The 442,285-nt window shown below is 60.7% G+C and carries 415 protein-coding genes, 7 tRNA genes, 1 rRNA gene, 1 other RNA gene, 5 pseudogenes and 1 riboswitch; of the genes and pseudogenes, 226 read left to right on the top strand and 203 right to left on the bottom strand.

Annotated features, from left to right (window positions below; all coding sequences use genetic code 11):
- Window positions 1-152: 152 nt before the first annotated feature.
- From rrf to BM026_RS16070, 4 genes are all read left to right on the top strand, one after another.
- Window positions 153-268, top strand: a 5S ribosomal RNA gene (rrf, locus tag BM026_RS16085).
- A gap of 159 nt (window positions 269-427) precedes the next feature.
- Window positions 428-1,087, top strand: a complete 660-nt coding sequence (locus tag BM026_RS16080) for a paraquat-inducible protein A (RefSeq protein ID WP_092240492.1) — start codon at window positions 428-430, stop codon at window positions 1,085-1,087.
- Complete coding sequence (locus BM026_RS16075; RefSeq protein WP_071490979.1) at window positions 1,074-1,697, top strand: paraquat-inducible protein A; 624 nt, start codon at window positions 1,074-1,076, stop codon at window positions 1,695-1,697. The genes BM026_RS16080 and BM026_RS16075 overlap by 14 nt, the downstream gene beginning before the upstream one ends.
- Window positions 1,690-3,993 (top strand): PqiB family protein, encoded by a 2,304-nt coding sequence (locus tag BM026_RS16070; RefSeq protein WP_092240494.1) that lies wholly within the window; start codon window positions 1,690-1,692, stop codon window positions 3,991-3,993. Before BM026_RS16075 ends, BM026_RS16070 begins: the two co-directional genes overlap by 8 nt.
- A 61-nt stretch (window positions 3,994-4,054) precedes the next feature.
- Here BM026_RS16070 and mksF read toward each other — a convergent pair whose 3' ends face one another.
- The 3 genes from mksF to mksB are packed head-to-tail and all read right to left on the bottom strand — an operon-like array spanning window position 4,055 to window position 8,866.
- A complete protein-coding gene (mksF, locus tag BM026_RS16065) occupies window positions 4,055-6,895 on the bottom strand; it encodes an Mks condensin complex protein MksF (protein WP_092240497.1) in 2,841 nt (946 codons plus the stop codon).
- Window positions 6,892-7,599, bottom strand: a complete 708-nt coding sequence (gene mksE, locus BM026_RS16060; RefSeq protein ID WP_016974932.1) for an Mks condensin complex protein MksE — start codon at window positions 7,597-7,599, stop codon at window positions 6,892-6,894. The genes mksF and mksE overlap by 4 nt, the downstream gene beginning before the upstream one ends.
- Window positions 7,589-8,866, bottom strand: a complete 1,278-nt coding sequence (gene mksB, locus BM026_RS16055) for an Mks condensin complex protein MksB (RefSeq protein WP_071490983.1) — start codon at window positions 8,864-8,866, stop codon at window positions 7,589-7,591. The genes mksE and mksB overlap by 11 nt, the downstream gene beginning before the upstream one ends.
- 187 nt (window positions 8,867-9,053) lie before the next feature.
- Here mksB and BM026_RS16050 point away from each other — a divergent pair, with 187 nt between their 5' ends.
- On the top strand, window positions 9,054-9,800 hold the full coding sequence (locus BM026_RS16050) for an energy transducer TonB (protein ID WP_093529303.1): 747 nt from the start codon (window positions 9,054-9,056) through the stop codon (window positions 9,798-9,800).
- Window positions 9,793-10,245: a ribosomal protein S18-alanine N-acetyltransferase gene (gene rimI / locus BM026_RS16045; protein WP_003188286.1), complete on the top strand. Its 453-nt coding sequence runs from the start codon at window positions 9,793-9,795 to the stop codon at window positions 10,243-10,245. The genes BM026_RS16050 and rimI overlap by 8 nt, the downstream gene beginning before the upstream one ends.
- Before the next feature lie 117 nt (window positions 10,246-10,362).
- Here rimI and BM026_RS16040 read toward each other — a convergent pair whose 3' ends face one another.
- Window positions 10,363-10,728, bottom strand: a complete 366-nt coding sequence (locus BM026_RS16040) for a serine kinase/phosphatase (protein WP_093529299.1) — start codon at window positions 10,726-10,728, stop codon at window positions 10,363-10,365.
- 154 nt (window positions 10,729-10,882) lie between these two features.
- Between BM026_RS16040 and can the strand changes: the two genes are divergently transcribed.
- On the top strand, window positions 10,883-11,527 hold the full coding sequence (gene can / locus BM026_RS16035; protein ID WP_010213394.1) for a carbonate dehydratase: 645 nt from the start codon (window positions 10,883-10,885) through the stop codon (window positions 11,525-11,527).
- Here can and BM026_RS16030 read toward each other — a convergent pair.
- The 4 genes from BM026_RS16030 to BM026_RS16015 form a co-directional block, all read right to left on the bottom strand.
- The gene (locus tag BM026_RS16030; protein ID WP_093529296.1) at window positions 11,524-12,045 is read right to left on the bottom strand and encodes an SET domain-containing protein; all 522 of its coding nucleotides are present in this window, start codon (window positions 12,043-12,045) and stop codon (window positions 11,524-11,526) included. The genes can and BM026_RS16030 overlap by 4 nt on opposite strands.
- Before the next feature lie 147 nt (window positions 12,046-12,192).
- Window positions 12,193-13,362 (bottom strand): hypothetical protein, encoded by a 1,170-nt coding sequence (locus BM026_RS16025; RefSeq protein ID WP_092240508.1) that lies wholly within the window; start codon window positions 13,360-13,362, stop codon window positions 12,193-12,195.
- 122 nt (window positions 13,363-13,484) lie between these two features.
- Window positions 13,485-15,185, bottom strand: a complete 1,701-nt coding sequence (acpA, locus tag BM026_RS16020) for an acid phosphatase (RefSeq protein WP_093529293.1) — start codon at window positions 15,183-15,185, stop codon at window positions 13,485-13,487.
- 93 nt (window positions 15,186-15,278) lie between these two features.
- Complete coding sequence (locus BM026_RS16015; RefSeq protein ID WP_092240512.1) at window positions 15,279-15,599, bottom strand: hypothetical protein; 321 nt, start codon at window positions 15,597-15,599, stop codon at window positions 15,279-15,281.
- 255 nt (window positions 15,600-15,854) lie between these two features.
- On the opposite strand from BM026_RS16015, the gene BM026_RS16010 reads away from it, so the two are divergent.
- Both BM026_RS16010 and BM026_RS16005 read left to right on the top strand, forming a co-directional pair.
- Window positions 15,855-16,145 (top strand): nucleotidyltransferase family protein, encoded by a 291-nt coding sequence (locus BM026_RS16010; RefSeq protein WP_076955290.1) that lies wholly within the window; start codon window positions 15,855-15,857, stop codon window positions 16,143-16,145.
- Window positions 16,142-16,486, top strand: a complete 345-nt coding sequence (locus BM026_RS16005) for a HepT-like ribonuclease domain-containing protein (protein WP_093529290.1) — start codon at window positions 16,142-16,144, stop codon at window positions 16,484-16,486. The genes BM026_RS16010 and BM026_RS16005 overlap by 4 nt, the downstream gene beginning before the upstream one ends.
- A gap of 36 nt (window positions 16,487-16,522) precedes the next feature.
- On the opposite strand, the gene BM026_RS16000 is transcribed toward BM026_RS16005, so the two are convergent.
- Complete coding sequence (locus tag BM026_RS16000; protein WP_092240514.1) at window positions 16,523-17,941, bottom strand: short-chain fatty acid transporter; 1,419 nt, start codon at window positions 17,939-17,941, stop codon at window positions 16,523-16,525.
- 185 nt (window positions 17,942-18,126) lie between these two features.
- Here BM026_RS16000 and BM026_RS15995 point away from each other — a divergent pair, with 185 nt between their 5' ends.
- From BM026_RS15995 to BM026_RS15985, 3 genes are all read left to right on the top strand, one after another.
- A complete protein-coding gene (locus BM026_RS15995) occupies window positions 18,127-19,431 on the top strand; it encodes an MFS transporter (RefSeq protein ID WP_093529287.1) in 1,305 nt (434 codons plus the stop codon).
- Window positions 19,432-19,501: 70 nt separating this feature from the next.
- Complete coding sequence (locus BM026_RS15990) at window positions 19,502-20,638, top strand: ImmA/IrrE family metallo-endopeptidase (RefSeq protein ID WP_093529284.1); 1,137 nt, start codon at window positions 19,502-19,504, stop codon at window positions 20,636-20,638.
- The gene (locus tag BM026_RS15985) at window positions 20,635-20,850 is read left to right on the top strand and encodes a DUF4411 family protein (RefSeq protein WP_371914414.1); all 216 of its coding nucleotides are present in this window, start codon (window positions 20,635-20,637) and stop codon (window positions 20,848-20,850) included. The genes BM026_RS15990 and BM026_RS15985 overlap by 4 nt, the downstream gene beginning before the upstream one ends.
- Before the next feature lie 84 nt (window positions 20,851-20,934).
- Here the strand turns inward: BM026_RS15985 and BM026_RS15980 are convergent, their stop codons facing one another.
- A complete protein-coding gene (locus BM026_RS15980) occupies window positions 20,935-22,305 on the bottom strand; it encodes a GntT/GntP/DsdX family permease (RefSeq protein WP_093120021.1) in 1,371 nt (456 codons plus the stop codon).
- Between the two features lie 242 nt (window positions 22,306-22,547).
- Between BM026_RS15980 and BM026_RS15975 the strand changes: the two genes are divergently transcribed.
- Genes BM026_RS15975 through BM026_RS15965 form a run of 3 tightly spaced genes read left to right on the top strand, consistent with a single transcriptional unit; the run spans window position 22,548 to window position 28,049 of the window.
- Window positions 22,548-23,768 (top strand): TolC family protein, encoded by a 1,221-nt coding sequence (locus BM026_RS15975; RefSeq protein WP_093529281.1) that lies wholly within the window; start codon window positions 22,548-22,550, stop codon window positions 23,766-23,768.
- An 18-nt stretch (window positions 23,769-23,786) separates the two neighbouring features.
- Entirely contained in the window at window positions 23,787-24,893 is a 1,107-nt protein-coding gene (locus BM026_RS15970; protein WP_093529278.1) for an efflux RND transporter periplasmic adaptor subunit, read from the top strand.
- 18 nt (window positions 24,894-24,911) lie between these two features.
- Window positions 24,912-28,049 carry a CusA/CzcA family heavy metal efflux RND transporter gene (locus BM026_RS15965; RefSeq protein WP_093529275.1) on the top strand — a complete coding sequence of 1,046 codons (3,138 nt, stop codon included), beginning with the start codon at window positions 24,912-24,914 and terminating at the stop codon, window positions 28,047-28,049.
- On the opposite strand, the gene BM026_RS15960 is transcribed toward BM026_RS15965, so the two are convergent.
- The 3 genes from BM026_RS15960 to BM026_RS15950 all read right to left on the bottom strand — a co-directional run bounded on the left by BM026_RS15960 (window position 27,964) and on the right by BM026_RS15950 (window position 31,743).
- On the bottom strand, window positions 27,964-29,409 hold the full coding sequence (locus tag BM026_RS15960) for a heavy metal sensor histidine kinase (protein WP_093529272.1): 1,446 nt from the start codon (window positions 29,407-29,409) through the stop codon (window positions 27,964-27,966). The genes BM026_RS15965 and BM026_RS15960 overlap by 86 nt on opposite strands.
- Entirely contained in the window at window positions 29,406-30,080 is a 675-nt protein-coding gene (locus BM026_RS15955; RefSeq protein WP_071490997.1) for a heavy metal response regulator transcription factor, read from the bottom strand. Before BM026_RS15955 ends, BM026_RS15960 begins: the two co-directional genes overlap by 4 nt.
- Window positions 30,081-30,423: 343 nt before the next feature.
- On the bottom strand, window positions 30,424-31,743 hold the full coding sequence (locus BM026_RS15950; RefSeq protein WP_093512572.1) for an OprD family porin: 1,320 nt from the start codon (window positions 31,741-31,743) through the stop codon (window positions 30,424-30,426).
- Window positions 31,744-31,968: 225 nt separating this feature from the next.
- On the opposite strand from BM026_RS15950, the gene BM026_RS15945 reads away from it, so the two are divergent.
- From BM026_RS15945 to BM026_RS15935, 4 genes and pseudogenes are all read left to right on the top strand, one after another.
- Complete coding sequence (locus BM026_RS15945; protein ID WP_092240533.1) at window positions 31,969-32,301, top strand: DUF2790 domain-containing protein; 333 nt, start codon at window positions 31,969-31,971, stop codon at window positions 32,299-32,301.
- A gap of 106 nt (window positions 32,302-32,407) precedes the next feature.
- Window positions 32,408-33,184 (top strand): annotated as a pseudogene (locus BM026_RS29630) (PAS domain-containing protein); the annotation flags it as partial.
- 108 nt (window positions 33,185-33,292) lie between these two features.
- The gene (locus BM026_RS29625) at window positions 33,293-33,724 is read left to right on the top strand and encodes a methyl-accepting chemotaxis protein (protein WP_371914363.1); all 432 of its coding nucleotides are present in this window, start codon (window positions 33,293-33,295) and stop codon (window positions 33,722-33,724) included.
- A gap of 53 nt (window positions 33,725-33,777) precedes the next feature.
- A complete protein-coding gene (locus BM026_RS15935; protein WP_092240537.1) occupies window positions 33,778-34,353 on the top strand; it encodes a flavin reductase family protein in 576 nt (191 codons plus the stop codon).
- A 6-nt stretch (window positions 34,354-34,359) separates the two neighbouring features.
- Here the strand turns inward: BM026_RS15935 and BM026_RS15930 are convergent, their stop codons facing one another.
- On the bottom strand, window positions 34,360-35,169 hold the full coding sequence (locus BM026_RS15930) for an AraC family transcriptional regulator (RefSeq protein WP_093529266.1): 810 nt from the start codon (window positions 35,167-35,169) through the stop codon (window positions 34,360-34,362).
- A gap of 140 nt (window positions 35,170-35,309) precedes the next feature.
- Between BM026_RS15930 and BM026_RS15925 the strand changes: the two genes are divergently transcribed.
- Window positions 35,310-35,948, top strand: a complete 639-nt coding sequence (locus BM026_RS15925; RefSeq protein ID WP_092240541.1) for a LysE family translocator — start codon at window positions 35,310-35,312, stop codon at window positions 35,946-35,948.
- A 44-nt stretch (window positions 35,949-35,992) separates the two neighbouring features.
- Complete coding sequence (ddlA, locus tag BM026_RS15920) at window positions 35,993-37,087, top strand: D-alanine--D-alanine ligase (RefSeq protein WP_092240543.1); 1,095 nt, start codon at window positions 35,993-35,995, stop codon at window positions 37,085-37,087.
- Between the two features lie 27 nt (window positions 37,088-37,114).
- Here ddlA and BM026_RS15915 read toward each other — a convergent pair whose 3' ends face one another.
- From BM026_RS15915 to BM026_RS15885, 6 genes are all read right to left on the bottom strand, one after another.
- A complete protein-coding gene (locus BM026_RS15915; RefSeq protein ID WP_093119998.1) occupies window positions 37,115-37,429 on the bottom strand; it encodes a helix-turn-helix domain-containing protein in 315 nt (104 codons plus the stop codon).
- A 472-nt stretch (window positions 37,430-37,901) separates the two neighbouring features.
- A complete protein-coding gene (gene pgeF, locus BM026_RS15905; RefSeq protein ID WP_093529263.1) occupies window positions 37,902-38,627 on the bottom strand; it encodes a peptidoglycan editing factor PgeF in 726 nt (241 codons plus the stop codon).
- A 27-nt stretch (window positions 38,628-38,654) separates the two neighbouring features.
- Complete coding sequence (gene ggt / locus BM026_RS15900; RefSeq protein ID WP_093529260.1) at window positions 38,655-40,472, bottom strand: gamma-glutamyltransferase; 1,818 nt, start codon at window positions 40,470-40,472, stop codon at window positions 38,655-38,657.
- A 36-nt stretch (window positions 40,473-40,508) separates the two neighbouring features.
- Window positions 40,509-41,288 carry a PhzF family phenazine biosynthesis protein gene (locus tag BM026_RS15895; RefSeq protein ID WP_093529257.1) on the bottom strand — a complete coding sequence of 260 codons (780 nt, stop codon included), beginning with the start codon at window positions 41,286-41,288 and terminating at the stop codon, window positions 40,509-40,511.
- Window positions 41,289-41,477: 189 nt separating this feature from the next.
- Window positions 41,478-41,554, bottom strand: a tRNA-Met gene (locus tag BM026_RS15890).
- Window positions 41,555-41,746: 192 nt separating this feature from the next.
- On the bottom strand, window positions 41,747-42,298 hold the full coding sequence (locus BM026_RS15885; protein WP_092240549.1) for an RNA polymerase sigma factor: 552 nt from the start codon (window positions 42,296-42,298) through the stop codon (window positions 41,747-41,749).
- Window positions 42,299-42,559: 261 nt separating this feature from the next.
- Here BM026_RS15885 and sctW point away from each other — a divergent pair, with 261 nt between their 5' ends.
- Genes sctW through sctU form a run of 11 tightly spaced genes read left to right on the top strand, consistent with a single transcriptional unit; the run spans window position 42,560 to window position 52,661 of the window.
- Window positions 42,560-43,609, top strand: coding sequence for a type III secretion system gatekeeper subunit SctW (gene sctW / locus BM026_RS15880; protein WP_092240551.1), 1,050 nt, complete (start codon window positions 42,560-42,562; stop codon window positions 43,607-43,609).
- A complete protein-coding gene (sctV, locus tag BM026_RS15875; protein WP_093529254.1) occupies window positions 43,606-45,699 on the top strand; it encodes a type III secretion system export apparatus subunit SctV in 2,094 nt (697 codons plus the stop codon). The genes sctW and sctV overlap by 4 nt, the downstream gene beginning before the upstream one ends.
- 10 nt (window positions 45,700-45,709) lie before the next feature.
- Window positions 45,710-46,609, top strand: coding sequence for an FHA domain-containing protein (locus tag BM026_RS15870; protein WP_170856030.1), 900 nt, complete (start codon window positions 45,710-45,712; stop codon window positions 46,607-46,609).
- Window positions 46,606-47,964, top strand: a complete 1,359-nt coding sequence (locus BM026_RS15865; RefSeq protein WP_092240555.1) for a FliI/YscN family ATPase — start codon at window positions 46,606-46,608, stop codon at window positions 47,962-47,964. The genes BM026_RS15870 and BM026_RS15865 overlap by 4 nt, the downstream gene beginning before the upstream one ends.
- Window positions 47,951-48,379, top strand: coding sequence for a type III secretion system stalk subunit SctO (locus BM026_RS15860; protein WP_092240557.1), 429 nt, complete (start codon window positions 47,951-47,953; stop codon window positions 48,377-48,379). The genes BM026_RS15865 and BM026_RS15860 overlap by 14 nt, the downstream gene beginning before the upstream one ends.
- Window positions 48,376-48,834 carry a type III secretion system HrpP C-terminal domain-containing protein gene (locus tag BM026_RS15855; RefSeq protein WP_092240559.1) on the top strand — a complete coding sequence of 153 codons (459 nt, stop codon included), beginning with the start codon at window positions 48,376-48,378 and terminating at the stop codon, window positions 48,832-48,834. The genes BM026_RS15860 and BM026_RS15855 overlap by 4 nt, the downstream gene beginning before the upstream one ends.
- Complete coding sequence (locus BM026_RS15850) at window positions 48,831-49,847, top strand: FliM/FliN family flagellar motor switch protein (RefSeq protein WP_092240560.1); 1,017 nt, start codon at window positions 48,831-48,833, stop codon at window positions 49,845-49,847. The genes BM026_RS15855 and BM026_RS15850 overlap by 4 nt, the downstream gene beginning before the upstream one ends.
- Window positions 49,844-50,497, top strand: coding sequence for a type III secretion system export apparatus subunit SctR (gene sctR, locus BM026_RS15845; RefSeq protein WP_092240562.1), 654 nt, complete (start codon window positions 49,844-49,846; stop codon window positions 50,495-50,497). The genes BM026_RS15850 and sctR overlap by 4 nt, the downstream gene beginning before the upstream one ends.
- A 7-nt stretch (window positions 50,498-50,504) precedes the next feature.
- Window positions 50,505-50,768, top strand: a complete 264-nt coding sequence (gene sctS, locus BM026_RS15840) for a type III secretion system export apparatus subunit SctS (RefSeq protein WP_065888055.1) — start codon at window positions 50,505-50,507, stop codon at window positions 50,766-50,768.
- 10 nt (window positions 50,769-50,778) lie between these two features.
- A complete protein-coding gene (gene sctT, locus BM026_RS15835) occupies window positions 50,779-51,567 on the top strand; it encodes a type III secretion system export apparatus subunit SctT (protein WP_092240564.1) in 789 nt (262 codons plus the stop codon).
- Window positions 51,564-52,661 carry a type III secretion system export apparatus subunit SctU gene (gene sctU, locus BM026_RS15830; RefSeq protein ID WP_092240566.1) on the top strand — a complete coding sequence of 366 codons (1,098 nt, stop codon included), beginning with the start codon at window positions 51,564-51,566 and terminating at the stop codon, window positions 52,659-52,661. The genes sctT and sctU overlap by 4 nt, the downstream gene beginning before the upstream one ends.
- A 42-nt stretch (window positions 52,662-52,703) precedes the next feature.
- Here the strand turns inward: sctU and BM026_RS29380 are convergent.
- The 15 genes and pseudogenes from BM026_RS29380 to BM026_RS15735 form a co-directional block, all read right to left on the bottom strand.
- Window positions 52,704-52,986 (bottom strand): annotated as a pseudogene (locus BM026_RS29380) (transcriptional regulator).
- Window positions 52,987-52,997: 11 nt separating this feature from the next.
- The gene (hrpT, locus tag BM026_RS15820) at window positions 52,998-53,201 is read right to left on the bottom strand and encodes an HrpT family type III secretion system protein (RefSeq protein ID WP_092240568.1); all 204 of its coding nucleotides are present in this window, start codon (window positions 53,199-53,201) and stop codon (window positions 52,998-53,000) included.
- Window positions 53,198-55,327 carry a type III secretion system outer membrane ring subunit SctC gene (sctC, locus tag BM026_RS15815; protein ID WP_092240570.1) on the bottom strand — a complete coding sequence of 710 codons (2,130 nt, stop codon included), beginning with the start codon at window positions 55,325-55,327 and terminating at the stop codon, window positions 53,198-53,200. The genes hrpT and sctC overlap by 4 nt, the downstream gene beginning before the upstream one ends.
- Window positions 55,328-56,041: 714 nt before the next feature.
- Window positions 56,042-56,635 carry a type III secretion system stator protein SctL gene (gene sctL / locus BM026_RS15800; RefSeq protein ID WP_092240573.1) on the bottom strand — a complete coding sequence of 198 codons (594 nt, stop codon included), beginning with the start codon at window positions 56,633-56,635 and terminating at the stop codon, window positions 56,042-56,044.
- 573 nt (window positions 56,636-57,208) lie between these two features.
- Entirely contained in the window at window positions 57,209-58,009 is an 801-nt protein-coding gene (sctJ, locus tag BM026_RS15790) for a type III secretion system inner membrane ring lipoprotein SctJ (RefSeq protein WP_092241378.1), read from the bottom strand.
- 5 nt (window positions 58,010-58,014) lie between these two features.
- A complete protein-coding gene (locus BM026_RS15785; protein ID WP_092240575.1) occupies window positions 58,015-58,383 on the bottom strand; it encodes a hypothetical protein in 369 nt (122 codons plus the stop codon).
- Window positions 58,384-58,924: 541 nt separating this feature from the next.
- Complete coding sequence (locus tag BM026_RS15775; protein WP_092240579.1) at window positions 58,925-59,848, bottom strand: sigma 54-interacting transcriptional regulator; 924 nt, start codon at window positions 59,846-59,848, stop codon at window positions 58,925-58,927.
- A gap of 312 nt (window positions 59,849-60,160) precedes the next feature.
- Window positions 60,161-61,261: a redox-regulated ATPase YchF gene (ychF, locus tag BM026_RS15770; protein ID WP_003171595.1), complete on the bottom strand. Its 1,101-nt coding sequence runs from the start codon at window positions 61,259-61,261 to the stop codon at window positions 60,161-60,163.
- Window positions 61,262-61,282: 21 nt separating this feature from the next.
- Window positions 61,283-61,867 (bottom strand): aminoacyl-tRNA hydrolase, encoded by a 585-nt coding sequence (gene pth / locus BM026_RS15765; protein WP_071491035.1) that lies wholly within the window; start codon window positions 61,865-61,867, stop codon window positions 61,283-61,285.
- A 167-nt stretch (window positions 61,868-62,034) separates the two neighbouring features.
- Window positions 62,035-62,631, bottom strand: a complete 597-nt coding sequence (locus tag BM026_RS15760) for a 50S ribosomal protein L25/general stress protein Ctc (protein WP_092240582.1) — start codon at window positions 62,629-62,631, stop codon at window positions 62,035-62,037.
- A 137-nt stretch (window positions 62,632-62,768) separates the two neighbouring features.
- Window positions 62,769-63,710 carry a ribose-phosphate pyrophosphokinase gene (locus BM026_RS15755; protein ID WP_003208392.1) on the bottom strand — a complete coding sequence of 314 codons (942 nt, stop codon included), beginning with the start codon at window positions 63,708-63,710 and terminating at the stop codon, window positions 62,769-62,771.
- A 46-nt stretch (window positions 63,711-63,756) separates the two neighbouring features.
- Window positions 63,757-63,831: transfer RNA gene (locus tag BM026_RS15750), tRNA-Gln, on the bottom strand.
- A 36-nt stretch (window positions 63,832-63,867) separates the two neighbouring features.
- A complete protein-coding gene (gene ispE / locus BM026_RS15745) occupies window positions 63,868-64,719 on the bottom strand; it encodes a 4-(cytidine 5'-diphospho)-2-C-methyl-D-erythritol kinase (RefSeq protein ID WP_071491037.1) in 852 nt (283 codons plus the stop codon).
- Between the two features lies 1 nt (window position 64,720).
- Window positions 64,721-65,338 (bottom strand): lipoprotein insertase outer membrane protein LolB, encoded by a 618-nt coding sequence (gene lolB / locus BM026_RS15740; RefSeq protein ID WP_092240584.1) that lies wholly within the window; start codon window positions 65,336-65,338, stop codon window positions 64,721-64,723.
- A gap of 4 nt (window positions 65,339-65,342) precedes the next feature.
- Window positions 65,343-67,067 (bottom strand): tetratricopeptide repeat protein, encoded by a 1,725-nt coding sequence (locus BM026_RS15735; RefSeq protein ID WP_093529251.1) that lies wholly within the window; start codon window positions 67,065-67,067, stop codon window positions 65,343-65,345.
- 182 nt (window positions 67,068-67,249) lie between these two features.
- Here BM026_RS15735 and hemA point away from each other — a divergent pair, with 182 nt between their 5' ends.
- The 6 genes from hemA to BM026_RS15705 all read left to right on the top strand — a co-directional run bounded on the left by hemA (window position 67,250) and on the right by BM026_RS15705 (window position 72,616).
- A complete protein-coding gene (gene hemA, locus BM026_RS15730; RefSeq protein WP_058423108.1) occupies window positions 67,250-68,539 on the top strand; it encodes a glutamyl-tRNA reductase in 1,290 nt (429 codons plus the stop codon).
- A complete protein-coding gene (gene prfA, locus BM026_RS15725; protein ID WP_092240587.1) occupies window positions 68,536-69,618 on the top strand; it encodes a peptide chain release factor 1 in 1,083 nt (360 codons plus the stop codon). The genes hemA and prfA overlap by 4 nt, the downstream gene beginning before the upstream one ends.
- Window positions 69,619-70,449, top strand: a complete 831-nt coding sequence (prmC, locus tag BM026_RS15720) for a peptide chain release factor N(5)-glutamine methyltransferase (RefSeq protein ID WP_071491041.1) — start codon at window positions 69,619-69,621, stop codon at window positions 70,447-70,449.
- Window positions 70,443-71,198 carry a molybdopterin-synthase adenylyltransferase MoeB gene (locus BM026_RS15715; RefSeq protein ID WP_092240589.1) on the top strand — a complete coding sequence of 252 codons (756 nt, stop codon included), beginning with the start codon at window positions 70,443-70,445 and terminating at the stop codon, window positions 71,196-71,198. Before prmC ends, BM026_RS15715 begins: the two co-directional genes overlap by 7 nt.
- Window positions 71,191-71,985, top strand: a complete 795-nt coding sequence (murI, locus tag BM026_RS15710) for a glutamate racemase (RefSeq protein ID WP_071491043.1) — start codon at window positions 71,191-71,193, stop codon at window positions 71,983-71,985. Before BM026_RS15715 ends, murI begins: the two co-directional genes overlap by 8 nt.
- A 112-nt stretch (window positions 71,986-72,097) precedes the next feature.
- Window positions 72,098-72,616, top strand: coding sequence for an acyloxyacyl hydrolase (locus BM026_RS15705; protein ID WP_071491044.1), 519 nt, complete (start codon window positions 72,098-72,100; stop codon window positions 72,614-72,616).
- 59 nt (window positions 72,617-72,675) lie between these two features.
- Here the strand turns inward: BM026_RS15705 and BM026_RS15700 are convergent, their stop codons facing one another.
- From BM026_RS15700 to BM026_RS15645, 12 genes are all read right to left on the bottom strand, one after another.
- Window positions 72,676-72,981: a YkgJ family cysteine cluster protein gene (locus BM026_RS15700; protein ID WP_092240591.1), complete on the bottom strand. Its 306-nt coding sequence runs from the start codon at window positions 72,979-72,981 to the stop codon at window positions 72,676-72,678.
- A gap of 54 nt (window positions 72,982-73,035) precedes the next feature.
- Window positions 73,036-73,515 (bottom strand): DUF2878 domain-containing protein, encoded by a 480-nt coding sequence (locus BM026_RS15695; protein ID WP_093119965.1) that lies wholly within the window; start codon window positions 73,513-73,515, stop codon window positions 73,036-73,038.
- On the bottom strand, window positions 73,508-74,779 hold the full coding sequence (locus tag BM026_RS15690) for an SAM-dependent methyltransferase (protein ID WP_092240595.1): 1,272 nt from the start codon (window positions 74,777-74,779) through the stop codon (window positions 73,508-73,510). The genes BM026_RS15695 and BM026_RS15690 overlap by 8 nt, the downstream gene beginning before the upstream one ends.
- Window positions 74,766-75,575 (bottom strand): DUF1365 domain-containing protein, encoded by an 810-nt coding sequence (locus BM026_RS15685; protein ID WP_092240597.1) that lies wholly within the window; start codon window positions 75,573-75,575, stop codon window positions 74,766-74,768. Before BM026_RS15685 ends, BM026_RS15690 begins: the two co-directional genes overlap by 14 nt.
- Window positions 75,572-76,819: an NAD(P)/FAD-dependent oxidoreductase gene (locus BM026_RS15680; RefSeq protein WP_093529248.1), complete on the bottom strand. Its 1,248-nt coding sequence runs from the start codon at window positions 76,817-76,819 to the stop codon at window positions 75,572-75,574. The genes BM026_RS15685 and BM026_RS15680 overlap by 4 nt, the downstream gene beginning before the upstream one ends.
- Window positions 76,816-77,598, bottom strand: coding sequence for an SDR family NAD(P)-dependent oxidoreductase (locus tag BM026_RS15675; RefSeq protein ID WP_093529245.1), 783 nt, complete (start codon window positions 77,596-77,598; stop codon window positions 76,816-76,818). The genes BM026_RS15680 and BM026_RS15675 overlap by 4 nt, the downstream gene beginning before the upstream one ends.
- Window positions 77,595-78,017 carry a nuclear transport factor 2 family protein gene (locus BM026_RS15670; RefSeq protein ID WP_092240603.1) on the bottom strand — a complete coding sequence of 141 codons (423 nt, stop codon included), beginning with the start codon at window positions 78,015-78,017 and terminating at the stop codon, window positions 77,595-77,597. The genes BM026_RS15675 and BM026_RS15670 overlap by 4 nt, the downstream gene beginning before the upstream one ends.
- Entirely contained in the window at window positions 78,017-79,456 is a 1,440-nt protein-coding gene (gene phrB / locus BM026_RS15665; protein WP_092240605.1) for a deoxyribodipyrimidine photo-lyase, read from the bottom strand. Before phrB ends, BM026_RS15670 begins: the two co-directional genes overlap by 1 nt.
- Complete coding sequence (locus tag BM026_RS15660) at window positions 79,457-80,386, bottom strand: MerR family transcriptional regulator (protein WP_092240607.1); 930 nt, start codon at window positions 80,384-80,386, stop codon at window positions 79,457-79,459.
- Between the two features lie 3 nt (window positions 80,387-80,389).
- Entirely contained in the window at window positions 80,390-81,349 is a 960-nt protein-coding gene (locus BM026_RS15655; RefSeq protein WP_093119954.1) for a YbgA family protein, read from the bottom strand.
- Window positions 81,350-81,461: 112 nt separating this feature from the next.
- Window positions 81,462-81,677 carry a TIGR02450 family Trp-rich protein gene (locus BM026_RS15650; RefSeq protein ID WP_071491055.1) on the bottom strand — a complete coding sequence of 72 codons (216 nt, stop codon included), beginning with the start codon at window positions 81,675-81,677 and terminating at the stop codon, window positions 81,462-81,464.
- The gene (locus BM026_RS15645; protein WP_071491056.1) at window positions 81,674-82,660 is read right to left on the bottom strand and encodes an NAD(P)/FAD-dependent oxidoreductase; all 987 of its coding nucleotides are present in this window, start codon (window positions 82,658-82,660) and stop codon (window positions 81,674-81,676) included. The genes BM026_RS15650 and BM026_RS15645 overlap by 4 nt, the downstream gene beginning before the upstream one ends.
- A 211-nt stretch (window positions 82,661-82,871) precedes the next feature.
- On the opposite strand from BM026_RS15645, the gene BM026_RS15640 reads away from it, so the two are divergent.
- Complete coding sequence (locus BM026_RS15640) at window positions 82,872-83,771, top strand: TIGR01777 family oxidoreductase (protein ID WP_093512553.1); 900 nt, start codon at window positions 82,872-82,874, stop codon at window positions 83,769-83,771.
- Between the two features lie 14 nt (window positions 83,772-83,785).
- Window positions 83,786-84,811 carry a ferrochelatase gene (gene hemH / locus BM026_RS15635; protein WP_093119947.1) on the top strand — a complete coding sequence of 342 codons (1,026 nt, stop codon included), beginning with the start codon at window positions 83,786-83,788 and terminating at the stop codon, window positions 84,809-84,811.
- 59 nt (window positions 84,812-84,870) lie between these two features.
- On the opposite strand, the gene BM026_RS15630 is transcribed toward hemH, so the two are convergent.
- Both BM026_RS15630 and algW read right to left on the bottom strand, forming a co-directional pair.
- On the bottom strand, window positions 84,871-86,967 hold the full coding sequence (locus BM026_RS15630; protein ID WP_093529241.1) for a TonB-dependent siderophore receptor: 2,097 nt from the start codon (window positions 86,965-86,967) through the stop codon (window positions 84,871-84,873).
- 112 nt (window positions 86,968-87,079) lie between these two features.
- Window positions 87,080-88,234, bottom strand: a complete 1,155-nt coding sequence (gene algW, locus BM026_RS15625) for a Do family serine endopeptidase AlgW (RefSeq protein WP_092240619.1) — start codon at window positions 88,232-88,234, stop codon at window positions 87,080-87,082.
- 101 nt (window positions 88,235-88,335) lie between these two features.
- Here algW and BM026_RS15620 point away from each other — a divergent pair, with 101 nt between their 5' ends.
- From BM026_RS15620 to cysN, 3 genes are all read left to right on the top strand, one after another.
- Window positions 88,336-89,094 carry a Nif3-like dinuclear metal center hexameric protein gene (locus tag BM026_RS15620; RefSeq protein WP_071491061.1) on the top strand — a complete coding sequence of 253 codons (759 nt, stop codon included), beginning with the start codon at window positions 88,336-88,338 and terminating at the stop codon, window positions 89,092-89,094.
- A gap of 136 nt (window positions 89,095-89,230) precedes the next feature.
- Window positions 89,231-90,148 carry a sulfate adenylyltransferase subunit CysD gene (gene cysD / locus BM026_RS15615; RefSeq protein ID WP_005784641.1) on the top strand — a complete coding sequence of 306 codons (918 nt, stop codon included), beginning with the start codon at window positions 89,231-89,233 and terminating at the stop codon, window positions 90,146-90,148.
- Window positions 90,149-90,157: 9 nt separating this feature from the next.
- Window positions 90,158-92,056: a sulfate adenylyltransferase subunit CysN gene (gene cysN, locus BM026_RS15610; protein WP_092240621.1), complete on the top strand. Its 1,899-nt coding sequence runs from the start codon at window positions 90,158-90,160 to the stop codon at window positions 92,054-92,056.
- A gap of 175 nt (window positions 92,057-92,231) precedes the next feature.
- Here cysN and BM026_RS15605 read toward each other — a convergent pair whose 3' ends face one another.
- The 3 genes from BM026_RS15605 to BM026_RS15595 all read right to left on the bottom strand — a co-directional run bounded on the left by BM026_RS15605 (window position 92,232) and on the right by BM026_RS15595 (window position 95,601).
- Entirely contained in the window at window positions 92,232-93,131 is a 900-nt protein-coding gene (locus BM026_RS15605) for an acyltransferase (RefSeq protein WP_092240623.1), read from the bottom strand.
- A complete protein-coding gene (gene pta / locus BM026_RS15600) occupies window positions 93,132-95,231 on the bottom strand; it encodes a phosphate acetyltransferase (protein ID WP_058423082.1) in 2,100 nt (699 codons plus the stop codon).
- 79 nt (window positions 95,232-95,310) lie between these two features.
- Window positions 95,311-95,601, bottom strand: a complete 291-nt coding sequence (locus tag BM026_RS15595) for a DUF3565 domain-containing protein (RefSeq protein ID WP_102591632.1) — start codon at window positions 95,599-95,601, stop codon at window positions 95,311-95,313.
- Here BM026_RS15595 and BM026_RS15590 point away from each other — a divergent pair.
- Complete coding sequence (locus BM026_RS15590; protein ID WP_027606858.1) at window positions 95,600-96,085, top strand: FKBP-type peptidyl-prolyl cis-trans isomerase; 486 nt, start codon at window positions 95,600-95,602, stop codon at window positions 96,083-96,085. The genes BM026_RS15595 and BM026_RS15590 overlap by 2 nt on opposite strands.
- A 176-nt stretch (window positions 96,086-96,261) precedes the next feature.
- Here BM026_RS15590 and rpsT read toward each other — a convergent pair whose 3' ends face one another.
- Entirely contained in the window at window positions 96,262-96,540 is a 279-nt protein-coding gene (gene rpsT, locus BM026_RS15585) for a 30S ribosomal protein S20 (RefSeq protein WP_016976313.1), read from the bottom strand.
- Between the two features lie 253 nt (window positions 96,541-96,793).
- Here rpsT and murJ point away from each other — a divergent pair, with 253 nt between their 5' ends.
- From murJ to ispH, 6 genes are all read left to right on the top strand, one after another.
- A complete protein-coding gene (murJ, locus tag BM026_RS15575; RefSeq protein ID WP_092240625.1) occupies window positions 96,794-98,332 on the top strand; it encodes a murein biosynthesis integral membrane protein MurJ in 1,539 nt (512 codons plus the stop codon).
- 119 nt (window positions 98,333-98,451) lie between these two features.
- The gene (gene ribF, locus BM026_RS15570) at window positions 98,452-99,390 is read left to right on the top strand and encodes a bifunctional riboflavin kinase/FAD synthetase (protein ID WP_034102059.1); all 939 of its coding nucleotides are present in this window, start codon (window positions 98,452-98,454) and stop codon (window positions 99,388-99,390) included.
- A gap of 14 nt (window positions 99,391-99,404) precedes the next feature.
- Entirely contained in the window at window positions 99,405-102,236 is a 2,832-nt protein-coding gene (ileS, locus tag BM026_RS15565) for an isoleucine--tRNA ligase (RefSeq protein ID WP_092240629.1), read from the top strand.
- A complete protein-coding gene (lspA, locus tag BM026_RS15560) occupies window positions 102,229-102,738 on the top strand; it encodes a signal peptidase II (protein ID WP_058423077.1) in 510 nt (169 codons plus the stop codon). The genes ileS and lspA overlap by 8 nt, the downstream gene beginning before the upstream one ends.
- Before the next feature lie 7 nt (window positions 102,739-102,745).
- Window positions 102,746-103,183, top strand: coding sequence for an FKBP-type peptidyl-prolyl cis-trans isomerase (fkpB, locus tag BM026_RS15555; protein ID WP_170856031.1), 438 nt, complete (start codon window positions 102,746-102,748; stop codon window positions 103,181-103,183).
- 139 nt (window positions 103,184-103,322) lie between these two features.
- A complete protein-coding gene (gene ispH / locus BM026_RS15550) occupies window positions 103,323-104,270 on the top strand; it encodes a 4-hydroxy-3-methylbut-2-enyl diphosphate reductase (RefSeq protein ID WP_071491070.1) in 948 nt (315 codons plus the stop codon).
- Here the strand turns inward: ispH and BM026_RS15545 are convergent.
- Window positions 104,224-104,806, bottom strand: a pseudogene (locus BM026_RS15545) (GspH/FimT family pseudopilin). The gene ispH and the pseudogene BM026_RS15545 sit on opposite strands and share 47 nt — an antisense overlap.
- 193 nt (window positions 104,807-104,999) lie before the next feature.
- On the opposite strand from BM026_RS15545, the gene pilV reads away from it, so the two are divergent.
- From pilV to thiO, 5 genes are all read left to right on the top strand, one after another.
- Window positions 105,000-105,485 (top strand): type IV pilus modification protein PilV, encoded by a 486-nt coding sequence (gene pilV, locus BM026_RS15540; RefSeq protein WP_092240633.1) that lies wholly within the window; start codon window positions 105,000-105,002, stop codon window positions 105,483-105,485.
- Window positions 105,482-106,189, top strand: coding sequence for a PilW family protein (locus tag BM026_RS15535; RefSeq protein WP_093529235.1), 708 nt, complete (start codon window positions 105,482-105,484; stop codon window positions 106,187-106,189). Before pilV ends, BM026_RS15535 begins: the two co-directional genes overlap by 4 nt.
- Before the next feature lie 7 nt (window positions 106,190-106,196).
- Entirely contained in the window at window positions 106,197-106,727 is a 531-nt protein-coding gene (locus BM026_RS15530; protein ID WP_256572930.1) for a PilX N-terminal domain-containing pilus assembly protein, read from the top strand.
- 11 nt (window positions 106,728-106,738) lie between these two features.
- Complete coding sequence (locus BM026_RS15525) at window positions 106,739-107,140, top strand: type IV pilin protein (protein WP_071491074.1); 402 nt, start codon at window positions 106,739-106,741, stop codon at window positions 107,138-107,140.
- A gap of 62 nt (window positions 107,141-107,202) precedes the next feature.
- Window positions 107,203-108,312, top strand: coding sequence for a glycine oxidase ThiO (gene thiO / locus BM026_RS15520; RefSeq protein WP_093119934.1), 1,110 nt, complete (start codon window positions 107,203-107,205; stop codon window positions 108,310-108,312).
- On the opposite strand, the gene BM026_RS15515 is transcribed toward thiO, so the two are convergent.
- Window positions 108,299-108,532: a PP0621 family protein gene (locus BM026_RS15515; protein WP_092240641.1), complete on the bottom strand. Its 234-nt coding sequence runs from the start codon at window positions 108,530-108,532 to the stop codon at window positions 108,299-108,301. The two genes, thiO and BM026_RS15515, sit on opposite strands and share 14 nt — an antisense overlap.
- Window positions 108,533-108,656: 124 nt before the next feature.
- Window positions 108,657-109,682 carry an outer membrane protein assembly factor BamD gene (locus BM026_RS15510; protein WP_058423069.1) on the bottom strand — a complete coding sequence of 342 codons (1,026 nt, stop codon included), beginning with the start codon at window positions 109,680-109,682 and terminating at the stop codon, window positions 108,657-108,659.
- Between the two features lie 149 nt (window positions 109,683-109,831).
- On the opposite strand from BM026_RS15510, the gene rluD reads away from it, so the two are divergent.
- The 7 genes from rluD to BM026_RS15475 all read left to right on the top strand — a co-directional run bounded on the left by rluD (window position 109,832) and on the right by BM026_RS15475 (window position 114,942).
- Window positions 109,832-110,794 (top strand): 23S rRNA pseudouridine(1911/1915/1917) synthase RluD, encoded by a 963-nt coding sequence (rluD, locus tag BM026_RS15505; protein WP_058423068.1) that lies wholly within the window; start codon window positions 109,832-109,834, stop codon window positions 110,792-110,794.
- On the top strand, window positions 110,791-111,516 hold the full coding sequence (pgeF, locus tag BM026_RS15500) for a peptidoglycan editing factor PgeF (protein WP_093512543.1): 726 nt from the start codon (window positions 110,791-110,793) through the stop codon (window positions 111,514-111,516). Before rluD ends, pgeF (BM026_RS15500) begins: the two co-directional genes overlap by 4 nt.
- A 146-nt stretch (window positions 111,517-111,662) precedes the next feature.
- Entirely contained in the window at window positions 111,663-114,227 is a 2,565-nt protein-coding gene (gene clpB, locus BM026_RS15495; protein ID WP_092240645.1) for an ATP-dependent chaperone ClpB, read from the top strand.
- Between the two features lie 300 nt (window positions 114,228-114,527).
- A tRNA-Asn gene (locus BM026_RS15490) sits at window positions 114,528-114,603 on the top strand.
- Window positions 114,604-114,613: 10 nt separating this feature from the next.
- Window positions 114,614-114,690: transfer RNA gene (locus BM026_RS15485), tRNA-Pro, on the top strand.
- 5 nt (window positions 114,691-114,695) lie between these two features.
- A tRNA-Lys gene (locus BM026_RS15480) sits at window positions 114,696-114,771 on the top strand.
- Window positions 114,772-114,865: 94 nt separating this feature from the next.
- A tRNA-Pro gene (locus BM026_RS15475) sits at window positions 114,866-114,942 on the top strand.
- Between the two features lie 193 nt (window positions 114,943-115,135).
- Here BM026_RS15475 and BM026_RS15470 read toward each other — a convergent pair.
- The 3 genes from BM026_RS15470 to BM026_RS15460 are packed head-to-tail and all read right to left on the bottom strand — an operon-like array spanning window position 115,136 to window position 117,354.
- Entirely contained in the window at window positions 115,136-116,434 is a 1,299-nt protein-coding gene (locus BM026_RS15470; RefSeq protein WP_093529232.1) for an NAD(P)/FAD-dependent oxidoreductase, read from the bottom strand.
- A 60-nt stretch (window positions 116,435-116,494) separates the two neighbouring features.
- Entirely contained in the window at window positions 116,495-116,668 is a 174-nt protein-coding gene (locus tag BM026_RS15465) for a DUF3094 family protein (protein WP_046034083.1), read from the bottom strand.
- Between the two features lie 56 nt (window positions 116,669-116,724).
- The gene (locus BM026_RS15460; RefSeq protein ID WP_010213242.1) at window positions 116,725-117,354 is read right to left on the bottom strand and encodes a DUF1780 domain-containing protein; all 630 of its coding nucleotides are present in this window, start codon (window positions 117,352-117,354) and stop codon (window positions 116,725-116,727) included.
- Between the two features lie 101 nt (window positions 117,355-117,455).
- On the opposite strand from BM026_RS15460, the gene BM026_RS15455 reads away from it, so the two are divergent.
- Together BM026_RS15455 and BM026_RS15450 are read left to right on the top strand one after the other, a co-directional pair.
- Window positions 117,456-118,145: an energy-coupling factor ABC transporter permease gene (locus BM026_RS15455; RefSeq protein WP_093529229.1), complete on the top strand. Its 690-nt coding sequence runs from the start codon at window positions 117,456-117,458 to the stop codon at window positions 118,143-118,145.
- Window positions 118,146-118,211: 66 nt separating this feature from the next.
- Entirely contained in the window at window positions 118,212-118,427 is a 216-nt protein-coding gene (locus BM026_RS15450) for a hypothetical protein (protein WP_003171680.1), read from the top strand.
- Here BM026_RS15450 and yacG read toward each other — a convergent pair.
- Genes yacG through BM026_RS15430 form a run of 4 tightly spaced genes read right to left on the bottom strand, consistent with a single transcriptional unit; the run spans window position 118,424 to window position 121,312 of the window.
- Window positions 118,424-118,624, bottom strand: coding sequence for a DNA gyrase inhibitor YacG (gene yacG, locus BM026_RS15445; RefSeq protein WP_003188437.1), 201 nt, complete (start codon window positions 118,622-118,624; stop codon window positions 118,424-118,426). The genes BM026_RS15450 and yacG overlap by 4 nt on opposite strands.
- Complete coding sequence (gene coaE / locus BM026_RS15440) at window positions 118,621-119,244, bottom strand: dephospho-CoA kinase (protein WP_071491080.1); 624 nt, start codon at window positions 119,242-119,244, stop codon at window positions 118,621-118,623. Before coaE ends, yacG begins: the two co-directional genes overlap by 4 nt.
- Entirely contained in the window at window positions 119,241-120,107 is an 867-nt protein-coding gene (locus BM026_RS15435) for a prepilin peptidase (RefSeq protein WP_093119924.1), read from the bottom strand. Before BM026_RS15435 ends, coaE begins: the two co-directional genes overlap by 4 nt.
- The gene (locus BM026_RS15430; RefSeq protein ID WP_093119922.1) at window positions 120,104-121,312 is read right to left on the bottom strand and encodes a type II secretion system F family protein; all 1,209 of its coding nucleotides are present in this window, start codon (window positions 121,310-121,312) and stop codon (window positions 120,104-120,106) included. Before BM026_RS15430 ends, BM026_RS15435 begins: the two co-directional genes overlap by 4 nt.
- A gap of 193 nt (window positions 121,313-121,505) precedes the next feature.
- Here BM026_RS15430 and BM026_RS15425 point away from each other — a divergent pair, with 193 nt between their 5' ends.
- The 4 genes from BM026_RS15425 to BM026_RS15410 all read left to right on the top strand — a co-directional run bounded on the left by BM026_RS15425 (window position 121,506) and on the right by BM026_RS15410 (window position 123,935).
- Complete coding sequence (locus BM026_RS15425; RefSeq protein WP_093119920.1) at window positions 121,506-121,928, top strand: pilin; 423 nt, start codon at window positions 121,506-121,508, stop codon at window positions 121,926-121,928.
- 35 nt (window positions 121,929-121,963) lie between these two features.
- The gene (locus tag BM026_RS15420; RefSeq protein WP_093529226.1) at window positions 121,964-123,364 is read left to right on the top strand and encodes an O-antigen ligase family protein; all 1,401 of its coding nucleotides are present in this window, start codon (window positions 121,964-121,966) and stop codon (window positions 123,362-123,364) included.
- A gap of 48 nt (window positions 123,365-123,412) precedes the next feature.
- Window positions 123,413-123,485, top strand: a tRNA-Thr gene (locus BM026_RS15415).
- Window positions 123,486-123,629: 144 nt separating this feature from the next.
- A complete protein-coding gene (locus BM026_RS15410) occupies window positions 123,630-123,935 on the top strand; it encodes a DUF6388 family protein (protein ID WP_033903347.1) in 306 nt (101 codons plus the stop codon).
- A 47-nt stretch (window positions 123,936-123,982) separates the two neighbouring features.
- Here BM026_RS15410 and nadC read toward each other — a convergent pair whose 3' ends face one another.
- Entirely contained in the window at window positions 123,983-124,831 is an 849-nt protein-coding gene (nadC, locus tag BM026_RS15405; RefSeq protein ID WP_093119916.1) for a carboxylating nicotinate-nucleotide diphosphorylase, read from the bottom strand.
- Window positions 124,832-125,021: 190 nt separating this feature from the next.
- On the opposite strand from nadC, the gene BM026_RS15400 reads away from it, so the two are divergent.
- From BM026_RS15400 to BM026_RS15380, 6 genes and pseudogenes are all read left to right on the top strand, one after another.
- Window positions 125,022-127,172, top strand: coding sequence for a DUF1631 domain-containing protein (locus BM026_RS15400; protein ID WP_093529223.1), 2,151 nt, complete (start codon window positions 125,022-125,024; stop codon window positions 127,170-127,172).
- A 61-nt stretch (window positions 127,173-127,233) separates the two neighbouring features.
- Window positions 127,234-127,797: a 1,6-anhydro-N-acetylmuramyl-L-alanine amidase AmpD gene (gene ampD, locus BM026_RS15395; RefSeq protein WP_071491087.1), complete on the top strand. Its 564-nt coding sequence runs from the start codon at window positions 127,234-127,236 to the stop codon at window positions 127,795-127,797.
- Window positions 127,794-128,630, top strand: coding sequence for a regulatory signaling modulator protein AmpE (gene ampE, locus BM026_RS15390; RefSeq protein ID WP_092240660.1), 837 nt, complete (start codon window positions 127,794-127,796; stop codon window positions 128,628-128,630). The genes ampD and ampE overlap by 4 nt, the downstream gene beginning before the upstream one ends.
- A 244-nt stretch (window positions 128,631-128,874) precedes the next feature.
- Window positions 128,875-129,966, top strand: a pseudogene (locus BM026_RS29620) (methyl-accepting chemotaxis protein); the annotation flags it as partial.
- Window positions 129,943-130,872: a methyl-accepting chemotaxis protein gene (locus BM026_RS29615; RefSeq protein WP_371914362.1), complete on the top strand. Its 930-nt coding sequence runs from the start codon at window positions 129,943-129,945 to the stop codon at window positions 130,870-130,872. The pseudogene BM026_RS29620 and the gene BM026_RS29615, both read left to right, overlap by 24 nt.
- 125 nt (window positions 130,873-130,997) lie before the next feature.
- Window positions 130,998-131,429 carry a hypothetical protein gene (locus BM026_RS15380; RefSeq protein ID WP_092240664.1) on the top strand — a complete coding sequence of 144 codons (432 nt, stop codon included), beginning with the start codon at window positions 130,998-131,000 and terminating at the stop codon, window positions 131,427-131,429.
- On the opposite strand, the gene BM026_RS15375 is transcribed toward BM026_RS15380, so the two are convergent.
- Complete coding sequence (locus BM026_RS15375; RefSeq protein WP_092240666.1) at window positions 131,376-132,152, bottom strand: TatD family hydrolase; 777 nt, start codon at window positions 132,150-132,152, stop codon at window positions 131,376-131,378. The genes BM026_RS15380 and BM026_RS15375 overlap by 54 nt on opposite strands.
- Before the next feature lie 2 nt (window positions 132,153-132,154).
- Window positions 132,155-133,150 (bottom strand): catabolite repressor/activator, encoded by a 996-nt coding sequence (gene cra / locus BM026_RS15370; RefSeq protein WP_071491092.1) that lies wholly within the window; start codon window positions 133,148-133,150, stop codon window positions 132,155-132,157.
- A 295-nt stretch (window positions 133,151-133,445) separates the two neighbouring features.
- On the opposite strand from cra, the gene ptsP reads away from it, so the two are divergent.
- The 4 genes from ptsP to BM026_RS15350 all read left to right on the top strand — a co-directional run bounded on the left by ptsP (window position 133,446) and on the right by BM026_RS15350 (window position 140,665).
- On the top strand, window positions 133,446-136,304 hold the full coding sequence (ptsP, locus tag BM026_RS15365; protein ID WP_093529219.1) for a phosphoenolpyruvate--protein phosphotransferase: 2,859 nt from the start codon (window positions 133,446-133,448) through the stop codon (window positions 136,302-136,304).
- The gene (pfkB, locus tag BM026_RS15360; RefSeq protein ID WP_093529216.1) at window positions 136,305-137,225 is read left to right on the top strand and encodes a 1-phosphofructokinase; all 921 of its coding nucleotides are present in this window, start codon (window positions 136,305-136,307) and stop codon (window positions 137,223-137,225) included. It begins immediately after the preceding gene.
- A gap of 11 nt (window positions 137,226-137,236) precedes the next feature.
- The gene (locus BM026_RS15355; protein WP_092240672.1) at window positions 137,237-138,940 is read left to right on the top strand and encodes a PTS fructose-like transporter subunit IIB; all 1,704 of its coding nucleotides are present in this window, start codon (window positions 137,237-137,239) and stop codon (window positions 138,938-138,940) included.
- Window positions 138,941-139,123: 183 nt separating this feature from the next.
- Window positions 139,124-140,665 (top strand): alkaline phosphatase D family protein, encoded by a 1,542-nt coding sequence (locus BM026_RS15350; protein WP_093529213.1) that lies wholly within the window; start codon window positions 139,124-139,126, stop codon window positions 140,663-140,665.
- 72 nt (window positions 140,666-140,737) lie between these two features.
- Here the strand turns inward: BM026_RS15350 and BM026_RS15345 are convergent, their stop codons facing one another.
- A complete protein-coding gene (locus BM026_RS15345) occupies window positions 140,738-143,263 on the bottom strand; it encodes a sulfite reductase flavoprotein subunit alpha (RefSeq protein WP_093529210.1) in 2,526 nt (841 codons plus the stop codon).
- A 136-nt stretch (window positions 143,264-143,399) separates the two neighbouring features.
- A complete protein-coding gene (locus BM026_RS15340; protein ID WP_093529207.1) occupies window positions 143,400-145,685 on the bottom strand; it encodes a TonB-dependent receptor in 2,286 nt (761 codons plus the stop codon).
- A gap of 205 nt (window positions 145,686-145,890) precedes the next feature.
- Between BM026_RS15340 and BM026_RS15335 the strand changes: the two genes are divergently transcribed.
- A complete protein-coding gene (locus BM026_RS15335) occupies window positions 145,891-146,571 on the top strand; it encodes a Fe2+-dependent dioxygenase (protein WP_071491099.1) in 681 nt (226 codons plus the stop codon).
- Window position 146,572: 1 nt separating this feature from the next.
- A complete protein-coding gene (locus BM026_RS15330) occupies window positions 146,573-147,322 on the top strand; it encodes a tetratricopeptide repeat protein (RefSeq protein ID WP_071491100.1) in 750 nt (249 codons plus the stop codon).
- Window positions 147,323-147,371: 49 nt separating this feature from the next.
- Here BM026_RS15330 and BM026_RS15325 read toward each other — a convergent pair whose 3' ends face one another.
- The 5 genes from BM026_RS15325 to BM026_RS15305 form a co-directional block, all read right to left on the bottom strand.
- On the bottom strand, window positions 147,372-148,535 hold the full coding sequence (locus tag BM026_RS15325) for a type III PLP-dependent enzyme (RefSeq protein WP_071491101.1): 1,164 nt from the start codon (window positions 148,533-148,535) through the stop codon (window positions 147,372-147,374).
- Window positions 148,536-148,946: 411 nt separating this feature from the next.
- On the bottom strand, window positions 148,947-150,104 hold the full coding sequence (locus BM026_RS15320) for an osmoprotectant ABC transporter ATP-binding protein OsmV (RefSeq protein ID WP_071491102.1): 1,158 nt from the start codon (window positions 150,102-150,104) through the stop codon (window positions 148,947-148,949).
- A complete protein-coding gene (locus BM026_RS15315; RefSeq protein WP_058423040.1) occupies window positions 150,101-150,754 on the bottom strand; it encodes an ABC transporter permease in 654 nt (217 codons plus the stop codon). The genes BM026_RS15320 and BM026_RS15315 overlap by 4 nt, the downstream gene beginning before the upstream one ends.
- Window positions 150,755-150,765: 11 nt before the next feature.
- Complete coding sequence (locus BM026_RS15310) at window positions 150,766-151,662, bottom strand: glycine betaine ABC transporter substrate-binding protein (RefSeq protein WP_071491103.1); 897 nt, start codon at window positions 151,660-151,662, stop codon at window positions 150,766-150,768.
- Window positions 151,663-151,671: 9 nt separating this feature from the next.
- Window positions 151,672-152,424 (bottom strand): ABC transporter permease, encoded by a 753-nt coding sequence (locus BM026_RS15305; RefSeq protein WP_258539690.1) that lies wholly within the window; start codon window positions 152,422-152,424, stop codon window positions 151,672-151,674.
- A gap of 295 nt (window positions 152,425-152,719) precedes the next feature.
- Here BM026_RS15305 and BM026_RS15300 point away from each other — a divergent pair, with 295 nt between their 5' ends.
- The 3 genes from BM026_RS15300 to BM026_RS15290 all read left to right on the top strand — a co-directional run bounded on the left by BM026_RS15300 (window position 152,720) and on the right by BM026_RS15290 (window position 155,174).
- On the top strand, window positions 152,720-154,303 hold the full coding sequence (locus BM026_RS15300) for a peptide chain release factor 3 (protein ID WP_078046847.1): 1,584 nt from the start codon (window positions 152,720-152,722) through the stop codon (window positions 154,301-154,303).
- Window positions 154,304-154,577: 274 nt separating this feature from the next.
- Window positions 154,578-154,823, top strand: a complete 246-nt coding sequence (locus tag BM026_RS15295) for a hypothetical protein (protein WP_071491105.1) — start codon at window positions 154,578-154,580, stop codon at window positions 154,821-154,823.
- A gap of 96 nt (window positions 154,824-154,919) precedes the next feature.
- Entirely contained in the window at window positions 154,920-155,174 is a 255-nt protein-coding gene (locus BM026_RS15290; RefSeq protein WP_092240684.1) for a hypothetical protein, read from the top strand.
- 57 nt (window positions 155,175-155,231) lie between these two features.
- Here BM026_RS15290 and BM026_RS15285 read toward each other — a convergent pair whose 3' ends face one another.
- From BM026_RS15285 to BM026_RS15235, 11 genes are all read right to left on the bottom strand, one after another.
- The gene (locus BM026_RS15285; protein WP_092240686.1) at window positions 155,232-155,579 is read right to left on the bottom strand and encodes a hypothetical protein; all 348 of its coding nucleotides are present in this window, start codon (window positions 155,577-155,579) and stop codon (window positions 155,232-155,234) included.
- Window positions 155,580-155,864: 285 nt separating this feature from the next.
- Window positions 155,865-156,836, bottom strand: a complete 972-nt coding sequence (locus BM026_RS15280; RefSeq protein WP_016971590.1) for a peptide ABC transporter ATP-binding protein — start codon at window positions 156,834-156,836, stop codon at window positions 155,865-155,867.
- The gene (locus tag BM026_RS15275; protein ID WP_071491107.1) at window positions 156,836-157,804 is read right to left on the bottom strand and encodes an ABC transporter ATP-binding protein; all 969 of its coding nucleotides are present in this window, start codon (window positions 157,802-157,804) and stop codon (window positions 156,836-156,838) included. Before BM026_RS15275 ends, BM026_RS15280 begins: the two co-directional genes overlap by 1 nt.
- 10 nt (window positions 157,805-157,814) lie before the next feature.
- Window positions 157,815-158,726, bottom strand: coding sequence for an ABC transporter permease subunit (locus tag BM026_RS15270; protein WP_010213191.1), 912 nt, complete (start codon window positions 158,724-158,726; stop codon window positions 157,815-157,817).
- A gap of 10 nt (window positions 158,727-158,736) precedes the next feature.
- Window positions 158,737-159,747: an ABC transporter permease subunit gene (locus BM026_RS15265; protein WP_025856266.1), complete on the bottom strand. Its 1,011-nt coding sequence runs from the start codon at window positions 159,745-159,747 to the stop codon at window positions 158,737-158,739.
- A gap of 76 nt (window positions 159,748-159,823) precedes the next feature.
- A complete protein-coding gene (locus BM026_RS15260; RefSeq protein ID WP_093119891.1) occupies window positions 159,824-161,419 on the bottom strand; it encodes an ABC transporter substrate-binding protein in 1,596 nt (531 codons plus the stop codon).
- 80 nt (window positions 161,420-161,499) lie between these two features.
- Window positions 161,500-162,897, bottom strand: coding sequence for an OprD family outer membrane porin (locus BM026_RS15255; protein WP_092240692.1), 1,398 nt, complete (start codon window positions 162,895-162,897; stop codon window positions 161,500-161,502).
- A 171-nt stretch (window positions 162,898-163,068) separates the two neighbouring features.
- Window positions 163,069-164,673, bottom strand: a complete 1,605-nt coding sequence (locus tag BM026_RS15250) for an ABC transporter substrate-binding protein (protein WP_092240694.1) — start codon at window positions 164,671-164,673, stop codon at window positions 163,069-163,071.
- A 304-nt stretch (window positions 164,674-164,977) separates the two neighbouring features.
- Window positions 164,978-166,606 carry an ABC transporter substrate-binding protein gene (locus BM026_RS15245; RefSeq protein WP_093512508.1) on the bottom strand — a complete coding sequence of 543 codons (1,629 nt, stop codon included), beginning with the start codon at window positions 166,604-166,606 and terminating at the stop codon, window positions 164,978-164,980.
- Between the two features lie 258 nt (window positions 166,607-166,864).
- On the bottom strand, window positions 166,865-168,466 hold the full coding sequence (locus BM026_RS15240) for an ABC transporter substrate-binding protein (protein ID WP_071491112.1): 1,602 nt from the start codon (window positions 168,464-168,466) through the stop codon (window positions 166,865-166,867).
- Between the two features lie 90 nt (window positions 168,467-168,556).
- A complete protein-coding gene (locus BM026_RS15235; RefSeq protein ID WP_071491113.1) occupies window positions 168,557-169,270 on the bottom strand; it encodes an SIMPL domain-containing protein in 714 nt (237 codons plus the stop codon).
- A gap of 205 nt (window positions 169,271-169,475) precedes the next feature.
- On the opposite strand from BM026_RS15235, the gene BM026_RS15230 reads away from it, so the two are divergent.
- Together BM026_RS15230 and BM026_RS15225 are read left to right on the top strand one after the other, a co-directional pair.
- A complete protein-coding gene (locus BM026_RS15230; RefSeq protein ID WP_058423028.1) occupies window positions 169,476-170,738 on the top strand; it encodes an ATP-binding protein in 1,263 nt (420 codons plus the stop codon).
- Window positions 170,731-171,291: a response regulator transcription factor gene (locus tag BM026_RS15225; protein ID WP_003171731.1), complete on the top strand. Its 561-nt coding sequence runs from the start codon at window positions 170,731-170,733 to the stop codon at window positions 171,289-171,291. The genes BM026_RS15230 and BM026_RS15225 overlap by 8 nt, the downstream gene beginning before the upstream one ends.
- 59 nt (window positions 171,292-171,350) lie before the next feature.
- Here the strand turns inward: BM026_RS15225 and BM026_RS15220 are convergent, their stop codons facing one another.
- A complete protein-coding gene (locus BM026_RS15220) occupies window positions 171,351-174,146 on the bottom strand; it encodes a dermonecrotic toxin domain-containing protein (RefSeq protein WP_139217559.1) in 2,796 nt (931 codons plus the stop codon).
- 64 nt (window positions 174,147-174,210) lie between these two features.
- Between BM026_RS15220 and BM026_RS15210 the strand changes: the two genes are divergently transcribed.
- Window positions 174,211-175,935, top strand: coding sequence for an ABC transporter ATP-binding protein/permease (locus BM026_RS15210; RefSeq protein ID WP_093512501.1), 1,725 nt, complete (start codon window positions 174,211-174,213; stop codon window positions 175,933-175,935).
- A 479-nt stretch (window positions 175,936-176,414) separates the two neighbouring features.
- On the opposite strand, the gene BM026_RS15205 is transcribed toward BM026_RS15210, so the two are convergent.
- Window positions 176,415-176,852: a Z-ring associated ZapG family protein gene (locus BM026_RS15205; protein ID WP_003171734.1), complete on the bottom strand. Its 438-nt coding sequence runs from the start codon at window positions 176,850-176,852 to the stop codon at window positions 176,415-176,417.
- Between the two features lie 147 nt (window positions 176,853-176,999).
- Here BM026_RS15205 and BM026_RS15200 point away from each other — a divergent pair, with 147 nt between their 5' ends.
- From BM026_RS15200 to zapE, 3 genes are all read left to right on the top strand, one after another.
- Window positions 177,000-177,629, top strand: a complete 630-nt coding sequence (locus BM026_RS15200) for an alpha/beta hydrolase (protein WP_093119873.1) — start codon at window positions 177,000-177,002, stop codon at window positions 177,627-177,629.
- A gap of 24 nt (window positions 177,630-177,653) precedes the next feature.
- On the top strand, window positions 177,654-179,009 hold the full coding sequence (locus BM026_RS15195; RefSeq protein WP_092240706.1) for a tryptophan--tRNA ligase: 1,356 nt from the start codon (window positions 177,654-177,656) through the stop codon (window positions 179,007-179,009).
- A 79-nt stretch (window positions 179,010-179,088) separates the two neighbouring features.
- The gene (gene zapE, locus BM026_RS15190) at window positions 179,089-180,183 is read left to right on the top strand and encodes a cell division protein ZapE (RefSeq protein ID WP_071491119.1); all 1,095 of its coding nucleotides are present in this window, start codon (window positions 179,089-179,091) and stop codon (window positions 180,181-180,183) included.
- Window positions 180,184-180,245: 62 nt separating this feature from the next.
- Here zapE and BM026_RS15185 read toward each other — a convergent pair whose 3' ends face one another.
- Both BM026_RS15185 and BM026_RS15180 read right to left on the bottom strand, forming a co-directional pair.
- On the bottom strand, window positions 180,246-180,506 hold the full coding sequence (locus BM026_RS15185; RefSeq protein ID WP_092240710.1) for a hypothetical protein: 261 nt from the start codon (window positions 180,504-180,506) through the stop codon (window positions 180,246-180,248).
- Between the two features lie 250 nt (window positions 180,507-180,756).
- Window positions 180,757-181,677, bottom strand: coding sequence for a GlxA family transcriptional regulator (locus tag BM026_RS15180; RefSeq protein ID WP_175507950.1), 921 nt, complete (start codon window positions 181,675-181,677; stop codon window positions 180,757-180,759).
- A 220-nt stretch (window positions 181,678-181,897) separates the two neighbouring features.
- On the opposite strand from BM026_RS15180, the gene BM026_RS15175 reads away from it, so the two are divergent.
- Window positions 181,898-183,034, top strand: coding sequence for an acyl-CoA dehydrogenase family protein (locus BM026_RS15175; protein WP_093512495.1), 1,137 nt, complete (start codon window positions 181,898-181,900; stop codon window positions 183,032-183,034).
- Window positions 183,035-183,147: 113 nt separating this feature from the next.
- Here BM026_RS15175 and BM026_RS15170 read toward each other — a convergent pair whose 3' ends face one another.
- Window positions 183,148-184,188 (bottom strand): NADP(H)-dependent aldo-keto reductase, encoded by a 1,041-nt coding sequence (locus BM026_RS15170; RefSeq protein WP_058423021.1) that lies wholly within the window; start codon window positions 184,186-184,188, stop codon window positions 183,148-183,150.
- Between the two features lie 248 nt (window positions 184,189-184,436).
- On the opposite strand from BM026_RS15170, the gene rplM reads away from it, so the two are divergent.
- The 8 genes from rplM to BM026_RS15130 all read left to right on the top strand — a co-directional run bounded on the left by rplM (window position 184,437) and on the right by BM026_RS15130 (window position 190,231).
- Window positions 184,437-184,865 carry a 50S ribosomal protein L13 gene (gene rplM, locus BM026_RS15165; RefSeq protein ID WP_003188508.1) on the top strand — a complete coding sequence of 143 codons (429 nt, stop codon included), beginning with the start codon at window positions 184,437-184,439 and terminating at the stop codon, window positions 184,863-184,865.
- A 14-nt stretch (window positions 184,866-184,879) separates the two neighbouring features.
- Window positions 184,880-185,272, top strand: a complete 393-nt coding sequence (gene rpsI, locus BM026_RS15160) for a 30S ribosomal protein S9 (protein ID WP_002555064.1) — start codon at window positions 184,880-184,882, stop codon at window positions 185,270-185,272.
- A 266-nt stretch (window positions 185,273-185,538) separates the two neighbouring features.
- Entirely contained in the window at window positions 185,539-186,132 is a 594-nt protein-coding gene (gene petA, locus BM026_RS15155; RefSeq protein WP_016976232.1) for a ubiquinol-cytochrome c reductase iron-sulfur subunit, read from the top strand.
- Entirely contained in the window at window positions 186,132-187,343 is a 1,212-nt protein-coding gene (locus BM026_RS15150) for a cytochrome b (RefSeq protein WP_016971568.1), read from the top strand. The genes petA and BM026_RS15150 overlap by 1 nt, the downstream gene beginning before the upstream one ends.
- Window positions 187,343-188,122, top strand: coding sequence for a cytochrome c1 (locus BM026_RS15145; protein ID WP_071491123.1), 780 nt, complete (start codon window positions 187,343-187,345; stop codon window positions 188,120-188,122). The genes BM026_RS15150 and BM026_RS15145 overlap by 1 nt, the downstream gene beginning before the upstream one ends.
- Before the next feature lie 149 nt (window positions 188,123-188,271).
- On the top strand, window positions 188,272-188,889 hold the full coding sequence (locus tag BM026_RS15140; RefSeq protein ID WP_049710008.1) for a glutathione S-transferase N-terminal domain-containing protein: 618 nt from the start codon (window positions 188,272-188,274) through the stop codon (window positions 188,887-188,889).
- Between the two features lie 17 nt (window positions 188,890-188,906).
- Entirely contained in the window at window positions 188,907-189,326 is a 420-nt protein-coding gene (locus tag BM026_RS15135; protein ID WP_071491124.1) for a ClpXP protease specificity-enhancing factor, read from the top strand.
- A 158-nt stretch (window positions 189,327-189,484) separates the two neighbouring features.
- Window positions 189,485-190,231 carry a FadR/GntR family transcriptional regulator gene (locus BM026_RS15130; protein WP_093119864.1) on the top strand — a complete coding sequence of 249 codons (747 nt, stop codon included), beginning with the start codon at window positions 189,485-189,487 and terminating at the stop codon, window positions 190,229-190,231.
- On the opposite strand, the gene BM026_RS15125 is transcribed toward BM026_RS15130, so the two are convergent.
- Window positions 190,232-190,468, bottom strand: a complete 237-nt coding sequence (locus BM026_RS15125) for a hypothetical protein (protein WP_093119861.1) — start codon at window positions 190,466-190,468, stop codon at window positions 190,232-190,234. It lies immediately after the preceding gene.
- A gap of 163 nt (window positions 190,469-190,631) precedes the next feature.
- The gene (locus tag BM026_RS15120; RefSeq protein ID WP_093512493.1) at window positions 190,632-191,786 is read right to left on the bottom strand and encodes a phospholipase; all 1,155 of its coding nucleotides are present in this window, start codon (window positions 191,784-191,786) and stop codon (window positions 190,632-190,634) included.
- A gap of 234 nt (window positions 191,787-192,020) precedes the next feature.
- Here BM026_RS15120 and kdgD point away from each other — a divergent pair, with 234 nt between their 5' ends.
- From kdgD to BM026_RS15095, 5 genes are all read left to right on the top strand, one after another.
- On the top strand, window positions 192,021-192,932 hold the full coding sequence (gene kdgD / locus BM026_RS15115) for a 5-dehydro-4-deoxyglucarate dehydratase (protein WP_092240718.1): 912 nt from the start codon (window positions 192,021-192,023) through the stop codon (window positions 192,930-192,932).
- Between the two features lie 54 nt (window positions 192,933-192,986).
- A complete protein-coding gene (locus tag BM026_RS15110; RefSeq protein ID WP_093529200.1) occupies window positions 192,987-194,432 on the top strand; it encodes an aldehyde dehydrogenase family protein in 1,446 nt (481 codons plus the stop codon).
- Window positions 194,433-194,530: 98 nt separating this feature from the next.
- Window positions 194,531-195,895, top strand: a complete 1,365-nt coding sequence (locus tag BM026_RS15105; protein WP_093529197.1) for an MFS transporter — start codon at window positions 194,531-194,533, stop codon at window positions 195,893-195,895.
- An 11-nt stretch (window positions 195,896-195,906) separates the two neighbouring features.
- Window positions 195,907-197,460 (top strand): galactarate dehydratase, encoded by a 1,554-nt coding sequence (gene garD / locus BM026_RS15100; RefSeq protein WP_093119852.1) that lies wholly within the window; start codon window positions 195,907-195,909, stop codon window positions 197,458-197,460.
- A gap of 163 nt (window positions 197,461-197,623) precedes the next feature.
- On the top strand, window positions 197,624-198,565 hold the full coding sequence (locus BM026_RS15095; protein WP_092240722.1) for an AEC family transporter: 942 nt from the start codon (window positions 197,624-197,626) through the stop codon (window positions 198,563-198,565).
- Window positions 198,566-198,672: 107 nt separating this feature from the next.
- Here BM026_RS15095 and BM026_RS15090 read toward each other — a convergent pair whose 3' ends face one another.
- The 6 genes from BM026_RS15090 to gatC form a co-directional block, all read right to left on the bottom strand.
- Window positions 198,673-199,056, bottom strand: a complete 384-nt coding sequence (locus BM026_RS15090) for a carboxymuconolactone decarboxylase family protein (protein ID WP_092240723.1) — start codon at window positions 199,054-199,056, stop codon at window positions 198,673-198,675.
- Complete coding sequence (locus tag BM026_RS15085; RefSeq protein ID WP_093529194.1) at window positions 199,053-200,099, bottom strand: calcium/sodium antiporter; 1,047 nt, start codon at window positions 200,097-200,099, stop codon at window positions 199,053-199,055. Before BM026_RS15085 ends, BM026_RS15090 begins: the two co-directional genes overlap by 4 nt.
- A gap of 58 nt (window positions 200,100-200,157) precedes the next feature.
- Window positions 200,158-200,529 carry a septal ring lytic transglycosylase RlpA family protein gene (locus BM026_RS15080; protein WP_071491134.1) on the bottom strand — a complete coding sequence of 124 codons (372 nt, stop codon included), beginning with the start codon at window positions 200,527-200,529 and terminating at the stop codon, window positions 200,158-200,160.
- A gap of 158 nt (window positions 200,530-200,687) precedes the next feature.
- Complete coding sequence (gene gatB / locus BM026_RS15075) at window positions 200,688-202,133, bottom strand: Asp-tRNA(Asn)/Glu-tRNA(Gln) amidotransferase subunit GatB (RefSeq protein WP_092240726.1); 1,446 nt, start codon at window positions 202,131-202,133, stop codon at window positions 200,688-200,690.
- 10 nt (window positions 202,134-202,143) lie between these two features.
- Window positions 202,144-203,595 carry an Asp-tRNA(Asn)/Glu-tRNA(Gln) amidotransferase subunit GatA gene (gene gatA / locus BM026_RS15070; RefSeq protein WP_071491136.1) on the bottom strand — a complete coding sequence of 484 codons (1,452 nt, stop codon included), beginning with the start codon at window positions 203,593-203,595 and terminating at the stop codon, window positions 202,144-202,146.
- Between the two features lie 16 nt (window positions 203,596-203,611).
- Window positions 203,612-203,899, bottom strand: a complete 288-nt coding sequence (gatC, locus tag BM026_RS15065; RefSeq protein ID WP_071491137.1) for an Asp-tRNA(Asn)/Glu-tRNA(Gln) amidotransferase subunit GatC — start codon at window positions 203,897-203,899, stop codon at window positions 203,612-203,614.
- A 210-nt stretch (window positions 203,900-204,109) separates the two neighbouring features.
- Here gatC and mreB point away from each other — a divergent pair, with 210 nt between their 5' ends.
- The 8 genes from mreB (at window position 204,110) to tldD (ending at window position 215,300) form a co-directional block, all read left to right on the top strand.
- Window positions 204,110-205,147 carry a rod shape-determining protein MreB gene (gene mreB, locus BM026_RS15060; protein WP_002555108.1) on the top strand — a complete coding sequence of 346 codons (1,038 nt, stop codon included), beginning with the start codon at window positions 204,110-204,112 and terminating at the stop codon, window positions 205,145-205,147.
- A 140-nt stretch (window positions 205,148-205,287) separates the two neighbouring features.
- Window positions 205,288-206,388 (top strand): rod shape-determining protein MreC, encoded by a 1,101-nt coding sequence (gene mreC / locus BM026_RS15055; protein ID WP_093529191.1) that lies wholly within the window; start codon window positions 205,288-205,290, stop codon window positions 206,386-206,388.
- On the top strand, window positions 206,388-206,876 hold the full coding sequence (mreD, locus tag BM026_RS15050; RefSeq protein WP_071491139.1) for a rod shape-determining protein MreD: 489 nt from the start codon (window positions 206,388-206,390) through the stop codon (window positions 206,874-206,876). The genes mreC and mreD overlap by 1 nt, the downstream gene beginning before the upstream one ends.
- 51 nt (window positions 206,877-206,927) lie before the next feature.
- Window positions 206,928-207,524, top strand: coding sequence for a Maf family protein (locus tag BM026_RS15045; protein WP_071491140.1), 597 nt, complete (start codon window positions 206,928-206,930; stop codon window positions 207,522-207,524).
- Window positions 207,525-207,594: 70 nt separating this feature from the next.
- Window positions 207,595-209,052, top strand: coding sequence for a ribonuclease G (gene rng / locus BM026_RS15040; RefSeq protein WP_071491141.1), 1,458 nt, complete (start codon window positions 207,595-207,597; stop codon window positions 209,050-209,052).
- A 76-nt stretch (window positions 209,053-209,128) separates the two neighbouring features.
- The gene (locus tag BM026_RS15035) at window positions 209,129-212,944 is read left to right on the top strand and encodes a YhdP family protein (protein WP_093529188.1); all 3,816 of its coding nucleotides are present in this window, start codon (window positions 209,129-209,131) and stop codon (window positions 212,942-212,944) included.
- A gap of 48 nt (window positions 212,945-212,992) precedes the next feature.
- Entirely contained in the window at window positions 212,993-213,841 is an 849-nt protein-coding gene (locus BM026_RS15030; protein WP_071491143.1) for a carbon-nitrogen hydrolase family protein, read from the top strand.
- 16 nt (window positions 213,842-213,857) lie between these two features.
- The gene (tldD, locus tag BM026_RS15025; protein WP_092240731.1) at window positions 213,858-215,300 is read left to right on the top strand and encodes a metalloprotease TldD; all 1,443 of its coding nucleotides are present in this window, start codon (window positions 213,858-213,860) and stop codon (window positions 215,298-215,300) included.
- A 45-nt stretch (window positions 215,301-215,345) separates the two neighbouring features.
- On the opposite strand, the gene yjgA is transcribed toward tldD, so the two are convergent.
- The gene (gene yjgA / locus BM026_RS15020) at window positions 215,346-215,867 is read right to left on the bottom strand and encodes a ribosome biogenesis factor YjgA (protein WP_058423000.1); all 522 of its coding nucleotides are present in this window, start codon (window positions 215,865-215,867) and stop codon (window positions 215,346-215,348) included.
- 108 nt (window positions 215,868-215,975) lie between these two features.
- Here yjgA and pmbA point away from each other — a divergent pair, with 108 nt between their 5' ends.
- From pmbA to BM026_RS14990, 6 genes are all read left to right on the top strand, one after another.
- The gene (gene pmbA, locus BM026_RS15015) at window positions 215,976-217,322 is read left to right on the top strand and encodes a metalloprotease PmbA (RefSeq protein ID WP_093119835.1); all 1,347 of its coding nucleotides are present in this window, start codon (window positions 215,976-215,978) and stop codon (window positions 217,320-217,322) included.
- A gap of 152 nt (window positions 217,323-217,474) precedes the next feature.
- Complete coding sequence (locus BM026_RS15010; protein ID WP_071491146.1) at window positions 217,475-217,870, top strand: FagA protein; 396 nt, start codon at window positions 217,475-217,477, stop codon at window positions 217,868-217,870.
- On the top strand, window positions 217,863-219,239 hold the full coding sequence (locus BM026_RS15005) for a class II fumarate hydratase (protein ID WP_093512480.1): 1,377 nt from the start codon (window positions 217,863-217,865) through the stop codon (window positions 219,237-219,239). Before BM026_RS15010 ends, BM026_RS15005 begins: the two co-directional genes overlap by 8 nt.
- Before the next feature lie 27 nt (window positions 219,240-219,266).
- Window positions 219,267-219,695 carry a hypothetical protein gene (locus BM026_RS15000; RefSeq protein ID WP_092240737.1) on the top strand — a complete coding sequence of 143 codons (429 nt, stop codon included), beginning with the start codon at window positions 219,267-219,269 and terminating at the stop codon, window positions 219,693-219,695.
- Window position 219,696: 1 nt separating this feature from the next.
- Window positions 219,697-220,308: a superoxide dismutase gene (locus tag BM026_RS14995; RefSeq protein ID WP_093512477.1), complete on the top strand. Its 612-nt coding sequence runs from the start codon at window positions 219,697-219,699 to the stop codon at window positions 220,306-220,308.
- 31 nt (window positions 220,309-220,339) lie between these two features.
- Window positions 220,340-221,233, top strand: coding sequence for a ZIP family metal transporter (locus BM026_RS14990; RefSeq protein WP_071491150.1), 894 nt, complete (start codon window positions 220,340-220,342; stop codon window positions 221,231-221,233).
- A gap of 44 nt (window positions 221,234-221,277) precedes the next feature.
- Here BM026_RS14990 and BM026_RS14985 read toward each other — a convergent pair whose 3' ends face one another.
- From BM026_RS14985 to BM026_RS14940, 10 genes are all read right to left on the bottom strand, one after another.
- A complete protein-coding gene (locus BM026_RS14985; RefSeq protein WP_093529185.1) occupies window positions 221,278-221,550 on the bottom strand; it encodes an HPr family phosphocarrier protein in 273 nt (90 codons plus the stop codon).
- Window positions 221,551-221,566: 16 nt separating this feature from the next.
- Window positions 221,567-222,424 carry an RNase adapter RapZ gene (gene rapZ / locus BM026_RS14980; protein ID WP_093529182.1) on the bottom strand — a complete coding sequence of 286 codons (858 nt, stop codon included), beginning with the start codon at window positions 222,422-222,424 and terminating at the stop codon, window positions 221,567-221,569.
- 2 nt (window positions 222,425-222,426) lie between these two features.
- Entirely contained in the window at window positions 222,427-222,891 is a 465-nt protein-coding gene (ptsN, locus tag BM026_RS14975) for a PTS IIA-like nitrogen regulatory protein PtsN (RefSeq protein ID WP_038851044.1), read from the bottom strand.
- Between the two features lie 10 nt (window positions 222,892-222,901).
- Window positions 222,902-223,207 (bottom strand): ribosome hibernation-promoting factor, HPF/YfiA family, encoded by a 306-nt coding sequence (hpf, locus tag BM026_RS14970; protein WP_003171804.1) that lies wholly within the window; start codon window positions 223,205-223,207, stop codon window positions 222,902-222,904.
- 75 nt (window positions 223,208-223,282) lie between these two features.
- Window positions 223,283-224,776, bottom strand: coding sequence for an RNA polymerase factor sigma-54 (locus BM026_RS14965; protein WP_093529179.1), 1,494 nt, complete (start codon window positions 224,774-224,776; stop codon window positions 223,283-223,285).
- A 184-nt stretch (window positions 224,777-224,960) separates the two neighbouring features.
- A complete protein-coding gene (gene lptB, locus BM026_RS14960; RefSeq protein ID WP_016974288.1) occupies window positions 224,961-225,686 on the bottom strand; it encodes an LPS export ABC transporter ATP-binding protein in 726 nt (241 codons plus the stop codon).
- Window positions 225,686-226,219 (bottom strand): lipopolysaccharide transport periplasmic protein LptA, encoded by a 534-nt coding sequence (gene lptA, locus BM026_RS14955; protein WP_032893554.1) that lies wholly within the window; start codon window positions 226,217-226,219, stop codon window positions 225,686-225,688. Before lptA ends, lptB begins: the two co-directional genes overlap by 1 nt.
- Window positions 226,206-226,778 carry an LPS export ABC transporter periplasmic protein LptC gene (gene lptC, locus BM026_RS14950; protein ID WP_093529176.1) on the bottom strand — a complete coding sequence of 191 codons (573 nt, stop codon included), beginning with the start codon at window positions 226,776-226,778 and terminating at the stop codon, window positions 226,206-226,208. Before lptC ends, lptA begins: the two co-directional genes overlap by 14 nt.
- 8 nt (window positions 226,779-226,786) lie before the next feature.
- On the bottom strand, window positions 226,787-227,311 hold the full coding sequence (locus BM026_RS14945; RefSeq protein ID WP_058414321.1) for a KdsC family phosphatase: 525 nt from the start codon (window positions 227,309-227,311) through the stop codon (window positions 226,787-226,789).
- A complete protein-coding gene (locus BM026_RS14940; RefSeq protein ID WP_071491152.1) occupies window positions 227,312-228,286 on the bottom strand; it encodes a KpsF/GutQ family sugar-phosphate isomerase in 975 nt (324 codons plus the stop codon). It lies immediately after the preceding gene.
- A gap of 298 nt (window positions 228,287-228,584) precedes the next feature.
- On the opposite strand from BM026_RS14940, the gene BM026_RS14935 reads away from it, so the two are divergent.
- The 10 genes from BM026_RS14935 (at window position 228,585) to hisC (ending at window position 236,543) form a co-directional block, all read left to right on the top strand.
- Complete coding sequence (locus BM026_RS14935; RefSeq protein ID WP_003171811.1) at window positions 228,585-229,394, top strand: ATP-binding cassette domain-containing protein; 810 nt, start codon at window positions 228,585-228,587, stop codon at window positions 229,392-229,394.
- Window positions 229,394-230,191, top strand: coding sequence for a lipid asymmetry maintenance ABC transporter permease subunit MlaE (gene mlaE, locus BM026_RS14930; RefSeq protein ID WP_003188592.1), 798 nt, complete (start codon window positions 229,394-229,396; stop codon window positions 230,189-230,191). The genes BM026_RS14935 and mlaE overlap by 1 nt, the downstream gene beginning before the upstream one ends.
- Window positions 230,191-230,658 (top strand): outer membrane lipid asymmetry maintenance protein MlaD, encoded by a 468-nt coding sequence (gene mlaD / locus BM026_RS14925; RefSeq protein WP_017845975.1) that lies wholly within the window; start codon window positions 230,191-230,193, stop codon window positions 230,656-230,658. Before mlaE ends, mlaD begins: the two co-directional genes overlap by 1 nt.
- Before the next feature lie 11 nt (window positions 230,659-230,669).
- Window positions 230,670-231,317: an MlaC/ttg2D family ABC transporter substrate-binding protein gene (locus BM026_RS14920; protein ID WP_092240748.1), complete on the top strand. Its 648-nt coding sequence runs from the start codon at window positions 230,670-230,672 to the stop codon at window positions 231,315-231,317.
- The gene (locus BM026_RS14915; protein WP_071491154.1) at window positions 231,314-231,619 is read left to right on the top strand and encodes an STAS domain-containing protein; all 306 of its coding nucleotides are present in this window, start codon (window positions 231,314-231,316) and stop codon (window positions 231,617-231,619) included. The genes BM026_RS14920 and BM026_RS14915 overlap by 4 nt, the downstream gene beginning before the upstream one ends.
- Before the next feature lie 114 nt (window positions 231,620-231,733).
- A complete protein-coding gene (locus BM026_RS14910) occupies window positions 231,734-231,973 on the top strand; it encodes a BolA family protein (protein ID WP_003188597.1) in 240 nt (79 codons plus the stop codon).
- 23 nt (window positions 231,974-231,996) lie between these two features.
- A complete protein-coding gene (gene murA, locus BM026_RS14905; protein WP_010213103.1) occupies window positions 231,997-233,262 on the top strand; it encodes a UDP-N-acetylglucosamine 1-carboxyvinyltransferase in 1,266 nt (421 codons plus the stop codon).
- A gap of 139 nt (window positions 233,263-233,401) precedes the next feature.
- Window positions 233,402-234,037 (top strand): ATP phosphoribosyltransferase, encoded by a 636-nt coding sequence (hisG, locus tag BM026_RS14900; RefSeq protein WP_003188599.1) that lies wholly within the window; start codon window positions 233,402-233,404, stop codon window positions 234,035-234,037.
- Window positions 234,038-234,164: 127 nt separating this feature from the next.
- Entirely contained in the window at window positions 234,165-235,487 is a 1,323-nt protein-coding gene (gene hisD, locus BM026_RS14895) for a histidinol dehydrogenase (protein WP_093529173.1), read from the top strand.
- A gap of 3 nt (window positions 235,488-235,490) precedes the next feature.
- Window positions 235,491-236,543 carry a histidinol-phosphate transaminase gene (hisC, locus tag BM026_RS14890; RefSeq protein ID WP_093529170.1) on the top strand — a complete coding sequence of 351 codons (1,053 nt, stop codon included), beginning with the start codon at window positions 235,491-235,493 and terminating at the stop codon, window positions 236,541-236,543.
- 128 nt (window positions 236,544-236,671) lie between these two features.
- On the opposite strand, the gene BM026_RS14885 is transcribed toward hisC, so the two are convergent.
- Together BM026_RS14885 and upp are read right to left on the bottom strand one after the other, a co-directional pair.
- Window positions 236,672-237,946 carry a uracil-xanthine permease family protein gene (locus BM026_RS14885; RefSeq protein WP_093512472.1) on the bottom strand — a complete coding sequence of 425 codons (1,275 nt, stop codon included), beginning with the start codon at window positions 237,944-237,946 and terminating at the stop codon, window positions 236,672-236,674.
- Window positions 237,947-237,948: 2 nt separating this feature from the next.
- A complete protein-coding gene (gene upp / locus BM026_RS14880) occupies window positions 237,949-238,587 on the bottom strand; it encodes a uracil phosphoribosyltransferase (RefSeq protein ID WP_024073483.1) in 639 nt (212 codons plus the stop codon).
- A gap of 164 nt (window positions 238,588-238,751) precedes the next feature.
- Between upp and BM026_RS14875 the strand changes: the two genes are divergently transcribed.
- The 4 genes from BM026_RS14875 to BM026_RS14860 all read left to right on the top strand — a co-directional run bounded on the left by BM026_RS14875 (window position 238,752) and on the right by BM026_RS14860 (window position 240,664).
- Window positions 238,752-239,309 carry a hypoxanthine-guanine phosphoribosyltransferase gene (locus tag BM026_RS14875; RefSeq protein WP_058422982.1) on the top strand — a complete coding sequence of 186 codons (558 nt, stop codon included), beginning with the start codon at window positions 238,752-238,754 and terminating at the stop codon, window positions 239,307-239,309.
- A 3-nt stretch (window positions 239,310-239,312) separates the two neighbouring features.
- The gene (locus tag BM026_RS14870) at window positions 239,313-239,780 is read left to right on the top strand and encodes a WbuC family cupin fold metalloprotein (protein WP_093529168.1); all 468 of its coding nucleotides are present in this window, start codon (window positions 239,313-239,315) and stop codon (window positions 239,778-239,780) included.
- A gap of 35 nt (window positions 239,781-239,815) precedes the next feature.
- A complete protein-coding gene (locus BM026_RS14865; RefSeq protein WP_071491159.1) occupies window positions 239,816-240,301 on the top strand; it encodes a hypothetical protein in 486 nt (161 codons plus the stop codon).
- Window positions 240,302-240,376: 75 nt separating this feature from the next.
- Window positions 240,377-240,664, top strand: a complete 288-nt coding sequence (locus tag BM026_RS14860) for a PA4642 family protein (protein WP_058422979.1) — start codon at window positions 240,377-240,379, stop codon at window positions 240,662-240,664.
- A 69-nt stretch (window positions 240,665-240,733) separates the two neighbouring features.
- Here BM026_RS14860 and mqo read toward each other — a convergent pair whose 3' ends face one another.
- Together mqo and BM026_RS14850 are read right to left on the bottom strand one after the other, a co-directional pair.
- Window positions 240,734-242,242, bottom strand: a complete 1,509-nt coding sequence (gene mqo / locus BM026_RS14855; protein WP_093119815.1) for a malate dehydrogenase (quinone) — start codon at window positions 242,240-242,242, stop codon at window positions 240,734-240,736.
- A gap of 719 nt (window positions 242,243-242,961) precedes the next feature.
- Window positions 242,962-243,195: a hypothetical protein gene (locus BM026_RS14850; RefSeq protein ID WP_071491161.1), complete on the bottom strand. Its 234-nt coding sequence runs from the start codon at window positions 243,193-243,195 to the stop codon at window positions 242,962-242,964.
- 194 nt (window positions 243,196-243,389) lie between these two features.
- On the opposite strand from BM026_RS14850, the gene BM026_RS14845 reads away from it, so the two are divergent.
- Window positions 243,390-243,977 carry a YajG family lipoprotein gene (locus tag BM026_RS14845; RefSeq protein WP_071491162.1) on the top strand — a complete coding sequence of 196 codons (588 nt, stop codon included), beginning with the start codon at window positions 243,390-243,392 and terminating at the stop codon, window positions 243,975-243,977.
- 56 nt (window positions 243,978-244,033) lie between these two features.
- On the opposite strand, the gene BM026_RS14840 is transcribed toward BM026_RS14845, so the two are convergent.
- Window positions 244,034-244,243: a hypothetical protein gene (locus BM026_RS14840; RefSeq protein ID WP_092240762.1), complete on the bottom strand. Its 210-nt coding sequence runs from the start codon at window positions 244,241-244,243 to the stop codon at window positions 244,034-244,036.
- Between the two features lie 183 nt (window positions 244,244-244,426).
- Between BM026_RS14840 and BM026_RS14835 the strand changes: the two genes are divergently transcribed.
- Window positions 244,427-244,684: a hypothetical protein gene (locus tag BM026_RS14835; protein WP_092240764.1), complete on the top strand. Its 258-nt coding sequence runs from the start codon at window positions 244,427-244,429 to the stop codon at window positions 244,682-244,684.
- A gap of 59 nt (window positions 244,685-244,743) precedes the next feature.
- Here the strand turns inward: BM026_RS14835 and BM026_RS14830 are convergent, their stop codons facing one another.
- Window positions 244,744-245,907 (bottom strand): 1-acyl-sn-glycerol-3-phosphate acyltransferase, encoded by a 1,164-nt coding sequence (locus BM026_RS14830; RefSeq protein ID WP_170856024.1) that lies wholly within the window; start codon window positions 245,905-245,907, stop codon window positions 244,744-244,746.
- A gap of 132 nt (window positions 245,908-246,039) precedes the next feature.
- On the opposite strand from BM026_RS14830, the gene BM026_RS14825 reads away from it, so the two are divergent.
- The 3 genes from BM026_RS14825 to BM026_RS14815 are packed head-to-tail and all read left to right on the top strand — an operon-like array spanning window position 246,040 to window position 247,151.
- Window positions 246,040-246,222 carry a CPXCG motif-containing cysteine-rich protein gene (locus BM026_RS14825; protein ID WP_071491166.1) on the top strand — a complete coding sequence of 61 codons (183 nt, stop codon included), beginning with the start codon at window positions 246,040-246,042 and terminating at the stop codon, window positions 246,220-246,222.
- A gap of 11 nt (window positions 246,223-246,233) precedes the next feature.
- Window positions 246,234-246,494 (top strand): putative signal transducing protein, encoded by a 261-nt coding sequence (locus BM026_RS14820; protein ID WP_071491167.1) that lies wholly within the window; start codon window positions 246,234-246,236, stop codon window positions 246,492-246,494.
- Window positions 246,495-246,530: 36 nt separating this feature from the next.
- Window positions 246,531-247,151: an SOS response-associated peptidase gene (locus tag BM026_RS14815; protein WP_071491168.1), complete on the top strand. Its 621-nt coding sequence runs from the start codon at window positions 246,531-246,533 to the stop codon at window positions 247,149-247,151.
- On the opposite strand, the gene BM026_RS29610 is transcribed toward BM026_RS14815, so the two are convergent.
- Window positions 247,148-247,891 (bottom strand): methyl-accepting chemotaxis protein, encoded by a 744-nt coding sequence (locus tag BM026_RS29610; protein WP_371914415.1) that lies wholly within the window; start codon window positions 247,889-247,891, stop codon window positions 247,148-247,150. The two genes, BM026_RS14815 and BM026_RS29610, sit on opposite strands and share 4 nt — an antisense overlap.
- Window positions 247,892-248,005: 114 nt before the next feature.
- Window positions 248,006-248,206 (bottom strand): annotated as a pseudogene (locus tag BM026_RS29605) (HAMP domain-containing protein); the annotation flags it as partial.
- Between the two features lie 1,319 nt (window positions 248,207-249,525).
- Between BM026_RS29605 and BM026_RS14805 the strand changes: the two are divergent.
- A complete protein-coding gene (locus BM026_RS14805) occupies window positions 249,526-250,344 on the top strand; it encodes a M48 family metallopeptidase (protein WP_071491170.1) in 819 nt (272 codons plus the stop codon).
- A 52-nt stretch (window positions 250,345-250,396) separates the two neighbouring features.
- Here BM026_RS14805 and BM026_RS14800 read toward each other — a convergent pair whose 3' ends face one another.
- The 3 genes from BM026_RS14800 to BM026_RS14790 all read right to left on the bottom strand — a co-directional run bounded on the left by BM026_RS14800 (window position 250,397) and on the right by BM026_RS14790 (window position 253,236).
- Window positions 250,397-250,981: a TMEM165/GDT1 family protein gene (locus BM026_RS14800; RefSeq protein ID WP_004372026.1), complete on the bottom strand. Its 585-nt coding sequence runs from the start codon at window positions 250,979-250,981 to the stop codon at window positions 250,397-250,399.
- Window positions 250,982-251,070: 89 nt separating this feature from the next.
- Window positions 251,071-251,190, bottom strand: a riboswitch (yybP-ykoY riboswitch).
- Window positions 251,191-251,241: 51 nt separating this feature from the next.
- The gene (locus BM026_RS14795) at window positions 251,242-252,240 is read right to left on the bottom strand and encodes a class I SAM-dependent methyltransferase (protein ID WP_071491171.1); all 999 of its coding nucleotides are present in this window, start codon (window positions 252,238-252,240) and stop codon (window positions 251,242-251,244) included.
- 30 nt (window positions 252,241-252,270) lie between these two features.
- Window positions 252,271-253,236: a 2-hydroxyacid dehydrogenase gene (locus BM026_RS14790; protein WP_093529161.1), complete on the bottom strand. Its 966-nt coding sequence runs from the start codon at window positions 253,234-253,236 to the stop codon at window positions 252,271-252,273.
- An 84-nt stretch (window positions 253,237-253,320) separates the two neighbouring features.
- Between BM026_RS14790 and BM026_RS14785 the strand changes: the two genes are divergently transcribed.
- From BM026_RS14785 to BM026_RS14765, 5 genes are all read left to right on the top strand, one after another.
- The gene (locus tag BM026_RS14785) at window positions 253,321-253,953 is read left to right on the top strand and encodes a LysE family translocator (protein ID WP_093119803.1); all 633 of its coding nucleotides are present in this window, start codon (window positions 253,321-253,323) and stop codon (window positions 253,951-253,953) included.
- Window positions 253,954-254,084: 131 nt separating this feature from the next.
- A complete protein-coding gene (locus BM026_RS14780; RefSeq protein ID WP_093529158.1) occupies window positions 254,085-255,767 on the top strand; it encodes a fatty acid--CoA ligase in 1,683 nt (560 codons plus the stop codon).
- A gap of 332 nt (window positions 255,768-256,099) precedes the next feature.
- Window positions 256,100-257,959, top strand: coding sequence for a DUF1302 domain-containing protein (locus BM026_RS14775; RefSeq protein ID WP_093119797.1), 1,860 nt, complete (start codon window positions 256,100-256,102; stop codon window positions 257,957-257,959).
- Window positions 257,960-257,987: 28 nt separating this feature from the next.
- Window positions 257,988-259,352, top strand: a complete 1,365-nt coding sequence (locus BM026_RS14770) for a DUF1329 domain-containing protein (RefSeq protein ID WP_025855569.1) — start codon at window positions 257,988-257,990, stop codon at window positions 259,350-259,352.
- A gap of 241 nt (window positions 259,353-259,593) precedes the next feature.
- Complete coding sequence (locus tag BM026_RS14765) at window positions 259,594-262,323, top strand: winged helix-turn-helix domain-containing protein (RefSeq protein ID WP_093529155.1); 2,730 nt, start codon at window positions 259,594-259,596, stop codon at window positions 262,321-262,323.
- On the opposite strand, the gene BM026_RS14760 is transcribed toward BM026_RS14765, so the two are convergent.
- Both BM026_RS14760 and BM026_RS14755 read right to left on the bottom strand, forming a co-directional pair.
- Window positions 262,320-263,591 (bottom strand): type II toxin-antitoxin system HipA family toxin, encoded by a 1,272-nt coding sequence (locus tag BM026_RS14760; protein WP_093512461.1) that lies wholly within the window; start codon window positions 263,589-263,591, stop codon window positions 262,320-262,322. The two genes, BM026_RS14765 and BM026_RS14760, sit on opposite strands and share 4 nt — an antisense overlap.
- Window positions 263,591-264,058, bottom strand: a complete 468-nt coding sequence (locus tag BM026_RS14755) for a helix-turn-helix domain-containing protein (RefSeq protein ID WP_092240778.1) — start codon at window positions 264,056-264,058, stop codon at window positions 263,591-263,593. Before BM026_RS14755 ends, BM026_RS14760 begins: the two co-directional genes overlap by 1 nt.
- Before the next feature lie 136 nt (window positions 264,059-264,194).
- Here BM026_RS14755 and BM026_RS14750 point away from each other — a divergent pair, with 136 nt between their 5' ends.
- On the top strand, window positions 264,195-264,839 hold the full coding sequence (locus BM026_RS14750) for an MBL fold metallo-hydrolase (RefSeq protein ID WP_093529152.1): 645 nt from the start codon (window positions 264,195-264,197) through the stop codon (window positions 264,837-264,839).
- Between the two features lie 191 nt (window positions 264,840-265,030).
- Window positions 265,031-265,804, top strand: coding sequence for a YiaD family glycine zipper/OmpA-like lipoprotein (locus BM026_RS14745; RefSeq protein ID WP_058422961.1), 774 nt, complete (start codon window positions 265,031-265,033; stop codon window positions 265,802-265,804).
- Between the two features lie 61 nt (window positions 265,805-265,865).
- Here the strand turns inward: BM026_RS14745 and BM026_RS14740 are convergent, their stop codons facing one another.
- The 4 genes from BM026_RS14740 to BM026_RS14725 form a co-directional block, all read right to left on the bottom strand.
- A complete protein-coding gene (locus tag BM026_RS14740; RefSeq protein WP_012722284.1) occupies window positions 265,866-266,447 on the bottom strand; it encodes a BON domain-containing protein in 582 nt (193 codons plus the stop codon).
- Complete coding sequence (locus BM026_RS14735) at window positions 266,444-267,037, bottom strand: phosphoheptose isomerase (RefSeq protein ID WP_007904374.1); 594 nt, start codon at window positions 267,035-267,037, stop codon at window positions 266,444-266,446. Before BM026_RS14735 ends, BM026_RS14740 begins: the two co-directional genes overlap by 4 nt.
- A gap of 92 nt (window positions 267,038-267,129) precedes the next feature.
- Window positions 267,130-267,501, bottom strand: coding sequence for a YraN family protein (locus BM026_RS14730; RefSeq protein ID WP_093119777.1), 372 nt, complete (start codon window positions 267,499-267,501; stop codon window positions 267,130-267,132).
- On the bottom strand, window positions 267,501-269,312 hold the full coding sequence (locus tag BM026_RS14725; RefSeq protein ID WP_071491180.1) for a penicillin-binding protein activator: 1,812 nt from the start codon (window positions 269,310-269,312) through the stop codon (window positions 267,501-267,503). Before BM026_RS14725 ends, BM026_RS14730 begins: the two co-directional genes overlap by 1 nt.
- Before the next feature lie 176 nt (window positions 269,313-269,488).
- Between BM026_RS14725 and rsmI the strand changes: the two genes are divergently transcribed.
- From rsmI to lpxC, 18 genes are all read left to right on the top strand, one after another.
- Complete coding sequence (gene rsmI, locus BM026_RS14720; RefSeq protein ID WP_175507949.1) at window positions 269,489-270,394, top strand: 16S rRNA (cytidine(1402)-2'-O)-methyltransferase; 906 nt, start codon at window positions 269,489-269,491, stop codon at window positions 270,392-270,394.
- A gap of 96 nt (window positions 270,395-270,490) precedes the next feature.
- An RNA gene (gene rnpB, locus BM026_RS14715) (RNase P RNA component class A) lies at window positions 270,491-270,844 on the top strand.
- Between the two features lie 354 nt (window positions 270,845-271,198).
- Window positions 271,199-271,654: a division/cell wall cluster transcriptional repressor MraZ gene (mraZ, locus tag BM026_RS14710; protein WP_004371993.1), complete on the top strand. Its 456-nt coding sequence runs from the start codon at window positions 271,199-271,201 to the stop codon at window positions 271,652-271,654.
- Window positions 271,651-272,598, top strand: coding sequence for a 16S rRNA (cytosine(1402)-N(4))-methyltransferase RsmH (rsmH, locus tag BM026_RS14705; protein ID WP_010213048.1), 948 nt, complete (start codon window positions 271,651-271,653; stop codon window positions 272,596-272,598). The genes mraZ and rsmH overlap by 4 nt, the downstream gene beginning before the upstream one ends.
- Window positions 272,595-272,888, top strand: coding sequence for a cell division protein FtsL (ftsL, locus tag BM026_RS14700; protein WP_010213047.1), 294 nt, complete (start codon window positions 272,595-272,597; stop codon window positions 272,886-272,888). Before rsmH ends, ftsL begins: the two co-directional genes overlap by 4 nt.
- On the top strand, window positions 272,888-274,630 hold the full coding sequence (locus tag BM026_RS14695; RefSeq protein WP_165447909.1) for a peptidoglycan D,D-transpeptidase FtsI family protein: 1,743 nt from the start codon (window positions 272,888-272,890) through the stop codon (window positions 274,628-274,630). The genes ftsL and BM026_RS14695 overlap by 1 nt, the downstream gene beginning before the upstream one ends.
- Entirely contained in the window at window positions 274,630-276,093 is a 1,464-nt protein-coding gene (locus BM026_RS14690; protein ID WP_071491181.1) for a UDP-N-acetylmuramoyl-L-alanyl-D-glutamate--2,6-diaminopimelate ligase, read from the top strand. The genes BM026_RS14695 and BM026_RS14690 overlap by 1 nt, the downstream gene beginning before the upstream one ends.
- Window positions 276,086-277,456 carry a UDP-N-acetylmuramoyl-tripeptide--D-alanyl-D-alanine ligase gene (gene murF / locus BM026_RS14685; RefSeq protein WP_093512455.1) on the top strand — a complete coding sequence of 457 codons (1,371 nt, stop codon included), beginning with the start codon at window positions 276,086-276,088 and terminating at the stop codon, window positions 277,454-277,456. Before BM026_RS14690 ends, murF begins: the two co-directional genes overlap by 8 nt.
- Complete coding sequence (mraY, locus tag BM026_RS14680; RefSeq protein ID WP_071491183.1) at window positions 277,456-278,538, top strand: phospho-N-acetylmuramoyl-pentapeptide-transferase; 1,083 nt, start codon at window positions 277,456-277,458, stop codon at window positions 278,536-278,538. Before murF ends, mraY begins: the two co-directional genes overlap by 1 nt.
- A 6-nt stretch (window positions 278,539-278,544) precedes the next feature.
- A complete protein-coding gene (gene murD, locus BM026_RS14675; protein ID WP_071491184.1) occupies window positions 278,545-279,891 on the top strand; it encodes a UDP-N-acetylmuramoyl-L-alanine--D-glutamate ligase in 1,347 nt (448 codons plus the stop codon).
- Window positions 279,888-281,105: a putative lipid II flippase FtsW gene (gene ftsW / locus BM026_RS14670; RefSeq protein WP_053254470.1), complete on the top strand. Its 1,218-nt coding sequence runs from the start codon at window positions 279,888-279,890 to the stop codon at window positions 281,103-281,105. The genes murD and ftsW overlap by 4 nt, the downstream gene beginning before the upstream one ends.
- Window positions 281,095-282,165: an undecaprenyldiphospho-muramoylpentapeptide beta-N-acetylglucosaminyltransferase gene (gene murG / locus BM026_RS14665; RefSeq protein ID WP_093529149.1), complete on the top strand. Its 1,071-nt coding sequence runs from the start codon at window positions 281,095-281,097 to the stop codon at window positions 282,163-282,165. The genes ftsW and murG overlap by 11 nt, the downstream gene beginning before the upstream one ends.
- Window positions 282,158-283,603, top strand: a complete 1,446-nt coding sequence (gene murC, locus BM026_RS14660) for a UDP-N-acetylmuramate--L-alanine ligase (RefSeq protein WP_071491186.1) — start codon at window positions 282,158-282,160, stop codon at window positions 283,601-283,603. Before murG ends, murC begins: the two co-directional genes overlap by 8 nt.
- Complete coding sequence (locus tag BM026_RS14655) at window positions 283,600-284,556, top strand: D-alanine--D-alanine ligase (RefSeq protein WP_092240786.1); 957 nt, start codon at window positions 283,600-283,602, stop codon at window positions 284,554-284,556. The genes murC and BM026_RS14655 overlap by 4 nt, the downstream gene beginning before the upstream one ends.
- A gap of 4 nt (window positions 284,557-284,560) precedes the next feature.
- Entirely contained in the window at window positions 284,561-285,430 is an 870-nt protein-coding gene (locus tag BM026_RS14650; protein WP_058422950.1) for a cell division protein FtsQ/DivIB, read from the top strand.
- A gap of 15 nt (window positions 285,431-285,445) precedes the next feature.
- On the top strand, window positions 285,446-286,708 hold the full coding sequence (gene ftsA, locus BM026_RS14645; protein ID WP_010213031.1) for a cell division protein FtsA: 1,263 nt from the start codon (window positions 285,446-285,448) through the stop codon (window positions 286,706-286,708).
- Window positions 286,709-286,781: 73 nt separating this feature from the next.
- Window positions 286,782-287,987 (top strand): cell division protein FtsZ, encoded by a 1,206-nt coding sequence (gene ftsZ / locus BM026_RS14640; RefSeq protein ID WP_093529146.1) that lies wholly within the window; start codon window positions 286,782-286,784, stop codon window positions 287,985-287,987.
- Window positions 287,988-288,099: 112 nt separating this feature from the next.
- Window positions 288,100-289,011: a UDP-3-O-acyl-N-acetylglucosamine deacetylase gene (gene lpxC, locus BM026_RS14635; protein WP_003171886.1), complete on the top strand. Its 912-nt coding sequence runs from the start codon at window positions 288,100-288,102 to the stop codon at window positions 289,009-289,011.
- A gap of 134 nt (window positions 289,012-289,145) precedes the next feature.
- Here the strand turns inward: lpxC and BM026_RS14630 are convergent, their stop codons facing one another.
- From BM026_RS14630 to BM026_RS14605, 6 genes are all read right to left on the bottom strand, one after another.
- A complete protein-coding gene (locus BM026_RS14630) occupies window positions 289,146-290,639 on the bottom strand; it encodes a GGDEF domain-containing protein (RefSeq protein ID WP_093529143.1) in 1,494 nt (497 codons plus the stop codon).
- Between the two features lie 86 nt (window positions 290,640-290,725).
- Complete coding sequence (locus tag BM026_RS14625; RefSeq protein WP_093529140.1) at window positions 290,726-292,048, bottom strand: OprD family porin; 1,323 nt, start codon at window positions 292,046-292,048, stop codon at window positions 290,726-290,728.
- A 261-nt stretch (window positions 292,049-292,309) separates the two neighbouring features.
- Window positions 292,310-293,680 carry a heavy metal sensor histidine kinase gene (locus BM026_RS14620; RefSeq protein ID WP_093119757.1) on the bottom strand — a complete coding sequence of 457 codons (1,371 nt, stop codon included), beginning with the start codon at window positions 293,678-293,680 and terminating at the stop codon, window positions 292,310-292,312.
- Window positions 293,670-294,347, bottom strand: a complete 678-nt coding sequence (locus tag BM026_RS14615) for a heavy metal response regulator transcription factor (protein WP_071491192.1) — start codon at window positions 294,345-294,347, stop codon at window positions 293,670-293,672. The genes BM026_RS14620 and BM026_RS14615 overlap by 11 nt, the downstream gene beginning before the upstream one ends.
- A gap of 25 nt (window positions 294,348-294,372) precedes the next feature.
- Entirely contained in the window at window positions 294,373-297,462 is a 3,090-nt protein-coding gene (locus BM026_RS14610; RefSeq protein WP_092240794.1) for a multidrug efflux RND transporter permease subunit, read from the bottom strand.
- Complete coding sequence (locus tag BM026_RS14605; RefSeq protein WP_093529137.1) at window positions 297,459-298,625, bottom strand: efflux RND transporter periplasmic adaptor subunit; 1,167 nt, start codon at window positions 298,623-298,625, stop codon at window positions 297,459-297,461. Before BM026_RS14605 ends, BM026_RS14610 begins: the two co-directional genes overlap by 4 nt.
- Before the next feature lie 214 nt (window positions 298,626-298,839).
- Between BM026_RS14605 and BM026_RS14600 the strand changes: the two genes are divergently transcribed.
- The 3 genes from BM026_RS14600 (at window position 298,840) to BM026_RS14590 (ending at window position 301,700) form a co-directional block, all read left to right on the top strand.
- Window positions 298,840-299,073 carry a hypothetical protein gene (locus BM026_RS14600; RefSeq protein ID WP_092240798.1) on the top strand — a complete coding sequence of 78 codons (234 nt, stop codon included), beginning with the start codon at window positions 298,840-298,842 and terminating at the stop codon, window positions 299,071-299,073.
- 165 nt (window positions 299,074-299,238) lie between these two features.
- Window positions 299,239-300,009 (top strand): transporter substrate-binding domain-containing protein, encoded by a 771-nt coding sequence (locus BM026_RS14595; RefSeq protein ID WP_092240801.1) that lies wholly within the window; start codon window positions 299,239-299,241, stop codon window positions 300,007-300,009.
- Window positions 300,010-300,116: 107 nt separating this feature from the next.
- Window positions 300,117-301,700: a methyl-accepting chemotaxis protein gene (locus tag BM026_RS14590; protein WP_093529134.1), complete on the top strand. Its 1,584-nt coding sequence runs from the start codon at window positions 300,117-300,119 to the stop codon at window positions 301,698-301,700.
- Here BM026_RS14590 and BM026_RS14585 read toward each other — a convergent pair.
- The 6 genes from BM026_RS14585 to BM026_RS14560 all read right to left on the bottom strand — a co-directional run bounded on the left by BM026_RS14585 (window position 301,678) and on the right by BM026_RS14560 (window position 308,456).
- Window positions 301,678-302,421 (bottom strand): YkgJ family cysteine cluster protein, encoded by a 744-nt coding sequence (locus BM026_RS14585; protein ID WP_092240805.1) that lies wholly within the window; start codon window positions 302,419-302,421, stop codon window positions 301,678-301,680. The genes BM026_RS14590 and BM026_RS14585 overlap by 23 nt on opposite strands.
- A gap of 108 nt (window positions 302,422-302,529) precedes the next feature.
- Entirely contained in the window at window positions 302,530-303,012 is a 483-nt protein-coding gene (locus tag BM026_RS14580) for a GNAT family N-acetyltransferase (RefSeq protein ID WP_093529131.1), read from the bottom strand.
- On the bottom strand, window positions 303,009-303,911 hold the full coding sequence (locus BM026_RS14575; RefSeq protein ID WP_071491200.1) for a chemotaxis protein CheV: 903 nt from the start codon (window positions 303,909-303,911) through the stop codon (window positions 303,009-303,011). The genes BM026_RS14580 and BM026_RS14575 overlap by 4 nt, the downstream gene beginning before the upstream one ends.
- A gap of 86 nt (window positions 303,912-303,997) precedes the next feature.
- Window positions 303,998-304,972 carry a 2-hydroxyacid dehydrogenase gene (locus BM026_RS14570; protein ID WP_092240809.1) on the bottom strand — a complete coding sequence of 325 codons (975 nt, stop codon included), beginning with the start codon at window positions 304,970-304,972 and terminating at the stop codon, window positions 303,998-304,000.
- A 216-nt stretch (window positions 304,973-305,188) separates the two neighbouring features.
- Complete coding sequence (locus tag BM026_RS14565; protein ID WP_058422937.1) at window positions 305,189-306,157, bottom strand: LysR family transcriptional regulator; 969 nt, start codon at window positions 306,155-306,157, stop codon at window positions 305,189-305,191.
- A 97-nt stretch (window positions 306,158-306,254) separates the two neighbouring features.
- Window positions 306,255-308,456: a hypothetical protein gene (locus tag BM026_RS14560; protein WP_139217558.1), complete on the bottom strand. Its 2,202-nt coding sequence runs from the start codon at window positions 308,454-308,456 to the stop codon at window positions 306,255-306,257.
- A gap of 230 nt (window positions 308,457-308,686) precedes the next feature.
- Here BM026_RS14560 and BM026_RS14555 point away from each other — a divergent pair, with 230 nt between their 5' ends.
- Genes BM026_RS14555 through BM026_RS14540 form a run of 4 tightly spaced genes read left to right on the top strand, consistent with a single transcriptional unit; the run spans window position 308,687 to window position 313,450 of the window.
- Window positions 308,687-310,198, top strand: coding sequence for an efflux transporter outer membrane subunit (locus tag BM026_RS14555; protein WP_093529128.1), 1,512 nt, complete (start codon window positions 308,687-308,689; stop codon window positions 310,196-310,198).
- Between the two features lie 10 nt (window positions 310,199-310,208).
- Window positions 310,209-312,386 (top strand): FUSC family protein, encoded by a 2,178-nt coding sequence (locus BM026_RS14550; protein WP_093529125.1) that lies wholly within the window; start codon window positions 310,209-310,211, stop codon window positions 312,384-312,386.
- Complete coding sequence (locus BM026_RS14545) at window positions 312,376-312,576, top strand: DUF1656 domain-containing protein (protein ID WP_071488550.1); 201 nt, start codon at window positions 312,376-312,378, stop codon at window positions 312,574-312,576. Before BM026_RS14550 ends, BM026_RS14545 begins: the two co-directional genes overlap by 11 nt.
- Before the next feature lie 10 nt (window positions 312,577-312,586).
- Window positions 312,587-313,450 carry an efflux RND transporter periplasmic adaptor subunit gene (locus BM026_RS14540; protein WP_071488551.1) on the top strand — a complete coding sequence of 288 codons (864 nt, stop codon included), beginning with the start codon at window positions 312,587-312,589 and terminating at the stop codon, window positions 313,448-313,450.
- A 6-nt stretch (window positions 313,451-313,456) separates the two neighbouring features.
- Here the strand turns inward: BM026_RS14540 and BM026_RS14535 are convergent, their stop codons facing one another.
- The 4 genes from BM026_RS14535 to BM026_RS14520 form a co-directional block, all read right to left on the bottom strand.
- Entirely contained in the window at window positions 313,457-313,915 is a 459-nt protein-coding gene (locus tag BM026_RS14535; RefSeq protein ID WP_256575522.1) for a hypothetical protein, read from the bottom strand.
- Window positions 313,905-314,831 (bottom strand): Ssp4 family T6SS effector, encoded by a 927-nt coding sequence (locus tag BM026_RS14530; protein ID WP_093529122.1) that lies wholly within the window; start codon window positions 314,829-314,831, stop codon window positions 313,905-313,907. The genes BM026_RS14535 and BM026_RS14530 overlap by 11 nt, the downstream gene beginning before the upstream one ends.
- A gap of 105 nt (window positions 314,832-314,936) precedes the next feature.
- Window positions 314,937-315,338 carry a DUF4440 domain-containing protein gene (locus tag BM026_RS14525; RefSeq protein WP_093529120.1) on the bottom strand — a complete coding sequence of 134 codons (402 nt, stop codon included), beginning with the start codon at window positions 315,336-315,338 and terminating at the stop codon, window positions 314,937-314,939.
- The gene (locus BM026_RS14520; RefSeq protein ID WP_093529117.1) at window positions 315,335-316,519 is read right to left on the bottom strand and encodes an MFS transporter; all 1,185 of its coding nucleotides are present in this window, start codon (window positions 316,517-316,519) and stop codon (window positions 315,335-315,337) included. Before BM026_RS14520 ends, BM026_RS14525 begins: the two co-directional genes overlap by 4 nt.
- 111 nt (window positions 316,520-316,630) lie before the next feature.
- Here BM026_RS14520 and BM026_RS14515 point away from each other — a divergent pair, with 111 nt between their 5' ends.
- Window positions 316,631-317,488 (top strand): LysR family transcriptional regulator, encoded by an 858-nt coding sequence (locus tag BM026_RS14515; protein ID WP_093529113.1) that lies wholly within the window; start codon window positions 316,631-316,633, stop codon window positions 317,486-317,488.
- Here the strand turns inward: BM026_RS14515 and BM026_RS14510 are convergent.
- Both BM026_RS14510 and BM026_RS14505 read right to left on the bottom strand, forming a co-directional pair.
- Window positions 317,485-318,297, bottom strand: coding sequence for an SDR family oxidoreductase (locus tag BM026_RS14510; RefSeq protein ID WP_093512419.1), 813 nt, complete (start codon window positions 318,295-318,297; stop codon window positions 317,485-317,487). The two genes, BM026_RS14515 and BM026_RS14510, sit on opposite strands and share 4 nt — an antisense overlap.
- A gap of 14 nt (window positions 318,298-318,311) precedes the next feature.
- Window positions 318,312-318,776 (bottom strand): multidrug transporter, encoded by a 465-nt coding sequence (locus BM026_RS14505; protein ID WP_093512417.1) that lies wholly within the window; start codon window positions 318,774-318,776, stop codon window positions 318,312-318,314.
- Between the two features lie 177 nt (window positions 318,777-318,953).
- Here BM026_RS14505 and BM026_RS14500 point away from each other — a divergent pair, with 177 nt between their 5' ends.
- Together BM026_RS14500 and BM026_RS14495 are read left to right on the top strand one after the other, a co-directional pair.
- Complete coding sequence (locus tag BM026_RS14500; RefSeq protein ID WP_093512415.1) at window positions 318,954-319,388, top strand: hypothetical protein; 435 nt, start codon at window positions 318,954-318,956, stop codon at window positions 319,386-319,388.
- 133 nt (window positions 319,389-319,521) lie between these two features.
- Window positions 319,522-320,010, top strand: coding sequence for a hypothetical protein (locus BM026_RS14495; protein WP_139217557.1), 489 nt, complete (start codon window positions 319,522-319,524; stop codon window positions 320,008-320,010).
- A gap of 96 nt (window positions 320,011-320,106) precedes the next feature.
- Here the strand turns inward: BM026_RS14495 and BM026_RS14490 are convergent, their stop codons facing one another.
- The 13 genes from BM026_RS14490 to yaaA form a co-directional block, all read right to left on the bottom strand.
- Window positions 320,107-321,558 carry a mannose-1-phosphate guanylyltransferase/mannose-6-phosphate isomerase gene (locus tag BM026_RS14490; RefSeq protein WP_071488563.1) on the bottom strand — a complete coding sequence of 484 codons (1,452 nt, stop codon included), beginning with the start codon at window positions 321,556-321,558 and terminating at the stop codon, window positions 320,107-320,109.
- 106 nt (window positions 321,559-321,664) lie between these two features.
- A complete protein-coding gene (locus tag BM026_RS14485; RefSeq protein ID WP_058422926.1) occupies window positions 321,665-322,321 on the bottom strand; it encodes an alginate O-acetyltransferase AlgF in 657 nt (218 codons plus the stop codon).
- 16 nt (window positions 322,322-322,337) lie between these two features.
- Window positions 322,338-323,507: an alginate O-acetyltransferase gene (locus tag BM026_RS14480; RefSeq protein ID WP_092240839.1), complete on the bottom strand. Its 1,170-nt coding sequence runs from the start codon at window positions 323,505-323,507 to the stop codon at window positions 322,338-322,340.
- An 11-nt stretch (window positions 323,508-323,518) separates the two neighbouring features.
- Window positions 323,519-325,051 carry an MBOAT family O-acyltransferase gene (locus BM026_RS14475; protein WP_034118206.1) on the bottom strand — a complete coding sequence of 511 codons (1,533 nt, stop codon included), beginning with the start codon at window positions 325,049-325,051 and terminating at the stop codon, window positions 323,519-323,521.
- Between the two features lie 157 nt (window positions 325,052-325,208).
- Entirely contained in the window at window positions 325,209-326,318 is a 1,110-nt protein-coding gene (locus tag BM026_RS14470) for a mannuronate-specific alginate lyase (protein WP_092240845.1), read from the bottom strand.
- 8 nt (window positions 326,319-326,326) lie between these two features.
- Window positions 326,327-327,775 (bottom strand): alginate O-acetyltransferase, encoded by a 1,449-nt coding sequence (locus tag BM026_RS14465; protein ID WP_092241382.1) that lies wholly within the window; start codon window positions 327,773-327,775, stop codon window positions 326,327-326,329.
- 11 nt (window positions 327,776-327,786) lie between these two features.
- Window positions 327,787-329,355: a mannuronan 5-epimerase AlgG gene (algG, locus tag BM026_RS14460; RefSeq protein WP_071488566.1), complete on the bottom strand. Its 1,569-nt coding sequence runs from the start codon at window positions 329,353-329,355 to the stop codon at window positions 327,787-327,789.
- Window positions 329,355-330,842: an alginate export family protein gene (locus tag BM026_RS14455; protein WP_092240847.1), complete on the bottom strand. Its 1,488-nt coding sequence runs from the start codon at window positions 330,840-330,842 to the stop codon at window positions 329,355-329,357. Before BM026_RS14455 ends, algG begins: the two co-directional genes overlap by 1 nt.
- Window positions 330,839-332,233 carry an alginate biosynthesis TPR repeat lipoprotein AlgK gene (gene algK, locus BM026_RS14450; RefSeq protein ID WP_093529106.1) on the bottom strand — a complete coding sequence of 465 codons (1,395 nt, stop codon included), beginning with the start codon at window positions 332,231-332,233 and terminating at the stop codon, window positions 330,839-330,841. Before algK ends, BM026_RS14455 begins: the two co-directional genes overlap by 4 nt.
- Before the next feature lie 2 nt (window positions 332,234-332,235).
- A complete protein-coding gene (locus tag BM026_RS14445; RefSeq protein WP_071488569.1) occupies window positions 332,236-333,402 on the bottom strand; it encodes an alginate biosynthesis protein Alg44 in 1,167 nt (388 codons plus the stop codon).
- A gap of 38 nt (window positions 333,403-333,440) precedes the next feature.
- Complete coding sequence (gene alg8, locus BM026_RS14435) at window positions 333,441-334,922, bottom strand: mannuronan synthase (RefSeq protein WP_162276396.1); 1,482 nt, start codon at window positions 334,920-334,922, stop codon at window positions 333,441-333,443.
- An 83-nt stretch (window positions 334,923-335,005) separates the two neighbouring features.
- A complete protein-coding gene (locus BM026_RS14430) occupies window positions 335,006-336,322 on the bottom strand; it encodes a nucleotide sugar dehydrogenase (RefSeq protein WP_093119704.1) in 1,317 nt (438 codons plus the stop codon).
- An 889-nt stretch (window positions 336,323-337,211) separates the two neighbouring features.
- Window positions 337,212-337,991: a peroxide stress protein YaaA gene (gene yaaA, locus BM026_RS14425; protein WP_093529103.1), complete on the bottom strand. Its 780-nt coding sequence runs from the start codon at window positions 337,989-337,991 to the stop codon at window positions 337,212-337,214.
- A gap of 119 nt (window positions 337,992-338,110) precedes the next feature.
- Between yaaA and BM026_RS14420 the strand changes: the two genes are divergently transcribed.
- Together BM026_RS14420 and BM026_RS14415 are read left to right on the top strand one after the other, a co-directional pair.
- Window positions 338,111-339,235, top strand: coding sequence for a polysaccharide deacetylase family protein (locus BM026_RS14420; protein WP_092240854.1), 1,125 nt, complete (start codon window positions 338,111-338,113; stop codon window positions 339,233-339,235).
- Between the two features lie 339 nt (window positions 339,236-339,574).
- On the top strand, window positions 339,575-340,969 hold the full coding sequence (locus BM026_RS14415; RefSeq protein ID WP_005785025.1) for a PhoH family protein: 1,395 nt from the start codon (window positions 339,575-339,577) through the stop codon (window positions 340,967-340,969).
- A 51-nt stretch (window positions 340,970-341,020) separates the two neighbouring features.
- Here the strand turns inward: BM026_RS14415 and BM026_RS14410 are convergent, their stop codons facing one another.
- The 3 genes from BM026_RS14410 to BM026_RS14400 are packed head-to-tail and all read right to left on the bottom strand — an operon-like array spanning window position 341,021 to window position 345,668.
- A complete protein-coding gene (locus tag BM026_RS14410) occupies window positions 341,021-344,083 on the bottom strand; it encodes a MexW/MexI family multidrug efflux RND transporter permease subunit (protein ID WP_093512406.1) in 3,063 nt (1,020 codons plus the stop codon).
- Window positions 344,080-345,231 (bottom strand): efflux RND transporter periplasmic adaptor subunit, encoded by a 1,152-nt coding sequence (locus tag BM026_RS14405; RefSeq protein WP_093512404.1) that lies wholly within the window; start codon window positions 345,229-345,231, stop codon window positions 344,080-344,082. Before BM026_RS14405 ends, BM026_RS14410 begins: the two co-directional genes overlap by 4 nt.
- Window positions 345,232-345,254: 23 nt before the next feature.
- On the bottom strand, window positions 345,255-345,668 hold the full coding sequence (locus BM026_RS14400; RefSeq protein WP_058422912.1) for a VOC family protein: 414 nt from the start codon (window positions 345,666-345,668) through the stop codon (window positions 345,255-345,257).
- 47 nt (window positions 345,669-345,715) lie between these two features.
- Between BM026_RS14400 and BM026_RS14395 the strand changes: the two genes are divergently transcribed.
- Window positions 345,716-346,642 (top strand): LysR family transcriptional regulator, encoded by a 927-nt coding sequence (locus BM026_RS14395; protein ID WP_071488576.1) that lies wholly within the window; start codon window positions 345,716-345,718, stop codon window positions 346,640-346,642.
- Here BM026_RS14395 and ribD read toward each other — a convergent pair.
- The 6 genes from ribD to BM026_RS14365 form a co-directional block, all read right to left on the bottom strand.
- Window positions 346,621-347,727 carry a bifunctional diaminohydroxyphosphoribosylaminopyrimidine deaminase/5-amino-6-(5-phosphoribosylamino)uracil reductase RibD gene (gene ribD / locus BM026_RS14390; protein ID WP_092240859.1) on the bottom strand — a complete coding sequence of 369 codons (1,107 nt, stop codon included), beginning with the start codon at window positions 347,725-347,727 and terminating at the stop codon, window positions 346,621-346,623. The two genes, BM026_RS14395 and ribD, sit on opposite strands and share 22 nt — an antisense overlap.
- On the bottom strand, window positions 347,724-349,427 hold the full coding sequence (locus tag BM026_RS14385) for a WD40 repeat domain-containing protein (RefSeq protein ID WP_093512402.1): 1,704 nt from the start codon (window positions 349,425-349,427) through the stop codon (window positions 347,724-347,726). The genes ribD and BM026_RS14385 overlap by 4 nt, the downstream gene beginning before the upstream one ends.
- Window positions 349,428-349,467: 40 nt before the next feature.
- On the bottom strand, window positions 349,468-350,082 hold the full coding sequence (gene ribA / locus BM026_RS14380; protein ID WP_071488579.1) for a GTP cyclohydrolase II: 615 nt from the start codon (window positions 350,080-350,082) through the stop codon (window positions 349,468-349,470).
- A 58-nt stretch (window positions 350,083-350,140) separates the two neighbouring features.
- A complete protein-coding gene (locus BM026_RS14375; protein WP_092240863.1) occupies window positions 350,141-351,148 on the bottom strand; it encodes a formylglycine-generating enzyme family protein in 1,008 nt (335 codons plus the stop codon).
- 63 nt (window positions 351,149-351,211) lie between these two features.
- The gene (locus BM026_RS14370; protein WP_071488581.1) at window positions 351,212-351,958 is read right to left on the bottom strand and encodes a class I SAM-dependent methyltransferase; all 747 of its coding nucleotides are present in this window, start codon (window positions 351,956-351,958) and stop codon (window positions 351,212-351,214) included.
- A 92-nt stretch (window positions 351,959-352,050) separates the two neighbouring features.
- Window positions 352,051-352,497 carry a DMT family transporter gene (locus tag BM026_RS14365; protein ID WP_071488582.1) on the bottom strand — a complete coding sequence of 149 codons (447 nt, stop codon included), beginning with the start codon at window positions 352,495-352,497 and terminating at the stop codon, window positions 352,051-352,053.
- 189 nt (window positions 352,498-352,686) lie between these two features.
- On the opposite strand from BM026_RS14365, the gene moaC reads away from it, so the two are divergent.
- Genes moaC through moaE form a run of 3 tightly spaced genes read left to right on the top strand, consistent with a single transcriptional unit; the run spans window position 352,687 to window position 353,854 of the window.
- Window positions 352,687-353,160, top strand: a complete 474-nt coding sequence (gene moaC / locus BM026_RS14360) for a cyclic pyranopterin monophosphate synthase MoaC (protein WP_071488583.1) — start codon at window positions 352,687-352,689, stop codon at window positions 353,158-353,160.
- The gene (moaD, locus tag BM026_RS14355; protein WP_071488584.1) at window positions 353,157-353,399 is read left to right on the top strand and encodes a molybdopterin converting factor subunit 1; all 243 of its coding nucleotides are present in this window, start codon (window positions 353,157-353,159) and stop codon (window positions 353,397-353,399) included. Before moaC ends, moaD begins: the two co-directional genes overlap by 4 nt.
- Before the next feature lie 2 nt (window positions 353,400-353,401).
- Window positions 353,402-353,854: a molybdopterin synthase catalytic subunit MoaE gene (gene moaE, locus BM026_RS14350; protein WP_092240865.1), complete on the top strand. Its 453-nt coding sequence runs from the start codon at window positions 353,402-353,404 to the stop codon at window positions 353,852-353,854.
- A gap of 127 nt (window positions 353,855-353,981) precedes the next feature.
- Here the strand turns inward: moaE and rhlB are convergent, their stop codons facing one another.
- Window positions 353,982-355,451: an ATP-dependent RNA helicase RhlB gene (gene rhlB, locus BM026_RS14345; protein WP_165447910.1), complete on the bottom strand. Its 1,470-nt coding sequence runs from the start codon at window positions 355,449-355,451 to the stop codon at window positions 353,982-353,984.
- Window positions 355,452-355,547: 96 nt separating this feature from the next.
- Window positions 355,548-356,204, bottom strand: a complete 657-nt coding sequence (locus BM026_RS14340) for an alpha/beta hydrolase (RefSeq protein ID WP_092240867.1) — start codon at window positions 356,202-356,204, stop codon at window positions 355,548-355,550.
- Window positions 356,205-356,550: 346 nt separating this feature from the next.
- Between BM026_RS14340 and BM026_RS14335 the strand changes: the two genes are divergently transcribed.
- The 4 genes from BM026_RS14335 (at window position 356,551) to BM026_RS14320 (ending at window position 360,720) form a co-directional block, all read left to right on the top strand.
- Window positions 356,551-357,582, top strand: coding sequence for an amino acid ABC transporter substrate-binding protein (locus BM026_RS14335; protein WP_071488588.1), 1,032 nt, complete (start codon window positions 356,551-356,553; stop codon window positions 357,580-357,582).
- A gap of 72 nt (window positions 357,583-357,654) precedes the next feature.
- Window positions 357,655-358,836: an amino acid ABC transporter permease gene (locus BM026_RS14330; RefSeq protein WP_058422898.1), complete on the top strand. Its 1,182-nt coding sequence runs from the start codon at window positions 357,655-357,657 to the stop codon at window positions 358,834-358,836.
- Between the two features lie 10 nt (window positions 358,837-358,846).
- Window positions 358,847-359,944, top strand: coding sequence for an amino acid ABC transporter permease (locus tag BM026_RS14325; RefSeq protein WP_058422897.1), 1,098 nt, complete (start codon window positions 358,847-358,849; stop codon window positions 359,942-359,944).
- An 11-nt stretch (window positions 359,945-359,955) separates the two neighbouring features.
- The gene (locus BM026_RS14320; protein WP_003171943.1) at window positions 359,956-360,720 is read left to right on the top strand and encodes an amino acid ABC transporter ATP-binding protein; all 765 of its coding nucleotides are present in this window, start codon (window positions 359,956-359,958) and stop codon (window positions 360,718-360,720) included.
- A 50-nt stretch (window positions 360,721-360,770) separates the two neighbouring features.
- On the opposite strand, the gene BM026_RS14315 is transcribed toward BM026_RS14320, so the two are convergent.
- Together BM026_RS14315 and BM026_RS14310 are read right to left on the bottom strand one after the other, a co-directional pair.
- Window positions 360,771-361,265 (bottom strand): type II toxin-antitoxin system MqsA family antitoxin, encoded by a 495-nt coding sequence (locus tag BM026_RS14315; RefSeq protein WP_093512399.1) that lies wholly within the window; start codon window positions 361,263-361,265, stop codon window positions 360,771-360,773.
- Entirely contained in the window at window positions 361,262-361,573 is a 312-nt protein-coding gene (locus BM026_RS14310; RefSeq protein WP_093512397.1) for a type II toxin-antitoxin system MqsR family toxin, read from the bottom strand. The genes BM026_RS14315 and BM026_RS14310 overlap by 4 nt, the downstream gene beginning before the upstream one ends.
- Window positions 361,574-361,731: 158 nt before the next feature.
- Here BM026_RS14310 and BM026_RS14305 point away from each other — a divergent pair, with 158 nt between their 5' ends.
- Complete coding sequence (locus tag BM026_RS14305; RefSeq protein ID WP_093512395.1) at window positions 361,732-362,391, top strand: FadR/GntR family transcriptional regulator; 660 nt, start codon at window positions 361,732-361,734, stop codon at window positions 362,389-362,391.
- A complete protein-coding gene (locus BM026_RS14300; RefSeq protein WP_093529100.1) occupies window positions 362,381-363,646 on the top strand; it encodes a CynX/NimT family MFS transporter in 1,266 nt (421 codons plus the stop codon). The genes BM026_RS14305 and BM026_RS14300 overlap by 11 nt, the downstream gene beginning before the upstream one ends.
- A 37-nt stretch (window positions 363,647-363,683) precedes the next feature.
- On the opposite strand, the gene BM026_RS14295 is transcribed toward BM026_RS14300, so the two are convergent.
- From BM026_RS14295 to BM026_RS14255, 9 genes are all read right to left on the bottom strand, one after another.
- Window positions 363,684-364,334: a DUF1120 domain-containing protein gene (locus tag BM026_RS14295; protein ID WP_093529097.1), complete on the bottom strand. Its 651-nt coding sequence runs from the start codon at window positions 364,332-364,334 to the stop codon at window positions 363,684-363,686.
- A gap of 10 nt (window positions 364,335-364,344) precedes the next feature.
- Entirely contained in the window at window positions 364,345-364,965 is a 621-nt protein-coding gene (locus BM026_RS14290; protein ID WP_093512389.1) for a DUF1120 domain-containing protein, read from the bottom strand.
- A 10-nt stretch (window positions 364,966-364,975) separates the two neighbouring features.
- Complete coding sequence (locus BM026_RS14285) at window positions 364,976-366,103, bottom strand: DUF1120 domain-containing protein (protein WP_093529094.1); 1,128 nt, start codon at window positions 366,101-366,103, stop codon at window positions 364,976-364,978.
- Between the two features lie 11 nt (window positions 366,104-366,114).
- On the bottom strand, window positions 366,115-368,577 hold the full coding sequence (locus BM026_RS14280) for a fimbria/pilus outer membrane usher protein (protein ID WP_371914413.1): 2,463 nt from the start codon (window positions 368,575-368,577) through the stop codon (window positions 366,115-366,117).
- 81 nt (window positions 368,578-368,658) lie between these two features.
- Window positions 368,659-369,396, bottom strand: a complete 738-nt coding sequence (locus BM026_RS14275) for a fimbria/pilus chaperone family protein (RefSeq protein WP_093119657.1) — start codon at window positions 369,394-369,396, stop codon at window positions 368,659-368,661.
- A gap of 2 nt (window positions 369,397-369,398) precedes the next feature.
- On the bottom strand, window positions 369,399-370,028 hold the full coding sequence (locus BM026_RS14270) for a DUF1120 domain-containing protein (RefSeq protein ID WP_071488599.1): 630 nt from the start codon (window positions 370,026-370,028) through the stop codon (window positions 369,399-369,401).
- 87 nt (window positions 370,029-370,115) lie between these two features.
- Complete coding sequence (locus tag BM026_RS14265) at window positions 370,116-370,739, bottom strand: DUF1120 domain-containing protein (protein WP_092240889.1); 624 nt, start codon at window positions 370,737-370,739, stop codon at window positions 370,116-370,118.
- A gap of 35 nt (window positions 370,740-370,774) precedes the next feature.
- The gene (locus BM026_RS14260) at window positions 370,775-371,398 is read right to left on the bottom strand and encodes a DUF1120 domain-containing protein (RefSeq protein WP_092240891.1); all 624 of its coding nucleotides are present in this window, start codon (window positions 371,396-371,398) and stop codon (window positions 370,775-370,777) included.
- Between the two features lie 37 nt (window positions 371,399-371,435).
- Entirely contained in the window at window positions 371,436-372,071 is a 636-nt protein-coding gene (locus BM026_RS14255) for a DUF1120 domain-containing protein (RefSeq protein WP_092240893.1), read from the bottom strand.
- Window positions 372,072-372,606: 535 nt separating this feature from the next.
- Between BM026_RS14255 and BM026_RS14245 the strand changes: the two genes are divergently transcribed.
- The 8 genes from BM026_RS14245 (at window position 372,607) to dacB (ending at window position 381,143) form a co-directional block, all read left to right on the top strand.
- Complete coding sequence (locus tag BM026_RS14245) at window positions 372,607-373,344, top strand: response regulator (RefSeq protein ID WP_256572925.1); 738 nt, start codon at window positions 372,607-372,609, stop codon at window positions 373,342-373,344.
- Window positions 373,345-373,540: 196 nt separating this feature from the next.
- Entirely contained in the window at window positions 373,541-374,173 is a 633-nt protein-coding gene (locus BM026_RS14240) for a response regulator (protein WP_092240897.1), read from the top strand.
- A gap of 320 nt (window positions 374,174-374,493) precedes the next feature.
- Window positions 374,494-375,036 carry a DUF1120 domain-containing protein gene (locus BM026_RS14235; RefSeq protein WP_256575342.1) on the top strand — a complete coding sequence of 181 codons (543 nt, stop codon included), beginning with the start codon at window positions 374,494-374,496 and terminating at the stop codon, window positions 375,034-375,036.
- Between the two features lie 96 nt (window positions 375,037-375,132).
- Window positions 375,133-375,603 (top strand): nuclear transport factor 2 family protein, encoded by a 471-nt coding sequence (locus BM026_RS14230; protein ID WP_093119638.1) that lies wholly within the window; start codon window positions 375,133-375,135, stop codon window positions 375,601-375,603.
- A gap of 37 nt (window positions 375,604-375,640) precedes the next feature.
- Window positions 375,641-375,913 carry a GIY-YIG nuclease family protein gene (locus tag BM026_RS14225; RefSeq protein ID WP_071488606.1) on the top strand — a complete coding sequence of 91 codons (273 nt, stop codon included), beginning with the start codon at window positions 375,641-375,643 and terminating at the stop codon, window positions 375,911-375,913.
- Window positions 375,914-375,988: 75 nt separating this feature from the next.
- Window positions 375,989-376,924, top strand: coding sequence for a glutathione S-transferase family protein (locus BM026_RS14220; RefSeq protein WP_093529088.1), 936 nt, complete (start codon window positions 375,989-375,991; stop codon window positions 376,922-376,924).
- 109 nt (window positions 376,925-377,033) lie between these two features.
- Window positions 377,034-379,451 (top strand): TonB-dependent siderophore receptor, encoded by a 2,418-nt coding sequence (locus BM026_RS14215; RefSeq protein ID WP_093512379.1) that lies wholly within the window; start codon window positions 377,034-377,036, stop codon window positions 379,449-379,451.
- Between the two features lie 234 nt (window positions 379,452-379,685).
- Window positions 379,686-381,143, top strand: coding sequence for a D-alanyl-D-alanine carboxypeptidase/D-alanyl-D-alanine endopeptidase (gene dacB / locus BM026_RS14210; RefSeq protein ID WP_093529085.1), 1,458 nt, complete (start codon window positions 379,686-379,688; stop codon window positions 381,141-381,143).
- A 1-nt stretch (window position 381,144) separates the two neighbouring features.
- Here the strand turns inward: dacB and BM026_RS14205 are convergent, their stop codons facing one another.
- Window positions 381,145-381,924, bottom strand: a complete 780-nt coding sequence (locus tag BM026_RS14205) for an IclR family transcriptional regulator (protein WP_071488610.1) — start codon at window positions 381,922-381,924, stop codon at window positions 381,145-381,147.
- 120 nt (window positions 381,925-382,044) lie between these two features.
- Here BM026_RS14205 and hmgA point away from each other — a divergent pair, with 120 nt between their 5' ends.
- The 4 genes from hmgA (at window position 382,045) to BM026_RS14185 (ending at window position 386,714) form a co-directional block, all read left to right on the top strand.
- Entirely contained in the window at window positions 382,045-383,328 is a 1,284-nt protein-coding gene (gene hmgA, locus BM026_RS14200) for a homogentisate 1,2-dioxygenase (protein ID WP_093119623.1), read from the top strand.
- 3 nt (window positions 383,329-383,331) lie between these two features.
- Window positions 383,332-384,618, top strand: a complete 1,287-nt coding sequence (gene fahA / locus BM026_RS14195) for a fumarylacetoacetase (RefSeq protein ID WP_071488612.1) — start codon at window positions 383,332-383,334, stop codon at window positions 384,616-384,618.
- 12 nt (window positions 384,619-384,630) lie between these two features.
- Window positions 384,631-385,266 carry a maleylacetoacetate isomerase gene (gene maiA / locus BM026_RS14190; protein ID WP_093119619.1) on the top strand — a complete coding sequence of 212 codons (636 nt, stop codon included), beginning with the start codon at window positions 384,631-384,633 and terminating at the stop codon, window positions 385,264-385,266.
- A gap of 77 nt (window positions 385,267-385,343) precedes the next feature.
- Window positions 385,344-386,714, top strand: a complete 1,371-nt coding sequence (locus BM026_RS14185) for an MFS transporter (protein ID WP_093529082.1) — start codon at window positions 385,344-385,346, stop codon at window positions 386,712-386,714.
- Between the two features lie 35 nt (window positions 386,715-386,749).
- Here BM026_RS14185 and BM026_RS14180 read toward each other — a convergent pair whose 3' ends face one another.
- Complete coding sequence (locus BM026_RS14180) at window positions 386,750-387,553, bottom strand: SirB1 family protein (RefSeq protein WP_093529080.1); 804 nt, start codon at window positions 387,551-387,553, stop codon at window positions 386,750-386,752.
- A 187-nt stretch (window positions 387,554-387,740) separates the two neighbouring features.
- Between BM026_RS14180 and BM026_RS14175 the strand changes: the two genes are divergently transcribed.
- A complete protein-coding gene (locus BM026_RS14175; RefSeq protein ID WP_071488616.1) occupies window positions 387,741-388,760 on the top strand; it encodes a Glu/Leu/Phe/Val dehydrogenase family protein in 1,020 nt (339 codons plus the stop codon).
- Between the two features lie 54 nt (window positions 388,761-388,814).
- Here the strand turns inward: BM026_RS14175 and BM026_RS14170 are convergent, their stop codons facing one another.
- Window positions 388,815-389,075, bottom strand: coding sequence for a YebG family protein (locus BM026_RS14170; protein WP_003171979.1), 261 nt, complete (start codon window positions 389,073-389,075; stop codon window positions 388,815-388,817).
- 248 nt (window positions 389,076-389,323) lie between these two features.
- On the opposite strand from BM026_RS14170, the gene BM026_RS14165 reads away from it, so the two are divergent.
- Entirely contained in the window at window positions 389,324-389,812 is a 489-nt protein-coding gene (locus BM026_RS14165; protein WP_058427808.1) for a phosphate-starvation-inducible protein PsiE, read from the top strand.
- On the opposite strand, the gene BM026_RS14160 is transcribed toward BM026_RS14165, so the two are convergent.
- Both BM026_RS14160 and BM026_RS14155 read right to left on the bottom strand, forming a co-directional pair.
- Window positions 389,809-390,123 (bottom strand): DUF3509 domain-containing protein, encoded by a 315-nt coding sequence (locus BM026_RS14160; RefSeq protein ID WP_092240918.1) that lies wholly within the window; start codon window positions 390,121-390,123, stop codon window positions 389,809-389,811. The genes BM026_RS14165 and BM026_RS14160 overlap by 4 nt on opposite strands.
- A gap of 334 nt (window positions 390,124-390,457) precedes the next feature.
- Window positions 390,458-391,834 carry an L-serine ammonia-lyase gene (locus BM026_RS14155; protein ID WP_071488618.1) on the bottom strand — a complete coding sequence of 459 codons (1,377 nt, stop codon included), beginning with the start codon at window positions 391,832-391,834 and terminating at the stop codon, window positions 390,458-390,460.
- Between the two features lie 137 nt (window positions 391,835-391,971).
- Here BM026_RS14155 and BM026_RS14150 point away from each other — a divergent pair, with 137 nt between their 5' ends.
- Entirely contained in the window at window positions 391,972-392,919 is a 948-nt protein-coding gene (locus BM026_RS14150) for a LysR substrate-binding domain-containing protein (protein ID WP_092240922.1), read from the top strand.
- A gap of 212 nt (window positions 392,920-393,131) precedes the next feature.
- Entirely contained in the window at window positions 393,132-393,542 is a 411-nt protein-coding gene (locus BM026_RS14145; RefSeq protein WP_092240924.1) for an HPF/RaiA family ribosome-associated protein, read from the top strand.
- A 51-nt stretch (window positions 393,543-393,593) separates the two neighbouring features.
- Here BM026_RS14145 and BM026_RS14140 read toward each other — a convergent pair whose 3' ends face one another.
- The gene (locus tag BM026_RS14140; RefSeq protein ID WP_093529077.1) at window positions 393,594-395,105 is read right to left on the bottom strand and encodes an MFS transporter; all 1,512 of its coding nucleotides are present in this window, start codon (window positions 395,103-395,105) and stop codon (window positions 393,594-393,596) included.
- 105 nt (window positions 395,106-395,210) lie between these two features.
- Between BM026_RS14140 and BM026_RS14135 the strand changes: the two genes are divergently transcribed.
- Window positions 395,211-396,083, top strand: coding sequence for a LysR family transcriptional regulator (locus BM026_RS14135; protein WP_093529074.1), 873 nt, complete (start codon window positions 395,211-395,213; stop codon window positions 396,081-396,083).
- On the opposite strand, the gene fecA is transcribed toward BM026_RS14135, so the two are convergent.
- From fecA to BM026_RS14120, 3 genes are all read right to left on the bottom strand, one after another.
- Window positions 396,080-398,416 carry a TonB-dependent Fe(3+) dicitrate receptor FecA gene (gene fecA / locus BM026_RS14130; RefSeq protein ID WP_092240930.1) on the bottom strand — a complete coding sequence of 779 codons (2,337 nt, stop codon included), beginning with the start codon at window positions 398,414-398,416 and terminating at the stop codon, window positions 396,080-396,082. The two genes, BM026_RS14135 and fecA, sit on opposite strands and share 4 nt — an antisense overlap.
- A 91-nt stretch (window positions 398,417-398,507) precedes the next feature.
- Window positions 398,508-399,449 carry a FecR domain-containing protein gene (locus tag BM026_RS14125; protein ID WP_093529071.1) on the bottom strand — a complete coding sequence of 314 codons (942 nt, stop codon included), beginning with the start codon at window positions 399,447-399,449 and terminating at the stop codon, window positions 398,508-398,510.
- Window positions 399,446-399,934 carry a sigma-70 family RNA polymerase sigma factor gene (locus BM026_RS14120; protein WP_071488625.1) on the bottom strand — a complete coding sequence of 163 codons (489 nt, stop codon included), beginning with the start codon at window positions 399,932-399,934 and terminating at the stop codon, window positions 399,446-399,448. Before BM026_RS14120 ends, BM026_RS14125 begins: the two co-directional genes overlap by 4 nt.
- Window positions 399,935-400,104: 170 nt before the next feature.
- Here BM026_RS14120 and BM026_RS14115 point away from each other — a divergent pair, with 170 nt between their 5' ends.
- The 5 genes from BM026_RS14115 to BM026_RS14095 are packed head-to-tail and all read left to right on the top strand — an operon-like array spanning window position 400,105 to window position 403,866.
- Window positions 400,105-400,407 carry a DUF3649 domain-containing protein gene (locus BM026_RS14115; RefSeq protein WP_071488626.1) on the top strand — a complete coding sequence of 101 codons (303 nt, stop codon included), beginning with the start codon at window positions 400,105-400,107 and terminating at the stop codon, window positions 400,405-400,407.
- Window positions 400,404-401,978, top strand: coding sequence for a PepSY-associated TM helix domain-containing protein (locus BM026_RS14110; RefSeq protein WP_093529067.1), 1,575 nt, complete (start codon window positions 400,404-400,406; stop codon window positions 401,976-401,978). The genes BM026_RS14115 and BM026_RS14110 overlap by 4 nt, the downstream gene beginning before the upstream one ends.
- A complete protein-coding gene (locus BM026_RS14105; RefSeq protein WP_092240936.1) occupies window positions 401,979-402,305 on the top strand; it encodes a DUF3325 domain-containing protein in 327 nt (108 codons plus the stop codon).
- A gap of 8 nt (window positions 402,306-402,313) precedes the next feature.
- Window positions 402,314-402,892, top strand: a complete 579-nt coding sequence (locus tag BM026_RS14100; RefSeq protein ID WP_071488629.1) for an RNA polymerase sigma factor — start codon at window positions 402,314-402,316, stop codon at window positions 402,890-402,892.
- Window positions 402,889-403,866 carry a FecR family protein gene (locus BM026_RS14095; protein ID WP_093529064.1) on the top strand — a complete coding sequence of 326 codons (978 nt, stop codon included), beginning with the start codon at window positions 402,889-402,891 and terminating at the stop codon, window positions 403,864-403,866. The genes BM026_RS14100 and BM026_RS14095 overlap by 4 nt, the downstream gene beginning before the upstream one ends.
- Here BM026_RS14095 and BM026_RS14090 read toward each other — a convergent pair whose 3' ends face one another.
- Both BM026_RS14090 and yejK read right to left on the bottom strand, forming a co-directional pair.
- The gene (locus tag BM026_RS14090; RefSeq protein WP_093512355.1) at window positions 403,867-404,217 is read right to left on the bottom strand and encodes a glutaredoxin family protein; all 351 of its coding nucleotides are present in this window, start codon (window positions 404,215-404,217) and stop codon (window positions 403,867-403,869) included.
- On the bottom strand, window positions 404,217-405,221 hold the full coding sequence (yejK, locus tag BM026_RS14085; protein WP_010212893.1) for a nucleoid-associated protein YejK: 1,005 nt from the start codon (window positions 405,219-405,221) through the stop codon (window positions 404,217-404,219). Before yejK ends, BM026_RS14090 begins: the two co-directional genes overlap by 1 nt.
- Before the next feature lie 397 nt (window positions 405,222-405,618).
- On the opposite strand from yejK, the gene BM026_RS14080 reads away from it, so the two are divergent.
- The gene (locus BM026_RS14080; RefSeq protein WP_092240941.1) at window positions 405,619-405,900 is read left to right on the top strand and encodes an HU family DNA-binding protein; all 282 of its coding nucleotides are present in this window, start codon (window positions 405,619-405,621) and stop codon (window positions 405,898-405,900) included.
- Window positions 405,901-406,136: 236 nt separating this feature from the next.
- Window positions 406,137-406,526, top strand: coding sequence for a hypothetical protein (locus BM026_RS14075; protein ID WP_093512353.1), 390 nt, complete (start codon window positions 406,137-406,139; stop codon window positions 406,524-406,526).
- A 92-nt stretch (window positions 406,527-406,618) separates the two neighbouring features.
- On the opposite strand, the gene rlmF is transcribed toward BM026_RS14075, so the two are convergent.
- The 6 genes from rlmF to BM026_RS14045 all read right to left on the bottom strand — a co-directional run bounded on the left by rlmF (window position 406,619) and on the right by BM026_RS14045 (window position 415,926).
- Window positions 406,619-407,647, bottom strand: coding sequence for a 23S rRNA (adenine(1618)-N(6))-methyltransferase RlmF (rlmF, locus tag BM026_RS14070; protein WP_093529061.1), 1,029 nt, complete (start codon window positions 407,645-407,647; stop codon window positions 406,619-406,621).
- A gap of 187 nt (window positions 407,648-407,834) precedes the next feature.
- Window positions 407,835-410,063, bottom strand: a complete 2,229-nt coding sequence (locus BM026_RS28945) for a hypothetical protein (protein WP_139217556.1) — start codon at window positions 410,061-410,063, stop codon at window positions 407,835-407,837.
- A gap of 453 nt (window positions 410,064-410,516) precedes the next feature.
- Window positions 410,517-413,363, bottom strand: a complete 2,847-nt coding sequence (locus BM026_RS14060; protein WP_093529059.1) for a valine--tRNA ligase — start codon at window positions 413,361-413,363, stop codon at window positions 410,517-410,519.
- A gap of 201 nt (window positions 413,364-413,564) precedes the next feature.
- The gene (locus tag BM026_RS14055) at window positions 413,565-413,951 is read right to left on the bottom strand and encodes a DNA polymerase III subunit chi (RefSeq protein WP_083351543.1); all 387 of its coding nucleotides are present in this window, start codon (window positions 413,949-413,951) and stop codon (window positions 413,565-413,567) included.
- A gap of 4 nt (window positions 413,952-413,955) precedes the next feature.
- Window positions 413,956-414,384, bottom strand: coding sequence for a DNA polymerase III subunit chi (locus BM026_RS14050; RefSeq protein WP_012722396.1), 429 nt, complete (start codon window positions 414,382-414,384; stop codon window positions 413,956-413,958).
- A 51-nt stretch (window positions 414,385-414,435) separates the two neighbouring features.
- Window positions 414,436-415,926 (bottom strand): leucyl aminopeptidase, encoded by a 1,491-nt coding sequence (locus tag BM026_RS14045; RefSeq protein WP_093529056.1) that lies wholly within the window; start codon window positions 415,924-415,926, stop codon window positions 414,436-414,438.
- A gap of 284 nt (window positions 415,927-416,210) precedes the next feature.
- Between BM026_RS14045 and lptF the strand changes: the two genes are divergently transcribed.
- The 10 genes from lptF to tadA all read left to right on the top strand — a co-directional run bounded on the left by lptF (window position 416,211) and on the right by tadA (window position 426,605).
- Window positions 416,211-417,329 carry an LPS export ABC transporter permease LptF gene (gene lptF / locus BM026_RS14040; protein WP_093512347.1) on the top strand — a complete coding sequence of 373 codons (1,119 nt, stop codon included), beginning with the start codon at window positions 416,211-416,213 and terminating at the stop codon, window positions 417,327-417,329.
- Window positions 417,322-418,401: an LPS export ABC transporter permease LptG gene (gene lptG, locus BM026_RS14035; RefSeq protein ID WP_071488637.1), complete on the top strand. Its 1,080-nt coding sequence runs from the start codon at window positions 417,322-417,324 to the stop codon at window positions 418,399-418,401. Before lptF ends, lptG begins: the two co-directional genes overlap by 8 nt.
- 151 nt (window positions 418,402-418,552) lie before the next feature.
- Window positions 418,553-420,352, top strand: a complete 1,800-nt coding sequence (gene lepA / locus BM026_RS14030; RefSeq protein WP_003188853.1) for a translation elongation factor 4 — start codon at window positions 418,553-418,555, stop codon at window positions 420,350-420,352.
- A gap of 5 nt (window positions 420,353-420,357) precedes the next feature.
- Window positions 420,358-421,212, top strand: coding sequence for a signal peptidase I (gene lepB, locus BM026_RS14025; protein ID WP_093529053.1), 855 nt, complete (start codon window positions 420,358-420,360; stop codon window positions 421,210-421,212).
- A 150-nt stretch (window positions 421,213-421,362) separates the two neighbouring features.
- Window positions 421,363-422,052 carry a ribonuclease III gene (rnc, locus tag BM026_RS14020; RefSeq protein WP_012722401.1) on the top strand — a complete coding sequence of 230 codons (690 nt, stop codon included), beginning with the start codon at window positions 421,363-421,365 and terminating at the stop codon, window positions 422,050-422,052.
- A complete protein-coding gene (gene era, locus BM026_RS14015) occupies window positions 422,045-422,947 on the top strand; it encodes a GTPase Era (RefSeq protein WP_033902448.1) in 903 nt (300 codons plus the stop codon). Before rnc ends, era begins: the two co-directional genes overlap by 8 nt.
- 163 nt (window positions 422,948-423,110) lie before the next feature.
- Window positions 423,111-423,800, top strand: coding sequence for a DNA repair protein RecO (gene recO / locus BM026_RS14010; protein WP_092240949.1), 690 nt, complete (start codon window positions 423,111-423,113; stop codon window positions 423,798-423,800).
- Between the two features lie 51 nt (window positions 423,801-423,851).
- Window positions 423,852-424,595 carry a pyridoxine 5'-phosphate synthase gene (gene pdxJ, locus BM026_RS14005; RefSeq protein WP_071488640.1) on the top strand — a complete coding sequence of 248 codons (744 nt, stop codon included), beginning with the start codon at window positions 423,852-423,854 and terminating at the stop codon, window positions 424,593-424,595.
- 130 nt (window positions 424,596-424,725) lie between these two features.
- Entirely contained in the window at window positions 424,726-426,108 is a 1,383-nt protein-coding gene (locus BM026_RS14000; protein WP_139212840.1) for a multicopper oxidase family protein, read from the top strand.
- Window positions 426,108-426,605, top strand: coding sequence for a tRNA adenosine(34) deaminase TadA (gene tadA, locus BM026_RS13995; protein ID WP_071488642.1), 498 nt, complete (start codon window positions 426,108-426,110; stop codon window positions 426,603-426,605). The genes BM026_RS14000 and tadA overlap by 1 nt, the downstream gene beginning before the upstream one ends.
- Window positions 426,606-426,747: 142 nt before the next feature.
- On the opposite strand, the gene cmoB is transcribed toward tadA, so the two are convergent.
- The 7 genes from cmoB to BM026_RS13965 all read right to left on the bottom strand — a co-directional run bounded on the left by cmoB (window position 426,748) and on the right by BM026_RS13965 (window position 433,856).
- The gene (gene cmoB, locus BM026_RS13990) at window positions 426,748-427,704 is read right to left on the bottom strand and encodes a tRNA 5-methoxyuridine(34)/uridine 5-oxyacetic acid(34) synthase CmoB (RefSeq protein ID WP_092240953.1); all 957 of its coding nucleotides are present in this window, start codon (window positions 427,702-427,704) and stop codon (window positions 426,748-426,750) included.
- On the bottom strand, window positions 427,701-428,444 hold the full coding sequence (cmoA, locus tag BM026_RS13985) for a carboxy-S-adenosyl-L-methionine synthase CmoA (RefSeq protein ID WP_093529050.1): 744 nt from the start codon (window positions 428,442-428,444) through the stop codon (window positions 427,701-427,703). The genes cmoB and cmoA overlap by 4 nt, the downstream gene beginning before the upstream one ends.
- A 160-nt stretch (window positions 428,445-428,604) precedes the next feature.
- A complete protein-coding gene (locus BM026_RS28940) occupies window positions 428,605-429,015 on the bottom strand; it encodes a hypothetical protein (protein WP_139217555.1) in 411 nt (136 codons plus the stop codon).
- Between the two features lie 135 nt (window positions 429,016-429,150).
- A complete protein-coding gene (locus tag BM026_RS13980) occupies window positions 429,151-429,825 on the bottom strand; it encodes a lysoplasmalogenase (RefSeq protein WP_092240957.1) in 675 nt (224 codons plus the stop codon).
- A 1-nt stretch (window position 429,826) separates the two neighbouring features.
- Window positions 429,827-430,216 carry a protease inhibitor I42 family protein gene (locus BM026_RS13975; protein ID WP_058425770.1) on the bottom strand — a complete coding sequence of 130 codons (390 nt, stop codon included), beginning with the start codon at window positions 430,214-430,216 and terminating at the stop codon, window positions 429,827-429,829.
- Between the two features lie 137 nt (window positions 430,217-430,353).
- Window positions 430,354-432,774: an endopeptidase La gene (gene lon / locus BM026_RS13970; protein ID WP_093512337.1), complete on the bottom strand. Its 2,421-nt coding sequence runs from the start codon at window positions 432,772-432,774 to the stop codon at window positions 430,354-430,356.
- 92 nt (window positions 432,775-432,866) lie between these two features.
- On the bottom strand, window positions 432,867-433,856 hold the full coding sequence (locus BM026_RS13965) for a GntR family transcriptional regulator (protein ID WP_172963315.1): 990 nt from the start codon (window positions 433,854-433,856) through the stop codon (window positions 432,867-432,869).
- A gap of 334 nt (window positions 433,857-434,190) precedes the next feature.
- Here BM026_RS13965 and BM026_RS13960 point away from each other — a divergent pair, with 334 nt between their 5' ends.
- The 8 genes from BM026_RS13960 (at window position 434,191) to BM026_RS13925 (ending at window position 441,894) form a co-directional block, all read left to right on the top strand.
- Window positions 434,191-435,513 carry an amidase gene (locus BM026_RS13960; RefSeq protein ID WP_093529047.1) on the top strand — a complete coding sequence of 441 codons (1,323 nt, stop codon included), beginning with the start codon at window positions 434,191-434,193 and terminating at the stop codon, window positions 435,511-435,513.
- Window positions 435,514-435,524: 11 nt separating this feature from the next.
- Entirely contained in the window at window positions 435,525-436,403 is an 879-nt protein-coding gene (locus BM026_RS13955; RefSeq protein ID WP_093529044.1) for a polysaccharide deacetylase family protein, read from the top strand.
- 30 nt (window positions 436,404-436,433) lie between these two features.
- Window positions 436,434-437,774: an MFS transporter gene (locus tag BM026_RS13950; protein ID WP_092240968.1), complete on the top strand. Its 1,341-nt coding sequence runs from the start codon at window positions 436,434-436,436 to the stop codon at window positions 437,772-437,774.
- 10 nt (window positions 437,775-437,784) lie between these two features.
- A complete protein-coding gene (locus BM026_RS13945; RefSeq protein WP_093512330.1) occupies window positions 437,785-438,546 on the top strand; it encodes an SDR family NAD(P)-dependent oxidoreductase in 762 nt (253 codons plus the stop codon).
- Window positions 438,547-438,688: 142 nt separating this feature from the next.
- Window positions 438,689-439,438: an SDR family NAD(P)-dependent oxidoreductase gene (locus BM026_RS13940; RefSeq protein WP_093529041.1), complete on the top strand. Its 750-nt coding sequence runs from the start codon at window positions 438,689-438,691 to the stop codon at window positions 439,436-439,438.
- 13 nt (window positions 439,439-439,451) lie between these two features.
- The gene (locus BM026_RS13935; RefSeq protein ID WP_071488653.1) at window positions 439,452-439,751 is read left to right on the top strand and encodes a hypothetical protein; all 300 of its coding nucleotides are present in this window, start codon (window positions 439,452-439,454) and stop codon (window positions 439,749-439,751) included.
- Window positions 439,748-440,722: a CobW family GTP-binding protein gene (locus BM026_RS13930; RefSeq protein WP_093512328.1), complete on the top strand. Its 975-nt coding sequence runs from the start codon at window positions 439,748-439,750 to the stop codon at window positions 440,720-440,722. The genes BM026_RS13935 and BM026_RS13930 overlap by 4 nt, the downstream gene beginning before the upstream one ends.
- Window positions 440,719-441,894: an ABC transporter substrate-binding protein gene (locus BM026_RS13925; RefSeq protein WP_093529038.1), complete on the top strand. Its 1,176-nt coding sequence runs from the start codon at window positions 440,719-440,721 to the stop codon at window positions 441,892-441,894. Before BM026_RS13930 ends, BM026_RS13925 begins: the two co-directional genes overlap by 4 nt.
- A 132-nt stretch (window positions 441,895-442,026) precedes the next feature.
- Here BM026_RS13925 and BM026_RS13915 read toward each other — a convergent pair.
- Window positions 442,027-442,285: transposase (locus BM026_RS13915; RefSeq protein WP_139217554.1), on the bottom strand; the 259-nt coding region annotated here is incomplete at its 5' end.

Here is a 442,285-nt window from a genome sequence, read left to right as displayed (position 1 = left end):
CACCCAAGCAATTTGACTACTCTAACGAGCATCAGATTGCGGTGTGTGAAGACGAAAACGAACCGAAAGTTCGACGTTCACAAAACACCGAAAGCTGTCACATACCCAATTTGCTGAAGCGAGGCCCAGGCCGCGACTCAGTACCCGAATTTCTTGACGACCATAGAGCATTGGAACCACCTGATCCCATCCCGAACTCAGTAGTGAAACGATGCATCGCCGATGGTAGTGTGGGGTTTCCCCATGTGAGAGTAGGTCATCGTCAAGATTAAATTCCAGAACCCCTGATTGCTAACGCAGTCAGGGGTTTTGTTTTGGGCGGTCGGAAACTCAAGCACTACCTACCCCACGACAAATTTGCACAGTTATTTCTGAACCAGAGCACTAGAATAAGCACCTAACCATTTTTAGAGCCAGAGCCCTATCTATGCCTGATCCGGCTGATGCCCTAGAGCTATCGGATTTACCACTGGACGACCTGGTGGCATGCCATGAGTGCGACTTGCTGATGCGCAAACCGGTGCTCTCCCTCGGCGAAAAAGCCCAATGCCCGCGTTGCGGTTATGAGCTTTACGCTCACCGCCACAATGTCGTTGAGCGAAGTCTCGCCTTGGTGCTGGCTGCACTGTTGCTGTATATACCCGCGAACTTTCTACCCATCATGCAGCTCAATCTACTTGGGCAGTCCTCCGAGGATACCGTGTGGAGCGGCGTTGTCGGTCTGTTCGATACCGGCATGCAAGGCGTCGCCGCCGTTGTGTTCCTGTGCAGCATGGGCATCCCATTGCTCAAGCTGATTTGCCAGTTGGCAGTACTGCTCAGCATCCGCTGGAATATCGGCCGCAGTTATGGACTGCTGTTGTACCGCATCTACCACCACATGAAGGATTGGGGGATGTTGGAGGTCTACTTGATGGGGGTGCTGGTGGCGATCGTAAAACTCGCCGATATGGCGTCCATCACCATTGGCCTGGGCTTGGTCTGTTTTATCAGCCTGCTGATGGTTCAAGTACTGCTTGAGGTGGTGATGTCGCCCCACCAGATCTGGCAAGCGTTGTCAGGAGAGGATGATCATGCGGGCGATTGATGCAGGCATTCTGATTTGTACCGAATGCCACGAATTGAACAAACAGGACACTGATAGCGATGAGCAGCTGTGCACGCGTTGTGGTGCGCTGGTCCATGCCCGCCGCCCCAACAGCCTCACCCGCACCTGGGCACTGCTGATCACGGCGGCCATCTTGTATATTCCAGCCAATGTGTTGCCCATCATGACCATCAATAGCCTTGGTCAGGGTGATCCCAGCACCATCATGGCGGGCGTGATCCAGCTGGTGCAGCATGGTATGTACCCCATCGCTGCCGTGGTGTTCATCGCCAGCATCCTGGTGCCGACGTTCAAGCTGGTCGGCATAGGTCTGCTACTGTTCTCGGTGCAGCGTCACCAACCGTTGTCCGCGCAACAACGCATTGTGATGTACCGCTTTATCGAATTCATTGGCCGCTGGTCCATGCTGGATATCTTCGTGATCGCCATCCTGGTGGCGGTTGTAAATTTTGGGCGACTTGCCAGTGTCGAGGCCAATCTCGGCGCTGCGGCGTTCGCCAGTGTGGTGATCTTGACGATGCTTGCCGCAGTAACTTTTGATCCCCGACTGATTTGGGATAACACGGAGTCGGACGACGACCATGAGTGATTTGCCAAAAGCTAAAACCCGCCCCGCCTCCAATTGGTCGGCCATTTGGGTGTTACCTCTGATTGCCCTGATCATCGGTGGCTGGCTGGGGTGGCGTGCCTATTCTCAACAGGGCATCGATATCCAGGTGCGCTTTGAGAGTGGCGAAGGTATCCAGGTCAACAAAACGGAAGTGGTCTACAAAGGCATGCCGGTGGGCAAGGTCAAGGCCCTGGCCCTGGATGACGAAGGTAACAATCGCGGGGTGATTGCTACCATCGAGATGAACAAGGATGTCGAACAGTACCTGAAGACCAACACGCGTTTCTGGCTGGTCAAGCCGAGTGTCAGCCTGGCCGGCATCACTGGCCTGGAAACCCTGGTGTCGGGCAACTACATCGCCGCCAGCCCTGGTGACGGTGAGCCCACGCGCAAGTTCAAGGCGCTCTCCGAAGAGCCCCCCTTGTCCGACGCCAAGCCCGGCTTGCACCTGACCATCAAGGCTGACCGTCTGGGTTCTCTGAACCGTGGCAGCCCGGTGTTCTACAAGCAGATCCAGGTGGGCCAGGTCAAAAGCTACCTGCTCTCCGAAGACCAGAGCACCGTCGAGATCAAGGTCTATATCGAACCGACCTACGCCAGCCTTGTGCGTAAACACACACGTTTCTGGAACGCCAGCGGCATCAGCATCGATGCGAACCTCTCCGGCGTGAAAGTGCGCAGCGAATCCCTCTCAAGCATCGTTGCCGGCGGTATCGCCTTCGCCACGCCGGAGAACCGCAAGGACAGTCCGCCTACGGACCCAAGTCTGCCATTCCGCCTGTACGAAGATTTCGACGCCGCTGCGGCCGGAATCAAGGTCAAGGTCACACTCTCCGACTTCGAAGGCCTGCAGGCTGGCCGCACTCCGGTGATGTACAAAGGTATCCAGGTCGGTAGCTTGAAAACGCTGAAGATCAATCCGGACCTTTCCAGTGCTAACGCCGAGCTGACCCTCGATCCCCTGGCTGAAGATTACCTGGTACAGGACACTCAGTTCTGGGTGGTCAAACCGTCTATTTCCCTGGCGGGTATCACAGGGCTCGAAGCCTTGGTCAAAGGGAACTACATCGCCATTCGCCCGGGGGACAAAGGGACGCCTCCACAGCGTGAGTACGTCGCACGGGCCAAGGCGCCACCGTTGGACCTGCGTTCCCCTGGCCTGCACATGGTGCTGTTCACCGACAACCTCGGTTCCCTGGATGTCGGCAGTCCGATCCTCTACAAACAGGTCAAGGTGGGCTCGGTGCAGAGCTACCAGTTCTCGCGCAAGAACAAGCAGTTGGTGATCGGCGTCCACATCGAGAAGGAATACGAAAACCTGGTCAATGGCTCGACGCGCTTCTGGAACGCCAGTGGTGTCACCCTGACCGGTGGTCTCACTGGTGGAATCCAGGTGAAGAGTGAATCCCTGGCCAGCCTGATGGCGGGTGGCATCGCCTTCGAAACACCCGAGCAGAACGTTCCGCTGAAAAAACGCATCCCGCGTTTCCGCCTGTTTGCCGACCGCGATGCTGCCAACCAGCACGGTACCCTGGTGACCATCAAGGTCGACCGCGCCGACGGCATGCGTCCCGGCACTCCTGTGCGTTTCAAAGGCCTGGACGTGGGCAAGATTGAAAGTGTCGACCTCAGTGCCGACATGCAATCGGTACTGCTCAGTGCGCGTATCACCCAAGTGGCTGACCGCATCGCCCGCGTCGGCAGCCAGTTCTGGGTGGTCAAGCCTGAGCTGGGCCTGATGAAAACCGCCAACTTGGAAACCCTGGTCACCGGTCAATACATCGAAGTGCAACCGGCTGCGAAAAACGCCGGCCCGCAAAAGAGTTTTGTCGCGCTCGCCCAGCCCCCTGAAGCCGCCCATCAGGAAGCCGGCCTGAGCCTGACCCTCAGCGCCGCCCGCCGTGGTTCGCTGAAGGAGGGCGTGCCGGTCACCTACCGCGAAGTCACTGTGGGCAAAGTCACCGGCTACGAGCTGGGGCAAACTGCCGACCGTGTATTGATCCACATTCTGATCGAGCCCAAATATGCCCCGCTGGTCCGTGGCGGGAGCCGGTTCTGGAACACCAGTGGCTTTGGCCTCGACTTCGGCCTGTTCAAAGGCGCCACCGTACGCACGGAATCCCTGGAGACCCTGGTCGCCGGCGGTATCGCCTTCGCCACACCCGATGGCGAGCGCATGGGCAATGCCGCCCGGCCACAGCAAACCTTCCCGCTGTTCGACAAGTTCGAAGATGAGTGGCTGACCTGGGCACCTAAAATCCCGCTCGGCAAATAAGCGCCACAAAAAAGGCCGCGATCCATGAGATCGCGGCCTTTTTGCATTTCAGCGCAGGGCGTCAGACTTCATCCAACTGCGGCTCATCCGCCTGTACATTAACCGTTGCCTTCACCACATCATGACGGCGAATGTACTTCCAGTCCGCCTCATCAATGTAGATCCCATTCGGCCCGCTGCCGCCTTCCAGGTCGATCGCCACCTGGGCGGACACCTGCGGCTTCACACTGGCCAGGATTGGCACAAAGCCCAACTGCAAGCTGGTCTCCAGCAATGCGGCCTGGTTCTTCTCGTCGATATCCGCTGCCTCGTCAAGGTAATACGGCAAACGCACACGCCCGGCCTGGTCGCGGTCCATCAAGTGCAGCAACAGGTACATGTTGGTCAGCGCCTTGATGGTCATGGTGGTGCCGTTGGACGCGGCGCCATCGATGTCAGTATGAATCACCGGTTGGCCATGCACCTTGGTAATCTCGAACGCCAGTTCGAACAAATCCTTCAGGCCCAGCTGGTTGTGGTTGGCCGCCACCAGCCGCGCCAGGTACTCCTTGGCTTCTTCGTTCTTGTTGTCCTGCTCGGCGCTCTGGCTCAGGTCGAATACCGAGAGTGTTTCGCCTTCTTCATACTGACCGGCACTGTGGATGATCTGGTCGATATGCTTGAGCGCTTCCTTGTTCGGCGCCAGTACGATGCGGAAGCTTTGCAGGTTGGAGACCTGGCGCTTGTTGATCTCACGGTTGAACAACGCCAGTTGATGCTCAAGGCTGTCGTAGTCGCTGCGGATGTTGCGCAGGGTCCGTGCGATATCGGTGACCGCCGCACGGCGGGCCTTGCCGAGTGTCAACGCTTCATCCGTGCGGTGCGCATAAGCGTTGATCAGCAATTGCAGGCGACGCTCAACATCATCCTCGCTGTCGAACTTGGCCACGCCCTTGAGGCGAACCTGGGCGTACAGCGCTTCGATCTGGCCATCGGCGCGCAGCAAACCTTGCCAACTGTCCTGATAGTCATTGAGCAGCGGCAACAGGTTGTCCATGGAATCGTCGATCGGGTCCATGAACGGCGTGCCGAACGGCAAGTCCGCCGGCAACAACTGACGGCGACGCAACGCGTCGTCCAGCGTACGTTGCTTGGCTTCCATATCGCCGATCTGGCGGCCCACCAGTTGCAGCTTGGCCGACAGCTGCTGAACGCGCTCGGTGAACGCATCGCTGGAGCGCTTCAACTCATCCTGCGCCGCTTCCATCTGCGCCAGGTTTTCCAGCTTCTCGCCTTCTTCGGCGCTCAGGGTTTGTGCACGGCGGAAGTCTTCAAGGGCCTTTTGCGCATCGAGCACCTGCTGGTACAGCGCTTCGGTCTGCGTCTTGCTCGCGGCACGGTCGGAGGCTACAGCCTGCTGGGTTTTCAACTGCTTGAGTTCTTTTTCCAGGCGTTCCTTCTGGTCACGCAACGCCGCGCGATCTGCCAGGGCCTGCAATGCCGGCGGTTCGATATGGGAGATGTCGATGGACAGCCCCGGCACTTCAAAGCGCTCGCCCTTGAAGCCGTCGAGGATCTGCTCCAGGGATTTGACCCACTGGCCGTCTTCGTCAAGCGTGATGCCGTGCTCGCCCAACGGCAGGCTGAACAGCGAACTGTTGAACAGGCGCATCAGACGCTCGACGTCTTGCTGTGAGAATTCTTCCCGCAGTTTGGCGTAGCTGTTGTTGTCCGCATGGTCGAGCTGTTGCTTGACCGACTTCAAGCGCTTTTCAAGGTCGCGCAAACGCTCGTCCAGATCCTCGGCGCTGAACTGCCGCGACTGCGCCAGGGCGCCGGCCAACTCATCGTGGGCATCCTTGGCCGCCAGCAGTTGCTGTTCCAGCACCTTGACGTCATCCACCAGGGCAAATCGATGCTTGAGCACCGACAACTCGCCCAACCAACGCTGGATACCACTGATTTCCCGCTCCAGGCGCATCAGCTCCTGGGTGCCGCCACGCTGGTCGTTCTGCAGCGCGTCCTGCTCGTTGCGGTAGTGCTCGGCCTGGATCGTCAGTTCTTCCTTGCGTGCACTGGCGTAGTCCGACCAGGTGCCCAGCAACGAATCCAGCAGCGGCGACAGGCGATGCAATTTGCCACGCAGCACGTCGCGCTGGCGAACACCATTGGACAGCGCTTCTACCAGCGGGCCGGCGGCGACCAGGGAGTTGTAGTCCTGCTCCATGCGCCTTACATCGCGGAAGGCTTCTTCGCACGCGGCGATGTAATCGACACTGCCGGAACGCAAGCTGTGTTCGAAGGCATCGAGAAACAATTGCTTGAGCTTGGCCGCAGTGATTTCACGCATGTGCAGCAGGTTGATAAACAGCGCGCGGAAGGTCTTCAGGCTCTGCTCGCTGGTGGAGCGCAGCGGAATCAACGTCAGGTCCAGCGGGATTGACGTATGCCCACCCACCAGCAAGCGACGCAGCTCATCCGGCTTGAGTTCGTAGGCTTTCAGGCCTTCGCGCTCAAGGTTGGTGAACAGCTCCTTCTGACGCAGGCAGGTGTCGTTCTTCTGGTAGTGCGCCAGGTCCAGCTTGCCGGCATAGGCAAAGAACTGGTGACCGAAACCACCGCCCGGGCCGCGCCCGACCACGCCGATCACGTGTGGGCCGTGGGGCAGCGAGACTTCCACGAGGATGTAGCTGGTGTCGGTGGCAAAGTAGAAGCGCCGCGATTGTTCCAGGGTGTACTTGCCGAAACTCATGTCCGACATGCGCGCCAGGATCGGGAACTGCAAGGCGTTGATCGACGCGGATTTACCCAGGTTGTTTGCGCCATATACCGACAGCGGCTCTTCCAGCGGGAACAGACCCAGGCTGTAACCGGCGGTGTTCAATAGGGCGAAGCGGCGGATGCCGTAGCGTTCCTTACTCATGCATCGGTCTCCTGTTCTTCGGCAATGGCGCGGGCCAGGGCGTCTTCTTCGCTCTCATCGGCGAAGTCGCTCAAGTCGAGTGGGTCATCGGTTTTCAACAATTTCTCATCGCTGTCTTCGTCGATGATCACCGGTGCCGGCAGCGGCAACACGCTGTGCACGCTGGCTGCCAGGTCGCGGTCTTGCTGCACCGACAGGCACACATCGAGGAAGCGGTGCATCGGCGGCAGGAAGCGATAGATGCCGTTGTCTTCGCTGGCAAAACCCAGCTGGGTCATACGGCGCATGATTTTTTCTTCGAGTTCTTCCTGGGTCTGCACTTCGGCCTGGATAAACAGGTCGCGGTACTTCTCCAGCAACGACGGCAACTCATCACGGCCCAGGCTGCCACCGTCGAGCACGGCAATCGGGTCGCGGCCCTGGTCGGCCAGGTGCTCGACGATGATGAAGGTGAACAACGCCAGGCGCTGGGCGGTCTTGTTGACCTGCGCGGCCGCCACGGCTGTGTCCGGCACGAAGTAGTAGAAGCCCCGTGTGTCGCACACCAGCTCAAAGCCCAGGGCCTTGAACAGCGTGCGGTACTGGTCCTGGAAGTTCGACAGTTGTGCGTACAGCTCCGGGTCGCGGCGGCTGACGTGGTAACCCTTGAACAGCTCGCGAAAGATCGGCGCCAGCTGGGACAGTTCGGATAGATCAAGATGCATAAGGTGTGCTCGCAGAATTCTCGGCTGCATCAGGGCTGGCCGGGAGCAGGGCGAAGGAGCGCAGGCTGACCTGGTGCTCGTGTGTGTGGTAGTCGCGGCGTTCAAGGCGTTCGCGCTTGAAGCGTTTTTCCCGCGAGAGGCGCGAGAACCAGTACAGCAATTCGTCGGTGGCGCCGTCGGGTTCCTGCTCCAGCAGCCAGGTCATCAGGTCCGGCATCGGCAGCGCGTCTTCGCAGCGCTCGAGCATTTCCTTGACGGTGCGTGGTGCGCGCTGGGCGTCGCCCTTGTGGGACTTGTGCGCCTTGGGAAAACGCGCCGGTTTCGGCTCGAAATTCGCCAGGGCATACACGTAGGCTTCCACCTGGCTGGCACTGCCGAGGAAGGTGCTCTGCGGCCGGGTGAACATCGGCATCGCCGCCTGGGGCACTGCGTCCAGGCCTTTACGGCGAATGGCCGACAACGCCAGCGCCGCACCACGGGTCACGGCGTTGTGCCGACGCGCTTCTTCGCGCAGCGGTAGCAGCAGCTCGCGGGCGTGGCGCAGAGTCAGCTGGGCGCTGGTCTGCATCTCCAGGATGCGCGCGTGGGTGCGCAGCAGCATGTCGTCGTCCACCAGATGGCCGAGACGCTGCTGCTCGGTGAGCATGCGCAACAGCACATTTTCCACCTTGCGCACGCCTTGCTCGAAGGCGCCGTCGGCGTTCACCAGTTGGATCATCGGTTCGACGTATTCGTCCCAGGTCGCGAGGACCTCGGCATAACGCTGGCGCAACGGAATCTGGCGGTCGCTGGTCTTGGCGCGATCGGCCACTGCGGCGAGGGCCTGTTCGTCGTTGGCGAGTTTTTTCAGCACGTCGCGCACGCGCATGTCGAGCAGGCGCAACTGACGGGCCAGGTCGTGGCCATCACGGATATCGAAGGCGTCCTGGATGTAACCGGCCAGGCGCTCGAGGTGGCGCAGGTAGGCTTCGATTTCCAGGCACAGGCCAAGCCGGTGCTCCTTGCGAAGATAGGCCAGGAAGTCATGGATCTGTGCATTGAGCTCGAAGCGGTTCGGGCTCTTGGCAACAGGCACCAGGATATCCAGGCGAATCCACACGTCCAGCAGGCTGGTGATGTCCTGTGGCGTGCTGTCCAGTTGTTGGGCGGCCAGTTGTGCGCGCAGTTCGCCCAGGCTCAGGGTGCCTTGGTCGAAGTGTTCGCACAGTGGCTCAAGCAGGGCCCAGTGTTCGGCGAGGGCGCGCAAGACGCGCTTGGGTTCGATCATTGGAATGGCCGGCGGGTTGGCGATTAAAAGTCGCGATTGTACTGCATCGGACGCGGGATTTATCCACAGCCGGTCAGTACGCAGTGGGCGATTGTTGCCGAACAGCGGTAGAATCCCCGCTCTTTAGTTATCCACAAGTGGCCGAGCTGTGCTTATCGAGTCCCGACGTCGCGCTTACTTGACCGCCATGCAGGTGGTCAACTGGCTGCCCCGCACCGAACTGCCGTTTGCCGCGCCGTCGCGGCCCGAGCTGTTGCAGGCGCTTGAGCCCTATGAGGCGTTCGAGTCTTCGGGCGAGGAGGCGGCTGCGCCGGTGGCGGTGGTCAAGCCCACGCCGGAGACGCGACCGGTGGTCGAGCGCGCCAAGATCGAAGTGCCGCGCCCCGTGCCGGTGACCAAGACCGCCAAGGTGCTCGAAGAGGCGGCCCCGGTGGTCAAGGCCCCGGTGGTGCCGCCACCGCGCTTTGCCCTGCAATTGCTGCGCGCCGGGCGCTGCCTGCTGCTGGTCGAGTTACCCACCGGCGAACGTTTCCAGACCCGCGACCCTGCCTACATGCTGCTCAAGGACATGCTGCGCGCCGCCGGCCTGCCCGACAGCCCGCAAATCGTCGGCGACCCGGTGCGCTGGCCGCTGCTGGTGCGTGGCAACATGAATCAAGGCCCCGAGGCCGCACGGGATTTCGTGCAAGGTTTTGTGTCGGCGCGCCTGGAAGACGAACCCTGCGCGTGCCTGTGGCTGATCGGCTTGCCCGCTGTGCGTTTTGCCGGCGAGGCCAATGCCGAAGCCTGGTACCGCGAGCTGCAGGTCGAAAGCCTGGGCTTGGTGTGGGCTCTGCCGGGCCTGGAATTATTAATGGAAGAGCCACAGCGTAAGGCTGATGTCTGGCAAGCCATGCGCCGGCTGATGGCGCGCTGGAAAACAACCGATGAGTGAGGCTTTATCCTTCCGCCCGATGACCGAGGCCGACCTCGACGCCGTGCTGAAAATCGAATACGCGGCTTTCAGCCACCCCTGGACCCGTGGGATCTTTCTCGATGGGCTGGGCAAGTACCAGATCTGGCTGATGTTCGAAGGTGAGCAGCAGGTGGGGCACGGCGTGGTGCAGATCATCCTCGATGAGGCGCATCTGCTGAACATTACCGTCAAACCGGAAAACCAGGGGCGCGGCCTGGGGCTGGCGCTGCTGGAGCACTTGATGTCACGTGCCTACGCGGCCAATGCGCGGGAGTGCTTCCTGGAGGTGCGCGACAGCAATACCGGCGCGTTTCGCCTGTATGAGCGCTATGGTTTCAACGAGATCGGCCGTCGCCGGGACTATTACCCGGCTGTCGGTGGCCGCGAAGATGCGGTTGTCATGGCCTGCACCCTGGTCGACTAAATACATAGCCCCATTGTGGGAGAGGGCTTGCCCCCGATGGCGGTGTACCAGGCACCTTATCAGTCTGACATGCCGCTATCGTGGGCAAGCCCCCTCCCACCTGTAGGACACGTTTTGTCAGCGGTTACCGTCTACTGGATCAATATCTGCCAATTCGGCCTCATCCAGGCCATTGCCCCCACCGATCTCATCCTCATCGACGACACTCAGGTCCCAGTCCGCCGGTTCGCCTTCGCCCGCTTCCTGAGCATCCCTTGCTCCATCTTCATGGATCAACGTTTCAGGGCTCATGTCATCGTCCGTCGCTTCATGGTCTTCGGTCGAAGCCCCAGTCAGCCCGGCCTCCCGCACCCGTTCGTCGCCGATATGCGTGGTGGGCGTGTCTTCGTCAAAATCGAGCTCGCGCATCGAGCCCATGCGATCTTCATTGTCATCAATCGGTTCGGGCTGTGCAGCGCCGTAGGGACGTCGTGATTCAGTCATGGCCAATCCTCATACTGTGGGGCTTATAGTGTGTGGACAGGCTGCGCGGCCTAAAGATTCAAGCTAATTCACGCTTGTTATTCGCCGGCAGGGCGTGACCTGGACGTGGGGTTGTCAGTCACAAAACTGCGCATCATTCCTGAGGCTTTCCCTGATGAACGAACTACAAGACCTGCTTGATAACAACGAACGCTGGGCGGACGCGATCAAACAGGAAGATCCCGAATTCTTCGCCAAGCTCGCCCGCCAGCAAACCCCGGAATACCTGTGGATCGGCTGTTCCGATGCCCGCGTACCGGCCAACGAGATCGTCGGCATGCTGCCGGGTGATCTGTTCGTGCACCGTAACGTGGCCAATGTGGTGCTGCACACCGACCTCAATTGCCTGTCGGTGATCCAGTACGCGGTGGACGTGCTCAAGGTCAAACACATCCTGGTCACCGGCCACTATGGCTGCGGCGGCGTGCGCGCCTCGATGCAGGACCGTCAGTTCGGCCTGATCGACGGCTGGCTGCGCACCATTCGCGACCTCTACTACGAGAACCGCGACCTGCTGGCCCAATTGCCCACTGAGGAAGAGCGCGTCGACCGTCTCTGCGAGTTGAACGTGATCCAGCAAGTGGCCAACGTCGGGCACACCAGCATTGTGCAAAACGCCTGGCACCGTGGGCAGAGCCTGTCGATCCATGGCTGCATCTACGGCATCAAGGACGGCCGCTGGAAGAGCTTGAACACCACCATCAGTGGTTTCGAGCAGTTGCCACCGCAATACCGCCTGCGTCCGCTGGGCGAAGCCTAAGAGCGTTTACGGTCGCGCCACTGGGCCATGAACGCCTGCCCCTCGGCGTTCAATGGTTCATTGCGACCGGTAATCCAGCCCCGGCAGTTCAATTCGCCGCATTGGCAGGCGAACTGCCGGAACAGCACGTCTTCGGTCATGGCGTAATCCACGGTCAGCAGGGTGTCGGCCTGGATTTCGTGCAACGTCCAGACCTCCAGGTAGTGCAAGTCGAGAAACACGTTCGGTTTGCACGAATGCGACAGCAGGCCACTGAACCAGCAGTCGTAGAGGTGGATACGCGAAGATAACTGCACCGTGTGCAGGCGTCTTTCGCTCAGGGCGTGGCCTGAGATCTTGGCGATGCACACACGGCTGTCAAAGGCCACGCGCGCCTTGACTCCCGTGCCCACCCCTTGAATGTTGTGCACCGCCTCGAATTGCCTGTCCGTTGGGTAGCCTTGTCCGAGCGTGGACTTGAAAGGGTAAAGGCAGTCACTCACAGCGGTTTTAGCCTTATCCATGGCCTGAGTTTTCATAACTCTCCTGGTTTAGGCTGCATCGACCTGCGGGTGGTGGCTGACTACCAGTCTTGCAGCGGATGGGCGCGGCTCAAGACTCGCCGAACATGGACCTGATTTCTACTGTCAATGTTGACAGTAGAAATCGGCTGTTTTTTGTGCAATTTACAGCACCGGCGCGCTGATCGTCGGGAGTGGTGCTGCATTGCGCAGCTGTTTCAATTGGGTCTTGATGGTTGGCGTGGCGCATTTGGCATTCGCATCTTCCGGGGATAGATTGCGCACCGAGGTGTAGAACAGTTCGCACGTCTGCTCCTTGCGGGTGACTTGCCAGGTAGTCGTGCACGCCTTGAGCAGTACGTTCGGATCGCTCGCGGGTTTCTGGCCCATCCCGGCCTGCCAGCAGGCGGCGCTGAGATCCTGGCCCATCACCTTCAAACCGGCTTCGTCGGCTTTCTGCTCGTTGCCGTCGTAGGTGTCGGGGCTCGCCGCATACCAGATGTAACTGGGGTGGTTGGCACCCAACACCGAAACAGTTTGGCCTGCGGCGGGGCTGATCTGCGCCAGGCCCAGCACTGCCACGGTCTGCCCGTATTGTTGCTTGATCCAGCTGCGCACCGGCGCGCCGAACGCCACCATGGGCAATGCCCCTTTGGCGGACAGGCTCAACTCCCGGACCATGCGCGTCTGGTAATCGGTGAAGTAGCTGTAGACGGTTTCCAGGTCCTTGCCCGCATTGGACGGCGCGGCGATGGGGGCGATATCGATGATGGTCTGGTAGGCCGGCGTTTCGGTGGCCGGGATGCCATTCTCCGTGAGCAAGGTGGCCCAGCGGTCGGTGGTGGCCGATTCAAGGTAGTCCTGGGCCTGGGTCAGCGAGTATTCCGGCGGGAAGTGCAGCAGCTCGATGCTCTTTCGATTGTCCAGGGCCATGCCCAGCGGCAGGAACAGGTACCAGTTGTAGGCCCACTTGCCATCGCTGTTGAGCTTGCTCGCGCCTTGATAGGCCAGGTCAGCGGTATTGAGCAAGCTGGTCAGCGGTTGGCCATAATTGTCCGGCACGCCGCTGAAGGTCGCCGAAACCTGCCCGTCATGGGTTTTGACGCTGACTTTCGCCCGGGTGTACCCATCCCGTTGCAGGCTCTGATTCAGGTAATGCTCGGCAGTCTGTTCCAGCGTCCAGGGTCGAAAGCAGATTACGTTACAGTTGTTGGGGAAAGCGAACAGCTTGGTCACACGCTGCGTGCTCCCCAGCGGTACATCGACATCGGCCTGTACGACCGCACTCGCCATCAGTGCGGCCAGGGTGAAGGACAGCCTGGTTGGTTTGAACATTGTTATTTCCTTGTCAGCGAAAGCCCGTCTGCGCGGGGTGAAAGCCCACCTCCACACAGTAGCGGCTGACCAGGAAAACCGCGTGCTAATTCAACGGGCATGTCGCTATTGGATAAGAAAACCTACACGCTGAACTGCAAAGCGTTGCTCAAGTCGCCCATGGGTTTCTGACCGCAGGCGATCATCGCGTCATCGCGCTGCTTGAGGCCGTCCAGAGTCTCGAGCTGGAACACCCGTGTGATCAAGCGCAGGATCGACCCGGTGTCGTAGACCGTATGGTCCACCGTGCCTTTGCGGGCGAACGGCGACACCACCAGCGCCGGAATCCGCGTGCCAGGCCCCCAGCGGTCGCCCTTTGGCGGTGCCACGTGGTCCCACCAGCCGCCGTTTTCGTCGACGGTCACCACCACCACCATGTTTTTCCACTGCGGACTCTCTTGCAGCACCTTCAAGGCACGGGCGATATGGCGGTCGCCAGACGCCACGTCGGCATAGCCCGCGTGCATGTTCAGGTTGCCCTGGGGTTTGTAGAAGGTCACGGCGGGCAACTGGCCGGCCTGGGCGTCGGCGAAGAACTTGTTGGTGCTCGACTCGTCCCCCAAACCGGCATCGCGCAGGCGTTTGTCGCGCTCGACGCGGTTCTCGGGGCCCTGCTGCTTGAAGTAGTTGAACGGCTGGTGGTGATACTGGAAGTTCGGGATTTTTGGAATGCCGCCCGAATCCTTGAACTGGTCCAGCGTCGCTTGCCAGGCGCCGGCGTACCACGCCCAGTCGACGTTCTTCTTCGACAGCTTGTCGCCGATGTGTTCGTGGGTTTGCGGCACCAGCACGTTGGGCAGGTCAGGCTTGGAATAGTCCGGGTTTTCCGGGTCGCGGATCCAGGTCGGCCAGTACGGCGGAGCCAGGGTGTTCACGCCGTAGCCATCCGGGGTCAGCGCGCTGGGGCCGAACTGCGGCGGGCCGGTCATCGCGCTGGCGGGGGACTTGTCCAGGGGCTTGAGGCGCGGGTCGGTGGGGTCATCGCTTTGCAGCGTGGCGATCTGCGCCTTGGCCACCGATTGCGCGGCATTCGGGTAAAACGGCGCGGTGGCGCTGATCAGGTATTGATGGTTGAGGAACGAGCCACCAAACGCCCCCTGGAAGAAGTTGTCGCAGAGCACAAACTCCTTGGCCACGTCCCACAGGCGCAGGGAATAACGGCTCTGGGCGTAATGACCCATCACCAGGCCGCCGGAGTCGGCCCAGGCGACGAAGTTGTCGTTCTTGCCGCCGTTGATCTGCATCTGGTTCTGGTAGAACACGTGCCACAGGTCACGGGTGACCAGGCTCAGCGGCAGGTCTTCGGCGTTCGGGCCCTTGAGGGCGAAGGGCGCGTTGGGCAGGTTTTCCTGGAATTGCACTTCGCTGGGGTAGGTCACCCCGTCCACCGTTTGCGGGCCGACTTGCAGCACACCACCCCAGGTTGGAGGTAGGGTCGTCAGCAGGCTGCCATCGCGGTCACGCTGCTGCGTGTCAGCGGCGGATAGCGCCGACAGCGGTTTCTCAACACCCGGGAAGTCCGCAAACAGGTTGTTGAAACTGCGGTTTTCGGCGTAGATCACCACCACGGTTTTCACCTGCTCACGCAAGGCCTTGTCCAACTCTTGCGGCGTCAGCGGCCGCGCCACTGGTTTACCCGGTGCTTCGCTGGTATTGCCGCAGGCACTCAAGGTTGCGCCAACCCCCAGCACCGCCGCGCCCCCCAGGAAACGCCGACGGCTGGTGTCGACTGGCGGTTGGGCTGCGGAATCGGGGGAAGGGCGGTCTTCGTGCTCGTCGCTCATTGCGGGGAGTCCTTGGCGAGGTGTTGCAAGATATTTCGCAGGACGGTAGCAATGCAATGTGACGGAACGAAGACAGTGATTTGAATCAGCGGATCACAGCAGGCGCAGCGCCAACTCGCTGCCGGCGCGCAAGTACTCCACCTGCGCCGTCACCGCGTCCTTGACGATGGCCTCGCCTGTGTCGGTCAGCCTGGCCTTCTTTGCATCGACAACAGTGGTCTGCAACAACTGCATGGCCACGTCGATCGATTTCTGGAAGGCGGTCACGTTGTTGTGCAGGCCGAACTCCTTGATCACCGCGTCCATGCGGCGATCTGCGTCGTCGCGCAAGGTCCTGTATTCAGCGACTGAAACGTTGCCGTCCTGGTAAATATCAGTGATCAACTCTTCCAGTGATTTGGATAGGGGCGTCATCGGAGTTCCTTGTTGCTAGGTGAGTAGGAGTCCGAGTCAGGTTAATCAAAGGTATTGGTGGGTGAAGCCAGAGATTGCCATTCATCCGCGTGAGATAAGCCCACGCGTTCGATCAGACATGTGCCGTGTTTATAAGGATCAAATGTTTGGGCAGTATCGAGTCTCTTGGTAACACCGCAAAGCGCCGTATGCATGTGTCTACAGACGGTCAGCGCTGCTAGACTGGACCTGCAATGGATACCACTGAGGTGAACCGTGAAACCTTCAACCGCCCTTGACCTACAGCGAGCCGCCGTCAGAGAAGTGGTAGGCCGTTTTCGCATCTCAAATCCGAGAGTATTTGGGTCTGTATTACTGGGTACCGACCAAGAGGGCAGCGATCTGGATTTGCTGGTCGATGCTCCGCCGGGAACCACTCTTTTTGATCTTGGTGGGCTGCAGGTAGAACTTGAGGATCTGCTTGGCGTAAATGTGGATTTACTGACGCCGGCCGATTTGCCTTTGACGTTTCGCGCAAAAGTCTTGGCCGAGGCGCGGCCGGTATGACAACGAACCGTCTTGAGGATTATCTGAGTCACATCCGCAGAGCTGCCACTGATGCGATCACCTTTGTTGATGGCTTGGGTAAAGAGGTTTTTCTGGAAGACAAGCGTACTCAGCAAGCGGTGATCATGAGCCTGATCATCATTGGTGAAGCTTCGACGAAAATCATGGACCAGTATCCGGATTTTGCGTCAAGTCACCCGCAAGTCCCATGGCGTAGCATGCGCGGAATGCGTAACCGAATTGCCCACGGTTATTTCGATATCAACCTTGATGTGGTTTGGGACACGATCCAGAGCGCCCTGCCTGATCTATTGGAATGTTTTCCTGTTGCGCCTGAATGAAGCACCTGTTGCAGCAACAGATGCTTCATCCATTGGTCAGGGCATTACCGGCGGCAAATACTTCAACGTCGTCCCCAGCGCCCACAGCAGGAACAACACCAGCGGCGTGTGCACCAGCAACTGCACGAACGAAAAGCCAATCAGGTCCCGCGCTTTGAGCCCCAACACCCCCAGCAGCGGCAGCATATAGAACGGGTTGATCAGGTTCGGCAGCGCCTCGGCGGCGTTGTAGATCTGCACCGCCCAACCCAGGTGGTATTGCAGGTCATTGGCCACTTGCATCACGTATGGCGCTTCGATGATCCACTTGCCGCCGCCCGACGGGATAAAGAAGCCCAGCACCGCCGAATACACGCCCATCAGCAGCGCGTAGGTGTCATGGGAGGCGATGGAGGTGAAGAAGGTGGAGATATGGTGCGCCAGGGTCTGGCCGTCGCCACCCTTGACCACGGTCATCAGCGCGGCGATCGAGCCGTACAGCGGAAACTGGATCAGCACGCCGGTGGTGGTCGGCACCGCACGCGCCACCGCATCGAGGAAGCTGCGCGGGCGCCAGTGCAGCAGGGCGCCGGTCATGATGAACAGGAAGTTATAGGTGTTCAGCCCTGAAATGGCACTGATCGCCGGTTTGGTCGAGAACTCATGGAACAGCCAGCCGGCCGCCAGCAATGCCAGCAGAATGGTCAGCAAGGGGCTGTGCTCGAGCCACTCACCCGGGCGGGCGGGGGCTTGCAGTTTGGGCAGGTTGAACGCCGGGTCGACCCCACAGGCCTTGGCATCGCGGGCGCTGTTCGGGCCGGGTGCGGTGGCGTAGGCGATGATCAGCGACACCACGATCAATGCCAGCAACAGCACGCCGGATTGCCACAGGAAGATGGTGTCGGTGAACGGGATTACTCCCGTGATCGACAGAATCGACGGCGGCAGGCTGGCCGGGTTGGCCTGCAACTGTGCCGCCGATGACGACAACCCCAACGCCCACACGGCGCCGAGCCCCAGATACGCCGCCGCACCGGCAGCACGGTAATCCATGCGCAGATCCGTGCGACGCGCCAGCGCCCGCACCAGCAAACCGCCAAACACCAGGGACAAGCCCCAGTTCAGCAACGAGGCGACCATCGAGATCAGCGCCACCCAGGCCACGGCCGAGCGGCCATTCTTTGGGATACGCGCCAGGCGGTCGATCAGTTTCACGGCGGGCGGCGAGCTGGCGACGACATAACCGCCGATCACCACGAAGGCCATCTGCATGGTGAACGGGATCAGGCTCCAGAACCCATCACCAAAGGCCTTGGCGGCCTCGGTCGGTGCGGCGCCCATACCCAGGGTCGCCACGGCAACGATGATCACCGCAAGGGCGGCGAATACCCAGGAGTCTGGAAACCAGCGCTCGGCGAAATTGGAACAACGCAGGGCAAATCGGGCATAGCGGCTTTCTTCGATAGCATCGGCCATGAGTCTTTCCTCTTATAGTTATTAGGGTGCAGGCGATTTTCCGGCATGTTCCGCTACGGCCATTGATATGGGAATGCAGTTATCTTCATCGATCCATGAGGAAAACAAATATATCTGTCGCGATTGCCATCATTGGGCTCAGCTCATAACCTGCACGCCATTTTGTTTGTCTGCCGAGCCTCCACATGACTGCCACCTTTCCTACGCAGGCGCAGCGTTTTTCCCGCTCCGACTACAAAACCCTGGGCCTGGCCGCCCTCGGCGGTGCCCTGGAAATCTACGATTTCATCATCTTCGTGTTTTTCGCGCTGACCTTGAGCCAGCTGTTCTTCCCGCCGGAAATGCCTGAGTGGCTGCGCCTGCTGCAAAGCTTCGGCATCTTTGTCACCGGCTACCTGGCGCGCCCGCTGGGCGGCGTCCTGATGGCGCACTTCGCCGATCACCTGGGACGCAAGCGCGTGTTCAGCCTGAGCATCCTGATGATGGCCTTGCCCTGCCTGCTGATCGGGATCATGCCGACCTACGCGCAAATCGGTTACTTCGCCCCGCTGATCCTGCTGGTGCTGCGCGTGCTGCAAGGTGCGGCGGTCGGCGGTGAAGTGCCCAGCGCCTGGACCTTCGTCGCCGAACACGCGCCGCCCCACCATCGCGGCTATGCCCTGGGCTTCCTGCAAGCCGGCCTGACCTTCGGCTACCTGCTCGGCGCCCTCACCGCCACGCTGTTGGCGCAGGTCTTCACCCCCGCAGAAATCCTCGACTACGCCTGGCGCTTCCCATTCCTGCTCGGCGGTGTGTTCGGCGTGATCGGCGTGTGGCTGCGCCGCTGGCTCAGCGAAACCCCGGTGTTCCTCGAAATGCAGGCCCGCCGCCAGGCTGCCGCCGAACTCCCGCTGCGTACCGTGCTGCGTGACCATCGCGCGGTGTTGCTGCCCGCGATGATCCTCACCTGCGTGCTCACCTCCGCTGTGGTGGTGCTGGTGGTCATCACCCCGACCATGATGCAGAAAACCTTCGGCATGAGCTCCAGCCATACCTTCGCCTTGAGCGCGTTGGGCATCGTGTTCCTGAACATCGGCTGCGTCCTGGCCGGCCTGCTGGTGGACCGCATCGGCGCCTGGCGCGCGGTGCTGGTCTACAGCCTGATGCTGCCGGTGGGGATTGCGGTGCTGTACGCCAGCCTGATCAACGGCGGGATCTGGCTGGGCGCGGCATATGTCGTGGCGGGCCTCAGTTGCGGCGTAGTCGGCGCGGTGCCGTCGGTGATGGTCGGCCTGTTTCCGGCGCAGGTGCGGGTGTCGGGGATTTCCTTTACCTACAACATTGCCTACGCGCTGTGGGCGAGCACCACGCCGCTGCTGCTGATTGCGTTGATGCCGACCAGCCCGTGGATCTGCGTGGGGTATTGCGTGGTGATGGGGGCGGTGGGGGTGGGGAGTGTGGCGTTGTTTGGAAAACAGCACGCTGTGGATGCTGTTACAAATGCCACGTAGGGCCATCAATTGACCGGATTTGCCGCCGTTTCTATAGTCCTGGCCACCCCTGAACAGCATTCAGAACCTTATGAATCAGACGGCTTTTATCAATCCCGCCATCCTTTCCTGGTCTCGCCAGCGGGCGGGTTTGTCTGAGGCAAAGGTTGCCAAAAGTCTCACGGTGCATCTGGGGCGTGTCAGGGAGTGGGAAGTAGGTCAGAGCCTTCCTACGTTTAACCAAGCGCAAAAATGGGCCGTTATTGCACATATCCCTTTTGGTTTTCTTTTCCTCAAGGTTCCGCCGCAGGATCATCTTTCTATCCCCGATCTGCGTACTGGGGAGGGTGTTTTTCCTGACAAACCCAGCTTGAATCTAATAGACACCGTGATAGACGTGCTCCGTAAACAAGACTGGTATTTGGAGTACTTGCAGGACCACGAGCGTTCTCCGCTGCCTTTCGTGGGAAGTTTCAGCAGTCGTTCGCCCATCAAGGACGTGGTTGCAGATATTCGTCGCGTCCTCGGTGTGACGGATGACTTTGCCCGTATGAGCTATGAGGACTATTTCAGGGCCTTGGTAAGTGGCGCCGAGGACGCTGGCATTCTCGTCATGCGCAGCGGTGTTGCCATGGGAAACACCCACCGAAAACTTGATGTGAGTGAGTTTCGAGGATTTGCGATCAGCAACGCGATGGCTCCCGTGGTGTTCATCAACAGTGCGGACGCACCCACGGCGCGGCTTTTTACATTGATGCATGAGCTGGTGCATATCTGGATTGGCAGCACGGGTGTTTCCGATGGCAACAGTCACAGTGCCCGCCAGGAAGAAGCTTTTTGCAATGCTGTCGCGGGAGAGTTCTTGGCGCCGGAGCTGGTTTTTCGGGGGCACTGGGATTCGAATATTCACTGGGAAGGAAACCTGGCTCCCTTGGCCGGACGCTTTCACGTCAGCACTTTGGTGATTGCCCGTCGTGCCCGTGATCTTGGCTACATCAGCAGTGATGAATATGGCGCCTATTACCGTCGTATCTTGCAGGCGTATCGAGATAAGGACGGCAGTGGAGGGGACTACTACCGCACCGCGGCAATCAGAAACAGCACCCGTTTGAGCAAGGCTGTTCTGGCAGAAGCGCAGAGGGGGCGGATTCTGCTGCGAGAAGCGGGGAAACTGCTGGGTATGCAGCCTGCCAAGTTGAAGATTTATGGGATGAAACTATCGGCATGAAGCATCTATTGGATTCGAACACGCTGATCGAGGCCAAGAACCGCTATTACGCAATGACGGTTTGCCCAGGTTACTGGGCATGGATTCTTCAACAACACCAGGCTTTGGAGATTGCCAGTATCGTGCCGGTCAGGGTCGAACTCGCCAGGGGCAATGACGATTTGACCCAATGTTTGCTCACTGTTCGGTGTGCCTTACATGAATACATTTGAGTTGCTTGGCAAGCTCGATGCTCGTTTTGTTTTGCATCAGTAAAACCATTGAGGGGAAGAGCTCTTCCCCTCAGTACGGCGTTTTTAGGTCAGGAAATGCCAAAGCACCAGCGTCCCCACCAGACCGACGACTGAAACAATCGTCTGCAACACCGACCACACCCAGATCGTTTGCTTCAGTTGCAAGCCGAAGTACTCACGCACCATCCAGAACCCGGCGTCGTTGACGTGGCAGAAGAACACCGAGCCGGCGCCGATAGCCAGCGCGACCAACGAGCTTTGCGTCACCGCCAACCCGGCCATCATCGGCGCGAGAATGCCCGCCGTCGTGGTGGTGGCGACTGTCGCCGAACCCGTTGCCTGGCGCAGTGCCACCGCGATCAGCCATGCCAGCAGCAGGTACGGCATGTGCGCACCTTCGGCGACCTTGCTGATGGTCTGGCTCACGCCGGCATCCAGCAGGGTTTGCTTGAGGCCGCCGCCGGCGCCGATGGTGAGCAGCAATACGGCGATGGGGGCGAGGGCTTTGCGCAGGGTGTTGCCCACGTCGGCTCTTGGCATGCCTGCGGCCCAGCCCAGGCAGATCACGGCGGCGATCACGGCCAGGCCGAGGGCGATCAGCGGTTCACCGAGGAACTTCAAGGTCAGGCCGACGCTGCTGTCGGCCGGTAGCGCGACCTTGGCCAGCGTGCTGCCCAGCATCAGGATCACCGGTAACAGAATGATCAGCAACGACACGGTAAAGCTCGGCTGGCGCGGCGCCTTGGGCGGGGCGCTGAACAGTGCACCGATGTCCGCCGGTTCATCCACCTGCAGGCGCTTGGACAGCCAGTTGCCATAGATCGGACCAGCCAGGATCACCGCCGGCACCGCCAGGCAGAAACCCAGCAACATGGTCAGGCCGAGGTCGGCGTGCAAGGCGCTTACCGCAATCAGCGGGCCTGGGTGCGGTGGCATCAGAGCGTGCAGGGTGGTCATGCCGGCCAGTGCCGGGATGGCGATTTTCAGCAGTGGCTGGTTCGAACGCTTGGCCATCACAAAGATGATCGGCACCATCATCACCAGGCCCACTTCGAAGAACAACGGCAGGCCGATCACCATCGCCACCAGCGCCATTACCCACGGCAATGACTTGCCCTTGCCCAGCCCGAGCAAGGTGGTGGCAATGCGGTCGGCCGCGCCGGATTCGGCCATCAATGCGCCGAGCATCGAGCCCAGCGCAATGATGATCCCGGCTTCACCGAGGATCGCCCCGGCGCCTTTGCTGAAGGCCTTGGCCACTTCTTCCGGCGGCAGGCCGGCGCCGACACCGGCGATAAAGGTGCCGATCAGGATCGACAGGAATGGCGGCAACTTGGTCGCGCTGATCAGCACGATGATGCTGGCGATGGCCAGCAGTACACAAAACATAAGGCGAGTGTCGTGAACCATCCACGCGGCAGTCGATAACTCCAAGGCGGGACTCCTTATCGAACAGGTTGGGGAAATTGTTTCTTTTTGTTTCCTGCCCGAAAAGCATACCCGATACCGCGCTGGCCAAGTGCTTATGTACCGTTTTGGTGCAATCAGCGGCGGGCGGTCGAAATGCCCGCCGCAGAGCCATTGCTGTCGGATTTGTAATCTTTGCTCCACCGCCCTGATAAGTCGCGGCCGCTACATTGCCTGCGCTTGTACTTCATGGGCGTGGAACTCTCGTTATGGCAATTTCCGTTAGAAAACTCATGGGGGCGGGTGTGTTGTGGCTGGTTGCTGGCGCGGCCCAGGCACAGACCCTCACACTCGATTCAGCCCTGCAGACCGCCTTCGCCAATAACCCTGACCTGGCGGCTGCACAATGGGAAATCGACATCGCCCAGGGCGGCCGCCAGCAGGCCGGGTTGATCCCCAACCCGGTGCTCTCCTGGGACGCCGAAGACACCCGTCGCAACTCTCGCACCACCTCCATCAAGCTCAGCCAGGCCCTGGAGTTGGGCGGCAAGCGTGGTGCACGCATTGCCGTGGCCAGCCGCACCCAGGACGCCGCCGCCCTGACCTTGGAACAGCGCCGCAACACACTGCGCGCCGACGTCATCGACAACTACTACGGCGCGCTGCGTGCCCAGGAACGCCTCGACCTGGCGCAGCGTTCCATGGCCGTGGCCGAGCGCGGCCTGGGCGTTGCCAATGGTCGCGTCACGGCGGGCAAAGCGTCGCCGGTAGAGGCAACCCGTGCGCAGGTGCAACTATCGGAAATGCGCCTGGAATTGAACCGCGCACAGGTCGGCCTCGCCGACGCCTATCGCCGCCTGGCCGCCAGCATTGGCAGTGCCGGCGCGGATTTCCAGGCCGTCGCTACACCGTCCCAATCCACACCGCCCCTGCCGCCGCTTGCACAGTTGTTGACGCGCCTTGAGCGGACCACTGAACTGCGCCTGGCCGAGCTGAACATTCTGCAAAACGAAGCCAGCGTCGGCCTGGAAAAAGCCCAACGCATTCCCGACCTCGATGTGTCCATCGGCAGCCAGTACGACGCCAGCGTGCGCGAGCGCGTGAACCTGGTGGGCGTGTCGATGCCGATCCCGCTGTTCAACCGCAATCAGGGCAACGTGCTCGCCGCCACCCGCCGCGCCGACCAGGCCCGTGACCTGCGCAACGCCACCGAACTGCGCCTGCGCACTGAAACCCGCCAGGCGCTGGACCTGTGGCAAACCGCTAATACCGAAGTGCGCGCGTTCAACCAGCAGATCCTGCCCGCCGCGCAAAGTGCAGTGGACAGCGCCACCCGTGGTTTCGAGATGGGCAAGTTCAGCTACCTCGACGTGCTCGACGCCCAGCGCACCCTGATCGCTGCGCGCACCCAGTACCTCACCGCCACCGCCCAGGCCACTGACGCCTGGGTGCGTATCGAACGGATCTACGGCGACCTCGCCCGGTTTTGATTGTCTTTGGAGTCCTTTATGAACAACCGACACGGTGTGGCACTTGCCATTGCCCTGGGCCTGATGCTGTCCGGCGTTGCCTGGGCCGATGAAGTAGAAGGCACACTCGAACTCACCGAGCAGCAGATCCAGGCCGCTGGCATTCAACTGGCCCAGGCCGAGCCCCGCACCCTTAGCACGATGCTGGTACTGCCGGGCGAGGTGCGTTTCGACGAAGATCGCACCTCCCATATCATCCCGCGTGTGGCGGGTGTGGTGGAGTCGGTCAAGGCCAACCTCGGCCAATCGGTGAAGAAGGGTGAGCTGTTGGCGGTGATTGCCAGCCAGCAGATCTCCGACCAGCGCAGCGAGTTGGCCGCCAGCGAGCGCCGGGTTGAATTGGCGCGTACCACCTTTCAGCGTGAACGCCAGTTGTGGCAGGACAAGATCTCCGCCGAACAGGATTACCTGCTGGCGCGCCAGGCCCTGCAGGAAGCTGAGATTGCCCTGAACAACGCTCGTCAAAAGATGACCGCATTAAGCGGCAGCGCTGTGCTGGTTGGCGGCAATCGCTACGAGTTGCGCGCCCCGTTCGCCGGTGTGGTGGTGGAAAAACACCTGGGTGTCGGTGAAGTCGTCAGCGAAACCAGCAACGCTTTCACCCTCTCGGACTTGTCCCAGGTGTGGGTGACCTTCGGTGTGTTTCCCAAGGACTTGAACAAGGTCAGGGTGGGCAAACCGGTCACCGTCAGCTCCACCGAAATGGGCACCCAAGTGCAGGGCACTGTGGCTTACGTCGGCAACCTGCTCGGTGAGCAGACGCGCACGGCCACCGTGCGCATCAGTGTGCCCAACCCCGATGACGCCTGGCGCCCTGGGCTGTTTGTCAGCGTGCAACTGGCGACGGATTCTTACCAGGCGAAGGTCACCGTCCCGCAGGCCGCGATCCAGACCGTCGAGGACAAACCCTCGGTATTCGTACGTACCCCGGAGGGCTTCATCACCCGTCACCTGGAGCTTGGTGCGAGCGAAAACGGCTACGTCGAAGTGCGCCAGGGCCTCGATGCCGGGGCGCAGGTGGCCACGGTCGGCAGCTTCATCCTCAAGTCCGAACTGGGCAAAGGCTCGGCCGAGCACGCCCATTGATCCTGCGAGTGATTCCCCATGTTTGAGCGCCTTATCCAATTTGCCATCGAGCAGCGCATCATCGTGCTGCTGGCGGTGCTGTTGATGGCCGGTGTCGGCATCGCCAGCTATCAGAAATTGCCCATCGACGCGGTACCTGACATCACCAACGTACAGGTGCAGATCAACTCGGCGGCGGCCGGGTATTCACCGCTGGAAACCGAACAGCGCATCACCTTCCCCATCGAAACCGCCATGGCCGGTTTGCCCGGATTGCAGCAGACCCGTTCGTTGTCGCGCTCCGGGTTGTCTCAGGTAACGGTGATCTTCAAGGACGGCACCGACCTGTTCTTCGCCCGGCAACTGGTCAACGAGCGCCTGCAAGTGGCCCGCGAGCAATTGCCCAGCGGCATCGAAACGGCCATGGGGCCGATTTCCACCGGCCTCGGGGAAATTTTCCTGTGGACCGTCGAGGCCGAGGACGGCGCACGCAAAGACGATGGCACGCCTTACACACCCACCGACCTGCGGGTCATCCAGGACTGGATCATCAAGCCACAACTGCGCAACGTGCCGGGCGTGGCCGAGATCAACACCATCGGTGGCTTCGCCAAGGAGTACCAGATTGCCCCCGACCCCAAGCGCCTGGCGGCCTACAACCTGACCCTGAATGACCTGGTCACGGCGCTGGAGCGCAACAATGCCAACGTCGGCGCTGGCTATATCGAGCGCAGTGGCGAGCAACTGTTGATCCGGGCACCGGGCCAGTTGGCGTCCATCGACGACATCGCCAATATCGTTATCACCAGCTCGGACGGCACACCGATTCGCGTGCGCAATGTGGCCCAGGTCGAGATCGGCCGCGAACTGCGCACCGGCGCCGCCACCGAAAACGGCCGTGAAGTCGTGCTCGGCACGGTGTTCATGTTGATCGGTGAAAACAGCCGCAGCGTGTCCCAGGCTGTGGCGGAAAAACTCGAAGAGATCAACCGCTCGCTGCCCGAAGGCGTGGTGGCGGTCACGGTCTACGACCGCACCCACCTGGTCGAAAAAGCCATCGCCACCGTGAAGAAAAACCTCTTCGAAGGTGCGTTGCTGGTGGTCGCGGTGCTGTTCCTGTTCCTCGGCAATATCCGCGCTGCGCTGATCACGGCCATGGTGATTCCCCTGGCGATGCTGTTCACTTTTACCGGAATGTTCACCAACAAGGTCAGTGCCAACTTGATGAGCCTCGGCGCGCTGGACTTCGGCATTATCGTCGATGGCGCAGTGGTGATCGTCGAGAACGCCATCCGCCGCCTGGCCCACGCGCAACAGCGTCATGGTCGCCTGCTGACCCGCAGCGAACGCCTGCATGAGGTGTTCGCGGCGGCGAAGGAAGCGCGGCGGGCGCTGATCTTCGGGCAACTGATCATCATGGTGGTGTACCTGCCGATCTTCGCCCTCACCGGGGTGGCCGGGAAGATGTTCCACCCGATGGCGTTTACCGTGGTGATCGCCCTGTTGGGTGCGATGATCCTGTCGGTGACCTTCGTGCCGGCGGCGATTGCGCTGTTCGTCACCGGCAAGGTCAAGGAAGAAGAAAATAGTGTGATGCGCGCCGCGCGCCGGGTCTACGCACCGGTGCTGGACTGGGTGATGGCGCGCCGACCGCTGGTGTTCGGCTTGGCCGTGTTGACCATCGTCGCCTCCGGCGTTGTTGCCAGCCGCATGGGCAGCGAGTTTATCCCCAGCCTCAGTGAGGGCGACTTCGCCCAGCAGGCCTTGCGCGTGCCCGGCACCAGCCTGACGCAATCGGTGCAGATGCAGCAGCAACTGGAAAAAACCTTGATGGCCCAGGTGCCGGAAATCCAGCGGGTGTTTGCACGTACCGGCACCGCGGAAATTGCCTCAGACCCAATGCCGCCAAATATTTCCGACAGCTACGTGATGCTCAAGCCGAAGGACCAATGGCCCGACCCGAAGAAGTCCCGGGAAGCGTTAATCGCTGATATCCAGCGTGCCAGTGCGATTGTGCCAGGCAGTGCATACGAGTTGTCGCAGCCGATCCAACTGCGCTTCAACGAACTGATTTCCGGGGTGCGCAGTGATGTGGCGGTGAAGGTGTTCGGCGATGACATGGGCGTGCTCAACACCACCGCCGGGGAAATCGCCGAGACCTTGCAGACGCTTGATGGCGCCTCGGAAGTGAAGGTTGAGCAGACGTCCGGCCTGCCGGTGCTGACCATCAATATCGACCGCGACAAGGCTGCGCGCTTTGGCCTGAATGTGGGCGATGTGCAGGACACAATTGCCGTCGCTGTCGGTGGGCGCCAGGCCGGTACGTTGTATGAAGGTGACCGGCGTTTCGACATGGTCGTGCGTTTGTCCGACGCGTTGCGCACCGATATCGACGGGCTGTCTCGGCTGTTGATTCCGGTGCCGAGTAACGCGGCTGGCCAGTTGGGGTTTATCGCCTTGTCCCAGGTCGCCAGCCTGGACCTGATGCTCGGCCCGAACCAGATCAGCCGCGAGAATGGCAAGCGCCTGGTGATCGTCAGCGCCAACGTGCGGGGCCGGGATATCGGCTCGTTTGTCGAGGAGGCCGAGGCTGCCTTGATCGCCCAGGTGAAAGTACCGGCGGGCTACTGGACCACCTGGGGCGGCCAGTTCGAACAGTTGAAGGAAGCCTCCGAGCGCCTGCGCATCGTGGTGCCGGTGGCATTGCTGCTGGTGTTCGGCCTGTTGTTCATGATGTTCAACAACCTGAAGGACGGCCTGCTGGTGTTCACCGGGATTCCGTTCGCCTTGACCGGTGGGATCATGGCGCTGTGGCTGCGGGATATTCCGCTGTCGATCTCGGCGGGGGTGGGCTTTATCGCCTTGTCCGGCGTGGCGGTGCTGAACGGCCTGGTGATGATCGCCTTTATCCGCAACTTGCGTGAGGAAGGGCGCTCGTTGTCGATGGCGATCAACGAAGGCGCGCTGACCCGACTGCGTCCGGTGTTGATGACAGCATTGGTGGCGTCCCTCGGGTTTATCCCCATGGCGCTTGCCACCGGCACCGGTGCCGAAGTGCAGCGGCCCTTGGCGACGGTGGTGATCGGCGGGATCATTTCCTCAACATTGCTGACCCTGCTGGTGCTGCCGGCCCTGTATCAGTGGGCCCATCGCAAGGAAGAGGAAACACCAGGCTGAACCGTGTGAACCGGCCCGGCTGGCTGCTGACCTCGGCGTGCCCCTGATGCAGGTGCATGATCGACTGCACAATCGCCAGGCCGAGTCCGGTGCCGCCTTCCGCGCGGGTACGGCTGCTGTCGGCGCGGTAGAAACGTTCGAACAGGTGGGGCAAGTGATGGGCCTCGATACCGCGCCCAGGGTTGCCGACCGACAGCGCCACGCTCCGGTCGTAGCTTTCCACCAGTAGCAACACGCTGGAGTCGCAGGGGGTGTGGCGGATGGCATTGGACAACAGGTTGGAAATGGCGCGCTGGATCATCAAGCGGTCGCCCGTTACCCAGGCATCGCCGCGCAGGCTCAGGGTCACGTGCTTGTCTTCGGCGCTGAGGGCGAACAGTGCCATCACCCGTTGCGCTTCCTCGGCCAGCGACACCGGGGCAAACCCGGCCCGTGCTGCCGGGTGGCTGACCTGGGCGAGGAACAGCATGTCGGAGACGATGCGCGACAGACGCTCCATTTCCTCGGTACAGGATTCCAGGCCGGCCTTGTACTCCGCCGAGGGCCGCTCGCGGGACAGGGTCACCTGGGCCTTGCCCATCAGGTTGGTCAGCGGGGCGCGCAGTTCGTGGGCCAGGTCGTCGGAGAACTGCGACAGCTGCTGCACCCCGGCGTCCAGTCGATGCAGCATGAAATTGATGCCCTGGGCCAATTCGCCGAGTTCCTTGGGCAGGTTGTCCAGGGCCAGGCGATGGGTCAGGTCCTGGGTGCTGACCTTGGCCGCCACCCGGCTGAACTGCTGCAAGGGCGCAAGCCCGCGTTGCACCAGCCACCAGGCGCCCATGCCGATCAGGATCAGCAGCATCGGCAGGGCGATTACCGTGGAGCGCAGGTAGGCACTGAGCAACGCTTCATCATCGGAACGGTCCAGCGACAACAACACGCGTACGTATTCGCCCCCTTGCAGGGGCATCAGGCGCGTCGCACTGAGAATACGATTGCCCTGGCCATCGACCCAGTTCAAATAGGCCAGGTTCTTGCCGGTGGGCACGTCGAGCAACAGCGGTTGCTGGGGCCTGGCGCCGACGCTGAGGAGTACCGGTGCATCGGGCCGTGCGCCGATGATGGTCAGGTAGATATTGTCGTGGCCCATCACCAGGTCCAGCAGTGAATGGGGGCGGTTGGTGATGCGGTGTTCATCGAGGCCTTGGCCGAGGGTATGGGCCAGTTGCTCCATTTTGTTTTCCAGGCCCTTGCGCGCGAGCTTGTCCAATTCGTGGGTCAGGGCCAGGTACGCCAGGGTTGCCAGCAGCACAACCAGCCCGGCGCCCATCAGGCTGACGGTCAACCCCAGGCGCATCGACAGGCTGCTGGTCTTCATGGCCGCGCCTCCAGCACATACCCCACGCCGCGAATGGTGTGGATCAACTTCACCTCGCTCTGGTCATCGACCTTGGCGCGCAGGCGGCTGATGGAGACCTCCACCACATTGGTGTCGCAGTCAAAGTTCATGTCCCACACCAGCGAGATGATCTGCGTGCGGGTCATCACCTCGCCGGACTGGCGCATCAGCACATGCAGCAGGGCGAACTCCTTGGTGGTCAGGTCGATCCGGCGGTTGCCGCGGTAGGCGCGATGCCGGCGCGGGTCCAGTTCCAGGTCCGAGACGCGCAGCACGTCCGGCACCGGGATGTGCTCGCTGCGCCGTAGCAACGTACGCACGCGAGCGAGCAGTTCGGGAAACTCAAAGGGTTTGACCAGGTAATCATCGGCGCCCATGTCCAGGCCCTTGATCTTGTCGGCCAGCCGACCGCGTGCGGTCAGCATCATCACGCGCTGATTGCCGTCGCGGCGCAGTTGCTCCAGCACTTCCCAACCGTCGGTGTTGGGCAGGTTCACATCAAGGATCACCAATTCGTAGCTGTGCTGCCGGGCCAGGTGCAGGCCATCGATGCCGCTGGCGGCGCAATCGACGACATAACCGCTTTCGGTCAGGCCTTGCTGCAGGTAGTCGGCGGTTTTTTGCTCGTCCTCAACCACAAGGATACGCATGGGGAGTTACCTTTAAAGAAAACGAAAAGGGCATGGCCTCATGGCGAGGCGGGGGAGGCTGTAGGAAAACTCTGGACCGTGAAGTAGCTTTAGGGTCAAGCCATGTCAGACAGGTGCGACGATTCGTCACTGAGCCTGCACACAAAAAAAACGCCCCGACCGGGGCGCAAAAATTCATCTCTGTTCCAAAGGAGCTACACGAAAGCCGCAGAGATGAGAGGTGTTCGGTGTGCAGTGTAGAAAGTGCAACTTAACGAGAAGGTGAGACCAATATTACAGTTCTGACAGACTTCAACCTGTGAAGAGATGTAGCGCATCGGCAAGTGAATGTAATTGGCCTACCTTAAAGCACCGCAATGGGGTACTCGATAATCAGCCGAACTTCTTCCAAGTCCGACTCGAATGCACTTGAGCGCACGGTCGCCTGGCGCAGCCGCAGTGATAAATCCTTCAAGTTTCCACTTTGCACCACATATTTGGCCTCGATATCCCGCTCCCAGCGGCGTTGGTCGGTCAGTGGGGCGCCGGCTGCATCGCGACGCATGTACACCGCGTTGGCGTTGCTGTAATCGGCGCCAGTGCCTTTGCCGTAGCGGGTCATGAACGACAGGCCGGGGATGCCGAATGCCTGCATGTCCAGGTCATAGCGCACCATCCATGAGCGTTCCTTGGGCGAGTTGAAGTCGCTGTACTGGATCGAGTTGTTGAGGAAGATCGAGTCGGACTGGCGCAGGTAGTCGAAGTCGTCATCACCGTTGTTGCGCTGGTGGGAGAGGGCCAGGCTGTGGGCGCCGACCTTCACTCCGAGCCGGGCGCTCCAGATGGCATTATCGAATTCACCGAGCTTTTTCCGGCCCTCGTCCACCGCCTTGTAGTAGTTGACGTCGCCGAACAGCGAGACATCTTCACCCAGCGGATAGCTGACGGCGCTGCCGACGTAGTACTGGTCCCAGGCATCTTTCAAGCGGCTGCCGTAAAGGCTGACGCTGAGGTGTTGGTTGACGGTGTAATCACCGCCGAAATAACCGACCCAGGGCGAGTCGACCGGGCCTGCGTAAAAGGTCGCGAAGCCTTTGTTCATGCCGCTTTCGCTCGGTTGGCTCATGCCGCTCAAGCGCCCGCCTTGCAGGGTCAGGCCCTCGAGGCTGGTGTTCTGTGCGGTCACGCCACGAAAACTTTCCGGCAACACGCGTGAATCGCCGTAGGCCACGACGGGGGTCAGCGGGAATACGTCGCCGGCCTTGATGACGGTATCCAGCATGCGCAGTTTCGCGGCGCCGCCGACTTTACTGTAGGTGTCCTCGGGGTGGTTTTCGCTGTCCACCGGCAGCACGCCGAACGAGCCTTTGCCGCCGCTGCGGCCGGTGCCCGAGTCCAGCTTTATGCCGACCATGGCAAACGCATCCACGCCAAAGCCAACGGTGCCTTGGGTAAAACCAGATTCGAAGCGGCCGATCAAACCCTGTGCCCAGGCCTCTGAATAGCCATTGCCGGTGGGGCTGGACTGGCCTTTGCGATCATCGCGGTTGAAGTAAAAATTACGCGCCAGCACATTGACGCGGCTGCCTTCGATAAAGCCCTCGGGCGGGTCCTCCACGGCCACGGCAGCCAGCGGGAAAGCGGCGCACAGTGAAAGGGGAAGGCTGTAGTGACGGATACGCATGGTTCGCTCCTGGTGCTTGGCAGTTTCAGCTTCTTATGAGAGCGGGCGTTCTTATTGATCTGGCCCGGGCTGATAGTTGCAAACCGCAGATAACGAAGAAGTGGCACGAAGATTACAATTCTGGAAACTCACACTTATCTAACAAATAAGTAATGCTCTGGTGAAGTTTGCGTCAGGGTCAGTTGGTTAGTCTGCGCACTGAATCTTTCAGTCGAGGAACTAATCATGAAGTTTTATAAAGTCGCGCTGGGTGTTTTAACCGCCATCCTGTCGTTCGGTGCGTTGGCCGAAGGTGGGGGGGACCGTACGTTCGCACTGATGATGGAGCGCAATGAAAAAGCCATGGCCGAGTACGCCGCCAAAAAGGGCAAGCCGGCGCCCGAGGTGCAGGCGTATCGCTATGGCATGAAGCTGGACATCGCCAAGGTGGTCAACGTCACGCCGCCGATCCGCTCGTGCAACGCGGTGCCGTCGCGCATGACCTATGAAGACTCCAGCGGCAAGCTCAAGACCCTTGAGTATCAAGTGATGGGCGTGTGCCGAAACAACGGCAGCTGATGTGGCCGAAAAAATACTTGGGCGAGGGCCTCAAGCTCGCTTAAGAAAATGCCGGCAGCGCCGATGCAGGTCGGATTCATCTCCCTCATTTGATCCTCGGTGCCCCATGTTCAACACCCGTTTGAAGCAGGAGCTGTCGGCTCTTCGCGAAGAGTTGTCCAGCTTGAATCAGGTCAAGGAGAGCCTGGAAAGTGAAATGCTGTGCCTGACGCTGGACGCCGAAGGCCGGGTGGAATGGGCCAATGCCAACTTCCTGCAGGAGCTGGCCTACCAGAGTGGCCAACTGCTGGGGCGTGCGATCGAAGACCTGGAGCTGGCCCACGTGCGCAGGGATGAGTTCCAGCAACGCTTCAAGAACGCCCTGGTGCGCGGCGAGCATTTCGCCGGCACCGTGCGCCTGATGCGGGGCAATGGCCAGGAAGCCTGGCTGCGTTCGATTCTGCAGCCGGTGCGCAGCTCCGAGGGGCGCATCAAGCATTTTTCGATTTATTCCAGCGACCTCACCCGCACCATCGAGGCTTCCCGCGAGCATGAAAACCTCATGAACGCGCTGGTGCGCTCTACCGCCGTGATCGAGTTCGACCTCGGCGGGCACGTGCTGAGCGCCAATGACCGTTTCCTCGGGGGCATGGGTTACAGCCTGGCGCAGATCCAGGGCAAACATCACCGGATATTCTGCGAGCCAGAGGAATACAACAGCACCGAGTACCAGGACTTCTGGAAGCGCTTGAACGCCGGTGAGTTCGTCGCGGCACGCTTTAAACGGGTCGACAGCCATGGCCGCGTGGTGTGGCTGGAAGCGACCTACAACCCGGTGCTGGACGCCAATGACCGGTTGTACAAAGTGGTCAAGTTCGCCACGGTGATCACCGACCAGGTCAACCAGGAACAGGCGGTCGCCGACGCGGCGAACATTGCCTACAGCACCTCGTTGCAAACCGACAACAGCGCCCAGCGCGGCACCACCGTGGTGACCCAGGCGGTGGATGTGATGCGCGACCTGGCCAGGCACATGCAACAGGCCGGTGACGGTATCGAGGCGCTCAACGCCCAATCCCAAGTGATCGGCACCATCGTCAAGACCATCAGCGGCATTGCCGAGCAGACCAACCTGCTGGCGCTCAACGCCGCCATCGAAGCGGCGCGTGCTGGCGAACAAGGTCGTGGTTTTGCGGTAGTCGCCGATGAAGTTCGGCAGTTGGCCTCGCGTACCAGCAAGGCCACTGAGGAAATTGTCGGCGTGGTCCGTCAGAACCAGGACATGGCCCGCGACGCGGTCGCCCTGATGACCGACGGTCGCCTGCAAGCCGAACAGGGCCTGGCGCTGGCTGCCGAAGCGGGCACGGTGATCGTGGAGATCCAGGACGGGGCGCAGAAGGTGGTCAGCGCGGTGGGCCAGTTCGCCAACCAACTGTCGAGTTGAGCGTAGGGCTTCAGGTATCGTAGGGGCTTTCTGGTATCAAGAGTCGACTGTCCATGAGCCCTACCCACCGTCGCCCCGTCCCGCTGTCCAAGGCCTACCGCTTGCTCAACCACGGCCCTACGGTGCTGGTGAGCGCTGCCCACAACGGCCAGCGCAATATCATGGCCGCGGCCTGGGCCATGCCGCTGGATTTCGAACCGCCGAAGGTAGCGGTGGTGCTGGACAAGGCCACCTGGACCCGCCAACTGCTGGAAGGCGCCGGCACCTTTGTGTTGCAGGTGCCTTGCGCGAGCCAGGCCGACCTTGTGCAAACCGTGGGCAACACCACCGGTGCCGACACGGATAAGTTTGCCGCCTACGGCTTGCACACGTTCCGCGGTGAACACATCGACGCGCCGCTGCTGGAAGGTTGCGTGGCCTGGCTGGAATGCCGACTGCTGCCCGAGCCTCATAACCAGCAGGCCTATGATCTGTTTTTGGGTGAAGTGGTCGCGGCCTATGCCGACGAACGCGTATTCAGCGACGGCCGCTGGCACTTCGAAGGGCATGATGAACTGCGCACCTTGCACCATGTGGCGGGCGGGCATTTTCTCACCATCGGCCAGCCGATTGATGGGCACGCGCTCTAAGCCTAGTCAGCGCCCGAGCATCTTTACCCAGCGCGACGGCGGCATGCCGTAGGTGCTGCGAAACTGCCGGGTCATGTGGCTCTGGTCGGTGAAGCCGGCCGTCATCGCCGCGTCCACCAGCGATTGGCCCTGGGCCAGCAGGCTGCGCACCAGGTCCAGGCGGCGCATGGTCAGGTAGCGATAGGGGCTGGTGCCGAACAGCAGGCGAAAATCCCGCGACAAGGCCCAGCGGTCACGGCCGGCGTGGTCGGCCATTTCATCCAGGGTGATGCTGCGGCCCAGCGCATTGTGGATGAACTCCCGGGCGCGCTCGGCGGCCACGTAGTCGAAAGTCTTGCGGCTGATGATCCCGCCCGAGACGTTGTTCAGCGCATGGGCCAGGTCGAACAGGGCGTCCTGTTCCTGCAATGGGTCGATGGGGTTGTCCAGGTTCTGCAGCAGCACTTCGCTGGCTCGCAACAGCCTGGGGTCGGTAGACAGGCCGCCCGGGATAAACGGCAACGGCTTGCCGCCGAGAATCTGCTGGATCAGCGACGGCTCTACGTAAATCATCCGGTATTTGAAGCCCTCTTCACTGCCGGCGTGGCCGTCGTGGGTTTCATCGGGGTGAAGCACCATGGTTGTGCCCGGCACGCTGTGGATCATGTCGCCGCGGTAGTGAAAGCTCTGCACGCCCGTCAACGTACGCCCGATGGCGTAAGTGTCGTGGCGATGCGGGTCGAAGGCGAAGCCGGCAAAGTATGCCTCGATACGGTCCAGGCCACTGGCATGGGGCGCGCGGTGCAACCAGTCGAGGGTGGCGGTGGGTTTGCCCATGGTAAGGGGTCACAAAAAAGAGAGGGAAATACGTTAACCCAGTCTGCATCCCTTGTCTGCCGGGGTCTTGTACGATTGTGCAGGGCAGGGCAGAGGCCTATGATCGTCGCTCGTGCCTCGCGCTGATGGAGCTGCCCACCATGGATTTTCTCAACCCGGCCTATGTGACGCCCCTGGTTTCCCTGGCCTTGCTGTGGACCGTCGCGGTGGTCACGCCTGGCCCCAACTTTTTCAACACGGCGCAACTGGCCGCCAGCTGTTCGCGCCGTCATGGTGTGGTGGCATCGGCGGGAGTGGCCACGGGTACGATCATGTGGGGCCTGGCGGGTGGCCTGGGCATCAAGTCGCTGTTTACGGCGGCACCGATGCTGTATCTGGCGTTCAAGATCATCGGCGGCTGCTACCTGATCTACCTCGGGTTGAAACTGTTCAAGCGGTCTTCACCGAACATGAGCCAGAACGTGCTGCCGGATGACGCCCGGCGCTCGCTGTTTTCCGCGTGGCGCCTGGGGTTGCTGGGTAATCTGTCCAACCCCAAGGCCGCTTTGTTTGTTGCCACCATCTTCGCGTCAACCATGCCGCCTTCGCCGTCGCCGATGCTGCTGACCCTGGCGGTGATCACCATGGCCACCTTGTCGTTCAGTTGGTATTCCAGCGTGGCACTGGTGTTTTCCAGCGAACGCATGGCCACGCTCTACAGCCGGTCGCGCAAGTGGCTCGACCGCTTTGCCGGTGGCTGCTATGTGTTGTTCGGCGCACATCTGGTAGCGAATCGCTGACGGCCCGTGGTAAGAAGCCTTACGTTCAACAGTGAGGTCGGGTCATGAGCAAGGTGCGGGTAGGTATTATTTTTGGTGGCCGTTCGGCTGAGCACGAAGTGTCGTTGCAGTCGGCGCGCAATATCGTCGATGCGCTCGACCGCTCGCGCTTCGAGCCGGTGTTGATCGGTATCGACAAGGCCGGCCATTGGCACCTCAACGACACCTCGAACTTCCTGCTCAACCAGGAAAACCCGGCGTTGATCGCCCTCAACCAGTCCAACCGCGAACTGGCGGTGGTGCCCGGCAAGGCCAGCCAGCAATTGGTGGAGACTTCCGGCAGCGGCCTGCTGGAACATGTCGACGTGATCTTCCCCATCGTCCACGGCACCCTCGGCGAAGATGGTTGCCTGCAAGGCCTGTTACGTATGGCCGACCTGCCTTTCGTGGGTTCCGACGTGCTCGGTTCGGCGGTGTGCATGGACAAGGACATCAGCAAGCGCTTGCTGCGCGATGCCGGGATTGCCGTCACCCCATTCATCACCCTGACCCGCAGCAATGCGGCGCGTACTTCGTTTGAGGCCGCGGTGAACAAGATCGGCCTGCCGATGTTCGTCAAACCTGCCAACCAAGGCTCATCGGTGGGCGTGAGCAAAGTCGGCGACGAAGCCGAGTACCATGCTGCCGTTGAACTGGCCCTGGGCTTCGATGAAAAAGTGCTGCTCGAATCGGCGGTAAAAGGCCGCGAAATCGAATGCGCCGTGCTGGGCAATGATCACCCCATCGCCAGTGGTTGCGGCGAGATTGTGGTGAGCAGTGGTTTCTATTCCTACGACAGCAAGTACATCGACGACCAGGCCGCCCAGGTGGTGGTGCCGGCCGATATCAGTCATGACGCCAGCGAGCGTATTCGCCGGTTGGCCATTGAGGCTTTCGAGGTGCTGGGCTGTTCCGGCCTGGCACGGGTCGATGTGTTCCTTACCGACGATGGCGAGGTGTTGATCAACGAAATCAACTCACTGCCCGGCTTCACCCGCATCAGCATGTACCCCAAGCTGTGGCAGGCGGCGGGCATGAGCTACAGCGAACTGGTGAGCCGCCTGATCGAGCTGGCGCTGGAGCGGCATGCGGGGCGCAAGGGGTTGAAGATCAGTCGGTAGTCGTTCATCAGTGGCTCAGTAACGCCATCAGGCGTTACTGAGGACTTCCCGAAAGACGTCCGGTCTGATTGCAGCGATATGCAGCAAGGAGCGTGCTGCGCCAGAAGGGGAGCGACGCCCTTGCTCCCACTCTTGAAGGGTTCTTACCGAAACGCCCAGAAGCTCAGCAAATTTGGGTTGCGACAACCCGGTCTTGCTTCTTGCTTCGGCGGCTTGAGTGATTTCGACCTGTTTCACCGAGCCGTATCGTCCTGCTTTAACATCCTGAACAGTGGCAAGCAGCTCTTCGCCAATGTTGCGTTTGGCATCCCGTTCTTGCAGCTGTTTCTCAGTGAGTGGCATGGTTCATTTCCTTCGCGATTTTGTACAGGGTGTGCGCTGGAATACTGTCGGTCGCGCCCTTGCCATATATCAGTAGCGCTACCAAGGCCCCGCAAGCCAATTGTGTGGTGTAGATTATTCGTACCGATCCACTTTTGCCTCGACCTTCCAGGCTCCAGCGTATTTTTCGACATCCGCCTGAGCCGGGTATAACGTTCCCTGCTTCAGGATGACTGGCTAGAAAAGCCATGAAAATGCCTCTTTCCTCTTCGGTCCAATAGTCAGGCCATAACCTGCTGAACAGAGGCGATTCTATTATCGTTAACACGCGGAATTCTACGTCTTTGACGTAGCCTCTGGCAAGAACGGACGGGCCAGAAAATCGCAGGATAACGGGTACTGCTCAAGGTGCGTTTTATCGCAAAAAATGACATGGTACTTTGCGTGTCGGCGATATGAGTAGGGCCTGGGACCGTGCTTGGTAAGCTGCCTCTCACCGCTGCGTACGAGCAATCCACGAATAGATCAACGTCTTCATTTCCTCCGGGTGATGCGTCCTTCGGCGGTAGCTGGCAAAGGTGGGGGAGGTGCAGTAAGTGCACACCTCACTCACCTCGATTTGTTCACGCCGGATGCCGGCCGCTTGCAGCAACATCACGCCATACCCGCTCAAGTCAAACCACGCGCTTGCTGCTTGCCTGGCGTGGGGCGGTGCAATTTGCGCGGGCAATAACGGTGCGGGTTGCGCTGCGCTCCACGGCGCCCGCCCGGTTGCCCACAGGTGCCCCTGGTCAGCCTGGAACTGCGCAACAAACCCCTCGCTCACCTCATAGCAGCACGGTTTGATCGACGGTCCGATCGCCACGCGCAACTGGTCGACTGCAATCCCTTCGTCGGTAAAACGCTTGATTGCATTGGCGATGATCCCGCTTTGCAGCCCCTTCCATCCTCCATGCACCGCAGCGACCTTTTCGCCGTTCTGCGCGGCAATCAGAAGGGGCAGGCAGTCAGCGGTGATCACCGCGATGGGCTTGTGCTCACCTGTGCATACCCCGTCCGCTTCAACGGTATTGGGTACCTGGTCGGCTTGCCACTCGATCACTGAGGCGCTATGCACCTGCTTGCAGATGAACACCCCATCGGGGCGCAGCGGATCATTGATCGAACAAAAACCGTGGTCGACGCCAGGGATGGCGCCGAGATTATCTGCCTGTTGCACGAGCGCTTTCTCCGATGTTTGAAGTGTTCAGTCGCCGACCGCTTTGCCTTCACGCCGAGGGTCGGCGCCGCCACTGAGCGACACCTTGCCCTGGGCATCCCGCATGCGAACGATGGCCTGGATGCCGCTGGTCATATCGATCTCGCTCAGGGCATGGCCTCTGTCCTTGAGGGCCTGTTTCAGTGCAGGGGTGAACAGGCCGGTCTCCAGCTCGGTGGCACCATTGCGACTGCCGAAGTTCGGCAGGCTGATGGCCGCTTGCGGGTCAAGTTTCCAGTCAAGCATCGCCACCAGGGACTTGCTGACGTACTCGATGATTTGCGAGCCACCGGGCGAGCCGACCGTGGCCAGTAACTCGTCGCTGTTGCGATCGAACACCAGGGTCGGCGCCATCGCCGAGCGCGGGCGCTTGCCGGGCTCGATGCGGTTGGCCACCGGCTGGCCGTTTTCCTCGGGGATAAACGAGAAGTCGGTCATCTGGTTGTTGAGCAAGAAACCTTGCACCATCAGATGAGAGCCGAACGCCGCTTCCACCGTGGTGGTCATCGACACGGCGCCACCCTGGTCATCCACCGCCACCACTTGTGAGGTGGAGATGCGCAACGGCGAGCGGTCCGGCGCATAGGCCACCTGGATACCCGCTGGTACGCCCGGTTTGGCGATGCCCATGCTGCGCTCGCCGATCAAGGCGGCGCGCTTGGCCAGGTACTCCGGTGCGACGAGGCCCGAGACCGGCACGGGCACGAAGTCCGCGTCCGCGACGTAGAGGCCGCGATCAGCGAAGGCCAGGCGCCCGGCTTCGGCCAGCAGGTGCACGGCTTCGGGCGTTGGTTCAAGGCCGGCAGGCGATGCGCTTTTTACCGGAGGCATCGCCGCGATGTCCTGGGCTTTCAGGGCCTGCAAGGTGCCCAGGATTTGCGCGACGGCGATCCCGCCCGACGACGGCGGTGGCATGCCGCAGACTTTCCACTGCTTGTAATCGGTGCACAGTGGGGGGCGCTCCTTGGCTCTATAGCCTTTGAGGTCTGCCTGGGACAGGCTGCCCGCGTTGCGATGACCTTGCACCTTGCGTGCGATCTCATCGGCAATCGGCCCTTGGTACAGCGCGTCCGGGCCTTCCTTGGCGATGCGTTTGAACACATTGGCCAGCGCCGGGTTTTTCAACACGGTGCCGGTGGCTTTCGGTGTGCCATCGGCATTCAGGAAATACGCCGCCATATCTGGTGATTGCGGGATGTTATGGTCAGCCGCGATCAGGCTATGCAAGCGCGCAGAAATGGCGAAGCCCTGTTCCGCCAGGCGGATTGCCGGCTCGAACAGCGTGGCCCAGTGCAACCGGCCAGTCTTCTTGTGCGCCATTTCGAGCGCGCGCAATACTCCAGGCGTACCGACTGAGCGTCCCCCAATCTGCGCCTCCGCAAACGCCATCGGTGTGCCGTCGCCCCTCAGGAACAAACGCTCGGTGGCCCCGGCCGGCGCGGTTTCACGGCCGTCATACGCGTGTACGTTTTTCCCGTCCCACACCATGATGAACGCGCCGCCGCCGATGCCGGAGGACTGCGGCTCCACCAGCGTCAACACTGCCTGCATTGCAATCGCCGCATCTATTGCCGAACCGCCCATGCGCAGCATCTCGCGTCCGGCTTCGGCTGCCAGCGGGTTGGCCGCCGCGGCCATATGGCGCTCGGCGTGTTGAGTCGTGAGGTCGGTGCGATAGCCGGAACCCAGCTCCGGTGCCGGAGGCTGTTGGTTGACCGGGGTATGGCAGGCAGCCAGGGTGAGGGCTGCGGCAATCACCGACAGTTGACGGCGGGAAATCGAAAACACGCGCTGAACTCCGTTCATTTTGAGAATGATCTGTTGTCCTTGGGGTAGTGCTTTTTACAGGTAAATCGTGCCTTGCAGGTAGAGCACCCCGTGGCCGGAAATGATCACGCGATCACCCTTGAGCTCGCAGCGCAGTTGGCCACGGCGCTTGCCGCCCTGTTCGGCGGTCAACCGGTTCTTGCCCAGGCGCTCAGCCCAGAATGGCGCCAATGAGGTGTGGGCCGAACCGGTCACCGGGTCTTCATTCACACCCACATTCGGCCCGAACCAGCGGGAGATAAAATCAAACCTCGCGCTTTGGGCCGTCACGGCGATGCCGCGTTTGGGCAGGCCCTTGAGGCGGGCGAAGTCTGGTGTCAGTGCGGCGACTTGCGCTTCGTCTTCCAGCAGTACGATGTAGTCATCAGTGCTGAACACGTCGGCCTGTTCAATGCCGAGCGCGCTCAACATGCCATCGGGCGGTTCGCAGGGTTGTGGTTGCTTGGCGGGGAAGTCCATCGACAGTTCATCACCATTGCGCGTCACCCGAAGTTCGCCGCTACGCGTGGCAAAGCGCAATACCTCTGGCGCGTCCGTCAGTTGGTGAATCAACACCCACGCCGCCGCAAGCGTGGCATGGCCGCACAGGTCCACTTCTATTTCGGGCGTAAACCAGCGCAATTCGTAGAATTCGCCGCGAGGTACAAAGTAGGCCGTTTCAGAGAGGTTGTTTTCGGCGGCGATGGCTTGCAGTTGCTCATCGCTGAGCCATTCGGTGAGCGGGCAGACTGCCGCGGGGTTACCGCCGAAGGGGGACTGGCTGAAAGCGTCGACTTGGTAGATGTCCAGTTTCACCGTGGAGCACTCCGTGCTTAGAGGGGAGGCTGGACACTAACAGCGGGTCAAGGGAGCGTCAAAATACAGATGGCGCCTTTTTTCGGGCGCAACTCTGGGCCGTAGGGGGAGGAGCGCTTCGAGTATGCCCCGCACTTTTCTCCAGGCATAAAAAAACGGCCTACCTTTCGGTAAGCCGTTTTTAGTACTTGGTGGCTACACAGGGACTTGAACCCCGGACCCCAGCATTATGAATGCTATGCTCTAACCAACTGAGCTATGTAGCCAAGTGGCGCGCATTATTCGCGTAGAACGGCAATGCGTCAAGTATTTATTTTGAATTTTTATCTACGCTTTCAACTGTTTAAGCGAAATTGCCGGATCGGGCGACGAGTGGTTCGCGATTCGCCCGCCTGCGCAGTCAGAAAAGCCTGATCGCGGTGGGCAGATATCCCTGCCGTCCAGCGCAACGTCTGATTTTAAGAACGCGTCGAGTTGTGAGTGGCGCGTTTAAGCTGTTCGCGCGCCCGAGAGAGGCGCGAGCGGACCGTGCCGATCGGAATCTCCAGTGCGTCGGCGGTCTCCTGGTAGCTACCGTCGGTTTCCAGTGAGGCGTAGAGCGTCTTGCGCATCTCTATGGGTAGGTGGTCGATGGCGCTCAAGGTTTTCTCCAGGCGTCGATTGATTTCAAATTCCCAGTCCAGATTGTGGTTGTCTTCCTGGCCGTGCCACAGCGACTCGTCGAATTCGCAATGCACGGGTTTGGCATACAAGCGCCTGAAGTGGTTGCGTATGAGGTTTTGCGCGATACCGCACATCCAAGTGCTGAGCGTGGCGTTCCCGCTGAAACGTTCACGGTTACGCCAGGCTTCCAGGTACGTCAATTGCAGCAGGTCGTCTGCATCTTCGGGGTTGAGTACGCGCTTGTGAATGAAGCGCCGAAGTTTTTTTTGCTGGTCGTCTGTCAGGTGAAGCATGAATTGAGGCGAGCTGCCAACCAGGTGCGCTAAAGCTTCAATAGGGATATTCATGGATTTTTCCTTGGAGTAGACGCAGTCGAAAGGTGTCGACGAGAACCCCATTTGCACTGGCTGTGCCAGGCGGAAAAATTTCATAATCTATTGATTTATATGCATAAAAATTTTTTGTTGGCGCGCTTTTGTGCAAGTGCTTGCAGAAAGCGTTGAAGGCTTGTGCAAGTTTTTTCAAATGTGCAGTGGACCATTTGTTGATGGAACCGCTTTGGCTGCTTTTGCCACACAGGGAAATACTCTTCCTGTTCAGGTCCAGTCATGGTTGATTTCCCTTCCGAACTGCAAAAAATTCGCAACGAGGATCGGCCAAGTGTCAGTCATACCTCCACACCTACTGCAAGCCAGGTAGCCGATGACCTGGCTCTTCTGTTCAACGAGGAAGTGGGAGCCAGCAGCCGGGCACTGAATCGGCGGCAGCTCATCCTGCCTGTGGCTGCGGTTCAGTTGCTTAATCAGCTTTATGATCAATGGGGTCATCCCGCCAAGAAGACGTTGGCAATGGCCATATTGCAATTCAAGCAGCAGCTGCGAATGCTTGTCGGGGTTGAAAAGTTGCTGGGGCTTTGCGAGGGCGACCCCGCTCTCACCTTTATTGTGCTCAAGAATGTGGAAGCCCAGTCGGGCACCGAAGCAACCTTGGCACGCGATGCAATCATCAAGCTTGAGGCGCGTTTCAAAGGGGAGATCCAGGCAGGTCTGAATACTGCGGCTGCACTTCGGGCGGGATGTGCCGACCTGCAAGAGCGTCAGGCGCTGCGAATGCTCTATTACACCAACGTGGTTTCGCGCCAATCCCTGATGAAGATCCTGCAGGCACTGCTGGATGTATACGGTGACGAACGGTTTTCAAAAGGGCTCAAGGTGATGCAAAAAGCCTTGGCGGACGATATCGCGGCGAAGGTGTCATCATTGCCCTCGGCGCATTTGCGTACCTTGCTCCTGGGCCTGCAAAGCTGTTGGCAGTTGAGTGGAGTATTTGTCCTGTGCCAGGCATTGATCGAGCGTCTGAGGATAGAGCGCGTTACGTCGAAGCTGATGCAGCGCTTGTTGGGTTACACCACTACAGGCATCGACTCCCAGGAACTTCAACGACTGTTGGAGGAACTGGAAGCGGGCAGCCAACTCAGCCGCACCCTGATAGCCCTCAATGCCATTTACTCGGTATTCAACAAGTTCCCTCTGGCATTGTGGTTTGACAACCGGACGCGTGATCAGCTTCTGCACAACCTGTTGGTAAGAATGGGGGAACTCACGAAAATGGAGCGTGAGTACCTGCAAGCCACGGCAACGCCGGAGACTCTTGCGTGACTGCGCTTTCGGCCATCAACCGTTTTTTGCTGAAAGTCGCGCAGCGCGCCGAAGTGCTGGGCGCCGTGGTGGTGATGGCCGTCGTGTTCATTTTCATCGTGCCGCTGCCCACCTGGCTGGTGGACATCCTGATTGCGCTCAACATCTGTATCTCGTGCCTGTTGATCGTATTGGCGCTGTACCTGCCGGGGCCATTAGCGTTCTCATCGTTTCCGTCGATTCTGTTGCTGACCACTATGTTCCGCTTGGCGCTGTCGATTGCAACCACACGTTTGATCCTGCTGGAGCAGGACGCCGGTGAGATCGTCGAGGCCTTCGGCAATTTCGTGGTCGGCGGCAACCTGGCGGTGGGGATGGTGATCTTCCTGATCCTGACGCTGGTCAACTTTCTGGTCATCACCAAAGGCTCGGAGCGGGTGGCCGAGGTGGCTGCGCGTTTCAGCCTGGATGCCATGCCCGGCAAGCAAATGTCCATCGACAGCGACCTGCGTGCCGGCCTCATCGACGGCATGCAGGCAAGGGACAAGCGAGACCAGTTGTCTCGCGAGAGCCAACTGTTCGGGGCCATGGACGGTGCGATGAAGTTCGTCAAGGGCGACGCTATCGCCGGCCTGATCATTGTCGTGGTCAACCTGTTGGGCGGCTTCGCCACAGGCATGTTCCAGCATGGCTTGAGTGCTTCCGACTCTATCAGCCTGTATTCGGTGCTGACCATCGGCGACGGTCTGATTGCGCAGATCCCGGCGCTGCTGATTTCTCTCACCGCCGGCATGATCATCACCCGTGTGGCGCCGGATGGTCGCAAAGGCATCACGAACATGGGCGCCGAAATCGCCCGGCAGATGACGAGCGAACCCAAGAGCTGGGTGATCGCTTCGGTTGGGATGCTCGCCTTTGCGGCGGTGCCTGGCATGCCTACCGTGGTGTTTATCCTGATAGCGTTGGTCACTGGAAGCCTGGGGTATTACTTGATGCGCCAGCGCCAACGGCAGGAACAACCCAACGCTGGAGCCGAGGAAGCGGTGCGCCCCGAAGAGAATGGCCATGAGGATTTGCGTGGGTTCGACCCCACAAGGCCCTACCTGCTGCAGTTCTCTCCGGTGCTGCGCGGCACGCCCGAGGTGGCCGATCTTATTTATGCGATTCGCCAGGCGCGAAATGCGCTGGTCACCAATATCGGCCTCACATTGCCATCGTTCGAGGTGGAACTCGATGACACGCTGGCCGACGATGAAATGCGCTTTTGTGTGCATGAGGTGCCAATGGTCAGGGCATCGGTCGTCAGCCTGGTTGCAATTGAGCGCAAGGCATTCACCATTGAGCCTGCGCACGCCATAGCGGGGCAGGCGGAGCGCGATGAGCAGGATTGGCTCTGGGTGCCGCCGGATGATCCGTTGCTCGATGATCCGCAGTTGGAGCGCTTCACTGCGGCGAGCCTGATCGTAGAACGCATGAAGCAGGCCATGATGCTCAGCGGGCCACAGTTCCTGGGGATTCAAGAGAGTAAGTCGATCCTCGGCTGGCTGGAGCACAACCAACCGGAATTGGTCCAGGAGCTCCAGCGGATCATGCCGCTGTCGCGGTTTTCGGCAGTGTTGCAACGCTTGGCCAGCGAAGGTGTGCCGTTGCGGGCGGTGCGGCTGATTGTCGAGTCACTGATCGAGTACGGCCAGCATGAGCGTGAACCGGAGGCGCTGGCCGACTACGCGCGCATTGCGCTCAAGGCACAGATCTACCATCAGTACAGGGAAGCAGACGGCCTGCACGCGTGGCTGCTGTCGCCGCAGAGTGAAAACATCCTGCGTGAGGCATTGCGCCAGACCCAGACCGGCGTGTTCTTCGCACTCGACGAAGAGCATAGCGCGGCGTTGGTCAACCTGCTCAATCAAGCCTTTTCCGTGCGCCCGAAATTCAAGAGCGTGATGCTGGTCGCGCAGGATTTACGCAGCCCTCTGCGTACCTTGTTGCTGGAAGAGTTCAACTACGTACCGGTGTTGTCCTTTGCCGAGCTGAGCAGCACCTCAAGGGTCAAAGTACTGGGGCGTTTCGACTTCGGTCAGCATGAGTTGATGCGTGGTGCTGTGGAATGAGGGCTTGATGATGTTTGAGTTACGCGTGCTTGATGGACTGCACCAGGGGGCAGCGCTGCCTTTGTTTGGGGAGCAGTGGAGCATCGGTGCTCACACCGACGCCGATCTGTTACTGCACGATCCTGGTATCGCCGAGCAGCATGCAAGGCTGAGGCTCATTGATGCGAACTGGTCGGTGCAGGCCGAGGCCGGGTTGTTGCGCGGGGCTGATGGTCAGGTGCTGGCTCAGATCGCGCGTCTGGCGCTCAACGATGTATTTTCAGTGGGAGGCGTGCGTCTGTGTGTCAGTCTGGCCGATGAGCCCTGGCCTCAATCACCCGCTCCTGCACCGGTAGCACCGCCCGCGCTCAATGAGCCGGCGCGGCAACTCAACTTGTCTACCATCTCCCACTCCCAGCAAAAGCGCCTGGTCAGCCTGGTGCTGGCGATAACGGTCATCTTCATCGTGGTGGGCATGGCCTACACCGGGGACCCGGAGGCCAAGGCGTCCTTGAGGCCGCCAGTGGTGCAGAAGCAGGCGTTGGCCTCACCGTTCGACGTGCGCCAACAGCTGTTGAAGATGCTCAACGAACGCGAGTTGAGCCAGCGCGTCAACTTGCAGGTGATCAATGGCCAGGTCGCGCTCGATGGCGACGTTTCCCAGGACGATGTAGAGCTGGTCGCACGCATGCTCAACCGTTTTGGCGAACAATACGACAGCGCGGTACCGGTGATCAGCCGTGTGCGCGCGCGCGATGGAGCCTTGCCGTTCAAGATTGTGCAGATTGTGGGAGGAGCCAATGGTCACGTCGTGCTGGAGGAAGGTAGCCGGCTGTTTGTTGGTGATGAAGTGGATGGCCTGCGCCTGGTGCTGATCGACAATGGCAAAGTGGTGTTCGACGGCGCGCAGCGTTATGAGGTGCGCTGGTGAGCACGGAAGTACAGGCGCGTCTCGACGCTTGGCACCAGCATCAGGTCCAGTCGTTGGCCGCCTTCGCGCCCGTGTCGATGCGTGGGCGGATCCAGCGTGTCAATGGCATGTTGCTGCAGTGCCGATTGCCCCAGGCGCGTATCGGGGATTTGTGCCAGGTGGAGAAAAGGCCAGGCGACTGCATGCTCGCCGAGATCATCGGTTTTGACCAGCAGGATGCCGTACTCAGCGCCTTGGGCAACCTGGAAGGTGTACAGGTGGGCGCTGGTGTCGAGCGCCTAGGGGTATCCCATCGGGTACGGGTCAGCGAGGCACTGCTGGGCCAGGTGCTGGACGGTTTCGGGCGGGCGATCGCGGGAGATGGGCCCAGCGCGTTTGTCGAAGCTGACTTGGCGGATACCAGCGCAGTCCTGTGTGAGGCGCCATTGCCCACCGAACGGCCACGGATCAACCGTGCACTGGCAACCGGTGTTCGCTCGATCGATGGTTTGCTGACGCTGGGCGAAGGACAGCGTGTAGGACTGTTCGCGGGGGCAGGGTGTGGCAAAACAACCCTGTTGGCCGAAATCGCCCGTAACGTGGAGTGCGACGTCATCGTGTTTGGCCTGATCGGCGAACGGGGTCGCGAACTGCGCGAGTTTCTTGATCATGAGCTCGATGCACAACTGCGTGCCAAGGCGGTGCTGGTGTGTGCCACGTCCGATCGTTCCAGCATGGAGCGAGCACGTGCAGCATTTACGGCGACCGCGCTGGCTGAAGGTTTTCGCCGCAAGGGCAAGCGTGTGTTGCTGCTGATCGATTCCCTGACCCGTTTTGCCAGGGCCCAGCGTGAAATCGGCCTGGCGGCTGGCGAACCCCTTGGTCGCGGCGGCCTTCCTCCTTCTGTCTACAGCCTGTTGCCGCGGCTGGTAGAGCGCGCCGGGTTAACGAATGAGGGCGTGATCACGGCGATCTATACGGTGCTGATCGAGCAGGACTCCATGAACGACCCGGTGGCTGATGAAGTTCGCTCGTTGCTCGATGGTCATATCGTGCTGTCCCGTAAGTTGGCCGAGCGTGGGCACTATCCTGCGGTCGATGTGCTGGCGAGCTTGTCGCGGATCTTGAGCAACGTCGCCGAGCCTGCGGATATCCAGGCGGGTACTGCGTTGCGACGTTTGTTGTCGGCGTATCAGCAGATCGAGCTGATGCTCAAGCTGGGGGAGTACCAGTCTGGAAGTGATGCCCTGACCGACCTTGCCGTGGAGAGTCGCCAGGCTGTCGATGGTTTCTTGCGCCAGGACTTGCGTGAGCCTTCGCCGATGACCGCGACACTGGATCAACTCAAGGAGCTGACTGCCTATGTCCCATTCTGATGTGCTGCTCGGTGAAGTCGAGACGCTGCGACGCCTGCGCCGCCACCGAGCGGACCGGGCAGAGCGTGCCTTGCGTGAGGCCAAGCGGGCCCAACAGGCGCTGTTTGCGCATATCCGGCAGGCCGAGGATGCACTTGAGCAGACTCGGCAGGAGGAGGCTCGACGAAGTACTCAATTGCTCGATCAGCATCAGGGTCAGGTATTGACCCTTAAGGCCCTGAAATCCTGGAGTGCTCAGGAGCGCTCGTTGTCCGCCACTACCCGCAGAGAAATGGGGCAATTGGCGGCATTGCAAGACCAGCGGGAAGACAAGCAAGCCCGCGTTGGCACTGCTCAGAAAAAGGTGACCGATTGCCTGCGACAGGTGGAAAAACTCCAGGAACTATCTCTTTTACTGGCACAGGAGCCAACATGAACCAGGTATCAGACAAACCTGCTGAACGCCCACGCTCGAATGAGTCACGAGAGGAACGAGAGCCGGGAACTGCGGGCGTGGTGCCGGCGGAATTGACGCGGTTGTTCGCCCAGTTCTGGGCCGGTGACGATGAGGGGGCAGGCGATCGAGGTTCCCTGCGGGGAACAAAAGCCTCGGGCGGCACGGCCATGATTGAGGCGCTGACCGAGCAACTGGTGCCTCGTCTGCAGGCCACTTCGCAGTGGCCGCTCCAAGCTGTGTTGTACTTGCCCCGCCTGGGGCGGATCAACGCCAGTGTGCGCCGCGAACAGAGTAGCTGGAGTATCGATCTGGAAGCGCAAGAGGAGGCGACCGCACGCTGGCTTAGCGGCGTACGGCAACAGTGTGAAGATCGGTTTGCACTGACGCTGGGGCGGTCGGTCAGCCTGTCTCTACCTACTATCGGCAGCACATGATAGTGCCGCTTTTGACATTACCTTCGATCAACGGCGACATAGCTGCTGCGCGACGTCGACTGGGACGCGGCATGAGCTTGGTGTTCCATGTGGCCGGGCAGGCAGGTCAGATGCTGCTCGAACCTGGACGTGCTCCCGCCGGTGGCCAGGCGATGTTCTTCGAAACCGCGTGTGGCGTGCTGGCTCTCGCTGAAGCTGGGCCGTTGCTCAGCCTGCTGGGTGAATGCCCCGTGACGTTAGCCCCCTCCGGCAACGATCCGGATTCCTGGTTTTGGGCGTTGTTCCAGTTTTACCTGAGCCCTCAGGTGAAAGCCGTGTTGGGCTATGTGCGATTGCTGGAGGCCGAACAACTCCCCAAGGCGTTTGGCTGCCGGCTCAGTGTGGCCCTGGGTAAAGCCCGGGTCGAAGGGTATGTGTGGCTGGCTCCCGAGAGTTTTCTGGTGTTGTGCGACGCCGGCCCATGGCGCGCCACGGCCCGACCGATGCCCGCGTCGTTTCGGTTGACCATTGCAGTGACCCTGGGGCGCCTGCAGTTGCCGATCGCCCAGGTACGCAGCCTGCGCACTGGTGATGTGCTGGTGCTTGAGCAGAGCTTCTTTGTGGCCGAGGGCAGCGGCTACCTACAGGTTGGCACACAGCGACTGTATGGGCGCATTGACGATGACAGCGGGCCGTTAGGCCTGACCCTTACTTCAATTGAGGAGACGTCTGTGGACGAAGAATATCTAGCCCCCGACTACGCTGGGGATGAGGGTGATGAGCCTGTGATGGACGTATTCGGTCACGAGCCGTTCGACGAACTGAGCATGGCGCTGAACGTGCGCTGCGGCACGTTGAACTTGACCCTGGGCGAGTTGCGTAACCTCGCGCCGGGCGCGGTGCTGGGCATCGCCGGTTATGCGCCAGGCATGGCTGGCCTCTATTATGGCGATCGACCGATTGGCCAGGGACAGTTGGTTGAAGTCGACGGGCGTCTGGGCTTGCAGTTATCCCGTGTGATGTTCGGCCGATGATACTTCAGGGGTTGGACCCCTTAGTCCTGGCGGTCTTTTTAGCGGCATTGTCATTGATGCCCATGCTGTTGATCGTCTGCACGGCGTTCCTGAAGATCGTGATAGTGCTGATGATCACCCGTAACGCCATTGGTGTGCAGCAGGTGCCGCCGGGCATGGCCATCAATGGCATCGCGCTCGCAACCACGCTATTTATCATGGCGCCGGTGGGGTATGAAATAGCTGAGAACATCAAAGCCGCACCGCTGGACCTGAGCAATGTGCAGACGCTTCTGCAGACGGGAAGTGAAGCGATTAAACCGTTGCGTGCCTTCATGTTGCGTAACGTCGACCCGGATGTGCTGACACATCTGCTGGAAAACACGTCACGTCTGTGGCCCGCTCAACTGGCCCGGGAGGTGCAACGCGAAGACTTGATTCTGTTGATCCCGGCGTTTGTGCTGTCGCAACTGCAGGCGGGGTTCGAGATCGGCTTCCTGATCTATATCCCCTTCATTGTCATCGACTTGATTGTCTCCAACCTACTGTTGGCGTTGGGCATGCAAATGGTCTCGCCGATGACCATTTCCTTGCCGCTCAAATTACTGTTGTTCGTGATGGTGTCCGGTTGGTCACGGTTGCTTGACAGTCTGTTCCTCTCCTATCTCTGAGTGGCTTATGGAACCCATTGTGCTGTTCAAGCAGGGCATGCTGTTGGTGGTTGTTCTATCGGCACCGCCGTTGATCGTGGCGGTGGTGGTGGGCGTGATGACGTCTCTGGTACAGGCGTTGATGCAGGTGCAGGACCAGACGTTACCCTTCGGCATCAAGCTGGTGGCGGTGGGTATCACGTTGATCATGACCGGCCGCTGGATTGGCGTGGAGCTGATCCAACTGATCAACCTGACCTTTGACATGATCGGCCGATCGGCCCTGAACTGAGACTCTGCCCGTGCTGCTGTATCTCGAGTATTTGCCCAGCCTTTTGGTCGGCATGGCGCGTATCTACCCCTGTGGCATCCTGGTGGCGGCGTTCTGTTTTCAGCATATAAAGGGCATGCCGCGGCATACCATCGTGATGGTCCTGGCATTGATACCTGCACCGGGTATTCATGCGGCGCTGGCAGGTCAGGATTATTCCGCGATGCTGCTGAGTGCGCTGGTGCTCAAGGAGGTGGCCCTGGGGATTCTGATGGGTGTGCTGCTGTCGATGCCGTTCTGGATGTTTGAGTCAGTGGGGGCGTTGCTCGATAACCAGCGCGGCGCTTTGGCCGGTGGGCAGCTCAACCCATCGCTGGGGCCGGATGCGACGCCGATCGGACACTTGTTCAAGCAGCTGGCGATTTTTCTGCTGATGGTGAGCCTGGGGTTGGGCACGCTGACCCAAGTGATCTGGGACAGTTACCTGATCTGGCCACCCACGGTGTGGTTCCCGCTGCCGGCGGCAAATGGCATGAGCGTATTCATCGACCTGTTGGGCGACACCTTTAGGCACATGATGCTCTACGCTGCACCGTTTATTGCGGTGCTGTTGTTGCTGGAGTTCGGCATCGCGCTACTTGGGGTTTACAGCCAGCAGTTACAAGTGAGTACGTTGGCACCACCGGTCAAGAGCCTGGCGGGAATAGGTATCCTCTTGCTCTACTTTGCGCTGTTGCAGGACCTGATCATCGGGCGCATGGGGTTGTTGGGCGATCTTAAACACTCGTTGAGGCTGCTGATCAAGGTCGCCATCCCATGAGTGATTCCGGCGAAAAAAAGCACCCGGCGTCAGCCAAGAAACTGCGTGACCAGCGTAAGAAAGGCCAGGTCGCCCAAAGCCAGGATGTGTCAAAGCTGCTGGCGTTGACGGCCATCAGCGAGATTGCCCTGTTCACTGCCGAGACTAGCCTGCAACGCTTCCAGCAACTGATGCTGCTGCCGATATCACGTTTGACTCAGCCTTTTGTGCGAGCGTTGGAGGAGGTGCTGCTTGAAGGGATGGTGGTGTTTTTCTCATTCGCTCTGCTGATGGCCGCAATGGCAATTACCACCAAGCTGATCAGCAGTTGGATGCAGTTCGGGATGCTGTTTGCACCAGAGACCCTGAAGCTGGATTTCAACCGCCTCAATCCGCTCAGTCAAGTCAAGCAAATGTTCTCTGCCCAACAGTTGATGAACCTACTGATGAGCATCGTGAAAGCCTGCCTTATCGCTTTGATTCTGTATGTGGTGATCTGGCCCTCATTGGGTACGCTGATCAACTTGGCTACCAGTGATCTGCAAAGTTACCTACTGGCATTGATAGCGCTGTTTCGCCACTTGCTGCATGCCTGCCTTGGCATGCTGCTGGTACTGGCGCTTATCGACTTCGTCATGGTGAAGCACTTCTTCGCCAAGCGCATGCGCATGACCCAGGTCGAGGTGGTCAAAGAGTACAAGGAGATGGAGGGCGACCCTCACGTCAAAGGCCAGCGGCGTTCACTGGCGTATCAATTGGCTCAGGAAGAACCCAAGGTCAAACTGCCCAAACTGGAAGAGTCCGACATGCTGGTGGTCAACCCGACGCACTTTGCAGTCGCCTTGTACTACCGCCCAGGTAAAACGCCGCTGCCCTTGCTGGTCAGCAAAGGCACGGATGCTGAGGCCCGCCAACTGATCCAGCGCGCCAAGGCGGCTGATGTGCCGGTGATCCAATGTGTATGGCTGGCTCGCACGCTCTACACGAATAAGCTGGGAGCAAGCATCCCTCGCGAGACCTTGCAGGCGGTGGCGCTGATTTACCGCACCTTGCGCGAACTCGATGATGAAGCCAAGCGCGAAACCCTCGAACTGCCGGAGCTTGAACGCCGTTGATCAGCGGCTTGAGCCAATGTCCAAGGCTTGCAGGTTGGCCAGTTAAAGCATCCGGCTAAGGATTCTGTCCAGCGTGCTGTGGGTTGCAGGCAGTGCGTGCCAGATCACCAGCGTGTACTGGGCGTCTAGGTAAACAAAACACCCATCGAATGCCAGTGCCTGCTCAAAGCGTCGCTCCGACACGGGTTGCAATTGGCCGGCCTGCAAGGCAATGCCGGGGCGGTTCCCTGCGCGCAGTGCACACACTACCGGGTACAAGGGTCTGGTGAGTGGCAGAGCCACTCACCAGACTGTCCAGAAACACCTGGCGTTGATCGTCAGGCATTTCCTGGCGACTCATCGTTCCAGCGACACCGTCTGGTAGTCCGGGCGCTCGCCGGCGGGGCCGGGTTCGGCGCGCATGGATGACGGCCACCAGATCACCATCTGGTCCTTGGTCGATTGCGGGCGTGAGCACGAATCGCCTTTGCAGGTGGGCGTACAGCCGCTGACGAGCAATGCCAGGCCGATCAAGATGACGCATAACGGGCTGTGTTTCATGGTTGGGCCTTCTGAGCTGGAGTGATCAAGGAAGGGCGGGGTACGCTGAGGTGTTCATCCTTCACCACGGTGCGCATGGCGATAAACACTTCGGCCTCTTCACCTGGCTTGAGCCACGCACGCGGCCATACGGTGACCGCCAGGGTCTGCGCGGTGCTGCACTCTTTCTCGTCGATACGTACGTTACGTTTGAACTGGTTGCGCAACACCACCACCGCTACGTTGAATTCCGGGCCTGCGTACCATTGGCTGCGTCCGGTATTCAGCGCGAGCAAATCTCGGGTGCTGCATAAAGTGTTCAGTCCCAGGGGCATCGGTGCCGCCTTGAAAGGTTTGGGCACTTCCCCACTGACCAGATGTGCCAGGGTAGTAATGATGTCACTGCGTTTTACTACCGGTTGATGGGGGGAGTAGCGCCTTGCCAGCGGTGCGAGGGCGGCTTGCAGCTCGGCTTGGTCAGCTTGTGGCAAGTAACGCGACGGATCGTCCTGGTCGCCGATAACCCGTGGGGTGAGGATGAACAAGCGTTCGCGCCGATTGTTCTGGCGTTCTGTCGAGGAGAACAACGCTTTGCCCAACAGTGGGATATCGCCCAGGAGGGGAATCTTGCTTTGCTTGTCGGCACTTTCAGTGACCTGGAAACCGCCAACCACCAGCGAGCGCTTTTCCGCCATTACGGCTTGGGTGCTGACCTTGCCCCGGCGGACATCAAGGTGGTTGGGGTCAGGGTTGGACTCGTCGAAATTGCCATCTTCAATGTCCACTGCCAAATGGATCTGGTGACTGCCGCGACTGGTGGTAACCCTGGGGACCACCTGGAAGCTGGTGCCCACGGTGACCGGTAAAATTGTTGCGTATTCAGTGCCACGACTGAGGTACTGGGTGCGGTTGAAGTCGATTACCGCTGGTTGGTTTTCCAGGGTGAGCACTGAAGGGTTCGAGACCATGGTTGCCAGTCCCTTTGTTTCCAACGCGCGGATATCGGCGTAGAAACGGTCACGGTTCTTAATCGACAATTGCGATGAGGTACCGGGTGCCATATTGACCTTGAAGCGGCTGTTCTGGAAGCCCCAGTTCACCCCGAATTCGCGCAACTGCGTACGATCGATATCGAGAATGATCGCATCGATTTCGATCAGCTTGCGCGCGACGTCGAGCTGGTTGATTAGCTCGCGGTACATGGCCTGGCGTTCAGGCAAGTCATAAATCAGCACAGCGTTGTTGCGCACATCGGCTTCGACGCGTATTCGGCCGCCGGATACCGGTGCTCGTGGGGGCAGCGCCGGCCCTGCGTCCACTTGCCCTGTGTTGCCGTTTGCACCGAGCATTTGGCCCAGCAGCGGGTTGCCCAGCCGAGGTACGTTTGGCGTGATAAAAGCAGGCTGGTGCGTGGGGCGTTGGCTCAGGGCGGAGAGTGCTGAGCCAGAACGTGGTTCCAGCAACCCTCGTAAAATGCTGGCGACGCCGAGGATGTTGAGTTTTTCGCCGCGATAGTCCACTTGGCGATCAGCTGCGTTGGCGAACTTCAGCGGGTAACTCAGTACGCTCTGTTTTTCATCCGCTGAGCGGCGTTGACTGCTGAACTGCTTGATCTGTTCGATGTAGCGCTTGGGGCCGGAGACAAGTACCACGCCATCTTCCGGTAATTCTCCCCAGCCGAAACGGCTATCGAGCAGTCCGATATCAGTCAGCGCCTGCTTGAGGTCGCTGATCGTTTCCGACGAGACTTCCAGGCGCGCGGAGTCCTGTTGGTCCAGCGTGCTGATGTAGAGGGTGTTGTTGTAGAGATACCACTGAAAGCGATGCTCAATCCCTAGTCTGTCCAGCAGTGACTGAGGAGTATTCGCGCGGATCTTGCCGTTGACGTTGCCTTCCAGCAGGCCTTCGATTTGCAATTGAGTACCGAAGGTTTGGGCGAAGTCCTCGAGTACGTCTCGTAGGGGTTTGTGCTCCGCCTCGTAGGCGTAGGCGGTATTTTTCCATTCTGCGGGAACGGCAGCCAACGTGCTGCTTAGCGGGATCAATAGCGAGCAAAGCAGGCAAAGGCTGCACCAAAGGGCGCATTTTGATAAAACGCCGGACGAATAAAAACGCAGACTCCTGCGCTCGCGGGTCTTGTTATTCATGGAAAGTGCTCTGGTTAGTACAACTGTGAACGTAGTGGGAAGGGCTTGACGCTCAGGGAGGGGCGCCCAAGACGTGCGAAGATGGCTCGCCATGTATCGCGCTGATTGAGCAAGGCGACCACACGGTTGAGCACATGCGCCTCATCAGTTCGCCTTTCAGACGCTGAGTAAGCCATAGCGCACCCGTGTTTCGATTCTGAGCCAGTGCCCGCTGGAAATGCGCGAGATTGGCGGTACCCAGGCGCGCCCAATACTGTAGAGCGACGCCGTCAGTTCGAGTTGAAGTCAGTTCGGCGCCAAGCAACAGAACGTTTGTCTGATTGGTCAAGGTGACGTCACCGTCCTCTTCAAATAATGTCATTTGTTCTTCTTTGTTGCACAGCCAGTTGCCAATTGAATGGTTCATTTACGTGAAAAAATCAATGGTAGTTTTGAGTGACTGATTGACAAGTTTTGCGTGATCCTGATCAAACGAATTGGCCATCTCTTTGTTAAGTGCCAACCTGAAAAAAAGTTCGCCATCCCAATTGTCGGGTGACGCTTCACTGAAAAAAGACTTGAATTCCTTGTCAGCGTTCTTCCGGATTCTTGTAACTTCTGAAGTGAAGGTGCTATAGAAGTCCATGATCTACCTGTATGACTGATGATTGTCGAGTGAGTGGAAAATTCATTGCTAAATAGGGAATATTAATAAACGACTGGAGCGTCGCGAGGTCAGACATCGATCCAACGATCTTTGCCTTGTTCGTAAAGAGCGTTGCGCATGTCGTGCCAGCTGATTCGGAAATCTCCTTCGTCTGTCTTCAATACAAGTGTTTGGGAGTGGATTGAATTGTCGGCGGTAAGCTTCCAGAGCGTGCTCCCATGATGGGCTAAACAGTGCGTTACTTCTGTAAGGTCATGTGGGTGGCACATTAGTGTCGCGCTGATTTCATCGACTTGGCTTTTCAGCAATTGCTTAACGAGGGCTGCCACTCGTTGGGAGGCTACAGTCTCGTCAAGCAGGCTACCAATAGCCTGCTTGGTGATCTGGGTGGCGTAATGCTCTAAGTTGTCGCACATCGTTTGCCTACTACGTTCCCACCGCTTGAGCTGTGCGTCGGCGCGTTGCCAGATTTCAAGCGAGGCCTTTTCCAGCAACTCCTCACATTGTTTTTCTGCACACCTGATCAACTCCTCAGCTTGAATGCTTGTGTCACGCAACAGCTGATTAGCATGCTTCCAGTCTGCTAGCTCTTCCCGAGGGATTATGTTGCGTGGCACGCTAGACGAGCGCCCGGATAACTCAATGTTGGAGCGGCATAACATTGTTGAACTCCTCACGTGTGTCTGCGGTGGGCATGTCATCACATCTCCGATGTAGTAGCGCGCCATACGACGGCCTGCCAGAGTGTGTCGAGTCGGTTACCTGTGATTCCGTGCAGAGGGTGTTTTGCCTCAATCTCGATTACACATTTACGGGGGAATCGCAATCTAAGACGCTGCCAGATCGCGGGTTCTACCCAGCTATAGAGCAGTTGTAGCGGGTCAGAACCGGGCGGCAGCATCACGGGGGGCAGCGCCTTGGAAAGACGCCTGCACCATTGGTGATGAATGTTAGTCAGGAGGGCTGAGTCCTGGGGGTTAAAGGTGTCGTGAACCAACGCCAACATTAGGTTGAGTTGTTCCCTCGAGGCCAGAACCAGGCGGATTACTGTGGGGTGTGGGTCAACGGGCAAACAGGCTGCATAACCTGAGAGGTTGTCGGGTGCTGACTGTCCACTACGAAAAAGCGTTTCAATCACAGTGTACTCTTCGCCCTTCCAGTCTTCGTGGGCAGATTGCCAGGGATACACCCACCATCGCGCCCACGACAGGTGTTCATGAAACTGATGGTCGAGACTAGGCGTCATGAGTCGAAACCGTTGATTTGTCGGTTGAGCCCGCCTGATGAAGACCGTTTTGACGCCGTTTGTATAGGAACAATATGGCGAGCGGTAGCGAGACCATGCCGAGTAGTAAAACGATCATGCTGGTTTGCCAGAAACCGAGATCATCCCCGGGCACCAGGAAAGGGCCGAAGTACACTAGCCGTTGAGGTTCCTGGTAAATCGCCGCAGGCACGAATATCACCGAGAGTTTCTGCAAGTTGTCCACTGCCGTAGACATGCCAGGGATACTGCTCGCCACCAATCTGCGGATCCGTGCTCTGATATTATCGGGGTCCAGCCGTGGATCGTGCTTGATGAATACAGAAGCAGATGCCGGTTGTACTGGCTCCCCCGGAGCGATGCGTTCAGGCAGTACCACATGCACGCGTGCGACGATGACGCCGTCAATGTTGGACAAGGTGGCCTCAAGTTCCTGGGACAAGGCATAGATGTAGCGTGCCCGTTCCTCCAGCGGCGTTGAAATTACCCCTTCCTTGCGGAATGTATCCCCCAGCGTGGTGCGCGCGACTCTGGGTAGTCCTACGGCTTCCAGCGTTCTTACGGCACGCCCGATATCAGCGGTGTTAACCGTGATGACAACACCGTCCTTGGCCGGAAATTTGGTGGCACGAATATGTTTATCAGCCAATTCGGCAACGACTTCATTGGCCTCCTGTTCGGAGAGCTGGCGATGAAGTTCCACGCGATCACTGCATCCGCCTAATAGGGATACAATACCAATGAACATGACGGCAAGGAGAGAAGGGCTCATTGTCATTACTGCAGGTTACATATTTTGTCGAGGCCTTGGGTCGTCTTGGCGAGGCATTTCGTCAATAGATGTGGAGTAAGTTGTGCGTTGAAGAAGTCGCGAGGGAACGTTTTGTAGACTTCAAAATCCAGCTCTTTTTTAGGTGCGCGGACCAGTTTGGTAAAACGGTTCATTGAGGCGCTGAGCTGATTGGATGCCTCAATAAAAAGCTGCGGGGCAGCCGACCTTGAGGGCACTGCCTTCGCATCGCTTGAGCCTTCAAGCATTGATGAAAAAAAACTAGCATCACTACCGGAAACTGGTTGCTCAGATGCTGAGTAGGTAACGCCATCGCTATCGGACTGATCTGAAAAGTAAGTTTCTTTTATTCGCATGGCATGTGGGCTCATTGATTACGTAAAGTAACTTTGTATGAGAGCAGATGTAGTGACCTTTAGGCTGGCAACAGGGTTACCTCTTGTCCATAGGGACAAGAGGCAACCGGTAGATCAACTGATTATTTACTGACCTTTGGCTTTTTGTAGCATGTCGTTAACGTTTTTCATCTCGGCGCCTAGCCAGTTATTATCTAAGGTGTCTCTTTGGATCTTCTCCTTTATTATTTTACTCTCCGCCTCTACGTCACTTAGACCAGGGTATAGGAAAGAGGGAGCGTAGCCTTGACCGACTGGATTAGTCATATGATCTCCTAGCTATATTTGAGTTTAGTTATCCCAGCATATAATTGCTTGGGTGTTATCTGTGTGGCTGTCGAGAAGGTTGGGTTCCCTGTGCGCCGGGATTAAATGTTTCTAATTGTATATTTCAATGAGTGTATTTATGTATGCAGCCAATGCCTTGATAGGCAAGGCATTCCAGGGATGTTTATGATTAAAACACTGTGGCCTTTCAGTCAGAAAACGAACGACATTGGCCTCACGCCAGTGAAATTTCCAGATGTTTGATCCTGTGGTACAGCGTACGCTTGGAAACACTTAATTCAGTGGCCACTGTATTTACACAGTATCCATGGCGGCGCAAAGACGCCTCAATCAGCATTTTCTCTATTTGCTGCAGACTTGACTTCAGGCTTGTTTTTTTGTCCTGGTGGGGCGTGGGCGAATTTGAGAGCACTGGCAGTCCTAATACAAATCGCTTCGCCGTTGAACGCAGCTCGCGAACGTTGCCCGGCCAAGAGTGAGCGAACAGCTGCTGCAGCAGGCTCTCGGGTGGAGGAGGGGCAGGAAGTTTGAAATATTCTGCTTCTTTCTGGATCATCTCCAGAAACAGTGAAACGATACAGTCGCGTCGATCCCGCAAGGTAGGTAGCTGAATGTTGACTACGTTCAGGCGGAAGTACAGGTCGCGCCTAAAGGTGGCTTGCTCTACCATTTCGTGCAACGAATGCTGGGCTGACGCTATGACGCGCATGTCCACCGGGATAAAGCGGGTCGAACCCAGGCGCTCCACGCCGCGTGATTCCAGTACGCGCAGCAATTTGGCTTGCAGGCTCAGTGGCATGCTGTCGATTTCATCCAGGTACAGCGTGCCCAGGTGGGCGGCCTCGACATAACCGGCGCGTGATTGTATCGCGCCGGTATAAGCGCCGCTGTTGACGCCGAACAATTGGCTTTCGGCAAGACTTTCAGGGATAGCTGCGCAGTTTACGGCGATGAAGTTACCCCGCCGGCCGGATAGATGATGAATTCGCTGAGCCAATGTATCCTTGCCAGTGCCGGTTTCCCCTAGTAATAAGATATCGATGTTAAACGTAGCCGTGCTACCCAACATGCTTCTAATATCGGGGTCGTCAATCAGGTATAACTCCGTCTCATTTTCCATGTGGTCGAGCGCCGACATCGAATGATAACTCCATAATTGCTATTACGTCATTGCAGGTAATGCTGTCGAAGGCTCGCTTCAGTAGATAGAATTTTAAGACGGTTGTCACGTGCTCCTTGGGTCTTTATGTACCTCAGGCTGCGTAAGATAAGTTGTATTCTAATATTGATGCTTTGTGTTTTAGCTAACGGCCAAAGAGGCGATAGGAGAAGTCTGAAGCTTTCTGAATGTTTGGCTTAAACTTTTAATCGGTGCGATATATAAATAGTCGCCCACAAAAAAGCCGATGCTAAGCATCGGCTTTTTTACTGTTTAGAGGGCAGGTAATACTTACACGTTGAAACGGAAGTGCATCACGTCGCCATCTTTAACAATATATTCCTTACCTTCCAGGCGCCACTTGCCCGCTTCCTTGGCACCGGCCTCACCCTTGAACTGGATGAAGTCGTTGTAGGCAATCACTTCGGCGCGGATAAAGCCTTTTTCGAAGTCCGTGTGGATCACCCCAGCAGCCTGTGGTGCGGTAGCACCGACCTTGACGGTCCACGCGCGGACCTCTTCGACACCGGCGGTGAAGTAGGTCTGCAGGTTGAGCATTTCGTAACCGGCGCGGATCACGCGGTTCAGGCCAGGTTCTTCCAGGCCCAGGGCCTCGAGGAACATGTCCTTTTCTTCGCCGTCATCAAGCTCGGCGATTTCCGCTTCGATCTTGTTGCACACCGGCACCACGATGGCGCCTTCTTCGTCGGCGATGGCCTTGACTACGTCGAGCAACGGGTTGTTCTCGAAACCGTCTTCAGCGACGTTGGCGATGTACATCACAGGCTTGGTGGTCAACAGGTGGAAGCCCTTGATCACGGCCTTCTCGTCAGCGCCCATGTTCTTCATCAGGCTGCGTGCCGGCTTGCCTTCGGTGAAGTGCGCGATCAGTTGCTCAAGCAGACCTTTCTGGACCACTGCGTCCTTGTCGCCGCCCTTGGCGTTGCGCGCGACTTTCTGCAGTTGCTTCTCGCAGCTGTCGAGGTCGGCGAAGATCAGTTCCAGGTCGATGATCTCGATGTCGCGTTTCGGGTCGACGCTGTTGGAGACGTGGATCACGTTCTCGTCTTCAAAACAGCGGACCACGTGGGCGATGGCATCAGTCTCGCGGATGTTGGCGAGGAACTTATTGCCCAGGCCTTCACCTTTCGACGCACCAGCAACCAGGCCGGCGATGTCGACGAATTCCATGGTGGTCGGCAGGATGCGCTTGGGATTGACGATGGCCGCCAGGGCGTCCAGGCGTGGATCCGGCATCGGCACGATACCGCTGTTGGGCTCGATGGTGCAGAAGGGGAAGTTCTCCGCTGCGATACCGGACTTGGTCAGGGCGTTGAACAGGGTGGATTTGCCGACGTTGGGCAGGCCGACGATGCCGCAATTGAATCCCATGGTGTTTCCCCTCGGTAAGAGTCAGGCCTTCTGGCTGTGCAGGTTTTTCATCGCGCGGTTCCATTCACCGGCGAAGATATCCGGCAGCACGCCGAGGGCAAAGTCGATGCTGGCATCGAGTTTTTCCTGTTCGGCGCGTGGCGCACGACCCAGGACGAAATTTGAAACCATACTGGCGACGCCTGGGTGGCCAATGCCGAGCCGCAGGCGGTAGAAATTATTCTGATTACCCAGCTGCGCGATGATGTCGCGCAGGCCGTTGTGCCCGCCATGCCCGCCGCCGAGCTTGAGCTTGGCAACGCCGGGTGGCAGGTCCAGTTCGTCATGGGCCACCAGGATTTCTTCGGGTTTGATCCGGAAGAAGCCCGCAAGCGCCGCGACAGCCTGGCCGCTGCGGTTCATGTAGGTGGTGGGAATCAGCAGACGAACATCCTGGCCCTGATGCGAGAAGCGCCCGGTCAGGCCGAAATATTTGCGATCGGCCGCAAGGCTTACACCTTGTGCGTGGGCGATGCGCTCAACAAAAAGGGCCCCCGCGTTATGCCGCGTCTGTTCGTATTCGGCGCCTGGATTTCCCAGGCCAACGATCAGTTTAATGGCAGTCACGACAGGGGCCCTTCCTTTGGAGTTGTGGATAACATCGCCAGACCTGAGTGCGGCGAAAGTGGACGACACTACATCATTTACTCAAGAGTAAACGCCGCGTTATCGCCCGCTTTCTCGCTACGTTTCGGTCCGCGATGTTTCCTCAAGCTCCGGCAATACAGAGTGGATTACTCTGCAGCGCCTTCTTCAGCTTCTGGAGCAACGCGTGGAGCGTGAACGTTGGCAACTGCTTTGTCATCACCGTGAGCCAGTGCGACAAACTCAACGCCTTTAGGGGCTTTGAGGTCGGACAGGTGAACGATGGTGCCGATTTCAGCGGCCGACAGGTCGACTTCGATGAACTCAGGCAGGTCTTTCGGCAGGCAAGTTACTTCAACTTCGTTCACAACGTGCGAGATTTCGCCGCCTTTCTTGACCGGAGCTTCTTCACCAACAAAGTGCACTGGCACGATAGCGGTCAGTTTCTGACCAGCGACAACGCGAACGAAGTCAGCGTGCATGATGAATTGCTTGGAAGGGTGACGCTGCATCGCTTTAACGATGACGTTCTGCTTGGCGCCGTCGACGTTCAGCTCGATAACGTGGCTGTAGGCCGCTTCGTTTTCGAACAGCTTGGCGATTTCCTTGGCCAGGATGGTCACGGATTCAGCAGGCTTGTTACCACCGTATACAACGGCTGGGATGTTGGCGGCGTGACGCAGGCGGCGGCTCGCACCTTTCCCCAGGTCAGTACGCGCTTGGGCGTTCAGAGTAAAGTCAGTCATTTTGTATCTCCAAAATAGCCATCATCGAGCGGCGTTTGCGACCAGCGCCGGCCTCGACATGGGCAAAAAAGCCCCGCCCCAACAGAATGTCGGGGCGGGGCGCTTTTCGTCAGTGGGATGTGCCGAAGGTTTGACCCTTAGCGGAACATCGCGCTGATCGATTCTTCATTGCTGATGCGGCGAACCGCCTCGGCAACAACCGGTGCGATATCCAGTTGACGGATACGCGAACAGGCTTGAGCAGCAGCGGACAGCGGGATGGTGTTGGTCACCACCAGTTCGTCCAGCATGGAATTCTCGATGTTCTCGATCGCTCGGCCCGACAGCACAGGGTGTGTGCAGTAGGCGAAGACTTTGGCCGCACCGTGCTCTTTCAAGGCTTTCGCCGCGTGGCACAGAGTGCCGGCGGTGTCGACCATGTCATCAACCAGAATACAGGTACGCCCTTCGACATCACCGATGATATGCATCACTTCAGAGTGATTGGCTTTCTCGCGGCGTTTGTCGATGATCCCGAGGTCCACGCCCAGGGATTTGGCAACGGCCCGTGCACGCACGACGCCACCAATGTCCGGGGACACGATCATCAGGTTTTCAAAGCGCTGGTCTTCGATGTCATCCACCAATACGGGGGAGCCGTAGATGTTATCTACCGGAATATCGAAGAACCCCTGGATTTGGTCAGCGTGCAGGTCAACCGTGAGAACACGGTCGATGCCTACCACGGTCAGCATGTCAGCAACGACTTTCGCGCTGATGGCCACACGTGCGGAACGCGGACGGCGATCCTGACGGGCATAACCAAAGTAAGGGATTACAGCTGTGATTCGAGTCGCTGAGGAGCGGCGGAAGGCATCAGCCATCACGACGAGTTCCATCAGGTTATCGTTGGTCGGAGCGCAAGTCGGCTGAATAATGAAGACGTCTTTACCGCGAACGTTTTCATTGATCTCGGCTGTAATTTCGCCGTCGGAGAATTTACCGACAGAGATGTCACCGAGAGGGATATGCAGCTGACGTACGACACGTCGAGCCAGATCGGGGTTGGCGTTCCCCGTAAAGACCATCATCTTGGACACGCGCAGTACCTAGAGGCTGAGGGTAACCTGGATGAGTATAGGAAAATGGCAGGGGCGGCTGGATTCGAACCAACGCATGGCAGGATCAAAACCTGCTGCCTTACCGCTTGGCGACGCCCCTGTATCTGTTGCAACGAGTGCCTGACACTCGATTCCTTTAGAGCAGACTTTGCAGCTTGCGATGCAACATCGAAACGTTGCTTCCCTTTGCTACAAACCCTGTAAGGGTCTCTGTAAGAAGGGCCGAGACTTTATCAGCTTCAGCTTTGCTTGGGAAGCCCCCAAACACACAACTTCCAGTTCCGGTTAATTTTGCTTCGGTAAATTTACCTAACAAATTCAAAGCGTTACGTACCTCTGGATAACGCCTTGCTACAACCGGTAAGCAGTCATTTCGACTGTTTCCCTTGGGAACGGGGCGCACTTTAATGGGAGAAGAGTTACGTGTCAACAACGGATCTGAAAAAATTTCTGCTGTACTTACAGATACTTGCGGAACAAGCACGACATACCACGGCTCCTCGGGGTATTCCGGGCTGAGTTTCTCCCCCACGCCCTCGGCGAAAGCCGCGTGCCCACGCACGAAAACCGGGACGTCGGCACCCAGCGTCAGGCCCAGCGCGGCGAGGCGATCATGGTCCCAACCCAGTTGCCACAAGTAATTCAGACCCAGCAGAGTTGTCGCGGCATTCGAGCTGCCACCACCGATGCCGCCACCCATGGGCAGGATTTTATCGATCCAGATATCGATGCCGAGCGGACAGCCGGATTGCTCCTGAAGTTTTTTTGCGGCCTTCACGATCAGGTTGCTGTCGTGAGGCACGCCTTCGAATTCGGTATGCAGCCTGATCACGCCATCGTCGCGCACGGCGAAGGTCAGCTCGTCGCCATAGTCGAGGAATTGAAACAACGTCTGCAGCTCGTGATAGCCATCTTCACGGCGACCGAGAATGTGCAGCATCAGGTTGAGCTTGGCCGGGGAGGGCAGGGTCAATTTTTGTACGGACACGTTATTGCCCCAGTTTGCGTGGTTGCCAGTCCTTGATCACCAGCGTGACATCAAGGTCGGGACCATGCAGCTTGACGCGCTCGGGCAACCAATAGCCGCTTTGCTCCACGTAGCTCAAATATTCGACCTGCCAGCCATCCTGCTCCAGGCTGGCCAGGCGGCTGTCGCCGTTCAGGCTCAGGCGACTCTTGCTATCAGGCGCTGGCAGGCCACGGACCCACCACACCAGGTGAGACACCGGCAGTTTCCAGCCGATCTGTTCTTCCAGCAACGCTTCCGGCGAGGTCGCCTCATAACGGCCCTGGTTGGCCACTTCAAGGCTGACTTGCCCCGGCCGGCCGGTCAGGCGTGCGGCGCCACGGCCCAGCGGACCCGACAGGCGAATATCGTAGTAGTCCTGGCGCTGCAGCCAGAACAAGGTGCCGCTGCCGGAGTCTTTCGGCGCGCGAACCCCCACTTTGCCTTCGATCTGCCAGCCATCGATGCTGCTGAGCTGGTCCTTGTGCTGCTTCCATTGCGCCGGGTTGCCCTGGCCTTCAACGGATTCGCGGCTGCCGATGCCCGCACAACCGGCGAGCAGGGCGATGAAGCTGAAAATAACAACATGGCGCAAAAACATAGGTTTAAAGGGTCTCGGATCCGGTCAGGCGCTTGATGGTGCCGCGCAGGATGGGGCTTTCGGGTTGTTCCTTGAGGAATTTCTCCCAGATTTGCCGTGCTTCACGCTGTTTGCCATTGGCCCACAGCACTTCGCCCAGGTGCGCGGCGACTTCCTGGTCGGGGAAGCGTTCCAGTGCCTGGCGCAACAAGCGTTCGGCCTCGTCCAGGTTGCCCAGGCGGTAATTCACCCAGCCCAGGCTGTCGAGCACGGCCGGGTCTTCCGGGTTCAGCTTGTGGGCTTGCTCGATCAGCACCTTGGCTTCGTCGTAGCGCGTGGTGCGGTCGGACAAGGTGTAGCCCAGGGCGTTGAGGGCCATGGCGTTGTCCGGATCGCGCTTGATGATCAGGCGCAGGTCTTTTTCCATCTGCGCCAGGTCATTGCGTTTTTCCGCTTGCATGGCGCGGGTGTATAGCAAGTTCAAATCGTCCGGGAATTGCAGCAACGCTTGTTGCAGCAACTTCCAGGCGCGCTCGCCCTGATTGTTGGCCGACAAGGTTTCGGCCTGGATCAGGTAGAGCTGGATCGCGTAATCCGGTTCGGCATCCCGCGCGGCGGCCAGGCGTTTCTCCGCCTCGTCGGTGCGGCCGTTGCTCATCAGGATATCGGCCTGGCGCAATTGGGCGGGCAGGTAGTCGTTGCCGGGGCCTACCTTGGCGTACTCGAGCAGGGCGGCTTGCGGATCGTTGCGCTCTTCGGCGATGCGCCCGAGGTTCAGGTGTGCCGAATCTACATGGCTTTCACGCTGGATCAGCTCTTCCAGGTAACCCTTGGCCTCGTCCCAGGCCTTGGCTTCCAGGCAGACCAGTGCCAGGGAATAACGCAATTCGTCATCGTCCGGGTATTGCTGGACCAGGTTGGCGAACTGCACTTTGGCGTCCTCCATGCGGTCCTGTTCGACCAGCATGCGGGCGTAAGTCAGGCGCAGGCGCTTGTCGTCCGGATACTTCTTGAGGCTTTTTTCCAGCAGCGGAATCGCTTCCTTGCCACGGTTGAGGTTCTGAAGCAGGCGTGCACGCAGCAGGATCGGGGCGATTTCGCCTTCTTCCGGTGGATTCTGCTCCAGCAGCTTCAGTGCGGCGTCGGCTTCATCATCCTGTTGCAGCAGCAATGCCTTGCCGAAAATCAGCTGGCTGTTCTTCGGGTGCTTTTGCAGCAGGCGGTCGAAACTCTTCATCAGGCCATTGCGCGTGTCCTGGTCGGTGTCGGCAGCCGACAGCGCGAGGAAGTCGAAATGGGTGTCGCCTTTGCCCTGCAGGACTTTCTCCATATAGACCATGGAGTCGTCATAGCGCCCGACGCGTGCCAGTTGAATGGCTGCCGCGCGCTGTGCTTCCAGGTCGTCCGGGGCGTTTTTCGCCCAGATCAGCGAGGAGTCCAGCGCAGCCTGGTCGGCCCCCAGGTACTCGGCGATGCGGAAGGCCCGCTCGGAAATCCCCGGATCCTGGGTGTTGATGGCCTGGGTCACGTAGTTGTCCAGCGCAATGTCGAAGCGATTGCGTTGGCCGGCCAGTTCCGCAGTCAGCAGGCTGTACACCGTTTCTTCGGTGAACGAAGAATAAACCTTGGGCTTTTCAGGGGCGGGGGCGCTGTCTTCCACCGGTGGCGTACCGTCCGGCGACACGAGAGCCATGGCCTGGCAGCCGCTGAGAAAGACAAAGGCGAGGAGCAACGCGGAAGATCTATTCATATAGGAAGAGGACGACTAACCTGCGGTCGGATCATCATGACACAAGCCTTCGGCCAAACATAACCGAGTCTCAGTTGATGCCTTTATAGACACAAGGCATTAGGACAATAGACGACGGTGGTTGTTCTGAATCTTTCGAAGTAGGACAATTGTCGGCTTCCCGACATCATCAGCGATATTGAATGGCCTTCCTCGCACTCGGTATTAACCACAAGACTGCCTCCGTAGACGTGCGCGAGCGCGTGGCGTTTACGCCGGAGCAGTTGGTTGAGGCCCTGCAGCAGCTCTGCCGGCTCACCGACAGTCGCGAAGCTGCGATCCTTTCGACCTGCAATCGCAGCGAGCTTTATATAGAGCAGGAGCATCTTTCAGCGGATGTCGTACTGCGCTGGCTGGCCGATTACCATCATTTGGACCTCGATGACCTTCGCGCCAGCGCTTATGTGCACGAAGAGGATGCGGCAGTTCGTCACATGATGCGTGTGGCGGCCGGTCTCGATTCGCTGGTGTTGGGCGAGCCGCAGATTCTAGGGCAGATGAAATCCGCCTACGCCGTGGCGCGCGAGGCCGGCACAGTAGGCCCGCTGCTGGGGCGGCTGTTCCAGGCCACCTTCAATTCCGCCAAGCAGGTGCGCACCGACACTGCCATCGGTGAAAACCCGGTGTCTGTGGCGTTTGCCGCCGTCAGCCTGGCCAAACAGATTTTCAGTGACTTGCAACGCAGCCAGGCCCTGCTGATCGGCGCCGGCGAGACCATCACCCTGGTCGCCCGCCACCTGCATGACCTGGGCGTGAAGCGTATCGTGGTCGCCAACCGTACGTTGGAACGCGCGAGCATCCTCGCCGAGCAGTTCGGCGCCCATGCGGTGTTACTGGCGGACATTCCGGCGGAGCTGGTACGCAGCGATATCGTCATCAGCTCCACCGCCAGCCAACTGCCGATCCTGGGCAAAGGCGCGGTCGAGAGCGCGCTGAAGCTGCGCAAGCACAAGCCGATCTTCATGGTGGATATTGCTGTTCCCCGGGATATCGAGCCCGAAGTCGGCGAGTTGGACGACGTTTACCTCTATAGCGTCGACGATCTGCACGAAGTGGTCGCCGAAAACCTCAAGAGCCGCCAGGGTGCTGCCCAGGCCGCCGAGGAAATGGTCAGCACCGGCGCCGAAGACTTCATGGTGCGCCTGCGTGAACTGGCGGCGGTGGACGTGCTCAAGGCCTATCGTCAGCAAGGCGAACGCCTGCGCGACGAGGAATTGATCAAGGCCCAGCGCTTGCTGGCCAATGGCAGCAGCGCCGAAGAAGTGCTGATGCAACTGGCCCGTGGCCTCACCAACAAATTGCTGCATGCGCCCAGCGTGCAGCTGAAAAAGCTTACCGCCGAAGGCCGCCTCGATGCGCTGGCCATGGCCCAGGAACTCTTTGCCCTCGGTGAGGGCGCGTCAGATAGCTCTTCGGATAAAAAACCGCAATGAAAGCGTCACTGCTCAATAAACTGGACGTGCTCCAGGATCGTTTCGAAGAACTGACCGCCCTGCTCGGCGATGGCGAGATCATCGCCGATCAGGCCAGGTTCCGTGCCTATTCCAAGGAATACGCCGAAGTTGAGCCCGTGGTCGCCACCTATAAAAACCTGCTGAAAGTGCAGGCGGACCTTGAAGGTGCCCAGGCACTGCTCAAGGACAGCGACCCGGACATGCGTGAAATGGCCGTGGAAGAAGTCCGCGAAGCCAAGGAAAAACTCGCCGAGCTGGAAGGCGACCTGCAACGCATGCTGCTGCCCAAGGACCCGAACGACGGGCGCAACGTGTTCCTCGAAATCCGTGCCGGCACCGGCGGCGACGAGGCGGCGATCTTCTCCGGCGACCTGTTCCGTATGTACTCGCGGTATGCCGAACGTCGCGGGTGGCGGGTAGAGATCCTGTCCGAGAACGAAGGCGAACACGGCGGCTATAAAGAAGTGATCGCGCGGGTCGAGGGCGACAACGTCTACGGCAAGCTCAAATTCGAGTCCGGCGCGCACCGCGTGCAGCGGGTTCCAGCGACTGAATCCCAAGGTCGTATTCACACGTCCGCCTGCACGGTGGCCGTATTGCCCGAGCCGGACGAACAGGAGGCCATCGAGATCAACCCGGCCGACCTGCGCATCGACACCTACCGCTCCTCGGGCGCCGGTGGCCAGCACGTCAACAAGACCGACTCGGCGATCCGCATCACCCACTTGCCGTCGGGCATCGTGGTGGAGTGCCAGGAAGAGCGCTCCCAGCACAAGAACCGTGCGCGGGCCATGTCCTGGCTGTCGGCCAAGCTCAATGACCAGCAGACCAGCGCCGCCGCCAACGCGATTGCCAGCGAGCGCAAGTTGCTGGTGGGTTCGGGCGACCGCTCCGAGCGCATTCGTACCTACAACTTTGCCCAGGGCCGGGTCACCGACCACCGGGTCAACCTCACCCTTTACTCCCTGGACGAAATCCTTGCCGGTGGTGTGGACGCGGTGATCGAACCGTTGCTCGCCGAATACCAGGCCGATCAACTGGCCGCGATAGGTGAATAAATGACCATCATCGCCAGCCTGCTGCGCGCCGCCGACCTGCCCGATTCGCCCACGGCACGCCTGGATGCCGAATTGTTGCTGGCGGCTGCCTTGGGCAAGTCCCGCAGCTACCTGCACACCTGGCCCGAGAAAATCGTCAGCAGCGAGCATGCGCTGATCTTTGCCGGCTACCTGCAGCGCCGTCGTGGCGGTGAGCCGGTGGCCTATATCCTCGGTCAACAAGGCTTCTGGAAGCTGGACCTGGAGGTCGCGCCTCACACGCTGATCCCGCGGCCAGATACCGAGTTGCTGGTGGAAACCGCGCTGGAATTGTTGCCCGCCACCCTCGCCAAGGTCCTCGACCTGGGCACCGGCAGCGGCGCCATCGCCCTGGCCCTGGCCAGCGAACGCCCGGCCTGGCAGGTCACCGCCGTCGACCGTGTGCTGGAAGCCGTGGCCCTGGCCGAGCGCAATCGCCAGCGGTTGCACCTCGCTAACGCTACGGTGCTGAACAGCCATTGGTTCAGCGCGCTGCAAGGTCATCGCTATGACCTGATCATCAGCAACCCGCCGTACATTGCCGCCAACGATCCGCACCTGGTGGCCGGCGACGTGCGTTTCGAACCAGCCAGCGCACTGGTGGCCGGTCATGATGGCTTGGACGACCTGCGCCTGATCATCAAGGAGGCCCCGGCCCACCTGAATGCCGGTGGGCGGTTGCTGCTGGAACATGGTTACGACCAGGCCCCGGCGGTGCGTGACCTGCTGTTGAGTGAAGGTTTCGAAGAAGTGCACAGCCGCATCGACCTCGGTGGCCACGAACGCATCACCCTGGGGCGCCGGCCGTGCTGACCGATCAGGAGCTGTTGCGCTATAGCCGACAGATTCTGTTGCAGCATGTCGACATAGACGGCCAATTTCGCCTGAAAAACGGCCGTGCCCTGATCGTAGGTCTTGGTGGCCTGGGTGCGCCCGTTGCGTTGTACCTCGCTGCCGCCGGCGTCGGCGAGTTGCATCTGGCGGACTTCGACACGGTCGACCTGACCAACCTGCAGCGCCAGATCATCCATGACACCGACAGCGTCGGGCAGACCAAGGTCGACTCGGCCCTGCGTCGCCTGACCGCCCTCAACCCTGAAATCAAACTGGTGGCCCATCGCAGTGCGCTGGATGCCGATTCCCTCGCTGCGGCGGTCGAAGCGGTAGACGTGGTGCTTGATTGCAGTGATAACTTTTCCACCCGCGAAGCCGTCAACGCGGCCTGTGTCGGTGCCGGCAAGCCTTTGGTCAGCGGCGCTGCGATCCGTCTTGAAGGGCAACTGTCGGTGTTCGACCCGCGTCGCGCCGAGAGCCCGTGCTATCACTGCCTGTATGGGCACGGCAGCGATACCGAACTGACCTGCAGTGAGGCTGGCGTGGTCGGCCCACTGGTCGGTGTGGTCGGCAGCCTGCAAGCCCTGGAAGCCTTGAAACTGCTGGCCGGTTTCGGTGAGCCGTTGGTGGGACGCTTGTTGCTGATCGACGCCTTGGCCACACGTTTTCGCGAGCTGCGCGTCAAGCGTGACCCCGGTTGCACTGTGTGCGGGGCGCCACATGGTTAAGGGCGCGCCGATCGGTGTGTTCGATTCCGGTATCGGCGGGTTGACCGTGCTGGATGAAATCCAGCAGCTATTGCCCCAGGAATCACTGCTGTACGTGGCCGATTGCGGGCACATCCCCTACGGCGAGAAAAGCCCGGCGTTTATCCTTGAGCGCTCCCGGCAGGTGGCGGCATTTTTCCAGGCGCAGGGCGCCAAAGCCTTCGTTATTGCCTGCAATACCGCTACGGTTGCCGCCGTGGCTGATCTGCGTCGGGATTTTCCCGATTGGCCGCTGGTGGGCATGGAACCTGCTGTCAAACCGGCGGCGGCAGCCACCCGCAGCGGCGTGGTTGGGGTGCTTGCCACCACCGGCACGCTGCAAAGCGCCAAGTTCGCCGCGTTGCTCGACCGCTTCGCTACCGATGTGAAGGTCATCACCCAGCCATGCCCGGGCCTGGTGGAGCTGATTGAAAGCGGTGACCTGACCAGCCCGGCCTTGCGCCAGTTGTTGCAGGGGTATATCGACCCGCTGCTCAGCGCCGGTTGCGACACCATCATCCTCGGCTGCACCCACTATCCCTTCCTCAGGCCGCTCTTGGCGCAGATGCTGCCCCCCAGCATTATCCTCATCGACACCGGCGCCGCCGTGGCCCGTCAACTCAAGCGTTTGCTGGGTGAGCGCGACCTGTTGGCCGTCGGCAATCCAGCACCGGCACAGTTCTGGACCAGCGGTGATGTGTATCACCTAAGAAATATCCTACCGACACTATGGAAATATCCGGGCGTTGTGAGAAGCTTCGACTCGTGAAAATTTCGTGAAATGCCTGCGTTATTAGCTGGAACTTCTGGCTACACGCCAGCTTCTATAGCGAGATAGCCTGTACACAACCATATAACTTCGTTCGGAAAGGATGTTTCTTATGAAGCGCTTGTTCTGTTTGGCTGCGATTGCGGCCGCTGTAGTGGGGCACTCTGTTTCGGCACAAGCTGCTGGCCTGGAGTTCGGGGTGGGGAGCACCAGTGATTCGACCATGACCTATCGCCTGGGGCTGACATCGGACTGGGATAAAAGCTGGTGGCAGAGCGATACCGGTCGATTGACCGGCTACTGGAGCGGCGCCTACACCTATTGGGATGGGGACAAGCGAGCCAGCGCCAGCAGCCTGTCGTTCTCGCCGGTGTTTGTGTATGAATTTGCCGGGGAGTCGGTGAAGCCTTATATCGAGGCCGGGATCGGGGTGGCGGTGTTTTCCCGCACCAAGCTGGAAGACAATAACATCGGCCAGGCCTTTCAGTTCGAAGACCGCCTGGGTTTCGGCCTGCGCTTCGCGGGTGGGCATGAGGTGGGCATTCGTGCCACGCATTACTCCAACGCGGGTATCAGCAGCAATAACGACGGGGTAGAGAGCTACTCGTTGCACTACACCTTGCCGTTGTAACCCTTCAGAACACTGCAAAACCCATGTGGGAGTGGGCAAGCCCCCTCCCACATTCAGCATCAGCGGTAGGCGGTAGCGATACCCTGTCGCTCTTCCAGGCACTCCGGCGCACCCATCTCGAATTCCCGGCAAATCAGCGGTCGTCGCTCGTAGATCGTGCACATCATCGTGTCCCGGTCCAGTGCCGCGCACCAGCCGTCATCCAGGCGCAGCATCACTTCACCGCCCCAGTCATCGGTATCGATATAGCGTTCCGGCACGCCGGTGTCGGTGATCAGCATCACTTCCAGCTGGCAGCAGCAGGCCGCACACGTCGAGCAAGTGACGGCGGGTTCGGCGATTTGGATATGGGGGATGTTGGTCATAGGCGTGCAGTGTAAGGCAAGCGGGTGACGCACGTGTGATACGGCTGACGGACGTCAGCGCGCCAGCCGATGCAAACCCACGAACACCATCGCCCACAGCAACGCCAGCGCAACCATTGTTGGCGCGAAGCCGAAACCAAACTGCACCCCGGCCAGTTGGCTACCGGCGTAATAAGACAGCGGGCCGCCCAGCGCGCCCAGCGCAGCGGCACGCCACCAGGGACGGGCACTCCAGGCCAGGCAATGGCGCAACGTCGTCGCCAGCAATGCCCATAGCAGGATCAACCAGAAGGGAATCAACGTGCCCGGTTCCGTGAACTCAAACACCCCCAGCATGCGCAACGTGGTGTCCAACAGGGTGCCCAGAACCATCACGCGCAGGATCAACCTACCGTCCTCAGCCCATGAACTTATCCACAGCAGGTGAACCGCCAACACGGCAAGCCCCACCATTAACCACGCGCTGTCCCCGCCAAGCACGCAGGCAAACCAGCCGCACTGAAACAGCACGGCATTGGCCAGCGTCTTAAGCACTGAAGCGCCCGAGCAGCGGTGGGTTGATCGCCGACGGCTTGGCCAGCAGCAACTGCGCAGTGCCAATGGTGCGTTCCATGAAGCCACCTTCGCAGTAGCACAGGTAGAACTCCCACAGGCGCAGGAAATACTGGTCGTAGCCCAGCTCGGCGAGGCGACCGTGGGCGCGGCGAAAGTTCTCATGCCATAGGCGCAGGGTTCGTGCGTAGTGCAGGCCGAAATCCTCCATGTGCAGCAGGTTCATATCGGTGTCGCGGCTGACGATATGCAACATGTTCTGCACACAGGGCAGGGCGCCGCCAGGAAAGATATAGCGCTGGATAAAATCCACGCTGCGCTTGGCCTGTTCAAAGCGTTGCTCACGGATGGTGATGGCTTGCAGCAGCATCAGGCCATCGTTCTTGAGCAGGCGCGCGCATTGTTTGAAGTAGGTCGGCAGGAAGCGATGGCCCACCGCCTCGATCATTTCGATGGACACCAGCTTGTCGTATTGGCCGGTGAGGTCGCGGTAATCCTGCAGCAGTAGCGTGACCTGGCCTTGCAACCCCAGGGCGTCGATGCGTTGTTGGGTGTAGGCGAACTGTTCCCTGGACAAGGTCGTGGTGGTGACCTGGCAGCCGTAATGCTGCGCCGCATAGAGCGCCATGCTGCCCCAACCGGTGCCGATTTCCAGCAGGTGGTCGGTGCGTTTGAGGGCGAGCTTCTGGCAGATGCGCTCCAGCTTGTTCAACTGCGCCTGTTCGAGGGTGTCGTCGGGCGTCAGAAACTGTGCCGCGGAGTACATCATGGTCGGGTCGAGGAATTCTTCGAACAGGTCGTTGCCCAGGTCGTAGTGGGCGGCGATGTTTTTCTGTGAACCCTTGCGCGTGTTGCGGTTGAGCCAGTGCAGGCCCTGGGTGAACGGCCGCGCCAGGCGTGCCAGGCCGCCTTCCATTGCATCGAGCACGTCCAGGTTGCTGACCATCACGCGCACCACGGCGGTCAGGTCCGGGCTGGTCCAGTAACCGTGGATAAACGCTTCGCCGGCGCCGATGGAGCCGTTGGCCGCCACCAGGCCCCACACGGCAGAGTCCAGGATCTGGATTTCCCCCATCAAGTGCGCTTCCTGTGCGCCGAACACTTGGCGCTCGCCGTCCTCGATCACCACCAGTTGGCCATGGCGCAGTTGGCTGAGTTGGCGCAACACCGCCTTGCGCAGCAGCGCGGCGGTCATGCCGTTGACGTTCAGGCGGTGAGTCTTGACCGATAAGCTAGGGGATTTCATGGCGGCGATCCTTGGTGTAACCGACTGCGGTGCGAGAGGCGCCATCGGCGGCCCGGTGGGAAAAAATCGGCGTGCGTTTGAGCAACAGGCGCAGGGCCTGCCAGTAAATAGCGAGGCAGGTCTTGGCGGTCATCCAGGGGAAACGCCACAGGTAGCGATGCAGGCTGGCGCGATCCAGCGTTTCTTTCTCCAGGCTCAACGTGGCGTCGAAGATTTTCTGCGTGCCCTGCCAATCGGCCATGTGCACGCCCAGCCTGGCGGAGGGAGGGCTGAAGCTCATGCGGTATTCCAGGTCGCGGGGTAGAAACGGCGACACATGGAAGGCCTTGGCCACGGCGAAATGCTGGTGTTCATCGGCGTCCAGGGCCTGGGCCGGCAACACGTAGTGATAGCGTTCGCGCCATGGGGTGTTGGTCACTTCACACAGGATCGCGGCCAGACGTCCGTCGGCCTCGAAGCAGTAGAAGAAACTCACGGGGTTAAAAGCCAGGCCCCAGCTGCGGGCCTGGGTCAGTAGGCAGATAACGCCCTGGGGTGTACGCCCCAGTGCCTTGCCGACTTCCTGGCGCACGGCATCGCTCAAGTTCATGCCGCTGCGCGTCCATTCACGCAGGTAGTCCTGCTGACGAAAACCGAAGGGGGCCAGGCGGCTGCGCCCGGCCAGGGGCGAAAGCCCCAGCACTTGGTGTTCTTCGCTCAAATCCAGGTACAGCAGGCCGATGCGGTAGCGAAAGGCATGGGCCTTGGGCGCAAACCGCCGATGGGCGATCCACCCGCTGTACAGGGCGCTGTTCACAGGGTTTCCCCAAAGGCTTCGGCCACCCGCAGTGCGCTGACCACGCCGTCTTCGTGAAAGCCGTTGGCCCAGTAGGCGCCGCAGTAGAAGGTATTGCTCACGCCGGATATTTCTTCGCGACGTGCCTGCGCTGCCACCGCCGCCAGGCTGTACTGCGGGTGGGCGTAGGTGTAGCGGGCCAGTACCTTCAGCGGGTTGATCATGGTTGTCTGGTTGAGGCTGACGCAAAACGTGGTGGTGCTGTGGATGCCTTGCAGGATGTTCATGTCATAGGTCACCGCCGCCTGTGCCTGGCGATTGCCGGTCAGCCGGTAGTTCCAACTGGCCCAGGCGAGTTTGCGGTCGGGCAGCAGGCGCGTGTCGGTGTGCAATACCACGTCGTTATCGGCGTAGGGCATGGCGCCCAGGATCTCCTGTTCGGCCTGGCTCGGGTCGGCCAGCAACGCCAGGGCCTGGTCGCTGTGACAGGCGAACACCACGCGATCAAATGCCTCACTGCCGGCCGGGCTGTGGATAACCACGCCGTCGTCGGTGCGTGCCACTTTATGCACAGGGCAATTGAGGCGGATCCGTTCGCGAAAGCTGCGGGTCAACGGCTCGATGTAGCGGCTTGATCCCCCTTCGATCACGCACCATTGCGGGCGGTTGTTCACAGAGAGCAACCCGTGGTTCTTGAAGAAGCGCACAAAGAACTGCAACGGAAACTTCAGCATATCGGCCAGGGACATCGACCAGATCGCCGCGCCCATCGGCACGATGTAGTGCCGGACAAACCGCTCGCCGTAGCCGCCGGCGGTGAGGTAGCTGCCCAGGGTCATGTCGGCGCTGATGCGATGCTGCTGCAGGTCCAGCGGCGCCTGGCGGTTGAAGCGCAGGATATCGCGCAACATGCCCCAGAACCCCGGCGACAAAATATTGCGACGCTGGGCAAACAAACTGTTGAGGTTGTTGCCGTTGTACTCGAACCGGGTGTGCTCGTCGCACACCGAAAAGCTCATCTCGGTCGGTTTGAACGCCACCCCGATCTGCCCCAGCAAGCGGATGAAGTTGGGGTAGGTCCAGTCGTTGAACACGATGAAGCCGGTGTCGACCGCGTAGTTTTCACCCTCGACAGTGACATTGACGGTGTGGGTATGCCCGCCGATGCGGTCGCCCGCTTCGAACAGGGTGATGTCGTGACGGCGGCTGAGCAGATAGGCGCTGGTCAGGCCGGCGATGCCGCTGCCGATAATGGCGATCTTCACAGGTCGTCCTTTTTAGGCGGCGGGCTGCGCAACATGCGCTTGCCGATGATCAGTTGCGCACGGTTCGGCAGTTTCGACAGGGGCCACAACGTGGCGATGAACAGTGCAGGAAAGGCGATTTCCAGCGGGCGCTTTTCCAACTTGGCGAAAATGTGCCGTGCGGCTTTATCCGCTGACCAACTAAGCGGCATGGGGAAGTCATTGCGCTCGGTCAGCGGAGTGTCGACAAAGCCCGGGCTGATCACGGTGACGTCGATGTTTTCCGGCGACAGGCTGATACGCAGGGATTCGAACAGGTAGCGCAGACCCGCCTTGGACGCGCCATAGGCTTCGGCGCGTGGCATCGGCAGGTAGGTCACGGCGCTGGCGACGCCTACCAGGTGCGGGGTGCGCCCGGCGCGCAACAGCGGCAGGGCGGCTTCGATGCAATAACTGCTGGCCAGCAGGTTGGTACGCACCACGTGCTCGATGATCGATGAGTCAAACTGTCGGGCATCCACGTATTCACAGGTGCCAGCATTGAGAATGACCGTGTCCAGGGCGCCCCAGGCCTCGCCAATGCGCTCACCAATCTCGCGCACGGTCTGGCTGTTGGTCAGGTCGCCGGCCACCACCAGCACCTGGCCAGGGTAACGGTGGGCGAGCGCTTCCAGCGGGCCTTTCGAGCGTGAGCTCAAGGCGACGTGGGCGCCGCTGTTGAGCAACTCCACGGCCAGCGCGGCACCGATGCCACTGCTGGCGCCGGTCAGCCAATAACGTCGAGGCAATGTACTGCTCATCCCATTCTCCTTTTCAGCCAGCCAACGACGCTGCCCAGCACGGGCACGTGTTCGTACAGCATGGCGCCGGCATCGAAATAATCGCGGTGGCGGTACACCTTGTCACGCCACATCAAGTGCGAACAACCTTCCACCCGGATCACCTTGCCGCTGGCCAGGCGTGGGTGGCAGAAACTCATTTTCCAGCGCAGGTAACCTTCACCTTCGGTCACCTGATCGAAACCGTGGAAGTCGAAGCGTAACTGGCTGACGTTGCTGTACAGCTCGGCGAAGTATCGGTGCAGGGCGGGCAGGCCCTGCACTTCATGCAGTGGATCCGCGAAGCGGATGTCCTGGCTGTACAGGCTGTCGAGCAGGTGCAGGTTGTGCTTGTCCAGCGTGGAAAAGGCCTGGGCGAAGCGACGCAGGAAGTCACTCATTACTCGCCCCCAGCGGCTTGTCGCGAGGGCAGGCTGCGGAAGGCGGCCAGGGCGCGTTCACGGGACTTTTTCAGGTCGACAATCGAACGCGGGTAATCGGCCACGCCGAACAAACCACCGGCGGCTTCGGGGTTGTGCACTTCCTTTTTATTCAGCGCGGCCAGTTCCGGCAGCCAGCGCTTGATGAATACCCCTTCGCTGTCGAATTTTTCCGATTGGCTCAAGGGGCTGAAAATCCGGAAGTACGGCGCCGAGTCGGTGCCGGTGGACGAACTCCACTGCCAGCCGCCGTTATTGGCCGCCAGGTCGCCGTCGATCAGATGGCGCATGAAAAAGCGCTCGCCTTCGCGCCAGTCGATCAGCAGGTTCTTGGTCAGGAACATCGCCACGACCATGCGCAGGCGGTTGTGCATCCAGCCGGTTTCAAGCAGTTGGCGCATGGCGGCGTCGATGATCGGCAGGCCGGTGCGCGCTTGCTGCCAGGCGGCCAGGTCCTTGGGCGCGTTGCGCCAGGCGACGGCTTCGGTCTCGGGGCGGAACGCCCGGTGGCGCGACACCCGTGGGTAACCCACCAGGATGTGCTTGTAGAACTCACGCCACAGCAGTTCGTTGATCCAGGTAATGGCGCCCATGTCGCCACTTTCAAACTCGCCGCCGTTGGTCTGCAGTGCAGCGTGCAGGCACTGGCGCGGCGACACCACGCCGGCGGCGAGGTAAGCCGACAACTGGCTGGTGCCGGGCTTGGCGGGGAAGTCGCGTTCGTCCTTGTAGTAGCTGATCTGTTGGTCGGCGAAAGCGTCGAGGCGGCGCCGGGCTTCGTCTTCACCGGCGGGCCAGAGGGCACGCAGGGTCTCGCTGGGTGGCTCGAAACCGTCGACTGTCTTTGGGATCGGGTCGCTTTTCAGCTTGAGCGCAGCCTGGGCCTTGGGTGCCGGGACTATCCGGGGCAGGGCGCTGTGCAGACGGCTGTAGCAGACCTTGCGGAACTGGCTGAACACCTGGAAGTAAGTGCCGGTCTTGGTCAGCACGCTGCCGGGCTGGAAGAACAGTTGGTCCAGGTAGCTGTGGAAGCTGATGCCCGCCGACTCCAATGCCTTGGACACGGCCGCATCACGACGGCTTTCATGGATGCCGTATTCCTCGTTGACGTGCACCGACTCCACGGCCAGTTCACGGCACAGCGTGCCCAGCACGTCGGGTGCCTGGTCCCAGGTGGCTGCCGTACGGATCAGCAGGGGAATGTTCAGTTCGCCGAGTGTCTTGCTCAGGTCATCCAGGCTGCGCAGCCAGAAATCCACCTTGCACGGTGCATCGTCATGGGCCAGCCATTGTTCGGGCGTGATCAGGTACACGGCGGCGATCGGGCCCCGCTGGCTCGCGGCGGTCAGGGCGGTGTTGTCGTGTAGGCGCAGGTCGGTGCGCAGCCAGATCAAATGCATTTAAACGAGTCCACGCTGGATCAGTAGCTGGTGGGCCGACAACAACTCTTCGGCGACGAACAATTCAGGGATGTCCTGGGCTAATACGGCCAACTCGGCCTGGTGGATGCATACCGTTGGTCCGACGACCAACTTTGGGCAACGGACGCCGCCCAAAAGTTTTTCCAGACCCGACAAATGCAGCGCCTTGCTCGAATACAGCAGCACGGCCCGCGGTTGCAGGTGCTCCACCGCCAGGGCCAGTTCGCCGGCGGGCAACGGCCAGTCGAACACTTCCACCGGGCAATCGGCACTGCTGGCGAGCCAGGCACTGAGCCACAGGTGTGGCTCCAGGGGCAGGTCGGACTGATTGACCAGCAACAACGGTGCGCCGTGCAACTGGCGATTGTTGTGGTAAATGCGTGCGCCGAATTTGCTGCGCAGCCATGAGAGGAAAAACACCCGCTCCATCTGCGCGCCGAACTGGCCTTGCCAACGCTGTTCCAACGCTCGCAGCAGCGGCAGCATCAGTTGCTCGCACAACGTGCGTGGCGGGTACAGCGCCATGGCCTGGTTGAAGGCGTCATCGACCCGGCGTTCGGTCAATTCGCTGATGGCGTGCACCAGGTTCTGGCGCAGGCTGTGCCACTCGTTTTCCACCGCCTCGGGAAGGGATTGGGCCGAGTCGATCAGGCCTTTGACCTGGCTCACCGGCACGCCGCGATTGAGCCAGGTGAGGATGGTATGGATGCGCTGCACATGCTCGGCGCTGAACAGCCGATGGCCCTTGGGCGTGCGCTGGGGCACGATCAGGCCGTAACGGCGTTCCCAGGCGCGCAGGGTCACGGCGTTGACGCCGGTCTGACGCGCCACTTCGCGGATCGGCAGCCAGCCGTCTTCGAGCGCTTGGGCGATGTCGTCGCCGGGTTCGTCTAGCAGGGCAGCTTTCATGGTCTAGATCGCATTTCGCAGGCTGAGGTTTTCCGGGTGCGGTTGCAGGTAGGCCTGCTGCGCGATGTAGCGGTCCGGGTGTTGGCGAAAGTGGTGTTTGAGCAGGGTCAGCGGCACCACAAGCGGCACGATGCCGTGGCGGTACTGGCCGATGACGGTCTGCATTTCTTGCTTGTCATCAGCGCTGATGACCTGTTTGAGGTAACCGCTGATGTGTTGCAGCACATTGGTGTGGGTGCCACGGGTGGCGCACTTGGTGAGGCCGGACATCAGGTCGCTGAAGTAACCCGCCGCCAACTCGTCGAGGTTGGCATCCTTGCTCATGCTGCCCAGCAGGTGGCCAAGGCGCTTGTAGTGCGCCGGGCTGTGAGCCATCAGCAGGTACTTGTAGCGCGAATGAAAGGCCAGCAGACGGTGACGGGTCAGGCCTTCGGCCAACAGTTTCTGCCAGCTGGCGTAGACGAATACCCGGGTCAGGAAGTTTTCCCGCAGCACCGGGTCGTTCAGCCGACCGTCTTCTTCCACCGGCAGGTTGGGATGGCGTGCACAGAAGGCCTGGGCGTAGATGCCGCGCCCACCGCCGTCCACAGGGGTGCCGTTGTCGCGGTAGACCTTGACCCGCTCCAGGCCGCACGACGGCGATTTTTGCATGAAGATATAGCCGCACAGGTCGGTATGTTCCGCGGCCATCTGCTGGCCGTACTCGTCCAACGGTTGGGTGACGTTCAGCTCGCGGTGCACGGTACCGACGGCCTGCGGGTGGGCGGGATCGCCCACCAGACGGATCGGTTCGCGTGGAATGCCCAGGCCGATGGCGACCTCGGGGCACAGCGGCACGAAGTCGAAATAGTCGGCGAGGGTCTGGCTGCACAACAGGGATTGTTTATGGCCGCCGTTGAAGCGCACGTTCTCGCCCAGCAGGCAGGCGCTGATGGCGATCTTCGGTTTGGTGGTGCTGGACATACACGAACCCTCTGCAAGATTCCTGTACAAGATATAAATCCTGTACAACTAAATCTCATCATAGGTTCGATGCTGTACAAGTCAAATTATTTGTACAAGTTTTGCGAGTGATCTATTTCCAGCCGATTTTCCAGGCTTCCATATCCTGCAGGGTTTGCCAGGGCAGGCGTTCGCTGCGGTGCGTCATCACGGCTTGCAGTTCAATGTCGAGCACCGTGCCTTCTTCATCACGAAACAGCTCGGTGACCAGAAAGTGTTTTTCTTTGTTGCGAGGGTGGGCTGCTGTCCATTTCGACAGCAGCAATTTGGCGGGGTTGATGCGGTTCATTGCAGGTGCTCGATCAAGCGTCGCGCGGCTTCCTGGCCGCTGAGCCAGGCCCCTTCCACGCGGCCCGACAGGCACCAGTCGCCACACACGTACAGGCCCAGGTCGGCATCGGCGAGTACGCCGAATTCGTGGCTGCTAGACGGCCGTGCGTAGAGCCAGCGGTGGGCCAGGCTGAACGACGGCGCCGGCATCGCGCTGTGCAGCAGTTCGGCGAAGGCGCCGTGCAGGTGCTCGATCACCGCCTCTTTGGGCAGGTCCAGGTGGGCCTTGCTCCATGCGCTGGTGGCGTGCAGCACCCAGGTGTCGAGGGTGGTATCGCGCCCAGGTTTGCTGCGGTTGCGGGCAAGCCAGTCGAGGGGACTGTCTTGCACGAAGCAGCCTTCCATGGGGGTATCCAGGGGTTTATCGAAGGCCAGGGCGATGGCCCAGGTCGGGTCCATTTTCACCCCGGCGGCGGCACTCGCCAGCTTGGGCGCGGCGGCCAGCAGGGCGGTGGCCTGGGGCGCAGGTGTGGCGATGATCACGTGGCTGAAGGGGCCATGGTTTTCGCTGTCCGCGTCCAGCAGGTTCCAGTGGTGCTTGCCCTGGAACACCTCGGTGATGCGGCAACCGAACTCTACTGGCAGGTCGTCGAGCAGGGCGCGAGTGATCGCGCTCATGCGCGGCGTGCCGACCCAGCGGATCTGTTCATCGGGAGACGGGGTGAGTTGGCCGGACTTGAAGTTGTACAGCTGGGGTTTCCATTGCTCGGCCCAGCCGTTGCTTTGCCAGCGTTGCACTTCGTTGACGAAGCGCCGGTCGCGGGCGGTGAAGTATTGCGCGCCCATGTCCAGGGAGCCGGCATCGCTGCGCTTGCTGGACATGCGGCCACCACTGCCGCGGCTTTTATCGAAGAGTTGTACAGCGTGCCCCGCGTCTCTTAACGCTCGGGCGGCGGAGAGACCGGCGATGCCGGTGCCGATGATCGCGATGGGAACAGTCATGGGAGGCCTCGTTTTACCGTTGTGCACAGACTACGCGGACACCAATAGCTGTACAATATTGTTTTTTGGTATAAGTTTTGGCGTACCAGTTCTAACGGCGTAACCTATGGTTAAAGCTGAGGCTTAAGCCAGCGTTACGCCTGCTAACAAATGATCCCTGTTTATAAAATAGACCAGTGATCGGCGGCGAACGTTACATGAGGAGCGTCCCATGCATATTTTGCTGACCGGCGGTACTGGCTTGATTGGCCGCCAACTCTGCCAACACTGGCTCACCCAGGGCCATCGCCTGACCGTGTGGAGTCGCCACGCGGACCAGGTCGCGAAGGTATGCGGCGCCCAGGTGTCGGGAGTCAGCCGCCTTGAAGAGGTTATCGGCCCGGTCGACGCGGTCATTAACCTGGCGGGCGCGCCTATTGCCGACCGCCCCTGGACCCACAAGCGCAAGGCGTTGTTGTGGAGCAGCCGCATCAGCCTTACCGAGACCTTGCTGGCGTGGCTTGAGGGCCTGGAACAAAAACCAGCGGTGTTGATTTCCGGTTCGGCGGTGGGCTGGTACGGCGATGGCGGCGAGCGCGAATTGACCGAAGCCAGCGGCCCGGTGCAGGACGATTTCCCCAGTCAGTTGTGCATCGCCTGGGAAGAAACCGCCCAGCGCGCCGAAGCCCTGGGGATTCGTGTGGTCCTTGTACGTACCGGCCTGGTGCTGGCGGCGCAGGGCGGCTTTTTGTCGCGGCTGTTGCTGCCGTTCAAACTGGCGCTGGGCGGGCCTATCGGCAGTGGTCGGCAGTGGATGCCGTGGGTGCATATCAAGGATCAAATCGCCCTGATTGATTTTCTTCTGCACCAGCCTGACGCCAGCGGTCCCTATAATGCCTGCGCGCCGCACCCGGTGCGCAATCGCGAGTTTGCGAAAACCCTGGGCCAGGTGCTGCACCGCCCGGCGCTCATGCCGTTGCCGGCCTTTGTATTGCGGGTGGGCCTGGGTGAGTTGTCCGGCCTGTTGCTGGGCGGGCAGAAGGCGCTGCCCGAGCGCTTGCTGGCTGCCGGTTTCACTTTTCAGTTCACTGAGTTGCGTGCGGCTTTGGATGACTTGTCCGGCCGCCTCTAAAGATAGGATGTTGCATGACGGATCACGCGTTGTTACTGGTCAACCTGGGCTCGCCGGCGTCCACTTCGGTGGCGGATGTGCGCAGCTACCTCAATCAGTTCCTGATGGACCCTTATGTGATCGACCTGCCGTGGCCGGTGCGGCGCTTGCTGGTGTCGCTGATCCTGATCAAGCGCCCCGAGCAGTCGGCGCATGCCTACGCCTCCATCTGGTGGGACGAGGGTTCGCCGCTGGTGGTACTCAGTCGTCGCCTGCAACAGCAGATGACCGCGCAGTGGACCCAGGGCCCGGTGGAATTGGCAATGCGTTATGGCGAGCCATCGATTGAAAGTGTGCTGACCCGCCTCGCAGCCCAAGGCATCCGCCAGGTCACCCTGGCGCCGTTGTACCCGCAATTTGCCGACAGCACCGTGACCACAGTGATCGAGGAAGCCAAGCGTGTGGTGCGCGACAAAAAGCTCGACGTGCAATTCTCGATCCTGCAGCCGTTCTACGACCAGCCCGAATATCTCGACGCTCTGGCCGCCAGCGTGCGGCCCTACGTGGAACAGGATTACGACCACCTGCTGCTGAGTTTCCACGGCTTGCCTGAGCGCCACTTGACCAAGCTCGATCCTACCGGCCAGCACTGCTTCAAGGATGCCGACTGCTGCAAGAATGCGTCCGCCGAGGTGCTCAAGACCTGCTATCGCGCGCAGTGCTTCAGCGTCGCCCGCGACTTTGCCGCACGCCTGGGCTTGCCCGAAGACAAGTGGTCGGTGGCCTTCCAATCGCGCCTGGGCCGCGCCAAGTGGATCGAACCCTACACCGAGGCTCGCCTTGAAGCATTGGCCCAGCAGGGCGTGAAAAAGCTGCTGGTAATGTGCCCGGCGTTCGTCGCCGATTGCATCGAGACGCTGGAGGAGATCGGCGATCGCGGGCTGGAGCAGTTCCGCGAGGCCGGCGGCGAGGAGCTGGTGCTGGTGCCGTGCCTGAATGATGATCCGCAGTGGGCGAAGGCGCTCAATACCCTTTGCGAGCGCGCACCGACGGCGCTGTAACCGAACAAAGTGAAGATCAAGGTGTGGGAGGGGCTTGCCCCCTCCCACATTTGGTTTTGTTACAGGTTGAGGGTCAGGCTGACCGTGAAATTGCGCGGTTCGCCCGGGCTGATCCAGTAGTTGCTGTACGACCGCTCGTAATACTTCTCATCAAACAGGTTGTTGAGGTTCAAGCCCACGGTAATGTTGTCGGTGGCCTTGTAATGGGCCAGCAGATCAACCGTGTGGTAGGCCGGCAGCTCGAAACCCGTGCCAGCCTCGCCGGAGCGATCCCCTACATAGGTGAACGCCGCCCCCAGGTCTGAACCCCGCAACGCGCCATCCTGGAACTCATACACCCCCAACAGGCTGCCGCTGCGCTTGGCCACGCCGAGAATCCGGCTGCCGGCGGGAATGGTCGTGTCGCCCTTGGTGACTTCGGCGTCGATGTACGCAAAGGCACCTATTACGCGTACGGCCTCCGTCACTTGCCCCGTCAGTTGCAGGTCGAAGCCCTGGCTACGTGCCTTGCCCATGGCGCGGTTGGTATTGGTGGACGGGTCCAGCGCGAGCACGTTTTCCTTTTCGATATGGAACGCGGCGAGGGTGGTGCTGAGGCGATCATCGAACAGTTCGCTTTTGATCCCGACTTCGTAACCCACGCCTTCTTCCGGTTTGAAGGTTTTGCCGTTGGCGTCCAGGCCGCTGTTGGGTTTGAACGAGGTGGAGGCATTGGCGAACACCCCGACTTGCGGTGTGAGCTGGTAAAGCAGGCCGGCACGTTGGGTCAAGGCGTCGTGGGTTTGCCGGCTCTTGATGTGGTTGCGCGTGAAGTCATCGGTGCTCTGCTCGAAATGCTCGAAGCGCGCGCCAACCATGCCGCGCAGGCGATCGGTGAAGACGATCTGGTCTTGCAGGTTCAGCGCATGGCTCTTGGTCTGTTCGAAGAAGTCGGTGCCGGAGCGCAGGCCGTTGGGCTTGGGTTGGCCGTAGACCGGGTTGTAGATGTCGATGGCGTAGGCGCTGCCGGCGATAGTGGTCACGCGCTCCTTCTTGCGGTAGTCCTCGTATTCGGTGCCGACCAGCAGTTCGTGCTGCCAACTGCCGATGTCGAACAGGCCGCGCAGTTCGAGTTGGGTAATGCTGTCGTGCCAGCCGGTTGAGCGTTCGCGGTAGCGGCGGTTAACGGTATGACCGTCGATGTTCAGCGCACGGTTTTCCGAGGCGTCACCCCACAGGCTGCCTTGTTTGTAGTGGCTGGCCAGGCGCAGTTTCCACGCATCGTTGAGGTGATGCTCAAGGGTGGCCTGGAGACGGTTGTTGTGGTTGTCGATATCGCCGTCGTTGGGTTCGCCGAGGAAGGTGGAGCGAGATACGCCTGGGGCGTCGACGATGCCACGGTCGAAGGTAGAGCTGTGGCGGACGAATTCACTCTCGACGAGCAGACTGGTATCCGGGTCCAGTTGCCAACTGAACGACGGCGCGACGAATACCCGCTTGCTCTGCACGTGATCGCGGAAACTGTGGTTGTCTTCCACCGCCAGGTTGACCCGCGACAGCACGTTGCCTTCGCTGTCCAGCGGGGTGTTCACGTCCACGGCGGTGCGATAGCGGTCCCAACTGCCGGCGCTGGTTTGCAAGGTTGTGAAGGCTTCAGGCTGGGGCTTCTTGGTAACGATATTCACCGTGCCACCGGGATCGCCGCGCCCATACAGGCTGGCGGCGGGGCCCTTGAGCACTTCGATACGCTCGATGTTCGCCGCGTCCGGTGTACTCGGATAGCCACGGTTGGCGCTGAAGCCGTCCTGATAGAACTCCGACGTGGTGAAGCCACGCACGCTGTACTCGTAGAGGGTCAGGCCGCCGAAGTTGTTCTGCTTGGACACGCCGCCGGCAAATTCCAGGGCCCGCTCCACGCTGGTACTGCCCAGGTCCTTGAGCACAGTGGCGGGAATCACGCTGATGGATTGCGGGATGTCGCGAATGGCGGCGTCGGTTTTTGTCGCGCTGGCGGAGCGGGTGGCACGGTAGCCTTTGACCGGGCCGGTGGTGGACTCATAGGCATCGGTGGTGACGCTGATGGTATCGAGTTCCAGGGTGTTTTCTTCGGCGAAGGCGGGGTCGAGCAACAAACCCAAGGCCAGGCCAGCCAAGGGGGCGATTCTTCGAGACGGCATGATAGAGCGTTCCAATAGCGATATTGAAACAATATAACATGCCTAATGAGAATGAATTGCTTTGAAATATCTGTTTACAGGTGCCCGAGAGCGGGCACCTGTTCAAGGTGGCTTATTGCTCTTCCTTGACCGGCGCAGGTGGCGGACGCAGCCCGATTTCCGCCAGCAGCTTGATCTCTTTGCCGTTGCGCATGACCTGGATCGCCACCTTGTCGGTCGGCTTGATCCGTGCCACCTGGTTCATCGACTTGCGGCCATCACCGGCCGGTTCGCCGTTGATGCTGAGGATCACATCCCCCAGTTGCAGGCCGGCTTTCTGTGCCGGGCCATCGCGGAAGATCCCGGCGACCACGATGCCTGGGCGTCCGGTCAAGCCAAACGACTCGGCCAGTTCCTTGGTCAATGGTTGTACTTCAATCCCCAGCCAGCCGCGAATCACCTGACCATGCTCGATGATCGACTTCATCACCTCCATCGCCAACTTCACCGGGATCGCAAACCCGATGCCCTGGGAGCCGCCGGACTTGGAAAAGATTGCCGTATTGATGCCCGTCAGGTTGCCATTGGCGTCCACCAATGCGCCGCCGGAGTTACCTGGGTTGATCGCGGCGTCGGTCTGGATGAAGTCTTCGTAGCTGTTGAGGCCCAACTGGTTGCGCCCGGTAGCGCTGATTATGCCCATGGTCACGGTCTGGCCTACGCCGAACGGGTTGCCGATGGCCAGCGCCACGTCACCCACGCGCAAACCGTCGGAACGGCCGAGGGTGATCGACGGCAGGCTCTTCAGGTCGATCTTCAGTACCGCGAGGTCGGTTTCCGGGTCGCTGCCCACTACGCGGGCCAGGGTTTCGCGGCCGTCACGCAGGGCGACCACGATCTGGTCGGCGCCAGTGGTCACGTGGTTATTGGTGAGGATGTAACCTTCGGGGCTCATGATCACCCCGGAACCCAGGCTGGATTCCATGCGACGCTGCTTGGGCCCGTTGTCACCGAAGTAACGGCGGAACTGCGGGTCTTCAAACAGTGGATGGGCCGGTTTGTTGATGACTTTAGTGGTGTACAGGTTGACCACGGCAGGAGCGGCGATCACCACGGCATCGGCGTAGGTCACCGGGCCTTGCACCACCGAGTTGCTTTGCGGCGCCTGTTGCAGGTTCACATCCAGGCTGGGCAGACCCACCAGCTCGGGGTAACGCTGAATAATCAGCATCGCGATCAGCACGCCAGCCAGCAATGGCCATCCAAAAAAACGCAGCGCCTTGAGCATCAAGTAAGTCCTGACAGGTTGCAGGGGGCGGGAGAGCGCCCATAATGTCGCGCATTATACGAGGCTGTGACGCCTGCGAACCGGATATTTAGGAGTCTTTTATGGCCGTCCCCCTTACCACCCTCGTCGAGGAAGCAGACCGCTACCTCGGCAGCGCGAAAATTGCCGACTACTGCCCCAATGGCCTGCAGGTCGAGGGCCGGCCCCAGGTCATGCGCATCGTCAGCGGCGTGACCGCCAGCCAGGCCCTGTTGGACGCGGCCGTCGAAGCCCAGGCTGACCTGGTCCTGGTGCACCACGGTTACTTCTGGAAAGGCGAAAACCCTTGCATCACTGGCATGAAGCAGCGCCGCCTGAAGACGCTGCTCAAGCATGACATCAGCCTGCTGGCCTACCATCTGCCGCTGGACCTGCACCCCGAGGTCGGCAACAACGTGCAGTTGGCCCGTCAGTTGGACATTACCGTCGAGGGCCCGCTGGACCCGGACAATCCCAAAATCGTCGGGCTGGTCGGCTCGCTCGCCGAGCCCCTGTCGCCCCGCGACTTTGCACGCCGCGTGCAGGACGTCATGGGCCGCGAGCCATTGCTGATCGAAGGTAGCGAGATGATCCGCCGCGTCGGCTGGTGCACCGGTGGTGGCCAGGGCTACATCGACGACGCGATTGCGGCCGGTGTCGACCTGTTCCTCAGCGGCGAGGCTTCCGAGCAAACCTTCCACAGCGCCCGCGAAAACGACATCAGCTTCATCGCCGCCGGTCACCATGCCACTGAGCGCTACGGCGTACAGGCGCTGGGCGATTACCTGGCGCGGCGCTTCGCGTTGGAGCATTTGTTCATCGACTGCCCCAACCCGATTTGAGGGCCAAACCTGGGGGCATATTCATATACCGTTTCGGTCTAGTAGGCCGCCTGAATAGAAGCAGGTGCTGTGCTAGCATGCCCCGCTCGAACACGGCCCGCTGGCCGTCCATAAGATCGTTTTTCCGTGAGTAACCATGGTCGACAAACTGACGCATCTGAAACAGCTGGAGGCGGAAAGCATCCACATCATCCGCGAGGTCGCCGCCGAGTTCGACAACCCGGTGATGCTCTACTCGATCGGTAAAGACTCCGCCGTGATGCTGCACCTGGCGCGCAAAGCCTTCTTCCCGGGCAAGCTGCCGTTCCCGGTGATGCACGTCGACACCCGCTGGAAATTCCAGGAGATGTACAAGTTCCGCGACAAAATGGTCGAAGAGCTGGGCCTGGACCTGATCACCCACGTCAACCCGGACGGCGTGGCGCAGGGCATCAACCCCTTCACCCACGGCAGCGCCAAGCACACCGACATCATGAAGACCGAAGGCCTCAAGCAGGCCCTGGACAAGCATGGTTTCGACGCAGCCTTTGGCGGTGCCCGTCGCGATGAAGAGAAGTCCCGCGCCAAAGAGCGCGTGTACTCGTTCCGCGACAGCAAGCACCGCTGGGACCCGAAGAACCAGCGCCCCGAGCTGTGGAACGTCTACAACGGCAACGTCAACAAGGGCGAGTCGATCCGCGTGTTCCCGCTGTCCAACTGGACCGAGCTGGACATCTGGCAGTACATCTACCTGGAAGGCATTCCAATCGTGCCGCTGTACTTCGCCGCCGAACGTGAAGTGATCGAAAAGAACGGCACGTTGATCATGATCGACGACGACCGCATCCTCGAGCACCTGTCCGACGAAGACAAAGCCCGAATCGTCAAAAAGAAAGTACGTTTCCGTACCCTTGGCTGCTACCCGTTGACGGGCGCGGTGGAGTCCGAAGCCGAGACGCTGACGGACATCATTCAGGAAATGCTCCTGACGCGAACTTCCGAGCGCCAGGGCCGTGTCATCGACCACGATGGTGCCGGCTCGATGGAAGATAAAAAACGTCAAGGCTATTTCTAAGGGGCTGTCATGTCGCATCAATCTGATTTGATCAGCGAGGACATCCTCGCCTACCTGGGCCAGCACGAGCGCAAGGAAATGTTGCGCTTCCTGACCTGTGGCAACGTCGACGACGGCAAGAGCACCCTGATCGGGCGCCTGCTGCACGACTCCAAGATGATCTACGAAGATCACCTGGAAGCCATCACCCGCGATTCGAAGAAATCCGGCACCACCGGTGACGACATCGACCTGGCCTTGCTGGTCGACGGTCTGCAGGCCGAGCGGGAGCAGGGCATCACCATCGATGTCGCCTACCGCTATTTCTCCACCGCCAAGCGCAAATTCATCATCGCCGACACCCCCGGCCATGAGCAGTACACCCGCAACATGGCCACCGGTGCCTCCACCTGTGACCTGGCGATCATCCTGATCGACGCGCGCTATGGCGTGCAGACCCAGACCCGTCGTCACAGCTTCATCGCCTCGTTGCTGGGCATCAAACACATCGTGGTGGCCGTCAACAAGATGGACATCAATGGCTTCGACCAAGGCGTATTCGAGCAGATCAAGGCCGATTACCTGAAGTTCGCCGACGGTATCGCCTTCAAGCCGAGCACCCTGGCCTTTGTGCCGATGTCGGCGCTCAAGGGCGACAACGTGGTGAACAAGAGCGAGCGTTCGCCCTGGTATACCGGCCAGTCGCTGATGGAGATCCTCGAAACCGTCGAGATCGCCAACGATCGCAACTACACCGACCTGCGTTTCCCGGTGCAGTACGTCAACCGTCCGAACCTGAACTTCCGTGGTTTCGCCGGCACCCTGGCCAGCGGCATCGTGCACAAGGGCGATGAAGTCGTGGTGCTGCCGTCGGGCAAGAGCAGTCGCGTCAAATCCATCGTCACCTTCGAAGGTGAGCTGGAGCACGCCGGCCCTGGTCAAGCGGTGACGCTGACCATGGAAGACGAGATCGACATCTCCCGTGGTGACCTGCTGGTACATGCCGACAACGTGCCGCAAGTGACCGACGCCTTTGACGCCATGCTGGTGTGGATGGCCGAAGAACCGATGCTGCCGGGCAAGAAGTACGACATCAAGCGCGCCACCAGCTACGTGCCGGGTTCCATCACCAGCATCGTGCATCGCGTGGACGTGAACACCCTGGCTGAAGGCCCGGCGAGTTCGTTGCAGTTGAATGAGATCGGCCGGGTCAAGGTCAGCCTTGATGCGGCCATCGCCCTGGACGGCTACGACAGCAACCGCACCACTGGCGCGTTCATTGTTATCGACCGCCTGACCAATGGCACGGTGGCTGCGGGCATGATCATCGCGCCGCCGGTCAATCATGGCGGCTCTGCGCAACACGGCAGCCTTGCGCATGTCGCCACCGAGGAGCGCGCACTGCGCTTCGGCCAGCAACCGGCGACCGTACTGTTCAGCGGCCTGTCTGGCGCCGGCAAGAGCACCCTGGCCTATGCGGTCGAGCGCAGGCTGTTCGACATGGGGCGTGCGGTATTTGTGCTGGATGGCCAGAACCTGCGCCACGACCTGAACAGGGGCTTGCCGCAGGACCGTGCCGGTCGCACCGAGAACTGGCGTCGTGCCGCGCATGTGGCGCGTCAGTTCAACGAAGCGGGCCTGCTGACCCTGGCTGCGTTCGTTGCGCCGGATGCCGAAGGCCGTGAACAGGCCAAGGCGTTGATCGGCGATGATCGCCTGCTGACCGTCTATGTGCAGGCCTCGCCACTGGTGTGCGCCGAGCGTGATCCGCAAGGCCTGTACGCGGCCGGTGGGGATAACATCCCGGGCGAATCCTTCCCGTACGACGTGCCGTTGAATGCCGATCTGGTGATCGACACCCAGGCCCTGTCGCTGGAAGAGAGCGTCAAGCAAGTGCTGGAGCTGTTGCGTCAGCGCGGCGCGATCTAACCCTCGCGGCCACGAAAAAGCCCGCCACCGAGTGATCGGTGGCGGGCTTTTTACCTATTAACAAATGTGCACACTGCCAATGTGGGAGCTGGCTTGCCTGCGATAGCGGCCTGCCAGTTGATATATTTACAACAGATCCACCGCTTTCGCAGGCAAGCCAGCTCCCACATTTTGATCACTGTTTACCTGGGAAGTCTTTGTGCAGCTTTTCCAGCAGTTGGTCCTTGTCTTCCCACAACCGATTGATCCACCCCTGGAACGCCAACCGATACGTCCCATCCTGCTCATAATTCTTGCCAATGAACTCAGCCGGAATCTGCACTTCCTCAAAGTGCACCACCACGTCCCGCACATTCCCGCACAGCAAATCCCAATAACCTGGGCGCCCAGCCGGGTAGTGAATGGTCACGTTCACCAGTGACTTCAACTGCTCCCCCATGGCATCCAGCACAAACGCGATGCCTCCGGCCTTGGGCTTGAGCAGGTAGCGGAACGGCGATTTCTGCTGGGCATGTTTACCGGCAGTAAACCGCGTGCCCTCGGCAAAGTTGAAAATACCCACGGGGTTGTCGCGAAACTTCGCACAGGTCTTGCGGGTGGTTTCCAGGTCCTTGCCTTTCTTTTCCGGGTGTTTTTCCAGGTAGGGCTTGGTGTAGCGCTTCATGAACGGGAAGCCCAGCGCCCACCACGCCAGGCCAATTACCGGCACCCAGATCAGCTCCTGCTTGAGGAAGAACTTCAGTGGGCGAATCCGCCGGTTCAGCACGTATTGCAGCACCATGATGTCGACCCAGCTCTGATGGTTGCTGGTCACCAGGTACGAGTGCTGGTAGTCCAGCCCTTCCAGCCCGGTGATGTGCCAGCGGGTGCGCCGTACCAGGTTCATCCAGCCCTTGTTGTTGGTCACCCAGGCCTCATGGGTGTGGTTCATCAGCCATTCGCTGAAGCGCTTGGCAAACGGCAAGGCCTTGAACAACGCCACGATAAACAGGAACGAACACAACAGGATCGTATTCAGCGCCAACAACAGCGACGCGATCACCCCGCGCACGGCGGCAGGTAGAAAATCCAGCATTTAGATATCCATAGGTCGGTTGGCGGCTTGGATCGCAGTCAGTGCGATGGTGTACACGATGTCGTCCACCTGGGCGCCGCGCGGCAGGTCGTTGACCGGTTTGCGCAGGCCCTGGAGCATCGGCCCCAGGCTCACGCAATCGGCACTGCGCTGCACGGCCTTGTGCGTGGTGTTGCCGGTGTTCAGGTCGGGGAACACAAACACTGTGGCCTTGCCGGCGACCTGGCTGTTGGGGGCCAATTGCCGGGCCACGTTTTCGTTGGCGGCGGCGTCGTATTGCAGCGGGCCGTCGATCAGCAGCGAGCTTTGCTGTTCGTGGGCGAGCAGGGTAGCTTCGCGGACTTTTTCCACTTCCTCGCCGCTGGCCGAATCGCCGCTGGAATAGCTGATCATCGCCACGCGCGGGGTGATGCCGAACGCAGCCGCCGAGTCAGCGCTTTGCAGGGCGATCTCCGCCAGTTCGGCGGCGCTCGGGTGCGGGTTCATCACGCAGTCGCCGTACACCAGCACCTGCTCGGGGAACAGCATGAAGAATACCGATGACACCAGGGTGCAGCCCGGTGCGGTCTTGATCAGCTGCAGGGCAGGGCGGATGGTGTTGGCGGTGGAGTGAATGACGCCAGACACCAGGCCGTCCACCTCATCCAGTGCGAGCATCATGGTGGCGATCACCACGGTGTCTTCCAGCTGTTGCTCAGCCATGGGGGCGTTGAGGCTTTTGCTCTTGCGCAGCGCCACCATCGGCTCGACATAGCGTTGGCGGATCAGGTCCGGGTCGAGAATCTCCAGGCCTTCGGGCAATTCGATGCCCTGGGCGCGGGCAACCGCTTCCACATCAGCCGGCTTGGCCAGCAGCACGCACCGGGCAATGCCCCGCGCCTGGCAGATCGCGGCGGCTTGCACGGTCAGCGGCTCGCTGCCTTCGGGCAACACGATGCGTTTGTTGGCAGCCTGGGCGCGCTGGATCAGCTGGTAGCGGAACACCGCCGGCGACAGGCGCATTTCCCGTGGTGTGCCGCAACGTTGGTGCAGCCAGCGCGCATCGAGGTGGCTGGCAACGAAATCCGTGATGATTTCCGCGCGCTCGCGGTCATCAATCGGGATTTCCTTGTTGAGGCTGTTGAGCTGGTTGGCGGTGTCGTAGGAGCCGGTACTCACCGACAGCACCGGTAGCCCGGCCTGGAACGCGCCACGGCACAGCTCCATGATGCGTGGGTCGGGCAGGGTGTCGCTGGTCAGCAGCAGGCCGGCCAGGGGGACGCCGTTGATCGCGGCCAGGCTGACGGCGAGGATGATGTCGTCGCGGTCGCCGGGGGTCACCACCAGCACGCCGGGCTTGAGCAGCTCCACGGTGTTGCGCATGGTGCGTGCGCAAATGATGATCTTGGTCATGCGCCGGGTTTCGTAGTCGCCGGCGTTGAGGATCTGCGCGCCCATCAGGTCGGCCACGTCGCGGGTACGCGGTGCGTTGAGTTCCGGTTGATAGGGAATGCAGCCGAGCAGGCGGAAATCACCGCTGCGCAACAGCGGCGAATGTTCTTTCAGGCGAGCCGAGAAGGCTTCCATGCTTTCGTCGGTGCGCACTTTGTTGAGGATCACGCCGAGTACTTTCGGGTCTTTCGGGCCGCCGAACAGTTGGGCCTGCAATTCCACGCGACCTGAGAGTTCGGTGAGCACCTCGTTTTCCGGGGCAGACACCAGGATCACTTCCGCATCCAGGCTCTTGGCCAGGTGCAGGTTGACCCGCGCCGCATAGCTGGCGCTGCGGGTGGGCACCATGCCTTCGACGATCAATACGTCCTTGCCCACGGCGGCTTGCTGGTACAGCGTGATGATCTCTTCGAGCAACTCGTCGAGCTGGCCGTCGCCGAGCATGCGCTCTACGTGGGCCAGGCCCAGCGGCTGCGGCGGCTTGAGGCCGTGAGTGCGCGCTATCAGTTCGGTGGAGCGCTCGGGGCCGGTGTCGCCGGGGTGCGGCTGGGCAATCGGCTTGAAAAAACCGACTTTCAGTCCGGCCCGTTCAAGGGTACGCACCAGCCCAAGGCTGATGGAGGTCAGACCCACACCAAAATCGGTGGGCGCGATAAAAAAAGTCTGCATGCGGATTCTCTGGAGGTGCATGGCTTGGGTGGCGCTCTATGGCTGAGCGTCTACCGCGAATCAGGCGCCAAGGTTATCGTTATTCGCGCTCCCGCGCACACCAGCCGCAGGCAAAGGGCTGGCCTATTTTTTCAATACGTTGCGCGGGGTCCTGTACCCAGGCGCGTGACTGCCACGGCGGCTGGTGGCGCAGGTGCTGGGTGTGGCCGCAGGACAGCTCGGCAACCCAGTGCTGGTCGTCGTCCTGGTGGAACCCGATGATGAAGGATGCCGTTGATCGGTCCCGTCTGTCCGGGTTCTGTTCGCTTTCGGGCAAATCCTTGTTTAGACTTGTCCGTTCTTCATTCTTATGCAAAAGGTCTCGCCCCATGACGATCGCCGCTAACAAGGCTGTCTCCATCGACTATACCCTGACCAACGACGCTGGTGAGGTCATCGACAGCTCAGCCGGCGGCGCGCCGCTGGTCTACCTGCAAGGCGCAGGTAACATCATCCCAGGCCTGGAAAAGGCCCTGGAAGGCAAGAGCGTCGGTGATGAGCTGACCGTTGCCGTAGAACCTGAAGATGCCTACGGCGAGTACTCGGCCGAACTGGTCAGCACCCTGAGCCGCAGCATGTTCGAAGGTGTCGACGAGCTGGAAGTGGGCATGCAGTTCCACGCTTCCGCGCCGGACGGCCAAATGCAGATCGTCACCATCCGTGATCTGGACGGCGACGACGTCACCGTCGACGGCAATCACCCGCTGGCTGGTCAGCGCCTGAACTTCCAAGTGAAGATCGTTGCCATCCGCGACGCTTCCCAGGAAGAAGTGGCCCACGGCCACGTTCACGGTGAAGGCGGTCACCACCATTGATTATGGTTTGATCAATCGGTAGCAAAAACGCCCCGACTGGTTCGGGGCGTTTTTTTGCGCTTGAAAAAATGTGGGAGAGGGCTTGCCACCTCCCACAACAAAAATGCCCCGGACCTTTCGGTACGGGGCATTTCTTAACTGTTTCGCAACCGGGGCTGCGTGGCAGTTGTTACCACTTAGGCTGCAGCAGCAACGCTCAGAGCCTTGATGTGGCCATTCAGGCGGCTCTTATGGCGAGCGGCCTTGTTCTTGTGGATGATGCCTTTATCGGCCATACGGTCGATAACTGGCACAGCCAGAACGTAAGCAGCTTGGGCTTTTTCAGCGTCTTTGGTGTCGATGGCTTTAACTACATTCTTGATGTAGGTACGAACCATGGAACGCAGGCTGGCGTTGTGGCTGCGACGCTTCTCAGCCTGTTTTGCACGTTTTTTGGCGGAAGGTGTGTTGGCCACCGTCGAGCTCCTCGAAAGACTTTTTAGGAAATAGCAAACAAAATAGGCCGCGAATCATGCCGATGACTTGATGGGTTGTCAAGGGCGGCTGATGCGAACTGCTGAGTGGTCGATCTGAAGAGGCGGGTGATTTATTTCCGGCGCTTGACCTGTAAACTCGCGAGCTTTGGCTCTGTGCTGTTGCAGGCGCGCAGTATCGCATAAGTGGGCGCTTTGTACGCCTGCTCTTTATCTAAAGGCGCAAACTCTTTCAATGAATCTGCTCAAATCGTTGGCCGCCGTCAGCTCTATCACGATGATCTCCCGGGTCCTGGGGTTTGTGCGTGACACCCTGCTGGCGCGCATTTTTGGCGCCAGCATGGCCACGGATGCCTTCTTTATTGCGTTTAAATTGCCCAACCTGCTGCGGCGGATCTTCGCTGAAGGTGCTTTCTCCCAGGCATTCGTGCCGATCCTGGCCGAGTACAAGACCCAGCAAGGCGAAGAAGCCACCCGCACCTTCATCGCCTACGTCTGCGGCCTGTTGACCCTGGTGCTGATGCTGGTGACCATCCTTGGCATGCTCGCCGCCCCCTGGGTGATCTGGGCCACGGCCCCCGGTTTTGCCAATACCCCGGAAAAATTCGCGCTCACCACTGATCTGCTGCGAGTGACCTTTCCTTATATATTGCTGATCTCCCTGTCATCCCTGGCCGGGGCGATCCTCAATACCTGGAACCGCTTCTCGGTGCCAGCCTTCGTGCCGACCCTGCTGAACGTCAGCATGATCATCTTCGCGCTGTTTCTCACGCCGTACTTCGACCCGCCAGTGATGGCGCTCGGCTGGGCCGTATTGGCCGGTGGCCTGGCGCAACTGCTCTACCAACTGCCACACCTGAAAAAGATCGGCATGCTCGTATTGCCACGCCTGAACCTCAAGGACACTGGCGTATGGCGCGTGATGCGCAATATGCTGCCGGCGATCCTGGGTGTTTCCGTGAGCCAGATTTCCCTGATCATCAACACGGCGTTCGCCTCGCTGCTGGTATCGGGCTCGGTGTCGTGGATGTACTACGCCGACCGCCTGATGGAGCTGCCGTCCGGCGTGCTCGGCGTGGCCCTGGGCACGATTTTGTTACCGACCCTGTCGCGCACCTACGCCAGCAAGGACCGCCAGGAATACTCGCGCATACTCGATTGGGGCCTGCGCCTGTGCTTCGTGCTGGTGTTGCCGTGTGCACTGGCCTTGGGGATCCTGGCTGAGCCGCTGACTGTGTCACTGTTTCAATACGGCCAATTCGATGCCCACGACGCACTGATGACGCAACATGCCTTGGTCGCCTATTCCGTCGGCTTGCTCGGCATCATCGTGATCAAAGTGCTCGCCCCAGGCTTCTACGCCCAGCAAAACATCCGTACTCCAGTGAAAATCGCGATTTTCACGCTGATCGTCACGCAACTGCTCAACCTGGTGTTTATCGGTCCGCTGGCCCATGCCGGCCTGGCCCTGGCCATCAGTGCGGGCGCGTGCATCAACGCAGGGCTTTTGTTTTACCAGTTGCGCAAGCAGCAGATGTTCCAGCCACAGGCCGGCTGGGGCCTGTTCACCCTCAAGCTGCTGGTGGCGGTCGGGGCGATGTCGGCTGTGTTGCTGGGGTTGATGCACTTCATGCCCGCTTGGGATGAGGGCCATATGCTGGAGCGCTTCCTGCGCCTGGGTGCGCTGGTCGTTGCCGGTGTGGTGGTGTACTTCGGGATGTTGCTGCTGCAAGGCTTCCGATTGCGGGATTTCAATCGCAAGTCCCTGGGTTAGAGAGTTTGCCGCGATAAAACGGTTGTTTTATCGATTCGACCCATTTGGCCTGTTCAGTTGCCTGTCGTCCGGGGCCGGGTGTGGTTATAATCGACCACTTTATGAGCAAGAAGCGCGTTATGCAGCTGGTTCGAGGTCTCCACAACCTGCGCCCCGAGCATCGGGGCTGCGTCGCCACTATTGGCAACTTTGACGGTGTTCACCGTGGCCACCAGGCTATCCTGGCCCGGCTGCGCGAACGTGCGGTCGAGTTGGGCGTGCCCAGCTGCGTGGTGATTTTCGAGCCGCAGCCGCGGGAATACTTTACGCCCGAGACTGCGCCGGCACGCCTGGCCCGTCTGCGCGACAAGCTGCAGTTGCTGGCTGAAGAGGGCGTGGACCGCGTCCTCTGCCTGGCTTTCAACCAGCGTTTGCAAAGCCTCAGTGCGGCCGAGTTCGTCGACCGCATCCTGGTCGATGGCCTGGGCGTACAGCATCTGGAGGTCGGCGACGACTTCCGTTTCGGTTGCGACCGCGTCGGGGATTTCGATTTCCTGCAACAGGCCGGCGTCAACCAGGGTTTTACCGTCGAAGCCGCGCAAACCGTCGAATTGGACGGCCTGCGCGTGAGCAGTACCCAGGTGCGTAACGCACTGGCCGCCGCCGACTTCGCCTTGGCCGAGCGTTTGCTCGGTCGCCCGTTCCGCATTGCCGGACGGGTCCTGCACGGCCAGAAGCTGGCGCGCCAACTGGGCACGCCAACCGCCAACGTGCAACTCAAGCGCCGTCGTGTGCCGCTGACCGGGGTTTACCTGGTAAGCGTCGACATCGACGGCCAATCGTGGCCGGGAGTCGCCAACATAGGCGTCAGGCCCACGGTTGCAGGTGATGGCAAGGCCCACCTGGAAGTACATTTGCTGGATTTTGCCGGTGATCTGTATGACCGGCGTTTGACGGTGGTTTTCCACCAAAAGCTGCGTGAAGAGCAGCGTTTCGCCTCCCTTGAGGCGTTGAAAACGGCGATCAATGCGGATGTCGCCGCCGCCCGTGCACTAGCCGCACCTAGCGCCCATCGCTAACCGAAGAGCCTTAAATGACCGACTATAAAGCCACGCTAAACCTTCCGGACACCGCCTTCCCAATGAAGGCCGGCCTGCCACAGCGCGAACCGCAGATCCTGCAGCGCTGGGACAGTATTGGCCTGTACGGAAAGTTGCGCGAGATTGGCAAGGATCGTCCGAAATTCGTCCTGCACGACGGCCCTCCTTATGCCAACGGCACGATTCACATCGGTCATGCGCTGAACAAGATTCTCAAGGACATGATCCTGCGTTCGAAAACCCTGTCGGGCTTCGACGCGCCTTATGTCCCGGGTTGGGACTGCCACGGCCTGCCGATCGAACACAAAGTCGAAGTGACCTACGGCAAGAACCTGGGCGCGGATAAGACCCGCGAACTGTGCCGTGCCTACGCCACCGAGCAGATCGAAGGACAGAAGTCCGAGTTCATCCGCCTGGGCGTGCTCGGCGAGTGGGATAACCCCTACAAGACCATGAACTTCAAGAACGAGGCCGGTGAAATCCGTGCCTTGGCCGAAATCGTCAAGGGCGGTTTCGTGTTCAAGGGCCTCAAGCCCGTGAACTGGTGCTTTGACTGCGGCTCGGCCCTGGCCGAAGCGGAAGTCGAGTACGAAGACAAGAAGTCCTCGACTATCGACGTGGCCTTCCCGGTCGCCGACGACGCCAAGCTGGCCGAGGCCTTCGGCCTGGCAAGCCTGGGCAAGCCGGCTGCCATCGTGATCTGGACCACCACCCCGTGGACCATCCCGGCCAACCAGGCGCTGAACGTGCACCCGGAATTCACCTACGCCCTGGTGGACGTCGGTGACCGCCTGCTGGTGCTGGCCGAAGAAATGGTCGAAGCCTGCCTGGCCCGCTACGAGCTGCAAGGGTCGGTCATCGCCACCACCACCGGCTCCGCGTTGGAACTGATCAATTTCCGTCACCCGTTCTATGACCGTCTGTCTCCAGTTTACCTGGCGGACTACGTTGAACTGGGCGCCGGCACTGGCATCGTTCACTCCGCGCCCGCTTATGGCGTGGACGACTTCGTGACCTGCAAAGCCTACGGCATGGTCAACGATGACATCCTGAACCCGGTGCAGAGCAACGGCGTGTACGCACCGTCGCTGGAGTTCTTCGGCGGCCAGTTCATCTTCAAGGCCAACGATTCGATCATCGAAAAACTGTCGGAAGTCGGCTCGCTGCTGCACACCGAAACCATCAAGCACAGCTATATGCACTGCTGGCGGCACAAGACCCCGCTGATCTACCGCGCCACCGCGCAGTGGTTCATCGGCATGGACAAAGAGCCGACCAATGGCGACACCCTGCGTGTCCGCTCGCTCAAGGCCATCGAAGACACCAAGTTCGTCCCGGCCTGGGGCCAGGCGCGCCTGCACTCGATGATCGCCAACCGCCCTGACTGGTGTATCTCGCGCCAGCGTAACTGGGGCGTGCCGATCCCGTTCTTCCTGAACAAGGAAAGCGGCGAGCTGCACCCACGCACCGTCGAGTTGATGGAGCAAGTGGCCCAGCGCGTTGAACAGGAAGGCATCGAAGCCTGGTTCAAGCTGGACGCCGCCGAACTGCTGGGCGATGAAGCGCCGCAGTACGACAAGATCAGCGACACCCTCGACGTGTGGTTCGACTCGGGCACCACTCACTGGCATGTGCTGCGCGGCTCGCACCCGATGGGGCACGAAACTGGCCCGCGTGCCGACCTGTACCTGGAAGGTTCGGACCAACACCGCGGCTGGTTCCACTCGTCGTTGCTGACCGGTTGCGCCATCGACAACCATGCGCCGTACCGCGAACTGCTGACCCACGGTTTCACCGTCGACGAGACGGGCCGCAAGATGTCCAAGTCGCTGAAGAACGTGATCGAGCCGAAAAAGATCAACGACACCCTGGGCGCCGACATCATGCGTCTGTGGGTCGCGTCGACCGACTATTCGGGCGAGATCGCCGTGTCGGACCAGATCCTGGCTCGCAGCGCCGATGCCTACCGTCGTATCCGTAATACCGCGCGCTTCCTGTTGTCGAACCTGACCGGTTTCAACCCGGCCACCGACCTCCTGGCGGCCGAAGACATGCTCGCCCTCGACCGTTGGGCGGTGGACCGTACCCTGTTGCTGCAGCGCGAGTTGCAGGAAAACTACGGCGAATACCGTTTCTGGAACGTCTACTCGAAGATCCACAACTTCTGCGTGCAGGAGTTGGGTGGTTTCTACCTCGACATCATCAAGGACCGCCAGTACACCACCGGCGCCAACAGCAAGGCGCGCCGTTCGGCGCAGACCGCGCTGTATCACATCAGCGAAGCGCTGGTGCGCTGGATCGCGCCGATCCTGGCGTTCACCGCCGACGAGCTGTGGGAATACCTGCCGGGCGAACGCAACGAGTCGGTGATGCTCAATACCTGGTACGAAGGCCTGACCGAACTGCCGGCTGACTTCGAACTGGGCCGCGAGTACTGGGAAGGCGTGATGGCCGTGAAGGTTGCGGTGAACAAGGAGCTGGAAGTACAGCGTGCGGCCAAGGCTGTCGGTGGCAACCTGCAAGCCGAAGTCACCCTGTTTGCCGAAGACGGCCTCACCGCCGACCTGGCCAAGCTGAGCAACGAACTGCGCTTCGTGCTGATCACTTCAACCGCGAGCCTGGCGCCATTCGCCCAGGCCCCGGCGGACGCGGTTGCCACCGAAGTGCCGGGCCTCAAGCTCAAAGTGGTCAAGTCGGCCTTCCCTAAATGCGCCCGTTGCTGGCACTGCCGTGAGGATGTTGGCGTGAACCCTGAGCACCCGGAAATCTGCGGTCGTTGCGTCGACAACATCTCGGGCGCTGGCGAGGTTCGCCACTATGCCTAACGCCAGTCGTTTCGGACGTCTGGGCTGGCTCGTACTGAGTGTGCTGGTCCTGGTCATCGACCAGGTCAGCAAGGCTCATTTCGAAGGCTCCCTGCAGATGTTCCAGCAAATCGTGGTGATCCCGGATTACTTCAGCTGGACCCTGGCCTACAACACCGGCGCCGCCTTCAGCTTCCTGGCTGACAGCGGTGGCTGGCAGCGCTGGCTGTTTGCCCTGATCGCCGTGGTGGTCAGTGCGGTGCTGGTGGTGTGGCTCAAGCGCCTGGGTCGCGATGACACCTGGCTGGCCATCGCCCTGGCCCTGGTGTTGGGCGGCGCGCTCGGCAACCTGTATGACCGCATTGCCCTGGGCCATGTGATCGACTTCATCCTGGTGCATTGGCAGAACCGCCATTACTTCCCGGCGTTCAACTTCGCCGACAGCGCCATCACCGTCGGTGCAATCATGCTGGCGCTGGATATGTTCAAAAGCAAGAAAACCGGAGAGACCGTCAATGACTGATCAGGTATTGGCTGAGCAACGCATCGGCCAGAACACGGAAGTCACTTTGCATTTTGCACTGCGCCTGGAGAATGGCGACACGGTCGACAGCACGTTCGACAAAGCCCCGGCCACCTTCAAGGTCGGCGACGGCAACCTGCTGCCGGGTTTCGAAGCGGCCCTGTTCGGCTTCAAGGCCGGCGACAAGCGCACCCTGCAGATCCAGCCGGAAAACGCCTTTGGCCAGCCCAACCCGCAAAACGTGCAGATCATCCCGCGTTCGCAGTTCCAGGACATGGACCTGTCGGAAGGCCTGCTGGTGATTTTCAACGATGCGGCCAATACCGAACTGCCGGGTGTGGTGAAAGCTTTTGATGACGCGCAAGTGACCATCGACTTCAACCATCCGTTGGCCGGTAAAACCTTGACCTTTGACGTTGAAATCATCGACGTTAAAGCGCTCTAACTGACGACTCTGGCCTACTGTAGGATCGAGCTTGCTCGCGAAAGACCCGAAGGCGCTGCGTTTAACCAGAATGGACGCGACGCCGTTAACGCTCTTCGCGAGCAAGCTCGCTCCTACAGGGCAAGACACGAGGCACAGCATGCAAATCAAACTCGCCAACCCCCGTGGCTTCTGCGCCGGTGTGGACCGGGCGATCGAAATCGTCAACCGCGCCCTGGAAGTCTTCGGGCCGCCGATTTACGTGCGTCATGAAGTCGTCCACAACAAATTCGTGGTCGAAGACCTGCGTGCACGTGGCGCCATCTTTGTCGAAGAGCTCGACCAGGTGCCAGACGATGTGATCGTCATCTTCAGCGCCCATGGTGTTTCCCAGGCGGTGCGTACCGAAGCGGCAGGCCGCGGCCTGAAAGTTTTCGATGCTACCTGCCCACTGGTCACCAAGGTGCACATCGAAGTCGCGCGCTACAGCCGTGACGGTCGCGAGTGCATCCTGATCGGCCACGCCGGCCACCCGGAAGTCGAAGGCACCATGGGGCAGTACGATGCCAGCAATGGCGGCTCCATTTACCTGGTGGAAGACGAAAAGGATGTCGCCAACCTGCAGGTACAGAACCCCGAGCGCCTGGCATTCGTGACCCAGACCACCCTGTCCATGGACGATACCAGTCGCGTGATCGACGCGCTGCGCAGTCGCTTCCCGGCCATTGGCGGCCCGCGCAAGGACGACATCTGCTACGCCACCCAGAACCGCCAGGACGCGGTCAAGCAACTGGCAGACGAATGTGATGTGGTCCTGGTCGTCGGCAGCCCCAACAGTTCCAACTCCAACCGCCTGCGTGAGTTGGCTGAGCGCATGGCAACACCGGCGTACCTGATCGACGGTGCCGAAGATATGCAGCGCAGTTGGTTCGATGGCGTCGAGCGCATTGGCATCACGGCGGGTGCTTCCGCTCCGGAAGTGCTGGTGCGCGGCGTTATCCAGCAGTTGCACGCCTGGGGCGCCACCGGTGCCGATGAACTGGCTGGCCGCGAAGAAAACATTACGTTCTCCATGCCCAAGGAGCTGCGGGTTCGCTCGCTGCTGTGACGACCCGGTGTGCCGGATCAACTCCGGCACAATGCCTGCTCGGCACGCTCGCTGCGCAGGCTGATACGCCCGCTGGGCGCCAGCACTACCTGATGCAGGCTCTGCGCCTGGTCCGTGGCACACACATGCACGGTGCCGGCACGGAAGCCTCCTCCTGAAAAGATGGGTTCACCCAGCCCGCTGAAGCGCACCTGGGTCTTGAGCGGCCCATTGCCCACGATCAGCACTTGCCCACTGGCCTGGCGCTCCAGCAGCACCGGGTTGTCATCGTCCTGGGGGCCGCGCCCGCTGATGTCCACGATGACCCGCCACCCCAGGCCCCAATTGTCCTTCAATGCGTAAATAACCACCGCCCGGTTGCGTGCGATGGCTTCGGTGCGTGCATATCGCAGGCCTTGCGCCAAGGCATGTGCCGCGCTCTGTCGCTGCTGTGATTCCAGCAGGCTCTTGAAGCTGGGCAGCGCCATGTTGGCCAGGATGCCGCTCAGGATCAGCCCGAGCAGCAGTTCGATCAAGGTGAAACCTCGTTGTTGCATGGGCCATCCCTCCGTGGATTTGGGTGCAGTCCTAGGTATAGCGTCCCGTCTGGGGGGCGGATGATGGCCTTCATGTCCAAAGTATTTCCCTTTGTTCCGGTTGCAGCGCAGGTGAAAAACCGGCGCTAGTCTTGGGCCGCACAGCAGGTTTTAACTGCTCTTTTTTTGGACCTCGACACGGATGACGACGGTAATGCTTGCCTGTACGAACCCCTTTTTGCCCAATGCCTTATCCCGCGACCAAGCCGGTACGACACTGATCGAAGTGCTGGTCGCAGTGTCGATTCTCACCATCGGCCTGCTTGGCGCGGCGGTGATCCAGCTCAATGCGCTCAAGTACACCGACAGTTCCAGGATGATCAGCCAGGCCAGTTTCATTGCCTACGATATGCTCGACCGGATCCGTGCCAATTCCGGTGCCGACTACACGTGGGGGCGTACCGAGCGTGCCTTGGCCAGCAACGTTGCCGCCAGTGTGCGCGACCTGGACTTGCATGATTTCGAGGCCAACATTCGCGGTTTTGCCGGGGAGAGCGCCAAAGGCTCGGTGTCGATCGGTGGCGACGAAGTGACGGTCAGCATCAGTTGGGACGACAGTCGAGGAACTGGCAGGCCGGGCGCCCGGGAAACCTTCACCCTGACCAGTCGCATCCGCGATGAACCGGGAGTGGCGCAATGAGGTGTCTTGTTCGAGGTTTCAGCCTGATGGAGTTGCTGCTCGCCTTGGCGATGGGGTTGGTACTGGTGCTCTGGGCCAGCCAGGTGGCAATCAACACCAGGGCCACCAACGCCAGCCAGCAGGCCGCTTTGTTGATGCAGGATGATGCGCGGTTTGTGCTGGGCAAGCTGCTCCAGGATATCCGTCAGGCGGGCATGTTCGGCTGTCTGGCGACAGCGTTTATCGACAACGCCCCGCCCGCTTTTGACCGGCCTGTCGCTTGGCGTGTCGGAGGTGGGTCAACCTCGCTGACGCTGGTGACCGCGGATGTCGCCGTTGGGAGCGGCACGCCTGACTGGACTGTGTTGTCCGATTGCACTGGCAGCGCCCAGGCCTACGCTGGAAGCGCCCCGGCATCGGCACCCGGGCAAATCCGTTTTGCGTTACGCCAAGTTACCTACACCTTCGAAGCAGGGCAGTTGAAATTCAGTACACCTGCATCACCCGCCAAGGCGGTATTGGTGGATAACGTGAAGGCGTTCGATATCAGTTTTGGCGTGTCGGCCAAGCCTGCGTCAACGGAGGTGGTGCGCTACGACGCCGGCCCGGCCGACGAATCCTTGATACGCAGCGTGCGCATTGTGATGACGCTGCAAGACCCGACTGCCGGGGTGAAAGACCAAACCTACGCCGTCGTGGCGGCGCTGCGGAACCGGCTGGGGTAGGGCTGCCATGACACTTGCAGAAGGTTTTCGTCTACGACAGGCAGGCATGGTGCTGCTGGTCAGCCTGGTGTTGCTGCTGCTGTTATCGCTGATCGGCTTGTCCTCGATGCAGGCTGCGCTCACTCAGCAAAAGATTGCCGGTAGTTTCTGGCACCGTAATCAGTCGCTGCAAAGTGCCGAGAGTGGCCTGAGGCGCGGGGAATCTGCCATACAGCGTTCATTTGCAGCGTTGCCGTTATGTCAATCGATCGTCGACTGTGCACCGCCGGAGGCGGCATTTTTGGTGGTCGGGCCTGGAGTGGACCCTGTTTCAGGCATCAGTTGGGTGGCACTGAAAGGCGGCTTATACGGGGTTCAATCCCTCGGGCCTGCGGTAGGGCTCGCGCATTTGCCAGCGCAAATCCCTGCAGCGGTGTATCGAGTGACGGCAGTCGGGCTGCACGGGCAATTGCGCACGGTGCTGGAGAGTACCTATGCGCGGGTAGAAGAGGAGGGTGGCTCGCGGTTTCGGCGAGTGGCGTGGCGACAACTTCAATAAGGAGTAGTGGAATGGGCATGGACAGCCAGGGTTTTACCCTGATCGAGTTACTGATTGCCGTGATGATCATTGCGGTTCTGGCCGGGATTGCTTACCCCGGATACACCGGCTATCTGAAAAAAGTCTATCGCGCTGAAATCGTCGCGCTGTTGACCGAGCAAGCCCAGCACCTGGAGCGTTTTTATGCGAGGAACGGCAGTTTTATTGATGCAGGCGGCGTCAGTGCAGGCAATGATCACTATAGAATCACCGCTGCATTGAACCCTCAGGACTTCCAACTGGTGGCCACACCGGTCACCGACTCGGTGATGGCTGGCGATCCTTGCGGTGACTTCGGCCTGACCGGCACGGGCACGCGAACCAACCCGGGCGCTGCGCCGGAGATGTCGCGCAAGCTGTGCTGGGGGCAATGATGAGGGTGCTCGACGATTGGGCGCCGGGTGCGCTTGTTCCTATTTATCGGCTGGATCAAATGATGGCAGAGCAACAGCAGGTAGTGATTGTCGGTGGCGGAGTCATCGGCTTGTTGACGGCGTTCAACCTCGCCACGCAGGGGCAGTCGGTGGTGCTGCTGGAGCGCGCAGGGTTGGGCCAGGAGTCTTCCTGGGCGGGCGGCGGCATCGTCTCGCCCCTGTATCCGTGGCGCTACAGCCCGGCGGTCACGGCCCTGGCCCATTGGTCCCAGGATTTTTATCCACAGCTGGCGCAGCGTCTGTTTGCTGCGACGGGCGTTGACCCGGAGGTTCACACCACTGGGCTCTACTGGCTGGACCTGGATGACGAAGCCGAAGCGCTGGCTTGGGCCGCGCGTGAAGGCCGACCCTTGAGCAAAGTGGACGTGTCGGCCGCTCATGACGCCGTTCCGGTCTTGGGTGGCGGCTACTCCCAGGCGATCTACATGGCCGATGTCGCCAATGTACGTAACCCGCGCCTGGTCAAATCCCTCAAGGCCGCGCTGCTGGCGCTGCCTGGCGTGACCATTCATGAACGGTGCGAAGTGACTGGCTTTGTCCTGGATGCGGGTAATGTCGTGGGCGTGAACACAGCTGATGGTTCGATCTTCGGCGATCAGGTCGTATTGGCCGCCGGCGCCTGGAGCGGTGAGTTGCTCGGCACGTTGGGCCTGTCGCTGCCGGTCGAACCGGTCAAAGGCCAGATGATTCTGTACAAATGTGCCTCGGACTTCCTGTCGAGCATGGTCTTGGCCAAGGGCCGCTATGCGATTCCTCGGCGGGACGGGCACATTCTGATCGGCAGCACCCTGGAACATGAAGGCTTCGACAAGACCCCCACCCTGACCGCGCTGGAAAGCCTCAAAGCGTCAGCGGTGGAGTTGATCCCCGCCCTGGCGGACGCCGAGGTGGCCGGACATTGGGCCGGGCTGCGCCCCGGTTCGCCGGAAGGCATTCCCTATATAGGCCGGGTGCCGGGCTTCAATGGCCTCTGGCTCAACTGCGGGCATTACCGCAACGGCCTGGTGCTTGCGCCGGCGTCCTGCCAATTGTTTGCTGACCTGCTACTGGCACGTGCGCCGATCATCGACCCTGCGCCTTATGCGCCGGAAGGTCGGATCAACGCTGGATAGATTTCGGCCCTTGCTCCAGGTGCGCCTGGGTGCAATACCACTCCTGGCGTGAGCTCAAGGCGCGATCCTGCGGCAAATGCACGCCGCAGTGGGCGCAGCGCACCATCAGGGCCGCGTCGGGCTCGCTGGCACGCTGCTGCCTGGCGGCCGGGCTTTTGAACTTGCGCCAGAACCATACTGCGGCGGCAATGACGGCAATCCAGAACAGTAGACGAAGCATGATGGGCAGTTTCTCGACAAGGAATGCGCCAGTTTAGCCAAGGACGTGCCAGGCGCACAGCGCAATAATACCACCCACAAAAAAGGAGCCTCGCAAGGCTCCTTCTTGATGACGCCGGGTGCAATCAGTCGAACACACCAAAGGTCATGTAGCTGAACCACGAACGGTCCTGGTTATTGCCCAGGGCCTGCGGTTCTTCCTCTTCGATCACGTCGCCGTTCTCGTCGTGGGGCTTGAGCTCCGAAGGAATTGCGTCCTTGGCGTCCTGGTACTGCTTGATCACGTCCTGGTTGGCACGGGTTTCGCCCGGCGGCAGCGGTGGACGGGATTCGATCAGGCCCAGGGTGTACTTGCTCAGCCACGAGCGGTTGTCCGCTTCGGCCACCTGAGGCACGAACTGGCCGTCTTTCAGGCTTGGGTGGTCCGGGTAGTTGAGCTTCAGGGTTTCCAGGCTGGTGCTGGCCAGTTCGTCCAGGTGCAGGCGCTGGTAAGCCTCGGTCATCACGGCAAGGCCGTCACCTACGGAAGGGGTTTCCTGGAAGTTTTCCACAACGTAGCGGCCACGGTTAGCGGCGGCCACGTATGCCTGACGGGTCAGGTAGTAGTGGGCCACATGGATCTCGTAGGAAGCCAGCAGGTTGCGCAGGTAGATCATGCGTTGCTTGGCGTCCGGCGCGTAGCGGCTGTTGGGGTAGCGGCTGGTCAGCTGGGCGAACTCGTTGTAGGAATCGCGGGCAGCGCCTGGGTCACGCTTGGTCATGTCCAGCGGCAGGAAGCGCGCCAGCAGGCCAACGTCCTGGTCGAACGAGGTCAGGCCCTTCATGTAGTAGGCGTAGTCGACGTTCGGGTGCTGCGGGTGCAGGCGGATAAAACGCTCGGCGGCGGACTTGGCGGCTTCCGGCTCGGCGTTCTTGTAGTTGGCGTAGATCAGCTCGAGCTGGGCCTGGTCGGCATAGCGCCCGAACGGATAGCGCGACTCCAGGGCCTTCAGCTTCGCTGTGGCGCTGGTGTAGCTATTATTGTCCAAGTCTTTCTGAGCCAGTTGGTACAACTCGACTTCGCTCAGGTTTTCGTCGACGACTTCCTTTGTTGACGAGCAAGCAGCAGTCATGGCGAGGATGGCGATCAGCAGCAGGTGTTTCACTTGCATGGCGGCTTGCGTCCCTATGACGGCCGCTGTCTTGGGCGGGGCCGTCCTGTTATGATGAGCGCCCCGTTGAAAGCCTCGGGGCAAAAGACGCCGTATTTAACCACAAGCGCGCAGCCGAAACCAAAGGCTGTGCCACGCCTAGTCTGAGCATGTCCGATAAAATTGAACTTCGCGCAGAGGTGCCGTCCGAATTGGGCGGCCAACGCCTCGATCAAGTCGCCGCACAATTATTCGCTGAGCACTCGCGCTCGCGCCTTTCCGCCTGGATCAAAGACGGCCGCCTGACTGTGGATGGAGCGGTTATCCGCCCGCGAGACATAGTCCATGGCGGTGCGATTCTTGAGCTGACTGCCGAGCAGGAAGCCCAGGGAGAATGGGTCGCCCAGGACATCGAGCTGGATATCGTCTACGAAGACGACGACATCCTGGTCATCAACAAACCCGCAGGCCTGGTGGTTCACCCGGCAGCCGGGCACGCTGATGGCACCCTGCTCAATGCCTTGTTGCACCATGTGCCGGACATCATCAATGTCCCGCGCTGCGGCATCGTGCACCGCCTGGACAAGGACACCACCGGTCTGATGGTGGTGGCCAAGACCATTCAGGCGCAGACGCAGCTGGTTACACAGTTGCAGAGCCGCAGCGTCAGCCGGATCTACGAATGCATCGTGATTGGTGTGGTGGTAGCCGGCGGCAAGATCAACGCCCCGATCGGTCGTCACGGCCAGCAACGCCAGCGTATGGCGGTGATGGAAGGTGGCAAGCAGGCCGTCAGCCATTACCGAGTACTCGAACGTTTCCGCTCCCACACCCACGTGCGGGTCAAGCTGGAAACCGGCCGTACCCACCAGATTCGCGTGCACATGGCACACATCAACTTCCCGTTGGTCGGTGATCCGGCCTACGGTGGGCGCTTCCGCATCCCACCGGCGGCGAGCCAGACCATGGTTGAATCGCTGAAAAACTTCCCGCGCCAGGCGTTGCATGCACGCTTCCTGGAATTGGATCATCCGACGAGCGGTAAGCGGATGAGCTGGGAATCGCCTCTGCCGGACGATTTGGTCTGGTTGTTGACGCTGCTCAAGCAGGATCGCGAGGCGTTTGTCGGATGAGTGACTGGCTGATACCTGACTGGCCCGCGCCGGCTCAGGTGAAAGCCTGCGTCACCACTCGAGCGGGCGGCGTCAGTCTGGCGCCGTTCGACAGTCTCAACTTGGGCGATCATGTTGGGGATAACCTCGAAGCGGTCCTCGAAAACCGCCGCCGTCTTACCGACGCATTTAATATTCAGCCTGCCTGGTTGCGCCAAGTCCACGGGATAAGCGTGGTCGAGGCTGACCCGTCACGCATTGCCGAAGCCGATGGCAGCTGGACCAGCACCCCTGGCATCGCCTGCACCTCAATGACCGCTGACTGTCTGCCCGCATTGTTCTGCAACCGCGCCGGCACCCGCGTGGCTGCGGCCCATGCTGGCTGGCGTGGCCTGGCGGCAGGGGTATTGGAAGCGGCTTTCGAAAGCCTCGGCGCCGAACCTGAAGACGTACTGGTGTGGCTTGGCCCGGCAATTGGCCCACAAGCCTTCGAAGTCGGCCCGGAAGTACGCGAAGCCTTCATGCAGCCGTTGCCGATCACTGCCGAAGCGTTTGTGCCCAGCCACAACCCAGGCAAGTTCATGGCCGACATCTATAAGCTCGCGCGCCTGCGCCTCGCTGCGCGCGGCGTTACTGCTGTCTATGGTGGAGGGTACTGCACCGTGACCGACCCACGCTTCTTTTCCTACCGGCGTAGCCCTCGCACCGGACGTTTTGCCTCCCTTGTCTGGCTTGAACGCTAGACTCCTTTGATCTGGGTCAAACCCGGTCCATATCCGCCGTCGCGCGCTTGAATCTTCCAGAACCCACCCCATCTATAAGGGTATCTGGCAGGTTTCTTCATTCAGGATGTTTCATAGATCCGGCCTGCTCAAAAGGAAGGTGACTAATGCGTATTGATCGTTTAACCAGCAAATTGCAGTTGGCACTGTCTGACTCTCAATCCTTGGCGGTGGGCCTCGACCACCCGGCCATCGAGCCTGCGCACTTGATGCAGGCTCTCCTGGAACAGCAAGGTGGTTCTATCAAGCCCTTGCTGATGCAGGTGGGCTTTGACGTCAACAGCCTGCGCAAGGAGTTGAGCAAAGAGCTCGACCAACTGCCGAAAATCCAAAACCCGACTGGCGACGTGAACATGTCCCAGGACCTGGCGCGCCTGCTCAACCAGGCGGACCGTCTGGCCCAGCAGAAGGGTGACCAGTTCATCTCCAGCGAACTGGTGCTGCTCGCCGCCATGGACGAGAACAGCAAGCTCGGCAAGTTGTTGCTGGGCCAGGGTGTGAGCAAGAAAGCCCTGGAAAACGCTATCAACAACCTGCGTGGCGGTGATGCGGTCAACGACCCCAACCATGAGGAGTCGCGCCAGGCCCTGGATAAATATACCGTCGACCTGACCAAGCGCGCCGAAGAGGGCAAGCTTGATCCGGTGATCGGCCGTGACGATGAAATCCGTCGCACCATCCAGGTCCTGCAGCGTCGCACCAAGAACAACCCGGTGCTCATCGGTGAGCCCGGCGTGGGTAAAACCGCGATTGCCGAAGGTTTGGCCCAGCGCATCATCAATGGTGAAGTGCCGGATGGCCTTAAAGGCAAGCGCCTGCTGTCCCTGGACATGGGGTCTTTGATCGCCGGTGCCAAGTTCCGTGGCGAGTTCGAGGAGCGCCTGAAATCCCTGCTTAATGAGCTGTCGAAGCAGGAAGGGCAGATCATTCTGTTTATCGACGAACTGCACACCATGGTCGGCGCCGGTAAAGGCGAGGGCTCCATGGATGCCGGCAACATGCTCAAGCCGGCCCTGGCGCGGGGTGAGTTGCACTGCGTCGGTGCTACCACGCTCAACGAATATCGCCAGTACATAGAAAAGGACGCGGCCCTTGAGCGTCGTTTCCAGAAAGTACTGGTGGAAGAGCCGAGCGAAGAAGACACCATCGCAATCCTGCGTGGCCTGAAAGAGCGTTATGAGGTCCACCACAAGGTGGCGATCACCGACGGTGCGATTATTGCGGCGGCCAAGTTGAGCCATCGCTATATCACCGACCGTCAGTTGCCCGACAAGGCCATTGACCTGATCGACGAAGCGGCCAGCCGCATCCGCATGGAGATCGACTCCAAGCCGGAAGTGCTCGATCGCCTGGATCGACGCCTGATTCAACTGAAAGTCGAGTCCCAGGCCCTGAAGAAAGAAGAAGACGACGCGGCGAAGAAACGCCTGGAAAAACTCCAGGAAGAAATCGTCCGCCTGGAACGCGAGTATTCGGACCTGGAAGAAATCTGGACCTCGGAAAAAGCCGAAGTGCAGGGCTCTGCGCAGATCCAGCAAAAGATCGAGCAGTCGCGCCAGGAACTGGAAGCGGCACGCCGTAAAGGTGACCTGAACCGCATGGCCGAGTTGCAGTACGGGGTGATCCCGGACCTGGAGCGCAGCCTGCAGATGGTCGACCAGCACGGCAAGCCTGAGAACCAACTGCTGCGCAGCAAGGTGACCGAGGAAGAAATTGCCGAAGTCGTCTCGAAGTGGACCGGGATTCCCGTGTCGAAAATGCTCGAAGGCGAGCGCGACAAGCTGCTGAAGATGGAAAGCCTGTTGCACCAACGCGTGATCGGCCAGGAAGAGGCCGTGGTGGCGGTGTCCAACGCGGTACGGCGTTCGCGGGCCGGGTTGTCCGACCCGAACCGTCCGAGTGGCTCGTTTATGTTCCTCGGCCCGACCGGCGTGGGTAAGACCGAGCTGTGCAAGGCCTTGGCCGAGTTCCTCTTTGATACCGAAGAGGCCATGGTGCGGATTGATATGTCCGAATTCATGGAGAAACACTCGGTGGCTCGCTTGATCGGTGCGCCACCAGGCTACGTGGGCTACGAGGAGGGCGGTTACCTGACCGAAGCCGTGCGGCGTAAGCCTTACTCGGTGATCCTGCTGGATGAGGTCGAGAAGGCGCACCCGGATGTGTTCAACATCCTGCTGCAAGTGCTGGAAGACGGCCGCCTGACCGACAGTCACGGGCGTACCGTGGATTTCCGTAATACGGTGATCGTGATGACCTCCAACCTGGGCTCGGCGCAGATCCAGGAACTGGTGGGTGATCGTGAAGCGCAACGTGCGGCGGTGATGGATGCGCTGACTACGCACTTCCGCCCGGAATTCATCAACCGGGTCGACGAAGTGGTGATCTTCGAGCCTCTGGCGCGGGATCAGATCGCGGGCATTACCGAGATCCAGCTGGGTCGTCTGCGCGGCCGTCTGGCAGAGCGCGAGCTGTCCCTGGACCTGAGCCAGGAGGCGTTGGACAAGCTGATCGCGGTGGGTTACGACCCGGTGTATGGCGCACGGCCTTTGAAGCGTGCGATCCAGCGCTGGATCGAGAACCCGCTGGCCCAGTTGATCCTATCGGGCAGCTTCATGCCGGGCACCAGCGTCGAGGCGACCGTGGAAAACGACGAGATCGTCTTCCACTAAGCCCAAAGGGCAAAGCAAAAATGGGAGGCCCCGCATTGCGGGGCCTTTTTTTTCGATAGGGCGTTGAACTGTAAGGCAAAGGCTTGTAAAGTGCGCCCCGCAGCAACGTCAGCCCACGGGTTTCTTCTCCCCAAGAAGAAATCAGAAACAAGCGCAAATCATTGTCTTAAAAGCAATTTAAGGGGTTGACAGGGGTTTTTAAGATTGTAGAATAGCGCGCCTCAGAGACATGAACGTAGCGATACGGGCAAGTCGAAGAGAAGGTAGTAAGCAGCAACGTAGTACTTTGAAATATGTAGTTCCGTGATAGCTCAGTCGGTAGAGCAAATGACTGTTAATCATTGGGTCCCAGGTTCGAGTCCTGGTCACGGAGCCAATTTCAATATCGGGGTATAGCGCAGTCCGGTAGCGCGCCTGCTTTGGGAGCAGGATGTCGGGAGTTCGAATCCCCCTACCCCGACCATATTTGGGTCGTTAGCTCAGTTGGTAGAGCAGTTGGCTTTTAACCAATTGGTCGTAGGTTCGAATCCCACACGACCCACCATTTTTGAGACCAGTTAGCGCTGGAATCGAATCTTAAGATCAGAGGCCAAAAGCACTGATCGAAGAAGGCGACTGAGAGGTCGCCTTTTTTTTACCGGGGTATAGCGCAGTCCGGTAGCGCGCCTGCTTTGGGAGCAGGATGTCAGGAGTTCGAATCCCCTTACCCCGACCATATTAAAAATCCTCGTATCGAAAGATACGGGGATTTTTTTTGTGCGTGCAAAACTCAAGTCCAGTGAAAATCAAATGTGAGAGGGGGCTTGCCCCCGATGGCAGTGTGTCAGTCGACAAATCAATGACTGCTTCACCGCAATCGGGGGCAAGCCCCCTCTCACATTTATTGAGTGCCCTCAGGGGCCGAGTTGTCAGTGAAGTTTGAGTCGCGGCTCGGTGCCACGCCCAATCTTGCTCCCCAGCATCAGCATCGCCGTACGGAAGAACCCATACAGCGCCATCTGGTGCATGCGATACAGCGACACATAGAACATCCGCGCCAGCCAGCCTTCCAGCATCACGCTGCCGGTGAGGTTGCCCATCAAGTTACCGACCGCCGAGAACCGCGACAGCGAGATCAACGAGCCGTAGTCGGTATATTTGTAGGAAGGCAGGTCCTTGCCCTCGATACGCAGCTTCAGCGACCTGGCCAGCAACGAGGCCTGCTGGTGAGCCGCCTGGGCCCGTGGCGGCACGTTGCGGTCGGTGCCCGGTTGCGGGCAGGCGGCGCAGTCGCCGAAGGCGAAGATGTTCTCGTCGCGGGTGGTTTGCAGCGTTGGCAAAACCTGCAATTGATTGATGCGGTTGGTTTCCAGGCCATCGATGTCCTTGAGGAAACCCGGCGCGCGAATGCCGGCAGCCCATACCTTGAGGCTGGCCGGGATCACTTGGCCACTGCTGGTGATCAGCGCATCGGCCGTCACTTCGCTGACCGCCGAGTTGGTCAGTACCGTCACCCCAAGCTTTTCCAGGGTTTTATGCACAGGCCCGCCAATACGCTCCGGCAGGGCCGGCAGTACTCGTGGGCCGGCTTCGATCAGGGTGATGTGCATGTTTTCCGGCTTGATACGGTCCAGGCCATAGGCCGCCAGCTCATGGGCGGCGTTATGCAGTTCGGCGGCCAGCTCGACCCCGGTGGCACCGGCGCCGACGATGGCGACGCTGATTTTTTCTACCACGTCAGTCTGCCCGGCATGGGCGCGCAGGTAGTGGTTGAGCAGCTGCTGGTGGAAACGTTCGGCCTGCTTGCGGGTGTCGAGGAACAGGCAGTGCTGCGCCGCACCTTCGGTGCCGAAGTCGTTGGTGGTGCTGCCGACCGCAATCACCAGGCTGTCATAGCCCAGCACGCGCGCGGGCACCAGTTCACGGCCTTCTTCGTCGAGGGTGGCGGCCAGCTGGATCTTCTTCTGTTCACGATTAAGCCCGCTCATGCGCCCCAGTTGGAACTCGAAGTGGTTCCATTTGGCCTGGGCAACATAATTGAGTTCGTCTTCCGAAGAGTTCAGCGAGCCGGCCGCCACTTCGTGCAGCAGTGGCTTCCAGATATGGGTCAGGTTGGCGTCCACCAGCGTGATGCTGGCGGTGCCGCGCTTGCCCAGGGTCTTACCCAGGCGGGTAGCCAACTCCAGGCCGCCGGCGCCGCCGCCGACGATAATAATACGATGGGTCATGGGGATATCTCGCAAGGCTAAAAGAAATCGGAGCAGTTACCCCCGCGAGCGCCAGGCAGCTCATAGCGTCAGGTAACTCAAAAGGCGACTCAGCAAGCCGAGGCCGATTACCACGGCAAGCACCACGCCGAGGAGCAGCCACGGCCGGAAAGGCTTGCGCTCGACTCGGTTCTGGGAGAGTTGCAGGTACTCTTCGACATGCTGTTGGTCATCGGGGTTCAGGCGGCTGGTCATAAAGGCCTCGTCAGGTAGACGTTGCAAAAGGGCGCCACGTTACAGTCCGGGTGGGCTCAGAGGCTGATACCTACGTCGAACACTATGCTGCGGCCCAGGTTGTTGCGCAAGAAATCCGGTGCGTCGGGGTGAGCGAACAGCACCCGTGCAAAGGTCGGCCCCACCAGCGACAGCGAGCGCCAGCCCTGGCGCAGGTATTCCGTGGGCGGCGGAAAATGGCTGTTGAGGTCGAGCACTTCGCGCTTGAGGCTGGTGAAAGCGACGATATCCAGCTCGCCCAGGTCCATTCCGCGCTCTTTATAGTTATGCGCCTTCTTGCGCAGCGTGGGCGCCAGGCGCAGCAGAAACTCGTGGGCCGGGATGCGCCTCGGCTTGGCTTCGCGCCGTACCAGTTGGCTCAGGGAAAACGCACTGCGCCGACGCAGCAGTTCGTCGCGCCATTCGTCATTCAGGCGGCGACCCTCGTCCAGCACGAAAAACACCTCAAAGCTGGCGTCGCGAAACAGCACGTCCGGCGGCTCTTGCCCGGCGGCGTGGAATTCTTCGGCACGGTAGGGCACGTTCAAGCCTTGCAGCAGGCGCTGGCAGACCCAACGCTCACGCTCCCATTTGCGGGCATTGGACAAGAACGCGTTGGCTTGTTCGGCCGCTACGGTGAGCAGGCGCAAGTAATCTGAGTCATCCATAGCTAGCAGCTTAGCGCCCAAACGATGACCGCAGGAAGTACCCCTGTGAAACGTCGGTGTAGACTGATCATCCGACTCTATTCGACCCGGGGAGTATCGCCGTGATCAGTGCCGCCATGTTGGCGCCGACAACCATGAGCATCGGCTCGCTCCTGTACGCGCCGGTGGTACTGTGGGCGATCCTGCGTTCGCCGTGGGTCGAGTTGTTCGCCGACCGGCGCCGCCAGCATTTGCTGTTCGGCACGGTGTTCGCGTTGTTCATGCTGTGGCTGGTGCGGCGGGATTTTGATACCGGCGTGTCCTACCACTTCATCGGTATGACGGCCGTGACCTTGTTGCTGGACTGGCCCCTGGCAATTGTCGGTGGTTTTGCCGCCCAGTTGGGCTTGATGCTGTTGGGGCGCCAGGATCTCGCTGCCCTGGGCGTCAATGGCCTGTTGCTTATCGGGTTACCGGTGCTGGTCACTGAAACCTGCGCGCTGCTGGTCGAGCGTGCCCAACCGCGCAATCCCTTCGTGTATATCTTCTGTTCCGGTTTTTTCGCGGCAGCCCTGTCGGCGCTCTTGTGCCTGCTGTGTGGGCTGGGGCTGTTGTGGTTCGACGGCCGTTTCACCATGCCGGAATGGCTGGAGGATTTCGTCGGCTACCTGTGGTTGATCATCTTCCCCGAGGCCTTTATCAACGGCATGGTCATCAGTGCCCTGGTGGTGTTTTGCCCCGAATGGCTGGAGACCTTCAACCGCACGCGCTACCTCTCGGCGCCCTGGAAGGACGACGATTCGCAGCGTTGACCTGGATCAAATCCCGCGCCGCCGAGCAGGCCCATGCTCTGCGAAATTTTTCCAGGAGCGCGGATCATGAGTGTGTACGAATGGGCTCGGCAGGAGTTGCGCAGAAGCCAGGATGCGGCACAGGAAATCGGTTTTGACCCAGGCCTGACCTTGCGCGCCATGCTCAGCGCAGTGGTGCAGCAGAGCAAGGGGGTGCGCAGTTTCGAAGACCTGGCCGACGAGCTGCAATACCTTGCAGAGAACCTCGACGACCAGCAGGAATACGCCTTCATGCGCCCTTAGTGGCGCGGGGGCAGGTCTTCGGAAAACAGCTCGTCTTCGGCATCCGGGGCTACGGGAATCTTGTGTTCTTCAGCGGCCCAGGCGCCCAGGTCGATGAGTTTGCAGCGGTCCGAGCAGAACGGCCGGTTGAGGTTGGTCGCTTTCCATTCCACGGGTGCGCCGCAGGTCGGGCAGTCGACGGTCAAGGGTTGGCTCATGATCGGCCTCCACGCAAAGTAAGGTAAAAGTGGTGCAGTCGCTCGACCTCGCTGTGCAGCCAGGCAAGGTCCTGGTCATTGACCAGTACATCATCGGCATGTTTCAGGCGGTCTTCGCGGCTGGATTGGGCCTTGAGGATCGCCTGCACCTGTTGCTCGTTGATGCCGTCGCGCTGCAGGGTACGCTGAATCTGCAGCGATTGCGGCACGTCGATCACCAGGATGCGCTGGGTCATGCTGTACTGGCCGGATTCGATCAGCAGCGGCGACACCAGTATCGCGTAAGGCGATTTTGCGCGTGCCAGGTGGCTGCGGATCTCCTCGCCAATCAACGGGTGCAGCAAGGCTTCGAGCCAGCGCCGCTCTTCGGGTACTTCAAAGATCAGCTTGCGTAATGCGGCGCGGTCCAGTTGGCCGTCTGGCTGAAGTACGCCAGCACCAAAGTGCTCGGCGATGCGCTCCAATGCCGGCCGACCAGGCTCTACTACCCAGCGGGCGGCGTGATCGGCGTCCACCAAGTCGATACCCAGGTCGATAAAGTGTTGGGCCGCCGCGCTTTTGCCGCTGCCGATGCCGCCGGTAAGGCCTAGAATCCAGGGTGTTGCAACGCGAGTGGTCATCTGAAACCGACAGACTGCAAATAGAAGTCGCTTATTTGACCACCCCAGAGCAATGCAATCCAGCCGGCAGTCGCCAGATACGGTCCAAAAGGCATCGGTGCCGATGCCAGGGTGTTGCGCAGGCGCATCAGGATCAAGCCGACAAATACCCCGACCAGTGACGACATCAACAGCGTCATCGGCAGGATCTGCCAGCCACCCCAGGCGCCGAGCACCGCCAGCAACTTGAAGTCGCCGTGGCCCATGCCGTCCTTGCCGGTGGCCAGCTTGAACAACCAGAACACGCTCCACAGGCTCATGTAGCCAATCACGGCGCCCCACAGGGCGTCGGCCAATGTTGTCAGCAGGCCGAAACTGTTGACGATCAGTCCCAGCCACAGCAGCGGCATTACCAGCACATCCGGCAGCAGTTGATGGTCGGCGTCGATCAGGCTCATCGCCAACAACCCCCAACTCAGCACCATCACCATTCCTGCCTGCCAGCCAACTCCGAAATGCCAGGCCACCCAGGCCGAGATCAAGCTGCACACCAGTTCCGTGAGGGGGTAGCGGATGCTGATCGCCCCTTGGCAATGCGCGCAGCGGCCGCGCAGGAACAGGTAGCTGAGCAGCGGGATATTTTCCCATGGGCGTATGGGATGGTTGCAGTGTGGGCAGCAGGAGTTGGGCTGCATCAGGTTGTAGGTCGGCCCGGCTGGTTCTGCGGGCAAGCCCAGCACTTCATGGGCCTGGGCGCGCCATTCCCGCTCGAGCATTTTCGGCAGGCGCCACACCAGCACGTTTAGAAAACTGCCGACGATCAGCCCCAGCACCGACGCTATCGCAACAAACGCCCAGGGATGCTCGCCCAGCAGCAGGCTCAAAATGCGCTCCCCAGTTGGAATACCGGCAGGTACATGGCAATCACCAGCGCGCCGACGATGCCCCCCAGTACCACCATGATCAGAGGCTCCATCAGGCTAGTGAGGTGATCGACCAGGGTGTCCACATCGGCCTCGTAATGGTTGGCGACCTTCTCCAGCATGCGGTCAAGCGTGCCCGACTCTTCGCCGATGGCCGTCATCTGGATGGCCATGCCGGGAAACAGGCCGCTGACGGCCATGGATTGATTCAGTTGCATGCCAGTGGATACGTCGTGTCGCATATGCTCGATTGCCTGTCTGAACGGCCCAGAACCGGCGGCCCCGGCCACCGAGTCCAGCGCCTGCACCAATGGAACACCGGCGGCGAAGGTGGTGGACAGCGTGCGGGCGTAGCGGGCCACGGCCGATTTTCTCAGCAGTTTGCCTGCAACGGGTGCTTTCAACAAACCGGCATCCAGCCACAGCTGGAAAGCCGGTAAGGCATGGTAGGCGTGGCGCAACCCAAAACCCGCGGCAAGCAGGCCCAGTGCCACGCCCCACCAGGCTCGCTGCATGAACTCGGACAAAGCGATCACCTGCAAGGTGAAGCCGGGCAGTTTGCCGTCGACTCCGGCGAACAGGCTTTGGAACTGCGGCACTACGTGGACCAGCAGCACGCCGGTGACCAGGCTGGCGACTATCAGCACGGTGATCGGATAGGTCATGGCTTTTTTGATCCTGGCCTTTAACTGCTCGCTCTTTTCCCTATGAATCGCTACGCGCTCCAGCAAGGTTTCAAGGGCACCGGCCTGTTCGCCGGCCGCCACCAGGTTGCAATACAACTCATCGAAACAGCGCGGATGCTTGCGCAACGCGTCGGCAAGGCTGGTGCCAGCGGCGATTGACTGTTGCAACCCCTGTAGCAGCTCGCGCAGCGTAGCGTTGTCAAAGCCTTCGCTGATGATGTCGAGGGCTTGCAGCAGCGGAATCCCGGCCTTCAGCAAGGTTGCCAGTTGGCGCGTGAGCAGGGTGATATCCGCTGATTTGATAGATGGCTTGAGGCCCGCTAGAACTGGAGAATGCTTGCGTACAAGCCCTGGGCTGATGCCTTGTCGGCGTAGCTGAGCCTTGACCAGGGCAGGGTTGTGCCCGGTGCTGTGCCCGGACACCCTGCGCCCTTTGCGGTTGATGCCTTCCCAAGCGTAGATCGTTGAAGCGTTGTCCATGTCACCGTTCCGCACAGAGGTCGTTGAAGATGTATAGCTTAGTCAGGTGACGGATTCGGACAGGCGGGCGGTGGCGGATAAAATGTCAGAATGTGCGTCCTGTGCGCGATTGACGGCCTGCGGATGAGTACACTGGCGCCGCTGCACAACACGGGGCGCAGGAAGCGCCTTGTCATGAGTTCTATCCTGGAGAGTGAATGTGAGACGTCAAAAAGGTTTTACCCTGATCGAGCTGCTGATTGTCGTTGCAATCATCGGCATTTTGGCCACCATTGGCCTGCCCATGTACACCACGCACCAGGCCAAGGCCAAGTTCACTGCAGGGCTGGCTGAAATCACCGCGTTGAAGCCCGGGTATGAAGACACCCTCAACCAGGGCACAGTGCCGACCTTGGCATTGATCGGCGGCACTAGCCCCACCGCCAATTGCACGATCAACGTGACAGGGGATGTGGCTACCGGCGCGGGCACCATCAGTTGCGAAATACTCGACGCCCCTGCGCCGGTGTTGGGCAAGACCATCAGCCTGACGCGCAACGCCACCACCGGTTGGAAATGCAGCACCACCGCTGATGCGAAATATGTTGCCAAGGGCTGCGGCGCCGACGGGGCATAGTTGCCGAACCATCCACAGGGAAGTTGAGGCGGCCGATGGCTTTATCTATACAGCAGCGTGGCAGTGTTTTCCTGGTGACAGTGGTGTGCCTGCTGGTGGCCGGAATATGTGCACCCTTCAGTGGGCATGATTTGCAGCGGGCTATGCAGATTGCCATCGGAGCGTGTGCGGTGCTGTATGGGGTGTCCGTGGTCCCTGTCGGCCAATTGTTGGACAGGCCAACCGCCCTGGGCCTGATACTGATTATCGTGCTTGGCCTGGTGTCATCCATGCTGGCCCATCAGCCGCTCTGGGCACTTGCCGAAATGGCGCTGTTTGTCAGTTGCGGGTCGATTGCCGTGGCGTTTGCCTTGCTGCGTCGCCAGGGTGGTGAGCCTTTGGATCGCGCCTTGGTCATGGTGGTGCTGCTGCTGTGTTTGATCAAGTCGATTCAATACCTGTATGCAGGCACACTCGTGTTTATCAGCGCTGAACGTACGCTTGACCCTGACCTGCTGCTGTCCGGTTTTTCCAACAAGCGTTTCTACGGCCAGTTTCAGACGTTCACGCTGTCGCTGTTGGTGCTTCCTTTGTTGATCCCTGTGATCTCGCGTCCGCTCAAGGGGGCGGTGTTCGCGTTGCTGTGCGTGTGGTGGATGATTGCGATCGCCGGTGGTACGCGCGGTACCTGGCTTGGCATGTGTGTGGCCGGGGGTGTGCTGGCGGTACTTGGCGCCTCGGGGCGACGATGGCTGGGTTGGCAACTGGCCGCGATGTTTGGCGGGCTGCTGCTGTACTGGCTGGTGTTTACGGTAGTGGCGGATTACCTGGGGGTCGAGGTCTCCAAGAGCGCCAGTGACCGCCTCACCACCTCCCTGTCGGGCCGCGGTCCGATCTGGTGGCAGGCTTGGCATATGATCGTGGAGTGTCCATGGTTGGGCTTCGGACCGATGCATTTTGCCGATATTGCCAATGAAATCGCCGCTCATCCGCACCAGGCCATCCTGCAATGGGCGAGTGAATGGGGTGTGCCATCGGCCTTGTGCGTGGTGGCTCTGGCGTGGCGAGGCGGCTGGGCGACGTTCAGCGTGTTGCGTGAACGAGCGCTTTCCAACACTCGTGCTGATCTGTTGCGGCTATGCCTGTTTGCGGCCTTGGTAGGGGCGTTGGTGCAGTCCATGGTCGACGGCGTGATGGTGATGCCCAATTCCCAGGTCTGGCTGGCGCTGGTGGTGGGCTGGCTGATGGCGTTGCATGTGTGGAAAACCCCGGGAACCGCCGCGTTGCCACTGGCCTGGGCAGCCTGGAAAGTGCTGAGTGTGCTGGCTGTCGGTCTGCTGGTTTTTATCGCAGCTCGCGATGTGCCTCACATCAAGCAAGCCCAGCAGCAGTACCTGGACACTCATGTCGGCCTGCTGCAACCCCGTTTCTGGGCCCAGGGCGTGATTGCGCGCTGAAGGCCGCAAGTTGCCGGACTCCCAATGCAGTGCTAGCTTTAGCCCATCGCCCGTGTAGCTCAGTCGGTAGAGCAGCGCACTCGTAACGCGAAGGTCGCAGGTTCGATTCCTGTCTCGGGCAAAAAGGCACCATGGCAACACCGTTTTCAGATGATCCCAGAATGGTTCTGAAGGCCAGACGAGCCGGCATTTGAGCCTGCTCTTTTGTATCTGCGCAACCTTGATGACCCAGATGCATCCCCATTCCTCGATCTAAGAGAACAACATGACCACGACTGAAATGACCCAGGAAGTTCGGCATCAAGCAGCCCTCGAAAAATACCTCGAGGAATCGCCGCAGCTTAAAGAAGAGATCAAGGACCTGAGCGCCGATGATCAGCGCGACCAGATCCAGTGGGCATTCGAGGATGAAGCCGAGAGCCAGGGCTATCAGCCTTGGGAGCTGACCCTCAAGTACACCTCGACACCGGAAGAATTCGAAGCGGCACGACTGGCCTTGCACAAAGAGGCGGCCGAAGTGCTGGGTGTCGAATGGGAAGAGTACTGCGAGATGAATGACCTTGTAGTCTGAAGTGTGTAGTGAGCGGGCTGCCCCCGCTCACTACCGCTTGCAACGGTCTAGATACTCAGGCGCATCGACAAATCCACCGCCTTCACATCCTTGGTCATCGCGCCAATCGAGATGTAGTCCACCCCTGTCTCCGCGATGGGCAGCAGGGTGTCTTCATTGATCCCGCCGCTGGCTTCCAGCTTGGCCTGGCCGCCGTTCAGGCGCACGGCTTCACGCATGTCTTCCAGGCTCAATTCATCCAGCATGACGATGTCCGCACCTGCGGCCAGGGCTTCGCGCAGTTCATCCAGGCTTTCCACTTCGATTTCCACCGGCTTGCCGGGTGCGATCCGGTGTGCGGCCGCAATCGCCTGGGCAATGCCGCCGCTGGCCGCGATATGGTTTTCCTTGATCAAAAAAGCGTCATACAAACCAATGCGGTGGTTGTGGCAGCCGCCGCAGGTCACTGCGTACTTCTGCGCCAGGCGCAGGCCCGGCAGGGTTTTGCGGGTATCCAGCAGCTTGACCTGGGTGCTGGAAACAAAGTCCGCCAGAAATTGGGCACGCGTGGCGACGCCGGACAGCAGTTGCAGGAAATTCAGTGCGCAGCGTTCGCCGCTGAGCAGCGAGCGCGCCGGGCCTTCAAGGTGGAACAGCACCTGGTTGGGGCTGACGCGTTCGCCATCGGCCACCTGCCAATGCACGGCTACCCGTGGGTCCAGCTGGCGGAACACCGCATCCACCCAGGCGGTGCCGGCGATCACTGCGGCATCGCGGGTGATGATGGTGGCCGTGGCCAGCCGTTCGGCCGGGATCAACTGCGCAGTGATGTCGCCGCTGCCGATGTCTTCCAGCAGTGCGCGGCGCACGTTGGCTTCGATTTCGGCGGTGAGGTCGGCAAGACGGAGATTCGGCATAACAGGCTCCACAGACAAAGTGCCCCGATTATAGGGGCAGTGCGCGTCTGAACCCAGCGACCTGCTCATTTACCGCCAAATGACAGAGTGTGCTGGCGCAAACCCCCTTGTTTGCAAGATAATCTCGCGCCTTGCAATTGGCGTCATAGCTTTGACGTCTCGCCCAATACCGCCGTTTCAGGAGGCCAGGATGCACAATGACGGAAAGGTGGTGCCAATCAAGAAGGCGCATGCCACGCCATCGCCGCTCGCCCGACTGCCGGTGGTGTTGCTGCAGGTTCGCGACAAAGCGGCGCAACAGTTGCAGCAAGGGTTGCAGGAGCTGTTCGATAACGCCGACGACACACTGTTCGAAATGGCCGACAAGGCGCGCAACAACCTCGATCACCATATTTTCTTTGAAGCCATGCGTGATCTGCGCCTCAAGCGTAAGAATTTCGAACGTGTGTTCATGGAGCGTCTTTTCGACGCCTTTGCCAGTCTGGGCCAGGCAGGGCGGGGCGAGCTGCAACTGGTGCCGGTGGTTTCCTACGACGGCGTGCCGGGTTCGACCAGGGACGACCTGGAAAAAGCCGTGGCGCTTGAAGCCATGTTGGGTCGGGTGCGCCACCGTGACGGCCTGGCTCTTGCGCAACTTACGGCACGCTTGAGCGCTTTACTGGGCAACCGTCTGGATGATCGTGAGAACCCGCTGGGGCCGGCGCTGCTGTGTGAGTTTTTCCTGCGGGCGGGGCGCAGCCTGGGCGTGGAGATCCGCGTCAAACTGGTCATGCTCAAGCTCTTTGAAAAATACGTGCTCAGTGATGCCGACCAGCTATACGGTGAAGCCAATCAACTGCTGGTCGCAACCGGCGTCTTGCCTGAACTCAAGGCCGTACCGTCACGGCGCATCGATGGGCGTGCGGCACCCGAGCATCCGCGCGAAGCAACTTCGCCAGTCGCCGACCGGTCCGGTGACGAAAATGGCCAGGAAGCCTTCGCCGCGCTTCAGCCGTTGCTGACGGCGGTGCGTGGCAGCGTGGCGCCGACGCTTGAGGCCAGCGCCGAGCCGTTGCCCATTTCCACCCAGGACCTGCTGCGCCTGCTCTCCCATTTGCAGCAGTACGTGCCGGAGCCTGAGTCGGAGGACGATTTCGACCTGCGCAGCCAGCTTGAACAATTGCTCACCCGTGTCAGCGTCAAGAGTGGTAAGTCGCGGGTGGTGGAGGACGCGGACGAAGACGTGATCAATCTGGTCGCGTTGCTGTTTGAGTTCATCCTCAATGACCGTACCGTGCCCGATGCCTTCAAGGCCCTGATCGGCCGCTTGCAGATCCCTCTGCTGAAAGTGGCGTTGCTGGACAAGAGTTTTTTCAGTCGCGCCAGCCATCCGGCGCGGCGCCTGCTCAATGAAGTCGCGACCGTCGCCATGGGCTGCAGCCCGTGTGATAGCCAGGCATGCGACCCTCTCTACCTGCGCATCGAGCAAGTGGTGCAGCGCCTGCTCAACGAATTTGTCGAAGATCCGGCGATTTTTTCTCAATTGCTCGCCGAGTTCAGCGCGTTTTCCGCCGATGAACGTCGGCGCAGCGACTTGCTCGAACAGCACACCCGCGATGCCGAAGCCGGGCGTGTGCGCACTGAAGCCGCCCGCCAGCGTGTGGCTGATGTGCTGAATAAACGGCTGTTGGGCAAGGTCCTGCCGCGTCCTGTGGTGCAGTTCCTGCAACAGGCCTGGAGCCAGGTGTTGCTGCTGGCGAGCCTCAAGCACGGCGAGCAGTCAGTGCAATGGCAAGCTGGGCTGCGCACCATGGACGAGTTGATCTGGAGCGTCGGCCTGCAGCAGGACACCGAGGCCGGGCGACGTTTGCTGGACCAACTGCCGGGGTTGCTCAAGGCCTTGCGCGACGGTTTGACCAGCGCGGCGTTCGACCCCTTCAGCACCCGAGAATTCTTTGTGCGCTTGCAGGCGTTGCATATCCAGGCACCTGAAGGCGTTGATGAGCTGATCGAGGTGCGTGAGCCATTTGTGCTGAGTACGGCGTCACCCGACCCGGTCACCGAGCTGCCGGGTAACGATCCTGACCTGTACAAGGCTCTCCAACTCAAGGTGGGCGACTGGGTACTCTTCCAGGAAGGCCAGGCCAGCACGCTGCGCTGCAAGCTGACAGCGATCATGGCGCCGGCCAACACTTATGTGTTCATCAGCCGCACGGGGCTCAAGGTGTTGGAAAAGAGCGCCGGCCAACTGGCAATGGCGTTCAAGCGTGGCGCACTGCACACGCTGGAAGACGGGCCCCTGTTCGAGCGCGCCCTGACTGCTGTGGTGGACAAGCTGCGTCAACTCAATCGCGGCAAGTGATCGCAACCGGAGGGTCTAACGCGGCATACTGGTCACACTTTGTATCGTTCAAGGAACCTGTATGCAGTTGGACCCCACCAGCGGTTGGTGCCAGGGCATCCGTCATTGCCCGTCGCCCAACTTCAACGAGCGCCCCGCCGGCGAAATCTCACTGTTGGTGGTGCATAACATCAGCCTGCCACCGGCGCAGTTCGCCACCGGCAAAGTGCAGGAATTTTTCCAGAACCGCCTGGATGTCACGGAACATCCCTACTTTGAAGGGATTGCAGACCTACGGGTATCAGCGCATTTTCTGATTGAGCGTGATGGCGCTGTGACGCAGTTTGTATCCTGCATCCACCGTGCCTGGCACGCCGGGGTGTCGTATTTCGAGGGGCGGGACACCTGCAATGATTTTTCCCTGGGGATAGAGCTGGAGGGCACGGATGATCTGCCGTTCACCGACGCTCAATATGCCGCACTGATCGACCTGACCCGCCAGTTGCTGGTGGCTTACCCTGGCATCACCCCTGAGCGCATTTGTGGTCACAGCGATATCGCTCCGGGACGCAAGACCGATCCCGGTCCCGCTTTTGATTGGACGCGCTTTCGCAGCGCCCTGCAGGATGGAGGACACGCACGATGAGTTTCCTGGTGTTGGTGCTGGCTGTATGGATCGAGAAGTTTTCGGCCCTGCGCCAGCGGTTGCAGCGAGATGGTGGTTGGTTGCGCGAACTGGCCAAGCTGGAATCGAGCCCGCGCATGGGCAAGCAGCCCTGGCTGATTCTGGCGTTGCTGGTGTTGTTGCCGGTGGCCTTGCTGGCGCTGTTGCTGCTGGTGTTGGAGCCGGTGGCGTACGGGCTGCTGGCGCTACCGGTGCACCTGTTGGTGGTGATCTACAGCCTGGGTCGTGGTGACCTGCTCGCCGGGCTTGGTCCGTTCCGCGATGCCTGGCGACGGGGTGACCTGCAGGCCGCCGAGCATGTGACCGAACGTGACCTGAGCCTGAGCGCCGACAGTGGCGAGCAATTGCTCGAACGCGTCCAGGGTCATCTGTTATGGCAGGCCTACCAGAGTTTTTTCGCGGTGATTTTCTGGTACTTCCTGCTGGGCCCGGTTGCCGCACTGGCTTATCGGCTGCTCGCACTGGCCAGTGAACACAGCAAAAACCCTTTGGTAGCCGAGCGGGCCGGGCAACTGCGCCACGCGTTCGATTGGCTGCCGGTACGCCTGCTGGCCGCCAGCTTTGCCCTGGTCGGAAATTTCGTTGCGGTCAGCCGTGTGATGCTCCATGAACTGCTGAGCTGGGACATCAGCGCCGCACAACTGGTGGAAAAAGTCGGCCTGGTCGCCGCCGAAATCCCACCCCCTGCGGTCGGTCCCGATGGCATCAACAGCCTGGACCGACTCTGGGAACTGCTGCTACGCGCAGCGGTGCTGTGGTACGCCGGCTTCGCCATCTGGACCGTCCTACCCTGACCCTGTAGAAGCCGGCTCGCCGTAGTGAGCAGTCTCGCCTGTGGCGAGCGGGCTTGCTTGTGGCGAGCGGGCTTGCCCCGCGCTGGGCTGCGAAGCAGCCCCACCAACCATTAACCTTAAGTTACAAAACTCCCTCTCAAATTGAGCTATACAGATGCTGGCTAACTGCCGCCCTGCACCTCAATAAAAATAAAAGAAAGGGAGTTCACCTGTGAAGAGCTTGCTCTATCCCGCCGTCGCCTTGATGAATCGCCTGAGCTTCGGCATGAAGTTCAGCCTGATCAGCGTGTTGTTCCTGCTACCGATGCTGGCAACCAACTATTACTTGGTGCGTGACTCATGGCGTGAATTCCAGGGCACTCGCGTCGAACTGCAAAGCCTTGATTTACTTGGCAGCAGCCTGGCCCTGCGCCGCGACCTGGAAACCCTCAACAACCAGGTACAGATCAACGCCACCCTCGGTCAGTCCGGCAAGGCCGGCGATCTTGACGGCAAGATCAGCGCCCTGGAACAAAGCGTGCTCAACCGCCTGCAGGGCCTCAACGCTATGGCCACCGAGCCCGAGCAGATTGCGGCTTTCAATGCCAAGCGCGACGAGTTGATTTCGGCCTTCAAGACCCAGCAACAGGAAACGTCGCTGCTGAGCAAAAGTGCATTGATCGGCAAGTTGCTCAACAAGGCGCAGATGCTCAGCCAGATCGTCGCCAGCCAATCCGGGCTCAGCCGAGACGCCCAGAGTGACCTGCGCCAACTCGGCGAGCTGATCACCAGCGTCACCCCGCAAGTCACCCAGGCCCTGGGCGAAGGCCGGGCGATGGGCGCGTATTCCCTGGGCCAGGGTTTTCTCAATTCTTCGTCAAGCACACGGTTTGACGAGCTTTTACAGCAACTGGAAAAACTCCAGGCCGAATATGGCCTGAAGTTGCAGGATGCCTTGGGCTCCAGTACCGCAGCCCACGCGGCACTCGACAACCTCGCCACGGCCAGCAACGCCAGCCTCAAGCATGGCAGCGAGTTGTTTGAAGAGCAGGTGGTGATGGCCGAAACGCTCGACGCACCCTGGCAGGGTTTCTACGACGGCGTCAGCCAGTTGATGGCCCTGACCTATCAGCTGGATGACGCCACCCTGGCGTTCCTCGGACAGCAGTTGGAGCAACGCCTGGCGCAAAACCGCACGCACATGGTGGTGCTCGTGTCGGCCCTGAGCGCCGTGTTCTTGCTGATCTTCTATTTGTACGCCGGTTTCTACGCGTCCACCCGCACCACGCTGCGGCGCCTGGGGGCGATGATGGACAAGGTGGCGGCCGGCGACATGACCGTCACTTTTGTTGCGCATAGTCGCGATGAGTTGGGCGACCTGGGCCAGGTGTTCAACGGCACCGTGGCGAAGATCCATGACCTGATCGAGCGCGTCGGGCACACCGTCAGCCAGGTCGAGCTCCAGGCCGGCCAGGTGGAAACGATCTCGGCTCAGAGCAACCAGGCGGTGTCCGGGCAGCGTAGCCAGATCGAGCAGGTGGCAACGGCCATGAACCAGATGTCGTCCACTGCCCAGGAAGTCGCGCGCAGCGCGGCGGCGGCAGTCAGCAGTGCACACAGTGTCAATGATGAAACCGTCAGTGGCCGTGGCCTGGTGCAATCCCAGCAGGGCAGCATCGCGCGGCTGGCCTCGGAGATCGATGAGTCGGTACGGGTGATCAACCAGTTGGCCACTGACAGCCAGTCCATCAGCAGCGTACTGGAGGTGATCAAAAGCATTGCCGAGCAAACCAACCTGCTGGCACTCAATGCGGCCATCGAAGCCGCGCGTGCCGGTGAACAGGGGCGTGGTTTTGCAGTGGTGGCCGACGAGGTGCGCACCCTGGCCCGGCGCACTCAGCATTCCACTGAAGAAATCGAACAGATGATCAGCCGCCTGCACAGCGGTGTGGCAGCCGCCGTGAAAACCATGGGCACCAGCCATTCCATGGCCAGTGGCACGGTCGGGCAGTCGGAAAAGGTCCAGCAGGCACTGGAAAATATTCTTGGCGCCGTGGGCATGATCGTCGACCAGAACCAGCAGATTGCCGCCGCCGTGGAGCAACAGACCGCCGTCGCCCACGACATTGACCAGAACATCGTCGAAATCAACCGCGCCGGCGAGCATGCGGCCCAGGGCGCACACCAGACCGAAGCGGCGAGCCGGCAGCTATCGATGCAGGTGATTGAGTTGAAGCAATTGATCGGTGCGTTTCGAGTGTAGGAAATGTAGGTAGGGCGTATTGCTTGCCGGTGTAGCGCTTGTCCTGATTTCCGTGGGTGTCTTTTCTGGCTGGGTGAATGGGTGAGAATTTGTTTCAGACAAATTCAAGTTCAGGGAGCACGGCGATGACCATTGCGGTCGGCATCAAAGGGCATTGCGCCCATTGTGATATCAGGTTTGAACTCAAGCCTTGGCAGTTGAATGCCATCGCCATCGAAGAGCCCTTCGATTGCCCGTATTGCCAGCAGTTCCTGCAGTTGAGTTGCCCTCGGCAATTGCGGGCGTTCAAGTTGTTGGGGCATTGGGCGCTGGTGCAGCCGAGCATGGCGGTGTTCACCTGCATGGTGCTGATCGTGGCACTGGTCACAGAATGGGTGGGGTTGATCACGGTAGTCGGGCAGTTCAACGTGTCACTGCTGGTGCTGCTGGTGCATTTCCTGGCGCTGCGCTATGCCCGTTACCGGCAGCGGATCACGTTGGATCTGCAAGTGGTCGCGCCAGTCTTACCAATTGAACAGCTCGCACGCATTGCGTGTGCTCGCCTCAGCCAACGATAGCGGGCTGATGCCCATGCGCTCGGCCAGGGCGGTGCAGATGGCCGGCAGGTGTTCGGGGCTGTTGCGTTGGCCCGGGAACATGGCCGGCGCCATATCGGGTGAGTCGGTTTCCAGCACCACCGCATCCAGCGGCAGTTGCGCCAGCACCTTGTGCATGCGCAAGGCCTGGGGCCAGGTGGGGGCGCCGCCCAACCCCAATTTGAAGCCGAGCTTGATGTACTCGCGAGCCTCTTCGAGGCTGCCGGCAAACGCATGGATGATGCCGCCGCGGGGCAGGCGGATGCGCTTGAGGGTGGCGATCACGGCGGCGTGGCTGCGGCGCACGTGCAGCAACGCCGGCAGTTGGACGTCCACGGCCAGTTTGAGTTGGGCTTCAAACAGGCTTTGCTGGCGTTCGCGGTCCAGTTGTTCGAGGAAGTAATCCAGGCCTATTTCCCCCACGGCGCACAGTTGCCGATGGCCGTGCAGGCGCATCAACCAATCGCCCAACGCCGTCAGGTCAGCGGGGCGATGATCGTCGAGGTACACCGGGTGCAGGCCAAAGGCGGCGAACAAACCTTCGTCCGCTTGCACCAGGTCCCACACTCTTTGCCAATTCTGCTGATACACCCCCAACACCACCATGCGCCGCACGCCCAGCGCTCGGCTGTGGGCGAGGACTTCCCGGCGATCGCTGTCGAAATCCGGGAAGTCCAGGTGCGTATGGGTGTCGATCAGCTCCACGCTCAAGCCTCGTGAATACGCTGCTTGAACGTCCGGCCGATGGCATGCACGCCGGGTTGATACTGTTCTTCTTCGATCGCCGCCAGGGCCAGGCGCAGGGCGGTATCGGCGATCAGTTGATGCTGCTGGGCCATGGCGTTGACCGGCAGCGGCAGGAAGTCCAGCAACTGGGTATCACCAAAGGTTCCCAGGCGCAGCGGGCGCGACTTGAGCGGGAAGTCATGCAGTGCGTCGAACACGCCTTGCAGCAGCACGTAGGACGTGGTTACCAGCGCGTCAGGCAAATGCCCCAGTCGCTGGAGAAGTTGCTCCATCAGCTGTCGGCCGCAATCGCGACTGAAGGCTTCTGCGTGTTCAACGATCACCTCGCCGGTGAACCCGGCAAGGGCTTCACGGAAACCAGCGGCACGTTCCTGGCTGATGCTCAGCTCGGGTCGTGCGCCGATCAGCACGATCTGCTTGGGCAACGGTTGCAGCAGGCTGCTGGTCAATTGCTGGCACGCCTGGCGGTCGTCGCTGACCACCGAACAGAACTGATCCGCACCCATCACCCGGTCGATGGCAATCACCGGCAACCCCTTGGCTTGCAGCTCGCGATAACTGTCATCGCTGGCCGGCAGGCAACTGGCGACGAACAGCGCATCACAACGCCGCGCGCGGAACAGTTGCAGCAACTGGCGTTCGCTGTCGGCGTCATCGTCGGAGCTGGCGATCAGCAACTGATAGCCCCGCGCCCGTGCACCTTGCTCCAGGAGCTTGGCGATGCGTGCGTAACTGGGGTTTTCCAGGTCGGGCAGGATGAAACCCAGGGTGCGCGTGTGCCGACTGCGCAGCCCGGCGGCCTGTGGGTTAGGAGTAAAGCCATGGGCTTCGACGACAGCCCGCACCCGTTCGACGGTGGCGTTGCTGATGCGTTGCTGTTCGGCCTTGCCGTTGATGACGTAGCTGGCGGTGGTCACGGACACACCGGCCAGACGGGCGATATCACTGAGTTTCAAACCGGGATTTCCTTGTTTTCTGGAGCTTGCCCCCGACATTTTGTCCAATCGTAACCGATTCCAGCACTCGACTAATGTCTCAGCTCAAGTGCCGAGTGGTTGTTCAAGGATGCGCAATTAACGCGTAATCTGCCATAAATTCTAGATTAAACGTTTCAGCCAGCGTATTTTTACGACGTTCGCGACTGAGTAGCTACTGCCAACTGACTGCTCAGTCAGCTATTGATGCACACCCATTACACTGTTTGTTTAAAACAATACCTAGTGCGGTCACCGCACTAACTAGGAGAACGGCATGCTTGAGCTCACTGTAGAGCAGATTTCCATGGGCCAGGTGGCTGTGGATAAATCTGCTGCCTTGCACCTGCTCGCTGACAAACTGGTGGCTGATGGCTTGGTCGCCGAGGGTTATCTCAGTGGCTTGCAGGCCCGTGAAGCCCAGGGCTCGACCTTTCTCGGCCAAGGTATTGCCATCCCCCACGGCACCCCCGAAACCCGCGACCAGGTGTTCTCTACCGGCGTGCGCCTGCTGCAGTTCCCCGAAGGGGTGGACTGGGGCGACGGCCAGATCGTGTACCTGGCCATTGGCATTGCCGCCAAATCTGACGAACACCTGCGCCTGTTGCAACTGCTCACCCGTGCCCTTGGCGAAACCGACCTGGGCCAGGCATTGCGCCGTGCCGGAAGCGCCGAAGTCCTGCTGAAACTGCTGCAAGGCGCACCGCAGGAACTGGCGCTGGATGCGCAGATGATCAGCCTGGGTGTGTCCGCCGACGACTTCGAAGAGTTGGTCTGGCGCGGCGCACGCCTGTTGCGCCAGGCCGATTGTGTGAGCAATGGTTTCGCCGCCGTGTTGCAGCAGGTTGACGCGCTGCCCCTGGGCGATGGCCTGTGGTGGTTGCACAGTGAACAGACCGTCAAGCGCCCGGGCCTGGCGTTTGTCACCCCGGACAAGCCCATGCGTTACCTCGGCCAGCCGCTCCATGGCCTGTTCTGTCTGGCCAGCCTCGGTGAAGCCCACCAAGCGCTGTTGGAGCGCCTGTGCGCCTTGCTCATCGAAGGTCGCGGCCAGGAACTGGGCCGCGCCACCAGCAGCCGTGCCGTGCTCGAAGTGCTTGGCGGCGAACTGCCTCCGGACTGGCCCAGCGCCCGCGTCACCCTGGCCAACGCCCATGGCCTGCATGCACGTCCGGCGAAGATCCTCGCGCAGTTGGCGAAAAGTTTTGAAGCCGACATCCGCGTGCGCATCGTTGACGGCCCGGTCGGCGCCGTGTCGGTTAAAAGCCTGAGCAAGCTGTTGAGCCTCGGCGCACGGCGTGGCCAGGTGCTGGAGTTTGTCGCCGAGCCGACGATTGCCGGCGATGCGCTGCCCGCGTTGCTCGCCGCTGTGGAGGAAGGCCTCGGTGAAGAGGTCGAGCCGCTACCGACGGTCAGCGCCCAACCGGCAGCCCTGGATATCGAGCCGGTTGTCAATGCGCCGACCAGCGGCAGCCAGGTCCAGGCCATTGCCGCCGCACCGGGCATCGCTATTGGCCCCGCGCATATCCAGGTTCAGCAAACGTTCGATTACCCCCTGCGCGGCGAATCCTCCGCTATTGAGCGCCAGCGCCTGCACAGTGCCCTGGGCGAAGTGCGCCGCGACATCCAGGGCCTGATCGAACGCAACCCTTCCAAGGCGATCCGCGAGATTTTCATCACCCACCAGGAAATGCTCGACGACCCGGAACTCACCGACGAAGTCGACACCCGCCTCAAGCAAGGCGAGAGCGCCGAAGCCGCGTGGATGAGTGTGATCGAAGCGGCCGCCCGGCAGCAGGAATCGTTGCAGGACGCCTTGCTCGCCGAGCGCGCCGCCGACCTGCGTGACATCGGCCGCCGTGTATTGGCGCAACTGTGCGGCGTCGAAACCGCCCAGGAGCCGAGCGAGCCCTACATTCTGGTGATGGACGAGGTCGGTCCGTCGGACGTGGCGCGTCTTGATCCCGCGCGCGTCGCCGGCATCCTCACCGCCCGAGGCGGCGCGACGGCCCACAGCGCCATCGTCGCCCGTGCCCTCGGTATCCCGGCGCTGGTCGGCGCCGGCCCGGCGGTGTTGCTGCTGGCCTCCGGCACCCCCTTGCTGCTGGATGGCCAGCGCGGTCGCCTGCATGTCGACCCCGATGCCGCCACCCTGCAACGCGCCACGGTCGAGCGCGACACCCGCGAACAACGCTTGCAAGCCGCTTCGGCGCAACGCCATGAACCGGCGCTGACCCGCGACGGCCATGCCGTGGAAGTGTTCGCCAATATCGGCGAAAGCGCTGGGGTTGCCGGCGCGGTGGAACAGGGCGCCGAAGGCATCGGCCTGCTGCGCACCGAACTGATTTTCATGGCCCACCCGCAGGCGCCGGACGAAGCCACCCAGGAGGCCGAATACCGCCGCGTGCTCGACGGTCTTGGCGGTCGCCCGCTGGTGGTGCGTACTCTCGATGTGGGCGGCGACAAACCGTTGCCGTATTGGCCGATTGCCGAGGAAGAAAACCCCTTCCTTGGCGTGCGCGGCATCCGTCTCACCCTGCAACGCCCGCAGATCATGGAAGCACAATTGCGCGCGCTGTTACGGTCCGCCGATAGCCGCCCGCTGCGCATCATGTTCCCCATGGTCGGCAGCGTCGACGAATGGCGTGCCGCCCGTGATATGACCGAGCGCCTGCGCCTGGAAATCCCGGTGGCGGACCTGCAACTGGGGATCATGATCGAAGTGCCCTCGGCGGCCTTGCTCGCGCCGGTGTTGGCCAAGGAAGTGGATTTCTTCAGCGTCGGCACCAACGACCTGACCCAGTACACCCTGGCCATCGACCGTGGTCACCCCACCTTGTCCGCCCAGGCCGATGGCCTGCACCCGGCGGTGCTGCAACTGATCGACATCACCGTGCGCGCCGCCCATGCCCATGGCAAATGGGTGGGGGTGTGCGGCGAGCTGGCGGCGGACCCGCTGGCGGTGCCGGTGCTGATCGGTCTGGGTGTGGATGAGTTGAGCGTGTCGGCCCGCAGCATTCCGGAAGTGAAGGCGCGGGTGCGTGAATTCAGTCTGAGCGAGGCCCAGGGCCTGGCGCAACAAGCACTGGCGGTGGGCTCGCCCGCCGAAGTGCGTGCCCTAGTGGAGGCCGTGTAGATGGCAAGGATTCTGACCCTGACGCTGAACCCGGCGTTGGACCTGACGGTGCGCCTGGCGCACCTGGAACCGGGTGAAGTGAACCGCAGCGAAACCCTGCTGACCCATGCCGCCGGCAAGGGTGTGAATGTGGCGCAGGTGCTGGCGGATTTGGGCCATCAGGTGAGCGTGGGCGGTTTCCTCGGCGAGGCGAACCCCCAGGCCTTCGAGGCACTCATCGCCCGCCGTGGGTTTGGTGACGCGTTCATTCGCGTGCCGGGCGAAACCCGCAGCAATATCAAGATTGCCGAACAGGACGGCCGTGTCACCGATATCAATGCGCCGGGGCCGGTGGTCAGTGACGCGGCGCAAGCCGCGCTGCTCAAGCGCATCGCCGATATCGGTGCGCAATTCGATGCGGTGGTGGTGGCCGGCAGCCTGCCGCGTGGCATCAGCCCGCAGTGGTTCCAGGGGCTGTTGGAGCAACTGAAAAACCTCGGGTTGAAAGTCGCCCTGGACACCAGCGGCGAAGCACTGCGCGCCGGTTTGAAGGCGGGTCCGTGGATGGTCAAGCCCAACACTGAAGAACTGGCCGATGCCCTGGGTCATGCCCTGGATGCAATCAGCCAACTGCATCGGCAAGGTGTGGAACATGTGGTGGTTTCCGATGGCGCTGCCGGCGTCACTTGGTACCGCCCAGGCGCGGCGTTGCAGGCCACGCCGCCAAAGGTGACGGTGGCCAGTACCGTCGGTGCCGGTGACTCGCTGCTGGCCGGCATGCTGCACGGCCTGCTCAGCGGCGATACCCCGGAACAGACCTTGCGCCGTGCCACGGCAATTGCCGCCATGGCCGTGACGCAGATCGGTTTTGGCATCAGCGATGACGCGCAGTTGGCGCGCCTCGAAAGCGGCGTCCACGTGCGCACGCTGACAGAACAATAAGAGGGTTTGTGATGAAGTTAGCCATTGTTACTGCCTGCCCGAACGGCATGGTCACCAGTGTGCTGTGCGCCCGCTTGTTGGACGCCGCCGCGCAGCGCCAGGGCTGGAGTACCAGCGTTGAAGTGGTGGATGTGCAGCGCCCGGAGCGCCAATTGTCCCAGTCGGTCATCGACGACGCCGAATGGGTGTTGCTGGTCAGCAGCACCCCGGTGGAGATGCAGCGCTTTGTCGGCAAGCGCGTGTTCCAGAGCACACCGGCCCAGGCGTTGGCGGATGTCGACGCCGTATTGCGTCGTGGCGCCGAAGAGGCGCAGGTGTATGTCGCGGCTGAAGCCCCGGCCAGGAACGCGCCGCGCATCGTTGCGATCACCGCCTGCCCGACCGGCGTCGCCCATACCTTCATGGCTGCCGAAGCCTTGCAGCAGACAGCCAAGCGCCTGGGTTATGACTTGCAGGTCGAAACCCAGGGCTCGGTCGGTGCCCGTACGCCATTGAGCGCCGAAGCAATCGCCAATGCCGATGTGGTGTTGTTGGCCGCCGATATCGAAGTCGCCACCGAGCGCTTCGCCGGCAAGAAGATCTACCGGTGCGGCACCGGTATTGCGCTCAAGCAGTCCGAAGCCACCCTCAACAAGGCCCTTGCCGAAGGTGCGGTGGAAAGCGCGGCCAGCGGCGCGGTGGCCAAGCCGGAAAAAACCGGCGTGTACAAACACCTGCTCACCGGTGTGTCGTTCATGTTGCCGATGGTGGTGGCAGGCGGGTTGTTGATCGCCTTGTCGTTCGTGTTCGGCATTCACGCCTTTGAACAGGAAGGCACCCTGGCGGCTGCGCTGAAAACCGTCGGCGACCGCGCCTTCATGCTGATGGTGCCGCTGCTGGCGGGCTACATCGCCTACTCGATTGCCGACCGTCCGGGCATCGCGCCGGGCATGATTGGCGGCCTGCTGGCCGGCACCCTGGGTGCTGGATTTATCGGTGGCATCTTCGCCGGTTTCCTCGCCGGTTATTGCGTCAAGTTGATCACCCGCGCAGTGAAATTGCCGCAGAGCCTGGAGGCGCTCAAGCCGATCCTGATCATCCCGTTGCTGGCGAGTCTGTTCACCGGCCTGGCGATGATCTACCTGGTGGGGCCGCCGGTCGCGCGCATGCTGGTGGGGCTGACTGATTTTCTCAGCACCATGGGCACGACCAATGCGGTACTGCTGGGCATCTTGCTGGGCGGCATGATGTGTGTCGACCTGGGCGGGCCGATCAACAAGGCGGCCTACGCATTTTCCGTCGGCCTGCTGGCGGCCCACAGCGGCGCGCCGATGGCCGCGACCATGGCGGCCGGCATGGTGCCGCCGATCGGCATGGGCATCGCCACGTTCCTGGCACGCCGCAAGTTCGCCCAGACCGAACGCGAAGCGGGCAAGGCGGCGATGATCCTCGGCTTGTGCTTCATTTCCGAAGGCGCGATCCCGTTTGCCGCGAAGGACCCGTTGCGCGTGATTCCGGCCAGTATCGCCGGCGGTGCATTGACCGGTGCCCTGTCCATGTACTTCGGCTGCGTACTGGCGGCGCCCCATGGTGGCCTGTTTGTGCTGGTGATCCCGAATGCGATGAACCATGCATTGCCGTATCTGCTGGCGATTGTCGCCGGCAGCCTGCTGACCGGCCTGGTCTATGCGTTGATCAAACGCCCCGAAGCGCAAGAACTGACTGTGACCGTCTGACGCGGTGCTGAAAATGTGGGAGGGGGCTTGCCCCCGATAGCGGTGGGTCAGCCATAAATGTGCTGGCTGACACTCTGCCATCGGGGGCAAGCCCCCTCCCACCGTTGATCGCTGTATAGGTGTCATCTCTGCTTCATCGGGGCGTGCTTTAGTGGCCCTTTTGATACTCAAGAGGGCACCTGCATGAGCCACTTCGATCTCGGCCGCCGCCGCGTGATGCAAGCCGTCGGCGCCGGCCTGTTGTTGCCGGGCCTGGCGCCGGCGGTGATCGCTTCGGTCAAGGACCGGCCGCAGCTCACCGATGGCGTGCAGTCCGGCGACCTGCTCGGCGACCGCGCCATGATCTGGAGCCGCAGCGACCGCCCGGCCAAGATGGTGGTGGAGTGGGACACCCGCAGCGTGTTCAGCAACCCTCGTCGTTTTGTTTCGCCGCTGGCCGACCAGCGCAGCGACTTCACCGCCCGCGTCGAGCTCACCGGGCTGCCTGTCGACCAGGCGATCTTCTACCGCGTGCACCTCGAGGACGCCCAGACCGGCATCGCCAGCGAACCCTGGTTCGGCCACCTGCGCAGCGTGCCGCAACAGCGCCGTGACATTCGTTTTGTGTGGAGCGGCGACACCGTCGGCCAAGGCTTCGGCATCAACCCGGACATCGGCGGCATGCGTATCTACGAAGCCATGCGCCTGCGTCTGCCGGACTTTTTTATCCACAGTGGCGACACCATCTATGCCGACGGCCCGGTGCCCGCGCAGCTCACCGTCGAAGACGGGCGCATCTGGCGCAACATCACCACGGAGGCCAAGAGTAAAGTCGCTGAAACCCTGGAGGAGTATCGCGGCAATTACCGCTACAACCTGATGGATGAAAACGTGCGCCGCTTCAACGCCGAGGTGCCGCAGATCTGGCAGTGGGACGACCATGAAGTGGTGAACAACTGGTCGCCGAGCAAGCAGTTGGATGAGCGTTACCGGGTCAAGGACATCAATACCCTGGTCGGCCGTGCGCGCCAGGCGTGGCTGGAATACTCACCGATGCGCCGCCAGGCAGCGGACGGCGGCGGGCGGATTTATCGCAAGCTCAGCTACGGTCCGCTGCTGGATGTATTCGTGCTGGATATGCGCAGTTATCGCGGGCCCAACGATGACAACCTCGGCGGCGAAAAACCCTTCCTCGGGCGTGCGCAATTGGACTGGCTCAAGCGGGAACTCAAGGGCTCCCAGGCGCAGTGGAAAGTCATCGCCGCCGACATGCCCATCGGCCTCGGCGTGCCCGACGGTGAAGTCAGCCCCGGCGTGCCGCGCTGGGAAGCCATCGCCAACAACGATCCCGGTGCGCCGCAAGGCCGCGAATGGGAAATCGCCGAGCTGCTGGGCTTTCTACGGGCGCAAAACGTGCGCAACCACCTGTGGCTGACCGCCGATGTGCACTACTGCGCCGCGCATCACTACCACCCGGATCGTGCGGCGTTCCAGGATTTCGAACCGTTCTGGGAGTTTGTCGCCGGGCCGTTGAACGCCGGGAGTTTCGGGCCTAATCCGCTGGACAAGACCTTTGGCCCCGAAGTGGTGTTCGAGAAGGCACCGCCGGCGCAGAACACCTCGCCGCTGGCGGGGTTTCAGTTTTTTGGCGAGGTGAACATTGATGGGCAGACGGCGGAGTTGACTGTGGTGCTGCGGGACCTGGATGGCGTCTCGGTGTTCGAACAAAAACTCCAGCCCACCTGACTTGGAATGCATTAAAAATTGTGGGAGGGGGCGAGCCCACTCCCACAGGTTGAGTGTTGTTCGTTCAGGGGGTCAGTACACGTCGCGGCGATAACGCCCCTGCTCGATCAACCGCGCCACGGCTTCACTGCCGAGGATGTCCACCAGCGCCTGGTCCACCCCCGTCGCCATTCCCTGCAGGCTTCCGCACACATAAATTGCCGCGCCGTCGGCCAGCCATTTACGCAGCACATCCGCTGACTCGCGCAGGCGGTCCTGCACGTAGATCTTCTCTTGCTGATCGCGGGAAAACGCCAGGTCGAGCAACGCCAGATCGCCGCTGGCCAACCAGCCTTGCAGCTCGTCCTGGCACAGGAAGTCATGCTTGATATTGCGCTCGCCAAACAGCAGCCAGTTGCGCTGCTGGCCGTCGGCGATGCGGGCCTTGAGCAGACTGCGCAGGCCCGCCAGGCCGGTGCCGTTGCCCAGCAGGATCAGCGGCACCGGCGCCTGTGGCAGGTGGAACGCACTGTTGCGGCGCAGACGCAGGCTGATGCTAGAACCGAGGGCGGCGTACTCGGTCAGCCAGCCCGAGCCCAGGCCCAGGCTGCCGTCGGGGTGACGTTCCTGGCGCACGATCAGTTCCAGCACGCCATCGCTGGCAATCGAGGCGATGGAGTATTCGCGCATGCCCAGCGGCACCAACGCGTCCACCAGCGCCTGGGCGTGCAGGCCGACCAGGTGCGCGCGATGGGTCGGCAACTGGCGGGTGGCCAGGGCCTGGTCGAGCGTATGCGCCATGCCGTCGATCAATACGCTGTCACTGCCGGCCAGGCCCAGGCCTTCGAGGAAGTGTTCGATGGCCCACGGGCAATTGCGTGGCAGCACTTCCACCAGGTCGCCGGCTTGCCAGCTTTGTGGCGACGGTGAGGTGAGGCCCAGCAGGTAGACGTCCGAGCCGCTGCTGTCGCGGTTGAGCAATGAGCGGTGGCTGAGCGTCCAGTTTTCATACTGGGCCGTCGGCCAGGCGGATGCCGGGGCGTGGCCGGTCAGTTGGCCGAGTTGTTGTTGCCAGTGGAGCAGGGCGGTGGTGTCGCCGCTGTCCACTTCCACGGGCGCAAACAGTGGGTTGCCGCCCTGATGGGTCAGCCAGAAATGCAAGCGGCGGGCAAAGCCGCAGAAATGTTCGTACTGGCGATCACCCAGGGCCAGCACCGAGTAGTTCAGGCCCTTGAGGGACAGGTCCTGGCCGAGCACGCTGCGCTCGAAACCACGGGCATTGTCAGGCGCTTCGCCGTCGCCGAAGGTGCTGACCACAAACAGCGCGTTTTCCGACTGGCGCAGGTCGTCCTGGCTGACGCTGCCCAGGGGCTGCACCTTCACCGGCAGGCCGGCGGCCTGCAATTGCCCGGCCGTTTGCCAGGCAAGCTGTTCGGCGAAACCGCTCTGGCTGGCAAAACCGATCAGCCAGGCCGGAGCGTTACTGGGGTTGCTTGTGAGGCCTTTGCGCGCATCTCGCACCTGGCGTTTTTTGCGCCGGCGGTCCAGGTACAGCAGCCAGCCGGTGATGAAGAACAGCGGCATCAGCACCGAGCTGAGCGTGAGGACAATCCGCCCGATCAAGCCGAAGTAACTGCCGGTGTGCAGCGCATAGACGCTGGTCAGCAGTCTGGAACCGAGGCTTTTGCTGGCGTACTGGTCGTGGGACTTGACCTCGCCGGTGGCCGGGTCGAGGTTGATCTGGTTCAGCGCCCGGTCATGGGGCGAGTTTTTCAACAGGTAGTAGACGATGGCCGGTTGCCCGGCGACCGCTGGCATGCGGATGTTATAGGCGCTCAAGCCTGGGCCGGCGTTGCTGTAGATGCTGCTCCAGATCGCATCGTAGTTGGCCACTGGCGCCGCACCCTCGGGCGCCGGGCCGCGCTTGCGCACCCGTTCGTGTTGCGGGGCGTCGGACAACAGTCTGGTCAGGCCCTGGCTGTACCAGTCGTAGGACCAATACAAGCCGGTCAACGCCGACAGCAGGTAAGCCAGCAGGCACCAGGTGCCGAACACCGAGTGCAGGTCCCAGTTGAAGGCACGGCCTTTTTTGCGCCAGTCCAGCGTCAGCCAGGCCCGCCAGCTCGCCACCTGGCGCGGCCAGCGCAGGTACAGGCCGGAGAGGCAGAAGAACACCAGGATCAGCGTGCACGCGCCGGTGATGTTGCGCCCGGCATCGCCCATCACCAGGAAACGGTGGAACTGCAGCAGAAAGCCGAAGACATCCTGGCCGAGCACGTCGCCCATGTAGTCGCCGGTGTAGGGATCGAAATAGCGCAGTTGGCCACGGCGCTCGCCGGGCGGCGCGGTGAAGAACACGCGGGCGGCGTTGCCGCTTTCGCTTTCGACGAACAGCATGGCCACGGTCTGGCCTTCGGTGGCCTCCAGCTTGCGCACCAGTTCGGCGGGCGGCAGCACACCGGCTTCGCGTTTTTCCATGGTCAGTACGCTGGGGTTGAGCGCCCGCAGTATTTCATCCTGAAACGAGACCGCAGCCCCGCTGATCCCCATCAAGGCCAGCACCAGCCCGGCAGTGATGCCGAAGAACCAGTGCAACTGGAACAGGGTTTTCTTCAACACGTCTGACCGCCTCGTCTATCCGGATATGTAGGGCACGGCGCGCATTATGCCGTGGCTTGTCGAGAAACATTCTGTTTTACACGCAAAAGCCCCACGCATCCGATGCGTGGGGCCCTGTGCTGCGCGGCGCTGCTGCTTAAAAATGGAAGCTGGTGGTCAACAGGGCCGTACGACCGGCCGCCTGGTTGGCGAAGTGTGTCGAGAAGGCCTTGTCGTAGTAAACCTTGTCGGTCAGGTTTTGTACGTTCAGTTGCAGGTCGACGTTCTTGGTCAGTTTGTAGCTGGCCATGGCATCGTAGCGGGTGTAGGACGGTACATAGACGGTGTTGCCGGCGTCGCCATAAACCTGGTCGACGTAGAACGCACCGCCACCGAGGGTGAGCTTGGAGGTGACGTCGTAAGTGGTCCACAGGCTGAAGGTGTTCTTCGGCGTATTCGGCATCTGGTTGCCTTTGTTCGAACCCGCGCTGACGACACCGTTACGCCCGTTGAGGCCGGATTTGACCAGCTCGCTGTCCAGGTAGCTGTAGCCGGCGAACACTTGCCACTGGTCGGTGATCTTGCCGCTGGCGGACAGTTCCAGGCCGTCGACCTGGGATTCGCCGGCGTTCTGATAGGTGAGCGCGTCCACGAGGATGCGCGTGTTTTTCTTTTCGGTGCGGAACACCGCAGCGGTGAGGGACAGGCGATCGTGGAACAGGTCCCACTTGGTGCCCAACTCGTAGTTGACGGTTTCTTCGGGCTGCAGGTCGCTGGTGGCGGCACCGGCTGAGAGTGGGTTGCCGTCCGACCCTTCACCGACCAGGCCACCGGCAGGTGTCGCCGATGTGGCGTAGGACGCATAGATGCTGGCGTTTTCCACTGGCTTCCAGACCAGGCCGGCCTGCCAGTTGAAGAACTGGCTGTCCTCCTTGATTTTGCTGCGGCCGGTGGCCGAGTCGGTGTTGGCCACGGTGTCGAAGGTGTCGTAGCGCAGGCCGACGTTCAGCAACCATTTGGGGTCCAGCTCGATGGTGTCGAATACATAAGCGCCACGGCTGGTGGCCTTGGTGGCGGTGCCGTAGTAGTTGCGGGCGATGCTGCCGGTCCAGGCGTCATCCGGGTTCGGATTGCTCAGGGAGGTGCACTGGCCGCCCAGGCTGCCTTTGGCCACGGTGCACACTGGATTGGCGTTGGGGCTGATGGTGTAGCTGCTGACGCGGGTTTCTTCACCGGTGAACTCCAGGCCGGTGGAGTAGCTGTGCTTGAAACCCAGGGCCTGGAACGTGCCGAACAGGTCGGTCTGATTGGTGGTGGTGGTCGTGGTCGAAACCCGGCTATTGGCGCGACGCCACACGGTGCCGTAGCGGTTGACGTTGAACTTGCTGTCGTCCGGCTGGGTAAGAATGTAGTCCTGGCCGGTGCTGCCATGGCGCAGGGTATTTTTCAGCGTCATGGTGTCGTTCAGGTCGTGCTCGATGGAGAACGTACTGATATCGGCGCGGGTCTTGCGGAAGTCGCGGTCCTTCAAACCGTAGAAATTATTGCTGTCGCCGCCATCGTTGGGCTTGTCGTGCACATGGGCGGTGGCGGTCGACGAACCATAGCCGTAGGGAATCCCCGAATCCGGCAGGTCGTTGCTTTCCAGGTGGTAGTAGCTGAGGTTGACGCGGGTCGGGGTACCCAGGCCAAAGGTCAGCGACGGTGCCACGCCCCAACGGTCGTAATTGACCGCGTCGCGGCCAGCCACGTTCTGTTCATGGCTCATCAGGTTCAGGCGGAACGCGGCGCTGTCATCAAGGAACTGGCGGTTTACGTCGAGTACGTAGCGGCGGGTCTGGTCGGAACCGTAGGTGAAGCCGCCATTGGTGAAGTCCCGCGCTTGTGGGGTCTTGCTCACCAGGTTGAGGCTGCCGCCGGCTGAACCGCGACCGCCGAACGATGAGTTCGGGCCTTTGCTGACTTCAATCGACTCGATGTCGAAGATCTCACGGCTCTGGCCACCGGTGTCGCGCACGCCGTCCAGGTAGGTGTCGCCCTGGGCATCAAAACCGCGGATGAACGGGCGGTCGCCCTGGGGGTTGCCGCCTTCGCCCGCGCCAAAGGTGATGCCCGGCACGGTGCGCAAGGCATCCTGCAACGAGGTGGCGGCGGTGTCCTTGAGGACTTGTTGCGGCACCACGGTGACCGAGCGCGGGGTATCCACCAGCGGTGCGGTGTATTTCTGCGACGAGGCTTTTTCGACCTGGTAGGAGGTGTTGTCCTGCGTTTCCCCGGTGATGCTGGTGGCGCCCAGGGAAATGCTGTTGCGCTGGCCTTTTTGTTCAGTGTCTTCGGCAGCTTGTGCCAGATGGGCGACAGAGCTGGCGCTGAGGGCAACGCCGATGGCTGAAGCCAGCATGCGTGGTGAACCGGCAGGTATTTTTGTAGTGGTGCGCGACATGACGTGTCCTTTCCCCAAGGATGTGAGGTCGCGGAATATAGGGCGAACAAGACTTTCTATCAATTGCGATACATTGCTAATTGCACTGAATTTACATTCTTTACACTTTTTGCTTACGGTTTTTACGATCTCGTTCGTCCTGGCGTTTTACAGGGCGGATAAGAATCAATACCATTGGCGCCTCTCTGAATTCAGGTACTGCCCCATGCTGCTGCACATCCCCGGCCTGTTCTCTCGTGAGGAGGTGCAGCGCATCCGCCAGGCCCTGGAAAACGCCGAGTGGGCCGACGGTAAAATCACCGCCGGGCACCAGTCCGCCAAGGCCAAGCACAACCTGCAATTGCCCGAGGGCCACCCGCTGGCCAAGGAAATCGGCGCGGCGATGCTTGAACGGCTTTGGCAGAACCCGCTGTTTATGTCAGCGGCGTTACCGCACAAGGTGTTTCCGCCGCTGCTCAATTGCTACACGGCGGGCGGCAGTTTCGACTTTCATATCGACAACGCCGTGCGCCAACCCAAGGGCAGCCACGAGCGGGTCCGCACCGACCTGTCATCGACGCTGTTCTTCAGCGACCCGGACGAATACGACGGCGGCGAACTGGAAATCCAGGACACTTTCGGCCTGCAGCGCGTGAAGCTGCCGGCCGGCGACATGGTGCTGTACCCCGGCTCCAGCCTGCACAAAGTCAACGCAGTGACCCGTGGCGCACGCTATGCCTCGTTCTTCTGGACCCAGAGCCTGGTACGTGAAGACAGCCAGCGCACCCTGCTGTTTGAAATGGACGGTGCGATCCAGCAACTGACCGCCGATGTGCCTGACCACCCCGCGCTGATTCAACTCACCGGTACGTATCACAACCTGTTGCGCCGTTGGGTCGAGGTCTGACATGGGCTTTTTATTGCGTCGGGAAGAGGTACTCAACGTTGAGCAACTGCAAGCGATGCTCGACGATTCCCCCGTGCGCGCTGCCCAGGCAATCCTGATGGCGGCGAAGGAAGGAGTGGTCGATGCCCAGGCGTTGCTCGGGCAAATCCTGCTCGAAGGGCGTGGCATCGCACGCGATGAGACACTGGCCTTGCGCTGGTTCCAGATCGCCGCGCACAGCGGGCATTTGATGGCCCGCAACATGGTTGGGCGTTGCCGCGAGCATGGCTGGGGATGTGATGTCGATGAGGCGGCGGCGGCGCGGGAATATCGGGCGGCTGCCGACGCAGGGTTGGATTGGGGGCAGTACAACTACGCCAATCTGCTGGCCACGGGGCGCGGTGTCGCCGAGGACCAACGACAAGCATTGGCCTGTTATCGCCGGGCGGCCGAGCAGGGGCATGCCAAGTCGATGAACCTGCTGGGGCGTTACCTGGAAGATGGTCGGTTCTGCCCACAGGACCTGGACGCCGCTGTGGACTGGTATCGACGCTCAGCCGAGGCCGGTGATTTTCGCGGGCAGTTCAGCTATGCGGCGGTGCTGGCCGACAGAGGTCAGATCGACGCGGCGCTGGAATGGTTGCGCAAGGCGTTGGCGGGCGGGAACCTGAAGTTCTTGCGGGTGGCGCACAAGGCCTTGGTAGCGGCGAATGATCCGCGGATCCGGGCGATGGCCGGTGCCTATCAACAACGCGCGGTAAGCCTTTCTTGAGGTGTAAAAAAACCCATGACATGTCATGGGTTTTTTATGTGCGGCCGTTTTACACGTAGAACGATTTCAGTGGCGGAAAGCCATTGAACTCAACCGCGCTGTAGCTGGTGGTGTACGCACCGGTCGACAGCCAGTACAAGCGGTCACCAATCGCCAGGTTCAGCGGCAGGCCGTACTTGTAGTTTTCGTACATGATGTCGGCGCTGTCGCAGGTGGGACCTGCGATGACCACTTCTTCCATCTCGCCTTTCTTCTCGGTCCAGATCGGGAACTTGATGGCTTCGTCCATGGTTTCGATCAGGCCGGAGAACTTGCCCACGTCCGTGTACACCCAGCGCTCGACGGCGGTACGGGATTTACGTGCAACCAATACCACTTCACTGACCAGGATACCGGCGTTGGCGATCAACGAACGGCCCGGCTCCAGAATGATTTCCGGCAGGTCGTCGCCGAAATCTTCCTTGAGGAAGCGGATGATTTCTTCGGCGTAGGTTTCCAGGCTGTTGGTGCGGGTGATGTAGTTGGCCGGGAAGCCGCCGCCCATGTTGATCAGCTTGAGGTGGATGCCGTCTTCTTCTTTCAGGCGCTCGAAGATCACTTTGACCTTGGCGATCGCCGCGTCCCATACGCTGATGTCGCGCTGCTGCGAACCGACATGGAACGAGATGCCGTACGGCACCAGGCCCAGGTCGCGGGCGAGGATCAGCAGGTCCATCGCCATGTCGGTCTGGCAGCCGAATTTGCGCGACAGCGGCCAGTCAGCCGTGGTCGAGCCTTCGGTGAGGATACGCACATACACTTTCGAACCCGGCGCGGCCTTGGCGATGTTGCGCAAGTCGGCTTCGGAGTCGGTGGAGAACAGGCGTACGCCCTTATCAAAGAAGTAGCGGATGTCCTTGGACTTCTTGATGGTGTTGCCGTAGCTGATACGGTCAGGGCTGACGCCGCGGCCCAGTACCTTGTCCAGCTCGTAGATCGAAGCGATGTCGAAGCTCGAGCCTTTGTCCTTGAGCAGGTCAATGATCTCGACGGCCGGGTTGGCCTTGACCGCGTAATAGACCTTGGCGAATTCGAAACCGGCGCGCAGGTCATCGTAGGCCTGGCTGATCATCGCGGTGTCGATCACCACGAACGGGGTTTCTTGCTTGTCGGCGAACGCCTTCATTTTGTCAAAAGTGGCGCGCGCGAAATAATCTTCGACGTTGATCGACATGCTGGGAACTCCTAAGGGCAAACTGATTTAGTCAATGGGTGCAAATGAACGTCCTCCGTATCCCCACTTTGGTTCGCCTACTTCCCAAGGCATGTCGCCGAAAGCAAAAAGGCCATGGGATCAACCGCTTCCCTTGGCCTTGCTGTCTCGTCGTCAGTACTTGAGCCGGATGGATCGTTTCCAGCATGGACGTTCGGCGCGAACTTTAGGGCGTGAGGGGCTTGAGATCAACTAAAAATGTCGCGTTTTTGCACGCGTTCGTCGCGCGAACCCGTGCAGCTACTTATGTAACCGACAGGTGTGACGGAATGATGTTCCCCGAATGGGGCAAATCAGCGGGATTTCCTTGGCCTACCATAGAGCCAAATGTGGGAGGGGCTTGCCCCCTCCCACATGTTGACCTGTGTTGTGTCAGGCCAACGCAGTTTCAGCTGGCGACACGATACTGGTCTTGCCCCCACGCGACTTACCAGAGCTCAGGTACTCGGCAATCGACTCCTGGGTCACTTCCCCGAGGAACACCCGTTCCGCATCCATCACCGGCAACCACGAGCGGTTGAACTCGTACATGCGTGACAGCAGGATGCGCAAATGCTCGTCGTACGCCGCCGTGGCGTTGAACTCGCGCAGATACTGGCCGCAGGTGCCGGTCTGACGGTGCAGGTCGCGACGGCGTACATAACCCAGCGCCTTGTTCTCGGCACAAGTGACGACCACATAGCGGCGGTCGGTTTCATCCATCAGCTCCAGGGCATCGGCCACTGGAGTTTCCGGGCTCACCGACGGCGCGTTGTCCGCAGCATCCTCGGCCTTCACCAGCAGCAGACGCTTGAGGGTGCTGTCCTGGCCCACGAAGTTGCTGACGAACTCGTCGGCAGGATGCGCCAGCAGCGTGTCCGGATGGTCGATCTGCAGCAGCTTGCCGGCACGGAAGATGGCGATCTTGTCACCCAGCTTGATGGCCTCGTCGATGTCGTGGCTGACCATGATCACGGTCTTGTTCAGCGCGCGCTGCATCTCGAAGAATTCGTTCTGGATCATCTCGCGGTTGATCGGGTCGACTGCGCCGAACGGCTCGTCCATCAGCAGCAGCGGCGCATCGGCCGCCAGTGCGCGGATCACGCCGATGCGCTGTTGCTGGCCACCGGACAGCTCACGCGGGTAGCGATGCAGGTACTGTTTGGGCTCCAGCTTGATCATGCTCATCAACTCGCGGGCGCGGTCGTGGCATTTCTGCTTGTCCCAGCCGAGCAGCTTGGGCACCACCACGATGTTTTCCTCGATGGTCATGTTCGGGAACAGGCCGATCTGCTGGATCACATAACCGATGTTGCGGCGCAGGGTCACTTCGTCGAGATCGGTGGTGTCTTCGCCATTGATCAGGATCTTGCCCGAGGTGGGTTTGATCAGGCGGTTGATCATTTTCAGCGTGGTGCTCTTGCCGCAACCCGATGGGCCGAGGAATACGCAAATCTCGCCTTCGTTGACGGTCAGGCTTACATCGTTCACGGCCGTTACTGTCTTGCCGTTGCTTTGGAAGGTCTTGGACAGGTTTTGAAGTTCGATCATTTGAGCAGTCCTTTTGGAGTCAGCGAGCGTTGCAGCCATTGCAGAAGCAGGTCGGCGAAGATGGCCAGGAGACTGACCAGCACGGCGCCGACGATCAGCATCGACATGTCGCTGCGGCTGATGGAAGCCAGAATAAGTACACCCAGGCCACCGGCGCCGATGGTGGCGGCGATGGTCATCACACCGATGTTCATCACTACGGCGGTGCGCACACCGGCGAGGATCACCGGCACGGCGATGGGCAACTCGACCATGCGCAGGCGCTGGCCGAAGGTCATGCCGATGCCTTTGGCGGCTTCGCGAATGCCAGGCTCCACGCCAGTGAGGGCGAGGTAGGTGTTACGCATGATCGGCAACAGGGAGTAGAGGAACACGGCGGTGATCGCCGGCATCGGCCCCAGGCCCTGGCCGAATTTGGAGTAGAACGGCAGCAGCAGGCCGAACAGGGCGATGGACGGTACGGTCAGCAATACCGTGGCGCTGGCTTGCAGCGGGCCTGCAAGCGTCGGGAAGCGCGTCATCAGGATGCCCAGGGGCACGCCGATCAGGATCGCGAGGATCACGGCAATGCCGACCAGGGTGATGTGCTGCCCGGTCAAGTGCAGGACTTGGGCCCAATCAAGATGGGAAAAGGCGTTCAGGAATTCCATGTCTTCTCCTCTTATTGATTGATCGGATGCTGGCGCAGGAAATCGGCGGCAACAGTGGAAGGGCTTTCATGGTCGACGTCGACCCGGGCGTTCAGCTGGCGCATGGTTTCGTCGTCGAACAGCGCGGCCAGCGGCTTGAGCTCGGCGGCCAGTTGTGGATGCGCATCCAGATAAACCTGGCGCACCACCGGCGCGGCGGTGTAGTCGGGGAAGTAATGCTTGTCGTCTTCCAGCAACTTCAATTTGAAGGCATTCAGGCGGCCGTCGGTGGTGTAGACCAAACCGGCGAACACCTGCCCATTACGCAGCGCGGTATAGACCAGGCCAGCGTCCATCTGCCGGGTGTTCTTGCGGGTCAGGTTCATGTCGTACAGCTTGACCATGCCGGCCAGGCCGTCGGAACGGTTGGCGAACTCGGTGTCCAGGGCGACCAGGCGTGTGCCTTTGGTTTTTTCCGCCAGGGCCTGGGTCAGGTCGCTGATGCTGTTGATCTGCGGGAATTCCTTCGCCACGTTCTCCGGCAATGCCAGGGCGTAGGTGTTGCTGAAGCGCGACGGGGAGAGCCAGACCAGGCCCTTTTTCGCGTCGAGTTCTTTCACCCGAGCGTAGGATTGTTCACTGTCGAGTTTCTCGTCGACATGGTTGTAGGCCACCAGCGACACGCCGGTGTATTCCCAGATCAGGTCCAGTTGCCCGCTTTCCTGGGCACTGCGCGCCAGGTTGCTGCCCAGCCCGCCGGTCACGCGGGTGTCATAGCCCTTGGTGCGCAGGTACTGGGAGGTGATTTCGGCGAGCAGGGTCTGTTCGGTGAACACCCGGGCGCCGATGCGGATCACCGGTTTTTCGGCGGCTTGTGCAACGCCTGCCAAGAGCAGGACGCAGCTCATTATCAATGTCAGTTTTTTCATGTCGGTTCCTTAAGACGCACGCAACCCGCGTTCCAGCCAGAGGCGGCTGGCCAGAGTCACCAGACCGTCGAGCAACAACGCCAGCAGCGCGGTGCACGCAGCGCCGAGCAGCAATTGCGGCTGATTGTTCAGGGCGATGCCAGGGAAGATCAGGCTGCCCAGGCTGTTGGCACCGATCAGGAACGCCAGCGGCGCGGTGCCGACATTGATCGCCAGGGCCACACGCACACCGCCGACGATGATTGGCACGGCGTTGGGCAATTCCACGCGAAACAGCACTTGGCGCGGCGTCATGCCGATGCCGGTGGCGGCTTCTTTCAGGGAGCCCTGGACGTTTTTCAGGCCTTCGTAGGTGTTGCGCACGATAGGCAGGAGGGAGGCGAGGAACAGCGCGAAGATGGCCGGGCCGCTGCCGATGCCAAGGACGCCGAGGGCGATGGCCAGTACGGCCAGGGGCGGGACGGTGTTGCCGATGTTGAAGATCTGCATGAAGCGTTCTGCGCGCCCGACCATGTGCGGTCGGCTGAGCAGGATACCGGCGGGGATGCCCACAATCAGGGCGGCCAGCATGGAGACAAGAACGAGGATCAGATGAGCTTGCAGGTAAAACAACAAATCGTCGCGGTACAGTTCGATCGTGTTGATGCCGATCCAGTGGACCAGCAGGGCCAAGAGGGCGACGACAACCGCTCCTCCTATCAGCCCTTTGCCATAGCGAATAGCCACAGGCGGACTCCTTTTTTCTTCTGTCGGCGCCCACATTCTCCGGCGGCAATGCCATTCCTGGCTGCCTCTGAATGTGGTCGCGAAATGCAGCTCGCCGATACCGGCAACGCGGTATGCGATCGAGCCATGAGCGCAGCCTCGTCAGGCTAACTTGCTGATTTATCAGCCCCTGTTCCGAGTGCGGTAGCAGGGGAGTGGACGTCTCTACCTTTTAAAAGGTTCCACACTTGGCAGCATTTAGCCACCCCCAATGGGCTGAACGGTGGTCCGTCCTCCTGGGTTTGCGCTATACTCGCCGCCCTTTTTTGACTCACCTGCCAGGCGATTTCCCATGACCCACCAGGCCGCCGAAGTCGCGAAACGCCGCACTTTCGCCATTATTTCCCACCCCGATGCCGGTAAAACCACCATCACCGAGAAGCTCTTGCTGATGGGCAAGGCAATCGCAGTGGCCGGCACGGTGAAATCCCGCAAATCCGACCGCCATGCCACCTCCGACTGGATGGAAATGGAAAAACAACGGGGTATCTCCATTACCACGTCGGTCATGCAGTTCCCGTATCGCGACCATATGGTCAACCTGCTCGACACCCCGGGCCACGAAGACTTCTCCGAAGACACCTACCGCACCCTGACCGCGGTGGACTCGGCGCTGATGGTCCTCGACGGCGGTAAAGGCGTCGAGCCCCGCACCATCGCGCTGATGGACGTGTGCCGTCTGCGTGACACGCCGATCGTCAGCTTCATCAACAAACTCGACCGCGACATCCGCGACCCCATCGAGCTGCTGGATGAAATCGAAGCCGTCCTGAAGATCAAGGCTGCGCCGATCACCTGGCCGATCGGTTGCTACCGCGACTTCAAGGGCGTGTACCACCTGGCCGATGACTACATCATTGTCTACACCGCCGGCCACGGTCACGAGCGCACCGAAACCAAGATCATCGAGAAACTCGACTCCGACGAAGCCCGCGCCCACCTGGGTGACGAGTACGACCGCTTTGTCGATCAGCTGGAACTGGTGCAGGGCGCCTGCCACGAGTTCAACCAGCAGGAGTTCCTCGACGGCCAACTGACCCCGGTGTTCTTCGGGACCGCCCTGGGCAACTTCGGTGTCGACCATGTACTCGACGCCGTTGTCGACTGGGCGCCCAAGCCTCTGGCCCGTGTTGCCAACGAGCGCACCGTGGAACCGGTCGAAGAGAAATTCACCGGCTTCGTGTTCAAGATCCAAGCGAACATGGACCCAAAACACCGCGACCGCATTGCCTTCATGCGCATCTGCTCCGGCAAATACGAAAAAGGCATGAAGATGCGCCACGTGCGCACCGGCAAGGACGTGCGCATCGGCGACGCCCTGACGTTCTTCTCCTCCGAGCGTGAACAGCTCGAAGAAGCCTACGCCGGTGACATCATCGGCCTGCACAACCACGGCACCATCCAGATCGGCGACACCTTCACCGAAGGCGAAGCGCTGGGCTTTACCGGTATCCCGCACTTCGCCCCGGAACTGTTCCGCCGTGTACGCCTGCGCGACCCGCTCAAATCCAAGCAACTGCGCCAGGGCTTGCAGCAACTGGCGGAAGAGGGCGCCACCCAGGTGTTCTTCCCCGAGCGCAGCAACGACATCATCCTCGGCGCCGTCGGTGTGCTGCAGTTCGATGTGGTCGCCAGCCGCTTGAAAGAGGAATACAAGGTGGAGTGCTCGTATGAGCCGATCACCGTGTACTCCGCGCGCTGGATCGAGTGCAGCGATAAGAAGAAGCTGGAAGAGTTCTCCAACAAGGCCGTGGAAAACCTCGCGGTGGACGGCGGTGGGCACTTGACCTACCTGGCGCCGACCCGGGTGAACCTGGCGCTGATGGAAGAACGCTGGCCGGATGTGAAATTCCGCGCGACCCGTGAGCACCATTAAGGTCCAAGCGGTAAAGAACAGGGCGAAGCTGTGATGGCTTCGCCCTTTTTATTGGCCAAACACAAATAAAAATGTGGGAGGGGGCTTGCCCCCGATAGCAGTGGGTCAATCAATAAATCCGCTGGCTGGTACGCCGCCATCGGGGGCAAGTCGAATCGTCGCACCGCCCCTCCCACATTTTGATCTTCATCGATCAGGGCTATTGGCGAGAAACCCACATCCCGTCTAGCGTTTGAAGTATTTCACTCACCCATCGACGGAATAGGAGGCCACCGTGCGTATAACTCAACGCGTCATTCAACTGGTGCTGCTGGGGGCTTTGGGCTTGTTCGCCTCATTGGCCCTGGCCGGCGCCGGCACGCCCCAATGGAAGGACACGGGCCCTGTCACCAAGAAAAAGCAGCAGGAGGTCAACTCTGGCAGCTGGCAGCCCCAGGCCCAGCCTGCGCCCAAGGAGGATGCGGAAAATCCCTATAACGAGGGGGAGGACAGTGCTACCTTCGACGACGGTGAGACCTGAGACTTGGCGTAAACCCGGCATCGGGGCTAGCGTCAATACTGGCGGCGGTAGACGGCTGTCGCGCGGGATTGACCTACTGACTGGACGGAATCAACCATGAGTATTTTTCAACGAGTTGTGCTGTTGATAAAAGTGCTGGTGCTGTTGTCGTTGGGGATGTCGTCGGCCTGGGCGCATAGCCCGGTGCAGAGCGGTGTTGTGGCTTCGGGGCACTGCCAGGATCTGCAACTGGCGAAGTCCGAGGCGGAGCCTGGCGACAAGGGCCAGGGTGGCAGTGAGGACGACGATGACTCCACCACCGACGAGCCGGACAGCGATGATCCGGACGCTGAAGGCGACAGCCAGACATAGTGTCCAAGGCTATGGAGGATTTAAAGGATGGAAGGTGGCAAGCCACCTCCCGTCCTCTTATAACGTGTTTGGTCCGACCTGAAGTTGTTTCAGTGCAAGATTGGCCCCAGCCCGAACGGTCTCAACTTGTGCATGAACCGCATCTTTCACAAGGGCCTCGTTAAAATCACTCAGCTCCTGATGCTTGATATGTTCGACACACAAATACAATAGGTGCAGGGCTACATCCATGGCGCTCTGAAAAGAGATCAGAGTGTTGTTGTGGCCCAATTCTTTTATTACGTTTTCCCAGCGTATATCCGACTCGGCCTGAAGCCGCTTAAACTCACCCATGGTGATGTCGTCGTCCTGGTAAATGGTGTTCAGCAAGTGCTCAAGAGAACGTGATACGGGGCGATATTTCATGGCGTTATCGATTTTCAATGATGAGGCGACTGAATCTAATCATTGATTTTGCAATTAACAATAGAGGCTTAGATGGTGTTACAGGTTTAGGAATAGAGGCGTGCGTACTATAATAAAGTTGCACTGAAAACAGCAGTATTTAAGGATGGACTACACACGTGGTGTGTTTTGAATCATTAATAAAAAGCCCCTGCCGCTAGGCTGATGCGCAACCTGGTGGCAGGGGCTGTGGAACTCGGAGCGTCAACCTCTAGCTGGAGTGGGGGAGACCGCTCCAGCCGAGCATCACGCGACGAACTGCTCCGCATAATGGCAGGCCACCTGGCGGTTATCCAAGGCCCGCAGTTGCGGCTCCTCGCTGCTGCACCGCGCCGTCGCATACGGGCAACGCTTGTGGAACGCGCAGCCCGGCGGCGGGTTCAGCGGGTTAGGCAACTCGCCGACGATCTTGATCTTCGGCTTGTTCGGGTCCGGATGGATGGTCGGGGTGGCCGACAGCAGCGCCTGGGTGTACGGGTGCAGCGGGCGTGCGTAGATGTCTTCCTTGGGGCCCACTTCCACCGGGCGGCCGAGGTACATCACCATCACGTCATCGGCGACATGCTGCACCACCGCCAGGTTGTGGGAGATGAACACGTAGGCCGTGTTGAATTCCTGCTGCAGGTCCATGAACAGGTTGAGCACCTGGGCCTGGATCGATACGTCGAGCGCCGAGGTCGGTTCATCCGCCACCAGCACTTTCGGTTGCAGCATCATCGCGCGGGCCAGGGCGATGCGTTGGCGTTGGCCGCCGGAGAACATGTGCGGGTAGCGCTGATAATGCTCGGGGCGCAGGCCCACTTGCTTCATCATCGCCTGCACTTTTTCGCGGCGTTCGGCGGCGGACAGGTTGGTGTTGATCAACAGCGGCTCGCCCAGTTGATCACCAACTTTCTGCCGTGGGTTGAGCGACGCGTACGGGCTCTGGAATACCATCTGCACGTCTTTGCGCAATTGCTTGCGCTGGGCCTTGTCGGCGCCGGCGACTTCCTGGCCGGCGATTTTCAAGGAACCGGAAGACGGCTCTTCGATCAATGTGAGCGCACGGGCCAGGGTAGATTTGCCGCAACCCGACTCGCCTACAACGGCGAGGGTCTTGCCGGCTTCCAACTCAAAGGACACGCCATTGAGGGCGCGCACAGTGGCGTGGCCCTTGAACAGGCCACGGGACACTTCGTAGTGACGGGTCAGGTCGCGGGCGGTAAGAACGACGGCCATTACGCCACCTCCTGGTTCAAGGGGTAGAAGCAGCGCGCAAGGCTGTTGGTTTTCGGATCAAGGCCGGGGCGCTGGCTCCGGCAGTTTTCCTGCACGTACGGGCATCGCGGCGACAGCAGGCAGCCCTGCGGACGGTCATAGCGGCCGGGTACGATACCGGGCAACGTGGCCAGGCGCGTGGCGCCCAGGCTGTGCTCCGGGATCGCCTTGAGCAGGGCTTCGCTGTACGGGTGCGCCGGGATGTCGAACAGTTGCGGCACCTGGCCGACTTCCACCGCTTGGCCGGCATACATCACGCACACGCGCTGGGCGGTTTCCGCCACGACCGCGAGGTCGTGGGTGATCAGCACCAGGCCCATGTTCTGTTCTTTCTGCAGGGCCAGCAGCAGGTCCATGATCTGCGCTTGAATGGTGACGTCCAGTGCGGTGGTGGGCTCATCCGCGATCAGCAGTTTCGGCTCGCCGGCAATCGCCATAGCGATTGCTACACGCTGGCTCATACCGCCGGACAGTTGGTGCGGGTAGGCATCCATACGGCTGGCAGCGCCCGGGATTTCAACCTTTTCCAACAGTTCGATGGCGCGTTTGCGCGCTTGTTTGCCGGACATTTTCAGGTGCAGGCGCAACACTTCTTCGATCTGGAAGCCCACGGTGTAGCTGGGGTTCAGCGCGGTCATCGGGTCCTGGAACACCATCGCCAGGTCTTTGCCGACGATCTGGCGACGCTGGCGATTGCTCAACTTGAGCATGTCCTTGCCGTCGAAGTTCAGGGCGTCGGCGGTGACGATGCCGGGGTGCTCGATCAGGCCCATCAGCGCCATCATGGTCACGGATTTTCCCGAGCCCGACTCGCCAACGATGGCCAGTACTTCGCCTTTGTCGACGGAAATGTCGAGGCCATCGACCACCGGCACGGCGGTCTTGTCGCCGAAGCGCACGTTGAGATTCTTGATTTCTAACAGTGACATGGGAATCTCCTCAGGCGGCGTTCTTGAGTTTCGGGTCCAGCGCATCGCGCAGGCCGTCGCCCATCAAGTTGATTGCCAGCACGCTGAGCAAAATGGTCAGACCCGGCAGGCTTACCACCCACCAGGCGCGTTCGATGTAGTCACGGGCCGAAGCCAGCATGGTGCCCCACTCCGGGGTTGGCGGTTGTACGCCAAGGCCGAGGAAGCCAAGGGCCGCTGCATCGAGGATCGCCGAAGAGAAACTCAGGGTGGCCTGGACGATCAGCGGTGCCATGCAGTTGGGCAGCACAGTAATGAACATCAGGCGCGGCAGGCCGGCACCGGCGAGGCGCGCGGCGGTCACGTAGTCGCGGTTCAGTTCGCCCATCACCGCCGCGCGGGTCAGGCGCACGTAGGACGGCAGCGACACGATAGCGATGGCGATCACGGTGTTGATCAGGCCAGGGCCGAGGATTGCCACAATGGCCACGGCCAGCAGCAGCGACGGCAGGGCCAGCATGATGTCCATCAGACGCATGATGGTCGGGCCGAGCAAGCGCGGGAAGAACCCGGCGAACAGACCCAGCAGAATGCCCGGGATCAGCGACATCACCACCGACGACAAGCCGATCAGCAACGACAGGCGCGAGCCCTGGATCAGGCGTGAAAGCAGGTCGCGGCCCAGTTCGTCGGTGCCGAGCAGGAATTGCATCTGCCCACCCTCCAGCCAGGCTGGCGGGGTCAGCAGGAAGTCGCGGTATTGCTCGCTCGGGTTATGCGGTGCAACCCACGGGGCAAAGATCGCGCAGAACACGATCAGCAACATGAACAGCAGGCCGGCAACCGCGCCTTTGTTCTTGGAGAAGGCTTGCCAGAATTCTTTGTACGGGGACGGGTACAGCAGGCTTTGATCGACTGCTGACACTGGAGTAGGTGTGGTCATGGTCATGATCTCAGCGCTGGTGACGGATGCGTGGGTTGGCGAAGCCGTAGAGGATATCCACCACGAAGTTCACCAGGATCACCAGGCAGGCGATCAGCAGGATGCCGTTCTGCACCACCGGGTAGTCCCGCGCGCCAATGGCTTCGATCAGCCATTTGCCGATGCCGGGCCACGAGAAGATGGTCTCGGTCAGGACCGCACCGGCCAGCAGCGTGCCGACTTGCAGGCCGACCACGGTCAACACCGGGATCAGTGCGTTACGCAGGCCGTGCACGAACACCACGCGCGTCGGCGACAGGCCTTTGGCCTTGGCGGTGCGGATGTAATCTTCGCGCAGCACTTCGAGCATCGACGAACGGGTCATCCGCGCGATCACCGCCAGCGGGATGGTGCCGAGCACGATGGCCGGCAGGATCAGGTGGTGCAGGGCGTCGAAGAACGCGTCCGGCTCGTCAGCCAGCAGCGTGTCGATCAGCATGAAGCCGGTGCGCGGCTCGATGTCGTAGAGCAGGTCGATACGCCCGGAAACCGGGGTCCAGCCCAGGCTCACCGAGAAGAACATGATCAGGATCAGGCCCCACCAGAAGATCGGCATCGAATATCCCGCCAGGGAGATGCCCATCACCCCATGGTCGAACAGGGATCCTCGTTTCAGGGCCGCGATCACCCCGGCCAACAGGCCCAGGATACCGGCGAACAACAGGGCGGCCATGGACAGTTCCAGGGTCGCGGGGAACAGGGCGGTGAATTCAGTCCACACGCTGGTGCGGGTACGCAGCGATTCGCCAAGGTCACCCTGGGCCAGTTTGCCGACGTAATCCAGGTATTGCGCATACAGCGGCTTGTTAAGGCCGAGGCGTTCCATTGCCTGTGCGTGCATCTCGGGGTCGACGCGCCGCTCGCCCATCATGACTTCGACGGGGTCGCCAGGGATCATGCGAATCAACGCAAACGTGAGCAACGTGATGCCGAAGAACGTGGGGATCAATAACCCCAGTCGGCGGGCAATAAAACTAAACATCTTGTCGTGTACCTCAATCAGCCGGTTAGGCAGGTCCGGCGCCGTCAATGTCGACGGCGCCGAGCGTTTTTCTTATTTACTTCACCTGGGTGGTGGCGAAGTTATTGTTCGTCAGAGGGCTTTGGGTATAACCCTCGACGTTCTTGCGCATAGCGGTGAACATTTTCGGGTAAGCCATGGGGATCCATGGTTGGTCCTTGTCGAAAACGTCCATGGCTTGTTCATAGAGTGCAGCGCGTTGTGCGGGTTCAGCCACAGCGCGCGCCTTGTCGATCAAGTCTTGAAACTCTTTGTTACACCAGCGCGCGTAGTTTTCGCCGTTTTTCGCTGCATCGCAACTCAGGTTCGGCGTGAGGAAGTTATCCGGGTCGCCGTTATCCCCCGCCCATCCGGCGGATACCATGTCGTGTTCACCGTTTTTAGCACGCTTGAGCATTTCGCCCCATTCCATGACTTTGATATTCACCTTCAGGCCAATCTGCGCCAGATCCGCCTGCATGCGCTGGGCGCCGAGCATCGGGTTAGGGTTGGTCGGGCCGCCGCCGTTACGGGTGAACAGGGTGAACTCGGTGCCTTCCGGCACACCCGCTTCCTTGAGCAGGGCACGGGCCTTGTCGAGGTCGCGCGGTGGGTTTTTCAGCTTGTCGTTGAAGCCCAGCAGCGTGGGGGGAAACGGGCCGGTGGCATCGACAGCGTTGCCTTTGCCGTACAGCGATTCGTTGTAGCCTTTTTTGTCGAACGCGATGTTGATCGCGTGACGCACCCGCGCGTCGCTCATGTACTTGTGTGTGGTGTTCAGTGCGGTGTAGGCGGTGGTCATCGCCGCCAGTTCATCGACCTTCAGGTTCGGGTCTTTCTTGATGCTTGGCAGGTCATCGGGCTTGGGATATAGCGCGACCTGGCATTCGTTGGCCTTGAGCTTCTGCAGGCGCACGTTGTTGTCGACCGCAATGGCCAGGATCAACGGATCGGCCGGCGGCTTGCCACGGAAGTACTCCGGGTTGGCCTTGAAGCGCACCTGGGCATCTTTCTGGTAGCGGATGAAGATGAACGGGCCGGTACCGATCGGCTTGCTATTGAGCTCATCGGTCTTACCGGCGGCGAGCAGTTTGTCGGCGTATTCAGCGGAGTGGATGGCGGTAAACGGCATCGCGACATCGGCCAGGAACGGTGCTTCAGGGCGCGTCAGGGTGAAGACCACCGTGTGGTCATCAGTCTTCTCGACACTTTTGAGCAGTTCCTTGAAGCCCATGCTTTCGAAATAGGGGAAACCCGTGGTGGATTTGTTATGCCAAGGGTGTTTCGGGTCCAACTGGCGCTGGAAGCTCCAGAGCACGTCATCGGCATTCAAGTTACGCGTGGGTTTGAAATAGTCGGTGGTGTGGAACTTGACGTCATCGCGCAGGTGGAACGTATAGGTCAGGCCGTCGTCACTGATTTCCCAGCTCTTGGCGAGCGCGGGAACAATTTCAGTGGTGCCTGGCTTGAAGTCCACCAAACGGTTGAACATGGTTTCAGCAGCGGCGTCAGCCGTCACGGCCGTGGTGTACAGGACCGGGTCGAAACCTTCCGGGCTGGCTTCGGTGCAGACCACCAGTGGTTTGGCCGAAACGCCGATGGCCACGCTCAACAGCGCGGCAGCCATGGCGGCTTGTAGTGGGAGCAATTTCATTCGGAGCCCTCTGCAATCGATGGGACCAGACAAACGTAGACGGCGGGCTCGTCCTGAGCCCGCCGCTTACTTGGCGCTGATTAAAGAATGTTGAACGGGATGGTGGTGACCAGGCGGAACTCTTTGATGTTGCCGTCAGCTTGTTGGGCGCTGGCGCGGTGAGTCACGTAGGTGCCACGGATCGTAGTGGCCTTGAGCGGGCCGCTCTGAATTGCGTAGGAAGTACCAACGCCGTATTCCTGGTGTTTCTCGCCGTCCATCAGGCGCAGGTCGCTACGCGATGCGCCGGCTTCGCCGTAGGCGGTGCCGTTGTAGTGAGTACCGTCGATGCCCCAACCGCGCGCCGAGTAGACGTTGAACTTCAGGCCTGGCACGCCGTATTCGGCCATGTTGATGGCGTAGGCGATCTGGAAAGACTTCTCGTTCGGGCTGTTGAAGTCCGAAGTCAGGGAGTTTGCCAGGTAGATGCCGTTGGTTTCGTGCAGGTAGTCGAAGTACTCGTCACCGTTCACTTCCTGGTACGAGAAGGTCAGGCTGTGGGCCTGGTGGGTCAAGCCCAGGGACAACGAGTAGGTGTCGTTGTCGATGTTGCCCATCTTCTTGCTGCCGGTGTCGGTGGTCTTGTAGTAGTTCAGGCCGGTGGTCAGTGCCAGGGTCTGAGCATCACCCAGTTCGTGGGTTGCGCCGAAGTAGTACTGGTTCCAGAAGTCTTCGACGTTGGCGGCGAACACGCTGGTTTTCAGGCTCTTGAACGGCTGGTAGTTGAAGCCCAGGGTCTTGACCTTGTCGGTTTCCTGGCCATTGCCGTATTCGGAACGGAATTTCGACAGGCTCTGCTCGGTACGCGGCGAAACGCGATCGAAGATACCGCCCTGGAACGACAGGTTGCTGAACTCTTCGCTGTTGAAGCTCACACCTTCAAAGCTCGAAGGCAGCGCACGGTTGCCGATGGTGTCGACGATACCGGTGCTGAAGTTCTGGCGACCGGCGGTCAAGGTGGTGTTGGAAACACGGAACTTGACGTTGGCCAGGCCCAGTTTGCTCCACTGGCCTACAGCGTCGCCGCCGGAGTCCGCCAGGGTACGGTTGGAGCCGCCGGCGATATCTTTGCGGTCGCGGTCGAGGGCGATGAAGTTGTAGGCAGCGACTTCAGTGCTGACCCCGACAGTGCCTTGGGTGAAGCCCGAGGTGTAGTTGAGGATGGTGCCCTGGGCCCAGTTGATACGGCGCGAGATCGGCGTTTTCACGCCGTCTTTGCGATAGCTGAAGCGGTCGTTGCGAAACTTCATTTCGTTCGCATACCAGTTGCGAGTGGTACCGCCCAGGCTTTGACCGTCGATGAAGCCCTTGGCCTCGCTTTGCGCGCTGGTGCCGGCCAGTGTGGTCGGCACGAAGTCCTGGCTGGCGGGTTCCGCGTAGGCGGTGGCCGTGATGCTGCTGATGGCCAGGGCCAGAAGCGCTTTGCTGCTCAGTTTCATGGGTTGAAGCTCCTTTGGTTCTCTTTTTAATGCCGGTCTTTTTTGGTGATCCGGCTATTGGGTGTGTAACTCGTTCAAGCCATTGCAAACGTTTGGCGTAGGAAAAATCCCAACAAAAGGCCGCGCGTTTGCAGCAAGGCGGGGGCCGCCCTGCGCAATCCGGTTATTTTCTTATGGGGTGATACTGACGCCCGAGAACACGTTGCGGCCGAATGGGCTGACCTTGAACCCTTCGACTTTGGCGCTTAACGGCTGGTTGACCGTCGAGTGGGCGACGGGCGTGATCGGCACCTGCTGCTTGAGCAGTTGCTGCGCCTGTTTGTACAGAACAGTCCGTTGTTCGCGGTCGGTCACGACCTTGGCTTGCTTGATCAGCTTGTCGTACGCCGGGTCACACCACATGGAGTAGTTGTTCCCGCCGATGGCGTCACAGCTGTAGAGGGTGCCCAGCCAGTTGTCCGGGTCACCGTTATCGCCGGTCCAGCCGATCAGGCTCACATCGTGCTCACCGTTCTTGGTGCGCTTGATGTACTCGCCCCACTCGTAGCTGACGATCTTGACCTTGAGGCCGATCCTGGCCCAGTCGCTTTGCAGCATCTCGGCCATCAGCTTGGCGTTGGGGTTGTACGGCCGTTGCACCGGCATGGCCCACAGGGTGATTTCGGTGCCTTCCTTCACGCCGGCAGCCTTGAGCAGTTCCTTGGCTTTTTCCGGGTTGTAGGCGGCGTCCTTGATAGTCTCGTCGTAGGACCACTGCGTCGGCGGCATGGCGTTTACGGCCAATTGCCCGGCGCCCTGGTACACGGCGTTCAGGATGCTCTGCTTGTTCACCGCCATGTCCAGCGCCTGGCGCACTTCAAGCTGGTCGAACGGCTTGTGGCGCACGTTGTAGGCGATATAGCCGAGGTTGAACCCCGGCTTGGTCAGCAGTTTCAGGTTCGGGTCGGCCTTGAGGGCGTCGACGTCAGCCGGGCGCGGATGCAGGGTCACCTGGCATTCGCCGGCCTTGAGCTTTTGCACGCGCACCGAGGCGTCGGTGTTGATGGCGAAAATCAGCTGGTCGAGCTTGACCTTGCTCGGGTCCCAGTACTGTTTGTTGGCCACATAGCGGATCTGCGAATCTTTCTGGTAACGCTGGAACACGAAGGGGCCAGTGCCGATGGGCTTCTGGTTGATGTCGCTGGGCTTGCCGGCCTTGAGCAGTTGCTCGGCGTATTCGGCCGACAGGATCGCGGCGAAGCTCATGGCAATGTTCTGGATAAACGCGGCATCGACCGTGTTCAGGGTGATCACCACGGTGTGCGGGTCGGTTTTCGCGACCTTGGCAATGTTCTTGTTCAGGCTCATCCCGTTGAAGTACGGAAACTCGGTGGGGTAGGCCTTGCGAAACGGATGGTCGGGGTCAAGCATGCGGTTGAAGGTGAACAGCACGTCGTCGGCGTTGAAGTCCCGGGTCGGCTTGAATTCCTTGTTGCTGTGGAATTTCACCCCTTCACGCAGGTGAAAGGTATAAGTCAGGCCGTCCGGCGAAATATCCCACTTGGTTGCCAGCGCGGGTACGACACCGGTCTCGCCTTTTTCAAACTCAACCAGGCGGTTATACAGCGGCTCGGCCGCATCGTTATCGGTGGCGGTGGTGTACTGCGCGGTGTCAAAGCCGGCCGGGCTGCCTTCCGAGCAGAACACTAGGCTCCGCTTGTCAGCGGCGTGGCCCATTGTGGCCGCAGCCAGCAGGCTGGTACCAAAAATTGCGGATAGAACGGTGGTATGGCGCATGACGATCCCGATCCTTGTTTGTAGTTGTCATCAGCGAGCAATCACCCCGGCATTCAGCCAGGGAGACATCACTGATCCCACACGCAGCAAGTGCCTTTCCGAGTTTGGAGCCTCTGCTGTCCTACGACGTTATGGGTCGCGGACTTCGCAGTAAATGCGCCAAATCGGATTGACCCTGTAGGCAACGGCGCCGTGCATCGCAGTTCGTTGCTGTAGGAGGCAACGATTGCGAGCGTGGTCTGTTTCCTACGGGCCAGGCGGATGCAATAACGGCGACGTTATGAAACGTCGCCGTCATGGCTTCTTACTTGCCGCTTACGCTCACGCCATAGAAGGAGTTCAAGCCAAACGGGCTGATCTTGAAGTCCTGTACGGTGTTGCGCATGGGTTGATACACCGTCGAGTGCGCGATAGGTGTCATCGGGACTGCATCTTTGAGGATATGTTGCGCCTGCTTGTACAGCTCGGTGCGTTTGGCGACATCCGATGTGGCCTTGGCTTCTTTGACGATGCCGTCGAATTTCTTGTCGCACCATTTGGAGAAGTTGTTACCGGCCAGCGAGTCGCAGCCGAACAGCACGTTCAGCCAGTTGTCCGGGTCACCATTGTCACCGCTCCAGCCAATGATCATGGCCTGGTTCTCGCCACCTTTGGAGCGCTTGATGTACTCGCCCCACTCGTAGCTGGTGATCTTCACGTTGAGACCGATCTTCTTCCAGTCGTTTTGCAGCATTTCTGCCATCAGCTTGGCGTTCGGGTTGTACGGACGCTGAACCGGCATGGCCCACAGAACGATTTCAGTACCTTCCTTGACGCCGGCTTCCTTGAGCAGCGACTTGGCTTTCTCAGGGTCGTACTTGGCGTCCTTGATGGTGGTGTCATACGACCATTGGGTCGGCGGCATGGCGTTGACAGCCAGTTGGCCGGCGCCCTGGTACACGGAGTCGATAATCTGCTGTTTGTTCACCGACATGTCCAGCGCCTGGCGTACGCGCAGGTCAGCCAATGGGTTTGGCTGGTCGCTGCCCTTGACCTTGTCCATGACGTTGTAAGCGATATAGCCCAGGTTGAAACCGGCTTGTTGCGGCAGTTTCAGGGCCTTGTCATCGCCCAGCGCCTTGAGGTCGGCCGGACGTGGGAACAGGGTGATCTGGCATTCGTTTTTCTTGAGCTTCTGGATGCGCACCGACGGGTCGGTGGTGATGGCGAAGATCAGGTTGTCGATCTTCACGTCTTCAGGTTTCCAGTAGTCCTTGTTGCCGGTGTAGCGGATGTTCGAGTCTTTCTGGTAGCTCTTGAACACGAACGGGCCAGTGCCGACCGGCTTCTGGTTGATGTCCGCAGCCTTGCCTTCTTTCAACAGTTGGGCGGCGTATTCAGCCGACTGGATCGAGGCAAAGCTCATCGCCAGGTTCTGGATGAAGGCGGCGTCCACGGTGCCAAGGGTGAACTTGACAGTATGGTCATCGACTTTCTCGATGTTCTGGATGTTGGTGTCCATCCCCATGTCCGTGAAGTACGGGAATTCGGTGGGGTAGGCCTTACGGAATGGATCGTCCTTGTTGATCATGCGGTTGAACGTGAACAGCACGTCATCGGCATTGAAGGTACGGGTCGGTTTGAAGTACGGGGTGGTATGGAACTTGACGCCATCACGCAGGTGGAAGGTGTAGGTCAAGCCATCCGGGGACACGTCCCAGTTGGTAGCCAGCCCAGGAATCACAGCGGTGCCGCCGCGTTCGAACTGGGTCAGGCGGTTGAACATGGTTTCGGCCGAGGCATCGAAGTCTGTTCCGGTGGTGTACTGGCCTGGGTCGAAACCGGCCGGGCTCCCTTCGGAGCAGAACACCAGGTTAGTCGCCGCTTGGGCGAAAGGAGCTGCGGCCATAAGGCCAGCGCTAACAATTAACGGAATGACTGCGTGTTTAAGCATGTTGGCCTCATGATTTGTTGTCATTTTTGGTGGTGAGGGCGACCTCGTGAGTCGGCCTGCGGATACTTATGCAGGCGCCATACCCATTGCAAGATGCTGAACCGTTGCGAGGCTGAAACAGTGGTACGAACGTACAGGAATGTCGCAATTATGAAAGTTTCGACATATTTGCGTATATTTCGAGGGTTTTTTCGGTGCATTCGTCGCACCAAAAAGACCCAGCCGAGGCGTCTGGCGCACTCGGTTGGGGCGCTTCTGTTACTTATCTAGACTCACGCCGTAGAACGGTGTCAGGCCAAAGGGGCTGATCTTGAAGTCCCGCACTTCCTTGCGCAGGGGCTGGAAAACCGTCGAGTTTGCAATAGGCGTTATAGGTACCTGTTCCTTAAGGATTTTTTGTGCCTGTTGATACCACTTGATGCGCTGTTCGCGGTCGTTGCTGACCTTGGCCTGCTGCACCAATTTGTCGTAGGCCGGGTTACACCATTTGGCGTAGTTGCTGCCCTTCACCGCAGCACAACTGTAGAGCACGCCGAGCCAGTTATCCGGGTCGCCATTGTCGCCCGTCCAACCATAAATCATGGCGTCATGCTCGCCATTTTTGGCGCGCTTGATGTATTCGCCCCATTCATAGCTGACGATATTGGCCTTGATGCCGATCTTCTCCCAATCCTGCTGGATCATTTGTGCCGACATGCGCGCGTTCGGGTTTGAAGCGCGCTGCACGGTCATTGCCCACAGGTTGATGGTAGTTCCTGGTGCAACCCCTGCTTCTTTTAGTAGCGCCTTGGCCTTGACCGGGTCATGGGGGGCGTCCTTGAGGGTGGGGTCATAAGACCACTGCGCCGGAGGCAGGGCGTTCTGCGCCAATTGTCCGGCACTCTGGTACACCGCCTTGATAATCGCCGGCTTGTCGATGGCCATGTCCAGGGCCTGGCGCACCTTGAGCTGATCCAGCGGCGGGTGGGTCACGTTGTAGGCCAGGAAGCCCAGGTTGAAACCGGCCTGCTGCAGCACGCGCAAGTTCGGGTCCTGCTTCATCACGTCGATATCGGCGGGGCGCGGGTAGCCGCTGACCTGGCATTCGCCGGCCTTGAGCTTCTGCAGGCGCGACGCAGCATCCGGGGTGATGGCGAACACCAGGTTGTCGAGCTTCACATCCTCGGGTTTCCAGTACTGTTTATTGGCTACGTAGCGGATCTGCGAATCCTTCTGGTAGCGCTTGAACACAAACGGTCCGGTGCCCACCGGTTTCTGATTGATCTCTTCGGCCTTGCCCTGCTTGAGCAGTTGCGCGGCGTACTCGGCGGATTGCACCGAGGCGAAGCTCATGGCCAGGTTTTGCACAAACGACGCATCGACGTTGTTCAGGTTGAAGCGCACGGTATGGTCGTCAAGTTTCTCGACGCTCTTGATCGTGGTGTTCAAGCCCATGTCGGTGAAGTACGGCGACTCGGAGGGGTAGGCCTTACGGAACGGACTGTCGGCATCCAGCAGGCGATTGAAGGTGAACAGCACATCATCCGCGTTGAAATCGCGGGTAGGGGTGAAGAAATCGGTGGTGTGGAACTTGACGCCATCGCGCAGATGGAAGGTGTAGGTCAGGCCGTCTTTGGAGATGTCCCAGCTTGTCGCCAAGCCAGGTTCGACTTCGGTGCCGCCACGCTTGAACTGCGTGAGGCGGTTGAACACGGTCTCGGCCGAAGCATCGAAATCGGTGCCGCTGGTGTACTGGCTGGGGTCGAAGCCGGCGGGGCTGGCTTCGGAGCAATAGACCAGGGTACTGGCCGCGTGGGCCACTGGCATGAAGGCCAGCAGTCCGGCGGCGAGGAGGAGCGGTTTTAAGGCAATTCTTTCCATGGAGACCCCTGAAGTGGCAGGTGTATATAAGCTGCCCAAACGAAAACGGCGCCACCGAGGGTAACGCCGTTCAGGTCTATCAGGTAGGGGTCACGGCATCTGCACTTCAATCACGCCATCGGCGCTCATGTTGACTTGGCTGGTGCCGGCTTCCACTTCAGGTGTGGGGGCTGAATCAGCCATCGCGGCTTTCATCATCATCCCGCCACGGGCGTAAGGCATCGGGTAGCCATTGGTGTTGAAGTTCAGGTTGACGATCTTGTAGCCCTTGCCGCCCAGCGCATCGGTGGCCAGTTGAGCGCGAGCCTTGAATGCGGCGACTGCATCTTTGAGCAGCGCATCTTCGCTGGACTTGCGCGTGGTGTCGGCGATGGAGAACTCCATGTTTTCCATTTTCAGGGTGCTCTGCAGTTCACCAGTGAGCTTGGACAGCGCCGGGAAGTCCGCACTTTCCAGGCGCAGCTCGGCGCGCTCGCGCCAGCCGGTGATCTTCTGGTTCTTGTTGTCGTAGATCGGGTAGCTGTTGCGGCTGCCCTGGCGCAGGGTTACGCCTTTGACTTCGCGGGCCTGGCCCAGGGCCTTGTTCATGGTGGTGGTGATTTCGGCGGCGAGTTTGGCCGGGTCGCTGTTCTGGGACTCGGTGTACAGCGTGACGATCATCTTGTCGCGGGCCACCTCCTGGCTGACTTCGGCGCGCAGGGAAATCTGGTTGTAGTTCAGTCCTTCGGCGGCCACGGCCGGAAGGCTGGCCAGGGTGGCCACGCCTAGGGTGATAACAGCTGCACTGCGAGTGAAACGAGACATGAAAGCTCCTTGAGGTGATCGTGTTCGGTATGACTGTAGACGGTGGCACCGGGTTCTTCGGGTTTACACATTACCTACATGTTGTAGCGATGCCGACGAACGGGCATTTGCCCGGCCTGCGGCAAAGAGCCACACGCGCCGTGCCGGTGGGTCTGCTTCGTTTATACTCCTGCCGATCCGCCTGCAGCGCTCACCGGGAGAGCTCATGCTCGCCGCCGTAAAACTGACTTCCGCCACCCGCCAGAACCTCTGGCGCCTGACGTTCATCCGCACGCTGGTGCTGGCCGCACAGGCCGGCTCCGTCGGGCTCGCCTATTGGTTCGACCTGCTGCCTCTGCCGTGGCTGCAACTGGGCGTGACCCTGGGTTTCTCCATCGTACTGTGCGTGTTCACCGCCATCCGGTTGCGCACCACCTGGCCGGTGACCGAGTTGGAGTACGCCCTGCAATTGGCTTGCGACCTGTTTATCCACAGTGTGTTGCTGTATTTCTCCGGCGGTTCCACCAATCCATTCGTGTCTTATTACCTGGTGCCCTTGACCATTGCCGCCGTGACCTTGCCGTGGCGGTATTCGGTAGTGCTGTCGGGCATCGCCCTGACCCTCTACACCCTGTTACTGGCGCGCTTCTACCCGCTGCAAACCTTTCCCATCGCCCGGGAAAACCTGCAGATCTACGGGATGTGGCTGAGTTTTGCGCTGTCCGCCGCCGTCATCACCTTCTTCGCCGCACGCATGGCCGAAGAACTGCGCCGCCAGGAAGAGCTGCGCGCCATTCGCCGTGAAGAAGGCCTGCGCGATCAGCAACTGCTGGCTGTCGCCACCCAGGCCGCCGGCGCTGCCCATGAATTGGGTACACCGTTGGCCACCATGAGCGTGCTGCTCAACGAAATGACCCAGGACCACCACGATCCTGCGTTGCAGGAAGACCTCGGCGTGCTGCGCGAACAGGTCAAGCAATGCAAGCAGACCTTGCAGCAACTGGTACGCGCCGCCGAGGCCAATCGCCGCCTGGCGGTGGAGATGCAGGACGTGACCCAGTGGCTCGATGAAGCCCTGAACCGTTGGCACCTGATGCGCCCCGAAGCCAGTTACCGTTTTCATCTATTAGGGCAGGGCACGGTGCCGCGCATGGCGCCACCACCGGATCTGACCCAGGCGCTGCTCAACCTGTTGAACAACGCCGCCGACGCCTGCCCTGAAGGCCTGGGTGTGCAGCTGGACTGGGATGCCGAAGACGTGACCATCAGCATTCGCGACCACGGCGCAGGTGTGCCGCTGGCCATTGCCGAGCAGATCGGCAAGCCCTTCTTTACCACCAAGGGCAAAGGCTTCGGCCTTGGCCTGTTTTTGAGCAAGGCCAGCGTGACCCGCGCGGGCGGCTCAGTGAAGCTCTATAGTCATGAGGAAGGTGGCACGCTCACCGAGCTGCGCCTGCCCCGTGTCGCACGAGGAGATATCGATGAGTGACGAGATCCAAGTCGAAGGCGAAGAACTGCCGCACCTGTTGCTGGTAGATGACGACGCCACCTTTACCCGCGTGATGGCGCGCGCCATGAGCCGCCGCGGTTTCCGCGTCAGCACCGCTGGCTCCGCCGAAGAGGGCCTGACCATCGCCCAGGCCGACCTGCCGGACTACGCCGCGCTCGACCTGAAGATGGACGGCGATTCCGGCCTGGTGCTGCTGCCCAAGCTGCTGGAACTCGACCCGGAAATGCGCGTGGTGATCCTCACCGGTTACTCCAGCATTGCCACCGCCGTCGAGGCGATCAAGCGCGGTGCCTGCAACTACCTGTGCAAGCCGGCGGACGCCGACGATGTGCTGGCCGCCTTGCTCTCCGAACACGCCGACCTCGACACCCTGGTGCCGGAAAACCCGATGTCGGTGGACCGCCTGCAATGGGAGCACATCCAGCGCGTGCTGACCGAGCACGAAGGCAATATCTCCGCCACCGCTCGCGCCCTGGGCATGCACCGCCGTACCTTGCAGCGCAAGTTGCAGAAGCGTCCGGTACGGCGTTGAGCAATGCTGGATCAAAAAAGCCCGGACGTTCCGGGCTTTTTCTTCGCCAGAGTGGTTACTCAGTAGGGAAAGGCAACACGGCCGTCGAACAGGTTATAGCGCTGATCCGGCAACTTGGCCGGGGCTTTGAAGGATACATACAAAATACCGTCTTTTACCTTGGCAGCGCTCACTTGGAGTGAGGCTTGCGGTTCGATCGCAACGTGGTCGGGGAGGATGCTGCTGGAGAGGTTCTTTTTGGCAATCGACTCATCGAAGATATAAATTACCGGTTGGCGGTTTTTTACGGGCAGCGTGTCTTTTGCCCAGGTTGCCCAGCCCTTGGCGTTGAAGGCCTGGGTTGACGCCGATTGGATGCCGCTGTCCCTGAATACTCTCCCAACACCGTTTTTGAGTTTGTCAGCGCCCTCTGATGTAACAAAGGCGTAGCGATAGGCCTTGCCGCTGTATTCGGCTTGTTCATCCAGGTCGGACAGGAATTCGCTCACATTCGGTGGGTACTTGTTTGGATCGACCTCCGTGCGAAGGATTTCATTGATTTCGCCCGAACCGGCTTCGGTGTACTCATTCAGGCTCTCGTAATCTTCAGCCCTGGACGTCTGCGTCAAGCGGGTCAACTCGTCCAGCACCCGCTCGCGCTCTGCGCTACTCAGTGCATTTTCGTCTTTGTCTATCCGGCTGATGTCTTGCGCAAGTTGAGCTTTGGCAGAGGAGTTACTGGCATTCCATGGGAAATTTATACCTGCGCCTTTGTCCAGTTGTACCCAAATGCCCTCCTTGTCGAGATGCACAGTCATGATCGATTGCCTGGAGGTGGGGTCAATAATTTCGGCGTACTGATCGGTTAGTTTAAAATTGCTTTTGAGTTCATATACCCGTTCTATCTCCGAATGATCGGTGTGTCGAATGAACCACCGGTCCAGGCCGTCGGCGTCACGGAGGTGATAGATGTTGTTGGCGTTCTTCGTTGCGTGCTCTATAAGCCTTTCGCCGTCTTCGACGGCATGGGCACTGATGTTGTTAGATTCAGAGGGGCGCAGGCGATTGGCGGCTTCGGTGGGTGCCGGCGTTGTCACGTCTTCGGTTGGAGGGCTGTTGGGTGCTTCGATAGCCTCGTCTGCCACCGCCGATTCAATCGACGCCGTCCCTCTGTCGAGCTTGGATGCGCTGCCGGCGATACCGGGCACTGCATTGAGCACGCCAAACACGATCCGGTCGGTCCCGCGGGATTTGCCGTGGGCCAGATCATCGATACCGACGCCCACCTCTGTAATGCCGGCCCCTGTGTAGATCGCATCCAGCGCCAGGCCTACCTCCGGCATGACAAACGCCAACGGGGTCAGCAGCAACGCTGTGGCAGTAGCGGCCTCTGCCAGTTTCAGTGCGGCGTCCTTGATTACATCACCATCGGTAGTGATGTCGTGATCGGCGTCGGCATAGGCGCGCTCTTTTTGACGCTGGGTCATGGCCTTGAATGGGTCGCCGTTCAGGGGCTCCAGAGTAATATAGCGCTGAGGGTCCCAATCACTGAGTGAGGTAAAGCCCAGCGCATTGGGTTTCTGTGCTTCGGTCCAGCCCCCCAGTCCCACGAGGGACTGCTTCACGCCGTCAGAAAAAAACTTGTCGTCCTGGTCGTTCTTGGTGAAGTGGTTAAGCAACGCCGTCCGCTTGATCGGGTCAGCCGCCTGGTCGGCCAGCCAGGTTTTCATGGCTTCGGGGTTATCAAACCTGTGCAGGGGTGATGAGTTGCCCGGAATATGCAGCAGGGTGGTTTTAATCGGTTTGCCGTGGCTGTCCAGGCGGGTCTTTTTGTCGATGATGTACAGCAGGTCGGTAGATACGTCGCCATTGATCGACAGTAGACCAACGTCGACGTCGGGGTCCTTGGCATACGGGGCTTCCAGGTTCTTGACACTGGTTTCAGACCAAGGCTTTCCAGGTTGAAGGCCCGATGCACGTAGGACCAGGCGGGTTTCTTCATTGCTCAGGCTGCCGTCCTTTTGTTGTGCAAGGGCAGCTTGAACGAGGGCTATCTTGGTGAGTAGCTCGTAGGGTTTTTCATGGGTTGCCCAGAACGTGTCCAAGTAGGATTTGTAAGGCGTAATCAGCTCGGTTTCCCATACCAGATCCCGAAATTGTTGTGGCGTAAGCGAGACCTTTGACGACAGATTCGGTACTGAGTCCTTTGAGGTGCCTGTGCCTCGAACGACGTACTCGTATGTCGGGCTCATGAAATCGTGGGCCATCTGAATGACTGACACGAGAGGAAAGGAATGAAAAATATTCAACAGTCTTGAGGCTGTCGGGTGCGTCCGCGCCAGTCCGGTAGGCGATTCATCGTCATTGTTTTTCCTGCGTACGTTGGTCAGTGCGGCCTCGGTCAGGCTAATTTGGTTGAGTATCTTGCCATCCGACGGTGCCGGTTTGGTCGTGTCGTAGTTGGTCGTTACGATATAGGTATGGTCGGGGTTCAGCTGCAGCTTGAATTTTTTGCGCAACGCTTGCGCAATTATTTGTGAGGTTTCCTGTGCCGGCGTCAGGATGGTTTGGCTGGCATTTTTTATAAGGCGTTCAACGCTTTGGCTACTGTGGGACGCGTCGACCGTTTCATAGACTTCCGTGATCCGTCCAGGCGAGGCGGGCAGTTGTCTGGAGTCATCTATGGTTTGCTCCTGGACGGTAGGTATGGTCTGTGGGGGCAGGCGTACAAATTGTATCGGCGCGGGAAGGGTCATATAGGATTTTTCTCTCTGAGCGTGTTCCAAAGTGCCGAGAGTAAGTGGGACGGTTTCGAGTACTGGTTGCCAGCCGATGTAAGTCAAATAAATACTGAACGCTGACTGAATGAGCGACATCGAATTGCCCGCTGCGCTAAAGCCTACCTTATGATCCACTCACACTACTGCGCCGAGCGAAACAATGAATCAAAACGCTGAGTATTCCGCGGTCAACGACGCGGTGCGTGGGCAATTTCTACGGCGGGTGTGGGGGTTGATTACGCCCTACTGGCGCAGTGAAGAGAAGGGCATCGCCTGGCTGCTGCTGTTGGTGGTGCTGGGGCTTTCGCTGTTCAGCGTCGCTGTATCGGTGTGGTTCAACAGTTGGAACCGCGATTTCTACAACGCGCTGGAGCACAAGGACTACGACGCTTTTACCCACCTGCTGATGTACTTCAGCGTGATTGCGGTGGTGGCGATTGTAACCGGCGTGTTCACGTCCTATCTGCAACAGATGCTCACCATCCGCTGGCGCCGCTGGCTGACGGAACGCTACTTTGCCCAATGGCTGGGCCACAAGAACTACTACCACCTGGAATACGGCGGTTACACCGATAACCCCGACCAGCGTATTTCCGAAGACCTCAATGCATTTACCGCCAGCACCCTGACCCTGGGGCTGGGCTTTATCAGCAACCTGGTGAGCCTGGTGTCGTTCTCGGTGATCCTGTGGGGGGTGTCCGGCAGCATCGAAGTGTGGGGCATCACGATTCCCGGCTATATGTTCTGGGCCGCGCTGGTGTATGCGGTGATCGGCAGTTGGCTGACGCATGTGATTGGTCGAAAACTGATCGGCTTGAGCAACCGTCAACAACGCTTTGAGGCGGACCTGCGCTTCAGCCTGGTGCGGGTGCGGGAGAACGCGGAAAGCATCGCGCTGTTCAACGGTGAGCCTAACGAACACCATCAATTGAGCGCGCGTTTCGGACGGGTATGGAGCAACTTCTGGAGCATCATGCAGCTCAAGAAGCGTCTGAGTTTCTTCACCAGCGGTTACTCGCAGATCGCCATCATCTTTCCTTTTGTGGTGGCGGCGCCGCGTTACTTCGCCGGCAAGATCGAACTGGGCGTGCTGATGCAGGTGGCTCAGGCGTTCGGCAGCGTGCAGGGCAGCCTCAGTTGGTTTGTCGACGCCTATACATTGCTGGCCAGTTGGCGCGCCACCTGTGATCGTCTGCTGAGTTTCGGCCAGGCCATGCAAGACAACGAAACGCGCACCATGGGTATTGGCCTGCAGCATCAGGGCGCAGGTTTGCAGGTCAAGGACCTGAGTCTGGACCTGGCCGACGGCCGTCACCTGCTGCAAGGCGCCGACCTGACCGTTGCCGAGGGCGAGCGCCTGATGCTCAGCGGTCGTTCCGGCAGCGGCAAGTCGACGTTGCTGCGGGCCATGGGCAACCTGTGGCCCAACGGTCACGGCAATATCCGCCTGCCGGCCGAGCGCTATCTGTTCCTGCCGCAGAAACCCTACTTGCCGATTGGCACGTTGAAGGCGGTGTTGAGTTATCCACAGGACGACAGCGTCTACCCGGCAGAACGTTATGCACAGGCCCTGGAAACCTGTCGCCTGCCCCATCTGATCGGCCGACTGGAGGAAGCCAACCACTGGCAACGCATGCTCTCGCCGGGCGAACAGCAACGCCTGGCCTTTGCCCGCGCGTTGCTGTTCGCGCCGCAATGGCTGTACATGGACGAAGCGACGTCGGCCATGGACGAAGAGGATGAGGCGACCTTGTATCAGGCGTTGATCGATGAGTTGCCGGGGCTGAGCATCGTCAGCGTCGGCCATCGCAGCAGCCTCAAGCGCTTCCATGGACGGCATGTGCGGATCGAGGGAGGGCAGTTGCAGGAACAAGTCCCAGTATGATGTGAGGCCGGGTCAGAAAAGGAACCGTTTTGGGGAGGACACTCACTCAAGGGGTGGGGGGATCCCCTATTTTTCCTACTGATCCAGAGGTTTTTTATGAATTCGGTGAATGCTTTTTCAACCACCCAGCCTTCCTATTACGCGGCTACCGCCCAGAGTGCCACACCTTCAGCCGCTCCCCAGCCTGAGCCTACCCGTGCAATGGCCACCGAAGAGAAAAACAGCGGGTGCATGAGCGGTTGTACCGGGCCGGTTGCGGCCAGTGTCGTGAATTCACTGGCTCGACTGGCAACGTCGGTGATTCATCTGATGAACAAGCAGGACGGCTGCAATCACAGGTCCAGCCACGAGGCGTTGACCAGGCTGTGATTTAAGCCCCGTTTTCAGCGGCCGGCAACGATTCCAGTCGAGCAGGTAGGCCCCAAAAAAAGCCCGGCTGATCATTGATCAGCCGGGCTTTTTTTGTACTTGAAGACGACTTACTTCTTCAAACCGTAATGCTCATCCAGCATGCCAGGGGCGTTCGGCGTTTTTGGCGCATAGTCCCGTGGCGGCTCCTGGTTTTCCCGCGGTGGGGTCAGGCGTTCCCGTGGGGTCTGCGGCGCATCGGAATGCAACGCGGCCAGCAGGCGCTGGCGGGTGATGTCGTCGAGGGCGAGGCGGTTGGCGCCATCGGCGAGATGATCCTGTACTTCCTGGTAGCTCTGGGTGAGCTTCTTGACCAGGGTCGCGGTGCTGTTGAAGTGGGTAACAACCTCGTTCTGATAACTGTCAAAACGTTCCTGGATATCATCCAGCTGACGCTGCGTGCGGTTAGGCGCGGCATTCGGCAGCAAGCGAGCAACCAGGAAACCAATGGCGACACCGGCAACCAGGGCAAGAGTCGGCAACAACCAAACTAAGAGCGAGTGTTCCACGAGTCCTTCCTCTATAAACGGCTTTGCTTTACGTTAACGGCTCAAACCTGCGCTGTATACCGCGATTAAGCTCGCAATGATGCCAAGCACAGACTTTTAGCTAGACGAGTCGACCCTTTGAGAGGTCACGGAGTTCATTCCTTGCTCATGCGTGAAACCCCCGTTTTGATCGATGGCCCGGTAGGCCAATTGGAAGCCCTGTACCTGGATCACCCCGAGCCACGTGGCCTGGCGCTGATCTGTCACCCTAACCCGGTGCAGGGCGGGACCATGCTCAATAAAGTTGTATCGACCTTGCAACGCACCGCCCGCGATGCCGGTTTGATCACCTTGCGTTTCAATTACCGTGGCGTCGGCGCGAGTGCCGGCACCCACGACATGAGCACCGGTGAAGTGGACGATGCTGAAGCGGCTGCTACCTGGTTGCGGGAAAAACACCCCGACCTGCCGATCACCTTGCTCGGGTTTTCCTTCGGAGGCTACGTGGCCGCCAGCCTGGGTGGCCGCCTGGAGGCCAAGGGCGAAAAACTCTCGCACCTGTTCATGGTCGCCGCCGCGGTGATGCGCCTGCGTGACAGCGACCTGCTGCCCCAGGCCTGCCCACTGACCCTTATCCAGCCGGAAACCGACGAAGTGGTCGACCCGCAGACCGTCTACGACTGGTCCGCCGCCTTGAATCGCCCCCATGAGCTGCTGAAAGTGGCAGAATGCGGACACTTTTTTCACGGCAAGCTCACCGATCTGAAGGATCTGGTGCTGCCGCGCCTCTCGAATTGATAGCAGTCTGATAAGCGATTACCCATGACGACTCGTACCCGTATCCTCACCGGCATCACCACCACCGGCACGCCGCACCTGGGCAACTACGCCGGTGCGATCCGCCCGGCGATCCTCGCCAGCCAGGACGCCAATGCCGACTCCTTCTACTTCCTGGCCGACTACCACGCCCTGATCAAATGCGATGACCCGCAGCGCATCCAGCGCTCGCGCATGGAAATCGCCGCGACCTGGCTGGCCGGTGGCCTGGATGTGAACCGGGTGACGTTCTATCGCCAGTCGGACATCCCGGAAATCCCCGAGCTGACCTGGCTGCTGACCTGCGTGGCCGCCAAGGGCCTGCTCAACCGCGCCCACGCGTACAAGGCCTCAGTGGACAAGAACGTGGAAGCCGGCGAAGACCCGGATGCGGGCATCAGCATGGGCCTGTACAGCTACCCGGTGCTGATGGCGGCGGACATCCTGATGTTCAACGCGCACAAGGTGCCGGTCGGTCGCGACCAGATCCAGCACGTGGAAATGGCCCGTGATATCGGCCAGCGCTTCAACCACCTGTTCGGCAACGGTAAAGAATTCTTCACCATGCCTGAGGCGTTGATCGAAGAAAGCGTCGCCACCTTGCCGGGCCTGGACGGCCGCAAGATGTCGAAAAGCTACGACAACACCATCCCATTGTTCACCAGCGCCAAGGACATGAAGGACGCCATCTCGCGGATCGTCACCGACTCCCGCGCCCCGGGCGAAGCCAAGGACCCGGACAATTCGCACCTGTTCACCCTGTACCAGGCGTTTGCGACCAAGGCGCAGGAAGAAGAATTCCGTGCCGAACTGCTGCAAGGGCTGGGTTGGGGCGAGGCGAAGAACCGCCTGTTCCACCTGCTGGACGGCCAGTTGGGTGAAGCCCGCGAGCGTTACCATCAACTGATGTCGCGCCCTTCTGACATGGAAGACCTGCTGCTGATCGGCGCCAAGAAGGCCCGTGCCGTGGCGGCGCCGTTCCTGGCTGAACTGCGTGAAGCGGTGGGCCTGCGTTCGTTTGTCAACCAGGCTGCGGCACCAGTCGCCGCCAAGAAGAAAGCTGCGAAAGCCGCGCGCTTCGTGAGCTTCCGTGAAGACGACGGCAGTTTCCGCTTCCGCCTGCTGGCCGCCGACGGCGAGCAACTGCTGTTGTCGCGCAACTTTGCCGATGGCAAGGCGGCGGGCGCAGTGACCAAGCAACTGCAAAGCGGCGACGCGCTGGACCTGCGTACCGAGGCCCTGGGCTTCAGCGTGTGGTTGGACGGCGTGACGGTGGCGGACAGTGCTGAGTTCGCCGACGAAGCGTCCCGCGATGCGGCCATCGCCGCTCTGCGCGTCGCGTTGACCCCCCTCGAGGATTAACCCGACCAAGGGTTGATTGCCATTATCCAGGGCCGTCGTTACAGTGACGGCCCGTTTTTGTTGCCTTGCTAACGAAATTATGACGCCCCTAGAACGATATCAAGCTGATCTGAAACGCCCTGAATTCTTCCATGACGCGGCCCAGGAAACGGCGGTGCGTCATCTGCAGCGCCTGTACGATGACCTGCTCGCGGCCTCGCAAAGCAAGCCAGGGATGTTCAGCAAGCTGTTTGGCAAGAAAGACCACACGCCGGTCAAGGGCCTGTACTTCTGGGGGGGCGTGGGCCGGGGCAAGACCTACCTGGTGGACACCTTTTTCGAAGCGCTGCCGTTCAAGGAAAAGGTCCGGACGCACTTTCACCGCTTCATGAAGCGCGTGCACGAAGAGATGAAGACCCTGCCGGGCGAGAAAAACCCGCTGACCATCATCGCCAAGCGTTTCTCCGAAGAAGCGCGGGTGATCTGCTTCGATGAGTTCTTCGTCTCCGACATCACCGACGCCATGATCCTCGGCACCCTGATGGAAGAGCTGTTCAAGAACGGCGTGACCCTGGTCGCCACCTCGAACATCGTGCCCGACGGTTTGTACAAGGACGGCCTGCAACGCGCACGCTTCCTGCCGGCCATTGCGTTGATCAAGCAGCATACCGAGATCGTCAATGTCGACAGCGGCGTCGACTACCGTCTGCGTCACCTGGAGCAAGCGGAGCTGTTCCACTTCCCGCTCAATGAGGCGGCCCACGAAAGCCTGAAAAAGAGCTTCCGTGCCCTTACGCCGGAATGCACCCAGGCGGTGGAAAACGACAAGCTGGTGATCGAGAACCGCGAAATCATCGCGCTGCGCACCTGCGACGACGTGGCCTGGTTCGAGTTCCGCCAACTGTGCGACGGCCCGCGCAGCCAGAACGACTACATCGAACTGGGCAAGATCTTCCACGCGGTGATCCTGAGCGGCGTGGAGCAGATGAGCGTTACCACCGACGACATCGCGCGACGTTTCATCAACATGGTCGACGAGTTCTACGACCGTAACGTGAAGCTGATCATCTCGGCGGAAGTTGAGTTGAAGGACCTGTACACCGGCGGTCGCCTAAACTTCGAATTTCAGCGCACCCTGAGCCGCTTGCTGGAAATGCAGTCCCATGAGTTCCTGTCGCGTGGGCACAAGCCGTAACTTGACGTAACGCCTATAAAAGGTCCGCAGCGATTGCGGTCCTTTTATAGTTTGGGCGCTGGTTAATAAGTGATCTGGTCTGTGCTGGGTGGTGCCGGTTCTATGAGGAGCATTTCGCCCTTTTTTAACTCGTAGAGCGCGCCGTCCGGACCCTTGAATATTACTTTTAACTCCAGCTCCGGATATTTCTCCTCCTTGTTCTTTTTCTCATCCATTTGTGGATTCAACTGATCGGTCAGATTTTCGTTGAATTGACTTGCGTCTAACTTATTTGGTTGTACAGCTGGGTTGAACGATTGAGCGTTGCTGCCTATGGATGACATGATTGAGTCTCCGTCCTGATTTCAAGTAAGTCGGTTTGGAAAAAGCCCTTTGTGCATTCGGACCGTAGCTCGGCAGAAATCAACGGCTTCGACCTCGTTTAAAATGGCAGGCGCCCAAGGCGCAACCTAGCGACTTCATCTTATTCGTCAGTAGGAATTGGGTGAGGGGCTTGTAGGCGGGCATAGGGTTCTCAATTCGACCCTGCACCATTGCGGTGTACAGGGTCGTTTGCTTCGTCAAGCGGCGAACCTACGCCGCTTGCTGAAACTGCTGGCGATACTGGTTCGGCGACAACTCCGTGTGCTGCCTGAACAGCCGTGCAAAGAAACTCGCATCGTCGTAACCCACCTCATAACTGATGGTCTTGATGCTCTTGCGGCTGCCCGAGAGCAGGCCCTTTGCCGTCTCGATACGCAGCCGTTGCAGGTAGTGCAGCGGCTTGTCGCCGGTGGCGGTCTGGAAGCGGCGCATGAAGTTGCGGATGCTCATGCCGTGTTCCCGGGCCACGTCTTCGAAGCGGAATTTGTCGGCGAAGTGTTCTTCGAGCCAGTGCTGGATCTGCAGGATGATTACGTCCTGATGCAGCTTCTGTCCGCCAAACCCGATACGTCCCGGCGAATAGCTGCGCTGTACTTCATAGAGGATGTCGCGGGCCACGGCCTGGGCGATGTTGGCGCCACAGAAGCGTTCGATCAGGTAGATGTAGAGGTCGCATGCCGAGGTGGTGCCGCCGGCGCAATACAGGTTGTCGGCGTCAGTGAGGTGCTTGTCCTGGTTGAGCTGGACCTTGGGGAAACGTTCGCTGAACGCATTGAAGAAACGCCAGTAGGTGGTCGCTTCCTTGCCATCGAGCAGGCCGGCTTCGGCCAGCCAGAATACCCCGGTGGCTTCGCCGCACAACACAGCACCGCGTGCATGCTGTTCGCGCAGCCACGGCAGCACTTGCGGGTAGCGGGCGCACAAGGTGTCGAAGTCATCCCAGAAGGCCGGCAGCACGATGATGTCGGCGTCTTCGAGGCCGCCGTCCACCGGCATGATCACATCACTGAAACTGCACACCGATTGCCCATCGGGGCTGACCAGGCGTGTTTCAAACCCTGGCGTCAGGCCCAGGCCTTGTTGCTTGCCGTAACGCAGGCTGGCGAGGTGGAAGAAATCCTTGGCTTGCATGAGGGTGGAAGCGAATACCCGATCAATGGCCAAAATGCTGACGCGCCGCAAGGGCGTGGAGATTTGGTTAGACATAATTTCATTTATTCTTATAGGGGAAAGTGGTCACCAGACGGCTGGATCGTCTTATTTTTTGTCGCATGTGTCCAGTGTCCCGTGCTGCCTTCGCGGCATAGTCTCTGTGGGCTCGCTCTTGTCCGACAATCCATGCAGGTGACCCATGATTCCCAGAACCTTGTTCAGCCCGGAACACGAACTCTTCCGCGAGAGCGTGCGCACCTTCCTCGAAAAGGACGCCGCGCCGTTCCATGGGCAATGGGAGAAACAGGGCTACATCGACCGCAATTTGTGGAGCAGGGCGGGGGAGGCGGGCATGCTCTGCTCTCACCTGCCGGAAGAATATGGCGGGCTGGGCGCGGACTTTTTATACAGCGCGGTGGTGATCGAAGAGATCAGCCGGCTGGGCCTGACCGGCATCGGCTTTTCCCTGCATTCGGACATTGTGGCGCCTTATATCCTGCATTACGGCAGTGAAGCGCTGAAACACAAATACCTGCCCAAGTTGATCTCCGGCGAGCTGGTCACGGCGATTGCCATGACCGAGCCGGGCGCCGGTTCCGACTTGCAAGGCGTGAAGACCACGGCGGTGCTGGACGGCGATGAATACGTGATCAACGGCTCCAAGACCTTCATTACCAATGGCTACCTGGCCGAGTTGGTCATCGTGGTCGCCAAGACCGATCCCAAGGCCGGCGCCAAGGGCACCAGCCTGTTCCTGGTGGAAGCCGACACGCCAGGCTTCGACAAGGGCAAGCGCCTGGAGAAGGTGGGCATGAAGGCCCAGGACACCTCGGAGCTGTTCTTCCAGGATGTGCGGGTGCCCAAGGAAAACCTGCTCGGCCAGGCCGGCATGGGCTTCGCCTATCTGATGCAGGAGCTGCCTCAGGAACGGTTGACCGTGGCGATTGGCGCTTTGTCGTCAGCCGAGGCGGCGTTGGAGTGGACCCTGGCGTACACCCGTGAACGCCAGGCGTTCGGTAAGGCGATTGCCGATTTCCAGAACACCCGCTTCAAGCTGGCGGAGATGGCGACCGAGATTCAGATTGGCCGTGTGTTTGTCGACAAGTGCATGGCGTTGCACCTGGAAGGCAAGCTGGATGTGCCCACGGCGGCGATGGCCAAGTACTGGGCTACCGACCTGCAATGCAAGGTGCTCGATGAGTGCGTGCAGTTGCACGGAGGCTACGGCTTCATGTGGGAATACCCGATTGCCCGGGCCTGGGCGGATGCGCGGGTGCAGCGGATTTATGCGGGGACCAATGAGATCATGAAGGAGATCATTGCGCGGGCGCTTTGATTGGGCGGTTCTGCTGATGGCCAAATCGGGGGCAAGCCCCCTCCCACACTTGAATGTATTCACAGATCAAAATGTGGGAGGGGGCTTGCCCCCGATAGCGGTCTTAAGATCAATCAAGGCGCTGGGTTCGGGTGATCCTTCTGAATCGCCTCAATCCCTTCCAATACCTCTTTCGACAGTTTCAGATCCGCACTGGCAATGTTGCTGTCCAGTTGCTCCAGGCTTGTCGCGCCAATGATGTTGCTGGTCACGAACGGTTGCTGCGTCACAAACGCCAGCGCCATCTGCGCCGGGTCCAGCCCATGCTCCCGCGCCAGTGCAACGTAGCGGCTGCATGCCGCTTCCGACTGCGGGTTGAAGTAACGGCTGAAGCGGCTGTATTCCGTCAGTCGCGCTTTCGCTGGGCGGGCGCCATTCTCATATTTGCCGCTGAGCATGCCGAACGCCAGGGGCGAATACGCCAGCAGGCCGCATTGCTCGCGAATCGCGACTTCCGCCAGGCCCACTTCAAAGCTGCGGTTGAGCAGGTTGTAGGGGTTCTGGATCGACACCGCACGCGGCCAGCCACGGGCTTCGGCCAGGGCGAGGAACTTCATGGTGCCCCACGGCGTTTCGTTGGACAGGCCGATGTGGCGGATCTTGCCGGCCTTCACCTGCTCATCCAGCGCTTCGAGGGTTTCTTCCAGCGGGGTGAGGTTGTCTTCGTCCTTGTGCTTGTAGCTCAGTTGGCCGAAGAAGTTGGTACTGCGTTCCGGCCAGTGCAGTTGGTAGAGGTCGATCCAGTCGGTCTGCAGGCGCTTGAGGCTGGCGTCCAGGGCTTCGACGATGTGCTTGCGGTTGTGGCGCAGGTGACCATCGCGGATGTAATCGATGGTGTTGCCGGGGCCAGCGATCTTGCTGGCGAGGATCCAGTCGGCACGGTCGCCACGGCTCTTGAAGTAATTACCGATGTAGCGTTCGGTGGTGGCATAGGTGTCGGCCTTGGGCGGCACCGGGTACATTTCAGCGGTGTCGAGGAAGTTGATCCCCGCGCCCTTGGCCCGCTCGATCTGCGCGAAGGCCTCTGCCTCGCTGTTCTGCTCGCCCCAGGTCATGGTGCCCAGGGCTATCGCGCTCACGTTCAGATCCGTACGGCCCAGCTGTCGATAATCCATCGGGTACTCCTTCAGGGAAAACAATCATAAAAGCAGGTTGAATTTTTTTTCGCAATCTGCATAATTGCCCACCTCTTTCTGCAGTGGAAGTGATGCGCCGCCTGCCGAAGAATCTTGCCGTTGAACGGACGCGCCGACCCGAGCCCCCGATAGCGTCTGTATCCGGCTGCCTTTGACTTGTCAAAGTACGCACTATTCAGTAAGATCCGCCGTCTAATTTACAGGGCGGCCCCTGAGGCTATTAAAGAATGACAACTTTTACTGCAAAACCGGAAACAGTTCAGCGCGACTGGTTTGTCGTCGACGCCGCTGGTCAGACCCTGGGTCGTCTGGCCACTGAAGTCGCCAGCCGTCTGCGTGGCAAGCACAAGCCTGAGTACACCCCTCACGTTGACACCGGTGACTACATCGTGATCATCAACGCTGAGCAGGTTCGTGTAACCGGCAACAAAGCAAGCGACAAAATGTACTACCGTCACTCCGGTTTCCCAGGCGGTATCAAGTCTTCCAACTTCGAAGGCCTGATTGCCAAGAAGCCTGAAGCCCCGATCGAAATCGCGGTCAAAGGCATGCTGCCTAAGGGCCCACTGGGTCGCGATATGTTTCGCAAGCTGAAAGTCTATGCGGGCGCTGTACACCCTCATGCTGCTCAGCAGCCCCAAGAACTGAAGTTTTAACGGAATAGTTCATTATGTCGGCGACTCAAAATTACGGCACTGGCCGTCGCAAAACCGCAACCGCTCGCGTTTTCCTGCGTCCGGGTACTGGTAACATCTCGATCAACAACCGCTCCCTGGACAACTTCTTCGGCCGCGAAACTGCCCGCATGGTAGTTCGTCAGCCGCTGGAACTGACCGAGACCGTTGAAAAGTTCGACATCTACGTCACCGTTATCGGTGGCGGTGTAAGTGGTCAAGCTGGCGCAATCCGCCACGGTATCACTCGCGCTCTGATGCAGTACGACGAAACCCTGCGTGGCGCCCTGCGCAAAGCTGGCTTCGTGACTCGCGATGCTCGTGAAGTTGAACGTAAGAAAGTCGGTCTGCGTAAAGCGCGTAAGCGTCCGCAGTACTCGAAGCGTTAATCCGCTTTACGTTCCACAAAAACGCCCAGCCTCCTCACGGAGCTGGGCGTTTTTTATTGCCTGCGATTTATGCAGAAAAATCGCCGTGACAACTTGCCACATCCGTAGACCCCCTATACTACAAGGCCTGGAGGCGGAGCCCCGGGCAATTCCCTTGTCAGACGTGGGGCTTTTCATTACCATTCGGCAAAATTTTTATAAGTAAAGATTCAACACTTAGTAGACGCCTGATTTAACAGGCCAAAAAGCTGATGGGAGAGGACTGAATGAGCAATGACGGCGTGAATGCAGGCCGGCGTCGCTTCTTGGTAGCAGCCACATCCGTGGTGGGTGCTGCAGGAGCGGTGGGGGCTGCGGTCCCGTTCGTGGGGTCATGGTTTCCCAGTGCCAAGGCGAAAGCCGCAGGTGCACCGGTGAAGGTGAATATCAGCAAGATCGAGCCAGGTCAGCAGATGATTGCTGAGTGGCGCGGCCAGCCGGTGTTCATTGTTCGTCGTACCGAGGAAATCCTGGGGAATCTCAAGAAGATCGAAGGCCAGTTGTCTGACCCCAAATCCGAGAAGTCCGACCAGCCCGCCTACGCCAAAAACGAAGTGCGTTCGATCAAGCCAGAGATCCTGCTGCTGGTCGGTCTGTGTACCCACCTGGGTTGTTCGCCAACCTTCCGCCCGGAAGTGGCCCCTGTCGACCTGGGCAAGGATTGGGTCGGCGGTTATTTCTGCCCCTGCCACGGCTCCCACTACGACCTCGCTGGCCGCGTCTACAAATCCCAGCCTGCTCCCCTGAACCTGCCGGTTCCTCCGCACACCTACGAAACTGACGACCTCATTGTCATTGGCCTCGATAAGGAGAACGCGTGATGAGCAAGTTCATGGATTGGGTGGATGCGCGCTTCCCCGCCACTAAAATGTGGGAAGACCACCTCAGCAAATATTACGCGCCGAAAAACTTCAACTTCTTCTATTTCTTCGGCTCCCTGGCCCTGCTGGTGCTGGTCAACCAGATCGTCACCGGTGTGTGGCTGACGATGAGCTACACGCCGTCGGCGGAAGAGGCGTTCGCCTCGGTCGAGTACATCATGCGTGACGTCGAGTACGGCTCGATCCTGCGTCTGCTGCACTCCACCGGCGCGTCGGCATTCTTTATCGTCGTCTACCTGCACATGTTCCGTGGCCTGCTCTACGGCTCGTACCAGAAGCCGCGTGAGCTGGTATGGGTGTTCGGCATGCTGATCTACCTCGCGTTGATGGCCGAAGCCTTCATGGGTTACCTGTTGCCGTGGGGTCAGATGTCGTATTGGGGCGCCCAGGTAATCATCTCGCTGTTCGGTGCGATCCCGGTGATCGGCAACGACCTGACCCAGTGGATCCGGGGCGATTACCTGATCTCCGGCATTACCCTGAACCGCTTCTTCGCCCTGCACGTTGTGGCCCTGCCGATCGTGATCCTGGGCCTGGTGGTGCTGCACATCCTGGCGTTGCACGAGGTCGGCTCCAACAACCCGGATGGCGTGGACATCAAGAAGCACAAGGACGAAAACGGCGTGCCGCTGGATGGCATTCCGTTCCACCCTTACTACACCGTGAAAGACATTGTCGGTGTGGTGGTGTTCCTGTTCGTGTTCTGCTCGATCGTGTTCTTTTTCCCGGAGATGGGCGGTTATTTCCTGGAGAAGCCTAACTTCGAACAGGCCAACGCCTTCAAGACGCCCGAGCACATTGCTCCGGTCTGGTACTTCACGCCGTTCTACGCGATCTTGCGCGCGATCCCCGACAAACTCATGGGCGTGATCGCCATGGGCGCGGCCATCGCGGTGCTGTTCGTGTTGCCTTGGCTCGACCGTAGCCCGGTCAAGTCCATGCGCTACAAGGGCTGGCTGAGCAAGATCTGGCTGTGGGTGTTCTGCATTGCCTTCGTCATCCTGGGTGTTCTCGGCGTATTGGCGCCAACCCCTGAGCGTACGTTGCTGTCGCAGGTCTGCACCTTCCTGTACTTCGCCTACTTCATTCTGATGCCGTTCTACACCCGGCTCGAGAAGACCAAACCGGTTCCGGAAAGGGTGACTGGCTGATGAAAAAGTTATTCGTTGCTTTGATGCTTGCGGCGCTGCCGCTCCTGTCCTTCGCCGCCGAGCACGGTGGCCCGGCGCTGGAAAAAGTCGATATCGACGTGTCTGACAAGGCCGCCATGCAAGACGGCGCGCGTACGTTCGCCAACTACTGCATGGGCTGCCACAGCGCCAAGTTCCAGCGTTACGAGCGGGTGGCCGATGACCTCGGTATCCCCCATGAAATGATGCTGGAGAAACTGGTGTTCACCGGCGCCAAGATCGGCGACCACATGACCATCGGCATGAAGCCCGCCGACGCCAAGACCTGGTTCGGCGCGGCACCGCCCGACCTGACCCTGGTGGCACGTGTACGCGGCACCGACTGGCTCTACGGCTACCTGAAATCCTTCTACGAAGACCCGGCGCGTCCTTATGGCGTGAACAACCGTGTGTTCCCGAACGTCGGCATGCCTAACGTTCTGGTCGGCCTGCAAGGCAAGCAAGTGGTAGGATGCAAGCAGATTCAGGTCGTTGAAGACGGCAAGAAGCAATACGATCCGTTGACCGGCACACCTTTGACCCATGAAGCGTGCGATCAACTGAAGATAGAAACCCCAGGTTCGTTGACAGACGAGCAGTTCGACGAGAAGGTCAAGAACCTTGTGACCTTCCTGGCCTACTCGGCCAACCCGGTCAAACTGCAGCATCAGCGCATCGGTACCTATGTGTTGCTGTACCTGGCGTTCTTCTTCGTATTCGCCTATCTGCTCAAACGCGAATACTGGAAGGATGTGCATTGATCCAACCGTAAGCAATTGCTGTTAATCTTGCGCGCCCAGCGGCATCTCTGAATACGTAGCGGTCTGGTTGTTCCAGGCGTTACAGAGATGCTCTCTGGGCGCGCTCGTTTTTGAGCTTTCGATAATTTCAACAAGCGAGGAGGACCGCCATGGGCGTGACCAACCGGTTGGCCTGTTACTCCGACCCCGCCGACCACTATTCCCACCGAGTACGCATCGTGCTCGCAGAGAAGGGTGTCAGCGCCGAGATCATCAGTGTGGAAGCAGGTCGTCATCCACCCAAACTGATCGAAGTGAACCCCTACGGCAGCTTGCCCACCCTGGTCGATCGTGACCTGGCGTTGTGGGAGTCGACCGTCGTGATGGAATACCTGGATGAGCGTTACCCGCATCCACCCTTGCTGCCGGTGTACCCGGTGGCGCGTGCCAACAGCCGCCTGCTGATCCACCGGATCCAGCGTGACTGGTGCGGGCTGGTGGATTTGATTCTGGATACCCGCAGCAAAGAGGCGGCACGTGTACAGGCGCGTAAGGAATTGCGCGAAAGCCTGACCGGCGTTTCGCCGCTGTTCGCCGATAAGCCTTTTTTCCTCAGTGAGGAACAAAGTTTGGTGGATTGCTGCCTATTACCGATACTCTGGCGTTTGCCGATTCTTGGTATTGAACTGCCGCGGCCAGCCAAGCCGCTGCTTGATTACATGGAGCGCCAGTTTGCGCGTGAGGCTTTCCAGGCGAGTCTGTCTGGTGTCGAACGCGATATGCGCTAAGGCTTAAGGAGCCGCTGATGAACTCCAGTCGACCCTACCTGGTCCGCGCGCTCTATGAGTGGATTGTGGACAACGATTGCACCCCGCACATGCTGGTCAATTCCGAATTTCCTGCGGTTCAGGTACCGCAGGGTTTTGCCAGCGACGGGCAGATTGTGCTGAACGTATCACCCAGTGCCGTGCGCCACCTGCACATGGACAACGAAGCGGTCAGCTTCGAAGGGCGTTTCGGCGGCGTGCCGCATACGCTGTACGTGCCGATTGGCGCCATCCTCGGCATCTATGCCCGGGAGAATGGTCAAGGCATGGTGTTCGATCTGGAGTCGCCTTTCGAGGACGACGAATCGATCGAAAGCGAACAGGGCGATGATCAACCGCCACCGGATTCCGAGCCACCGCGTCCCAGCGGCCGGCCGAGCCTGAAAGTGGTGAAATAAACGGCGTTCCCCTCGGGGTTTGTCGAAAAAATGCCTCGACCTGTGTCGGGGCATTTTTTTGCGTGAAGGATGTGGATGAAAGTCGCGCCCGGACGGTGATCGTACAACCACCATGGGCTATGATGCGTGCTCAAGTTCACCGAGAAAGATGATTCATCATGGAAAACGCCAACACCGCCCCTCGTCTTCCCCGCAAGCGCCGCAGCCTTGCCCAGGAATTGGTCACGGTGTTGTCCGAGCAGATCCGCGATGGCCAGCTCAAGCGGGGTGACAAGTTGCCCACCGAGTCGGCGATCATGGAGGCCCATGGGGTCAGCCGCACGGTGGTGCGGGAGGCTATCTCACGTCTGCAGGCGGCGGGGCAGGTGGAAACCCGTCATGGTATCGGCACCTTTGTGCTGGACACGCCGAGCCCGAGCGGCTTTCGCATCGACCCGGCCACTGTGGTGACATTGCGTGATGTGCTGGCAATTCTGGAATTGCGGATCAGCCTGGAAGTGGAATCCGCTGGCCTGGCCGCTTTGCGCCGCAGCGATGAACAATTGGCCGCCATGCGCGCGGCGCTTGATGCCCTGAATGAAAGCGCGGCCCACGCAGGCGACGCGGTGGCCTCCGACTTTGCCTTCCACCTGGAAATTGCGCTGTCCACCGGCAACCGCTACTTCACCGACATCATGACGCACCTGGGCACCAGCATCATTCCACGTACCCGCCTGAATTCGGCGCGCCTGGCCCATGATGACCAGCAGCACTACATGAGCCGTTTGAGCCGCGAACACGAAGAGATCTATGAGGCGATTGCCCGCCAGGATTCGGATGCGGCGCGGGCGGCGATGCGCTTGCACCTGACCAACAGTCGCGAACGGCTGCGCCATGCCCATGAAGAGGCAGAACGGGCAGGTTGATCAAGCCGCCGGTGGGCGAATGGTCGTTGGCGGAACAGTGGCCAGGGCATCGAGCACGATAATGCTGTCTCCGCCCCCCTCAGCCATGAAAATGTATTTGGCTGTTATAACCACCCACAAGTCCGCCAGCTTGAAATAGACAAAATCGCCTACCTGAGCCTCCCTTTCCAGCTCGAAATAATTGGGTTTGTTGGCGCGACCTGAGGATGTTGATCGGATATGGCAGTAGATACGCATATGAACCTCATGGCGTGAGGGAGATAAAAACGTTAAATGCACGAGCAAGCGGGTTGCATTAAAAAGCCCCAAGAATCCACCCTGGGGCTCTTGAGGCTATTTATGAGTTTTTGCCGACTTGGGCGTAACTGTCAGAAATCACAGTTGCGACAGGCGGCGGTGATCAAGCTGGCGTGTTGGGCTTATAGTCCTTAAGCAACAAATACGTACTCCACCCCCACCAATCATTCGTCCAGTGCTTGTCGTTCAAGTCATTCACATCCTTGCGGCGCAGCACCTTGTCTCCCTCCATCTTGAACAGCGGCGAAAAGTTGTTCGCCGGGTTCTGTGCCGCATTCAGGTCGGGCACATACAGCGGTGCCTTGAAGTTGGCCGGGGAGGGTGCGGCACCACTGATAAACGTCTCGAAGATCTCATCGGCTGAGGCTTGCACCGCACGTTTGACCTGCAGCCGGTTGTCCGCATCGATATCATCGAAGTAGCGTTTATCCCCGTACGCGTGCCATTGATCGCCCAGGGCATTGCGCACTTTCAGCCCGAATTTGCTGTCTTCATCGTGCATGAAGCGGCTGATCAGCGAACCAAGTTCACCGGGTGTCACCACCGCTGCCAATTGTTTGCGCGGTACACGCAAGTGGCCTGCGGAGAACAGATCGGTCAAAAAATGATCGGCAAAACTGTTCATTGCATAGGCCAGTTCCAGCGCCTGGTCGGTTCCGGTCTGGTGGGCCACGACGGCTTGTTGCAACGCCGCCGTATGCCCTGCCAGGTACGCGGACAGCGCCCATTCGCCGAAGTGATCGGCATTGTCCGCCGCCAACTTCAAATAGCGCCCCAGTGGAATCAGCGCCGACACCGCACTGCCACCGCCGGTGATGCGGTTCCATTCTTCAGACAAGGTATCACCCAAGGCGTCGTAGGCTTCATGGGCTTGCTTGCCATCCTTGATCGCCTGTTTGACCGCGTTGATCTCCTTTTGCATCACCGCGAGGATCTTGTGCGCTTCTTCCCGTGAAGCGGGCAGCACGGCGAGCGTGTTGAAAGCAGCGGTAAAGCGTTGCACGCGTTCGGCCGGGGAGGTGCCATCGCTGATGGGTTGGCCGGGGATGCCATAAAAGTCGCCGCCCAAGGCAATGACCTGGCCGTAAGTCAACGCCAGCCCGTTGGGCAGGTGCAACTCGACTTGGCGGGCGGGAATTGCCGGGGCGTCCTTGGCGAAGCGCAGCAAGGTGTCGTCGCCGATGGCGGTGTGTTCACCCCCTTCGAAACGCAGGACAGGTGGTTTCTTTTCGGATACTGCGAGATCAAGACCTGACATGTTAGCTCCTTGCTATGTCGTAGGAATCTTCCGTAATTACTGTATACATATACAGTTGTTGCGAGCATAGAGGAAAAACTTCCTACGTCAAGACGGCGCTCTTCAACCCCTCGTTGAATGAAGTCTGATCAATTGCAGTTGACGAATCTTTTTATAGTTGTACGATGACGTACGACATCACCAAAACCAACAACAACCTTTCGATAGAAAGTCTTCGCCCAGGGTGTTCGAATAATGAATCCACAAGAACTGAAGTCCATCCTCTCCCACGGTCTGCTGTCTTTCCCGGTGACCGATTTCAACGCCCAGGGTGACTTCCACCAGGCGGGCTACATCAAGCGCCTGGAATGGCTCGCCCCTTACGGCGCCACTGCCTTGTTCGCTGCCGGCGGCACCGGTGAGTTTTTCTCCCTCGCCGCCAGCGAATATTCCCAGGTGGTGAAAACCGCCGTTGATACCTGCGCCACCAGCGTGCCGATCCTCGCCGGCGTCGGCGGTTCGACCCGCCAGGCCATCGAGTACGCTCAGGAAGCCGAACGCCTCGGTGCCAAGGGCCTGCTGCTGCTGCCGCACTACCTCACCGAAGCCAGCCAGGACGGCGTTGCCGCCCACGTTGAAGCGGTGTGCAAGTCGGTCAAGATCGGCGTGGTGGTCTACAACCGCAACGTGTGCCGCCTGACTGCGCCGCTGCTGGAACGCCTGGCCGAGCGCTGCCCGAACCTGATCGGCTACAAGGATGGCCTGGGTGACATCGAGTTGATGGTGTCGATCCGCCGTCGCCTGGGTGACCGTTTCAGCTACCTCGGCGGCCTGCCGACGGCAGAGGTTTACGCCGCTGCCTACAAGGCCCTGGGCGTGCCGGTGTACTCCTCGGCGGTGTTCAACTTCATCCCGAAAACCGCGATGGATTTCTACCACGCGATTGCCAAGGACGATCACGCCACCGTCGCCAGGATCATCGACGACTTCTTCCTGCCGTACCTGGATATCCGTAACCGCAAGGCCGGTTACGCGGTAAGCATCGTTAAGGCAGGTGCAAAAATCGCCGGCTACGACGCAGGCCCGGTGCGCACGCCGCTGACCGACTTGCTGCCGGAAGAATACGAAGCCCTGGCCGCGCTGATCGACAAGCAAGGCGCGCAATAACCTATCTACAAGGCCGCTGAGTAATCAGCGGCCTTTTGCGTCAGGAGAAGATTTGTGTCCCAAGCCCAACGTTTCGATAACTACATCAATGGCCAGTGGGTGGCCGGTGCCGACTATTGCGTCAACCTCAACCCGTCGGAGTTGTCCGATGTCATTGGCGAATATGCCAAGGCGGATGTCGCTCAGGTCAACACTGCCATTGATGCCGCCCGTGCCGCATTCCCAGCCTGGTCTACGTCCGGGATCCAGGCGCGTCACGATGCCTTGGATAAAGTCGGCAGCGAGATCCTCGCCCGCCGCGAAGAGCTCGGCACCCTGCTGGCCCGTGAAGAGGGCAAGACCCTGCCCGAAGCCATCGGCGAAGTGACCCGCGCCGGCAACATCTTCAAATTCTTCGCCGGCGAATGCCTGCGCCTGTCCGGCGACTACGTGCCGTCGGTACGCCCAGGCGTCAACGTTGAAGTCACCCGTGAAGCCCTGGGGGTGGTCGGCCTGATCACGCCGTGGAACTTCCCGATCGCCATCCCCGCGTGGAAGATCGCCCCGGCCCTGGCCTACGGTAACTGCGTGGTGATCAAGCCCGCCGAGTTGGTGCCGGGCTGTGCCTGGGCCCTGGCCGAAATCATTTCCCGTGCCGGTTTCCCCGCCGGTGTATTCAACCTGGTGATGGGCAGCGGTCGCGTGGTGGGCGATGTGCTGGTCAACAGCCCGAAGGTCGATGGCATCAGTTTCACCGGTTCTGTGGGGGTTGGGCGCCAGATCGCCGTCAGTTGCGTCTCGCGCCAGGCCAAAGTGCAGTTGGAGATGGGCGGCAAAAATCCGCAGATCATCCTCGACGACGCCGACCTCAGGCAGGCCGTCGAGCTGTCGGTACAGAGCGCGTTCTACTCCACCGGCCAGCGTTGCACCGCTTCCAGCCGCCTGATCGTGACCGCCGGCATCCACGACCAGTTCGTCGCGGCCATGGCGGAGCGCATGAAGTCGATCAAGGTCGGCCATGCACTCAAGAGCGGCACGGACATCGGCCCGGTGGTGTCCCAGGCCCAGTTGGACCAGGACCTCAAGTACATCGACATCGGCCAGAGCGAAGGTGCACGGCTGGTGAGCGGTGGCGGCCTGGTGACCTGCGACACCGAAGGCTACTACCTGGCACCGACGCTGTTTGCCGACAGCGAAGCTGCGATGCGCATCAGCCGTGAAGAGATCTTCGGCCCGGTGGCCAACGTGGTGCGCGTGGCGGACTACGAAGCGGCGCTGGCCATGGCCAACGACACCGAGTTCGGGCTGTCGGCGGGCATTGCCACCACCTCGCTCAAATACGCCAACCACTTCAAGCGCCATTCCCAGGCCGGGATGGTGATGGTCAACCTGCCGACTGCCGGTGTGGATTACCACGTTCCTTTCGGTGGCCGTAAGGGCTCATCCTATGGTTCGCGTGAGCAAGGTCGCTATGCGCAAGAGTTCTACACCGTGGTGAAGACCAGTTACATCGGTTCGTAAGACGCATCACCTTGTGGGAGCCGGATGCCTGCCGGCTCCCACACTAAAAACAGAAAACCATTACCCGCAAAAAAAATAATTAGTGGGAGTACTTCTACATGCAAGCGACCAAGCCGACCCACGTCCGCTATTTGATCCTGCTCATGCTGTTCCTGGTGACCACGATCAACTACGCCGACCGGGCCACCATCGCCATCGCGGGTTCCAGCCTGCAAAAAGACCTCGGCATCGACGCGGTCACCCTCGGTTATATCTTCTCTGCATTCGGTTGGGCCTACGTAGCCGGGCAAATCCCCGGTGGCTGGCTGCTGGACCGGTTCGGCTCGAAAAAAGTCTATGCCCTGAGCATCTTCACCTGGTCCCTGTTCACCGTGCTGCAAGGCTATGTCGGTGAATTCGGGGTCTCCACCGCCGTGGTTGCGCTGTTCATGCTGCGCTTCATGGTGGGCCTGGCCGAAGCGCCGTCCTTTCCCGGCAACGCTCGGATTGTGGCCGCCTGGTTCCCTACCGCCGAGCGCGGTACGGCATCGGCGATTTTCAACTCGGCGCAATACTTTGCCACCGTGCTGTTTGCGCCGCTGATGGGCTGGATTGTCTACCGCTTCGGCTGGCAGCACGTGTTTATCGTGATGGGCGTGATCGGCATCATTTTCTCGCTGATCTGGCTGAAAGTGATCCACAGCCCGCGCCAGCACCCGATGATCAACGAAGCCGAGTTCAACCATATCGCGGCCAACGGCGCCATGGTCGATATGGACCAGGACAAAGGCAAGGGCAAGAAAACCGACGGGCCGAAGTGGGATTACATCCGCCAGTTGCTGACCAACCGCATGATGCTCGGCGTCTACCTGGGCCAGTACTGCATCAACGGCATCACCTATTTCTTCCTCACCTGGTTCCCGGTGTACCTGGTGCAGGACCGGGGCATGACCATCCTCAAGGCCGGTTTCATCGCCTCGTTGCCGGCAATCTGCGGGTTTATCGGTGGCGTGCTCGGTGGGGTAATTTCCGATTACCTGCTGCGCAAGGGCCATTCCCTGACCTTCGCGCGCAAGGCGCCAATCATTGGTGGCCTGCTGATCTCCAGCAGCATCGTGGCGTGCAACTACGTGGATATCGAATGGATGGTGGTCGGCTTCATGGCCTTGGCCTTCTTCGGCAAGGGCGTTGGCGCACTGGGTTGGGCGGTGGTGTCCGACACCTCGCCGAAACAAATCGCCGGCCTCAGTGGCGGCTTGTTCAACACCTTCGGTAACCTCGCGTCGATCACCACGCCGATTGTCATCGGCTACATCATCAGCACCACCGGTTCGTTCAAATGGGCCCTGGTGTTCGTCGGCGCCAACGCACTGGTAGCGGTGTTCAGCTATCTGGTCATCGTTGGGCCGATCAAGCGTGTAGTACTCAAAGAGCCGCCCACCAAGGGGCCTGAGTTGAGCCACCTAACCGAAGCGCATTCCTGAGGGGCGATGTAATGCAGTTGATTGAACATGCCGACTCGCCGCGCTCGATTCGTTTGCACGAGCGCGACAACGTGGTGATCGTGGTCAATGACCAGGGCGTCCCGGCCGGGACCGAGTTCCCGGACGGCCTGGTGACCGTGGATTTCATCCCCCAGAGCCACAAAGTGACCCTGGAAGATATCCCCGAAGGTGGCCAGATCATTCGCTACGGCCAGACCATCGGTTATGCGCTGGCGCCGATTCCACGCGGCAGCTGGGTGCAGGAAGATCAACTGCGCATGCCCACCGCGCCGCCGCTGGACAGCTTGCCGCTGTCCACCGAGGTGCCTGAAACCCAGGCGCCACTGGAGGGCTTTACCTTCGAGGGGTATCGTAACGCCGACGGCACCGTGGGTACGCGCAATATTCTCGGCATCACCACCACGGTGCAGTGCGTCACGGGCGTGCTGGACCATGCGGTCAAGCGCATCAAGGATGAATTGCTGCCCAGGTACCCGCATGTCGATGACGTGGTGGCGCTGACCCACAGCTACGGCTGTGGCGTGGCGATTACCGCGACGGACGCCTACATCCCGATCCGCACCGTGCGCAATCTGGCGCGCAACCCGAACCTGGGGGGCGAGGCCCTGGTGATCAGCCTGGGCTGCGAGAAATTGCAGGCCGGGCAGGTGATGCACGACAACGACAGCTCGGTGGACCTGAGTGAGCCCTGGCTGTATCGCCTGCAGGACTCCAGCCACGGGTTTACCGAGATGATCGAGCAGATCATGGAGCTGGCGGAGGTGCGCTTGAAGAAGCTTGACCAGCGCCGTCGCGAAACGGTGCCGGCGTCCGAGCTGATCCTGGGCATGCAGTGCGGCGGCAGTGATGCGTTCTCTGGCATCACCGCCAACCCGGCGCTGGGCTATGCCTCGGACTTGCTGCTGCGGGCCGGGGCGACGGTGATGTTTTCCGAGGTCACTGAAGTACGGGATGCCATCTACTTGCTGACTTCGCGTGCAGAGACGAAGGAAGTTGCCCAGGAGCTGGTCCGGGAAATGGATTGGTACGACCGTTACCTGGCCAAGGGCGAGGCGGATCGCAGTGCCAACACCACGCCGGGCAACAAGAAGGGCGGGTTGTCGAACATCGTCGAGAAGTCCCTGGGTTCCATCGTCAAGTCCGGCAGCAGCGCGATCAACGGTGTGCTTGGTCCGGGTGAGCGTTTCAAGGGCAAGGGCCTGATCTTTTGCGCAACGCCGGCCAGTGACTTTGTGTGTGGCACCTTGCAACTGGCGGCGGGGATGAACCTGCACGTATTCACCACCGGGCGTGGCACGCCGTACGGCCTGGCGATGGCGCCGGTGGTGAAGGTGTCGACGCGTACTGAGCTGGCGCAGCGCTGGCCGGACCTGATCGATATCGACGCCGGGCGCATTGCCACCGGGCGTGCGACTATCGAGGAGCTGGGCTGGGAGCTGTTTCACTTCTACCTGGATGTGGCCAGCGGCAAGAAGCAGACATGGGCGGAACACCACAAGCTGCATAACGACATCACCTTGTTCAACCCGGCGCCCATTACCTGAGACCGAGTCGCCTGCATCGGGGGCAAGCCCCCTCCCACATTTTGAACGGTGAGCACCGTCAGAGGTGGGAGGGGGCTTGCCCCGATAGCGGTAGACCAGACGAAGCGGCCTACACTGGCTTATCATTAGCCACCTAACGACGCTCACCAAGGTTCTCCCCGGCATGCTGGCAATTTTCCTCTCCACCCTCACCATCACCGCGCCGGTGTTTGCCATGCTGTTCCTCGGTGTGCTGCTCAAGCGCATCAACTGGATCAACGACAACTTCATCCACACGGCCTCGTCCCTGGTGTTCAACGTCACCATGCCGGCGCTGCTGTTCCTCGGCATCCTGCATGCCGACCTGCATTCGGCACTCAAGCCGGGCTTGCTGATCTATTTTGCCGTCGCCACCTTGCTCAGCTTTGCCCTGGCCTGGGGCTGGGCGATCTTTCGTTGCCCGCGTGAAGACCGGGGCATCTACACCCAGGGGGCGTTTCGCGGTAATAACGGCGTGATTGGCCTGGCGCTGGCCGCCAGCATGTACGGTGACTACGGCATCTCCCTCGGCGCGATCCTCGCAGCGCTGGTGATCCTGTTCTACAACACGCTGTCGACCATCGTGCTGGCGGTGTACAGCCCGGTGATCAAGTCCGACCCGTGGAGCATCTGCAAGAGTGTACTGGCCAATCCGTTGATCATCAGCGTGATCGCGGCGGCGCCGTTCGCCTATTTCCAGATCGGCCTGCCCGGTTGGCTGGAAAAATCCATGCAGTACCTGGCGGACACTACCTTGCCGCTGGCATTGATCTGCATCGGCGGCACCTTGTCACTGGCGGCGTTGCGCAAGAGCGGCAACATGGCATTGAGCGCAAGCCTGATGAAGATGGTCTGGCTGCCGGTGGTCGCCACCCTGGGCGCCTGGCTGCTGGGCTTTCGCGGGCCGGAGTTGGGGATTCTGTTCCTGTACTTCGGCGCACCGACCGCCGCGGCGAGCTTTGTGATGGCCAGGGCGGCGGAGGGTAACCATGAACTGGCGGCAGCGATTATCGTGATCACCACCTTGATGGCGGCGGTGACCACGAATATCGGGATCTTTGTGTTGCAGGCGGGTGGTTGGATCTGAACGCTCGGGTGCCTGTGAGGGCCAATCGGGGGCAAGCCCCCTCCCACATTGGACGGGAGAGCACAGTCAAAGTGGGAGGGGGCTTGCCCCCGATAGCTATCTGACCGTCACTGCTGATCGGTCTGATACGCGTCGATCACTTCCTGGGCGGCACGGAACGCATCAATCGCCGCCGGCACACCGGCATACACCGCACAATGCAGCAGCGCTTCGCGAATCTCTTCCACGGTACAACCGTTGTTCAGTGCGCCGCGCACGTGGCCCTTCAATTCCTGCGGGCACTTGAGCGCGGTCAGGGCGGCGAGGGTGATCAGGCTGCGGGTCTTCAGCGGCAACCCTTCGCGGTTCCATACGCTGCCCCAGGCATGTTCGTTGACGAAATCCTGCAACGGCTGGCTGAACTCGGTGGCATTGCCCAGGGCGCGGTCGACGAACGCATCGCCCATGACCTGGCGGCGCATTTGTACCCCGGGCTTCTTCTGATCGGTCATTGCGGTTCCCTCTTGTGTTGGCGGCGCCAGGCTTGCAGTGTGCTGAACAACAGGAAAGCCACCAGCACTGGCAGGACGTAATACAGCATCAGTTGTTCAAGCTTGTTGGCCAGGGGCATGCCCGTGGTGAACGCCATCACGTGCAGCCCGTACGCCAGATACAGGCCCAGCAGCACCAGGCCTTCGGCGCGGGTCACGCGGTAACCGGTGTAGAACACCGGCAGGCACAGCACCACCACGCCGAGCATCACCGGCAGGTCGAAATCCAGGGCATTGGGCGACACCGACAGCGGAGACGGGGCGAGCAGGGCAGTCAGGCCCAACACGCCGAGCAGGTTGAACAGGTTGCTGCCGATCACGTTACCCACGGCAATGTCCCGTTCGCCGCGCAAGGCGGCGATCAGCGACGTCGCCAGGCAGGGCAGGGAGGTGCCGACACCGATCAGGGTCAGCCCGATCACACGTTCCGACAGGCCCAGGTCGCTCGCCACATCCACCGCCGCGCCCAACAGCAAATGCCCGGCCAGCACCAGGATCAGAAAACCACCGATCATCAGCAGCACGCTGCTCAGCCAGGGTGCCCTGGCCACCGTGTCCAGAGTGCGCGGGCGGCGGGAGTGGCGCGTCTGGTAGTGCAATACGCCGAGGTAAGCGAGCAGGGCAACAAGCAGCACCAGGCCGTCGATGGGCGTGAGTTCTTCGTTGGCCGCCAGGGTGAACACCAGCAGCCCGGCCAGGATCATCACGGGGATGTCCAGGCGCACCAACTGGCGTGAGACCCGCAGCGGAATAATCAGCGCCGACAGGCCCAGGGTCACCAGGATGTTGAAGACGCTGCTGCCGATCACGCTGCCCACGGCGATATCGGTATTGCCGGCCAGGGTGGCTTGCAGGCTGACGGTCATTTGCGGTGCGCTGCTGCCGAAGGCGACGATGGTCAGGCCGATGATCAGTGGCCGCACCTTGAGGCTGGCGGCCAGGCGCACGGCGGCACGCACCAGGATTTCGGCACCGAGGATCAGCAGCACCAGGCCGCTGACCAATTCCAGCAGGCTCCAGGGCGAGAGGGCGGTTAATCCGAAAATGGCCAGGGCTCCGTTTTCAATTGCTCAGGGCTTGCACGCGAACTCGCGCCGTACCGCTGCCGATCATACCCAGCTGTTGGGCGGCCTTGCGTGAAAGATCGATCAAGCGCCCACGTGTATGCGGGCCGCGATCATTGATGCGGACAACCACGGATCGGTCGTTGTCGAGATTGGTAACCTTGACCTGCGTGCCGAAGGGCAGGCGCCGGTGGGCGGCGGTCAGGGCGTTCTGGTTGAAGGGCTCACCGCTGGCAGTCTTTTTGCCGTGGTGTTTGGCGCCGTAGTAGGACGCGGTGCCGGTTTCGTCGTAGCCGTTGGGGTCGATGAGGCCGCTGGCGCAGCCGGCCAACAGGGAGAACAGGGCCAGGAGGCCGAGTAGACGCTTCATTTTCAGGTTATCCCCCTATTGAATGTGGGAGGGGGCTTGCCCCGATAGCGGCGCGTCAGTCAATAGAATTGCTGGCTGATACACCCTCATCGGGGGCAAGCCCCCTCCCACAGTAGGCCGAGTTGAGCATGAGGTCTCACTCGGTCTCTTCATCGCTGTCAGCCTTCGAGTTTGCTTTTCAGCAATTCGTTCACCTGTTGCGGGTTGGCCTTGCCTTTGGAGGCTTTCATCGCCTGGCCCACAAAGAAGCCGAACATCTTGCCGCGCTTGGCTTCGTCTGCCGCACGGTATTGTTCGACCTGCTCGGCGTTGGCCGCGAGCATTTCATCCAGCACGGCCGAGATCGCGCCGCTGTCGGTGACTTGCTTGAGGCCGCGCTTCTCGATGATCTCGTCGGCGCTGCCTTCGCCGCCGGCCATGGCTTCGAACACGGTCTTGGCGATTTTGCCGGAGATGGTGTTGTCCTTGATGCGCAGCAGCATGCCGCCCAGTTGCTCGGCGCTGACCGGGGCCTCGTCGATTTCCAGGCCTTGCTTGTTCAACAGGCTGCCCAGCTCAACCATCACCCAGTTGGCCGCCAGCTTGGCGTCACCGGCAATGCTCACGACCTTTTCGAAGTAGTTGGCTTGCTCGCGGCTGGACGCCAGGACGCTCGCATCGTAGACCGACAGGCCGAACTGTTCCTGGAAGCGCTCGCGTTTCTGCTGCGGCAGTTCCGGCAGGGTGGCGCGGATCTCGTTGAGGAACGAGTCCTCCAGCACCACCGGCAACAGGTCCGGATCGGGGAAGTAACGGTAGTCGTTGGCTTCCTCTTTGCTGCGCATGGCGCGGGTTTCGTCTTTGTTCGGGTCGTACAGGCGGGTTTGCTGGATGACCTTGCCGCCGTCTTCGATCAGCTCGATCTGGCGACGCACTTCGCTGTTGATCGCTTTCTCGATGAAGCGGAACGAGTTGACGTTTTTGATCTCGCAGCGAGTGCCAAACTCAACCTGGCCCTTTGGACGGATCGACACGTTGCAGTCGCAACGCAGCGAGCCTTCGGCCATGTTGCCGTCGCAGATGCCCAGGTAGCGCACCAACGCGTGGATGGTCTTGACGTAGGCCACGGCTTCCTTGGCGCTGCGCATGTCCGGCTCGGACACGATTTCCAGCAGCGGCGTACCGGCACGGTTCAGGTCGATACCGGTCGCGCCGGGGAATTCTTCGTGCAGGCTCTTGCCGGCGTCTTCTTCCAGGTGCGCACGGGTCACGCCGACGCGCTTGATGGTGCCGTCTTCCAGCGGGATGTCCAGGTGGCCCTTGCCGACGATCGGCAATTCCATCTGGCTGATCTGGTAGCCCTTGGGCAGGTCCGGGTAGAAGTAGTTCTTGCGCGCGAACACGTTGTGCTGGCCGATTTCGGCGTCAATCGCCAGGCCGAACATCACCGCCATGCGCACCGCTTCCTGGTTCAACACCGGCAGCACGCCGGGCATGCCCAGGTCGACCAGGCTGGCCTGGGTGTTGGGCTCGGAGCCGAACGTGGTGGCGCTACCGGAGAAAATCTTCGATTGGGTGGCGAGCTGGGTATGAATCTCCAGCCCGATCACGACTTCCCATTGCATAGTGTTCTCCTCAGAAGCCGGTAGGGGTGCGAGTGTGCCAGTCAGTGTTCAACTGGTACTGGTGCGCCACATTGAGCAGGCGGCCTTCCTGGAAATACGGGGCGAGCAATTGCACACCGACCGGCAGGCCATCGACGAAACCGGCGGGCATGGACAAGCCCGGCAGGCCCGCGAGGTTGGCGGTGATGGTGTACAGGTCTTCGAGGTACGCAGCCACCGGGTCGCCGTTCTTGGCGCCGAGTTTCCAGGCCGGGTTCGGCGTGGTTGGGCCGAGGATCACGTCGACGTGTTCAAAGGCGGCCATGAAGTCGTTCTTCACCAGGCGACGGATTTTCTGCGCCTTCAGGTAGTACGCGTCGTAGTAACCGGCCGACAGGGCGTAGGCGCCGACCATGATGCGGCGCTGCACTTCGGCGCCGAAGCCTTCGCCACGGGAACGTTTGTACAGGTCGGTGAGGTCTTTCGGGTTTTCGCAGCGGTAGCCGAAGCGCACGCCGTCGAAACGCGACAGGTTGGAGGAGGCCTCTGCCGGCGCGATCACGTAGTACGCAGGAATCGCGTGCTGGTTGTTCGGCAGGCTGATCTCCTTGATCACCGCGCCGAGGCCTTCCAGCGTCTTGACGCTGTTGTGCACCAGCTCGGCGATGCGCGGGTCGAGGCCGGCGCTGAAGTATTCCTTCGGCACGCCGATGCGCAGGCCCTTGAGCGAGGTGTTCAGGCTGGCGCTGTAGTCCGGCACGGGCTCATCGATGCTGGTGGAGTCCTGTTTATCGAAACCGGCCATGCCTTGTAACAATATCGCGCAGTCTTCGGCGGTGCGAGCCAGGGGGCCGCCCTGATCGAGGCTGGACGCGTAGGCGATCATGCCCCAGCGGGAAACGCGACCGTAGGTCGGCTTCAGGCCGGTGAGGTTGGTGAACGCGGCAGGCTGGCGGATCGAACCACCGGTGTCGGTGGCCGTGGCGGCCGGCAGGAAGCGCGCGGCGACGGCTGCTGCCGAACCACCGGACGAACCGCCGGGCACGTGCTCCAGGTTCCACGGGTTTTTCACCGCGCCGTAGTAGCTCGACTCGTTGGCCGAACCCATGGCGAATTCGTCCATGTTGGTCTTGCCCAGGGTCACGGCCCCGGCGGCAGCCAGCTTGGACACCACGGTGGCGTCGTAGGGGGCTTTAAAGTTGTCGAGCATCTTCGAGCCGCAGCTGGTGCGAATGCCCTGGGTGCAGAACAGGTCTTTGTGGGCAATCGGCGCGCCCAGCAGTGGGCCGTTTTCACCGTTGGCGCGACGTGCGTCGGCGGCCTTGGCCTGGCTCAAGGCCAGCTCTTCGGTGAGGCTGATGAAGCTGTTGACCTTCGGGTCGTGCTCGGCGATACGCGCCAGCAGGGTCTTGGTCAGCTCTTCGGAAGAAAACTTTTTGTCGGCGAGACCGCGGGCGATCTCGGCCAGAGTCATGTGATGCATTGCAGGCTCTTTCCCTTTAGTCGATGACTTTCGGAACCAGGTACAGGCCGTTTTCGACCGCTGGCGCGATGGACTGGTAGGCCTCGCGATTATTACTCTCGGTCACGACGTCAGCGCGCAGGCGCTGGCTGGCTTCCAGTGGGTGAGCCAGGGGCTCGATGCCGTCGGTATTCACGGCCTGCATTTGGTCGACCAGCCCGAGAATGCTGTTCAGGGCGGCGGTGGTCTGTGGAAGATCGACTTCATTGAGGCCCAGGCAGGCCAAATGAGCGATTTTTTCCACGTCGGAGCGTTCAAGCGTCATGGGAATCTCCAGTGGAAAACAGAACGGAGGCTGTCCGTGTGTTAGATTGTCGGAACACTACCGCATTTCTACGGTCTTACGGCCGCGATTGTGGGGTTAGGTGCACAGAAAGTCGGCCAATTTAGCACATTGGCGCCTTGCCCAAAATCCCTGTCGTTGTTAGAGTTTGCCGCACTTTTTTACCCACGCGTTGCCTAGGGTCCCTTTCCCATGTTCAAGAAACTGCGTGGCATGTTTTCCAGCGATCTTTCCATTGACCTGGGCACTGCCAACACCCTTATTTACGTGCGCGAGCGCGGTATTGTCCTGAATGAGCCATCGGTTGTGGCCATTCGGACCCATGGTAATCAGAAAAGTGTCGTTGCCGTCGGCACCGAGGCCAAGCGCATGCTCGGCCGTACACCAGGCAATATTGCTGCCATTCGTCCGATGAAAGACGGCGTGATCGCCGACTTCAGTGTCTGCGAGAAGATGCTGCAGTACTTCATCAACAAGGTTCACGAAAACAGTTTCCTGCAGCCCAGCCCTCGTGTGCTGATCTGTGTTCCATGCAAGTCCACCCAGGTTGAGCGTCGTGCCATCCGTGAATCGGCCCTCGGTGCCGGTGCCCGTGAAGTGTTCCTGATCGAAGAGCCAATGGCTGCTGCGATCGGTGCCGGCCTGCCGGTTGAAGAAGCGCGCGGTTCGATGGTGGTGGATATCGGTGGTGGTACCACTGAAATCGCCCTGATTTCCCTGAACGGTGTGGTGTATGCCGAGTCCGTTCGTGTAGGCGGCGACCGCTTCGACGAAGCGATCATCACTTATGTGCGCCGTAACTACGGCAGCCTGATCGGCGAATCCACCGCAGAGCGCATCAAGCAGGAAATCGGCACCGCCTATCCAGGCGGCGAAGTACGCGAAGTCGACGTGCGCGGTCGCAACCTGGCCGAAGGCGTGCCACGTGCCTTCACCCTGAACTCCAATGAAGTGCTGGAGGCTCTGCAGGAGTCCCTGGCGACCATCGTTCAGGCCGTGAAGAGTGCCCTGGAGCAATCGCCGCCGGAACTGGCTTCCGACATCGCCGAGCGTGGCCTGGTGCTGACCGGTGGTGGCGCCTTGCTGCGTGACCTCGACAAGTTGCTGGCCCAGGAAACCGGCCTGCCGGTGATCGTCGCCGAAGACCCGCTGACCTGTGTTGCTCGCGGTGGTGGTCGTGCACTGGAAATGATGGATAAACACACCATGGACCTGCTTTCCAGCGAATAAGCCTTTGCTGATGAGCCCATGTTTCGCCCGCAGGCAGCACTTTGCAGTGCTGCCTGTTGGCGTTTATCTTCTTCAATCTGCATCCAGGCCGGTTAGATGCCGTATGAATAAAGAGAACATTTGCCTGGGAGGAGCGGCTTATTAAACCGCTTTTCGCCAAAGGCCCCTCATTGGGCGTGCGCCTGTTGGTGCTGGTCGTGCTTTCGGTCGCGCTGATGGTGGTCGATGCCCGCTTTGCACTGCTCAAACCCGTGCGCAGCCAGATGTCGCTGGTGTTGATGCAGACCTACTGGATCACCGACCTGCCGCAACGTCTGTTCCAGGGCGTGGCCAGCCAGTTCGGCAGCCGCACCGAGCTCGTCGCCGAGAACGAAAAACTCAAGACCGAAAACCTGCTGTTGCAGGGGCGCATGCAGAAGCTGGCGGCCCTCACCGAGCAGAACGTTCGGCTGCGCGAGTTGCTCAATTCTTCCGCACTGGTCAATGAAAAGGTCGAAGTGGCCGAGTTGATCGGCATGGACCCCAACCCCTTCACCCATCGCATCATCATCAACAAGGGTGAGCGCGACGGTGTGGTCCTCGGCCAGCCGGTGCTCGACGCCCGTGGCCTGATGGGCCAAGTGGTCGAGCTGATGCCTTACACCTCGCGGGTGTTGTTGCTGACGGACACTACCCACAGCATCCCGGTGCAGGTAAACCGCAACGGCCTGCGCGCGATTGCCAGCGGTACCGGCAACCCCGAGCGCCTGGAGTTGCGTCATGTGGCCGACACTGCCGACATCAAGGAAGGCGACCTGCTGGTCAGTTCCGGCCTCGGTCAGCGTTTCCCGGCCGGCTACCCGGTGGCGACGGTCAAGGAAGTGATCCACGATTCCGGCCAGCCATTTGCCATTGTGCGTGCCGTGCCGACTGCAGCCCTGAACCGCAGCCGCTACCTGCTGCTGGTATTCAGCGACAACCGCACCCCGGAAGAGCGCGCCAACGACGCCGCCCAGGCCCAGGAAGCAGAAGATAAGCGAAACGGCATCGCGCCGATCGTTCCTGCGACGGTGCCCAAGCCTGCATTCGTGGGGCCGCCCGCACCCGCCGCTGCCCCGGCCGCGCCTGTGGCCACGCCGGTCAAGCCGGCCGCCCACAACGCTCGCCCGGCCAAACCGGCGGCGATCAAGCCACCGGCCGCCACGCCTGCAGCCAAGCCTCCAGCGGCCGCTGCGACCACCACGCGGCAGAGGGAAGAATAATGGCCGGTACTCATTCGCGTAACGGTTGGATCGTCTGGCTGACCTTTGCCATCGGCCTGTTGCTCAGCGTTTCGCCGCTGCCACAGTTCATGGAAATCCTGCGCCCGCTCTGGCTGGCGTTGCTGCTGGCGTTCTGGGCGCTGAACCTGCCGCACAAAGTCGGCATGGTCACGGCAATGTTCCTGGGCTTGGCGGAAGATGTGCTCTATGGCACCTTGCTGGGCCAGAACGCGTTGATCCTGACGTTGATCACTTTCCTGGTGCTGTCGTTGCAGCAGCGTTTGCGCATGTTCCCGATGTGGCAACAGTGCCTGGTGATCCTGGTGATCTTCGGCCTGGCACAACTGGTTCAGCTGTGGCTCAGTGCCTTGACCGGTAACCGCCAGCCCACCCTTGCGTTGGTGCTGCCGGCCCTGGTCAGTGCGTTGCTGTGGCCATGGGTCAGCTTCGGTCTGCGTGGGTTGCGTCGTCGCTACAAAATCAATTGAATGGATTGCGAGGCTCTGCCTGGTTATCGAGCCCTACAGGGAGAGTCTGCAATGAATTCGCTTTACCTGGCCTCGGGCTCTCCGAGGCGGCGTGAACTGTTGACCCAGATCGGTGTGCCCTTCACCGTGGTCAGCGCCGCTATTGATGAAACCCCTCTTACAAATGAATCCGCCGTTTCCTACGTCGAGCGCCTGGCGCGCGGTAAGGCTGCGGCGGGTTTTGCTGTGCTCTCAAATACGTCTGGCGCCTGTGTGCTGGGGGCTGATACGGCTGTGATCGTTGATGGTCAGATCCTCGGTAAGCCCGTTGACCAGGCCGACGCCTTGGCGATGTTGATGGCCTTGTCGGGGCGTGAGCACGAGGTGCTCACCGCCATTGCCCTCACCGACGGCCAGCGCTGCGAGTGTATTTGTGTAAGCAGTCGTGTACGTTTTCGCGACATTTCTGTCGAGGAGGCTACAACCTACTGGCACAGTGGCGAACCCCAGGACAAGGCGGGCGGCTATGCTATCCAAGGCCTGGGCTCGGTGTTTGCAGCCGGGCTCAATGGCAGTTATTCGGCGGTCGTCGGCCTGCCGGTGTGCGAAACCGCACAACTGCTCCATCAATTCGGCATACCCTGTTGGCAAAATCTTACCGCGCGCTGATCGCCGTTCTCCAGCGCCCAGCCTTTAGCGATCGGTCACTATTGTGAAAACGCCTGAACGAGACCCAGCCATGAGTGAAGAGATTCTGATCAATATCACGCCGATGGAATCGCGCGTGGCGGTGGTAGAGAACGGTGTTCTGCAAGAAGTCCATGTTGAGCGCACCCAGAAGCGCGGGATCGTCGGCAATATCTACAAAGGCAAGGTGGTGCGTGTACTGCCGGGGATGCAAGCGGCATTCGTCGATATCGGCCTGGACCGTGCGGCATTTATCCATGCCTCGGAAATTTCCCTGCGCGAAGGCCCGGCCGTGGAAAGCATCAGTGCGCTGGTGCACGAAGGGCAGAGCCTGGTGGTGCAAGTCACCAAGGACCCCATCGGTTCCAAGGGCGCGCGCCTGACCACGCAGTTGTCGATCCCGTCGCGTTACCTGGTGTACATGCCGCGTACGGCGCATGTCGGCATTTCCTTGAAGATCGAAGATGAAGCCGAGCGTGAGCGCCTGAAGAAGGTGGTCAGCGATTGCGTAGCCGCCGAAGGCATCAAGGAGGCGGGCGGCTTTATTCTGCGCACCGCTGCCGAGGGCGCCGGCGCCGATGAAATCCTCATGGACATCCGCTACCTGCGGCGTCTGTGGGACCAGATCGACGCCCAGATCAAGACCATCGGTGCGCCCAGCGTCATTTATGAAGACCTGGGCCTGGCCCTGCGCACACTGCGCGACCTGGTCAGCCCGAAGATTGAGAAAATTCGCATCGACTCGCGGGAAACCTTCCAGCGCACCACGCAATTCGTCGCCGAACTGATGCCGGAAATTGCCGACCGCCTGGAACACTACCCCGGCGAGCGACCGATCTTCGACCTGTATGGCGTCGAAGACGAAATCCAGAAAGCCCTGGAACGCAAGGTGCCGCTCAAGTCCGGCGGCTACCTGGTGGTGGACCCGGCGGAAGCCATGACCACCATCGACGTCAACACCGGTGCGTTCGTGGGCCATCGCAACCTCGAAGAAACCATCTTCAAGACCAACCTCGAAGCGGCTACCGCGATTGCTCGCCAACTGCGTCTGCGCAACCTGGGTGGCATCATCATCATCGACTTCATCGACATGGAAGACGAAGAGCACCAGCGCCAGGTGCTGCGGACCCTCGAGAAACAGCTGGAGCGTGATCACGCCAAGACCAACATTATCGGCATTACCGAGTTGGGCCTGGTGCAGATGACCCGCAAACGCACCCGAGAAAGCCTCGAGCAAGTGCTGTGCGAGCCGTGCAGCAGTTGCCAGGGGCGCGGTAAGTTGAAGACCCCGGAAACGGTTTGCTACGAGATTTTTCGCGAGATCCTGCGTGAAGCGCGTGCCTACCAGGCCGAAGGTTATAGAGTGCTTGCCAACCAGAAAGTGGTCGACCGGCTGCTGGACGAAGAGTCCGGCAACGTTGCCGAGCTGGAGGGATTTATCGGGCGCACGATACGCTTCCAGGTTGAAACCATGTATTCCCAGGAACAATACGACGTGGTGCTGCTCTGATCCCCATTCGCTTTCCTTTTATGAGACAGGCAGGCCTTGATCTGCCGTCCGACTACTGCCTTGAGGGTCGCCTGACATGGAGCGTCTGATACGCTTTTTTGCCGCTTTGACCCGTTGGGGGCTGGGCCTCTGCGCGTTGTCGCTGGTATTGGCGGCGGTGTACGTGAGCCTGGGGCGTGAATTGACGCCGCTGGTGGCCGAGTACCGTGCCGAAGTCGAAGCCAAGGCCCAGGCAGCCGTGGACATGCCTTTGCATATCGGCAGCCTCGAAGGCCGCTGGAGCGGCTTCGCGCCGGTATTGCTGGCCCATGATGTGATGCTGGGCGAGGGCAGCAGTGCCTTGCGCCTGGACCAGGTCGAGGTGGTGCCCGATGTCTGGGCCAGCCTGATGGCGCGCGAAGTGCGGATTGCCCACCTGCAAGTCAGTGGCCTGCAACTCAGCGTCAAGGAAGACAAGGACGGCAAGTGGGCCTTGCAAGGCCTGCCGGTTCAGGACGATCAGCCGCTGGACCCTGAGCAGTTGCTCACGAACATGCAGAAGGTCAAGCGCGTGTCACTGCTCGACAGCCAGGTGACACTGCAACCGTTCGACCAGGCGCCGGTGACCTTGACGTATGTCGGTCTGAACCTGCACACCGGCGTCACCCGCCAACGCCTGGATGCACGCCTGACCCTGCCCGATGGCCAGCCCCTCGCCATGAGCCTGCGCACCCGCATCCGCGCCAGCCAGTGGAAGGACGGCGAAGTCCAGGCTTATCTGAGCCTGCCCCAGAGTGACTGGGCCAGGTGGATCCCGGCGAAGCTGACTCAACAGTGGAAGCTCACGCAGTTCAAGGCGGGCGGCGAATTCTGGCTGACCTGGGCCAAAGGTGCCGTGCAGAGTGCGGTAGTGCGCCTCAACTCGCCACAGGTGAAGGGCCAATACGCCGAGCGCAAGCCGGTGCACATCGAAAACCTCGCGCTTACGGCCTACCTGCAACGCAGTGACACCGGTCTCAGCGTGCTGTTCGACTCGCTGGCGATGAGCCTGGGCGAGACTCGCTGGGAATCCCGCCTGCAATTGCGGCAGACCCTGGCCACCGACAAGGACCTGGAAGTCTGGAAGCTTCAGGCCGACCGCCTGGACCTGACGCCTATCACACCATTGCTCAACGCGCTGGCGCCGCTGCCGGAAGGTTTTGCCAAGACGGTCGAGCACCTCAAGGCCACTGGTCTGCTGCGTAATGTGCTGGTGGACTTCCGTCCCCAGGACACGACCGATAAGAAGGTCAGCTTCGCCGCCAACCTCGAACGCATCGGCTTCGATGCCTACTTCGGCGCACCGGCTGCGCGTAACGTATCCGGCAGCATCAGCGGCGACCTGGGCCAGGGCGAGTTGCGCATGGACAGCAAGGACTTTTCCCTGCACCTCGACCCGATCTTCGCCAAGCCCTGGCAGTACCTCCAGGCCAATGCACGCCTGACGTGGAAGCTGGACAAAGAAGGCTTCACCCTGATCGCCCCATACATCAAGGTGCTGGGCGAGGAGGGCAAGATCGCCGCCGACTTCCTGATCCGCCTGCATTTCGACCACAACCAGGAAGACTACATGGACCTGCGGGTCGGTATGGTCGATGGCGACGGGCGCTTCACCCCCAAATACCTGCCGGCGGTGTTGAGCCCCGCCCTGGATGAATGGCTGCGTACCGCGATTCTCAAGGGCGCGGTGGATCAAGGCTTCTTCCAGTATCAGGGGTCGTTGAACCACGATGCGCTGCCGGCTTCACGCAATATCAGCCTGTTCTTCAAGGTGCATGATGCCGAGCTGGCGTTCCAGCCGGGCTGGCCTCACGTGAGCAAGGTCAACGGCGAAGTGTTTGTCGAGGAGAGCGGTGTGCGCATCCTGGCCAGCAAGGGCCAGTTGCTTGATACCAAGGTCAAGGACATCTACGTCAATATTCCCCATGCACCTGCGGGCAAGGACAGTCATCTGCTGCTTACGGGCGGTTTTGCCGGTGGCTTGGGCGATGGCCTGAAAATCCTTCAGGAAGCGCCGATCGGCACTGCATCGACCTTTTCTGGCTGGAAGGGCGAGGGCGACCTGCAAGGCGGCCTTGACCTGGATATTCCGTTGGCCAAGGGCGCCGAACCGAAAATCGTGGTGGACTTCAAGACCGACAAGGCGCGCCTGCAATTGGCCGAGCCGCCCCTGGACCTGACCCAGCTCAAGGGCGAGTTCCGTTTCGACAGCGCCAAGGGCCTGAGTGGCCAGAACATCACCGCCCAGGCGTTTGATCGGCCGATCACCGCGCAGATCGTTGCCGACGGCAAGCCGGGCAATATCAGCACCCGTGTGAATGCCAAGGGTCAGGTTACGGTCAAGCGGCTGACCGACTGGTTGAAAATCAGCCAGCCGTTACCGGTATCCGGCGATATTCCGTACCAGTTGCAGGTGACCCTGGATGGCGCCGACAGCCAACTGATGGTCAGCTCCAACCTCAAGGGCGTGGCTGTGGACCTGCCGGCGCCGTTCGGCATGCCGGCCAGCCAGGGGCGTGACAGTGTGTTCCGCATGACCTTGCAGGGCGCCGAGCGCCGCTATTGGTTCGATTATGGCGAGCTGGCCAACTTTACCTTTGCTGCACCGCCGGACAAATTCAATGACGGGCGCGGCGAGCTGTTCCTCGGTGATGGCGATGCTGTGCTGCCGGGCGCCAAGGGCTTGCGCATTCGTGGGGTGCTGTCGGAGCTGGATATCGACCCGTGGAAGAAACTGGTGGATCGTTATGCGGGCAATGACCCGGGCGGCAGTGCCAAGCAATTGCTCAGCGGCGCTGACTTCAAGATCGGCAAGCTGACCGGTTTCGGCACGCAGTTCGATCGAGTCAATTTGCAACTGGACCGCAAGCCTGCAGCGTGGGGCGTGCAGCTCGACAGCCAGCAGGCCAAGGGCTCGGTCAACCTGCCGGACGCCAAGGGCGCACCGATTGCGATCAACCTGCAGTATGTGAAGCTGCCGGCGGTAGACCCTTCGGTGCAGGCGGATGAAAACGCGCCGGACCCCTTGGCGAACATCGACCCCAAGGATATTCCGGCGCTGGATATCACCATTGATCAATTGTTCCAGGGCACGGACCTGATCGGCGCCTGGTCGCTGAAAATCCGCCCGACCGCCAAGGGCCTGGCCTTCAACAACCTGGACCTGGGCCTCAAGGGTATGCAGCTCAAGGGTGCGGGTGGCTGGGAGGGCGCGGCGGGAGACAGCAGCAGCTGGTACAAGGGGCGCCTGGACGGCAAGAATATTGGCGATGTACTCAAGGGGTGGGGGTATGCGCCGACCGTCACCAGCCAGGATTTCCATCTGGATGTGGACGGCCGTTGGCCTGGTTCTCCGGCCTATGTAGGGCCCAAGCGTTTCTCCGGCAGCCTGGATGCGGCGTTCCGCAACGGCCAGTTCGTCGAAGTGGAAGGCGGAGCCCAGGCCCTGCGGGTATTCGGCCTGCTGAACTTCAACTCCATCGGGCGGCGGTTGCGCCTAGATTTCTCGGACCTGCTCGGCAAGGGTTTGAGCTATGACCGGGTCAAAGGCCTGCTGGCCGCCAGCAATGGCGTATTCGTGACCCGCGAACCGATCACCATGACGGGGCCGTCGAGCAACCTCGAGCTCAACGGCACCCTGGACCTGGTGGCTGACCGTGTCGATGCCAAGCTGCTGGTGACGCTGCCGGTGACCAACAACCTGCCGATCGCGGCGTTGATCGTGGGTGCGCCGGCCATTGGTGGTGCGTTGTTCCTGATCGACAAGCTGATCGGCGACCGTGTTTCACGCTTCGCCAGTGTCCAGTACAAGGTCGAAGGCCCGTGGAAGGACCCGAAAATCACCTTCGACAAGCCATTTGAAAAGCCAAACTGAGAGGCTGTGGAGTAGCATGGCCCCATGCCCTTTATGGAGTGTCGGCCCATGTCCTTTGCGGTAATTCAAATGGTCAGCCAGAGCGACGTGCTGGCCAACCTGGCCCAGGCCCGTCGCTTGCTGGAAGACGCGGCGGCTGGTGGTGCGAAGCTGGCGGTACTGCCGGAAAACTTCGCCGCCATGGGCCGTCGTGACGTGGCCGATATCGGCCGCGCCGAGGCGCTGGGCGAAGGCCCGATCCTGCCATGGTTGAAACAGACTGCTCGCGACCTCACCTTATGGATAGTGGCCGGTACTTTGCCATTGCCGCCCAAGGACCAACCGCACGCCAAGTCCAACGCCTGCTCGCTGTTGATCGATGATCAGGGCGAAATCGTTGCCCGTTACGACAAGCTGCACCTGTTCGATGTGGACGTTGCCGACGCTCGTGGTCGTTATCGCGAATCGGACGACTATGCTTTCGGGAGCAATGTGGTGGTGGCGGATACGCCGGTCGGCCGATTGGGCCTGACCGTGTGCTACGACCTGCGCTTCCCCGAGCTGTACAGCGAATTGCGCGCGGCGGGGGCTGAATTGATTACCGCGCCATCGGCGTTTACCGCGGTGACCGGCGCTGCGCACTGGGATGTGCTGATTCGTGCACGGGCCATCGAGACCCAGTGCTATCTGCTGGCGGCCGCCCAGGGGGGTGTGCATCCGGGGCCGCGGGAAACCTATGGTCATGCGGCGATTGTCGACCCCTGGGGGCGCGTGCTGACACAACAGGATCAAGGCGAAGCGGTGTTGCTGGCCGAACGCGATAGCAGTGAACAGGCGTCGATAAGGGCGCGCATGCCGGTGGTCAGCCATCGGCGCTTTTTCTCGCAGGGCGCACAGCGACCTGCTTCGGAACGATGAATTTAAGGCCATACCTATGAGCGAGTTGTTGTCCTCAGTCAGTGAACACCTCCTGGCACCCGGTGGCGTGACCATCGAAAGCTTGCAAACCGTGCTGGGCGATCTTGCCGGGCCGGGCATCGACGCGGCCGACCTGTATTTCCAGGGGCAGATTTCCGAGTCCTGGGCGTTGGAAGACGGCATCGTCAAGGAAGGCAGTTTCAACCTTGACCAGGGTGTGGGCGTGCGGGCGCAGTCCGGTGAGAAAACCGGTTTTGCCTACAGCAATGCGATCACCCTGGAGGCTTTGGGCCTGGCCGCACGTGCCGCACGCTCGATCTCCCGTGCCGGGCAAAACGGCACGGTGCAGGCGTTCAGCACCCAGGATGTGACCCAGTTGTACGGGCCGGAAAACCCGTTGGAAGTGATGACCCGTGCCGAGAAAGTCGACTTGCTCAAGCGTGTCGATGCCGCGACCCGTGCATTGGACCCGCGTATCCAGCAGGTCACCGTGAGCATGGCCGGCGTGTGGGAGCGCATCCTGGTGGCGTCCACCGATGGCGGCCTGGCGGCGGATGTGCGGCCGCTGGTGCGCTTCAACGTGAGTGTGATCGTCGAGCAGAACGGCCGCCGCGAGCGCGGCGGCCATGGCGGCGGCGGGCGTACCGACTATCGTTATTTCCTCACCGACGACCGTGCCATGGGCTATGCCCGTGAAGCGCTGCGCCAGGCGCTGGTCAACCTGGAAGCCATCCCGGCACCGGCAGGTACATTGCCGGTGGTACTGGGCTCGGGTTGGTCCGGCGTGTTGCTGCACGAAGCAGTCGGCCACGGCCTGGAAGGTGACTTCAACCGCAAGGGCAGTTCGGCCTACAGCGGGCGCATGGGCGAGATGGTTGCGTCCAGGCTCTGCACCATCGTGGATGACGGCACCCTGGCGGGGCGCCGTGGCTCGCTGAGCGTCGACGACGAAGGCACGCCGACCGAGTGCACCACCCTGATCGAAAACGGTGTGCTCAAGGGCTACATGCAAGACAAGCTCAACGCCCGCCTGATGGGCGTGGCGCGTACCGGTAATGGTCGTCGTGAATCCTATGCGCACCTGCCGATGCCGCGCATGACCAACACCTACATGCTGGGTGGCGAAAGCGATCCGGCTGAAATCATCGCCTCGGTGAAGCGCGGCATCTACTGCGCCAACCTCGGGGGTGGTCAGGTGGATATCACCAGCGGCAAGTTCGTGTTCTCCACCAGCGAGGCTTACCTGATCGAAGACGGCAAGATCACCGCGCCGGTCAAAGGCGCAACCTTGATCGGTAACGGTCCGGAAGCCATGAGCAAGGTGTCGATGGTCGGTAACGACCTGTCGCTGGACAGCGGCGTGGGCACATGCGGGAAAGATGGGCAGTCGGTACCGGTCGGTGTCGGCCAGCCAACGCTGAAGATTGATGCGATCACCGTGGGTGGCACGGGGTCTTAAGCGGTGGAGCTTCGGGTGGCGAAGGCCGCCACCCGGGGAAGGGCATCAACGCAGGCCGCGTTGAGTCTCGTCCAGCTCACGGATGTACTTGAAGATTTTACGGCTGGTGGCCGGCGCCTTGTTATGCGCCAGCTCGTGCTGGGCCTGACGGATCAGGGAGCGCAGTTGCTGGCGGTCCGCGTCCGGGTAGTCCAGCACGAATTTCTCCAGCACCGCGTCATCGCCCGAGATCAGGCGGTCACGCCAACGTTCCAGGTTATGGAAGCGTTCGTTGTACTGGCGAGTGGAGGCATCGGTTTGATCGAGCAAAGTCAGAATGGCGTCGATGTCCTGGTCGCGCATCAGCTTGCCGATAAACATGATGTGCCGTTTGCGCGCGATATTCGCGGTGTGCTTGGGCGCATCGGCCAGGGCCCGGCGCATTTCGTCGGTCAGTGGCAGTTTTGCAATCAAATCTTTTTTGAGCGTTGTAAGGCGCTCGCCGAGGTCAACCAGCGCATGCAGCTCGCGTTTAACCTGGGTTTTGCTTTTCTCCCCATCGAGGGAGTCGTCGTAAGAATCAACCATGGTGGCAGTCCGCAAAGAAACGCCGCCATGATAACCAGTCGGGGGCCGCTTGTCCGGCCCGGTCGCTCGATGGCCTTAACCGAAAGCAGAATTTGAGTGGAGAAAACCATGAGTGCAGCCCAAAGCGTCGGTCCGCAAGCGTTACCGGCACTGCAGGAACAAGTCGAGCAGATCCTTGCCGAGGCCAAGCGCCAGGGGGCCAGTGCCTGTGAGGTGTCGGTGTCGCTGGAGCAGGGGCTGTCGACGTCGGTGCGCCAGCGGGAAGTGGAAACTGTCGAGTTCAATCGTGACCAGGGCTTTGGCATCACTTTGTATGTGGGGCAGCGCAAAGGTTCGGCCAGTACCTCGGCCAGTGGCTCGGAAGCGATTCGCGAGACAGTCGCCGCTGCGCTGGCGATTGCCAAGCACACGTCCGAGGATGAAAGCTCGGGCCTGGCCGACAAGGCGCTGATGGCCAAGGACCTGAAGGACTTCGATCTGTTCCATGCCTGGGATATCACGCCGGAGCAGGCCATCGAGCAGGCGCTGACCTGCGAAGCCGCCGCGTTCGACGCCGATGCCCGCATCAAGAACGCTGATGGCACCACGTTGAGTACTCATCAGGGCTGCCGCGTATATGGCAACAGCCATGGTTTCATCGGTGGTTATGCGTCCACTCGCCATAGCCTGAGCTGCGTGATGATCGCCGAGGCCAACGGCCAGATGCAGCGCGATTACTGGTATGACGTGAACCGCCAGGGCGATTTGCTGGCCGACCCGGTCAGCATTGGCCAGCGCGCTGCACAGCGTGCGGCGAGCCGCCTGGGCGCGCGCCCGGTGCCAACCTGCGAGGTGCCGGTGTTGTTTTCGGCGGAATTGGCCGGCGGCTTGTTCGGCAGTTTCCTGGGGGCGATTTCCGGCGGCAACCTGTACCGCAAGTCGTCGTTCCTCGAAGGTGCGATCGGCCAGAAGCTGTTCCCCGAATGGCTGACCATCGATGAGCGTCCGCACCTGATGCGCGCCATGGGCAGTTCGGCGTTCGACGGTGATGGTCTGGCCACTTATGCCAAGCCGTTTGTCGAGAACGGGGAATTGGTGTCCTACGTATTGGGTACTTACGCCGGTCGTAAATTGGGCCTGCCAAGCACAGCAAACTCCGGTGGCGTGCACAACTTGTTCGTTACCCATGGTGATGAAGACCAGGCGGCGTTGCTGCGGCGCATGGGGCGTGGCCTGCTGGTGACCGAGTTGATGGGCCATGGCCTGAATATGGTTACGGGCGACTACTCCCGTGGTGCAGCGGGTTTCTGGGTGGAAAACGGCGAGATTCAGTTTGCCGTTCAAGAGGTGACGATTGCCGGCAACATGCGCGATATGTTCAAGCAGATCGTCGCTGTCGGAAACGACTTGGAGTTGCGTAGCAATATCCGTACGGGATCGGTGTTGATCGAGCGGATGACCGTCGCCGGCAGCTGATCCTTCAGACGCGCTTCAACAAGAAGGCGCGCCATCTTTATAGATGGCGCGCCTTTTTTTGTGGCTGCGTGTCAGGAGGATTATCCTGCTACTCTTGTTTTGATTCTCAATATCATTTAATAATAAATATCATTACCGAGTGAGCGTGGATCATGAGTTCTGTCCTGCATGAGGATCCTTACCTGGAGAGCTGGCGCTGGATGAGTCGCCAGATTCGTTGCGGCCTAGACCCCAACGAGCCGCGCCTGATCGAACACTACCTCAATGAGGGTCGATACCTGGCGTGCTGCACCGCGACCCATCCGTGGACGATCGCTGAAACCTCATTCCGCCTGTTGCTCGACACTGCCAGCGATATCGCACTGCCGTGGCATTGGCGTTCCCTGTGCCTGGACCAGGCCTGGCGCCCGCTGCGCGACCTGGAAAAACTCTCCCACTGTGCCTGCCGCCTCAAGCGCTGGCAGACCTTTGCCTGGCAATTGGCGACCTGCGAATTGCTGCCTTCCATTTCTGTTTCTGACCTGGTGCAAGGATCTAACGATGAGTAACACCCGTATCGAACGCGACAGCATGGGCGAACTGCAGGTGCCTGCCGAAGCCTTGTATGGCGCACAAACCCAGCGCGCGGTGAACAACTTCCCAATCAGTCATCAACGTATGCCCGCGCAATTCATTCGCGCTCTGATCCTGGCAAAGGCAGCTGCTGCCAAGGTTAACGTTGACCTCAAGCAGATCAGCGAAGGGCAGGGCAAGGCCATCGTCGATGCCGCCCAAGGCTTACTGGAAGGCGACTTCATGCAGCACTTCCCGGTGGACATCTTCCAGACCGGCTCCGGCACCAGCTCCAACATGAACGCCAACGAAGTGATTGCAACCCTTGCCAGCCGCTTGCTGGGTGAGCCGGTCAACCCAAATGACCACGTGAACTGCGGCCAAAGCAGCAACGACATCATTCCGACCACGATCCACGTCAGCGCCGCGCTGGTGCTGCATGAGCAAACACTGCCCGCACTGTTGCATCTGGTGCAGGTGATCGAGCAGAAGGCGCAAGAGGTTCACCCGTTCATCAAGACTGGCCGCACTCACTTGATGGACGCCATGCCGGTGCGCATGAGCCAGGTGCTCAACGGTTGGGCGCAGCAGCTCAAGGCCAATATCGGGCATTTGCAGGACCTTCTGCCGAGTTTGCAAGCGTTGGCTCAGGGCGGTACTGCGGTCGGCACCGGAATCAACGCACACCCGGAATTCGCGGTGCGTTTCAGTCAGCAATTGAGCAGCCTGACCGGTGTGAAATTCACCCCGGGCAAGAACCTTTTCGCCCTGATTGGCTCCCAGGACACCGCCGTCGCTGTGTCCGGGCAGTTGAAAGCCACCGCCGTGTCGCTGATGAAAATCGCCAACGACCTGCGCTGGATGAACTCCGGCCCACTCGCAGGCCTGGGGGAAATCGAGCTGGAAGGCCTGCAGCCTGGTTCGTCGATCATGCCCGGCAAGGTCAACCCGGTGATCCCTGAAGCCACCGCGATGGTGGCCGCACAAGTCATCGGCAACGACACGGTCATCACGGTCGCCGGCCAGTCGGGCAACTTCGAACTGAACGTGATGCTGCCGATCATCGCCAATAACCTGCTCAGCAGCCTCGAGTTGCTGGCCAACTCCAGTCGTTTGCTGGCAGACAAGGCCATTGCCAGCTTCAAGGTCAATGAGGCCAAGCTCAAGGAAGCGCTGTCGCGCAACCCGATCCTGGTCACCGCACTCAACCCGATCATCGGTTACCAAAAGGCCGCTGAAATCGCCAAGAAGGCCTATCAGCAGGGCCGTCCGGTGATTGATGTCGCCCTTGAGCACACCGACTTGCCGCGCAGCCAACTGGAAATCCTGCTGGATCCAGAAAAGCTCACGGCCGGCGGCGTGTAATCACCGACTCTGCTTTGGAGGCTCACCATGGAGCACTGGAAACGCACGATCGAACGGGCCAATCGCTGCTTTATGGCGGGTGAATTGGTTGACGCTCGCGAGGCTTACTTGCAAGCCCTGGCCCTGGCCCAAGTGCTGTTCGAGCGCTGGGCAGATGCCGACGAAGCAGTGGCGGCTTGCGTCATTTCCCATCACAACCTGGCCGACCTGCACCTGCGGCTGAACCAGCCGGAAGAAAGCGCGGAATACCTTTGCGCTATCCACCAGCGTCTGTTGCAGACCATGCAGGACCCGCGCCTGAGCCCGCAGTTGCGGGAAGCGGCGCTGCGCCAGAGCAGCAAAACCTATGTCGAACTGTTGAATTTCATCAGCGATCACGGCGAATACCCTCGCACCCATCGCTTGCTGGGCGGTACTGCGGCGCAGCCCGCCACGCCCCACTACGGAGCACATTGAAATGACTTACACCTTGCCTGCCTTGCCTTACGCGTATGACGCCCTGGAACCGCATATCGATGCGCAAACCATGGAGATTCACTACACCAAGCACCACCAGACTTACATCAATAACCTCAACGCAGCGGTCGAAGGCACCGAGTTTGCGGGCTGGCCGGTCGAGAAACTGGTGTCCAGCGTGCAGCAACTGCCGGAAAAACTGCGCGCAGCGGTGATCAATCAAGGCGGCGGCCATGCCAACCACTCGTTGTTCTGGGCGGTGATGTCGCCCAAAGGCGGTGGCAAGCCCGAAGGTGCGTTGGGCAAAGCCCTCGACGAACAGTTGGGTGGTTTTGAGGGTTTCAAGGAAGCCTTCACCAAAGCCGCGTTGACGCGCTTCGGAAGCGGTTGGGCCTGGCTGAGCGTCACCCCGCAAAAGACTCTGGTGGTGGAGAGCAGTGGTAATCAAGACAGTCCATTGATGAACGGCAATACACCGATCCTCGGTCTGGACGTCTGGGAGCATGCCTACTACCTGCTGTACCAGAACCGCCGCCCCGAATACATCAATGCCTTCTACAGTGTTATCAACTGGCCAGAAGTTGCCGCCCGCTATCAGGCCGCTTTGGCCTGAAAACCACCCTCGACAAGATCTAAGGCCGACTATGGGGACTGACACACTGGCGATCAGCAGCGGACGAATGTTTCGTTATGCGTTTGGCTCGCTGCTGCTATTGGCAGGTACTGCATTGCTGGTGGCCCACGGGCTGGCCTGGCTGAACCTGGAACCGCGTATCCTGCGCGCCCTGCAAGGCGGCTCCATTTGCGCTCTGGGGACGGCGCTGGGCGCGGTCCCGGTACTGGTGATCCGACGCATGCCGGTGGCGCTGAGCGACACATTGCTGGGTTTTGGTGCAGGGGTGATGCTGGCGGCGACGGCGTTTTCGCTGATCGTCCCGGGCATTGCCGCGGCTGAAAGCCTGGGGCTCTCACCGTGGGGTGCCAGTGGTTTGATCAGCTTTGGCATCATGCTGGGAGCATTCGGGTTGTACTTGGTTGACCGTAAGGTCTCCGGGGCGAGTCCGGAAATGCTGGTGGGCACGCCGGACAAGCCGGTAATTCCTCCGCGCATTTGGTTGTTCGTGTTCGCCATCATCGCCCACAACATCCCCGAAGGCATGGCGGTAGGCGTTTCCGCCGGTGGTGGCATGCCGGATGCCGACAGCCTGGCCATGGGCATCGCGTTGCAGGACGTGCCCGAGGGACTGGTGATTGCGTTGGTGTTGGCCGGGGCGGGAATGTCGCGGGTCAAGGCGTTCCTGATCGGCGCTGCATCAGGTCTGGTGGAGCCCGTATTCGCTGTGCTCTGCGCCTGGCTGGTCAGCCTGGCCGAAGTGTTGTTGCCTTTGGGGTTGGCCCTGGCTGCTGGCGCGATGCTGTTGGTGGTGACCCACGAAGTCATCCCCGAGTCGCGACGCAATGGTCACGAAAAACTCGCCAGCCTGGGCCTGTGCATCGGTTTTTGCTTGATGATGGTGATGGACACCGCTTTGGGGTAGGTAAAGTCTACTGTAGGAGCGAGCAAGCTCGCTTCTACAGAGGGTTATTCACCTTCGTCGAAGTAATTGTTGATCAGCGCCACCAGCGCGGCCATTGCTTCGTCTTCCTGCTCGCCTTCCGTCTTCAAGTGAATCCGGGTGCCCTTGCCGGCCGCCAGCATCATCATGGCCATGATGCTCTTGCCGTCGACCATGGATTCCGGTGTACGCCCGGCGCGGATCTGGCAGGGGAACTGCCCTGCTACGCCCACGAACTTGGCCGAGGCGCGGGCGTGCAAGCCCAGCTTGTTGATGATTTCAATTTCCAGATCGGGCATCGCGGGGGTGTTCCTTTCAGCTAAGGTCGCGGTGGCGGACCTGGACGTTCTTGAGAGTTTGTTGCAGCACCTGGCCCAGGCGCTCGGTCAGGTAGACGGAGCGGTGATGGCCGCCAGTGCAGCCAATGGCAATGGTGACATAGGCGCGGTTGCTTGCAGCAAAGCGTGGCAGCCATTTGAGCAAGTAGGTGGAAATATCCTGGAACATCTCCTCCACATCCGGTTGCGCCGCCAGGTAATCGGCCACGGGCTGATCCAGCCCGGACTGGTCACGCAGCTCCGGTTTCCAGTACGGGTTAGGCAGGCAGCGCACATCGAACACCAGGTCGGCGTCGACCGGCATGCCGCGCTTGAACCCGAACGACTCCACGAGGAATGCCGTGCCCGGCTCCGGCTGGTTCAGCAGGCGCAGCTTGATGGTATCGCGCAACTGGTACAGGTTGAGGCTGGTGGTGTTTATCTTGAGGTCGGCGAGGTCAATGATCGGTCCCAGCAGCTTGGTTTCGTCTTCGATGGCTTCGGCCAGAGAGCGATGGGAGCTGCTGAGGGGGTGGCGCCGGCGGGTCTCGGAGAAGCGTTTGAGCAGGGTCTCTTCGTCGGCGTCCAGGTACAGCACGTCGCAATGAATGTGCTTGCCCCGCACTTCCTCGAGCAATTGCGGGAATCGCTCGAGGTGGCTGGGCAGGTTACGGGCATCAATCGAAACGGCGACCAGCGGTTGGGCCAGTTCGGTATGGATCAAGGCGCGTTCCGCCAACTCTGGCAGCAGGCCAGCGGGCAGGTTGTCGATGCAATAGAACCCGTTGTCCTCAAGAACGTTGAGGGCGGTGCTTTTACCCGAGCCGGAGCGGCCGCTGACGATGATCAAGCGCATGGTTACTGCCCGCTCTGTTCATCCAGGACAACCTGGTACAACGCCTCATTGCTGCTGGCGCTACGCAGTTTGTCGCGTACTTCCTTGCGGTCGAGCATGCTGGCGATCTGCCGGAGCAGTTCCAGGTGCGCATCGGTAGCGGCTTGCGGGACCAGCAGGACGAACAGCAGGTCTACCGGCGCACCGTCGATGGCGTCGAAATCGATGGGGGCTTCCAGGTGCAGCAGGGCACTGACAGGTGTTTCGCAGCCTTTGAGGCGACAGTGAGGAATGGCGATGCCGTTGCCAAAACCCGTGGAACCGAGTTTTTCACGGGCAATCAGCGCATCGAAGACATCCTGCATCTCCAGATCCGGCACTTCGCGCGCGATCAGGTTGGCAATTTGTTCGAGGGCTTTCTTTTTACTGCCGCCCGGCACGTTCACGAGGGAACGGCCGGGGGTCAGGATGGTTTCAAGTCGGATCATGGGGGGAGAGTTAACGACCTGTACCTTGCATCAGGTGCAGATTCTTTTCCTTATGCTTTATGAGTTGGCGGTCCAGCTTGTCGTAGAGCGAGTCGATCGCCGCGTACATGTCTTCATGTTCCGCATTGGCGACGAGCTTGGCATTCGGTACGTGCAGGGTGGCCTCGATTTTCTGCTTGAGCTTATCGACCTCCATGATGACCTGCACGTTGGTGATCTTGTCAAAATGCCCTGCAAGCTTGTTCAACTTGCTTTCGGTGTACTCACGCAGGGGCTTGGTCACTTCCAGTTGGTGTCCACTGATGTTGACTTGCATACAGCTTCTCCTTCGTTGCCAGTGCATAAAGCGGCAGGCAAAGGCGCCTGCCACTGGAACGCTGTGGCCCGCCCGTCACATCAAACGCTTACGCTCGCTGGAAGGCGCGATCCCGAGGGACTCGCGGTACTTGGCGACGGTTCGACGGGCGACCTGAATGCCTTGTGCCTCCAGTAAACCAGCGATCTTACTGTCACTCAATGGCTTTTTCTGATTTTCCGCGGCAACCAGTTTTTTGATGATCGCGCGGATCGCCGTGGACGAGCATTCACCGCCTTCGGAGGTGCTGACGTGGCTGGAGAAAAAGTATTTCAGTTCATAAATACCCCGTGGGGTATGCATGAATTTCTGCGTGGTCACGCGTGAAATGGTCGACTCATGCATGCCCACCGCTTCGGCGATGTCATGCAGTACCAGCGGCTTCATCGCCTCGTCGCCGTATTCCAGGAAGCCGCGCTGGTGCTCGACGATCTGGGTGGCGACTTTCATCAGGGTTTCGTTGCGGCTTTGCAGGCTCTTGATGAACCAGCGGGCTTCCTGCAACTGGTTGCGCATGAAGGTGTTATCGGCGCTGGTGTCGGCGCGGCGGACGAAACCGGCATATTGCGGGTTGACCCTCAGGCGTGGCACCGACTCCTGGTTCAGTTCCACCAGCCATCGCTCGTTGTCCTTGCGCACGATCACGTCGGGAACCACGTACTCGGCTTCGCTGGACTCGATTTGCGAGCCAGGGCGCGGGTTGAGGCTCTGTACCAGCTCGATGACCTGGCGCAGGTCGTCTTCCTTGAGCTTCATGCGGCGCATCAACTGGCTGTAGTCGCGGCTGCCCAGCAGGTCGATGTAGTCGGTGACCAGGCGCTGGGCCTCGGCGAGCCATGGGGTCTTGGCCGGCAGCTGGCGCAATTGCAGCAGCAGGCATTCGCTGAGGGTGCGCGCGCCGATACCGGCAGGCTCGAACTGCTGGATGCGGTGCAGGACGGCTTCGATCTCGTCCAGTTCGATATCCAGTTCGGGGTCGAAGGCTTCAAGAATTTCTTCAAGCGTCTCGTCTAGATAACCCTGATTGTTGATGCAGTCGATCAGAGTTACGGCGATCAGGCGATCGGTGTCCGACATCGGTGCAAGGTTCAGTTGCCATAGCAGATGGCTCTGCAGGCTCTCGCCGGCAGAGGTGCGGGTGGTGAAATCCCACTCGTCATCGTCGTTGCTGGGCAGGCTGCTGGCGCTGGTCTGGTAGACATCTTCCCAGGCGGTGTCGACCGGAAGCTCGTTGGGAATGCGTTCGTTCCATTCGCCTTCCTCAAGGTTGTCCACCGTGGGGGCGGTTTCCTGGTAGGAGGGTTCCTGCACGTCGGAATTGGGTTTTTGCTCGATGTTATCGGCCAGCGGGTCTGCAGTATCGAAGTCGTCGCCTTCTTCCTGGCGTTCGAGCATCGGATTGGACTCCAGGGCCTCCTGGATTTCCTGTTGCAGGTCCAGGGTCGACAATTGGAGCAGGCGGATGGCCTGTTGCAGCTGCGGTGTCATCGTCAGCTGCTGGCCCATTCTCAGGACTAGCGATGGTTTCATGGCAGGGGCTTAACACCTTATTCGCCGGCGCAATGCGCCATCCACGACAGGGCGCGTGAGCGCCAAACATAAGCAAATTATATGCCTGATGTCGGGTGCTTTGCCTAGAGCGCGGTAACAATAAAAATCCGGAGGTTTTCATTGACTCCCGCGCACCTTGGCGAACGCCGTGACACCACGGTGTTTACAGGCGGAACTCGTGACCCAGATACACTTCCTTGACCAGTTCATTGGCCAGGATTGTGGCGGAATCACCTTCGGCAATCAGTTGGCCGTCATTGACGATATAGGCGGTTTCGCAGATGTCGAGCGTCTCACGGACGTTGTGGTCGGTGATCAGCACGCCGATGCCCTTGGCCTTGAGGTGATGGATGATCTGCTTGATGTCGCCGACCGAGATGGGGTCGACGCCGGCAAACGGCTCGTCCAGCAGGATGAACTTGGGTGCAGTGGCCAGGGCGCGGGCGATTTCCACACGGCGACGCTCACCACCGGACAGGCTCATGCCGAGGTTGTCGCGGATATGGTTGATGTGGAACTCCTGCAGCAGGCTTTCCAGCTCCTTGCGACGGCCGTCACGGTCGAGTTCCTTGCGGGTCTCGAGGATCGCCATGATATTGTCCGACACCGACAGTTTGCGGAAGATCGACGCTTCCTGTGGAAGATAGCCGATACCGGCACGGGCGCGGCCGTGCATTGGCTGGTGGCTCACGTCCAGGTCATCGATCAGCACGCGCCCCTGGTCCGCCTGGACCAGGCCGACGATCATGTAGAAGCAAGTGGTCTTGCCGGCGCCGTTGGGGCCGAGCAAGCCGACGATCTGGCCGCTGTCGATCGACAGGCTGACGTCGCGCACGACCTGACGGCTTTTATAGGCCTTGGCCAGATGCTGGGCTTTCAGGGTTGCCATTACTCGGCCTTCTTCTTCGGCTGGATAACCATGTCGATCCGTGGACGAGGCGCGGTGACCTTGTTGCCATTGGCACGACCGGCGTTTGCAATCTGTTTCACGGTGTCATAGGTGATCTTCTCACCTTCCGTGGAGTTGCCATCGGGGCTGAGCACCTTGGCCTGGTCGATCAGGACGATGCGGTTCTGCTGGGCATGGTACTGGATGGTCTTGCCGTAGCCCTTCATCGGTCCGGTATCGGTCGCGGACTGCTTCTGTTCGAAGTAAGCCAGGTTGCCGACCGAGGTCACGACATCGATATCGCCGGTCTTGGTGCGCGTAAGCGTCACGGTATTGCCGGTGATTTTCATCGAACCCTGCGTGATGATCACGCCGCCGGTGTAGGTGGCAACGCCTTGCTTGTCATCCAGTTGCGCATCGTCAGCTGAAATGTGGATCGGCTGCTGGCTATCGTTCGGCAGAGCCCAGGCGCTCACGCTTCCCAGTGCTGCGCCCAGGCCGAGCAAAATAGGGAGAGTTTTAACGAGCCTCATACTGTCCTCTTACGTTCGATAGCAGGTGTATCCTGCTTTCTTTCAAATACGCTTTCATTCCTTTGCCAGTCGATACACCGCCAGCGCCGTCGATTCTAACGTCTTGCTCGGTCTGCGCATATTGCTTCTGCGGGAATACGGTCATGCGACTGCTGGTAATCACGGTCTCACGGCTTTTATCGTCAGTGCGCGCAATGCGCACCGAGTCGATCAGTTCCACCTCGGTACCGTCCGGGTTGACCTCGCCACGCTTGCTGGTGACGTGCCATGGGAACTCGGTGCCGCGGTAAATGTTCATGTCCGGGTTGGTCAGCAGGGTGACTTCGCTAGCCTTCACATGCTCGACCTTGTCCGAGGTCATCTCGTATTGCACCTTGCCGTCAGGCAGGAACTGCACGCTTTTGGCATTGATGGCGTAATAGTCGATAGCGCCCTCGTCAACCTGCGCAGCAGGCTGGTCGAGAAAGCGCTCCGGGCTGATATTCCAGTAGCCCACCGCCAGGAACAGCGCGGCGATGACCCCGAATAACAGGAAGTTGCGAATCTTTTTGCTCGGCATAAAACGCTCTATAAGTAGGCGGCGTGGGCCGCTTCAAGGCTGCCCTGGGCACGCAGGATCAGCTCGCAGAACTCGCGGGCGGCACCTTCGCCACCGCGGGCGCTGGTGATGCCATGGGCGTGTTCGCGAACAAACGCCGCCGCATTGGCGACGGCCATGCCCAGGCCTACTCGGCGAATCACCGGCAGGTCTGGCAGGTCATCACCCAAGTAGGCGACCTGCTCATAGCTTAGGTTGAGTTGGCCAAGAAGCTCGTCCAGAACCACCAGTTTATCCTCGCGGCCCTGATACAGGTGAGGAATCCCCAGGTTTTGTGCACGCCGTTCCACAACGGGCGTTTTCCGGCCGCTGATAATTGCCGTTTGCACGCCCGCCGCCATCAACATTTTGATGCCCTGGCCGTCCAGCGTGTTGAATGTCTTGAATTCGCTGCCGTCTTCGAGAAAGTACAGGCGGCCATCGGTCAGCACACCGTCAACGTCGAAAATCGCGAGTTTGATATTTTTGCCGCGTTGCAACAGGTCGCTGGTCATCTACATCACTCCTGCACGCAGCAAGTCGTGCATGTTCAGGGCGCCAATCGGGCGGTCGTCGCCATCAACCACCACCAGCGCGCCGATCTTGTGGTCTTCCATGATCTTCAAGGCTTCGGCTGCCAGCATCTCGGGGCGCGCGGTCTTGCCGTGGGGTGTCATTACCGCGTCGATGGTGGCGGTGTGGATATCAATCGTGCGGTCCAGGGTACGGCGCAGGTCGCCGTCGGTGAAGACCCCGGCCAGGCGGCCATCGGCCTCGAGGATCACGGTCATGCCCAGGCCCTTGCGGGTCATTTCCATCAGCGCGTCTTTCAGCAGGGTGCCGCGCTGGACGTGAGGCAATTCATCGCCCGAGTGCATGACGTTTTCCACTTTCAGCAGCAGGCGGCGGCCCAGGGCGCCGCCTGGATGGGAAAACGCGAAGTCTTCGGCGGTAAACCCCCGGGCTTCCAGCAGTGCTACGGACAAGGCATCGCCCATGACCAGTGCGGCCGTGGTGGAGGAGGTCGGTGCCAGGTTCAGCGGGCAGGCCTCGTGGTCCACGTGGACGTTCAGGTTCACTTCGGCGGCCTTGGCCAGCGTCGACTCCGGGTTGCCGGTGATGCTGATCATCTTGATGCCCAGGCGTTTGATCAGCGGCAACAGGGTCACGATTTCGTTGGTCGTGCCGGAGTTGGACAGGGCAAGGATGATGTCATCCTTGGTGATCATGCCCATGTCGCCGTGGCTGGCTTCGGCCGGGTGCACGAAAAACGCGGTGGTTCCGGTGCTGGCCAGGGTGGCGGCGATCTTGTTGCCGACGTGGCCCGACTTGCCCATGCCGACCACCACGACGCGGCCCTTGCTGGCCAGAATCATCTCGCAGGCGCGTACGAAATCCGCGTCAATATGCGCCAGCAAGCCTTCTACGGCTTCAAGCTCGAGGCGGATGGTGCGTTGTGCGGATTGAATAAGGTCGCTGGATTGGCTCATGTCTGAAATCGTATAGCCTGACGAAAAGTCGGCGATTATAGCGGTAATGATCAATTCCCTCACGCAAGTTCGTCAGGGTTTGTTCGCAATGTGCTTGAGATTCAACCCCAGCAACGATTTTTCCCTGTCCCCAATCTGAACAAGCACTGTTCCGGCCTTGGGCGCCTTGTACCAGCAGTGATATAGTTCGCCGCCAGTTCGGTCCGCCCAGCCCACGTGGCCAACTATTGCACAAAGGTTGCAAACGTTTGTCGCAAGCGTGGTGTCTGAGTGAGAGGCTGCATCCCAAGGAGTTTAGATGAGTGCCGATAACGCCTACGCGGTCGAGCTGAAGGGACTGACCTTCAAGCGCGGGACGCGCAGCATCTTCAATAACGTCGATATCCGCATTCCGCGCGGCAAGGTCACGGGCATCATGGGGCCTTCCGGTTGCGGCAAGACCACGCTGCTGCGCCTGATGGGCATGCAATTGCGCCCCAGTGCGGGAGAGGTGTGGGTCAACGGCCAGAACCTGCCGACGCTGTCGCGCAGCGATCTGTTCGATGCACGCAAGCACATGGGTGTGCTGTTCCAGAGCGGTGCGCTGTTCACTGATCTTGATGTTTTCGAGAACGTGGCCTTTCCGCTGCGGGTGCATACCCAGCTGTCCGATGAGATGATTCGTGACATTGTGTTGCTGAAACTGCAGGCCGTAGGCCTTCGCGGCGCCATCGACCTGATGCCCGATGAATTGTCTGGTGGGATGAAGCGCCGTGTGGCGCTGGCGCGTGCCATCGCCCTCGACCCGCAGATTCTCATGTACGACGAGCCCTTCGTCGGCCAGGACCCCATCGCCATGGGCGTGCTGGTGCGTCTGATCCGTCTGCTCAACGATGCACTGGGCATCACCAGCATCGTGGTCTCCCACGATCTTGCAGAAACCGCGAGCATTGCCGATTACCTCTATGTAGTGGGCGATGGCCAGGTGCTGGGGCAGGGCACGCCCGAAGAGCTGATGAACGCCGACAACCCGCGCATTCGCCAATTCATGACCGGCGATCCTGATGGCCCGGTGCCTTTTCACTTTCCGGCGGCGGATTACCGCTCAGATCTTCTGGGGAAGCGCTGATGCGCAAGACATCTCTTATCGAGAAGGTTCGCCTTTTCGGTCGCTCGGGCATCGACATCGTCGAAGTGCTGGGCCGTTCGACGATTTTCCTGTTCCACGCATTGCTCGGCCGTGGCGGAATTGGCGGCGGCTTTGGCCTGCTGGTCAAGCAGTTGCATTCGGTGGGCGTGATGTCCCTGGTGATCATCGTGGTCTCCGGGGTGTTCATTGGCATGGTGCTGGCGTTGCAGGGCTTCAATATCCTGTCCAGCTATGGTTCGGAGCAGGCGGTGGGGCAGATGGTCGCCCTGACGCTGTTGCGTGAACTGGGGCCGGTGGTGACCGCCCTGCTGTTCGCCGGGCGCGCGGGCTCCGCGCTGACTGCCGAAATCGGCAACATGAAGTCCACCGAACAGCTGTCCAGCCTGGAAATGATCGGCGTGGACCCGCTCAAGTACATTGTTGCCCCACGCCTGTGGGCCGGCTTCATTTCCCTGCCACTGCTGGCGATGATCTTCAGCGTGGTCGGGATCTGGGGTGGTTCGTGGGTGGCGGTGGACTGGCTGGGCGTCTACGACGGCTCCTACTGGGCCAACATGCAGAACAGCGTGACGTTCACTGGCGACGTGCTCAACGGCATCATAAAGAGCATCGTGTTCGCCTTTGTTGTCACCTGGATCGCCGTATTCCAAGGCTATGACTGTGAGCCCACCTCAGAAGGGATCAGTCGCGCCACCACCAAGACCGTTGTGTACGCCTCGCTGGCGGTACTGGGCCTTGACTTCATTTTGACCGCCTTGATGTTTGGAGATTTCTGATGCAAAACCGCACTGTGGAAATCGGTGTCGGCCTTTTCTTGCTGGCTGGCATCCTGGCTTTACTCTTGTTGGCCCTGCGCGTCAGCGGCCTGTCGGCCAGCCCCACTGCCGACACTTATAAACTTTACGCATACTTCGACAATATCGCCGGTTTGACTGTCAGAGCTAAAGTGACCATGGCCGGTGTGACCATCGGCAAGGTCACGGCAATCGATCTGGATCGCGACAGCTTCACCGGCCGAGTGACGATGCAACTGGACAAGAAGGTAGATAATCTGCCGACTGACTCCACTGCATCTATTCTCACTGCGGGTCTGCTGGGCGAGAAATACATCGGTATCAGCGTGGGTGGGGAAACAGCCCTGCTCAAGGATGGCTCGACAATCCACGACACACAGTCGTCGCTGGTGCTTGAGGACCTGATCGGTAAATTCCTGCTTAATACGGTCAATAAAGACGCCAAATGAGGAATCTGTTCATGATCTCTACCTTGCGACGTGGCCTGCTGGTGCTGTTGGCAGCGCTGCCGCTGATAGCTAACGCGGCAGGTTCTGCGCACGATCTGGTGCAGGACACGACCAACAAAATGTTGGCTGACCTCACTGCCAATAAAGAGCAGTACAAGCAAGATCCGAGCAAGTTTTACGATGCGCTCAACGCCATTGTCGGCCCGGTGGTCGATGCCGAAGGCATTTCCCGCAGCATCATGACGGTCAAGTATTCGCGCAAGGCGACACCTGCGCAGATGCAGACCTTCCAGGAAAACTTCAAGAAAGGCCTGTTCCAGTTCTACGGCAACGCGCTGCTCGAGTACAACAACCAGGGCATTACCGTTGCTCCCGCCGGGGACGAGTCGGGTAATCGCACCAGCGTCAACATGAGCGTCAAGGGCAACAACGGTGCCGTCTACCCTGTGCAATACACGCTCGAGAAGGTCAACGGCGAGTGGAAGCTGCGCAACGTGATCATCAACGGTATCAACATCGGCAAGCTGTTCCGTGATCAGTTCGCTGATGCGATGCAGCGTAATGGCAACGACCTGGACAAAACCATCAACGGTTGGGCCGGTGAAGTCGCCAAAGCCAAGGAAACATCCGATAAAGAAGCCGGGAAGCCTGTGCAATGACCGAGTCGGCTGTTCGTCTTGGCGACGCCGGTGAGTTGTTCCTCAGCGGCGTGCTGGATTACCGCACCGGGCCTGAGCTGCGCAAGCAGGGTCAGGCGCTGATCAAGACCAGCACTGCGCCCGCGTTGGTGCTGGATTGTTCTGCCGTGACCAAGTCCAGCAGCGTCGGCTTGTCGCTGCTGCTGTGCTTCATGCGTGATGCTGAGGCGGCCAGGAAGCCGGTCAGCATCCGGGCATTGCCCGAAGACATGCGCGAAATCGCCGAAGTTTCCGGTCTGACCGAGCTGCTGGCGCATCCTTAATACACATTATTAAAGAGGCCCCCCGTCAGAGTCCTGCTATGCGGGGTTCGCAGGCGCGGGGCTTTTTTGTATGATGTGCGACCCGCGCGCACTGGGCGCCGATAGAGGTTGAGCATGCAGGCCCTAGAAGTTAAGAGCTTTCTTGAAGGAAAGCTGCCGGAAACGACCGTTGAAGTTGAAGGCGAAGGCTGCAACTTCCAGCTGAACGTGATTAGCGATGAACTGGCGGCACTCAGCCCGGTCAAGCGTCAGCAGCAGATCTATGCCCATTTGAACCCGTGGATCACCGATGGCAGCATCCATGCGGTCACTATGAAATTTTTCAGCCGCGCGGCCTGGGCCGAGCGCACCTGAGCCCCCAAGGCGTCGAGATTCTTATGGATAAATTGATTATTACCGGCGGTGCCCGCCTTGATGGCGAGATTCGCATCTCCGGTGCAAAAAACTCCGCATTGCCGATCCTGGCAGCGACCCTGCTGTGCGATGGCCCGGTGACCGTGGCCAACCTGCCGCACCTGCACGACATCACCACCATGATCGAGTTGTTCGGTCGCATGGGTATCGAGCCGGTGATCGACGAGAAACTGGCCGTCGAAATCGACCCACGCACCATCAAGACCCTGATAGCCCCGTACGAACTGGTGAAAACCATGCGTGCGTCGATCCTGGTGCTTGGCCCGATGGTTGCCCGTTTCGGCGAAGCCGAAGTCGCCCTGCCTGGCGGTTGCGCCATTGGCTCGCGTCCGGTTGACCTGCACATCCGTGGCCTTGAAGCCATGGGCGCCGTTATCGACGTCGAAGGCGGCTACATCAAGGCCAAGGCGCCGGAAGGCGGCCTGCGTGGCGCCAATTTCTTCTTTGATACTGTCAGTGTGACCGGCACCGAGAACATCATGATGGCCGCTGCCCTGGCCAAAGGCCGCAGCGTCCTGCAAAACGCCGCGCGCGAGCCGGAAGTGGTCGACCTGGCCAACTTCCTGAACGCCATGGGCGCGAAGGTTTCCGGTGCGGGCACCGACACCATCACCATCGATGGCGTAGAGCGTCTGCATACCGCCACCTACAAGGTAATGCCTGACCGCATCGAGACCGGTACCTACCTGGTTGCCGCCGCCGTCACCGGTGGCCGCGTCAAGGTCAAGGACACCGATCCGACTATCCTGGAAGCGGTCCTGGAAAAGCTGCGCGAAGCCGGTGCGGAAATCACTACCGGTGAAGACTGGATCGAGCTGAACATGCACGGCAAGCGTCCCAAGGCCGTCAACGTGCGTACCGCTCCGTACCCGGCGTTCCCGACCGATATGCAAGCGCAGTTCATCTCCCTGAACGCGATTGCCGAAGGCACCGGTGCCGTGATCGAGACCATCTTCGAAAACCGCTTCATGCACGTGTACGAATTGCACCGCATGGGCGCGAAGATCCAGGTCGAAGGCAACACCGCCATCGTCACCGGCACCGAGAAACTCAAGGGCGCGCCAGTCATGGCCACCGACCTGCGTGCGTCGGCCAGCCTGGTGATCTCGGCGCTGATCGCCGAAGGCGACACCCTGATCGACCGCATCTACCACATAGACCGTGGTTACGAGTGCATTGAAGAAAAACTGCAGATGCTCGGCGCGAAAATCCGCCGCGTACCGGGCTAGTCCCGGAAGCTGTAACGGTGGGGGAGGGTAATCTTTCTCCACAGGATTTGTTTCAAATCGAGGCTGTAATGGCCTCGATCTGTGTCCGGCGCCGTTTGCGACCGGACCGCAATAGCCTGATAAAGGATTGACGTTTCCCATGTTGACCATCGCACTGTCCAAGGGCCGCATCCTTGACGACACGTTGCCGCTTCTGGCTGAAGCGGGCATCGTGCCGACCGAGAATCCGGACAAGAGCCGCAAGCTGATCATCCCCACGACCCAGGACGACGTGCGCCTGTTGATCGTGCGCGCTACCGACGTGCCGACCTACGTTGAACATGGCGCGGCCGACCTCGGCGTCGCCGGTAAAGACGTGCTGATGGAATACGGTGGCCAGGGCCTGTACGAGCCGTTGGACCTGCGTATTGCCCTGTGCAAGCTGATGACCGCCGGCCGTGTCGGTGATGTGGAGCCGAAGGGCCGCCTGCGCGTGGCGACCAAGTTCGTCAACGTCGCCAAGCGCTACTACGCCGAGCAAGGCCGCCAGGTCGACATCATCAAGCTTTACGGCTCGATGGAGCTGGCGCCGTTGATCGGCCTGGCTGACAAGATCATCGACGTGGTCGACACCGGTAACACCCTGCGCGCCAACGGTCTTGAGCCGCAGGACTTCATTGCCGACATCAGCTCCCGTCTGATCGTCAACAAGGCATCGATGAAGATGCAGCACGCCCGTATCCAGGCGTTGATCGACACGCTGCGCAAGGCAGTGGAGTCGCGACACCGCGGTTGACCTACCCGCGCGGCCCTGGGTCGCGCCCGTCTATCCGCCTCATAGCCAGAATTCTCAGGTGCCCAAGCGGATCGACTGCTAACTTTCGGCGCCTGAGCATTTTTGCCAATCCTATGAGGCCCTCGCTATGACCACGTCCACTGCAATTGCCCGACTCAACGCTGCCGACCCGGATTTCGCCCATCATCTGGATCATCTGCTGAGCTGGGAAAGCGTGTCCGACGATTCGGTCAACCAGCGGGTGCTCGACATCATCAAGGCCGTGCGCGAGCGCGGTGATGCGGCGCTGGTGGACTTCACCCGCCAGTTTGACGGTCTGGACGTCAAGTCCATGGCTGACCTGATCCTGCCCCGCGAACGCCTGGAGCTGGCCCTGACGCGCATCACCGCGCCGCAGCGCGAAGCCCTGGAAGTGGCGGCGGCGCGTGTGCGCAGCTACCACGAAAAACAGAAACAGGACTCCTGGAGCTACGCCGAAGCCGACGGTACTGTGCTGGGCCAGAAGGTCACGCCGCTGGACCGCGCCGGTTTGTACGTGCCGGGTGGCAAGGCTTCGTACCCTTCATCGGTGCTGATGAACGCGATCCCGGCCAAAGTGGCGGGCGTGACCGAGGTGGTCATGGTGGTGCCGACGCCGCGTGGTGAAATCAACGAGCTGGTGCTGGCAGCGGCCTGCATCGCCGGTGTCGATCGGGTTTTCACCATCGGTGGTGCCCAAGCCGTTGCCGCCCTGGCCTATGGCACTGAAAGCGTACCGAAGGTCGACAAAGTGGTCGGCCCCGGCAACATCTATGTTGCCACTGCCAAGCGCCATGTGTTCGGCCAGGTCGGTATCGACATGATCGCCGGCCCTTCGGAAATCCTCGTGGTGTGCGACGGTCAGACCGATCCGGACTGGATCGCCATGGACCTGTTCTCCCAGGCCGAGCACGACGAAGACGCCCAGGCGATCCTGGTCAGTCCGGACGCCGAGTTCCTCGACAGGGTCGCGGCCAGCATCAATAAGCTGCTGCCGACCATGGAGCGCGCCGAGATCATCGAGAAATCGATCAATGGCCGTGGTGCGCTGATCCTGGTGCGCGACATGGAGCAAGCCATCGACGTGGCCAACCGCATCGCGCCGGAGCACCTGGAGTTGTCCGTCGCCGACCCACAAGCCTGGCTGCCGTCGATTCGCCACGCCGGTGCGATCTTCATGGGCCGCCACACCAGCGAGGCCCTGGGCGACTACTGCGCAGGCCCGAACCACGTGCTGCCGACTTCCGGCACCGCGCGTTTCTCGTCGCCGCTGGGGGTGTATGACTTCCAGAAGCGTTCGTCGATCATTTTCTGCTCGCCGCAGGGCGCTTCCGAGCTGGGCAAGACTGCCTCGGTGCTGGCCCGTGGTGAATCCCTCAGCGCGCACGCCCGCAGCGCCGAATACCGCATCCTTGAAGAGAAGGGGAACTGAGACATGAGCAAATTCTGGAGCCCTTTCGTCAAGGACCTCGTGCCTTACGTGCCCGGTGAACAACCGAAGCTGACCAAACTGGTCAAGCTCAATACCAATGAAAGCCCCTACGGTCCGTCGCCCAAAGCGTTGGCGGCAATGCAGGCCGAGTTGAATGACAACCTGCGCCTGTACCCGGACCCCAACAGCGACCTGCTCAAACAGGCGGTGGCCACGTATTACGGGATCGACGCCGCTAAAGTCTTCCTCGGCAACGGTTCCGACGAAGTGCTGGCGCACATTTTCCACGGTTTGTTCCAGCACGACCTGCCGCTGCTGTTCCCGGATATCAGCTACAGCTTCTATCCGGTTTACTGCGGCCTTTATGGCATCAAGTCCGACCCGGTGCCGCTGGATGACCAGTTCCAGATTCGCGTGGCGGATTACGCCAAGCCCAACGGCGGGATCATTTTTCCCAACCCGAACGCGCCGACCGGCTGCGTGCTGGCGCTGGACGCGGTGGAGCAGATCCTCAAGGCCAGCCCGGATTCGGTGGTGGTGGTCGATGAAGCCTATATCGACTTCGGCGGTGAAACCGCGATCAGCCTGGTGGATCGCTACCCGAACCTGCTGGTCACCCAGACCCTGTCCAAATCGCGCTCACTGGCCGGTTTGCGTGTGGGCCTGGCCGTGGGCCACCCGGACTTGATCGAGGCGCTGGAGCGGGTCAAGAACAGCTTCAACTCCTATCCACTGGACCGCCTGGCGATTGTTGGCGCGGCGGCGGCGTTCGAGGACCGTGAGTATTTCGAGAAGACGTGCCGGTTGGTGATCGACAGTCGCGACAAGCTGGTCGCGCAACTGGAAGAGAAAGGCTTTGAAGTGCTGCCCTCGGCAGCCAACTTCATCTTTGCCCGTCACCCACGGCACGACGCTGCGGGCCTGGCGGCCAAGTTGCGTGAGCAAGGGGTGATCGTGCGGCACTTCAAGCAGGAGCGGATTGCCCAGTTCCTGCGGATCAGCATCGGTACGCCGGAGCAGAACCAGGCGTTGATCGATGGGCTCGGTGAGCTCTAAGCCACACTGAAGAGCAAAATGTGGGAGGGGGCTTGCCCCCGATTGCGGTGTATCAGTCAGCTAATGCATTGACTGACACACTGCTATCGGGGGCAAGCCCCCTCCCACATTGGGTTTCGCGGTACTGGTTAGAGCAACGGCTCATCCGACTTCTTGTTCTTCCAACCATCATTGCCCGGCAGCAGCAGGTTCAAGCCAATCGCCACCACCGCACACAGGGCGATGCCCTTGAGGCCGAAGTCATCCGGGCCGGTGCCGGTGCCGACCAGCACACCGCCAATCCCGAACACCAGGGTCACCGACACAATCACCAGGTTGCGCGCTTCGCCCAGGTCGATCTTGTGGCGGATCAGCGTGTTCATCCCCACCGCGGCAATCGAGCCGAACAGCAGGCACAGAATCCCGCCCATCACCGGCACCGGAATGCTCTGCAGCAACGCGCCGAACTTGCCGATGAACGCCAGGCTGATGGCAAACACCGCTGCCCAGGTCATGATCTTCGGGTTGTAGTTCTTGGTCAGCATCACCGCGCCGGTCACTTCGGCGTAGGTGGTGTTGGGTGGGCCGCCGAACAGACCGGCAGCCGTGGTGGCAATGCCGTCACCCAGCAGGGTGCGGTGCAGGCCGGGCTTCTTCAAGTAGTCGCGACCGGTCACGCTGCCCACCGCAATCACGCCGCCGATATGTTCGATTGCCGGGGCCAGGGCCACCGGGACGATGAACAGGATCGCCTGCCAGTTGAATTCCGGCGCGGTGAAGTGGGGCAGGGCGAACCACGGGGCCGCCGCGATCTTCGCCGTGTCGACCACGCCAAAGTAGAACGACATGGCGAAGCCCACCAGCACGCCGGAGATGATCGGCACCAGGCGGAAAATGCCTTTGCCGAACACCGCCACGATCAAGGTGGTCAGCAGCGCAGGCATCGAGATCATCATCGCGGTCTGGTAATGGATCAGCTCAGCGCCATCACCGGCTTTACCCATCGCCATGTTCGCGGCAATCGGCGCCATGGCCAGGCCGATGGAGATGATCACCGGCCCGATCACCACGGGCGGCAGCAGCCGGTCGATAAACCCGGTGCCTTTGATCTTCACCGCCAGGCCCAGGAAGGTGTACACGAAACCCGCCGCCATCACCCCGCCCATGGTCGCCGCGAGGCCGAACTGGCCCTTGGCGAGAATGATCGGGGTAATGAAGGCAAAGCTCGATGCCAGGAAGACCGGCACCTGGCGCCCCGTCACCACCTGGAACAGCAAGGTGCCCAGGCCAGCGGTGAACAGTGCGACGTTTGGATCAAGACCTGTGATCAGTGGCATCAACACCAGCGCACCAAATGCTACGAAGAGCATTTGTGCGCCAGACAGGATCTGGCGCCAAAGCGGGTCGTTGAATTCATCCCGCATGCTCACGCGTCCTTCTGCTTGGTGCCGAAGATCTTGTCACCGGCATCGCCCAGGCCTGGGATGATGTAGCCGTGTTCATTCAGGCGCTCGTCGATGGAGGCGGTGTAGATCTGCACATCCGGGTGGGCCTTCTCGACGGCGGCAATGCCTTCGGGCGCGGCCACCAGCACCATGGCGCGTATGTCCTTGCAGCCGGCTTTTTTCAGCAGATCGATAGTGGCAACCATGGAGCTGCCGGTGGCGAGCATCGGGTCGATGATCATCGCCAGGCGCTCGTTGATTTCCGGGACGAGTTTTTCCAGGTAGGTGTGGGCCTGCAAGGTTTCTTCGTTGCGGGCCACGCCCACGGCGCTGACCTTGGCGCCCGGTATCAGGCTGAGGACGCCTTCGAGCATGCCGATACCGGCGCGCAGGATCGGCACCACGGTGATTTTCTTACCGGCGATTTTCTCGACCTGGACGGGACCGGCCCAACCAGGGATTTCGTAGCTCTCCAAAGGTAAATCCTTGGTCGCTTCGTAGGTGAGCAACGCTCCGACTTCCTGAGCAAGCTCACGGAAGTTCTTCGTGCTAATGTCGGCGCGGCGCATAAGGCCGAGCTTGTGTCGGATCAGCGGGTGGCGGATCTCGCGAGTGGGCATGGGAAAGGCTCCGGCGGCGGGCAAAAAAACCGGCCTAGATTAATCTATCCGAGGGTGTTGTCCTATAGACATCTAGTACGTTAGTCCATTAAGGCTTGCTCGGAGCGCACGAGAAGCGTACCTTCGCCCGCTTTTCTTGCCACAGCACCCCCTTGGAGAGCGCCATGTCCGCTGATCTCGAGCATATCCGTCAAATCATGCGCGAGGCTGACTGCCTGTACACCGAAGCGCAAGTCGAAGAAGCGATCGCCAAGGTCGGCGCACACATCAGCCGCGAAATGGCCGACACCAACCCGGTGGTCTTCTGCGTGATGAACGGTGGCCTGATCTTCGCCGGCAAATTGCTGACCCACCTGCAATTCCCGCTGGAAGCGTCCTACCTGCACGCCACCCGTTATCGCAACGAAACCAGCGGCGGCGACCTGTTCTGGAAGGCCAAGCCGGAAGTCTCGTTCATCGACCGCGACGTGCTGATCATCGACGACATCCTCGACGAAGGTCACACCCTGGGCGCGATCATCGACTTCTGCAAACACGCCGGCGCGCGCAAAGTGCACACCGCCGTGCTGATAGACAAGGACCACGACCGCAAGGCGCGTCCGGACCTGAAAGCCGATTACGTCGGCCTGCCGTGCATCGACCGCTACATCTTCGGTTACGGCATGGACTACAAAGGCTACTGGCGCAACGCCAATGGCATCTTCGCCGTCAAAGGGATGTAAGCCATGGCCCGCTTTCTTGATCAGACGCTGTTTGCCGAACTGGCCGAGAAAGCGGCCACCCACCCCCGTGGCCGGCACCACCATAACTTCCACCAGATGGAAGAACCCTGCCATCGCCTGGCGGTGGGCCTGCAACCTGACACTTATGTACCGCCGCATCGGCACCTGAGTACGGACAAGGCAGAAACCTTGCTGGTGCTGCAGGGCCGCTTGGGCTTGCTGGTCTTCAACGAAACCGGCGAGGTCGTTGCCAAGCGTGTCATGCAGGCCGGCGGTGAATGCGCCGGTGTCGATCTGCCGCCGGGCGTGTTTCATGGCCTGGTGGTGCTGGAGCCCGACACGGTGATGTTCGAGTGCAAGGCCGGGCCTTATCGTCCGGTGGGCGAGGGCGAACAGCCCGACTGGGCGCCCCGCGAAGGCGAGGCCGGTGTGGCCGAGTACCAACGCTGGATGCTTGCCCAGTTCGATTGAGCTACAGTGCTGGGCCCACCTTGCCGGAGCGGCCCATGAGCCTGTTGATACGCACCTGCGCCGCCCTGGCGCTGACCCTCAGTTTGCCGCTGGCTGCCGCGCCTGCGCCGATGCACAGCCAATTCCTGCCTTCGGACGACCTGACCCTGCGCGCTGAAGCGCCGGAGCAGCAGCAACTGTTGCAAGTCACCGACTACGCGGTGGTGGTGGGCAACCAGCGCCAGTCCAGCCAGCAGCCGATCCCGGTGACCTCGCCGCTGATGATCCGTCTCAAGGGCAAGTCCCTGAACAAAGGTGCGACCATCGCCCAGGTGGTGCTCAATTTCGACGCCGAAAGCAAAAGCCTGAAAAAGCCGGTGTATGACGACTCCAGCAAAACCCTGACGCTGTCTTACCCCTTGGCCCAATACCGGGTGATTGTCGACCTGCTGCGCAATGACACGGTGTATGTGCAGTTCCTCAGTTATGCCAACGGGCATATCTGGGCGGATTTGCACACGGGTGCGGTTAAAGCCAGGTAGGCCCCGCCTACACAAGCCCGCGCCCCGCAGGTAGACTTCAAACCCCGTGTAAATGTCTGCAGGCTGGAGTCGGTAATGCGTAAAGATAAGAAACAGGTGATTGGTGACGAGATCGGCGACGATCAGATCAAGTTGTTCCTGGACTTCGAGCCGGTCGACGCAACTTCTCCGTCCCTGCACAAGCTGATCAAGGCCTACCGTGGCCTGCGTATCGACGATTTCGAGCGGTTCCTGGGTTTCTTCAAGGAAGCCGGCCTGGACCTCGACGGCAAGGATGCGCATGGCCAGACCTTCGTCGACCTGATCAAGGACCAGCGCAACGCGGACGAGTACATCGAACTGATCGAAAACGCTCGCGGCTGATTATCCGATACACAAAAAAACGCCCCGTTCTCATGCCGAGAACGGGGCGTTTTTTATTGCCTCAAGGCCTCAAGCGTAGCTCTCGGTCTCGGCGGCAGGCTCAACCAGTTCCAGGCTGATGTTGTTCTGCGTGTTGATCTTGCGATACAGCTCGGCATCCGTTTCCAGGACCTTTTCTCGGGCCGGGAAGATCTCGTGCAGTTTGGCAGCCCATTCACCGGCGGCTTTTTCCGGGAAGCACTTCTCGATCAACTCCAGCATGATCGAAACGGTCACCGAAGCACCCGGGGACGCGCCGAGCAGTGCTGCGAGCGTGCCGTCTTTGGCCGCGACCAGCTCGGTGCCGAATTGCAGCACGCCGCCTTTTTTCGGGTCTTTCTTGATGATCTGCACCCGTTGGCCGGCCACTTCCAGGCGCCAGTCTTCGGCTTTCGCCTCGGGGTAGAAGCGGCGCAGGGATTCCAGGCGCTGTTCCATGGACTGCATCACTTCGCTGACCAGGTACTTGGTCAGGTCCATGTTGTCGCGGGCCACGGCCAGCATCGGGCCGATGTTGCCGGCGCGAACCGACAGCGGCAGGTCGAGGAACGAGCCGTGCTTGAGGAACTTGGTGGTGAAACCGGCGTAAGGCCCGAACAGCAGGGACTTCTTGCCATCGACCACGCGGGTGTCCAGGTGCGGCACGGACATCGGCGGCGAACCCACGGCAGCCTGGCTGTAGACCTTGGCCTGGTGGTGCTTGACCACTTCCGGGTTGTCGCAACGCAGCCACTGGCCGCTGACCGGGAAGCCGCCAAAGCCTTTGCTTTCTTCGATGCCCGAGGCTTGCAGCAGCGGCAGGGCCGCGCCGCCGGCGCCGAGGAACACGAACCTGGCGTCGACTTCGCGGCTGCTGCCGCTGTTGACGTCCTTGATGCTTACGGTCCAGCCCGCGCCGTTGCGCTTGAGGCCGGTGACGCGCTTGCTGTACTTGACCTGGGCGTCTGCCGAGCTGGTCAGGTGGCTGAGCAGCTGGTTGGTCAGCGCGCCGAAATTCACGTCCGTGCCGTTCATTACACGGGTGGCTGCGATTTTCTCGTCGAGCGGACGCCCCGGCATCATCAGCGGCATCCACTCGGCCATCTCGCTACGGTCTTCGGTGTAGTGCATGTCCGAAAACGCGTGGTGCTGGCTGAGGGTTTCAAAGCGCTTCTTGAGGAAGGACACGCCTTTTTCGCCCTGCACGAAGCTCAGGTGCGGCACCGGGCTGATAAAGGACCTGGACGAGCCAAAGGTGCCCTTTTTGGTCAGGTACGCCCAGAACTGCTTCGACACCTCGAATTGGGTGTTGATGTGCACGGCTTTCTTGATGTCGATGGAGCCATCGGCGGCCTGCGGCGTGTAGTTCAGCTCACACAGCCCGGCGTGGCCGGTACCGGCGTTGTTCCACGGGTTGGAACTTTCCGCGGCACCCGAATCCATCAGCTCAACGACTTCCAGCTTCAGGCCGGGGTCGAGCTCTTTGAGCAGTACGGCCAGGGTGGCACTCATGATGCCGGCCCCTACCAGTACTACGTCGACTGCTTCGTTATGCGCCATTTAACGCGTCTCCAAAATCTGCAGCACCAAATTGACGGCATGGCTGCCAGGAGTGATGGGGCGGTTCACGTGTTGCCCCAGGTTACCCATGGCCAGGATCGCCATGTCCGATTCGCAATTCTTTGCATGTTCAGCGCACGCTTCCTGCCGGGCTAATCTGCCTATGAACGCATTCATGGGCGCCTGTGGCAATTCGACTTATGGTCAAAGCGTGCGATTCGTGCAACCAATCCGTAGCGGACAGGCTCAAGCTCCCGTTGTTGAGGAGTACTTGATCCTGTGTGGTTGGGCTGTTCCAGACGCTGATGGTGCTTGTACAAACGCCAAACTATTCATTTGCTCGCCACACTCTTGTGAAGTTGTGAAAACCCGTTTTTTCACGCTCTTTTGAAGACGTGAACCTCAAAAAAGGGCTGCCCCAGCCTGGCACCTGGCCCCTAGCCGACACGCGGCAAAACGGGCAAACAACTCAAGTGGCCGAGCGCAATGGCAGCTCTGGCAGATTCGGCAAAGGCGGGTGGTTTGCAAAGAAAACAGCAAGCGCGCCAGCTTCACTCGATCTGTGTGGGCGGCTCTCTGTGGGCGATTCTTGGAGCTAATGCCGAGGCATTAACGATGCTGCGAGGCCCGATCAGGAGACGTCCTTATAATCGGGGGGAGATTGTAGCGAAGAACGCCAGGGAAATGGGCGTGTTTTATGACTTTTATTAGGCGTTCGGTCAGGCGGCCAACGGTTGGTGACGCGACGGCTGCGCTGCACGTGGGCTGACACGGGCGCTGGCTGGCAGCGGGTGGTGCATCCAGCTCAGGCGGATTTCATCGATTTCCACCCAGCCGTCGCCTACAGGAGGCTGGCAGCACTCTTTGAAGGCCTGGCAACGGCCTTGCACATCGAGCAGGGCGAACTGGCGAAGGGCGGGTTTGCGTGTGAACAGTGACCAGAGAAATTGCATGGCGACAGACCTCTTGGGATTGGGGCCAAGCTTGCCTGTCGGGCATGACGGCTCTGTGTATCAGCCGTGACATATCAGTGACATCGAACCGCTACAGTCTGTGCAGGTCTCAGGTTGTAACTGGCGCTAGTTCCCGGCACTGGCGCACCGCTATACTGCCCGCCTGTCGGTACCCGATTTCTGGAGAGAAGAGCATGTTGCAACGCCTGTTGTTCGGTTTGATCACTGTGACCAGTTTGACCCTGGTTGGCTGCGCCAACAGCCCGCAACAACTGACCCCGGAACCAAAAATCACCACGCAGTTGGCCCCCGTGGGTCACGGCCAGCCGGTGTCGGTGCGTGTGGTGGATGGTCGTCCGTCGCCTACGCTCGGTTCGCGCGGCGGCCTGTATCCGGAAACCGCCCTGGTCTCGGTGAATGCTCAAGACGTACTGCCCAAGCTGCAGGCCCAGGCCGAAGCTGCCGTGCGCCTGCTGGGTTTCACCCCGAGCCCCAACGCGCCGGGTGCTCCGCAGTTGACGATCACCCTGGCCGAATTGAAGTACCAGTCGCCTAAAGACGGCCTGTACGTGACCGAAGCATCCATCGGTGCCACCTTCAAGTCCGACGTCACCGCCGGCACCCGTCGCTACAGCGGGCGCTACGGTGCGTCCCTGAACCAGCGTTTCGGTATGTCGCCGAACCAGGAAACCAACACCAAATTGGTCAGCGACGTGCTGAGCGATGCCTTGACCCGCCTGTTCAAGGACCCAAGCATCGGTTCGTTGCTCAGCGCGCAATAACCGGTCCTTAAAAAGCCGGGCTCATCACTGAGCCCGGTTTTTTTTCGTCTTCAGTTTCATGCAGCCGTGTCGATACAGAAATCCAGCAGGCTCACCCCGGTCAACAGATCGGCCTCCGGCAGGTCGGCATGCTGGTGTCCGCCAAGGGCGCAATACACCAGCCAGTGGCGGTCCTGGACGTTGAAGGCCAGGCCGCCGATCAGCGCTTCCTGCTCATCGCTCGGGGCGATCAGATACAGCCGATCCTGGTTTTGCGCGTGCAGCATGACAAGCTCCTGAAACGTCGAAGGGCAACAGAGTGGCTTGTTAAGGTGACGTTCAGGTGACGCTGTAAATTACTGGATACATTAGCCGTCAATGGGGGAGGGAGCATTTCAGGCGCCGGAGGCCACTATCGTTCAGGTTTGTATCTGAACCGATACCAAAACACTGTTTTGCCGAGGTTTGCGATGGCGCTGCCCGCACTTTTGACCAATGTTGTTGCTTTGGCCGTGGCCTGTCCGGGCGCGGCGCTGCTGTTCATTACCCGCCTGCGCGAACAGCGCGCCATGGCCGACCTCACCGCGCAGAGCGAAGATCGCGCAATTGATCAGCCGATGTTGTTTCTGGATGTGCGCACCGAACGGGCGCATCGCCTGGCTTACCGCGTCGGGTTTGCCTGCCTGGGCGTGGCGCTGGCCATCTCCTGGCTCAGCACCCATCTTTAAACACGCCACAAAGCACATGTGGGAGGGGGCTTGCCCCCTCCCAGATTTGGAGCGGTGTTTTACAGAGGAATGCCGGCCTTGACCCGATACTGATTGCGCACCGGCGTCGCATATTGCACCACCAGGAACGGCCGGTGCTCAGCCGGGCAGTCATTCAGACGTCGCTCCCACTCCGCCTTCGCCTTGGCCAGTTCATCAGCCGGGAACACTTCGGCCGCCGTCGGCACCTGCAATTGCGGGTCGGCGTCGCTCCACTGGGCGTAGGCCAGGTAATGCACCGGGAACAACCGGTAGCCCCCCAGAATCTGCCGGTCCATTTCTGCGGCCAGCAACTTGGTGTCTTCGAAACGCTCGGTAATCGGCGGCGCGAAGTTAATGTGCACGCGACCCTTGTAGCCGGTGATGCCCAGGGCAATGCTCACATCATCTTCGCCCTGCGCCTTGACGTAGGTGCCGGTGGTCGCGCGGATGTACAGCTCGCGGGCCTTGGCTGAATCACACGGGTCGTATTCGTAGCTGATGGACACCGGCGTCAGGTTCAGCGACTGGATCACCTCGGCAAACGGCTCGTCCTTGCGGCTGACGTGGAACATCTTGAGGATCGCCGACTCGGTACGGTCATCTCCATCCTTGGCGCGCCCTTCGGCCTGGGCGATCCAGATCGACGCACCGTCGTTGCGGATCGAATGGTTGATGTAGGCCGACAGCAGCTGATACGCCGCCATCTTCTCTTTGCGCCCGGTGATCGAGCGGTGCACGATGAAACTCTTGTTCAGGCGCATCAGGTCGCTGACAAACGGCTTTTGCAGCAGGTTGTCGCCAATGGCGATGCGAGGTGTCGGCAGGCCGGCGTGGTATACCGCATAGTTGACGAAGGCCGGGTCCATCACGATATCGCGGTGGTTGGCCAGGAACAGGTAGGCGGTGCCGGACTTGAGCTGCTCGACCCCGGTGTAGGTCACGCCGTCGGTCGCCCGGTCAATGGTGTGGTCGACGTAGTACTCGACTTTGTCCTGCAGCGTGGCCACGGTGGTGACGCCGGCGAATTCACGGCGCAGTTTGCGGGCGATCATCGGCTTGAGCAGCCATCCCAGGGCGCCGGCGAAGCGCGGGAAGCGGAAGTGGGTCAGGATGTCCAGAAAGGCCTTGTCACTGAACAGACGTGCCAGCACTGCCGGGACTTCGCTGTCGTTGTAAGGTCGGATGGTATCGAATTCGCCCATCATGCTCTCTTGTTAGAAACGGCTAGGGTAAGTAAAGGAAATACCAGGGTGCGGCCCGAGTAATGGGCTCGGCCAAAAATAGCCCTGTAAATAGACCGGCGATTATACGCACAAGTCACCTTGGAGGCTGCGATGCTGGAAAACGCGACGTACGATTGTCCTTATTGCGGTGAAGTGGTCGAGACAACGGTGGATTTGTCCGGGGGGGATCAGGTTTATATAGAGGACTGCCAGGTGTGCTGCCGACCGATCATTTTCGATCTGCAGGTACATGGCGAAGAATGGATGCTTGAAACCCGTAGTGAAAACGAATAGCGGGGACGCTGATGCAACGAATCTACGAACCGGAAAACCTGATGGAGGGCGAGCTGCTGCAACAGATGCTCGCCAGCGAAGGTATCGAGGCGCACCTGGTGGGGCGTCATTTGCTCGGTGGCACCGGCGAATTGCCCATCTTCGGCCTGCTGGGCCTGGAGGTGGACAATGACCGCGCCCTGTACGCCCGCGAGTTGATTACCGCCTATATCGGCGCACAACCGTTGCCGGGCGACGAACCCGACAGCTTCCCCGACGTGCTGGTCTGTTAGGCTGTCGGTCGGTTTACCCAAGAGTCGTGTTACCCCATGTGTGGACGTTATGCCCTGTTTCGCTGGACCCCCGCTTTTGCTGCCCTGCCGGGCTTTCCGGCCGACCAGCAGGCCCAGTGGAACATTTCCCCGAATGATTCTGTGCTGATCCAGCGCGCCGCCGACGGCCAGCGCACCCTGGCTCGCGCCCGCTGGGGGCTCACCCCGCCCTGGTTGACCGATCTTTCCCGTACCCCCGCCCACGCCCGCGCCGAAACCCTGGCCGAACAGCCGATGTTTCGCGAAGCGTTCCGCCAGCGTCGCTGCCTGCTACCGGCCAATGGGTTCTACGAATGGCGTGGCACCCAGCGCAAGCGCCCGTACTGGCTGACACCGGGGGAGGGCTCCACGTTGTTTTTTGCCGCGATCTGGGAGGCCTACCCGGTGCAGGAACAGGTGTGGCTGAGCACCGCGGTAGTGACCCAGGCCGCGCAGGCCCAGCGTCGGCCACTGATTCTGGATGAGGCCGGACAGGCAGCCTGGCTCGACCCCGAGACGCCGTTGCATGTGTTGCAAGGCCTGCTGGCCAGCGAGCCGAGCGCGTTGCGCGAGCGGGTCCTGGCCAACATGGTCAATGATCCCAAGCTTAACGGGCCGGAGTGCCTGACCCCGGCTTAAACCTTGAACTGATTGATCAGCCGGCGCTGCTGCTCGGCCAACTTGGTCAAGTCTGCACTGGCCGCACTGGATTCATCCGCGCCGCCCGCCACTTCATTGGCCACCTGGCCGATATTGATCACGTTGCGATTGATGTCCTCGGCCACCGCGCTCTGCTCCTCGGCGGCACTGGCGATCTGGGTGTTCATGTCGTTGATCACCGACACCGCCTGGGTGATGGTCTCCAGTGCTTCGGCCGCCTTGGCCGCGTGTTGCACGCTTTCATCGGTGCGGTTCTGGCTGTCCTCCATCACCCGCACCACATCCCGCGTGCCTTGTTGCAACTGCTGGATCATGGTCTGGATTTCTTCAGTGGCCTTTTGCGTCTTCTGCGCCAGGTTGCGCACTTCGTCGGCGACCACGGCAAAACCACGACCTTGCTCGCCGGCCCGCGCCGCCTCGATGGCGGCGTTGAGTGCCAGCAGGTTGGTCTGCTCGGCAATCCCGCGAATCGCCGTGAGGATGGCGTTGATGTTTTCGCTGTCCTTGGCCAGGGTTTGCACCACACCGACGGCCTTGCCGATTTCCTCGGCGAGCGTGCCGATGGAGGTGGAGGTGTCAAGCACAATACGCATGCCCTGGCTCGCGGCCTGGTCGGCATGGCTGGCGGCCTGTGCGGCTTGGGTGGCATTGCGTGCAACGTCTTGCGCAGTGGCGGTCATCTCATGCACGGCGGTGGCGACCTGGTCGATCTCCACCATCTGTTTATGCACACCCTGGTTGGTACGGATCGCGATATCAGCGGTGTGCTCCGACGAGTCGCTGACCTTCTGCACCGAACTCACCACCTGGGTGATCATGCCTTGCAGCTTGATCAGGAAGGTGTTGAAACCGTTGGCAATCGCGCCCAGTTCGTCGGCGCGATCACTGGTCAGGCGCCGCGTCAGGTCACCTTCGCCCTGGGCGATGTCATTGAGCATCGCGACCATTTGCTTGAGTGGCCGGGCGATGCCGTGGCCTACCAGCCAGATCACCAGCAGGCCGATACCGGCGATCAGCAGGCCGGCGATGGTCATGCCGAAAATATCGGTCCTGCGTTGGGTTTCCAGGTCGCTTTGCAGTTTCTGCGAGTCGGCCATTACGGCACTCAAAGGCAGCTGCATCATCAAGGTCCAGCGCGCATCGGTCTGGCCGATGTTGAACGGCAGGAACAACTCGATATGCCCGTGCTCCTTGTCGATGTCGTAGCGCACTTCGCCGATTTTCAGCTGGCCGAGGTTGGCCAGTTCATTGCTGTCGAGCAGGTCGCTGGCCTTTTCGCCGAGTTTGCTGGCGTCCTGGGTGTAGGCTACCAGGCGGCCGTTGCTGGAGATCAGCGCCAGTTCACCGGCACCGTTGTAGAGTTTCTGGTCGGCCCCGGTCAGCATGTCCTGGATGAAGTTCACCGACAGGTCGGCGCCGACGATCCCCTGGAACGTGCCATCGATCATGATTGGCTCGATAAACGAGGCCAGCATCACCATCGCGTTGCCCACCTTGTAGGGCGCGGGGTCGATGACACAGGCCTTTTTGCTTTCCTTGGAGCACAGGTAGTACTCGCTGGCGCGCACGCCTGTGGAGAGGATTTTCTGGTCGGCCACGTCGGCCAGTTTATCCATGCCCAGGCTGCCATCTGCGTTGCGGTACCACCACGGCAGGAAACGTCCGTCGGCGCCCATGCCGACAATCGGGCTGTTCACGTAGGCCGCGTCGTTGTGATCGATAGCGTTGGGCTCCCAGCCGATGTAGGCGCCGAGGATTTTTGGATTGCGTACCACGGTTTCGTGCAGCAGGTTGATCAGTTGCTCGCGGCCAATCTGCAGAGCGGGTTCACCCTTCGCGTCTTTCATGCCGAGCAGTGCGTTGGTAGTGGCCAGGCTTTTGGCGGTTACCAACGGCGCTTCCAATTCACGCTGGATCAGCGTGGCCTGGGTTTGCGCCAGGGCGGTGAGGCGCTGTTCGATAATCTGTTCGAACTGCACCTGGGTGCGCTTCTGCACCATCTCCTGAGTGCGTGCGCCGGCAAACAAGGCGTAGAGCACCAGCACCGCCACTACGCTCAGGACAATGGCCCCGGCCAGGGCCGCGACAGAAAATTGAATCGACTTGAATTTCATGAAAGCTCCGGGCGCAGGGGAGAGGGCCTGTCTTGTGTATCGGCCGAGGGCGAGGTGGGCATGAGGGGGGCGCCGGCAAAATAGGGGGCTGTGTCGCAAACAGAATGCTCGGCGCCGCCGCTGACATGTGAGATGTATCGGAAAATCAGCGGTTACATGTCTGGTGTATCTGGCGTCGATACAAATGTGCGCCTACGATACGCGCCATGTTTAAGGGCTTGCTATCAGGGAGAGTATTGATGAAGAAGTCATTGGTGATAAGTGGTTTGGTCGCGGCGATGCTGCTGGCCGGGTGTCAGTCGGTCAATACCACCAGCGGCGGTGCTGTCGGGGTAGAGCGCAAGCAGTACATGTTCAGCATGCTGTCGAGCCAGGAAGTCGACCAGATGTATGCCCAGTCCTACCAGCAGACCCTGGGGGAGGCCAGCAGCAAGGGCCAACTGGACAAGACCAGCGCCAACGCCAAGCGCGTGCAGGCCATCGCCAACCGCTTGATCGCCCAGGCGCCGACGTTTCGTGCGGATGCGGCGCAGTGGAAGTGGGAAGTGAACCTGATCAAGAGCGATGAGATGAACGCCAACTGCGGGCCTGGCGGCAAAATCTTCGTGTACAGCGCGTTGATCGACAACCTCAAGCTCACCGATGACGAGCTGGCCGCCGTGATGGGCCATGAAATCGCCCACGCCTTGCGTGAGCATGGCCGCGAAGCCATGTCCAAGGCCTACGGGATCGAGATGGCCAAGCAGGGGGCCGGTGCGTTGTTCGGCCTCGGCCAGGACAGCCTGGCCCTGGCCGATACCGTGGCCAACTACGGCATGACCTTGCCCAACAGCCGCAGCAATGAAAACGAAGCGGACCTGATCGGCCTGGAGCTGGCGGCCCGTGCCGGCTACAACCCGAACGCGGCGATTACGCTGTGGAACAAGATGGCCAAGGCTTCGGAAGGCGCACCACCGGAGTTCATGAGTACTCACCCGGCTTCCGACAGCCGAATCGCCTCGTTGCAGGCGGCGATTCCGAAGGTGATGCCGTTGTACCAGCAGGCCAAGAAATCCTGACCTTTTGAAGATCTAAATGTGGAAGGGGGCAAGCCCCCTCCCACAGGAACCCTTAGATCCACCCGCTGCTTTGCATGGCTTTGTACACGGCCACAATGGCCAGGATGAAAAACGCTGTAGCGGCCAAGCGACGAATCAACGTCAACGGCAGTTTCTCCGCCGCGAAATTCCCCGCCAAAACCACCGGCACGTTGGCAATCAGCATGCCCAGGGTGGTGCCGATGATCACCAGCCACAGCTCCGGATACTGCGCCGCCAGCATCACCGTGGCGATCTGCGTCTTGTCACCGATTTCCGCCAGGAAGAACGCGATCAGTGTGGTCAGGAACGGCCCGAATTTGCGTGTGGTGCTGGCTTCGTCATCGTCGAGTTTGTCCGGCACCAAGGTCCACAGCGCCGTGGCGCAGAAGCTTGCCGCCAGGATCCAGTGCAACACCGCATCCGAGAAGAAACTTCCGAACCACGCCCCCACGGCACCGGCCGCCGCATGGTTGGCCAGGGTCGCGGCAACGATGCCGGCGATGATCGGCCAGGGTTTGCGAAAGCGTGCGGCAAGGATGAGCGCGAGCAGTTGCGTCTTGTCGCCGATTTCGGCCAAGGCAACGATTGCGGTGGGTACGAGCAATGAATCCAGCATCAGGTAGGTTTCCAGGGGCGGGTCGACACGGCTATGACACGTACAGCCTTCCCGCCCCGGGTAAGGTGTGCGTGTCATAGGTCTTGTCAAACCCCGGTCCGTCTGTGCGGACTCCTGGGTCGCATACGCCATGGTCTGCTGACCAAGTATGTTGACGTATGCCGGACGAGCGTGGCGCTCGTGGGAGACTACTCCCCTAGGACGCTGCGGATTCTGCCTAGGCAAAATCCATTCGGCAAGCCTTCTTTTTCAAACGCCCGTCAGCCGCGCTTGGCACGGTAGATGCGAAAACCGTTGCCTTCGGCCTTCACCGCACACACGCCCAGATGCTCTTCGATCAAAGGCTGGTACTTCAGGAAGCTGTTGGCAACCAGGCGAAGTTCGCCGCCCTTTGCCAGGTGTTTCGCCGCTTTTCGCAGCAGATTCTCGGTGGCGAAATAATCGGTATGCACACCGACATGGAACGGTGGATTGCTCAGGATCGCGTTCAAACCCATCGGTGCCGCGTCGATGCCATCGCCGGTCAATACCTCGGCTTCCAGACCATTGGCGGCCAGGGTCAAGCGACTGCTGGCGGCGGCGAAGGCGTCCACGTCGAGCATCGTCACCGTGTTGTGCGGATAGCGCCGTTTGACCGCAGCCCCCAGCACCCCTGCGCCGCAACCAAAGTCCAGCAGATGTCCGCTCGGCAGTTTGTCCAGGTGCTCCAGCAGCAGCTCGGTGCCGCGATCCAGACGGCCGTGGCTGAACACCCCCGGCAAGCTCACTACCTTCAGCGGGCCTTCGGTCAATGGCACTTCGAAGACCTGCGCCAGGCTCTCCAACTCGACCGCTTGGGGGGCGTTGACCACGGTGATCTGCCACAGTTGGCAATGCCGCGCGCTGTCGAGTTTGCGCGGTTTGCCGAAGGGGATTAGCTGTTTGGCGGCGCTTTCGATCCCGGCCTTTTTCTCGCCGACCAGGAACAGCTCGGCGCCGGGCAAACGGGCGGCCACGGCGTTGAGCAGATAGTCGGTCAGGTCCTTGGACTTGGGCAGGAAGATCACCGCTGTATCAAACGCCCTGTCAGGCACGTTCACGCCAAACTGGCTGCGCTCAGGGAAACGTGCGTCGAGTGCCGCCTGGTCGCCGGCGTGCCAGCTCCAGCCGTGGGCGTTGGGCAGGCGACCGAGCAGATCGTCGGCGGGCAAGCCCACCAACAGCAGGTTGCCTTGAAAAAGTTCGGCCTGGCGAAGCAGTACTTCACTGCGCGGATCCATGGTCTGCTCCTTGAAAAGGGGCGCAGTTTATCAACTGACGACGCGCAGCGGGGCCCCACTGAAGAAGCTCCGGGCGTTTTCCGCCAGTTGGCCGACGATGCGCTGCCGCGCTTCGCGACTGCCCCAAGCGTTGTGCGGGGTCACGATCAGCCGAGGGATGTCACCGGCCAACAGCGGATTGCCATCCACCGGCGGCTCCACGCTCAGTACATCGGTGGCCGCGCCGCCCAGATGGCCGCTGCGCAAGGCGTCCGCCAGGGCCTGCTCATTGATCAAGCCACCGCGCGCGGTGTTGACCACAAACGCGCCGGGCTTGAGCAGCGCCAGTTCGCGAGCGCCGATAAAGTCGCGGGTGTGTTCGTTGAGCGGGCAGTGCAGGGTGAGCGCGTCGACCTGCGCCAGCAGTTCATCCAGTGGCACGCGGTCGGCGCGGGCAGGCCGCCCCGGAATCGCACCCAGCACCACACGCATGCCGAAGGCTTCGGCCAGGCGCGCCACGGCGCCGCCCAGTTCACCGTGGCCGAGCAGGCCGAGGGTCTTGCCTTCGAGTTCGACAATCGGGTGGTCCAGCAGGCAGAACTGCCTGGCCTGTTGCCATTTGCCGGCGCTCACATCCCGTTGATAATCCTTCAAGCGCGTCGCCAGGTTGAGCAACAGCATGATCGTGTGCTGGGCCACCGACGGCGTGCCGTAGCCCTGGCAGTTGCTCACGGTGATGCCGTGGGCGCGGGCGGCGTCGAGGTCGACGTTGTTGGTGCCGGTGGCTGAAACCAGGATCAGCTTGAGCTCCGGGCAGGCCGCCAGGGTCGCGGTATTGAGGGCGATTTTGTTACTGATCACCACGTGGGCGCCTTGCACGCGTTCAACCACGTTCTGCGGTGTGGTGTCGGTAAACAACTGCAACTCGCTGAAGCTGTTGCGCAATTCGCTGAGGTCAAGGTCCCCCAGGTCCAGGGACGGGTGATCAAGGAAGACGGCGCGGCGATTGTTCGTCATCAACTGTACCTTTTGCGACAGGGTTCGAAGGCGTAATCTGCCGAGCCTATCAGATGAAATAATCCGTTACTTAATGGAGTGAGTATGTACGCCGCCGAGTTCTTGACCGTAGCTCTGATTCACTTGTTGGCGGTGGCCAGCCCCGGCCCGGATTTCGCGGTGGTGGTGCGTGAAAGCGTGACCCACGGCCGCCGCGCCGGTACCTGGACCGCACTGGGCGTGGGCTCGGCGATTTTCCTGCACGTGGGCTACTCGTTGCTCGGCATCGGCTTGATCGTGTCCCAGTCCATCGTGCTGTTCAACGCACTCAAGTGGGCGGCGGCGGCCTACCTGCTGTACATCGGCTTCAAGGCCCTGCGCGCGCAGCCGGCCAAGCCACCTGTTGAAGGTGAGTTGCACCGCGAGGCGGGCGAACGCACCCCGCGTGGGGCGTTCACTGCTGGTTTTGTGACCAATGGCCTGAACCCCAAGGCCACCTTGTTCTTCCTGTCGTTGTTCACCGTGGTGATCAACCCGCACACCCCGCTGGCGATTCAGGCCTGTTACGGTGTGTACCTGGCGGTGGCGACGGCGCTGTGGTTCTGCCTGGTGGCGATGTTGTTCAGCCAGCAGCGCGTGCGTGCGGGGTTTGCGCGGATGGGGCATTGGTTCGATCGGACCATGGGCGCGGTGTTGATTGCGATTGGGGTCAAGCTGGCCTTCACCAGCATGAAATAAGCCGGATGCTGGCGCAAAGCTAGCATTCGCTGGGGTCTGCAAATCATTCCTTTGGCTGATTTGGCTGAAACATAAGGTCTCTAAAGTGCAGGTCTTCAAGCCAAGACCGTGCAGTCAGAAAAGGGATTCGTATGTTGCAGACCCGTGTTATCCCGCCCGCCGAAGGTGCGTACCAATACCCGCTGTTGATCAAACGCCTGTTGATGTCCGGCACCCGCTATGAAAAGACCCGGGAGATCATCTACCGCGACAGACTGCGTTACACCTACCCGACCCTGATCGAGCGCGTTGCGCGCCTGGCCAACGTGCTGACTGACGCCGGGGTCAAGGCCGGTGATACCGTGGCGGTGATGGACTGGGACAGTCACCGTTACCTGGAATGCATGTTCGCCATCCCGATGATCGGCGCGGTGATCCACACCATCAACGTGCGCCTCTCGCCGGAACAGATCCTCTACACCATGAACCACGCCGAGGACCGCTTCGTGCTGGTCAACAGCGAGTTCGTGGGGCTTTACCAGGCGATTGCCGGGCAGCTCACCACCGTCGACAAGACCCTGCTGCTCACCGATGGCGAGGCCAAGACTGCCGAGCTGCCCAACCTGGTGGGCGAGTACGAAACCCTGCTGGCCGCCGCCAGCCCGAAGTACGACTTCCAGGACTTCGACGAAAATTCCGTCGCCACCACCTTCTACACCACCGGCACCACCGGCAACCCCAAGGGCGTGTATTTCACCCATCGCCAACTGGTGCTGCACACCATGGGCGTGGCGACCATCATGGGCAGCGTCGACAGTGTGCGCCTGCTGGGCACCAACGATGTGTACATGCCAATCACGCCGATGTTCCACGTGCACGCCTGGGGCCTGCCGTATGTGGCGACCATGCTCGGCCTGAAACAGGTCTACCCCGGTCGATACGACCCGGAATACCTGGTGGAGCTGTGGCGCAAGGAAAAGGTCACCTTCTCCCACTGCGTGCCGACCATCCTGCAGATGGTGCTCAACGCCAAGGCCGCCCAGGACGTGGATTTCGGTGGCTGGAAAATTGTCATCGGCGGCAGTGCGCTCAACCGTTCGCTGTACGAAGCGTCCAAGGCCCGTGGCATTCAGTTGACTGCGGCCTATGGGATGTCCGAGACCGGGCCGCTGGTGTCCTGCGCCCACCTCAACGAAGAATTGATGGCGGGCACCGAGGATGAGCGCACCACGTACCGCATCAAGGCCGGCGTGCCCGGGCCGTTGGTAGAAGCGGCGATCATCGACGGCGACGGCAACTTCCTGCCCGCCGATGGCGAGTCCCAGGGCGAGCTGGTATTGCGTGCGCCGTGGCTCAGCGAGGGTTATTTCAACGAGCCGCAAAAGGGCGCCGAGCTGTGGGCGGGCGGTTGGATGCACACCGGCGACGTGGCGACCCTGGATGCCTTTGGGGTGATTGATATCCGCGACCGCATCAAGGACGTGATCAAGACCGGCGGCGAATGGATCTCGTCCCTGGCGCTCGAAGACCTGGTCAGCCGTCACCCGGCGGTACGCGAAGTAGCGGTGGTGGGCATTGCCGACCCGCAGTGGGGCGAACGCCCATTTGCCTTGCTGGTGGTGCGTGATGGCCATGTGATAGGCGCTCGTGAGCTCAAGGAACACCTCAAGCCGTTCGTGGAACTGGGCCACTTGAGCAAGTGGGCGATTCCGAGCCAGATTGCCGTTGTTACTGAAATTCCCAAGACGAGCGTAGGAAAACTCGACAAAAAACGTATCCGTATCGACATCATCGAATGGCAGGCCAACAACAGCACGTTCCTGTCCACCCTGTGAGCTGATTCGCCGCGCCCTTGTGGCACGGCAATGCTCTATCTCGCGCCTTGACTTGTGATTTGCCGATTTTCAGCCATCCTTGCCGCGTCGGCCTTCGCCGACGTGGCGAAAGGGTCGTGGCAGACGGGTCGGTGATGCAAATCACACTTTAGAGGGATCAAGCACTACCCCCTGCTGGCTATAGTCCCTTCCAGAGTTTTTCACGGATGTTCCGCTTCGGGCCATGGGGGCTCGGCTGCCGAGCGGCATTGGAATCGTTGTATTCCGGCCGTTACACGCATCACAGAAAGAACTCACTGCCATAACAATAAAATGCACATGGAGTAGCGTCGATGACCTCAGTAAACCAGTTCTGGCGCCGGGCAAGACTGCCCCTGGCCGTCAGTCTCGCTTCTACGCTCGCCGGGCCCGCATTCGGCGTCAGTTTCAACATTGGTGAAATCGAAGGGAGCTTTGACTCGTCGCTTTCCGTGGGGGCGAGCTGGTCGACGGCCAAGCCCAACAAAGATCTCATTGGTGCGAACAACGGTGGTCGTGGCCTGTCCCAGACTTCCGATGACGGCCACCTTAACTTCAAGCGCGGTGAGACCTTCTCGAAGATCTTCAAGGGCATCCATGATTTGGAACTGAAGTACGGAGACACCGGTGTTTTTGTACGAGGCAAGTACTGGTATGACTTTGAGCTAAAGGACGAAAGTCGCCCCTTCAAGGACATCAGTGACAACAACCGTAAAGAAGGCGCCAAGTCCTCTGGCGGGCAGATCCTCGATGCCTTCATCTACCACAACTACAACATTGCCGATTTGCCGGGCAACGTGCGCTTCGGCAAGCAGGTGGTGAGCTGGGGTGAAAGTACCTTCATCGGCGGCGGCATCAACTCCATCAACCCGATCGACGTGTCTGCGTTCCGTCGTCCGGGGGCTGAGATCAAGGAAGGCTTGATTCCGGTCAACATGTTCTACGTGTCGCAAACCCTGACCGATAACCTGTCGGCGGAAGCGTTCTATCAGTTGGAGTGGGACCAGACCGTTACCGATAACTGCGGTACATTCTTCTCGCAGCCTGACGTGATATCTGACGGTTGCAGCGATAACCTGCGAGTGCTCAACAAGCGCTCGACCATTCCGGGTGCCGCTTTACCGACCTTGAATGCCCTGGGTGTAGACGTCAATAACGAAGGTGTACTGGTACGTCGTGGTCCCGACCGTGATGCGCGGGACAGTGGCCAATTTGGCGTGGCCATGCATTACAACTTCGAGCCGCTGGATACCGAGTTCGGCGCTTACTTCATGAACTATCACAGCCGTGCACCGATCTTCAGTGCTCAAGGTGCACCGTCGTCCGCTTATACCCGTCCGCTGGGGCCGCTGGCTGCGCTGCGTCCGCTGATCGTAGCCGGTAGCTCGAACTACTTCGTCGAGTACCCGGAAGATATCCGCCTCTACGGCCTGAGCTTCTCCACCACCCTACCTACGGGCACGGCCTGGAGCGGTGAGTTGAGCTACCGGCCGAATGCGCCTGTGCAACTGAGCACGACCGATATCCTGTATGCCGGTGTCACGCCCATTCCTGGCTTTGGCAATGCGTCCGTGCTGAAAGGGACGCCTGGCCAGGATTTGCATGGCTATAACCGCAAGGAAGTGACTCAGTTCCAGACCACCTTCACGCACTTCTTCGATCAGGTGATGGGCGCCAGCCGCTTGACAACCGTCGGTGAGATTGGTGTGACCCATGTGGGCGGCTTGGAAAGCAAGTCCGAGGCCCGTTACGGTCGTGATCCGGTGTTTGGCCCAGGTAGTCTGCCAGGTGGGTTTTGCAACGCCCTCAACAACTCGACGGCCACCGGCGCCGGTCTTCCCAATGCGGCAGGTTTGAACACCAACTGCAACAACGACGGTTACACCACCGCCACCTCCTGGGGCTACCGCGCCCGCGCCATCTGGGAATACCCGGACGTGTTCGCAGGCGTCAACCTCAAGCCAAACGTGGCGTGGTCCCACGACGTCAAAGGTTACTCGCCAGGCCCTGGCGGTAACTTCGAAGAAGGTCGCAAGGCGGTCAGCCTGGGCCTGGATGCCGAGTATCAGAACACCTACACCGCCAGCCTGGCCTACACCAACTTCTTTGGTGGCAAGTTCAGTACGGTGGATGACCGCGACTTTGTCGCTTTGAGCTTCGGCGCCAACTTCTAAGCACACTGCATTTCAGGAAGACCAGAACATGAAAATAACCAAAAGTCTGTTGCACGTGGGTGTGCTTGGGCTGTCGATCCTGGCGAGTAACGTCATGGCGGCAGTCTCGGCGGATGAAGCTGCCAAGCTGGGCACGACCCTGACCCCGATGGGCGCCGAAATGGCCGGCAACGCTGCCGGCACCATTCCAAAGTGGTCGCCACTGCCCACCAACGCCGGCGCCGTCGACGCCCGTGGGTTCCTGGCTAACCCGTACGCCAGTGAGCAACCGCAATTCACCATCACTGCAGCGAACGTCGAGCAATACAAGGACAAGCTGGCGCCGGGGCAGTACGCGATGTTCAAGCGCTACCCGGAAACCTTCAAGATGCCGGTCTACCCGACCCATCGCGGCGCCACAGTGCCGGCGGATGTGTTTGCGGCCATCAAGAAGAACGCCACCACCACCAACCTGGTGTCCGGCGGCAACGGCCTGGAAAACTTTGAAACCGCCGTGCCGTTTCCGATTCCCAAAAGCGGCGTCGAGGTGATCTGGAACCACATCACCCGCTATCGCGGTGGCAGCGTGACCCGCCTGGTGACCCAGGCCACGCCGCAAACCAACGGTTCCTACAGCCTGGTGTACTTCCGCGACCAATTTGTGTTCCGCGACAAGATGAAAGACTTCGACCCGAAAAACCCGGGCAACGTGCTGTTCTACTTCAAGCAGCAAGTGACCGCGCCGGCGCGTCTGGCCGGTGGTGTGCTGCTAGTGCACGAAACCCTGGACCAGGTGAAGGAGCCGCGTTCGGCGTGGGTCTACAACGCCGGCCAGCGCCGTGTGCGCCGGGCGCCGCAAGTGTCCTATGACGGCCCGGGTACTGCGGCCGACGGCTTGCGTACCTCCGACAACCTCGACATGTACAACGGTGCGCCGGATCGCTACGACTGGAAGCTGGAAGGCAAGAAAGAGATCTACATCGCCTCCAACAGCTACAAGATCGACGATCCCAAGCTCAAGTACGCCGACATCATCAAGGCCGGCCACATCAACCAGGACCTGGCTCGCTACGAGCTGCGCCGTGTCTGGCACGTGGTCGCGACCTTGAAGGAAGGCCAGCGCCACATTTACGCCAAGCGTGACTTCTTCATCGACGAAGACACCTGGCAAGCAGCGGTCATTGACCACTACGACGGCCGTGGCCAACTGTGGCGTGTCGCCGAAGCCCATGCCGAGAACTACTACGACAAGCAAGTGCCGTGGTACGCCCTGGAAACCCTCTACGATCTGCAGTCCGGCCGCTACCTGGCACTGGGCATGAAGAACGAAGAGAAGCAGGCGTATGACTTCGGCTTCACTGCGACCACCAGCGACTTCACCCCGGCGGCCCTGCGCCAGGATGGTGTTCGCTAAGCTGCACGCGTAACTCAATGTGGGAGGGGCGGTGCGACGATTCGACTTGCCCCCGATAGCGGTGTGACAGTCAAACAGTGCATTGACTGATCCGCCGCCATCGGGGGGCAAGCTTCCTCCCACATTTTTTGTCGCAGTTCTTTTTCAGTCATTTGTAGCAAAGATCTACAAACCTGCCGCTTTTACCGCTAGTCTGCGGACATCTGCAATGCCGACCACAGCCTTCTACAAGAGCCCGGCGATGACTGATCTGTCCCGAATCCAAGGGCCTGCCAGTGCGGTAATCCCGACCCTGGAAGGTCGCTTCTACAGGCCACCCCTGCCTGACGGCTACGTGCTGCGACCGCGCTTGTGCGAACGCCTGAGCGCCGGGCTGGACGGGCGCCTGTTGCTGGTCAGCGCGCCGGCCGGGTTCGGCAAGAGTTCGTTGGCGGTGGAGTTCTGCCAGAGCCTGCCGGCCCATTGGCAAAGCCTGTGGTTGGGCCTGAGTCCGCGGGACAACGACCCCGGTCGTTTCCTCGAGCGTCTGCTCGATGGTTTGCAGCAATTCTTCACGCAACTCGGCGCCCAGTCCCTGGGCTTGCTGAAAATGCGCCAGCGTCATCAACCCTTTGCCTTTGAAGAATGGCTGGACGGCCTGCTCGACGAGCTGGCCGTGCACCTGTCCACCCGTGCGCCGCTGTTGCTGGTACTGGATGACTATCACCTGGCCCAAGGGCCGGTGCTTGACCGCTGCCTGCAGTTTTTCCTCAATCATCTGCCCGATGGTCTGGTGGTGATGGTGACCAGTCGCCAACGTCCGGACTGGCATCTGGCGCGGCTGCGTCTATCGCGCCACCTGCTGGAACTGAATGAACAGGACCTGCGCCTGACGCACGACGAATCCCTGGCGGTGCTGGATCGCCACAGCAACTCCCTGCGCGGCGAAGCCCTCGACAACCTGATCCGCCGCAGCGAAGGCTGGGTCGCCGGCCTGCGCTTCTGGTTGCTGGCCGCCTCTGAGGCCGGTAGCGACGGCACCTTGCCGCAAAGCCTGAATGGCGGGGAAGGGCTGATCCGCGACTATCTGCTTGAAGAAGTGATCGACTGTCTGCCGGCCGAAGTACAGGCGTTTTTGTACGATACAGCCCCGCAGGATCGTTTTTGCAGCGAACTCTGTGATGCTGTGCGTGAAGCCCACGACAGCGCCGAAATCCTGCGTTACCTGCAAGCCCACCAAGTCTTTCTGGTGCCGCTGGACGAGCAGGGCCACTGGTACCGTTATCACCATCTGTTTTCCGACCTGCTGCGCACGCGGCGCGCCAGCAGCCATGTACTGCCGGCCGCCAGCCTGCACCTGCGTGCGTGCCGCTGGTTCAACGCCCAGGGCTTGATCGATGAGGCGGTGGAACAGGCGTTGCGCGCCGGCCACCTGGATGTGGCGGCCAACCTGGTACAGAACCTGTCCGAAGAACAACTGCTGGCCGAGCAAAACGTGGGCATGTTGCTGCGCTGGAAAATGGACCTGCCCGACAGTCTGCTGATCAGCACGCCACGTTTGATCGTGCTGTACAGCTGGGCGTTGGGCCTGGCTTGCCAGTTGGACGCGGCGGAAGAATTGTCCAGTTACCTCAGTCGCTTCCTGCCGGCACCGTCGGCCACCGCGCAAAAGTCGATGCTGGCCCAGTGGCTGGCGCTCAGCGGGATCATCGCCCGAGGCAGGGGGGATCGTGAGTTGACCCAACGCTATTGCAGCGAAGCGTTGGAAAGCCTACCGCAACGGCGTTACGGCCAGCGCCTGATGTGCCTGTCGACGCTCTCCAACCTGGCCATCGTCGATGCCGACCTATGGCGCGCCCGTGGTTTGAATCGCGAATCCCTGGAACTGGCGCAGCGGGTCGGCAACCCGTTGTTCGAGGCCCTGGCCCATTATGACCGTGCGCGGGTGTTGCAGGCGCGCGGTGAAATCCTGCGTTCCCTGGATGAAGTGCGCCAGGGCTTGCAGCGCCTGCATGGCCTGGCGCCGCAGCGCTTGTACGCGGTGCGTGCGCGGTTGTCGCTCTACGAAGGTTTTTTGCTGTTGGTGCGCCTCCAGCCTGAAGCCGGTCTCGCTCGCTTGCGCGCCGGTCTCGCCGAAGCCCGGGCTTGCCGCGATATCAGCGTGTTGATCGGTCATTGCGTGATCGCCAGTTTCGAAGGGCGTCGGGGTCAATTCGCCACGGCGTTCGCCGAGCTTGCCGAGGCGGAGCGCCTGATGCATATCTGGGACGTGCCACCGATCTACTACCTGGCGATGATTACCCTGATCAAGTGCGAGCTGTGGTTGGCCCAGGGCCGCACCGACCTGGCCGACGCCTGGCTGACCCGCCTGGGGCAGACCTACAACGGCGAACACGCCGCCGCCGCGCCAGAATTCCATCCGCACCTGCCCCAGCATATCGGGTTGCAACAGGCTGCGTTGGACGCCACGCGCCACCAGCCCGCTGCGGCGCTGCAACGCCTTGATGAACTGGCGCAGCAGGCGCATAGCAGCGGGCGCCAGATGATCGCCCTCATGGCGCTGACCCAGCAGGCGCATTTACTGTTGGACAGCGGCCAGGAGGCCAAGGCGCGTCCGCTGCTGGCACAGGCGCTGGAGGCGGGGGCCGGTGGCGCGTTGCAACCCTTCCAGCGTCTGCTGGAAAACCACCCGGACTGGATGCGCGAGCAACTCGCCAGAGATCCCCATGCCCTCTTGAACGAGAGCCTGCTGGCGCTGTTGCCCGTCGCCTCGGTGGTGGAGACAGTGTCGATCCATGAAGCCTTGAGCGCACGGGAGCTGGCGGTGCTGCAACTGATCGCTCAGGGCTGTTCCAATCAGGAGATCAGTAATCGGCTGTTTATCTCCCTGCACACGGTCAAGACCCACGCCAGCCACATCAACAGCAAGCTGGGTGTTGAGCGGCGCACTCAGGCGGTGGCACGGGCGCAGGAGCTGAGGTTGATCGGCTAGGCCTGGGCTTTTGCGAAAGCCGCAGCCATGTAGTCTTGTTCTCGCAGTGAAAGACCAACCGCCTGAGCCACGGTCCTCCAATGGCTGACTGAGTTGATGCAGTCAGCGATGATTTCATCCGCCTTCCCGAGGTTCACACGGAAGAAACCGGCGACTTCTCTCGCCAGTTCCAGATCCAGCGCATTGTCGTATTCGGTAATATTGAGTTTCAGGCCATCTCCCAGTGGCGTGGGATTCAAGTCATACGCATCCGAAAGGCGCCATCCGTTGCCTGGCTCCAGGATAAAGCCATGATTACGCAAGTGGTCGTCGGTGTTTGAAACCAGGATATTGAACACGATGCGCGTCCACAGCTCTTGCAGATCCTGGTCGGTATTCGAGCCGCTGCGCATCAGCACTTCAGCCAGCTCCAGGTAGCTAGCGCCCGAGCTGGCGTCGTCACCATCGACTCGGCCAGTGAGCGTCATGGCGGATGCAAAGTGCAGACGGCCGCCTGCAGCCGTCCGGTCGAAACGTTTGACCATGAAGCAATGAAACTCGCTGGCATAGCGCTTGCCGATCGCCGAGGCGACCTTCAGGCCACAGGCCTTGGCCAGGGCGTTGACGACCAGCTCCCAGCCGCCCACATCGTAGGTGTCGCGGGTCGAGGGAAATTTGGCGATCCATAGATGGTTGTCGTGGTCGGCGACGCTGGCTTTTGGGCGTGCACCGCCCAGGGAGCCGCCGGGTGCAATCAACATGCGTAGCCATTGCCGGCCTTCTGGGGCCCGATTATCCGGGTCGTTTTCCAGCTCGCGACTGGCTCTTTCCAGCGTATGCAGCTCGACAAAAGGCGGCGCGGCAATGGTGTCCTGATCATCGAGAAAACTGCCGGTATCGTTCAGCCGGTAGCGTAGGGCGCCGGCGCGAAAGAGATCGTGTACGCCAAGCAGATAGTCCGACTCGCCGAGCCGAGTATTCGCGTCGTATAGTCCGTCGCGGATGTCGCGTTCCAGGCGTCGTTTCATCAGCAATCGCCCCCAGCGATCCGGGCAGGAGTCGCTGAAGACACCAAACATGTTTCGCCCCTCAACAGGGAACTGAGCGCCTGCATAGGGGCCGATGCCCGGGTCGATCCGAACGGCGTTCAGCGCCCGGTCTTGCAATGCCAGAGGGTCGCTTTCGTACTCGAACTTTTCGGTCACCCGGGTTTTTCTTGCGTGCAGCCAACCAAGGCGCCGGGGGCCGTCGATACCTTCCCAGTCGGCATAAACCCCAATCATGGTCATTACGTGTCTGTCCTTTGCCGTGGTGGGATCAGTGCGGCCAGTGCGTCGCTGCTGATCGTGCCCTTGTCGGGAGGGGGCGTAGGCTTTGACGGTAGTGGCTTCTTGCGGGCGGTGGCTTTGTTTCTTGTAACTTTCTCTGACTCCATCGGCTTATTCCTGCGCGACGCTGATGCCTTGCCCGTTAGCAGTGTTGAATCCTGCAGATGTCGACCCAGTTCATCGTCCGCTGCGACGGCGTTAAGGTCTTTTTCGAGGCCCAGCACCTGCAATATCGCCAGGTAAGCACCCATCGTGCTTCCTGAAGAGCCCCGCTCCAAGGCTCGAAGTGTCATCTGGGACATGCCGGCGCGCTCAGCTGCTTGCTTGGCAGTGATTTTTCGGCGCAGGCGCGCAAGTTTGATCCGCTCGCCGAAATCCGAAAGCAGGTGCTCGGTAGTGGGTAGCAATGGGGCGACTTTTTTTGCCATGCTATTATTCCTGCACTTTTTGGTGCGAAGTGCAAAATAATAGCACTTCTATTTCTTTGTAAAGTGCAATTATTCTGGCGATACAGGGCTCGGAACTATAGTTTAATTGCATTGATCACGATTCAGAGGCTCACCCATGACGCTCACGGCTCCCACGCTGATTCGCGAAACCTTCCCCGTAGGCCCCTTGCAGTGCAACTGCACCATCATCGGCGACCCCATCAGCAAAAAGGCCATCGTGGTCGACCCGGGCGGCAACCATGAGCTGATCCTGGCGCGGCTCGATGCCCTGGGCCTCAAGGTGGTCAGTATCATCCATACCCATGCCCATCTGGATCACTTCCTGGCGTCCGGCCAGTTGAAGGGGAAGACCGGTGCCACCTTGCACTTGCACAAAGAGGATCAATTCCTTTGGGACAATCTGGAAATGCAATGCCAGATGTTTCGCGTGCCCTACACCCCGGTGCCTTCGCCAGACCGCTGGCTGGAACATGATGAAGAGTTGGCCTGCGGGTGTGGCGTGGCATTGCACACCCCGGGGCATACGCCGGGCTCGATGAGCTTCTGGTTTGCCGATGCCAAGCTGCTGATTGCTGGCGACACCCTGTTCCGACGTGGTATCGGGCGTACGGATTTGTGGGGCGGCGACCAGGCGACCATCGTGCGTTCGATCAAGCAGCGGCTATACACGCTGGATGAGGGGGCGACCGTGGTGACCGGGCACGGCCCGGATACTCGACTGGGTGATGAAATGCGTGAGAACCCTTTTGTACGGGCGTGACAGATTAATTGCCGGGTAGGGCTGTTCTGTCAGAGGCAAGCGTTGCAGCAAAAACTCAGGTTGTGTTCAGCGTGCGTCTGCTACGGTTGCTGTAGCGACGGAATTTTTGCCGTTTGTCGTGTTCCAAACTCGGCACAGGTCCATTGCCAATGTCCTTTGCACCATAGAATGCAAAAGTAGGAGCTTCCTTCATGTTCACTTCGCGTCGTCTGCTTGTTGTTGCTACCGCCGTAGCCCTGTTATCCGGCTGCGCATCACCTAATCCTTATGACGGCAGCAGCCAGGGACAGGCGAGTAATGAATCCGGCGGTATGAGCAAGACCGCCAAGTACGGCGGCCTGGGTGCCCTGGCCGGTGCACTGGCGGGTGCGGCCATCGACCATAACAACCGTGGCAAGGGCGCGCTGATCGGTGCCGTGGTTGCAGGTGCCGGCGCAGCAGGTTACGGCTACTACGCCGATCAGCAGGAAAAGAAACTGCGCGAGAGCATGGCCAATACCGGGGTTGAAGTTCAGCGCCAGGGCGACCAGATCAAGCTGATCATGCCGGGCAACATCACCTTCGCCACCAACTCGGACGCGATCTCCAGCAGCTTCTACCAGCCGTTGAACAACCTGGCCAACTCGCTCAAGCAGTTCAACCAGAACACGATCCAGATCGTCGGTTATACCGACAGTACGGGCAGTCGTCAGTTGAACATGGACCTGTCCCAGCGTCGTGCGCAGAGCGTAGCCAACTACCTGACGTCCCAGGGCGTCAACGGTGCCAACCTGAGCGCACGCGGTGCCGGCCCGGATAACCCGATTGCCAGCAACGCCGACGTCAACGGCCGCGCCCAGAACCGTCGTGTGGAAGTCAACCTCGGCCCGATCCCGGGCCAGCAGTACGGCCAGCCAGGTGCTCAGCAACAGGCGCCACAGCAGAACAACCAGTTCCAGGGCAACCCGTACTCGCAGTACCAGTAAACATTCGCTAATAAAAAGGGCGCCTGTGAAAGGCGCCCTTTTTTGTGGCTGCGTGATTACATCAATCGATGTATTCGAACACCTTCACGATTTTCTGCACGCCGGACACACCTTGCACCAGGTTGGCTGCGCGAGTGGCTTCGGCCTGGGTCAGCAGGCCCATCAGGTAGACGATACCGTTGTCGGTCACGACCTTGATGCGCGAACCAGGGATCGCGTTATCGGTGAGCATCTGCGCCTTGATCTTGGTGGTCAGCAGGGCGTCGTTGCTGATGGCCAGCAGGGTGATCGGGTCCATCACCTGCAATTCGTTATGCACTTTCTTCACGCGCTGCACGGCAGCGGCGGCTTGCTCGGCCTGGGCCTTGAGGTCGGCGCGTGGCGTCTGGCCAGCGAGCAGTACGACGCCGTTGAAGCTGGTCACGACGATGCGCGAAGCGCCATTGCCCAGGTCTGGCGCGGCCTTGGCAACGTTGACCTCGACCTTGGTTTCGATCAGCGAGTCATCGATCTTGCTGCCGAAAGTGCGGGTGCCCTTGTCATCCTGAATAGGGGTGTCACGAGTCGCGGTGATGGCCGTGCTGCAGCCGCTGATAGCGAGGCACAGGGTGATGGCCAAAAGGCTGAGGCGGTTAACGGTCATTCTTCACTCCCAAACAGTTGGCTGTCGATCAGATCGCACAGGCAATGGATCGCCAGCAGGTGGACTTCCTGGATACGTGCGGTGACATTGGCCGGGACACGAATTTCCACGTCTTCAGGCAACAGCAGTGAGGCCATGCCGCCGCCATCGCGCCCGGTCAATGCTACGACAATCATTTCGCGATCATGTGCGGCCTGGATCGCTTGAATAATATTCGCCGAGTTGCCGCTGGTGGAAATCGCCAGCAGCACGTCACCCGGTTGACCCAGGGCGCGAATCTGCTTGGAGAAGATTTCGTTGTAGCTGTAGTCGTTGGCAATCGAGGTGATCGTCGACGAGTCGGTGGTCAAGGCAATGGCTGGCAGGCTTGGGCGCTCACGCTCGAAGCGGTTGAGCAGCTCGGACGAAAAATGCTGGGCATCGCCGGCCGAACCGCCGTTGCCGCACGAAAGCATTTTGCCCTCGTTGAGCAAGGCGTTGACCATGACCTGACTGGCTTGCTCGATGTGCGGTGCAAGTACGTCCATCGCCTGTTGCTTGGTGTCGATACTGGCCTGGAAAAGCTGGCGAATTCGGGATTGCATGTCCATCTGTGTGACCTTAAGTAGCGCGGCTGTTTGGCACAGGAATGTGCAGCCCGCAAAGCAAAGAGCAAAAGTGTGTGGTGAAGATGTCCGGCGAATCAGCTGTCGAAGGCATTCTTGAGCCAGTTCAGATCAGCCTGACCAGACGGTGTGCTTTCTATGGCAACCACATCGAAACGGCAGGGGGCGTCGGCCCAGCGATGCTCTTTTTGCAGGAAAAACTGCGCGGCGAGTATCAGCTTCTGACGCTTGCGCCCGTCGATACTGGCGAGCGCGCCACCCCATTGTGCGTGTTTTCTGTAGCGGACTTCGACGAATACTACTGTATCGCCGTCAAGCATGACCAGATCAAGCTCACCGCGTTTACATAACCAGTTCTGCGCCAGCAGGCGCAGACCTTGTTGTTGCAAATACTCCAGGGCTTGCAGTTCGGCGTCCTTGCCGCTTTGTGCAGTGGACCGCTCGGGCATCAGCGCGGAGTGTCCGGCAGGCGCTGGATCTCGCCACCGACAAACTTGGCCCAAGGCATCTGGCGATCAACGCGCTGGTTGGCGCTGATACCCAGGTTGCCCGACAGGCCGTCGACACGGGTGTCTGGCAGCGCCTTGAGTTGCCCCAGGCGCGGCGCCAGGCGGTAGGCGTCGACGCCCATCGCGTACAGGCGGCCGAGGCTGCCATTGGCTTGTGGCCATTGTGCGGCTACCTGGTTGCGCAGTGGGTCGGTAGTGTTGAGCAACCAGGGCGTTTCGCAAAACATCACGTTGGTCATGTCCAGGTACTGGTTCTTGTCGCCGCTGGCGCTGAACACGTGGGACGTGGCGTATACCGGCACGTCGCCGGCATATTGGAAGTTCAGGGTCGGCTTGATCTGCTGGGCCAGTTGCGGTGTCACGGCCAGGAAGATGAACTCGATGTCCTGGCGACGCGACGGCTGCGCAGCGACATCAGTGCCGACGGTGCTTTGCAGGCTCTTGGCGCGGCCTTCGCTTTTGCGCAGCTGGAACAGATCGGCAATTTGCTGGGCGAGGGCGACGGGCTGATCGACATACTCAACCCCCATGACCTGGCCGCCATTGGCTTCCCAGTCCTGGCGGAAGGCTTTGTAGACACGCTCACCCCATTCGCCACGCGGAACCATGGCAGCCGCGCGATGCAGGCCGTCGGCACGGGCGCGGCGCGACACTTCGCGGGCTTCGTCTTCAGCGGCCAGGCCGAACTGGAACAGTTGCGCCGGGCTGCGATCAGTCTCGCTGTAGTTCAACGCCAGGGTGGTGATCGGCAATTGCGGGCGGGCACTGAGCTGTTTGACCAAAGGCTTCTCCAGCGGGCCGACCACCAATTGCACACCGGCGGCCTGGGCCTTGGCGTAGAAGTCGTCGAGGGAGGTCAGGCGTGAGCTGTCATAGAATTCGATGACCGGCGGCTTCTGCCCGGCTTGTTCGGCCTGGTAGTGCGCCGCCATGAAACCTTCACGCAGCGCTTTGCCGACGGAGGCCAGCGGGCCGTCCTGTGGCAGCAGCAAGGCGATCTTGTTCAGAGGCTGGCTGGCCAGTTCCTTGAGCTTGGTCAGCGGCGTTGGCAATTGCACGGCAGCCGGGTGGCCCGGATTCTGTGCGCGCCAGGTGTCGATGGCCGCCTGTTGCTGCTCCAGCGTACCGGCGCCCTTGACCGACTGGGCCAGGGTGATCCAACCATCCAGCACCGGATTGCCGCTGGCTTGCAGCTGTTCGGCCGGCACGGCGGCAATCAAGGCCCAGATGGCTTCGTGGTTGTTGTTGGCGGCATCACCCGTGAGCAGTGGGGCCATGGCGACACGTTCCCGGGCGGCAGCCAGGGTCTGGCCGTCGGCTTCATAAGCGCGGGCGTGTACGCTGGCGGTGCGGATCTGCTGTTCGGGCGGCAGGTCCTTCAGGTTTTGCAGGCTCGGGTGGCTCAAGGCAGTCAGCGCCGCCTTGGGCTGGTTGCGCGTCATGGCCAGTTCGGCAGCCAGGGTGCTGGCAAATACTTGCGCGGCGGGCTTGAGGACATCCAGGGGCACTTGCGCAAGAATCTGCGACGAACGCCCAGGGTTGTTCTGCTTGTAGGCCATGTCTGCCGCACTCAGGCGCAGCAACGCAGCCTTTTCTGGCGTCTTGGCGGTAGTGGCCTGTTCGAGCAGTTGCTCGATACTGGCGTCCGGGGTCCGTGGAAGGTCGCCAAGGCTGGACGAGGGCGAGCTGGCGCACGCGGCCAATAAGGCAGCGAGGCAGAGGGCGGAGAGCAGCCGCAGGCAAGCGATCATGTAAGTGTTCCTGATACCGATCAAATTAGCGTGGAATTGTACCCAAGCACTGGCCCAGGCGCGATGTTACTGGCGTGAAACCGTCGAATTAGGTCGTGCAAATGTTGCAACTGGCGTTAAATGGCTGAAAAGGCATCGGCGGTGATGGCATATTTTCAAGGCGCCTACGCGCTACAATGTCGCTTTTGCCAACCATCGAGGTGTGCGTTTTGACTGCTCCAGGTCCTTTGAATTCCACTGCAGGCTCGCTTTTTGTCGTGGCGACGCCCATTGGCAACCTGGACGACATCAGTGCGCGGGCACTGAAAATGTTGCGCGAGGTTAAATTGATCGCGGCGGAGGACACACGGCACTCCCAGCGTTTGATGCAGCATTTTGGTATCAGCACGCCATTAGCCGCGTGCCACGAACACAACGAGCGCGAAGAAGGCAGCCGCTTTATCGTGCGGCTGCTGGCCGGCGACGATGTGGCGCTGATCTCCGACGCGGGTACACCCCTGATCTCCGACCCTGGCTACCATCTGGTGCGCCAGGCGCGGGCCGCTGGTATCAATGTAGTGCCTGTTCCGGGAGCGTGCGCGCTGATTGTGGCATTGTCGGCGGCGGGTCTGCCGTCCGACCGTTTTATTTTCGAGGGTTTCCTGCCGGCCAAGGCCGTTGGGCGACGTGCGCGGCTGCAAGCGTTAAAGGAAGAGTCGCGCACCTTGATCTTCTATGAAGCCCCCCATCGCATCCTCGAATGCCTGCAGGACATGGAGCTGGTATTTGGCGGTGCGCGCCTGGCACTGCTGGCCCGTGAGCTGACCAAGACCTTCGAAACCCTCAAAGGTCTGCCGCTGGAAGAGTTGCGTGCGTTTGTCGAAGGTGACAGCAATCAGCAGCGCGGCGAGTGTGTGGTGCTGGTCGCAGGCTGGACCGCGCCTGAGGACGAAGATGCGGTGGGCAGCGAGGCCATGCGCATCCTGGACCTGCTGCTCAAGGAGATGCCCCTCAAGCGTGCGGCCGCCCTGGCGGCGGAAATCACCGGGGTGCGCAAGAACCTCTTGTATCAAGCGGCGCTGGATAAACAAAAAGGCGAATAGTTCCAGGGTTAAAGCGGTATTCCGTCTGAACGTGATGGCAATTCTGAACTTTTATTACTTGTCCTAAGTCCGTCGTGCCGTTAACCTGCGCGGCGGAGAGTCGATTGGACAGTCGCTGCCCTCTATGAAAATTAGGGGGGGGAGGAAAGTCCGGGCTCCATAGGGCGAAGTGCCAGGTAATGCCTGGGAGGCGTGAGCCTACGGAAAGTGCCACAGAAAATAACCGCCTAAGCACTTCGGTGCCGGTAAGGGTGAAAAGGTGCGGTAAGAGCGCACCGCACGACTGGCAACAGTTCGTGGCTAGGTAAACCCCACTTGGAGCAAGACCAAATAGGGTCCCAAGGCGTGGCCCGCGCTGGGACCGGGTAGGTTGCTAAAGATGTCCAGTGATGGCCATCGTAGACGAATGACTGTTCAAGACAGAACCCGGCTTATAGATCGACTCTCCACCTTTTTCCTTCTGTCCGAATCTCGAGCAGAAACCCGGTAGTAACGCAAGAATCCCTCCCTGCCGAATCATTGGCAGATGCGTCTTCGTAATACCAAAAAAATCTTACTCTTAATAAATTACTTTAACTTTAGCCTATAGCTCTTTGAGCTATTTGCGCTTGTTGGGCCAAAAACATCCCCGAACTCTGTTTTCTCCTCCCTTTACGCTCCTAAATCTCCGTTCTGTAAGGCTTTTCCTTGAATCCGCGCCTTGACGGTGTGGTGGGCGCATTCCTATAGTGTGCGCAAGTGGCGGAAAGTGGCACAAAGTGGGTTTTTTGAACGTAAAACGCTAAAATTTGGAGAAACGCATCTGTGTTTCGCGGAGCTAACGCTATCAGTCTCGATGCAAAAGGCCGTCTCGCCATGCCGAGCCGGTATCGTGACGAGCTCATTTCGCGAAGTTCCGGGCAGTTGATCATCACTATCGATGCCGTTGACCCTTGTTTGTGTGTTTACCCGCTCGATGAGTGGGAGTTGATTGAAACCAAATTGCGCGCCCTGCCTTCATTGCGTGAAGAGAACCGCCGCCTGCAGCGTTTGCTGATTGGTAACGCCGTCGACCTCGAGCTCGATGGCAGCGGTCGTTTCCTGGTGCCGCCGCGCTTGCGTGAGTACGCCAGGCTCGACAAGCGCGCAATGCTGGTCGGCCAACTGAACAAGTTCCAATTGTGGGACGAAGATGCCTGGGATGCTGTTTCTGCAGCTGACCTGGCTGCTATTCAACAACCGGGCGCCATGCCTGATGAACTGCGTGATTTGATCCTGTGACTATTGATAGCGGCTTTAACCACATCACCGTACTGCTTGACGAAGCCGTTGAGGCTCTCGCCGTACGCGCGGATGGCTGCTATCTGGACGGCACGTTCGGCAGGGGCGGGCATAGCCGGTTGATCCTCAGCCAGCTCGGGCCCGACGGCAAACTCCTCGGGTTCGACAAGGACCCCCAAGCGATTGCCACCGGGCAAGCGCTAGCGGCCGAAGACGGCCGCTTTGTCGTTGTGCAGCGCAGCTTTGCCGAGCTGGGTGCCGAAGTGGCCGAGCGCGGCATGGCGGGCAAGGTAGCCGGGGTTTTGCTCGACCTGGGCGTGTCCTCGCCGCAGCTCGACGACCCGGAGCGCGGCTTCAGCTTCATGAACGACGGTCCGCTCGACATGCGCATGGACCCGACCCGTGGCGTCAGCGCTGCGCAGTTCATCGCCACCGCGCCAGTGGAAGAAATCGCCCGTGTGTTCAAGGAATACGGTGAGGAGCGCTTCGCTGGCCGCATGGCCCGCGCCGTGGTCGAGCGTCGTGAAATCCAGCCGTTCGAGCGCACTGCCGACCTGGCCGAAGTACTGAAAGTCGCCAACCCAGCGTGGGAAAAGGGCAAGAACCCGGCGACCCGTGCGTTCCAGGGCCTGCGTATTCACGTCAACAACGAGTTGGGCGACCTGGAGGCCGGCCTCGAGGCTGCTCTCGAGGCGCTGGAAGTGGGCGGTCGCCTGGTGGTGATCAGCTTCCACTCTCTGGAAGACCGCATCGTCAAGTTGTTCATGCGTCGCCTGGTCAAGGGTGAGTCCGACAACCTGCCGCGCAACCTGCCGGTACGTTTCGAAGCCTTTGTGCCGAAAATCAAAATCCATGGCAAGGCGCAGTTCGCGTCCGAAGCTGAGCTCAAGGCCAACCCACGTTCCCGTAGCGCTGTCATGCGTGTCGCGGAGAAGTTGCGGTGAGCAAGCTTTTCGCCAAGCCCCTCCCGGGCGGCAGCTTCTTTATGTTGCTGCTGTTTGTCGGCGTGCTGATTTCCGCGATTGCGGTGTCCTACAGCGCCCACTACAACCGCCAGTTGCTCAATACCCTGTACGGGGAATTGAGTGTGCGCGACAAAGCCCAGGCGGAATGGGGCCGGTTGATCCTGGAGCAAAGCACCTGGACAGCCCATAGCCGCATTGAAGTGCTGGCGACTGAACAACTGAAAATGCACATCCCGGGCGCGGCCGAAGTCCGCATGGTGGCGCCATGATGAAACTCGAAGGCGCACTCTACCCATGGCGCTTCCGCCTGATGCTCGGCTTGCTGGCATTGATGGTGGGTGCGATCGCCTGGCGGATCATCGACCTGCAAGTGGTCGACCGTGACTTCCTGATCGGCCAGGGCGATGCCCGTAGCCTGCGTCACATCCCGATTCCGGCACACCGCGGCCTGATCACCGACCGTAACGGCGAACCGCTGGCCGTCAGTACGCCGGTCACCACGCTGTGGGCCAACGCCAAGGAGTTGCAGGTCGCCAAGGATCGCTGGCCGGCGCTTGCCGCCGCGCTGGGGCAAGACCCGAAAGCCTTGGCTGAACGCCTGGAAGCCCAGGCCAATAAAGAATTCATCTACCTGGTCCGCGGCCTAACCCCCGAACAAGGCCAGCAGGTGCTCGACCTTAAAGTCCCCGGTGTCTACGGCATCGAGGAGTTCCGTCGTTTCTACCCGGCCGGTGAAACCACCGCGCATATGGTCGGCTTTACCGACATCGACGACCACGGCCGTGAGGGTGTGGAACTCGCCTACGATGAATGGCTCGCCGGGGTTCCCGGCAAACGACAAGTCATCAAGGATCGGCGCGGCAGACTGATCAAGGATGTCCAAGTCACCAAAAACGCCAAGGCCGGTAAGCCCTTGGCGTTGTCGATTGACCTGCGCCTGCAATACCTGGCCAACCGCGAGTTGCGTAACGCGATCATCGAGAACGGCGCCAAGGCCGGCAGCCTGGTGATCATGGACGTCAAGACCGGCGAGATCCTCGCCATGGTCAACCAGCCGACCTACAACCCCAACAACCGTCGCAACCTGCAGCCGGCGATGATGCGCAACCGAGCGATGATCGACGTGTTCGAGCCGGGCTCGACCATGAAAGCCATCTCCATGAGTGCCGCCCTCGAAACCGGACGCTGGAAACCCAGCGACAAGGTCGAGGTGTATCCGGGTACGTTGCAGCTGGGCAAGTACACCATTCGTGACGTGTCCCGTACCGAAGGCCCGGTGCTGGATCTGACAGGTATCCTGATCAACTCCAGTAACGTAGGCATGAGCAAGGTCGCCTTCGATATCGGCGGCGAGACCATTTATCACCTGGCGCAGAAGATCGGTCTGGGCCAGCCCACCGGCCTGGATTTCCCCGGTGAGCGCGTCGGCAACCTGCCGAACTACCGCGACTGGAAAAAGGCCGAGACCGCCACGCTTTCCTACGGCTACGGCTTGTCGGTGACGGCGATCCAACTGGCCCATGCTTTCTCTGTATTGGCAAATAATGGGCGCATGGTTCCGCTGAGCCTGATCCATGTCGACGAAGCGCCGAAAGCCACCCAGGTGATACCGGAAAACGTCGCCAAGACCATGCAAGGCATGCTGCAACAAGTGATCGAAGCGCCACGCGGCGTATTCCGTGCCCAGGTGCCGGCGTATCACGTAGCCGGCAAGTCGGGTACTGCGCGTAAAACGTCGGTGGGTACCAAGGGCTACGCGGAAAATTCGTACCGTTCGTTGTTCGCCGGTTTCGGCCCGATGAGCGATCCACGCTACGCCATCGTGGTGGTGATCGATGAGCCGAGCAAAGCCGGTTACTTCGGTGGCCTGGTCTCGGCGCCGGTGTTCAGCAAAGTGATGTCCGGCACCCTGCGCCTGATGAACATCACGCCGGACAACCTGCCGCCGACCCAACAAGCGAACGCCGGTCCACCGGCCGCTGCTGTAAAAGCCAATGGAGGGCGCGGCTGATGTCTCTTAGCCTGAACAAGATTTTTGCCCACGCCGGCCGCGATCTTCTGATCCGTGAATTGAGCCTGGACAGTCGCAATGTGCGCGCCGGTGACCTGTTCCTGGCGGTGCCGGGTGGCAAGTTCGATGGCCGTGCACATATTGCGGACGCCCTGCAACGTGGCGCGGCTGCCGTGGCCTACGAAGTGGAAGGCGCAACCGTGTTGCCGATCACCGATGTTCCGCTGATTCCGGTCAAGGGGCTGGCCAAACAGCTCTCGGACATCGCCGGGCGTTTCTATGGCGAGCCAAGTCGACATCTCAACCTGGTTGGCGTTACCGGCACCAACGGCAAGACCAGCGTGACCCAATTGATTGCCCAGGCCCTTGACCTGCTGGGGCAACACTGCGGCATCGTCGGCACCCTGGGCACTGGTTTCTACGGCGCGCTGCAAAGCGGCCTGCACACCACGCCGAACCCGATTGCCGTGCAAGCGACCCTGGCCGACCTGAAAAAGGCCGGCGCCAAGGCGGTTGCCATGGAAGTGTCGTCCCACGGTTTGCACCAGGGTCGGGTTGCTGCCCTGGCGTTCGATGTGGCGGTGATGACCAACCTGTCCCGCGATCACCTCGACTACCACGGCACCATGGAAGCCTACGCGGCCGAGAAGGCCAAGCTGTTCGCCTGGAACGACTTGAAGTGCCGCGTGGTGAACCTGGACGACGAGTTCGGTCGCCAACTGGCCGCCGAAGAGCGTGAGTCGCGCCTGATCAGCTACAGCCTGGAAGATTCCAGCGCGTACCTGTACTGCCGCGACGCGCAATTCAATGACGAAGGCGTGCGCGCGACGCTGGTGACGCCCCAGGGCGAACATCATTTGCGCAGCACCTTGCTCGGTCGTTTCAACCTGAGCAACACCCTGGCGGCCGTCGGCGCATTGCTCGGCCTGGATTACGCCCTCGACGAAATCCTGCGTGTGCTGCCGAAGCTGGAAGGCCCGGTCGGTCGCATGCAGCGCCTGGGTGGCGGCAAACAGCCGTTGGTGGTGGTCGATTACGCCCACACGCCGGATGCCCTGGAAAAAGTCCTGGTGGCCCTGCGTCCCCACGCCAAGGGCAAGTTGTTGTGCCTGTTTGGTTGCGGCGGTGATCGTGATCGCGGCAAGCGCCCGTTGATGGCCGAGATTGTCGAGCGCCTGGCCGATGGCGTGCTCGTCACCGACGACAACCCACGCAGTGAAGACCCGAGCCAGATTTTCGACGACATCCGCGTCGGCTTCAAAGACGTGTCCAAGGCGACGTTCGTCGCCGGTCGCGGCGCAGCCATTGCCCAATTGATCGCCGGCGCCAGTGCTGACGACGTGGTGGTGCTGGCCGGTAAAGGTCACGAGGACTATCAGGAAATCAACGGCGAGCGCCATGCCTTCTCCGATCTGGTCGAGGCCGATCACGCCTTGACCGCCTGGGAGGTTGCCCATGCTTAAACCGATGACATTCAGCGAACTGGTCCAGGCCTTGTCGGCCCGTATGCTGTCGAGCGATTGCCGCTTCGACGGCGTGAGTATCGACAGCCGCAACATCAAGCCGGGGCAACTGTTTGTCGCCCTGGCGGGCCCGCGTTTCGATGGTCACGACTACCTGAATGAAGTTGCCGCCAAAGGCGCCGTGGGTGCCTTGGTGCAGCGCGAAGTCGCGGATTCCACACTGCCGCAACTGCTGGTCGCCGACACCCGTCTGGCCCTTGGTCAATTGGGTGCGTTGAACCGTGCCGGGTTCACCAACCCCGTTGCGGCCATCACGGGATCCAGCGGCAAGACCACGGTCAAGGAGTTGCTTGCCGGGGTACTGCGCACGCGCGGCCCGGTGCTTGCCACCCGTGGCAACCTGAACAATGATTTCGGCGCACCGTTGACCCTGCTCGAACTGGCCCCTGAACATACGGCGGCGGTGATCGAGCTGGGCGCATCGCGCATCGGCGAAATCGCCTACACCGTGGCGCTGACCAAGCCCCACGTGGCGATCATCAACAATGCCGGAACCGCCCACGTCGGTGAGTTCGGCGGCCCGGAAAAGATCGTCGAAGCCAAGGGTGAAATCCTCGAAGGCCTCGATGCATCCGGCACCGCTGTCTTGAATCTCGATGACAAGGCCTTCGAGACCTGGCGTGTACGCGCCGCCGGTCGCAAGGTCCTGACGTTTGCCGTGCTCAATGCTGCGGCTGATTTCCACGCATCCAACATCACCGTTGATGCCCGTGGCTGCCCGTCTTTTACCTTGCACACCCCGCAAGGCAATGAGCACGTGCAGTTGAACCTGCTGGGCAACCATAACGTCGCCAATGCCCTGGCCGCGGCCGCTGCCGCCTACGCCCTGGGCGTGTCGCTGTTCGGTATCGCCACCGGGCTTGGCGCGGTGCAGCCGGTCAAGGGCCGTACCGTGGCGCAGCTGGCAACCAATGGCATGCGCGTGATCGATGACACTTACAACGCCAACCAGTCCTCGGTCTGCGCCGCCATCGACCTGCTTAAAGGCTTCGATGGCCGCAAGGTACTGGTGCTGGGCGACATCGCCGAGCTGGGCGACTGGGCCGAACAGTCCCACCGTGAAGTCGGTGCCTACGCGACCGGCAAAGTCGACGCGCTGTACGCCGTCGGCCCGAACATGGCTCACGCTGTCAACGCGTTCGGCCCCGGCGCGCTGCATTTCGCGACCCAGGCCGAGCTGATCCAGGCGCTGGCGGCGGCTGAACACGACAAACACACAACCATTTTGATCAAGGGATCGCGCAGCGCGGTGATGGAAAACGTCGTCGCGGCCTTGTGTGGCTCAAGTACGGAGAAACATTAATGCTGCTGCTGCTGGCTGAGTATCTGCAACAGTTCCACAAAGGCTTCGCGGTCTTCCAGTACCTGACCCTGCGCGGGATCCTGGGTGTGCTGACCGCGTTGTGTTTGTCGCTGTTCCTGGGGCCGTGGATGATCCGCACCCTGCAGAACCTGCAAATTGGTCAATCGGTTCGTAATGACGGCCCGCAGTCGCACCTGTCCAAGTCCGGCACACCGACCATGGGCGGTGCGCTGATCCTGTCGTCCATCGGCATCAGCACCTTGCTGTGGGCTGACCTGCACAACCGCTATGTGTGGGTGGTGCTCTTGGTGACCCTGTTGTTCGGCGCCATCGGTTGGGTGGACGACTACCGCAAGGTGATCGAGAAAAACTCCAAGGGGCTGCCAAGCCGCTGGAAGTATTTCTGGCAGTCGGTGTTTGGCCTCGCTGCGGCGATCTTCCTCTACACCACTGCGCCAAGCGCGGTGGAGACGACCCTGATCATCCCGATGCTCAAGGACGCCAGCATTCCCCTGGGTATCGGCTTCGTGGTGCTGACCTACTTCGTGATTGTCGGCTCCAGCAACGCAGTGAACCTCACCGACGGCCTCGACGGCCTGGCGATCATGCCGACGGTGATGGTGGGCGGCGCGCTCGGCATCTTCTGCTACCTGTCGGGTAACGTGAAATTCGCTGAATACCTGCTGATTCCTTATGTACCGGGCGCGGGTGAACTGATTGTGTTCTGCGGCGCACTGATCGGTGCCGGCCTGGGCTTCCTGTGGTTCAACACCTACCCGGCGCAAGTGTTCATGGGCGACGTCGGCGCCCTGGCGCTGGGCGCGGCCCTCGGCACCATCGCGGTGATCGTGCGCCAGGAAATCGTGCTGTTCATCATGGGCGGTGTGTTCGTGATGGAAACCCTGTCGGTGGTCATCCAGGTGGCGTCCTTCAAATTGACCGGGCGTCGTGTGTTCCGCATGGCGCCGATTCACCACCACTTTGAACTCAAGGGCTGGCCCGAGCCACGCGTGATCGTCCGCTTCTGGATCATCACGGTGATCCTGGTGCTGATCGGCCTTGCCACCCTGAAACTGAGGTAGAAACGAGTGTCCCTGATCGCTTCAGACCACTTCCGCATCGTTGTCGGCCTCGGCAAGAGCGGCATGTCCCTGGTTCGCTTCCTGGCGAACCGCGGCACGTCGTTTGCCGTGGCCGATACGCGGGAAAATCCACCGGAGCTGGTCACGCTGCGCCGTGACTACCCGCACGTGGAAGTGCGTTGTGGCGAGCTGGATGTCGAGTTTCTGTGCCGTGCCGATGAGCTCTACGTGAGCCCCGGCCTGGCCCTGGCGACCCCGGCCCTGCAAGCCGCCGCTGCCCGTGGCGTGAAGCTGTCCGGCGATATCGACCTGTTCGCCCGTAATGCGAAGGCGCCGATCGTGGCCATCAGCGGCTCCAACGCGAAAAGCACCGTGACCACCCTGGTCGGCGAGATGGCGGCTGCGGCCGGCAAGCGCGTGGCTGTGGGCGGCAACCTCGGTACACCCGCGCTGGACCTGCTCAGTGACGACATCGAGTTGTACGTGATGGAGCTGTCGAGCTTCCAGCTGGAAACCACCCACGACCTCGGCGCCGAAGTGGCGACCGTGTTGAACGTGAGCGAGGACCACATGGACCGCTACAGCGGCCTGCCGGCTTACCACCTGGCCAAGCATCGGATCTTCCGTGGTGCGCGGCAAGTCGTGGTCAACCGCCAGGATGCCCTGAGCCGTCCGCTGATGGGCGAGGGCCTGCCCTGCTGGACCTTCGGCCTCGGCAAACCCGATTTCAAAGCCTTCGGCATCCGCGAAGAGAACGGCGAGAAATACCTGGCCTTCGAATTCCAGAACCTGATGCCGGTGCGCGAGCTGAAAATCCGTGGCGCCCATAACCAGTCCAATGCCCTGGCGGCGTTGGCGCTGGGGCATGCCGTCGGCCTGCCGTTTGACGCCATGCTCTCGGCGCTGCGCAGCTTTGGCGGCCTTGAGCATCGCTGCCAGTGGGTGCGCGACCTTGATGGCGTCAGCTATTACAACGATTCCAAGGCCACCAACGTGGGTGCAGCCCTGGCAGCCATCGAAGGCCTTGGCGCCGATATCGACGGCAAGCTGGTGTTGATCGCCGGTGGCGACGGCAAGGGTGCCGACTTCAAGGACCTTAAAGGCCCGGTGGCTGAGCATTGCCGCGCCGTGGTGCTGATGGGCCGCGATTCCGATCTGATCGCCGCCGCTCTCGGTGACGCGGTGCCGCAAGTGCGCGCCACGTCCCTGGACGACGCCATCGCCCGTTGCAAGGCCCTGGCCCAGTCCGGCGATGCGGTGCTGTTGTCGCCAGCCTGCGCCAGTTTCGACATGTTCAAGAACTACGAAGAGCGCGGCCAGCTGTTCGCCCGCGCCGTGGAGGCCTTGGCATGAATTTCCGGAATATCATCAAGCCGTACCCATCGCCGATCATTACCGGGCGCGGTATCGACCTCGATTTCCCGATGCTCGCCGGTTGCCTCGCCTTGTTGGGCCTGGGCCTGGTGATGATTACCTCGGCGTCGTCCGAAGTGGCTGCCGTGCAGTCGGGCAATACCCTGTACATGATGATCCGTCACTTGGTGTACCTGGTGATCGGCCTCGGCGCCTGCATCGTCACCATGATGATCCCCATCGCCACCTGGCAACGCCTGGGCTGGTTGATGCTGATCGGGGCGTTCGGCTTGCTGGTCATGGTGATCCTGCCCGGCATCGGCCGCGAGGTGAATGGTTCTATGCGCTGGATCGGCTTCGGCGCGTTCAACGTGCAGCCGTCGGAAATCGCCAAGGTGTTCGTGGTGATCTACCTGGCCGGCTACCTGGTACGTCGCCAGAAAGAAGTGCGCGAAAGCTGGATGGGGTTCTTCAAGCCGTTCATCGTGCTGCTGCCCATGGCTGGCCTGCTGCTGATGGAGCCCGACTTCGGCGCCACCGTCGTGATGATGGGCGCTGCTGCGGCGATGCTGTTCCTCGGCGGCGTGGGGCTGTTCCGCTTCACCCTGATGGTGGTGCTGGCCGTGGCTGCCGTGACCGTCCTGGTGCAGGCACAACCCTACCGGATGGCGCGTCTGATCACCTTTACCGACCCCTGGTCCGACCAGTTCGGCTCCGGCTACCAGTTGACCCAGGCGCTGATCGCCTTCGGTCGCGGCGAGTGGCTGGGCGTGGGCCTGGGCAACAGTGTGCAGAAGCAGTTCTACCTGCCGGAAGCGCACACCGACTTCGTGTTCTCGGTACTGGCCGAAGAGCTCGGTGTGGTGGGTTCGCTATGCACCGTCGCGCTGTTCGTGTTCGTGTGTGTACGCGGCATGTACATCGGCCTGTGGGCCGAGAAGGCCAAACAGTATTTCGCCGCCTATGTGGCGTACGGCTTGTCGTTCCTGTGGATCGGCCAGTTCCTGATCAATATCGGTGTGAACGTCGGCCTGTTGCCGACCAAGGGCCTGACCTTGCCGTTCCTCAGTTATGGCGGCAGTTCGTTGGTGATCTGCTGCGCGTGCCTGGGCTTGTTGCTGCGCATCGAGTGGGAGAGTCGAACCCACCTGGGCAGCGAAGAGATGGAATTCAGCGAAAGCGATTTCGCCGAGGAGCCGACCCATGGGCGCTAACGTGCTGATCATGGCGGGCGGCACCGGGGGCCACGTGTTCCCGGCCCTGGCCTGCGCGCGGGAATTCCAGAACCGTGGCTACACCGTGCACTGGTTGGGCACGCCGCGCGGTATCGAAAACGAATTGGTGCCGAATGCCGGCTTGCCGCTGCACCTGATCAACGTCACCGGCCTGCGCGGCAAGGGCAAGTTGTCCCTGCTCAAGGCGCCGTTCGTGTTGCTCAAGGCGGTGTGGCAGGCGCGCAAGATCATTCGTGAACTGAAGCCGGTGTGTGTGCTCGGTTTTGGTGGCTATGTGACCGGCCCTGGTGGCGTCGCGGCCAGGCTCGCCGGTGTGCCGGTGATTGTGCACGAACAGAACGCCGTCGCCGGCACCGCCAACCGCCTGCTGGTGCCCTTGGCGGCGCGGGTGTGCGAGGCCTTTCCGAAGACCTTTGGTGCATCGGACAAGCTGCGCACCACTGGCAACCCGGTGCGCATCGAACTGTTCATGGGCATCGCCCGTGAAGCCTTGGCCGGGCGCAAGGCGCACCTGCTGGTCATGGGCGGCAGCCTGGGCTCCGAGCCTTTGAACAAATTGCTGCCGCAAGCCCTGGCGCAACTTCCTGTGGAGTTGCGCCCTGAGGTCTTCCACCAGGCGGGCAAAGATCATGGTGAAGTCACCGCCACGCGCTATCGCGAGGCCGGTGTGGAGGCGAACGTACAGCCCTTCATCAAAGACATGGCCCATGCCTATGGCTGGGCCGACCTGGTGGTCTGCCGCTCCGGTGCGCTGACCGTCAGTGAACTGGCCGCCGCCGGTCTGCCGTCGTTGCTGGTGCCTTTGCCCCACGCGATCGACGATCACCAGACCCGCAACGCTGAATATTTGGCCGGGGAGGGCGCTGCCTTCCTGCTGCCGCAAAGAACGACTGGCGCCGCCGACTTGGCCGCACGCCTGACCGAGGTATTGATGCAACCGGAACGACTCAACAGCATGGCGAGCACCGCAAGCCGCCTGGCCAAACCTGACGCAACCCGCACCGTGGTCGATATCTGCCTGGAGGTGGCCCATGGTTGAGAATCAGAAAGCCATGCCGCAACCGGAAATGCGCCGCATCCGTCGCATCCACTTCGTCGGTATCGGCGGCGTGGGCATGTGCGGCATTGCCGAAGTACTGCTGAACCTGGGCTACCAGGTGTCCGGCTCCGACTTGAAAGAGTCGCCGGTCACCGACCGCCTGAAGTCGTTCGGCGCGCAGATCTTTATCGGCCACCGTGCCGAGAACGCCGCCGAGGCCGATGTGCTGGTGGTGTCCAGCGCCGTGAACACCTCCAACCCGGAAGTGGCCACCGCCCTTGAGCGCCGCATTCCCGTGGTGCCTCGCGCCGAGATGCTGGCCGAGCTGATGCGCTATCGCCACGGCATCGCCGTCGCCGGCACCCATGGCAAAACCACTACTACCAGCCTGATTGCCTCGGTGTTCGCCGCCGGAGGCCTGGACCCGACGTTCGTCATTGGTGGCCGCCTGAATGCCGCCGGCACCAATGCCCAGCTCGGCACCAGCCGTTACCTGATCGCCGAAGCCGATGAAAGCGATGCCAGCTTCCTGCATTTGCAACCGCTGGTGGCTGTGGTCACCAACATCGACGCCGACCATATGGCGACCTACGACGGTGACTTCAACAAGCTGAAGAAAACCTTCGTCGAGTTCCTGCACAACCTGCCGTTCTACGGTCTGGCGGTGGTGTGCCTGGACGATCCGGTGGTGCGCGAAATCCTGCCGCTGGTCAAGCGTCCGACCGTGACCTACGGCTTCAGCGAAGACGCCGACGTGCGCGCCATCAATGTGCGCCAGGAAGGCATGCAAACCTTCTTCACCGTGCTGCGTCCGGACCGTGAGCCCTTGGATGTCTCGGTGAACATGCCGGGCAACCACAACGTACTCAATTCCCTGGCGACCATCTGCATCGCCACCGACGAGGGCGTCAGCGATGAAGCCATCGTCGAAGGCCTGTCGCGCTTTGCCGGCGTGGGCCGTCGCTTCCAGGTCTACGGCCAGTTGCCGGTAGAGGGCGGTGACGTGATGCTGGTGGACGACTACGGGCACCACCCGACTGAAGTCGCTGCGGTGATCAAGGCCGTGCGTGGTGGCTGGCCGGAGCGTCGCCTGGTGATGGTGTACCAGCCGCACCGCTACAGCCGTACCCGCGACCTGTACGACGATTTCGTCAATGTACTGGCCGATGCCAACGTGCTGCTGTTGATGGAAGTCTACCCGGCCGGCGAAGAGCCGATCCCGGGCGCCGACAGCCGCAAGCTGTGCAACAGCATCCGTCAGCGCGGCCAGTTGGACCCCATCTACATCGAGCGTGGCGTGGACCTGGCGCCAATCGTCAAGCCGCTGCTGCGTGCCGGCGACATCCTGCTGTGCCAGGGCGCCGGTGACATTGGTGGCCTTGCGCCGAAATTGCTGGCGAGCCCGCTGTTTGCGGCAAAAAAGGGAGCGGCGAAATGACCACTGACTACGCCTCCCTGTTTTCCACGATCACGCCTGCCGACTTCGGTCGCGTAGCCGTATTGTTCGGCGGCAAGAGCGCCGAGCGCGAAGTGTCGCTCAAGTCCGGCAACGCCGTGCTCGAAGCCTTGCAAAGTGCCGGCGTGAACGCCTTCGGTATCGACGTGGGCGATGACTTCCTCGCCCGCCTGCAGGCCGAGAAGATCGACCGCGCCTTCATCATCCTGCATGGCCGTGGCGGTGAAGACGGCAGCATGCAAGGCCTGCTGGAGTGCGCCGGCATCCCTTACACCGGCAGCGGCATCCTCGCTTCCGCGCTGGCGATGGACAAGTTGCGCACCAAGCAGGTGTGGCACAGCCTGGGCATTCCGACCCCGCGTCACAGTGTGCTGTGCAGCGAAGACGATTGTATTTCTGCAGCCAAGGAACTGGGCCTGCCTTTGATCGTCAAACCTGCCCATGAAGGCTCCAGTATCGGCATGGCCAAAGTGAACTCGGCCGCCGAATTGATCGACGCATGGAAAGCGGCAAGTACCTACGATTCGCAAGTGTTGGTGGAACAGTGGATCCAGGGTCCCGAGTACACCATCGCCACCCTGCGTGGCCAGGTATTGCCGCCCATCGCATTGGGCACGCCCCACACCTTTTACGACTACGACGCCAAGTACCTGGCTTCCGATACCCAGTACCGGATCCCATGCGGCCTTGACGCAGCCAAGGAACAGGAATTGATGGACCTCACGGCGAAAGCCTGTGAGGCGCTGGGTATCGCCGGTTGGGCGCGGGCGGACGTGATGCAGGATGACCAAGGGAATTTCTGGTTCCTGGAAGTCAACACCGCACCGGGCATGACCGACCACAGCCTGGTACCTATGGCCGCTCGCGCTGCGGGCCTGGATTTCCAGCAACTGGTGCTGGCGATCCTGGCCGCAAGCATTGAGCCACGAGGCTAAGGACATGAAAGGCGCATCGCTTCGTCATCAGCCCCCTCAAGCACCGAGCCGCAAGCCGGTGCCACGGGGTGCCAGCCGAATGGTGGCTAAAGAGCCGATGTCGGCGCGCCTGCCGAAAGCCAACTTTGGTTTCCTCAAGGCGTTGTACTGGCCGGTATTGCTGGTGGTGCTGGGCTTTGGAACCTACGAAGGCGCGCAGCGTCTGTTGCCGTATGCCGACCGGCCGATCACCAAGATCAGCGTGCAGGGCGACTTGAGCTACATCAGCCAGCAAGCGGTACAGCAGCGCATCGGCCCGTACCTGGCGGCGAGCTTCTTTACCATCGACCTGGCCGGCATGCGCTCGGAGCTGGAACAGATGCCGTGGATCGCCCACGCCGAAGTCCGCCGCGTATGGCCGGACCAGGTGACGATCCGCCTGGAAGAACAACTGCCCGTGGCCCGTTGGGGTGACGAAGCGCTGTTGAACAACCAGGGCCAGGCGTTCACCCCGCGTGAGCTGGCCAACTACGAGCACCTGCCGCAGCTGTTCGGGCCGCAGCGGGCTCAGCAGCAAGTGATGCAGCAGTACCAGGCCTTGAGCCAGATGCTGCGGCCACTGGGCTTCTCCATTGCACGCCTGGAACTGCGTGAACGGGGCAGCTGGTTTTTGACGACCGGGGCAGGCAGTTCCGGCCCGGGCATCCAGTTGTTGCTGGGACGCGACCGCTTGGTGGAAAAGATGCGCCGCTTCATTGCCATCTACGACAAGACCTTGAAAGAACAGATTACGAACATTGCGAGCGTCGACCTGCGTTACGCCAACGGCCTTGCCGTCGGCTGGCGTGAACCGGCAGCGCCCACGGCAGCGCAACCCGCTGTCGCGAAGAATTAAGAAGAGGCAGGACCCATGGCAAACGTGCAAAGCGGCAAAATGATCGTCGGTCTCGATATCGGCACCTCCAAGGTGGTGGCGCTGGTGGGCGAGGTCGGGGAAGACGGTGTCATCGAAATCGTCGGTATTGGCACGCATCCGTCCCGGGGCCTGAAGAAGGGCGTGGTGGTGAACATCGAGTCCACCGTGCAATCGATCCAGCGCGCCATCGAAGAAGCGCAGCTGATGGCCGGTTGCCGGATCCACTCGGCGTTCGTCGGCGTGGCGGGCAACCATATCCGCAGCCTGAACTCCCACGGCATCGTGGCGATCCGCGACCGCGAAGTCAGCTCGGCCGACCTCGAGCGCGTGCTCGACGCTGCCCAGGCCGTGGCGATCCCGGCTGACCAGCGGGTGTTGCACACCCTGCCGCAGGACTACGTGATCGACAACCAGGAAGGCGTACGTGAGCCCCTGGGCATGTCGGGCGTACGCCTGGAAGCCAAGGTCCACGTGGTGACCTGTGCCGTCAACGCCGCACAGAATATTGAAAAATGCGTGCGTCGCTGCGGTCTGGAAATCGACGACATCATTCTCGAGCAGTTGGCTTCGGCCTACTCGGTTCTGACCGACGACGAAAAAGAACTGGGCGTGTGCCTGGTCGACATCGGCGGCGGCACCACCGACATCGCGATCTTCACCGAGGGTGCGATCCGTCACACCGCCGTGATCCCGATTGCCGGTGACCAGGTGACCAACGACATCGCCATGGCGCTGCGTACACCGACCCAGTACGCCGAAGAAATCAAGATCCGCTACGCTTGCGCCCTGGCCAAGCTGGCCGGTGCCGGCGAGACCATCAAGGTGCCGAGCGTGGGTGATCGTCCACCGCGCGAACTGTCGCGCCAGGCCCTGGCCGAAGTGGTCGAGCCACGCTACGACGAGCTGTTTACCCTGATCCAGGCTGAACTGCGCCGCAGCGGCTACGAAGATTTGATCCCGGCCGGCATCGTGCTGACCGGTGGTACCTCGAAGATGGAAGGCGCGGTCGAGCTGGCCGAGGAAATCTTCCACATGCCGGTCCGCCTGGGCGTGCCCCATGGCGTGAAGGGTCTGGGCGACGTGGTACGCAACCCGATTTATTCCACCGGCGTGGGCTTGCTGTTGTACGGGCTGCAAAAGCAGACCGACGGCATTTCCCTGTCGGGCCCGAGCAACCGTGACAGCTACCGCAGCGACGACGAGGCCAAGGCGCCGTTGTTCGAGCGGTTGCAGGCATGGGTCAAGGGCAACTTCTAATGATTTACCGCGACACCGCAACACCGTTGTAAGCAGTAGGCGAAAAAACTAGAGAAATGAAAGGAGAGGGAACATGTTCGAACTCGTAGACAACATCCCCGCAAGCCCGGTCATCAAAGTGATCGGTGTCGGCGGTGGCGGCGGCAACGCTGTCAACCATATGGTCAAGAGCAACATTGAAGGCGTTGAATTCATCTGCGCCAACACTGATGCCCAGGCGCTGAAAAGCATCGGCGCGCGGACCATCCTGCAATTGGGCACTGCGGTGACCAAGGGCCTCGGCGCTGGCGCCAACCCGGAAGTCGGCCGTCAAGCCGCGCTGGAAGACCGTGAGCGTATCGCTGAAGTGCTGCAAGGCACCAACATGGTGTTCATCACCACCGGCATGGGCGGCGGTACCGGTACCGGTGCTGCGCCGATCATTGCCGAAGTGGCCAAGGAAATGGGCATTCTGACGGTGGCTGTCGTCACCCGTCCGTTCCCGTTCGAAGGTCGCAAGCGCATGCAGATCGCCGACGAAGGCATCCGTCTGCTGTCTGAAAGCGTCGACTCGTTGATCACCATCCCCAACGAGAAGCTGCTGACCATCCTGGGCAAGGACGCGAGCCTGCTGTCCGCATTCGCCAAGGCTGACGATGTACTGGCCGGTGCCGTTCGCGGTATCTCCGACATCATCAAGCGCCCAGGCATGATCAACGTCGACTTTGCCGACGTCCGTACCGTGATGAGCGAAATGGGCATGGCGATGATGGGCACTGGCTGCGCCAGCGGTCCGAACCGTGCACGTGAAGCCACTGAAGCGGCCATCCGCAACCCGCTGCTGGAAGACGTGAACCTGCAAGGTGCACGCGGCATCCTGGTGAACATCACCGCCGGTCCTGACCTGTCCCTGGGTGAGTACTCCGACGTGGGTAGCATCATCGAAGCCTTCGCTTCCGAGCACGCCATGGTCAAGGTCGGTACCGTTATCGATCCGGATATGCGCGACGAGCTGCACGTGACCGTGGTTGCGACCGGCCTGGGCGCGAAAATCGAGAAGCCTGTGAAGATCATCGACAACACCCTGCACAACAGCCAGGCCAGCCACGCCAGCCAGGCGGCTGCTGCTCCAGCGCCTTCGCGCCAGGAACTGCCGTCGGTGAACTACCGTGACCTGGACCGTCCGACCGTGATGCGCAACCAGGCTCAGGCCGGTGCTGCGGCGTCCCGTAGCCCGAATCCGCAAGATGATCTGGACTACCTGGACATCCCGGCATTCTTGCGTCGTCAGGCCGATTGATGGAATGTATCAGGGCTATGAAGGTGATTGGTGTTCAGCAAAGGTCTGGTCTGCTATTATCGCCAGCCTTTGTTGATACCAGTTCGCAATTTGCGCTGAAGCGGTCCAAGCCATGATTAAACAACGCACCCTGAAGAATATTATTCGTGCCACAGGTGTAGGTCTGCACTCCGGGGAGAAGGTATACCTGACCCTCAAGCCTGCACCTGTCGACACCGGCATCGTGTTTGTGCGTGCCGACCTGGACCCTGTGGTGCAGATTCCTGCTCGCGCGGAAAACGTTGGCGAAACCACGATGTCGACCACATTGGTCAACGGTGACGTCAAGGTGGACACGGTGGAGCACTTGCTCTCGGCCATGGCCGGTTTGGGCATCGATAACGCCTACGTCGAGCTCTCCGCGTCCGAAGTCCCGATCATGGATGGCAGCGCTGGACCCTTCGTATTCTTGATTCAATCTGCCGGCCTGGAAGAACAGGACGCAGCCAAGAAGTTCATTCGCATTCTGCGGGAAGTGACAGTAGAAGACGGCGACAAGCGCGCCACCTTCGTCCCGTTCGAAGGCTTTAAAGTGAGCTTTGAGATCGATTTCGATCACCCGGTATTCCGTGACCGCACCCAAAGTGCAAGCGTGGATTTTTCCAGCACTTCGTTCGTAAAAGAAGTCAGCCGCGCCCGTACCTTTGGTTTCATGAGTGACATCGAGTACCTGCGCAAGCACAACCTCGCACTCGGCGGCAGCGTTGAAAACGCCATTGTGGTCGACGCGGATGGTGTACTGAACGAAGACGGCCTTCGCTACGAAGACGAATTCGTGAAGCACAAGATCCTCGATGCAATCGGTGACCTCTACCTGCTGGGCAATAGCCTGATAGGCGAGTTCAAAGGCTTCAAGTCGGGCCACGCCCTTAACAACCAGCTGCTGCGCAAGTTGATTGAGCAGACAGACGCTTGGGAAGTCGTGACCTTCGAAGATGCCAGCACCGCACCGATCTCTTACATGCGTCCCGTTGCGGCGGTGTAAGTAACAACTCTCTTTCTTTAGTTTTGAAAGGCTGCCTTCGGGTGGCCTTTTTTTATACCCACTTTTTCTGACTCTGCCACTGTTCAAGTGTGGGAGGGCGCAAGCCACCTCCCACATTAGATCCGCTTCACTATTCAGAGGGTTGCTGAATCGGCAATGCGGTTTCTTCCGCTGTGCTTGGCCTCATACAACGCCTGGTCCGCACTCAACAGCAATGCCTCCAGCGACTGGCGACTGCGCTTGTCCCACGTACTCATGCCAATACTCACCGTAATCGGCTGTTCGTCCCCGGCCACCCGCGGCAAGTGCTCGACGCCGCTGCGGATATGCTCGGCGATCACCCAGGCACCCTTGGCATCGGTCAACGGCAACACCACCGCAAACTCTTCACCGCCATAGCGTGCCGCCAAGTCGGCCGGGCGGCGGATGTTGGTACCGATCACTTGGGCCACGTTACGTAGTGCCTCATCGCCGCCATGATGACCATGACGGTCGTTGAACGCCTTGAAGTGGTCCACATCGATCATCAGCACCGTGAGCGGCTCGGTCGAGCGTTGGGCGCGGTCCCACTCCAGGCGCAGGCGTTCGTCCAGCACGCGGCGGTTGGCCAGGCCCGTCAACGCATCGGTGGCTGCCAGTTCTGACAGTACCCGTTCAGCGCGCCGCCGCCGTCGCAGTTCCCGGCGTAGCATCCAGGTCAGCCACAACAAACCGGCACAGAGCACTCCTGTGGCACTACTGGTCAGCAGTGCCACGCGACTCCAGGGCGCGAATACGTCCTCGCTGGACAGCGCCACGACCACGATCAGTGGCAGTTCACCGACATTGGTAAAGGTATACAGGCGCTCTTTGCCACTGATGGCAGAGATCGCCTGAAAGCTGCCGCTTCCGTCACGCAGTATTCGCTTGAAGTTGGGCCGGTCACTGAGGTCCTTGTCGATCATGTCGCGTTCGAGCAGCGGCTGCTGGGCCAGGAGAATGCCATTCCTGCTCAGCAGGTTGACGCTGCTGCCGTTGCCGATGGTCAGGGTGTTGAAGAGCTGATCGAAATACGCCAGGCGCATGGTCGCAACCGCCACGCCGGCAAACTCTCCCTTGGGGCCTGACACACGTCGACTGAATGCCATGCGCCAGACCTGGTCGCATTCGCAACGGACCTTGAACGGCCGACTGATAAACAAGCCGGCGTTGGCGTCCTTGGCATGCACCTGGAAATAATCGCGGCTGGCAAAATTACGTGGCGTGGGCCGCAGCGTGGAGGAGTCGGCGATAACCGTACCGGTGGTGTCCAGCAGCAGGACCTCGCCTTTGAAAGGCGCCGCCGTGGACAAATCAAACTGCACCAGGTGCTGGATATTGGCGGCAACCTGGGACAAGTCTTCGCGTTGCGTGGCCGCAATCAGACCGTTGAGCGCCATGTCATACAGTTCGACGTTACGCAGTACGTCGGCATTGATCAATTGGGCGATGTTGGTGGTAGACCGCTTGGCCGCTTCGAGCGTGCTGGCGTGTTCGCGCATCAACAGCACCGCGACAATGATCACAATCAGGGCGACGCTGAGCCCGCTGCCCAGGATCAGTAACAACTCAGGGTGTGCGGGTGAGGTACGAACAGGGCGTGGACTCATCGGGCAGACTTCAGCGGTGAGGATGCTGGCAGTTTAGTTCTACCCGATGAAAATTAAATACTTGGTTAAAAAGAAAAAATCACCCCTCAGAACACGTTGATCGGATAGTCGACGATCACGCGGTACTCGTCCACGTCCCGATCCACCGCCGCGTAGCCATTGCCACCGCGGTTGGTCGCCCATTGCAGGCGCACCGCCAGGTCCTTGGCCTTGCCGCCCTGCACCACATATTTCACGTCGATGTCGCGTTCCCAGTGCTTGGCATCTTTGCCATCGGCGCTGTACCAGGCGCTGTAGCCACGGCTTTGCGGATCAACTTTGGTCAGGTCGGTCTCGCCGCTGATATAGGACACCGCCGAGGTCAGGCCCGGCATGCCGAGGCCGACGAAGTCATAGGCGTACTTGAGCTTCCATGAGCGTTCGTTGGGGCCGTTGAAGTCGGAGTACTGCTGGGAGTTGTCCAGGTAGATGCTGTCGCCCTGGGCGATGTAGTCGAATGGCGTGTTGCCGTTGACCCGCTGGTAGGTGGCGGTGACGCTGTGGTTGCCCACGCCCACGGTGAAATGCAGGCTGTAGGTGTTGTTGTCGATGGCGCCGAGCAGCGACTGGCCGGTGTCCTGGGTGTGGTAGTAGTGCAGGCCCGGGTTGAGGCTGACCAGATCATTCAGCGCGTAGGTGTAGTCCAGGTCGTAGTAGTACTGGTTCCACACGTCCTTGAGTTCCGACGCGTAGAGGTTGCTGGTCAGCCCGGCGATGCCGCTGAACGATACGCCGGCCCAGTTCAGGTGCTGGCTGTCCGCCGTGTTGGGCAGCGCGCCGTAGCTGGTGCCGATGCGGCGATGGCCGCTCTGGTTGTAGAGCTTGGTGAAACTGGCCTGGCCGCCTTCGAACATCCAGCCGTCGAGACTGTGGTTGGTCAGGCTCACGCCACGGAAGGTCTGCGGCAGCATGCGTGTCGCGCCGCCGGCGATCACCGGGTTATTGAGGAACAGGTCGCCGGCCTTCAGCTCGGTATCGAATGCGCGCATTTTCAAGGTGCCACCCGCGGTAGAGAACGAGCCGGGTGCCTTGCCGTTGCCACCACCATACGGAAGGATGCTGGAACCATCGGTGCCGCCACCGCCGTCGAGCTTGAGGCCGAGCATGGCATGGGCGTCCAGGCCGAAGCCGACGGTGCCCTGGGTGTAGCCGGATTCGAAGATACCGATGAAACCCTGGCCCCACTCCTTGCTGTCATCGGTGTGAATGTCGCGCCGGTCGCGGTTCATGTAGTAGTTGCGGGTGTTGATAGTGAGGTGGGCGCCTTCGACGAAACCGTCGGCGGGGGTAGTGTCTGCCGCGTGGGCAAGGGGGGAAATCGTTGCGGCTATTGTGAGGAATAACGGGGTGAACGTCAGCGAGTTCTTCACCGGTGGAGCTCCTTTGGTCAATCGGAAACGGCCAGTGTCGTTGGGGGTGCCTGGCCTTTTTTGACGGCAAAAAAAAGCCGCTGAACGTCAGCGGCTTTAAGACAGATTCCCAGTGTAGAGCCCTGGAAATAAGTCGAGGGAAATGCGGGTAAGCGGGAAAGCTGTCATTGCCGTCGCGCTCATCGATGCGTCAAATTAACGCAGGTGAGCGGTGCGATACAGAGTGTAACAAGATAATGACTGTTGCCCAAATCGCAACAGTCATGGTGCTACCGGCAGGCTAATACCAAAGGTATTCCCACCGCCGTCACTGCGCACGAACACATCGCCGCCATGCATCAACGCAATCGCCTTGACGATAGCCAGGCCCAACCCGTGATTGGCCCCGCTGTTGCTGCGCGACGCGTCCACCCGATAAAAGCGTTCGAACAGACGCGGCAGGTGCTCGCTGGCAATCACTTCGCCGGGGTTGGTCACACCAATCGAGACCTGATGCTCCTGCACCTCTATGTTCACTGCGATGACCTGCCCGGGCGCGGTGTGTTGCACCGCATTGCTCAGCAGGTTGATCAGTGCGCGGCGCAGGTGGGCTTTCTCGATCTGCACCACGGCATCCCCGTGGACCTGCACCTGGACCTGGGCGTCTTCGAGGATGAAGTCCAGGTAGTCGAGAGTGGTGGCCACCTCGTCAGCCAGGGAGCTTTCGATCAGCTTGGTAGCCTTGCTGCCCTGGTCGGCGCTGGCGAGGAACAGCATGTCGTTGATGATCGAACGCAGGCGCTCCAGCTCTTCGAGGTTCGATTGCAGCACCTCGAAATAATGCTCGGCCGAGCGCCCACGGGTCAGCGCCACCTGGGTCTGGCCGATCAGGTTGGTCAGCGGCGAACGCAGTTCATGGGCCACATCGGCGTTGAACGACTCCAGGCGCGAATAGGCTTGCTCGACGCGGTCCAGGGTGGAGTTGAACGAGTTGACGAACTGACTCAACTCCGGCGGCAACGGCGACAGTTGCAGGCGCCCGGAGAGCTTCGGTGGCGCGAGTTTCTGCGCCTCGTCCGAGAGTTTGCCCAGCGGTTTGAGGCCGATGCGCGCCACCCAGAACCCCAGCAACGACGCCAGCACCACGCCTACCAGGGCCAGGCTGATCAATGCCACGAGCAAATGATGCTGGGTGGCGCGGAAGTTCTCGGTGTCGATGGCGATCATGAAGCGCAGCGGCGGGCGCTGGTCCTTGGCCGGGAACTGGCTCACCAACACCTTGAACGGGTGCTTGTAGCCCGCCAGGTGCAAGTCGCGCTTGCCTGTGCGCCCTTCGGCGAAGGCGCGGATCTGCGCATCGGGGTTGCCATACTCGTAGTTCGGGTCGCTGCTCACCACCCAGAAGCGGATGCGTTTGTCTTCCTCACCCAGCAGCTTGAGCTTGGCCTTGATCTTCACCCAATGGTCCGGCGTACCGAAGCGGTTCACCGACGATTCGAGCACGCTGTAGCGCGCATCCAGCTCGGCGCCCGGCAGCAGCCCAAGGCTGCGGTCCACCTGTTGATAGAGCGCGCCGCCAATCAACAGGAAGATCAGCAACGCCACCAGGCTGAACATGCCGCTCAGGCGCAAGGCAATGGAGTTAGCCGACATTGCGACTCTCCAGCACATACCCCATGCCCCGGATGGTGTGCAGCAGCTTGGTGTCGAACGGCCCGTCGAGCTTGGCGCGCAGACGCTTGATCGCGACTTCCACCACATTGGCGTCGCTGTCGAAATTGATGTCCCAGACCATTTCCGCAATCGCCGTCTTGGAAAGGATTTCGCCCTGGCGTCGCGCCAATACGCTGAGCAGCGAGAACTCCTTGGCGGTCAGGTCCAGGCGCACGCCGTTGCGGCTGGCCTTGCGGCTGATCAGGTCGATCCACAGGTCAGCGACCGTCACCTGCACCGGCTCGTGCCCGCCGCTACGGCGGGTCAGGGCTTGCAGGCGTGCCACCAGTTCCAGGAAGGAAAACGGCTTGCCCAGGTAATCGTCGGCGCCTTCGCGCAGGCCGCGAATGCGGTCTTCCACGCGCTCGCGAGCGGTCAGCATGATCACCGGCGTCTGTTTGCGTGCACGCAAGGCGCGCAACACGCCGAAGCCATCGAGGCCGGGCAGCATCACGTCGAGCACGATCACCGCATAATCGTTCTCCAGCGCCAGGTGCAGACCCTCGACACCTTCGCGGGCGACATCGACCGTATAGCCTTGCTCGGTCAGACCGCGATGCAGGTAGTCCGCGGTTTTCTCTTCATCTTCAATAATCAGGACGCGCATGAGTCTTTTGCTCCAGGGCCGGGCCTCAATCTGTGGTCGCCAACGCAGGGGTTGGTATGGGCCGGTGGAAAAACTTCTCGAGGTACAAGTATATGACCGGCGTGGTGAACAACGTCAGCGCCTGGCTCACCAGCAAGCCGCCGACCACCGCGATCCCCAGCGGCTGGCGCATTTCCGCACCGGGGCCGGCGCCGAGCATCAGCGGCACCGCGCCAAGCAGGGCGGCGAGGGTGGTCATGATGATTGGCCGGAACCGCGTGACGCAGGCTTCGTAGATCGCTTCTTCAGGCGCAAGCCCGCGCACGCGCTGGGCGTCAAGGGCGAAGTCGATCATCAGGATGCCGTTCTTCTTCACGATACCGATCAATAGCACCAGGCCGATCAAGGCCATGATCGAAAAATCCTGGCCCATCAGCGACAGCATGATCAGTGCGCCCAACCCGGCGGATGGCAAGGTCGAGATGATCGTCAGCGGGTGCACGAAACTCTCGTACAACACGCCGAGGATGATGTAGACCGCCACCAGCGCCGCCAGGATCAGCCACGGTTGGCTGGCCAGGGAGCTCTGGAACGCCTGGGCCGCGCCCTGGAAGTTGCCGATGATGGTAGTTGGCATGCCGATTTCATTCTTGGCTTGATCGAGCATGAGCACCGCGTCGCCCAACGCCACGCCCGGCGCCAGGTTGAACGACAGGTTGGCGGCCGGGAACATGCCGTCATGGCTGATGGAAAGCGGCCCCACCGTCGGTGGATCGACTTTGGCCAGCGCCGACAGCGGCACCATCTCGTTGGTCAGCGGCGAGCGCAGGTAGAAATAGTTCAGGCTTTCGGCCTTGCCGCGTTGTTGCGTGTCCAGTTCCAGCACCACCTGGTACTGGTTGATTTCGGTCTGGAACTCGTTGATCTGGCGTTGGCCGAAGGCGTCGTACAGCGCCTGGTCCACATCGGTGGCGGTCAGGCCAAAGCGTGCGGCGGCCTGACGGTCGATGCTGATGTGGGTGATGCTGCCGCCCAGTTGCAGGTCGTTGGACAGGTCGCGAAAGGCCGGGTTGGCGCGCAGTTTTTCGGTGAGGCGCTGGGTCCAGGTATTCAGCGTCGCGCCGTCATTGCTCTTGAGCACGTATTGGTACTGGGCGCGGCTGGGGCCGGAACTCAAGTTGATGTCCTGACCGGCACGCAGGTACAGCACAATGCCCGGCACCTTGGCCAGTTTCGGGCGGATGCGATCAATGAACTGGCTGGCGGACACATCGCGATCACCGCGATCCTTCAAGGCGATCCAGAAACGCCCGTTGGCAATGGTCTGGTTGCTGCCGGTCACCCCCACTGAATGCGAGAACGCTTGCACCGCCGGGTCGGCCTTGACGATCTCGGCCAGGGCCTTGTGCTTGGCGACCATGTCCGGGTACGACACGTCGGCCGCCGCTTCGCTGGTGCCGAGTACAAAGCCGGTGTCCTGCACCGGGAAGAAACCCTTGGGGATAAACACATAGCCGACCACGGCCAGGGCCAGGGTTATCACAAAGATCGCTGCCATGGTGCGTTGATGGGCCAGGGCGCGGCGCAGGTTGCGCGCATAGCCGGCCAACAGGCGCTCGCTGAAACCTGGTTTGTCGTGGGCGTGATGGGTGGGCGCGCGCATGAACAGCGCGGCGAGGGTCGGCGCCAGGGTCAGTGATACCACCACCGAAATCAGGATGGTCGAGGTGGCTGTCAGCGCGAATTCCTTGAACAGCCGTCCGACCACACCGCCCATGAACAGCAGCGGAATGAATGCCGCCACCAGCGAGAAGCTGATGGACACCACGGTAAAGCCGATTTCACCGGCGCCCTTGATCGCCGCTTCGCGCTTGTCGAGGCCCGCCTCCAGATGACGGTGAATGTTCTCCACCACCACGATCGCATCGTCCACCACAAAGCCCACGGCAATCACGATTGCCACCAGTGTGAGGTTGTTCAGGCTGAAGCCCATCAGGTACATCAGCGCAAAACTGGCGACCAGCGACACGCCCAGCACACTGGACACAATCAGCGTCGCCGACAACTGGCGCAGGAACAGCGCCATCACCGCCACCACCAGCAGGATGGCGATCAGCAAGGTGACTTCCACTTCGTGCAAGGAGGCGCGGATGGTCTTGGTGCGGTCGGTCAACACGCTGACCTGCACCGACGCCGGCAACATGGCTTGCAGGCGCGGCAACTCGGCTTGAATACGGTCGACGGTCTCGACGATGTTCGCGCCGGGTTGGCGTGAGATCACCAGGTTGACCCCGGGCGTGTCGCCGGACCAGGCCTGCACGTAGGCGTTTTCCGAGCCATTGATGACTTTGGCGATATCACGCAGTTGAACCGGTGCGCCGTCCTTGTAGGACACGATCAACTGCGCGTAGTCCTCCGGGTGGAACAACTGGTCGTTGGTCGACAGGGTCGACACGCTGTTCTCGCCGTAGATCGCGCCCTTGGCCAGGTTGAGGCTCGATTGCTGGATAGCCAGGCGGATATCGGCGAGGGTCAAGCCGATGGCGGCGAGTTTGTCCGGCGACGCCTGCACGCGGATCGCCGGGCGTTGCTGGCCGGTGATGTTGATCTGGCCAACGCCGTCGATCTGGCTGATCTGCCGGGCCAGCAGGGTTTCCACGTAGTCGCTCAGCTCGGTGCTGGGCATGCTGTTGGAACTGACGCTGAGGATCAGTACCGGGCTGTCCGCCGGGTTGACCTTTTTCCAGGTCGGCAGGCTCGGCATATCGCTGGGCAGCTTGCCGGACGCGGTGTTGATCGCCGCCTGCACTTCCTGGGCGGCGGTGTCGATGCTCTTGTCCAGGGTGAATTGCAGGGTCAGCAGGCTGGAGCCCAAGGCACTGCTGGAGGTCATCTGGGTCATGCCGGGGATGGCGCTGAATTGCACCTCCAATGGCGTGGCCACGGACGAGGCCATGGTGTCCGGGCTGGCGCCAGGCAGGGTGGCGGTCACCTGGATGGTCGGAAACTCCGCTTCAGGCAGTGGGGCAATGGCCAGGCGCGGGAAGGCAATCAGCCCGAGCAGCACCAGGGCGAAGGTCAGCAGCAGGGTGGCGACCGGGTGGTCGACACACCAGGCTGACGGCGAACGGCTCATGGTTGCACCTTGGCATCGACGGTCTGGATGACCTGCGGTGGGTCCTTGAGTACCTCCACCTGCGCACCGGCCTTGAGCCGCGACTGGCCGTCACTGATCAGCACATCCCCGGCCTGCACGCCCTTGATGATGTTGAGGTCGCTGTCCTGGTACGTCACCTGCACCGGCACCACCTCGACCTTGTCGCCGTTGACCCGGTACACGAAGTGCGAATCCAGGCCGCGCTGTACCACGGTCGGTGGAACGACCAAGGCGTTTTTGTCGAGGGCGGTCTGGATCTTGATAGTCACCAGTTGCCCCGGCCACAGGCGCTGTGAAGCGTTATTGAACTCGGCCTTGGCGCGCAGGGTGCCGGTGGTGGAGCTGATCTGGTTGTCGATCAGGCTCAAATGGCCTTCGCCGAGCAAATCGCCGGTCTGGCCGTCGGTATCGGCGCCCAGGTAGGCGTCGACGCTGGCCGGGGTGGGCGCCGCGATCAGGCCTTGCAGGGTGGGCAGCATCTGTTGCGGCAGGGAGAACTCGACGGCAATCGGGTCGATCTGGGTCACGGAAAACAGGCCCTGGGTATCGGCTGTGCGCAGGAAGTTGCCTTCATCCACGGTGCGAATACCCACGCGGCCGCTGACCGGTGAGCGAATCTGGGTGTAGGAAAGTTGCACCTGGGCCGAATCGATGGCGGCCTGGTTGCCCTGGGCGGTGGCCTTGAGCTGGTTGACCAACGCTTGTTGCTGGTCATAGGTCTGCTTGGACACGCCGTCATCGACGCTCAATGCCTTGTAGCGCTTGAGGTTGACCAGCGCCACCTGCAACTGCGCCTGGCTTTCGCCCAGTTGCGCCTTGGCCTGGTCGAGATTGGCGCGGATCGAGCGGTCATCGATGGTCGCCAGCAGGTCGCCGGCCTTGACCCGTTGGCCTTCCTTGACCAGCAATTTTGTGAGGATGCCGTCCACCTGCGGGCGAATCACCACGCTGTGCAGTGACAGCACCGAACCGATCCCGCTGACAAAGCGCGGAACATCCTGCTGCACCACGCTCACCACCCGCACCGGAATCGCCGTGGGCGCCGCCAGTCTGGCTTTGGCTGGACGGGTCAAGGTCCAGGCTGCAACAGCCAACACTACGAGGACAGCCACGATCAGGGCGGTTTTGCGTTGAATGTGCATGGGGTGAGGCGCCAGGGCAAAGGATTGGAAGTGTGTGAGGCCTTTATAGCCTGCCAACCCGGTCAGCAAGGTGACTGCTAACTGACGGCGCTGTCAGTAAAGGCAGACCATTCGTACAGGTGGTGGTTAAAGATCCGAGGCGGGCAGGTATACTGCGCGCCAGCGTGGCCCGCAAGCCGGCCCCGCGTCATTTCTTGCACGCTCCGGAGCTTCCATGACTTCCCCGACACAACCCCCTGTTGAAGCGGCCGACCTCGTCGATCCGGCCAGCGCCGAAGGCGTTGAAAAAGCCGAGATCCCGGCGTTCAAATTCCCCTTCAAGCCGGGTGAGCTGGCCGGGGCCAAGAATGCCGCCCAGCCCTGGTACAAGAACGGTGCCAGGAATGGCCACACCAAGACCCCGGGCATGGCGCCACCGGGCACCCGCCGTTCCATGGGTAAACGTTAAGATTAATCCACTGTAATATTTGCGGGATGTTGCCTACAGCTCCAGTCGCTATTTCTTCTTGTAGGCCCACGACCGTTTCTTGAAAGCTTGCACAGCTTCCGCTGCACCCCTGGTTTTTCCACAGGGAGCAGCGGAGGGCGCTCTTTCCGGAAAAGGACGTTTCCTGTGGCCCTGATACACCTTTGTGTAGCGTTTGTCCTGTTGCTTGCGGTGGATGCCGTTGCAGGCCTTGATCAACCTCGACGCGAAATCCGCTTCGCCGTTGCCGCGCAATTTCCCCCCTTCCAGAGCCGCAACCCGCAAGGGCAGTTGGTCGGCTTGAATATCGAGTTGGGCAACGCCCTTTGCCAGCAGTTGAATGTTCGCTGTACCTGGGTCGACCAGGTGCTGGTCGAAAACTTCGGACGTCTTGAAGCGCGGCAATTCGATGCAATCATGGGCATTGCCCCTACACCCCTGCGCCGGCGTTGGGTCAGTTTTACCGACAACCTCTACCCCTTTACCACGCGTCTTGTCGCCCGTCGAAGCTCGGGCCTGATGCCGACACCAAGGTCGCTCAAGGGCAAGCGAGTGGGCGTATTGCTGGGCAGTAATCGCGAAGCCTTTGTTCGTTCGCAATGGGCGCGCGAAGGCGTGATTATCAAGAGTTTCTGGCTCAACGACGAGCTGGTCCGCAGCCTGGTGGCAGGCGATATCGATGCGACCCTGCAGGGCACTGTGGAAATTCGCGAGGCCCTGCTCGACACGGCTGTCGGCCAGGATTTCGACTTTCTGGGGCCCGCCGTTTGTGCTGAGTTGTTAGGCAATGGTGTTGCGATTGCGCTGCGCAATACCGACACGGCGCTGCGTGTCGAGCTGAATCGTGCGCTTGAACAGCTCAAGCACAATGGCGAATACCAGCGGATCGTCGCGCCTTATCATCTGGACCGGCCGTGATGGCTAATTAATTGCGCGGAACATGAGCTGGATCAGTATTTGCCCCCTCGGTGCGCTTAGAGTCGACGCCCTGCCGACTCCCCCAACAACCACGAGCGCGCTTCTCCATGAAGATCAATCTGCCGGTCACCGGTCGGAATGTGGACTTTGCCCCCGACGCCAACATCCTTTCGACCACCGACCTGACCAGCGCGATTACCTACGCCAACCAGGACTTCATCGATATCAGCGGCTACAGCTGTGACGAGCTGCTGGGGGCGCCGCACAACATCCTGCGGCATCCGGACATGCCGGTCGAGGCATTCGCCCATATGTGGCAAACCCTCAAGAGCGGCCGGTCGTGGATGGGCATGGTGAAAAACCGCTGCAAAAACGGTGACCACTATTGGGTCAGCGCGTATGCCACGCCGGTGACCCGAGAGGGCGCGACCGTGGAGTATCAATCGGTGCGTATCAAGCCGGATGCGCGCAGGATCGCGGTGGCGGAGCGGATGTATGCGCGTTTGCGAGCGGGCAAGCGGCTGTCCTGGCCGGTCGTCGGCATGGGGGTGAAATTATCGGCATGGGTCATCGCCACTTGCGCGGTGACCTGGGCCTTGGGCTTGGGCCTGACGGACTCCGCGCCGGTCTGGCAGCTACTGGCGTTGGTGTCGGGCTGTGCGGTGGGGGCGGCTGGCGTGCGGCTGATGTTGCGGCCCTTGGCTGAACTGCAAAAGCGCGCGCGCCGGGTGGCCGACAACCCGCTGAGCCAGGCGATCTACACCGGGCGCCGCGACGAGTGCGGGCAGATCGAGTTCGCCCTGCACATGCTCGAAGCCCAGGTGGGCGCAGTGGTAGGGCGTATCGACGATGCCTCCCAGCGCCTCTCCGGCCACGCTGCACGGTTGGTGCAGCACCTCGACAACAGTCACGCCAGCAGCCTTGGCCAGCAGACCCGGACCGACCAGGTGGCGGCAGCCATTCACCAGATGGCCGCCAGCGTGGCCGAAATGGCCCACCATGCCCAGCAGGCGTCCAAGGCGGCCGATCAGGCCGGCAGCGAAACCCGTGAAGGTCACCTGCGTGTGGATGAAAGTCATGATGCGGTGTTGCGCTTGTCCCAGGAGCTGGTGCGGGCCACGGAGGTTATCCACCAGTTGGAAAACCACAGCGGTGAAATCAGCAGCGTGCTGGAAGTAATCCGCACGATTGCCGAGCAGACCAACCTGCTGGCCCTGAACGCGGCTATCGAAGCGGCGCGGGCCGGTGAGCAGGGGCGCGGGTTTGCGGTGGTGGCCGATGAAGTGCGCGGCCTGGCCCAGCGCACCCAGCAATCGACCGATGAAATCCAGCGCATGATCAGCACCCTGCAAGGCGGCGCACGGGACGCGGTGCAGGCCATGGCGCACAGTGGCGAGCATGTCGACGCCAGCGTCAAACAGGCGCAGCGGGCAGCCGCCGCACTGGATGGCATCAGCCAGCGCGTCACACAAATCACCGCCATGAGCCAGCAGATTGCGACCGCCGTGGAGGAGCAGAGCACGGTGAGCGAGGACATCAATCGCAACATCGTCGGCATCCGTGATGCCGGGGAGGCCACCGTCAGTGCTGGGCAGCAGAGCCGGCTCAGTTCAAGCGATGTGGCCGCACTGGCGGAGGATCTACGGCAGTTGGCGCGGGAGTTCTGGTCTAGGCCGCGCGCAACGAGATAAACGCATAGTTGGCCGGCACTTCGGTGGCAATCTGCGCCCCGGCATCCAGCACTTGCTCGGCGATGTCCATTCCCGACACATGGAACACCCATTCATTGGCCACGGACGGCTGACCCACCGCCAACTCGATCGCTTGGGCAAACGCGCCCATGTCCGGCAGGTAAGCGGTAAACCCATCGCCCTTGAGCGCCGTGGTGCGAATGCCGAGCAAGGCGCACACCGCTTCCTTGGTCTGCACGTCATCACGGTCGGCCTGACGTGAGCGCTGGATCAACTGCGCCAGTTCAGGGTCCATCAACTGGCCGCCCACGATCAGTTCCGGCCCCTGTTCCCAGGACTCCGGTGGGCAATCCTTGGCGGCGGGGTTCAACGGGATATGCGGATTGATCTCCATCGGGTAGATGCGGCACACCAGCGGGCGACGCTCATAGATACGGCAGCGGTTGTCCTCGTCAAGATTCCGGCAGGGGCCGGCGTTGTAGGCGGCAAAGGTGATTGCCACAAACGCCTCGGTGTTGCCGCTGGGCACGACCACCGAACGGCGTTCGGCATGTTCGCGTTGTTGCAGGGGCAGGCCCAGGCCATTACCGAGGAAACCTTCCACCAGGACGATGACGCTGCCGCCGTCGGCCGCCCACTGGCGGGCTTCTTCGAGGGTCAGGGGCACGTGATGATCGGAGCAGCATTTGCCGCAACCTACGCAGGAAAATCGAGTGTTCATGGCGGATCTGTCACCAGGCTAGGTCAGAGGGCACGCAAGAACGGTGACGGGTTTCTACCTCTGTTCACCGTTTTGTCTCTGTGGAAGCAAGTTGCACGCCAGTGCCTGTCAGTCCTCTGTCATTACATCGCGTAGGACAAATCTCATGCCTGCGCTCTCATACAACTGCCGAGCGCGCAGGTTGCTTTCCAATACCTTGAGGTCCACATAGGGCTCGCCGCGCTGCTTGAACACCTGGAAGCTGTGCAGCAACAAGGCGCGGCCCAGCCCCTGGCCCTGGGCGCAAGGGTGAACGGAGAGGTTCTTGATGAACGCGCTGGTCCAGCATTGCGCGACGGCGAGAATGCCTTCGTGGTTGCTCGCCACCAGGCACAGCGTGGGGTCGAACTCGGCGTCGGTGGTGAATTGGTGCTGCCAGGTTTCCAGGTGGGGAACGCGGCCGCCGCCCTGGTCCTGGGTCATGCGCAATACCGCATGAATCGCTGGTGCAAGCTCGTCACGATAATGATCCAACTGTGTATCCGCGGGCCACAGCGGGGCAGGCAGGCTGCCGGTGAGGTCGCGGCGCAGCAGTTGGAAGTATTCGCTCACAGGCCTTTTTGCGCCACGGTTTGAGCGGCCACTACCAGGCACTTGGTCAACTCGGGCGAAGAGAACTTGGTGAGCACCGCATCGGCGCCGGCCAGCCGGGCTTTTTCGCTGTTCATCGCGCTGTCCAGGGAGGTGTGCAGCAAGATATAGAGGTGCTGGAAGTCCGGGGTTTCGCGCAGGGTGCGGGTGAGGGCGTAGCCGTCCATTTCCGACATCTCGATGTCCGACACCACCACATTGATCTGCTCGGCTGTGCCTTGCAGCTCCAGCAGCACGTCGATGGCTTCCTTGGCGCTGCGTGCGGTGTGGCAAGTGAGGCCGAGGTTGCGCAGGGTGTGTACCGATTGCTGCAGCGCGACCTGGCTGTCGTCCACCACCAGGATGCGCGCATTGCCCAGTACTTCGGCCTCTTCCATGGTCAAGTCGGTGGGCGCCGCTTCGATTGGCGCCGGTGCGATGCCATGGATGACTTTTTCGATATCCAGCACCTGCACCAGGCCGCCTTCTACCTGGGTCACCCCGGTGATAAACGCACGGTTACCGCCGGAGCCGTAGGGCGGCGGACGGATGTCGGTGGTCAGGCAATGCACGATCTTGCTCACCGCCTGCACATGCAACCCCTGTTTGGAGCGGCTCACGTCGGTGACGATCAGGCAGCCACCGTCCGGGTCTGCCAGGGGCATTTCGCCGAGGGCGCGGCTCAGGTCGATCACCGCCAGCGAGTTGCCGCGCAGGGTGGCGATGCCTTTCACATGCGGGTGGGACTCCGGCAGCTTGGTCAGCGGCGGGCATGGGATGATTTCGCTGACTTTCAGCAGGTTGATCGCCATCAGCTTGCCGCTGCGCAAGGTAAAGAGCAGAAGCGAGAGTGAGTCTGCGCGGGCTTTGGTGGTGGGCATAAAAACCTTCTGTGGATCAGGGATGACGATCTATGGAAGGTTATCGACTTGAGCGGCCCATGCTTTAGGGGCATGGGCCGCTAAAATCATTCCTTCCACACCTGAGGATTCACCAGGTCCTGCGGACGCTGGCCCAGCAGGGCGCTGCGCAGGTTGTCCAGGGCACGGTTGGCCATGGCTTCGCGGGTTTCATGGGTGGCCGAGCCGATGTGCGGCAGGGTCACGGCATTGCTCAGTTGGAACAGCGGCGATTCGGCCAGTGGCTCTTGCTCATACACATCCAGGCCGGCACCACGGATACGCTGGCTTTGCAGGGCTTCGATCAGCGCCGGTTCGTCTACCACCGGGCCGCGGGAAATATTGATCAGGATCGCGCTGGACTTCATCAGCCCCAACTCGCGGGTGCTGATCAGGTGCCGGGTCTTGTCGCTCAACGGCACCACCAGGCACACGAAATCCGCCTCGGCCAGCAGCGCGTCCAGGCTGCGCAACTGTGCGCCCAACTCCTGCTCCAGCGCCGGCTTGCGGCTGTTGCCGCTGTAGAGGATCGGCATGTTGAAACCCAGGCGGCCACGCCGGGCCACGGCCGCGCCGATATTGCCCATGCCGACGATGCCCAGGGTCTTGCCGTGCACATCGCAACCGAACAACGGCGCGCCGACACTGGCTTTCCACTGGCCGGCCTTGGTCCAGGCGTCCAGCTCGGCCACCCGGCGAGCGCTGCTCATCAGCAGGGCGAAGGCCAGGTCGGCGGTGCTTTCGGTGAGCACATCCGGGGTGTTGGTGAGCATGATTCCGCGCTCGTTGAAGTACGCCACATCGTAGTTGTCGTAACCCACCGACACGCTGGACACCACTTCCAGCTTGCTTGCGCCTTGCAACTGCTCGCGCCCCAGCTTGCGGCCCACACCGATCAGGCCGTGGGCGTGGGGCAGGGCTTCATTGAATTGAGCGTTGATGTCACCCAGCTTGGGGTTGGGCGCGATCACCTCGAAATCCTGTTGCAGGCGTTCGATCATTGCCGGGGTGACGCGGCTGAAGGCGAGGACAGTCTTTTTCATTGCAGGCGGGCTCATCGACTACGGGAGAATGCCAAGCACGCTAACATTCCTGCCGACAGTTGTCAGGACGTCACATGTATCCATGTGAGCACCGGACCAAGTGTGGGAGGGGGCTTGCCCCCGATGGCAGTGGACCGGTCAACACATCTGGTGACTGACGCACCGCTATCGGGAGCAAGCTCCCTCCCACATCTGATCTGTATCACCTGGGAGAGATCAGTTCGCCAGACGCGCACCGCTGAGGCTGCCACTCAATTCATACGCCACCAGTTCCGCCTGGTGCGCCGCCAGAATCTCCGGCAGCGAGCCGCGCAGGTATTCCACCCAGGTCTTGATTTTCGCATCCAGGTATTGGCGCGAGGGATAGATGGCGTACAGGTTCAATTCCTGGGAACGGTAGTTGGGCATGACCCGCACCAGGGTGCCGTTGCGCAGGCCCTCGATGGCCGCGTACACCGGCAACAGGCCAATGCCCATGCCGCTGGTGATCGCGGTTTTCATCGCGTCGGCCGAATTCACCAGGAACGGCGAGGTATTGATCGCCACGCTTTCCTGGCCTTCGGGGCCGTTGAAGGTCCACTTGTCGAGCTGGATCACCGGGCTGACCAGGCGCAGGCAGGCATGGTTGAGCAGGTCATTGGGGCGATGGGCGCAGCCCTTGGCCTTGACGTAATCCGGCGAGGCACAGGCGATGCTGTAGGTGATGCCCAGGCGCTGGGACACGAAGCCCGAGTCCGGCAGTTCGCTGGCCAGCACGATGGACACGTCATAGCCTTCGTCGAGCAGGTCCGGCACACGGTTGGCCAGGGTCAGGTCGAAGGTCACGTCCGGATGGGTGCGGCGATAGCGAGCGATGGCGTCGATGACGAAATGCTGGCCGATGCCGGTCATGGTGTGCACTTTCAATTGCCCGGCGGGGCGCGCATGGGCGTCACTGGCCTCGGCTTCGGCTTCTTCGACATAGGCCAGGATCTGTTCGCAGCGCAACAGGTAACGTTTACCCGCCTCGGTCAGTGCAATGCGCCGAGTGGTGCGGTTCAACAAGCGGGTTTGCAGATGGGCCTCAAGGTTGGAGACCGCGCGCGACACATTGGCAGTGGTGGTATCCAGTTGCACCGCGGCGGCGGTGAAGCTGCCGGCTTCGGCCACGCAACTGAAGGCGCGCATGTTTTGCAAAGTGTCCATGGAGTGTTCTCAAGGGAGATGCCAAATTGTGACATGAAGTTGCGCGCAGGTGTGTATCCGCTGGGCGCTGTCCCCTCCCGACATGGGTGGCGAAGAGTCAGGACAACGTCCAGGCCTCACTGACTTTCGCCCTATAGTGCGGCATGTATTCCTGTAGCAAGTGATTGAATGCCGCCTGTGCGCGGGCGCGGTTTTCACCGGTAGGTACGTCGAGGGCGGCGTGGGCGCGCTGTATCAGGGTTTCGGCGGCCCGGGCGAGTACCGGACTGATGCGTTTGAGTGCGTCAATCTCCGCGGTCAGCGACGTACCGTGGGCCTGCCGGCCCAGGGTGTCGAGCAATGCATGAAAGTCATCGGCGTGCCGCTCTACGTAATCGTCCCAGCCCGGCTTCTCATCGGGGTTTTCCAGGTAGCGGCGGGCGATTGGCAGCAGATGATCCAGTGAGTCGCTGCCTAACCGTTCTTTGTGCAAGGTTTGCCGGGTGCGCAACGACTGCGCCTCGATGACGCTGAACTGTTCAACCTGTTGCGGCAGTACCAGATTGCGGTCTTTGTCCTCCGTATGACGGGTATAGAGCACCACCGGTTGGCCGTGCTTTATCTTTACCAGCACTTGGGTGGACCACGGTCTGGCGGGATCAGGCAGCGATTCGCTGATCGAGCGGACCAGGTGTCCCCAGCCGAATGTCTGCTCGCCAATGGTATCAAGTGCTTGGTCCAGCATTTCCTTGACGACTTGCCGGGATTCTAAAGGGGCAATATCGATTGTCAGGTAATCACCGCTCAGGTGCGGGTCATCGAGCTTGCGTTGGCTGACTTCAATGGTCACGCCTTTGCCCGCCCCGCCCTGTGACGAGGCCGCTACCCCGGCAGAGAAACTCTGTATCTGGGCGATGGCGGTCAGCTTGTAGACTTTCAGCGCATCGGGGCGCAGCTGAGCAGGGTGACGCTGGATCAGCGTGTACATTTCATTCTCCAGCGGCCTATCGATGCGCGACTGTGCCTTGAGCAGTACATAGCGCTCCAGCAATGATTGGGCCTGTTTGTTGCTGGCGTGGCGGGTGGCGTTCAGCTCGGACGCTGGCACGGGTGTGCAGACCTGCCGGGTGAATTGTTTGCTGGTGGCGTCTATGTGGTTTTTCATGTCGGCCAACAGTGCCAGGGGGTCGTCGTTGTAGTGCTTGTGCGAGGCCAGGCGACGATGCGCCAACTCCGGCGCCGTTTCATACAGGCTCAGGATATCCAGGGTGATGTGTCGGTGAGTGCGTTGCAGGGTTGGCTTTATCGTGGTTTTCACCTGCAGAGCACTGAAGACATTCACCGTCGACTTGTTATGGGCCGTCAACGCGAAGCCGCGTTCGGTGATCACCGGTTGGGACGTGTTTCTCACGCTGGGCAGCTCAACATCGGTCAGGCCTGCGTCGGCCAATGCCGCCCTGACATAGGGTTGGCTCAGCGCTGAGTAGGCCAGGTGTTTCTGCAGGTTGTAGCTATCACGCAACAAGCTGGGCAGGTTCTTCACAGTGCGACGGATACTCTCGCTTAGCGAGGTGCGAACGGAATGGCTGCGCGCATCGGCGTACTGTTCCAGGTTTTCGTATTCGCGAGCCGAAACATAGCCGATACCGAGTTGGCTGTGGGTCTGGAACAGCTTCTCGATCGATGACTTCAACTGTGCCTGCAGGCTGATGGCGCGCGTGCTTCTGATGCGCTGGTCGGCGCAGACCTCCAGGCGGGAGTCGGCTGCCAGCTGCGGCCCGGCACGCGTCTGTTGCGTTGGTTCCAATGCAACGTTGTAGCCGATATGACGGTGGTTGCTGCGTTCGCCGCCATTGCGGACATAGGCGAGTGCCGGTAATAACTTTTGCGTCAGGCGCAGATGTTTGCCAGCACTGACGGCTGCCCGGAACTGCCATTTGAGGGCTCGACACAGTGCATAGTCGGCCTCGATGTCCGGGTCCCTGGAGGTGCGGTGCCGGCGAAGCAGGTGTTCGGCCTTTTTGAAAAACGCGTAAAAGTCCGGTAATGCCTCTACCGACACCTCAAGGCTCGGCTCTCGGCTGGACAGCTTGTGGTGAAGCGCCTCTATTGACGCTCGATCGCGATGATCGTCTGCAAGCGGGATCAGCTTTTCCAGGACGCTGTCCGCAATCCAGCACACATCACGCTCCAGGGGGCGCATGCCGGGTTGCAGTGGTGCTGGCGAGAGGTGTAGCTGCCTGCGCAGAACGTCAGCGGTCTGTTGTGCAGGGGCGGATATGGCTGCTTCGAAAGGGCGTGCGTTGAGGACTGAAAACATTCGGGCACTCCAGAGGGTGGAATGCTCGTTAGTGTGCTTGCTGGCAGCGCACCGCGCTGTAGGGAGAATGTCCCTGTGCCGGGATAAATAGCCCTACATCCTTGGAGCCAGCTCGGATTATCGTCTGAACGGTAACAAAGATTCACAGGAATGCCAGCTTATCGTTCCCCATGCCGCCCCCTAGAATTGCGCCACCTCTCCCCGCAACACCCTCTCAGGAATTCACAGCAGTGCCGCGTCGCATCAGCAGAGAGCTCAAGACTCTCAGTGTTTGGGCTTTATCGTTCGCAATCAGCGGCTGCATCGGAACCGGAGGAGTAGCCCCTCAAGGCCAGTCCCTCAACGCCAATAACCTGGCTACCGACGACGCCATCCAGAGCGCCGCGCAAGACGCCCACTGGCCCACCGCACACTGGTGGCAAGCCTACGGCGATCCCCAACTGAACCGCTGGGTCGCCCTCGCTACCGAAAACAGCCCAAGCATGGTCATGGCCGTTGCACGGGTGCGTGAAGCACGGGCCATGGCGGGGGTTGCCGAGTCGGCCGAGTCGTTGCAGATCAATAGCGACACTACCCTCAAGCGTCACAATTGGCCGAAGGATCAATTCTACGGGCCGGGCGAGCTGAGCGGTGCCAACACATGGGATAACAATGCGTCCCTGGGCCTGAGCTACGCCCTCGACCTGTGGGGCCGTGAAAGCAATGCCAGCGAACGTGCCGTCGACCTGGCGCACATGAGCGCCGCCGAAGCGCGCCAGGCCCAGCTCGAATTGCAGAACAACGTGGTGCGCGCCTATATCCAGCTGTCGTTGCAGTACGCCAATCGCGATATCGTCGCGGCCACCTTGGCGCAACAGCAGCAGATTCTCGACCTGGCCAACAAACGCCTGAACGCCGGGATCGGCACCCACTTTGATGTCAGCCAGGCCGAAACGCCGTTGCCGGAAACCCATCGCCAACTGGACGCCCTGGACGAAGAGATCGCCCTGAGCCGCAACCAACTCGCAGCGCTGGCGGGCAAGGGGCCGGGGGAGGGCGCGACATTGCAACGCCCGACCCTGTCTCTCGCCGCGCCCCTGAAACTGCCGTCGCGACTGCCTGCGCAATTGCTCGGCCAACGCCCGGACGTGGTCGCCAGCCGCTGGCAAGTCGCGGCCCAGGCCCGTGGCATCGACGTGGCCCACGCCGGTTTTTATCCCAACGTGGACCTGGTCGGCAGCCTCGGCTACATGGCCACCGGTGGCGGCATGCTGGAGTTCCTGGCGGGCAAGAAATTCAACTACAACGTCGGTCCGGCGATCACCTTGCCGATCTTCGACGGAGGGCGCCTGCGTGCAGAACTGGGTGAAGCCAGCGCCGGTTATGACGTCGCGGTCGCCAAGTACAACCAGACATTGGTCAACGCACTCAAGGGCATCAGCGACCAGTTGATCCGTCGCGAGTCCATGGACAAACAAGCGTCCTTCGCCGCGCAGTCGGTGGCTTCGGCGCAGAAAACCTACGACATCGCGATGATCGCCTACCAGCGCGGCCTCACCGACTACCTCAATGTGCTGAATGCGCAGACGTTGTTGTTCCGCCAGCAGCAGGTGCAGCAACAGGTGCAGGCCGCCCGCCTGAGTGCCCACGCCGAACTGGTCACCGCCCTGGGCGGCGGCCTCGGTGCTGGCAGCGACGTACCGCAAGACGCCAAGACCCTCCCGAGCAAGACCCCGACGGCACTGGCCGTGTTCGATCACTGAGTAGGATTTGATGACTCCCTTGCCTGCACCGCTGCGCTGGCTGCATGCCCTTGAGTGGCGCCGTGGTTTTTTCGACTGGGTACGCAGCGATGGCGTGACCTGGGTGTATATCTTCAAGGTGCTGGCCGCCGCGTTCCTCACGCTGTGGTTGGCCATGCGCCTGGAGTTGCCGCAACCGCGTACGGCGATGATCACCGTGTTTATCGTGATGCAACCGCAAAGCGGCCAGGTGTTCGCCAAGAGCTTCTATCGCTTCCTCGGCACTCTGGCGGGGTCGGCGGTGATGGTGCTGCTGATCGCCTTGTTTGCGCAGAACACCGAGTTGTTCCTTGGTGCCTTGGCGATCTGGGTGGGCATGTGCACCGCTGGTGCCACGCGCAATCGTAACTTTCGCGCCTATGGTTTCGTGCTGGCCGGCTACACGGCGGCGATGGTCGGCCTGCCTGCGCTGGCGCATCCGGACGGTGCTTTCATGGCAGCGGTGTGGCGGGTGCTGGAAATCTCCCTGGGGATTCTGTGCGCCACGCTGGTCAGCGCCGCGATCCTGCCGCAAACCTCCAGTGCCGCCATGCGCAATGCCTTGTACCAGCGCTTTGGGGTGTTCGCGCTGTTCGTCACCGATGGCCTGCGCGGGCGCAGCCAGCGTGAAGGGTTCGAGGCCAGCAACGTGCGCTTCATCGCCGAAGCCGTGGGCCTGGAAGGGCTGCGCAGTGTCACGGTGTTTGAAGACCCGCACATGCGCCGGCGCAATGGTCGGCTCAGTCGCCTCAACAGCGAGTTCATGAGCCTCACCACGCGCTTCAATGCCTTGCACCAGTTGCTCGAGCGCCTGCGCAGCGATGCCGCCGACCATGTTGTCGCGGCCATCAAACCCGGCCTGCAAGACCTCGCCGAAGTGCTCGATGGTTTTTCTGGCCGTGCGCTCACCAGCCCTGACGCGGCGCGCCTGGTCAATCAACTGAGTGCCTACAAGGACAGCTTGCCCGCCAAGGTCCGTAGCCTGCGCGCGGCCTTTCAGGAAGGCGATCCCACCGAAGCCGAGCAGCTGGATTTCCACACCGCCTACGAGTTGCTCTACCGTTTCGTCGACGACCTGCACAACTACGCGCAAACCCACGCGTCCCTGGCCGATCACAGCCATGCGCGCGAGCAGTGGGACGAAACCTTTATCCCGAAGACCAACTGGTTGGCTTGCGCCGCCTCGGGGATTCGCGCGTCGTTTATCTTGATTGTGCTCGGCAGTTACTGGGTCGCCACCGCCTGGCCCAGCGGTGCGACCATGACCCTGATTGCCGCCGCCACCGTGGGCCTGTCCGCCGCCACGCCGAACCCGAAGCGCATGGCGTTCCAGATGGCCTGCGGCACGTTGCTCGGTGCGTTGGTGGGCTTTGTCGAAATGTTCTTCGTGTTCCCCTGGATCGACGGTTTCCCGCTGCTGTGCGTGATGCTTGCGCCGGTGATCATCTTCGGCGCGTTTCTCGCTTCACGTCCGCAATACGCGGGTGTCGGGGTAGGCCTGTTGATCTTCTTCAGCACCGGTTCGGTACCGGATAACCTCACGGTCTACAACCCCTACACCTTTATCAACGACTACATCTCCATGGTCATCGGCATGCTGGTGTGCGCGGCGGCGGGGGCGATCATCCTGCCGCCCAACAGCCGCTGGTTGTGGCGCCGCCTGGAGCAGGACCTGCGCGAACAGGTGGTGTATGCGATCAGCGGCAAGCTCAAGGGCCTGGCCTCGAGTTTTGAAAGCCGCACCCGCGACCTGCTGCACCAGGCCTACGGCCTCGCCGTCGGCCAGCCGCAAGTGCAGCGCGACCTGCTGCGCTGGATGTTCGTGGTGCTGGAAGTCGGTCACGCGATCATTGAGCTGCGCAAGGAACAGGCGATCCTTCCGGTGCACCCGGCGTACGCCGAGTCCCAGCCGTGGCGCCAGGCGATCCGCGTGATGGGCCGCTCGCTGGTGCGGCTGTTCCTGCAACCCAGCGCGAGCAACCTGGAGCGCGGCCTCATCGCCGTCGACCATGCGATCAGCCGCGTACAGGCTACCGACGAACCCTTCGCCCCGCACTTCGACACGTCGGCCCTGCGCCGGGTGAAAAGCTACCTGCACTTTATCCGCACTTCATTGCTCGACCCGCAATCGCCACTCGCTGCCTTTAAAGGAACTGCGCATGCCCCGTGAAATCGCCTTCCACGGCATCTATATGCCGACCATGACCCTGATGTTCCTGATCGCGGCGGGGCTGGCCTGGGGTGTGGATCGCTTCCTGGCCGGGTTCGACCTGTACCGTTTTTTCTGGCACCCGGCGTTGCTGCGCCTGAGCCTGTTCGTCTGCCTGTTCGGCGCCCTGGCGCTGAGCGTCTACCGTTGAGAATGCCCCGATGAAAAAGTTTTTCAGCCTGCTCGCGACCTTGCTGGTACTGGCCCTGGCGATCTGGATTGGCCGCACGTTGTGGGTGCATTACATGGAAACCCCGTGGACCCGCGACGGCCGTGTGCGCGCCGACATCATCAACGTGGCGGCCGACGTCACCGGCGAAGTGGTCGACGTGCCGGTGCGTGACAATCAGCTTGTCAAAAAAGGCGACCTGCTGATGCAGATCGATCCCGAGCACTACCGCATTGCGGTCAAGCAGGCGCAATCGCTGGTCGCGTCGCGCAAAGCCACCTGGGAAATGCGCAAGGTCAACGCCCATCGCCGGGCGGACCTCGATGCGCTGGTGATTTCGAAGGAAAACCGTGACGACGCCAGCAACATCGCCGACTCCGCCTTGGCCGATTACCAGCATGCGTTGGCGCAACTGGAAGCCGCCGAACTCAACCTGAAACGCACCCGGGTGCTGGCGGCGGTGGACGGCTATGTCACCAACCTCAACGTGCACCGAGGCGACTACGCACGCATCGGCGAAGCGAAGATGGCGGTGGTGGATATGAATTCGTTCTGGGTCTACGGCTTCTTCGAAGAAACCAAACTGCCCCATGTGAAGGTCGGCGACAAAGCCGATATGCAGTTGATGAGCGGCGAGACCTTAAAGGGCCATGTAGAAAGCATCTCGCGCGGCATCTACGACCGCGACAATCCCGAGAGCCGCGAGTTGATTGCCGATGTGAACCCGACCTTCAACTGGGTGCGCCTGGCCCAGCGGGTGCCGGTGCGGATTCATATCGATGAAGTGCCGCAGGGGGTGTTGTTGGCGGCGGGGATTACGTGCACGGTGATTGTGCGGGAGTTGTCGGGAGGTTGAGGTCGGCTAATGACGGCGTGCGTTGGCCCGCACTTCGCGTCGCCGTCTGACCCGCATTATGCTGACGTATCGGCGGTGATTTCGTGTATTGAGCATCAGCAGGCAGACCAGAGATTGAAACAAGGGAAACAGTGCAAACATAGAAACCGGGTGGCTCCCCAGGTAGTCTGCCGCAAGCAATGCATTCAGGGCTGCGGTGCACACAAGTAGTGGCGGCCCTGAGCGTAACCCTCGTACCACCAGGGCTAATCCCATGCACATTACCAGCACCAATATCAGGCTCGCTGCTATCGCGTATTCGCTGGGGAGATAGTTGATTCGGGTGTAATACGACAGGCTGTGTGACAGGTTGCCTGAACTGCTGACCAAGTTCATGGACACTGCAGTTCCCACCGTGAAAGCGAAACGCTTGGTGTCATTGCACCATGTTCGCGGTGTCGGCGCAGGGGCTTTCTTAATGCTCATGGCTGTCGAACTCCTCGTAGAGCGCGATAACGAGATGGTTGATGTTTCCGGACAGGACACTGCCGGCTATTGCAAAAGCTGCACCCACTTGGTCTGCCAGTTGAATGAGAATGTTGCGGCGTAATTGGGCGTTGGTGAAGCGCTTGGGGAGTTTTCCGGCCAACTGCTTCAGCCGAATCAGTTCGCGAGGATGACGAGGGTTTTGCAGGCGCAGAACTTCGTTTGTCAGCTTTGCGCGTTCTTGGCGGCTCATGCGCCTCAATATGTCGGACAGGTCACGACCCGTCGTGTTCTTTATTGTCATAACGGTCTTGACCGTGACAAACGAAGTACTTCCCGCGCCGACCAGCGAAATACCATCCAGTGCTAACGTCATTGCCTGATACCAACTCAGGCTGTCGTAGTAATCGTTCTGTTCCGGGTTGGCTAGCTCTCTGTATGTTCGCCACACGCCGTTGATACATTGCAAACCACTGGCTGCCGCAGCGGTATAAGCAATGTAACTGACTGCAAGGCTGGAACCTGCACTAAGGGGCGCCGTCGCGATGCCTGCCTTGGCAACGATGATTCCGATCACAGCGCCGCCGCATGACAGAGCCGTCCCCGATGCTTCTTTCCACACCTGCGACTCATGCAGTGAACTGGCCGCCAGCTGCGCATATTCTTCTGCCGTCCTGACCGGCCCCGTCATTTCCCGCAACATCACGCGCTTGGGCCTGATACTGCACAGCGGCACAAACTCACGCAGTACCGTCACCTGATAATCACTGCCGATATGCACCACTGCGGCCCCGACGATGGCCGGGTCGGCATCTATGGTTCGATAGAGCTTGGGCAGGTCCAGCAGACTGGTCAGCCGCTGGCGAGTAGTGGTATGCGCTTGCGGCACACCACTTTGCAGAAAATCCCTGGGCATCCTTTCACCTGTGAGTCGACAGAGGTGAAAGAGCCTGGGGATTGTTTCCTTGTAATGATGTCAGGCCGTTCGCTGTTTTTTGTAGGACGCGGCCTGGTAATTATCTCACTGCGCTATGAAGGTCTCGTGCAAATGCCGCCACAACAGCACGCCACTGGCCTGCTTCTCAAACACCACGGTAGCGCGGCGATCCGTCTGCGTGCCGCTGGCATCCACCTGATGTTCGCGGTAAGTCACCGTCGCCCCACGAGCATGCCGGTCGATCCCGGCCATCTCGCTCAAGGTGATCTTCAACCCCGGGCGCATGCCGCCCAGACGCGTGAACAGTGCATTGACCCCGGCGGCATTCACCCGTGCGCCGGTAGCGGGGGCGATCATGCTGAACTCCGGCGAAAAGCGGGCGAGCAACGTCTTCAAGGTGCCTTCGGGTGCGACACCGGCAAACCATTGTTCGATCTCGACGTGGGTCTGGATCACTTCTTCAAAAAAATCGCTGTAGTCAATCATCGGTCGGGCTCGCTGGCAGGGTGAAGCAGTGCAAGTAGCCTGGACGCATCCAGGCGCAGCACCGCAAAAAGAGGCAGCAGGGTCAGGGCTGCCGCCATCGTGAAGGTTATGGCGAAGGAATCCAAGGCTGACAACAGCGCACTCAGTGCAGCGGCGCCCAGGCAGAAGCTGACTTGTCGATTGATATTCCACAAGGCGCTGGCGTGACCCATGCGTTCAGCGGGGATGTCGAGAAAGGCCAGGGTCTGCGCGGTGCTGCTGCACAGGCTGCCGCCCAACCCCATCAACAAATAGGCTGGAATGATCAGTGCAGGGCCATTCAGCAACAAGATGCCCAGGCATTGCAGCAGCATGCCCGCCAACAACAACGGCTTCGGACCACAGCGGTTGAACAGTTTTTTGCTGAGCAAAATCGCCAGTGCCGACGCCAGTGCCCACGGCAGCATCAAGGCGCCGGTCTGTGTGGCGTCGTACCCGAGGCCGCGAAGATAGAGTATGGCGATGAGGCTGGTACCGATGAACACGCCGGGGATGCACAGGTAGATCAGCATCGCGGTGCGCAGCATTGGGCTGCGCATCTGTTGGAAAATACTGCCCACGTCCAGTGGCACACGACGGCTCGACGGCCTGTCAGGTTTTATCCATAGAACGGTCAGCAGCAGGGTCATCAACGCCAGTGGCAGATTGGCGTAGAAGATCCAGCGCCACGACACGTTGTCGACAATCAAACCACCCAGAGCCGGAGACAGCGCCGGCACCAGCAATGCCACCGACATCACTCGCGCTGTCAGTTGGCTGCGTTCAGCCGCCGGGAAATGCCGGTAAGCCATGGCCTGCCCGACAGGAATCAGCAAGCCACCGCCCAGCCCTTGCAGGGCACGCCAGCCGATCAGTGGTTCAATCGAACTCGCCTGGCCCACCATCACCGATGCCCCGGCGAACAGCAACAGGCTTGCCGCGATCAGCGTTCGCTCCCCCATCACCGCAGCCAACCAGACACTGAGCGGAATGATCACGGTCAGGCCGATCAGATAGGCATTGCTGATCCAGGCCAGTTGCGTGACCGAGGCGTGCAGTTCGCGGGCAATGTCCGGGTAGGCGACGGTGGCGACAAACATGTTTACCAGGTCCAGGGCGAAGCCCAGCAAAAAGATCCAGGCGACTTTCGAGCGGTAGGTCATGAACGCAATCCTGCGAATGAAGCGGGCAGGGTAGGCCGCACACAACATTTGGGCTACGCCGGTTTGCCTGCTAGTTTGTCAAAAATATTTTGACAAAGAGACCTCCAACCCATGGTCAGCCTGGACCGATTCGACACCTTCAAGGCCGTGGTCGAGGCCGGCTCTCTCACCGCTGCCGCTGACCTGTTGGGCCAGACTCGCGCCATGGTCAGCTTCAACCTCAAGCGCCTGGAGGCGGAACTGGGCGTTACTCTGTTGACCCGCAACACCCGCCAACTGGCGCTGACCGATGCCGGCGAACGCTTCTACGTGCGTTGCACGCGCATGCTCGAAGAAGCTCGATTGGCGGTGGAGGAAGCCCGCTCGGAGCATGCCCAACTCAAAGGCACGTTGCGCATCACCACCACCATCGAATACGCGTTGGCCGTGGTCGCGCCGGCGGTCGAAGCCTTCCGCCGCCTGCATCCGGACCTGGACATTCACTTGTCCACTTCCTCGACCCATGCCGACCTGATCTCCGAACGTTTCGACGTGGCGATTCGACTGGGCCGCCTGCTCGATTCCAATCACCGCGCGGTGCAATTGTCCACCTTCGAGGTGTTTGTCGTGGCGGCACCGGAGTTCGCCGGGGTTGACACGCTGGAGGCATTGGAGCCGTTGCCCAAATTGGCACATGGCCGTCTGACTGAGTTAAGCCTGACCGACCCCGAAGGTGGCCAACATCAGTACCGTCCCGGCAATGCCTCGCTGGTAGCCGATAGCGCGGCGGTCCTGCAAGCCTTTGCCGTGCGCGGGCATGGCGTGGCAGTGTTGCCGCAGTGGTTGGTGCAGGACGATCTGAACAGCGGGAGGTTGGTGCGCCTGTTGCCGGACCATCGCTTCGCTCCGCAAGGGGTCTATGCGATGTATCCGGACACTCGGCATTTGCCGCTCAAGGTGCGGGCATTTATTGATTTCATGAAGGGCTAGAGTGAGCCCGCCAGACCAAAACGCTTCTTCAGCACTCTCTCCAACAACCCCTTGGGCAACAGCGCCGCCATCAACGGCAACGCGCGGCTGCCGTTGCCCGAACGCAGCAGGCGCGGCGGTTGCGACTGTTGCACGGCCTTGAGTACGTCCGCCGCAAACTCATTGGCGGGTGTCGGCTTGTCCTGCGACGCCTGGCTGCGTGCGCGAATACCTTCGCGCAATGGCCACCACGGTGATTGCTGGTTGATCAACAATTCAGCCTGGGCGCCGGCGTTTTTTGCGAAGCTTGTATTGATAGCGCCGGGCTGCACTTCCATGACCCGCACGCCAAACGGCGCGAGTTCCATGCGCAGCGCGTCGCTCAGGGCATGTACGGCCGCTTTGGATGCGCAGTAGGCGCCCGCGAACGGCGTCACCAGCACCCCGGACACGCTGCCGATATTCACCACCAGGCCTTTGCGTTTGCGCAGCGCCGGAAAAAACGCCTGGGTCACGCCGATGATGGAAAACACATTGGTTTCGAACTGCCGTTGCATGGCGTCGGTGCCGCCGTCGAGCAACGGCCCCATGGCGCCATAGCCGGCGTTGTTGATCAGCACATCCAGCTCGTCCAGGTGCCCGGCCAGCGTTTGCAGGGCGGCGCTGTCATTCACGTCCAGCAGCACGGCATGGAAGCCGGCGTCGTTGAGGGCGATCACGTCTTCTTCGCGGCGGGCGCTGGCGAGCACGTCGTAGCCTGCCGCCTTGAAGGCGTCGGCCAGGGCACGGCCGATGCCGCTGGAACAACCGGTGATCAGTACGTTGGGCATGGATCAATCCTTTGTCAGTCCGAAAAACTGCCTTGCAGGTGCTCGGCACGAAATTCCAGGGTTTGCGGGCGATAGCCAGGGCGCAAGGGCGGGGTGGGCAGGCAGTCGTCCCACGTCGCCCCGGCCTGCAACTCGCCGGGGCCGCGATAGCGGGGGGCGGCGTAGACGTTGTCGGCCAGGTTGACCGAGTCGCCCGGTGCATAGGCGGCGACGCGCCAGCGCAGTTCGGTCAGCGGTACATCGTTGCCGTTGTTGAGGGTCAACTTGAGCGGGCGGTCGGCCGGGCACTCTTGCGGGGCGTAGCTGATGCGCAGTTCCAGGCGCGCCAGTTGCGAGGCTTCGCGGTTGTCCAGCCATACCACCCAGATCGCCACGAAACCCAGGCCCACGGCGGCGGCCAGCGACACCGGCAAGGCTCTGGCCGGGTAGCGCAGTAGCAGGACCAGCCAAGTGATGATCAGTAGAACGCCAAAAAACATGATGACAGTCTCATATGCGGATAAAACATCCTACTCGCGGGCGGGTGTGGATGCCTAACGCAGGATCAGTTTTCCTGTGCGAGGAACCGGCCCACGCATTTTGTCCACAGAGCTATAACAGGGAAGTACGGATTGTCCAGGATGTACTTATCGCAGTCTGATCAAGTGAGATAAACGATGACTATTGCAGCCCTTCTTGCTCCTGAGGTTACCTCTTCCCTAGCGTCGGTGGCGACCGCGCTTATCACATCTTCAAAAGTGGCTGAGCAGTCCCACCCTGCATCGCTCACGCAAACGATTGACGCGGCAGGATCACACCCGTTTTCGCGTAGGCAGGCTCAGAAGCTGACAAACCTGAAGCAAGTCATGCTGCAATCGCGTAACTGTGACATGAGCGCCAAGGGTGTGGGTATTGCCGTGGGCGGCATAGCCGTGCAGGAGGCTGGGCAAAAGTTAGCTGCTAGTGGTGGCCTTCTCTCCAAAGCCTTGGGTCTAGTGATGATTGTGGGAGGCAAGGTTGCCCAAGCGCATGGCGCCGAAAAATTCGATCTTGCAGGACGTCCGACGATCGCCCTCGGGAGCTCGCCCGAGTGGGACTGCCGACGCCGCTGAAACCTACCACCCCAGGTGTTTATTGGCTTCGAGACACGAACCAGTGTGGAGTCTTTTTACAAAAAACCGGGTACGCAGACGCTCTGTAAGCCCTTCAGTAACCCTACTGCCATCTTACGAAGTGAGATCCACCATGGCCATTCCAAACATCCTCGCTCCTGCGCAGATTTCTCCTGTAGTACCTGCATCCGTACCAGCGCCTGTCGTGCTGGGAACAATCGATCAAGCCCCCAGGGAGGAGGTCAGCTCGCGCCTATTCCCTCGTATGCAAAACATGGGGCTTACAAACCTGCGACAAACGGTTCTGCAAGGCGTCAATGACAAACTGAATGCGTACTTCTTTCCACCGCTCTACAACGATAAAAAGGACAAAGCCCAGGGGGCCGCTCTGACCGTTGTCGGGGGAATGGCCAAGGTGCTCGGAAAGACGGTGTCCAACTCCGGGGGATTTGCCTCCAAAGCCGCAGGTGGGGCGCTTATGTGGGGAGGGAAGGCCGCTGAAAAACTTGGCAAGGATCAATTCAAAAACGCGGGGAAAGATCACTCCAGCGGCAATTACAACGCCTTTTCCCCAAGAAATTGGGGCGTCAACTCGATGGGACACAATGGGGCCGTCCGCTGATAGGTGTAGAGAACCCGTGAACGAGAAAAGCCCCCACCCAACCCACTGCGGATAGGGGACGCAATGGGCTGGGCGAGGGCTTCTTGTACGACTGTTTTACTGCGCGATAGTTTTCACTGAAACGCCACGTTCAACCGGCGTCGAGCGACCGTAGATATCTTCAAAGCGCTCGATATCGTCTTCACCCAGGTAGCTGCCCGATTGCACTTCGATGATCTCCAACGGGATCTTGCCCGGGTTGCGCAGGCGGTGCACCGAGGCGATCGGGATGTAGGTGGACTGGTTCTCGGTGAGCAGGAACACGTTCTCGTCACAGGTCACTTCGGCCGTACCGCTGACCACGATCCAGTGTTCGGCGCGATGGTGGTGCATCTGCAGCGACAGGCACGCGCCCGGCTTGACCGAGATGTGCTTGACCTGGAAGCGGCCGCCCATGTCCACCGAATCGTAGGAGCCCCACGGACGGTACACTTCACAGTGGTTCTGGGTTTCGCTGCGGCCCTGGTCGTTGAGGGTGTTGACCATCTGCTTCACGCCCTGGACCTTGTCCTTGTGGGCAATCATCATCGCGTCCTTGGTTTCCACCACTACGATGTTGTCCAGGCCGATCACCGACACCAGTTTGCCGTTGCCGTGGATCATGCAGTTGCGGCTGTCCTGGATCACCACGTCGCCTTTGCTGACGTTACCGTGGACGTCTTTGTCGTTGACCGCCCACAGCGAGGCCCAGCAGCCCACGTCGCTCCAACCGGCACTCAGTGGCACGACACAGGCGCGCTGGGTTTTTTCCATCACGGCGTAGTCGATGGAATTGTCCGGGCAGCAGGCGAAGGTGGCTTCGTCGAACGACACGGTATCGGCGGTCTGTTCGCTGCGTTCGAGGGTCAGCAGGCAGGTGTCGTAGATGTCCGGGTCGTGCTTTTTCAGCTCTTCGAGGAAGCGGCTGGCGCGGAACAGGAACATGCCGCTGTTCCAGAAGTAACCGCCGCTTTTGACGAACTCGACGGCGCGTTTTTCATTGGGTTTTTCCACGAACTGCTCGACGCGGCTCACGCCTTCGGGCAGCAGCGAATCGTTGGTGGACTTGATGTAGCCATAACCGGTTTCCGGGCGGGTGGCCGGCACGCCAAACAGCACCATCTCGCCACGCTCTGCGGCCACGGTGGCCAGGGCCAGGGCGCGTTGCAGGGCTTTCTGGTCGTCGATCACGTGGTCGGCGGGCAGCACCAGCATCAGCTCGTCACGGCCTTCGTTGACCAGCATCATCGCGGTGAGGGCCACGGCCGGCGCGGTGTTGCGGCCGAACGGCTCCATCAGGATGCGTTGGCTTTCCAACTTACGGGCGGCCAGTTGTTCGTTGACGATAAAGCGGTGGTCCTTGTTGCAGACCACGATCGGGGTGTCCATGCCTTCGAACACCAGGCGCTCCAGGGTCTGCTGGAACAGCGTGTGTTCACCGGTCAGGGCCAGGAACTGTTTAGGGAACTGTTTACGGGAAAGCGGCCAAAGACGTGAGCCGCTACCACCGGAAAGGATGACTGGAATCATGGGTGTTTCTCCTTGAATCGATATGGGTCAGAGCTACGAAGGTTTGTCGTTTCACTCTTGTTTTTGTCTCGGTCCGGGTTGGTCTCAACCAACCCGGAAAAATGCCTTAGCGGGTCGACACTGGGCGTTTGACCCAGACTGGCGAGAGGCTCGAACCGGAGCCCGTCACATACAGCACCGCCGCTTCACCGCGTTCCAAGGCAACCGGCTTCACATCGCCGACTTTCTTGTCACCGTCATACAACGCCAGGCTTACTTTCACCGGGTTGATCTCACGCTCGCCACGGCCCTTGGCTGCCACTGACTTGACCACATCCGTCTTGCCATCGGCGGTTTTCAAGGTCAGGGCCTTGTCGCTGAGGTTCTGCACGCGCACCAGGGATTTCTGCTTGTTCTTGAACGGCGGTTCTTCGATCAGTTGTGGCTGGCCGCTGCCGCTGTTGACCAGGGTGTAGTAGTGGTCCGGAGCGAGTTTGACCGGTACGGTCTGGCTGCCGACCTTGGCGCTGTAGTCACCGCCGGGCATGAAGCTGAAGTCGCTGCTGGCCAGTGGGGCCACGTCGCTCAGGTTGGTGGCGCCGACGGTAGCGCTGACTTCCTGGTTGCTGGCGTTGTAGATGCGCACGAAGCTCGAGCCTTTTGGCGCGGTAGGGCCGTACAGGGCGGCGTCGCCACCGGCGAAGGCGGACATCGATACGAAGCTCAAACCGGCTGCGATGGCCAGGGTTTTAGCGAGACGACGAGGAGTTGTAGTGAAAGTCATGTGAGTTACCTCTCTTTCAGTTTTGCGCCCGGTCGGGCGTCTCGGATTTAGTGTTGATGGCCATGTTCTGTTGGCGCGAACCGGCTTGTTTAAGCTGCGCAACCCACGCGGGGTCGGCATCACCGATTTCGTTGTTCACGGGCAGATAACGTTCAGGAAACTCCCAGATCAGCACCTGGGGCGGGCTGTTCTTGAAGTCATCGCTTTTCAGGTAGCTGAGCATCGGCAGGATCGGGCCGTGGCCGTCTTCGGCGTAGCTGACCACGTCGCTGCCCAGGGCTTGCTTGAGGGCGCCGACGAAATTCCAGTTGGGGTTGGCGCTGTAGCTGGTGCCCACCAGCGCCACCGGGGTTTCGCTGTCGCTGAACAGCGCGTCGTCACCTTGGGTTTCGGCCAGGTGCGTGACGCGTTTTTGCAGCGGCTCTTGCGGCGGCATCAGGTTTTCGAACAGCGGGTCCAGCGGCAGGAACAGACGCAGGTCTCCTTTGTGCGGTGTGGTGCTCTCGGCCTCGGTGACAAAACGCTGGGGCTCGCCGCTCAGTGGGGTCTTGGCGGCAATGGTCTTGGCCAATTGCTTGGCGGCGATTTCAGCGCCGTCCGGGGTCCAGTGGGTGTCGGTGCGCAGGAACACCTGTTTGCCGCCGAGCTTGGCCTGTTGCAGCGGGCCGAGCAGGTCCGGGGCGATGATCTTGTCGGCGGCGACACGGGCGTGGAAGTCCTGGTACAGGTTGGCGTGGATGCTCGCCGGCTTCACTTCACCCAGGTGTTCCGGGTACAGGCGTACCTTTGCCGGTACGATCGCCATCACCAGTTGGATGCCCTGGGCCTTGAGCTTCTGGCGTACGCCTTCGACCAGCGCGTAGTTACCTTCCAGGTTCTGGTCTTCGTTGACGGCGGGGTTGAACTCCTCGTCGCTGTACAACCAGTGATCGCGACCCAGCACCACGCCGGGACGGCCTTCATTGAACAGCTTGTAGTCCAGCGCCGCCCACAGGTTGGTGCCCAGGCGCTTGATCGGGAACTGGTCGTCGTAGTGGGTCTCGACCGCCTTGGTCCAGCGACCGTTGAGCACGGTGGCGTCGGCATTGGTGCTGAAGCCGAAGAAGCTGCGCAGCGACCAGGCGCCCAGGGCGAGCAACACCACCAGGAACAGGCCGATATAGAGGACGCGTAATGAACGGGTCATGGTCGGCTCCCTCAGAATTGGAAGTAAAGGAACGGCGAGAAACTCTGCGCCGACAGTTTGAGAATCGACGCCACGAACAGCAGCAGCACCGCAGCGCGCATGGCGTAGCGTGGCCAGTCAGCGGTCCAGTAGGCCGGTTGCACAGCGGCATCCTGGCCCACGGTGAAGCCGGGCTCGTGGATGCTGCCGGGGTTGTCGCCCGGCACGGCCTTGATCAGGCTCGGGTCGGCCGGCTTGGTCTTCTCGGCAGGGCGATTGGTGTAGAAATCGCGCAGGCCGAAGAACGCCAGGGTTGCGTAGGCCACCACCAGGGTTGCCACTTGCAGGCCGGTGAGGTTGGCGCGGTTGAGTTCCGACAGCGACCACTCGCCAAAGCTGAACATCGCACCGTACATACGGCCGGCGACGTGCAGGTTTTCGGCGCGGAAGATCACCCAGCCCATCACCACCAGCAGGAAGGTGAAGGCCCAGCGCACGACGTTGAAGCTGCGTGGCGCGGTGTTGAGGCCGATGGCTTTTTCAATCGCCAGCCACATGCCGTGCCACGCGCCCCATACGATGTAGGTGATGTTCGCACCGTGCCACAGGCCACCGAGCAGCATGGTCAGGAACAGGTTGCGGTAGGTGGTCAGCGTGCCTTTACGGTTGCCGCCCAGGGTGATGTACAGGTAGTCACGCAGCCAGGTGGACAGGCTGATGTGCCAGCGCCGCCAGAACTCGGTGATCGACTGGCTGATGTACGGCTGCTTGAAGTTTTCCATGAAGCGGAAGCCCATCATCAAGCCCAGGCCGATGGCCATGTCGCTGTAGCCGGAGAAGTCGAAGTACAGCTGCGCGGTGTAGGCCAGCGCGCCGAGCCAGGCATCGCCGGTGGTGGGGTTCTGCAGGGCGAAGCAGTGGTCGGCGACGACTGCCAGGGTGTCGGCAATGAACACCTTCTTGATGAAGCCCTGCATGAACCGCGTGCAGCCCTCGGAGAATTTGTCGAGGGTGTGGGTGCGGTTGTTGAACTGGTCGGCCAGGTCGCGAAAGCGCAGTACCGGGCCGGCAATCAGGTGCGGGAAGATCGCCACGAACGCCGCAAAGTCGATCAGGTTGCGGGTTGCCGGGGTATCGCCACGGTACACGTCGATGATGTAGCTGATGGACTCGAAGATGTAGAACGAGATACCGATCGGCAACAGCACGTGCGTCAGGATGAACGGCTCAAGGCCCGCCGACTTCATCATCACGTTGATGCTGTCGACGCCGAAGTTGGCGTACTTGAAGTAGCCGAGGATGCACAGGTCGACCGCCACGCCGAGCAGCAGCCAGCGCTGGGCCGGCTTGGTGCGCACACCGGCGGCACCGACTTTCAGGCCGATCCAGTAGTTCCACAGCGTCACGGCGGCGAACAGCGCCAGGAAGTCCACTCGCCACCAGGCGTAGAACACGTAGCTGGCAATCAGCAGCAGCAGGTTGCGATAGCGTTGCCCGCTCAAGTAGTACAAGCCGAGAAAGATCGGCAAGAACAGAAACAGGAACACATTGGACGAGAAAACCATCCCGATCTCTCCATGTTTAACTAACAGTCAAGGGCCAGAGCCCCCCCAAACCCCCCCACGAAAAATCGGGGGCGGGCCGTACAACATTCCAACTGACGAAACCGACTCGAACTGTGGGAGGGGGCAAGCCCCCTCCCACATGTTTTACCGCGTTTCGTCAGGAACCTTTGTTGCCTTTCTCATGCGTCGGGTCATAGACCTTGGTCAGGTCGCCCCCGAGGCGGAAGGTCTTGAACGGCTGCATCCCATGCTTGCGCTCGAGCACATCCGGCGCGCAGGTGTAGAGGGTGCAGAAGGGTTCGAGCCAGGCGAATTTCATGTCCTGCTTCAAGTCCTTCATGTCCTGCTCCTTGCCGTTCTTCTGTTCGAAGATCTCGGGATCCTTGACCCCGGCGAGCACTTTGTCGCCCAGGCGCTTGAGCGCGCCGTTGTTTTCCTGGCGCAGGTCCACGCCATTGACCAGGGCAAAGCTGGCGATCATCGACAGCGGCGGCAGAGCGTAGTTGTGGTACGACAGGGCGCGTTGCTGACGCTTCAATTCGTTCGGCAGGAAGCCCTGGTCGTCGACCTGGTTCACGCCGACCTTGTATTCCTTCACCGCCCAATCAAACAGATCGCGACGGTTGGTGGCGACGGACGTTGCCATCACCGACCAGGCGGCCCAGTAGGAGTGGTTGTTGGTTTTTTCCAGGGGCAGGTTGTCCCAGTCGCTGACCACTTGATCGGCGAGCTTGTTGAACCAGGCTTCGATCAGTTGCGATTCCTGCTGGTGATTGGCCAACGGGTGCGAGTCGGAGAACTTCAGGCGCACATAGGCCGAGGCCATGCTGCCCAGCGCCCACTTGCGCATGGACTTGCCGGTGTGGTTGAAGTCCTTGGACATCAATGCATCGGCCTTGGCCCACGACACCAGCCAGTTCAGGGTGCATTCGAGCTGCTCGGGGCGGCCGTCACGCATGAACTGCATCACGCGTTTGCTGGTGTCTTTTTCCAGCTTGGTGATGTCGGCGGTGCTGTCGCGGAAGGCTTTTTCCGACTGCACGTTCAGGGTTGAACGCGCCTTGTCCGAGCCTTCGTACTTGCTGCGAAACTGCAGCGGCCCGGTGTAGGGCGCCGGCATGGTGTCGCAGTTTTCCTTGAAGTCGCCGGTCTTGAACGCTTCAATCGGTGCGAAATAGCCTTGTGGCGGACGCAGCGGTGCGGCGGCGTTGACGGAGCCTGCGAACATCGCCAGGCCCAGCAGCGTAGGGATCAGTAACTTCTGCATAGGTAACCTCATTTCCCCGTTGAAGCGGTCTGTTGACCACCGGCCGGGAATACGTTGCGTGTGCAAATTTTCGCTTCGACCTTCTGCGCAGCAGCGCCCGCTTCGGGACCCTGCACTTCCACGGCCAGCAGGTTCTGCGAGGCCCAGTCTTCATCGGTGCGCAGTTCAAAGGCGAAACGCCCGTCTGTATCGGATGTCTCGGGTTTCTCGATCTTGATGTCCTCGTGGCGCCCGTTCATGTACCAGAGGGTGGCTTGCAGGGTTTTCACCGACGGATCGGCGAAGCGGATATCGACCTGGTGATTGGCATTACGCAGGTCTTTGTTCGAACTGTTCACCAGCAATTCGTTCTTGCCGGGTTTCAAGGTGGTGCTCGCGGTCATCTGCGCGGTCTTGCCTTCGCAGCCGTTGTCGAGCAGGGCCATCATCTGGCGGTAGATGGTCTCCTGGTCCAGGCGATACAGCGGCGAGAACTCCCAGATGAGGATTTTCGGCGGGGTCTTCTGGAATTCATCGCTGCCCAGGTACTGGATCATCGACCCTTCCAGACCGCCGCCGGGGAAGGCGACGTTGAGGATGTCGGCACCGATTTCCTGTTCCAGGAAGCCGGCGAAGTTGTAGTTCTTGCCGCTGTGGCTGGTGCCCACCAGGGTGATCTGCGGATTGCCCGAATCGCCGAACAGGTCGCCGTCGCCCGCTTCGCCCTTGGGCTCGGTGGTGAACTGGTCCATGTACTGGATCGCGTAGCTGGTGCCGCACAGTTGCCCGGCCATGTTGTGCAGGGTGCCGGTCTTGCCCATGCGCCCGGAGCGCTTGGTTTCGAATTCACGCTTGGGAATATCCGCGAACTCGGGCATCGCACGCACTTTGGCACCGACGATTTTTGCGGTGCGCTGGGCGCCGTACGGGGTCCAGTGCTGGTCGCCACGGAAGTAGAAATCGTGGGCCGGCAGCTCTTCCGGCAGTTGCTCGTTGGTCAGCGGCGACAGGTCCGGCACCACGTAGCCCATCTTGGCGAAACGGCCGAGCATGGTCTTGTAGTTGCCCAGGGCCTTGTCGAAGTCGAACTTGGCTTTCTCTTCCGGGTTGAGCTTGTTGCGGTTCACCAGCCCACGGGTCGGCTGGTAGACCACCACCAGTTCCACGCCCTTGGCCTTGAACGCGTCGTGCAGCTGTTGCATGCGCTTGTAGCCGGACGGGGTGGTGTCGAATTCGGTACGCAGGTCTTCCTGGGTGCGGAACAACCAGTCGCCCTGGGCTTGCACCAGGGTGGTGAAGTTCTGCTGATAGCGCGTGGTGTAGTTGCGCGCATCATGGGCGGCCGGGCACAGGCTGCAGCATGGCTCGGCGGTGAAGGTCGGCGCCTTGACGTCGTCGGCGCGTACGCCCTGGCTGGCCGCGAGCAGGCCGAGGGTCAGACCCGAGAGGCTCAGCAGTTTGATCATGTGTGGGTGCATAAGGGTCATCCTCAGTCCTGCATTTCGGTCTGGCGTTCGACAGGGTCGATCAGCACGGCTTTCTGCTGGCGCACCAGCAGGTCGAGAATCTCTTCCTGGCGATCGCCAAGCACGCCGGAGAAGCTGATGCCGCTGGATTTGGTCGGTGCCAGCATCGATACGCGGTACAGCTCGATACTCAACGGCGAGTCGATGGACAGCGGCCCGCTGCCGTTACCCGCCAGTTCACCGCCCACCACGATCAGCGAGACCTTGGCGTCGAACGGGTCGAGGGCGATGTCGCGGTCGGTGTCGGTCAAATCCTTGATGTGGCCGTACACACCGGTCAGGCCGTTGGCCATCGCGGTGTTTTCGTAGAGCTTGATGTTCACACTGTTGCGCACGCGGATGCCGTGGCGGCGGTTGCTGATCACCTTGTTGCCCCACAGCAGGTTGTCGCCGCTCTCATAGAGGGTGATGCCGTCGGTGTGGTTGCGGTAGATCTCGTTGTCGGCGATCAGGTTGTTCACGCTGTTACGGTCGATCACCAGGCCCGAGAGCTTGTTGTCGTAGCTGCGGTTGTTGAAGATGAAGCTGTCGTTCACTTCACGGGAAATGATGATGCCGTGCTTCTTCTTGGTGCCGTAGACGGTGTTGTCCGCGATGATCAGGCCGTGGGAACGGTCGTGGGGGTCAATGCCGTAGACGATGTTGTCTTTGTAGGTATTACCCTTGATCACGAAGCCCGTGGTCTCGTAGCAGTAGAAGCCGTACCACATGTCCGAGAACTCGGAATCGATGATCCAGCCGGTCGGCTCCGGACGCTTGAGCACCTTGGCCATGTTCGGCGTGTACTGGGAAATACTCACCCCGTACGACTTACTGTTGGCGTAGCCGAAACTGGCCATCTTGGTGTTGGAAATGTAGGTTTCGGTACCGCCCCAGGCCAGAAGGAACGGGCGGAATTCCTTGGGCGACTTGAACAGCGCCGGGCCGTTGGCCTTTTCGCTCCAGCCGGTGACCTTGGTGTCATGCACAAACAGCTGGCCGTCGTTGATCAGGAACGAACCGCCTTCCTGGGACAGGCGCAGCTCCTGGGTCTTCTTGTCGATTTCCAGGATGCCCTTGCGCCCGACCACGATCGGCAACTTGGCCAGGAACACACCCGGCGAGGTCTCGCTCAGGTACTGCTTGGGCACCTTGCCCAGCAGGTCCTTGAGGTTCATGTAGCCGTCGTCGACAAAGATCGCCTGGGGAATACCGTGCTGGCGCACCACCCATTCGGCCATCTTGTTGTCACCGCCGATGAAGTCCTTGAGCGCGTCTTCCTGCATCATGCGGCGGATGCTGATCTTGCCCGGCTTGGTTCTTACGATCTTTTTTTCCATCGCCGCGGCGGTGTAGCCCGACAGGTCCGGCAGGGCCGGCTTGGCCATTTCCAGCGGCGCGGTAGGCGGGCTGGAGATGGTGTAGGTCTTGGCCTGCTGCAGTTCCTTGGCGATGGTCGGCGCCTTGGCCGCCGTATCGGCAAACGCTGTGGCGCTGGCCAACAGCATTGCCGCGACGAGTAGGCTTTGAGCATTCATTGGGCGGGCTCCCATCAGAATTTCCAGATCACGTCGACAAACGCGCGATGCATGTACGAGTCGACGTTGCTGCCATAGGCATCGCCCGGTTTGAATACGCCGGCACGCAAACGCACCAGCGCTGACGGCTCATCGATCGACTGGCTGAGCGCAGCCGGCAACAGGCCGGTCTTGAAGTACTTGGTGACCACCAGGTCCATCTCCTGGCCCAGGTCTTTCTTGCCATCTTCAAGGGGCAGGGAAGTACTGGACAGGATCGCGCCGGTGACGTCGTCGGTGTTGTTCTGCACCGCATCGATACCGTTGCTGCCCACCGGCTTGTTGCCGTCGACACGCCAGAACTTGTGGTACACCAGGCTGGCGTCGTAGTCCTCGCGCAGCTGCCAGGAACCGAACAGACTCATGGCCTGCATGTTGTTCATTTCGCCACGGAAGGCTTCACCGAAGCGGTGCACGCGGGACTGGGTGCCGGTCCAGTTCGAACGGTTGCTTTGCAGGCCGTTCTGCTCGTACTCGGCGCTGGCGCGGGAGTAGGCCGCGCCCACTTGCCACTGCGGGTCAAGGCGCAGGCGCACACCGAGGTCGGTGGCCCAGCCGCTCACGTCGTCGCTGCGCTTGGCGTTGGTCGGGCGGGTGCCGTCGGCATTCAGGGCATTGACCGAGTCACGGTCGCCGCGCATACCGGTGATGCTGGCCCAGTAGTTGACGGTGTTGGTATTGCGCCAGTTGTAGGCGTCGCTGTTGGCTTCGATGCCGAGCCAGGTCAGGTCGCCGTTTTCACGCTTGTCCAACGAGTCGGTGGGCACGCCCGGTTCCGGGTAGTCCAGCTTGCCGTTGTCATGGGTGTGGTGACCGCGCAGGCCGATCCACTGACCGGGCGTCCACTGGTAGGCGGCGTCGGCGTAGAGGTGCTGACGGTCCTTGTCCTTGGGCGACAGTTCCTTGAGGTCGGTGCGGTATTCGCTGAAACGTTCGGCGACGCCGACATTGGCCTTGAGCAGGGTCGTGTCGAAAGTCCAGTTCAGCGCTTCGATGTTGGTGTCGCGCCATTGGCCGTCGTCATTGCGCAGGCGTTGGCGACCCAGCTTGAGGATCTCGCCAGGGTAGGGCGTGAAGCCGCTGTAGCCGACCCAGAACTCGCGCATGGCCAGGTAGTTTTTCTTGGCCTTGCGGTCGTTGTTGGTGGTTTGCTGGTTCGCGTCATCGGCCGACTGTTGCAGCGTGTCGGTCTCGATGATGTCGCTGGACGCCACCGCCTGGCCCATGGCATAGGCGCTCCACGCGCCGCTTTCGCCGTAGATCCACGGGCGCAGGTCAAGGCCGATACCGTTGACGTCGCCGCCTTTTTGCGTGCCGAGGTCGCGGTCATCTTCGGACTGCGCGGTGGCTTTGACTTCCAGGCCGAAGTTCTTGGCTTCGGTCAGCGCGGCCAGGGTCGGGCACGACCACAGCAGGGCGAAGGTCAGGCCGATGCCGGCCTTGACGAATGGGTTGAGCTTCATAGGGATTCCTCGCCGTCGTCTTCTTCATCCAGGGCGTGCAGTTGCAACGTGCTCTGGGCCAGGGTGCCGCGGGCGGCCAGTTCCTGTTGCACCAGGCGTTGGCCCTGGGCGCGTTGTTCAGGCGTCAAGGGCGCTTCAAGCTGGGCGGCCAGGTCATTGGCTTCCGGGGTGTCCTGGGCTTTGGCCAACTGGCTGAAGACATAGGCGTTCAATGGGTCGGGCTTGGTGCCCTTGCCTTGGGAAAACAACTGGGCGATGGCGAAGTCGGCGCTGTTCTGGCCGTTGCGCGCAGCGGTCAGCAAGTGGTCGAGGGCTTTTTGCGGGTAGACCTTGCCCAGGTAGCCACGGCGATAGATCTGGCCGAGGTAGTAATCGGCGGCCACTTCCTTGCCCACGGCTTTTTCGAAGTGCGCTTCGGCTGCCTTGGCATCCGCCGGCACCCACTTGCCTTCGTAGTAGAGCTTGCCCAGCAACAGTTCGGCGCGCGGCTGGTCGGCGGCGCGGCCGTTGTCCAGGTACTTCATCATCTGGTCGACGTCACCGAGTTCCGGGAAGTCATAGAGCAGTTGCGCCAGGCTGACCCAGGAAGCCGGGTAGCCGGGGGCGATTTTTTCCAGCAGGGCCTGAGCGGTTTTTTCGTTCGGCTGGCCGAGGGTGGCGTCACCCAGCACACGCGCCACGCTGTCGACACGCTGTGCGGTAACGGTGCCACGGCTGTAACCGGCTTCCATTTGCTTGAGCAGTTCGGCCTGTTTTTCCGGCTCGGCTTTTTTCTGGTAGACCGTGGCCAGTTCGACGTAGCAAATGTCGGTGGTGTTCAGCGCGGCTTTGCAGATGCGCTCCACGTCATCCAAGTGCTGGTCGTAGGTGTCCTGGGTGCGATACAGCAGCACCTGGGCCAGGCCGGCTTCCGGGTAACCGGCGGCCTGCCATTGGCTGATCTGCCGCTGGGCATTCACGTTCGGGAAGCTGTGCGGGTATTGCAGGTACAGCATCGCCAGCGGAATCAGGGTGTTGCCTTCGCCATTGGCAAAGGCTTTTTTCAGCAGGCCTTCGGCTTCATGGTGTTCGGCTTCGGTGCTGCCGGGCTTGGCCACCAGCAGGCGACCCAGGCGCGCCTGGGCGCGGGGCGAGGTGTCCGCTGCCGCACGGTAGGTGGCCTCGGCCTGTTTGATTTGCGCCGGATCGCGAGTGCCTACCTGGATGTCAGCCAGGCCCACCTGGGCCTCGCTGTAGCCCAGGTCTGCCAGTTGCTGGTAATTCTGCTGCGCGGTGACGGTGTCGCCACGCTTGAGCGCTTCATTGGCCAGGCGTTGGTCGGGCAGGCCGGCGCAACCGGCGAGGGCGATGGCCAGCGCCAGGGGCACCGGCAGGTTTCGAAGGGCGCTCATGATTAAAGACCCGCAGCCATGGCTTTATCGATCAGCCAGTTCAGCGATGGGCCACGGTCGCTGGTGACTTCCACCGGGCGACCGGCGTAGGTGCTGTCCAGCGGTGCGTCCGGCTTGATCTGCACGCGGATGTCGGAGGACAGGTCGGCGCTGTTCAGGCTGGTGCTGCTGACGATGGTGCCGGTGCGGATCTGCTCCTCGTCGGCCACCTGGAAGCTCACCGGGGTACCTGGGCGCACATCGGCGAACTGGCGATAGGTGAAGCGTGCTTCCACGTTGGCCTGGCTGCCGCGTGGGACCAGTTGGAAGATCACGTCGCCCTTGCTGGCGTACTGACCGTCAGCCACCAGTTGCTGCGCCACCACGCAATCGCACGGCGAAGTCAGGGTGCCGGTCATTTGCTTGCCGAACAGCTCTTCAACCTTGGCCGGTTGCAGTTGGTCTTCGTCCAGGTGGCCCTTGAGCACGTCGAGCATGCTGGTGCTGAAGGTCGCCAGTGGCGCGCCTTTGGCGGCGACCGCATCACCCTTGAGCAGGCTCTGCACGGTGCCGTCGCGTGGCATGGTCACGTTCATGCCGGGCACGCTCACCAGGCCGGCCTGGGCATGGCTGACGAAGTACATGCCGTACACCGACTTGAAGACGAAACCGAAAGCCGCCAGGCCGACGATGAAGATACCCGCGCTGAACACCACGGCGCGCAGGCGGCCGGCGGCGCTCATGTTGCTGCCGCTGTCCTTGACCTTGCGTGCCTTGGTGAAGTTGTCACGTTGCAGGGTCGCCAGCACGTCGCCCATGGTCACGATGTCACCGGACAGGTGCGAGGTGATCAGATGGCGCAGGGTGGAAATATCCTGGGCGTCGAGGTTCTGGAACTGGCAACCGGTGCGACCGGTCTGGCGGTCGTAGGAGCGGATCTGCAGTTCCACGTCCATGGCCAGGCCAAGGTTATCGATGACGAATTGCAGGCGGCCCTTGTGCACTTCGCCGACGGTCAACGGCTGGGTGGCGGTGAACGCCAGGCCGCCGGCGGACAGGTCGATCACCCGTGCTTCGGTCTGGGTGCGGTCGGTGTTGAAGAAGCGCAGCTTGGCCGGGATTTTTACGCGGGCATGTTGGCGCTGGGCTTCGGATTCGTGGACAACATTGGCATTTACTTGGCTGTTCATCAGGGCAATTTCCTAGAGTTAATTCAGGCTTGGCAGGGTCAGACCATCATCAGCAACACGGCAACGAAGATGCTGCCGGCGGAGAAGGTCATGGTCCGAGACGACCAGGTGTTGAACCAACGTTGAAAGCTGGCCAAATCGCGGGTCAGTTTGGTGTCCTGGCGGGTCCAGGACTGTTGATCGAGGCGGAAGAACACGTAGATCTTCACCAGCGCGCCCATGATCTGGTTGTAATAGAGAATCACCGGGTACGCGGGGCCGATCTTGTGGCCGGAGCACGACAGCAGCAGGGTGAGAATCAGGCGAGTGATGCCGATCCACAGCAGGTACGCGAGGATGAAGGCGCCGCCGTATTTGAAGGTGGCGATGATCGCCACGGTCAGGCCGAGCAGGGACGTCCACATCGACACGCGCTGGTCGAACAGCACGATGCTGGTGAACAGGCCCAGCCGACGCACACCCAGGCCCAGGGCACGGGAATTCTGGCGCAGGTTATTGCCGTACCAGCGGAACATCAGCTTGCGGCTGGCCTTGATGAAGCTCTTTTCCGGCGGGTGTTCCACGGTGTTGATTGCGGCGTCCGGCACGTAGAAGGTGTCGTAGCCCAGGCGCATCAGGCTGAACCAGCTGGACTTGTCGTCGCCGGTGAGGAACTTGAAGCGGCCCAGGCGCCAGTGTTGCAGCGAGTCGCTTTCCACGTCGGCGATAAAGCCCGGGTCGGTGACCACGCTGGCACGGAACACTGACATGCGGCCGGTCATGGTCAGCACGCGCTTGGACAGGGCCATGGAGCACATGTTGATGTGACGCTGGGCGAAACGCAGCTTGTGCCACTCGCTCATGATGTAGCCGCCGCGCACTTCGCAGAACTCGTTGGTGGTCAGGCCGCCGACGTTGCCGAACAGTTGGAACCACGGCACGGTCTTGCGAACCACGCCTTCGGCGAGCACGGTGTCGCCATCGATCACGGCAACCACGGCACGGTCGTCCGGCAGGTGGCGGGAGATGGCGCGGAAACCGAAAGCCAGGCCGTCGCGTTTGCCGGTGCCGGCGATGCGCACGAAGTCGAGCTTCACGTGTTCCGGTGGATTCATGCGTTCCCACAGGCTCTTCACCAGCAGCTCATCGGACATTTCCACCAGCGAGCAGACCACGGTGGTGGGGAAGCCACATTCGATGGCTTCACGGATCACCGAGCTGTAGACCTGCGCGGTGGTCAGCGCGTCGATACGGAAACTGGTGACCATCAGGAACACATGGGACGGGTCGGCGGCCTTGCCCAGCTTGCGCACTTTGCGGCGCAGGTGCGGGTAGACCACGTACAGGAACAGCATGCCGCGAAAGAAATGCGTAGCACCCATCGAGTAGCGCCAGATGCCGACGGCGCCAATCAGGAAAATAAAATTCTTCGACTCGGAGTCGAACGTACTCGCCGGCAAGAGCAGGGCGAGTCCCATCAGCAGGCTCAAAAAGAACAGCCAGCCGGCGGATTGGAGCAGTACGTGTTTTAACTTGGACATAAGCGTCATCCGAAGGTGAAGAAGGCTCCCGGCTGCAAGCGCTGGGGATAGGTACGCTTGCAGCCCGGAACTTGCCGTTGCTGTTACCAGCAAATGCCTTCGGTACGGCCTGTGGCACAGGTGGCCTTGGACATGAAGCCCACCAGGTCGATCACTTGCTTGCCGTGTGGTGCGTTCTGCGCCAGGGCACGGAACTTCTCATCACGGTTGCCCAGGATGATCACGTCGGAGTTGTTGATCACATCGTCGAAGTCCGAGTTGAGCAGGGACGACACGTGCGGGATCTTGCCTTCGATGTAGTCCTTGTTTGCGCCGTGGACACGGGCGTACTCGACGTTGCTGTCGTAGATGCTCAGGTCGAAGCCCTTGCCGATCAGCATTTCGGCCAGTTCAACCAGCGGGCTTTCGCGCAGGTCGTCGGTGCCGGCCTTGAAGCTCAGGCCCAGCAGGGCGACTTTGCGTTTGTCGTGGCTGGAGACGATGTCGAAGGCGTTCTGTACCTGGGACTCGTTGCTGCGCATCAGCGAGTTGAGCAGCGGCGCTTCCACGTCCAGGGAGCTGGCGCGGTAGGTCAGGGCACGCACGTCTTTGGGCAGGCACGAACCACCGAAGGCGAAGCCTGGGCGCATGTAGTACTGGGACAGGTTGAGGGTCTTGTCCTGGCATACCACTTCCATCACTTCGCGACCGTCGACGCCGACGGCCTTGGCGATGTTGCCGATTTCGTTGGCGAACGTCACTTTGGTGGCATGCCATACGTTGCAGGTGTACTTGATCATCTCGGCAACGGCGATGTCCTTGCGGATGATCGGTGCGTCGAGTTCTTCGTACAGCGACTGCAGGACATCGCCGGAGGCTTTGTCGAACTCGCCGATGACTGTCATCGGTGGCTGGTCGTAGTCGGCGATGGCGGTGGATTCACGCAGGAATTCCGGGTTGACCGCGACACCGAAGTCGATGCCGGCTTTTTTGCCGGAGCAGTCTTCGAGGATCGGGATCACCACGTTCGCCACGGTGCCCGGCAGTACGGTGCTGCGCACGACCACGGTGTGGCGGGTGGTTTTGTCACGCAGGACAAAACCGATCTCGCGGCACACGGCTTCGATGTAATCGAGCTCCAGGTCGCCGTTTTTCTTGCTCGGTGTGCCGACACAAATCATCGACAGGTCGGTATCGCGGATGGCGTCGGCGAAGTTGGTCGTGCCGCGCAGTCGACCGGTTTCGATACCCTGGCTCAACAGCTCGCCCAGACCGGGCTCAACGATGGGCGATTTGCCTGCATTGATCAGGTCAATCTTATCCTTGGAGATGTCTACGCCGACCACTTCGTGGCCACGGGCAGACAGGCAACCGGCACAGACTGCGCCAACGTAACCGAGACCAAATATGCTGATGCGCATCGCATTTACCTCTTTGTCTTCAAGACTGTGTTAATCATGCCAATTAATGGCGGAGTTCATGTTTGCAAGCGTCACTGATGCCGCGAAAGTTAAGGCGAATAGACGCCAACTTACCGCGTACAGGCATGTTAATTAGCGAGTGACTAACAATTGCACTCAAGTTGTGCGCAACTTGGCCTTGTTATTGGGGCTTGCCCTGAAATGCAGCCGGCCTTTCTGGGGAAAGGTGCCGACGCCAGTGCCACAAGATCCTGATGGGGGCTTTAGGCCCTTATTTATCAACATCTTGGGTGTCGTCACTGACACATTTGGGTAAGCGCTGCCTTGGCCTATAGGGGATAGCAATTAATCCTTATCGCTGCCCTCAACTCATATCAGTTGATGATATGACCCGTGAGTCAAAGTTGATGGGGCAACTTTGCTACTTCCTTGGGTCGTCATGTAAGTCATCTCTTACAGAAGCAGAGAATTTCGTTACCGGTGGTATGAGCCGTGCGTTTAGACGAAGTTCCGGGCCGCTCATCCTGTTTCCTGAAATTTCTTGAAATATTAGGAAAGATGGCACTGGTAGTATATTGATAGCACTTGCTATTTGAGCCAGTAGTTATAGGGAGTTGGCGCGCGGGGATAGTTTTGTGCCACTAGTGTTTGAAAAAAGTGGTGCCACTACGAAAAAAATCGACGAATGTCGAGTGAAAGAATTGTTAGAGATGCGTCGGGATATTTTTTGACGCCAAAAAAATGACGATTCGCGAATTAAAATGCGGTTAAACATGTGGGAGGGGACTTGCCCCCGAAGACGGTGGGTCAGCTAAACATAAGCTGGCTGACCCATCGCCATCGGCGGCAAGCCCCCTCCCACATTTGTTCATCAGTGTTCTCGGGAGCTTTATTCTGGTGCGTGATCGCGCAAAAACACCAGGTTATCCGGCTTGGACTGCTCGGCGTTGAAGCGATAGCCCTGCACATCAAACTGCTTGAGCTTCGCCGGGTCGTTGATGCGTTCCTCGATCACAAAGCGGCTCATCATCCCCCGGGCTTTTTTGGCGTAGAAGCTGATGACCTTGTACTGGCCGTTCTTCAGGTCCTTGAACTCGGTGTTGATGATCCGCGCCTTCAAGGCCGTACGCTTGACCGCCGAGAAGTATTCGTTGGAGGCCAGGTTTAGCAGCACGTCGTCGCCTTGTTCGGCCAGCGCTTGGTTGAGCCACTCACTGATACGCGTGCCCCAGAAGGCGTACAGGTCCTTGCCACGGGCATTGGGCAGCTTGGTGCCCATTTCCAGGCGGTACGGCATCATCAGGTCCAGGGGGCGCAGCAGGCCATACAGGCCCGAGAGCATGCGCAGGTGGTCCTGGGCGTAGCTGAAGTCGGCATCGCTGAAGGTCTCGGCGTTCAGGCCGGTGTACACATCGCCCTTGAAGGCCAGTAGCGCCTGCTTGGCATTGTCCTGAGTGAATGCCGGGGTCCAGCTGCCGAAGCGGGCGGCATTGAGGCCGCCGATCTTGTCGGATACGTGCATCAATTCGCTGATTTGCGCCGGGCTGAGGGTGCGCAGTTGCTCTATCAGCTCCTGGGAGTGGTCCAGGTACTGCGGCTGGGTAAAGCGCTGGGTCGCCGGCGCGGTCTCGAAATCGAGGGTCTTGGCGGGGGAAATCACCATCAGCATGAAGTCGTCTCCTTTAAACGTGAGGCGATTCTAGGGGCTGGGGCGTTTTGACTCCACCTATGATGGCGATAGGCGGGATCCGCTATGATGGCCGGTGACTCTGGAGAGGGAGACCCTGTGTGCGAATAGCGCTTTTATTGTCGGCATGCCTGCTATGCCTGAATGCCCAGGCAGCACCCGTGGATGTGGCCAGCCTTGACCGTGGCACCTGGCCCGAAAAACTCGGCAGCCCGGCACTGTTCGATGTGGCTTCACGTGCCGAAATCCTCATGTTCGCCCACAGCCTGCTGGCCAGCGAGAACCAGGACGAAACCGCGCTCAAGCAGCGCCTGGGCCTGAAGATCATCAACCTGGCCGCCATCGACGACCTGCGCCGCCAGCTCTGGCAGCGCCTGCTGGAGAACTACACCTTCGCCCAGCAGAGCTGCGCGGAAGACGCCTCGTTCTGCTATCTGGTGGAGAACATGGACGACCTGCGCGAGCAGGCCGGCAAGTTCGAGGTGAGCGAAGACTCCTTCTATATAGGCTGGGCCGCTCCGAGCCATACCTTCCATGAGCGCTACCTGGATGAATTGCTGCGCAAGGCCGCGCTGTTTCCGCAGATCAGCAGCGAAGTCGCACGTTTCGGCGACCATGAGCGCAATGGCGACGAGTTCAACGACCGCCTGTTCCTGCTGACGTTCGACGGCGGCCCTGCGCCGGTCAGCGGCAATACCGACTGGCTCGCCGACTATTTGCGCAAGCAGAAGATGAGCGCGACCTTCTTCACCCTTGGCAGCAGCCTGCAGGCCCGTGTCGAGCGCAGTTCGGTTGCCGATGTGCAGGCGCTGTACCAGGGCCAGTGCGTCGGCACCCAGGGCTGGCAGTATCGTTCCCACAGCCATTGGGTGGACTGGCAGAGCTCGATTACCCGCAGCGCTTCGCTGGCACAAAACCTGATGCCGGAAAACTACGTGCCGCTGTTCCGTCCGCCCTATGGTCAGCGCCGCGCGGACAGCCAGGGGTTCTTTCAAGCCCAGGGCTTGCAGGTGGCGTTGTGGGACATCGATTCCCAGGATGAACCGGGCAAGCTCAAGGCCGATGAGTCGGCGCAACGGGTGCTGACCTTGATGCTGTTGTGGCGCAAAGGCGTGATTGTGTTCCACGACACCCAGGACAAGGCACGGGTCGCTTTGCCCATGCTGTTGCAGGCGACGGCGCAGAGTGGTCTGGGTTGGCAGGACTGCCGGGAGGCGTTTCGCTGAAGTGCCCGGAACTGTTGGGTTTTGGGCGATTTCGGGGTAATTTTGTGCGACATTTCGATGCAGGCGGACTTCCGACTTTAGCGGGGTAAGTGGCACTCGGCTAGTGCTATTCGTCATCCTGAAAAATAAACTTCAAAAAAGCGTCAAAGTGCTTTTTCCTGTCACACGTTTTGCGGTATTACGAAGTCAGATCGCCGAAACCTGCAACACAGGTGGCGTCTTCCAAGACTCCTCATGTGGGCACTGCGCTTGACGTCACTCAGGTGCAGTCGGTGGTCGAATCGAGGCGCAGCACCGCCCAGGTATTGCGTCGACTGGCTCCCACAAAGGTGACCGAGTATGGATGATCATGGACGTAACCCTTCTTCCGACCAGCCAATCCTTTATGTGCTTGATACCAACGTATTGATCCACGATCCAAACGCACTGCTCAACTTCGAAGAACACCACGTCGCCATCCCGATGATCGTGCTTGAGGAGCTCGATAAACTCAAAAGCGGGCACCACAGCGTGGCCGCCGAATGCCGCCAGGCCATCCGCCTGATCGACAAGACATTGGGCGAAGCTTCGCCAGAAGATGTCGAAGTCGGCGTGCCGATCCAGCGTGGCAAAAGCGGACCCAAGGGCTTGCTGTCGATTCTGATGAGCAAGCGCAGCGAGCCCAACAGCCTGCTGCCGGAAAACCTGAACGACAACAAAATCATCAACCAATTGATCGACCTGCATGCCCGTGACAAGGACCTGCGCGTAGTGCTGGTGACCAAAGACATCAATATGCGCCTCAAGGCCCGAGCGTGTGGGATCGCGGCCGAGGACTACAGTACCGACCAACTGGTCGACGACGTGTCGATGCTGTCCCGTGGTTATCACATGATGACTGGCTCGTTCTGGGACCGCGTCAGCAAGGTCGAAACCCGTCAGGACCATGGCCGTACCTGGCACCAGGTGCAGCTGATCGATAACCTGCCGGCCGTACATATCAATGAGTTCATCGTCGACGAACAGGGCTTCGTGGGCTGGATCAAAGAGATCCAGGTCGACAAGTTGCTGATCCTCGACCTGCATCAGGAACCCCTGTTGCACCAGGAGGCCTGGGGCCTGAAACCGCGTGATATCTACCAGAGCCTGGCGCTGTACGCGCTGCTCGATCCTGACATCCACCTGGTCAACCTGACCGGCGCCGCAGGCTCGGGGAAAACCATCCTCGCCCTGGCTGCCGCCATCGAGCAGACCATGGTGACCAAACGCTATCGCCGCATCATCGCCACCCGCAGCGTGCAGGGCCTGGACCAGGAGATCGGTTTCCTGCCCGGCACCGAAGCGGAAAAAATGGAGCCGTGGCTGGGGGCGATCACCGACAACCTCGAGGCCTTGCACATGGATGATGAAAACACCCATGGCAGTGTCGACTACATCCTCAGCAAAGTGCCGTTGCAGTTCAAATCCCTCAACTACATCCGAGGTCGCAGCTTCCAGCAGAGCCTGATCCTGATCGATGAATGCCAGAACCTCACGCCGCACCAGATGAAAACCATCATCACCCGTGCCGGCGCCGGTTCCAAAGTGGTGTGCCTGGGCAACCTGGCACAGATCGACACCCCTTACCTGTCCGCGACCAGCTCCGGGCTGACGTACCTGACTGAACGCTTCAAGGATTTCCCGAACGGCGTACACATTGCGCTGCAGGGTGTTCCACGTTCGATCCTGGCCGAATACGCCGAATCCCATCTCTGACCCTCGGCACTGACTAAAACGGGCGTCCCATGGGACGCCCGTTTTTTGTGTTCAGGCCGACTGCTCGACCTGTGCCCAATCGATTGCCGGTTTATGTGCCCTGGAAAGCAGGGTGTACACCGACGGCAGTACAAACAAGGTAAACAGCGTGCCCACCAGCATGCCGATCACGATCACCAGCCCCAACCCGAAGCGGCTGCCGGCGCCGGCACCTGACGAGAACAGCATCGGCACCAGGCCCACCACCATGGCCGCCGTGGTCATCAGGATCGGCCGCAGCCGAATGCGTGCCGCGCGCATGATCGCCTGGGCCGGGGTGCAGCGGTACAGCACCTGCAGCTCGTTGGCGAACTCGACCATCAGGATCCCGTGCTTGCTGATCAGACCGATCAGGGTGACGAGGCCGATCTGCGTGTAGATATTGATGGTCGCCAGCCCCAGCGCCAGGGGAATCAACGCGCCGCAGATCGACAGCGGCACCGTGATCAGGATGATCAGCGGGTCGGTCAGGCTTTCATACTGCGCGGCCAGCACCATGTAGATCACGATCAGCGCGAACAGGAAGGTCAGCATCAGCGCATTGCCCTCGTGGATGAACTGCCGCGAATCGGCCTGCCAGTCATGGCTGAAACTGGCGGGCAACTGGCGGCTGTGTTCCTGCAAAAAGGCCACTGACTGGCCAAGGCTGACGCCGGGCGCAGGAATACCCTGGAAGGTCGCGCTGTTCTGCTGGTTGAACTGCTTGAGCTTGTTCGGCTCGATCACGTTGTGCAGGCTCACCACGGTGGACAGCGGCACCTGCTGGCCGGTGTCGGTGTCGACGTAGAAGCCATTCAGGTCCTGGGGCGTGAGGCGTCGCGAGGCCTGGCTCTGGGGGATCACATCGTAGGAGCGGCCTTGCAGGGCGAACCGGTTGGTGTAGTTCTCACCGATCAACACCGCCAGCGTGCTGCCGATGTCTTGCATGCGAATCCCCAGGCTGTTGGCCTTGCTGCGGTCGATGCGCACTTGGGTCACCGGGTTATTGAACGCCAGGTCACTGTCGACCACCGCAAACAGCCCGCTGGCCCGCGCCTGGGTTTTCAGCGTTTCCATGGCCTGGTACAGCGAGCGGTAGTCTTCTGTGCTGCGCATCACCATTTGCACCGGCAAGCCACCGGTGGAGGCGGGCAGTGGCGGCAACTGGAACACGAAGATCGAGTTGCCTTCCACGGCATCGACGCTTTGTTGCAGCTCGGCCTGGATTGTCGCTGCGCTGCGCTGACGCTGCGACCATTCGGTGAAGTTCACCCCGGCAAAACTCGCGGCGACACCGTCATTGCCGTTGATGATCCAGGTGCTCACGGTCTCCGGCAAGTGGCCGAGAATCCCGCTCAACTGATAGGCGTAGCGCTCTACATAATCCAGGTTGGCGTGCTGCGGTGACTTGATCGCCAGCAGCAGGTTGCCCTGGTCTTCGTTGGGCGCCAATTCCTTGCTGGCATGGCCATACAGCCAGGGCAGGCTGAGCAGCACCACGGCGCCGAACAACAGGATCAGCCCGCGCTTGCGCAGCGAGCCCAGCAACGCGCGCTGATACAGGCGTGCCAGGCGGTGGAAGAAGCGCTCGGCCAGGCGGCTCATGGTGCCTTCATGCTCCTGGCCCGGTAGCAGCTTGGCGCACATGACCGGGGTCAGGGTCAGGGCGATCACCCCGGAGACCAGCACGGCGCCGGCCAGGGTCAGGGCGAACTCCTTGAACAGCGCGCCTGTCAGGCCGTTCATCAGGCCGATGGGCATGTACACCGCCGCCAGGGTGATGGTCATGGCGATCACCGGGGAAGCGATCTCGCGCGCGCCGAACAAGGCAGCCTGCAGCGCGCTGCGGCCTTCCTTGACATGCCGGTGGATGTTCTCCATCACCACAATCGCGTCATCCACCACCAGGCCGATCGCCAACACCATTGCGAGCAGCGTCAGCAGGTTGATGCTGAAGCCGAACAACGTCATCAAGCCCAGGGCGCCGAGCATCGACAATGGAATACTGACGATGGGGATGATCACGCTGCGCACCGAGCCCAGGCACAGGTAGATGATCACCACCACGATCAGGATGGCCTCGATCAGCGTTTCGATGACTTCGATAATCGAGGCTTCGATAAAGTGCGCGGTCTCGAACGCCAGCGCCACCTTGACCCCAGGCGGCAGGGTTTTCTCGATGTTCGGCAGCAGGCGCTTGATGTCGGCGACGATCAACAGCGGGTTGCCCTTGGGTGTCGCATAGAGGCCCAGGTGCACTGCGGGCCTGGCGTCCATCAACGCACTGGTTTCGTAGGCAGCCGAACCCAGCTCGACGGTCGCGATATCGCGCAGGCGCAGCAGGTGGTCGCCGTTGTTGCTGATGACCATGTTGCGAAACTCATCGAGGCTGCTCAGGTCGGTGTTGACCTGGATCGAGGAGATCACATAGTGGCCCTTGATCTGCCCCGGTGCTGCCTGGAAGTTGTTGTCGCGGATCGCCTGTTCCACCTGGGCGGCACTGATGCCGTGGCCTGCCATGCGTTGCGGGTCGAGCCACAGGCGCATGGCCAGGCGCTGGCCGCCGAAGGTCTCGACCTTGGCCACGCCGTCGATCGTGGAAAACAACGGCTGTACCACGCGGCTCAGGTAATCGCTCAAGGCCGAGGCCGACAGCGAATCACTGGAAAACCCCACGTATGCCACTGCTGTCGCATCGCCGGCGGAACGTTCGATCACCGGGTCATAGGCCTGTTCAGGCAGGCGGTATTTGACCTGGTTGACCTTGGCAATCACATCGCTCAACGCCTTGGCCGAGTCCTGGTTGAGTGCCATGCGCAGGGTGATCTGGCTGCGGCCCTGCACCGATGAGGAACTGACATAGTCCACGCCTTCCACCGAGGCCAGGGACTGGTTGATCGGTTGGGTCACAAAGCCTTGCATCAGCTCGGCGGGCGCGCCGGGGTAATCGGTGGTCACGCTGATCACCGAGCTTTCCAACAGCGGGTATTGGCGCACAGGCAGGTCGAGGTAGGCCTTGAGCCCGGCCAGTACGATCAGCAGGCTGACCACCAGGGCCAGCACTGGGCGACGTACGAACAGGTCGGTGAATTTCACGGGTTTTCTCCGGCCATGGTCATCCCCGAGGACGGGTTGGCATCGTTCAACACCGTACGTTCGAGGGGCTCGATAGCGGCACCGTCACTGAGTTTGATCTGCCCGGAAATCACCACGCGGTCACCCGGATTCAGACCCGCATCGATCACTACGCGGCCATTGCGCCGCTCGCTGGTCTTGACCAATACGCGGCGGACGACGGGTGGGGTATTGGCATCGGTCGATGGCTGCACCACGAAGACATCTTCGCCGTAGGCGTTATAGGTGATGGCGGTTTCCGGCACGCTCAAGGTATTGCCGGGCAGTGACTGCGGCAGGCGCACTTTGGCGAACATGCGCGGCAGGGCGCCGTCGGTGGGGGCCTGCAGTAGCGCCTGGACGCTCAGGGTGCGCGAGCGGTCGAGGAACGGGTCGATACTGCTGATACGTGCGCTGAAGCGTTGCCCCGGCAGCGCATCGAGTTGCACATCCAGGGTATTGCCGACCTTCAGTTGGGCCAGGGCTTGCTCCGGCACGCTGAAGTTCACGTACAGGCCCTTGTCGCCGACCAGGTTGATCAGGCTGTCGCCGGGGTTCACAAATTGGCCCAGGTGAACCTTGCGGATCCCGAGGGTGCCGGCGAACGGTGCGCGTATGGTCAATTGGTCGATCTGCGCCTTCAGTTCCTGCAGGGCGCCTTGGGCGGTGGTGTATTCGGTCTGGGCATTGTCGAAGGCTTCGCGGGACGTGGCGTTCACCTTGACCAGGGTGCGCGAGCGTTCCAGTTTGACCTTGGCATTTTCCAACTCACCCTGCAGGCGCATCAGGTTGCCGCGTTGGGGAGCATCGTTGAGCCTGACCAGCACTTGGTCGCGCTCGACGCGCTGGCCGGATTCCACTGGCAACTGCACCACACGTCCGCCGACTTCGGCGGGTACGCTCACCTGTTGCACGGCTTCCAGCTCACCGATGGCTTCCAGGTAGCGGGTGAAGGGGGCGTCGCTGACCGGCGCCACCGCGACTTTGATCGGCGCGGGCGCGTAGGCAGCGGCAGCCTGATGGCTCCAGCGCCACAATGCCCACGCCAACGCAATGAGGACAACCACGGCGATCAACAGCGCCACGCTGGTTCGTGAGACGGCACGTCCGGATCGACTGACGTGTGACATAAGCTTCATTCCTTGAGCGGCAATCAGTAAATGGGCCAGCAGCCCGGCGTCAGTAGTTCGACGAGGTTCTCATCCGGATCGCGGAAATAGATGCTCGATCCACCTTTGGGCCAGTGGGTGCGCCCCTCGATGGCAATGTTCGCGTTGTCCAGGCGCGCCTCCCAGGTCGGCAGATCGTCGGCGTCGATGGCAAAGCAGATATGAATGCGCCCGTTGGCGTCATGGGGAGGGATCTCGCCGCCGCTCAAGTATTTGGTTTGAAGAGAGGCGCCCCGTTTGAAGAGCAAGAGAGTATTCTGCTGACCGACATTTAACGCGACGAGTACGTTGCTCTCGACCATCGTCTCAAGCTCCAGGTGCCGGGCGTAAAACGCTTTGGCGCGGTCGAGGTCGTCTACGTACAGCGCGGTCTCAATGATTCGTTTGAGTTGAGGCATGGTTTTGCTCCTTGTTGAAGGTTGCTCCCTGAGATGGAATTCACAGCATGGTCACGGTCCTACTGCGCAATATCGATTTGAATCTGTTGGTGGTGCTCGATGCACTGCTGACTGAAAAACACGTCACCCGCACCGGTGCGCGACTGCATTTGAGCCAGCCGGCCATCAGTCACTCCTTGAGTAAGTTGCGGGTGCTGCTCGACGATCCGATCCTGATCCGCGAGGGTAACGAAGTGGTACTCAGCGCCCTGGCGCAGAATATCCAGGTGCCGTTGCGCGACATCCTCAGCCAAATCGAAACGCTGTTCGGCAAGTCCATCGACTTCGACGCGGCCAGTTCCCAACGTACCTTTCAATTGGCGATGTCGGACTACGGCGCGGCGATTATCCTGCCCAAGTTGCTGGTGCGACTGCGCAGCGAGGCGCCGAACACCACGCTGGTGGTGACCCAGGGCAGCCGGCATGCGATGTTCGAGCAAGTGGCGCAGGGCAAGATCGACCTGGCGCTGGGGGTGTTCCCCAGCCTGACGCCCGATGTGTCGATGGAAGTGTTGTTCGAGGAAACGTTTTCCTGCCTGCTCGACCGGCGGACCCTGTCCAAGGACGGCATGCTGGATCTGGAGAGCTACCTGGAGCGCCCGCATATCCAGGTGTCCATGGACGGAGGTGCCAATGGTGAAGTCGATAGCCTGTTGCGTGCCGAAGGTTTGCGTCGTCGCATCGCCGTCAGCGTGCCGCACTGGCGTACGGCGCCGAGCCTGTTGCACAACACCGACCTGATCCTTACCGTGGCCACCCGCACGCTGGAAGACACGTTGCTCAACCCGGACCTGGTGCAATTGCCGCCACCGTTCAGCATTCCGCGCTTTCCCTTTGTGCAGATCTGGCACCAGCGATTCTGTGACGACCCGGCACATGCGTGGTTGCGCGAACAGGTCAAGCAAGTGGTAGCTCATACCGTGCAGGTCGACTGATCGGGGCGCAGGCGTAATCGCAAGTCCTGGCCCAACTGGGTCACTTCGTACAGGGTGAAGTCCAGGGAGTGGGTGAGGTTTTCCAGCTCCGGCAAATGCACCAGCGGCCGTGCGAGGTCGCCGAGCAGGCGCGGCGCGACGTACAGCAACAGCTCATCCACCAGCCCGGCGCGCAGCAGGTTGCCGGCCAGGGTCGGCCCGGCCTCGACCATCACATCATGCAAGCCGCGCTGGCTCAGATGGACCATCAAGGCATGCAGGTCGAGGCCATTCTGGTTGCCCGGCAGGCCGAGCAAGCGCTCGGCGTTGGCGCCTGGCGGCAGATGTTGCTCGTGCACCACATGCAGGCTTGGCGCCTGGTCGTCGAACACCCTCGCGGTACCCGGCACCCGCGCCTGGCTGTCGAGGATCACCCGCAGCGGCGCGATGGCTTCGGCGGATGCCATCTCGCGTACGGTCAATGAGGGGTTGTCGGCCAGCACCGTGCCGCTGCCGGTGAGGATCGCTGCACTGCGCGCTCGCCAATACTGCACATCGGCGCGCGCCCTGGCGCCGGTGATCCATTGCGAGCGCCCGTTGTTCAGCGCGGTGCGGCCATCCAGGCTCATGCCCATCTTCAGTTGCACCCACGGCCGCTGGCGCTTGACCGAGGACAGGAAGCCACGGTTCAACTCGCGGGCGACCGCATTGAGCAAGCCCACGCGAACCTCGATCCCGGCGTCGCGCAGTTCGGCGATCCCACGACCGTCGACCTGCTCGAACGGGTCTTCATGGGCAACGACCACACACGCCACGCCAGCCTCGATCAGCGCCTGGTGACAGGCACCGGTGCGCCCGACATGGCTGCAGGGTTCCAGCGTCACATAGGCCGTGGCGCCCTTGGCCAGGGCACCCGCCTGGCGCAGGGCGAAGACCTCGGCGTGCGGACCGCCCGCACGCCGATGCCAGCCCTCGCCCACGATGTGTGCACCGTGGGCGATGACGCACCCGACCCGTGGATTGGGCCAGGTGGAGTGACTGCCGCGCTCGGCCAACGACAATGCATGATGCATATGTTGAAAGTCGATTTCGCTGAAGTGGGTCATGGGCGGCGTTGCCCTGCCACAGCGTGGGCGGTGATCGGGTAGATACGCCCGTCGTAGGCGCTGGCCAGGAAGCCACTGCCTTCGGCGTCATGGGTCAGGCATGAAATACCGCTGGCGGTAATCTTCTCCACCTTTGCCCATTTGCGCTTGGCCAGGTCGAACACGGCCACGGTGCCGCCGTAGCTGCCGGTGGCGATCATCTGGCGGTCCTTGGAGATCGCAATGCACTTGATCGAGTGGCTGTGAGGGGTGTCATACACCTCGCTGTTGCCGGCTTGCCACAGGCGCAGCTTAAGGTCGCGACCGATACTGGCAAAGCCGCCCTGGATCTGCGTGCAGCCGTTGGAAATACGGTCGTGGGCCTTGTCCAGGTAGGTTTCCAGCTCGAAGTCTTCGATCCGGAAGAACGCTGCGGCCGCTGTCGCGCATACGCTGAACAGGTACTGTTCATCGGCGGCGATGCCCTTGATGGCGTTCTCGTGCATGCGCACTTCGCGCAGGAAGCGCGGCTGCTGGTGTTCCAGATTGAAGATCAAGGCTTCGCCAGTGTACGTACCGATTGCGGCGTGCAACTGGCCATCTTTTTCGAAGGTGGTGCCGCAGTTGAGCGGTGAGCGGTGCTGGTAGATGACGTCGCCGGTCTTGGCGTCGAACACCGTGCCCATCTGGCCGCCGGTCAACACGCTGTCGCCGAAGGGCAGCAGGAAGTTGCACAGACTGCCGGCCTTGGTGCTGGGCTGGCCATTGATCTGCAGGATGCCGGCATCACCGATGCTGTAGATGTCGTCGCCGACCACCGTGACGGCGTTCAAGCTGATGGCCGGCTCGATGCCGCCCACGTCCCATTCCTGAGTGATGAAATCCCAGGTGGCGTAGGTGGAACCGAAGGTCACGAAGGCGATGCGATGGTTGCCCAGCAATGCACAGCTGCGTGGCCAGATGATGCTTGGCAGTGAAGTCTGGGCGGTTTTTACCAGTTGGTTGTCGGGCGTCAACTCCCACAGCATGACGCAACGGTCGTAGCTGAGGCTGACCAGCAGGCGCTGCGCGTCGTTCCATACGATGCGCTTGATGCCGGCGGCATGGGCAGCTTGCAGGTAGGTGCCGCTGCTGCTGATCACGGAGATTTTGCCTTCGTCGTCACCGGCGAAAATGATGCCCTCACGGGACAGGGCGACGGTGTCGGTTTCGACGCCGCCCAGGTCGATCAGGTCCAGTTGTTCGCCGCTGGCAGCGTCCCAACGGCGGATCGAACCGTCATCGCTGCTGGAAACCAGGGTCTTGCCATCGGCGGCCCAGCACACCGAAATCACGTCGGCATCGTGACCGCTGAGGATCCGCAGGGTTCGCCCGCTGAGGTCGAACAGGCGGATGCTGTGGTCCCGCGAGCAGGTGGCGATGGTCTGGCCATCCGGTGAGAAGGCAGCCATTTCGATGTCGTCATCGTGACCCACCAGCACGCTTTTCAAGCGCAGCGAAGGGATTTCCCAGACGCGGGCGGTGTAGTCGCTGCTGGCACTGACCAGCAGGGTGCCGCTGGCGTTGAACGCACATTGGTTGGCCAGGTGGTCGTGGAGCACGCGCTGGATCGGCGTCTTGGTTTTTGCATCCCACAAAATAACCTGGTTGTCATAACCGGCGGTTGCAACGTAAGTATCGTTGAATGTTGCGATACCGCTAATAGGGCCAAAGTGTCTCATGCGTCATCATCCTTAATGTAGTGTGGGCGAAAGAAAGTGTTCAGGCGCGCTTCGGTTGTTTCATCAGGTTGATCACGTGATTTTTCTTATCGACTTTCGCTTGCAAGTAATGAGTGTTATGTCGGGTGACAAACACACCGGTCGGAATAACGTTGTCCACTACAATGCCGTTATCCACCAGGGCCTGAACTTTGTCCGGGTTATTGGTGATCAATTGGCAATGTTTGATGTTCAGCGCTTTCAACATGCCTGCGGCCATGGAAAAGTCGCGATCATCTTCCGGAAAGTTCAGATGAGTATTGGCTTCGAACGTGTCCATGCCAGAATCCTGCAGGCGGTAGGCGTCCAACTTTGCATATAAGCCGATGCCGCGGCCTTCTTGGCGCAGGTAGATAAGATAGCCACCCACTTCCTGCATGCGCAGGATCGACTCGTTTAATTGCGGGCCGCAGTCACAGCGCTGTGAACTGAATACATCGCCGGTCAGGCATTCGGAATGAATACGCACCAACGGGCTGATGGGATTGGCGGGGCCAAGCTTTATCACGATATGTTCGTGTGCCGTGTCCAACCCACTGAACGTGTAGAAAGTTCCAGGGTTGGAATGGTCGTCCAGGGGGATATCAACATGGTTGCGTACGCTTAGGCGGTTCATGGCGGTTCCTTCCGTGCTTGAATGATCAACGCGTTATTGTTTTGGTACAGAAGAGGGACTACAGGGTTTGTGCGAGGCGAAAGCCCATTACGTAAATCTGTCGCGGATACTTGCCGTGACGCCGGCAATTGCGGGTCAGGTCGCGAAACCGCGTGAAGCTGCCACCACGGGCGATGCGGTGGGTGCCAACCACAGTGACGAGGTCGTCGGTGATGGCGGTGCCGCCGGGGTAGGGGGCGTAGTCGTCAGCGACGAATTCTTCGACATTACCGGCCATGTCCAGACAGCCAAATGGCGAAGCACCCTCGACCAGGAAGCCGACCGGAGTGGTGTCGAACAGGCCCAGTTCGGCGGTGTTGGCACGCTCGGGCAGGAAGGTATTTCCCCAGGGATATTCGAGGTTTTCCGGGCCGGCGGCGGCGTATTCCCATTCAGCCTCGGTGGGCAGGCGGAAGCTGCGGCCACTGGCTTCGCTGAGCCAGGCAGCGTAGGCGTCGGCGTCATCGGCAGTGATCCCGTAGACCGGATGGTTGGCGCGTGCGTGAGGGTACTGTCCGAAGGCCCAGCTTTCGGGAATCCGTGCCTGTGTGTTGGCTTCGAGAAAGGCTCGGTATTCGAGGTTGGTCACCGGATATTTACCGATGGCGTATGGCCGCAGGTGGACGCGATGACGAGGGACTTCCTTGGCGATCCAGTCCCGATCCAGGCCCAGGCCGCGCATGTCATGCATCACCTGGTCGACCGCCGATTCGGCCAGACCGATCTCGACGGTGCCTGCGCTGATTTGAATCATCGTGGGGTTGAGTACATCGAGCCTGGGGTCATGGGTCAGTGCCAGCAGTTGGGCGGCGGCATAGCGCCAGGCCAGCGGCGAGACAGGGTTTTCGACGCGGTCGGCCAACTGTTCGCTGGTCTCTTCCGACACCAGGCGCCAGGCTGCCAGCGGCAACTTGAGGTTGACGGCTTCGTGGAAATGCTCAGGCAGGCCCATCAAGAAACGGTCTGTCATTTCGGCGGTCAGGGGGCCGTCGAACACGGGCCAATGGTTGAAACCCTTGGAAGTCATAACGCTCGTTTTCCTACTGCGTGGGGGAAAAGGCACGTACACCCAGGCGTACGTGCCCGGCCTTCAGAGAGTGCAGATCAGCCCGGTTTGCAGGCAGTTGCGTTCGAAGTCATCCCAGTAGCCCTTGGGGTGCTTGGCCCGCTCGGCCTCGGAAATAATCGGTTTTTGCCACTGCAGGCGGGAGAAGCCGGCTTTCATGATCGCCAGCTCATAGCGTTCGCGGCTCCAGCGATGGAAGGTGAAGGCGCTGGGCGGTGTGGTGACGAATTCGGCGTGGTGGCGAAAGCCGCCTTCATGGGGTTCTTCGGTGAGTACGTGCACGCCGTATTTGGTGAAGTTGCCACGTTTCAATTGAAAGGTTGGCTCTACCGTGTAAGCCACGACCCGTCCACCTGGGGCGAGGTTCTTGGCGACGACCTGGAACATCTTGTCCAGTTTTTCTGGCGAATCGGCATAGTTGAACAGCCAGGCGGCGGTGATCAGGTCGAACTTGCCGAGAATGCCCAGATCGCAGATATCGCTGACGTGGTACTCGATCGGCTCCTGGTTGCGCGCCGACTCTTGCCGGGCCAGTTCAATCATGGAGGCGGAGATGTCCACGCCAACCACTTTGCTGGCACCTTGGCGATACAACTCGCGTCCGAAGAAACCGAAACCGCAGGCCAGGTCCAGTACGGATTTGCCCTGGGGATTACCAACCATACTGAAGAAGGTTGCGGTTTCCACCGAGCGCTGCGAGGCGCTGTCCGTGAAAGCTTCGAAGCGTTCGCCGATGGCGTCGTAAGTTGCCGTTGCAGTTTGAGTGGTCATTGCCTCACCTTTTTAAAGTTAATAGCTGTCGTCAATCCCTGACTGGGAACATGAAGAAGTCTTCTGTTTTTGGTGACCCTGTTAGGCGTGAATCAAGTGCGAGTGGTAATAAGGAATCCTCCTATGACGACAAGTACGCCGACCAGTTTATTAATGTTGAGAGACTGTTTGGGAAAGCCCAATAAGCCAAAATAGTCAATCGCAATTGAAACGATAAGTTGTCCGATCAATACCGCCATGATGAAGTTGAGGGCGCCGAGTCGAGGCGCCATCAATAAGGCTACGGTAATATAAAAAACGCCGGCAACACCGCCCATCCAAATCCACCAGGGGCCGTCTTGCACGGCGGCAAGATTGGGGCGAGGCGCCTTGACTGCAATAATGACAACAATGAGTACAACCAGGCTGACCAATAGAGATACTGCCGTGGCCCATAAAGGATGGCCTAGCAGGTTACCCAGTTTTGCGTTGGTGCCTGCCTGCAAGGGCACTGCAAAACCGGCGAATAAACTGAGCAGGATGAAATACAGTAAGGTCATGAAGTGGGCATTCCGTTTTTTTTCAAGTTTTACGGTGCTTGGATTGTTGGCGCCAATTCTTTGTTCTGATGGGGTGTATTCGTCGCACTGATCGAGCATTGGCTACTGGTGATTCAGGGAAGGGGAATCAGGTGTGCGCAATCTTGACCGACGGGTTTACAATCGCTGCTCCTGATCAGGAGTATCCCTGTGCTGACTCATCTCGATTCCCAAGGTCGCGCCCATATGGTCGACGTCACCGACAAGTCCGTGACGTTCCGTGAGGCGGTGGCCGAAGCGCGTGTGCGCATGCTGCCCGAGACCCTGCAAATGATTGTCGACGGCGCCCACCCCAAGGGCGACGTGTTTGCCGTGGCCCGCATTGCCGGGATCCAGGCCGCGAAAAAAACCAGTGACCTGATTCCCCTCTGCCATCCGTTGATGTTGACGGGTGTCAAGGTCGAACTGAGCGCCGAGGGTGCAGACTTGGTGCGTATCGTGGCGCGCTGCAAACTCTCCGGCCAGACCGGCGTGGAGATGGAAGCCCTTACTGCTGCCAGCGTCGCGGCGCTGACGATCTACGACATGTGCAAGGCGGTGGACCGTGGCATGACCATCGAAAGTATTCGCCTGCTGGAAAAACTCGGCGGCAAAAGCGGGCATTTCAAGGCGGACCAGGCATGAGCATCAACGTATTGTTTTTTGCGCGTTACGCCGAAGCGGTGGGTTTTGATTCGTTGGAGATGGAGGGCGACTTCGCCACTGTCGATGCGGTGCGTCTGGCGCTGGCCAGTGACCCGGAGTTTGCAGTGCTCAACGAAACCAGTCTGATGTGTGCGCGCAACGAAGAGATGTGCGGCCTTGATGAGCCGGTGCAGGCAGGTGACGAAGTAGCATTCTTCCCACCCGTGACCGGAGGCTGAACATGGCCATTCGTGTGCAGGTCCAGGCGTTTGATCCCGGTGCTGAAGTCAACGCGATGCATGCGGCCAATGTCGGCGTGGGCGCGGTGGTGAGTTTTGTTGGCTATGTACGCGATTTCAATGACGGTCTGGATGTCGCGGGAATGTTCCTGGAGCACTACCCCGGCATGACCGAAAAGGCCCTGGCCAAGATCGCTGTGGAAGCCGAGCAGCGCTGGCCGTTGCTCAAGCTGGAAGTGCTGCACCGCATTGGCGCGCTGGAACCTGGCGAGCCGATTGTGTTTGTCGGGGCGGCCAGTGCCCATCGCCAGGCGGCGTTTGATGCCTGCGCGTTTGTGATGGATTACCTGAAGACGCGGGCGCCGTTCTGGAAGAAGGAAAATACCAGCGAGGGGCCGCGTTGGGTGGAAGGGCGCCACAGCGACCACGCCGCCGCGGATCGCTGGAAGTCTTAGGCCAAACACAGCACCAAATGTGGGAGGGGGCTTGCCCCCGATTGCAGTGGGTCAGCCAACAGAGATGTTAGATGTGCCATCGCTATCGGGGGCAAGCCCCCTCCCACAGTTTTCACTGCATTCCAGCTTACGGACGCTTGCGTTCAACGGCGCGCAACAGGTGCGTCGGCGGCGTCTCACAGCTGATCTTGCGCCCCAGCAACGCCTCGATCGACGGCAGCTGATACGAGTCATCTTCCCCGGCAAAGCTGATCGACACACCCGCCGCTCCGGCACGGCCGGTGCGGCCAATGCGGTGCACGTAGTCATCCGGCACTTCCGGCAGGGTGAAGTTGATCACATGGCTGATGCCGTCGATGTGAATCCCACGCCCGGCCACGTCGGTGGCCACCAGCACACGGATCTTGCCTTCGCGGAAGCCTTCCAGGGTCTTGATGCGCTTGTGCTGTGGCACGTCGCCCGACAGTTGCGCGGCGTTGACACCGTCACGCACCAGGCGTTCTTCGATCCGGCGCACCTCGTCCTTGCGGTTGGCGAACACCATCACGCGTTCCCAGCCGTTGTCGTTGACCAGGTTGTAGAGCAGCTTGTACTTATCGGCGCCGGCTACCGCGTAAATGTGTTGCTCGACGTTCTCGCTGGCGACGTTTTCCGCTTCGATCTCGACGATGGACGGGTCTGTGGTCCATTGCTTGGCGAGGTTCATCACGTCTTCGGTGAAGGTCGCGGAGAACAGCAGGGTCTGACGCTCGGATTTCGGCGGGGTCTGGCGAATGATCTGGCGCACTTGTGGGATGAAACCCATGTCGAGCATGCGGTCGGCTTCGTCCAGCACCATCACTTCGACCATGTCCAGGTGCACGTCGCCGCGCTGGTTGAAGTCCAGCAGACGGCCAGGGGTGGCCACCAGGATGTCGCAGTGACGGGCTTCGAGGTGCTTGAGCTGCTTGTCGAAGTCCATGCCGCCCACGAACGTCATGACGTTGAGGCCGGTGTACTTGGTCAGGTCGGCGGCGTCCTTGGCGATCTGTACCACCAGCTCCCGGGTCGGGGCGATGATCAGCGCGCGCGGTTCACCCATGTAGCGCTCTTTGGGCGGCGGCGTCTGCAGCAACTGGGTGATGATCGAGATCAGGAACGCGGCGGTCTTGCCGGTGCCGGTCTGGGCGCGGCCGATGGCGTCTTTGCCGGCCAGGGTAAAGCCCAGCACCTGCGCCTGGATCGGCGTGCAGTACGGAAAACCAAGGTCCTGGATGGCGTGCATCAGTTCCGGGGCCAGCTTGAAATCATGGAAGCGGGTCTTGCCTTCCTGGGGTTCGACGACAAAGTCTTCGAGTTTCCACGGAATTACCGGCGGTTTTGGCGCACGTTCACGGCGCGGTTTTGGTGCCACCGGTGCGGCAACGGGTTCGACCGGTCTGGCCTGTTCGGGTGGGGTCACCGTCGGCTTCTTCGGCTGGGCGGCGGGTGCGGTCCGGTCGGGCTGTCTGCCGTCATTGCGGCTGCCGGCTGTCGGGGCAGGAGCACTGGAATCAGGCGCGAGCGGCTCAGCCTCGCTTTTGCCGAACATCTTCTTGAGTGCTTTGAGCACGGTGATCTCATTAATTGGTTAAGGAATGTACGCCGGCCAGTGTAATGCAAGAATCGGGCGCGGCGTAGTGCGTCTGTCATACGGCTACATAAACGCAGGTGTTCAGCCCAGGCGAGCGGTCAACCAGGCACCGATATCGCGTATCTCCTCGGGTAACACTTCGTGGCCCATTGGGTATTCCTGCCATGTCACGGTGACACCACGGCTCTTCAAATGCTCGTAGGCGCTGCGGCCCATGGCGTTCTGCACCACGTCGTCGTACTGGCCGTGCAGGCACAGCGCGGGAATGCGCTGCTGGCTGGCGGACAATTCCAACTCGTCGCTGAACGTGGGGGCATAGGTGGAGAGGGCAATCACGCCACCCAAGGGGCCTTCCCAATTCAGGAAAGCGGTGTGAAAGACCACGGCGCCACCCTGGGAAAAACCGGCGAGGAAAATCCGCGAAGCGTCTATTCCGGTTCTCTTCTGTGCCTCGATCAAATCCGTGACCATTTTTGCCGAGACTTCCAGCTCTTCCAGGCTGATGGAACGGGCCGGGCTCATGGCTTTGATGTCGTACCAGCTTGGCATCTCGTAGCCACCATTGATCGTCACCGGCCGGGTCGGTGCCTGGGGCAAAACGAAACGCGTGGTCAGCAGGCTTTCCTGCAGCGCCTCGGCCACTGGCAGGAAGTCATAGCGATCGGCACCCAGGCCATGCAACCAGATAACGCAGGCGTCTGCGGGCTTGGCGGGCTGAAGAATCAAGGGTTCGGTCATGTCTGCTCCATTAATGTGCGCGCGCTCCGATTAAGTGCGACGGAACGGTGCGCGATGGGTTGATCTGTTAAGAAGATGTCGCACGGTTGAATCTTTTTCTCTTGACCGGGGGCTGGAACGACTCAGCCGGCACTCTGGTACGGCGCTTGCTATGTGTTGAACGATGTCAGCGCTATCCCGGGACGGTAACACTATCAGTGACTGCCGCTTGTGGGATAGCAACTGGAATTACTGCGACAACTTCATGCCGCTTGACCCTAAAAAAAGCCAACACGGGTCGATATCGCCTCATAAGGGTGCGCTGAGGTTCGAGCTCCGACACAACAAGAGCAAACTGGAGGTTTGAATGAAGGTATTGAAATCCACCCTGGCCATCGTGACTGCGGCGGCTGTACTGGGTGTCAGTGGTTTCGCCCAGGCGGGCGCTACGCTGGACGCCGTGCAGAAAAAAGGCTTTGTGCAGTGTGGCGTGAGTGACGGCCTGCCGGGTTTCTCGGTACCGGATGCCAGCGGCAAGATCCTCGGGATTGACGCCGACTTTTGCCGCGCTGTGGCCGCTGCCGTTTTCGGCGACGCGACCAAGGTCAAATTCAGCCAGTTGAATGCCAAGGAGCGTTTCACCGCGCTTCAATCCGGCGAAGTCGACATTCTGTCCCGTAACACCACCATGACCAGCTCCCGCGACGCCGGCATGGGCCTGAAATTCCCAGGCTTCATCACTTACTACGACGGCATCGGCTTCCTGGTAAACAACAAGCTGGGCGTGAAAAGTGCCAAGGAACTGGACGGTGCAACCATCTGCATCCAGGCCGGTACCACCACCGAGCTGAACGTTTCCGACTACTTCCGTGGCAACGGCCTGAAATACACGCCGATCACCTTCGACACTTCCGATGAAAGCGCCAAGTCGCTGGAATCCGGGCGTTGCGACGTACTGACCTCCGACAAGTCCCAGCTGTTCGCCCAGCGCAGCAAGCTGGCCTCACCGAAGGACTACGTTGTTCTGCCGGAAACCATTTCCAAGGAACCACTGGGCCCGGTCGTGCGTAATGGCGACGACGAGTGGCTGGCCATCGTGCGCTGGGTTGGCTACGCCATGCTCAACGCTGAAGAAGCCGGCATCACCTCCAAAAACGTCGAGGCTGAAGCCAAGTCCACGAAGAACCCGGACGTTGCGCGTCTGCTCGGTGCTGACGGCGAATACGGCAAAGACCTGAAAGTGAAGAAAGACTGGGTTGTACAGATCGTCAAGCAAGTCGGTAACTACGGTGAAGTGTTCGAGCGCAACCTGGGCAAGAGCACCCCGCTGGAAATCGACCGTGGCCTGAACGCGCTGTGGAACGCTGGCGGCATTCAATACGCACCACCTGTGCGCTGATCGCTGATGGTTCTGTCACCCGGTGGGCCAACCGCCGGGTGATGTTCTGTTCCATTATTTCCGGGGCACTTCATGCAAAATCAAATCGGCGCACCCAAGCAGAAGCTCAGCTTCAGCGACCCTAAAGTGCGTGCGTGGCTCTTCCAGATCATCACGATAGTGGCGGTGGTCTCGCTGGGCTGGTACCTCTTCAACAACACCCAGACCAACCTTCAGCACCGGGGCATTACCTCGGGTTTCGACTTTCTTGAACGCAGTGCCGGCTTCGGCATCGCGCAGCATTTGATCGACTACACCGAATCGGACAGCTATGCCCGGGTCTTCGTGATCGGCTTGCTCAACACCTTGCTGGTGACCTTTATCGGCGTGATCCTGGCGACCTTGCTGGGGTTCATCATCGGCGTGGCGCGGCTGTCACCGAACTGGATGATCAACAAGCTGGCGACCGTGTATGTGGAAGTGTTCCGCAACATTCCGCCGCTGCTGCAAATCCTGTTCTGGTACTTCGCGGTGTTCCTGACCATGCCGGGGCCGCGTAACAGTCATAACTTCGGTGACACCTTCTTTGTCAGCAGCCGTGGCCTGAACATGCCGGCAGCGATTGCCGCTGACGGATTCTGGCCGTTTGTGGTCAGCATCGTTGTCGCCATCGTGGCAATCGTGCTGATGGCGCGTTGGGCCAACAAACGTTTCGAAGCCACCGGCGTACCGTTCCACAAGTTCTGGGCGGGCCTGGCGCTGTTCATCGTGATCCCGGCGTTGTGCGCCTTGATCTTCGGCGCGCCGCTGCATTGGGAAATGCCCAAGTTGCAAGGCTTCAACTTTGTCGGTGGCTGGGTACTCATCCCTGAACTGCTGGCACTGACCCTGGCGCTGACCGTCTACACGGCAGCGTTCATCGCCGAGATCGTGCGTTCGGGCATCAAGTCCGTCAGCCATGGCCAGACCGAAGCCGCGCGCTCCCTGGGCCTGCGCCCTGGGCCGACGCTGCGCAAGGTCATCATCCCGCAGGCGCTGCGGGTGATCATTCCGCCGCTGACCAGCCAATACCTGAACCTGGCGAAGAACTCGTCCCTGGCCGCCGGTATCGGTTACCCGGAAATGGTCTCGCTGTTTGCCGGCACGGTGCTCAACCAGACCGGCCAGGCCATCGAAGTCATTGCCATCACCATGAGCGTGTACCTGGCGATCAGCATCAGCATTTCCCTGCTGATGAACTGGTACAACAAGCGCATTGCGCTGATCGAGCGGTGAGGAAACCAGCATGACTACGCATACATTCAAACCGGATATGCCGCCGCCGAACAAAGTGTTCGGCCCGATGGCATGGATGCGCGCCAACCTGTTTTCCAGCTGGCTCAACACCCTGCTGACCCTGTTGGCGTTTTACCTGATCTACCTGGTGGTGCCGCCGATCCTGCATTGGGCGATCCTGGATGCCAACTGGGTCGGCACCACGCGGGCCGATTGCACCAAGGAGGGCGCCTGCTGGGTGTTTATCCAACAGCGCTTTGGGCAGTTCATGTACGGCTACTACCCCGGCGACCTGCGCTGGCGCGTGGACCTGACCGTGTGGCTGGCCATCGTTGGCGTGGCGCCACTGTTCATCTCGCGTTTCCAACGCAAGGCGATCTACGGCCTGAGCTTTTTGGTGCTGTACCCGATCATCGCCTACTTCCTGTTGCATGGCGGCATCTTCGGCCTGACCAACGTGGCGACCAGCCAATGGGGCGGGCTGATGCTGACCCTGGTGATTGCCACCGTCGGCATCGCCGGCGCCTTGCCGCTGGGCATCATGCTGGCGTTGGGGCGGCGCTCGAACATGCCGGCGATTCGGGTGGTCTGCGTGACCTTCATCGAATTCTGGCGCGGCGTGCCGTTGATCACCGTGCTGTTCATGTCCTCGGTGATGCTGCCGTTGTTCCTGCCCGAAGGCATGGGCATCGACAAGCTGCTGCGGGCGTTGATCGGCGTGATCCTGTTCCAGTCGGCCTACGTGGCCGAGGTGGTGCGCGGTGGCTTGCAGGCGATTCCCAAAGGTCAGTACGAAGCGGCTGCAGCGATGGGCCTGGGTTACTGGCGCAGCATGGGCCTGGTGATTCTGCCGCAAGCCCTGAAGCTGGTGATTCCCGGCATCGTCAACACGTTCATCGCGCTGTTCAAGGACACGAGCCTTGTGATCATCATCGGCCTGTTCGACCTGCTCAACAGCGTCAAGCAAGCCGCCGCCGATCCTAAATGGCTGGGCATGGCCACCGAAGGCTACGTGTTCGCGGCCCTGGTGTTCTGGATTTTCTGTTTTGGTATGTCGCGCTATTCCATTCATTTGGAACACAAGCTCGACACAGGCCACAAGCGTTAGGAGTTGTTGTTATGAGCGAAGCGATCAAACAGCCTGTGAGCCCTGAAGGCATTATCCAGATGCAGGGCGTCAACAAGTGGTACGGCCAGTTCCACGTGTTGAAAGACATCAACCTCAACGTGAAGCAGGGCGAGCGTATCGTGCTGTGCGGCCCGTCGGGTTCGGGCAAGTCCACTACCATCCGCTGCCTCAACCGCCTGGAAGAGCACCAGCAGGGCCGCATCGTGGTCGATGGCGTGGAGTTGACCAACGACCTCAAGCAGATCGAAGCGATCCGCCGCGAAGTCGGCATGGTGTTCCAGCATTTCAACCTGTTCCCACACCTGACCATCCTGCAGAACTGCACGCTGGCGCCAATGTGGGTGCGCAAGATGCCCAAGCGCAAGGCCGAGGAAATCGCCATGCACTACCTGGAGCGCGTGCGCATCCCGGAGCAGGCGCACAAGTTTCCGGGGCAACTGTCCGGTGGTCAGCAGCAGCGCGTGGCGATTGCCCGTGCGCTGTGCATGAAGCCGAAGATCATGCTGTTCGACGAGCCGACTTCGGCACTCGACCCGGAAATGGTCAAGGAAGTACTCGACACCATGATCGGCCTGGCCGAAGACGGCATGACCATGCTGTGCGTGACCCACGAAATGGGCTTTGCGCGCACCGTGGCCAACCGCGTGATCTTCATGGACAAGGGGGAGATCGTGGAACAGGCGGCGCCGAATGACTTCTTCGACAACCCGCAGAATGATCGGACCAAGTTGTTCCTGAGCCAGATCTTGCATTGATCGATGCTTGAAACGATAAACCCGGCCTGGCGCCGGGTTTATTTTTGGGGCTAGGACACTTTGAGCGTTTCAGCGTTATCGTGTTTGATGTAGGTGAACGCGCCGCGCATGTCTGCACCCTCGGCCAGGGTTTTTGCGTCAGCCAGCAAATGCGGGTGACGATCCAGCAAGCGCATCAGTAATACCAGGGGTTTGGGGGCAAGCAGTTCGCCGCGTTCGTAGCGTGAGAACGCGTTGTGGCCGCCTCCCGACAGCAGTTCGACGGCCTCTTTTTGCGTAAGATGCAGCTTGCGTCGGATGCGTTTTATCTCGGCGCCGATGATTTGTCGGAAGGCAAGGATCAATTCTTCCTTGGCTTTGCCGTAGCGGTCTGCACTGTCGTTTTCTGGGTCCCAGAATCCGTCACCACACACCTCACACTCCCAGCCTGAAAGATTGTCGATCCGACGCTCCATATTTTTGACTCTGATTGTTTCGCTGCGGCCCTGGTAATAACTCAATGCATCGGGGGCCCCGCAGATGTAGCACAGCTCTTTCTTTTTCATGGGTTTTTCTCCTTGAAGGAGATCACCGGAGGTCTACCGTCTGTGCGGTAAGTGACCTTGATGTAAATCTCCCTACCTTTCGAGTGGGTGTGGTACACGTCCTGCCATACTCGATGGTCTCCATAAGTGGTCATCGACTTGTACAACATCCAGTTTCGCAACTCATAAATAACGTCCTGCATTTCCTCGATGCCAAATCCAAGACGCTCGCCACATTCCTCTGCTGTCCGGGTGAATGCTTTCCTTCCCAACCGCCTCACATCCGCCTTTATCACCGCCAAATCGTAATGAGGTGTGTACTTTTCCATAAGACACCTAAGTCCATAATTACCCTCAAAGGGTAATTTTACCAATCGAAAATACTGCTCCTTTACCTGCCTAAGAACCGTAGTGCGTTGCCTTTGTAGGCAAGTCCGAATAGGCTGTAGGAAAATTCATCCTATGATTGGACGAAAGCGCGGAGCCCATGACAGACATCGTCCCTTTGATCAAACGCTCCCTGGTCGACCAGGCCCTGGAACAGTTGCGCCTGCGCATCACTGAAGGCCGGTGGGCCATCGGTGAGCGCCTGCCCACCGAGCCCGAGCTGTCCGCCGAATTGGGCATCAGCCGCAACACCGTGCGCGAGGCCATGCGCGTATTGGCGTTCTCCGGCTTGATTGAAATCCGCCAGGGCGATGGCAGTTACCTGCGCTCGATGACCGATCCGCTGGGCACGATGCGGGCGCTATCCCACTGCACCCTGGAGCAGGCGCAGGAGACGCGGCAGATTCTTGAAGTGGAAGCCATCGGGTTGGCCGCCATGCGTCGTACCGAACAAGACCTCATCGCCTTGCGCGAAGCCCTTGACACCAGTGGCAAGCTGTTTCACGGCGACCTTGAGGCCTATATCAGCGCTGACCTGTTGTTCCACAAGCATCTGGTGGACGCCGCGCACAATCCGGCACTCAGCGAGCTGTACCAGTATTTCTCGCGCATCGTTGCCGCCCAGTTGCGCCAGACCCTGAACATTTCACCGCGTCGCCAAGCGGTGTTCGACCTGCACACCGCCTTGCTCGACGCCGTGGAACAGCAAAACCCTGAACGCGCCAAATCCCTCTGCCGGCAGTTGATCAATGAGCCTTGAAACCCAGCGCAAAACCGAATTCGAAGAACTGCTGATCGACGCCGAAGCCGATGACGAGGTGGTGCAGCACACGCCATCGCCAGTGAGCCGCCCATGGTTGTTGCTGCTGGGCCTGGTGCTGGTGGCACTGAACCTGCGTCCGGCACTGTCGAGCATGGCGCCGTTGCTGGCCGACGTCTCCGCCAGCCTGGGGCTGTCGGCAGCCCGGGCCGGTCTGCTGACCACGTTGCCGGTGTTGTGCCTGGGCCTGTTCGCGCCGACCGCTCCGTTGCTGGCGCGCCGCTTCGGCGCCGAACGGGTGGTGCTGGGCATCCTCCTGACCCTGGCTGCCGGCATCATCCTGCGCAGTTCATTTGGCGAAGCCGGGCTGTTCGTCGGCAGCCTGATCGCCGGAGCGAGTATCGGCATCATCGGCGTACTGTTGCCGGGGATCGTCAAGCGTGATTTCCCCCGGCAGGCGGGCACCATGACCGGCGTCTACACCATGGCCCTGTGCCTGGGGGCGGCATTGGCAGCCGGCGCTTCGGTGCCCCTGAGCCATTACTTCGGCGACAGCTGGAGCATCGGCTTGGGGTTCTGGGTCTTGCCGGCGTTGGTAGCGGCACTGGTCTGGTTGCCGCAGGTCGGGCACAAGCACGGTGCGCACCACGTGGCCTATCGCGTGAAGGGCTTGCTGCGCGACCGGCTGGCCTGGCAGGTGACGTTGTACATGGGCCTGCAATCGTCCTTGGCCTATATCGTGTTCGGCTGGTTGCCGTCGATTCTGATCGGCCGTGGCCTGAGCGCCACTGAGGCCGGGTTGGCGCTCTCGGGTTCGATCATCGTGCAGCTGTTCAGCTCGCTGGCGGCACCGTGGTTGGCGACGCGGGGCAAGGATCAACGGCTGGCGATTGTGGTGGTGATGCTGCTCACCCTCGGTGGCCTGTTCGGTTGCCTGTACGCGCCGCTCGACGGCTTGTGGGGCTGGGCGATCCTGCTGGGCCTGGGCCAGGGCGGCACCTTCAGCCTGGCGCTGACCTTGATCGTGTTGCGCTCGCGGGATTCCCACGTGGCCGCCAACCTGTCGAGCATGGCGCAAGGCTTTGGCTACACACTAGCGTCCATGGGGCCATTGGCGGTGGGTGTGCTGCATGACTGGACCGGCGGCTGGGGCGCCACCGGCTGGGTGTTCGCTGTGATCGGCCTGGGGGCAATCATCACAGGGCTCGGCGCCGGCCGAGCACGCTATGTTGGCGTGCTCAGCGAGCGGGTTTGATCTGCGGCCTCGAGGTAACGCAGGGGCTGCGTACGGCCTACAGGTACACCACTTCCAGCGTCGCGGAGCCATCCATCGGCGTTTCCACACTCAGGTCGAGGTTTTGCCTGGCGTTGATCACGGCTTCCAGGGTGAGGGTGCTGGTCAGGTTCTGGATCGCTGATGGGCCGGCGGTGCTGCCGGCCACATCGGTGAAGCCCAGCAGGCTCCTGGAGCCGATATCGATGGGGTTGCTGTTGGATGTACGCCACGCCACGCCACCCGTGGTGGACTCGGTGCCGTAAGTCACCGGCAAAGCATCGGCCACCGTTTGCTTGGGATCGAATTTCACCGAGTACACGCCAATCTTGTTACCCGCGCTGTCCAGGCCCAGGCCGTAGTAAATCTCGCTGTTGACGTGAGCCGAGCCGTCGCGGTTGTCGTGCATGCGCAGGGCATAGCGACCGGGGGCGTTGCAACTGACGGTCAGGGTCAGTGACTTGAGCGGCAGCCGGGTGCCCGTGGCCTGGTTGAGGTCCTGCCGGGAGATCTTGCCGAAGTCGATCAACCCACCGCCGGAAAACGCCGGGGTGCAGGCCATGGGGGTGATCAGGCCACCCACGGTCAGTTCCACCGTGGACGCGGCCTGGGCGGTTGAAATACTGGCCAGCCAGGCAAGGGCGGCCACGCGAATCAGTGAGGCGTTCATGGTTCAGCTCCTATAAGTACTTGATGGTCAGGGTCACCGAGCCTTCGAAGGGCACTTCTTCGCTCAGTGGCAGGGTGTTGGCGGGGGCGAGGGCTGGCACGACGTGCAGTTGGGCGGTCAGTTGCTGCACAGGTACTGGAGCGAATACGTCTTTTGGGGCAAATGCGGTGAGGAAGTGGTGCGAGAGAATGCTCGTGGGGGACCAGGACGAGGACGCCGTCGAGCCAATCGGTATCATCTCAACGCCGTCGGCCAACGCGGTATCGAGGGTCAGCAGCAGGAAGCCGAGCTTGGCGTTATTGCCGGTCAGCCCCAGGCCGAATGAGTTGGGTGAATCGTTGTAACTCGAGCCGAGGCGATTGTCCCGGGGCTCAAGGGCCAGCAGCGTCATGGCTTCACAGGTGATTGCCAGTTGCAGGCTGGTGGCGGGCAATAGGGTGGGTCGATCGCTGTTCAAGTCTTTGGCGGCTATCTTGCCCAAGTCATACACGCCGCCCTCGGACAATGCGGGCGCGCAGGCGCTGGGCGTGATCAGGCCGTTGATACTCAGCTCGACGGTTGAGGCGGCCTGGGCCTGTAGCATGTGGGCCAGCCACACGCAGGCGGTCAGTCGGATCAGTATCGCTTTCATGGTTGCGTTCCTATAGGTAATGAATTTCGAGGGTGCCCGCGCCGTCGAGGCGTACCTCGTTGCCCAGGTCCAGGGTGCCCAAGGGCGCAATGGTCGCTTCCAGGCTCAACGTGGCGCTGAGGTGTTGAATGGCAGTGGGTCCCCCGGTACTGCCGGAGGTGTTGCTGAACCCCAGGTAGCGATTGGCGCCTACCGCAGTGATGCGTGCGCTGGCGCTGCTCCAGGGCAGGCCGCCGGTGCTGGAGAAGGTGTTGAAGACATGGGCGAAGCTGTCGGCAGCGATGTGCGACGGGTCGAACAGCAGGCGATAACGCCCGATTTTCTGGCGGCTGGCGTCCAGGCCCAGGCCAAAGGTGGTTTCATCCGTGGCGCCGGTTGCCGAACCCTGGCGGTTGTCCTGCATGCGTATGGCAAAGGTCGTCGGTGCATCGCAGGTCACGCTGAGGGACAGGGGCCGTGGCGCCAGAAGGGTGTCCTTGTCGATGGACAGGTCGCCGATCGAAAGTTTGCCCAGCTCCACATGGCCGCCGTTGGACAGGGTGGGGGTACAGGCGGCCGGCGCAAAACGTGCCTGCCAGTGCAACTCGCGCGAGCGCCCGGCGGCGAAGGCGTCGAACAGCCCGGAGGTGTCCCAGGTGACTGTGTCGCGTACCCGGGCGGCATCTTCGTTGGCCCAGGCACTGGCCTGCAGCTGTAGCGACAGGTTGCGCCCGGTCACCGCGACGCCACCACGCATCGGCACCACGCCGTGGTCGGGCTGCCAATTCAGATGGCCAGCGACCACCGATGGCGCCTGCCCCGGGCCTGCAATCAAACCAAGCTCGACCGTTTGACCGTCGAGCACTGCATCGCGCACTTGCAAGCCGTAGCTGCCGCGCTCGGTGAAGCGAAAGCGCCCAGGGCCCGCGCCCAGCCCACGATAAAACACACTCATGTCGATAGGTTGCGGGCAGTTCAACGTCAGGCTCAGTTGTCGCTCTCCCAGCAGGCGCTCGGGGGCGGGCACCCATGCCACGGCGCGGTTCATCAAGCCAAAGTCCATGTGCGTCTGGCTGAGGTTGAGTTGGCATTCGTCGGCGGCCAGGGCGTGGGCGCCGAACAGCACGCCTATGACGTACAAGACAGGTTTCAGGCCCATGGTCACAGTCCTCATGGTTGGTGGCACCGGGCGGGTGCGGTTTCGTAATACACCTCGGGGTCGACGTCGTCCGCCAATTCGTAGCTCAGGCGGCAAGGCGCCTGGCCCGGGGCCTTGATCCACAGCGGGCGCGGGTTGAGTACGTCGGGCAGGAAGACTTTGCTGTCCTCCTGCACCAGAGTGATGAATTCACCGTCGGCGGTGCTGACGGTCGCGCCGCGCGGCAACGGCTGACCGTTGTCGGTGGTCACGTTCAATAGCGCGCGCCGGGTGAGGGCGACGCCGAATTCAACCTTGTCCACCGCGCCGCGCCCGGCGGAAATCACCGCCAGGCCGTTGTGGATATCGGCGTTGCGCGGCAGTGAGCGCGTCTGCACTTCCACCGGGCTGCGGCCGTAGGCGTTGAGTTGCGGCACAACGGCCTGGCCTTGCCAGTCGGTCCACACCGGGCCGCTGGGCGTTGCCACCTTGATCCCCGCCATCTCGCCCACCGACATCACGGCAAAGGTGTCGCGCACCGGATAGGGCGAGAAGGTCAAGCCGTCGCCATGCACCACCACGCCGCCACGGGCGCCGCCCTGGTAACTGGAGTGCTCGTCGTTGCTGCGGGTGTAGTTGAAGTCCAGTTGGCTGTACCACGGCAGGGCCGAGACACCGATCGAAGACTCCACCTCGCGGTCGCGGCTGTCATGCTCCACGCCCACGCGGTAACTCAACTGGTCGTTGAGTTGCTCGTTCAACCCCACGCCCAGGCGATGCTCACCGCCGGCCCTGCGCGCCCAAGTGCGGGCGCGACGGTTTTCACCCAGCGGCAGGCTGATGTTCAGGTAAACGCTGTCATCGTTTTGCTGGCGGCCGCCCACCTGCCATTCGGCACTGGCGGACACCGACACCCGGCCAAAACTGGTGCCCCAGGACGCCAACGCGCGGCTGCTGCTTTCACCGTTATAGGCCGCAGTGCGCGACACGCCGGCACTGAACGCTCCCAGCGCTGGATGTGCCCAGGACGCGGTGAGGCTTTGCTGATCGCGATAGCGCGAGCGCTGTTGGTCGCGACTGTTGCCGACGAAGGTTGAGTCCTCGAGGTCGCGATAGCCCTGGGAGCGCCACGAGCCGGCAGTGGTCACCGACCAGTTTTCACTCAAGCGCTGGGACCAGGACACGTCCGTCTGGACGCCACGCTCACGCCCCTCGTGGCTGGCCTGGGCCGCTTGCGCCGAGACCTGCAATTGGCTGTCCTGCCAGGGCAGCCAACCCAGGTTGATGCCCGCCGATCGATAGTCATCGGCCATCAGTGCACCGCCGCCGAGGCTGACTTGCGGATGGATCGCACCACTCCACCCCGCGCTGACCACCCAGGGCTCGGTGCCGTCACTGTCGCCAATCTGCCGCACGCGGCCCGCCGCCACGGAATACCCCGGCGCCGGCAAGCCCAGCCCGAGCATGGCGGCAGGCACCGTAAAGCGGCGTTCTTCGCCGGTGGTTTCCTTGATGGTGACTTCCACGTCGGAGCGGCTGTTCAAGCGGCGCACATCCGTCAGCGCGAACGGTCCGGCCGGCACCACGGTGGAGTGAATCAGCGCACCGTTCTGGCGGACTTCCACCTGGGCCGGGCTGTTGGCGATACCGTTGATCGTCGCGCCCTGATTCTGGTCTTGCAGTGCGGTTTCGGTCAGCACTTGGGCGCCGGTGATCTGCGTGCCCGCCAGCACCGGGTTGTAGAGGCTGATCTGGCCGGCCTGGAACACGGCCTGTTGCTCGGCGAAGGTGCGCTGGGCATAGGCATCCAGATGAGTGGTGCGTGAGCGGCTGTCTTGCCAGGTCTTGACCTGGCGGCTGCGTACGATCCAGTCGCCGGCGTTGAAGCCGACTTCGGTGTTGGCTGAGCCGAAGCGGCTGGTGGCGTCACCGAACTCGTTATGCAGGCCCGTGAGGTCATAGTTGAGCAGGCCGGCAAAACCACCGGTCTGATAGCCGGAGATATCCTGCCGGGCGGGGCGCAGTGCGTCGGTCGGTACCACCAGGGCCAGGCTCAGGCTGGCCGGGTCTTGCTCGATGACGGTTTGTCGGTAGCGCTCGAGGAAACGATGGCAGCCTGGGGTCTGGACTTCATCGGGCACTATCAGGTTGGCCGCATCCAGCAGGGCCTGGCTGAAGCAGAGACTGCCCTGGCGGTCGAATTCCACATCCACCCGCCCACGGCGTTGGCCGTTGACGCTCAGGTTGACGGCATGCCTGCCCGTGGCAAAACGGGGCGTTTGCAGGAGCAGGTTGGCCAACTCCGGATCGATGCCGCGATGGGACAAGGTTTGGGGGTCGAAGGCGCCGGCAATCAGGTTGTCGCTCGCCCAAGCTGCCTCGTATGGCAGTGAACCACCCAGGGTCAGCGCCAGCCCTGCCAATAAGGTGTGCGCGCGGCGTGGTGAAACGGCGGGCACGGCTTGGCCGCGGCGATCAGTCATTACTGTGCTCACAAGGTCATTCTCAGCTGTGGGTGGCCTGCTGACTCTGCGGTTCAGTCAGGCCCTCTGGTGGCGTTGGCAGGCCACTCTTTTTTATAGGGTGATCGGTGCTTCGTAAGGCGCCACGGCAAAGCCATACACCGTGGCCGGTTGCAGTTGCACGCGACTCGCGCCGCTGCCGGTGGCCGTCACGCGCAGGGTTTCACCGGGCAGCACGTAGGTACGCGGCAGCAAGGCCGAACCGTCGCCGGGCAACAAGCGCAACTCCTGAGCCAGGCGTACCACATAGGCCGTGGGGTTGCTGACGCTCAATTGGTTGTTCTGCAGGCGCCACTCCAGTCCGGTCCAGGGTGTGCGGTTGGGGGGCAGGCCCTTGGGGTGCAGAATCACCGGCAGGTTCTGGCGCACGGTCACGCCCACCCGTGCGTGCCCGGCCTGGGCCGCCGAACGGCCTTGGGGCATGCCTTCGAATATCACCCGTTTCAGGCGCTGGGTTTTCAGCGGTTGCGGCGATTGCAGAATGAAACGGATCAATTGGCTCTTGTTCGGTTCCACCCGGGCCAGGGGCGGGGTCACGAACAACAGCGAGGCTTTGTCCTCGGGGATGTCTTCAAGGGTCACGTGCAACAGCGCCAACTTGTCGTCGGTATTGGTCACGGACACCGAGGCTTCGCCGTCCGCCTCGTTGACGATGACCACCGAGGTGTCGGGCACCATGCCGTCGGCCAGCACCCATGAGGGGCCGGCGAACGTCAGGGCCAGTGCGCCGAGGTAGAGGCCGGCGTAGCGAATGGCGGTGAAGGCGCGGGTTGAAAAGGGCAGGGGGGACATGGCTACAGATACCTCAGGTCAAGCACGATGGAACCGTCCAGAGGGACTTCCTGCTTGAGGGTCAAATAGGCGGCCGCATTGATCGACGTATTGACTTGCAACGTGGCCGCGATCTGGCGGTGGGGTTCCGGCACCAACGTGCCGGGGTGAGCGAACCCCATGTAATTGTTCGGGTAGGCATTGCTTTCCGGGAACCAGGTCAGGCCCTGATTGCTGGACGCCAGCACCAATACGCGCTCGCCGTCGCCCATCACGTCGCGAAAGGCAATGGACACGGTGCCGAGTCGTTCGGTGGGCGCGTGGACGTTATGGCCCAGGCCATAGTAAAAGCCCGGGCCCAGGGATGAATCGGCGCGATTGTCCAAGCCCACCAATACAAACAGCACTGACTCGTTGCAGCTCACATTCAGGTCCAGGGCCTGGGTGGGCAAGACGCTGAATTCGTATTGGTTGAGACTGCGTGCCGGCACCAATCCGTGGTCGACGATGCCGTTGGCCGACAGCGTCGGTGTACACGCGCTGGGGGTGATTATCCCGGTCACATTCAATTCGGTACTGGAGGCCGCCAACGCTGCGGGCCCGCTACAGAGCAGGCAAAGCATGGCAAGAAGGCGTGAAGAGGTGTGCTTCATGGGGAGGTTCACCGGTTGCCTGGTTCTTCGTTTCAGTGCAGGACACAGGCAGGTCTCATGACCTGCCTGTGTGCGTTTCGAGTGGGCTTAGAGGTAGCGCACCGTCACGGTCACCGAACCGTCGATGGCCACCTCGTTGGTCAGCGTCAATTGGCTGGAGGGGGCGATCTTGGGGCTGACCGTCAGGTCCGAGGTCAGCACCTGCACCGGGATGGGCGTGTCGACGGCGGTGTCGGCCACCGAGATCAGGTTGTCGGGCGTCAAGTTGCGCGCAACGACCCAGGTGACACCGCCGTCGACCGAGGTGATCGGCCGCCCCTCCACACCATCGGCAATCGGCGTGTTCAGGCTCAGACCCATGGCCCCGAGCTTCTGCGTACCGTTGATCAGGCCCAGGCCGAATTCCGTGATGTCGCCGCCGTAGTTCGAGCCGGCACGGTTGTCATCGGCGTCCAGGGCCATGAGGGTAGCCGCATCACAGGTGACGGTCAGTTGTACGGTTTGCTCGGTGAGGGGCGTTACCTGGTCGACATTCAAATCCTTGGCGGAAATCTTGCCGTAGTCCACAGACCCGCTATTGGACAGGGCTGGAGTGCAGGCACTGGGGGTGATCAGGCCCTTGACGGTGAGATCGACGCTGGAGGCCGCGAAGGCGCTGGCGCTACCGGCCAGCAGTACGCTGGCGAACAAGGTATTCAAGGAAAGTTTCATGGTCAGGCTCCATATAAAGGGCAAGGGAAAAAGGGTTACCAGTACTTGAGTTGCAACGTGGCACTGCCATCGATCGGCAGCTCGTCCAGCAGGGTCAGGTCGCGGGCCGGGGCGATGATGGTGAAGGCCCGCAGGCGAGCGCTGAGCTCGGTGATGGCAATGGGGGTATAGGGGGCGCCCGCGGCGGCGAAGGCGGTGAGTGCGGCGTGCCCCAGGTAGGACGACGGCCCCCAGCTAGCACCGCCGTCCCGCGACATGATGGCCTGCACCGGTGTCGAATCCGCCACGGGTTCGAACAGTCCGAGCGCGACGCTGCCCAGCATCTGGTCATCGTTGACCACTCCCAGCCCGTGGAACACCGGATTGATGGCCGACGTTCCGCCACGGTTATCGACGGTGGTCAGGGTGAAATGCGTGGCGCCCTCGCAATGCACATCCAGTTGCATTTCACCGGGGAGCAAACGGGTCGGCAGATCGATGTCCAGGTCCCGACCGGTCAACTTGCCATGATCGACGACGCCCTCATTGGACAGGCTGGGGGTGCATGAACTGGGCGTAATGGTGCCCGAGACATTCAGGTCGGTAGTGCTGGCTGCGAAGGCTGCGGGAGCGCAGGTACTCAGTAACAGGGCAAGTGTGGCGCAGGTGTTTCTGTCCATCGGCACGGGTCCTTGTGTGAAGGGAAAGCAGTGGGGCTTACAGGTAGCGCAACTCCAACGTGGCGGAGCCGTCGAGGGGTTGTTCCTCGGTCAGGGTCAGGGTGCTGGTGGCGGCGATGACCGCGTAGATGCGCAGGTCGCTGCTCAAGGCGCGGATCGGGATTGGCGCCCAGGTCCCTGCGGCCTCAGTGCCGAATCCGGCCAGGCGGTCGCGGGTCCATAACGCGTTTTCGCTGCTCTGCTGCCAGGTGGCACCGTTGTCCCTGGATGCGAGGGTGGCGACCTGCACGCCGTCGGCGGTGGCGTTGTTCAGGCCCAGGTCAAAGGCACCTACCCGTTCGGTCTGGTTGATCAACCCCAGTCCATAGGAGGTCGGGCCGCCGATGGAGCTGCCGTCGCGGTTATCCAGGCCGATGAAGGCATACAGCGTGGCGGCTTCGCACTCCACGCCCAATTGCAACGTCGCGGGCGGCAACGCCTTGGCGCTGTGTTCGTAGAGATCGGCGGCGGATATCTTGCCAAAATCGACCACCCCGCCGCCGCTGAGCGAAGGGGTACAAGCGCTTGGCGTGATCAGGCCGGAGACGTTCAGGTCGGTGCTGCTGGCAGCCAGCAACGGGGTTGCAGTGGTCATCAGCAAGGTAGTGAAGAGCAGGGCATATTGGGCTTTCATGTGAACAGCGCATTCCTGGGCAAAGTGTTGGCACGAAGGGCAGTCAGTGGCTCGGGCGGGGCGCTGGCGTCGCAATATTGGAGGGATGTTGTAGGCGGCGACGCGCCTCTTGTTGCCTTGAGCCGGGACATATTTAACGCCCGTTCCCCTGGGGGCTGGAATGCAACAATTACGATAATGGCGCTGCCTGATACCGCTGCGATTTGCTGTTGGAATGTGCAGATCAACATGTAAGGAAAGTGGCTTAGTCGTAGTTGTTGTATCGCTCAAACTCATTCGTTCGGATATTTTTCGCGCTCTTTTTTAATCGATCCGGCTTCTTTTGAATGAAGCGGAATGTCTTTGCGCGAAAAGTTCGAGTGAAATCGTCTGACAGGCCATAAACCTTTTCAGGCGTCTCCTTGCGCCAGGTAAGCCTGGTGAGCTGATCGCTCTGCATGAGGTTGTTATGCCGGGCAATGCTCCACGTCGTTATTCACGAAAGGCTTCGCCCCCGGCTGATGTTCCCGCCCACTGGCAGCAGGCCCGGGTCCTGGTGGTCGATGATCATGCAACCTATCGATTGCTGGTCGGGTCATTGCTGCAGATGCTGGGGGTCGCCCACGAAGCCTGCGGCGATGGCCGCATGGCGCTGCACGCCTTGGAGACGGGGCATTTTGACTTGGTCATTACCGACTGCCGAATGCCGGTGATGGATGGCTTCGCCATGACGCGTGAATGGCGTCGACGCGAGTACGGCAAGAGCCGGCCTGGTATCCCCATCATTGCCATGACCGGACGCCTGGGGCCGGAAGAGATTCGCCGTTGCCTGGAATCCGGGATGGATGGGTGGCTGGTCAAACCCATCAACCTGGGCCAGTTGCACGAGTTACTGACGCAGTGGCTGGCGCCGGCGCCGTTGCTCTGCGCCCGTGGCCGGCAACCGCAGTCGCCGCGTCGTCGACGGGAACGATTCCCTTCCCGTGACAGCCTCATCGCGACCTTTGGCTCCTGGTCGGTGGTAGAGGCGATGTTGACAAGCCTGCTGCGAGAGGCCCGCGACGACTTGGAAGTGCTGGTGCAGGCGCGTATCAGCGGCGACGCCACGCTGACCTCGCAGCGCTTGCACCGACTGGCGGGCAGCGTGGCGTTTCTGGGAGCGACGGTTTTGGAGCGGCGGGCCGCGGTGTTGATTGACCGGGTACAGGCCAATGGGGTGGGAAGGAATCGGCAGGCATTGGAGCGATTCCACCGCGATGTCGAGTGTTATCTGCAGCGGTTGCATCAACTTTAAACTGAGATGCTTGTAAGAAGTTTCTTTGCTGATATGTAGGATTTATCTGTATGTAATTTCCTTTTGTTTTGTGGGTTAAATGCCGACTTCCAGCGACGTGGGGGGTAACGCGCAATCACCCAGTTATTTCAGGTTGTTACATGAGGCAGAGCGCGCTATTTTGCGTAAATTCAAATTGCCATCACGGATAGTGTCGATGATTCGCATAATTATTGCTGACGATCACCCTATAGTTCGGATTGGGCAAAAAGTGGTGATCGAGGCAAGTGGTAAATACAAAGTCGTAGGAGAAGCCAACGGGCCGGATGAGTTGTTGGCACTGGTGAGCGGTATCCCGTGCGATATCATCGTGACCGACTTTGCGATGCCAGGGAACCAACAGGCAGATGGGTATGGCTTGTTGGGCTTGTTGCATCGGCAATACCCCAAATTGCCGGTGATTTTGGTGACGATGTTCGCCAACGTTGTGACGCTGCGCGAAGCGTTTGCCCATGGTGCGCGGGCAATCGTGGCCAAGAGCGCGTCGGCGAGGGAGCTGCCCCTGGCTCTGCGGGCGGTGGTCGAGGGGCGTACTTTTGTCAGTGAGTGCCTGCGCCTGCAGATGGAGCAAGCCGACTTGGCGCATCCGTCCCAGCCGCAATTGTCGGGCAAGGAGCGGGAGGTGGTCAGAATGCTCGCCAGTGGCATGACTGTCAGCCAGATTGCCGCACGGGTCAACCGCAGTATCTCGACCATCAGCAAGCAGAAAAGCACGGCCATGCAGCGTTTGTGTATCTCCACCGATGTGGATCTTTTTACCTACGCACGGCAAAGCGGCATGGTGCCTTAGTTGGTGTGGATAATGGATAAGTTGCAGTTTTGTTACAGGCTTGATGGTGATTCGTATTAGTTGTATGGGGGGGTAAGCGTTGGCAGGTTAGTGTGTGTTCATGTACCCGATAGTTATAAATCGGCGACATAAAATACCTATGTCCAACACTGAGCTGAATACAGAGCAGCGTCTTGTTATAAGGCAAGATGCAAGTATCTGTATTGGCTTGAATGCGAGCACTTGAATCAATGAAATACTCACTGTCCCTTATTTCCTCCGTACTCCTGATCACGGCGAGTTCGAACTTGTTTGCCGCGTCCACCATAGACCTGAGCGTCGTGGGTACATTGACCCCTTCCGCCTGCACGCCAGCACTGTCACGCGCAGGAGTGGTCGATCATGGCAAGATTTCCATCGGCGATCTTTCTTACGACGCTTACCTGCCTGAGGCCACGCTGGCGTTGAGTGTCAACTGTGAGGCCGCGACATTGATGGCGGTCAAGGCCACGGATAATCGGTCCGGCAGTGCCTGGTTCGGTAGCGATACCGATGCGGTGTTTGGTTTGGGTTTCTACGGCGGGACCTGGCGCTTGGGCGGGTATCGCTTGATGGTGAAAAACGTCCAGGCCGACGGTGCCGTGGCCCCGGTGATCGAGTCCGTGGATGGCCAGACCTGGTTTCCCATCTCGCAAGATCAAACCTGGCAACCGCTCTGGATGCGCTCTGTAGGTGCGCCCGGTGAAGTCGACGCCATGCCGGTGCCGGTCCAGAACCTGGCGATGGACGTGATGGTACAGACACGGGTCAGAAAACCCAGGGGCGCCATCACCGAAGAGATCCCGCTGGACGGCAGCGCCACCCTGGATATCGTCTACCTCTGACGCACCCTCGTTTATCCATCGGGTGAATGAACATGGTGTTTCCAGGCGCCGCGGATTATCGTGCTGGCCTTATGCCGATAATTGCGGAGCCTGTTCATGAGTGATGCCCACAACGCCTTGATCACCGAGTTCTACAGCGCGTTCCAGCGCCTGGACGCCGAGGCCATGTCGGCCTGCTACACCGACGATGTGGTCTTCAGCGACCCGGCCTTCGGCGAACTGCGCGGCCGGGATGCCGGTGACATGTGGCGCATGCTCACCACCCGCGCCAAGGATTTCTCCCTGACCTTCGACAATGTGCGCAGCGACGACCGTAGCGGTGGCGCTCACTGGGTGGCGACTTACCTGTTCAGCGCCACTGGCAACACAGTGGTCAACGATATCCAGGCGCGCTTTGTGTTTCGCGACGGCAGGATCTGCGAACACCACGATCACTTCGACCTGTGGCGCTGGTCGCGCCAGGCCTTGGGCGCCAAGGGGTTGTTGCTGGGGTGGACGCCGCTGGTGAAAAACGCCGTGCGTGCCCAGGCGCGCAAAGGCTTGAAGGCATTCCAGGCCAGTCGTTGATAAGCTTGGCAACTCCTATGCCTTGCCGAATCGATCCGTGAATACGCCTGACCCCAAACCCTGGTTCGTCTACCTGGTGCGCGCCGCCAATGGCTCGCTGTACTGCGGCATCAGCAATGACCCGGTGCGCCGGTTCGCCTCGCATCAGAGCGGCAAGGGTGCGCGGTTTTTCCTGTCCAGCCCGGCGGTGGCGCTGGTGTACACCGAGCAATGCGCGAGCAAGGGCGAGGCCCTGCGTCAGGAACGGCTGATCAAGAAGTTGAAGAAGAGCGCCAAGGAGTGCCTGGCGGCAAGTGGCTCATTGATTTGACTGATGAGTTCCCATCATGCCCGCGCCAGGGTTTGCAGGCTAAGCTAGCGATTCACTTCTCTCGCGGAGCCTGGCATGTCTGAGTTGATCCTCCACCACTACCCGCAGTCCCCCTTTGCTGAAAAAGCCCGGCTGTTGCTGGGCTTCAAGGGTTTGTCCTGGCGCTCGGTGCATATTTCGCCGGTGATGCCCAAGCCAGACCTCACTGCCCTGACGGGCGGCTATCGCAAGACCCCCGTGCTGCAAATCGGTGCCGATATCTACTGCGACACCGCGCTGATCGCCCGGCGGCTGGAACAGGAAAAAGCCGCTCCGGCCCTGTTTCTCCAAGGCCTGGAACTGGTCACCCAAGGCTTCGCCGCCTGGGCCGACTCGGTGGTGTTCTCCCATGCGGTGGCGCTGGTGTTCCAGCCGGAATCACTGGCGGTCAAGTTCGCCAAGGTGCCGCCGGAAATGCTCCAGGTGCTGGTGGCGGATCGCAGCAAACTGTTCAGCGGCGGCACGGCGACTCGGGTGCAATTGGATGTAGCCAAGCATCAATGGCCGGCGATTGTTGGCCGCATCGATCAGCAACTGCAGCACCAGGCCGGGGATTTCCTGTTCGGCGAGCCGTCGATTGCCGACTTTGCCCTGGCCCATCCCCTGTGGTTCCTCAAAGGCTCTTCAGTGACGTCGCCTTTGGTAGACGCCTATCCCGCCGTTGCCGCCTGGTTGGATCGTGTGCTGGGTTTCGGCCACGGTACCTCCACTCAGATGAGCGCCGAGCAAGCCCTGGACGTGTCGCGCAATGCGACGCCGGCTGCTCTGCCCGAAGAACTGTTTGAAGACTTGAACGGCTTCAAGGCAGGCCAGCAGGTGACCATTTCGGCGACCGACTACGGCACCGACCCGGTCGCCGGCGAACTGCTGTTTGCCGGGCGTGAAGAACTGATCCTGCGCCGCACCGACGAGCGCGCGGGCACCGTGCATGTGCATTTCCCGCGCATCGGTTTTCGCATCCAGGCGCAGTAGGGAAAAATATTTGCAAATAAAAGTGAGGTAAAACCACCGCGCAACCGTGTAGTGCTTGAAACTGCGATCTATTCGCATTAACAGCGTTTTCTACACGGGTTCTCACAGCATGAAGTCAGCGGCGGGCGGTTGGGTTAAACAGTGGCTGGGAGCCTCGGTATTGGCGGTATCGGGGCTGGCGGTGCTGCCCTTGAGCATGGCGCAGGCACAAGAGCAGCAAAGCGCCCAGTTCACCTTTGCCCTGGCAGCCAAGCCGCTGCCCCAGGCCCTGAGCGATTTCAGCCGGGTCACCGGGATCAGCGTGATCTACACCGACGAAGCGCCCTACAGCATCAAAGCCCCGGCGGTCAGCGGCCAGATGAGCGCGATCCAGGCCCTGCAGCGCCTGCTGGGCAATTCCGGCCTGACCTTCCGCCAGATCGACGCTCGCACCCTGGCCCTTGAGCCGGTGCCCACCGAAGGCGCGGTCAACCTCGGCGCCACCACCATCAGCGGTGCCAGCCAGGCCCAGGACAGCACCAGCTACCAGCCACCACCCACCAGTTCGGTGATGCGCTCCCATGGCCTGCTGCTGGAGACTCCGCAAACCGTCAACGTGGTCCCGGCCCAAGTGCTGCGCGACCAGACCCCGCGCAACCTGGATGACGCCCTGGGCAATATCAGCGGCATCACCCAGGCCAACACTCTGGCCAGCACCCAGGACGCGGTGATGCTGCGCGGCTTTGGCGACAACCGTAACGGCTCGATCATGCGTGACGGCATGCCCATCGTGCAGGGCCGTGCGCTGAACGCCACGGCGGAGCGGGTCGAAGTGCTCAAGGGGCCGGCGTCGTTGCTGTACGGCATCCAGGACCCGGGCGGCGTGGTTAACATCGTCAGTAAAAGGCCTGAACTGGTCCAGTCCACCGCCCTGACCGTACGCGGCTCCACCTTCGGTGACGGCAAGAACGGCAGCGGCGGCAGCCTCGACACCACCGGCCCGATTGGCGACAGCGGCCTGGCCTATCGGCTGATCGTCGACCATGAAGATGAAGATTACTGGCGCAACTTCGGCACCCACCGCGAGAGCCTGATCGCGCCGTCGCTGGCCTGGTATGGCGACAGCACCCAACTGCTGTTCGCCTATGAGCACCGCGAGTTCCTCACGCCGTTTGACCGTGGCACCGCCATCGACAAGTCCAACCACCCGCTGGACATCCCGGCCACACGTCGTTTGGATGAACCGTTCAACAACATGGAAGGTCGCTCCGACCTTTACCGCTTCGAAGCCGACCACGACCTGAACGACGACTGGAAAGCCCACTTCGGCTACAGCTGGAACCGCGAGACCTATGACGCCAGCCAGGTGCGCGTCAGCGCGGTAAACACCAACGGCACCCTGACCCGCAAGATGGATGGCACCAAGGGAGCGATCACCACCGACCGTTTCGCCACTGCAAGCCTGGAAGGCAAGGTCAATGTGTTCGGCCTGCAGAACGATGTGGTGTTCGGCCTGGATGATGAGTACCGCAAGATCTACCGCGCTGACCTGATCCGCCAGAATTCGCGCGGCACCTTCAACTACAACAACCCGGTGTATGGCAACGAAGTGGCGGGCACCACCGTCAGCCCCGCCGACAGCGCCCAGACCGACCTGCTGCGCAGCGACTCGCTGTTCTTCCAGGATGCGATTCACCTCAACGACCAATGGATTTTTGTCGCCGGTGCGCGCTACCAGATGTACGACCAATACGCTGGCAAAGGCGTACCGTTCAAGGCCAACACCAACGGCAATGGCCAGGCCTGGGTGCCGCGTGCTGGGCTGGTGTACCGCTACACCGATGAGTTGTCGTTCTATGGCAGCTACACCGAATCGTTCAAGCCCAACTCCACCATTGCTGCCTTGGCCGACGGCAGCACGCTGACTGGCGACCTGACGCCCGAGAAATCCAAGTCCTGGGAGCTGGGGGCCAAGCTCGACATCCCTGGGCGCATCACGGCCAGTGCCGCGTTGTTCACCATCGACAAGCGCAACGTGCTGGTATCGGTCGGTTCCGGCGCGAACACTATCTACAGCATTGCCGGCCAGGTGCGTTCCCGCGGCCTGGAACTGGACGCCACCGGGCAACTGACCGACAAGTGGAGCCTGATCGGCAGCTACGCCTACACCGACGCCGAAGACATCAAGGACAAGGACCCGACCCTGGAAGGCAACCGCCTGCAGAACGTGGCCAAGCACACCGGCTCGCTGTCGGTGGCCTATGACTTCGGCAACGTGTTCGGGGGCGATCAGTTACGGGTGGGGACCGGCGCGCGGTATGTCGGCGAGCGTGCAGGCGATGCCGCCAACGATTTCACCCTGCCGGGGTACACCGTGGCGGATGCGTTTGCCACGTATGACACCAGGATTGACGGGCAGAAGGTCAAGTTCCAGCTCAACGTGAAGAACCTGTTCGACCGCGTCTACTACACCTCGGCGGCCAGCCGGTTGTTTGTGTCCATGGGGGATGCGCGTCAGGTGTCGGTGTCGAGCACCCTGGAGTTCTGATGCGCCTATTGTGTGGCGAACTGGCTTCCGTGGTGAGCAGGCTTCTGTGGCGAGCGGGCTTGCCCCGCGTTGGGCCGCGCAGCGGCCCCAAACCTGGTCGGTGAGAAATAACTGGTATAGCGCGGTGTTCTGATGGGGGCTGCTGCGCAGCCCAACGCAGGGCAAGCCTGCTCGCCACAGGGGGAGGGAGCTGTTAGCGTTGCTGCCACTGACCGCTTTAGGAAAACGCTACTGATGTACTTTGGAAAATGGATATCCACCAGCGGGATGCTGGTGGGCTTGAGCTTATTGCTGGGTGGCTGCGCGAGTGTTTCCCAGACGTCCACCCCAACCATCATCGACCAGTTGATGGCCGACCCGGCCCTCAACGGCGCCACTGTGTCCCTGATGGTGCGTGATGCCCGCAGCGGCAGCACCCTCTATCAACACAACCCGCGAACCCGCCTGATTCCCGCATCCAATCTCAAGCTGCTCACCACCGCAGCGGCGATGGATGTGCTGGGGCCGCAGTATCGTTTTTCCACGCAACTGTTGAGCAACGGCACGCAACAAGGCGAGCGTCTCAGCGGCAACCTGTACCTCAAGGGCCTGGGCGACCCGACCACGCAGTTCGCCGACTACCAGGCATTGGCGGCACAGCTTGCCGGCCAGGGCGTGCGTCAGATCCAGGGCGACCTGGTGTTCGACGATAGCTTTTTCGACGCCGAACGCCTGGGCGTGGATTGGGCCCAGGACGACGAAAGCACCTACTACGGCGCGCAAATTTCGGCGCTGACCGTGTCACCCAATTCTGATTTTGATGCGGGCACGTTGCTGGTCACCGCCAAAGCCCCCGCCGTGGTGGGTCAGCCGGTCAGCGTGTTGGTGAGTCCGTCCACCGACTACGTGCAACTGGACAACCGTGCTGTCAGCGGCCCCGGCAACAATTACGGCATCACCCGCCAGCACGGCACCAACCTGCTGCAACTCACCGGCGCGTTGGCGCCGGGCAAGCAAAGCCGGCAGTGGGTGAGCGTGTGGGAGCCGACGCAACTGGTGGCGAATCTGTTTGAGCAAGCACTGGCGCAGCAAGGCATCCAAGTGCTCGGGCGTCGTGTGATCGGCGGTGCCAGTCCTGCGACGGCCAAGGTCGTGGCGGAACATCAGTCGGCGCCATTGCAGGAGCTGATCACGCCGCTGCTCAAGCTTTCGAACAACAACATGTCCGAAGCCTTGCTCAAGGCCATGGGGCGCAAGACGTCCAATGCGGGCACGGCGCAGGCGGGGGTGGCCGCGGTGGCGGACTTCATGCGGCGTCAGGGCCTGGACCCGACGACTCTCAGCCAGGTCGACGGTTCGGGCCTGTCGCGGCGTAACCTGGTGTCTTCCCAAGGCCTCACCGATCTGCTGCTGGCCACCGCCAGACAGCCGTGGTTCGACGCCTGGTACAACGCCTTGCCGATTGCCGGCAACCCGGACCGCATGACCGGTGGCAGCCTGCGCTATCGCCTGAGTGGGACGCCTGCGCAAAACAACCTGCACGCCAAGACCGGCTCCATGGCCGGCGTGTCGTCGCTGAGCGGCTACATCAGCGACGCCCAGGGCCGGCGCCTGGTGTTTTCAATGATCAGTAACAACTACCTGAGCAGCGCCGCGCCGATCCGCGCCCTGGAGAACCGCGTGGCGTTGGCCCTGACCCAATGGCACGATTAGTTCAGGGCTGATAACCCATGCGCCAACTCACGGCCCGGGTCGCCGCCAGCAAGCGCTGCGCCGCCGGGCCGTCTTCATCGGCATGGAACAACGAGGTAGGGCCGACCACGGTCATCACTGCCGCGACTTGGCCGATGGCGTTGAACACCGGTGCGGACAGCGCATCGACGCCGGGCATCAACAAACCATGCACAAAGTGCAGGCCACGGCTGCGGATCTGTTCGCAGGTGATGGCGTAGGCCTGGTCGTCCGCCAACGCATGGGCGATGCCGGCCTGGATCTCACGTTCGCGCAGCTCCACGGTTTCCCGCGACGGCAGGAAGGCGCTGAACACCAGCCCGGTGGACGAGCTGAGCAACGGCAGCACCGAACCCAGCTGCGTCACCACCGTCACCGCCCGCACCGCCGGTTCGATCTGCACCACGGTCGCGCCCTGGTTGCCCCACACCGCCAAAAAGCAGGTTTCATTCAATTCATCGCGCAACTCCGCCAGGGGCAGTGCGCCGACTTTCAGCACGTCCATACTGCCCAGCGCCGCCAGGCCCACACGCAACGCTTCGCGGCCCAGGCCATAGTGGTTGGTGGCGGTGTTCTGTTCGGCGAAACCCGAGGCGATCAGCGCCTGCAGGTAGCGGTGCACCTTGCTGGCCGGCATCTGTACGTGTTCGGCCAGGCGTGACAGCGACGTGGCCGGGGACAACTCGGCCAGGGCCTTGAGAATATCGGTGCCCACTTCGGCCGAGCGGACTTTCTGTTTACCGGTGTCGCGGGGCTTTTCCATGGAGGGACGAGAATCCGAGAGATGAATGGGCGTCTTTATAGCTTGACGGTCGATAGTGATCAAATTACGTTATGCGTAACTGGATTACGATAAAAACAACTTCCGTGCAGAGGATGATCCATGAACCTCGAATACCTGTCGGGCTTCGGCAATGAATTCGCCAGCGAAGCCTTGCCCGGCGCACTGCCCGTCGGCCAGAACTCCCCGCAAAAAGCGCCTTACGGTTTGTACACCGAACTGTTCTCCGGCACCGCGTTCACCATGGCCCGCAGCGAAGCCCGGCGTACCTGGCTGTACCGCATCCAGCCGTCGGCCAATCACCCGGCGTTTATCAGGCTTGAACGACAGTTGGCCGGTGGTCCGCTGGGCGCGGTGACGCCCAATCGCCTGCGCTGGAACCCGCTGGATATGCCGAGCGAGGCGACGGACTTTATCGACGGGCTGGTCGGGATGGTGGCTAATTCCGGGTCAGAAAAGCCCTCAGGCATCAGCATCCATCACTACCGCGCCAACCGCTCCATGGAGCGTGTGTTCTTCAACGCCGACGGCGAGTTGTTGGTCGTTCCCGAGCAAGGCCGCCTGCGCATCGCCACCGAGCTTGGCGTGTTGGAAGTGGGGCCACTGGAAATCGTCGTGTTGCCTCGTGGCCTGAAGTTCCGCGTCGAGCTGCTGGACGCGCAAGCGCGCGGTTACGTCGCCGAGAACCATGGCGCACCCCTGCGCCTGCCGGACCTGGGCCCCATCGGCAGCAATGGCCTGGCCAATCCGCGTGATTTCCTGACGCCGGTTGCGCACTATGAAGATGTGAAGAAACCGACGACGCTGGTACAGAAATTCCTCGGCGAACTCTGGGCCTGCGAGCTCGACCATTCCCCACTCAACGTGGTCGCCTGGCACGGCAACAACGTGCCGTACAAATACGACCTGCGCCGTTTCAACACGATTGGCACCGTCAGCTTCGATCACCCGGACCCGTCGATCTTTACCGTATTGACCTCGCCCACCAGCACCCACGGCCTGGCCAACCTCGACTTCGTGATCTTCCCGCCGCGCTGGATGGTGGCCGAGAACACCTTCCGCCCGCCGTGGTTCCACCGCAACCTGATGAACGAATACATGGGCCTGATCCAGGGTGCCTACGACGCCAAGGCCGAAGGCTTCCTGCCGGGGGGCGCATCTCTGCACAGCTGCATGAGCGCCCACGGCCCGGACGGCGAGACCTGCACCAAGGCCATCAACGTGGAGCTGGCGCCGCACAAGATCGATAACACCATGGCGTTCATGTTCGAGACCAGCCAGGTGCTGCGCCCGACCCAGTTCGCCCTGGACTGCCCGCAACTGCAACCTGCTTATGACGCGTGCTGGGCCTCGCTGCCCGCTACCTTCAACCCGAACCGGAGATAACCCATGACGCAGCCCACACTCACCCGCAGCTGGGTGGCCTCCGCCAACGGTCACACCGATTTCCCCTTGCAGAACCTGCCACTGGGTGTGTTCAGCATCAACGGCGGTGCGCCACGCAGTGGCGTGGCGATTGGTGACTCGATCCTGGATCTGCATGCCGCCATCGACGAGTTCAGTGGTGATGCCCGCCGCGCCGTCGAGGCTACCGCCGGTGGTCAACTGAACGCATTTTTTGAACTGGGCCGAGGCCCGCGCGTGGCCCTGCGCGAGCGTCTGCTGGAACTGCTGGCCGAAGGCAGCCCATTGCAAACCCGCGAGGCACAGGTACTGCACCGCGCCGCCGATTGCCGGATGCACGTACCGGCGCAGATCAACGACTACACCGACTTCTATGTGGGCATCGAGCACGCGCAGAACGTCGGCAAACTGTTCCGTCCCGATAACCCGCTGCTGCCCAACTACAAGTACGTGCCGATTGGTTACCACGGCCGCGCCTCGACCATCCGCGCCTCGGGCGCCGACGTGCGTCGTCCCAAGGGCCAGACACTGCCGGCCGGCCAGACCGAGCCGACCTTCGGCCCGTGTGCACGCCTGGACTATGAGTTGGAACTGGGTATCTGGATCGGCCAGGGCAACGAGATGGGCGATTCGATTGCCATTGGTGACGCGGCGGACCACATCGCCGGTTTCTGCCTGCTCAATGACTGGTCGGCGCGGGATATCCAGGCCTGGGAATACCAGCCATTGGGGCCGTTCCTGTCGAAAAGCTTCATCACCACCATCTCACCGTGGGTGGTCACGGTCGAGGCACTTGAGCCGTTCCGCACAGCGCAACCGGCGCGCCCCGAAGGCGACCCGCAACCGCTATCGTACTTGCTGGATAAACGCGACCAGGCTGCGGGCGCCCTGGATATCGAATTGGAAGTGCTGCTGACCACCGCCGCGATGCGCGAACAGAACCTGCCGGCATTCCGCCTGGCCCTGAGCAACAGCCTGCACATGTACTGGACTGTCGCGCAATTGGTGGCGCACCACAGCGTCAATGGCTGCCAGTTGCAGGCCGGTGACCTGTTTGGTTCGGGCACCTTGTCCGGGCCGCAGGCGGGCCAGTTCGGCAGCCTGTTGGAAATGACCGAAGGTGGCAAAAAGGCGGTCGAGTTGCCGTCCGGCGAGGTGCGCAAGTTCCTCGAGGATGGCGACGAAATCATCCTGCGCGCCCGCTGCCGCCGCGAAGGCTTTGCCTCCATCGGCTTCGGCGAATGCCGTGGCACCGTGGTCGCGGCGCGCTAGGAGGGCCCGGCGATGGAACTCTACACTTACTACCGTTCCACTGCGTCGTACCGGGTGCGCATTGCCCTGGCGCTCAAGGGCCTGGATTTCACTGCCGTACCGGTCAACCTGCTGGTGCCGGCGGGCGGTGCCAATCGCCAGCCGGAGTACCTGGCGATCAATCCGCAGGGCCGTGTGCCTTCGTTGCGCACCGATGAGGGCGAGCTGTTGATTCAGTCGCCGGCGATCATCGAATACCTGGAAGAACGTTATCCACAGGCACCGCTGCTCTCCAAGGACTTGGCGACCCGCGCCCATGAGCGTGCGGTGGCCTCGATCATCGGCTGCGATATTCATCCGCTGCACAATTCCAGTACCCAGAACCTGCTGCGCCAGTGGGGGCATGACGAGGCGCAAGTGCTGGAATGGATCGGCCATTGGATCAGCCAGGGCCTGGGTACGGTGGAGCAGTTGATCGGTGACACGGGGTTTTGTTTTGGCGAGCAGCCGGGGCTGGCCGATACGTTCCTGATTCCCCAGTTGTATGCGGCGGAACGCTTCAAGGTGCCATTGGCGGCGTACCCGCGCATCGGGCGGGTGGCGGCATTGGCGGCGCAGAATCCGGCGTTTGTGAAAGCACACCCCGCCAATCAACCTGACACGCCTTAGGACACACTGTGGAAGGGTGCAAGCCCCTTCCACATTTTGACCTGCAACACCCTTATAAAAATAACAGGTACCTTGCGATGCATAATCAGATTGCCAGCTTTCGCGCGGCACTCGACGCCCGTCCGGTGTCGCGCTACCAGTGGTTGATTCTCCTGTTGCTGGCGCTGCTGCTGGTGACCGATGGCTACGACGCCCAGGTCCTGGGTTATGTGGTGCCGGCGCTGGCCCAGGACTGGGGGCTGGAGAAGGCTGCCTTTGGCCCGGTGTTCAGCGCCAACCTGCTCGGGCTGACCTTGGGCTCGTTGCTGGTCACCCCGCTGGCGGATCGTTTCGGGGTACGCCGTATCCTGCTCGGCTGTGTGCTGATCTACGCCACCCTGACTGTGCTGATGGTGTTCGCCAACTCGCTGACCACGTTGATGGCCGCCCGATTCATCTGTGGCATCGGCATGGGCGGCGCAATGCCGAGTGCGATGGCGTTGATGTCGGACTATTCCCCTCCACGCCTGCGCACATTGATGGTGACTTTGGCGGCTTGTGGTTTCTCGTTCGGCGGCGCGGCAGGCGGGTTTGTGGCGGCGGGGTTCATCGAAGGGTTTGGCTGGCAGGCCGTGTTTCTCGCCGGTGGCGTGACGCCGTTGCTGCTGTTTCCGTTTCTGGTGTGGCTGTTGCCGGAATCCTTGCCGCGTCTGTTGCGCGACGCTCCGCCTTATGCGCGGCTGCAAAGCGTGACGTCGCGGATGTTGCCGGGCTGGCAACCGCCGTTGGCCACCGAGGCGCAAAACCAACAGGAGCAGGGCAGCAAACTGACGGTGGTGGAGTTGTTCCGCAATGGTTATGCACGACCGACGCTGCTGATCTGGGCGACCTTTTTTGTCAGCCTGATCCTGTTGTACTTCATGATCAGCTGGTTGCCGTCGCTGCTGCTGGAAAGTGGACTGGCGTTGAAAGAAGCCAACCTGGTGACCTCGATGTTCCTGTTTGCCGGGACCTTGGGCGCCATCGGCATGGCCTGGTTGGCCGACCGTTTGAAAAGCAAGGTGCGGCTGTTGTCCGGCGTGCTGGCGATAGCGGCGGTGTGCACCATCCTGCTCGGCCTGAACCATGACAACCCCCGTTACCTGGTGGCCTGTGTGTTTGCAGCCGGGTTTTGCATCATCGGTGGGCAACTGACGCTCAATGCCTTTGCCAGCAATTTTTATCCGGCACAGGTGCGCGCCACGGGGACGGGCTGGGCGTTGGGGGTGGGGCGGTTTGGTTCAATCCTGGGCCCATTGTTTGGCAGCATGTTGCTGGCGATGCATATCCCGGTGGAGCAGATTTTCTTCTTCTGCGCGATACCGGCGGTAGTGGCGGCGTTGTTGATTATCCAGGTGCGTTCGCCTGGGGCTGGGGGGCCGAAGAGCGCGATTCCCGGCGATATTCTCAAGGCACCGGCCAATCACTGACACGGCGAGCGAACTGGCTGTGGCAAGTCGTGGGTTCAGTGCACCACTGAGTTGGGCGGCAAATGCCCCAGGCGTTCGGTCAGGCGCAGGCGCTGGATCGGGTCTTCGCTGAGCATCAGCGCGTGTTCCAGATCGAAGCGCTCGGCGTTGGGGCAGTCCAGGCGCTGGTACAGGCTGGCCCGTGCCAGGTAATCGGCGGCGCTGGCATTGCCCAGTTCCAGCACACGTTCGGCGTCGACCAGGGCCTCGAGCGGGGCGTCGTTGGACAGGTGCAATTGCCGCAAGTTGCGGGACAGTCGCTGCAGGATCGAACGCGGGTCGGCGGTGTGCAGGTGGTCGGCCTGCAGCTTGAGGTTGGGGCCGTACTGGCGTTGCAGCAGGTCGCGGCAATCATTGGGATACAGGCGCCGGCCGCCGCATGGGTCCAAGAGGTGATCGGCGCCGGGTACGCGCAGCAGGAAATGCCCGGGGAAGTTCACGCCGACCATGGGGATATCCATCCGTCGCGCCAGCTCCATGGCGATCAGCCCCATCGCCAGGGGTTGTCCGCGCTTGCGTTGCAACACCTTGTCCAGCAAGGCGGCGGCGGGGCGCAGCGGGGTGAATTCATCCTGGGCAAACCCCAGGTCATTCAGGCGCCGCAGCAACGGCTGGCCCAGCTCATCCGCCGGCAGCATGGGCATGCCGATGTTCACCTGTTGTTGCAGCAGCGTCAGCTCCTGCAGAATCACGGATGGCTGCACCGCCGGGTCATGCTCGGCCGCAATCCACAACGCTGCTTCAAACAGCGCGGGCGGGGAGCTTTCCAGGCAGGCGAAAAAGGCTTTGCGGGGGTTCATTGCAATCTCCGGCGGATGCCCCCGTTTTAGCCTTGCTGGGAATTTTCGTCCAGTGGCTTGGGAAATATCCTGCGCGCTTATGTCGCAAGCCCTACCAAATCGGCCGGCTTATTCCAGCGTATTCCGGCAGTTTTCTACCGCAAGCCTATACTTGGCCCACTACCAGAAGTGACTCGGGAGCTTGACGATGTTTGCTCTCATGCACAGCACCCGCCTTGAATCGCTGCACTTGAGCGTCGACCCGGTCACCGGGCTGAAGGCGGTCATTGCCATCCATAACAGCCGTCTGGGGCCTGCCCTTGGCGGCTGTCGCTACCTCTCCTATCCCGACGACGAAAGTGCCGTGGCAGATGCTGCGCGCCTGGCCCAAGGCATGAGCTACAAGGCGGCCCTGGCCGGTTTGCCGGTGGGCGGTGGCACCGCCGTGATCCTGCGTCCCGCTCATGTGGAAAACCGTGCCGCCTTGTTTGAAGCCTTTGGACGTTGCATCGAACAGCTCGACGGACGCTACATCACCGCCATCGACAGCGGCACTTCGGTGGCCGACATGGACTGCATCGCCCAGCACACCCGCTACGTCACCAGCACCACCGCTGCGGGCGACCCTTCGCCCCACGCTGCCATGGGCGTGTTCGCCGGCATCCGCACCACCGCCATGGCACGCCTGGGCAGCGACAACCTCGAAGGCTTGCGTGTCGCCATCCAGGGCCTGGGCAACGTCGGCTTCGCCCTGGCTGAACAACTGCACGCGGCCGGGGCCGAACTGCTGGTGAGCGACATCGACCACGGCAAGGTGCAACTGGCCATGGAGCAACTGGGCGCACACCCCATCGCCAATGACGCCTTGCTCAGCACGCCGTGCGACATCCTCGCCCCCTGCGGCCTCGGTGCCGTGTTCAACCGCCAGAGCGTCGGCCAACTGCGCTGCGCCGCCGTGGCCGGTTCCGCCAGTGCACAACTGACCCACCTCGACAACGCGGATCAACTGGAGGCGCGTGGCATCCTCTACGCACCGGACTACGTGATCAACTCGGGAGGGCTGATCTACGTCGCCCTCAGGCACAGCGGCGCAGAGCTCCCTTCCATCACCGCGCACCTGTCCAACATCGGCACGCGCCTCACCGAAATCTTCGCCCACGCCCAGGCCGAAAAACGCTCACCCGCCCGCGTGGCCGACGAACTCGCCGAGCGCCTGCTTTACCAATAGCCAGGTATTAAAAAGGCCCTGAACCAATGATTCAGGGCCTGTTCAATTCGGGCTTTATTCCGCCGCCGCGTTCAGCAACTCGGACAACGCGTCCGGCTGGCTCTTGAACGCCTTGGCGAACACATCGCGGTTCTTCGCCATGTAGATCCCGGCTTCTTCCACCTGCTGCTCGCTCAGGGACGGCACGGCTTTTTGCAACACTTCTGCGAGCAACTCGGCGAGTTCAAGCATCTTGTCATGACGGTCAGCTTCGGCTTTATCCATGAACAAACGCTCCAGATCTCGGCTGCTGCGGTATACCACTTCGACGGCCATTCACCACCTCACATGCCTTCACGATAGTTGTCTTTTGCGACTACTGTATTTATATACAGCGAAAAGGGTAAGCCAAACCGTGGGGTTTGGGTAGCAGTTTTTTAATGTAGTCTGGAAATACGGGATTGGAGTGCCTCATATCACCCCGCCATCATCTTATACCTGCCCCTGGCCTTTTTTCTGCATGCAGAACAACCGTCACGTCCAACCCGCATTATCCGGTCGAGTCGACCTAAGGAAGCATCATCGTGAAAATCAACTGGGCCGAAAGGCTGCGCCAGCAAGTACATGGTCTGGCCGAGTCCCTGGGCAATCTGTTCGTCGAGTCGTTCCACTACCTGGCGCTGTTCGCCATTGGTGCGGTGACGGCCTGGGCGGCGGTGATGGAGTTTCTGGGGATGCTGGAGAACGGACACATCAAGATCGATGACATCTTGCTGCTGTTCATCTACCTGGAATTGGGCGCGATGGTGGGGATTTACTTCAAGACCAACCACATGCCGGTACGCTTCCTGATCTACGTGGCAATCACCGCGCTGACGCGTCTGCTGATCTCCAACGTGTCCCATCACAACCCGCCGGATGTAGGCATCATCTACCTGTGCGGTGGGATTCTGCTGTTGGCGTTCTCGATCCTGGTGGTGCGCTATGCCTCATCGGCATTCCCTTCCGTGAAGGTCGAAGGCCCGCGTCGCAAGGGCGAGGCGAGCCTGGAAACCGAGAAGGGCGAGCTTTAAAGCCCGACGCTGAAGGGCAGGGTACGGGCAGGCGGGCGCTGTAGCACTTTGTGGTCGCCATCCGTCATTACCGTGAGGATGTCCATGGCGCTGTGGCCCTGCTCGATGGCGATGCCGAACTGGATGCTCTGCACCAGACGCTTGAGCCGCTTGGGATCATTGCGTTGCTCGGCGCTGATCATGCGTTTGGCTACCACGCCCTGCTCGTTGGAGAGGGTCAGCATGATGCTGCCGTCCAGGCGTTGGATGCTCAGATTGACGCGGTATTGCGGGGTGAAGGTATCGGTGATGATCTGAAAAGGATTGTCCATGGTGTGTTACCGCCTGATAAGAACATGCAGTCATTGACGACCGGTGTCGGGATTAGTTCGCGTCTCCTGACCACCGGCCACTTCGTCGTTGAGGTTTAACAAAGTCCGTTTGCCTCATGAGCTGTACAGCAAAGGCCGTGCCGTGTGGGGCGCGTATCTCAATGTGGGAGGGTGCTTGCCGCCGATAGCAGAGCTTCAGCCAATGAATGCTTGGCTGGAAGACCGCTATCGTGGGCAAGCCCCCTCCCACCGTTGTTTTGGGTCGTGCTTGAGTGGGGTGACCTGTTTCAGGGCAGTCCCGAGAAAACGATCGCTGACAGCGCAATCAAGCCAATCAGCACTCCACCCAACTGACCGCCAGGCCGCCCCGTGAAGTTTCTTTGTATTTGTCATGCATATCGGCGCCGGTATCGCGCATGGTGCGGATCACCCGGTCGAGGGAAATGAAGTGCTTGCCGTCACCGCGCAGGGCCATTTGCGTGGCGTTGATCGCCTTGACGGCGGCGATGGCGTTGCGCTCGATGCACGGCACTTGCACCAGGCCACCGACCGGGTCGCAGGTGAGGCCCAGGTTATGTTCCAGGCCGATTTCCGCGGCGTTTTCCAGTTGCTCGGGGGTTGCACCGAGCACGTCGGCCAAGCCGGCGGCTGCCATGGCGCAGGCCGAACCGACTTCGCCCTGGCAGCCAACCTCGGCACCGGAAATGGAAGCGTTTTTCTTGCAGAGGATGCCGACGGCGGCGGCGGCCAGGAAGAAATTGACCACGTCGTCGTCAGACGCGTCGGCGTTGAACTTCATGTAGTAATGCAGTACGGCCGGGATGATCCCGGCGGCACCGTTGGTCGGCGCTGTGACCATGCGCCCGCCGGCGGCGTTTTCTTCGTTGACGGCGAGGGCGAACAGATTGACCCATTCCATGGCGGACAAGGTGGAGGTGATGACATTCGGCTTGCCGATTTCCAACAGGCTGCGGTGCAGTTTCGCCGCGCGACGTGGCACATCCAGGCCGCCCGGCAGGATGCCTTCATCGCGCAGGCCTTGCTCCACGCATTCGCGCATCACCGACCAGATATGCAGCAGGCCACTGCGGATATCGGCGTCGCTGCGCCACGCACGTTCGTTGGCCATCATCAGTTCGGAAACCCGCAGGCCGTGCTTGTTGCACAAAGCCAGCAGTTCGACAGCGCTGGAGAAGTCGTAGGGCAATTGCACATCGCTGGCTGGTGCGATGCCGGAGGCGGCTTCGGCGGCTTCGATAATGAAACCACCGCCTACCGAGTAATAGGTTTGCTCGCTCAGCAGGCCGTTTTCACCGTAGGCGTGCAGGGACATGGCGTTGGGGTGGTAGGGCAGGCTTTCGTCCAGTAGCAGGAGGTCGGTGTGCCAGTTGAAGGCAATGTCCTGCTGGCCGGCGAGTAACAGTCGCCCGGATTCACGCAGTTGCTGGATACGCGCATTGATCGAGGTGGGGTCGACGGTGTCCGGCCACTCACCCATCAGGCCCATCACACAGGCGCGGTCGGTGGCATGCCCTACACCGGTGGCGGACAGCGAGCCATACAAGCGTACTTCCACGCGGCGGGTGGCGCTCAACAATCGTTGGTCGATCAGGGCTTGGGCAAAGGTCGCCGCCGCGCGCATGGGGCCGACGGTATGGGAGCTGGAAGGGCCGATGCCCACTTTGAATAGATCAAAAACACTGATAGCCATGCTAAACCCTTACAAGCAATGGAGTAGGAATCGCTGCCATGTTTTGTAGGACGAGCGCAATTGGCGCGATACTGAGCCTCTGGCACGGCACTGACCAACGAATTATCCTAAGACACCCTTTAGCAGGACTAAACGCTATGATCCGGCCCCTCCATGGCCAGACGTATGTCTGGCTGCACGTTTTTTCCTGTGCTGCGCGGCACCTGTCGTTCACCCGTTGTGCCGAAGAACTGCACATCACGCCGGGCGCGGTGAGCCAGCAAATCCGCCAGTTGGAAGAGCGATTGGGGTTTCGTCTGTTTCATCGACGCGCCCGTGGGGTGGAGCTGAGTGCCGAGGGGCAACGTTTGGCCGCGACGGTGGGCGAGGCTTATGGCAGCATCGACGCGGAGTTGCAGCGCCTGGACGCGGGAATGATCAGCGGCACCTTGCGCCTGCGCTCGATCCCGTCGTTTCTCGGCAAGTGGCTGACCCCTCGGTTACCGCGTTTGCAGCAGCGCTTTCCGGATATCCAATTGCGTATGGTCGCCGAGGACAGCAGCATCGCCTTGCATGAGGGCGACTTCGACCTGGCCGTCGACTTGAACGACGGCAGCTACCCCGGCCTGTTATCCACCGCCTTGCTCGACGAGCAGATCTTCCCGGTGTGCGCGCCGAGCCTGCTACGCGGTCGCCCACCGTTGCATGGGCCGGCCGACCTGGTGCATTTCCCGCTGCTGCATGACATCACCGCCTGGCGTGGCAGTTATGAGTATGCGGAGTGGGAGTTTTACTTGAATGCCATCGGCTACCACGACGCCGATGTGCGCCGTGGCCACACCTTCAACCGCAACCACCTGACCATCGAAGCCGCCATCGCCGGCATGGGCGTGGCCATCGCACGCCGCACCTTGCTCAACGATGAATTGGAGCGCGGCACCTTGATCGTGCCCTTCGGCCTGGCCGTGCCTAACCATAAACGCTACGTACTGCTGTATGCGCCGGGTGCGCTGAGCCATCCGGGCGTGCGTGCGGTACATGATTGGCTGGTGGAGGAGGCGGAGATCTTTCGCGGATTGCACCCGTTGGGAGAGGGGCAACTGTAAGGTTGATTGCACGTAAGAAGATGTAACTAACTCCCCACCCTAACAGCGTTTTTGCTCGTCGTCAGGCTTAATTTGTAATGTAGGATTTATCTTTGCAAAGGGGTTGAATTGTTCTGCGGACTGCTCAATTGTGTAATCAAGAGGTCATGGTTTCACCGCCCCGGTGTCGCAGTTGTGACCTCTCGCGAGCTAGCTGAAATAAGGGAAGAACTATGCAAATCCAAGTCAATAGCGATAACCATATTGAAAGCAGCATCCGACTGGAGGAGTGGGTACGTACTACCATTGAGAGCACGCTCGAACGTTACGAAGAAGACCTGACCCGAGTGGAGGTCTACCTGCGGGATGAGAACGGCGACAAGCCCGGTCCCCACGATTTGAGTTGCCGCCTGGAAGCGCGGCCAAAAGGCCATCAGCCACTGTCGGTGCTGCATAAGGCCGATACGCTGGAACAGGCCATCGACGGTGCGGCGACTAAGCTGGACCATGCGTTGGAACATCTGTTTGGCAAACTGCAAGGCAAGCCACGCGCTGCCGCGAAAAACCAGCCAATCAATAAAGTGAATGAAGACGCGTTGGAAGAGGAATTCCTGGAAAACGAAAACGCTGTCATTAACGGCTGACCGATTTTCACCCCCCTACAAACGGGCCTGCAACTGCAGGCCCGTTTTCATTTACTGTCCGCGTCGGAAAAAGTACCGGCTCGATAGCGCCAGCCCACATGCACCCAACCCTGCAAACAGCATCGCCCAGCCGGCACCGTGGCGCAGTGCGGCCTGGGCCTGCGCGGCGTTCAACGCCGGTACATCGAGCTTGCCGGCCGCAATGTTCTGGCTGATGCCCGGCCAATCCAGCGCCGTGGTTTCGGGCAGCACACCGGCCAGTTGATCGCTGATCCCCAGCAACAGCACCAGCCCCATCAACGCGATGTTGAGCGCCAGGGTAATCAGCCGTGCGCTGAGGTCGATGCCCGAGGCCATGCCGGCGCGGTCCGTCGACACCGAGCCGGTCGTGGTGTTGGTGGTGGGGGAGTTGGTCAGCGCCAGGCCTGTGCCGGCAATGATGCAACTGCCCAGGATCAGCAGGATACTGGGTTGCGCCACCCCATTGGCAGCGGCCATGGCCAGGAAGCCGACACCCATCAACCCCAGGCCCAACGGAATGATGCGCTCGGCGCCATAGCGCAGGGCCAGGCGCTCAGCCAGCGGCGGTACCAGCAGTGTGGGCAGGGTGTAGGCGAGCAGGGCGCCGCCGCTGGTCAGGGTGTCGTAGCCCAGGCCGGCCTGGAAATACAGCGGCAGGTAGATCATGAACGGCCAGAAGCTGAAATTCATGCCGATCGAGCCCATCAAGGCGCCATTGAAGCGCTGGATGCGCAATACCGAGAAGTCGAACATCGGGTGGGCGCTGCGTCGTTCAACGACGATGAACAACAGCAACCCGGCCACCGCCAGTCCCGCCCAGCCGAGCATGACCGGTGTGCCAAAACCGTTCTCGGTGCCCTGGGTGATGAAATAGACCAGCGCGAACACCGACAGCGTCAAGGTGAGCATACCGGCGATGTCCAGGCGATGGCCGGCCGGGTCACGGGACTCCTGCACGCTGACATGCAACAGCACCAGGGTGAACAGGGTGAGCGGTACATGCACCAGGAACACCCAGCGCCAGTCCGCTACTGCCAGGATCAACGCCCCCACCATCGGCCCGAAGCCCAGGCCCACGCCGGCGATTACACCCCAGATTGCGAACGCCCGTGCCCGCGCCGCCGGTTCGCGAAACAGGTGCGACAGAATCGCGAACTGGCAGATCATCATCGCCCCGGCGCCCACGCCCTGGACGAAGCGCGCGGCAATCAGCGTCGGTGCATCGTTCGCCAACCCACACGCCAGCGAAGCCAGTCCGAACAACCATAGGCACAGCACCAGTATGCGCTTGCGGCCAAAACGGTCCGCCAGGGTGCCGGCTGCCATCAATACGCTGGTGCAGGCCAGGGTGTAGGCATTCATGATCCATTGGGCATCCTGGAAGCCTGTGCCCAATTGCTGCTCCAGCGTGGGCAGGATCACCGGCACGCTGGAGATTTCCAGGCCGAACATCAGGGCGACGAGGCACACGGCGGTGAGGGCGAGGCCGTTTCTGGCGGTGCGAGGTGGGTTGATGGCCGATAAGGTGGCGGCGGGTGGCATGGGATTCTCCTGAGGTCGACGGGTCGTTAGATTTTCAGGGGAATCTGTTTCTTTATTCGTGATAAGTTTTCCGTCAACAGGGGAATCAAGGGCGACAATAAAATCATGGCCACTGCGCGTTTCGATGGCGTTGAACTCTTTCTGCAGATCGTCGAAAGCGGCAACCTGACGGAAGCCGCCGAACGCCTGAACCTGACGCGCTCGGCGGTGGGCAAGGGCCTGGCGCGGCTGGAGGCGCGGCTGGGGACTTGCCTGTTGCAGCGCTCCACTCGCCGCCAGCGTCTGACGGAAGACGGGCAGGCGTACTACGAGCATTGCCTGCGCGCACTGGCCGAACTCGAAGCCGCCGAATCGGTGCTGGAGAGTGGCCGGCAGTTGCCACGCGGCCGGCTGCGCGCCAGCGTGCCGCTGGCCTTCGGGCATCACTATGCGGCGCCCGCGTTATGGGGGTTGATGGACCGTTACCCGCAACTGGAGATCGAGGTGTGTTTTGCTGACCGTATCACCGACCTGGTGCAGGAAGGCTTCGATATCGCCGTGCGAATCGGTGCTTTGCCTGACACCGAACGCTTGAGTGCACGGCGCCTGGGCGAACAGTCCGTGGGGCTGGCCGCTTCACCGGCGTACTTGCAGCGGGTGGGACGGATTGAATCGACGGATGACCTTGCCGGCCACCGCGGCATTGCCTACCGCAGCAACACCCCGCACCGTTCGCGGGTCGTATCGCCGTTGGTGCTGGATGACCTCCAGGCCGTGGCGGACGCTGCTATTGCAGGCGTCGGCCTGGCCTGGTTGCCCAGTTGGTTGATTGCACACTATGTGCTGCGCGGGCAGTTGGAAGCGGTGTTGCCCGCCTACCGTGAGCAACCCTCGCCGATCCACGTGATCTGGCCGACCGCCGCGCATATGCCGGCCAAGACCCGCTGCGCCATCGACGCCCTGGTCGCGGCCACTCCCAGTTGCCTGGCGGGCAGTTAGAACGCGATCGAGGTCTGTACGTACACCGTGCGCGGCTCGCCGACGTATTTGCCCTTGTTGTTATCGTCGAACGAGCGCGTGTAGTACTGCTTGTTGAAGATGTTTTTCACCCCCACCGCTACGTTCAAATCCGACAACTGCGGGCCGAAGTCGTAGGCGGCACGGCTGCTGAACAACATATAGCCCGGGATACGTCCGTTGGCACCGTCGGCACTTTCGGCCTGGGTGTTGGCGTTGTCGGCGAACTGGCTGCTCTGGTAGCTGCTGTCCAGGTTGAGTTTCCAGCGGCCTTCGGTGTAACCCACGCCAAGGGTGCCTTTGTGCTTGGACGAGAAGGGCACGCGGTTGCCTTTGTTCGGGCCGTCCTCGCGGATGGTGGCGTCGACGTAGGCGTAAGTGGCGTACACATCAAACCCGGCCAGCGCCGGGCTCAAGCCATCGAGCGCGTAGTTGACGCTGGTCTCGATACCCTGGTGGCGGGTTTCGCCACGGGCAATCACCGAGTCGTTGGTCTGGTTGCTTTCGTACTGGTTGTCGAAGTTGATCAGGAACGCGCCGATCTCGGCACGCAAGGTGCCGTCGTCGTAACGGGTACCCAGTTCCCAGGTGCGGGCTTTTTCCGGTTTCACTTCGCCGCTGGTCACGCGGTTGGGCATCTGGCTGTACTGCACGCTGCCGAACGAACCTTCGGTGTTGGCATAGAGGTTCCAGCTGTCGGTGAGGTGGTAGAGCACGTTCAGTGCCGGCAGCGCGGTGTTGTAGTCACCCTTGTATTTGACGTTGCTCAGGTTGTTGGTCTGCTGGGACTCGATCATCTCGTAGCGCACGCCCGGGGTGATGGTCCACTTGCCGATATCGATCCGGTCGTCGATGAAGAATGCATTGGCTTCGGTGCCGCCACGGGTGTCGCGGTCGTTGCGGCTGTTGGTAGTGGGAATCTGCTGGTTGGCGGCAATCGGCGTGCGATAGCGCAGCTCGTGGCCGGCCTCGTTGATGTAGCGGTAGCCGACGCCTACTTCGTGGCTGGTCGGGCCCACATCAAAGCCTTGGGCGAAGCGGGTCTCGATGCCACGCACCCAGTACTCGCGCGGGGACAGCGAGAGGAAGGTGCCCTGGTCCAGGTAACCACTGCGCAGGGTCTTGGTGAAGAAGCTATTCACGGTGAACTCGCGACGATCCTGCTCATAGCGGTAGCCGACGTTGAACATCGTGCGGCGGCCCCAGAATTTGTCGTAGGGGCGGGTGGACTGGTACGGATCTGCCTTGTAGTCCGCAACGTTCAACCCCCCAGGCATATCGGCCTGGCCTTCGTAGTACTGCGCCATGGCGTTGAAGCTGTTGGCGTCGTCGAGCTGGTATTTGCCCTTGAGGATCAGGTCATCGATGCGCGTGTTGCTGTTCTCGCGCCAGTCGCCGCCACGGGTGCCGGAGTACAGCAGCGCACCGCCCAGGCCATTGTCGGCCGTGCCGCCGGCCAGCAGGTTGCCGGTGGTCTTGAAGCCGTCATGGCTGGAGGACGGGCTGGTTTCGGTCTGCAGGCCGCCTTTCACCGTGGGCGCATCCGGGATCGCGCGGGTCACGAAGTTGACCACGCCACCGACGTTCTGCGGGCCGTAGCGCACGGCGCCGCCGCCACGCACCACGTCGACGGCATCCATGTTGCCCATGCTGATCGGTGCAAACGACAACTGCGGCTGACCGTACGGCGCGAACGGCACCGGGATGCCGTCCATCAGTACGGTGGAGCGTGACGCCAGGCGCGGGTTGAGGCCGCGAATACCGAAGTTCAGCGCCATGTCGTGGCTGCCGGTGCCGTTGTTGTCCGGGGCGTTGACGCCGGGGATGCGATTGAGCACGTCCCTGGCCTGGGTGGCGCCCTGGCGTTCGAACTCTTCGCGGCGGATCACATCTCGGGCGCCGGGGTGTTCGAACACATTGGTTTGCGCTGCGTCGCCGAGCCAGTCGCCGACCACGCTGGAGGTGCCCAACTCAATAGTGGTCGGTGCATTGGCCGGTTGCAGGCTGTAGGCATTGTCGCCTTCGGCGCGGGCTTGCAGGCCGGTGCCTTCCAGCAGTTTCTGCAGGCCGTCGGCGGCGCCATAGTTACCGGACAAGCCACGACTCTGCATGCCTGCGGTGACTTGCGAACCGAAGGAAATCAGCACACCCGCTTCACGTCCGAATTGATTCAACGCCGCTTCCAGCGAAGTCGGCGCGATGTGATACGGCTTGGCATCGGCCGCCATGGCGTGTGGCAGTACCGTAAGACTCAGGCTGGCGCCAAGTAGGAACTGGCGCAGGGTGCGGGCGAGAAGCGTGGGTTGCTGGGGCATGAAGAGCGGTCCTGAGAAGGAAGGATCAAGGGGGCTTTCTTTCTCTGTCACGCGAGGTGTGGAAAACGGCTCACAGTGTTTTGAATTAATTTCAGGCGCGTGCCTGCACCGTCACCCAATACCGCGTGAAGCGCCGCACTTTCACCGGCAGGCTCACTTCCAGCAGGTCCAGAATCCGTTCGCTGTCGTCCAGCGGGTAGCTGCCGGAGATCAGCAGGTTGGCCACCTGTGGGTCGCAATTGACCTGGCCACGACGATAACGGCCGAGTTCGCCGAGGAAATCTTCCAGGCGCATGTGAGCTGCGACCAGCATGCCGTCGGCCCAGGCGCCGCTGTTGGCGTCGCTAGGGCGCGGGGTGTCCCAGCCTTTGCGGGTGAAGTTGACCAGGCGCGCGGCCTCGACTGTCAGCGGCAGGCCGCTGTAGGTGTTTGGTATTACCTCGACGCGGCCATTGAATACCGCCAGCTGGGTGTGGTCGTTGAACTGACGCACGTTCATGCGTGCGGCCTGGCTGGTAAGTAGACCCTGGCCGGTCAACACGTTAAGCGGTGTATTGCCGGCGATACCGGTCAGCAGGATTTCGCCTTCAAGCAGGCGGATCAGTCGTTGCCTGCCATCGAAGTGCACATCCACCGCGCTGCCGGTATTGAGTTGCAACTGGCTGCCATCGGCCAATTGCACCTTGCGGCGTTGGCCGATGGGGCTGCGGTAGTCGGCGCTCAGCGGCGGCAGGATATGTTGCTGGCGCAGGCCCCAGGCGGCGGCCGAACCGGCGCCGAGGATCAACAGCAACTTGAGCGCCTGGCGGCGGCTGGTGGAGGTTGGCGCGTTCAACGCCGCATGGGCAAGGGGCGAGGGCATGCCGCGCAGGCGCTGGTTGACGCGTTGCATGTGGTCCCAGGCGCGCTGGTGTTCGCTGTGGGCGTTCAGCCAGTGTTGCCAGGCAGCCTGCTGGCGAGGGTTGAGTCCACCTTGCTGCATTTCCATCAGCCAATGCACGGCCTGTTCGGCGACTTGAGTGGAGAAGTTCATAGGGCGAAATAGCAGCGCATGGCCGCTTTGGTCAGGTGACGTTTGACGGTGGCGATGGAAATCCCAAGCTCCGCGCCGATTTGCGCGTAGGTCAGCCCATCCAGTTGCGCCAGCAGGAAGGCGCGCTTGACCTGCACCGGCAGGCCGTCGAGCAGTTGGTCCAGCTCGACCAGGGTTTGCAGGATGATTGCGCGTTCTTCTTCCGATGGCGCCACGTGTTCGGGCATGTGTGCCAGGGCATCGAGGTAGGCGCGTTCCAGGTCCTGGCGGCGGTAGAAGTTGAACAGCACGCGCTTGGCAACCGTGGTGAGAAACGCGCGGGGCTCGACCAGGGTGGGCGTTTCCCGCGCGGTGAGCACGCGCATGAAGGTGTCCTGGGCCAGGTCGGCGGCGCTTTCCGGGCAGCCGAGCTTGCGTCGCAACCAGCCGGTGAGCCAGTGGTGATGGTCGGTGTACAAAACTTCGACGGTGTTGGACGGGCTCAACGGGGACACTCCACAAGCATCGCCATGCTTTAGAGAACAAGAATTGTTCGCATTGTAGGGCGCGTGAGTGGCTTCGGCAATCCATCCGCACAGGTGATTCATCCGTTCTGTTTTGCTTATGAGAATATTTATCATTAATATTGCGCGCTGATGAACCTGGCGCCTCCCGCATGAAAAGCAAAACCTCGCTGCCTGTCTCCTATCGTCTCGCCGTGACCTCGCGTGTGCTGGCTGCCGTGGTGGGCGGTTACCTGATGGCGTCCCTGGCCAGCATCTGTCTGGCGCTGTGGCTGCCTACCTCTCGCGCCGATGCGGTGATCACCGGAATGATGAGTTCCTTCGTGTTTTACCTGCTCGCTGTGCTCTGGTGTTTCGCCTGCCGCAGTGCCGCACGCGCCTGGTTCGGTGTGCTGCTGCCAAGTGCGGCGTTCGCCACCCTGGCGGGCGTGGGCTTGTGGATGACACGAGTATGAAAGAGGGTTTCCGTCAGGCCATGGCCTGGTTGCACACCTGGGCCGGGTTGATCTTCGGCTGGCTGCTGTTTGCGATTTTCCTGACAGGCACCCTGTCGTATTTCAAGGACGAGATCAGCCACTGGATGCAGCCCGAAGTGCAGGCCCGTCCCCTGGACGATGCGCGCAGCCTCACCGTGGCCCAAACCTATCTGCAGCAGGTCGCACCCACCGCCGCGCGCTGGTTCATCACCTTGCCGGACAGCCGCGACCCCGGCCTGTCAGTGATGTGGCAGGACAAGGTCGACCCCGGCAAGCGTGGCAACTTCATCCAGAAAACCCTCGACCCCGTCACCGGCCAGGCCGTGCAGGCCCGTGAAAGCATGGGCGGCGAGTTCTTCTACCGGTTCCACTTCCAACTGCAAATGCCTCACCCGTGGGGGCGCTGGCTGTCGACCATCGCCGCGATGGTGATGTTCATCGCGCTGATCACCGGCATCATCACCCACAAGAAAATCTTCAAGGACTTCTTCACCTTCCGTCCCCGCAAAGGCCAGCGTTCCTGGCTCGACGGGCACAACGCGGTGGGTGTGCTGGTGCTGCCTTTCCATTTGATGATCACCTACAGCAGCCTGGTGATCTTCATGAGCATGGTGATGCCGGCGCCGATCCTGGCTTCCTATGGCAACGACACCCGCGCCTTTTTCAGCGAGGTGTTCCCGAACACCAACAACGCGCCTGCATCGGGCCAGCCAGGCACATTGCTGCCGCTGGTGCCGATGTACGAGCAGGCGCGGGCACAGTGGGCGGGCGGGCATGTGGGGCGCGTGGCGGTGAATAACCCCGGCGATGTGAACGCCTCGGTCAATGTATTGCGCGCCGGTTCCGACAGCGTAGTGCACGATTTCGGCAGTACCGTGTCCTTCAATGGCAGCACCGGCGAATTGTTGCGAGTGAGCGGCGGGCAGTCGCTGCCGGCGGCCATCGGCGGCAGTTTCTACGGCCTGCACATGGGCCATTTCGCCGGCCCGGTGCTGCGCTGGTTGTACTTTATCTGCGGGCTGGCGGGCACGGCGATGATCGGCACCGGGCTGGTCATCTGGCTTGGCAAGCGTCAGCTCAAGCACCTCAAGAGCAATGTGATGCCGTTTGAACTGCGTCTTGTGGAAGTACTCAACATCGCCAGCATGTCCGGCCTGATGATCGCCATCGCGGCGTTTTTCTGGGCCAACCGCCTGCTGCCGGTGACCTTCGCCGAACGTTCCGGCTGGGAAGTGCAAACCTTCTTTATTGCCTGGGGCCTGAGCCTGCTGCACGCCATCCTGCGGCGTGGCCGCCAGGGTTGGGTCGAGCAGTTGAGCGTCGGCGCATTGCTGTTTATCGCCATTCCATTGCTCAACGCGTTGACCACCTCGCATCACCTGGGCGTTTCATTGGCCACCGGAGACTGGGCCATGGCCGGCTTCGACCTGACGAGCCTGGCCAGCGGAATATTCCTCGGCTGGGCCGCCTGGAAGATGCGGCATCGCACCGTGCCTGCGCCCAAGGTTGAACGCACACGCGGGTTGACGCTCAAGCAGGAGGCGAACTGAATGCTGCTTGCACTGCTGATGTGCTACGCCGGGTTTGCTGCGCTGTGCTTGTCCACCGACCGTCATCACGGCGAACTGTTGCACAGTAGACCCACGCCTCGCCGGCGCCTGGGTTTGCGTGTGGCTGGGTGGTTGCTGCTGACCGTGTCGATCTGGCCCGCCGTGGCCATCTCCGGTTGGGGCCAGGGCCTGGTGGAGTGGTGCGCCGTGTTGATGCTCAGCGCACTGCTGTTGGTGCTGCTGTTGCCGTATCGGCCAAGGCTGGCCCTGATCCTGGCGGGTGTCGGCCTGCTCGCCAGCCCTGTCGCAGCCTTCGCCACACTCTGAGCCCGTCCATGATGATCAGCACCCCACCGGAACCCCAGGACAGCCAGCACGCTGACGCGGCCGGTGGGCGTGCGCATTTCCTGCAGGTGTTCCTGTCCCAGCGTTCGCAGATGGAGGCCCTGGTGAGTCGCCGCGTGGGGTGCCGCGCCACGGCGGCCGACCTGGTGCAGGACCTGTTCCTGCGCTTCTGGCGCCGGCCGCTGGTGCAGGTCGAAGAACTCAGCACCTACCTGCTGCGCTGCGCCGGCAATATCGCCATCGATCACCTGCGCAGCGAAGGCGCGCGGGTGCGCAGCAGCGAAGGCTGGCTGCCCGAACAGCACGACAACCAAGGCTCCGAGCCCCAGGCGGCGCTGGAAGCCGGCAATGATCTGCGCCATGTCGAAGCGGCGCTGCGCAGTTTGCCCGAGCGCACGCGGCAGATTTTCCTGCTCAACCGCATCCACGGCCGCAAGTACGCGCAAATCGCCAAGGCCATGGGCCTGTCCCAAAGTGCCGTGGAAAAACATATGATGCGTGCCCTCGAAGCCTGCAAAGCCAGCCTTCGCGACCCCTCATCCCCACGCACGCCAGGGAAAGCACCGTGAACGTCATCCCCACGCCCGCCCAGGAACAAGCGGCCCTGGCCTGGTTGAGCCTGCTGCACGACCAGCCCAGCAGTGGCGACCAGGCCACGTTCAGCCAGTGGCTGCGGGCCGACCCTGCACATGTCGAGGCCTATTCCCAGGCCCAGGTGCTGTGGGAGTTGAGCGAAGTCCCGGCGCGCAAGCTGGCGGACGAAGAAGCCATGGCCTTGCAGGGCTACCTCAATGCGATGAACACCCCGAAGCGTTCGCGGGTGCTGCGTTGGTACGGGGCGTTGGCCATGGCTGCCTGCCTGGTGGTGATGGTGTCCATGGGGGCTGGTTGGCAGCCGTCGCGCTGGGTCGATGACCTTGGCGCTGACTACGTGACGGCACCCGGGGAAATCAAGACCGTCACGCTGGCCGACAACTCCCAAGTCACCCTGGACGCTGACAGCGCCATCGCCGTGGATTTCAACCATGGCGAGCGGCGTATCCAATTGCGTCGCGGGGCCGGCTTTTTCAGCGTGACCCACACCGGGCAATCCTTCGTGGTGGCGGCGGGCAGCGGTGAAGCGCGGGTGCTGGGCACCCAGTTCGAAGTGCGCCTGCAACCGGCAGGCGCCCAGGTGACGGTGTTGTCCGGACGGGTTGGCGTGACGCCGTCAAAGCAGGGCCAACAGCAGGTTCTTACCGCCGGCCAGCAAGTGGCCTACGCCGATGGCATTGCCGAACCAATGCATGGGGTCGACAGCGAATCACGCCTGGCCTGGCGCGACGGCTGGCTCAACTACTACAAGGCGCCCTTGGCGGACGTAGTGAAGGACCTGGGCCGTTACTACCCCGGTCGCATCCTGTTGCTTAACGAAGAGATGGGCGCCAGGCGTGTCAGCGGCAGCTTCCCTAGCAAAGACCCACAGGCTGTGCTGAATGCCTTGCAGGTGGTTCTCGGTTTTGAACAGCACCAGGTGCTGGGGCGCATGATCGTGGTGCGCTGATTACTTCAGCGCCGCCATGATCTTCTCGGGGCTGTATTCGCGAATCAGCGTGCCGTTCACGTCCACAAACGGAATCCCGCCGCCGCCCAACGCCTCATACGTCTTGCGCGCCTGGGCGTCTTTCTCGATATCGAACGCCTGGTAGGGGATGCCTTTCTGGTCCAGGAAACGGCGGATCTGCTTGCAGTACCCGCACCACTCGGTGGCATACAGCACCACGCGCGCCGAAGCGCGCACTTGTTCAGGGGCTACCTGCGATGGGTTGAACACCCGCTCGATCTTGCCCCAGTTCTGGATCACCACCACCACCAGCAACACCAGCAGGACTTTCTTGAAGACCCCGCCCAGCATCAGTTACGGCGCTTGAGCTGGTCGGTCAGCTGGGTCGGCAGGCCCTTGATGATCAAGGTGCCGGCGGCTTCGTCGTACTCGATCTTGTCCCCCAGCAGGTGTGCTTCAAAGCTGATGGACAGGCCCTCGGCGCGGCCGGTGAAGCGACGGAACTGGTTGAGGGTGCGTTTATCCGCCGGAATCTCCGGCGAGAGGCCGTAATCCTTGTTGCGGATATGGTCGTAGAACGCCTTTGGCCGATCTTCATCGATCAACCCCGAGAGTTCTTCCAGGCCCATGGGTTCGCCAAGCTTGGCCTGGCTGCTGGCGTAGTCCACCAGGGTCTTGGTCTTTTCGCGGGCGGATTCGTCGGGCAGGTCTTCGCTTTCAACGAAGTCGCTGAAGGCCTTGAGCAGGGTGCGGGTCTCGCCCGGGCCGTCGACGCCTTCCTGGCAGCCGATGAAGTCGCGGAAGTACTCCGAGACCTTCTTGCCGTTCTTGCCCTTGATAAACGAGATGTACTGCTTGGACTGCTTGTTGTTCTGCCATTCGGACACGTTGATCCGCGCCGCCAGGTGCAGTTGGCCCAAGTCCAGGTGACGGGACGGGGTCACGTCCAGCTCGTCGGTCACCGCCACGCCTTCGCTGTGGTGCAGCAGGGCGATGGCCAGGTAGTCGGTCATGCCTTGTTGGTAGTGGGCGAACAGCACGTGGCCGCCGGTGGAAAGGTTGGATTCTTCCATCAGCTTCTGCAGGTGCTCGACTGCGGTGCGGCTGAAGGTGGTGAAATCCTGCCCACCGTCGAAATACTCCTTCAACCAGCCGCTGAACGGGTGCGCGCCCGACTCGGCATGGAAGAAACCCCAGGCCTTGCCTTGTTTGGCGTTGTAGCTCTCGTTGAGGTCGGCAAGCATGTTCTCGATGGCGGCCGACTCGGCAAGCTCGGAGTCGCGGGCATGGAGAACTGCAGGTGTGCCGTCGGGTTTTTTGTCGATCAGGTGGACGATGCAATGACGGATCGGCATAGGCTTCTCGGCTGGTTGAGAGGGGAGCGGTGGGCCTCCCCGAAAAGTCGCCAAGTGTACCGCACCATTGGCCAAGACGTGCTTCGAAGGGTGTTTTGGGCACCTTCCGACGGGGCATATGCCTTTTTTTCACGGTTTAGAGCGATAAAGCTGACCAAATGGGTAGGTAGAGGCGGATATTTCCCCGTCTCTGTGCTAGTTTTGCCCCGTCTTACGCCAAGTCTCGGCGATAAGCGTGCATTCAGCATCTGTCAGGTCGAACCAATCCCCGTTTCAAGCATCTATAACCGCGATCTCCGTGGTTATAAGCCTGGGGTGCCAGGCCATGACGGTCGGGCTCGACGGCTGACACTGCACTCTGCAATCCATATGAATTTGATAGGGAAGGAACACCACAATGGCTATTACTAAAGACCAACTGATCGCTGACCTGGCTGAAGCAGTAGACGCACCAAAAACTACCGTGCGCGCTCTGCTGGACCAACTGAGCCAAGTTGTTGCTGACCAGCTGGAAACCGTCGGCGAAATCACTCTGCCAGGCATTGGCAAACTGAAAGTGACCGAGCGTCCTGCCCGTACTGGCCGTAACCCTTCGACTGGTGCCCCCATCGAAATCGCTGCCAAGAAAGTTATCAAGCTGGTTGTGGCCAAAGGCCTGACCGACGCTGTTAACAAGTAAGCCGCAGCAAAAAAAACCGTGCTCCGGAGCGATCCGGGCACGGTTTTTTATTGTCTGAAAAATGGCATGTTGCAGTGACGTCGGGGCGCAGCCGATAGCGTTCAATAACAGATTTTGGACATTTTTCAACTGTCAAGACTTACAGTAGACATCTGGCATCGAAACCGACATTAATGTTATGCCATCCTGAAACATATTTAGTCGAGATGGTTGCTAGCTAACCAAGGAGATAACTTATGTCCGGTAAAAACGCTCTTCATCCCGTGGAGTTTATTGACACGCACCAAGGCAGGATTGTCTGTAACAGTATCAGGCATCACGACGGGAAATGGGGGGTATGGGTACATATCAAAGAGATCAATAGCTTGCCCCAGAACACCAAGGTCCATTTTCATTGGAGGGCCAAAGGCGATGAAAATGTGAATGCGGACATCACGAAGGTAATTCCTTTTTGTGATGAGAAAGCCTTCTTAGCGCCTTACGATAAACTAATGGCACCTGTGCAGCGTGGTAACGTGGAGCTAAGCTATTCGTACACCGATGGTGGTGGACAAACTGTTACGTCCCCCGTTACTCACGCTGACATGGATTTTAGAACTCCGGGAGGTGTCTGCCAGTTCCAATAACAATACTGGGCGCACGTGGTAGGTATTGTTTACATTTGGGTAGTTGCGCCCACGCTATTGTCGTTATGAACACGTAGGCGACAGGATTTACTTCAGCCGCTTTTGTGCACCCAGCGAGTTTTTCGCCAGATCTGCTGCTCATTTTTGGTCTGGAAGGTCCAGGCCACAAACCGGCTCTGCTTCTGCCCCTGGGACATTTCCACCACCTGGCTTTCCAGAGCTCCAGCTTTTTTCAGTGCTGTCTCAATCGCGGGCAAGTTCGACGCTTTTGACACCAGGCAACTGAACCACAACACCTTGTGGGCAAAATGCGCACTTTCAGCGATGAGCTGCGTCACAAAGCGCGCTTCACCGCCTTCGCACCACAGTTCAGCCGATTGGCCACCGAAGTTCAGCACCGGCAACTTGCGCTTGGGATCGGCCTTGCCCAGGGCGCGCCACTTGCGCTCGCTGCCCTTGGTCGCTTCGTCCATGGAGGCATGGAACGGGGGGTTGCACATGGTCAGGTCGAAGCGCTCACCCGGCTCCAGCAAGCCCAGCAGGATCTGCTTGGGGTTGGTTTGCTGGCGCAGTTGAATGACCTTGCTCAGGTCGTTGGACTGCACGATGGCCTTGGCCGCGGCCACGGCGATAGGGTCGACCTCGGAGCCGAGGAAGTTCCAGCGGTATTCCATGTAGCCAATCAGCGGGTAGACGCAGTTGGCGCCCATGCCGATGTCCAGCACCTTGACGATCGAACCGCGCGGGATCTTGCCGTCGTTGGTGCTGGCCAGCAGGTCGGCGAGGAAGTGTACGTAGTCCGCACGCCCCGGCACTGGTGGGCACAGATAGTCGGCCGGGATGTCCCAATGCTGGATGCCGTAGAACGCCTTCAGCAGCGCCCGGTTGAACACCCGCACCGCATCCGGGCTGGCGAAGTCGATGCTTTCCTTGCCGTACGGGTTGATGATCACGAATTGCGCCAGTTCTGGCGTGGTCTTGATCAGCGCCGGGAAGTCGTAGCGGCCTGTGTGGCGGTTGCGCGGATGCAGGATGGCCTCTTTGCGCGGCACAACGGGCTTGGCCGTGGCTGCGGTTTTAGGCTTCTTGCGCGGAGGTTTTGGCGTGCTGGGGGCGGTCATTGGCTGCGTCGATTCTGAGGCTGTTTCAAAAGTGGCAGGTATTGTCACACATATACCGCTACCGCGTGTCGTAGTGGGAAGGGTTACTCGTGGACCCAAACCGGCGCACTCATGCGCAAGCCTCCCCCTGTGGTGGAGGCTTGCCGGTTTTGGTTGAGGGTGTTCATCTTCCAATGCACTTAGCTCTTCATGTGCTTGTCATGAGGTCCGGACGTCGGAATGGGTTGGGTACGTAGGTGGTCGCTGTACCTTCGAATTGTTGCCTTCCCCAAGCAGAACTGAATGACAAAAAGCTTCCAGAGTTCGTCTTGAGGCCGCTGTTCAAAATGTGCTCCCGAATGTGGCTATCAGAAATTTTTTCATCGTTCAAAATGGACATGAGCTTGTCGAAGCCAAGCCGATTACTATCTATTTCTCCCGCAGGCAGGTTCTGGTTAATGCGCACATGAATATGAAGGCCGGCCGTCCGGTTTCCGTAGATCGGGCTGTGCAGGTAAATATCGACTTTTTCTTTGTCAGGCTGGACCCCGTATACATCCTGCAAGTGTTTAAGGCTCATTTCCTTGAACTCATTGAGCATCGGAATATGTTTTTTTTGCAGGTCAATCGGGTTGACAATAAAAGATGAGTCAGTTCGTTTGTTATACGCAGCGATGGTCTCACGACTTTCAGGACCTTCAGCCCGCTGGGTGTTTACGCCAAAGAGTTTATTGAACGGTTCTTTGCCTTCAAAAACACCAGGCGGGACCCAATAGCCGACCAAGGCAAACCCACCCGTGTTGCGGGTACTTGCCAGAATGTCCTCCGGACGCTCAAAGGATTCGGATTTTCCGGGGACATATTTTGTATTGGGCATTAAAAACATGCCGCCCTCTGTGGAAAAGTGGGTGGCAGGAAACTGTTCTGGGTGCTGTTGGAATGCCTTTGCCTTCGGGTCGTCCTCTTTAGTAAAGAAGTTATAGATGAACGTTGGCAGTATTTCATTGTTGGCATAACGTGAAATGCGTTCTTGCATGCCTTCAGGGGGCACCAAGCCTATTTCTGGACAATTATATTTGGCCGCGGATTTTTTTGATATTTGAATACTGTTGGGGTCGTTTTCTCTATTGATCAAGGGGTGTGGAGATAGCGTAAGGCTTTGCTTGCTGACAGCGAGGGCTGGATTTTTGAAAACATTCGGGACAGTTAAAAACTCAATGCCATTATCTCTGGCTCTTTCCATTTTTGCGGCGATATTATAGGAGATGAAATGTTTATTCTTGGTTTGTGGGAAGTCGGTGAGTCTCCCATTGCTTTCCAACTGCTCGATCAGAGTCCGGTTATGGGGGAAATGATTCAAATGACTGTCGGGGGCGATGACAGTCGGATTCGGATTTGACTGACCAATAGGCAAATTCCGCAGGTCTTCTTCAAGGGGGTGGCGCCCTTGATTGATTCGCACATGTACATGAAGGCCGCACGAATCCATATCGTATACAGGACTGTGAGTGAATATCTCAACTTTTTCTTTCTCAGGATCCGTTTGATATACGTCCTTCAAAACCTTATTGACGGTACTGGTCAGCTCTTCAAGCAAGGGGATGTGTTTGCGCTCCAAGTTCACAGGTACCGATAGAAATCTGTTTCCGGTTCTCTGGAGGTATTGTTGATTAGACTCGGTATTGAAATCCCTGTCCTGTCGGTTTGGCGGCAGATGCCCGCGTTCTTCGAATGCAGGTGAAAATTCTGGAATCTTTACGTGTGGAAATAATTTTTGGAAGGTAGGGTAACGTTCATAGGTTCCTGGGGGAATCCAGTAGCAAACCAACCCGAAGCCATTCTTGCCACGTGTCTTTTCAAGTAACGCAGTGGCGTCATCCGTATACGTTTTGCCACGTTCAGGAATGTTGCTGGGGTTTGGCGATATCAGGAAACCGCCTAGTTGAGGGTCAAAGGACGTGGTCGAAAACTGTTCGGGCCGTGCTCCAAACCCCTCAGTCCTTCCTCCTGGCTCCCCGCGCAAGAATGCATCGATAAAGCCCGGGACACCGCCCCAGCCCTCTTTGTTGTCGTATAACTTGAAGAGCGCCTGGGTATTCGGAGGGGTGAGTAACGCCAGTTGATTGATATTGCACTTCTTCGCCGCTTTTTCAGTGCAAACAGGGCCTTTGGGTTTATTCCAGTTTCGTAAGTAAGCGAGGTCATATTTGTCATGGGTCTTAGGGTAGTTACGAGGGTCCTTTGCCTCTGGCGTATGTAACCGGTCTTTTTCGTCATGAGTAATAGTGTGCTCTGTTTCCCAGCTGCGAAATGTTTGGCTTTTAATGGCGGGGTTTTTGTCTGCGGCGCTGGGAAGCGAGAGACTATCATGCTCAATGTAAGTGTTTTTTGCAGATGCCGGCGATAACGATGAAATATTATTCGGGATGACTGGCATGAGGGGATTCCTGTATTGGACGAGGAAAGTAAAGCCCCTTTGACTTTAGGAAGGTTGGAGGGAGGAATCCTGATCAGAATCTTTCATGGAGTGCAAATTTTTTTGTAAGTATTTTTGCTTCAAAGAACCAAGTTATGAAGGTTCTTTATGCCAGTGTCCCACTTACTTCTCCTATAGACACTCAGGCCTCCAATATGGCTACGCAATGCGTTGTGTGGCGACGGTTATAAAACTTATATCTTGAAGTTATAAGTGGTGGCTTTATCCTCTCTATAATCATTATGCTCGCAAGTGCTAAGTTGATCGCTTTAATAGCGTCGGCGGACGTCATTAGGAACAGTGATCCGCTTGGGGACGTGAAGAGAGTTAATTTAATGGCCTGAGGAGGCGTATTGCATTTGATCTTCATAAAAAAAGAGACCCGAAGGTCTCTTTTTTCACACGGTTTGATCCTTACAGGCTGGAAATCCGCGCATGTTGCTCCGCCAGTTTGCCCAGGGCCTGTTCGGCCTCGGCCAGCTTGGCGCGTTCCTTCTCGATCACTTCAGCCGGCGCCTTGTCGACGAACGCCGCGTTGGACAGCTTGCCACCCACCCGCTGCACTTCGCCTTGCAGGCGTGCGATTTCCTTGTCGAGGCGGGCCAGTTCGGCACCCTTGTCGATCAGGCCGGCCATTGGCACCAGCACTTCCATCTCGCCAACCAGTGCGGTCGCGGACAGCGGTGCTTCTTCGCCGGCCGCCAATACGGTGATCGACTCCAGCTTCGCCAGCTTCTTGAGCAGCGCATCGTTCTCGGCGAGACGACGCAGGTCCTCGGCACTGGCGTTCTTCATGAACACCGCCAATGGCTTGCCAGGCCCGATGTTCATTTCGGCACGGATGTTACGCGTGCCCATCATCAGGGTCTTGAGCCATTCGATATCGCTTTCGGCCGCCTCATCGATGCGCGCTTCGTTGGCTACCGGCCAGGGTTGCAGCATGATGGTCTTGCCTTCGATACCGGCCAGTGGCGCCAGGCGCTGCCAGATTTCTTCGGTGATGAACGGCATGAACGGGTGCGCCAGGCGCAGCGCGACTTCGAGTACGCGCACCAGGGTGCGACGGGTACCGCGCTGGCGTTCGATCGGGGCGTTCTCGTCCCACAGCACAGGCTTGGACAATTCCAGGTACCAGTCGCAATACTGGTTCCAGATGAACTCATACAGGGCCTGTGCGGCCAAGTCGAAACGGAACTGGTCGAGCTGGCGGGTCACTTCGGCTTCGGTGCGTTGCAGCTGCGAGATGATCCAGCGATCGGCCAGGCTCAGTTCGACGGCTTCGCCGTTCTGGCCGCAGTCTTCGCCTTTATCCAGCACGTAGCGCGCCGCGTTCCAGATCTTGTTGCAGAAGTTGCGATAGCCTTCGACACGGCCCATGTCGAACTTGATGTCGCGACCGGTGGATGCCAGCGAGCAGAAGGTGAAGCGCAGGGCGTCGGTGCCGTAGCTGGCGATGCCGTCGGCGAATTCGTCGCGGGTCTGCTTTTCGATCTTCTTCGCCAGTTTCGGCTGCATCAGGCCCGAGGTGCGTTTCTGCACCAGGGTTTCCAGGTCGATGCCGTCGATGATGTCCAGCGGGTCCAGCACGTTACCCTTGGACTTGGACATCTTCTGGCCTTGGCCATCACGTACCAGGCCGTGCACGTACACGGTCTTGAAGGGTACCTGCGGCGTGCCGTCCTCGTTTTTCACCAGGTGCATGGTCAGCATGATCATCCGGGCAACCCAGAAGAAAATGATGTCGAAGCCAGTGACCAGTACGTCGGTGGAGTGGAATTTCTTCAGGAATTCAGTCTGCTGCGGCCAGCCGAGGGTGGAGAAGGTCCACAGGCCCGAGCTGAACCAGGTGTCCAGTACGTCGTTGTCCTGTTGCAGCGCAACGTCGGCACCCAGGTTGTGCTTGGCACGCACTTCGGCTTCGTCGCGGCCTACATAGACCTTGCCCGACTCGTCGTACCAGGCCGGAATGCGGTGGCCCCACCACAGTTGACGGCTGATGCACCAATCCTGGATGTCGCGCATCCACGAGAAATACATGTTTTCGTACTGCTTGGGTACGAACTGGATACGGCCATCTTCCACGGCGGCAATAGCCGGTTCGGCCAGCGGCTTGGTGGAGACGTACCATTGGTCGGTCAGCCACGGCTCGATCACGGTGCCGGAGCGGTCGCCCTTCGGCACTTTCAGGCCGTGGTCGTCAACGCTCACCAGCAAACCCGCGGCGTCGAAGGCGGCAACGATCTGCTTGCGTGCTTCGAACCGGTCGAGGCCGGCGTATTCAGCCGGGATCTTGCCATCGACAGTTTCGTTCAGCGTGCCGTCCAGATTGAACACCTGGCAGGCCGGCAACACGGCAGCGTTCTTGTCGAAGATGTTCAGCAGCGGCAGGTTGTGGCGCTTGCCGACTTCGTAGTCGTTGAAATCGTGGGCCGGGGTGATTTTCACACAGCCGGTGCCGAACTCAGGGTCGCAATAGTCGTCCGCGATGATCGGGATACGGCGGCCCACCAGCGGCAGCTCGACGAACTTGCCGATCAGCGCCTGGTAGCGTTCATCATTCGGGTTAACCGCCACGGCAGCGTCGCCGAGCATGGTTTCCGGACGCGTGGTGGCGACGATCAGGTAGTCGTTGCCTTCGGCGGTCTTGGCGCCATCGGCCAGCGGATACTTGAGGTTCCACAGGAAACCTTTCTCGTCGTGGTTTTCCACTTCGAGGTCGGAAATCGCCGTGTGCAACTTGGTGTCCCAGTTGACCAGGCGCTTGCCGCGGTAGATCAAGCCGTCTTCATGCAGGCGCACGAAGGCTTCTTTCACGGCTTCCGACAGGCCATCGTCCATGGTGAAGCGTTCGCGGCTCCAGTCTACGGACGAACCGAGGCGACGGATCTGACGGCTGATATTGCCGCCGGACTGGTCCTTCCATTCCCAGATTTTTTCCAGGAATTTCTCGCGGCCCAGGTCATGACGGTTCTGGCCGGTGGCTTCGAGTTGGCGTTCCACCAGCATCTGGGTGGCGATACCGGCGTGGTCGGTGCCCGGTTGCCACAGGGTGTTGCGGCCCTGCATGCGGCGGAAACGGATCAAGGCATCCATGATCGCATTGTTGAAGCCATGGCCCATGTGCAGGCTGCCAGTGACGTTCGGTGGCGGAATCATGATGGTGTAGGAATCGCCCGCGCCTTGCGGGGCGAAATAATTCTCGGATTCCCAGGTGTTGTACCAGGAAGTTTCGATGGCGTGCGGCTGGTAGGTCTTATCCATGCGCGGCGGGACCCTAGTTGGCATTAATTCAGGAAAGCCGGCAAGTATAACGGGGCTGGGAGCTGAGGGCGAGTTGAAGACTTGTGCGAATCAAATGTGGGAGGGGGCTTGCCCCCGATGGCGGCGTGCCAGTCAACGCAGCAGTCGTTGACCCATCGCTATCGGGGGCAAGCCCCCTCCCACAGGGAGATTATGCAAGGCTCAGGACTGGTACTGGCTGAGCAGCCGCTCCATCCGCGCATCCAGTCGCCGCTTGATCTCGGTTTCGATGTGCGGGGCAAAGTCGTCGATCACGTCCTGCATGATCAGTTGTGCGGCGGCGCGCAGTTCGTTGTCCAGGTGCAGTAGCAGGGCGTCGGGCCCTTTTTCAGCGGGGGCAGGTGCGACGGCGGGTGCTTCGACAACCGGCTCCGGCGCGACAGGTTTGCCGCCGACCATGTCGAACAGCAGCGGAATCTGTACCTCGCCCTCGACCGTTTCGGTCAACAGCGGCGGTTGCAAGTCATCATCACCCAGTAACTGACGGATCGACTCCAGGTCGTCCAGCAGGTGGTCATCTTTTTTCAGCGGGTTTGGCGTGTCCATCATTTACTCAAAGTCGTTGTAGCCGGTGATCCTGGAGAGGATAGCCCTGTTCGCGGTAGAAACGGAAACTCTCCCGCGCGGCCTGACGAATAGCCGGATCTTCCACCACCACCTCGGCCACACGGGCAAACGCCTTGGCGAACGGCGGCACTTTCAGGTCCAGGTTGACCAACAGGTCATGGTGATCGCCGCAACTGTCGCCCAAACCGAGCACCACCAGCCCTTCAGGTTCAGACTCGGCGGGGCCATGGGGTACGAAGCTTTCGCCCTTGAAGCGCCACAGGCGGGCATCCAGCTCATCGCGTTGGGCAGCATCGCTGCAATGCAGGTAGATGCGGTGGCCCATGCGCCAGGCTTTTTCGGTGAGTTTGCAGGCAAAGTCCAGGCGCGCGAGCGGATCGGCGCTGGGCAGTATGTAGAAGTCGACTTGGGTCATTGCGGTTCCCGAGACCGAGGCGACATAAGCGTCGCCCCGGAATCTTCAGTTTCAGGCCTTGGCGCGATCCAGCAGGTACTGGGTCAGCAGCGGCACCGGACGACCAGTGGCGCCCTTGTCCTTGCCGCCGCTGGTCCAGGCCGTGCCGGCGATGTCCAGATGCGCCCAGTTGAAGTTCTTGGCAAAACGCGACAGGAAGCAAGCTGCGGTGATGGTGCCGGCTTTCGGGCCACCGATGTTGGCGATGTCGGCGAACGGGCTGTCCAGCTGTTCCTGGTACTCATCGAACAGCGGCAATTGCCAGGCGCGGTCGTCGGCGGCTTTACCGGCGCTGAGCAATTGCTCGATCAGCTCGTCGCTGTTACCCAGCAGGCCGGAGGTGTGGGAGCCTAGGGCGACGATGCACGCGCCGGTCAGGGTGGCGATGTCGATCACAGCCTGCGGCTTGAAGCGCTCGGCGTAGGTCAGGGCATCGCACAGCACCAGGCGACCTTCGGCGTCGGTGTTGAGGATTTCGACGGTCTGGCCGCTCAGGGTGGTGACGATGTCGCCCGGACGGGTCGCGCCACCGCTCGGCATGTTCTCGGCACAGGCCAGGATGCACACCAGGTTGATCGGCAGCTTGAGTTCCAGCACGGCACGCAGGGTGCCGAACACGCTGGCGGCGCCGCCCATGTCGTACTTCATCTCGTCCATGCCCAGGCCCGGCTTGAGGCTGATGCCGCCGGTGTCGAAGGTGATGCCTTTACCCACCAGGGCGTAAGGCTTCTCGGACTTCTTGCCGCCGTTGTATTGCATCACGATCAGGCGTGGCGGCTGGTCGCTGCCCTGGCCCACGGCATAGAAAGAGCCCATGCCCAGTTCCTTGATCTTCTTCTCGTCGAACACTTCGACTTTCAGGCCCTTGAACTCTTTGCCCAGCGCCTTGGCCTGTTCGCCGAGGAAAGTCGGGTGGCAGATGTTCGGCGGCAGGTTGCCCAGGTCACGGGTGAACGACATGCCGTTGGCGATGGCCGTGGCGTGGGTCACGGCGCGCTGGACTTCAGCCTGGGCGGCCTTGATGGTCAGCAGGGTGATTTTCTTCAGGGCGCGGGGTTCGGTCTTGGTGCTCTTGAACTGGTCGAAGATATAGCCGCCGTCCACCAGGGTCTCGGCCAGCAGGCGGGTCTTGCCGTAGCTGTCACGGCCTTTGACCACGACTTCGTCGAGGGCCAGCGTCGCGTCGCTGCCGCCCAGGCCCTTGAGGGTGCCGAGGATGCCGCTGATGATCTTGCGGAACGGACGGTCACCCAGTTCGGCGTCCTTGCCCACGCCCACCAGCAATACGCGGTCGGCTTTCAGGTTGGGCAGGCTTTGCAGCAGCAGGCTCTGGCCGACTTTGCCGGCCAGGTCGCCGCGCTTGAGCACCGCGCTGATGGCGCCGCCGCTGAGTTCGTCGAGTTGCCTGGCGGCCACGCCGAGCTTGCGGCCTTCGCCGATGGCGACCACGAGGGTGGCGGTTTTCAACGTTTCGGGGCTAACGCTTTTTACAACCAGTTCCATTTTCGGGTCCCTTATAAAGGTCGGTTAGCCAGGAGTCTGTACTCCGGCTTTAATACCAGGCAGCCGTGTAAGCCGCCGGCGACAAAGGCCGCAGTTTGAACCTCGCCGACGGAGCCTGACAACCCTTGGTGCACGCTTTGTGCGTGTGCACGAGCAAGCTCCGTGACAGGCGCGGTCAATCACAGGATAATGCGCCATCTTTTTAGCCGGCCCTGTGTAAATGGGCTGTCTCGGTATGCTTGCTTGTTTGGCCGCCTTAGCCTGACAACCCTGGAGTGTCTGGTTTGATCGTCTTCCGTTATCTGTCCCGCGAAGTCCTGTTGACCCTGAGTGCCGTGAGTGCGGTGCTGCTGGTCATCATCATGAGTGGTCGTTTCGTCAAATACCTGGCCCAGGCTGCCTCCGGCGCCCTCGACCCGGGTTCGCTGTTCCTGATCATGGGCTTTCGCCTGCCGGGCTTCCTGCAGTTGATCCTGCCGTTGGGCCTGTTCCTCGGGATACTGCTGGCCTATGGCCGCCTGTACCTCGAAAGCGAAATGACCGTGCTCTCGGCCACCGGCATGAGCCAGCAGCGCCTGCTGGGCATGACCATGATCCCGGCCGCCGGCATCGCGCTGATCGTTGCCTGGCTGAGCCTGAGTCTGGCGCCTCAGGGTGCCCTGCAGTTCCAGCTGGTGCTGAACAAGCAGGACGCGATGACCGAGTTCGACACCCTCGAGCCCGGTCGCTTCCAGGCGCTCAATGACGGTTCCCGGGTGACCTACACCGAAACCCTGACCGACGACCGCGCCAACCTGGGCGGTGTGTTCATCTCCGAGAAGCGCCTGGGCCAGGACAAGAAAGACCGTGGCATTTCCGTGCTGGTGGCCGATTCGGGGCGCCAGGAAGTCCGTCCTGATGGCAGCCGCTACCTGATCCTGGAAAATGGCTACCGCTATGACGGCAGCCCGGGCATGGCCGATTACCGCGCGATCAAGTACGACACCTATGGCGTGATGCTGGCTCGTCCGGACATCAGCGACGAAGTCACCGACCGTGATGCCATCCCGACGCCTGATCTGTGGGGCAGCACGGAACTGCGTTCCATCGCCGAGTTGCAATGGCGACTCTCCCTGCCGCTGCTGGTGTTCATCGTGACCTTGATGGCTGTGCCGCTGTCTCGCGTCAACCCGCGCCAGGGCCGCTTCCTCAAGCTGTTGCCGGCAATCCTGCTGTACATGGCCTACCTGACCATCCTGATTTCCGCCCGTACCTCCCTGGAGAAGGGCAAGTTGTCGCCGACCCTGGGCCTGTGGGTGGTGCACGGGATGTTCCTGGTGATCGGCCTGGGGCTGCTCTACTGGGAACCGATCCGTTTGAAACTGAAGAGCCGTCGTGGCCAGAAGGAGTTGGCTCGTGGCTAAGCTCGATCGCTACATTGGTAGCAGCGTACTGATCGCCATCCTGGCGGTACTGGGCATCATCCTCGGGCTGGCGTCGTTGTTCGCCTTCATCGATGAAGTGAGTAATGTCAGCGACACCTACACCGTGTGGGACGTGCTGAGCTACGTGGCCCTCACCGCGCCGCGTCGCCTCTATGACATGATGCCGATGGCCGCGCTGATCGGCTGCCTGATCGGGCTGGGCAGCCTGGCCAGTAATAGCGAACTGACCATCATGCGCGCTGCCGGCGTGTCCATTGGTCGTATCGTCTGGGCGGTGATGAAGCCCATGCTGCTGCTGATGGCCTGCAGCGTGCTGATCGGCGAATACGTCGCGCCACCAGCCGAAACCACTGCCCAGGCCAATCGCGCCCTGGCCCAGGGGTCAGGCGATGCGCAAAGCTCCAAGCATGGTCTGTGGCACCGCCAGGGCGATGAGTTCATCCATATCAACGCCGTGCAGCCCGGCGGACTGTTGATTGGTGTGACCCGTTATACGTTCGACAAGGAGCGTCACCTGCTGGAGTCCAGCTTCGCCAAACGTGCGCAATACGGTGGCGAAAAGTGGCAACTCAGCGATGTAACCACCACCTACTTCCGCAATATTGGCCAAGGCACCAAGGCCAGCACCGAAGTGATCAACGTACCGAGCCAGGAATGGGATATCGCCCTCAAGCCGGAGTTGCTGAATACCGTGGTGATGATTCCGGAAAGCCTGCCGATCTCCGGGTTGTGGGGCTATATCCACTATCTGAAGGACCAGGGCCTGAACAACGGCCGCTACTGGCTGGCATTTTGGGTCAAGGTGTTGCAACCGGTGGTGACCGCCGCGCTGGTGTTGATGGCGATTTCCTTCATTTTCGGCCCGCTGCGTTCGGTGACCCTGGGCCAGCGTGTATTCACGGGTGTGCTGGTGGGCTTCACCTTCCGCATCGCCCAGGACCTGCTTGGCCCTTCGAGCCTGGTGTTTGGCTTCTCGCCGCTGTTTGCGGTGCTGGTGCCCACCGGCATCTGCGCCCTGGCCGGGTTCTGGCTGTTGCGTCGAGCTGGCTGATGTCGCGCTTATGATCAAAAAATGCCCCGGTCGAGAGATCGGGGCATTTTTGTTCTGGTCAGCAAAGATGACGTCTGGCCTGAGCATCAGGTACAATTCCCGGCTATTTTTCAGCGGGCAATCTGCCTGCAGCCTTTTTGAGTGTTGATCCGTGAGTGATTTGAGTCATATCCGCAATTTCTCCATCATCGCCCACATTGACCATGGCAAGTCGACGCTGGCCGACCGGTTTATCCAAATGTGCGGTGGCCTTGCCGAGCGCGAAATGGAAGCCCAGGTCCTGGACTCCATGGACCTCGAACGCGAGCGCGGCATCACCATCAAGGCCCACAGCGTTACTCTGTATTACAAGGCCAAAGACGGTATCACCTACCAGCTGAACTTCATTGACACCCCGGGCCACGTCGACTTCACCTACGAAGTCAGCCGTTCCCTGGCGGCCTGTGAAGGTGCCCTGCTGGTGGTGGACGCCGGCCAGGGCGTGGAGGCGCAGTCGGTTGCCAACTGCTACACCGCGATCGAGCAGGGCCTGGAAGTCATGCCCGTGCTGAACAAGATCGACCTGCCCCAGGCCGAGCCTGAGCGCGTCAAGGAAGAGATCGAGAAGATCATCGGCATCGACGCCACCGACGCCGTCACCTGCAGCGCCAAGACCGGCCTGGGTGTCGACGAAGTGCTCGAGCGCCTGGTGCACACTATCCCTGCGCCGACCGGCAACTACGAAGATCCGCTGCAAGCGTTGATCATCGACTCCTGGTTCGACAACTACCTGGGCGTTGTCTCCCTGGTGCGCGTGCGCCATGGCCGCGTGAAGAAGGGCGACAAGATCCTGGTCAAATCCACCGGCAAGATCCACCTGGTGGACAGCGTCGGGGTATTCAACCCCAAGCACACCGCAACCGTTGATCTGAAAGCCGGTGAAGTGGGCTTCATCATCGCCGGTATCAAGGATATTCACGGCGCACCGGTAGGTGACACCCTGACGCTGAGCTCCACGCCGGACGTCGACGTGCTGCCAGGCTTCAAGCGCATCCAGCCGCAGGTCTACGCTGGCCTGTTCCCGGTCAGCTCCGACGATTTCGAAGACTTCCGCGAAGCCCTACAGAAGCTGACCCTCAACGACTCGTCGTTGCAGTACACCCCGGAAAGCTCCGACGCCCTGGGCTTCGGCTTCCGTTGCGGGTTCCTGGGCATGCTGCACATGGAAATCATCCAGGAGCGCCTCGAGCGCGAATACGACCTGGACCTGATCACCACTGCGCCGACCGTTATTTTTGAGTTGTTGCTGAAAACCGGTGAAACGATTTACGTCGACAACCCGTCCAAGCTCCCGGATCTCTCGGCGATCGAAGACATGCGCGAGCCGATCGTGCGCGCCAATATCCTGGTGCCGCAGGAACACTTGGGCAACGTTATCACCCTGTGCATCGAGAAACGTGGCGTACAGCGCGACATGCTGTTCCTCGGCACCCAGGTCCAAGTGACCTACGACATGCCGATGAACGAGGTGGTGCTGGACTTCTTCGACCGTCTCAAATCCACCAGTCGCGGCTATGCTTCGCTGGATTACCATTTCGACCGTTACCAATCGGCTAATCTGGTGAAACTGGATGTGCTGATCAACGGCGACAAGGTCGATGCCCTGGCACTGATCGTGCACAAGGACAACGCGCACTACAAAGGTCGCCAGTTGACCGAGAAGATGAAAGAACTGATTCCGCGCCAGATGTTCGACGTCGCGATCCAGGCCGCCATTGGCGGGCAGATCATTGCGCGGACCTCCGTCAAGGCACTCAGAAAGAACGTACTGGCCAAATGCTACGGCGGTGACGTAAGCCGTAAGCGCAAGCTGCTTGAGAAGCAAAAGGCCGGTAAAAAACGCATGAAGCAAGTAGGTAACGTGGAAGTTCCACAAGAAGCCTTCCTTGCGGTGCTCAGGTTGGATAGTTAGGTCCTATGTCGCTAAATTTCCCGCTGTTGCTGGTCATCGCCGTTGCCGTTTGCGGTCTCCTGGCGTTGCTCGATCTGGTGTTCTTCGCCCCGCGTCGGCGGGCGGCTATCGCGGCCTATCAGGGCAGCGTCAGCCAGCCCGATGGCGTGGTGATCGAGAAGCTGAACAAAGAGCCTTTGCTGGTTGAATACGGCAAGTCGTTCTTCCCGGTGTTGTTCATCGTGCTGGTGCTGCGTTCGTTCCTGGTGGAGCCGTTTCAGATCCCGTCGGGGTCGATGAAGCCTACCCTGGACGTGGGCGACTTCATCCTGGTGAACAAGTTTTCCTACGGTATTCGCCTGCCGGTGATCGACAAGAAGGTCATCGAAGTCGGTGACCCGCAGCGCGGCGATGTGATGGTGTTCCGCTACCCGAGCGACCCGAACGTCAATTACATCAAGCGTGTGGTTGGTCTGCCGGGCGACGTGATTCGCTACACCAGTGACAAGCGCCTGTTCATCAATGGTGAGTCGGTGGCTGAAAAGCTGCTGGGTTCCGAGCCGAACAGCCTGGGCAGCGCCGAGCTGTACCAGGAAAAACTCGGTGCGGTGCAGCACGAAATCCGCAAGGAAATGAGCCGCTACCGTGCCCAGCCTGATGGGCAGTGGAAGGTTCCGGCCGGGCACTACTTCATGATGGGCGACAACCGCGACAACTCCAATGACAGCCGGTACTGGGATGACCCCAACATTCCCAAGGACCTGCTGGGCATGGTTCCCGACCAGAATATCGTCGGCAAGGCCTTTGCGGTCTGGATGAGCTGGCCGGAACCCAAACTCAGCCACCTGCCGAACTTCTCGCGGATCGGGCTGATCAAGTAATACAGGCGGCGCTGTGATCACAGCGCCGAATGCTTTTCTGGGGTGGGGACAAATCGGTCCTGCCTCATGCGGCACCAACCAGGATTTGAATTTGAACACTGCGTCAATCGTCGATGGCCGCCGGTGCCACCAACTAGATATGGATAAACCGTGACCGTTTCTCTAGCACGTCTCGAGCGCCAGCTCGGCTACACCTTCAAGGACCAGGAACTGATGGTCCTTGCCCTCACACACCGCAGCTTTGCCGGGCGTAACAACGAGCGCCTGGAATTCCTCGGTGATGCCATCCTCAACTTCGTCGCCGGTGAGGCGCTGTTCGAGCGCTTCCCCCAAGCCCGTGAAGGCCAGTTGTCGCGCCTGCGTGCGCGCCTGGTGAAGGGCGAGACCCTGGCCGTGCTGGCCCGTGGCTTTGGCCTGGGCGAGTACCTGCGCCTGGGGTCCGGCGAGTTGAAGAGTGGCGGTTTTCGTCGCGAGTCGATCCTGGCCGATGCCCTTGAAGCGCTGATCGGTGCCATCTACCTCGATGCCGGCATGGAAGCCGCCAAGGAACGTGTCACTGCCTGGCTGACTTCCGAGATCGAAAGCCTCACGCTGGTCGACACCAACAAAGATCCCAAGACCCGCCTGCAGGAATTTTTGCAGTCCCGCGGGTGCGAACTGCCACGCTACGAAGTGGTGGATATCCAGGGTGAGCCCCATTGCCGCGTGTTCTTCGTGGAATGTGAAATCACCTTACTGAACGAAAAAAGCCGAGGTCAGGGTGTGAGCCGTCGTATTGCCGAACAGGTAGCGGCCGCCGCAGCACTGATTGCCCTGGGCGTGGAGAATGGCCATGACTGATTCAACCGCAACACGCTGTGGCTATGTTGCCATCGTCGGCCGCCCGAACGTGGGCAAGTCCACGTTGCTCAACCACATCCTTGGCCAGAAGCTGGCGATCACCTCGCGCAAGCCGCAGACCACCCGCCACAACATGCTGGGCATCAAGACCGAAGGCACCGTGCAAGCGGTCTACGTCGACACCCCAGGCATGCACAAAGGTGGCGAGAAAGCCCTGAACCGCTACATGAACAAGACCGCTTCGGCGGCGTTGAAAGACGTCGACGTGGTGATCTTCGTGGTCGACCGCACCAAGTGGACCGACGAAGACCAGATGGTCCTGGAGCGCGTGCAGTACGTCACCGGCCCGTTGATCGTCGCGCTGAACAAGACCGACCGTATCGAAGACAAAGCCGAGCTGATGCCGCACTTGAGCTGGCTGCAGGAACAACTGCCGAACGCCCAGATCATCCCGATTTCGGCCCAGCATGGCCACAACCTCGATGCCTTGGAGCGCGTGATCGCCGAGCACCTGCCGGAGAACGAGCACTTCTTCCCGGAAGACCAGATCACCGACCGCAGCAGCCGTTTCCTCGCCGCTGAACTGGTGCGCGAGAAAATCATGCGCCAGATGGGCGCGGAGCTGCCGTATCAGATCACCGTGGAAATCGAAGAGTTCAAGCAGCAGGGCAAGACCTTGCACATCCATGCGCTGATCCTCGTCGAGCGTGACGGTCAGAAGAAAATCATCATTGGCGACAAGGGCGAGCGTATCAAGCGCATCGGCACCGAGGCGCGCAAGGACATGGAACTGCTGTTCGATTCCAAGATCATGCTGAACCTGTGGGTGAAGGTGAAGGGCGGCTGGTCCGATGACGAGCGTGCACTGCGTTCCCTGGGCTATGGCGACCTGTAAGGTCCTGAATGCACCGCGGGGCTGAAAATGTGGGAGGGGGCTTGCCCCCGATAGCGGTGGGTCAGTTGACAAATAAGTGACTGACACACTGCCATCGGGGGCAAGCCCCCTCCCACATTAGGTTTGTGTCGTTTTCAAAAGTGCATTCCAGCAGTGAGCAGCCATGTCCCAATCCCCACCCCCAAGCCAACTTGCCTACGTCCTGCACAGCCGCGCCTACCGCGAGACCAGCGCCCTGGTGGACTTCCTCACGCCCCAAGGCCGCCTGCGCGCCGTCTTGCGCAGTGCACGGGGCAAGGCGGGCACGTTGGCGCGGCCGTTCGTGGCCTTGGACGTGGAGTTTCGCGGCAAGGGTGAGCTGAAAAACGTCGGCCGCATGGAAAGCGTGGGTACCTCGGCCTGGCTCAACGGCGATGCGCTGTTCAGTGGCCTTTACCTCAATGAACTGCTGATCCGCCTGCTCCCCGCCGAAGACCCGCACCCGGCAGTATTCGAGCACTACGCCGCCACCTTGCTCGCCCTGGCCGAAGGCCGTCCCCTGGAACCCTTGCTGCGTGCGTTCGAATGGCGCCTGCTCGACGACCTGGGCTACGGCTTCGAACTGGCCAACGACCTGCACGGCGAGCCCATCGCCGCCGATGGTATGTATCGCCTGCAAGTGGACGCTGGCCTGGAGCGCGTGTACCTGCTGCAACCTGGCCTGTTCCAGGGCACCGAGCTGCTGGCCATGAGCGAAGCGGACTGGACGGCGCCCGGCGCCTTGTCCGCCGCCAAGCGCCTGATGCGCCAGGCCCTGGCCGTGCACCTGGGCGGACGGCCGCTGGTCAGCCGCGAGTTGTTTCGAAAGCCCTGACAACCCCGTGTATGCTGTGCGGCGTTTCTTTCCCTTTTCAGGAGCGCTTCCGTGAGCACCAGCAATCGCATTCTTCTTGGCGTCAACATCGACCACGTCGCCACCCTGCGCCAGGCCCGGGGCACCCGTTACCCTGACCCGGTCAAGGCCGCGCTGGACGCCGAAGAAGCGGGCGCCGACGGCATCACCGTGCACCTGCGCGAAGACCGCCGCCACATCCAGGAGCGCGACGTGCTGCTGCTCAAGGATGTGCTGCAAACCCGCATGAATTTCGAAATGGGCGTTACCGAGGAAATGATGCAGTTCGCCGAGCGCATCCGCCCGGCACACATCTGCCTGGTGCCGGAAACCCGCCAGGAGCTGACCACCGAAGGCGGCCTTGACGTGGCCGGCCAGGAAGCGCGGATCAAAGCCGCCGTGGAGCGCCTGTCGAAGATCGGCAGTGAAGTCTCGCTGTTCATCGACGCCGACGAGCGCCAGATCGAAGCCTCGCGTCGTGTCGGTGCACCGGCGATCGAGCTGCACACCGGCCGCTACGCCGACGCCACCACACCCACCGAAGTGGCCGAGGAACTGCAACGCATCATCGACGGTGTGAGCTGCGGCCTCAAGCAAGGCCTGATCGTCAACGCCGGCCATGGCCTGCATTACCATAACGTCGAAGCCGTGGCCGCGATCAAGGGTATCAACGAGCTGAACATCGGCCATGCGCTGGTGGCCCATGCGCTGTTTGTCGGTTTCAAAGGCGCTGTCGCCGAAATGAAAGCCCTGATCCTGGCTGCCGCCAAGCACTAAACAACGATGCAGTTGCAATGTGGGAGGGATTGCCCCCTCCCACATGCGAACCCTTACTGTTTAGCCGTTGCAGGTGTATCGTATCTGCCCTTTGCAGGCCTTGGGCCTGCGGCCGATACGTGAGGTTGTTGTGTCCCGATCCTTTTCCCGTCGACAAATCCTGGGTGGTCTTGCAGGCCTGGCCGTAGTGGGCGTCGGTGCCGGTGGCGGCTACCGCTACTGGCTGGGGAAAGTTGCCGAAGCCGAGGCGGGGCACGACTACGAGCTGATCGCCGCGCCACTGGACGTGGAATTGGTGCCAGGGCACAAGACCGAAGCCTGGGCGTTCGGCCCTTCGGCGCCGGGCACCGAGTTGCGGGTGCGCCAGGGCGAATGGCTGCGGGTACGCTTTATCAACCACCTGCCGGTCGCCACCACCATTCACTGGCACGGCATCCGCCTGCCGCTGGAAATGGACGGCGTGCCCTACGTCTCTCAATTGCCGGTCCTGCCCGGCGAATACTTCGACTACAAATTCCGCGTACCCGACGCCGGCAGCTACTGGTACCACCCCCACGTGAACAGCAGCGAAGAACTTGGCCGTGGCCTGGTTGGCCCGCTGATCATCGAAGAGCGCGAACCCACCGGTTTCAAGCACGAGCGCACCCTCAGCCTGAAAAGCTGGCATGTAGACGAAGAGGGGGCTTTCGTCGCATTCAGTATCCCGCGTGAGGCGGCCCGGGGCGGTACGGCAGGGCGCTTGTCGACGATCAACGGCGTGTCCCAGGCGGTGATCGATTTGCCGGCCGGGCAGATCACCCGCGTGCGGTTGCTCAACCTCGACAACACCCTGACCTATCGCATCAACATCCCGGATGTTGAAGCGCAGATCTACGCGCTGGACGGCAACCCCATCGAGCCACGCCCCCTGGGCAAGGAATATTGGTTGGGCCCGGGCATGCGTATCTGCCTGGCGATCAAGGCGCCGCCGGTGGGTGAGGAACTGTCGATCCGCAACGGCCCGGTACGTCTCGGCACCTTCCGTTCGGTCGCCAACACCGATGCGCCCGGCGAATGGCCGCCTGCGTTGCCCGCCAACCCGATCAGCGAACCGGACCTGGCCAATGCCGAGAAACTCAACTTCAATTTCGAGTGGGTGGGTTCGGTCTCGGTCAACACCGACAACGGCAAGCCACCCAGCCTGTGGCAGATCAACGGCAAGGCCTGGGACATCACCGACAAGACGTGCGCCGACCGCCCGATTGCCAAGCTGGATAAGGGCAAGAGCTACATTTTCGAATTGAAGAACATGACCCAGTACCAGCACCCGATCCACCTGCACGGCATGAGCTTCAAGGTGATCGCCTCGAACCGGCACAAGGTGATCCCGTATTTCACCGACACCTACCTGCTGGGCAAGAACGAGCGTGCCCGCGTGGCACTGGTGGCGGATAACCCAGGCGTCTGGATGTTCCATTGCCACGTGATCGACCATATGGAAACCGGCCTGATGGCCGCCATCGAGGTGGCGTGATGCGCCAGATCCGCCCAACCGCAATCATTGATCGCAGCCGCGACCAGGACTTCATGCGCGAAGCCCTGGCCCTCGCCGCCCAAGGCGCCGCGCTGGGAGAAGTGCCCGTCGGCGCGGTGCTGGTGCAGGACGGTGAGATCATCGGCCGAGGCTTCAACTGCCCGATCAGTGGCAATGACCCCAGCGCTCACGCCGAGATGGTCGCCATCCGCGCCGCCGCGCAAGCCATCAGCAATTACCGCCTGGTGGGCAGCACGCTGTATGTGACCCTGGAGCCGTGCAGCATGTGCGCCGGTTTGATCGTGCATTCGCGGGTTGCGCGGGTGGTGTATGGCGCATTGGAGCCCAAGGCGGGAGTCGTGCAAAGCCAGGGGCAGTTTTTTACCCAGGGCTTTCTGAATCATCGAGTGTTGTTTGAAGGCGGGGTGCTGGCTGAGGAGTGCGGGACGGTCTTGAGCGAGTTCTTCAGGGCGCGCCGGGCCAAATCTGCTCTCTAAACGACGCTGGAAATCAAAAGGTGGGAGGGGGCTTGCCCCCGATAGCAGTGTGTCAGTAAGCATATTTATGACTGATGCACCGCCATCGGGGGCAAGCCCTCTCTCACATTTGGAACTCTATTTTATCAGTGAGGTATCAGCGTCATTTCCTGGCGATGATCACCGCCCGCATCGGCGCCGGCAGCCCTTCGATGGTCTTGCTGTGATCTTCGGGATCGAGGAAGTCACTCAACGACTGGTACTTCATCCACTCCGTCCCGCGCTGTTCCTCGACGGTGGTCACGCTCACATCCACGCAGCGCACATCAGTGAAGCCTGCACGGCGCAGCCATAGCATCAGCGCCGGCACTGAGGGCAGGAACCACACGTTACGCATCTGCGCGTAGCGATCTTCCGGCACCAGCACTTGTTGCTGATCGCCTTCGACCACCAATGTTTCCAGCACCAGTTCGCCACCTTTGACCAGGGTGTCTTTCAGCGCCAGCAGGTGTTCGATCGGCGAACGACGGTGGTAGAACACGCCCATGGAAAACACTGTGTCGAAGCCTTCCAGGTTTGCCGGCAGGTCTTCGAACGGGAACGGCAGGTGCCAGGCCCTGGGCTCGGACAGGTAGCGCTGTACCGCCTGGAACTGGCAGAAGAACAACCAGTTCGGGTCTACGCCAATCACGCTGTCAGCGCCGGCGCCAAGCATGCGCCACATGTAGTAACCGTTGCCGCAGCCTACGTCGAGGATACGTTTGCCCTTCAAGTTCAGGTGCGGCGCAACCCGCGACCACTTCCAGTCCGAGCGCCATTCGGTGTCCACATGCACGCCGAACAGGTTGAACGGCCCTTTGCGCCACGGGCTCAGGCCCATCAATGCAGTGTGCATCTGCGCGCGGGTGTCATCGTCGCAGTCGGTATCGAGTGTCAGGCCGTTGAGCAAATCCACGTCGCTGGGCTGGATCTTTGGCAGCGCATCCAACGCACTCTGCCAACGCTCGAGGTCGCCATGGCCCTTTTCCATCTTGCTGTCGAGCTGCGCTTGCAGGCCCTGGGCCCACACGGCCAGGGGAGTGCCGACCAGATGGCGGGCGAGGGGGGAAAGATCAATCATGGCAAGGCAATCAACGAGGCAAAGTTAAGACACTGGAACCACGGCACGACTTTCGAAAACCCGGCTGCCAGCAGGCGTTCGCGGTGTTCTTCGAGGCTGTCGGGCTTCATGACGTTTTCGATGGCGCTGCGCTTCTGGGCGATTTCCAGTTCGCTGTAGCCGTTGGCGCGTTTGAACGCGATGTGCAGGTCGGTGAGCAGCGCGTGTTCTTCGGCATCGTTGAAGCGCAGCTTCTCCGAGAGGATCAACGCACCACCCGGCAACAGCGACTGGCGGATGCGCGAGAGCAACGCCAGGCGCTCATCGGGGGCAATGAATTGCAGGGTGAAGTTCAGCGCCACCACCGAGGCCGGGGCAAATTGCAGCGCGAGGATATCGCCCTCGCTCACCTCGACCGGCAGCAACTCCTGGAACATCGAGTCCTGGCCATTGAGGTACTCACGGCAGCGCTCGACCATGGCTGTCGAGTTATCCACCGCGATCACCCGGCAACCGTCGGTGCGCACATGGCGGCGCAGGGCCTGGGTGACGGCGCCGAGGGACGAGCCCAGGTCATACAGCACGCTGTTGGGCTGGGCAAATTGCGCCGCGAGTACGCCGAGGTTCTCGACGATGGTCGGGTAACCGGGCACCGAGCGCTTGATCATGTCCGGGAACACCCGCACCACGTCTTCGTTGAAGGCGAAGTCCGGCACCTGGGGCAGGGGCTGGGCGAATAGGCGATCGGGTTCTTTGCTCACGGCTGTTCCGGCATTGATCTGGGAAAGGCCAGTATTTTAGCCAGGTTGAAGGGGGCGTGCGCGGTTTGTCTGAAAGACATCATCGATTCAGAAAAAAACTGCACTCGCTTGTGAGGCGAGCACAGTTTTTAAAGTGGATGATTGCTGGCGTTGGCTACGTTCATTCTTTGAGATCAAACGTTGCCTCTATCTGGTAGGTATCTGAGCCATTGTTTTTTGCAGAGAGAGAAATGCTGCCAGTGTAATGTCGATTTGCATGGTCGGGTTTTATATCCAGAGTGCCCGAGTAGTTTAGAAGAACATCAGTGTTGCCTGGAACGACCATGGCGCTCCGAAAACTTGAAAAAGAACCTAGCTTATGTGTGCCTGCTGTAATGTTTGGGTCCAGATTCAAACTTATTGATTTCCAAGCGCCTCCGGGAGTTTCTTCGCCTGAGTAAATCTCAAGTTCGTCGTTGTCTTTATATATATAGTGATCTGTACCATTAAACGCTGTCGGTTGATCATTCCTGGTAATGGTGCCCGTAAGGCGTCCCGTTGCTTTTTGTCCTTTAGGTTGTGCTGTGCTCATGATTCAAGACTCCCATCTTCGGTGAATGAGGTTTAACTTGCCGAGTAGTAGGAAGGCTATTCTTGATTCGGGAGGTCGGATACTGTTAGTAATGACAGTGTTGTAGAAGTTTTGGCTATAAATATTAGCGTTGATCTAATCAATAAGTTCTTTCGTTGGTACATTCGCGAATGGCTGAGTAGCGGTTGGAGAGAATGCCGCTGCTGTTATTCCCCACTGGCCCAGCCAATAGCTAGTGATCAGCAAGTACGGGGCCGCATCGAACGCCACCACAAACCGATTGATGCCAATCAGTGTGTCGGAAAACACAAACGACACGGCACCCGCCGCCGCCAGCAGAGCCGAGCGTTTTGGCACTTCGCTGCCCAGGCGTGCCAACGCTCGCCAGAGCATCGCGCTGATCACGGCGGCGTAAACCACCACGGGGATCAGCAAATCACCGAGGCCGTGCGAGATCAGGATGCTCAGTAGCACAACCCCCATGCCCAGCGCCAATACCAGCGGCAGCAGCGCCAGGCGGCGGCAATCACTGAAATAGGCCTTGAGATACGCCAGGTGCGCAAACAGGAACGCCCCCAGGCCAAAGATAAACAGGTCGCCGGGCCAGGCAAGCAGCACATCGCCCACCAGGGAAAAAATCAGCCCAAGGCTGATCCAGCGTCGATAGTCGGTGGGCGGTGCATCATGCAGCCAGCCCAGCAGCGCAAGTACCGGCAGCGGCTTGACCAATAGACACAGCAAGGTGGCATGGGTGCTCAGGCCGTAGATAAAAGTGCCGGCGCCCATCAACGCAAGAATCAGCCAGGGCATATCAGTTCACCGTAATGGCGCAGTCAAAGGTTTCGACAGGTTCGGCCTCCGGCTCCCAGGGTTGCTGGGAGGTCAGGCGCAAACGGCCCTGGCCGGCGGCGAAGGCCTGGAAGCGCCAGGTCGATTGGCCGCCGCCGCCGATCACACCCGACTCGCTGCTACTGTAGACCTCAGGGCTCAACGCGCGCAGTACGCCGCCGGCGGAATCCTGGATGGCCCAGCGGTAACCGGTAGTGGGGTTGCTCGGGAGGGTGAGGGTCAGGTTTTGCCCGCTTTTAAGCTGAAGCGGACAGGCGCTCTGGTTGTCCACGGTGACGTTTTGCTTCGGTGCACTGGCGCACGCGGCCAGTAAGGCAAGGCTCAAGGGGAGAAGCAGGCGGGCAGCGGTCATGGGGGCTCCGTTCATTCACGACGAAGGGCGAGCATAACCGAAGATGAGACAAGGTGTGACAACAGGGCAGCGGGCTTGTTGTGGCGAGCAGGGCAAGCCTGCTCGCCACAGGGGGCCTACCAGGCGCTGGATAGCTGTCAGAAGAGCACCTTCGCCACATCCGCAAAGCGCTTGGCAAAGTGCACCGTCATGCCTTCCTTCAGGTACTCCGGCAACTCTTCAAAACTCCCGCGATTCGGCTCCGGCAAGATCAGTTCATGGATCTTCTGGCGCCGCGCCGCGATGACCTTCTCACGCACCCCGCCAATCGGCAGCACATGCCCGGTCAACGTCAGTTCGCCGGTCATGGCCACGCCTTTTTTCGGCGGCTGGTTACGCGCCAGCGACAACAACGCGCTGGCCATGGTCACCCCGGCGCTCGGGCCGTCTTTGGGCGTGGCGCCTTCCGGCACATGCAAGTGAACGAAGGCTTCATCGAAGAATTTCGGATCGCCGCCAAATGACTTCAGATTCGAACTGATGTAGCTGTAGGCGATTTCGGCAGATTCCTTCATCACTTCACCCAATTGCCCGGTGAGCTTGAAGCCGCGGTTGAGCGTATGGATGCGCGTGGCCTCGATCGGCAAGGTTGCGCCGCCCATGCTGGTCCAGGCCAGGCCTGTAATCACGCCGGTGCCGGACAGCACTTGCTCATTGCGGAACACTGGCATGCCCAGGGAGCTTTCCAGGTCCTTGCTGCCGATCTTGATCACCGAGTCCGGCTCATCCAGCAGCTTGACCACCGCCTTGCGCACCAGTTTGCCCAGCTGTTTCTCCAACTGGCGCACCCCGGCTTCGCGGGCGTAGCCGTCGATGAGTGCGCGCAGGGCGCCGTCGCTGATGGTCAGGCTGGTTTTCGCCACACCGGCTTTTTCCAGCTGCTTGGGCCACAGGTGACGCTTGGCGATGGCGACTTTTTCTTCGGTGATATAGCCCGACAGGCGAATCACTTCCATACGGTCCAGCAGCGGGCCGGGGATGGAGTCCAGGGTGTTGGCGGTGCACACGAACAGCACCTTGGACAGGTCCAGTCGCAGGTCCAGGTAGTGATCGAGGAATTCGACGTTCTGCTCCGGGTCGAGGGTTTCCAGCAGCGCCGACGCCGGGTCGCCCTGGAAGCTCTGGCCCATCTTGTCGATCTCGTCGAGCATGATCACCGGGTTCATCACCTCCACGTCCTTGAGCGCCTGCACCAGCTTACCGGGCAGCGCGCCGATGTAGGTACGGCGATGGCCCTTGATCTCGGCCTCGTCGCGCATGCCGCCGACGCTGAAGCGGTAGAACGGCCGCCCCAGGGACTCCGCGATGGATTTGCCCACACTGGTCTTGCCCACACCCGGCGGGCCGACCAGCAGCACGATGGAGCCGGCGACTTCGCCTTTATAGGCGCCCACCGCGAGGAACTCGAGGATGCGGCTCTTGATGTCGTCCAGGCCCGCATGGTGCTTGTCCAGCACCTTGCGCGCATGTTTCAGGTCGAGCTTGTCCTCGCCGTACACGCCCCACGGCACCGAGGTGGCCCAGTCCAGGTAGTTGCGCGTCACCGCGTATTCCGGCGAACCGGTCTCGAGGATCGACAGCTTGTTCAACTCTTCGTCAATGCGTTTCTTCGCCTGGGCCGGCAGCACCTTGCCTTCCAGGCGTTGCTCGAATTGTTCGACGTCCGCGCTGCGGTCGTCCTTGGTCAGGCCCAGCTCCTGCTGGATGACCTTGAGCTGTTCCTTGAGGAAAAACTCGCGCTGGTGCTCGCCGATCTTGCGGTTCACCTCGGCGGAGAGTTCTTTTTGCAGGCGTGCGACCTCGACTTCCTTGCGCAGCATCGGCAGCACTTTTTCCATGCGCTTGAGCATGGGCACGCAATCCAGCACTTCCTGCAACTCGTTACCGGTGGCCGAGGTCAGCGCGGCGGCGAAGTCGGTGAGCGGCGACGGGTCATTGGGGCTGAAACGGTTGAGGTAGTTCTTCAGTTCTTCGCTGTACAGCGGGTTGAGCGGCAGCAGTTCCTTGATCGCATTGATCAGTGCCATGCCATAGGCCTTGACCTCGTCGGTCGGCTCGCTGGGCTGGTGCGGGTACTCAACTTCCACCAGGTACGGTGGGCGGTGGTGCTTGAGCCAGGTCTTGATGCGTACGCGGGTCAGGCCCTGGGCGACGAATTGCAGCTTGCCGTTCTCGCGGCTGGCGTGGTGCACCTTCACCAGGGTGCCGTACAACGGCAGGCTGGAGGTGTCGAAGTGGCGCGGGTCTTCCGGCGGCGTGTCCATGAAGAACAGGGCCAGGGAGTGATGGTCGGACTTGCTTACCAGCTCCAGGGTTTCGGCCCACGGTTCTTCATTGACGATCACCGGTAGCACTTGCGCCGGGAAGAACGGCCGATTGTGGATCGGGATGATGTAGACCTTGTCCGGCAGGTTTTGCCCAGGCAGGGCCAGGCCGGTATTGGACGACGCGGATTCAGCGTTTTCGGGGTCGGCGTAGTCGTTGAGGTCGTAATCGGGGAAATCTTGCTGGTCGCTCATGGGGCACCTGCATAAGGAAGTATGGTGCTTAGATGGGGCGGGGCAGTGGTGGTTTCAATGGCGGGGTGGAGTTAGCAACAAATTGCATGAATTCAGCTGATCTTGTGCAGATAACTCGGCAACGGCTGCTCCGGTAACACCGACAGCACCTTCAACCGCTGCAACATACGTTGCCTGGCCCGCTGCAAATGCTCGCGCAGGTTCAACGCCGCCGCATCAAACGCACCATGCAGCAGCAGCTCCAATATCAACCGATGTTCGGCCAGCATGGCTGGATCCGCGCCGATCCCCAGCAAGCGGTAGAAAATCCGGCTGATGATCATGGGGCTCTGGCCCTGGCGGATCAACGCCGCGATCTTGCGGTTCTGCAGGCCGGCGAGGCAGCGTTGGTGCAAGTCGTCCTCGATCTGTTCGATGGCCTCCAGGCTGCAGTGGGGGTTGTCCTGGGCGGCCAGCACGCGCTGCAGCATGGCTTCGAGCAACTCGCGGTCGAGGTGGGGCGCGCTCTGGCGCAGCGCTTCGGGTTCCAGGCAGGCGCGCAGTTCGTAGTCTTCGGTGACTTCCCGCGCCGTCAAAGGCCCCGCCAGCCATTGGGAGTAGGGCTCCTTTTCCACCAGGCCACGGTCGCGCAGGCGCATCAGCGCTTCGCGCACCACCGCACGACTGACGCCGTAGTGGTCGGCGGCGGCTTGCTCGTCGAGGCGGTAATGGCCGAAGGCGATGCAGGTGGACAGCGCCGCGCCGATTTCTTCGACGATGCGTTCGCCCAGGGGGCGCGTGTCCACCAGTTCATCGTCACGGTTGAGCCCCAGGTGTGCATGGCTCAGCGGCAGGCGCAGCGGTTCCATGGCCAGGCCTTCGGGATTGATCAGGTAACCCCGGCCGTTGAAGCGGCAGATCAGGCCTTCGTCATGCAGCAGGTCCAGGGCCTTGCGCACTGGGACACGGCTGGTGCCGAACAATTCGGCCAGCGGCGCTTCCAGCAACACCAGGCCATGGCGCGCAGTGCCGTTGACGATCGCGTCACGCATCACCTTGTGAATCATCGCGTAACGGGAGGCCGAGGCGGACACTGCTTTCATCGTTTTCTCTGGAGGCTGTAGGAAGGTGGCCGAGGATTCTCTCATAAGTCGTGCCTGTCACTCTGCGCCACGTCGGTGGCACTTTTTTGGGGCCTTGAAAGTGAGGATGTTACTTTTCTGCACCAAAATGTACTTTTTAATAGAAGATACATTATTTCGTTGAAGGTGTTTTCCCTCTTCCTGGCAAGATTTTTCCTGCCGTCTAAAAGCATCTATCCAGCTGCTCTGGGCAAACTTTCCTCATCGCGCACACAAGTGCCGATACAGACTGGCACGGAATCTGCCTTTGTAAAATGTACATTTTATGAATATGTACGTTTTGAGGATCAAGCCGATGTCAGACGCCACTTCCATGGCCGAGGATTTTGCCAGCGGTCGCAGTGACCCGGTGCAAGCCCTCGAACAGGCACTCGATAAGGCCAGTCAGGCCCCGGCCGTGTTTATCAGCCTGACTGCCGAGCGTGCGCGCCGTGAAGCCGAAGCCTCGGCTGCCCGTTGGCGCGCCGGGCAGCCATTGAGCGTGTTCGATGGTGTGCCGCTGGCCTGGAAGGACCTGTTCGATGTGGCCGGCAGCGTCACCACCGCAGGCGCTGCCTATCGCCGCAACGCGCCTGCCGCGTTGCTCGATGCACCTGTGGTCGGCCTGTTGTGCCGCGTCGGAATGGTCAGTGTCGGCAAGACCAACCTCAGCGAACTGGCCTATTCCGGCCTGGGTCTGAACCCGCATTTCGGCACGCCGCACAATCCCCATGGCGACGACCAGCCGCGCATTCCTGGCGGCTCGTCGTCCGGCTCGGCGGTGGCCGTGGCGGCCGGGATCGTGCCCATCGCCATGGGCACCGACACTGCGGGCTCGATCCGCATCCCATCGGCGTTCAATGGCCTGGTGGGCTACCGCAGCAGCCGCCGACGCTACAGCCGTGACGGCGTGTTCCCCCTGGCCCATACCCTCGACAGCCTGGGGCCGCTGACCCGCAGCGTGCGCGATGCACTGGCCATCGACGACCTGCTGCATGGCCGTACCCAGATCCACACTGCCCGCAGCCTCAAGGGCCAGCGCTTTGTGTTGGCGCAACAGGACGTCGAGCCCGCTGTGCGCAACAATCTGCTGCGCGCCGTGGAGCAACTCAAGGCCCGGGGCGCACTGGTTGAAGAACGTGAATGCGCGACCTTCCAGGCCACCCTGGACCTGATCAAGCACCACGGCTGGCTCGGTTCCTTCGAAGCCTTTGCCCTGCATGAAGCGCTGCTCGACGGCCCTGATGCCGAGCAACTCGACCCTCGCGTACGTCGCCGCCTCGAAGCCGCGCGCGCACTGCCCGCCAGTCAGCTTATCCACCTGACCGATGCACGCCGCCGCCTGCAACAGCAACTGATCGACGACCTCGACGGCGCCATCCTGATCACCCCCACCGTCGCCCATGTCGCGCCAGTCCTGGCACCGCTGGAGGCCGACGACGACCTGTTTGTCAAAACCAATTTCGCCACCCTGCGCCTGACCATGCCCGGCAGTTTGCTCGACATGGCCTGCGTGAACCTGCCCAGCGGCCGCGATGCCCAGGGCCTGCCCACCGGGCTGCTTCTCAGCGCCCCCACCGGAGAAGACGCTCGCCTGTTGCGCGCGGCGTTGTCCGTCGAAACCGTACTTAACGTTTAAGGAGACACACCATGGCTAAAGACATCCTCTGTGCATTTGGCGTCGACGTTGACGCCGTCGCCGGCTGGCTCGGTTCCTACGGCGGCGAAGACTCGCCGGACGACATCTCCCGTGGCCTGTTCGCCGGTGAAGTCGGCGCGCCACGGTTGCTCAAGCTGTTCGAACGCTACGGCCTGCGCACCACCTGGTTCATCCCCGGCCATTCGATGGAAACCTTCCCGGAACAGATGAAGGCCGTGGCCGACGCCGGTCACGAAATCGGCGTGCACGGCTACAGCCACGAAAACCCTATCGCGATGACGGCCGAGCAGGAAGAAATCGTCCTGGATAAATCCATCGAACTGATCACCCAGGTCACCGGCAAGCGCCCCACCGGCTATGTCGCGCCGTGGTGGGAATTCAGCAAGGTGACCAACGAACTGCTGCTGAAAAAAGGCATCAAGTACGACCACAGCCTGATGCACAACGACTTCCATCCCTACTACGTGCGCAAGGGCGACAGCTGGACCAAGATCGACTACAGCCAGCACCCCGACACCTGGATGAAACCCCTGGTGCGCGGCGAAGAAACCGACCTGGTGGAGATCCCCGCCAACTGGTACCTCGACGACCTGCCGCCGATGATGTTTATCAAGAAAGCCCCCAACAGCCACGGTTTCGTCAACCCGCGTCACCTCGAAGAAATGTGGCGCGACCAGTTCGATTGGGTCTACCGCGAACACGAACACGCGGTGTTCACCATGACCATCCACCCGGACGTGTCCGGTCGCCCGCAAGTGCTGCTGATGCTGGAGCGCCTGTTCGAACACATCCAGAGCCATGCCGGCGTGCGCTTCGTCACCTTCGACGAAATCGCCGACGACTTCATCCGCCGCCAACCGCGTACCTGAACCTTTGCAACCACCCCTGAGGCGCGACCCATGTCCATCTACAACAAGCTTGACCTGACTGGCTGGAAACCCCGGCAACTGACGTCCCAGGAAGTGCGCTTCGCCACCTGGATCGCGTTTTTCGCCTGGGTGTTTGCGGTGTATGACTTCATCCTGTTCGGCACCTTGCTGCCGGAGATTGGCCGGCACTTCGGCTGGGGTGAAGTGGAGCAAGCGGAAATCGCGACCTGGGTCGCGGTGGGCACGGCGGTGGTGGCGTTTGCCATTGGGCCGGTGGTCGACAAGTTGGGCCGGCGCAAAGGCATTATCTTCACCGTGGCGGGGTCCGCGCTGTGTTCGGCGCTGACCGCTATCGGTGGTGCGTGGGGCAAGTCGCCGCTGATTTTGATCCGTTCGTTGGGCGGCCTGGGCTATGCCGAGGAGACCGTCAACGCCACCTACCTGAGCGAGCTGTACGGCGCTTCGGAAGACCCGCGCCTGACCAAACGCCGTGGCTTTATCTACAGCCTGGTGCAAGGCGGCTGGCCGGTCGGTGCGTTGATCGCCGCCGGGTTGACCGCGCTGTTGCTGCCGATCATCGGCTGGCAGGGCTGCTTTATCTTTGCCGCGATCCCGGCCATCGTCATCGCGATCATGGCGCGCAAGCTCAAGGAGAGCCCGCAGTTCCAGATCCACCAGCGCATCAGCGAGCTGCGTAAAAGCGGTGCGGTGAAAGAAGCGCAGAACGTCGCCGTGACCTACGGCGTGGATTACGACGAACACAGCAAGGCCGGCCTCAAGGCCGCCTTCCGTGGCCCGGCGCGCCGCGCCACCCTGGTGATCGGCGCCGCGCTGTTGCTCAACTGGGCCGCGATCCAGGTGTTCAGCGTGCTGGGCACTTCGGTGATCGTCAGCGTGCACCACATCTCGTTCGAGAACTCGCTGATCATCCTCGTGCTGTCGAACCTGGTGGGCTATTGCGGCTATCTGAGCCACGGCTGGATGGGCGACAAGATCGGCCGTCGCAACGTGATCGGCCTGGGCTGGATGCTCGGCGGGCTGTCGTTCGCCGGGATGCTGTTTGGCCCGAGCAATATGCCGATGGTGGTCGGGCTGTACAGCCTGGGCCTGTTTTTCCTGATCGGGCCGTACTCGGCGGCGCTGTTCTTTATCAGCGAGAGTTTCCCCACCAGCATCCGCGCCACCGGTGGCGCGATCATCCATGCCATGGGGCCGATCGGCGCTGTAGTCGCAGGCTTTGGTGCGACCCAAGTGTTGTCTGCCGGCAGCGACTGGCAGACCGCCGCGCTGTGGTTTGGCGCACTGCCGTGCTTCCTCTCCGGCGCGCTGATGTTCGCCGCACGGCATGTGCGTCCGGAAACCGTTCAGTAAGGAGTGCTCGATGATCCCTGAAGTTGCCTTGATTACCGGTGCCGCCAGCGGCATCGGCCAAGCCCTCGCGGTGGCCTATGCCCGCGTGGGTGTGGCGGTGGTGGGCGGGTATTACCCGGCCGATCCCCATGACTCGCAGGCCACCGTAGGCCTGGTGGAAGAGGCCGGCGGCAAATGCCTGATGCTGCCCTTGGACGTGGGCAATACCGCCTCGGTGGACGCCCTGGCCGAACAGGCGGTGGCGCATTTCGGCCGGCTGGACTACGCCGTGGCCAACGCCGGCCTGCTGCGCCGCGCACCGTTGCTGGAGATGACCGACGCGCTGTGGGACGAAATGCTCAATGTCGACCTCACGGGGGTGATGCGCACCTTCCGTGCGGCCACCCGCCATATGGCTGAAGGTGGTGCGCTGGTGGCGATTTCGTCGATTGCCGGTGGCGTGTATGGCTGGCAGGAACACAGCCATTACGCGGCGGCCAAGGCCGGTGTGCCGGGGTTGTGCCGGTCGCTGGCGGTGGAGTTGGCGCCGTTGGGGATTCGTTGCAATGCGGTGATCCCGGGGTTGATCGAGACGCCGCAGTCGCTGGATGCGAAGAATTCGCTGGGGCCGGCAGGCTTGGCGAAAGCGGCGCGGGCGATTCCCTTGGGCCGGGTAGGGCGGGCGGATGAAGTGGCGTCGCTGGTGCAGTTCTTGACCAGTGAGGCGTCGAGTTATTTGACCGGGCAAAGCATCGTCATCGACGGTGGCCTGACCGTGCGCTGGCCCGACTGACTAACTGGTTTACTGGGTCCAGTGTGGGAGGGGGCTTGCCCCCGATAGCGGTGCATCAGTCACCGTTGTTTTATCTGAACCACTGCCATCGGGGGCAAGCCCCCTCCCACATTGGACCTGTGTTTTGTTCAGGAGAATTTACATGTCCCAACTTTCAAACCGCCGCGCCGTGATCACCGGCGCCGGCAGCGGCATCGGTGCCGCCATCGCCCGTGCCTACGCCGCTGAAGGTGCCCGCCTGGTGCTGGCCGACCGCAATGCGGCCAGCCTCGCGGAAACCGCGATCACCTGCCGCAACCTCGGCGCCGAGGTGTTCGAATGCCTGGCCGATGTCGGTACCGTCGAAGGCGCCCAGGCCAGTGTCGACCGCTGCGTCGAGCACTTTGGCGGCATCGACATTCTGGTCAACAACGCCGGCATGCTCACCCAGGCGTGTTGCGTGGACCTGACCCTTGAAATGTGGAACGACATGCTGCGCGTCGACCTTACCAGTGTGTTCGTCGCCAGCCAGCGTGCGTTGCCGCACATGCTCGCGCAGCGCTGGGGGCGGATCATCAATGTGGCTTCGCAACTGGGCATCAAGGGTGGCGCCGAGTTGACCCATTACGCAGCGGCCAAGGCGGGGGTGATCGGCTTTACCAAATCCCTGGCGCTGGAAGTGGCCAAGGACAATGTGCTGGTCAACGCTATCGCCCCCGGCCCGATCGAGACGCCCCTGGTCGGCGGCATCAGCGACGACTGGAAACGCGCCAAGGCCAGGGAACTGCCTCTGGGCCGTTTCGGCCTGGCGGATGAAGTGGCGCCGGTCGCGGTGCTGCTGGCCAGCGAGCCGGGCGGCAACCTGTTCGTTGGCCAGACCCTGGGCCCGAACTCCGGCGATGTCATGCCATGAGTGAGGTGTAGCCATGTGCGGACTCTGTGGATTGCTTGGTGAAGACCTGCACTGGAGCGACCCCCTGGGCGATGAATTGCCCCGGCGTCGCGAACGCCTGCGCCGGATTGCGGCGATCAACCAGGTACTGGCGGTGTTCCGGCTCAAGGTCGAAGACTTCCAGGGCGCGTCCTATCTGCTATTGGGCGCCACCGGTAAACAGGCATTGGCCAGCGGCCTGGATCAACTCTGGCAAGCTGCCGAGACCCTGCTTGGCCGTCCGTTGGACCCGCTCGATCCGCGCCTGCTGGATCATCTGGAGGCCTGCGTATGAGCATCGCCCTCAACGTCATCACCGGCTTCCTCGGCAGCGGCAAGACCACGTTGCTCAAGCGCCTGCTGCAAGGCGAAAGCCTGGGCGACACCGCGTTGCTGATCAATGAATTCGGCGACGTCGGCATCGACCATCTGCTGGTTGAGGAGGTTGCGCCGGACACCGTGCTGCTACCCAGCGGCTGTGTGTGCTGCTCGATCCGGGGCGAGCTGAAAGACGCGCTGCTTGGCCTGCTGCAGCGCCGCGAGCGCGGTGAAATCCCGGCCTTCAAACGGGTGATCCTGGAGACCACTGGCCTGGCCGATCCGGCACCGATCCTCGCCACCCTGAACAACGATGTGCAACTGCGCGGGCGTTTCCATATCGGCCTGGTGATCACCCTGGTCGACGCCAGCCACGCAGCCCTGCAAGAACGCCTGCACCCGGAATGGCTGGCGCAGGTGGCGGCGGCGGATCGCTTGCTGCTGAGCAAGACCGATCTGGCGGGGGATTGCGCAGCGCTACGGACCCATTTGCAGGCACTCAATGCCGGTACGCCGATCCTCGATACCCACGACATCCACAGCGGTGACCAGCTGCTGCTCGGCGAAGGCCTGCGCAGCGCCGAGCCCGCCGTTGAAGTCAGTCGCTGGCAGTTGCATCGCATCCCCACTGCCACTCACGGCGCCGCGCAAGTGTGCAGCCTGACGTTCGACCAGCCTCTGGATTGGGTGGGGTTCGGGGTGTGGTTGTCGATGCTGTTAAGATGCCACGGCGAACGAATCCTCCGGGTCAAAGGGCTGCTCAACGTGAACGCCAGTAACGCTCCCATCGTCATCCATGGCGTGCAGCACTGCCTGCACGCGCCGGTGCATCTGCCGGCGTGGCCGGGCAGTGATCGCCAATCGCGCCTGGTGTTTATCCTGCGTGGCGTAGACCCTGCGCTGTTAAGGCGCTCGTTTGAAGTCTTTTCGCGGCGGTGGGCGGCATGATCACACTGCGCGTCCTCGGCACCTCCGTGACCCTGCTTGAATGCCTGCGCGTACGTGCCGAACAAGAGCTGGGCATTCGTCTGGTGTACCAGGTGCACGATGTCGAACAGGCCCAGCGTATTGCGGTGATGCAGCCCGACAGCTACGACTTGTACGACCAGTGGTTCCACAACGTCGACTTTGTGTGGCCGGCCCAGGCGATCCAGCCTATCGACACCCGGCGCATCGCCTTGTGGCATGAAATCAACGACCTGCCCAAGCGCGGGCGCCTGTCGGCCGACGACCGCCTGGGCAGTGGCAGCGTGCCCAGTGAGCGGCTGTTCGTGCAGCACGACGGCAGCCTCGGCAGCACGGTCACCGAGCGCATCAGCATGCTGCCGCTGACCCACAACGCCGACAGTTTCGCCTACCGCCCCGAGCGCTTGCCCGACGGTTTTTGCCACGGTAACGAGAGCTGGGGCTGGCTGCTGGACCCGGCTTGGCGTGCGCGCACCGCGCTGCAAAGCGATGCCGCCATCGGCGCCCTGGATGCCGCGCTGGCGGTGCAGGGCGCGGGGCTGGCCAGCTTCAGGGACATCGGCAATATGAGCATCGAAGAGATCGACGTGCTCGCTGACATCCTGGTGCGTAAACAGAAAGAAGGGCACTTTGCGGCGTTCTGGTCCGACGATGAAGAAGCTGCGCAGTTGATGCTCAGCCCGAGTATCGATATCCAGAGCCTGTGGTCGCCGACCCTGATGCGTCTGCATCGCGCAGGGGTGAAATACCGCCTTGCCGTGCCGCGTGAAGGGTATCGCGCGTGGTTTGGCGGGTTGTCGTTGTCGCGGCATGCCAAGGGGGCGGTGCTGGATGCGGCGTATGCGTACTTGAATTGGTGGCTGTCCGGCTGGCCCGGGGCGGTGATGGCGCGCCAGGGTTACTACATTGGTAACCCCGCGCGCAGTCGTGATCACTTGAGCAGTGCCGAATGGGATTACTGGTATGCGGGGTTGCCGGCGCGGGAGGAGTTGTTGGGCAGCGATGGTTTGCCGTTGATCGATGTGGGGGAAGTGCGGGACGGGGGGTCGTATGAGCAGCGCATGGGGCATATTGCGGTGTGGAATTCGGTGATGGATGAGCACAATTATCTGGTGCGGCGGTGGGGGGATTTCATGCGGGCTCGGGGTGGGTGATTGTGTTCATATCAAGGTCGTTAAGTAGAGCCGGCGATAACTACCCTGTGGCGAGCGGGCTTGCCCCGCGTGGGAGTATCAGTTTTTTTGTGTTCGGGCTGGTTAGGGCCTGCCGTCAGGCAGGCCCTTGTTTTACCAGCTCGGTCTGGTAAATCGGTCTCCGTACAGGATCGCAAATTGATTCATTGCCACTTTCCAGTCGTGTGCCGCATGACCCCAGTTGGCGGTGATGTTGCGCAACCCAAGCCATATCAGTTTCGTCGCGGCCTCATCGGTCGGGAAGTGCCCTCGAGTCTTGATGATCTTGCGTAACTGGGCATTGATGCTCTCGATGGCATTGGTCGTGTAAACCACTTTGCGGATGCCCGCCGGGAAAACAAAAAACGGTATA

The sequence above is a fragment of the Pseudomonas sp. NFPP24 genome, assembly GCF_900112095.1.
Taxonomy (GTDB): Bacteria; Pseudomonadota; Gammaproteobacteria; order Pseudomonadales; family Pseudomonadaceae; genus Aquipseudomonas; species Aquipseudomonas extremorientalis.
Note: the sequence above shows the minus strand (reverse complement) of the source record. Positions and strands in the feature narration are given on the sequence as shown.

Excerpts from the sequence above, each read along its gene's own strand:
- mreD (WP_071491139.1), top strand. The coding sequence starts at position 206,388 with ATGGCCGGTACTCATTCGCGTAACGGTTGGATCGTCTGGCTGACCTTT.
- BM026_RS14505 (WP_093512417.1), bottom strand. The coding sequence starts at position 318,776 with ATGTTTTTTGGCGTTCTACTGATCATCACTTGGCTGGTCCTGCTACTG.
- BM026_RS14475 (WP_034118206.1), bottom strand. The coding sequence starts at position 325,051 with ATGGTTTTCTCGTCCAATGTGTTCCTGTTTCTGTTCTTGCCGATCTTT.
- mlaE (WP_003188592.1), top strand. The coding sequence starts at position 229,394 with ATGCGCAAGACATCTCTTATCGAGAAGGTTCGCCTTTTCGGTCGCTCG.
- BM026_RS14490 (WP_071488563.1), bottom strand. The coding sequence starts at position 321,558 with ATGATTCCAGTCATCCTTTCCGGTGGTAGCGGCTCACGTCTTTGGCCG.
- ychF (WP_003171595.1), bottom strand. The coding sequence starts at position 61,261 with ATGGGATTCAATTGCGGCATCGTCGGCCTGCCCAACGTCGGCAAATCC.
- BM026_RS14830 (WP_170856024.1), bottom strand. The coding sequence starts at position 245,907 with ATGGGCGAATTCGATACCATCCGACCTTACAACGACAGCGAAGTCCCG.
- mqo (WP_093119815.1), bottom strand. The coding sequence starts at position 242,242 with ATGGCGCATAACGAAGCAGTCGACGTAGTACTGGTAGGGGCCGGCATC.
- BM026_RS15230 (WP_058423028.1), top strand. The coding sequence starts at position 169,476 with ATGCTCGCCGCCGTAAAACTGACTTCCGCCACCCGCCAGAACCTCTGG.
- hrpT (WP_092240568.1), bottom strand. The coding sequence starts at position 53,201 with ATGAAACACAGCCCGTTATGCGTCATCTTGATCGGCCTGGCATTGCTC.
- BM026_RS14615 (WP_071491192.1), bottom strand. The coding sequence starts at position 294,347 with ATGCGCGTCCTGATTATTGAAGATGAAGAGAAAACCGCGGACTACCTG.
- garD (WP_093119852.1), top strand. The coding sequence starts at position 195,907 with ATGCAGTTGATTGAACATGCCGACTCGCCGCGCTCGATTCGTTTGCAC.
- BM026_RS14230 (WP_093119638.1), top strand. The coding sequence starts at position 375,133 with ATGAGTGATGCCCACAACGCCTTGATCACCGAGTTCTACAGCGCGTTC.
- BM026_RS14455 (WP_092240847.1), bottom strand. The coding sequence starts at position 330,842 with ATGAAGCTCAACCCATTCGTCAAGGCCGGCATCGGCCTGACCTTCGCC.
- ftsW (WP_053254470.1), top strand. The coding sequence starts at position 279,888 with ATGAATTTCCGGAATATCATCAAGCCGTACCCATCGCCGATCATTACC.
- BM026_RS14650 (WP_058422950.1), top strand. The coding sequence starts at position 284,561 with ATGAAAGGCGCATCGCTTCGTCATCAGCCCCCTCAAGCACCGAGCCGC.
- BM026_RS15195 (WP_092240706.1), top strand. The coding sequence starts at position 177,654 with ATGACGACTCGTACCCGTATCCTCACCGGCATCACCACCACCGGCACG.
- BM026_RS14050 (WP_012722396.1), bottom strand. The coding sequence starts at position 414,384 with ATGACCCAAGTCGACTTCTACATACTGCCCAGCGCCGATCCGCTCGCG.
- BM026_RS15005 (WP_093512480.1), top strand. The coding sequence starts at position 217,863 with ATGAGTAACACCCGTATCGAACGCGACAGCATGGGCGAACTGCAGGTG.
- BM026_RS14330 (WP_058422898.1), top strand. The coding sequence starts at position 357,655 with ATGCAAAATCAAATCGGCGCACCCAAGCAGAAGCTCAGCTTCAGCGAC.
- BM026_RS14510 (WP_093512419.1), bottom strand. The coding sequence starts at position 318,297 with ATGCCCAACGTACTGATCACCGGTTGTTCCAGCGGCATCGGCCGTGCC.
- BM026_RS15125 (WP_093119861.1), bottom strand. The coding sequence starts at position 190,468 with ATGCGTATCTACTGCCATATCCGATCAACATCCTCAGGTCGCGCCAAC.
- BM026_RS15035 (WP_093529188.1), top strand. The coding sequence starts at position 209,129 with ATGGAGCGTCTGATACGCTTTTTTGCCGCTTTGACCCGTTGGGGGCTG.
- era (WP_033902448.1), top strand. The coding sequence starts at position 422,045 with ATGACTGATTCAACCGCAACACGCTGTGGCTATGTTGCCATCGTCGGC.
- BM026_RS14170 (WP_003171979.1), bottom strand. The coding sequence starts at position 389,075 with ATGGCCGTCGAAGTGGTATACCGCAGCAGCCGAGATCTGGAGCGTTTG.
- upp (WP_024073483.1), bottom strand. The coding sequence starts at position 238,587 with ATGCCCACTCGCGAGATCCGCCACCCGCTGATCCGACACAAGCTCGGC.
- BM026_RS14205 (WP_071488610.1), bottom strand. The coding sequence starts at position 381,924 with ATGGAAAAGCCCCGCGACACCGGTAAACAGAAAGTCCGCTCGGCCGAA.
- BM026_RS14525 (WP_093529120.1), bottom strand. The coding sequence starts at position 315,338 with ATGATTGACTACAGCGATTTTTTTGAAGAAGTGATCCAGACCCACGTC.
- BM026_RS15855 (WP_092240559.1), top strand. The coding sequence starts at position 48,376 with ATGAACCAGGTATCAGACAAACCTGCTGAACGCCCACGCTCGAATGAG.
- BM026_RS14790 (WP_093529161.1), bottom strand. The coding sequence starts at position 253,236 with ATGACGAACAATCGCCGCGCCGTCTTCCTTGATCACCCGTCCCTGGAC.
- BM026_RS14415 (WP_005785025.1), top strand. The coding sequence starts at position 339,575 with ATGGATGATCATGGACGTAACCCTTCTTCCGACCAGCCAATCCTTTAT.
- BM026_RS15255 (WP_092240692.1), bottom strand. The coding sequence starts at position 162,897 with ATGAAACTGAGCAGCAAAGCGCTTCTGGCCCTGGCCATCAGCAGCATC.
- BM026_RS14860 (WP_058422979.1), top strand. The coding sequence starts at position 240,377 with ATGCGTAAAGATAAGAAACAGGTGATTGGTGACGAGATCGGCGACGAT.
- BM026_RS14575 (WP_071491200.1), bottom strand. The coding sequence starts at position 303,911 with ATGCCCACCACCAAAGCCCGCGCAGACTCACTCTCGCTTCTGCTCTTT.
- BM026_RS15245 (WP_093512508.1), bottom strand. The coding sequence starts at position 166,606 with ATGCTTAAACACGCAGTCATTCCGTTAATTGTTAGCGCTGGCCTTATG.
- ampD (WP_071491087.1), top strand. The coding sequence starts at position 127,234 with ATGCAGTTGGACCCCACCAGCGGTTGGTGCCAGGGCATCCGTCATTGC.
- BM026_RS15410 (WP_033903347.1), top strand. The coding sequence starts at position 123,630 with ATGACCACGACTGAAATGACCCAGGAAGTTCGGCATCAAGCAGCCCTC.
- BM026_RS14155 (WP_071488618.1), bottom strand. The coding sequence starts at position 391,834 with ATGGCTATCAGTGTTTTTGATCTATTCAAAGTGGGCATCGGCCCTTCC.
- BM026_RS15655 (WP_093119954.1), bottom strand. The coding sequence starts at position 81,349 with ATGTCCAGCACCACCAAACCGAAGATCGCCATCAGCGCCTGCCTGCTG.
- BM026_RS16070 (WP_092240494.1), top strand. The coding sequence starts at position 1,690 with ATGAGTGATTTGCCAAAAGCTAAAACCCGCCCCGCCTCCAATTGGTCG.
- BM026_RS14270 (WP_071488599.1), bottom strand. The coding sequence starts at position 370,028 with ATGAAGCACACCTCTTCACGCCTTCTTGCCATGCTTTGCCTGCTCTGT.
- gatB (WP_092240726.1), bottom strand. The coding sequence starts at position 202,133 with ATGCAATGGGAAGTCGTGATCGGGCTGGAGATTCATACCCAGCTCGCC.
- BM026_RS14060 (WP_093529059.1), bottom strand. The coding sequence starts at position 413,363 with ATGGATAAGACCTACCAGCCGCACGCCATCGAAACTTCCTGGTACAAC.
- alg8 (WP_162276396.1), bottom strand. The coding sequence starts at position 334,922 with ATGTCCAAGTTAAAACACGTACTGCTCCAATCCGCCGGCTGGCTGTTC.
- BM026_RS13930 (WP_093512328.1), top strand. The coding sequence starts at position 439,748 with ATGAGCATCGCCCTCAACGTCATCACCGGCTTCCTCGGCAGCGGCAAG.
- BM026_RS15305 (WP_258539690.1), bottom strand. The coding sequence starts at position 152,424 with ATGTGGGCGCCGACAGAAGAAAAAAGGAGTCCGCCTGTGGCTATTCGC.
- pmbA (WP_093119835.1), top strand. The coding sequence starts at position 215,976 with ATGAGTGCAGCCCAAAGCGTCGGTCCGCAAGCGTTACCGGCACTGCAG.
- tadA (WP_071488642.1), top strand. The coding sequence starts at position 426,108 with ATGCGCCAGATCCGCCCAACCGCAATCATTGATCGCAGCCGCGACCAG.
- BM026_RS15690 (WP_092240595.1), bottom strand. The coding sequence starts at position 74,779 with ATGAAATCCCCTAGCTTATCGGTCAAGACTCACCGCCTGAACGTCAAC.
- BM026_RS15915 (WP_093119998.1), bottom strand. The coding sequence starts at position 37,429 with ATGCCACTCACTGAGAAACAGCTGCAAGAACGGGATGCCAAACGCAAC.
- algW (WP_092240619.1), bottom strand. The coding sequence starts at position 88,234 with ATGCTCAAGGCGCTGCGTTTTTTTGGATGGCCATTGCTGGCTGGCGTG.
- BM026_RS15950 (WP_093512572.1), bottom strand. The coding sequence starts at position 31,743 with ATGCGTATCCGTCACTACAGCCTTCCCCTTTCACTGTGCGCCGCTTTC.
- BM026_RS15620 (WP_071491061.1), top strand. The coding sequence starts at position 88,336 with ATGGCCGTCCCCCTTACCACCCTCGTCGAGGAAGCAGACCGCTACCTC.
- BM026_RS14530 (WP_093529122.1), bottom strand. The coding sequence starts at position 314,831 with ATGCCCAGGGATTTTCTGCAAAGTGGTGTGCCGCAAGCGCATACCACT.
- BM026_RS14590 (WP_093529134.1), top strand. The coding sequence starts at position 300,117 with ATGAAGATCAATCTGCCGGTCACCGGTCGGAATGTGGACTTTGCCCCC.
- clpB (WP_092240645.1), top strand. The coding sequence starts at position 111,663 with ATGCGTATTGATCGTTTAACCAGCAAATTGCAGTTGGCACTGTCTGAC.
- petA (WP_016976232.1), top strand. The coding sequence starts at position 185,539 with ATGAGCAATGACGGCGTGAATGCAGGCCGGCGTCGCTTCTTGGTAGCA.
- phrB (WP_092240605.1), bottom strand. The coding sequence starts at position 79,456 with ATGCATTTGATCTGGCTGCGCACCGACCTGCGCCTACACGACAACACC.
- mksF (WP_092240497.1), bottom strand. The coding sequence starts at position 6,895 with ATGAGTAAGGAACGCTACGGCATCCGCCGCTTCGCCCTATTGAACACC.
- BM026_RS16005 (WP_093529290.1), top strand. The coding sequence starts at position 16,142 with ATGACAACGAACCGTCTTGAGGATTATCTGAGTCACATCCGCAGAGCT.
- BM026_RS15470 (WP_093529232.1), bottom strand. The coding sequence starts at position 116,434 with ATGACCCATCGTATTATTATCGTCGGCGGCGGCGCCGGCGGCCTGGAG.
- BM026_RS15400 (WP_093529223.1), top strand. The coding sequence starts at position 125,022 with ATGCACAATGACGGAAAGGTGGTGCCAATCAAGAAGGCGCATGCCACG.
- hemH (WP_093119947.1), top strand. The coding sequence starts at position 83,786 with ATGACGGATCACGCGTTGTTACTGGTCAACCTGGGCTCGCCGGCGTCC.
- BM026_RS16080 (WP_092240492.1), top strand. The coding sequence starts at position 428 with ATGCCTGATCCGGCTGATGCCCTAGAGCTATCGGATTTACCACTGGAC.
- sctR (WP_092240562.1), top strand. The coding sequence starts at position 49,844 with ATGATACTTCAGGGGTTGGACCCCTTAGTCCTGGCGGTCTTTTTAGCG.
- BM026_RS15430 (WP_093119922.1), bottom strand. The coding sequence starts at position 121,312 with ATGGACAACGCTTCAACGATCTACGCTTGGGAAGGCATCAACCGCAAA.
- pilV (WP_092240633.1), top strand. The coding sequence starts at position 105,000 with ATGCTTGCCTGTACGAACCCCTTTTTGCCCAATGCCTTATCCCGCGAC.
- hisD (WP_093529173.1), top strand. The coding sequence starts at position 234,165 with ATGACCACGTCCACTGCAATTGCCCGACTCAACGCTGCCGACCCGGAT.
- BM026_RS15315 (WP_058423040.1), bottom strand. The coding sequence starts at position 150,754 with ATGGAATTCCTGAACGCCTTTTCCCATCTTGATTGGGCCCAAGTCCTG.
- can (WP_010213394.1), top strand. The coding sequence starts at position 10,883 with ATGAACGAACTACAAGACCTGCTTGATAACAACGAACGCTGGGCGGAC.
- BM026_RS15175 (WP_093512495.1), top strand. The coding sequence starts at position 181,898 with ATGATTCCCAGAACCTTGTTCAGCCCGGAACACGAACTCTTCCGCGAG.
- BM026_RS15330 (WP_071491100.1), top strand. The coding sequence starts at position 146,573 with ATGGGCTTTTTATTGCGTCGGGAAGAGGTACTCAACGTTGAGCAACTG.
- BM026_RS14795 (WP_071491171.1), bottom strand. The coding sequence starts at position 252,240 with ATGGATCCGCGCAGTGAAGTACTGCTTCGCCAGGCCGAACTTTTTCAA.
- BM026_RS15965 (WP_093529275.1), top strand. The coding sequence starts at position 24,912 with ATGTTTGAGCGCCTTATCCAATTTGCCATCGAGCAGCGCATCATCGTG.
- BM026_RS29610 (WP_371914415.1), bottom strand. The coding sequence starts at position 247,891 with ATGGTGGAGATCGACCAGGTCGCCACCGCCGTGCATGAGATGACCGCC.
- BM026_RS15180 (WP_175507950.1), bottom strand. The coding sequence starts at position 181,677 with ATGCAAGCCAAGGATTTCTTCCACCTCGCCAGCCTGCGTTACGGCAAG.
- murC (WP_071491186.1), top strand. The coding sequence starts at position 282,158 with ATGGTTGAGAATCAGAAAGCCATGCCGCAACCGGAAATGCGCCGCATC.
- lspA (WP_058423077.1), top strand. The coding sequence starts at position 102,229 with ATGCCTAACGCCAGTCGTTTCGGACGTCTGGGCTGGCTCGTACTGAGT.
- BM026_RS15220 (WP_139217559.1), bottom strand. The coding sequence starts at position 174,146 with ATGTCGCTCATTCAGTCAGCGTTCAGTATTTATTTGACTTACATCGGC.
- sctL (WP_092240573.1), bottom strand. The coding sequence starts at position 56,635 with ATGTTATGCCGCTCCAACATTGAGTTATCCGGGCGCTCGTCTAGCGTG.
- pgeF (WP_093512543.1), top strand. The coding sequence starts at position 110,791 with ATGAGTGACTGGCTGATACCTGACTGGCCCGCGCCGGCTCAGGTGAAA.
- lon (WP_093512337.1), bottom strand. The coding sequence starts at position 432,774 with ATGAGCGACCAGCAAGATTTCCCCGATTACGACCTCAACGACTACGCC.
- BM026_RS15130 (WP_093119864.1), top strand. The coding sequence starts at position 189,485 with ATGGAAAACGCCAACACCGCCCCTCGTCTTCCCCGCAAGCGCCGCAGC.
- BM026_RS14800 (WP_004372026.1), bottom strand. The coding sequence starts at position 250,981 with ATGCTGGATTCATTGCTCGTACCCACCGCAATCGTTGCCTTGGCCGAA.
- BM026_RS14610 (WP_092240794.1), bottom strand. The coding sequence starts at position 297,462 with ATGAGCCGTTCGCCGTCAGCCTGGTGTGTCGACCACCCGGTCGCCACC.
- BM026_RS15995 (WP_093529287.1), top strand. The coding sequence starts at position 18,127 with ATGACTGCCACCTTTCCTACGCAGGCGCAGCGTTTTTCCCGCTCCGAC.
- BM026_RS14945 (WP_058414321.1), bottom strand. The coding sequence starts at position 227,311 with ATGACCAGCGACCTGTTGCAACGCGGCAAAAATATCAAACTCGCGATT.
- lepB (WP_093529053.1), top strand. The coding sequence starts at position 420,358 with ATGTCGCTAAATTTCCCGCTGTTGCTGGTCATCGCCGTTGCCGTTTGC.
- sctJ (WP_092241378.1), bottom strand. The coding sequence starts at position 58,009 with ATGAGCCCTTCTCTCCTTGCCGTCATGTTCATTGGTATTGTATCCCTA.
- BM026_RS15885 (WP_092240549.1), bottom strand. The coding sequence starts at position 42,298 with ATGAATATCCCTATTGAAGCTTTAGCGCACCTGGTTGGCAGCTCGCCT.
- algG (WP_071488566.1), bottom strand. The coding sequence starts at position 329,355 with ATGGGAGCCCGCCCAATGAATGCTCAAAGCCTACTCGTCGCGGCAATG.
- BM026_RS15090 (WP_092240723.1), bottom strand. The coding sequence starts at position 199,056 with ATGACCGATCAGAAGAAGCCCGGGGTACAAATGCGCCGCCAGGTCATG.
- BM026_RS15975 (WP_093529281.1), top strand. The coding sequence starts at position 22,548 with ATGGCAATTTCCGTTAGAAAACTCATGGGGGCGGGTGTGTTGTGGCTG.
- BM026_RS14045 (WP_093529056.1), bottom strand. The coding sequence starts at position 415,926 with ATGGAACTGGTTGTAAAAAGCGTTAGCCCCGAAACGTTGAAAACCGCC.
- BM026_RS15700 (WP_092240591.1), bottom strand. The coding sequence starts at position 72,981 with ATGACCAACATCCCCCATATCCAAATCGCCGAACCCGCCGTCACTTGC.
- BM026_RS14730 (WP_093119777.1), bottom strand. The coding sequence starts at position 267,501 with ATGCCCGAGCGGTCCACTGCACAAAGCGGCAAGGACGCCGAACTGCAA.
- BM026_RS14770 (WP_025855569.1), top strand. The coding sequence starts at position 257,988 with ATGAAAATAACCAAAAGTCTGTTGCACGTGGGTGTGCTTGGGCTGTCG.
- BM026_RS13940 (WP_093529041.1), top strand. The coding sequence starts at position 438,689 with ATGTCCCAACTTTCAAACCGCCGCGCCGTGATCACCGGCGCCGGCAGC.
- BM026_RS15380 (WP_092240664.1), top strand. The coding sequence starts at position 130,998 with ATGACCATTGCGGTCGGCATCAAAGGGCATTGCGCCCATTGTGATATC.
- BM026_RS15355 (WP_092240672.1), top strand. The coding sequence starts at position 137,237 with ATGAAGTTAGCCATTGTTACTGCCTGCCCGAACGGCATGGTCACCAGT.
- BM026_RS15310 (WP_071491103.1), bottom strand. The coding sequence starts at position 151,662 with ATGAAAAAACTGACATTGATAATGAGCTGCGTCCTGCTCTTGGCAGGC.
- BM026_RS14965 (WP_093529179.1), bottom strand. The coding sequence starts at position 224,776 with ATGAAACCATCGCTAGTCCTGAGAATGGGCCAGCAGCTGACGATGACA.
- fahA (WP_071488612.1), top strand. The coding sequence starts at position 383,332 with ATGACGCAGCCCACACTCACCCGCAGCTGGGTGGCCTCCGCCAACGGT.
- BM026_RS15095 (WP_092240722.1), top strand. The coding sequence starts at position 197,624 with ATGCTGGCAATTTTCCTCTCCACCCTCACCATCACCGCGCCGGTGTTT.
- BM026_RS14920 (WP_092240748.1), top strand. The coding sequence starts at position 230,670 with ATGATCTCTACCTTGCGACGTGGCCTGCTGGTGCTGTTGGCAGCGCTG.
- lptA (WP_032893554.1), bottom strand. The coding sequence starts at position 226,219 with ATGAGGCTCGTTAAAACTCTCCCTATTTTGCTCGGCCTGGGCGCAGCA.
- BM026_RS14465 (WP_092241382.1), bottom strand. The coding sequence starts at position 327,775 with ATGCACCCACACATGATCAAACTGCTGAGCCTCTCGGGTCTGACCCTC.
- hpf (WP_003171804.1), bottom strand. The coding sequence starts at position 223,207 with ATGCAAGTCAACATCAGTGGACACCAACTGGAAGTGACCAAGCCCCTG.
- BM026_RS14180 (WP_093529080.1), bottom strand. The coding sequence starts at position 387,553 with ATGAACCCCCGCAAAGCCTTTTTCGCCTGCCTGGAAAGCTCCCCGCCC.
- BM026_RS14275 (WP_093119657.1), bottom strand. The coding sequence starts at position 369,396 with ATGTCCCCCCTGCCCTTTTCAACCCGCGCCTTCACCGCCATTCGCTAC.
- BM026_RS14915 (WP_071491154.1), top strand. The coding sequence starts at position 231,314 with ATGACCGAGTCGGCTGTTCGTCTTGGCGACGCCGGTGAGTTGTTCCTC.
- ribD (WP_092240859.1), bottom strand. The coding sequence starts at position 347,727 with ATGACCCACTTCAGCGAAATCGACTTTCAACATATGCATCATGCATTG.
- BM026_RS15320 (WP_071491102.1), bottom strand. The coding sequence starts at position 150,104 with ATGATCGAACTTCAAAACCTGTCCAAGACCTTCCAAAGCAACGGCAAG.
- tldD (WP_092240731.1), top strand. The coding sequence starts at position 213,858 with ATGAGCGAGTTGTTGTCCTCAGTCAGTGAACACCTCCTGGCACCCGGT.
- BM026_RS13925 (WP_093529038.1), top strand. The coding sequence starts at position 440,719 with ATGATCACACTGCGCGTCCTCGGCACCTCCGTGACCCTGCTTGAATGC.
- BM026_RS15200 (WP_093119873.1), top strand. The coding sequence starts at position 177,000 with ATGCGTGAAACCCCCGTTTTGATCGATGGCCCGGTAGGCCAATTGGAA.
- BM026_RS14500 (WP_093512415.1), top strand. The coding sequence starts at position 318,954 with ATGACTATTGCAGCCCTTCTTGCTCCTGAGGTTACCTCTTCCCTAGCG.
- BM026_RS14600 (WP_092240798.1), top strand. The coding sequence starts at position 298,840 with ATGACTTCCCCGACACAACCCCCTGTTGAAGCGGCCGACCTCGTCGAT.
- BM026_RS14110 (WP_093529067.1), top strand. The coding sequence starts at position 400,404 with ATGAAAGAGGGTTTCCGTCAGGCCATGGCCTGGTTGCACACCTGGGCC.
- BM026_RS14760 (WP_093512461.1), bottom strand. The coding sequence starts at position 263,591 with ATGACCATGATTGGGGTTTATGCCGACTGGGAAGGTATCGACGGCCCC.
- BM026_RS14160 (WP_092240918.1), bottom strand. The coding sequence starts at position 390,123 with ATGGACAATCCTTTTCAGATCATCACCGATACCTTCACCCCGCAATAC.
- moaE (WP_092240865.1), top strand. The coding sequence starts at position 353,402 with ATGGCCATTCGTGTGCAGGTCCAGGCGTTTGATCCCGGTGCTGAAGTC.
- BM026_RS14430 (WP_093119704.1), bottom strand. The coding sequence starts at position 336,322 with ATGCGCATCAGCATATTTGGTCTCGGTTACGTTGGCGCAGTCTGTGCC.
- BM026_RS16050 (WP_093529303.1), top strand. The coding sequence starts at position 9,054 with ATGCAGGTGGTCAACTGGCTGCCCCGCACCGAACTGCCGTTTGCCGCG.
- BM026_RS13960 (WP_093529047.1), top strand. The coding sequence starts at position 434,191 with ATGTCAGACGCCACTTCCATGGCCGAGGATTTTGCCAGCGGTCGCAGT.
- BM026_RS14995 (WP_093512477.1), top strand. The coding sequence starts at position 219,697 with ATGACTTACACCTTGCCTGCCTTGCCTTACGCGTATGACGCCCTGGAA.
- cmoB (WP_092240953.1), bottom strand. The coding sequence starts at position 427,704 with ATGATTGATCTTTCCCCCCTCGCCCGCCATCTGGTCGGCACTCCCCTG.
- BM026_RS13945 (WP_093512330.1), top strand. The coding sequence starts at position 437,785 with ATGATCCCTGAAGTTGCCTTGATTACCGGTGCCGCCAGCGGCATCGGC.
- rapZ (WP_093529182.1), bottom strand. The coding sequence starts at position 222,424 with ATGCGCTTGATCATCGTCAGCGGCCGCTCCGGCTCGGGTAAAAGCACC.
- zapE (WP_071491119.1), top strand. The coding sequence starts at position 179,089 with ATGACGCCCCTAGAACGATATCAAGCTGATCTGAAACGCCCTGAATTC.
- BM026_RS15465 (WP_046034083.1), bottom strand. The coding sequence starts at position 116,668 with ATGACCAGCCGCCTGAACCCCGATGACCAACAGCATGTCGAAGAGTAC.
- BM026_RS15850 (WP_092240560.1), top strand. The coding sequence starts at position 48,831 with ATGATAGTGCCGCTTTTGACATTACCTTCGATCAACGGCGACATAGCT.
- BM026_RS14315 (WP_093512399.1), bottom strand. The coding sequence starts at position 361,265 with ATGAAAAAGAAAGAGCTGTGCTACATCTGCGGGGCCCCCGATGCATTG.
- BM026_RS15270 (WP_010213191.1), bottom strand. The coding sequence starts at position 158,726 with ATGACCACACCTACTCCAGTGTCAGCAGTCGATCAAAGCCTGCTGTAC.
- BM026_RS14285 (WP_093529094.1), bottom strand. The coding sequence starts at position 366,103 with ATGGGCCTGAAACCTGTCTTGTACGTCATAGGCGTGCTGTTCGGCGCC.
- BM026_RS14310 (WP_093512397.1), bottom strand. The coding sequence starts at position 361,573 with ATGGAAAAGTACACACCTCATTACGATTTGGCGGTGATAAAGGCGGAT.
- BM026_RS13950 (WP_092240968.1), top strand. The coding sequence starts at position 436,434 with ATGTCCATCTACAACAAGCTTGACCTGACTGGCTGGAAACCCCGGCAA.
- BM026_RS14550 (WP_093529125.1), top strand. The coding sequence starts at position 310,209 with ATGACTCCCTTGCCTGCACCGCTGCGCTGGCTGCATGCCCTTGAGTGG.
- BM026_RS15785 (WP_092240575.1), bottom strand. The coding sequence starts at position 58,383 with ATGCGAATAAAAGAAACTTACTTTTCAGATCAGTCCGATAGCGATGGC.
- BM026_RS16075 (WP_071490979.1), top strand. The coding sequence starts at position 1,074 with ATGCGGGCGATTGATGCAGGCATTCTGATTTGTACCGAATGCCACGAA.
- BM026_RS14290 (WP_093512389.1), bottom strand. The coding sequence starts at position 364,965 with ATGAAAGCGATACTGATCCGACTGACCGCCTGCGTGTGGCTGGCCCAC.
- BM026_RS15210 (WP_093512501.1), top strand. The coding sequence starts at position 174,211 with ATGAATCAAAACGCTGAGTATTCCGCGGTCAACGACGCGGTGCGTGGG.
- ftsA (WP_010213031.1), top strand. The coding sequence starts at position 285,446 with ATGGCAAACGTGCAAAGCGGCAAAATGATCGTCGGTCTCGATATCGGC.
- BM026_RS14535 (WP_256575522.1), bottom strand. The coding sequence starts at position 313,915 with ATGAGCATTAAGAAAGCCCCTGCGCCGACACCGCGAACATGGTGCAAT.
- BM026_RS14620 (WP_093119757.1), bottom strand. The coding sequence starts at position 293,680 with ATGTCGGCTAACTCCATTGCCTTGCGCCTGAGCGGCATGTTCAGCCTG.
- pta (WP_058423082.1), bottom strand. The coding sequence starts at position 95,231 with ATGCAGACTTTTTTTATCGCGCCCACCGATTTTGGTGTGGGTCTGACC.
- ileS (WP_092240629.1), top strand. The coding sequence starts at position 99,405 with ATGACCGACTATAAAGCCACGCTAAACCTTCCGGACACCGCCTTCCCA.
- BM026_RS15530 (WP_256572930.1), top strand. The coding sequence starts at position 106,197 with ATGACACTTGCAGAAGGTTTTCGTCTACGACAGGCAGGCATGGTGCTG.
- BM026_RS15860 (WP_092240557.1), top strand. The coding sequence starts at position 47,951 with ATGTCCCATTCTGATGTGCTGCTCGGTGAAGTCGAGACGCTGCGACGC.
- BM026_RS14605 (WP_093529137.1), bottom strand. The coding sequence starts at position 298,625 with ATGCACATTCAACGCAAAACCGCCCTGATCGTGGCTGTCCTCGTAGTG.
- BM026_RS14805 (WP_071491170.1), top strand. The coding sequence starts at position 249,526 with ATGAAGAAGTCATTGGTGATAAGTGGTTTGGTCGCGGCGATGCTGCTG.
- sctW (WP_092240551.1), top strand. The coding sequence starts at position 42,560 with ATGGTTGATTTCCCTTCCGAACTGCAAAAAATTCGCAACGAGGATCGG.
- BM026_RS15925 (WP_092240541.1), top strand. The coding sequence starts at position 35,310 with ATGGATTTTCTCAACCCGGCCTATGTGACGCCCCTGGTTTCCCTGGCC.
- BM026_RS15955 (WP_071490997.1), bottom strand. The coding sequence starts at position 30,080 with ATGCGTATCCTTGTGGTTGAGGACGAGCAAAAAACCGCCGACTACCTG.
- prfA (WP_092240587.1), top strand. The coding sequence starts at position 68,536 with ATGAAAGCGTCACTGCTCAATAAACTGGACGTGCTCCAGGATCGTTTC.
- BM026_RS13955 (WP_093529044.1), top strand. The coding sequence starts at position 435,525 with ATGGCTAAAGACATCCTCTGTGCATTTGGCGTCGACGTTGACGCCGTC.
- BM026_RS13975 (WP_058425770.1), bottom strand. The coding sequence starts at position 430,216 with ATGACCGCTGCCCGCCTGCTTCTCCCCTTGAGCCTTGCCTTACTGGCC.
- BM026_RS14470 (WP_092240845.1), bottom strand. The coding sequence starts at position 326,318 with ATGCAGAAGTTACTGATCCCTACGCTGCTGGGCCTGGCGATGTTCGCA.
- BM026_RS15660 (WP_092240607.1), bottom strand. The coding sequence starts at position 80,386 with ATGAAAGCTGCCCTGCTAGACGAACCCGGCGACGACATCGCCCAAGCG.
- BM026_RS15275 (WP_071491107.1), bottom strand. The coding sequence starts at position 157,804 with ATGTCACTGTTAGAAATCAAGAATCTCAACGTGCGCTTCGGCGACAAG.
- yacG (WP_003188437.1), bottom strand. The coding sequence starts at position 118,624 with ATGAGCCAACCCTTGACCGTCGACTGCCCGACCTGCGGCGCACCCGTG.
- BM026_RS14300 (WP_093529100.1), top strand. The coding sequence starts at position 362,381 with ATGAGCCTTGAAACCCAGCGCAAAACCGAATTCGAAGAACTGCTGATC.
- BM026_RS14335 (WP_071488588.1), top strand. The coding sequence starts at position 356,551 with ATGAAGGTATTGAAATCCACCCTGGCCATCGTGACTGCGGCGGCTGTA.
- BM026_RS14075 (WP_093512353.1), top strand. The coding sequence starts at position 406,137 with ATGTCCGGTAAAAACGCTCTTCATCCCGTGGAGTTTATTGACACGCAC.
- BM026_RS14780 (WP_093529158.1), top strand. The coding sequence starts at position 254,085 with ATGTTGCAGACCCGTGTTATCCCGCCCGCCGAAGGTGCGTACCAATAC.
- BM026_RS14655 (WP_092240786.1), top strand. The coding sequence starts at position 283,600 with ATGACCACTGACTACGCCTCCCTGTTTTCCACGATCACGCCTGCCGAC.
- fecA (WP_092240930.1), bottom strand. The coding sequence starts at position 398,416 with ATGCCCCAGCAACCCACGCTTCTCGCCCGCACCCTGCGCCAGTTCCTA.
- BM026_RS14140 (WP_093529077.1), bottom strand. The coding sequence starts at position 395,105 with ATGCCACCCGCCGCCACCTTATCGGCCATCAACCCACCTCGCACCGCC.
- BM026_RS15420 (WP_093529226.1), top strand. The coding sequence starts at position 121,964 with ATGGCTTTATCTATACAGCAGCGTGGCAGTGTTTTCCTGGTGACAGTG.
- rplM (WP_003188508.1), top strand. The coding sequence starts at position 184,437 with ATGACAACTTTTACTGCAAAACCGGAAACAGTTCAGCGCGACTGGTTT.
- murJ (WP_092240625.1), top strand. The coding sequence starts at position 96,794 with ATGAATCTGCTCAAATCGTTGGCCGCCGTCAGCTCTATCACGATGATC.
- BM026_RS15185 (WP_092240710.1), bottom strand. The coding sequence starts at position 180,506 with ATGTCATCCATAGGCAGCAACGCTCAATCGTTCAACCCAGCTGTACAA.
- murG (WP_093529149.1), top strand. The coding sequence starts at position 281,095 with ATGGGCGCTAACGTGCTGATCATGGCGGGCGGCACCGGGGGCCACGTG.
- hisC (WP_093529170.1), top strand. The coding sequence starts at position 235,491 with ATGAGCAAATTCTGGAGCCCTTTCGTCAAGGACCTCGTGCCTTACGTG.
- BM026_RS15870 (WP_170856030.1), top strand. The coding sequence starts at position 45,710 with ATGTTTGAGTTACGCGTGCTTGATGGACTGCACCAGGGGGCAGCGCTG.
- BM026_RS14105 (WP_092240936.1), top strand. The coding sequence starts at position 401,979 with ATGCTGCTTGCACTGCTGATGTGCTACGCCGGGTTTGCTGCGCTGTGC.
- gatC (WP_071491137.1), bottom strand. The coding sequence starts at position 203,899 with ATGACGCTTGAACGCTCCGACGTGGAAAAAATCGCTCATTTGGCCTGC.
- recO (WP_092240949.1), top strand. The coding sequence starts at position 423,111 with ATGTCCCAATCCCCACCCCCAAGCCAACTTGCCTACGTCCTGCACAGC.
- BM026_RS15595 (WP_102591632.1), bottom strand. The coding sequence starts at position 95,601 with ATGGGGCGAGACCTTTTGCATAAGAATGAAGAACGGACAAGTCTAAAC.
- BM026_RS15250 (WP_092240694.1), bottom strand. The coding sequence starts at position 164,673 with ATGCGCCATACCACCGTTCTATCCGCAATTTTTGGTACCAGCCTGCTG.
- BM026_RS15280 (WP_016971590.1), bottom strand. The coding sequence starts at position 156,836 with ATGGCCGTCGTTCTTACCGCCCGCGACCTGACCCGTCACTACGAAGTG.
- ptsP (WP_093529219.1), top strand. The coding sequence starts at position 133,446 with ATGCTTGAGCTCACTGTAGAGCAGATTTCCATGGGCCAGGTGGCTGTG.
- BM026_RS14560 (WP_139217558.1), bottom strand. The coding sequence starts at position 308,456 with ATGTTTTCAGTCCTCAACGCACGCCCTTTCGAAGCAGCCATATCCGCC.
- BM026_RS14405 (WP_093512404.1), bottom strand. The coding sequence starts at position 345,231 with ATGTCACACGTCAGTCGATCCGGACGTGCCGTCTCACGAACCAGCGTG.
- BM026_RS15930 (WP_093529266.1), bottom strand. The coding sequence starts at position 35,169 with ATGGGCAAACCCACCGCCACCCTCGACTGGTTGCACCGCGCGCCCCAT.
- murA (WP_010213103.1), top strand. The coding sequence starts at position 231,997 with ATGGATAAATTGATTATTACCGGCGGTGCCCGCCTTGATGGCGAGATT.
- BM026_RS14695 (WP_165447909.1), top strand. The coding sequence starts at position 272,888 with ATGAAACTCGAAGGCGCACTCTACCCATGGCGCTTCCGCCTGATGCTC.
- BM026_RS14495 (WP_139217557.1), top strand. The coding sequence starts at position 319,522 with ATGGCCATTCCAAACATCCTCGCTCCTGCGCAGATTTCTCCTGTAGTA.
- BM026_RS15650 (WP_071491055.1), bottom strand. The coding sequence starts at position 81,677 with ATGAACCGCATCAACCCCGCCAAATTGCTGCTGTCGAAATGGACAGCA.
- BM026_RS15705 (WP_071491044.1), top strand. The coding sequence starts at position 72,098 with ATGAAGCGCTTGTTCTGTTTGGCTGCGATTGCGGCCGCTGTAGTGGGG.
- BM026_RS14910 (WP_003188597.1), top strand. The coding sequence starts at position 231,734 with ATGCAGGCCCTAGAAGTTAAGAGCTTTCTTGAAGGAAAGCTGCCGGAA.
- BM026_RS14835 (WP_092240764.1), top strand. The coding sequence starts at position 244,427 with ATGGCGCTGCCCGCACTTTTGACCAATGTTGTTGCTTTGGCCGTGGCC.
- BM026_RS15170 (WP_058423021.1), bottom strand. The coding sequence starts at position 184,188 with ATGGATTATCGACAGCTGGGCCGTACGGATCTGAACGTGAGCGCGATA.
- mksE (WP_016974932.1), bottom strand. The coding sequence starts at position 7,599 with ATGCATCTTGATCTATCCGAACTGTCCCAGCTGGCGCCGATCTTTCGC.
- BM026_RS15145 (WP_071491123.1), top strand. The coding sequence starts at position 187,343 with ATGAAAAAGTTATTCGTTGCTTTGATGCTTGCGGCGCTGCCGCTCCTG.
- ribA (WP_071488579.1), bottom strand. The coding sequence starts at position 350,082 with ATGAACCGCCTAAGCGTACGCAACCATGTTGATATCCCCCTGGACGAC.
- BM026_RS14145 (WP_092240924.1), top strand. The coding sequence starts at position 393,132 with ATGCAAATCCAAGTCAATAGCGATAACCATATTGAAAGCAGCATCCGA.
- BM026_RS14125 (WP_093529071.1), bottom strand. The coding sequence starts at position 399,449 with ATGAACTTCTCCACTCAAGTCGCCGAACAGGCCGTGCATTGGCTGATG.
- BM026_RS15935 (WP_092240537.1), top strand. The coding sequence starts at position 33,778 with ATGAGCCCTACCCACCGTCGCCCCGTCCCGCTGTCCAAGGCCTACCGC.
- BM026_RS15775 (WP_092240579.1), bottom strand. The coding sequence starts at position 59,848 with ATGTCGGCGCTCGACCACATGGAAAATGAGACGGAGTTATACCTGATT.
- lolB (WP_092240584.1), bottom strand. The coding sequence starts at position 65,338 with ATGTTTTTGCGCCATGTTGTTATTTTCAGCTTCATCGCCCTGCTCGCC.
- BM026_RS15150 (WP_016971568.1), top strand. The coding sequence starts at position 186,132 with ATGAGCAAGTTCATGGATTGGGTGGATGCGCGCTTCCCCGCCACTAAA.
- ftsZ (WP_093529146.1), top strand. The coding sequence starts at position 286,782 with ATGTTCGAACTCGTAGACAACATCCCCGCAAGCCCGGTCATCAAAGTG.
- yjgA (WP_058423000.1), bottom strand. The coding sequence starts at position 215,867 with ATGGTTGATTCTTACGACGACTCCCTCGATGGGGAGAAAAGCAAAACC.
- lptB (WP_016974288.1), bottom strand. The coding sequence starts at position 225,686 with ATGGCAACCCTGAAAGCCCAGCATCTGGCCAAGGCCTATAAAAGCCGT.
- mreB (WP_002555108.1), top strand. The coding sequence starts at position 204,110 with ATGTTCAAGAAACTGCGTGGCATGTTTTCCAGCGATCTTTCCATTGAC.
- BM026_RS14870 (WP_093529168.1), top strand. The coding sequence starts at position 239,313 with ATGGCCCGCTTTCTTGATCAGACGCTGTTTGCCGAACTGGCCGAGAAA.
- BM026_RS15260 (WP_093119891.1), bottom strand. The coding sequence starts at position 161,419 with ATGAAATTGCTCCCACTACAAGCCGCCATGGCTGCCGCGCTGTTGAGC.
- BM026_RS14825 (WP_071491166.1), top strand. The coding sequence starts at position 246,040 with ATGCTGGAAAACGCGACGTACGATTGTCCTTATTGCGGTGAAGTGGTC.
- BM026_RS14750 (WP_093529152.1), top strand. The coding sequence starts at position 264,195 with ATGACGCTCACGGCTCCCACGCTGATTCGCGAAACCTTCCCCGTAGGC.
- BM026_RS15525 (WP_071491074.1), top strand. The coding sequence starts at position 106,739 with ATGGGCATGGACAGCCAGGGTTTTACCCTGATCGAGTTACTGATTGCC.
- BM026_RS15640 (WP_093512553.1), top strand. The coding sequence starts at position 82,872 with ATGCATATTTTGCTGACCGGCGGTACTGGCTTGATTGGCCGCCAACTC.
- BM026_RS14545 (WP_071488550.1), top strand. The coding sequence starts at position 312,376 with ATGCCCCGTGAAATCGCCTTCCACGGCATCTATATGCCGACCATGACC.
- ggt (WP_093529260.1), bottom strand. The coding sequence starts at position 40,472 with ATGAACGGAGTTCAGCGCGTGTTTTCGATTTCCCGCCGTCAACTGTCG.
- BM026_RS15105 (WP_093529197.1), top strand. The coding sequence starts at position 194,531 with ATGCAAGCGACCAAGCCGACCCACGTCCGCTATTTGATCCTGCTCATG.
- BM026_RS15590 (WP_027606858.1), top strand. The coding sequence starts at position 95,600 with ATGACGATCGCCGCTAACAAGGCTGTCTCCATCGACTATACCCTGACC.
- BM026_RS15460 (WP_010213242.1), bottom strand. The coding sequence starts at position 117,354 with ATGGATGACTCAGATTACTTGCGCCTGCTCACCGTAGCGGCCGAACAA.
- yejK (WP_010212893.1), bottom strand. The coding sequence starts at position 405,221 with ATGCCGATCCGTCATTGCATCGTCCACCTGATCGACAAAAAACCCGAC.
- murI (WP_071491043.1), top strand. The coding sequence starts at position 71,191 with ATGGTTAAGGGCGCGCCGATCGGTGTGTTCGATTCCGGTATCGGCGGG.
- BM026_RS14885 (WP_093512472.1), bottom strand. The coding sequence starts at position 237,946 with ATGCGGGATGAATTCAACGACCCGCTTTGGCGCCAGATCCTGTCTGGC.
- lptC (WP_093529176.1), bottom strand. The coding sequence starts at position 226,778 with ATGCCGAGCAAAAAGATTCGCAACTTCCTGTTATTCGGGGTCATCGCC.
- sctS (WP_065888055.1), top strand. The coding sequence starts at position 50,505 with ATGGAACCCATTGTGCTGTTCAAGCAGGGCATGCTGTTGGTGGTTGTT.
- BM026_RS15285 (WP_092240686.1), bottom strand. The coding sequence starts at position 155,579 with ATGAAATATCGCCCCGTATCACGTTCTCTTGAGCACTTGCTGAACACC.
- BM026_RS14520 (WP_093529117.1), bottom strand. The coding sequence starts at position 316,519 with ATGACCTACCGCTCGAAAGTCGCCTGGATCTTTTTGCTGGGCTTCGCC.
- BM026_RS13935 (WP_071488653.1), top strand. The coding sequence starts at position 439,452 with ATGTGCGGACTCTGTGGATTGCTTGGTGAAGACCTGCACTGGAGCGAC.
- BM026_RS14485 (WP_058422926.1), bottom strand. The coding sequence starts at position 322,321 with ATGACTTTCACTACAACTCCTCGTCGTCTCGCTAAAACCCTGGCCATC.
- BM026_RS14840 (WP_092240762.1), bottom strand. The coding sequence starts at position 244,243 with ATGCTGCACGCGCAAAACCAGGATCGGCTGTATCTGATCGCCCCGAGC.
- mlaD (WP_017845975.1), top strand. The coding sequence starts at position 230,191 with ATGCAAAACCGCACTGTGGAAATCGGTGTCGGCCTTTTCTTGCTGGCT.
- rsmI (WP_175507949.1), top strand. The coding sequence starts at position 269,489 with ATGTCGCTTTTGCCAACCATCGAGGTGTGCGTTTTGACTGCTCCAGGT.
- BM026_RS14325 (WP_058422897.1), top strand. The coding sequence starts at position 358,847 with ATGACTACGCATACATTCAAACCGGATATGCCGCCGCCGAACAAAGTG.
- BM026_RS14395 (WP_071488576.1), top strand. The coding sequence starts at position 345,716 with ATGGTCACGGTCCTACTGCGCAATATCGATTTGAATCTGTTGGTGGTG.
- hemA (WP_058423108.1), top strand. The coding sequence starts at position 67,250 with ATGGCCTTCCTCGCACTCGGTATTAACCACAAGACTGCCTCCGTAGAC.
- yaaA (WP_093529103.1), bottom strand. The coding sequence starts at position 337,991 with ATGCTGATGGTGATTTCCCCCGCCAAGACCCTCGATTTCGAGACCGCG.
- kdgD (WP_092240718.1), top strand. The coding sequence starts at position 192,021 with ATGAATCCACAAGAACTGAAGTCCATCCTCTCCCACGGTCTGCTGTCT.
- BM026_RS15290 (WP_092240684.1), top strand. The coding sequence starts at position 154,920 with ATGAGTATTTTTCAACGAGTTGTGCTGTTGATAAAAGTGCTGGTGCTG.
- BM026_RS15960 (WP_093529272.1), bottom strand. The coding sequence starts at position 29,409 with ATGAAGACCAGCAGCCTGTCGATGCGCCTGGGGTTGACCGTCAGCCTG.
- BM026_RS13965 (WP_172963315.1), bottom strand. The coding sequence starts at position 433,856 with ATGAAAGCAGTGTCCGCCTCGGCCTCCCGTTACGCGATGATTCACAAG.
- ddlA (WP_092240543.1), top strand. The coding sequence starts at position 35,993 with ATGAGCAAGGTGCGGGTAGGTATTATTTTTGGTGGCCGTTCGGCTGAG.
- BM026_RS14865 (WP_071491159.1), top strand. The coding sequence starts at position 239,816 with ATGAGCCTGTTGATACGCACCTGCGCCGCCCTGGCGCTGACCCTCAGT.
- BM026_RS15120 (WP_093512493.1), bottom strand. The coding sequence starts at position 191,786 with ATGTCAGGTCTTGATCTCGCAGTATCCGAAAAGAAACCACCTGTCCTG.
- mksB (WP_071490983.1), bottom strand. The coding sequence starts at position 8,866 with ATGATCGAACCCAAGCGCGTCTTGCGCGCCCTCGCCGAACACTGGGCC.
- moaD (WP_071488584.1), top strand. The coding sequence starts at position 353,157 with ATGAGCATCAACGTATTGTTTTTTGCGCGTTACGCCGAAGCGGTGGGT.
- BM026_RS14185 (WP_093529082.1), top strand. The coding sequence starts at position 385,344 with ATGCATAATCAGATTGCCAGCTTTCGCGCGGCACTCGACGCCCGTCCG.
- maiA (WP_093119619.1), top strand. The coding sequence starts at position 384,631 with ATGGAACTCTACACTTACTACCGTTCCACTGCGTCGTACCGGGTGCGC.
- dacB (WP_093529085.1), top strand. The coding sequence starts at position 379,686 with ATGTACTTTGGAAAATGGATATCCACCAGCGGGATGCTGGTGGGCTTG.
- algK (WP_093529106.1), bottom strand. The coding sequence starts at position 332,233 with ATGAGCGCCCTTCGAAACCTGCCGGTGCCCCTGGCGCTGGCCATCGCC.
- BM026_RS15135 (WP_071491124.1), top strand. The coding sequence starts at position 188,907 with ATGAACTCCAGTCGACCCTACCTGGTCCGCGCGCTCTATGAGTGGATT.
- BM026_RS15265 (WP_025856266.1), bottom strand. The coding sequence starts at position 159,747 with ATGTTTAGTTTTATTGCCCGCCGACTGGGGTTATTGATCCCCACGTTC.
- BM026_RS14935 (WP_003171811.1), top strand. The coding sequence starts at position 228,585 with ATGAGTGCCGATAACGCCTACGCGGTCGAGCTGAAGGGACTGACCTTC.
- BM026_RS14755 (WP_092240778.1), bottom strand. The coding sequence starts at position 264,058 with ATGGCAAAAAAAGTCGCCCCATTGCTACCCACTACCGAGCACCTGCTT.
- ampE (WP_092240660.1), top strand. The coding sequence starts at position 127,794 with ATGAGTTTCCTGGTGTTGGTGCTGGCTGTATGGATCGAGAAGTTTTCG.
- rimI (WP_003188286.1), top strand. The coding sequence starts at position 9,793 with ATGAGTGAGGCTTTATCCTTCCGCCCGATGACCGAGGCCGACCTCGAC.
- BM026_RS15300 (WP_078046847.1), top strand. The coding sequence starts at position 152,720 with ATGACCCACCAGGCCGCCGAAGTCGCGAAACGCCGCACTTTCGCCATT.
- acpA (WP_093529293.1), bottom strand. The coding sequence starts at position 15,185 with ATGAGCGACGAGCACGAAGACCGCCCTTCCCCCGATTCCGCAGCCCAA.
- BM026_RS15985 (WP_371914414.1), top strand. The coding sequence starts at position 20,635 with ATGAAGCATCTATTGGATTCGAACACGCTGATCGAGGCCAAGAACCGC.
- BM026_RS14445 (WP_071488569.1), bottom strand. The coding sequence starts at position 333,402 with ATGAACAGCCAAGTAAATGCCAATGTTGTCCACGAATCCGAAGCCCAG.
- BM026_RS14850 (WP_071491161.1), bottom strand. The coding sequence starts at position 243,195 with ATGCAATTTCTCTGGTCACTGTTCACACGCAAACCCGCCCTTCGCCAG.
- BM026_RS29615 (WP_371914362.1), top strand. The coding sequence starts at position 129,943 with ATGACCGTCACTTTTGTTGCGCATAGTCGCGATGAGTTGGGCGACCTG.
- cysD (WP_005784641.1), top strand. The coding sequence starts at position 89,231 with ATGGTCGACAAACTGACGCATCTGAAACAGCTGGAGGCGGAAAGCATC.
- BM026_RS14055 (WP_083351543.1), bottom strand. The coding sequence starts at position 413,951 with ATGATGGACACGCCAAACCCGCTGAAAAAAGATGACCACCTGCTGGAC.
- BM026_RS14080 (WP_092240941.1), top strand. The coding sequence starts at position 405,619 with ATGGCTATTACTAAAGACCAACTGATCGCTGACCTGGCTGAAGCAGTA.
- BM026_RS15235 (WP_071491113.1), bottom strand. The coding sequence starts at position 169,270 with ATGTCTCGTTTCACTCGCAGTGCAGCTGTTATCACCCTAGGCGTGGCC.
- BM026_RS14100 (WP_071488629.1), top strand. The coding sequence starts at position 402,314 with ATGATGATCAGCACCCCACCGGAACCCCAGGACAGCCAGCACGCTGAC.
- BM026_RS14820 (WP_071491167.1), top strand. The coding sequence starts at position 246,234 with ATGCAACGAATCTACGAACCGGAAAACCTGATGGAGGGCGAGCTGCTG.
- BM026_RS14265 (WP_092240889.1), bottom strand. The coding sequence starts at position 370,739 with ATGAAACTTTCCTTGAATACCTTGTTCGCCAGCGTACTGCTGGCCGGT.
- BM026_RS28945 (WP_139217556.1), bottom strand. The coding sequence starts at position 410,063 with ATGCCAGTCATCCCGAATAATATTTCATCGTTATCGCCGGCATCTGCA.
- rng (WP_071491141.1), top strand. The coding sequence starts at position 207,595 with ATGAGTGAAGAGATTCTGATCAATATCACGCCGATGGAATCGCGCGTG.
- BM026_RS15010 (WP_071491146.1), top strand. The coding sequence starts at position 217,475 with ATGAGTTCTGTCCTGCATGAGGATCCTTACCTGGAGAGCTGGCGCTGG.
- BM026_RS14365 (WP_071488582.1), bottom strand. The coding sequence starts at position 352,497 with ATGACCTTACTGTATTTCATCCTGCTCAGTTTATTCGCCGGTTTTGCA.
- BM026_RS14515 (WP_093529113.1), top strand. The coding sequence starts at position 316,631 with ATGGTCAGCCTGGACCGATTCGACACCTTCAAGGCCGTGGTCGAGGCC.
- BM026_RS15605 (WP_092240623.1), bottom strand. The coding sequence starts at position 93,131 with ATGCTGGATTTTCTACCTGCCGCCGTGCGCGGGGTGATCGCGTCGCTG.
- BM026_RS14725 (WP_071491180.1), bottom strand. The coding sequence starts at position 269,312 with ATGATCGCTTGCCTGCGGCTGCTCTCCGCCCTCTGCCTCGCTGCCTTA.
- hmgA (WP_093119623.1), top strand. The coding sequence starts at position 382,045 with ATGAACCTCGAATACCTGTCGGGCTTCGGCAATGAATTCGCCAGCGAA.
- BM026_RS14815 (WP_071491168.1), top strand. The coding sequence starts at position 246,531 with ATGTGTGGACGTTATGCCCTGTTTCGCTGGACCCCCGCTTTTGCTGCC.
- BM026_RS14115 (WP_071488626.1), top strand. The coding sequence starts at position 400,105 with ATGAAAAGCAAAACCTCGCTGCCTGTCTCCTATCGTCTCGCCGTGACC.
- hisG (WP_003188599.1), top strand. The coding sequence starts at position 233,402 with ATGTTGACCATCGCACTGTCCAAGGGCCGCATCCTTGACGACACGTTG.
- coaE (WP_071491080.1), bottom strand. The coding sequence starts at position 119,244 with ATGACCACTCGCGTTGCAACACCCTGGATTCTAGGCCTTACCGGCGGC.
- BM026_RS15045 (WP_071491140.1), top strand. The coding sequence starts at position 206,928 with ATGAATTCGCTTTACCTGGCCTCGGGCTCTCCGAGGCGGCGTGAACTG.
- BM026_RS14985 (WP_093529185.1), bottom strand. The coding sequence starts at position 221,550 with ATGCCCGATCTGGAAATTGAAATCATCAACAAGCTGGGCTTGCACGCC.
- BM026_RS14255 (WP_092240893.1), bottom strand. The coding sequence starts at position 372,071 with ATGAAAGCCCAATATGCCCTGCTCTTCACTACCTTGCTGATGACCACT.
- BM026_RS15515 (WP_092240641.1), bottom strand. The coding sequence starts at position 108,532 with ATGCTTCGTCTACTGTTCTGGATTGCCGTCATTGCCGCCGCAGTATGG.
- prmC (WP_071491041.1), top strand. The coding sequence starts at position 69,619 with ATGACCATCATCGCCAGCCTGCTGCGCGCCGCCGACCTGCCCGATTCG.
- BM026_RS15000 (WP_092240737.1), top strand. The coding sequence starts at position 219,267 with ATGGAGCACTGGAAACGCACGATCGAACGGGCCAATCGCTGCTTTATG.
- BM026_RS15080 (WP_071491134.1), bottom strand. The coding sequence starts at position 200,529 with ATGAAGCGTCTACTCGGCCTCCTGGCCCTGTTCTCCCTGTTGGCCGGC.
- BM026_RS14090 (WP_093512355.1), bottom strand. The coding sequence starts at position 404,217 with ATGCTGGGCGGGGTCTTCAAGAAAGTCCTGCTGGTGTTGCTGGTGGTG.
- BM026_RS16015 (WP_092240512.1), bottom strand. The coding sequence starts at position 15,599 with ATGACGCCCCTATCCAAATCACTGGAAGAGTTGATCACTGATATTTAC.
- BM026_RS14785 (WP_093119803.1), top strand. The coding sequence starts at position 253,321 with ATGTACGCCGCCGAGTTCTTGACCGTAGCTCTGATTCACTTGTTGGCG.
- BM026_RS14480 (WP_092240839.1), bottom strand. The coding sequence starts at position 323,507 with ATGACCCGTTCATTACGCGTCCTCTATATCGGCCTGTTCCTGGTGGTG.
- BM026_RS14305 (WP_093512395.1), top strand. The coding sequence starts at position 361,732 with ATGACAGACATCGTCCCTTTGATCAAACGCTCCCTGGTCGACCAGGCC.
- BM026_RS15990 (WP_093529284.1), top strand. The coding sequence starts at position 19,502 with ATGAATCAGACGGCTTTTATCAATCCCGCCATCCTTTCCTGGTCTCGC.
- BM026_RS14295 (WP_093529097.1), bottom strand. The coding sequence starts at position 364,334 with ATGAACGCCTCACTGATTCGCGTGGCCGCCCTTGCCTGGCTGGCCAGT.
- pfkB (WP_093529216.1), top strand. The coding sequence starts at position 136,305 with ATGGCAAGGATTCTGACCCTGACGCTGAACCCGGCGTTGGACCTGACG.
- rlmF (WP_093529061.1), bottom strand. The coding sequence starts at position 407,647 with ATGACCGCCCCCAGCACGCCAAAACCTCCGCGCAAGAAGCCTAAAACC.
- BM026_RS14585 (WP_092240805.1), bottom strand. The coding sequence starts at position 302,421 with ATGAACACTCGATTTTCCTGCGTAGGTTGCGGCAAATGCTGCTCCGAT.
- nadC (WP_093119916.1), bottom strand. The coding sequence starts at position 124,831 with ATGCCGAATCTCCGTCTTGCCGACCTCACCGCCGAAATCGAAGCCAAC.
- BM026_RS14400 (WP_058422912.1), bottom strand. The coding sequence starts at position 345,668 with ATGCCTCAACTCAAACGAATCATTGAGACCGCGCTGTACGTAGACGAC.
- BM026_RS15450 (WP_003171680.1), top strand. The coding sequence starts at position 118,212 with ATGAGTGTGTACGAATGGGCTCGGCAGGAGTTGCGCAGAAGCCAGGAT.
- BM026_RS15510 (WP_058423069.1), bottom strand. The coding sequence starts at position 109,682 with ATGCAAGTGAAACACCTGCTGCTGATCGCCATCCTCGCCATGACTGCT.
- BM026_RS14745 (WP_058422961.1), top strand. The coding sequence starts at position 265,031 with ATGTTCACTTCGCGTCGTCTGCTTGTTGTTGCTACCGCCGTAGCCCTG.
- BM026_RS28940 (WP_139217555.1), bottom strand. The coding sequence starts at position 429,015 with ATGAGCACAGCACAACCTAAAGGACAAAAAGCAACGGGACGCCTTACG.
- BM026_RS14370 (WP_071488581.1), bottom strand. The coding sequence starts at position 351,958 with ATGACCACTCAAACTGCAACGGCAACTTACGACGCCATCGGCGAACGC.
- BM026_RS15670 (WP_092240603.1), bottom strand. The coding sequence starts at position 78,017 with ATGAGTGACTTCCTGCGTCGCTTCGCCCAGGCCTTTTCCACGCTGGAC.
- BM026_RS15645 (WP_071491056.1), bottom strand. The coding sequence starts at position 82,660 with ATGACTGTTCCCATCGCGATCATCGGCACCGGCATCGCCGGTCTCTCC.
- BM026_RS14540 (WP_071488551.1), top strand. The coding sequence starts at position 312,587 with ATGAAAAAGTTTTTCAGCCTGCTCGCGACCTTGCTGGTACTGGCCCTG.
- BM026_RS14740 (WP_012722284.1), bottom strand. The coding sequence starts at position 266,447 with ATGACCGTTAACCGCCTCAGCCTTTTGGCCATCACCCTGTGCCTCGCT.
- rluD (WP_058423068.1), top strand. The coding sequence starts at position 109,832 with ATGTCCGATAAAATTGAACTTCGCGCAGAGGTGCCGTCCGAATTGGGC.
- ptsN (WP_038851044.1), bottom strand. The coding sequence starts at position 222,891 with ATGATCCGACTTGAAACCATCCTGACCCCCGGCCGTTCCCTCGTGAAC.
- BM026_RS15335 (WP_071491099.1), top strand. The coding sequence starts at position 145,891 with ATGCTGCTGCACATCCCCGGCCTGTTCTCTCGTGAGGAGGTGCAGCGC.
- BM026_RS15735 (WP_093529251.1), bottom strand. The coding sequence starts at position 67,067 with ATGAATAGATCTTCCGCGTTGCTCCTCGCCTTTGTCTTTCTCAGCGGC.
- BM026_RS14320 (WP_003171943.1), top strand. The coding sequence starts at position 359,956 with ATGAGCGAAGCGATCAAACAGCCTGTGAGCCCTGAAGGCATTATCCAG.
- lpxC (WP_003171886.1), top strand. The coding sequence starts at position 288,100 with ATGATTAAACAACGCACCCTGAAGAATATTATTCGTGCCACAGGTGTA.
- ispH (WP_071491070.1), top strand. The coding sequence starts at position 103,323 with ATGCAAATCAAACTCGCCAACCCCCGTGGCTTCTGCGCCGGTGTGGAC.
- BM026_RS14215 (WP_093512379.1), top strand. The coding sequence starts at position 377,034 with ATGAAGTCAGCGGCGGGCGGTTGGGTTAAACAGTGGCTGGGAGCCTCG.
- sctC (WP_092240570.1), bottom strand. The coding sequence starts at position 55,327 with ATGAATAACAAGACCCGCGAGCGCAGGAGTCTGCGTTTTTATTCGTCC.
- BM026_RS15350 (WP_093529213.1), top strand. The coding sequence starts at position 139,124 with ATGAGCCACTTCGATCTCGGCCGCCGCCGCGTGATGCAAGCCGTCGGC.
- BM026_RS15970 (WP_093529278.1), top strand. The coding sequence starts at position 23,787 with ATGAACAACCGACACGGTGTGGCACTTGCCATTGCCCTGGGCCTGATG.
- BM026_RS16030 (WP_093529296.1), bottom strand. The coding sequence starts at position 12,045 with ATGAAAACTCAGGCCATGGATAAGGCTAAAACCGCTGTGAGTGACTGC.
- BM026_RS14845 (WP_071491162.1), top strand. The coding sequence starts at position 243,390 with ATGTTGCAACGCCTGTTGTTCGGTTTGATCACTGTGACCAGTTTGACC.
- BM026_RS15760 (WP_092240582.1), bottom strand. The coding sequence starts at position 62,631 with ATGACTGACTTTACTCTGAACGCCCAAGCGCGTACTGACCTGGGGAAA.
- BM026_RS14565 (WP_058422937.1), bottom strand. The coding sequence starts at position 306,157 with ATGGACACTTTGCAAAACATGCGCGCCTTCAGTTGCGTGGCCGAAGCC.
- ribF (WP_034102059.1), top strand. The coding sequence starts at position 98,452 with ATGCAGCTGGTTCGAGGTCTCCACAACCTGCGCCCCGAGCATCGGGGC.
- sctU (WP_092240566.1), top strand. The coding sequence starts at position 51,564 with ATGAGTGATTCCGGCGAAAAAAAGCACCCGGCGTCAGCCAAGAAACTG.
- BM026_RS14150 (WP_092240922.1), top strand. The coding sequence starts at position 391,972 with ATGATCCGGCCCCTCCATGGCCAGACGTATGTCTGGCTGCACGTTTTT.
- thiO (WP_093119934.1), top strand. The coding sequence starts at position 107,203 with ATGGCAGAGCAACAGCAGGTAGTGATTGTCGGTGGCGGAGTCATCGGC.
- mraY (WP_071491183.1), top strand. The coding sequence starts at position 277,456 with ATGCTGCTGCTGCTGGCTGAGTATCTGCAACAGTTCCACAAAGGCTTC.
- BM026_RS14135 (WP_093529074.1), top strand. The coding sequence starts at position 395,211 with ATGGCCACTGCGCGTTTCGATGGCGTTGAACTCTTTCTGCAGATCGTC.
- BM026_RS14175 (WP_071488616.1), top strand. The coding sequence starts at position 387,741 with ATGTTTGCTCTCATGCACAGCACCCGCCTTGAATCGCTGCACTTGAGC.
- BM026_RS14260 (WP_092240891.1), bottom strand. The coding sequence starts at position 371,398 with ATGGACAGAAACACCTGCGCCACACTTGCCCTGTTACTGAGTACCTGC.
- BM026_RS15945 (WP_092240533.1), top strand. The coding sequence starts at position 31,969 with ATGAAGTTTTATAAAGTCGCGCTGGGTGTTTTAACCGCCATCCTGTCG.
- rpsI (WP_002555064.1), top strand. The coding sequence starts at position 184,880 with ATGTCGGCGACTCAAAATTACGGCACTGGCCGTCGCAAAACCGCAACC.
- BM026_RS14765 (WP_093529155.1), top strand. The coding sequence starts at position 259,594 with ATGACTGATCTGTCCCGAATCCAAGGGCCTGCCAGTGCGGTAATCCCG.
- cysN (WP_092240621.1), top strand. The coding sequence starts at position 90,158 with ATGTCGCATCAATCTGATTTGATCAGCGAGGACATCCTCGCCTACCTG.
- BM026_RS14570 (WP_092240809.1), bottom strand. The coding sequence starts at position 304,972 with ATGAAAAAGACTGTCCTCGCCTTCAGCCGCGTCACCCCGGCAATGATC.
- BM026_RS14240 (WP_092240897.1), top strand. The coding sequence starts at position 373,541 with ATGATTCGCATAATTATTGCTGACGATCACCCTATAGTTCGGATTGGG.
- BM026_RS14940 (WP_071491152.1), bottom strand. The coding sequence starts at position 228,286 with ATGAGCCAATCCAGCGACCTTATTCAATCCGCACAACGCACCATCCGC.
- gatA (WP_071491136.1), bottom strand. The coding sequence starts at position 203,595 with ATGCATCACATGACTCTGGCCGAGATCGCCCGCGGTCTCGCCGACAAA.
- BM026_RS16025 (WP_092240508.1), bottom strand. The coding sequence starts at position 13,362 with ATGTTCAAACCAACCAGGCTGTCCTTCACCCTGGCCGCACTGATGGCG.
- BM026_RS15140 (WP_049710008.1), top strand. The coding sequence starts at position 188,272 with ATGGGCGTGACCAACCGGTTGGCCTGTTACTCCGACCCCGCCGACCAC.
- BM026_RS16000 (WP_092240514.1), bottom strand. The coding sequence starts at position 17,941 with ATGGCCGATGCTATCGAAGAAAGCCGCTATGCCCGATTTGCCCTGCGT.
- BM026_RS14340 (WP_092240867.1), bottom strand. The coding sequence starts at position 356,204 with ATGACCGAACCCTTGATTCTTCAGCCCGCCAAGCCCGCAGACGCCTGC.
- BM026_RS14875 (WP_058422982.1), top strand. The coding sequence starts at position 238,752 with ATGTCCGCTGATCTCGAGCATATCCGTCAAATCATGCGCGAGGCTGAC.
- BM026_RS15535 (WP_093529235.1), top strand. The coding sequence starts at position 105,482 with ATGAGGTGTCTTGTTCGAGGTTTCAGCCTGATGGAGTTGCTGCTCGCC.
- BM026_RS15630 (WP_093529241.1), bottom strand. The coding sequence starts at position 86,967 with ATGCCGTCTCGAAGAATCGCCCCCTTGGCTGGCCTGGCCTTGGGTTTG.
- BM026_RS15030 (WP_071491143.1), top strand. The coding sequence starts at position 212,993 with ATGTCCTTTGCGGTAATTCAAATGGTCAGCCAGAGCGACGTGCTGGCC.
- BM026_RS15340 (WP_093529207.1), bottom strand. The coding sequence starts at position 145,685 with ATGTCGCGCACCACTACAAAAATACCTGCCGGTTCACCACGCATGCTG.
- BM026_RS15225 (WP_003171731.1), top strand. The coding sequence starts at position 170,731 with ATGAGTGACGAGATCCAAGTCGAAGGCGAAGAACTGCCGCACCTGTTG.
- BM026_RS13980 (WP_092240957.1), bottom strand. The coding sequence starts at position 429,825 with ATGCCCTGGCTGATTCTTGCGTTGATGGGCGCCGGCACTTTTATCTAC.
- murF (WP_093512455.1), top strand. The coding sequence starts at position 276,086 with ATGCTTAAACCGATGACATTCAGCGAACTGGTCCAGGCCTTGTCGGCC.
- BM026_RS14630 (WP_093529143.1), bottom strand. The coding sequence starts at position 290,639 with ATGAGTCCACGCCCTGTTCGTACCTCACCCGCACACCCTGAGTTGTTA.
- BM026_RS14775 (WP_093119797.1), top strand. The coding sequence starts at position 256,100 with ATGACCTCAGTAAACCAGTTCTGGCGCCGGGCAAGACTGCCCCTGGCC.
- BM026_RS15325 (WP_071491101.1), bottom strand. The coding sequence starts at position 148,535 with ATGTCGATCAACGTCGAAGATTATTTCGCGCGCGCCACTTTTGACAAA.
- BM026_RS15675 (WP_093529245.1), bottom strand. The coding sequence starts at position 77,598 with ATGAGCAGTACATTGCCTCGACGTTATTGGCTGACCGGCGCCAGCAGT.
- BM026_RS16040 (WP_093529299.1), bottom strand. The coding sequence starts at position 10,728 with ATGACTGAATCACGACGTCCCTACGGCGCTGCACAGCCCGAACCGATT.
- BM026_RS14990 (WP_071491150.1), top strand. The coding sequence starts at position 220,340 with ATGGGGACTGACACACTGGCGATCAGCAGCGGACGAATGTTTCGTTAT.
- BM026_RS14375 (WP_092240863.1), bottom strand. The coding sequence starts at position 351,148 with ATGACTTCCAAGGGTTTCAACCATTGGCCCGTGTTCGACGGCCCCCTG.
- BM026_RS14735 (WP_007904374.1), bottom strand. The coding sequence starts at position 267,037 with ATGGACATGCAATCCCGAATTCGCCAGCTTTTCCAGGCCAGTATCGAC.
- BM026_RS14385 (WP_093512402.1), bottom strand. The coding sequence starts at position 349,427 with ATGAGACACTTTGGCCCTATTAGCGGTATCGCAACATTCAACGATACT.
- BM026_RS15240 (WP_071491112.1), bottom strand. The coding sequence starts at position 168,466 with ATGGAAAGAATTGCCTTAAAACCGCTCCTCCTCGCCGCCGGACTGCTG.
- BM026_RS29625 (WP_371914363.1), top strand. The coding sequence starts at position 33,293 with ATGCGCGACCTGGCCAGGCACATGCAACAGGCCGGTGACGGTATCGAG.
- BM026_RS14690 (WP_071491181.1), top strand. The coding sequence starts at position 274,630 with ATGTCTCTTAGCCTGAACAAGATTTTTGCCCACGCCGGCCGCGATCTT.
- BM026_RS14220 (WP_093529088.1), top strand. The coding sequence starts at position 375,989 with ATGTCTGAGTTGATCCTCCACCACTACCCGCAGTCCCCCTTTGCTGAA.